Origin of the sequence: Burkholderia sp. BCC0419 (assembly GCF_902830285.1) — a bacterium.
Taxonomy (GTDB): Bacteria; Pseudomonadota; Gammaproteobacteria; order Burkholderiales; family Burkholderiaceae; genus Burkholderia.
In genome coordinates, this window is the sequence record NZ_CADESR010000001.1 from 2,448,862 (window position 1) to 2,905,087 (window position 456,226).

422 protein-coding genes, 10 tRNA genes, 2 other RNA genes, 3 pseudogenes and 2 riboswitches (1 of these 439 cut by a window edge) are annotated in these 456,226 nt (G+C 66.9%); of the genes and pseudogenes, 215 read left to right on the top strand and 222 right to left on the bottom strand.

Annotated elements, in window-relative coordinates:
- Positions 1-63 precede the first annotated feature (63 nt).
- From HWW87_RS10915 to HWW87_RS10945, 7 genes are all read left to right on the top strand, one after another.
- Positions 64-139 (top strand) — tRNA-Asn (locus tag HWW87_RS10915).
- Between the two features lie 72 nt (positions 140-211).
- Positions 212-287 (top strand) — tRNA-Asn (locus HWW87_RS10920).
- 127 nt (positions 288-414) lie between these two features.
- Positions 415-900 (top strand): CreA family protein, encoded by a 486-nt coding sequence (locus HWW87_RS10925; RefSeq protein ID WP_175820273.1) that lies wholly within the window; start codon positions 415-417, stop codon positions 898-900.
- A gap of 61 nt (positions 901-961) precedes the next feature.
- Positions 962-1,867, top strand: coding sequence for an AraC family transcriptional regulator (locus HWW87_RS10930; protein WP_175820274.1), 906 nt, complete (start codon positions 962-964; stop codon positions 1,865-1,867).
- A 126-nt stretch (positions 1,868-1,993) separates the two neighbouring features.
- Positions 1,994-2,761 (top strand): AzlC family ABC transporter permease, encoded by a 768-nt coding sequence (locus HWW87_RS10935; protein WP_175820275.1) that lies wholly within the window; start codon positions 1,994-1,996, stop codon positions 2,759-2,761.
- On the top strand, positions 2,758-3,096 hold the full coding sequence (locus HWW87_RS10940) for an AzlD domain-containing protein (RefSeq protein WP_174432361.1): 339 nt from the start codon (positions 2,758-2,760) through the stop codon (positions 3,094-3,096). The genes HWW87_RS10935 and HWW87_RS10940 overlap by 4 nt, the downstream gene beginning before the upstream one ends.
- 160 nt (positions 3,097-3,256) lie before the next feature.
- Entirely contained in the window at positions 3,257-4,033 is a 777-nt protein-coding gene (locus HWW87_RS10945; RefSeq protein WP_175820276.1) for a DUF4088 family protein, read from the top strand.
- Positions 4,034-4,165: 132 nt separating this feature from the next.
- On the opposite strand, the gene HWW87_RS10950 is transcribed toward HWW87_RS10945, so the two are convergent.
- On the bottom strand, positions 4,166-4,567 hold the full coding sequence (locus HWW87_RS10950; RefSeq protein ID WP_175820277.1) for a hypothetical protein: 402 nt from the start codon (positions 4,565-4,567) through the stop codon (positions 4,166-4,168).
- A gap of 267 nt (positions 4,568-4,834) precedes the next feature.
- Between HWW87_RS10950 and HWW87_RS10955 the strand changes: the two genes are divergently transcribed.
- From HWW87_RS10955 to fumC, 3 genes are all read left to right on the top strand, one after another.
- Positions 4,835-5,053: an RNA-binding S4 domain-containing protein gene (locus HWW87_RS10955; RefSeq protein ID WP_175820278.1), complete on the top strand. Its 219-nt coding sequence runs from the start codon at positions 4,835-4,837 to the stop codon at positions 5,051-5,053.
- Positions 5,054-5,190: 137 nt separating this feature from the next.
- Positions 5,191-6,579 (top strand): multidrug efflux MATE transporter NorM, encoded by a 1,389-nt coding sequence (norM, locus tag HWW87_RS10960; RefSeq protein WP_174432359.1) that lies wholly within the window; start codon positions 5,191-5,193, stop codon positions 6,577-6,579.
- Positions 6,580-6,774: 195 nt separating this feature from the next.
- Positions 6,775-8,169: a class II fumarate hydratase gene (fumC, locus tag HWW87_RS10965; RefSeq protein ID WP_174388282.1), complete on the top strand. Its 1,395-nt coding sequence runs from the start codon at positions 6,775-6,777 to the stop codon at positions 8,167-8,169.
- A gap of 46 nt (positions 8,170-8,215) precedes the next feature.
- Here fumC and HWW87_RS10970 read toward each other — a convergent pair whose 3' ends face one another.
- Together HWW87_RS10970 and HWW87_RS10975 are read right to left on the bottom strand one after the other, a co-directional pair.
- Complete coding sequence (locus tag HWW87_RS10970) at positions 8,216-8,728, bottom strand: acyl-CoA thioesterase (RefSeq protein ID WP_023475851.1); 513 nt, start codon at positions 8,726-8,728, stop codon at positions 8,216-8,218.
- Between the two features lie 128 nt (positions 8,729-8,856).
- Entirely contained in the window at positions 8,857-8,997 is a 141-nt protein-coding gene (locus HWW87_RS10975; RefSeq protein WP_174432358.1) for a hypothetical protein, read from the bottom strand.
- A gap of 188 nt (positions 8,998-9,185) precedes the next feature.
- On the opposite strand from HWW87_RS10975, the gene HWW87_RS10980 reads away from it, so the two are divergent.
- Positions 9,186-9,893 (top strand): helix-turn-helix transcriptional regulator, encoded by a 708-nt coding sequence (locus tag HWW87_RS10980; protein WP_175820279.1) that lies wholly within the window; start codon positions 9,186-9,188, stop codon positions 9,891-9,893.
- 150 nt (positions 9,894-10,043) lie between these two features.
- Positions 10,044-12,617 (top strand): DUF6600 domain-containing protein, encoded by a 2,574-nt coding sequence (locus HWW87_RS10985; protein ID WP_244107179.1) that lies wholly within the window; start codon positions 10,044-10,046, stop codon positions 12,615-12,617.
- Positions 12,618-12,716: 99 nt separating this feature from the next.
- Here the strand turns inward: HWW87_RS10985 and HWW87_RS10990 are convergent, their stop codons facing one another.
- Both HWW87_RS10990 and HWW87_RS10995 read right to left on the bottom strand, forming a co-directional pair.
- Complete coding sequence (locus tag HWW87_RS10990) at positions 12,717-13,688, bottom strand: thymidylate synthase (RefSeq protein ID WP_059501636.1); 972 nt, start codon at positions 13,686-13,688, stop codon at positions 12,717-12,719.
- 42 nt (positions 13,689-13,730) lie between these two features.
- Entirely contained in the window at positions 13,731-15,128 is a 1,398-nt protein-coding gene (locus tag HWW87_RS10995) for a sigma-54 dependent transcriptional regulator (RefSeq protein ID WP_175820280.1), read from the bottom strand.
- Positions 15,129-15,629: 501 nt separating this feature from the next.
- Between HWW87_RS10995 and HWW87_RS11000 the strand changes: the two genes are divergently transcribed.
- Positions 15,630-15,962 carry a hypothetical protein gene (locus tag HWW87_RS11000; protein ID WP_175820281.1) on the top strand — a complete coding sequence of 111 codons (333 nt, stop codon included), beginning with the start codon at positions 15,630-15,632 and terminating at the stop codon, positions 15,960-15,962.
- A 21-nt stretch (positions 15,963-15,983) separates the two neighbouring features.
- Here HWW87_RS11000 and HWW87_RS11005 read toward each other — a convergent pair whose 3' ends face one another.
- The gene (locus HWW87_RS11005) at positions 15,984-16,253 is read right to left on the bottom strand and encodes a hypothetical protein (RefSeq protein WP_175820282.1); all 270 of its coding nucleotides are present in this window, start codon (positions 16,251-16,253) and stop codon (positions 15,984-15,986) included.
- Between HWW87_RS11005 and HWW87_RS11010 the strand changes: the two genes are divergently transcribed.
- Positions 16,252-16,752: a dihydrofolate reductase gene (locus tag HWW87_RS11010; RefSeq protein ID WP_175820283.1), complete on the top strand. Its 501-nt coding sequence runs from the start codon at positions 16,252-16,254 to the stop codon at positions 16,750-16,752. The genes HWW87_RS11005 and HWW87_RS11010 overlap by 2 nt on opposite strands.
- An 85-nt stretch (positions 16,753-16,837) precedes the next feature.
- Here the strand turns inward: HWW87_RS11010 and pmbA are convergent, their stop codons facing one another.
- On the bottom strand, positions 16,838-18,208 hold the full coding sequence (pmbA, locus tag HWW87_RS11015) for a metalloprotease PmbA (protein WP_175820284.1): 1,371 nt from the start codon (positions 18,206-18,208) through the stop codon (positions 16,838-16,840).
- A 127-nt stretch (positions 18,209-18,335) separates the two neighbouring features.
- Here pmbA and yjgA point away from each other — a divergent pair, with 127 nt between their 5' ends.
- Both yjgA and mog read left to right on the top strand, forming a co-directional pair.
- Positions 18,336-18,938 (top strand): ribosome biogenesis factor YjgA, encoded by a 603-nt coding sequence (yjgA, locus tag HWW87_RS11020; protein ID WP_279608011.1) that lies wholly within the window; start codon positions 18,336-18,338, stop codon positions 18,936-18,938.
- Positions 18,922-19,530 (top strand): molybdopterin adenylyltransferase, encoded by a 609-nt coding sequence (gene mog, locus HWW87_RS11025; protein ID WP_175820286.1) that lies wholly within the window; start codon positions 18,922-18,924, stop codon positions 19,528-19,530. The genes yjgA and mog overlap by 17 nt, the downstream gene beginning before the upstream one ends.
- Positions 19,531-19,564: 34 nt before the next feature.
- Here the strand turns inward: mog and orn are convergent, their stop codons facing one another.
- Positions 19,565-20,185 carry an oligoribonuclease gene (gene orn / locus HWW87_RS11030; RefSeq protein WP_050011510.1) on the bottom strand — a complete coding sequence of 207 codons (621 nt, stop codon included), beginning with the start codon at positions 20,183-20,185 and terminating at the stop codon, positions 19,565-19,567.
- A gap of 126 nt (positions 20,186-20,311) precedes the next feature.
- Here orn and HWW87_RS11035 point away from each other — a divergent pair, with 126 nt between their 5' ends.
- The 3 genes from HWW87_RS11035 (at position 20,312) to HWW87_RS11045 (ending at position 22,891) form a co-directional block, all read left to right on the top strand.
- Entirely contained in the window at positions 20,312-21,571 is a 1,260-nt protein-coding gene (locus tag HWW87_RS11035) for a M48 family metallopeptidase (RefSeq protein WP_175820287.1), read from the top strand.
- Positions 21,568-22,509: a ribosome small subunit-dependent GTPase A gene (rsgA, locus tag HWW87_RS11040; protein ID WP_175820288.1), complete on the top strand. Its 942-nt coding sequence runs from the start codon at positions 21,568-21,570 to the stop codon at positions 22,507-22,509. Before HWW87_RS11035 ends, rsgA begins: the two co-directional genes overlap by 4 nt.
- A gap of 64 nt (positions 22,510-22,573) precedes the next feature.
- Entirely contained in the window at positions 22,574-22,891 is a 318-nt protein-coding gene (locus HWW87_RS11045; RefSeq protein WP_011351362.1) for a hypothetical protein, read from the top strand.
- 77 nt (positions 22,892-22,968) lie between these two features.
- Here the strand turns inward: HWW87_RS11045 and HWW87_RS11050 are convergent, their stop codons facing one another.
- From HWW87_RS11050 to rpsP, 6 genes are all read right to left on the bottom strand, one after another.
- Entirely contained in the window at positions 22,969-23,907 is a 939-nt protein-coding gene (locus HWW87_RS11050; protein WP_174388293.1) for a CobD/CbiB family protein, read from the bottom strand.
- Positions 23,908-24,027: 120 nt separating this feature from the next.
- On the bottom strand, positions 24,028-24,714 hold the full coding sequence (locus HWW87_RS11055) for a CoA pyrophosphatase (protein WP_175820289.1): 687 nt from the start codon (positions 24,712-24,714) through the stop codon (positions 24,028-24,030).
- A gap of 87 nt (positions 24,715-24,801) precedes the next feature.
- Complete coding sequence (gene rplS, locus HWW87_RS11060) at positions 24,802-25,194, bottom strand: 50S ribosomal protein L19 (RefSeq protein ID WP_085039768.1); 393 nt, start codon at positions 25,192-25,194, stop codon at positions 24,802-24,804.
- 133 nt (positions 25,195-25,327) lie between these two features.
- On the bottom strand, positions 25,328-26,122 hold the full coding sequence (gene trmD / locus HWW87_RS11065; protein WP_175820290.1) for a tRNA (guanosine(37)-N1)-methyltransferase TrmD: 795 nt from the start codon (positions 26,120-26,122) through the stop codon (positions 25,328-25,330).
- 1 nt (position 26,123) lies between these two features.
- The gene (gene rimM, locus HWW87_RS11070) at positions 26,124-26,801 is read right to left on the bottom strand and encodes a ribosome maturation factor RimM (RefSeq protein ID WP_174388296.1); all 678 of its coding nucleotides are present in this window, start codon (positions 26,799-26,801) and stop codon (positions 26,124-26,126) included.
- Positions 26,802-26,843: 42 nt separating this feature from the next.
- The gene (gene rpsP, locus HWW87_RS11075) at positions 26,844-27,098 is read right to left on the bottom strand and encodes a 30S ribosomal protein S16 (RefSeq protein ID WP_006476550.1); all 255 of its coding nucleotides are present in this window, start codon (positions 27,096-27,098) and stop codon (positions 26,844-26,846) included.
- Between the two features lie 151 nt (positions 27,099-27,249).
- Here rpsP and HWW87_RS11080 point away from each other — a divergent pair, with 151 nt between their 5' ends.
- Together HWW87_RS11080 and HWW87_RS11085 are read left to right on the top strand one after the other, a co-directional pair.
- A complete protein-coding gene (locus HWW87_RS11080; RefSeq protein WP_175820291.1) occupies positions 27,250-28,392 on the top strand; it encodes a PQQ-dependent sugar dehydrogenase in 1,143 nt (380 codons plus the stop codon).
- Between the two features lie 109 nt (positions 28,393-28,501).
- Entirely contained in the window at positions 28,502-28,969 is a 468-nt protein-coding gene (locus tag HWW87_RS11085; RefSeq protein ID WP_034206731.1) for a TM2 domain-containing protein, read from the top strand.
- A gap of 35 nt (positions 28,970-29,004) precedes the next feature.
- On the opposite strand, the gene HWW87_RS11090 is transcribed toward HWW87_RS11085, so the two are convergent.
- On the bottom strand, positions 29,005-30,183 hold the full coding sequence (locus tag HWW87_RS11090; protein WP_175820292.1) for a PA0069 family radical SAM protein: 1,179 nt from the start codon (positions 30,181-30,183) through the stop codon (positions 29,005-29,007).
- A 90-nt stretch (positions 30,184-30,273) separates the two neighbouring features.
- Entirely contained in the window at positions 30,274-30,762 is a 489-nt protein-coding gene (locus HWW87_RS11095) for an Lrp/AsnC ligand binding domain-containing protein (protein ID WP_174432343.1), read from the bottom strand.
- Positions 30,763-30,907: 145 nt separating this feature from the next.
- Here HWW87_RS11095 and HWW87_RS11100 point away from each other — a divergent pair, with 145 nt between their 5' ends.
- On the top strand, positions 30,908-32,194 hold the full coding sequence (locus HWW87_RS11100) for a D-amino acid dehydrogenase (RefSeq protein ID WP_174432342.1): 1,287 nt from the start codon (positions 30,908-30,910) through the stop codon (positions 32,192-32,194).
- Positions 32,195-32,509: 315 nt separating this feature from the next.
- Here the strand turns inward: HWW87_RS11100 and HWW87_RS11105 are convergent, their stop codons facing one another.
- The 5 genes from HWW87_RS11105 to HWW87_RS11125 form a co-directional block, all read right to left on the bottom strand.
- The gene (locus HWW87_RS11105; RefSeq protein WP_175820293.1) at positions 32,510-33,445 is read right to left on the bottom strand and encodes an electron transfer flavoprotein subunit alpha/FixB family protein; all 936 of its coding nucleotides are present in this window, start codon (positions 33,443-33,445) and stop codon (positions 32,510-32,512) included.
- Positions 33,446-33,461: 16 nt separating this feature from the next.
- Positions 33,462-34,211 carry an electron transfer flavoprotein subunit beta/FixA family protein gene (locus HWW87_RS11110; RefSeq protein WP_006496532.1) on the bottom strand — a complete coding sequence of 250 codons (750 nt, stop codon included), beginning with the start codon at positions 34,209-34,211 and terminating at the stop codon, positions 33,462-33,464.
- A 227-nt stretch (positions 34,212-34,438) separates the two neighbouring features.
- Complete coding sequence (locus HWW87_RS11115) at positions 34,439-35,233, bottom strand: MetQ/NlpA family ABC transporter substrate-binding protein (protein ID WP_034206726.1); 795 nt, start codon at positions 35,231-35,233, stop codon at positions 34,439-34,441.
- Between the two features lie 29 nt (positions 35,234-35,262).
- Entirely contained in the window at positions 35,263-35,916 is a 654-nt protein-coding gene (locus HWW87_RS11120) for a methionine ABC transporter permease (RefSeq protein ID WP_175820294.1), read from the bottom strand.
- Complete coding sequence (locus HWW87_RS11125; RefSeq protein ID WP_174388303.1) at positions 35,906-36,940, bottom strand: methionine ABC transporter ATP-binding protein; 1,035 nt, start codon at positions 36,938-36,940, stop codon at positions 35,906-35,908. The genes HWW87_RS11120 and HWW87_RS11125 overlap by 11 nt, the downstream gene beginning before the upstream one ends.
- A 217-nt stretch (positions 36,941-37,157) precedes the next feature.
- Here HWW87_RS11125 and HWW87_RS11130 point away from each other — a divergent pair, with 217 nt between their 5' ends.
- Positions 37,158-38,069: an alpha/beta hydrolase gene (locus HWW87_RS11130; protein ID WP_175820295.1), complete on the top strand. Its 912-nt coding sequence runs from the start codon at positions 37,158-37,160 to the stop codon at positions 38,067-38,069.
- Between the two features lie 29 nt (positions 38,070-38,098).
- On the opposite strand, the gene HWW87_RS11135 is transcribed toward HWW87_RS11130, so the two are convergent.
- On the bottom strand, positions 38,099-39,022 hold the full coding sequence (locus HWW87_RS11135) for a histone deacetylase family protein (RefSeq protein WP_175820296.1): 924 nt from the start codon (positions 39,020-39,022) through the stop codon (positions 38,099-38,101).
- A 43-nt stretch (positions 39,023-39,065) separates the two neighbouring features.
- On the opposite strand from HWW87_RS11135, the gene mltB reads away from it, so the two are divergent.
- A complete protein-coding gene (gene mltB / locus HWW87_RS11140; protein WP_175820297.1) occupies positions 39,066-40,409 on the top strand; it encodes a lytic murein transglycosylase B in 1,344 nt (447 codons plus the stop codon).
- 85 nt (positions 40,410-40,494) lie between these two features.
- On the opposite strand, the gene cysM is transcribed toward mltB, so the two are convergent.
- From cysM to gyrA, 16 genes are all read right to left on the bottom strand, one after another.
- On the bottom strand, positions 40,495-41,397 hold the full coding sequence (gene cysM, locus HWW87_RS11145; RefSeq protein ID WP_175820298.1) for a cysteine synthase CysM: 903 nt from the start codon (positions 41,395-41,397) through the stop codon (positions 40,495-40,497).
- Positions 41,398-41,611: 214 nt separating this feature from the next.
- Positions 41,612-41,959: a helix-hairpin-helix domain-containing protein gene (locus HWW87_RS11150; RefSeq protein ID WP_175820299.1), complete on the bottom strand. Its 348-nt coding sequence runs from the start codon at positions 41,957-41,959 to the stop codon at positions 41,612-41,614.
- A gap of 74 nt (positions 41,960-42,033) precedes the next feature.
- Positions 42,034-43,026: an ADP-glyceromanno-heptose 6-epimerase gene (rfaD, locus tag HWW87_RS11155; protein WP_175820300.1), complete on the bottom strand. Its 993-nt coding sequence runs from the start codon at positions 43,024-43,026 to the stop codon at positions 42,034-42,036.
- A gap of 63 nt (positions 43,027-43,089) precedes the next feature.
- Positions 43,090-44,040, bottom strand: coding sequence for a D-glycero-beta-D-manno-heptose-7-phosphate kinase (rfaE1, locus tag HWW87_RS11160; RefSeq protein ID WP_089499800.1), 951 nt, complete (start codon positions 44,038-44,040; stop codon positions 43,090-43,092).
- Positions 44,041-44,047: 7 nt separating this feature from the next.
- A complete protein-coding gene (locus HWW87_RS11165) occupies positions 44,048-45,448 on the bottom strand; it encodes a UDP-glucose/GDP-mannose dehydrogenase family protein (RefSeq protein WP_174433090.1) in 1,401 nt (466 codons plus the stop codon).
- Positions 45,449-45,538: 90 nt separating this feature from the next.
- Positions 45,539-46,711: a lipopolysaccharide assembly protein LapB gene (gene lapB / locus HWW87_RS11170; RefSeq protein WP_174388310.1), complete on the bottom strand. Its 1,173-nt coding sequence runs from the start codon at positions 46,709-46,711 to the stop codon at positions 45,539-45,541.
- A 53-nt stretch (positions 46,712-46,764) separates the two neighbouring features.
- Positions 46,765-47,058: a LapA family protein gene (locus tag HWW87_RS11175; RefSeq protein WP_012328123.1), complete on the bottom strand. Its 294-nt coding sequence runs from the start codon at positions 47,056-47,058 to the stop codon at positions 46,765-46,767.
- A 208-nt stretch (positions 47,059-47,266) separates the two neighbouring features.
- Positions 47,267-47,590, bottom strand: a complete 324-nt coding sequence (locus HWW87_RS11180; RefSeq protein WP_006486894.1) for an integration host factor subunit beta — start codon at positions 47,588-47,590, stop codon at positions 47,267-47,269.
- Positions 47,591-47,612: 22 nt separating this feature from the next.
- The gene (gene rpsA, locus HWW87_RS11185) at positions 47,613-49,343 is read right to left on the bottom strand and encodes a 30S ribosomal protein S1 (protein WP_347879285.1); all 1,731 of its coding nucleotides are present in this window, start codon (positions 49,341-49,343) and stop codon (positions 47,613-47,615) included.
- Between the two features lie 124 nt (positions 49,344-49,467).
- The gene (gene cmk, locus HWW87_RS11190; protein ID WP_174388313.1) at positions 49,468-50,154 is read right to left on the bottom strand and encodes a (d)CMP kinase; all 687 of its coding nucleotides are present in this window, start codon (positions 50,152-50,154) and stop codon (positions 49,468-49,470) included.
- Between the two features lie 13 nt (positions 50,155-50,167).
- Positions 50,168-51,472, bottom strand: a complete 1,305-nt coding sequence (gene aroA / locus HWW87_RS11195; protein WP_175820301.1) for a 3-phosphoshikimate 1-carboxyvinyltransferase — start codon at positions 51,470-51,472, stop codon at positions 50,168-50,170.
- A 13-nt stretch (positions 51,473-51,485) separates the two neighbouring features.
- The gene (locus tag HWW87_RS11200; RefSeq protein WP_175820302.1) at positions 51,486-52,412 is read right to left on the bottom strand and encodes a prephenate dehydrogenase/arogenate dehydrogenase family protein; all 927 of its coding nucleotides are present in this window, start codon (positions 52,410-52,412) and stop codon (positions 51,486-51,488) included.
- Positions 52,413-52,598: 186 nt separating this feature from the next.
- Positions 52,599-53,681, bottom strand: a complete 1,083-nt coding sequence (gene pheA / locus HWW87_RS11205) for a prephenate dehydratase (RefSeq protein ID WP_175820303.1) — start codon at positions 53,679-53,681, stop codon at positions 52,599-52,601.
- A 33-nt stretch (positions 53,682-53,714) separates the two neighbouring features.
- Positions 53,715-54,797, bottom strand: a complete 1,083-nt coding sequence (gene serC, locus HWW87_RS11210) for a 3-phosphoserine/phosphohydroxythreonine transaminase (RefSeq protein WP_175820304.1) — start codon at positions 54,795-54,797, stop codon at positions 53,715-53,717.
- A gap of 160 nt (positions 54,798-54,957) precedes the next feature.
- Positions 54,958-55,557: a DUF2059 domain-containing protein gene (locus tag HWW87_RS11215; RefSeq protein WP_006486966.1), complete on the bottom strand. Its 600-nt coding sequence runs from the start codon at positions 55,555-55,557 to the stop codon at positions 54,958-54,960.
- 83 nt (positions 55,558-55,640) lie between these two features.
- On the bottom strand, positions 55,641-58,244 hold the full coding sequence (gene gyrA / locus HWW87_RS11220; protein ID WP_175820305.1) for a DNA gyrase subunit A: 2,604 nt from the start codon (positions 58,242-58,244) through the stop codon (positions 55,641-55,643).
- Between the two features lie 527 nt (positions 58,245-58,771).
- Here gyrA and ompA point away from each other — a divergent pair.
- The 4 genes from ompA to ssrA all read left to right on the top strand — a co-directional run bounded on the left by ompA (position 58,772) and on the right by ssrA (position 61,405).
- On the top strand, positions 58,772-59,440 hold the full coding sequence (ompA, locus tag HWW87_RS11225; RefSeq protein WP_006476579.1) for an outer membrane protein OmpA: 669 nt from the start codon (positions 58,772-58,774) through the stop codon (positions 59,438-59,440).
- Between the two features lie 152 nt (positions 59,441-59,592).
- The gene (gene ubiG / locus HWW87_RS11230) at positions 59,593-60,291 is read left to right on the top strand and encodes a bifunctional 2-polyprenyl-6-hydroxyphenol methylase/3-demethylubiquinol 3-O-methyltransferase UbiG (RefSeq protein ID WP_175820306.1); all 699 of its coding nucleotides are present in this window, start codon (positions 59,593-59,595) and stop codon (positions 60,289-60,291) included.
- Between the two features lie 13 nt (positions 60,292-60,304).
- Positions 60,305-61,018: a phosphoglycolate phosphatase gene (gph, locus tag HWW87_RS11235; protein ID WP_175820307.1), complete on the top strand. Its 714-nt coding sequence runs from the start codon at positions 60,305-60,307 to the stop codon at positions 61,016-61,018.
- Positions 61,019-61,035: 17 nt separating this feature from the next.
- Positions 61,036-61,405, top strand: a transfer-messenger RNA (tmRNA) gene (gene ssrA / locus HWW87_RS11240).
- A gap of 268 nt (positions 61,406-61,673) precedes the next feature.
- On the opposite strand, the gene HWW87_RS11245 is transcribed toward ssrA, so the two are convergent.
- From HWW87_RS11245 to HWW87_RS11255, 3 genes are all read right to left on the bottom strand, one after another.
- On the bottom strand, positions 61,674-62,027 hold the full coding sequence (locus HWW87_RS11245) for a DUF4148 domain-containing protein (protein WP_175820308.1): 354 nt from the start codon (positions 62,025-62,027) through the stop codon (positions 61,674-61,676).
- 355 nt (positions 62,028-62,382) lie between these two features.
- Positions 62,383-62,652 (bottom strand): hypothetical protein, encoded by a 270-nt coding sequence (locus tag HWW87_RS11250; protein WP_174387653.1) that lies wholly within the window; start codon positions 62,650-62,652, stop codon positions 62,383-62,385.
- Positions 62,653-62,753: 101 nt separating this feature from the next.
- Positions 62,754-63,860, bottom strand: coding sequence for a substrate-binding domain-containing protein (locus tag HWW87_RS11255; protein ID WP_175820309.1), 1,107 nt, complete (start codon positions 63,858-63,860; stop codon positions 62,754-62,756).
- Between the two features lie 131 nt (positions 63,861-63,991).
- Between HWW87_RS11255 and HWW87_RS11260 the strand changes: the two genes are divergently transcribed.
- Genes HWW87_RS11260 through HWW87_RS11275 form a run of 4 tightly spaced genes read left to right on the top strand, consistent with a single transcriptional unit; the run spans position 63,992 to position 69,297 of the window.
- On the top strand, positions 63,992-64,495 hold the full coding sequence (locus HWW87_RS11260) for an NAD(P)H-dependent oxidoreductase subunit E (protein WP_175820310.1): 504 nt from the start codon (positions 63,992-63,994) through the stop codon (positions 64,493-64,495).
- Positions 64,492-66,069 carry a formate dehydrogenase beta subunit gene (locus HWW87_RS11265; protein ID WP_175820311.1) on the top strand — a complete coding sequence of 526 codons (1,578 nt, stop codon included), beginning with the start codon at positions 64,492-64,494 and terminating at the stop codon, positions 66,067-66,069. The genes HWW87_RS11260 and HWW87_RS11265 overlap by 4 nt, the downstream gene beginning before the upstream one ends.
- Before the next feature lie 17 nt (positions 66,070-66,086).
- Entirely contained in the window at positions 66,087-69,038 is a 2,952-nt protein-coding gene (gene fdhF, locus HWW87_RS11270; RefSeq protein ID WP_175820312.1) for a formate dehydrogenase subunit alpha, read from the top strand.
- A gap of 7 nt (positions 69,039-69,045) precedes the next feature.
- Complete coding sequence (locus HWW87_RS11275) at positions 69,046-69,297, top strand: formate dehydrogenase subunit delta (protein ID WP_175820313.1); 252 nt, start codon at positions 69,046-69,048, stop codon at positions 69,295-69,297.
- A gap of 8 nt (positions 69,298-69,305) precedes the next feature.
- Here HWW87_RS11275 and HWW87_RS11280 read toward each other — a convergent pair whose 3' ends face one another.
- Entirely contained in the window at positions 69,306-70,922 is a 1,617-nt protein-coding gene (locus tag HWW87_RS11280; protein ID WP_175820314.1) for an FAD-dependent monooxygenase, read from the bottom strand.
- A 58-nt stretch (positions 70,923-70,980) separates the two neighbouring features.
- Here HWW87_RS11280 and HWW87_RS11285 point away from each other — a divergent pair, with 58 nt between their 5' ends.
- The gene (locus tag HWW87_RS11285) at positions 70,981-72,888 is read left to right on the top strand and encodes a tetratricopeptide repeat protein (RefSeq protein WP_175820315.1); all 1,908 of its coding nucleotides are present in this window, start codon (positions 70,981-70,983) and stop codon (positions 72,886-72,888) included.
- An 81-nt stretch (positions 72,889-72,969) separates the two neighbouring features.
- Here the strand turns inward: HWW87_RS11285 and HWW87_RS11290 are convergent, their stop codons facing one another.
- Positions 72,970-74,265, bottom strand: a complete 1,296-nt coding sequence (locus tag HWW87_RS11290; RefSeq protein WP_175820316.1) for an MFS transporter — start codon at positions 74,263-74,265, stop codon at positions 72,970-72,972.
- 351 nt (positions 74,266-74,616) lie between these two features.
- Here HWW87_RS11290 and HWW87_RS11295 point away from each other — a divergent pair, with 351 nt between their 5' ends.
- On the top strand, positions 74,617-75,573 hold the full coding sequence (locus tag HWW87_RS11295; RefSeq protein WP_175820317.1) for a hypothetical protein: 957 nt from the start codon (positions 74,617-74,619) through the stop codon (positions 75,571-75,573).
- Between the two features lie 78 nt (positions 75,574-75,651).
- Here HWW87_RS11295 and HWW87_RS11300 read toward each other — a convergent pair whose 3' ends face one another.
- Both HWW87_RS11300 and HWW87_RS11305 read right to left on the bottom strand, forming a co-directional pair.
- Entirely contained in the window at positions 75,652-76,344 is a 693-nt protein-coding gene (locus HWW87_RS11300) for a DUF2968 domain-containing protein (RefSeq protein ID WP_174387663.1), read from the bottom strand.
- A 115-nt stretch (positions 76,345-76,459) separates the two neighbouring features.
- On the bottom strand, positions 76,460-77,650 hold the full coding sequence (locus tag HWW87_RS11305; RefSeq protein ID WP_175820318.1) for a type 1 glutamine amidotransferase: 1,191 nt from the start codon (positions 77,648-77,650) through the stop codon (positions 76,460-76,462).
- Between the two features lie 278 nt (positions 77,651-77,928).
- On the opposite strand from HWW87_RS11305, the gene HWW87_RS11310 reads away from it, so the two are divergent.
- The 7 genes from HWW87_RS11310 to HWW87_RS11340 all read left to right on the top strand — a co-directional run bounded on the left by HWW87_RS11310 (position 77,929) and on the right by HWW87_RS11340 (position 85,976).
- Positions 77,929-78,609 carry a GntR family transcriptional regulator gene (locus HWW87_RS11310; RefSeq protein WP_175820319.1) on the top strand — a complete coding sequence of 227 codons (681 nt, stop codon included), beginning with the start codon at positions 77,929-77,931 and terminating at the stop codon, positions 78,607-78,609.
- 6 nt (positions 78,610-78,615) lie between these two features.
- A complete protein-coding gene (locus HWW87_RS11315) occupies positions 78,616-79,992 on the top strand; it encodes an amidase (protein WP_175820320.1) in 1,377 nt (458 codons plus the stop codon).
- Between the two features lie 148 nt (positions 79,993-80,140).
- Complete coding sequence (locus HWW87_RS11320; protein ID WP_174433069.1) at positions 80,141-80,653, top strand: disulfide bond formation protein B; 513 nt, start codon at positions 80,141-80,143, stop codon at positions 80,651-80,653.
- 622 nt (positions 80,654-81,275) lie between these two features.
- Positions 81,276-82,280, top strand: a complete 1,005-nt coding sequence (xdhC, locus tag HWW87_RS11325) for a xanthine dehydrogenase accessory protein XdhC (RefSeq protein WP_175820321.1) — start codon at positions 81,276-81,278, stop codon at positions 82,278-82,280.
- Between the two features lie 18 nt (positions 82,281-82,298).
- The gene (locus HWW87_RS11330; RefSeq protein ID WP_175820322.1) at positions 82,299-83,324 is read left to right on the top strand and encodes an adenosine deaminase; all 1,026 of its coding nucleotides are present in this window, start codon (positions 82,299-82,301) and stop codon (positions 83,322-83,324) included.
- A 416-nt stretch (positions 83,325-83,740) separates the two neighbouring features.
- Positions 83,741-85,060 (top strand): guanine deaminase, encoded by a 1,320-nt coding sequence (gene guaD, locus HWW87_RS11335; RefSeq protein ID WP_175820323.1) that lies wholly within the window; start codon positions 83,741-83,743, stop codon positions 85,058-85,060.
- Positions 85,061-85,187: 127 nt separating this feature from the next.
- Positions 85,188-85,362, top strand: a riboswitch (yybP-ykoY riboswitch).
- 41 nt (positions 85,363-85,403) lie between these two features.
- Positions 85,404-85,976, top strand: a complete 573-nt coding sequence (locus HWW87_RS11340; RefSeq protein ID WP_011544859.1) for a TMEM165/GDT1 family protein — start codon at positions 85,404-85,406, stop codon at positions 85,974-85,976.
- 54 nt (positions 85,977-86,030) lie between these two features.
- Here the strand turns inward: HWW87_RS11340 and HWW87_RS11345 are convergent, their stop codons facing one another.
- Positions 86,031-86,732 carry a DUF4136 domain-containing protein gene (locus HWW87_RS11345; RefSeq protein ID WP_175820324.1) on the bottom strand — a complete coding sequence of 234 codons (702 nt, stop codon included), beginning with the start codon at positions 86,730-86,732 and terminating at the stop codon, positions 86,031-86,033.
- A 187-nt stretch (positions 86,733-86,919) separates the two neighbouring features.
- Between HWW87_RS11345 and pepN the strand changes: the two genes are divergently transcribed.
- From pepN to HWW87_RS11365, 5 genes and pseudogenes are all read left to right on the top strand, one after another.
- On the top strand, positions 86,920-89,613 hold the full coding sequence (pepN, locus tag HWW87_RS11350; protein ID WP_175820325.1) for an aminopeptidase N: 2,694 nt from the start codon (positions 86,920-86,922) through the stop codon (positions 89,611-89,613).
- Positions 89,614-89,896: 283 nt separating this feature from the next.
- Positions 89,897-90,910: a class 1 fructose-bisphosphatase gene (locus HWW87_RS11355; RefSeq protein ID WP_175820326.1), complete on the top strand. Its 1,014-nt coding sequence runs from the start codon at positions 89,897-89,899 to the stop codon at positions 90,908-90,910.
- Positions 90,911-91,118: 208 nt separating this feature from the next.
- Positions 91,119-91,194 (top strand) — tRNA-Thr (locus HWW87_RS11360).
- Positions 91,195-91,642: 448 nt separating this feature from the next.
- Positions 91,643-91,859, top strand: a pseudogene (locus HWW87_RS37105) (hypothetical protein).
- Positions 91,860-92,121: 262 nt separating this feature from the next.
- On the top strand, positions 92,122-92,376 hold the full coding sequence (locus HWW87_RS11365; RefSeq protein WP_006476609.1) for a GlsB/YeaQ/YmgE family stress response membrane protein: 255 nt from the start codon (positions 92,122-92,124) through the stop codon (positions 92,374-92,376).
- A 79-nt stretch (positions 92,377-92,455) separates the two neighbouring features.
- Here the strand turns inward: HWW87_RS11365 and HWW87_RS11370 are convergent.
- The 3 genes and pseudogenes from HWW87_RS11370 to HWW87_RS11380 form a co-directional block, all read right to left on the bottom strand.
- Positions 92,456-92,593, bottom strand: a pseudogene (locus HWW87_RS11370) (TlpA family protein disulfide reductase); the annotation flags it as partial.
- A gap of 11 nt (positions 92,594-92,604) precedes the next feature.
- Positions 92,605-94,984: pseudogene (locus tag HWW87_RS11375) on the bottom strand (TonB-dependent receptor).
- A 128-nt stretch (positions 94,985-95,112) separates the two neighbouring features.
- Complete coding sequence (locus HWW87_RS11380; protein ID WP_175820327.1) at positions 95,113-95,502, bottom strand: DUF2946 domain-containing protein; 390 nt, start codon at positions 95,500-95,502, stop codon at positions 95,113-95,115.
- Positions 95,503-95,741: 239 nt separating this feature from the next.
- Here HWW87_RS11380 and HWW87_RS11385 point away from each other — a divergent pair, with 239 nt between their 5' ends.
- Together HWW87_RS11385 and HWW87_RS11390 are read left to right on the top strand one after the other, a co-directional pair.
- Complete coding sequence (locus HWW87_RS11385; protein WP_162499609.1) at positions 95,742-95,846, top strand: chorismate mutase; 105 nt, start codon at positions 95,742-95,744, stop codon at positions 95,844-95,846.
- 223 nt (positions 95,847-96,069) lie between these two features.
- Positions 96,070-96,663: a chorismate mutase gene (locus HWW87_RS11390; RefSeq protein ID WP_175820328.1), complete on the top strand. Its 594-nt coding sequence runs from the start codon at positions 96,070-96,072 to the stop codon at positions 96,661-96,663.
- Positions 96,664-96,692: 29 nt separating this feature from the next.
- Here HWW87_RS11390 and HWW87_RS11395 read toward each other — a convergent pair whose 3' ends face one another.
- Positions 96,693-97,820, bottom strand: a complete 1,128-nt coding sequence (locus HWW87_RS11395; RefSeq protein ID WP_175820329.1) for an exonuclease domain-containing protein — start codon at positions 97,818-97,820, stop codon at positions 96,693-96,695.
- Positions 97,821-97,960: 140 nt separating this feature from the next.
- On the bottom strand, positions 97,961-98,164 hold the full coding sequence (locus HWW87_RS11400) for a cold-shock protein (RefSeq protein WP_027783827.1): 204 nt from the start codon (positions 98,162-98,164) through the stop codon (positions 97,961-97,963).
- Between the two features lie 393 nt (positions 98,165-98,557).
- Between HWW87_RS11400 and HWW87_RS11405 the strand changes: the two genes are divergently transcribed.
- Both HWW87_RS11405 and HWW87_RS11410 read left to right on the top strand, forming a co-directional pair.
- Positions 98,558-98,824 carry a hypothetical protein gene (locus HWW87_RS11405; RefSeq protein ID WP_175820330.1) on the top strand — a complete coding sequence of 89 codons (267 nt, stop codon included), beginning with the start codon at positions 98,558-98,560 and terminating at the stop codon, positions 98,822-98,824.
- A 501-nt stretch (positions 98,825-99,325) separates the two neighbouring features.
- The gene (locus tag HWW87_RS11410; RefSeq protein WP_175820331.1) at positions 99,326-100,477 is read left to right on the top strand and encodes a porin; all 1,152 of its coding nucleotides are present in this window, start codon (positions 99,326-99,328) and stop codon (positions 100,475-100,477) included.
- A gap of 98 nt (positions 100,478-100,575) precedes the next feature.
- Here the strand turns inward: HWW87_RS11410 and greB are convergent, their stop codons facing one another.
- A complete protein-coding gene (gene greB, locus HWW87_RS11415) occupies positions 100,576-101,142 on the bottom strand; it encodes a transcription elongation factor GreB (protein WP_175820332.1) in 567 nt (188 codons plus the stop codon).
- 129 nt (positions 101,143-101,271) lie between these two features.
- On the opposite strand from greB, the gene HWW87_RS11420 reads away from it, so the two are divergent.
- The 3 genes from HWW87_RS11420 (at position 101,272) to HWW87_RS11430 (ending at position 101,629) form a co-directional block, all read left to right on the top strand.
- Positions 101,272-101,348 (top strand) — tRNA-Arg (locus HWW87_RS11420).
- A gap of 66 nt (positions 101,349-101,414) precedes the next feature.
- Positions 101,415-101,491 (top strand) — tRNA-Arg (locus HWW87_RS11425).
- A 61-nt stretch (positions 101,492-101,552) separates the two neighbouring features.
- Positions 101,553-101,629, top strand: a tRNA-Arg gene (locus tag HWW87_RS11430).
- A gap of 191 nt (positions 101,630-101,820) precedes the next feature.
- On the opposite strand, the gene HWW87_RS11435 is transcribed toward HWW87_RS11430, so the two are convergent.
- The 4 genes from HWW87_RS11435 to HWW87_RS11450 all read right to left on the bottom strand — a co-directional run bounded on the left by HWW87_RS11435 (position 101,821) and on the right by HWW87_RS11450 (position 106,229).
- On the bottom strand, positions 101,821-104,187 hold the full coding sequence (locus HWW87_RS11435) for a bifunctional (p)ppGpp synthetase/guanosine-3',5'-bis(diphosphate) 3'-pyrophosphohydrolase (RefSeq protein WP_174387680.1): 2,367 nt from the start codon (positions 104,185-104,187) through the stop codon (positions 101,821-101,823).
- A gap of 63 nt (positions 104,188-104,250) precedes the next feature.
- Positions 104,251-104,454, bottom strand: a complete 204-nt coding sequence (gene rpoZ / locus HWW87_RS11440; protein ID WP_006025620.1) for a DNA-directed RNA polymerase subunit omega — start codon at positions 104,452-104,454, stop codon at positions 104,251-104,253.
- Positions 104,455-104,512: 58 nt separating this feature from the next.
- The gene (gene gmk, locus HWW87_RS11445) at positions 104,513-105,196 is read right to left on the bottom strand and encodes a guanylate kinase (RefSeq protein ID WP_174387681.1); all 684 of its coding nucleotides are present in this window, start codon (positions 105,194-105,196) and stop codon (positions 104,513-104,515) included.
- Between the two features lie 109 nt (positions 105,197-105,305).
- Entirely contained in the window at positions 105,306-106,229 is a 924-nt protein-coding gene (locus tag HWW87_RS11450) for a YicC/YloC family endoribonuclease (protein WP_175820333.1), read from the bottom strand.
- Between the two features lie 174 nt (positions 106,230-106,403).
- Here HWW87_RS11450 and rph point away from each other — a divergent pair, with 174 nt between their 5' ends.
- From rph to HWW87_RS11495, 9 genes are all read left to right on the top strand, one after another.
- Entirely contained in the window at positions 106,404-107,144 is a 741-nt protein-coding gene (gene rph, locus HWW87_RS11455; protein WP_175820334.1) for a ribonuclease PH, read from the top strand.
- Positions 107,137-107,763 carry an RdgB/HAM1 family non-canonical purine NTP pyrophosphatase gene (gene rdgB, locus HWW87_RS11460; protein ID WP_175820335.1) on the top strand — a complete coding sequence of 209 codons (627 nt, stop codon included), beginning with the start codon at positions 107,137-107,139 and terminating at the stop codon, positions 107,761-107,763. The genes rph and rdgB overlap by 8 nt, the downstream gene beginning before the upstream one ends.
- 34 nt (positions 107,764-107,797) lie before the next feature.
- Positions 107,798-109,012: a radical SAM family heme chaperone HemW gene (hemW, locus tag HWW87_RS11465; RefSeq protein WP_174387685.1), complete on the top strand. Its 1,215-nt coding sequence runs from the start codon at positions 107,798-107,800 to the stop codon at positions 109,010-109,012.
- A 44-nt stretch (positions 109,013-109,056) separates the two neighbouring features.
- A tRNA-Ser gene (locus HWW87_RS11470) sits at positions 109,057-109,144 on the top strand.
- 141 nt (positions 109,145-109,285) lie between these two features.
- Positions 109,286-109,678: a hypothetical protein gene (locus tag HWW87_RS11475; protein WP_175820336.1), complete on the top strand. Its 393-nt coding sequence runs from the start codon at positions 109,286-109,288 to the stop codon at positions 109,676-109,678.
- A 363-nt stretch (positions 109,679-110,041) separates the two neighbouring features.
- The gene (locus HWW87_RS11480) at positions 110,042-110,335 is read left to right on the top strand and encodes a hypothetical protein (RefSeq protein ID WP_174387687.1); all 294 of its coding nucleotides are present in this window, start codon (positions 110,042-110,044) and stop codon (positions 110,333-110,335) included.
- Positions 110,336-110,650: 315 nt separating this feature from the next.
- On the top strand, positions 110,651-111,142 hold the full coding sequence (locus HWW87_RS11485) for an energy transducer TonB (protein WP_126364091.1): 492 nt from the start codon (positions 110,651-110,653) through the stop codon (positions 111,140-111,142).
- A 305-nt stretch (positions 111,143-111,447) separates the two neighbouring features.
- Positions 111,448-112,758 carry an MFS transporter gene (locus HWW87_RS11490; RefSeq protein ID WP_175820337.1) on the top strand — a complete coding sequence of 437 codons (1,311 nt, stop codon included), beginning with the start codon at positions 111,448-111,450 and terminating at the stop codon, positions 112,756-112,758.
- A gap of 104 nt (positions 112,759-112,862) precedes the next feature.
- Complete coding sequence (locus HWW87_RS11495; RefSeq protein ID WP_175820338.1) at positions 112,863-113,042, top strand: hypothetical protein; 180 nt, start codon at positions 112,863-112,865, stop codon at positions 113,040-113,042.
- Positions 113,043-113,057: 15 nt separating this feature from the next.
- Here HWW87_RS11495 and waaC (HWW87_RS11500) read toward each other — a convergent pair whose 3' ends face one another.
- A complete protein-coding gene (waaC, locus tag HWW87_RS11500; RefSeq protein ID WP_175820339.1) occupies positions 113,058-114,053 on the bottom strand; it encodes a lipopolysaccharide heptosyltransferase I in 996 nt (331 codons plus the stop codon).
- A gap of 192 nt (positions 114,054-114,245) precedes the next feature.
- Between waaC (HWW87_RS11500) and HWW87_RS11505 the strand changes: the two genes are divergently transcribed.
- Positions 114,246-115,799, top strand: coding sequence for a chloride channel protein (locus tag HWW87_RS11505; protein WP_175820340.1), 1,554 nt, complete (start codon positions 114,246-114,248; stop codon positions 115,797-115,799).
- 116 nt (positions 115,800-115,915) lie between these two features.
- Here the strand turns inward: HWW87_RS11505 and HWW87_RS11510 are convergent, their stop codons facing one another.
- The 5 genes from HWW87_RS11510 to HWW87_RS11530 form a co-directional block, all read right to left on the bottom strand.
- On the bottom strand, positions 115,916-116,317 hold the full coding sequence (locus HWW87_RS11510) for a YXWGXW repeat-containing protein (RefSeq protein WP_175820341.1): 402 nt from the start codon (positions 116,315-116,317) through the stop codon (positions 115,916-115,918).
- Between the two features lie 160 nt (positions 116,318-116,477).
- Positions 116,478-116,732 (bottom strand): cell division topological specificity factor MinE, encoded by a 255-nt coding sequence (minE, locus tag HWW87_RS11515; protein WP_006476634.1) that lies wholly within the window; start codon positions 116,730-116,732, stop codon positions 116,478-116,480.
- A 12-nt stretch (positions 116,733-116,744) separates the two neighbouring features.
- A complete protein-coding gene (minD, locus tag HWW87_RS11520) occupies positions 116,745-117,560 on the bottom strand; it encodes a septum site-determining protein MinD (RefSeq protein ID WP_174387694.1) in 816 nt (271 codons plus the stop codon).
- Positions 117,561-117,619: 59 nt separating this feature from the next.
- A complete protein-coding gene (minC, locus tag HWW87_RS11525; RefSeq protein WP_175820342.1) occupies positions 117,620-118,405 on the bottom strand; it encodes a septum site-determining protein MinC in 786 nt (261 codons plus the stop codon).
- A gap of 170 nt (positions 118,406-118,575) precedes the next feature.
- Positions 118,576-119,199: a GNAT family N-acetyltransferase gene (locus HWW87_RS11530; RefSeq protein ID WP_244107200.1), complete on the bottom strand. Its 624-nt coding sequence runs from the start codon at positions 119,197-119,199 to the stop codon at positions 118,576-118,578.
- Between the two features lie 545 nt (positions 119,200-119,744).
- Between HWW87_RS11530 and HWW87_RS11535 the strand changes: the two genes are divergently transcribed.
- The gene (locus tag HWW87_RS11535) at positions 119,745-120,905 is read left to right on the top strand and encodes an alkane 1-monooxygenase (protein ID WP_175820343.1); all 1,161 of its coding nucleotides are present in this window, start codon (positions 119,745-119,747) and stop codon (positions 120,903-120,905) included.
- Positions 120,906-120,971: 66 nt separating this feature from the next.
- On the opposite strand, the gene HWW87_RS11540 is transcribed toward HWW87_RS11535, so the two are convergent.
- From HWW87_RS11540 to serS, 3 genes are all read right to left on the bottom strand, one after another.
- Complete coding sequence (locus HWW87_RS11540; RefSeq protein WP_175820344.1) at positions 120,972-122,507, bottom strand: methyl-accepting chemotaxis protein; 1,536 nt, start codon at positions 122,505-122,507, stop codon at positions 120,972-120,974.
- Between the two features lie 293 nt (positions 122,508-122,800).
- Positions 122,801-122,891: transfer RNA gene (locus tag HWW87_RS11545), tRNA-Ser, on the bottom strand.
- Positions 122,892-123,008: 117 nt separating this feature from the next.
- Positions 123,009-124,310, bottom strand: coding sequence for a serine--tRNA ligase (serS, locus tag HWW87_RS11550; RefSeq protein WP_175820345.1), 1,302 nt, complete (start codon positions 124,308-124,310; stop codon positions 123,009-123,011).
- A 247-nt stretch (positions 124,311-124,557) separates the two neighbouring features.
- Here serS and HWW87_RS11555 point away from each other — a divergent pair, with 247 nt between their 5' ends.
- A complete protein-coding gene (locus HWW87_RS11555) occupies positions 124,558-124,827 on the top strand; it encodes a DUF2164 domain-containing protein (protein ID WP_175820714.1) in 270 nt (89 codons plus the stop codon).
- Positions 124,828-124,870: 43 nt separating this feature from the next.
- On the opposite strand, the gene HWW87_RS11560 is transcribed toward HWW87_RS11555, so the two are convergent.
- The 3 genes from HWW87_RS11560 to HWW87_RS11570 all read right to left on the bottom strand — a co-directional run bounded on the left by HWW87_RS11560 (position 124,871) and on the right by HWW87_RS11570 (position 129,486).
- Positions 124,871-126,181: a replication-associated recombination protein A gene (locus HWW87_RS11560; RefSeq protein ID WP_175820346.1), complete on the bottom strand. Its 1,311-nt coding sequence runs from the start codon at positions 126,179-126,181 to the stop codon at positions 124,871-124,873.
- A 259-nt stretch (positions 126,182-126,440) separates the two neighbouring features.
- Positions 126,441-127,130, bottom strand: coding sequence for an outer membrane lipoprotein chaperone LolA (lolA, locus tag HWW87_RS11565; protein WP_174433189.1), 690 nt, complete (start codon positions 127,128-127,130; stop codon positions 126,441-126,443).
- Between the two features lie 46 nt (positions 127,131-127,176).
- Entirely contained in the window at positions 127,177-129,486 is a 2,310-nt protein-coding gene (locus HWW87_RS11570) for a DNA translocase FtsK (RefSeq protein WP_175820347.1), read from the bottom strand.
- 386 nt (positions 129,487-129,872) lie between these two features.
- Between HWW87_RS11570 and trxB the strand changes: the two genes are divergently transcribed.
- The 3 genes from trxB (at position 129,873) to HWW87_RS11585 (ending at position 132,360) form a co-directional block, all read left to right on the top strand.
- Entirely contained in the window at positions 129,873-130,835 is a 963-nt protein-coding gene (trxB, locus tag HWW87_RS11575; protein ID WP_175820348.1) for a thioredoxin-disulfide reductase, read from the top strand.
- Positions 130,836-130,970: 135 nt separating this feature from the next.
- Positions 130,971-131,750: a Smr/MutS family protein gene (locus HWW87_RS11580; RefSeq protein ID WP_175820349.1), complete on the top strand. Its 780-nt coding sequence runs from the start codon at positions 130,971-130,973 to the stop codon at positions 131,748-131,750.
- Complete coding sequence (locus HWW87_RS11585; protein ID WP_069621128.1) at positions 131,737-132,360, top strand: trimeric intracellular cation channel family protein; 624 nt, start codon at positions 131,737-131,739, stop codon at positions 132,358-132,360. Before HWW87_RS11580 ends, HWW87_RS11585 begins: the two co-directional genes overlap by 14 nt.
- A gap of 93 nt (positions 132,361-132,453) precedes the next feature.
- Here the strand turns inward: HWW87_RS11585 and ugpC are convergent, their stop codons facing one another.
- From ugpC to HWW87_RS11605, 4 genes are all read right to left on the bottom strand, one after another.
- Entirely contained in the window at positions 132,454-133,572 is a 1,119-nt protein-coding gene (ugpC, locus tag HWW87_RS11590; protein ID WP_174387705.1) for a sn-glycerol-3-phosphate ABC transporter ATP-binding protein UgpC, read from the bottom strand.
- A gap of 112 nt (positions 133,573-133,684) precedes the next feature.
- Positions 133,685-134,542, bottom strand: a complete 858-nt coding sequence (locus HWW87_RS11595) for a carbohydrate ABC transporter permease (RefSeq protein WP_174433186.1) — start codon at positions 134,540-134,542, stop codon at positions 133,685-133,687.
- Positions 134,532-135,470, bottom strand: coding sequence for a sugar ABC transporter permease (locus HWW87_RS11600; protein WP_011544827.1), 939 nt, complete (start codon positions 135,468-135,470; stop codon positions 134,532-134,534). The genes HWW87_RS11595 and HWW87_RS11600 overlap by 11 nt, the downstream gene beginning before the upstream one ends.
- Before the next feature lie 138 nt (positions 135,471-135,608).
- On the bottom strand, positions 135,609-136,856 hold the full coding sequence (locus HWW87_RS11605) for an ABC transporter substrate-binding protein (protein WP_175820350.1): 1,248 nt from the start codon (positions 136,854-136,856) through the stop codon (positions 135,609-135,611).
- A 430-nt stretch (positions 136,857-137,286) separates the two neighbouring features.
- Between HWW87_RS11605 and zwf the strand changes: the two genes are divergently transcribed.
- The 6 genes from zwf (at position 137,287) to HWW87_RS11635 (ending at position 142,985) form a co-directional block, all read left to right on the top strand.
- On the top strand, positions 137,287-138,756 hold the full coding sequence (gene zwf / locus HWW87_RS11610) for a glucose-6-phosphate dehydrogenase (RefSeq protein WP_174387709.1): 1,470 nt from the start codon (positions 137,287-137,289) through the stop codon (positions 138,754-138,756).
- An 88-nt stretch (positions 138,757-138,844) separates the two neighbouring features.
- Positions 138,845-139,525: a 6-phosphogluconolactonase gene (gene pgl / locus HWW87_RS11615; RefSeq protein WP_175820351.1), complete on the top strand. Its 681-nt coding sequence runs from the start codon at positions 138,845-138,847 to the stop codon at positions 139,523-139,525.
- The gene (locus HWW87_RS11620; RefSeq protein ID WP_175820352.1) at positions 139,503-141,431 is read left to right on the top strand and encodes a bifunctional transcriptional regulator/glucokinase; all 1,929 of its coding nucleotides are present in this window, start codon (positions 139,503-139,505) and stop codon (positions 141,429-141,431) included. The genes pgl and HWW87_RS11620 overlap by 23 nt, the downstream gene beginning before the upstream one ends.
- A 228-nt stretch (positions 141,432-141,659) precedes the next feature.
- Positions 141,660-142,094 carry an STM2901 family protein gene (locus tag HWW87_RS11625; protein ID WP_347879290.1) on the top strand — a complete coding sequence of 145 codons (435 nt, stop codon included), beginning with the start codon at positions 141,660-141,662 and terminating at the stop codon, positions 142,092-142,094.
- Positions 142,094-142,450: a DUF1493 family protein gene (locus tag HWW87_RS11630; RefSeq protein WP_175820354.1), complete on the top strand. Its 357-nt coding sequence runs from the start codon at positions 142,094-142,096 to the stop codon at positions 142,448-142,450. Before HWW87_RS11625 ends, HWW87_RS11630 begins: the two co-directional genes overlap by 1 nt.
- Positions 142,451-142,523: 73 nt before the next feature.
- Positions 142,524-142,985, top strand: coding sequence for a type VI secretion system amidase immunity protein Tai4 (locus HWW87_RS11635; protein WP_175820355.1), 462 nt, complete (start codon positions 142,524-142,526; stop codon positions 142,983-142,985).
- Between the two features lie 137 nt (positions 142,986-143,122).
- Here the strand turns inward: HWW87_RS11635 and HWW87_RS11640 are convergent, their stop codons facing one another.
- Positions 143,123-144,340 carry a Bcr/CflA family multidrug efflux MFS transporter gene (locus HWW87_RS11640; RefSeq protein ID WP_174387714.1) on the bottom strand — a complete coding sequence of 406 codons (1,218 nt, stop codon included), beginning with the start codon at positions 144,338-144,340 and terminating at the stop codon, positions 143,123-143,125.
- Between the two features lie 248 nt (positions 144,341-144,588).
- Here HWW87_RS11640 and HWW87_RS11645 point away from each other — a divergent pair, with 248 nt between their 5' ends.
- The 13 genes from HWW87_RS11645 (at position 144,589) to HWW87_RS11705 (ending at position 157,646) form a co-directional block, all read left to right on the top strand.
- On the top strand, positions 144,589-145,041 hold the full coding sequence (locus tag HWW87_RS11645; protein ID WP_175820356.1) for a hypothetical protein: 453 nt from the start codon (positions 144,589-144,591) through the stop codon (positions 145,039-145,041).
- Between the two features lie 181 nt (positions 145,042-145,222).
- Positions 145,223-146,506, top strand: coding sequence for a glutamate-1-semialdehyde 2,1-aminomutase (hemL, locus tag HWW87_RS11650; RefSeq protein ID WP_174387716.1), 1,284 nt, complete (start codon positions 145,223-145,225; stop codon positions 146,504-146,506).
- A gap of 15 nt (positions 146,507-146,521) precedes the next feature.
- Complete coding sequence (gene ribD / locus HWW87_RS11655; RefSeq protein WP_175820357.1) at positions 146,522-147,643, top strand: bifunctional diaminohydroxyphosphoribosylaminopyrimidine deaminase/5-amino-6-(5-phosphoribosylamino)uracil reductase RibD; 1,122 nt, start codon at positions 146,522-146,524, stop codon at positions 147,641-147,643.
- Positions 147,644-147,657: 14 nt separating this feature from the next.
- A complete protein-coding gene (locus HWW87_RS11660; protein ID WP_175820358.1) occupies positions 147,658-148,287 on the top strand; it encodes a riboflavin synthase in 630 nt (209 codons plus the stop codon).
- 98 nt (positions 148,288-148,385) lie between these two features.
- Positions 148,386-149,081, top strand: a complete 696-nt coding sequence (locus HWW87_RS11665) for a TetR/AcrR family transcriptional regulator (RefSeq protein WP_175820359.1) — start codon at positions 148,386-148,388, stop codon at positions 149,079-149,081.
- Between the two features lie 297 nt (positions 149,082-149,378).
- Positions 149,379-150,440 carry a porin gene (locus HWW87_RS11670; RefSeq protein WP_244107180.1) on the top strand — a complete coding sequence of 354 codons (1,062 nt, stop codon included), beginning with the start codon at positions 149,379-149,381 and terminating at the stop codon, positions 150,438-150,440.
- A gap of 82 nt (positions 150,441-150,522) precedes the next feature.
- The gene (locus HWW87_RS11675) at positions 150,523-150,915 is read left to right on the top strand and encodes a BON domain-containing protein (RefSeq protein ID WP_244107181.1); all 393 of its coding nucleotides are present in this window, start codon (positions 150,523-150,525) and stop codon (positions 150,913-150,915) included.
- Positions 150,845-153,214: a family 20 glycosylhydrolase gene (locus HWW87_RS11680; protein WP_175820361.1), complete on the top strand. Its 2,370-nt coding sequence runs from the start codon at positions 150,845-150,847 to the stop codon at positions 153,212-153,214. The genes HWW87_RS11675 and HWW87_RS11680 overlap by 71 nt, the downstream gene beginning before the upstream one ends.
- A 343-nt stretch (positions 153,215-153,557) precedes the next feature.
- Positions 153,558-154,076, top strand: a complete 519-nt coding sequence (locus HWW87_RS11685) for a DUF1993 domain-containing protein (RefSeq protein WP_174433179.1) — start codon at positions 153,558-153,560, stop codon at positions 154,074-154,076.
- 157 nt (positions 154,077-154,233) lie between these two features.
- Complete coding sequence (ribBA, locus tag HWW87_RS11690; RefSeq protein ID WP_174433178.1) at positions 154,234-155,376, top strand: bifunctional 3,4-dihydroxy-2-butanone-4-phosphate synthase/GTP cyclohydrolase II; 1,143 nt, start codon at positions 154,234-154,236, stop codon at positions 155,374-155,376.
- A 53-nt stretch (positions 155,377-155,429) separates the two neighbouring features.
- Positions 155,430-155,945: a 6,7-dimethyl-8-ribityllumazine synthase gene (gene ribH, locus HWW87_RS11695; protein ID WP_006476661.1), complete on the top strand. Its 516-nt coding sequence runs from the start codon at positions 155,430-155,432 to the stop codon at positions 155,943-155,945.
- Positions 155,942-156,379, top strand: coding sequence for a transcription antitermination factor NusB (gene nusB / locus HWW87_RS11700; RefSeq protein WP_175820362.1), 438 nt, complete (start codon positions 155,942-155,944; stop codon positions 156,377-156,379). Before ribH ends, nusB begins: the two co-directional genes overlap by 4 nt.
- A 70-nt stretch (positions 156,380-156,449) precedes the next feature.
- Positions 156,450-157,646: a pyridoxal phosphate-dependent aminotransferase gene (locus HWW87_RS11705; protein ID WP_175820363.1), complete on the top strand. Its 1,197-nt coding sequence runs from the start codon at positions 156,450-156,452 to the stop codon at positions 157,644-157,646.
- A 107-nt stretch (positions 157,647-157,753) separates the two neighbouring features.
- Here HWW87_RS11705 and HWW87_RS11710 read toward each other — a convergent pair whose 3' ends face one another.
- Positions 157,754-158,881: a lytic transglycosylase domain-containing protein gene (locus HWW87_RS11710; RefSeq protein ID WP_175820364.1), complete on the bottom strand. Its 1,128-nt coding sequence runs from the start codon at positions 158,879-158,881 to the stop codon at positions 157,754-157,756.
- Between the two features lie 598 nt (positions 158,882-159,479).
- Here HWW87_RS11710 and HWW87_RS11715 point away from each other — a divergent pair.
- Positions 159,480-161,036: a UbiD family decarboxylase gene (locus HWW87_RS11715; protein ID WP_175820365.1), complete on the top strand. Its 1,557-nt coding sequence runs from the start codon at positions 159,480-159,482 to the stop codon at positions 161,034-161,036.
- A gap of 58 nt (positions 161,037-161,094) precedes the next feature.
- Positions 161,095-161,763, top strand: coding sequence for a LysE family transporter (locus HWW87_RS11720; protein ID WP_175820366.1), 669 nt, complete (start codon positions 161,095-161,097; stop codon positions 161,761-161,763).
- Between the two features lie 116 nt (positions 161,764-161,879).
- Here HWW87_RS11720 and HWW87_RS11725 read toward each other — a convergent pair whose 3' ends face one another.
- On the bottom strand, positions 161,880-162,182 hold the full coding sequence (locus HWW87_RS11725; RefSeq protein ID WP_175820367.1) for a hypothetical protein: 303 nt from the start codon (positions 162,180-162,182) through the stop codon (positions 161,880-161,882).
- A gap of 503 nt (positions 162,183-162,685) precedes the next feature.
- Here HWW87_RS11725 and HWW87_RS11730 point away from each other — a divergent pair.
- Positions 162,686-163,615, top strand: coding sequence for a DUF2520 domain-containing protein (locus HWW87_RS11730; RefSeq protein ID WP_175820368.1), 930 nt, complete (start codon positions 162,686-162,688; stop codon positions 163,613-163,615).
- A gap of 75 nt (positions 163,616-163,690) precedes the next feature.
- On the top strand, positions 163,691-164,254 hold the full coding sequence (locus HWW87_RS11735; protein ID WP_175820369.1) for a YggT family protein: 564 nt from the start codon (positions 163,691-163,693) through the stop codon (positions 164,252-164,254).
- 12 nt (positions 164,255-164,266) lie between these two features.
- Here HWW87_RS11735 and HWW87_RS11740 read toward each other — a convergent pair whose 3' ends face one another.
- From HWW87_RS11740 to HWW87_RS11760, 5 genes are all read right to left on the bottom strand, one after another.
- Entirely contained in the window at positions 164,267-164,617 is a 351-nt protein-coding gene (locus HWW87_RS11740) for a DUF190 domain-containing protein (RefSeq protein ID WP_175820370.1), read from the bottom strand.
- 23 nt (positions 164,618-164,640) lie between these two features.
- On the bottom strand, positions 164,641-165,027 hold the full coding sequence (gene crcB, locus HWW87_RS11745; RefSeq protein WP_174386987.1) for a fluoride efflux transporter CrcB: 387 nt from the start codon (positions 165,025-165,027) through the stop codon (positions 164,641-164,643).
- 320 nt (positions 165,028-165,347) lie between these two features.
- On the bottom strand, positions 165,348-166,217 hold the full coding sequence (locus HWW87_RS11750) for a Sir2 family NAD-dependent protein deacetylase (RefSeq protein WP_175820371.1): 870 nt from the start codon (positions 166,215-166,217) through the stop codon (positions 165,348-165,350).
- A gap of 183 nt (positions 166,218-166,400) precedes the next feature.
- Complete coding sequence (locus HWW87_RS11755; RefSeq protein WP_175820372.1) at positions 166,401-166,781, bottom strand: DUF4406 domain-containing protein; 381 nt, start codon at positions 166,779-166,781, stop codon at positions 166,401-166,403.
- On the bottom strand, positions 166,778-167,377 hold the full coding sequence (locus HWW87_RS11760) for an NUDIX domain-containing protein (RefSeq protein WP_175820373.1): 600 nt from the start codon (positions 167,375-167,377) through the stop codon (positions 166,778-166,780). Before HWW87_RS11760 ends, HWW87_RS11755 begins: the two co-directional genes overlap by 4 nt.
- Positions 167,378-167,458: 81 nt before the next feature.
- Here HWW87_RS11760 and HWW87_RS11765 point away from each other — a divergent pair, with 81 nt between their 5' ends.
- The 3 genes from HWW87_RS11765 (at position 167,459) to HWW87_RS11775 (ending at position 169,494) form a co-directional block, all read left to right on the top strand.
- Positions 167,459-168,214 (top strand): DeoR/GlpR family DNA-binding transcription regulator, encoded by a 756-nt coding sequence (locus HWW87_RS11765; protein WP_175820374.1) that lies wholly within the window; start codon positions 167,459-167,461, stop codon positions 168,212-168,214.
- A gap of 129 nt (positions 168,215-168,343) precedes the next feature.
- The gene (locus HWW87_RS11770; protein WP_175820375.1) at positions 168,344-168,955 is read left to right on the top strand and encodes a chromate transporter; all 612 of its coding nucleotides are present in this window, start codon (positions 168,344-168,346) and stop codon (positions 168,953-168,955) included.
- A complete protein-coding gene (locus HWW87_RS11775) occupies positions 168,952-169,494 on the top strand; it encodes a chromate transporter (protein ID WP_175820376.1) in 543 nt (180 codons plus the stop codon). The genes HWW87_RS11770 and HWW87_RS11775 overlap by 4 nt, the downstream gene beginning before the upstream one ends.
- Positions 169,495-169,535: 41 nt before the next feature.
- Here the strand turns inward: HWW87_RS11775 and scpB are convergent, their stop codons facing one another.
- The 3 genes from scpB to HWW87_RS11790 all read right to left on the bottom strand — a co-directional run bounded on the left by scpB (position 169,536) and on the right by HWW87_RS11790 (position 172,949).
- Positions 169,536-170,345, bottom strand: coding sequence for a methylmalonyl-CoA decarboxylase (scpB, locus tag HWW87_RS11780; protein ID WP_175820377.1), 810 nt, complete (start codon positions 170,343-170,345; stop codon positions 169,536-169,538).
- On the bottom strand, positions 170,342-171,565 hold the full coding sequence (locus HWW87_RS11785) for a CoA transferase (RefSeq protein ID WP_175820378.1): 1,224 nt from the start codon (positions 171,563-171,565) through the stop codon (positions 170,342-170,344). The genes scpB and HWW87_RS11785 overlap by 4 nt, the downstream gene beginning before the upstream one ends.
- 61 nt (positions 171,566-171,626) lie before the next feature.
- Entirely contained in the window at positions 171,627-172,949 is a 1,323-nt protein-coding gene (locus HWW87_RS11790; protein WP_175820379.1) for an MFS transporter, read from the bottom strand.
- Positions 172,950-173,130: 181 nt separating this feature from the next.
- Here HWW87_RS11790 and HWW87_RS11795 point away from each other — a divergent pair, with 181 nt between their 5' ends.
- Positions 173,131-174,060 carry a LysR substrate-binding domain-containing protein gene (locus HWW87_RS11795; RefSeq protein WP_175820380.1) on the top strand — a complete coding sequence of 310 codons (930 nt, stop codon included), beginning with the start codon at positions 173,131-173,133 and terminating at the stop codon, positions 174,058-174,060.
- 99 nt (positions 174,061-174,159) lie between these two features.
- Here HWW87_RS11795 and HWW87_RS11800 read toward each other — a convergent pair whose 3' ends face one another.
- Positions 174,160-175,326: an enolase C-terminal domain-like protein gene (locus HWW87_RS11800; RefSeq protein WP_175820381.1), complete on the bottom strand. Its 1,167-nt coding sequence runs from the start codon at positions 175,324-175,326 to the stop codon at positions 174,160-174,162.
- A 342-nt stretch (positions 175,327-175,668) separates the two neighbouring features.
- Entirely contained in the window at positions 175,669-176,013 is a 345-nt protein-coding gene (locus HWW87_RS11805) for a cupin domain-containing protein (protein ID WP_027783759.1), read from the bottom strand.
- Positions 176,014-176,302: 289 nt separating this feature from the next.
- Between HWW87_RS11805 and HWW87_RS11810 the strand changes: the two genes are divergently transcribed.
- Positions 176,303-176,377 (top strand) — tRNA-Gly (locus HWW87_RS11810).
- Positions 176,378-176,542: 165 nt separating this feature from the next.
- On the opposite strand, the gene HWW87_RS11815 is transcribed toward HWW87_RS11810, so the two are convergent.
- Complete coding sequence (locus HWW87_RS11815; protein WP_244107182.1) at positions 176,543-176,917, bottom strand: hypothetical protein; 375 nt, start codon at positions 176,915-176,917, stop codon at positions 176,543-176,545.
- A 691-nt stretch (positions 176,918-177,608) separates the two neighbouring features.
- Between HWW87_RS11815 and trmB the strand changes: the two genes are divergently transcribed.
- Positions 177,609-178,385, top strand: coding sequence for a tRNA (guanosine(46)-N7)-methyltransferase TrmB (gene trmB / locus HWW87_RS11820; protein WP_175820382.1), 777 nt, complete (start codon positions 177,609-177,611; stop codon positions 178,383-178,385).
- A 129-nt stretch (positions 178,386-178,514) separates the two neighbouring features.
- On the opposite strand, the gene HWW87_RS11825 is transcribed toward trmB, so the two are convergent.
- From HWW87_RS11825 to HWW87_RS11835, 3 genes are all read right to left on the bottom strand, one after another.
- Positions 178,515-179,345, bottom strand: a complete 831-nt coding sequence (locus tag HWW87_RS11825; RefSeq protein ID WP_175820383.1) for an undecaprenyl-diphosphate phosphatase — start codon at positions 179,343-179,345, stop codon at positions 178,515-178,517.
- A gap of 79 nt (positions 179,346-179,424) precedes the next feature.
- A complete protein-coding gene (locus HWW87_RS11830; protein WP_174429887.1) occupies positions 179,425-180,006 on the bottom strand; it encodes a DUF1439 domain-containing protein in 582 nt (193 codons plus the stop codon).
- Positions 180,003-180,320, bottom strand: coding sequence for a YkgJ family cysteine cluster protein (locus tag HWW87_RS11835; protein WP_027783753.1), 318 nt, complete (start codon positions 180,318-180,320; stop codon positions 180,003-180,005). The genes HWW87_RS11830 and HWW87_RS11835 overlap by 4 nt, the downstream gene beginning before the upstream one ends.
- A gap of 181 nt (positions 180,321-180,501) precedes the next feature.
- Here HWW87_RS11835 and hemN point away from each other — a divergent pair, with 181 nt between their 5' ends.
- The 16 genes from hemN to ureG all read left to right on the top strand — a co-directional run bounded on the left by hemN (position 180,502) and on the right by ureG (position 195,110).
- Complete coding sequence (gene hemN, locus HWW87_RS11840; RefSeq protein WP_175820384.1) at positions 180,502-181,893, top strand: oxygen-independent coproporphyrinogen III oxidase; 1,392 nt, start codon at positions 180,502-180,504, stop codon at positions 181,891-181,893.
- Between the two features lie 97 nt (positions 181,894-181,990).
- Positions 181,991-182,248, top strand: coding sequence for a hypothetical protein (locus HWW87_RS11845; protein ID WP_175820385.1), 258 nt, complete (start codon positions 181,991-181,993; stop codon positions 182,246-182,248).
- 104 nt (positions 182,249-182,352) lie between these two features.
- Positions 182,353-183,009, top strand: coding sequence for a protein-L-isoaspartate O-methyltransferase (locus tag HWW87_RS11850; RefSeq protein ID WP_174386965.1), 657 nt, complete (start codon positions 182,353-182,355; stop codon positions 183,007-183,009).
- Between the two features lie 14 nt (positions 183,010-183,023).
- Complete coding sequence (locus HWW87_RS11855; protein WP_006476692.1) at positions 183,024-183,347, top strand: rhodanese-like domain-containing protein; 324 nt, start codon at positions 183,024-183,026, stop codon at positions 183,345-183,347.
- Positions 183,348-183,705: 358 nt separating this feature from the next.
- Complete coding sequence (gene urtA, locus HWW87_RS11860) at positions 183,706-185,013, top strand: urea ABC transporter substrate-binding protein (protein WP_175820386.1); 1,308 nt, start codon at positions 183,706-183,708, stop codon at positions 185,011-185,013.
- A gap of 143 nt (positions 185,014-185,156) precedes the next feature.
- Positions 185,157-186,776, top strand: coding sequence for an urea ABC transporter permease subunit UrtB (gene urtB, locus HWW87_RS11865; RefSeq protein WP_175820387.1), 1,620 nt, complete (start codon positions 185,157-185,159; stop codon positions 186,774-186,776).
- Between the two features lies 1 nt (position 186,777).
- Complete coding sequence (gene urtC / locus HWW87_RS11870) at positions 186,778-187,965, top strand: urea ABC transporter permease subunit UrtC (protein WP_175820388.1); 1,188 nt, start codon at positions 186,778-186,780, stop codon at positions 187,963-187,965.
- Positions 187,962-188,822, top strand: a complete 861-nt coding sequence (gene urtD, locus HWW87_RS11875; RefSeq protein ID WP_175820389.1) for an urea ABC transporter ATP-binding protein UrtD — start codon at positions 187,962-187,964, stop codon at positions 188,820-188,822. Before urtC ends, urtD begins: the two co-directional genes overlap by 4 nt.
- Before the next feature lie 4 nt (positions 188,823-188,826).
- Positions 188,827-189,519, top strand: a complete 693-nt coding sequence (gene urtE, locus HWW87_RS11880; protein WP_175820390.1) for an urea ABC transporter ATP-binding subunit UrtE — start codon at positions 188,827-188,829, stop codon at positions 189,517-189,519.
- Positions 189,520-189,697: 178 nt separating this feature from the next.
- Positions 189,698-190,573, top strand: a complete 876-nt coding sequence (locus tag HWW87_RS11885) for an urease accessory protein UreD (RefSeq protein ID WP_175820391.1) — start codon at positions 189,698-189,700, stop codon at positions 190,571-190,573.
- Positions 190,574-190,808: 235 nt separating this feature from the next.
- Entirely contained in the window at positions 190,809-191,111 is a 303-nt protein-coding gene (gene ureA / locus HWW87_RS11890) for an urease subunit gamma (RefSeq protein WP_006406310.1), read from the top strand.
- 8 nt (positions 191,112-191,119) lie between these two features.
- The gene (locus HWW87_RS11895) at positions 191,120-191,425 is read left to right on the top strand and encodes an urease subunit beta (protein ID WP_043181642.1); all 306 of its coding nucleotides are present in this window, start codon (positions 191,120-191,122) and stop codon (positions 191,423-191,425) included.
- A 28-nt stretch (positions 191,426-191,453) separates the two neighbouring features.
- The gene (ureC, locus tag HWW87_RS11900) at positions 191,454-193,160 is read left to right on the top strand and encodes an urease subunit alpha (RefSeq protein WP_175820392.1); all 1,707 of its coding nucleotides are present in this window, start codon (positions 191,454-191,456) and stop codon (positions 193,158-193,160) included.
- Between the two features lie 18 nt (positions 193,161-193,178).
- Positions 193,179-193,781, top strand: coding sequence for an urease accessory protein UreE (gene ureE / locus HWW87_RS11905; protein ID WP_175820393.1), 603 nt, complete (start codon positions 193,179-193,181; stop codon positions 193,779-193,781).
- Positions 193,768-194,448 (top strand): urease accessory UreF family protein, encoded by a 681-nt coding sequence (locus HWW87_RS11910; protein WP_175820394.1) that lies wholly within the window; start codon positions 193,768-193,770, stop codon positions 194,446-194,448. Before ureE ends, HWW87_RS11910 begins: the two co-directional genes overlap by 14 nt.
- Before the next feature lie 14 nt (positions 194,449-194,462).
- Positions 194,463-195,110: an urease accessory protein UreG gene (ureG, locus tag HWW87_RS11915; RefSeq protein ID WP_089499740.1), complete on the top strand. Its 648-nt coding sequence runs from the start codon at positions 194,463-194,465 to the stop codon at positions 195,108-195,110.
- A gap of 63 nt (positions 195,111-195,173) precedes the next feature.
- Here ureG and waaA read toward each other — a convergent pair whose 3' ends face one another.
- The 4 genes from waaA to HWW87_RS11935 all read right to left on the bottom strand — a co-directional run bounded on the left by waaA (position 195,174) and on the right by HWW87_RS11935 (position 200,043).
- Complete coding sequence (gene waaA, locus HWW87_RS11920) at positions 195,174-196,535, bottom strand: lipid IV(A) 3-deoxy-D-manno-octulosonic acid transferase (RefSeq protein WP_175820395.1); 1,362 nt, start codon at positions 196,533-196,535, stop codon at positions 195,174-195,176.
- A gap of 37 nt (positions 196,536-196,572) precedes the next feature.
- Positions 196,573-197,457, bottom strand: coding sequence for a Kdo hydroxylase family protein (locus tag HWW87_RS11925; RefSeq protein WP_059499857.1), 885 nt, complete (start codon positions 197,455-197,457; stop codon positions 196,573-196,575).
- A 23-nt stretch (positions 197,458-197,480) separates the two neighbouring features.
- On the bottom strand, positions 197,481-198,476 hold the full coding sequence (gene waaC, locus HWW87_RS11930; RefSeq protein WP_175820396.1) for a lipopolysaccharide heptosyltransferase I: 996 nt from the start codon (positions 198,474-198,476) through the stop codon (positions 197,481-197,483).
- A 172-nt stretch (positions 198,477-198,648) separates the two neighbouring features.
- The gene (locus tag HWW87_RS11935; protein ID WP_175820397.1) at positions 198,649-200,043 is read right to left on the bottom strand and encodes a phosphomannomutase/phosphoglucomutase; all 1,395 of its coding nucleotides are present in this window, start codon (positions 200,041-200,043) and stop codon (positions 198,649-198,651) included.
- A gap of 246 nt (positions 200,044-200,289) precedes the next feature.
- Between HWW87_RS11935 and HWW87_RS11940 the strand changes: the two genes are divergently transcribed.
- The 5 genes from HWW87_RS11940 to HWW87_RS11960 are packed head-to-tail and all read left to right on the top strand — an operon-like array spanning position 200,290 to position 205,730.
- Positions 200,290-201,546 (top strand): oligosaccharide flippase family protein, encoded by a 1,257-nt coding sequence (locus HWW87_RS11940; RefSeq protein WP_175820398.1) that lies wholly within the window; start codon positions 200,290-200,292, stop codon positions 201,544-201,546.
- On the top strand, positions 201,543-202,370 hold the full coding sequence (locus HWW87_RS11945) for a glycosyltransferase (protein WP_175820399.1): 828 nt from the start codon (positions 201,543-201,545) through the stop codon (positions 202,368-202,370). The genes HWW87_RS11940 and HWW87_RS11945 overlap by 4 nt, the downstream gene beginning before the upstream one ends.
- A 51-nt stretch (positions 202,371-202,421) precedes the next feature.
- Positions 202,422-203,558, top strand: coding sequence for a glycosyltransferase family 4 protein (locus HWW87_RS11950; RefSeq protein WP_175820400.1), 1,137 nt, complete (start codon positions 202,422-202,424; stop codon positions 203,556-203,558).
- A gap of 15 nt (positions 203,559-203,573) precedes the next feature.
- Entirely contained in the window at positions 203,574-204,596 is a 1,023-nt protein-coding gene (galE, locus tag HWW87_RS11955) for a UDP-glucose 4-epimerase GalE (protein ID WP_027783730.1), read from the top strand.
- A 27-nt stretch (positions 204,597-204,623) separates the two neighbouring features.
- Positions 204,624-205,730 (top strand): glycosyltransferase, encoded by a 1,107-nt coding sequence (locus tag HWW87_RS11960; protein WP_175820401.1) that lies wholly within the window; start codon positions 204,624-204,626, stop codon positions 205,728-205,730.
- A gap of 91 nt (positions 205,731-205,821) precedes the next feature.
- On the opposite strand, the gene HWW87_RS11965 is transcribed toward HWW87_RS11960, so the two are convergent.
- The 15 genes from HWW87_RS11965 to rfbB all read right to left on the bottom strand — a co-directional run bounded on the left by HWW87_RS11965 (position 205,822) and on the right by rfbB (position 223,143).
- Positions 205,822-207,705 (bottom strand): nucleoside-diphosphate sugar epimerase/dehydratase, encoded by a 1,884-nt coding sequence (locus tag HWW87_RS11965; RefSeq protein ID WP_175820402.1) that lies wholly within the window; start codon positions 207,703-207,705, stop codon positions 205,822-205,824.
- Between the two features lie 12 nt (positions 207,706-207,717).
- Positions 207,718-208,734 (bottom strand): glycosyltransferase family 4 protein, encoded by a 1,017-nt coding sequence (locus tag HWW87_RS11970; RefSeq protein WP_175820403.1) that lies wholly within the window; start codon positions 208,732-208,734, stop codon positions 207,718-207,720.
- A gap of 7 nt (positions 208,735-208,741) precedes the next feature.
- Entirely contained in the window at positions 208,742-209,704 is a 963-nt protein-coding gene (locus HWW87_RS11975) for an SDR family oxidoreductase (RefSeq protein ID WP_175820404.1), read from the bottom strand.
- Positions 209,701-210,531, bottom strand: a complete 831-nt coding sequence (locus tag HWW87_RS11980; RefSeq protein WP_244107183.1) for a glycosyltransferase family 2 protein — start codon at positions 210,529-210,531, stop codon at positions 209,701-209,703. Before HWW87_RS11980 ends, HWW87_RS11975 begins: the two co-directional genes overlap by 4 nt.
- Positions 210,532-210,593: 62 nt before the next feature.
- Positions 210,594-212,438: a glycosyltransferase gene (locus HWW87_RS11985; RefSeq protein WP_175820405.1), complete on the bottom strand. Its 1,845-nt coding sequence runs from the start codon at positions 212,436-212,438 to the stop codon at positions 210,594-210,596.
- A gap of 50 nt (positions 212,439-212,488) precedes the next feature.
- A complete protein-coding gene (locus tag HWW87_RS11990) occupies positions 212,489-214,213 on the bottom strand; it encodes a glycosyltransferase (RefSeq protein ID WP_175820406.1) in 1,725 nt (574 codons plus the stop codon).
- Between the two features lie 3 nt (positions 214,214-214,216).
- Positions 214,217-215,140, bottom strand: coding sequence for a glycosyltransferase family 2 protein (locus HWW87_RS11995; protein ID WP_244107184.1), 924 nt, complete (start codon positions 215,138-215,140; stop codon positions 214,217-214,219).
- 20 nt (positions 215,141-215,160) lie between these two features.
- Entirely contained in the window at positions 215,161-216,252 is a 1,092-nt protein-coding gene (gene wbiB / locus HWW87_RS12000) for a dTDP-L-rhamnose 4-epimerase (protein ID WP_175820407.1), read from the bottom strand.
- On the bottom strand, positions 216,252-217,487 hold the full coding sequence (locus HWW87_RS12005) for an acyltransferase (RefSeq protein WP_175820408.1): 1,236 nt from the start codon (positions 217,485-217,487) through the stop codon (positions 216,252-216,254). Before HWW87_RS12005 ends, wbiB begins: the two co-directional genes overlap by 1 nt.
- Positions 217,484-218,893, bottom strand: coding sequence for an ABC transporter ATP-binding protein (locus HWW87_RS12010; protein WP_175820409.1), 1,410 nt, complete (start codon positions 218,891-218,893; stop codon positions 217,484-217,486). Before HWW87_RS12010 ends, HWW87_RS12005 begins: the two co-directional genes overlap by 4 nt.
- Positions 218,883-219,719 carry an ABC transporter permease gene (locus tag HWW87_RS12015; RefSeq protein ID WP_175820410.1) on the bottom strand — a complete coding sequence of 279 codons (837 nt, stop codon included), beginning with the start codon at positions 219,717-219,719 and terminating at the stop codon, positions 218,883-218,885. The genes HWW87_RS12010 and HWW87_RS12015 overlap by 11 nt, the downstream gene beginning before the upstream one ends.
- Positions 219,720-219,747: 28 nt before the next feature.
- Positions 219,748-220,644, bottom strand: a complete 897-nt coding sequence (gene rfbD / locus HWW87_RS12020) for a dTDP-4-dehydrorhamnose reductase (protein WP_175820411.1) — start codon at positions 220,642-220,644, stop codon at positions 219,748-219,750.
- Positions 220,641-221,192 carry a dTDP-4-dehydrorhamnose 3,5-epimerase gene (rfbC, locus tag HWW87_RS12025; RefSeq protein ID WP_175820412.1) on the bottom strand — a complete coding sequence of 184 codons (552 nt, stop codon included), beginning with the start codon at positions 221,190-221,192 and terminating at the stop codon, positions 220,641-220,643. The genes rfbD and rfbC overlap by 4 nt, the downstream gene beginning before the upstream one ends.
- Positions 221,177-222,070, bottom strand: coding sequence for a glucose-1-phosphate thymidylyltransferase RfbA (gene rfbA, locus HWW87_RS12030; RefSeq protein ID WP_175820413.1), 894 nt, complete (start codon positions 222,068-222,070; stop codon positions 221,177-221,179). The genes rfbC and rfbA overlap by 16 nt, the downstream gene beginning before the upstream one ends.
- 11 nt (positions 222,071-222,081) lie before the next feature.
- Positions 222,082-223,143 (bottom strand): dTDP-glucose 4,6-dehydratase, encoded by a 1,062-nt coding sequence (rfbB, locus tag HWW87_RS12035; RefSeq protein ID WP_175820414.1) that lies wholly within the window; start codon positions 223,141-223,143, stop codon positions 222,082-222,084.
- Between the two features lie 343 nt (positions 223,144-223,486).
- Here rfbB and HWW87_RS12040 point away from each other — a divergent pair, with 343 nt between their 5' ends.
- Positions 223,487-224,326: a symmetrical bis(5'-nucleosyl)-tetraphosphatase gene (locus HWW87_RS12040; RefSeq protein ID WP_175820415.1), complete on the top strand. Its 840-nt coding sequence runs from the start codon at positions 223,487-223,489 to the stop codon at positions 224,324-224,326.
- Positions 224,327-224,358: 32 nt separating this feature from the next.
- Here HWW87_RS12040 and HWW87_RS12045 read toward each other — a convergent pair whose 3' ends face one another.
- From HWW87_RS12045 to HWW87_RS12080, 8 genes are all read right to left on the bottom strand, one after another.
- Positions 224,359-225,216 carry a lysophospholipid acyltransferase family protein gene (locus HWW87_RS12045; protein WP_175820416.1) on the bottom strand — a complete coding sequence of 286 codons (858 nt, stop codon included), beginning with the start codon at positions 225,214-225,216 and terminating at the stop codon, positions 224,359-224,361.
- 19 nt (positions 225,217-225,235) lie between these two features.
- Entirely contained in the window at positions 225,236-226,522 is a 1,287-nt protein-coding gene (locus HWW87_RS12050) for a dihydroorotase (RefSeq protein WP_175820417.1), read from the bottom strand.
- Positions 226,523-226,583: 61 nt separating this feature from the next.
- Positions 226,584-227,615, bottom strand: a complete 1,032-nt coding sequence (locus tag HWW87_RS12055) for an aspartate carbamoyltransferase catalytic subunit (protein ID WP_027783704.1) — start codon at positions 227,613-227,615, stop codon at positions 226,584-226,586.
- A gap of 73 nt (positions 227,616-227,688) precedes the next feature.
- On the bottom strand, positions 227,689-228,216 hold the full coding sequence (gene pyrR / locus HWW87_RS12060) for a bifunctional pyr operon transcriptional regulator/uracil phosphoribosyltransferase PyrR (RefSeq protein ID WP_175820418.1): 528 nt from the start codon (positions 228,214-228,216) through the stop codon (positions 227,689-227,691).
- Positions 228,203-228,652, bottom strand: a complete 450-nt coding sequence (gene ruvX / locus HWW87_RS12065) for a Holliday junction resolvase RuvX (RefSeq protein ID WP_006476737.1) — start codon at positions 228,650-228,652, stop codon at positions 228,203-228,205. Before ruvX ends, pyrR begins: the two co-directional genes overlap by 14 nt.
- The gene (locus tag HWW87_RS12070) at positions 228,649-229,227 is read right to left on the bottom strand and encodes a YqgE/AlgH family protein (protein ID WP_006491354.1); all 579 of its coding nucleotides are present in this window, start codon (positions 229,225-229,227) and stop codon (positions 228,649-228,651) included. The genes ruvX and HWW87_RS12070 overlap by 4 nt, the downstream gene beginning before the upstream one ends.
- A gap of 182 nt (positions 229,228-229,409) precedes the next feature.
- Positions 229,410-230,711, bottom strand: a complete 1,302-nt coding sequence (locus HWW87_RS12075; RefSeq protein ID WP_175820419.1) for a hypothetical protein — start codon at positions 230,709-230,711, stop codon at positions 229,410-229,412.
- 104 nt (positions 230,712-230,815) lie between these two features.
- Positions 230,816-230,986: a rubredoxin gene (locus HWW87_RS12080; RefSeq protein ID WP_004186709.1), complete on the bottom strand. Its 171-nt coding sequence runs from the start codon at positions 230,984-230,986 to the stop codon at positions 230,816-230,818.
- A 255-nt stretch (positions 230,987-231,241) separates the two neighbouring features.
- On the opposite strand from HWW87_RS12080, the gene HWW87_RS12085 reads away from it, so the two are divergent.
- Positions 231,242-232,108: a hydroxymethylpyrimidine/phosphomethylpyrimidine kinase gene (locus tag HWW87_RS12085; RefSeq protein ID WP_027783700.1), complete on the top strand. Its 867-nt coding sequence runs from the start codon at positions 231,242-231,244 to the stop codon at positions 232,106-232,108.
- A 156-nt stretch (positions 232,109-232,264) separates the two neighbouring features.
- Here the strand turns inward: HWW87_RS12085 and groL are convergent, their stop codons facing one another.
- The 11 genes from groL to HWW87_RS12140 all read right to left on the bottom strand — a co-directional run bounded on the left by groL (position 232,265) and on the right by HWW87_RS12140 (position 243,343).
- Complete coding sequence (gene groL, locus HWW87_RS12090) at positions 232,265-233,905, bottom strand: chaperonin GroEL (RefSeq protein ID WP_175820420.1); 1,641 nt, start codon at positions 233,903-233,905, stop codon at positions 232,265-232,267.
- A 45-nt stretch (positions 233,906-233,950) separates the two neighbouring features.
- The gene (gene groES / locus HWW87_RS12095; protein WP_069746035.1) at positions 233,951-234,244 is read right to left on the bottom strand and encodes a co-chaperone GroES; all 294 of its coding nucleotides are present in this window, start codon (positions 234,242-234,244) and stop codon (positions 233,951-233,953) included.
- Positions 234,245-234,648: 404 nt separating this feature from the next.
- The gene (locus HWW87_RS12100; protein WP_175820421.1) at positions 234,649-235,161 is read right to left on the bottom strand and encodes an SRPBCC family protein; all 513 of its coding nucleotides are present in this window, start codon (positions 235,159-235,161) and stop codon (positions 234,649-234,651) included.
- 44 nt (positions 235,162-235,205) lie between these two features.
- Positions 235,206-235,838 (bottom strand): DUF1571 domain-containing protein, encoded by a 633-nt coding sequence (locus HWW87_RS12105; protein ID WP_175820422.1) that lies wholly within the window; start codon positions 235,836-235,838, stop codon positions 235,206-235,208.
- Entirely contained in the window at positions 235,835-236,254 is a 420-nt protein-coding gene (locus HWW87_RS12110; protein WP_175820423.1) for a quinol oxidase, read from the bottom strand. Before HWW87_RS12110 ends, HWW87_RS12105 begins: the two co-directional genes overlap by 4 nt.
- A gap of 26 nt (positions 236,255-236,280) precedes the next feature.
- Positions 236,281-237,063, bottom strand: a complete 783-nt coding sequence (locus HWW87_RS12115) for an anti-sigma factor (protein WP_175820424.1) — start codon at positions 237,061-237,063, stop codon at positions 236,281-236,283.
- Complete coding sequence (locus HWW87_RS12120; RefSeq protein ID WP_175820425.1) at positions 237,060-237,575, bottom strand: sigma-70 family RNA polymerase sigma factor; 516 nt, start codon at positions 237,573-237,575, stop codon at positions 237,060-237,062. The genes HWW87_RS12115 and HWW87_RS12120 overlap by 4 nt, the downstream gene beginning before the upstream one ends.
- Positions 237,576-237,602: 27 nt before the next feature.
- The gene (locus HWW87_RS12125) at positions 237,603-237,962 is read right to left on the bottom strand and encodes a hypothetical protein (protein ID WP_175820426.1); all 360 of its coding nucleotides are present in this window, start codon (positions 237,960-237,962) and stop codon (positions 237,603-237,605) included.
- Between the two features lie 318 nt (positions 237,963-238,280).
- Positions 238,281-240,740, bottom strand: a complete 2,460-nt coding sequence (locus HWW87_RS12130) for a hypothetical protein (protein ID WP_175820427.1) — start codon at positions 240,738-240,740, stop codon at positions 238,281-238,283.
- 511 nt (positions 240,741-241,251) lie between these two features.
- The gene (locus HWW87_RS12135) at positions 241,252-242,496 is read right to left on the bottom strand and encodes an FAD-dependent oxidoreductase (RefSeq protein WP_175820428.1); all 1,245 of its coding nucleotides are present in this window, start codon (positions 242,494-242,496) and stop codon (positions 241,252-241,254) included.
- A gap of 67 nt (positions 242,497-242,563) precedes the next feature.
- Positions 242,564-243,343 (bottom strand): ABC transporter substrate-binding protein, encoded by a 780-nt coding sequence (locus HWW87_RS12140; protein WP_175820429.1) that lies wholly within the window; start codon positions 243,341-243,343, stop codon positions 242,564-242,566.
- 379 nt (positions 243,344-243,722) lie between these two features.
- On the opposite strand from HWW87_RS12140, the gene HWW87_RS12145 reads away from it, so the two are divergent.
- The 5 genes from HWW87_RS12145 (at position 243,723) to HWW87_RS12165 (ending at position 249,047) form a co-directional block, all read left to right on the top strand.
- Positions 243,723-244,685, top strand: coding sequence for an ornithine cyclodeaminase family protein (locus HWW87_RS12145; RefSeq protein ID WP_175820430.1), 963 nt, complete (start codon positions 243,723-243,725; stop codon positions 244,683-244,685).
- Positions 244,682-245,476: a PAS domain-containing protein gene (locus tag HWW87_RS12150; RefSeq protein WP_175820431.1), complete on the top strand. Its 795-nt coding sequence runs from the start codon at positions 244,682-244,684 to the stop codon at positions 245,474-245,476. The genes HWW87_RS12145 and HWW87_RS12150 overlap by 4 nt, the downstream gene beginning before the upstream one ends.
- A gap of 172 nt (positions 245,477-245,648) precedes the next feature.
- Positions 245,649-246,380 carry a DsbA family oxidoreductase gene (locus HWW87_RS12155; protein ID WP_175820432.1) on the top strand — a complete coding sequence of 244 codons (732 nt, stop codon included), beginning with the start codon at positions 245,649-245,651 and terminating at the stop codon, positions 246,378-246,380.
- A gap of 131 nt (positions 246,381-246,511) precedes the next feature.
- Positions 246,512-247,951, top strand: a complete 1,440-nt coding sequence (locus tag HWW87_RS12160) for a DHA2 family efflux MFS transporter permease subunit (protein WP_175820433.1) — start codon at positions 246,512-246,514, stop codon at positions 247,949-247,951.
- Between the two features lie 307 nt (positions 247,952-248,258).
- The gene (locus tag HWW87_RS12165) at positions 248,259-249,047 is read left to right on the top strand and encodes a sulfite exporter TauE/SafE family protein (RefSeq protein ID WP_175820434.1); all 789 of its coding nucleotides are present in this window, start codon (positions 248,259-248,261) and stop codon (positions 249,045-249,047) included.
- 289 nt (positions 249,048-249,336) lie between these two features.
- On the opposite strand, the gene HWW87_RS12170 is transcribed toward HWW87_RS12165, so the two are convergent.
- The 3 genes from HWW87_RS12170 to HWW87_RS12180 form a co-directional block, all read right to left on the bottom strand.
- On the bottom strand, positions 249,337-251,172 hold the full coding sequence (locus HWW87_RS12170; protein WP_175820435.1) for a peptidase S1: 1,836 nt from the start codon (positions 251,170-251,172) through the stop codon (positions 249,337-249,339).
- Positions 251,173-251,784: 612 nt separating this feature from the next.
- Positions 251,785-253,875: a D-(-)-3-hydroxybutyrate oligomer hydrolase gene (locus HWW87_RS12175; RefSeq protein WP_175820436.1), complete on the bottom strand. Its 2,091-nt coding sequence runs from the start codon at positions 253,873-253,875 to the stop codon at positions 251,785-251,787.
- Between the two features lie 138 nt (positions 253,876-254,013).
- Positions 254,014-254,379 (bottom strand): BON domain-containing protein, encoded by a 366-nt coding sequence (locus HWW87_RS12180; protein WP_175820437.1) that lies wholly within the window; start codon positions 254,377-254,379, stop codon positions 254,014-254,016.
- Positions 254,380-254,811: 432 nt separating this feature from the next.
- On the opposite strand from HWW87_RS12180, the gene HWW87_RS12185 reads away from it, so the two are divergent.
- The 3 genes from HWW87_RS12185 (at position 254,812) to HWW87_RS12195 (ending at position 258,328) form a co-directional block, all read left to right on the top strand.
- Complete coding sequence (locus HWW87_RS12185; RefSeq protein ID WP_175820438.1) at positions 254,812-256,254, top strand: TAXI family TRAP transporter solute-binding subunit; 1,443 nt, start codon at positions 254,812-254,814, stop codon at positions 256,252-256,254.
- Between the two features lie 94 nt (positions 256,255-256,348).
- Entirely contained in the window at positions 256,349-256,987 is a 639-nt protein-coding gene (locus HWW87_RS12190) for a 2-hydroxychromene-2-carboxylate isomerase (protein WP_175820439.1), read from the top strand.
- A 393-nt stretch (positions 256,988-257,380) separates the two neighbouring features.
- The gene (locus HWW87_RS12195; RefSeq protein ID WP_175820440.1) at positions 257,381-258,328 is read left to right on the top strand and encodes a LysR family transcriptional regulator; all 948 of its coding nucleotides are present in this window, start codon (positions 257,381-257,383) and stop codon (positions 258,326-258,328) included.
- Positions 258,329-258,372: 44 nt separating this feature from the next.
- Here HWW87_RS12195 and HWW87_RS12200 read toward each other — a convergent pair whose 3' ends face one another.
- From HWW87_RS12200 to xdhA, 4 genes are all read right to left on the bottom strand, one after another.
- A complete protein-coding gene (locus tag HWW87_RS12200; RefSeq protein WP_175820441.1) occupies positions 258,373-258,774 on the bottom strand; it encodes a polyketide cyclase in 402 nt (133 codons plus the stop codon).
- 102 nt (positions 258,775-258,876) lie between these two features.
- Entirely contained in the window at positions 258,877-259,545 is a 669-nt protein-coding gene (xdhC, locus tag HWW87_RS12205; RefSeq protein ID WP_175820442.1) for a xanthine dehydrogenase accessory protein XdhC, read from the bottom strand.
- 69 nt (positions 259,546-259,614) lie between these two features.
- The gene (xdhB, locus tag HWW87_RS12210) at positions 259,615-261,978 is read right to left on the bottom strand and encodes a xanthine dehydrogenase molybdopterin binding subunit (RefSeq protein WP_175820443.1); all 2,364 of its coding nucleotides are present in this window, start codon (positions 261,976-261,978) and stop codon (positions 259,615-259,617) included.
- An 18-nt stretch (positions 261,979-261,996) separates the two neighbouring features.
- Positions 261,997-263,583 carry a xanthine dehydrogenase small subunit gene (gene xdhA / locus HWW87_RS12215; protein ID WP_175820444.1) on the bottom strand — a complete coding sequence of 529 codons (1,587 nt, stop codon included), beginning with the start codon at positions 263,581-263,583 and terminating at the stop codon, positions 261,997-261,999.
- A gap of 335 nt (positions 263,584-263,918) precedes the next feature.
- On the opposite strand from xdhA, the gene HWW87_RS12220 reads away from it, so the two are divergent.
- The gene (locus HWW87_RS12220; protein WP_175820445.1) at positions 263,919-265,133 is read left to right on the top strand and encodes an MFS transporter; all 1,215 of its coding nucleotides are present in this window, start codon (positions 263,919-263,921) and stop codon (positions 265,131-265,133) included.
- 38 nt (positions 265,134-265,171) lie between these two features.
- Here HWW87_RS12220 and HWW87_RS12225 read toward each other — a convergent pair whose 3' ends face one another.
- From HWW87_RS12225 to HWW87_RS12235, 3 genes are all read right to left on the bottom strand, one after another.
- Complete coding sequence (locus HWW87_RS12225; RefSeq protein ID WP_244107185.1) at positions 265,172-265,693, bottom strand: RES family NAD+ phosphorylase; 522 nt, start codon at positions 265,691-265,693, stop codon at positions 265,172-265,174.
- 81 nt (positions 265,694-265,774) lie between these two features.
- The gene (locus HWW87_RS12230) at positions 265,775-266,440 is read right to left on the bottom strand and encodes a hypothetical protein (protein WP_175820446.1); all 666 of its coding nucleotides are present in this window, start codon (positions 266,438-266,440) and stop codon (positions 265,775-265,777) included.
- Between the two features lie 115 nt (positions 266,441-266,555).
- The gene (locus tag HWW87_RS12235; protein ID WP_175820447.1) at positions 266,556-267,446 is read right to left on the bottom strand and encodes an EamA family transporter; all 891 of its coding nucleotides are present in this window, start codon (positions 267,444-267,446) and stop codon (positions 266,556-266,558) included.
- Positions 267,447-267,580: 134 nt separating this feature from the next.
- Between HWW87_RS12235 and HWW87_RS12240 the strand changes: the two genes are divergently transcribed.
- Positions 267,581-268,516, top strand: a complete 936-nt coding sequence (locus tag HWW87_RS12240; RefSeq protein WP_175820448.1) for an AraC family transcriptional regulator — start codon at positions 267,581-267,583, stop codon at positions 268,514-268,516.
- A gap of 28 nt (positions 268,517-268,544) precedes the next feature.
- Here the strand turns inward: HWW87_RS12240 and HWW87_RS12245 are convergent, their stop codons facing one another.
- Entirely contained in the window at positions 268,545-269,756 is a 1,212-nt protein-coding gene (locus HWW87_RS12245) for an alanine--glyoxylate aminotransferase family protein (RefSeq protein WP_175820449.1), read from the bottom strand.
- Positions 269,757-270,517: 761 nt separating this feature from the next.
- Between HWW87_RS12245 and HWW87_RS12250 the strand changes: the two genes are divergently transcribed.
- The 5 genes from HWW87_RS12250 to HWW87_RS12270 all read left to right on the top strand — a co-directional run bounded on the left by HWW87_RS12250 (position 270,518) and on the right by HWW87_RS12270 (position 276,154).
- On the top strand, positions 270,518-271,501 hold the full coding sequence (locus HWW87_RS12250; RefSeq protein ID WP_174389445.1) for a LysR family transcriptional regulator: 984 nt from the start codon (positions 270,518-270,520) through the stop codon (positions 271,499-271,501).
- Between the two features lie 30 nt (positions 271,502-271,531).
- Positions 271,532-272,530 (top strand): 2-hydroxyacid dehydrogenase, encoded by a 999-nt coding sequence (locus tag HWW87_RS12255; RefSeq protein ID WP_175820450.1) that lies wholly within the window; start codon positions 271,532-271,534, stop codon positions 272,528-272,530.
- A 173-nt stretch (positions 272,531-272,703) separates the two neighbouring features.
- A complete protein-coding gene (bluB, locus tag HWW87_RS12260) occupies positions 272,704-273,489 on the top strand; it encodes a 5,6-dimethylbenzimidazole synthase (RefSeq protein WP_175820451.1) in 786 nt (261 codons plus the stop codon).
- 241 nt (positions 273,490-273,730) lie between these two features.
- A complete protein-coding gene (locus HWW87_RS12265; RefSeq protein ID WP_174431844.1) occupies positions 273,731-274,900 on the top strand; it encodes an MFS transporter in 1,170 nt (389 codons plus the stop codon).
- A gap of 93 nt (positions 274,901-274,993) precedes the next feature.
- The gene (locus HWW87_RS12270) at positions 274,994-276,154 is read left to right on the top strand and encodes an MFS transporter (protein ID WP_175820452.1); all 1,161 of its coding nucleotides are present in this window, start codon (positions 274,994-274,996) and stop codon (positions 276,152-276,154) included.
- 230 nt (positions 276,155-276,384) lie between these two features.
- On the opposite strand, the gene fahA is transcribed toward HWW87_RS12270, so the two are convergent.
- The 5 genes from fahA to HWW87_RS12295 are packed head-to-tail and all read right to left on the bottom strand — an operon-like array spanning position 276,385 to position 282,314.
- A complete protein-coding gene (gene fahA / locus HWW87_RS12275; protein WP_175820453.1) occupies positions 276,385-277,689 on the bottom strand; it encodes a fumarylacetoacetase in 1,305 nt (434 codons plus the stop codon).
- Positions 277,686-279,020: a homogentisate 1,2-dioxygenase gene (gene hmgA / locus HWW87_RS12280; RefSeq protein WP_175820454.1), complete on the bottom strand. Its 1,335-nt coding sequence runs from the start codon at positions 279,018-279,020 to the stop codon at positions 277,686-277,688. The genes fahA and hmgA overlap by 4 nt, the downstream gene beginning before the upstream one ends.
- A gap of 15 nt (positions 279,021-279,035) precedes the next feature.
- Positions 279,036-280,397: an MFS transporter gene (locus HWW87_RS12285; RefSeq protein ID WP_175820455.1), complete on the bottom strand. Its 1,362-nt coding sequence runs from the start codon at positions 280,395-280,397 to the stop codon at positions 279,036-279,038.
- Positions 280,394-280,624, bottom strand: coding sequence for a DUF2783 domain-containing protein (locus HWW87_RS12290; protein WP_175820456.1), 231 nt, complete (start codon positions 280,622-280,624; stop codon positions 280,394-280,396). Before HWW87_RS12290 ends, HWW87_RS12285 begins: the two co-directional genes overlap by 4 nt.
- A gap of 28 nt (positions 280,625-280,652) precedes the next feature.
- A complete protein-coding gene (locus HWW87_RS12295) occupies positions 280,653-282,314 on the bottom strand; it encodes an FAD-dependent oxidoreductase (protein ID WP_175820457.1) in 1,662 nt (553 codons plus the stop codon).
- A gap of 354 nt (positions 282,315-282,668) precedes the next feature.
- Here HWW87_RS12295 and HWW87_RS12300 point away from each other — a divergent pair, with 354 nt between their 5' ends.
- Complete coding sequence (locus HWW87_RS12300; RefSeq protein ID WP_175820458.1) at positions 282,669-283,472, top strand: EAL domain-containing protein; 804 nt, start codon at positions 282,669-282,671, stop codon at positions 283,470-283,472.
- A 188-nt stretch (positions 283,473-283,660) separates the two neighbouring features.
- Here HWW87_RS12300 and HWW87_RS12305 read toward each other — a convergent pair whose 3' ends face one another.
- Positions 283,661-284,071, bottom strand: a complete 411-nt coding sequence (locus HWW87_RS12305) for a GFA family protein (RefSeq protein ID WP_175820459.1) — start codon at positions 284,069-284,071, stop codon at positions 283,661-283,663.
- 149 nt (positions 284,072-284,220) lie between these two features.
- Positions 284,221-285,012, bottom strand: a complete 792-nt coding sequence (locus HWW87_RS12310; RefSeq protein WP_175820460.1) for an IclR family transcriptional regulator — start codon at positions 285,010-285,012, stop codon at positions 284,221-284,223.
- A 265-nt stretch (positions 285,013-285,277) separates the two neighbouring features.
- Between HWW87_RS12310 and HWW87_RS12315 the strand changes: the two genes are divergently transcribed.
- Complete coding sequence (locus HWW87_RS12315) at positions 285,278-286,465, top strand: acyl-CoA dehydrogenase (protein WP_059779344.1); 1,188 nt, start codon at positions 285,278-285,280, stop codon at positions 286,463-286,465.
- A 127-nt stretch (positions 286,466-286,592) separates the two neighbouring features.
- Here HWW87_RS12315 and HWW87_RS12320 read toward each other — a convergent pair whose 3' ends face one another.
- Positions 286,593-287,231, bottom strand: coding sequence for a peroxiredoxin (locus HWW87_RS12320; protein WP_175820461.1), 639 nt, complete (start codon positions 287,229-287,231; stop codon positions 286,593-286,595).
- A 317-nt stretch (positions 287,232-287,548) separates the two neighbouring features.
- Between HWW87_RS12320 and HWW87_RS12325 the strand changes: the two genes are divergently transcribed.
- From HWW87_RS12325 to HWW87_RS12335, 3 genes are all read left to right on the top strand, one after another.
- The gene (locus HWW87_RS12325) at positions 287,549-287,851 is read left to right on the top strand and encodes a YqjD family protein (RefSeq protein ID WP_006494044.1); all 303 of its coding nucleotides are present in this window, start codon (positions 287,549-287,551) and stop codon (positions 287,849-287,851) included.
- Between the two features lie 120 nt (positions 287,852-287,971).
- Complete coding sequence (locus HWW87_RS12330; RefSeq protein WP_077219325.1) at positions 287,972-288,361, top strand: phage holin family protein; 390 nt, start codon at positions 287,972-287,974, stop codon at positions 288,359-288,361.
- 43 nt (positions 288,362-288,404) lie between these two features.
- Positions 288,405-288,848: a DUF3318 domain-containing protein gene (locus HWW87_RS12335; RefSeq protein WP_175820462.1), complete on the top strand. Its 444-nt coding sequence runs from the start codon at positions 288,405-288,407 to the stop codon at positions 288,846-288,848.
- Between the two features lie 59 nt (positions 288,849-288,907).
- On the opposite strand, the gene HWW87_RS12340 is transcribed toward HWW87_RS12335, so the two are convergent.
- The 7 genes from HWW87_RS12340 to glyA form a co-directional block, all read right to left on the bottom strand.
- Complete coding sequence (locus tag HWW87_RS12340; RefSeq protein ID WP_175820463.1) at positions 288,908-289,354, bottom strand: type IV pilin protein; 447 nt, start codon at positions 289,352-289,354, stop codon at positions 288,908-288,910.
- A complete protein-coding gene (locus HWW87_RS12345; RefSeq protein ID WP_175820464.1) occupies positions 289,351-289,878 on the bottom strand; it encodes a hypothetical protein in 528 nt (175 codons plus the stop codon). Before HWW87_RS12345 ends, HWW87_RS12340 begins: the two co-directional genes overlap by 4 nt.
- A gap of 143 nt (positions 289,879-290,021) precedes the next feature.
- Positions 290,022-290,855 carry a PilW family protein gene (locus HWW87_RS12350; protein ID WP_175820465.1) on the bottom strand — a complete coding sequence of 278 codons (834 nt, stop codon included), beginning with the start codon at positions 290,853-290,855 and terminating at the stop codon, positions 290,022-290,024.
- Positions 290,845-291,249: a hypothetical protein gene (locus HWW87_RS12355; RefSeq protein ID WP_175820720.1), complete on the bottom strand. Its 405-nt coding sequence runs from the start codon at positions 291,247-291,249 to the stop codon at positions 290,845-290,847. The genes HWW87_RS12350 and HWW87_RS12355 overlap by 11 nt, the downstream gene beginning before the upstream one ends.
- A 5-nt stretch (positions 291,250-291,254) precedes the next feature.
- Positions 291,255-291,818 (bottom strand): GspH/FimT family pseudopilin, encoded by a 564-nt coding sequence (locus tag HWW87_RS12360; protein ID WP_175820466.1) that lies wholly within the window; start codon positions 291,816-291,818, stop codon positions 291,255-291,257.
- A 153-nt stretch (positions 291,819-291,971) separates the two neighbouring features.
- Complete coding sequence (nrdR, locus tag HWW87_RS12365; RefSeq protein ID WP_050011738.1) at positions 291,972-292,451, bottom strand: transcriptional regulator NrdR; 480 nt, start codon at positions 292,449-292,451, stop codon at positions 291,972-291,974.
- A gap of 6 nt (positions 292,452-292,457) precedes the next feature.
- Entirely contained in the window at positions 292,458-293,705 is a 1,248-nt protein-coding gene (glyA, locus tag HWW87_RS12370; RefSeq protein WP_174431851.1) for a serine hydroxymethyltransferase, read from the bottom strand.
- A 137-nt stretch (positions 293,706-293,842) separates the two neighbouring features.
- A riboswitch (ZMP/ZTP riboswitch) is annotated at positions 293,843-293,943 on the bottom strand.
- A gap of 180 nt (positions 293,944-294,123) precedes the next feature.
- Between glyA and HWW87_RS12375 the strand changes: the two genes are divergently transcribed.
- The 9 genes from HWW87_RS12375 to HWW87_RS12415 all read left to right on the top strand — a co-directional run bounded on the left by HWW87_RS12375 (position 294,124) and on the right by HWW87_RS12415 (position 300,678).
- The gene (locus tag HWW87_RS12375) at positions 294,124-294,870 is read left to right on the top strand and encodes an SDR family NAD(P)-dependent oxidoreductase (RefSeq protein ID WP_175820467.1); all 747 of its coding nucleotides are present in this window, start codon (positions 294,124-294,126) and stop codon (positions 294,868-294,870) included.
- Between the two features lie 99 nt (positions 294,871-294,969).
- On the top strand, positions 294,970-295,455 hold the full coding sequence (gene ybgC / locus HWW87_RS12380; RefSeq protein ID WP_174431853.1) for a tol-pal system-associated acyl-CoA thioesterase: 486 nt from the start codon (positions 294,970-294,972) through the stop codon (positions 295,453-295,455).
- Between the two features lie 144 nt (positions 295,456-295,599).
- Positions 295,600-296,277, top strand: a complete 678-nt coding sequence (tolQ, locus tag HWW87_RS12385; RefSeq protein WP_027783647.1) for a protein TolQ — start codon at positions 295,600-295,602, stop codon at positions 296,275-296,277.
- A 10-nt stretch (positions 296,278-296,287) separates the two neighbouring features.
- Positions 296,288-296,737 (top strand): protein TolR, encoded by a 450-nt coding sequence (tolR, locus tag HWW87_RS12390; protein WP_006484943.1) that lies wholly within the window; start codon positions 296,288-296,290, stop codon positions 296,735-296,737.
- Positions 296,734-297,789 carry a cell envelope integrity protein TolA gene (gene tolA / locus HWW87_RS12395; protein ID WP_175820468.1) on the top strand — a complete coding sequence of 352 codons (1,056 nt, stop codon included), beginning with the start codon at positions 296,734-296,736 and terminating at the stop codon, positions 297,787-297,789. The genes tolR and tolA overlap by 4 nt, the downstream gene beginning before the upstream one ends.
- Before the next feature lie 109 nt (positions 297,790-297,898).
- On the top strand, positions 297,899-299,194 hold the full coding sequence (gene tolB / locus HWW87_RS12400; protein ID WP_174389423.1) for a Tol-Pal system beta propeller repeat protein TolB: 1,296 nt from the start codon (positions 297,899-297,901) through the stop codon (positions 299,192-299,194).
- A 17-nt stretch (positions 299,195-299,211) separates the two neighbouring features.
- Positions 299,212-299,724 carry a peptidoglycan-associated lipoprotein Pal gene (pal, locus tag HWW87_RS12405; protein WP_174389422.1) on the top strand — a complete coding sequence of 171 codons (513 nt, stop codon included), beginning with the start codon at positions 299,212-299,214 and terminating at the stop codon, positions 299,722-299,724.
- Positions 299,725-299,743: 19 nt separating this feature from the next.
- Entirely contained in the window at positions 299,744-300,493 is a 750-nt protein-coding gene (ybgF, locus tag HWW87_RS12410) for a tol-pal system protein YbgF (protein ID WP_085041826.1), read from the top strand.
- A gap of 108 nt (positions 300,494-300,601) precedes the next feature.
- Positions 300,602-300,678 (top strand) — tRNA-Lys (locus HWW87_RS12415).
- A gap of 129 nt (positions 300,679-300,807) precedes the next feature.
- Here the strand turns inward: HWW87_RS12415 and HWW87_RS12420 are convergent.
- The 6 genes from HWW87_RS12420 to HWW87_RS12445 all read right to left on the bottom strand — a co-directional run bounded on the left by HWW87_RS12420 (position 300,808) and on the right by HWW87_RS12445 (position 306,422).
- On the bottom strand, positions 300,808-301,755 hold the full coding sequence (locus HWW87_RS12420) for a fatty acid desaturase family protein (protein ID WP_175820469.1): 948 nt from the start codon (positions 301,753-301,755) through the stop codon (positions 300,808-300,810).
- Entirely contained in the window at positions 301,752-302,357 is a 606-nt protein-coding gene (locus HWW87_RS12425) for a phosphatase PAP2 family protein (RefSeq protein WP_244107187.1), read from the bottom strand. Before HWW87_RS12425 ends, HWW87_RS12420 begins: the two co-directional genes overlap by 4 nt.
- A gap of 8 nt (positions 302,358-302,365) precedes the next feature.
- Positions 302,366-303,529: a hypothetical protein gene (locus HWW87_RS12430; protein ID WP_175820471.1), complete on the bottom strand. Its 1,164-nt coding sequence runs from the start codon at positions 303,527-303,529 to the stop codon at positions 302,366-302,368.
- On the bottom strand, positions 303,526-304,275 hold the full coding sequence (locus HWW87_RS12435; protein ID WP_175820472.1) for a hypothetical protein: 750 nt from the start codon (positions 304,273-304,275) through the stop codon (positions 303,526-303,528). The genes HWW87_RS12430 and HWW87_RS12435 overlap by 4 nt, the downstream gene beginning before the upstream one ends.
- Positions 304,272-305,288, bottom strand: a complete 1,017-nt coding sequence (locus HWW87_RS12440; protein WP_175820473.1) for a hypothetical protein — start codon at positions 305,286-305,288, stop codon at positions 304,272-304,274. Before HWW87_RS12440 ends, HWW87_RS12435 begins: the two co-directional genes overlap by 4 nt.
- Before the next feature lie 69 nt (positions 305,289-305,357).
- Positions 305,358-306,422, bottom strand: coding sequence for a glycosyltransferase family 2 protein (locus HWW87_RS12445; RefSeq protein ID WP_175820474.1), 1,065 nt, complete (start codon positions 306,420-306,422; stop codon positions 305,358-305,360).
- Between HWW87_RS12445 and HWW87_RS12450 the strand changes: the two genes are divergently transcribed.
- The gene (locus HWW87_RS12450) at positions 306,409-306,600 is read left to right on the top strand and encodes a hypothetical protein (protein ID WP_175820475.1); all 192 of its coding nucleotides are present in this window, start codon (positions 306,409-306,411) and stop codon (positions 306,598-306,600) included. The genes HWW87_RS12445 and HWW87_RS12450 overlap by 14 nt on opposite strands.
- Here the strand turns inward: HWW87_RS12450 and yiaA are convergent.
- Both yiaA and HWW87_RS12460 read right to left on the bottom strand, forming a co-directional pair.
- Entirely contained in the window at positions 306,561-307,004 is a 444-nt protein-coding gene (gene yiaA / locus HWW87_RS12455; protein WP_175820476.1) for an inner membrane protein YiaA, read from the bottom strand. The genes HWW87_RS12450 and yiaA overlap by 40 nt on opposite strands.
- A gap of 103 nt (positions 307,005-307,107) precedes the next feature.
- Entirely contained in the window at positions 307,108-308,055 is a 948-nt protein-coding gene (locus HWW87_RS12460; RefSeq protein ID WP_175820477.1) for an AraC family transcriptional regulator, read from the bottom strand.
- Between the two features lie 128 nt (positions 308,056-308,183).
- On the opposite strand from HWW87_RS12460, the gene HWW87_RS12465 reads away from it, so the two are divergent.
- The 3 genes from HWW87_RS12465 (at position 308,184) to cysC (ending at position 310,845) form a co-directional block, all read left to right on the top strand.
- Positions 308,184-308,513 carry a carboxymuconolactone decarboxylase family protein gene (locus tag HWW87_RS12465; protein ID WP_114176220.1) on the top strand — a complete coding sequence of 110 codons (330 nt, stop codon included), beginning with the start codon at positions 308,184-308,186 and terminating at the stop codon, positions 308,511-308,513.
- A 198-nt stretch (positions 308,514-308,711) separates the two neighbouring features.
- Positions 308,712-309,545 (top strand): class II glutamine amidotransferase, encoded by an 834-nt coding sequence (locus HWW87_RS12470; RefSeq protein WP_175820721.1) that lies wholly within the window; start codon positions 308,712-308,714, stop codon positions 309,543-309,545.
- A 736-nt stretch (positions 309,546-310,281) separates the two neighbouring features.
- Positions 310,282-310,845, top strand: a complete 564-nt coding sequence (gene cysC / locus HWW87_RS12475; RefSeq protein ID WP_175820722.1) for an adenylyl-sulfate kinase — start codon at positions 310,282-310,284, stop codon at positions 310,843-310,845.
- 107 nt (positions 310,846-310,952) lie between these two features.
- Here cysC and HWW87_RS12480 read toward each other — a convergent pair whose 3' ends face one another.
- From HWW87_RS12480 to HWW87_RS12510, 7 genes are all read right to left on the bottom strand, one after another.
- Entirely contained in the window at positions 310,953-311,633 is a 681-nt protein-coding gene (locus HWW87_RS12480) for a GNAT family N-acetyltransferase (protein ID WP_175820478.1), read from the bottom strand.
- Positions 311,630-312,958: an aminotransferase class I/II-fold pyridoxal phosphate-dependent enzyme gene (locus HWW87_RS12485; protein ID WP_175820479.1), complete on the bottom strand. Its 1,329-nt coding sequence runs from the start codon at positions 312,956-312,958 to the stop codon at positions 311,630-311,632. The genes HWW87_RS12480 and HWW87_RS12485 overlap by 4 nt, the downstream gene beginning before the upstream one ends.
- A 64-nt stretch (positions 312,959-313,022) precedes the next feature.
- On the bottom strand, positions 313,023-313,940 hold the full coding sequence (locus HWW87_RS12490) for a UDP-3-O-acyl N-acetylglycosamine deacetylase (protein ID WP_175820480.1): 918 nt from the start codon (positions 313,938-313,940) through the stop codon (positions 313,023-313,025).
- The gene (locus tag HWW87_RS12495; RefSeq protein WP_175820481.1) at positions 313,937-321,574 is read right to left on the bottom strand and encodes a type I polyketide synthase; all 7,638 of its coding nucleotides are present in this window, start codon (positions 321,572-321,574) and stop codon (positions 313,937-313,939) included. Before HWW87_RS12495 ends, HWW87_RS12490 begins: the two co-directional genes overlap by 4 nt.
- Before the next feature lie 3 nt (positions 321,575-321,577).
- Positions 321,578-323,110 (bottom strand): LTA synthase family protein, encoded by a 1,533-nt coding sequence (locus HWW87_RS12500; RefSeq protein WP_175820482.1) that lies wholly within the window; start codon positions 323,108-323,110, stop codon positions 321,578-321,580.
- On the bottom strand, positions 323,107-323,898 hold the full coding sequence (locus HWW87_RS12505) for an SDR family NAD(P)-dependent oxidoreductase (protein ID WP_175820483.1): 792 nt from the start codon (positions 323,896-323,898) through the stop codon (positions 323,107-323,109). The genes HWW87_RS12500 and HWW87_RS12505 overlap by 4 nt, the downstream gene beginning before the upstream one ends.
- On the bottom strand, positions 323,891-325,096 hold the full coding sequence (locus HWW87_RS12510; RefSeq protein ID WP_175820484.1) for a capsular biosynthesis protein: 1,206 nt from the start codon (positions 325,094-325,096) through the stop codon (positions 323,891-323,893). Before HWW87_RS12510 ends, HWW87_RS12505 begins: the two co-directional genes overlap by 8 nt.
- A 56-nt stretch (positions 325,097-325,152) precedes the next feature.
- Here HWW87_RS12510 and HWW87_RS12515 point away from each other — a divergent pair, with 56 nt between their 5' ends.
- Together HWW87_RS12515 and HWW87_RS12520 are read left to right on the top strand one after the other, a co-directional pair.
- Complete coding sequence (locus HWW87_RS12515; RefSeq protein WP_175820485.1) at positions 325,153-325,473, top strand: hypothetical protein; 321 nt, start codon at positions 325,153-325,155, stop codon at positions 325,471-325,473.
- 238 nt (positions 325,474-325,711) lie between these two features.
- On the top strand, positions 325,712-327,352 hold the full coding sequence (locus HWW87_RS12520; RefSeq protein WP_175820486.1) for a glycosyl hydrolase family 28-related protein: 1,641 nt from the start codon (positions 325,712-325,714) through the stop codon (positions 327,350-327,352).
- 99 nt (positions 327,353-327,451) lie between these two features.
- Here the strand turns inward: HWW87_RS12520 and HWW87_RS12525 are convergent, their stop codons facing one another.
- The 10 genes from HWW87_RS12525 to HWW87_RS12570 all read right to left on the bottom strand — a co-directional run bounded on the left by HWW87_RS12525 (position 327,452) and on the right by HWW87_RS12570 (position 341,268).
- Positions 327,452-328,510: a hypothetical protein gene (locus tag HWW87_RS12525; protein ID WP_175820487.1), complete on the bottom strand. Its 1,059-nt coding sequence runs from the start codon at positions 328,508-328,510 to the stop codon at positions 327,452-327,454.
- Between the two features lie 158 nt (positions 328,511-328,668).
- The gene (locus tag HWW87_RS12530; RefSeq protein WP_175820488.1) at positions 328,669-329,316 is read right to left on the bottom strand and encodes an ATP-binding cassette domain-containing protein; all 648 of its coding nucleotides are present in this window, start codon (positions 329,314-329,316) and stop codon (positions 328,669-328,671) included.
- Entirely contained in the window at positions 329,313-330,110 is a 798-nt protein-coding gene (locus tag HWW87_RS12535; RefSeq protein WP_244107188.1) for an ABC transporter permease, read from the bottom strand. Before HWW87_RS12535 ends, HWW87_RS12530 begins: the two co-directional genes overlap by 4 nt.
- Before the next feature lie 11 nt (positions 330,111-330,121).
- On the bottom strand, positions 330,122-332,227 hold the full coding sequence (locus HWW87_RS12540; RefSeq protein WP_175820489.1) for a hypothetical protein: 2,106 nt from the start codon (positions 332,225-332,227) through the stop codon (positions 330,122-330,124).
- 41 nt (positions 332,228-332,268) lie between these two features.
- Positions 332,269-334,215 carry a glycosyltransferase family 61 protein gene (locus HWW87_RS12545; RefSeq protein WP_175820490.1) on the bottom strand — a complete coding sequence of 649 codons (1,947 nt, stop codon included), beginning with the start codon at positions 334,213-334,215 and terminating at the stop codon, positions 332,269-332,271.
- A 112-nt stretch (positions 334,216-334,327) separates the two neighbouring features.
- Positions 334,328-335,662 carry a glycosyltransferase family 1 protein gene (locus tag HWW87_RS12550; RefSeq protein WP_244107189.1) on the bottom strand — a complete coding sequence of 445 codons (1,335 nt, stop codon included), beginning with the start codon at positions 335,660-335,662 and terminating at the stop codon, positions 334,328-334,330.
- 123 nt (positions 335,663-335,785) lie between these two features.
- Positions 335,786-336,712 (bottom strand): NAD-dependent epimerase/dehydratase family protein, encoded by a 927-nt coding sequence (locus HWW87_RS12555; RefSeq protein ID WP_175820491.1) that lies wholly within the window; start codon positions 336,710-336,712, stop codon positions 335,786-335,788.
- 8 nt (positions 336,713-336,720) lie between these two features.
- Positions 336,721-338,661, bottom strand: a complete 1,941-nt coding sequence (locus HWW87_RS12560; RefSeq protein WP_175820492.1) for a glycosyltransferase — start codon at positions 338,659-338,661, stop codon at positions 336,721-336,723.
- A 215-nt stretch (positions 338,662-338,876) separates the two neighbouring features.
- A complete protein-coding gene (gmd, locus tag HWW87_RS12565; RefSeq protein WP_175820493.1) occupies positions 338,877-339,911 on the bottom strand; it encodes a GDP-mannose 4,6-dehydratase in 1,035 nt (344 codons plus the stop codon).
- A 184-nt stretch (positions 339,912-340,095) separates the two neighbouring features.
- Positions 340,096-341,268 (bottom strand): polysaccharide biosynthesis/export family protein, encoded by a 1,173-nt coding sequence (locus HWW87_RS12570; protein ID WP_175820494.1) that lies wholly within the window; start codon positions 341,266-341,268, stop codon positions 340,096-340,098.
- Between the two features lie 226 nt (positions 341,269-341,494).
- Here HWW87_RS12570 and HWW87_RS12575 point away from each other — a divergent pair, with 226 nt between their 5' ends.
- The 4 genes from HWW87_RS12575 (at position 341,495) to HWW87_RS12590 (ending at position 347,308) form a co-directional block, all read left to right on the top strand.
- Positions 341,495-342,646: a glycosyltransferase family 1 protein gene (locus HWW87_RS12575; protein ID WP_175820495.1), complete on the top strand. Its 1,152-nt coding sequence runs from the start codon at positions 341,495-341,497 to the stop codon at positions 342,644-342,646.
- An 8-nt stretch (positions 342,647-342,654) separates the two neighbouring features.
- Positions 342,655-344,655 (top strand): capsular biosynthesis protein, encoded by a 2,001-nt coding sequence (locus tag HWW87_RS12580; protein ID WP_175820496.1) that lies wholly within the window; start codon positions 342,655-342,657, stop codon positions 344,653-344,655.
- Between the two features lie 117 nt (positions 344,656-344,772).
- Complete coding sequence (locus tag HWW87_RS12585; protein WP_175820497.1) at positions 344,773-346,197, top strand: mannose-1-phosphate guanylyltransferase/mannose-6-phosphate isomerase; 1,425 nt, start codon at positions 344,773-344,775, stop codon at positions 346,195-346,197.
- 298 nt (positions 346,198-346,495) lie between these two features.
- Entirely contained in the window at positions 346,496-347,308 is an 813-nt protein-coding gene (locus tag HWW87_RS12590; RefSeq protein WP_175820498.1) for a mechanosensitive ion channel family protein, read from the top strand.
- 81 nt (positions 347,309-347,389) lie between these two features.
- On the opposite strand, the gene HWW87_RS12595 is transcribed toward HWW87_RS12590, so the two are convergent.
- On the bottom strand, positions 347,390-348,073 hold the full coding sequence (locus tag HWW87_RS12595; protein ID WP_175820499.1) for a DedA family protein: 684 nt from the start codon (positions 348,071-348,073) through the stop codon (positions 347,390-347,392).
- 183 nt (positions 348,074-348,256) lie between these two features.
- On the opposite strand from HWW87_RS12595, the gene mutL reads away from it, so the two are divergent.
- The gene (gene mutL / locus HWW87_RS12600) at positions 348,257-350,251 is read left to right on the top strand and encodes a DNA mismatch repair endonuclease MutL (protein ID WP_175820500.1); all 1,995 of its coding nucleotides are present in this window, start codon (positions 348,257-348,259) and stop codon (positions 350,249-350,251) included.
- A complete protein-coding gene (gene miaA, locus HWW87_RS12605) occupies positions 350,248-351,222 on the top strand; it encodes a tRNA (adenosine(37)-N6)-dimethylallyltransferase MiaA (protein ID WP_175820501.1) in 975 nt (324 codons plus the stop codon). The genes mutL and miaA overlap by 4 nt, the downstream gene beginning before the upstream one ends.
- 4 nt (positions 351,223-351,226) lie before the next feature.
- On the opposite strand, the gene tetR is transcribed toward miaA, so the two are convergent.
- Entirely contained in the window at positions 351,227-351,859 is a 633-nt protein-coding gene (tetR, locus tag HWW87_RS12610; RefSeq protein ID WP_175820502.1) for a tetracycline resistance transcriptional repressor TetR, read from the bottom strand.
- A gap of 56 nt (positions 351,860-351,915) precedes the next feature.
- Between tetR and tet the strand changes: the two genes are divergently transcribed.
- Complete coding sequence (gene tet / locus HWW87_RS12615; protein WP_175820503.1) at positions 351,916-353,115, top strand: Tet(A)/Tet(B)/Tet(C) family tetracycline efflux MFS transporter; 1,200 nt, start codon at positions 351,916-351,918, stop codon at positions 353,113-353,115.
- A gap of 22 nt (positions 353,116-353,137) precedes the next feature.
- Here the strand turns inward: tet and HWW87_RS12620 are convergent, their stop codons facing one another.
- A complete protein-coding gene (locus HWW87_RS12620; protein ID WP_175820504.1) occupies positions 353,138-353,533 on the bottom strand; it encodes an SgcJ/EcaC family oxidoreductase in 396 nt (131 codons plus the stop codon).
- A gap of 111 nt (positions 353,534-353,644) precedes the next feature.
- Complete coding sequence (gene purM / locus HWW87_RS12625) at positions 353,645-354,700, bottom strand: phosphoribosylformylglycinamidine cyclo-ligase (protein WP_069255850.1); 1,056 nt, start codon at positions 354,698-354,700, stop codon at positions 353,645-353,647.
- A gap of 250 nt (positions 354,701-354,950) precedes the next feature.
- On the opposite strand from purM, the gene hda reads away from it, so the two are divergent.
- The 6 genes from hda to panB are packed head-to-tail and all read left to right on the top strand — an operon-like array spanning position 354,951 to position 360,056.
- A complete protein-coding gene (gene hda, locus HWW87_RS12630) occupies positions 354,951-355,685 on the top strand; it encodes a DnaA regulatory inactivator Hda (RefSeq protein WP_012327945.1) in 735 nt (244 codons plus the stop codon).
- Positions 355,686-355,696: 11 nt separating this feature from the next.
- Positions 355,697-356,374, top strand: coding sequence for an HAD family hydrolase (locus HWW87_RS12635; RefSeq protein ID WP_175820505.1), 678 nt, complete (start codon positions 355,697-355,699; stop codon positions 356,372-356,374).
- 5 nt (positions 356,375-356,379) lie between these two features.
- A complete protein-coding gene (gene pcnB / locus HWW87_RS12640; RefSeq protein ID WP_175820506.1) occupies positions 356,380-357,936 on the top strand; it encodes a polynucleotide adenylyltransferase PcnB in 1,557 nt (518 codons plus the stop codon).
- 35 nt (positions 357,937-357,971) lie between these two features.
- Positions 357,972-358,514, top strand: a complete 543-nt coding sequence (gene folK / locus HWW87_RS12645) for a 2-amino-4-hydroxy-6-hydroxymethyldihydropteridine diphosphokinase (RefSeq protein ID WP_175820507.1) — start codon at positions 357,972-357,974, stop codon at positions 358,512-358,514.
- On the top strand, positions 358,511-359,197 hold the full coding sequence (locus HWW87_RS12650) for a deoxynucleoside kinase (RefSeq protein ID WP_175820508.1): 687 nt from the start codon (positions 358,511-358,513) through the stop codon (positions 359,195-359,197). The genes folK and HWW87_RS12650 overlap by 4 nt, the downstream gene beginning before the upstream one ends.
- Positions 359,198-359,240: 43 nt before the next feature.
- A complete protein-coding gene (gene panB / locus HWW87_RS12655; RefSeq protein ID WP_175820509.1) occupies positions 359,241-360,056 on the top strand; it encodes a 3-methyl-2-oxobutanoate hydroxymethyltransferase in 816 nt (271 codons plus the stop codon).
- 126 nt (positions 360,057-360,182) lie between these two features.
- Here panB and HWW87_RS12660 read toward each other — a convergent pair whose 3' ends face one another.
- The 5 genes from HWW87_RS12660 to grpE all read right to left on the bottom strand — a co-directional run bounded on the left by HWW87_RS12660 (position 360,183) and on the right by grpE (position 366,613).
- Positions 360,183-362,105, bottom strand: coding sequence for a bifunctional anthranilate synthase component I family protein/class IV aminotransferase (locus HWW87_RS12660; protein WP_175820510.1), 1,923 nt, complete (start codon positions 362,103-362,105; stop codon positions 360,183-360,185).
- Between the two features lie 4 nt (positions 362,106-362,109).
- Entirely contained in the window at positions 362,110-363,246 is a 1,137-nt protein-coding gene (gene dnaJ / locus HWW87_RS12665; protein ID WP_053524347.1) for a molecular chaperone DnaJ, read from the bottom strand.
- A gap of 266 nt (positions 363,247-363,512) precedes the next feature.
- Positions 363,513-365,465: a molecular chaperone DnaK gene (dnaK, locus tag HWW87_RS12670; RefSeq protein WP_175820511.1), complete on the bottom strand. Its 1,953-nt coding sequence runs from the start codon at positions 365,463-365,465 to the stop codon at positions 363,513-363,515.
- A 148-nt stretch (positions 365,466-365,613) separates the two neighbouring features.
- Complete coding sequence (locus HWW87_RS12675) at positions 365,614-366,057, bottom strand: thioredoxin family protein (RefSeq protein ID WP_175820512.1); 444 nt, start codon at positions 366,055-366,057, stop codon at positions 365,614-365,616.
- Between the two features lie 10 nt (positions 366,058-366,067).
- On the bottom strand, positions 366,068-366,613 hold the full coding sequence (grpE, locus tag HWW87_RS12680) for a nucleotide exchange factor GrpE (protein WP_174388791.1): 546 nt from the start codon (positions 366,611-366,613) through the stop codon (positions 366,068-366,070).
- A gap of 356 nt (positions 366,614-366,969) precedes the next feature.
- Between grpE and HWW87_RS12685 the strand changes: the two genes are divergently transcribed.
- Positions 366,970-367,131 (top strand): hypothetical protein, encoded by a 162-nt coding sequence (locus HWW87_RS12685; RefSeq protein WP_006476841.1) that lies wholly within the window; start codon positions 366,970-366,972, stop codon positions 367,129-367,131.
- Here the strand turns inward: HWW87_RS12685 and HWW87_RS12690 are convergent.
- The 3 genes from HWW87_RS12690 to hrcA form a co-directional block, all read right to left on the bottom strand.
- Positions 367,103-367,510, bottom strand: a complete 408-nt coding sequence (locus tag HWW87_RS12690) for an RNA-binding S4 domain-containing protein (protein WP_175820513.1) — start codon at positions 367,508-367,510, stop codon at positions 367,103-367,105. The two genes, HWW87_RS12685 and HWW87_RS12690, sit on opposite strands and share 29 nt — an antisense overlap.
- A 186-nt stretch (positions 367,511-367,696) precedes the next feature.
- A complete protein-coding gene (gene hemH, locus HWW87_RS12695; protein WP_174433007.1) occupies positions 367,697-368,761 on the bottom strand; it encodes a ferrochelatase in 1,065 nt (354 codons plus the stop codon).
- Between the two features lie 145 nt (positions 368,762-368,906).
- Complete coding sequence (hrcA, locus tag HWW87_RS12700; RefSeq protein WP_011544637.1) at positions 368,907-369,929, bottom strand: heat-inducible transcriptional repressor HrcA; 1,023 nt, start codon at positions 369,927-369,929, stop codon at positions 368,907-368,909.
- A gap of 131 nt (positions 369,930-370,060) precedes the next feature.
- Between hrcA and HWW87_RS12705 the strand changes: the two genes are divergently transcribed.
- Both HWW87_RS12705 and recN read left to right on the top strand, forming a co-directional pair.
- Positions 370,061-370,963 carry an NAD kinase gene (locus HWW87_RS12705; RefSeq protein WP_175820514.1) on the top strand — a complete coding sequence of 301 codons (903 nt, stop codon included), beginning with the start codon at positions 370,061-370,063 and terminating at the stop codon, positions 370,961-370,963.
- A gap of 20 nt (positions 370,964-370,983) precedes the next feature.
- Positions 370,984-372,633: a DNA repair protein RecN gene (gene recN, locus HWW87_RS12710; RefSeq protein WP_175820515.1), complete on the top strand. Its 1,650-nt coding sequence runs from the start codon at positions 370,984-370,986 to the stop codon at positions 372,631-372,633.
- A gap of 152 nt (positions 372,634-372,785) precedes the next feature.
- Here the strand turns inward: recN and HWW87_RS12715 are convergent, their stop codons facing one another.
- Both HWW87_RS12715 and glnE read right to left on the bottom strand, forming a co-directional pair.
- Positions 372,786-375,029 (bottom strand): carbohydrate-binding protein, encoded by a 2,244-nt coding sequence (locus HWW87_RS12715; RefSeq protein WP_244107190.1) that lies wholly within the window; start codon positions 375,027-375,029, stop codon positions 372,786-372,788.
- Positions 375,030-375,184: 155 nt separating this feature from the next.
- Positions 375,185-377,974 carry a bifunctional [glutamate--ammonia ligase]-adenylyl-L-tyrosine phosphorylase/[glutamate--ammonia-ligase] adenylyltransferase gene (gene glnE, locus HWW87_RS12720; protein ID WP_175820517.1) on the bottom strand — a complete coding sequence of 930 codons (2,790 nt, stop codon included), beginning with the start codon at positions 377,972-377,974 and terminating at the stop codon, positions 375,185-375,187.
- 231 nt (positions 377,975-378,205) lie between these two features.
- Between glnE and HWW87_RS12725 the strand changes: the two genes are divergently transcribed.
- From HWW87_RS12725 to tldD, 3 genes are all read left to right on the top strand, one after another.
- Positions 378,206-382,405 carry an AsmA-like C-terminal region-containing protein gene (locus HWW87_RS12725; protein WP_175820518.1) on the top strand — a complete coding sequence of 1,400 codons (4,200 nt, stop codon included), beginning with the start codon at positions 378,206-378,208 and terminating at the stop codon, positions 382,403-382,405.
- 62 nt (positions 382,406-382,467) lie between these two features.
- On the top strand, positions 382,468-383,295 hold the full coding sequence (locus tag HWW87_RS12730; protein ID WP_175820519.1) for a carbon-nitrogen hydrolase family protein: 828 nt from the start codon (positions 382,468-382,470) through the stop codon (positions 383,293-383,295).
- A gap of 85 nt (positions 383,296-383,380) precedes the next feature.
- Complete coding sequence (gene tldD, locus HWW87_RS12735) at positions 383,381-384,847, top strand: metalloprotease TldD (protein ID WP_175820520.1); 1,467 nt, start codon at positions 383,381-383,383, stop codon at positions 384,845-384,847.
- A 110-nt stretch (positions 384,848-384,957) separates the two neighbouring features.
- Here tldD and HWW87_RS12740 read toward each other — a convergent pair whose 3' ends face one another.
- Complete coding sequence (locus HWW87_RS12740; RefSeq protein WP_175820521.1) at positions 384,958-385,248, bottom strand: hypothetical protein; 291 nt, start codon at positions 385,246-385,248, stop codon at positions 384,958-384,960.
- On the opposite strand from HWW87_RS12740, the gene aroG reads away from it, so the two are divergent.
- The 3 genes from aroG to HWW87_RS12755 all read left to right on the top strand — a co-directional run bounded on the left by aroG (position 385,247) and on the right by HWW87_RS12755 (position 387,099).
- Positions 385,247-386,320: a 3-deoxy-7-phosphoheptulonate synthase AroG gene (aroG, locus tag HWW87_RS12745; RefSeq protein ID WP_006476851.1), complete on the top strand. Its 1,074-nt coding sequence runs from the start codon at positions 385,247-385,249 to the stop codon at positions 386,318-386,320. The genes HWW87_RS12740 and aroG overlap by 2 nt on opposite strands.
- Before the next feature lie 123 nt (positions 386,321-386,443).
- Entirely contained in the window at positions 386,444-386,713 is a 270-nt protein-coding gene (locus HWW87_RS12750) for a type II toxin-antitoxin system Phd/YefM family antitoxin (RefSeq protein ID WP_175820522.1), read from the top strand.
- Complete coding sequence (locus tag HWW87_RS12755) at positions 386,710-387,099, top strand: type II toxin-antitoxin system VapC family toxin (protein WP_175820523.1); 390 nt, start codon at positions 386,710-386,712, stop codon at positions 387,097-387,099. Before HWW87_RS12750 ends, HWW87_RS12755 begins: the two co-directional genes overlap by 4 nt.
- Before the next feature lie 92 nt (positions 387,100-387,191).
- On the opposite strand, the gene hmpA is transcribed toward HWW87_RS12755, so the two are convergent.
- Entirely contained in the window at positions 387,192-388,400 is a 1,209-nt protein-coding gene (gene hmpA / locus HWW87_RS12760; RefSeq protein ID WP_175820524.1) for an NO-inducible flavohemoprotein, read from the bottom strand.
- 94 nt (positions 388,401-388,494) lie between these two features.
- The gene (locus HWW87_RS12765; RefSeq protein WP_175820525.1) at positions 388,495-389,046 is read right to left on the bottom strand and encodes a cob(I)yrinic acid a,c-diamide adenosyltransferase; all 552 of its coding nucleotides are present in this window, start codon (positions 389,044-389,046) and stop codon (positions 388,495-388,497) included.
- Between the two features lie 136 nt (positions 389,047-389,182).
- On the opposite strand from HWW87_RS12765, the gene HWW87_RS12770 reads away from it, so the two are divergent.
- From HWW87_RS12770 to proC, 6 genes are all read left to right on the top strand, one after another.
- Positions 389,183-390,592 (top strand): FAD-linked oxidase C-terminal domain-containing protein, encoded by a 1,410-nt coding sequence (locus tag HWW87_RS12770; RefSeq protein ID WP_175820526.1) that lies wholly within the window; start codon positions 389,183-389,185, stop codon positions 390,590-390,592.
- 38 nt (positions 390,593-390,630) lie between these two features.
- The gene (locus tag HWW87_RS12775; RefSeq protein ID WP_174388777.1) at positions 390,631-392,124 is read left to right on the top strand and encodes an FAD-linked oxidase C-terminal domain-containing protein; all 1,494 of its coding nucleotides are present in this window, start codon (positions 390,631-390,633) and stop codon (positions 392,122-392,124) included.
- A 185-nt stretch (positions 392,125-392,309) separates the two neighbouring features.
- On the top strand, positions 392,310-393,398 hold the full coding sequence (glcE, locus tag HWW87_RS12780; protein WP_175820527.1) for a glycolate oxidase subunit GlcE: 1,089 nt from the start codon (positions 392,310-392,312) through the stop codon (positions 393,396-393,398).
- Positions 393,399-393,405: 7 nt separating this feature from the next.
- Entirely contained in the window at positions 393,406-394,632 is a 1,227-nt protein-coding gene (gene glcF, locus HWW87_RS12785) for a glycolate oxidase subunit GlcF (protein WP_174388775.1), read from the top strand.
- 246 nt (positions 394,633-394,878) lie between these two features.
- The gene (locus HWW87_RS12790) at positions 394,879-395,577 is read left to right on the top strand and encodes a YggS family pyridoxal phosphate-dependent enzyme (protein WP_175820725.1); all 699 of its coding nucleotides are present in this window, start codon (positions 394,879-394,881) and stop codon (positions 395,575-395,577) included.
- Between the two features lie 52 nt (positions 395,578-395,629).
- Positions 395,630-396,442, top strand: coding sequence for a pyrroline-5-carboxylate reductase (proC, locus tag HWW87_RS12795; RefSeq protein WP_175820528.1), 813 nt, complete (start codon positions 395,630-395,632; stop codon positions 396,440-396,442).
- A 109-nt stretch (positions 396,443-396,551) separates the two neighbouring features.
- Here proC and ubiA read toward each other — a convergent pair whose 3' ends face one another.
- From ubiA to recG, 7 genes are all read right to left on the bottom strand, one after another.
- Entirely contained in the window at positions 396,552-397,415 is an 864-nt protein-coding gene (ubiA, locus tag HWW87_RS12800) for a 4-hydroxybenzoate octaprenyltransferase (protein WP_175820529.1), read from the bottom strand.
- Between the two features lie 207 nt (positions 397,416-397,622).
- On the bottom strand, positions 397,623-398,111 hold the full coding sequence (gene dpsA / locus HWW87_RS12805) for a non-specific DNA-binding protein DpsA (RefSeq protein WP_174388771.1): 489 nt from the start codon (positions 398,109-398,111) through the stop codon (positions 397,623-397,625).
- 131 nt (positions 398,112-398,242) lie between these two features.
- Complete coding sequence (locus tag HWW87_RS12810; RefSeq protein WP_175820530.1) at positions 398,243-398,413, bottom strand: hypothetical protein; 171 nt, start codon at positions 398,411-398,413, stop codon at positions 398,243-398,245.
- 110 nt (positions 398,414-398,523) lie between these two features.
- Positions 398,524-400,710 carry a catalase/peroxidase HPI gene (katG, locus tag HWW87_RS12815; protein WP_175820531.1) on the bottom strand — a complete coding sequence of 729 codons (2,187 nt, stop codon included), beginning with the start codon at positions 400,708-400,710 and terminating at the stop codon, positions 398,524-398,526.
- A gap of 100 nt (positions 400,711-400,810) precedes the next feature.
- Entirely contained in the window at positions 400,811-400,939 is a 129-nt protein-coding gene (locus tag HWW87_RS37415; RefSeq protein ID WP_279608012.1) for a hypothetical protein, read from the bottom strand.
- A 393-nt stretch (positions 400,940-401,332) separates the two neighbouring features.
- The gene (locus tag HWW87_RS12820; RefSeq protein WP_175820532.1) at positions 401,333-402,292 is read right to left on the bottom strand and encodes a LysR substrate-binding domain-containing protein; all 960 of its coding nucleotides are present in this window, start codon (positions 402,290-402,292) and stop codon (positions 401,333-401,335) included.
- A 126-nt stretch (positions 402,293-402,418) separates the two neighbouring features.
- Positions 402,419-404,740, bottom strand: a complete 2,322-nt coding sequence (gene recG / locus HWW87_RS12825; RefSeq protein ID WP_175820533.1) for an ATP-dependent DNA helicase RecG — start codon at positions 404,738-404,740, stop codon at positions 402,419-402,421.
- Between the two features lie 167 nt (positions 404,741-404,907).
- Between recG and queA the strand changes: the two genes are divergently transcribed.
- The 6 genes from queA (at position 404,908) to HWW87_RS12855 (ending at position 412,779) form a co-directional block, all read left to right on the top strand.
- The gene (gene queA, locus HWW87_RS12830; protein WP_175820534.1) at positions 404,908-405,975 is read left to right on the top strand and encodes a tRNA preQ1(34) S-adenosylmethionine ribosyltransferase-isomerase QueA; all 1,068 of its coding nucleotides are present in this window, start codon (positions 404,908-404,910) and stop codon (positions 405,973-405,975) included.
- A 177-nt stretch (positions 405,976-406,152) separates the two neighbouring features.
- Positions 406,153-407,340, top strand: a complete 1,188-nt coding sequence (gene tgt / locus HWW87_RS12835) for a tRNA guanosine(34) transglycosylase Tgt (protein WP_175820535.1) — start codon at positions 406,153-406,155, stop codon at positions 407,338-407,340.
- Between the two features lie 257 nt (positions 407,341-407,597).
- Positions 407,598-407,921, top strand: a complete 324-nt coding sequence (gene yajC / locus HWW87_RS12840; protein WP_006476868.1) for a preprotein translocase subunit YajC — start codon at positions 407,598-407,600, stop codon at positions 407,919-407,921.
- A 106-nt stretch (positions 407,922-408,027) separates the two neighbouring features.
- The gene (secD, locus tag HWW87_RS12845; RefSeq protein ID WP_175820536.1) at positions 408,028-410,049 is read left to right on the top strand and encodes a protein translocase subunit SecD; all 2,022 of its coding nucleotides are present in this window, start codon (positions 408,028-408,030) and stop codon (positions 410,047-410,049) included.
- Between the two features lie 18 nt (positions 410,050-410,067).
- Positions 410,068-411,018, top strand: coding sequence for a protein translocase subunit SecF (gene secF, locus HWW87_RS12850; RefSeq protein WP_175820537.1), 951 nt, complete (start codon positions 410,068-410,070; stop codon positions 411,016-411,018).
- A gap of 216 nt (positions 411,019-411,234) precedes the next feature.
- A complete protein-coding gene (locus tag HWW87_RS12855) occupies positions 411,235-412,779 on the top strand; it encodes a S41 family peptidase (RefSeq protein ID WP_175820538.1) in 1,545 nt (514 codons plus the stop codon).
- 18 nt (positions 412,780-412,797) lie between these two features.
- Here the strand turns inward: HWW87_RS12855 and HWW87_RS12860 are convergent, their stop codons facing one another.
- The 4 genes from HWW87_RS12860 to HWW87_RS12875 all read right to left on the bottom strand — a co-directional run bounded on the left by HWW87_RS12860 (position 412,798) and on the right by HWW87_RS12875 (position 416,044).
- Entirely contained in the window at positions 412,798-414,075 is a 1,278-nt protein-coding gene (locus HWW87_RS12860; protein WP_175820539.1) for an MFS transporter, read from the bottom strand.
- A 192-nt stretch (positions 414,076-414,267) separates the two neighbouring features.
- On the bottom strand, positions 414,268-414,849 hold the full coding sequence (locus HWW87_RS12865) for a YceI family protein (RefSeq protein ID WP_006476873.1): 582 nt from the start codon (positions 414,847-414,849) through the stop codon (positions 414,268-414,270).
- Between the two features lie 65 nt (positions 414,850-414,914).
- Positions 414,915-415,475, bottom strand: coding sequence for a YceI family protein (locus tag HWW87_RS12870; protein ID WP_069616721.1), 561 nt, complete (start codon positions 415,473-415,475; stop codon positions 414,915-414,917).
- A gap of 8 nt (positions 415,476-415,483) precedes the next feature.
- Entirely contained in the window at positions 415,484-416,044 is a 561-nt protein-coding gene (locus tag HWW87_RS12875; protein WP_175820540.1) for a cytochrome b, read from the bottom strand.
- Between the two features lie 258 nt (positions 416,045-416,302).
- Here HWW87_RS12875 and HWW87_RS12880 point away from each other — a divergent pair, with 258 nt between their 5' ends.
- The 6 genes from HWW87_RS12880 to HWW87_RS12905 all read left to right on the top strand — a co-directional run bounded on the left by HWW87_RS12880 (position 416,303) and on the right by HWW87_RS12905 (position 423,973).
- The gene (locus tag HWW87_RS12880) at positions 416,303-416,968 is read left to right on the top strand and encodes a paraquat-inducible protein A (RefSeq protein WP_175820541.1); all 666 of its coding nucleotides are present in this window, start codon (positions 416,303-416,305) and stop codon (positions 416,966-416,968) included.
- Positions 416,965-417,600, top strand: a complete 636-nt coding sequence (locus tag HWW87_RS12885; protein ID WP_175820542.1) for a paraquat-inducible protein A — start codon at positions 416,965-416,967, stop codon at positions 417,598-417,600. The genes HWW87_RS12880 and HWW87_RS12885 overlap by 4 nt, the downstream gene beginning before the upstream one ends.
- Positions 417,593-419,212 (top strand): MlaD family protein, encoded by a 1,620-nt coding sequence (locus HWW87_RS12890; RefSeq protein ID WP_175820543.1) that lies wholly within the window; start codon positions 417,593-417,595, stop codon positions 419,210-419,212. Before HWW87_RS12885 ends, HWW87_RS12890 begins: the two co-directional genes overlap by 8 nt.
- Positions 419,209-419,928 carry a PqiC family protein gene (locus HWW87_RS12895; protein WP_175820544.1) on the top strand — a complete coding sequence of 240 codons (720 nt, stop codon included), beginning with the start codon at positions 419,209-419,211 and terminating at the stop codon, positions 419,926-419,928. Before HWW87_RS12890 ends, HWW87_RS12895 begins: the two co-directional genes overlap by 4 nt.
- Positions 419,929-420,403: 475 nt before the next feature.
- The gene (locus HWW87_RS12900) at positions 420,404-422,518 is read left to right on the top strand and encodes a site-specific recombinase (protein WP_175820545.1); all 2,115 of its coding nucleotides are present in this window, start codon (positions 420,404-420,406) and stop codon (positions 422,516-422,518) included.
- A 153-nt stretch (positions 422,519-422,671) separates the two neighbouring features.
- On the top strand, positions 422,672-423,973 hold the full coding sequence (locus HWW87_RS12905; protein WP_175820546.1) for a class I SAM-dependent RNA methyltransferase: 1,302 nt from the start codon (positions 422,672-422,674) through the stop codon (positions 423,971-423,973).
- A gap of 74 nt (positions 423,974-424,047) precedes the next feature.
- On the opposite strand, the gene HWW87_RS12910 is transcribed toward HWW87_RS12905, so the two are convergent.
- Together HWW87_RS12910 and HWW87_RS12915 are read right to left on the bottom strand one after the other, a co-directional pair.
- On the bottom strand, positions 424,048-424,512 hold the full coding sequence (locus HWW87_RS12910) for an SRPBCC family protein (protein ID WP_175820547.1): 465 nt from the start codon (positions 424,510-424,512) through the stop codon (positions 424,048-424,050).
- Positions 424,505-424,837, bottom strand: a complete 333-nt coding sequence (locus HWW87_RS12915) for a metalloregulator ArsR/SmtB family transcription factor (RefSeq protein WP_175820548.1) — start codon at positions 424,835-424,837, stop codon at positions 424,505-424,507. The genes HWW87_RS12910 and HWW87_RS12915 overlap by 8 nt, the downstream gene beginning before the upstream one ends.
- Before the next feature lie 170 nt (positions 424,838-425,007).
- Here HWW87_RS12915 and HWW87_RS12920 point away from each other — a divergent pair, with 170 nt between their 5' ends.
- Complete coding sequence (locus HWW87_RS12920) at positions 425,008-425,418, top strand: VOC family protein (protein ID WP_175820549.1); 411 nt, start codon at positions 425,008-425,010, stop codon at positions 425,416-425,418.
- A 73-nt stretch (positions 425,419-425,491) separates the two neighbouring features.
- Entirely contained in the window at positions 425,492-426,178 is a 687-nt protein-coding gene (locus HWW87_RS12925; RefSeq protein ID WP_175820550.1) for a YafY family protein, read from the top strand.
- 66 nt (positions 426,179-426,244) lie between these two features.
- Here HWW87_RS12925 and HWW87_RS12930 read toward each other — a convergent pair whose 3' ends face one another.
- Positions 426,245-427,168 carry a carbon-nitrogen hydrolase family protein gene (locus tag HWW87_RS12930; RefSeq protein ID WP_175820551.1) on the bottom strand — a complete coding sequence of 308 codons (924 nt, stop codon included), beginning with the start codon at positions 427,166-427,168 and terminating at the stop codon, positions 426,245-426,247.
- Between the two features lie 80 nt (positions 427,169-427,248).
- Here HWW87_RS12930 and HWW87_RS12935 point away from each other — a divergent pair, with 80 nt between their 5' ends.
- Positions 427,249-428,169, top strand: coding sequence for a LysR family transcriptional regulator (locus HWW87_RS12935; protein ID WP_175820552.1), 921 nt, complete (start codon positions 427,249-427,251; stop codon positions 428,167-428,169).
- Between the two features lie 86 nt (positions 428,170-428,255).
- Here the strand turns inward: HWW87_RS12935 and HWW87_RS12940 are convergent, their stop codons facing one another.
- Genes HWW87_RS12940 through HWW87_RS12950 form a run of 3 tightly spaced genes read right to left on the bottom strand, consistent with a single transcriptional unit; the run spans position 428,256 to position 431,184 of the window.
- A complete protein-coding gene (locus HWW87_RS12940) occupies positions 428,256-429,710 on the bottom strand; it encodes an NAD(P)(+) transhydrogenase (Re/Si-specific) subunit beta (protein ID WP_174386048.1) in 1,455 nt (484 codons plus the stop codon).
- A complete protein-coding gene (locus HWW87_RS12945) occupies positions 429,707-430,033 on the bottom strand; it encodes an NAD(P) transhydrogenase subunit alpha (protein ID WP_006476884.1) in 327 nt (108 codons plus the stop codon). Before HWW87_RS12945 ends, HWW87_RS12940 begins: the two co-directional genes overlap by 4 nt.
- Before the next feature lie 11 nt (positions 430,034-430,044).
- Positions 430,045-431,184: a Re/Si-specific NAD(P)(+) transhydrogenase subunit alpha gene (locus HWW87_RS12950; protein ID WP_175820553.1), complete on the bottom strand. Its 1,140-nt coding sequence runs from the start codon at positions 431,182-431,184 to the stop codon at positions 430,045-430,047.
- Between the two features lie 305 nt (positions 431,185-431,489).
- Between HWW87_RS12950 and HWW87_RS12955 the strand changes: the two genes are divergently transcribed.
- From HWW87_RS12955 to HWW87_RS12965, 3 genes are all read left to right on the top strand, one after another.
- Positions 431,490-431,999, top strand: coding sequence for an NUDIX hydrolase (locus HWW87_RS12955; RefSeq protein WP_059501004.1), 510 nt, complete (start codon positions 431,490-431,492; stop codon positions 431,997-431,999).
- Positions 431,996-433,156, top strand: coding sequence for a tRNA 2-thiouridine(34) synthase MnmA (gene mnmA, locus HWW87_RS12960; protein WP_175820554.1), 1,161 nt, complete (start codon positions 431,996-431,998; stop codon positions 433,154-433,156). Before HWW87_RS12955 ends, mnmA begins: the two co-directional genes overlap by 4 nt.
- Positions 433,157-433,274: 118 nt before the next feature.
- Positions 433,275-434,894 carry an FMN-binding glutamate synthase family protein gene (locus tag HWW87_RS12965; protein WP_175820555.1) on the top strand — a complete coding sequence of 540 codons (1,620 nt, stop codon included), beginning with the start codon at positions 433,275-433,277 and terminating at the stop codon, positions 434,892-434,894.
- Between the two features lie 106 nt (positions 434,895-435,000).
- Here HWW87_RS12965 and HWW87_RS12970 read toward each other — a convergent pair whose 3' ends face one another.
- Entirely contained in the window at positions 435,001-435,615 is a 615-nt protein-coding gene (locus HWW87_RS12970; protein WP_174429898.1) for a glutathione S-transferase C-terminal domain-containing protein, read from the bottom strand.
- A gap of 186 nt (positions 435,616-435,801) precedes the next feature.
- On the opposite strand from HWW87_RS12970, the gene HWW87_RS12975 reads away from it, so the two are divergent.
- From HWW87_RS12975 to HWW87_RS13020, 10 genes are all read left to right on the top strand, one after another.
- The gene (locus HWW87_RS12975) at positions 435,802-437,187 is read left to right on the top strand and encodes an aminopeptidase P N-terminal domain-containing protein (RefSeq protein ID WP_175820556.1); all 1,386 of its coding nucleotides are present in this window, start codon (positions 435,802-435,804) and stop codon (positions 437,185-437,187) included.
- Positions 437,188-437,224: 37 nt separating this feature from the next.
- Positions 437,225-438,412, top strand: a complete 1,188-nt coding sequence (locus HWW87_RS12980) for a UbiH/UbiF/VisC/COQ6 family ubiquinone biosynthesis hydroxylase (RefSeq protein ID WP_175820557.1) — start codon at positions 437,225-437,227, stop codon at positions 438,410-438,412.
- A 138-nt stretch (positions 438,413-438,550) separates the two neighbouring features.
- The gene (gene dusB / locus HWW87_RS12985) at positions 438,551-439,618 is read left to right on the top strand and encodes a tRNA dihydrouridine synthase DusB (protein WP_174386055.1); all 1,068 of its coding nucleotides are present in this window, start codon (positions 438,551-438,553) and stop codon (positions 439,616-439,618) included.
- The gene (locus tag HWW87_RS12990; RefSeq protein ID WP_006476892.1) at positions 439,615-439,848 is read left to right on the top strand and encodes a Fis family transcriptional regulator; all 234 of its coding nucleotides are present in this window, start codon (positions 439,615-439,617) and stop codon (positions 439,846-439,848) included. Before dusB ends, HWW87_RS12990 begins: the two co-directional genes overlap by 4 nt.
- A 44-nt stretch (positions 439,849-439,892) precedes the next feature.
- Positions 439,893-441,458, top strand: coding sequence for a bifunctional phosphoribosylaminoimidazolecarboxamide formyltransferase/IMP cyclohydrolase (gene purH, locus HWW87_RS12995; RefSeq protein ID WP_175820558.1), 1,566 nt, complete (start codon positions 439,893-439,895; stop codon positions 441,456-441,458).
- 154 nt (positions 441,459-441,612) lie between these two features.
- Positions 441,613-442,155: a crossover junction endodeoxyribonuclease RuvC gene (gene ruvC, locus HWW87_RS13000; RefSeq protein WP_027813218.1), complete on the top strand. Its 543-nt coding sequence runs from the start codon at positions 441,613-441,615 to the stop codon at positions 442,153-442,155.
- Between the two features lie 191 nt (positions 442,156-442,346).
- Positions 442,347-442,928 carry a Holliday junction branch migration protein RuvA gene (gene ruvA, locus HWW87_RS13005; protein ID WP_174386058.1) on the top strand — a complete coding sequence of 194 codons (582 nt, stop codon included), beginning with the start codon at positions 442,347-442,349 and terminating at the stop codon, positions 442,926-442,928.
- Positions 442,929-443,036: 108 nt separating this feature from the next.
- Positions 443,037-444,110, top strand: a complete 1,074-nt coding sequence (gene ruvB, locus HWW87_RS13010; RefSeq protein ID WP_174429902.1) for a Holliday junction branch migration DNA helicase RuvB — start codon at positions 443,037-443,039, stop codon at positions 444,108-444,110.
- 23 nt (positions 444,111-444,133) lie between these two features.
- Positions 444,134-445,087: an oxygenase MpaB family protein gene (locus tag HWW87_RS13015; RefSeq protein WP_174429903.1), complete on the top strand. Its 954-nt coding sequence runs from the start codon at positions 444,134-444,136 to the stop codon at positions 445,085-445,087.
- A 152-nt stretch (positions 445,088-445,239) separates the two neighbouring features.
- Positions 445,240-446,367, top strand: a complete 1,128-nt coding sequence (locus HWW87_RS13020; RefSeq protein ID WP_174429904.1) for a ParB/Srx family N-terminal domain-containing protein — start codon at positions 445,240-445,242, stop codon at positions 446,365-446,367.
- A 59-nt stretch (positions 446,368-446,426) separates the two neighbouring features.
- Here HWW87_RS13020 and HWW87_RS13025 read toward each other — a convergent pair whose 3' ends face one another.
- Genes HWW87_RS13025 through tyrS form a run of 3 tightly spaced genes read right to left on the bottom strand, consistent with a single transcriptional unit; the run spans position 446,427 to position 448,812 of the window.
- Positions 446,427-447,092 carry a histidine phosphatase family protein gene (locus HWW87_RS13025; protein ID WP_174429905.1) on the bottom strand — a complete coding sequence of 222 codons (666 nt, stop codon included), beginning with the start codon at positions 447,090-447,092 and terminating at the stop codon, positions 446,427-446,429.
- Positions 447,093-447,115: 23 nt separating this feature from the next.
- Positions 447,116-447,574, bottom strand: a complete 459-nt coding sequence (gene dtd / locus HWW87_RS13030; RefSeq protein WP_011544595.1) for a D-aminoacyl-tRNA deacylase — start codon at positions 447,572-447,574, stop codon at positions 447,116-447,118.
- Positions 447,571-448,812: a tyrosine--tRNA ligase gene (gene tyrS, locus HWW87_RS13035; protein ID WP_006483424.1), complete on the bottom strand. Its 1,242-nt coding sequence runs from the start codon at positions 448,810-448,812 to the stop codon at positions 447,571-447,573. The genes dtd and tyrS overlap by 4 nt, the downstream gene beginning before the upstream one ends.
- Positions 448,813-448,954: 142 nt before the next feature.
- Between tyrS and HWW87_RS13040 the strand changes: the two genes are divergently transcribed.
- On the top strand, positions 448,955-450,103 hold the full coding sequence (locus HWW87_RS13040) for an anhydro-N-acetylmuramic acid kinase (RefSeq protein WP_174429906.1): 1,149 nt from the start codon (positions 448,955-448,957) through the stop codon (positions 450,101-450,103).
- 106 nt (positions 450,104-450,209) lie between these two features.
- On the opposite strand, the gene erpA is transcribed toward HWW87_RS13040, so the two are convergent.
- The 3 genes from erpA to rplM form a co-directional block, all read right to left on the bottom strand.
- Positions 450,210-450,581 (bottom strand): iron-sulfur cluster insertion protein ErpA, encoded by a 372-nt coding sequence (gene erpA / locus HWW87_RS13045; protein ID WP_006759918.1) that lies wholly within the window; start codon positions 450,579-450,581, stop codon positions 450,210-450,212.
- Positions 450,582-450,798: 217 nt separating this feature from the next.
- The gene (rpsI, locus tag HWW87_RS13050) at positions 450,799-451,191 is read right to left on the bottom strand and encodes a 30S ribosomal protein S9 (protein ID WP_174386066.1); all 393 of its coding nucleotides are present in this window, start codon (positions 451,189-451,191) and stop codon (positions 450,799-450,801) included.
- Positions 451,192-451,201: 10 nt separating this feature from the next.
- Complete coding sequence (gene rplM / locus HWW87_RS13055) at positions 451,202-451,630, bottom strand: 50S ribosomal protein L13 (protein WP_041490553.1); 429 nt, start codon at positions 451,628-451,630, stop codon at positions 451,202-451,204.
- A gap of 310 nt (positions 451,631-451,940) precedes the next feature.
- Between rplM and HWW87_RS13060 the strand changes: the two genes are divergently transcribed.
- Together HWW87_RS13060 and HWW87_RS13065 are read left to right on the top strand one after the other, a co-directional pair.
- Complete coding sequence (locus HWW87_RS13060) at positions 451,941-452,246, top strand: DUF1090 family protein (protein WP_174429907.1); 306 nt, start codon at positions 451,941-451,943, stop codon at positions 452,244-452,246.
- Positions 452,247-452,654: 408 nt separating this feature from the next.
- A complete protein-coding gene (locus tag HWW87_RS13065; protein WP_074801272.1) occupies positions 452,655-453,119 on the top strand; it encodes an OsmC family protein in 465 nt (154 codons plus the stop codon).
- A 69-nt stretch (positions 453,120-453,188) separates the two neighbouring features.
- Here the strand turns inward: HWW87_RS13065 and rnpB are convergent.
- The 3 genes from rnpB to pyrC form a co-directional block, all read right to left on the bottom strand.
- Positions 453,189-453,600: RNase P RNA component class A (rnpB, locus tag HWW87_RS13070), an RNA gene on the bottom strand.
- A gap of 12 nt (positions 453,601-453,612) precedes the next feature.
- Positions 453,613-454,341 (bottom strand): DUF3025 domain-containing protein, encoded by a 729-nt coding sequence (locus tag HWW87_RS13075; RefSeq protein ID WP_244107202.1) that lies wholly within the window; start codon positions 454,339-454,341, stop codon positions 453,613-453,615.
- A gap of 146 nt (positions 454,342-454,487) precedes the next feature.
- Entirely contained in the window at positions 454,488-455,552 is a 1,065-nt protein-coding gene (gene pyrC, locus HWW87_RS13080; RefSeq protein ID WP_011350953.1) for a dihydroorotase, read from the bottom strand.
- A gap of 205 nt (positions 455,553-455,757) precedes the next feature.
- Here pyrC and HWW87_RS13085 point away from each other — a divergent pair, with 205 nt between their 5' ends.
- Positions 455,758-456,226: the 5' portion of a class II glutamine amidotransferase gene (locus HWW87_RS13085; RefSeq protein WP_175820559.1), read on the top strand. 446 nt of this gene lie beyond the right edge of the window; 469 of the gene's 915 nt are visible here — the first part of the coding sequence; it begins with the start codon at positions 455,758-455,760; its stop codon lies beyond the right edge, outside the window.

Sequence of the window (456,226 nt, forward strand, 5' to 3'; positions counted from 1 at the left end):
CCAAGGTATTGACAGGTTAGCGAACGCTCCATACAATCTCGTTTCTCTGCTGTTGTTGTTTGTTCCCCGATAGCTCAGTCGGTAGAGCGCCGGACTGTTAATCCGTAGGTCCCTGGTTCGAGCCCAGGTCGGGGAGCCAAAAACGCAAAGGCCCGTTGAAAGTGGACGGGTTTTTTGTTGGACAACACGACACGCAGATGTACCGATTTATTCCCCGATAGCTCAGTCGGTAGAGCGCCGGACTGTTAATCCGTAGGTCCCTGGTTCGAGCCCAGGTCGGGGAGCCAAATAGCAAAAGGCCCGTCATTCGACGGGCCTTTTGTTTTTCCGGCCGCCTCTCCACCGTTCCGCTTTTCGTGGCCCGGTCATGCGCATGCTAGAGTCTCTGTCCCGCATTCGCATCCGGTTCCGTCGATGAAGCATCACCTCCTCCGTTTCGCCCCCGTCGCCCTCCTGCTCTCCGCATTCGCCGCCGCACCGTTCGCGCACGCGGAGGAAGTCGGCAGCGTCAATACCCATTTCCGCGTCACGGGCTCCGATCGCGTGGTCGTCGAGGCCTATGACGATCCGGTCGTGAACGGCGTGACCTGCTACGTGTCGCGCGCCCGCACCGGCGGGATCAAGGGCACGCTCGGCGTCGCCGAGGATCCGAGCGAAGCGTCGATCGCGTGCCGGCAGGTCGGCCCGATCAGCTTCAAGGAGCCGCTCAAGCAGCAGACCGACGTGTTCAGCGAACGCATGTCGTTCATCTTCAAGACGCTGCACGTCGTGCGCGTGGTCGACAAGAAACGCAACACGATCGTCTACCTGACCTACAGCGACCGCATCGTCAGCGGCAGCCCGAAGAACGCCGTCACCGCGGTGCCGATGCCGGCCGGCACGACGATTCCGGTCAAGTAAGCCCGCACCCGCCGGGCGCGCGAGCGATACACTGTCGGTTCGACCGCTGCCGCGCCCGATCATGTCCGCCACCCGCCTTCCCGATTCCGCACGCTACTGGCGCACGCCGCTCGTGCCGGACGCGGATCTCCTCACGGCCACCTATCGCGATCACGCGTTCGCGCCCCACTGGCACGACGCGTACACGATCCCCGTGATCCTCGAAGGCGCGGAACGCTTCACCTATCGCGGCACCGGCCATGTCGCCGAAACGGGCACCGTGCCCGTGATCAATCCCGGCGAAGTGCATACGGGGTCGCGTGCCGCCGACGAGGGCTGGTGCTATCGCGTCAGCTACATGCCGGTCGAATTCATCCGCGAACTCGCCAGTTCAATCGCGGGCCGCCCGCAGGATGCGCCGTGGTTCGCCCCCGACGTGATCCGCGACGCCGATCTCGCGGCCCGGCTCACGCTCGCACACCGGATGCTGGAAGCCGGCAGCGAGCGCGCGCTATCGTCGCATGCGCATGCGTCCGGGCAACCGGCCGACGCTCCGGCGGCCGGCACGCCGCACATCTACGATCCGCTCGCCGCCGAAACCGCGATGCTCGACGCGCTGTCGACGCTGATCGCGCGCCACGCCGACGTGCGGCCGCAACCAGCGCCGCTCGCGGCCGACGAACCGCGCGTCAACGCGATGCGCGAGCGGCTCGCCGCCGATCTGATGTCCGCGGTAACGCTCGACGATGTCGCGCAGGCGGCCGGCCTGTCGCCGTTTCATGCGGCGCGCCTGTTCACGCGTACGGCCGGTATGCCGCCGCATGCGTGGCGCAACCAGCTGCGGCTACAGCGTGCGCTGGCGCCGCTGCGCGCGGGCGTGCCCGTCGCCGATGTCGCGGCGGCGAGCGGCTTCGTCGACCAGAGCCACTTCACGCGGCATTTCAAACGGATGTTCGGCGTGCCCCCCGGGCGCTGGCAGGCAAGCTGACGCGGCTTCCCGCAGCCGTCAGCCGCGCTGCCACCCGCGCCGGCCGGCACTCCGGCACCCCGCTCCTATCGGGCGAGCGCAAGAACATACAAGCCGGCTCGCCACCGGCCCGCTATCCTCCAGCACATGGAGGAGCGCTTCTTGAACAAGACACCCGCATCGCCCCCGCGCCGCCCGCTCAACGAATGGCTCGACGGCGCGCGCGACACGATTCCGATGATGATCGGCGCCGCACCGTTCGGCGTGATTTTCGGCACGCTCGTCGGCGGCGGCCCGCTCGCCGCATGGCACGGCGCACTGATGTCGCTCGCCGTGTTCGCGGGCTCCGCGCAGTTCATCGCGCTCGGGCTGATCGCCGGCAGCGCAGGCTTCGCCGTCGTGCTCGCCACGACACTGATCGTGAACCTGCGCCACCTGCTGTACAGCGCGACGCTCGCGCCCTATGTCGCACACCTGCCGCTGCGCTGGCGCGCGACGCTCGGCGCGTTGATGACCGACGAGGTGTTCGCGGTCGCCTACGGGCACTACCGGCACTACCCGCCCGGCACGATCGGCCCCCACTACTTTTTCGGCTCCGGGCTCGCGATGTACCTGAACTGGCAGGTCTGGACGCTCGCGGGCATCGGCTTCGGCACCGCGTTCCCGGGCCTGCAGTCGCTCGGCCTCGATTTCGCGATGGCGGCGACCTTCATCGCGATCGTCGTCCCGCAGCTCGGCACGCTGCGCTACTTCGCGGCGGCCGCCACGGCCGGCACGCTCGCGTACTTCTGGCAGGGCTGGCCTTACAAGCTCGGGCTGCTCGGTGCAGTCGCCGCCGGCGTCGCGATCGGCGTCGCGCTCACGCTGCTGCACGATCGCACGCGCGCCGGCTCCCGTCCGGAGGCTGCATCGTGAGCTACGCGCTGTTGATCCTCGGCATGGCCGCCATCACGTACGCGATCCGCTCGACGCTGTTCCTGTTCGGCGAGCGGCTGACGTTCCCGCCGCTCGTGCGGACCGCGCTCGGCTTCGTGCCGGTCACCGTGCTGACCGCGATCATCGTACCGATGACCGTCTCGCCGCACGGCGGCACGGCCGAGCTGACCTGGCGGAATCCGCAGCTCGTCGGCGCGCTCGCGGCCGTGCTCGTGTCGGCCGCGACCCGCCGCCCGCTCGTGACGATCGCGGCCGGGCTCGTGGTGTTCTTCCTGTGGCAAGGAGTCGTGCTGCCGCACTGGCAGCCCGCCTGAGCGCGCGCTCCATCGCGCGCGCTCAAGTTTCCGCCCGGTGCGCCGATATAGGAGAGATAGACCCGCCACCGGCCTCGGCGCGCACCGGTCAGTCGACGCGGCGCCCGTCCCGGTGCACCGCGCCGGCGCCGGCTTGCGCGGGCCGCCATCGAGACGATTCATGGGCCAGATCACCCTTTCCCTCAAGGACGACACGCTCGAGTCCCTGCGCAAGGACTACGACGCGTTCGTCCGCGTGTCGCTGAAACTCGACCCGCAATTCGCGACGCCGTCGTTCGAGGATTTCCTGCGCGCGAAGTTGCTCGACAACATGGTGCCGCTGACCGAGCACGCCGTGCAGCGGATGCTGCAGGGCGGCCAGTACGCGTGGGCCAAGCGCACGCTCGACAAGGAATTTCCGGATGTCGTCGCGATCCTGATGCGGCAGGCCGGCGAATTCGGCTTCGGCTTCGCGTCGCGCTCCGAATGGACTCCCGACGAACTCGCGAAGGCATGCCGCGACTGGGCGAAGGCGATCGTCGCCGAAGCGCAGGGCGACGCGTCGCTGATCGACCCGCTCGCGTCGCAGATCAAGAGCGCGGCGCAGGACATCCAGGCGCTCGAGGAACTGATGCAGACGCCTGCGTGGCGGCTCGCGGAATCGCTGCGGCAGCGCATCTACGAAGCCAAGCTCGCGTGCGAGATGAGCGTCGGCAGCACCGCGCGCGACAAGCTCGGCGAACTGCGCGGGCTGCTGCGGCTCGGGCTCGCACACGGCTCGTTCCAGAAGCAGGAAGCGCAGCAGATCATGGAATACCTGCGGCTGCTGAAGCCGGAGATCTTCGTCGAGGAACCGTACGACGTCTTCGCGCGCCTCGCCGCGTGGCTGCGCAGCGTATTCACACCGGCCGCCGTACGGCCGGCCCAGGGACAGGGGCAAGGCCAGCGCCGGCCCTGACCGCGCGCTCGTCCCGCGCAACGTAACACCCCACGAAAACGGCCCGGTTCGCGCGAAGCGAACCGGGCCGCCTGACGATTGCCGTCGCGACGCGCCGTTCGAGGCGAGCGTCGCGACGGCGTCGGGCACCGCTTACTGCGTGGCGCCTTGCGCCGATGCACCGCCCTGCACGCCGACCGATGCGCCGCCTTCGGTCGCCTCGTCGGCCTTCGCCTTGGCCGAACCGGCATGGCCCTTGGCCGACTTCGCCGCATGCTTCGTGTGCTTCTTGGCCGAATGGACGGCCGACGACGTCGTATCCTTCGCGCCGTCGGCTGCCGCGCCGACCGCATCGGTCGCAGCGCCCGCCGCACCGCCCGACGCGTTCGCGCCGGCACCGCCCTGCACGCCAGCGCCGACACCTGCCGCCGGCGTCTGCGCCTGCACGCCGGCACCGGCTGCGCCTTGCGCCGTCGTGCCCGTCTGGGCGAATGCGGCCGAAGTGGCGAACGCCGTCAGCGCGGCACCGATCAGCATCGTACGAATCTTGGACATGACAATTCTCCTCAAGAAGTTGTGCGCCCGGACCTCAGCGATGCGGTCCGTCGCGTCCCCCGCCGCAACACGCAGCAGGTACGACAGAAGACCCGCGGCCCGCGCGGCCGGTTCGCGAATCTCTCAGACTGTTACCCACCGTTTCATTTGCTGACGAATCGCTCACAGTCCTTTACATCCGCCGGCGGCCGCCCGCGCTCGCGTGCGGGCCCGCGGTGCCGTATGATGCGGAGCGTTTCCTCCCGCGCGTTGCGCACCTTCCTCGTCATGCCCAATCTGGATTTCACGCTGACCGGCGAATACGTCGAGCTGCACAACCTTCTCAAGATCACCGGCCTCGCGGACAGCGGCGGCACCGCGAAGCTGATCGTCGCGTCCGGCGCCGTGAAAGTCGACGGCGCGATCGAGCTGCGCAAGACCTGCAAGATCCGCGCGGGCCAGGTCGTGCTGTTCGGCGACACGCGCATCGCGGTACGCGAGGCATAGGGCCCGCGGGGTTCCCCCTGCCCGCGACATGGCCATCGGCGCACGCGTTCGACACGGTACGAATAAAGCCGTAAGCTAGCCGTCTCTCAAAATAAATACATATAGCGCGGGCCCGCACCCGCGCGAGCGCCCATTCCATGTCGCATTCCGGTCTCACTCGGACGGCCGCCGCGCCGCCGTCCCTGTCCAGTCATGCCGCCGATACCGCGCGCCTCGCCGCGCCGCTCGCGATCGCGCAACTTTCCCAGATGGCGATGAGCGTCACCGACACGGTGCTGCTCGGTTCGCTCGGCCCCGATTCGCTCGCGGCGGGCGGGCTCGGCGCGAACTTCTTCTTCGTCATCGTGACGATCCTGCAAGGCGTGCTGTCGTCGGTCAGCGTGAGCGTCGCGCATGCGCGCGGCGCGCAGGCCGAGGATCGCGTGCCGCACATCTACTGGACGGGCTTCGCGCTGTCCGTGCTGCTCGCGATTCCGGCAATCGTCGCGCTGTCGCTCGCCGAACCGATCCTGCTGATGTTCCACGAGCCGCCGCTGCTCGCGCATCACGTCGGCGAATACACGGGCATCCTGCGCTTCGCGGCGCTCGGCAGCCTGATCGGTGTCGGGCTGATGCGCGCGTTCCTGCCGGCGATCGGCGCCGCGCGGCGGCTCTTGTGGGTGTCGATCGGCGGCGTCGGCGTCAACGGCGTGCTGAACTACGGGCTGATCCACGGCGCATTCGGGCTGCCGCGCCTCGGCTTTCTCGGTTCGGCCGTCGCGACGACGATCACGATCTGGCTCACCGCGCTCGCGCTGATCTGGCTGCTGCACGGCCGGCAGCGCTTCCGCCATTTCGTGACCGCCGCGCGCCCGAAGCTGCCCGTGATGGGCGAGCTGATCGGCATCGGCTGGCCGGTCGCGATCACGTACGGGGTCGAATCGACGCTGTTTCTCGCCACCGGCCTCACGGTCGGCGTGCTGGGCGCGACGTCGCTCGCCGCGCACCAGATCGCGCTGAACGTCGCGTCGGTGTCGTTCATGGTGCCGCTCGCGATCGGCCAGGCGGCCAACGTGCGCGTCGGCTACTGGATCGGCGCGGGCTCGCCCGTCGCCGCGCGGCACGCGGGCTTCGTCGCGCTCGCGCTCGGCGTCGGCTTCATGTCGCTGTCGGGCCTCGTGATGATCGTCGCGCCGCATACGATCGTCGGCCTGTACCTGCATCTCGACGACCCGGCCAACGCGGCCACGGTGTCGCTCGCCGCGTCGCTGCTCGGCATCGCCGCGGTGTTCCAGATCGTCGACGGCATGCAGACCGTCGCGTCGGGTGCGCTGCGCGGCCTGAAGGACACGCGCATCCCGATGCTCGCCGCGACCTTCGGCTACTGGGGCATCGGCTTCCCGACCGGCTACTGGTTCGCGTTCCACGCGGGCCTGGGTGCGCGCGGCCTGTGGTGGGGGCTCGCGGCCGGGCTCGCGAGCGTCGCCGCGCTGATGGCATGGCGCTTTCACCGCAAGACCACCTCGCTCATCGCGGTGGCGCGCTAGAGCCTGTTCACGCTGATAACGGGCTTGGGCTGGCCCCAGGCGCGACACGACGCAAAATCGCGGCCGGCGCTATGCTTGTCGGCTGAACCCCTCGAGACGCCGCGCAAGCGGCGCGACTGGCCTCACGATACGCCTGATTACGTCTGATGCCGCGCGACGACGCGCGGCCTTTCCCCTTTCCAGGAGGAGTGCATCATGAATGAAGCAGTTCGGATGGAACGCGACACGTTCGGCGAAATCGCCGTGCCGGCCGACCGGCTCTGGGGCGCGCAGACCGAGCGCTCGCTGCAGAATTTCCGGATCTCGACGGAGAAGCAGTCGCCCGAGCTGATCCACGCGCTCGCGATCGTCAAGCGCGCCGCGGCGGCCGTCAACCAGTCGCTCGGCGTGCTCGCCGACGACAAGGCGCACGCGATCATCGAAGCCGCCGACGAGATCATCGCCGGCAAGCATCCGCGCGAATTCCCGCTCGCGGTGTGGCAGACGGGCTCCGGCACGCAGACCAACATGAACCTCAACGAGGTGATCGCGAACCGCGCGAGCGAGCTGATGGGCGGCGAGCGCGGCGAAGCGCGCAAGGTTCATCCGAACGACGACGTGAACCGCGGCCAGTCGTCGAACGACGTGTTCCCGACCGCGATGCACGTCGCGGCCGCGTATGCGATCGTCAATCACCTGCTGCCGGCGCTGCGCACGCTGCGCGCGACGCTCGACGCGAAGTCGAAGGCGTTCGCCGACATCGTGAAGATCGGCCGCACGCACCTGCAGGACGCCACGCCACTCACGCTCGGCCAGGAATTCTCCGGCTATGTCGCGCAGCTCGACCAGGGCATCCGTCACGTCGAATCGACGCTGCCCCACCTGTACGAACTCGCGCTTGGCGGTACCGCGGTCGGCACGGGGCTGAATGCGCATCCGGAGTTCGCGGTGCGCGTGGCCGACGAGATCGGCCGGCTCGCGAAGCTGCCGTTCGTGACGGCGCCGAGCAAGTTCGAGGTGATGGCGGCCGCCGACGCGCTGGTCTTTGCGCACGGCGCGCTGAAGACGGTCGCGGCCAGCCTGATGAAGATCGCGAACGACGTGCGCTGGCTCGCGAGCGGGCCGCGCTGCGGGCTCGGCGAGCTGTCGATTCCGGAAAACGAGCCGGGCAGCTCGATCATGCCGGGCAAGGTGAACCCGACGCAGTCGGAAGCCGTGACGATGCTGTGCTGCCAGGTGTTCGGCAACGACGTCGCGGTCAACGTCGGCGGCGCGAGCGGCAATTTCGAGCTGAACGTGTTCCGGCCGATGATCGCGCACAACGTGCTGCAGTCGGTGCGGCTGCTGGCCGACGGCGCGCAGAGCTTCAATGATCACTGCGCGGTGGGCATCGAGCCGAACCGCTCGCGGATCGACCTGTTGCTGAACGAATCGCTGATGCTCGTGACGGCGCTCAATCCGCACATCGGCTACGACAAGTCCGCGCAGATCGCGAAGAAGGCGCACAAGGAAGGCACGACGCTGAAGGCGGCCGCGCTCGCGCTCGGCTACCTGACCGAGGCGGAATTCGATGCATGGGTTCGCCCCGAGCAGATGATCGGGACGCGGTAACGGCAGGACGACGGGCGCGGCGCAATGAGCGCGGCGCCCGCGGCACTCAGACGGTGCCCTTCGCGACTTCTTCCGGCTTCATCTCGACGATCTTGTCGAGCGCGGCCCGCACGTCGGCCGCGTATTTCGCCAGCACCCGCTGCTCGTCGGTTTCGGGCACGAACGGCGGCACCGGCACCGGGTTGCCGTTCTCGTCGACCGCGACGAACACGACGAGGCAATCGGTCGTCTGGCGCAGCACGCCGCCCTTCGGATCGCCGGCATGCACCGACACGTGGATGTGCATGCTGGTACGGCCCGTCGCGACGACGCGCGCCTTCAGCTCGACCAGATTGCCGACCAGGATCGGACGCTGGAAACGGATGTTGCCGACGCTGACCGTCACGCAATAGCGGCTCGACCAGACGGCCGCGCACGCATACGCGACCTCGTCGATCCACTTCATCAGCGCGCCGCCATGCACCTTGCCGCCGAAGTTCACGGACGAAGGCTCGGCAAGGAAGCGGAATACGGTTTCGGTGCGGTCGAGGGCGGCAGGCACGGGGGACGGTTGGGGCATTGTTCTGGCTCCAGGCGGCAGGGGCGCTGTAATGGGCCATTATACGTTGCACTGCGGCAACGCGTCGCTGCAAGCCCCGCGTGGCGGGGCTGCGGCGGCCATGCCGGCTCGCGCCGGATCGGCGCCGGTCAGCGGCGCACCGTGATGCCCTGGTCGATCGTCCCGTACATCTCGATACTGCCGCCGCGCTCGCCGGTCGCGCCCGCGCCACCCTGCGCACAGGCCGCGCAAACCAACGCGGCCGCCAACACACAGAAAATCGTCTTCATCGTTGCATCGCGTCCCATGCGGCGGCCCGCTGCCGCCGCGTCCGGCCATTCTACGCGTGCGCTGCAACGGGCCGCAGTCCGGTCCGCGCAGGGGCGCCGCCGCTGCATCCGACATTTCATCCGGAAGCGAAACATCGAATGCGCGCACCGACTACACTGCCCCTCATCCCGCTCGACGAGACACGACGATGACCGATCAAGACGACCACCATTTTCCGGGCCTGAGCCGCATCGGCGCACTGATCGCCGATCCCGGCCGCGCCGCGATGCTGTGGGTGCTGATGGACGGCAGCGCGCGACCGGCCGGCGAACTGACGATGATCGCGGGGCTGTCGCCGTCCGCGGCCAGCGCGCACCTCGCGCGCCTGACCGAGGGCGGCCTGCTGGCCCTCGACGTGCGCGGCCGGCATCGCTACTACCGCATCGCGTCGGCCGACATCGCGGCCTCGCTCGAAGCGCTCGCGAACGTCGCCCGCGCGGCCGCGCCGCATCGCCCGGTTCCGCCGCCGTCGCGCGCAGTCCCGGCCGAACTGCGCTATGCACGCACCTGCTACGACCACATGGCCGGCGAGCTCGCGGTACGTATCTTCGACGGCCTCACCGCACGCGGCTGGCTGCTTGCAGACGGCGACGCGATCGAGACGACCGAACTCGGCACGCAAGCGCTCGCGCAATGGGGCATCGACGTCGCGCAGCAGCGCACGCGCCGGCGCCGCTTCGCGTGCGGCTGTCTCGACTGGAGCGAGCGGCGCTCGCATCTCGGCGGCGCACTCGGCGCGGCGCTACTCGAAAGCTTCTGCGCGCACGGCTGGATCGAGCGCGCTGCCCGACCGCGCGTGCTGCGCGTCACGGTGCCCGGGCAGCAGGTTTTCGACGCGTGGCTTACGTCCGCTTGACGCCGGCATTGCAGCTGCACGACAACGGCGCGCGATGGACAGGTTTTGTTACATCGCGTGCCCTTCGACTTACAAAACACCGTGCCTTGAAACAGGCCAAGCGGATATTGTGAACTGGACGGCACGAATCGACGCGCCGCGATCACAACGATGACGCTCACCATGGCCACCCTGTTCACGCTCAAGCGCACCGCCCGCTACACGCTGCTCGCGTTCGTCGCGCTGGCGGCGCTGCCGCCCGCCTTCGCGCAATCGGCCGATGCGCCGCCGAATATGGCCGCGGCACGGCAACCGGGCGGCGATCCGCCCGGCCGCGTCGCGCGGCTCAATTACCTGTCGGGCGCCGTGACGACCGAACCGGCCGGCACCGACACATGGTCGTATGCGGCGGTGAACCGGCCGCTGACGACCGGCGATCAGCTCTGGAACGATGCCGGCGCGCGCTCGGAACTGCACATCGGCTCGACCGCGGTGCGGCTCGGCGAATCGACGAGCCTGTCGGTGCTGAACCTCGACGACACGACGACGCAATTGAAGGTGGGGCTCGGCACCGTGTCGACGCACGTGCGCGATCTGCCGGCCGGCGGATCGTACGAAATCGACACGCCGAACCTCGCGCTCGGCATCGTGGGCCCCGGCGACTATCGCGTCGATGTCGCGCCGAACGGCGCGAGCACGACGGTGACGGTGCGCAGCGGCAGCGCGACCGTCTACGGCAGCAACGGCCAGTATCCGCTGTCGCCGGGGCAGCAGGTCGTGTTCACCGGCACCGACCTGCAGGTCGCGCAGCAATCGGCCGCACCGGGCCCCGACGCGCTCGACCAGTGGGCCAGCAGCCGCGACGCGGCCGAAGCGCGCTCGGTGTCGGCCCGTTATGTGTCCCGCGACGTTCCCGGCTACCAGGATCTCGACGCGAACGGCACGTGGCGCGACACCCCGAATTACGGCGCGGTATGGGTGCCGAACGACAGGCCGGCCGACTGGGCGCCGTATCACGACGGCCACTGGATCTGGCAGGCGCCATGGGGCTGGACCTGGGTCGACGACGCGCCGTGGGGCTTCGCGCCGTATCACTACGGCCGCTGGGCGTACGTGGACGACAGCTGGGCATGGGTGCCCGGCCCGATGGTCGTCAGCCAGCCGCCCGTCTATGCGCCGGCGCTCGTCGCGTTCGTGGGCGGCGGGGGCGGGGGTGGTTCCGACTGGAGCGTCGCGCTCACGGTCGGCGGCGTCGCCGCGGCCGGCTGCGCATGGTTCGCGCTCGGTCCGGGCGAGCCGTGGCATCCGGGCTGGGGCGGCTGGAGCCCGCACTACTACGACCGCGTCAACCGCAACATCGTGGTGAACAACGTCAACGTGAACAAGACCGTGAACGTGACGAACATCACCAATATCACCAACATCAACAAGACGTACGTGAACTTCCGTGCGCCGCACGCGATCACGGCCGTGCCGGCCTCCGCGTTCGTGCACGGCCAGCCGGTCGCGCACTTCTCGCAGCACGTCGATCCGCAGCACTGGCGCAACGCGCACGTCACGCCGGGCACGCCCGGCATCGCGCCGGTACGCCAGAGCTTCACCGGCGGGCTGCGCAATGCCGGCTACCGGCCGCCGGCGGCGATCGCGCAGCACCCGTACGTCGCGACGCGCAATCCGGCCGTGCCGGCCGCGTATCGCGACCAGGCCGCCGCCCACCTCGCGCAGCAAGGCGGGCGCGTGCCGGGTGCCGGCGCGCCCGTCGTGAAGACGAACGTGCCGGCCGACTATACGGCTCGTCCGGTCCGCGTGCCGGGCAAGCCGGGCGGCGGCGCATGGGCGATGCACAACGTGCAGCTCGTGAATCCGCACGGCCCCGTCGTGCAGCCGGCCCGCGCGCCGCGCGAAGGCCAGCCGGCCGGCGAGCAGGCCGGGCGGGCGGGCACGCCGACGCCGGGCATGCCGAATGTCGCGCGGCCCGTGAACGGCGAAACGCCCAATGCACCGCGTTTCGCCAACGGCGGCACGCCGCCGGCGCCCGGCAACCCGATGCCGCATCAGGCGTTCGCGCCCGGTAATGGCGTCCCGCATCCGCCGGGCGCGGGCAACGTTCCGGCAGGGACCGGCAATGTGCACGCAGCCAACGCGCCGTCGCCCGCGTGGATGCAGCCGCACACGCCGATGGAGCGTCAGCGCCCTGCTCCGCCCACCGCGCTGCACGCGGCAGGACAGAATGCGCTGCCGCCCGTGCGCAGTGCCGCGGTGCCGCATCCGGACCGCGTGCCGGCTCCGCAGGGTGTGCCACCCGGCGGCCGCAACGAGGCGCCGCGCGCGCTGCCGCAACCGCAACCGCAGTCCGACCATACCGCGCAGATTCCGCAACCGCGTCCGCGCCCCGATTTCCCGACGCCGGAACGGCATGCACAGCCGCAACCGGAACGGGCCGCCCCCGCGCCGCAACCGCGCCCGGACTTCGCTCAACCGGCGCCGCATCGCGAGGTCGCGCCGCCGCGCGTGAACGAGTACCGTCCGCCGGCGCCCGCGGTGCACGACGTGCCGCGTCCGCAGCCGCAGGCGCCGCGTATGGAGCCGCGTCCGCAACCGCAGCCGGCGCCCCGCATGGAACCGCGCCCGTCGATGCCCGCCCCCCGGACAGAACCACGGCCGCAGCCGGCGCCGCACGTCGAGGCGCCGCGTCCGAGCAACCCGCCGCCGCAGGGCGGCCACGAGGAGCGGCATCACCAGTAAGTGCAGCAAAGATGAAACAAAAAGGCTCGACCGGCGAATACCGGTCGAGCCTTTTTGCGGGGTGCGGATCGATGCAACCGCGCGGCCCCGGCCGCGCGATCAGACCGCCATCGGTGCGGTCAGCGGCTCATGGTGGCGGTAGCCGACGAGCGAGAAATCGGACGGCTCGACCTGCTCCAGCCATTCGGGCGCATAGACGCCCGTCTTCGCGTACTCGGGCACGCGCTCGGCAATCTCGAGGCGCGGGCTTTCGTACGGCTCGCGCGTGAGCTGCTGCTGCAGCATGTCGAGCTGGTTCTCGTAGATGTGCGCGTCGCCGATGAAATACGTGAACCAGCGCGGCGTGTAGCCCGTCAGCCGGCCGACGAGCGACAGCAGCGCGGCCCCTTCCGTCAGATTGAACGGCGTGCCGAGGCCGACGTCGTTGCTGCGGATGTACAGGCACAGCGAAATCTCGCGCTTCGTCGCGTTCGGCAGGAACTGGTACAGCAGATGGCATGCGGGCAGCGCGATCTGGTCGAGCACGGCCGGATTCCACGCGTGAAACAGGATGCGGCGATCGGACGGGTTCTCCATGATCGTGTCCAGGCACTGGCGCAACTGGTCGATCGCCTTGTACAGCAGCACCTTCGGCGCGCCGTCTTCGTCGAAACGCGTGACGATCCGGAAGCCGCGGCGCGTCGCATCGGCGATCTGCGCGTCGGCGCTCGCATCGAGCACCTTGTAGCCCGGCCACTGGCGCCATTGCACGCCGTATACGTCGCCCAGATCGTCGACGCCCTGGCGATACGGATTCGCGAGCCACTGCGCGTTCTCGTTCGCGTTCGCATCCCACACCTTGCAGCCGAGCGCGCGGAAATCGGCCGCGCTGCGCGACGCGCGCAGGAAGCCGACCAGTTCGCCGATCGCGGACTTGAACGCGAGCTTCTTGGTCGTCACGGCCGGGAAGCCTTGCTGCAGGTCGAAGCGCAGCATCGCGCCCGGCATGCTGATGGTACGGATTCCCGTGCGGTTCTCCTGCCAGGCGCCGGTGTCGAGAATGGTACGAACGAGATCGAGATACTGTTTCATGCGGGTTCCTTCGGCCGCGAGGGGCGACCGTACCCGCCGATTTTAGCAAGCGTGGCGCGGAAGCTCCGGCAACGGCACCGAAAACCCTGCCAGCGTGTCGCCGCGATCGCGCATGCCGTGCGCGCACATCAGCCGGTAGAGCGTGACGCGCGACACGCCGAGCTCCCTCGCGGCATCGGCAAAACGCCCGCGATGGCGCAGCAGCGCCTGCTCGATCGCCTGCCGTTCGGCCGCCTCGCGCGCCTCCAGCAGCGACACCGGCGCGAGCGTCGCATAGGCGTTCAGCTCGAGATCGGCCGCGGTGATCATCCGGCCTTCGGACATCACGATCGCGCGGCGCACACGGTTGATCAGCTCGCGCACGTTGCCCGGCCACGAATAGCCGTACAGCGACGCGACCGCATCCGGGGAAAAGCCGCGCAGGCGGCGATGCGCATCGCCCTTGAAGCGCTCGAGCATGTGGCGCGCGAGCACCTCGATGTCCTTGCCGCGCGCACGCAGCGGCGGCTCCTCGATCTTCAGCACGCACAGCCGGTGAAACAGGTCCTCGCGGAACCGCCCTTCGCGCAGCGCCGCCTCCATGTCCACATGCGTCGCGCAGATCACGCGTACATCGACCGGTATCGACACATGCGCGCCGAGCCGCTCGATCTTGCCTTCCTGCAGGAAGCGCAGCAGGCTCGCCTGGCTTTCGAGCGGCAGATCGCCGATCTCGTCGAGAAACAGCGTGCCACTGTTGGCGGCCTCGACACGGCCGATCTTGCGCTGGTTCGCGCCGGTGAACGCGCCGCGTTCATAGCCGAACAGTTCGGCCTGCAGCAGCGTCGACGGAATCGCCCCGCAATTGATCGCGATGAACGGCGCCTGCGCGCGCGACGAACGCTCGTGAATCGCGATCGCCGTCAGCTCCTTGCCCGTGCCCGACTCGCCGGAAATGAACACCGGTGCGTCGGTCGCCGCGACACGGCGGATCGTCCTGAAGAGCCCGAGCATCGCATCGCAGGTGCCGACCATCTCGCCTTCGCTGCGCCCGGCGCCGACGGGCGACGAAACGGGATCGGTCAGTGCGACCATGCCGTGCGCATGACCGACGGTCTCGACGATCCGCGCCGTTTCGTACGGCATCGTCACGTAGTCGAAGCAATAGTCGCGAATGAGATGGCGCAGCGTCGCGTCCTGCAACTGGCCGCGCCGCGTCGCCGCGATCCAGCCGATGTGCTGGATGCTCAGGCAGGATTCGAGTTCGCGCAGGTCCGACGGCTTGAAGCCCGGCGAGAAATCGAGCAGGCCGGCGGTTGCCACGCCGTGCTGCACGACGCGCCGCACATCGCGCACGGTCTCGGCCAGATCGACGCGCCAGCCGCATTCGTCGAAATGGCTGCGCAACGCGTCGTTCGGTTCGCGCGAATAGTAGATCACGTGCCGCTGATCGGCTCCCATAGCTCACCCCGTTCATCAACCGTCTGACGATTGCCGCACACGTCCGAGCGCGTGCAAAAGGATCGAATCGGGTCAGCCAGAGGTGGCTCGATTCGCCATGCCGATGCGCGGCAACGACGCAGCCTCGCATGATGGCGCTTATCTCGCGTCCAGTAATTTTTGATCAAGACAGCTTGGTCATAGGCACCGAATACGACAAACCCGTTTCAGCGCCGAGGGCGATACGGCCGAATCGCTCAGGAGGTCGATGCAGATCAATCATCTGCACATAGCACATGCGCAGGAAGGGTTTCGTCATCAACACATGCGCCGATTTTCATCCTTGAAGCATATTGATTGAATCAGCAGTATTCCCGAGCCCCATCGTTTCAGGCCTGAAACATTTTTCAGGCGTTTTCGGCCACCATTCGCAACGCTCGAGCGCGAATCGCAATGGCGGCAATGGTCCCGGTACGGTGGCATGTATTTCGCTGAATACGTACACGATCGGAGACAGTCGCCATGCGAAAACCTCTTTTACTTCCTTTCGTGCCGATGACGCTTCTGCTCTCGGCCGCCGGCCCGCCTGCTCCGGCATGCGCGGACGAAGGCATGCAGCCGGATCGCACCATACTGCTTGCCGACAACACGCCGAGCAGGCAGCACGGCAATCGGTTCGGTATCGTGACCGTGTCGGCGCCGCAACCGCTGCCGGCCGCCAAAGCCTCCGTGACGCTGTGGGACGAGATCCCGCCGCCGCCCCAGTTGCCAATGCCGCTGCCGGCGCCGGTGCCGCAACCGGGTGACATCCGGCATGCGATGGAAGGCAACGCGCGAGGCAATATGCACCCCTGAGCATTCGCCGCTTCAATGCAATCAGGATTGCATATTGAACTGATGATCCGGTCGAACGGGATGCCATCGAGCAGAACCGGCATCGCCGATCTCGCGACATAAACCGATTTTGTGCTCCGTCCCCCGGCGGGCACGCTTTTTATTCGGACGGTCGTCGCGACGCGGGGGATCACGCGTCGCGGCGCACGACGCCAGAAACGCCGATGCCCGCGCCAGCGTGCGGAATCCGGCGCGCGCCGCCGTTCCGGTAAAATCGGCCCCATTCCGTTTTCCCTCTTCCCCGACCTTCATGACGACGTTGACCCTGATCGTCGCGCGTGCCCGCAACGGCATCATCGGCCGCGACAACCAGTTGCCCTGGAAACTTCCCGAGGATCTCGCGTTCTTCAAGCGCACGACGATGGGCGCGCCGATCGTGATGGGCCGCAAGACCCATGAATCGATCGGCCGGCCGCTGCCCGGCCGCCGCAATATCGTCGTCACGCGCGACGCCACGCGCCGTTTCGAAGGCTGCGACACGGTCACGTCGCTCGCCGATGCACTGGCGCTCGCCGCGCGCGACGGCGTGCCCGAGGCATTCCTGATCGGCGGTGCGCAACTCTACGCGGAAGGTCTCACGCTCGCCGACAAGCTGGTCGTCACCGAGATCGACGCCGACTTCGACGGCGACGCGTCGTTCCCGGCGCCCGACGCCGCGCACTGGCAGGAAATCTCGCGCGACACGCATCAGGCTGCTGCGCCGAACACGTTCGGCTATGCGTTCGTCGTCTACACCCGCAAGCGCGACTGACGTCTTCTTCCGCACGATGAAAAAAGCCCGACCGGCTCGCGCCGGTCGGGCTTTTTGTTTCCTGGCGGCCTGCGCCGCGCGCGGCTTACTGCCCTGCGATCGTCATCTGCTCGATCAGCACCGAGCCGGTTTCCTTCGTCCCGCGCACGATCGAATCCGCGCCGATCGCGACGATATGGCGGAACATCTCCTGCAGCGTGCTGGCAACGGTGATTTCCTCGACCGGATACTGGATCACGCCGTTCTCCACCCAGAAACCCGCCGCGCCGCGCGAATAGTCGCCCGTCACGTAGTTCACGCCCTGCCCCATCAGCTCGGTCAGCAGCAGGCCCGTGCCGAGCTTCTTCAGCATCGCGTCGAAGTCGTCGCCCGCCTGCGTGCTCGAGCTGCGCAGCGCGAGGTTGTGCGAGCCGCCTGCGTTACCGGTGGTTTGCGTGCCGAGCTTGCGTGCCGAATAGGTCGACAGGAAATAGCCTTCGACGACGCCGTCCTTCACGACGCTGCGCGCACGCGTGCGCACGCCTTCCTCGTCGAACGGCGCGCTGCCCATCGCGCGCGGTACGTGCGGATCCTCGACGACCTGGACGTGCGGCGCGAACACCGGCTTGCCGAGGCTGTCGACGAGAAACGACGTCTTGCGATACAGCGCGCCGCCGCTCACCGCCTGCACGAATGCGCCGAGCAGGCCGGCCGCGAGCGGCGCCTCGAACAGCACGGGCACCTTGCGGGTGTCGAGACGGCGCGCGCCCATCCGCGCGAGCGCGCGTTCGGCCGCGTAACGGCCCACCGCTTCGGGCGCGGCGAGATCGATCGCGCTGCGCTTCGACGAATACCAGTCGTCGCGCTGCATGTGACGGCCGCTGCCCGCGATCGGCGCGCATGCGATGTAGTGGCGCGAGTACGGATAGCCGGCGAGGAAGCCGCGCGACGTCGCGAGCACGAACTGCGAGTGCTGCGCCGACACGCTCGCGCCTTCCGAATTGCGGATCTGCGGGCTGACCGCGAACGCGGCGTCTTCCGCGCGGCGGGCGAGCTCGACGGCCTCGTCGGCCGACAGCGCCCACGGGTGGTACAGGTCGAGGTCGCGCGGGTCGGTTTCGAGCAGCCCGGCTTCGGCGAGGCCGGCCGCTTCGTCCTCGGCCGTGAAGCGCGCGATGTTGTAGGCGGCGGCGACGGTATCCTTGATCGCGGCCGGCGAGAAGTCCGACGTGCTCGCGTTGCCGCGCTTCTTGCCGATGAACACGGTGACGCCGACCATCTTGTCGCGGTTGTGCTCGATCGTTTCGACTTCGCCGCGGCGCACCGACACCGACAGGCCGTCGCCCTCGGAGATTTCGGTCGCGGCGTCCGTCGCGCCGAGCGCCTTCGCATGGCGAAGGATGTCCGATGCGATTTCTTTGAGCTGGTCCTGCGTGTGCGGGAAATAGCGCGCTTGTACGTCGAGATTGGCTGCCATCGTCTTGGTATCCGGTGGCGGGCGGGCGCCCGCATGGTCAAAATGTTGCGTATTCCGCGATCATAGCAAGGTCCGGGGCCGGACACAGACAAGCTTGGGGTATCCGCGCCGCGATACAATGCGGCCCATGACACGCAAAACCCGAATCCAGCCGATCGAGCCTGCCGCCGAAGCCGACGACAATGGCTACGATCGCCCCAGCAAATCCCAGTTGAAGCGCGAGATGCACGAGTTGCAGGTGCTCGGCCAGGCGCTCGTCGACCTGCCGAAAGACGCACTGAAGCGCATGCCGATGCCCGAAAGTCTCTCGGACGCCGTGCGCGAGGCGCGCCGGATCACCGATCACGAAGGCAAGCGCCGCCAGCTCCAGTACGTCGGCCGCGTGATGCGCTCGCTGACCGACGACGAAACGGCCGCGCTGCGCACCGCGCTCGACGCGCAACGCGGCGTGAACAAGGCCGCGACGGCCCGCCTGCACTGGATCGAGCGCACGCGCGACCAGTTGCTCGCCAACGACGACGCGCTGACCGAATTCCTGCGCCAGCACCCGGACGCCGACATCCAGGAAGGCCGCACGCTGATCCGCAACGCGCGCAAGGAAGCACAGCAAGGCAAGCCGCCGCGCTATTTCCGCGAGCTGTTCCAGTGGATCAAGACCACGAGCGGCACGCTCGGCGGCGATGACGAAGCGGCCGACGACGCCGGAGACGACCATGACGACGAAGCGTAATCGTCCGGACGAGCTCGTGGTCGGCCTCGTGTCGATCAGCGACCGCGCGAGTACGGGCGTCTACGAGGACAAGGGCATTCCGGCGCTGCAGGAATGGCTCGCCGGCACGCTGGTTTCGCCGTGGCGCGCCGAAACGCGCCTGATCCAGGACGACGCGCCGACGATCTCGGCCACGCTTGCCGAGCTCGTCGACGTCGCCGGCTGCGACCTCGTGCTGACGACGGGCGGCACGGGCCCCGCGCGCCGCGACGTGACGCCGGAAGCCACGCTGGCCGTGGCGACGAAGGAAATGCCGGGATTCGGCGAACAGATGCGGCAGATCAGCCTGAATTTCGTGCCGACCGCGATCCTGTCGCGGCAGGTCGCGGTGATCCGCGAAACGGCCGACCATGCGGCGCTGATCATCAACCTGCCCGGCCAGCCGAAGTCGATTCGGGAAACGCTGGAAGGGCTGCGCGACGCCGACGGCAAGTCGACCGTGCCCGGCATCTTCGCCGCGGTGCCCTACTGCATCGACCTGATCGGCGGCCCGTATATCGAGACCGACGCCGCGGTGGTCGCGGCGTTCCGGCCGAAAAGCGCGCGGCGCTGAGCGTTTGCCGGGCGTGGCGCGCGTGCCGGCCCGCTCAGGCGGCCGGCACGGAATCGCCTGCCGGCGCCGATGCGGCCGGAATCAGGAAATGCTCGCGGTAGTACTTCAGTTCGTCGATCGACTCGTGGATGTCGGCGAGCGCCGTGTGCATCGCCCGCTTCTGGAAACCCTTGTAGATCGCGGGCTGCCAGCGGCGGCACAGCTCCTTGAGCGTGCTGACGTCGAGGTTGCGGTAGTGGAAGAACCGCTCGAATTCCGGCATCCAGCGCGCCATGAAGCGGCGGTCCTGGCAAATCGAGTTGCCGCACATCGGCGACTTGCCCGGCGACACGTACTGCGCGAGGAACGCCTGCAGTTGCGCGGCGGCTTCCGCCTCGGTCACGGTCGATGCGCGCACGCGGTCGATCAGCCCCGAGCGGCCGTGCGTCGACTTGTTCCAGTCGTCCATCTTCGCGAGCGTCTCGTCGCTCTGGTGAATCGCGAACACCGGGCCCTCGACGGCGACGTCGAGCGTGGAATTGGTCACGACGACCGCGATCTCGATGATGCGGTCGTTATCCGGGTCGAGGCCCGTCATCTCCATGTCGAGCCAGACGAGGTTCAACTCGTTGCGCACGAGCGCGGGCTGGCTGGCGGAAGCGGCGGTATCGGTCATGATTCATCCTGGAAAATGGCGGACCGGGCGCGCCGATGCGGCGGCGCCCGGAGCGGCCGGCATCGCGTCAGCGGGGCCGGTCCGCAAGAACATATAATTCTCGCATAGAACCCTTTGGCGCCTTCGATGTCACCCTTTTCGTTCACCCTGCTGTTCGCGATCGCCGTACTCGCGATGGTCGTCACCAAGCTGTGGCTCGCGTCGCGGCAGATCCGCTTCGTCGCCGCGCACCGCAACGGCGTGCCCGCGCAGTTCAGCGCCACCATCCCGCTGACCGCCCACCAGCGCGCGGCCGATTACACGGTCGAGCGCACCCGGCTGACGATGCTCGAGATCGTCGTCAGCGCGGCCGTGCTGGTCGGCCTCACGCTGCTCGGCGGCGTCGGCGCGTTCGACACGCTGCTGACCGGCTGGCTCGGCCGCGGCTACGGGCAGCAGGTCGCGCTGGTCGCCGCGGTGCTCGTGATCACGAGCGTGATCGACGTCCCGTTCGAGTATTACCGCCAGTTCGGGATCGAGCAGCGTTTCGGCTTCAACCGGATGACCAAGCGGCTGTTCTTCACCGACATGCTGAAGAATGCGCTGCTCGGCGCCGCGCTCGGCCTGCCGCTGCTGTTCGTCGTGCTGTGGCTGATGAACCAGGCCGGCAGCCTGTGGTGGCTGTGGACCTGGATCGTGTGGGTCGCGTTCCAGCTGCTCGTGCTGCTGATCTACCCGACCTTCATCGCGCCGCTCTTCAACAAGTTCGAGCCGCTGAAGGACGACGCGCTGCGCGCGCGCATCGAGTCGCTGATGAAGCGCTGCGGCTTCGCGGCGAAGGGGCTGTTCGTGATGGACGGCAGCCGCCGCTCCGCGCACGGCAACGCGTACTTCACGGGCTTCGGCGCATCGAAGCGGATCGTGTTCTTCGACACGCTGCTCGCGCGCCTGTCCGGCCAGGAGATCGAAGCCGTGCTCGCGCACGAGCTCGGCCACTTCAAGCGCCGCCACGTGATGAAGCGGATGCTCGTGTCGTTCGTGCTGAGCCTCGTGCTGCTCGCGCTGCTCGGCTGGCTCGCGCAGCGCACGTGGTTCTATACGGGGCTCGGCGTCACGCCGTCGCTCGACACCAGCAACGCGGGCGCCGCGCTCATCCTGTTCTTCCTCGCGATTCCGGTGTTCCTGTTCTTCGCGACGCCGTTCAGCAGCCTCACGTCGCGCAAGCACGAATTCGAGGCCGATGCGTTCGCGGCCAGCCAGACCGACGCGCAGGATCTCGTCAGCGCGCTCGTGAAACTCTATGAGGACAACGCGTCGACGCTGACGCCCGACCCCGTCTACACGGCCTTCTACTACTCGCATCCGCCTGCGTCGCAGCGGATCGACCGCCTGCTGCAGCACGCATGAGCCAGCCGACCTCCCGCAAGCCGGCCCCGCGCGCATCGGGCGCGCAACGGGCCGAAGGCCGCGTGATCGCGGCGCACGGCCGCCACTACATCGTCGCCCCCGACGACGGCGGCCCGATGCTGCAATGCTTCCCGCGCGGCAAGAAGAGCGACATCGCGGTCGGCGACCGCGTCGCGTACGAACTCGCGTCGGCCGACCAGGGCGTGATCGTGGAGATCGGCGAACGGCGCAACCTGCTGTACCGCTCCGACCAGTTCAAGTCGAAGCTGTTCGCGGCGAACCTCGACCAGTTGCTGATCGTGCTCGCGACCGAGCCCTATTTCAGCGAGGATCTGCTCGGCCGTGCGCTGATCGCGGCCGAAGCGAACGAGCTGAAGCCGCTCGTGGTGCTCAACAAGATTGACGTCGAGGCCGCGCTGCCGGTTGCGCGCGAGCGCCTCGCGCCGTACCGCGCGCTCGGCTACGACGTGCTCGAGCTGTCGGTGAAAGGCGCGCCGGACGACGCGCGCGCGCAGTTGATGCCGCACCTCGCCGGACATTCGACGATCCTGCTCGGCCAGTCCGGGATGGGCAAGTCGACGCTCGTGAACCTGCTCGTGCCCGACGCCGAAGCCGCGACCCGCGAGATTTCGGCCGCGCTGAACAGCGGCCGTCACACGACGACGTTCACGCGCCTGTATCCGCTGGAAGGCGGCGGTGCGCTGATCGATTCGCCGGGCTTCCAGGAATTCGGCCTCTACCACCTGACCGAAGGCCGCCTCGAGCGCGCGTTTCCGGAATTCCGGCCGCTGCTCGCGGACTGCCGTTTCTATAATTGTCATCATCTGCACGAGCCCGGCTGCGCGATCCTCGAAGCCGTCGCCGACGGCCGCATCGCGCCGTCCCGGCACGCGCTGTACGCGCAGCTCGTGCACGAGGCGAGCCAGATCGTCCGCTGATCGCGCGACGTGTGCGACGGCCAGCCGGCGCCAGGCGGGCCGGCCTTCATCGACAGGAGCGGCGATGCGTTTCAAGGCACCCGATCTTGCAACCGCGCAGCATTGGGCCAACGTGCTCCAGGTGGCCGGCATCGGTTGCGAGTTGCACAACTGCTACGCGACCGGCGCGCTCGGCGGCCTGCCCGCCGATGCGTGCACGCCCGAACTGTGGCTCGACGACGAACGCGACGACGCGCTCGCCCGCCGGCTCCTCGATGCCGCGTCGCACGGCCCGTCGGCCGGCGCAGCACCCTGGCGCTGCCGGCAGTGCGGCGAAGCGCTCGAAGCACAATTCACCGCGTGCTGGCAATGCGGCGCCGTGCGCGACCCGCTCGATGACTGAACGCACTGCGCTGACGCACAGCGAAAAGGCCGGCATCAAGCCGGCCTTTTCATTTCATCGGGCGCCGGGTTAGCGCGTCACGATACCCAGACGGCCAGCGTCAGCATCAGCAGCAGGATCATCCACAGGATCACCGCGCGCCACACAAGGCCCACCGCCGACTGCAGCGTGCGCGGCGTGCAATCGTCACCAACCGTCAACGGACCGCTGTCACCGACCGCCAGCGCATCGAGGCTCGACGGTTCCGCGAGCGGCCCCGCGAGACGCGCGCCGAGCGCCCCGCTGCCGGCCGCCAGCAGTACGCCGTCGTTCGGGTCGGGCCACTGGCGTGTATGGTTGCGCCACGCGTAGATCGCATCCTCGAAATTGCCGACGATCGCGAAGCCGAGCGCCGTCAGCCGGGACGGAATCCAGTCGATCACGAAGAACGCGCGCTGCGCGAACGTCGAGAAGGCAGCCGTGCGGTCGTCGCCCGGCGTCGACCAGCTGCGCGCGAGGTATTCGGAAATCCGGTACAGCACGGCGCCGGCCGGGCCGATCGGCAGCACGTACCAGAAGAACACGCCGAACACATGGCGATGCGACGCAACGACCGCATGGATCAACGTATGGCGGACGATTTCGCCAACCGGCATGTCGACCGTGTCGATGCCCGTCCACTCATGCAGGATTTCGCGCGCGCGCGGCACGTCGTCGTTGTTGAGCGCGAGATGGATATCGGTGAAGTAGTGGCTGAACTGACGGAAGCCGAGCGTGAAATACACGACGACGACGTTCCACAGGAACGCGAGCACGAAGCTCACCTTGTACAGCAGGAAATAGATCAGCGCGACGATCAGCACCCACGGCAGCACGACCGCGAGCCATGCGAGGAGCCCGTGCTTCTGCTTGCCGGCGTCGAGGCCATGCGCGACGGTTTCCGCATGAAACTGGAACAGCGCGAACACCGGATTGCTCGGCGACAACGCGCGGACCTGTTCGATGATAAGAGCGAGGAGAACCGAAAAGAAAGTCATGCGTGGCGCCGTCTTCGGAGTTATGTCATTTTTCGCATAACGATAGCACAGCGTCAGCCGCGCATGGCTGCCGGCGCGGTCGCCCGGCAGCCGGTCGCACGCGCCGGCCGGCGCGCCCGCCTAGCCGGCGGCCAAGAAGCGATACAGATTGCGAAACATGGCGGCAGTTGCGCCCCAGATGAAGTAATGCCCGCCCGGTTCGCCGTTCGGATAGGGCATGGCAAAAAAACGACGCTCGCCGCCTTCCCACCGGAACACGCGGATCTGATGGTTCGCGGGATTCATCACGAACGCGAGCGGCACTTCGAAAATTTCGGCAACTTCGAACGTGTCGGCCTGCACGGTGAATGGCGGGTGCACGAGTCCAACGACCGGCGTCACGCAGAAACCCGTACCGGTCAGGTAGTCGGGCAGCACACCGAGAATCTCGACGCGTTCGGCGGCCAGCCCGATCTCCTCCTTCGCCTCGCGCAACGCGGTGGCGGTCGCGTCGCGGTCGAACGGCTCGCGACGGCCGCCGGGAAAGCTGATCTGTCCGGCGTGGTCGTTCAGGTGATCGGCGCGCTGCGTCAGCAGCACGGTGAGGCCCGACTCGCGGACGACCAGCGGCATGAGGACGGCCGCGCTACGTGGATCGACGCCTTCCTGCAGCCTCGCTTCGCCGGGCTCGACGCTCCATTCGAGCGTGCGCGCGAACCGTTCGCGCAGGCCGGACGGCGTCATCAGCCGGGAATCGATGACAGGCAGGCCGGCACCGGTGCCTTCGACCGGCAATACTTCGGGATCGATGATGGGGCGGCGATTCAATGGAGCTCTCGGGTTCGTGTCGTATCGAGCATATTGTCGCGCCAGAATGAAAAAAGCACCCGGTTGGGTGCTTTTTCCTTACAGCTCTTACTCTTGGGAAGCTGCTGCGGCGCGATCCTTCGACACCAGCTTTTCCTTGATACGAGCCGACTTGCCCGAACGCTCGCGCAGGTAGTACAGCTTCGCACGACGCACATCACCGCGACGCTTCACGACGATGCTCGCCAGCAGCGGCGAGTACGTCTGGAACGTACGCTCGACGCCTTCGCCCGACGAGATCTTGCGGACGATGAAGTTCGAGTTCAGACCACGATTGCGAATCGCGATCACGACGCCTTCGTAAGCCTGAACGCGCTTGCGGGTACCTTCAACCACGTTCACGTTCACGATCACCGTGTCGCCCGGGGCGAATTCGGGGATCGTCTTGCCGGCGAGCGCGCGCTCGATCTCTTCCTGCTCAAGTTTTGCGATCAGATTCATTACTGACTCCTTATGCCATCGTGTCGGCGTTCACACCCGCCTGCTTCCAGGCCTGGCCCCGATAGAGGATGGATTCACATCAGGCGCCGCACACGCATGTACGGCACCGCCAATTCCCGCTCGCGCAGCCGCCTCAGGAGGCGTCCTTCGCTTCGCGTGCGAGGTTCGCGAGCCACGCTTCGTCGGCGCGGCTCAACAACTTCTCGCGGCGCGCCCGGACGATCAGGTCCGGCCGCTTCCGCAACGTATTCCTCAATGCTTCCTGGCGCCGCCACCGCTCGATCTCGGCATGATGCCCGCCGAGCAGCACGTCCGGCACGCGCACGCCGTCGTATTCCTCCGGGCGCGTGTAGTGCGGACAATCGAGCAGGCCGTCGGCGAAGCTGTCCTGCACGGCCGACAGCGAATCGTTCAGCACGCCGGGCAGCAACCGCACGACCGCATCCATCAGCGCCATCGCCGGCAGTTCGCCGCCCGACAGCACGAAATCGCCGAGGCTGATTTCCTCGTCGACGCAACGGTCGAGCAGGCGCTGGTCGATCGCTTCGTAGCGACCGCACAGCACGACGACGCCGGGTTCCTGCGCCATCCGCACCGCACGATCATGCGTGAGCGGCGCGCCTTGCGGCGACATCATCACGACGCGCGTGCTCGCGATGCCCTGCTCCGCCTGCGCCGCTTTCGCGGCGTCGATCGCGGCTTCGAGCGGCCTGGCCAGCATCACCATGCCCGGACCGCCGCCGTATGGACGATCGTCGACCGTGCGGTAGTTGTCCGTCGTGAAATCACGCGGGTTCCAGGTGCGCAGCCCGAAGCGCCCCTGCTTGACGGCCCGGCTGGTGATTCCCCAGTCGGTCAGTGCGCGGAACATCTCGGGAAAGAGCGTGACGACGTCGAACTGCACCGCGCTCTCGGTAACCTGGTTCATTTCAGTAATCGGCTTCCCAGTCGACGACGATGCGACGCGCCGCCTGATCCACCGTTTTGACGTAGACGCCGACGAACGGAATCAACCGCTCGTCGGTGGTCGGCTGACCGTCTTTGCCGGTTGCCGGATACTCGACACGCATGATCGAATGCACGCCGTTGTCGATCATCCCGCTCACCTTCCCGAGCGCCACCGATTGCTCGTTGACCACCTCGAGACCGATCAGGTCGACCCAATAGAATTCGTCCGCGGCCAGTGCCGGGAAATCTTCCCGGCGCACGAACACGCGAAAGCCGCGCATGGACAGCGCGGCATCGCGGTCGCTGACGCCCGCGGGTTGCGCAACGACAGTGTCGCTGTGCGTCTTCGACTGCATGATGCGGACGGAAAGCCGCTCCGCACCGCGTTCCAGCCACCAGCGACGCGCGTTGAGCAGCGCGTCGCCACCGCGACCGGCATCGGCATGCGTCGCCACCTTGACCCAGCCCTTCAGGCCGTAGGCGTCGACCACCGCCCCGACCTCGACGGCATCGTCGGGCCAGGCTTGCGTCGCTTCGGGACTGCCTTGTTCGGCAGCCTGACCGGCGTTCGCGACCGTGTCGCGCTCGACCGGCTTGCGGACGAATGCGCCGAATGACGCACGCCCGCGCCCTGCATTACCGGAATCGTGACCCGCCATCAATGCACCTCACAGCCGGTACGACCGGCACACCGTGCCATGTTAGGCAGCCGGTTGCGCCTTTTGCGCTTCCTTCACGAGACGCTGGACGGTCGGCGACAGTTGCGCGCCAACGCCTTGCCAGTACGTCAGGCGATCCTGAGCGATACGCAGCGATTCGCCCTTCGTGGCGACCGGGTTGTAGAAGCCGACGCGCTCGATGAAGCGGCCGTCACGACGGTTACGCGAATCGGTAGCAACGATGTTGTAGAACGGGCGCTTCTTCGAGCCGCCACGAGCCAGACGGATGATAACCATATGATGTCCTTCGGAAAACCGGGTTCGAAACTACTGAAACACGCGATTATAGCCGGAAACCAGAGGTACAACAAACACTTACGCGTAAAAATCCGCGGACGGCCCGTCCGCCGGGCCTACAATCGTCGTGTCCAGGATGCTCTCGACCATCATGCCGCCCCTTCGCGCCACCCCGATGCGCCACGTGCAGCGCCCACCATTCGCGGCGCTGCTTGCCAGCCTTGCCTGCCTCGCATCCGCATCGGCGTTTGCCGCGCCGCTGCCGGTGAACGAACTCGTCGTGCCGCCCGGCTTCCATGTGGACGTGCTGACCGACGCCGTACCGGCCGCACGCGAAATGGCGTGGTCGCCGCGCGGCATCCTGTATGTCGGCACGCGGGACGGCCGCGTCCATGCGTTCGTGATGCACGAGGGCCGGATCAGCGCACGCTACGTAGTCGCGTCCGGGCTCGACATGCCCGTCGGCGTCGCCTATCGCGACGGTGCCCTCTATATATCCGCCGTCTCGCGCATCCTGCGCCTCGACCATATCGACGACCGGCTCGCCGGACCGCCCGCTCCTGCCGTCGTGACCGACGCGCTGCCGACCGACCACCATCACGGCTGGAAATTCATCGCGTTCGGCCCCGACGGCAAGTTGTACGTGCCGGTCGGCGCGCCATGCAACGCCTGCCTCGCCGATCGCGGCCGCTACGCGATCATCGCGCGGATGAACGCCGACGGCAGCGGGCGTGAAGTGGTCGCTCGCGGCATACGCAATACGGTCGGCTTTGCATGGCACCCTGATTCGGGCGAGCTGTGGTTCGCCGACAACGGGCGCGACATGATGGGCGACGACGTACCCGACGACAAGCTGAACCGCGCGCCGCGCACCGGCCTCGACTTCGGTTTTCCATACTGCCACGGCGGCGATACGCCCGACCCCGAATTCGGCAGCGCCGACGTCTGCCGCCGTTATGTGCCGCCCGTCCTGAAACTCGGCGCGCATGTCGCGGCGCTCGGGATGCGCTTCTATACCGGGACGATGTTTCCGGCGTCGTATCGCAACAATGTCTTCATTGCCGAACACGGCTCGTGGAACCGCAGCACGAAGGTCGGCTACCGCGTGATGCGCGTGGTCGCATCGGCGGACGGCAGCCACGCACGCCAGACACCGTTCATCACGGGCTGGCTGCGGCCCGACGGCACGGTATGGGGACGCCCGGCCGATGTATTGCCGCTGCCGGACGGCTCGCTGCTCGTCAGCGACGATTACGCGGGCGCGATCTACCGCGTGACGTATGCGGCACCTTGACGCAGGCGAGGGGTGACCGGGCCCGACCGGGCATCGTAGAATGCGGGCCGGGCCGCGCGCCCGCGCCGGCCTGCCGGCCGCCCATGCCAACGACAATACGCCGCCATCCATGTCCAGCAGCACCGCATCGCCCCGCCGCTTCCGCTCCAAGACGCTCACCGCCGCCCTCGCGTTCCTGCTCGGATCGCTCGGCGCGCACCGCTTCTATCTGTACGGCTTTCGCGACGTGTACGGCTGGGCCCATTTGCTCGCGACGATCGTCGGCGTCCCCGGCTTCCTCCTGCTCGCCGCCACCCAGCGCAGCGCCGGCCTCGGCTGGTGGCTCGCGGTACCCGGCGCAATCTCGCTGCTGGCGGCGTTCCTCGCCGCGCTCGTCTACGGGCTGCGCCCCGACGAAAAATGGGATGCGCAATTCAACGCGGACACCGGCAAGCACAGCCGGTCGGGCTGGACCGTGATCTTCGTCGTGATCTTCTCGCTGCTGATCGGCGCGTTCCTGTTGATGACCGCACTCGCGCTGTCGTTCCAGACGTACTTCGAATCGCAGGTCGAAGCGGCCAAGCAGATTTCGCAGTAAGCAGGACCAATACGGGCAACTGCGTTGCTCGCCGGTCAGAACAGGTTCAACTGCATGTCGTCGCGCGACTTCGCGCCGGCTGTTCGAACCGCGACACGCGGCGCCGGCACCCCAGCGGCCGGCGCACCGCTGAACCGCGACAGATCGAGAATGCCGTTCGTGCGTTCGTTCAACCCGAGCCGCTTGACGGCCTGACGGAAGCGCTGCCGCAACAGGTCGGCCCAGATCCCCTCGCCCTTCATCCGTTTCGAGAAATCCGAGTCGTAATCCTTGCCGCCACGCATGTCGCGCACGCGGTTCATCACGCGCTCCGCGCGATCGGGAAAATGCGCGGAGAGCCAGTTCTTGAACAGCGGCGCGACCTCCCACGGCAGTCGCAGGATGATGTAGCTCGCGTGCGTGGCGCCGGCTTCCGCACAGGCTTCCAGCACGCGCTCCAGGTCGGGCTCGGTGACGAACGGGATCAGTGGCGCAATGCTTACGCCCACCGGCACGCCCGCATCGCGCAGCGCGCGGATCGTGCGCAACCGCCGCGCCGGCGTGGCCGCGCGCGGCTCGAGCGTGCGCGCGAGCTCGGCATCGAGCGTCGTGATCGTGACCGCCGCCATCACCTGCCCGCGTTCGGCCATCGGCGCGAGCAGGTCGAGATCGCGCTCGATCAGCGACGATTTCGTGATCGCCGCGAACGGCAGCCCGCGATCGTGCATCACCTGGATCACGCTGCGCGTGATGCGCAGGTCGCGCTCGACCGGCTGGTACGCGTCGGTGTTGACGCCGAGCGCGATCGGCTCCGGCACGTAGCGCTTGCGCGAAATCTCGCGCTCGAGCAGTTCGGCCGCATTCACCTTCGCGTAGATGCGGCTTTCGAAATCGAGCCCCGGCGACAGCCCGAGGTAGCTGTGCGTCGGCCGCGCGAAGCAGTAGATACAACCGTGCTCGCAGCCGCGATACGGATTGAGCGACACGCTGAACGGAATATCGGGCGACTGGTTGTGCGTCAGGATGCTCTTCGCCCGCTCCTCGAATACCTGCGTGCGCAGCGGCGCGGGGAAATCGGCATCGTCGGACTCGTGCGTCCAGCCGTCGTCCACCGCTTCGCGCTGCGCGATTTCATATCGCCCCTGCAGGTTGTCGACCGCACCGCGCCCCTTCCGGGGCACCGGCGGCGCTATCGGAAATTCGTTGTCGGACCGATCGTCCATATGCCCACCCATTCGCCTGCGCCCAATACTGTACATTTATACAGTATTGGGCGCAGCATGCCAAGGGCGGGATAAAGGGCTCGACAACACGCCGCCGGCGCGTCACTCGCCGACGGCGATCGTCAGCGTTTCCTTGATTTCTTCCATCACGACATAGCTCTTCGACTGCACGGCGCCGGGCAACTGCAGCAGGATGTCGCCGAGCAGCTTCCGGTAGTCGGCCATCTCGCCGATCCGCGCCTTGATCAGGTAGTCGAAATCGCCGGAGACGAGATGGCATTCGAGCACCTCGTCGATCTTCATCACTTCCCGGCGGAATTGCTCGAACATGTTGCCGCCCTTGTGGCCGAGCGTGATCTCGACGAACACCAGCAGCGCGGCCCCCAATTGACCCGGGTCGACCCGCGCGTGATAGCCGGTGATCACACCGTCGCGCTCCATGCGCCGCACGCGCTCGATGCACGGCGTGACGGTCAGTCCGACCTGTTCCGCGAGGTCCTTCATCGCCATCCGGCCGTCGTTCTGGAGCAGTTTCAGGATGCGCCGGTCGAGCTTGTCGAGCGAGCGTACGGGCTGACGTTGCGTTCTCATTTGTTTATGCTGAAAACCAGAAAAATACAATAACAAAAACTGCACATTCGACAATACCATAGCGCAAAAAACTAGATCAGCTAGAGGTTACACGGAGCCGCAGGTGCGCCCGGCCTCGATCTGATTCCTTCCATCTGGAGCAGCTATGCGAGTCGTCATTCTGGGCAGCGGTGTAGTGGGCGTGGCAAGCGCGTATTACCTTGCGCGCGCCGGCCATGAAGTCACTGTGATCGACCGGGAAGCCGGCCCGGCGCTGGAGACGAGCTTCGCGAACGCAGGCCAGATCTCGCCCGGCTATGCGGCGCCGTGGGCCGCGCCCGGCGTGCCGCTGAAGGCCGTCAAGTGGATGTTCGAAAAGCACGCGCCGCTCGCGATCCGCCTCGACGGCACGCGCTTCCAGCTCCAGTGGATGGTCCAGATGCTGCGCAACTGCACGGCCGAGCGCTATGCAGTCAACAAGGGCCGGATGGTCCGTCTCGCCGAATACAGCCGCGACTGCCTGCAGGCGCTGCGCGCCGATACCGGCATCCAGTACGAAGGCCGCACGGGCGGCACGCTGCAACTGTTCCGCACGCAGCAGCAGCTCGACGGCGCGGCGAAGGACATCGCCGTGCTGCAGGAAGCGAACGTGCCGTTCGAACTGCTGTCGCCGGCCGAACTGAAAAATGCCGAACCGGCGCTCGCCGCCGTCTCGCACAAGCTGACGGGCGGCCTGCGCCTGCCGGGCGACGAAACGGGCGATTGCCAGCTGTTCACGACGCGCCTCGCCGCGCTCGCCGAATCGCTCGGCGTCAAGTTCCGCTACAACACGCCGATCGATGCGCTCGCAATCGCGGGCGGCAAGATCGCCGGCGTGCAGTGCGGCAGCGAGACGGTGCGTGCCGACGCGTACGTCGTCGCGCTCGGCTCGTACTCGACCCGCTTCATCTCGAACCTGATGAAGATTCCCGTCTATCCGCTCAAGGGCTATTCGATCACCGCGCCGATCGTCAACGAAGCCGCCGCGCCCGTGTCGACCGTGCTCGACGAGACCTACAAGATCGCGATCACGCGCTTCGACCAGCGCATCCGCGTCGGCGGCATGGCAGAAATCGTCGGCTTCGACAAGACGCTGCGCGCGGCGCGCCGCGAAACGCTCGAGATGTGCGTAAACGACCTGTTCCCGGGCGGCGGCGACACGTCGAAGGCCACGTTCTGGACGGGCCTGCGCCCGATGACGCCGGACGGCACGCCGATCGTCGGCCGTACGCCGGTGTCGAACCTGTTCCTGAACACCGGCCACGGCACGCTCGGCTGGACGATGTCGTGCGGCTCGGGCCAACTGCTCGCGGACCTGATCTCGGGCAAGATGCCCGCGATCCAGGCCGACGACCTGTCGGTGCATCGTTACCTGAAGGACGTGCCCGGCCAGACGCGCCCGGCATACGCGTAAATCGGAACGGCCCGCGGCGATGCGGGCTCGTTGCATCAGCAAGAAAGGCGCCCGAGGGCGCCTTTCTCGTTTCGGCGAATGCGCGTGCCGACTCGGCACGAGGCTTCAGTCAACGTGCGCATGCGCTCGTCGCCCGGCGAGCGAATCGACGCTACCGGTCGTGCGTGCGCGACGATATGTTCCGTACGGCACGGTGCGATCCGGAATCGTCCAGACGAACGACGATCGCTCCTCTTCGGCGACGACACAACAAAAAAGGGGCGCTCGTCGCGCCCCTCGTGCTGCATGCTTACCGCCGAAGCGTCACGCCGTATATCAGCCGAGCTCGTTCACGAGTTCCGGCACGAGCGCGAACAAATCGCCGACGAGGCCATAGTCGGCCACGCTGAAGATCGGTGCTTCGGGATCCTTGTTGATCGCGACGATCACCTTCGAATCCTTCATGCCGGCCAAATGCTGGATCGCACCCGAGATGCCGACCGCGATGTACAGCTGCGGCGCGACGATCTTGCCGGTCTGGCCGACCTGGTAGTCGTTCGGCACGTAGCCGGCGTCGACTGCCGCGCGCGATGCGCCGAGCGCGGCCGACAGCTTGTCGGCCAGCGGCTCGAGCACCTTCGTGTAGTTCTCGCCGCTGCCCAGACCGCGGCCGCCCGACACGATGATGCTCGCCGACGTCAGTTCCGGACGGTCCAGCTTCGTCACTTCACGGCTCACGAACTGCGACTTGCCGGCGTCTGCCGCTGCTTCGATCTTGTCGACCGATGCGCTGCCGCCTTCCGCTGCCACCGGATCGAAACCCGTCGCACGCACCGTGATCACCTTGATCGGGTCGCTCGACTGCACGGTTGCGATCGCGTTGCCCGCGTAGATCGGGCGCTCGAACGTGTCGGCCGAGTCGACCGCCGTGATGTCCGAGATCTGCGCGACGTCCAGCTTCGCGGCGATACGCGGTGCGATGTTCTTGCCGTAGGCGGTGGCCGGCGCGAGGATGTGCGAGTAGTCCTTCGCGATGTTCAGCGTGGTCGCTTCGACGTTTTCCGCCAGGCCTTCGGCCAGTTGCGGCGCGTCGGCCAGCAGCACCTTCGACACACCTGCGATTTTTGCTGCCGCGTCGGCAGCCGCTTGCGCGTTGTGGCCCGCGACCAGCACGTGGATGTCGCCGCCAATCTTCGCGGCCGCCGCCACCGTATTCAGCGTCGCGGCCTTGATCGACGCGTTGTCGTGTTCTGCAATCACCAGAATCGTCATTTCTTTCCGCTCCCTCTTACAGCACCTTGGCTTCGGTCTTCAGCTTCTCGACCAGCGTCTTCACGTCCGGCACCTTCACGCCGGCTGCGCGCTTCGGCGGCTCGACCACCTTCAGCGTCTTCAGACGCGGCGCGACATCCACGCCCAGGTCTTCCGGCTTCACGGTTTCCAGCGGCTTCTTCTTCGCCTTCATGATGTTCGGCAGCGTCACGTAGCGCGGCTCGTTCAGGCGCAGGTCGGTCGTCACGACCGCCGGCAGCGTCAGCGACAGCGTTTCCGCGCCGCCGTCGACTTCGCGTGCAACCGTTGCCTTGCCGTCGGCCACCGTCACCTTCGACGCGAACGTCGCTTGCGGCAGGCCGGCCAGCGCGGCCAGCATCTGGCCCGTCTGGTTCGAATCGTCGTCGATCGCCTGCTTGCCGAGGATCACCAGCTGCGGCTGTTCCTTGTCGACCAGCGCCTTCAGGATCTTCGCGACGGCCAGCGGCTCGACGCTGTCGTTCGACTCGACGAGGATCGCGCGATCCGCGCCGATCGCCAGCGCCGTGCGCAGCGTTTCCTGCGCTTGCGTGACGCCCACCGACACCGCGATCACTTCGGTCGCGACGCCCGCTTCCTTCAGGCGCACGGCTTCTTCAACGGCGATTTCGTCGAACGGGTTCATCGACATCTTCACGTTCGCGATGTCGACGCCCGTGTTGTCCGACTTCACGCGGACCTTCACGTTGTAATCGACCACTCTTTTCACTGGCACCAGGATTTTCATGCACACGCTCCAAAGTTACGAATACGACCAGAGGCCATTCTATAGCGAGGCCTCATGACTGCGCGGCCAGGCGGACCCAACCATCATGGTTGTCGAGGATACCGCTTCTTGGCGACGCGCCAATGATAGCGAACGGTCGTTCTATTTTAAAAGAGAAAAAACCCGGACGCAAAGCCCGGGTTTTCGATCATCGACTCTAATCCCGCCGGGCGTCCGTGCTCCGCCCGTTACCAGGCAGCAACGACCGCGCCGCCGAACTTGCCTTCGATGAACTGCTTCACGTCAGCCGAGTGATACGCCGCAATCAGTTTGGCGACCCACGGCTTGTTCCGGTCCGCCTCGCGGATCGCGAGGATGTTCGCGTACGGGCCGTTCGGGCCCTCGATCGCGATCGCGTCCTGCTTCGGTTTCAACCCCGCTTCCATCGCGTAGTTGGTATTGATCGCGGCCGCGTCGACGTCGCCGAGCGAGCGCGGGATCTGCGCCGCGTCGAGCTCGACGATCTTCAGCTTGCGCGGATTGTCGACGATATCGAGCGGCGTCGCCTTCAGTCCCGCATCCGCACGCAGCTTCAGCAGCCCCTGCTTCTGCAGCAACAGCAGCGCGCGGCCGCCGTTGGTCGGATCGTTCGGCACCGCGACGCGCGCGCCCGGCTTCAGTTCGGCCAGCGACTTCACGCGCTTCGAATAGATGCCCATCGGGAACGTGACGGTGTCCGCGACCTTGAGCAGCTTGTAGCCGCGATCCTTCACCTGCGCCTGCAGATACGGATCGTGCTGGTAGCTGTTCGCGTCGAGGTCGCCCGACGCGAGCGCGGCGTTCGGCTGCACGTAATCGGAGAATTCGACGATGCGAATCTCCAGGCCGTCCTTCGCCGCGACCTTCTTCACCACTTCCATGATCTGCGCGTGCGGGCCGCCCGTCACGCCTACCTTGATGGTTTCGGCCTGGGCATGTGCGCCCGCGAACAGCGCGGCCGCGCCCAGCGCCGCCGCGAACTTCAGCATGAAGCGTCGTTGCATCGTGTTTCCCCTATCGGATCGGTTTGGTCTTATTTGTGGCTCAGCCGGCGCACCAGCCAGTCGCCGAACGATTGCACGATCTGCACGAACACGATCAGGATCGCGACGACCGTCCACATCACTTCCGGCAGATAGCGCTGGTAACCGTAGCGGATGCCGAGATCGCCGAGCCCGCCGCCGCCGATCGCGCCCGCCATCGCCGAATAGCCGACCAGCGACACGAACGTGATCGTCAGGCCCGCGACGACGCCCGGCAGCGATTCGGGCAACAGCACCTTGAATACGATCTGCGACGTGGTCGCGCCCATCGATTGCGCGGCCTCGATCAGCCCGCGGTCGACCTCGCGCAGCGCCGTTTCGACGAGACGAGCGATGAACGGCGCGGCCGCGAGCGTCAGCGGCACGACCGCCGCGGCCGTGCCGATCGACGAACCGGTGACGAGCCGCGTGAACGGAATCACCGCGACCAGCAGGATGATGAACGGTGTCGAGCGAACAGCGTTCACGATGCCGCCGAGCGCGCGATTCACCGCGAGGTTCTGCAGCACCCCCTGGCGGTCGGTCAGGTAGAGCAGCACGCCGAGCGGCAGGCCGACGAGCGCGCCGACCGCCCCGGAGATGCCGACCATGATCAGCGTCTCCCAGAACGACTGCACGAACATATCGAACATCTCACTCAACATACGAAAGCTCCTCTACCACCACACCTTGCTCGCGCAGGAACGCGAGCGCCTGCCCGACCTTGCCCGGCTCGCCGCCCGCGAGCACCGCGAGCGAACCGAATGCCTGCCCCTGGATCTCGTCGATCTGGCCATGCAGGATGTTGAAATCGAGTTCGTACCGGCGGATCGTTTCCGACAGGATCGGCTGGTCGACACCCGAGCCGGTGAACGCGAGCCGCAGCAGATGCCCGCTGCCCGTCTTCAGCCGCTCGGCCACGCGCGCCTTCAGTGCGGGCGGCAGTTCCTGCGCGATCACGTCGCCGATCAGCGCGCGCGTCACTTCGTGATGCGGCTGCAGGAACACGTCGATCACGCGGCCTTCCTCGACCACGCGCCCCGCGTCGAGCACCGCGACGCGGTCGCAGACCTGCTTGATCACTTCCATCTGGTGCGTGATCAGCACGATCGTCAGGCCGAGCTCGCGGTTGATGCGCTTCAGCAGGTCGAGGATCGAACGCGTGGTTTCGGGATCGAGCGCGGACGTCGCTTCGTCCGACAGCAGCACCTTCGGCTGGCTCGCCAGCGCGCGGGCGATGCCGACGCGCTGCTTCTGCCCGCCGCTGATCTGCGCCGGATAGCGATCCTTCTGCGCGGACAGCCCGACCAGGTCGAGCAACGGCAGCACGGCGGCCTCGATGTCGGCACGGCTCGCGCCGGCCAGCTCGAGCGGCAGCGCGACGTTGTCGAACACCGTGCGCGACGACAGCAGGTTGAAGTGCTGGAAGATCATGCCGATCTCGCGGCGCGCCTCGCGCAGCGCACCGGCCGGCAGCAGCGTGAGATCGCGCCCGCCGACGACGACATTGCCTTCGGTCGGCCGCGTGAGCAGGTTGATGGTGCGCACGAGCGTGCTCTTGCCGGCGCCGCTTCGGCCGATGATGCCGAACACCTCGCCTTGCGGGATCGTCAGGTTGACGTTGTGCAGCGCTTCGACCCAGCCGCCCGGGCCGGGGAAACGCTGCGAAAGATTGCGTAATTCGATCATGTAAACAAAACGGCGGCCGGCCGGCGAGTTGGCCCGCCAGTCGGCCGCCGATGCATCTGGAATAGCCGGCGATTTTACCGCAAACCCCTCATTCCCCTTAATAATCGATTTCGATCTTTTCATAACCAGACGAAATTAGAGGAGCGCCGCCTGGCCCGCGCGGAAAGGCCGCGACTATGATCCGAACACACATGCCAACGAACCGGAGACACGCCAGATGAGCGCCACCACCACGCCGGCCGCCGCACCCGCCACCCCCGCCGGATCGGCGCCCGCGCCGCACATGGGCCGGCTGCGTACCGCGGACGGGCTCGAACTGGCGTCGTACCGCTGGCCGGCCGCCGATGGCACCGCGCCGCCGCGCGCGACGATCGCGCTGGTGCACGGCCTCGCCGAACACGCGGGCCGCTATGCCGCGCTCGCCGGCCGGCTGAACGCAGCCGGCATCGACGTGCTTGCGATCGATCTGCGCGGGCATGGCCAGTCGCCCGGCAAACGCGTGTGGGTCGAGCGTTTCGACGGCTACCTGAACGATGCGGATGCGCTGGTCGCCGAAGCCGCGCGCGGCGATGCGCCGCTGTTCCTGATGGGGCACAGCATGGGCGGCGCGGTCGCGGCGCTCTACGCGATCGAACGTGCACCGGCTCGCGGCCACGCGTTGACGGGCCTCGTGCTGTCGAGCCCGGCGCTTGCGCCCGGACGCGACGTGCCGCGCTGGATGCTCGCGGTCAGCCGCGTCATCAGCCGTGTGTGGCCCACTTTCCCCGCGATCAGGATCGATGCGGCGCTGCTGTCGCGCGATCCGGCCATCGTCGCGGCCAATCGCGCCGACCCGCTCGTGCATCACGACGCCGTGCCCGCACGCACCGGCGCGGAGATTCTCGACGCGATGGCGCGCATCGAGAACGGCCGCGGCGCGCTGCGCGTGCCGGTGCTCGTCTATCACGGCACCGAGGACAAGCTCACCGAACCCGACGGCAGCCGCGCGTTCGGCGCGCGCGTCGGCTCGCCCGATCGTACGCTGACGCTGTACGAAGGCGGCTTCCACGAAACGATGAACGATCTTGAACGCGACCGCGTGATCGACGCGCTGATCGCCTGGATTCACGCGCGCGTGCCCGCGCGCTGAGCGTGCCGGCCCGGCCGGTCAAGCGAGGATCAGATCCCGGCCAGCACGCGCAGGTGCGCGACGACGCTGCGCCCGAGCGCGGACAGGTTGTAGCCGCCCTCGAGGCAGCTGACGATACGGCCCTGCGCATGCCGGCGCGCCACGTCGACGATCTGCGCGGTCAGCCATTCGAAGTCGGCCTCGACGAGGCCGAGATTGCCGATGTCGTCCTCGCGATGCGCATCGAAGCCGGCCGACACGAACAGCATCTGCGGCTTGAACGCGTCGAGGCGCGGCAGCCAGAACATGTCGACGGCTTCGCGGATCGCCATCCCGTTGCTGCGTGCCGGCATCGGCAGGTTGACCATGTTCGGCGCCTGATGATCGGCACCCGAGAACGGGTACAGCGGATGCTGGAAGAAGCTGCACATCAGCACGCGCTCGTCGTTCGCGAACGCCGCCTCGGTGCCATTGCCGTGGTGCACGTCGAAATCGATGATCGCGACACGCTCGATGCCGTGTACGTCGAGTGCGTGCCGCGCGGCGATCGCGACGTTGTTGAAGAAGCAGAAGCCCATCGCGCGCGCGGGCTCCGCATGGTGGCCGGGCGGACGGACGCCGCAGAACGCATTCGCATAGCGGCCTTCGATCACCGCATCGGTCGCCGCGATCGCGGCGCCGGCCGCGCGCAGTGCCGCGCGCCACGTATCGCGGTTCATCAACGTATCGGGATCGATCTCGACGTAACCGTCGACCGGCGTCATGCTCCGGATGTAGTCGATGTGCGCCTGCGTATGCACGCGGCCCAGCGCGACCTCGCTCGCAAACGGCGCGGTTTCGTGCACGATCAGGTCGTCGATGCGGCTCGCAATCAGTTGATCCTGGATCGCCGACAGGCGGGCCGGACATTCCGGATGCCATTCCCCCATCTCGTGCAGCATGCAGTCGGGGTGCGTATAGAAAGCGGTTGCCATAAGCTGTCATCCGCGGCGCACGGTGCGTCGCAGGTCTCCCTCAATGATGTCCATCGTCTGCCGCGAATTCGCCGCTAACTTACCACAACGGGGGCCGACATCGGCCCGGCGCGCCGGATGCGTCGGGTATACTGCGCCGAACACAATCGCCCTGTCCGCCCGCTTCGACATGAATTCCAGCAAGCCTGCCGCCCTTCTCTCCGCGCTGTGCCGTGTTCGCGCTCCGCTCGTCGTCGCTGCCATCGCCGCGGCCCTCGGCACCGCGCCTGCCGTCGCGCAGACGCAGCCGGCGAAGCCCGCCGGCACGCTCGTCGCCCAGGCCCAGCCGCAGCAGCCGACATCGCAAGGCCAGACCTTCGAAGAGGAAATCGTTCCACAGCGTTACGCGAACAATGCGAAGGTCGACGCGTTCATCGACGAGATGGTGAGCCGCAACGGCTTCGATTCGGCGAGCCTGCATGCGCTGTTCTCGCGCATCAGCTACTCGGCGACGGCCGTCAAGCTCGTGAAGCCCGCACCGACGCCTTCGGTGAAGAACTGGCGCGTCTATCGCTCGCGCTTCATCGAGCCGATCCGCATCAACGCAGGCGTGAAGTTCTGGAAGGCGAACCAGGCAACGCTGCAGCGCGCATCCGAGCAGTTCGGCGTGCCGCCCGAGGTGATCGTCGGCATCATCGGCGTCGAAACCATCTATGGCCGCTACATGGGCAATTTTCGGGTGCTCGACGCGCTGACGACGCTCACGTTCGACTATCCGGACACGCCGAATCGCGACAGCCGCCAGGCCACGTTCCGCAAGAACCTCGAAGACTTCCTGGTCTGGACCCGCGACAACCAGCTCGACCCGACCACCGTGCTCGGTTCGTACACCGGCGCGATCGGGATTCCGCAGTTCCTGCCGAGCAGCATCCGCGAATATGCGGTCGACTTCGACGGCACGGGCCACGTCGATCTGCGCAGCAGTCCTGTCGATGCGATCGGCAGCGTCGCGAACTACCTGAAGCAGCACGGCTGGGAAACCGACCGCCCGGTGGTCTGGCAGATCACGCCCGACACGGGCAGCCTGGGCATCGCACAGGCCGCCGCCGACGGCCAGCCCGAACCGCACTGGGCGCTGTCGCAACTGCTGCGCGCGGGCATGACGCTGAACGAGCCGACGGTCAACATCACGACCGAAGCGGGCACGCCGGTGACGGTGGTCGACCTGCCGACGCCGGGGCGTGCGACCGAATACATGCTCGGCCTGAAGAACTTCTATGTGCTGACGCGCTACAACCGTAGTTTCTTCTACGCACTCACCGTGTACCAGCTCGGCGAGGCCGTGAAAGCGCAGATGGAGGCCACTGGCGCGCTGCAGCCCGCCGCCGACGACGCGCAGCCGCAGTAAGCACTGGCCACCCAAAGAAAAAGCGCCGCAGTTCACAGAACGCGGCGCTTTTTTTATCGATGCGCGAATCGCGCACCCCGCTCGCTCAGGCGGGAAACACGCCCGTGGACAGGTAGCGGTCGCCACGATCGCAGATGATGAACACGATCGTCGCGTTCTCGACCTGGCGCGCGATGCGCATCGCGACTTCGCATGCGCCGCCCGACGAAATGCCCGCGAAGATGCCTTCGACCGCCGCGAGCCGGCGCGTCATCGTTTCCGACGCAGCCTGGCTCACGCTCTCGACGCGGTCGACGCGGCTGCGATCGAAGATGGTCGGCATGTACGCTTCCGGCCACTTGCGGATGCCCGGAATACGCGAGCCGTCTTCCGGCTGCGCGCCGACGATCTCGATCGCCGGATTCTGTTCCTTCAGGTAGCGCGACGTGCCCATGATCGTGCCCGTCGTGCCCATGGCGGACACGAAGTGCGTGATGCGCCCGTCGGTGTCGCGCCAGATCTCCGGCCCCGTTCCTTCGTAGTGCGCGACGGGATTGTCGGGGTTGCCGAACTGGTCGAGGATCACGCCCTTGCCTTCGCGCTGCATCTGCTCCGCGAGGTCGCGCGCCAGTTCCATCCCGCCCTTCACCGGCGTCAGGATGATTTCGGCGCCGTAGGCCGCCATGCTCTGGCGGCGCTCGACCGACAGATCCTCCGGCATGATCAGCACCATCTTGTAGCCGCGGATCGCCGCGGCCATCGCGAGCGCGATGCCCGTGTTGCCGCTCGTCGCCTCGATCAGCGTATCGCCCGGCTTGATGCGACCGCGCGCCTCGGCCTTGCTGATCATCGACAGCGCCGGGCGATCCTTCACGGAACCGGCCGGATTGTTGCCCTCGAGCTTCGCGAGCACCACGTTGTTGCGGGCGCGAATCTCGTCGTCCGGCAGGCGGACCAGTTGCACGAGCGGCGTATTGCCGATCGTGTCTTCGATAGTTTTGTAAGCCATGGATATACCGTGAGTACGAGGCCGATCAATCGATCGATTGTAAACCAGCACCGGCACGCGCGCCGGCAACCCCATTGCGACGAAGGAATACGCGTGCCGCGCGGTTCGCGTTTCGCCGCGCACGCGGCCCCACGCAAAAAACCCGCGGCATGCCGCGGGAAGCCGTCGCAACGACGGCGGCTGAAGGAGCCCTTTGCCGGGTACGCGCGGCCCGTTATTTCTGCGCGGTGCGGGCCGGTGCGGCGGCCGGCTTCGCCGCCGCCGGCTTGCCTGCGGCCGGCGGCGTCGTGCCCGCGCCCGCCGCGGCACCGATCGTCAACCCTTCCTGCTGAAGCCGCTCGACGGTGTGCCCGCCCATGCCCTTCACGCGCGTGGCGAGATCGTCCGCATTCCTGAACGGACCGCGTGCGCCGCGCTCGTCGAGAATCGCCTTCGCCCGCGCCGGGCCGATGCCCTTGATGCCGACGAGCGCATCCTCGTTCGCGGTGTTGACGTCGACGGCCGCCCAGGCCGACGCCACTGCGCCGAGCATGACCGCTGCGGCAAACCATTTCCTGATCATGTGCTGGATCTCCGAAGAAAAACGGCCGGCGGCTGCCGACCGTGAGACCCAGTCTATCGATGCAACGCGCCGGTTTAAACCTGGCCGGATAGCCAACGAACGTAGCGGTCGACGCCTTCCTGCACGGTCAGGAACGCTGCGTCGTAGCCGGCCGCGCGCAGTTTCGTCTGGTCGGCCTGCGTGAAGCACTGGTACTTGCCGCGCAGCGCATCGGGGAACGGCACATATTCGATCAACCCCTGCTCGACCTGCTGCGCGAGCGTCAGCGGCAGCTGGTTGTCGAGCGCGCGCAGCGTGTTCACGACCGTCGATGCGATATCGTTGAACGGTTGCGCGCGGCCCGTGCCGAGATTGAAGATGCCCGACTTCTCCGGATGATCGAAGAAGAACAGGTTCACCTTGGTCACGTCCTCGACCGATACGAAATCGCGCGTCTGCTCGCCCGGCGCATAACCGTTGTACTCGCCGAACAGCTTCACCTTGCCTTCCGCGCGGAACTGGTTGAAGTTGTGGAACGCGACCGACGCCATGCGGCCCTTGTGCGTCTCGCGCGGGCCGTACACGTTGAAATACCGGAAGCCCGCGATCTGGCTCTTCGCGCTCGGCAGCACGCGACGGATCACCTGGTCGAACAGGAACTTCGAATAGCCGTACACGTTCAGCGGCGCCTCGACGTCGCGCTCCTCGACGAAACGCGTCGAGCCGCCGTAGATCGCGGCCGACGATGCATACAGGAACTGCGTGCCCTGCGCGAGGCAGGTATCGAGCACCGCGCGGCTGTAGCGGAAATTGTTGTCCATCATGTAGCGGCCGTCGGTTTCCATCGTGTCCGAACAGGCGCCTTCATGAAATACCGCGCGTACCTTGCCGAAATCGCCGCGCGCGAAGCGTTCGACGAATTCGGTCTTGTCGAGATAGTCGTCGATCTCGCAGTCGACGAGATTGCGGAACTTGTCCGCGCGCGTCAGGTTGTCGACAGCGATGATGCGCGTCTCGCCGCGCTCGTTGAGCGCCTTGACGATGTTCGCGCCGATAAAACCGGCTGCGCCGGTGACGATGAGGGTCATGATCGTCCTGCCTGAAAAGTGCGAGCCACCCGTGCGGCGCGCTCGTCGCGCCGCCGAATGCGCTCAGTGAAACAGTTCGTCGTAGTCCACCGTGGCCGTGCCGAGTTTGCCGACCACGATGCCTGCCGCGCGATTCGCGAGCACCACGGCGTCGACGAGCGGCACACCGGCGCCGAGCATCGTCGCGACCGTCGCGATCACGGTGTCGCCCGCGCCCGACACGTCGAACACTTCGCGCGCGAGCGCCGGCGCATGCAGTTCGCCGCCCGCGGAAAAGAGCGTCATGCCCTCTTCCGAACGCGTGAGCAGCAACGCGTCGATGCCGAGCTCCGCACGCAGATTCGCGACGCGCGCGCGCAGGTCGTCTTCCGATTTCCACTGCCCGACCACCTCGCGCAGTTCCGCGCGATTCGGCGTGATCAGCGATGCGCCGCGATAGCGGGCCCAGTCGTCGCCCTTCGGGTCGACCAGCACCGCCTTGCCGGCCGCACGCGCCTTCTCGATCATCGTCGTGACGTGCGTGAGGCCGCCTTTTGCATAATCCGACATCAGCACGACATCGTGCTGCGGCAGCAGCGCATCGAAACGCGCGAGCCCCGCGAGCAGCACCTCGTGCGTCGGCATCGCCTCGAAGTCGACGCGCAGCAGTTGCTGCTGGCGCGCGAGCACGCGCAGCTTGATCGTGGTCGGCAAGGCCGGATCGCGCTCGAGATGCGGCGTCACGCCGCTGCTGCCGAGCAGCTCGACGATCCGCTCGCCGGGCTCGTCGCAACCGACGACGCACAGCAGCCCGGCCTGGCCGCCGAGCGTCACGGCATTGCGCGCGACGTTGGCCGCACCGCCGAGCCGCTCCTCCTGACGCTGCACGTGCACGACCGGCACCGGCGCTTCAGGCGAAATGCGATCGACGTTGCCGAACCAGTAGCGGTCGAGCATCACGTCGCCGACGACGAGCACACGCGAGCGCGCGAGTTGCTCGCGCGGCACCGGAACGATTTCGCGAAGAGTATTCATCGTACGTTCAGCCACGGGAGAACGACTGGGGATCGACGTACGGCCGGCCGATCGCGTAGTAGTCGATGCCCAGTTCGGCCATCGCATCCGGCTCGTACAGGTTGCGCCCGTCGAAGATCACCGGCGCCTTCAGTTCGGCCTTCAGGCGCGTGAAATCGGGGCTGCGGAATTCCTTCCACTCGGTGACGATCACGAGTGCGTCCGCGCCCGTGACCGCGACGTCCTGCGTGTCGACGAGATGCAGTCGCGCCAGCGCGTCCGCATCGTCGCCGAAATCCAGCGCGAACACGCGCCGCGCTTCGTCGACGGCGACCGGATCGTACGCGCGCACGGTCGCACCGCGTTCGAGCAGCGCGGCGATCAGACGGCGGCTCGGTGCCTCGCGCATGTCGTCGGTGTTCGGCTTGAACGCGAGGCCCCACACCGCGAATTCGCGGCCCGTCAGGTCGGCGCCGAAGCGCTGCTCGATCTTGCCGATCAGCACGTCCTTCTGCGCATGGTTGGCGGCCTCGACGGCCTCCAGGATGCGCAGCGGCTGGCCGTTCTCGCCCGCGGTGCGGATCAGCGCCTGCACGTCCTTCGGGAAGCACGAGCCGCCGTAGCCGACGCCGGCATACAGGAAGTGATAGCCGATGCGCGGATCGGAGCCGATCCCGCGGCGCACGGCCTCGATGTCGGCGCCGACCTTGTCGGCGAGGTTCGACATCTCGTTCATGAACGAGATGCGCGTCGCGAGCATCGCGTTCGCCGCGTACTTTGCGAACTCGGCCGAACGCACGTCCATGTAGATCGTGCGCTCGTGGTTGCGGTTGAACGGCGCGTAGAGCTTCTTCATCTTCTCGCGCGCGATCGTGCCGGTTTCGTCGTCGTCGACGCCGATGATGATCCGGTCCGGGCGCATGAAGTCCTCGACCGCGGCGCCTTCCTTCAGGAATTCCGGGTTCGACACGACCGAGAAGCGATGCGCGACGCTGCCCGCGAGCCCGCGTGCGGCGAGCGCCTCGTCGACCACGCCGCACACGCGGCGCGCGGTGCCGACCGGCACCGTCGACTTGTCGACGATCACCTTGAAGCCCGTCATGTGGCGGCCGATGTTGCGCGCGGCCTCGAGCACGTATTGCAGGTCGGCCGAGCCGTCCTCGTCGGGCGGCGTGCCGACCGCGATGAACTGGATCTCGCCATGCGCGACGCTCGCCTCGATGTCGGTCGAGAAGCGCAGGCGCCCCGCCGTGCGGTTGCGCGCGATGATGTCCAGCAGCCCCGGTTCGTGAATCGGCATCCCGCCGTTGTTCAGGATATCGATCTTGCGCGGATCGACGTCGAGACAGAAGACGTCGTGACCGATCTCCGCGAGGCAGGCGCCCGTGACGAGGCCCACATAGCCGGTGCCGATGATGGTGATTTTCATAGATGTTCCGGTACTTCCCGGTAATTGACTAACTTGGCCGCCGGGACGAGCCCGGCGGCAGCCGCAGCGCGTTGGCTCCGCGTGCCGGGATCAGCCCGGCATCGCAGGTTCGACGCGGCGCGGCGCATAGGTTTCCCAGCCGCTGCATCCGGGGCACTGCCAGTAGAAGAGCCGCGCCCGGAAACCGCAATTCTGGCACGTATACCGTGGCAGATTTTTCGTGCGCTGCTTGATCAGCGCACGCATCATTTCAAGTTCCTTACGACGCGGTTCCTCGGCCGCCGCGATCTGCGCATCGAGCAGGTGCAGCATCCCCGACAGGTTCGGCGACTTTTCCATCTGCGTCCGCGCGAGCGTGTGCGCCGAATCCTGGCCGCGCAACCCGGCGATATGCTGATAGGCGATGTCGAGCAGGTCGTTCGACGGATAACGATCGACGTAGCCCATCAGCAACTCGGCGCCTTCGACGTTCTTGCCGAGCGCGACGTACGCCTTCATCAGCTTGTCGGCGACGAGCGGCAGATATGCCGGGTTCTGCGCTTCGACGCGCTTCCAGTGCTCGATCGCGGCCGCGTGGTCGCCCGCCGCTTCCGCCGCGTCGCCGGACAGGATCGTCGCACGGACGTTCTGCGGATTCACGGTCAGCGCAAGGCGCAACTGTTCGGCCGCTGCGTCGGCATGCTTGCGCTGCAGCGCGTCCTGCGCGAGTTCACAGTGAAACTGCGCAATTTCGGTGCCGAGCGGCTTGTCGCTCATCGATTCGATGCGTTTCGCGGTATCGATCGACTTGTTCCAGTCCTTCTCGATCTCGTAGATCGTCAGCAGCGCCCGCTGTGCGCCGAGCGCGTAATCGCCGTCCGCAAGCTTGTGGAACGCCTCTTCCGCGCGATCCAGCAAGCCGGCTTTCAGGAAATCCTGGCCCAGTTCGTACAGCGCGTGGTCGCGCTCGTTGACCGGCAGGTCGGTGCGGCTCAACAGGTTCTGGTGCACGCGGATCGCGCGGTCGGTCTCGCCGCGGCGGCGAAACAGGTTGCCGAGCGCGAAGTGCAGCTCGACCGTTTCGGGATCGAGCTTGGCCACCTCGATGAACGCATCGATCGCCTTGTCGGGCTGTTCGTTCAACAGAAAATTCAGGCCGCGAAAATACGAGCGCGGCAGGTTGGCACTCTCCGACAGGAGATTCTTCAGGTCATAGCGTGACGCCGCCCAACCGAGCGCGAACGCGACCGGAATCGCGAGCAACCACCAGAAATCCAGATCCATGCGAAATATCGAAGCAGAGACGAAAACCGCGCGATGATCGCGCGGCGTCCGGGTTAAATGACGGGCGGCATCGGCGGCTGGTCGATGACGGCAGGCGTTTCGCGCGCCGCACGCAGATCGCGCTTCAAACGCCCGTTCTCGAGACGCAGGCGGAAGATCGAAGGCAGCGCGGACAGCAGGCCGGCCAGCAGCCCCACGGCGAAGAATGCCAGGCCGATCAGGATCAGCGGCGCTTGCCATGCGTAGCCGGCAACGAAATTCAGCGTCGCGGTTTGTGTATTGGCCAGCGCAAGCACCAGCAGCAGGACGAACACCAATACCCGGATCAGCCAGACGATAAACTTCATGAAGCCCTCTCTTTGTTGAGGTTTGCCGCGGCGCGCGACTCCCCTGCGTCGCACCGAATCGACCCGTATTGTAAAGGAAGCGTTTCCGCGGCTGCGCACATCCTGTGCGCGGCGTCGCGCGTCGACTGCCGGAAATGAAAAAAGCGCCCGCAAGGGGCGCTTTTCTTTTCAGCCTTCGCCGGACAGGTTCCGGGCCACCGAACGACGCTCAACGCTCGTCGTCCGGATCGTCAGCCTTCAGCGGTTCACCGGCGCGGCCGTCGACGCGTTCACGCAATTCCTTGCCGGGTTTGAAGTGCGGCACGAACTTCTCGGGCACCTGCACTTTCTCCCCCGACTTCGGGTTGCGTCCGACGCGCGCCGGGCGACGATTGAGGCCAAAGCTGCCGAAACCCCGAATTTCAATGCGGTGCCCTTTCGCCAGGGCGTCGGACATCGCATCGAGCATCGTTTTCACCGCGAAATCCGCATCCTTGAGGACAAGTTGCGGAAATCGCGATGCCAGCTGCGCGACCAACTCGGATTTGGTCATACTTCAGCAGACCTCGTAAGGCTTACTGGTTCTGGCCGTCGAGCTTCGCCTTCAGCAGCGCGCCGAGGTTGGTCGTACCGGTCGCAGCAGCGCTGGAGTCCGACTGCAGGCCGCGGATCGCTTCCTGTTGTTCGGCCGAATCCTTCGCCTTGATCGACAGGTTGATGCCGCGCGACTTGCGATCGATGTTGATCACCATCGCGTTGACCTTGTCGCCTTCCTTCAGCACGTTGCGTGCGTCTTCGACGCGATCCTGTGCGATTTCCGATGCACGCAGGTAGCCTTCGATGTCGCCCGTCAGCGTGACGACCGCACCCTTCGCATCGACCGACTTCACGACGCCGTCGACGATCGAGCCCTTGTCGTTCATTGCAACGTAGTTGCTGAACGGGTCGCCTTCGAGTTGCTTGATGCCGAGCGAAATACGCTCCTTCTCGACGTCGATACCGAGCACGATTGCTTCGACTTCGTCGCCCTTCTTGTACTTGCGAACGGCTTCCTCGCCGGTTTCGCTCCACGACAGGTCCGACAGGTGGACCAGGCCGTCGATGCCGCCCGGCAGACCGATGAACACGCCGAAGTCGGTGATCGACTTGATTGCGCCCGTGATCTTGTCGCCCTTCTTGAAGTTGCGGCTGAAGTCATCCCACGGATTCGGCTTGCACTGCTTCATGCCGAGGCTGATACGACGACGGTCTTCGTCGATCTCGAGGACCATGACTTCGACTTCGTCGCCCAGCTGGACAACCTTCGACGGCGCAACGTTCTTGTTGGTCCAGTCCATTTCCGACACGTGGACGAGGCCTTCGATGCCCGATTCCACTTCGACGAATGCGCCGTAGTCGGTGATGTTCGTGACCTTGCCGAACAGGCGCGTGCCCGACGGGTAACGGCGCGAGATGCCTTCCCACGGATCGTCGCCCAGTTGCTTGATGCCCAGCGAGACGCGGTTCTTCTCTTGGTCGAACTTGAGGATCTTCGCGGTGACTTCCTGGCCAACCGACAGGACTTCGCTCGGGTGACGCACACGACGCCATGCGATGTCGGTGATGTGCAGCAGGCCGTCGATGCCGCCGAGGTCGACGAACGCGCCGTAATCGGTGATGTTCTTGACCACGCCGTTGACGATCGCGCCTTCCTTCAGCGTCTCGAGCAGCTTCGCGCGCTCTTCGCCTTGGGTTGCTTCGATCACTGCGCGACGCGACAGCACGACGTTGTTACGCTTGCGATCGAGCTTGATCACGCGGAACTCGAGCGTCTTGCCTTCGTACGGGGTCGTGTCCTTGACCGGACGCGTGTCGACCAGCGAACCCGGCAGGAACGCGCGGATGCCGTTGACCATCACGGTCATGCCGCCCTTCACCTTGCCGGTGATCGTGCCGGTGACGAGCTCGTTGTTGTCGAGCGCCTTTTCCAGCGACAGCCACGATGCAAGGCGCTTCGCCTTGTCGCGCGACAGGATCGTGTCGCCGTAGCCGTTTTCGAGTGCGTCGATCGCGACGGACACGAAATCGCCCGACTGCACCTCAACCTCGCCCTGATCGTTCAGGAATTCCTCGATCGGAATGTAAGCCTCGGACTTCAGGCCTGCATTGACGACCACGAAGTTGTGGTCGACGCGCACGACTTCGGCGGAAATCACTTCGCCGGCGCGCATGTCTTGGCGGGTCAGCGACTCTTCGAACAGAGCCGCAAAGGATTCGGTATTCGGGGTAGAGGTTTGCAGGTCGGACATAAAAATCTGATTGTGCATGGCTCGCTGTGCCACGCCGGCCGGAATGGCAGGCTGAAAGGGCCAGATCGAGGACCACACGGGGTTAAGGGTTCGAAACACGCTCCGCGCTTGCGACGCGGAGCACCTACCGCTGCCCGCCTTCTCAGGCGGGCTGGCCGAGCGCCCGGTACCACTGCAGCACCTGATCGACAGCTTCATCGACCGAAAGTGCCGACGTATCGAGCAACTCGGCATCTGCCGCAGGCTTCAGCGGCGCGGCTGCGCGATTGCTGTCGCGCGCATCACGTTCACGAAGATCCCGGAGCAAGTCATCTATATTAGCAGAAAAACCTTTTTGCATCAATTGCTTATGCCGTCTGGTCGCGCGTGCCTCGGCGCTGGCCGTCAGGAACACCTTCAGCACGGCGTCCGGGAAGATCACGGTGCCCATGTCGCGCCCGTCGGCGACGAGGCCCGGCGTCTTGCGGAACGCGCGCTGGCGCGCGACGAGCGCGGTGCGCACGGGGCCATGCACGGCAATGGCGGACGCGCGGTTGCCGACCGCTTCGGCACGAATGTCGTTCGACACGTCGACGCCGTCGAGCTGCGCGCAACCTTCACGGAACGTGATGTGCAGATCGTCGATCAGCTTCACCAGCGCGTCGATGTCTTCCGCGGCGACGCCGTAGCGTACGCTCGCGAGCGCGGCGAGCCGGTACAGCGCGCCGCTGTCGAGCAGGTGGAAGCCAAGGTGCGCGGCGACGAGCGCCGCGACGGTGCCCTTGCCGGAAGCGGTCGGGCCGTCGATCGTGATGACGGGAGTCGGGTGAAAGGGTCGGGTCGATTTCATCGGAACAGTCGGGTCAGGCTTTGGCGAGCGCGGCGAAGCGGTCGAAATAGTCGGGGAACGTCTTGCCGACGCACTTCGGATCGTTGATCCGCACGGGCACGCCGCCCAGGCTGACGAGCGAGAAGCACATCGCCATCCGATGATCGTCGTACGTATCGATCGCCGCGTTCGGCGTGAGCTTTTCCGGCGGCGTGACGACGAGATAGTCGGGGCCTTCCTCGACGATCGCGCCGACCTTGCGCAGCTCGGTCGCCATCGCGGCGATGCGGTCCGTCTCCTTCACGCGCCAGCTCGCGATGTTGCGCAGCGTGCTCGTGCCGTTCGCGAACAGCGCCGCGACCGCGATGGTCATCGCCGCATCGGGAATCAGGTTGAAATCCATGTCGATCGGCTCGAGCTTGCCGTGATCGTGGCCGATGCCGCGCACGTCGATCCAGTCGTCGCCCATCGTCACGTTCGCGCCCATCTGCATCAGCGCATTCGCGAAGCCGACGTCGCCCTGGATGCTCGCCCGCCCCACGCCCTCGACCCGCAGCGGGCCGCCGCCGAGCGCGCCGGCCGCGAGGAAGTACGACGCGGACGACGCGTCGCCCTCGACCATGATCCGCCCCGGCGACTTGTAGCGGACGCCGGCCGGCACGACGAAGCGCTGCCAGCCGTCGCGCTCGACGGTCACGCCGAAGCGCGCCATCAACCGGATCGTGATGTCGATGTACGGCTTCGAGATCAGCTCGCCGTCGACTTCGACGACGGTCCTGCCGTCCTTCGCCTTCACGAGCGGCAGCGTCATCAGGAGCGCGGTGAGGAACTGGCTCGACACGTCGCCGCGCACGCGGATCGGCGCATCGACCGAAATCGTCGCCGGTTTGATCCGCAGCGGCGGGTAGCCTTCGTTCAGCTCGTAGTCGATCTCCGCGCCGATCTGGCGCAAGCCGTCGACGAGATCGCCGATCGGCCGCTCGTGCATGCGCGGCACGCCGTGCACGCGATAGTCGCCGCCGTTCACCGCGAGCGCCGCGGTCAGCGGCCGAACGGCCGTGCCCGCGTTGCCGAGGAACAAGTCGGCCGTCTTCGCGGTGAACGCGCCGCGCGTGCCGGTGACGACACAGGTGTCGCCGTCGCGCGCGAGCTTCACGCCGAGCTTGCCGAGTGCGTCGAGCATCACGCGCGTGTCGTCGGAGTCGAGCAGGTTGGTGATCGTCGTTTCGCCTTCGGCGAGCGCCGCGAGCAGCAGCACGCGGTTCGAAATGCTCTTCGAGCCGGGCAGGCGCACGGTGCCCGATGCGCTGGAGTATGGGCCGAGATCGAGGTAGTCCATAGGAATCGTCCTGTTATTTCTTGACCAGTTCGGCAGCGGGCGTGCCGCCGCGTTCCTGCCATGCGTTGCGCGCGGCGCGCGAGCGCGTGAAGACGGCTTCGAGCGCCGCGCCGTCGCCGGCGTCGATCGCCGCGCGCAACCGCGTGAGCACGCGCGTGTAGCCGTCGAGTTCGTCGAGCAGCGCCGCGCGATTCGCGACGCACACGTCGCGCCACATTTCCGGGTTCGACGCGGCGATGCGCGTGAAATCGCGAAAACCGCCGGCCGCGTACGAGAATTTCAGTTCCGCGTCGGCCTCGCCGAGAATCTGCTCGACGAGCGCGAACGACAGCACGTGCGGCAGATGGCTGATCGACGCAAAGACGCGATCGTGCTGTTCGGTGCTCATCGTGCGCACGTCGGCGCCGGTCGCGCGCCACATCGCGTCGATCCGGGCCACCGCTTCGGGCGCGTTCTCCGGCAGCGGGCACAGCACGACGTTGCGGCCGACGTAGAGATCCGGCAACGCAGCCTCGACGCCGCTCGACTCGCGCCCGGCGATCGGATGACCCGGCACGAACTGCGCGATCCGCGCGCCGAGCGCGTCGCGCGCAGCCGCGACGACATCGGACTTGGTGCTGCCCGCATCGGTGACGATCGTCGCGCCGTCGAGCCATGGCGCAATGCGCGCGAGCAACGGGCCCGTCTGCGCGACGGGCGCGGCGAGCAAGACGAGATCGGCGCCGGCAAGGGCGTCGCGCAACTGCGCGTCGTCGTCGAGCGCCGCCGCGCGGTCGATCACGCCGAGCGACAGCGCGCGCTCGACCGACGCGCGCGAACGGCCCACGCCGACGATCTCGCCCGCGCCGCCCGTCGCGCGCTCGCGCAGCGCGCGGGCCAGCGATCCGCCGATCAGGCCGACGCCGAAGATGACCAGTTTGTTGAATGCAAAGCCTGACACGACAAGAGCCAAGTTACGCGCGCGAAACGACGCCCCGCACGCGGAATTCCAGATTCCGGGCAACGGGCCCGCACCCGGCGCAACCTGCGCCGGATACTGCCCGAACCCGCCTTCGGCAGCGCCGACCGGCCTGCCCTGCCCGCCCGGTCGCCACGCCTGCGCAAGCAGGCGCTGGACCGCCGCGCGTCAGCGTGCGCGCGGATACGAACCGAGTATCTTCAGGAACGCGGCCTTCTGGCCGAGTTCCGCCAGCGCGGCCGCCACCGCCGCATCGTCGCGGTGCCCTTCGATGTCGATGTAGAAGTAGTACTCCCACGTGCCGACGCGCGCCGGACGCGACTCGAAGCGCGTCATCGACACGCCGTGCCGCGCGAGCGGCTCGAGCAGCTTGAACACGGCGCCCGGCTCGTTCTTCACCGACACGATCAGCGACGTCTGGTCGTGACCGCTCTGGCCGGCCAGCTGCTTGCCGACGATCACGAAGCGCGTGCGGTTGTGCGGATCGTCCTGGATCAGCGAAAACGCGATCTGCAATCCATAGTGTGCGGCCGCGCGGTCGCCCGCGATCGCAGCGACGGTCGGATCGGCCGCCGCGAGGCGCGCGGCCTCCGCGTTGCTCGCCACGGCTTGCCGCTCGAGCTGCGGCGCATTCGCCGCGAGCCACTGCTGGCATTGCGCGAGCGCTTGCGCATGCGCGCAGACACGCTTCACGCCGTCGAGCGTGCCGCCCTGCGTGAGCAGGTTGTGATGGATGGGCAGCGCAAGCTCGCCGCTGATCACCAGCTGGGTCTGCAGCAGCAGGTCGAGCGTGCGCGATACGGCGCCTTCGGTCGAATTCTCGACCGGCGCGATGCCGAACGCGGACGCACCGGCCTCGACCGAGCGGAACACCTCGTCGATCGACGGGCACGGCAGCCCTTCGATCGACTGGCCGAAATACTCGAGCATCGCCTGTTCGCTATACGTGCCGACCGGCCCGAGGAACGCGACGTGGATCGTCTGCTCGAGCGCGCGGCTCGCCGCCATGATCTCGCGCCAGATGGCGCTGATGTGCTCGCTCGCGAGCGGCCCGGCGCTCATGTCCTGCAGCCGCGCGATCACCTGCAGCTCGCGCTCCGGCCGGAACACCGGCGCGTTGAAATGCTTCTTGACCTCGCCCACCTCCAGCGCCACCGCGGCGCGCTGGTTCAGGAGCGTGATCAGCTGCGCGTCGATCGCGTCGATGCGGTCGCGCAGCGGTTTCAGGCGGGAATTCAGTTCGTCGTCCATGCGTTTTGCCGTGCTGTTTGAACAACGCCGCCGTCAGGCGCCGCGCTGCTCGAAGTCCTTCATGTACTCGACGAGCGCCTTCACGCCCTCGAGCGGCACCGCGTTGTAGATCGACGCCCGCATGCCGCCGACGGACTTGTGGCCCTTCAGCTGCAGCAGCCCGCGCGCCTTTGCGCCGGCAAGGAAGTCTTCGTTGCGCGTTTCGTCGGCCAGGAAAAACGGCACGTTCATCCGCGAACGTGCTGCCGGCTCGACCTTGTTCAGATAGAAACTGCTCGCGTCGATCGTGTCGTAGAGCAGCTTCGATTTTTCGATATTGCGGGCCTCGATCGCTTCGAGGCCGCCCTGCCGCTTCAGCCACTGGAACACGAGGCCCGCGACGTAGATCGCGTAGGTGGGCGGCGTGTTGTACAGCGAGTTGTTCTCGGCAATGGTTTTCCATTCGAACGCGGACGGGCAGATCGACAGCGCGCGATCGAGCAGATCCTCGCGCACGATCACGACCGTCACGCCGGCCATCCCGATGTTCTTCTGCGCGCCGCCGAACAGCACGCCGTACTTCGCGACGTCCATCGGGCGCGACAGGATGTGCGACGAGACATCGGCGACGAGCGGCACGTCGCCGAGATCGGGGATCTCGAACGTCTCGACGCCGTCGATCGTCTCGTTGGTGCACAGATGCACGTAGGCTGGATCGTCCGACAACTGCCACTCGGCACGCGTGGGCGCACGCGTGAAGCCGTCCTCCGTCTTGCCGCTCGCGGCCAGATGCGGCGTGCCGTATTTCTTCGCCTCATTGAACGACTTCTGCGACCACGAACCCGTCACGACGAAGTCGGCCGTCTTGCGCGAGCCGAGCAGGTTCATCGGCACGATCGCGTTCTCGGCAATGCCGCCGCCCTGCAGGAACAGGATCCGGTGGCTCGCCGGCACGCCGAGCAGGTCGCGCAGGTCGGTGAGCGCCGCCTCGTGGATCGACATGAACTCCTTGCCGCGATGGCTCATCTCCATCACGCTCATGCCGCTGCCGTGCCAGTCGAGCATTTCGTCGGCGGCCTGCCGCAACACTTCCTCGGGCATCGCCGCGGGGCCGGCGGAGAAATTAAAGACGCGCATCGTGAAAACCTCAGGAGGGACGCGACCGGCTTGCCGCCGGCAGAAAGAACCGCGCCAGAAAAGAAATGGCCGCTTGCGCTCGCGCGCAAACGGCCATTATCGCACTGTCGTCAGGCTCCCGCCAAACCCGGCCGAACGGCCGGGGGCGCGCCCGGACAGCTTACTTGCCCGGCTTGACTGCTGCGACTTCCTTGTCAGCCTGCGTACGCGTTGCCTGGATCGCTTGCGGCATGTACTTCTGCATCAGGCCGTTGACCACGTCGCGACCGACCTGATCCTGAACCTGGATGAACTTGCGGCCCGTCGGGCTCTTGTAGAACGTCGTCAGATCCTTGATCTCCGACGTGCTGTAGTACTTCGCGTAGGCGTCGTACTGAGCCGACATCGCGTCGCTCTGGAACTGTTGCGTGCCGAACACCTTGCCTGCGCCGTCGACCAGCTTCGGCACCGCGTTCTTCTGCAGCGTCGGAACGGCAGCCTGCTTCTGCTTGTCGTTCAGCGTCTTGTTTTCCGACAGCGCGTCCGACAGGATGGCCGGCACGAGCTGTTTGGCCTGCATTTCGGCGCTGTTGCCGATTGCCGACACGAGCTTCGGCGCGTCGATCGCGTCGAGCAGATCCTTGATCGCTGCCTTCTTGTCGGCGTCGATCGGCGCAGCTGCCGCCGGAGCAGCCGGTGCGGAATTCGACAGCGCCTGCGCCATCGCGAACGTCGGCACCAGTGCAGCCAGCAGAACCAGTTGCTTGAATTGCTTTTGCATCATCACTCCCTTTTGGAAATATGAATGGTTGCTCGCCGGCCGCGGCGCTTTTCGCCCGCGGCGGCCAGAGTCTCATCCGTTCTTCAGGCTTCGCCGTCCGACGCCTCGTCGGCCTCGCCCTCTCCCTCTTCGGCCTCCGCAATCTGCTGCAGGCCAGAGAGCTTGGTACCCTCATCGAGACTGATGAGTGTAACACCTTGCGTGGCGCGCCCCATCTCGCGTATCTCGGAAACACGGGTGCGAATCAACACGCCGGCCGTCGTGATCAGCATGATCTGATCCTCGGGGTCGACGAGCGTGGCGGCTACGACCTTGCCGTTGCGCTCGGACGTCTGAATCGCGATCATGCCCTTCGTGCCGCGGCCATGGCGCGTGTACTCGGTGATCGGCGTGCGCTTGCCGTAGCCGTTTTCGGTGGCGGTGAGCACGGTCTGCTCCTCGCTGCCCGCGACCAGCAGCGCGATGACCTGCTGCCCGTCCTCGAGCTGCATGCCGCGCACGCCGCGCGCCTCGCGCCCCATCGGGCGCACGTCGTTCTCGTCGAAACGCACGGCCTTGCCGGAGTCCGAGAACAGCATCACGTCGTGCGCGCCGTCGGTGATCGACGCGCCGATCAGGTAGTCGCCGTCGTCGAGACCGACCGCGATGATGCCCTTCTTCATCGGGCGGCTGAATGCTTCGAGCGGCGTCTTTTTCACGGTACCGAGCGACGTCGCCATGAAGATGAACTTGTCGGCCGAGAATTCCTTGACCGGCAGCACGACGTTGATCTTCTCGCCTTCCTGCAGCGGGAACATGTTGACGATCGGGCGGCCGCGCGAGTTGCGCGAACCCTGCGGCACTTCATAGACCTTGACCCAGTACACGCGGCCGCGGTTCGAGAAGCACAGGATGTAGTCGTGCGTGTTCGCGATGAAGAGCGTCTCGATCCAGTCGTCTTCCTTCATCTGCGTCGCCTGCTTGCCACGGCCGCCGCGCTTCTGCGCGCGGTACTCGGACAACGGCTGCGACTTCACGTAGCCCGCGTGCGACATCGTGACGACCATGTCCTGCGGCGTGATCAGATCCTCGGTGTTCAGCTCGGTCGCGTTCAGCTCGATCTTCGAGCGGCGCGCGTCGCCGAATTCGGCCTTCACCGACGTCAGCTCCTCGCCGATCATCGTCGTGATCCGCTCGGGGCGGGCAAGGATGTCCAGCAGGTCGGCGATCTGCGCCATCACTTCGCGGTACTCGCCGATGATCTTGTCCTGCTCGAGACCGGTCAGGCGCTGCAGACGCATCTGCAGGATTTCCTGCGCCTGGGTGTCGGACAGGCGATACAGCCCGTCGGTCTGCATCCCGAATGCCGGGTTCAGGCCTTCCGGACGGTACGCGGAGCGGCCGCCGGCCGCCGCGTTCTCGCTCTCGGCGCGCGTCAGCATGTCGCGCACGAGCGACGAATCCCACGGCTTCGCCATCAGTTCCTGCTTCGCGATCGGCGGCGTCGGCGCGGCCTTGATGATCGCGATGAACTCGTCGATGTTCGCGAGCGCGACCGCGAGACCTTCGAGCACGTGGCCGCGTTCGCGGGCCTTGCGCAGTTCGTAGATCGTGCGGCGCGTCAGCACTTCGCGTCGATGCGACAGGAAGCACTGCAGGATTTCCTTCAGGTTCAGCAGCTTCGGCTGGCCGTCGACCAGCGCGACCATGTTCATGCCGAACGTGTCCTGAAGCTGCGTCGCCTTGTACAGGTTGTTGAGCACCACTTCCGGCACTTCGCCGCGCTTGAGCTCGATCACGACGCGCATGCCGCTCTTGTCGGACTCGTCGCGAATGTCGGAGATGCCTTCGAGCTTCTTCTCGTTGACGAGCTCGGCGATGCGCTCGAGCAGCGAGCGCTTGTTCACCTGGTACGGCAGCTCGTCGACGATGATCGCCATCCGCTGGCCGCGGTCGATCTCCTCGAAGTGCGTGGCCGCGCGCATCACGACGCGGCCGCGCCCGGTGCGGTAGCCGTCGCGCACGCCGGCGACGCCGTAGATGATGCCGGCCGTCGGGAAGTCCGGCGCCGGGATGATCTCGATCAGCTCGTCGATCGTCGCTTCCGGGTTGCCCAGCAGATGCTGGCACGCGTCGACGACTTCGTTCAGGTTGTGCGGCGGGATGTTGGTCGCCATGCCGACCGCGATGCCCGACGAGCCATTGATCAGCAGGTTCGGAATGCGCGACGGCAGGACCGACGGCTGCGTTTCGTTGCCGTCGTAGTTCGGCTCGAAATCGACCGTTTCCTTGTCGATGTCGGCGAGCAGCTCGTGACCGATCTTCGCCATGCGAATTTCGGTGTAACGCATCGCCGCGGCATTGTCGCCGTCGATCGAGCCGAAGTTGCCCTGCCCGTCGATCAGCATGTAGCGCAGCGAGAAGTCCTGCGCCATCCGCACGATCGTGTCGTAGACCGCAGTATCGCCGTGAGGGTGATATTTACCGATCACGTCACCGACGATACGCGCCGATTTCTTGTACGCGCGGTTCCAGTCGTTGTTCAGTTCGTGCATCGCGAACAATACGCGCCGGTGCACGGGCTTCAGGCCATCGCGGACATCCGGAAGGGCACGTCCGACGATCACGCTCATCGCGTAATCGAGATACGAACGGCGCATTTCCTCCTCTAGGGAGGTGGGCAGGGTCTCTTTGGCGAATTGATCCATGTATCCGTATCGTTTCGGAGCGAAGACGGCGAACGCCTTTCGCGTGGGCGCTGCATGCGCAACGCAACGCGAGATTCTAACATGCGCCCATCAGCCGCCAATCCGCCTCCCCCACTATATGTAAACAGCAAAAATCGCGGCAGCAGCGAATCGGCCGAAATCGCGCGCGACTCGACGTCGCACGCGATCGCCTTCGCCGTGTTTCATGCGCGCGAGGAACCAACGGCATGCAATCGCGCAATTTCCCGGCCACGCCCTTGACAATCTCTAAAAGTTACGGCAGGCCGGTGTTGCGCATGCACCACAAAGTTGAAGCGATCTTGGGGTGGGGAGGATTTTTTTTCGTAGGAAGGGAACGATATGGCAAAATGCCAACGCACTGGAAGTTAGACGCTGCTCGAAGTCTACACAGAGCGGTGCCGCGTTTTTTGTGCCGCACCAATGTTATACTTCGAGCAATGTATGACTTGTCACTGTCAACAGGCTCGCAGTAAACCTGCGGTAATCTCAATTTCGAGAGGAGAAATATGAATAAACTTTCAAAGCTCGCGTTCATTGCAGCTACCGCAGTTATGGCTGCATCCGCTTCGGCACAGTCGGTGCCGGCGTCGCGTCAAGCCGTCAATGACAACTGGGTGAACGGCACGGGCGAATGGGTGTGGATGAACGGCACGAACGAGCTCTGCTGGCGCGATGCGTTCTGGACGCCGGCCACCGCCAACGCGAAGTGCGATGGCGCACTGGTCGCCCAGGCACCGCAGCCGCCGGTCGCTCCGGTCGCTCCGGCCATCACGAGCCAGAAGATCACGTATCAAGCTGACGCACTGTTCGACTTCGACAAGGCAACGCTCAAGCCGCTGGGCAAGCAAAAGCTGGACGAACTGGCTTCGAAGATCGAAGGCATGAACACGGAAGTGGTCGTCGCAACGGGCTACACGGACCGCATCGGTTCGGACAAGTACAACGACCGTCTGTCGCTGCGCCGTGCGCAAGCCGTGAAGTCGTACCTGGTCAGCAAGGGTGTGCCGGCCAACAAGATCTACACGGAAGGCAAGGGCAAGCGCAACCCGGTTACGACTGGCTGCAACCAGAAGAACCGCAAGCAACTCATCGCCTGCCTCGCACCGGATCGCCGCGTGGAAGTCGAAGTGGTTGGTACGCAGCAAGTGCAGAAGACGACCGTTCCGGCAAACTAAGCCGCGGTTTTCGACTGCTTCAAAGCCCCGCTCCGGCGGGGCTTTTTCATTGACGCCCGTCCAGGCGCTCGCTGGCCTCGTCGTCCGCCCGCTTATATACTCGGGGCTGACGCACCGACGCACAGCCCTCCTCTCGTAGCCCGTTTGCCGACATGACCAACGCCGATCCGCACGAACTCCAGAAATTCAGCGACCTCGCCCACCGGTGGTGGGATCCGAATGCCGAATTCAAACCGCTGCACGACCTGAACCCGGTCCGGCTCGGCTGGATCGACGCGCATGCGCACCTGGCCGGCAAGCGTGTGCTCGACATCGGCTGCGGCGGCGGCATCCTGTCCGAATCGATGGCCGGGCTCGGCGCGCAGGTGAAAGGCATCGACCTGTCGACCGAAGCGCTCGGCGTTGCCGATCTGCACAGCCTCGAAAGCGGCATTTCGGTCGAATACGAGGCGATCGCCGCCGAAGCGATCGCCGCACGCGAACCGGGCACCTACGACGTCGTCACGTGCATGGAGATGCTTGAGCACGTGCCGTCACCCGGCGATATCGTGGCCGCGTGCGCGACGCTCGTGAAGCCGGGCGGCTGGGTGTTCTTCTCGACGCTGAACCGCAACCTGAAGTCCTACCTGTTCGCGGTGATCGGCGCGGAATACATCGCACAAATGCTGCCGAAGGGCACGCACGATTACGCGCGCTTCATCCGCCCGTCGGAACTGGCCGGCTTCGTGCGGGCAACGGATCTGCACATCGCCGAGATCAAGGGCATCACGTATCACCCGATCGGCAAGCGCTTCGCGCTGTCGAACGACACCGACATCAACTATCTCGTCGCGTGCCGCCGCGGCGCGTGACCTTCCAACCGGCATGACGACTCCCCTTTCGACCGCGCGGATCGCAGACGAACCGCGCCTGCTGCACTGCGATGCGGTCCTGTTCGATCTGGACGGCACGCTCGCCGACACGGCGCCCGATCTCGCGGCAGCCGTCAACAAGATGCAGCGCGGACGCGGCCTGCCCGAAACGTCGCTCGACGTGTTGCGGCCGCTGGCCTCGGCCGGCGCGCGCGGCCTGCTCGGCGGCGCGTTCGGCATCGATCCGCACACGCCTGGCTACGAAGCGATGCGCGACGAGTTCCTGGCCAACTACGCGGCCGACCTCTGCGTGCATACGACGCTGTTCCCCGGCATCGGCGACGTGCTCGACGAACTCGATGCGCGCGGCGTGCGCTGGGGCATCGTCACGAACAAGGCGATGCGGCTCACGGCACCGCTCGTCGAGCTGCTCGGTCTCGCGCCGCGCGCCGCCTGCATCGTCGGGGGCGACACAACGCCGCACCCGAAGCCGCATCCGGCCCCGCTGCTGCATGCGGCCGACCAGTTGACGCTCGCGCCCGCGCGCATCGTCTACGTCGGCGACGACCTGCGCGACATTCAGGCCGGCAGCGCCGCCGGCATGGCCACCGTGGCAGCCGCGTACGGCTATTGCGGCGATGGCGTTGCGCCGGCCGACTGGCAGGCCCAGCACCTCGTCGACACGACGCAGGAACTGCGGGACCTGCTGCGCGATGTTGGGCTATAATGTTTAATCTTATCCGCGGGGGCGACCTGGTTTCGACAGGGGTTGTGAAGCGGCTAGGGCATGTCGAGGACCCGTCACCTCGTTAATCAATGGGAAAATCGTAACTGCAAACGACGATACGTTCGCACTGGCAGCCTAACGGCCGCCGTCCTCTGCCTAGTTCACTGACGGGCTAGTGTCGCAAGACCGGTAGCAATACCGCCAGAGGTCATTTACGTCAGTTAAGCCCTGTCGGCGTCGCGACGCCAGGGTCGAAAATTTAGCGAATCGCCGTAGTGCAGCGTGTTCGTCCGCGTCGCTGCGGTTAAATCAAAAGACTGGACTAAACATGTAGAACTAGTCGTGGAGCGCTTCTGGACGCGGGTTCGATTCCCGCCGCCTCCACCAAATTCCGCGCTCGTCGCACGAACCCCGCATGACGCAAGTCTGCGGGGTTTTTTGTTGCCGGCGAAACGCACACCCGACGCCTTCCGAAAAAGCGCCCAGCCCGGATGGGCCGGGCGGAATGCCGCCGATGTTCGGCGGCAGGAGGTGACGGATGTTCTGCCGCGCCCGCGCCATCATCGGCTGCGCCGGGCAGTGACCGGCCCGCTGGTCAGGCGTCGGGCGCGACGCAGCGCAGCACCCGTGCCGCCCATACCGGGCAATGTGCGGCTTAGCTACCGCGATACAGCGACTTCATCTCTTCCGCGCTGGCCGGGCGCACGCCCATTGCACGCGAACCCGACGCCGATGCGCCCTGTGCCTGCGCACCGAAGCCGCTGGCGTCGGCACCTTGAGCTTGCGCCAGCCCACTGCGCTGCTGCTCCGCGATACGCGCCGTTGCGGCCTGGATCGCTTCCGGATAATGCGGATCTTCGCCGCGGGCGGAGTTGTAACCGGCCTGCTGGAGTTGAACCAGTTCGGCGCGGACCTGCGCACGGGTGATCGTCGAACCCGACTGCGCGAACGACACGACCGGAGCAACGAGAGCAGCAGCAACGACAACGGCTTGAACGAGCGACTTCATGATGACCTACCTCCAGATTTGTCTGATTCGGCGGTGAACACCTTGATCAGCGCCGACAAACCGAAGTTTATGTAGGTGGATGCTTAAGAATAAGGCAGGTTTCAGGAAGTCACCCTTCCTGATTTACGGGTTAACCCTAGATCCCGTTGGAGCGGCAATGCGGGCGAATGGCCGCTTCGTCCGTCCCCGCATTGCGCGAAGAGCGGCCGAAAAGCACGAGCCCCGCGAAGCGGCTGGCTTCGCGGGGCTCGAATAGAGCGGGATCGGGCGGAACGTCTGCAGCCGTCTGTCAGTCGATCAAACCGCTGCGCAGAAAACAGGCGCCTCGCTCGGGCGCAGACACGCCGCCTGCGCGTTACCGCGTATCCAGCGGGCACTTCAGGTTGCAGCCGTTCGGGTCGCCCAGGTCACCCTTGCGGCGCAATGCCGACTTCTTGCCGCTCTGGTATTTCTCCGACGGCGTCGACGCCGCGAACGGCATCTGCGGATGTTCGTTCAGGCGGAACTGTTCGCTCAGGATGCCGCCGGGCACACCCGGGGAATTCTGCGCGAGCGCAAACGGCGAAGCGACGACCAGCAGCCCCGCGGTCAACGCTGCCGCGGCAAGGGGAACGGAAAATTTCATGGCGGGATGACGCCTGAACGGCGTGCTTGTTGGAACGTTGATCAAGCGGCAAGCGTAGCGCAAATCCCCTACTGCTGCAGCGCGGTTCGATCGCGTCTTCGTTACCGGGAATTGCCGTCTGGGCCGCTCGCATCGTCGCTGCCGGCCAGCCCGGTCGCGATGCGCTCCAGCGCGCCGCACGCGGCCGGATCGTAGCCGTCGAGATGCGCGACGCGCTCGACGAAGCGCGCGTCGCGCAGCAGCGCCAGCACATCGGCGAGCGGCCGCACATCGAGCCGCGCGCGTTCGCATGCGAAGTAATAGTCCTCGTCGACGACCGGGATGAAGTCGAGCCCGAAATGACGGGCGGCCGGCTCGACGCCGAAACCGAGATCGGCCATGCCGCTCGCGACGAACGCCGCGATCGCCGAATGCGTGAGTTCGGCCGACGCATAGCCGTCGATGCGCTCCGGATCGATGCCGATCGCGCGCAGCGCGAGATCCAGCAGCATGCGCGTGCCCGACCCCGGCTGGCGGTTGACGAAGCGGATGTCGTTGCGTGCCAGATCCGCCAGCCCGCGCACCTGCTTCGGGTTGCCGCGCGGGACGAACAATCCCTGCTGGCGGCGCGTCAGGTGGATCAGCACGTAGCGCGTGTCGTCGAGCCAGGGCCGGTAGATTTGCGCGCACTGCGCGCGAAACGCGCCGCGCGGCAAATGGAAGCCGGCGAGGTCGCATTCGCCGCGCGCGAGCGCCTGCACGGCCTCGACGCTCTCGCGATACTTGATGTCGACGGCCGCCTGCGCATCGACGAGCGCGGAAACGAGCGTCGCGACCGCATAGCCGTGCGACGCATGAATGCGCACGGCGCCGTCGCGCTGCGCGAGCCGCCGGTTCAGTTCGCTGGCCACCTCGGCCGCCAGCGTGCGCAGGTTCCCATCGAGGCGGCTGCGCGCCAGACGCTGCGCATCGACGACCGCCTGCCCGAGCGCCGACAGCGTCGAACCCTTGCCGCGCGCGGTTTCGATCAATTCCCCGCCGATGCACGACTCCAGCGCGCGGAGCATGCCCCACGCGTGCCGGTACGACAGCCCCTTGGCTTGCGCGGCCTGCGCGATGCTGCCCGTATCGGCCACGAGTTCCAGCAGCGGCGCGACGTCGGACAGACTGGCCGACCGGCCTTCGGTGTCGCGTACGGTCAGATACGCGTCGCATTCGATTCGAATCAATTATGCACTCCGATTTCCTATTGCGACCGCGAAATCTTCCGCTTATCGTTGGTCAAAATCAATCAGAACGAAGTCGCGATGCGCACTATATGAATAGCGAGCGCATATGAGACTTTGGAGGAGCATAACCGATGTCCCCGAATTCCCCTGCGCCCGACGCGCTCGTCGAGCGCCATGCGCGCGCCGGCCGGTCGCTCGTCGCGATCCTGCACGCGATCCAGGACGACGCGGGCTACGTGCCGCCGGGCTGCGTCGCGCCGCTCGCCAAAGCGCTGAACCTGTCGCGCGCGGAAGTACACGGCGTCCTGACCTACTACCATCATTTCCGCACCGCGCCGCCCGCCCGCGTGACGATCCAGATGTGCCGCGCCGAAGCGTGCCGCAGCATGGGCTGCGAAACGCTCGCCGCCCACGCGGAAGCCCGCACGGGCTGCCGGTTCGACGCCGCGCACGGCGATGCCGGCGCGGTGGTCCACACACCGGACGACGTCGCGCTCGAATCGGTCTACTGCCTCGGGCTGTGCGCGCAATCGCCGTCGATGACGGTCAACGGGGTGCTCCACGCAAAGGTCACGCCGGAAAAGTTCGACGCGCTGCTGGCCGACGCGGTCGCCCACACGCCGGAGGCCGCATGACCATCCGCATCTACGTTCCGCGCGATTCGTCCGCGCTGGCGCTCGGCGCCGACGCGCTCACCGCCGCGATCGCGGCCGAAGCCGAACGGCGCGGCGTCGCGATCGAACTGGTCCGCACCGGCTCGCGCGGACTGCTGTGGCTCGAGCCGCTCGTCGAGGTCGGGACGGCCGCAGGCCGCGTCGGCTACGCCAACCTGTCGGCCGCCGACGTGCCGGCCCTGTTCGACGCCGACTGGCTCGAAGGCGGCGCGCATCCGAGCGGCGTCGGCCTCGTCGACGCGCTGCCCTATCTCGCCCGCCAGCAGCGGCTCACGTTCGCGCGGATCGGCCTGACCGATCCGCTGTCGATCGACGACTACCTGCAACACGACGGCCTCGCCGGCCTGAAGAACGCACTGGCGCTCGACGGCGATGCCGCATGCGAGACGCTGATCGAGTCGGGGCTGCGCGGCCGCGGCGGCGCGGCGTTCCCCGCCGGCATCAAGTGGCGTACCGTGCGGCAAGCCCGCGCCGCGCAGAAATACATCGTCTGCAACGCGGACGAAGGCGATTCGGGCACGTTCTCCGACCGCCTGCTGATGGAATGCGATCCGTACTGCCTGATCGAAGGGATGATCATCGCGGGCGTCGCCACCGGCGCGACGGTCGGCTACATCTACGTGCGCAGCGAATACCCGCACGCGATCGCCACGCTCGAAGCCGCGATCGTCCGCGCGCGCGAAGCCGGCTGGCTCGGCGAGCACGTGCTCGGCTCCGCGCACGCGTTCGAGCTGCACGTCGCGAAAGGCGCGGGCTCGTACGTATGCGGCGAGGAAACGGCGCTGCTCGAATCGCTCGAGGGCAAGCGCGGCGTGGTGCGCGCGAAACCGCCGCTGCCTGCGCTCGCCGGCCTGTTCGGCCAGCCGACCGTGATCAACAACGTGATCACGCTCGCGACGGCGCCGGTGATCTTCGCGCGCGGCGCCGCGTTCTATCGCGACTACGGGATGGGCCGCTCGCGCGGCACGCTGCCGTTCCAGCTTGCAGGCAACATCCGTTACGGCGGCCTCGTCGAGCTCGCGTTCGGCGTCACGCTGCGCGAGCTGCTGTTCGATTTCGGCGGAGGCACGGCCAGCGGCCGGCCGGCACGCGCCGCGCAGGTCGGCGGCCCGCTCGGCACCTACCTGCCCGACCACCAGTGGGACGTGCCGCTCGACTACGAGGCGTACACGGCGATCGGCGCGGTCGTCGGCCACGGCGGCATCGTGCTGCACGACGACACGTCGAATCTCGCCGAGCTGGCCGAATACGCGATGAAGTTCTGCGCGATCGAATCGTGCGGCAAGTGCACGCCGTGCCGGATCGGTTCGACGCGCGGCGTCGAGACGATCGCGCGGATTCGCGACGGCGATACGTCGGAGCGGCAGGTCACGCTGTTGCGCGACCTGTGCGACACGATGCTCGCCGGTTCGCTGTGCGCGATGGGCGGGATGACGCCGTACCCGGTGCTGTCCGCGCTCGACCATTTCCCCGAAGATTTCGGGCTCGCCGCCGGCAAGCAAGCCGCGGCGGGTCCGGTCAAGGCTGCGGCCTGACCCAGAAGGAGCCCTGCATGTCCCTCGACACGAACAACGTCCGCCAAGGCGGCTGCGGCTCGGGCCAATGCGCGTGCAAGAGCGCCGCCCAGGCGCGCGCACGCGATCCGCACGACGATACCGACTACGGCACGCCGCAACGGTATGCCGACACCGACGTCACGCTCGAAATCGACGGCCAGCCGGTGACGGTGCCGGCCGGCACGTCGGTGATGCGCGCGGCGATCGAGGCCGGCGTCAACGTACCCAAGCTCTGCGCGACCGATTCGCTCGAACCGTTCGGCTCGTGCCGGCTGTGCCTCGTCGAGATCGAAGGCCGGCGCGGCTACCCGGCGTCGTGCACGACGCCCGCCGAAGCCGGCATGAAGGTGCGCACGCAGTCGGACCGACTGCAGTCGCTGCGCCGCAACGTGATGGAGCTGTACATCTCCGATCATCCGCTCGACTGCCTCACCTGCCCGGCCAACGGCGACTGCGAGCTGCAGGACATGGCGGGCGTGGTCGGCCTGCGCGAAGTGCGCTACGGCTTCGACGGCGCAAATCACCTGAAGGACACGAAGGACGAATCGAATCCGTACTTCACGTACGATCCGTCGAAGTGCATCGTCTGCAACCGCTGCGTGCGCGCGTGCGAGGAAACGCAGGGCACGTTCGCGCTGACGATCGCCGCGCGCGGCTTCGAATCGCGCGTCGCCGCCGGCGAAAGCGAATCGTTCATGGCGTCGGAATGCGTGTCGTGCGGCGCGTGCGTCGCCGCATGCCCGACGGCCACCCTCCAGGAAAAATCCGTCGTGCAGCTCGGGCAGGCCGAGCACTCGGTCGTCACGACCTGCGCGTACTGCGGCGTCGGCTGCTCGTTCAAGGCCGAGATGAAGGGCACGCAGGTCGTGCGCATGACGCCGCACAAGAACGGTCTCGCGAACGAAGGCCACGCGTGCGTGAAGGGACGCTTCGCGTGGGGTTACGCGACGCACAAGGACCGCATCACGAAGCCGATGATCCGCGAGAAGATCACCGACCCGTGGCGCGAAGTGAGCTGGGACGAAGCCCTCACCTACGCGGCCACGCAGTTCCGCAAGCTGCAGCAGAAGTACGGCCGCGATTCGATCGGCGGCATCACGTCGTCGCGCTGCACGAACGAGGAAACCTATCTCGTGCAGAAGCTCGTGCGCGCCGCGTTCGGCAACAACAACGTCGATACCTGCGCACGCGTGTGCCACTCGCCGACCGGCTATGGCCTGAAGACGACGCTCGGCGAATCGGCCGGCACGCAGACGTTCGCATCGGTCGGCCAGGCCGACGTGATCGTCGTGATGGGCGCGAACCCGACCGACGGCCATCCGGTGTTCGGCTCGCGGCTGAAGCGGCGCGTGCGCGAAGGCGCGAAGCTGATCGTGATCGACCCGCGCCGCATCGACGTCGTCGATGGCCCGCACGTGAAGGCCACGCACCACCTGCAGTTGCGCCCCGGCACCAACGTCGCGATCGTCAATGCACTGGCGCACGTGATCGTCACCGAAGGGCTGGTGGCCGACACGTTCGTCGCCGAGCGCTGCGAGACGCGCGCGTTCGAGCAATGGCGCGACTTCGTCGCGCAGGCCGACAATTCGCCCGAGGCGACCGCGGACGTGACGGGCGTGCCGGCCGGGCTGGTCCGCGAGGCCGCGCGCCTCTATGCGACGGGCGGCAACGCCGCGATCTATTACGGCCTGGGCGTCACCGAACACGCGCAGGGCTCGACGACGGTGATGGGCATCGCGAACCTCGCGATGGCGACCGGCAACGTCGGCCGCGAAGGCGTCGGCGTCAATCCGCTGCGCGGCCAGAATAACGTGCAGGGTTCGTGCGACATGGGTTCGTTCCCGCATGAACTGCCCGGCTACCGGCACATCAGCGACGCGGTCGTGCGCACGCAGTTCGAACAAGCGTGGTCGGCCACGCTGCAACCGGAGCCCGGGCTGCGCATCCCGAACATGTTCGACGCGGCGCTCGACGGCAGCTTCAAGGGGCTTTATTGCCAGGGCGAGGACATCGTCCAGTCGGACCCGAACACGCAGCATGTCGCGGCCGCGCTGTCGGCGATGGAATGCATCGTCGTGCAGGACATCTTCCTGAACGAAACCGCGAAATACGCGCACGTGCTGCTGCCGGGCTCGACGTTCCTCGAGAAGGACGGCACGTTCACGAACGCAGAGCGCCGGATTTCGCGCGTGCGCAAGGTGATGCCGCCGCTCGCGGGCTACGCGGACTGGGAAGTCACGCTGCAGCTGTCGCAGGCGCTCGGCTACGACATGCATTACACGCATCCGTCGGAGATCATGGACGAGATCGCACGGCTCACGCCGACATTCTCGGGCGTGTCGTACGAGAAGCTCGACGCCCTCGGCAGCATCCAGTGGCCGTGCAACGAACACGCGCCGGAAGGCACGCCGACCATGCACATCGACACGTTCGTGCGCGGCAAGGGCCGGTTCGTGATCACCAAGTTCATTCCGACGCCGGAGAAGGTCACGCAGCGCTATCCGCTGATCCTGACGACGGGTCGCATCCTGTCGCAATACAACGTCGGCGCGCAGACGCGCCGGACCGAAAACGTCCGGTGGCACGAAGAGGATCGCCTCGAGATCCATCCGCACGACGCGGAGGATCGCGGGATCCGCACCGACGACTGGGTCGGCATCGAATCGCGCGCGGGGCAGACGGTGCTGCGCGCACTCGTGACGGAGCGCATGCAGCCGGGCGTCGTGTACACCACGTTCCACTTCCCCGAATCGGGCGCGAACGTGATCACGACGGACAGCTCCGACTGGGCGACCAACTGCCCCGAATACAAGGTGACGGCCGTGCAGGTGCTGCCGGTTGCGCAGCCGTCCGACTGGCAGCGCGCGTATGCGCGCTTCAACTCGGAGCAGCTCGACCTGCTCGAGCGCCGCGCCGCCGCGCCGGCCGCCGTGACGACAGGCAAGTGAGGCAGCAATGGACAACGACCACCTGATCGACATGGCCAACCAGATCGGCGCATTCTTCGAATCGATGCCCGATCGCGACGAAGCGCTGACCGGGATCGCCGAGCATATCCGGCGCTTCTGGGAGCCGCGGATGCGTCGTGCGTTGCTCGCCGCGCTCGACGATCCGTCGAGCGAAGCCGGGCAACGCGCGATGCCGATCGTGCGCGAGGCGATCGCCGCGCATCGCGCGTCGCTCGTCCCTGCCGCGGCGCCCGCCTGACCGCCCGGCTACGCGGACACCGACATGCCCGCGAACCAGCTTTCGCAGTGGCGCAGCAGCGCGTTGGCGTCGGTCGCCGTGCGCCCGCGCGCGGCGACATAGCCGTCGGGCCGCAGCAGATAGAACGACGGCCGCGAGCGGCCGTATTCCTGCGCGAGCCCCGCCGTACCGTCGCCTTCGGCATCGGCGACGCGCCACACGCGCACCGCTTCCGGCATGATCCGTTCAAGCCCCTGCACGAGCCCCTGCGCATCGGCCGGGAGCGGCGGCACCTCGCCGGCGTCGGTATTCACCGGCTCTTCCAGCAGCAACAGCGTGAAACTCGCCGGATCGTGAAGATCGTATAGCCGCGCCGTGCCGGGCGCCCGACCGAGCGGCCCGTCGAGCACGTGCACGAGCGCATCGGGCGCGCGCTCGCCCGCGCGCGGGCCGCCGTCGAGCACGCGCTCGAGCGTGAGCGGACTCTTCCGGTACTGCACGCCGAGCTCGCTCACCGTGCGCGTGAGCGCGTCGCGCATCGGCCCGAACGACGCCAGCAGCGGCACGACATGATCGCGCAGCAGCTTCATTGCGCCGCGCTCGGCTTCGACGACCTGCGTGACGAAACCGGTCTGCCGCAACACGTCGCGCTCGATCGGATGGCGCTCCGCGTGATACGTGTCGAGCAACCGCTCGGGCGCGCCTGCGCCGAGGACGCGCGCGAGCTTCCAGCCGAGGTTGAACGCCTCCTGGATGCCGGTGTTCATGCCCTGCGCGCCGGCCGGGCTGTGGACGTGCGCGGCGTCGCCCGCGAAGAACACGCGGCCATGACGCAGCCGGCCAACCATCCGGCTGTGCAGGTGGAAATAGGACGACCACGCGAGATCGCTGGGCGAGATCGATGCGCCGACGCGTGCACGAATGATCGCGTCGCATTCCGCGAGCGACGGTGCCGGCGCATCGGGCGACGCGTCGCTGCCGGGCGGCCGGTCCGCGACGAGCCGGTAACGGCCGCCTCCCATCGGAAACAGGCCCGCGATACCCACGGGCGTCGTGAACAGGTGGATCTCCTCGTCCGGCCAGTCGGGTATCGCCGCGAAATCGGCAAGCAGGAAAGTCTGTTCGAACGCATGCCCGGCAAAGCCCAGGCCGAGCAGATGCCTGACCGTGCTGTGCGCGCCGTCGGCGGCGATCAGGTACGACGGGCTGAACGACTCGTCGCGGCCGTCGGCGCCGCGCAGCGTCACGTCGAGCGACGTGCCGCGTTCGACGGTCACGCCCATCCCGGCCAGGTGCTCGGCGAGCAGCCGCTCGGTGATGCTCTGGTCGAGAAACAGCAGATACGGATAGCGCGTTTGCAGCGGATCGAAATCGAGCCGTGCGATCACGCGGCCGTCGGCATGCAGCTCGGCCGCATGCGCGCGATGGCCGAGCGCGAGAAACGGTTCGACCGCACGATGCTGCTCCAGCAGTTCGAGCGTGCGCGCCTGGATGCCGATCGCACGCGAAAACGGCGCGGGCGCGACGAGACGATCGATGATGCGCACCGGCACGCGGGCCCGCGCGAGGCTCATCGCCGCGGCAAGGCCGGTCGGCCCCGCGCCGACGATCAGCACGGGTGGGATATCAGGCAGTGTGTCAGCCATGAGAACCTCGATGACACGCGACCCTGCAAGTCTACGCCGCTCCGCGTCACGGGGCCATATGCCAACCGGCCGATACGCGGCCCCGCCGCGCGGTGTGGGAAAATACGCGCTTTCCGCCAGTTTTCGCGTCATGGATTCCGCATTCGACCAGGCGTACGCCGCACACCGCGCGGGCCGCCTCGCCGAGGCCGAGCACGGTTATCGCAACGCGCTCGCCTCCAACCCCGCCGACGCCGACGCGCTGCACCTGTTCGGCGTGCTGCGGCACCAGCAGGGCCAGCACGCCGAAGCAGCCGACCTCGTCGGCCGCGCCGTCGCGCTGCGTCCGGGCGATGCCGCGCTGCAGCTCAATCTCGGCAACGCGCTGAAAGCGCTCGGCCGGCTCGACGAAGCGATCGACCGCTTTCGCAACGCGCTGACGCTCGCGCCCGAATTTCCGCTCGCGCACTACAACCTCGGCAACGCGTATGCAGCGCTGCAGCGTCACGACGATGCGATCGACGCCTTCGGCCGCGCGCTGCGGCTCACGCCCGACGACGCATCGATCCACAACAATCTCGGCAACGCGCTGAACGCGCTCGGCCGCCACGACGACGCGCTCGCCGCGTTCGGTCGCGCGCTCGAGCTCCGGCCCGGGCATGCGGGCGCGCACAACAACCTCGCGATGGCGCTGAGCGCGATGGGTCGCGCAGACGATGCGATCGCGCATTTCCAGGCCGCGATCGCCGCACAGCCGCGGTTCGTCGCCGCGCATTTCAATCTCGGCAACACGTTCGATGCGGTCGGCCGGCATGCCGAGGCGGCCGCGGCATTCGAAGCCGCGCTCGCGCTGCATCCGCCGTTTCCGCTCGCGCTGTTCGGGCTCGCGAATGCCCTCTGTGCGCAGGCGCGCCACCGCGATGCACTGCCCTACTATGAGCGCGCCGTCGGGCTCGATCCGTCGTTCGGGCTCGCATGGCTGAATCTCGGCAACGCGCATCACGCGCTCGGCGCGCACGAGATGGCGCTGCGCGCATTCGACCAGGCGCTGCGCGTCGCGCCCGATCTCACGCTCGCGCGGCTGCATCGCGCGGTCACGCTGCTGACGCTGCGCGACTTCACGCGCGGCCTGCCCGCCTACGAAGCGCGCCACGAGACGCCCGGCGCGACGCCGCTCGGCGCGCTGCCGCGCTGGCAGGGCGAGCCGATTGCATCGCGCACGCTGCTGATCCGCGCGGAACAGGGGTTCGGCGACACGCTGCAGTTCGTCCGCTTCGTGCCGCTGGCGCGCGCACGCTGCGCGCGCGTCGTGCTCGAAGTCCAGCCGGAACTCGTCGCGCTGCTGGCGCCGGCCGCGTCGCGCTGGCGCGTGACGCTCGTCGCACAGGGCACCGCGAAGCCGCCTGCCGCGGACGTCGCCTGCACGCTGATGAGCCTGCCGTTCCTGCTCGGGCTTCAGCCGGAGGACATCGTCGGCTCGCGCTACCTCGATGCGCCCGACGGCGCCCGGCGGCGCTTTCGCGGCTCGCTCGGCGGGCAGTCGAAGCGCAAGTTCGGTTTGGCGTGGTCGGGGCGCCGGCAGGCGCAGGAAAACCGCTCGATGCCGTTCGATGCGCTCGCGCCGCTGCTCGCGCTGCCGGACATCGACTGGATCGTGCTGCAGCCTGCGCTCGACGACGCCGAACGGGCACGCGTCGACGCGCATCCGCGCGTGCATCGTCTCGACGGCCGGCTCAACGACTTTGCCGACACGGCCGCGCTGATCGAGCGGCTCGACGGCGTCGTCACGATCGACACGGCCGTCGCGCACCTCGCGGGCGCGCTCGGCAAGCCGCTGTGGGTCATGCTGCCGTTCGCACCCGACTGGCGCTGGTTCACCGGCGACGACTGCCCGTGGTATGCGCAGGCCGGGATTGCCCGCCAGCCTGCGCCGGGCGCGTGGCCCGACGTGGCGGCCGCGGTGGCCGACATGCTGCGCGGGGCATGACCGCAAACGACAAAGGGAGCGCATTGCGCTCCCTTTGTCGATGCGATGTGCGGCCGACGCCGCGCGATATGCCGGCCGCCGTCAGGCCGACTTGTACTGGTTGCGCGCGTCGGGCGTGCGGTACAGCACGAGCGTCGCGATCAAGCCGCAGATCGCGGCCACACTCAGCCACAGCCCCGGCGCCGCCTTGTTGCCCGTCTGGTGAATCAGCAGCGTCGAGATCGCCGGCGTGAAGCCGCCGATCGTCGTTGCCAGGCTGTACGCGAGCGAGAAGCCGGCCGTACGCACGTCGGCCGGCATCACTTCGGTCAGCGCGACGACCATCGCCCCGTTGTACGACGCGTACAGGAACGACAGCCACAGCTCGACCGCGAGCAGCCGCAGGAACGACGGATCGCCGACGAGCCACAGCACGGCCGGGTAAGCCGACAGCAGCGTCAGCACGGTGAATGCGATCAGCACCGGGCGGCGGCCGATGCGATCGGACAGCGCACCCGACAGCGGCAGCCATACGAGATTCGAGATCCCGACGCAGACGGTCACGACGAGCGCGTCGAGCGACGACAGGTGCAGCACTTCCTTGCCGAAGGTCGGCGTGTAGGCGGTAATCATGTAGAACGACACCGTCGTCATGATCACCATCCCCATGCCGGCCACCACAACACCCCAGTTGTCGAGCATCGAGCGCATGATCTCGCCCATCGTCGGGCGGTGACGCTTCGCAAGAAATTCGTCGGTTTCCTTCAGCGAACGGCGGATCAGGAACAGGAACGGCACGATCAGGCAGCCGATCAGGAACGGAATGCGCCAGCCCCACGCGGTCATCTCCTCGACCGGCAGCGCGCGGTTCAGCACGACGCCGACGAACGCGGCGAACACGACGGCCACCTGCTGGCTGCCCGACTGCCACGACGTATAGAACCCCTTGTGGCCCTTCGTCGCGATCTCCGACAGGTAGACCGACACGCCGCCGAGTTCGACGCCCGCCGAGAAACCCTGCAACAACCGGCCGAGCAGCACGAGCACCGGCGCGAGCACGCCGATCGTCGCATAGCCCGGTATCGAGGCCACCGTGAGCGTGCCGATCGCCATCAGCCCGAGCGTCAGGATCAGCCCCTTGCGGCGGCCGTGATGGTCGATATATGCACCGAGCACGATCGCACCGACCGGCCGCATCAGGAAGCCCGCGCCGAACACCGACAGCGACAGCATCAGCGACGCGAAAGCGTTGCCGCTCGGAAAGTACGTTTTCGCGATGGCCGACGCGTAATACCCGTAGACCATGAAGTCGTACATTTCCAGGAAGTTGCCGCTGACGACCCGGAAGACGGTGCGGACTTTCGATTCCTGCGCGATGGCAGGGGACGCTATGGACATGTTTTCTCGCTCAGCTCGGATGGCGCGCATACCGCGCCGCATGAATCCGGCAATGCGCGACGCGCCGGGCTGGCCGGCGCGCACGGGCATCGCTGCCCGCCGGCGGCACGGCGCGTAACGGCGCGCCGCCGGCATGACTCGCGAATCATGCCACGCCAGGCCGACATTTGCCTTGTGGCGCCCCTGTCACGGGCGTCGCGGTATCCGCCTCGTACAAGTCGCCCTGATACGAGCACAAGAATCAGATTGATCTGATCGACCTGCGTTCGCCGGCTGACCACAATGTCACGATTTGCGACGACATTTCCGCGCCGCGCCGGCACGGTTGCCCGTGTCGCACGGCCCCCCTTCATGATCCCATCGCCCCTCGTCCCGGTCGAAGGCGCGCTCGCCCGCCCTCGCGCCACCCCGCTCGATCACGTCCCGCCGTTCGGCCGCGAATGGCGATTTCGCGGCGCGCCCGGCGCAGGGCCCGGCAGAAACTGCCTCGCGACGCTGACGACGTCCTGCATCGATGTCGACCGGCCGCACCGCGCGTGCCGATGGCAGCCGCTGCCCGTGGCGGCGTCGCTGCCGGCTTCGTCCGGGTTGCCTGTCGCGCCGGCAGCTGCCGCCGGCCGGCGCTTGCGCCATCCCGCCCGCCCCGCTCGCGACCGGCGCGCGACGTACGCCGTCTGCTGGAGCATCGGCGCACTCGGCATCATCGGCTGGCTGATCGGCGCGTACGAGCCGCCTGCGGGTTTCGGTCCCGCGTATACGATTCAAGCGGCCGACGGTGCGCCCGCTCACATCACGACATCGACCGGCACCGTATATGTCGCCGCGGCTCAACCCGCCATGTCGACGAACGCCATGCCGCAGCGCCACGTGGCGACGCCTGTCGCGAACCCGACGGAATCGCCGCCAGCCACGCACCGCGCCCCGCTTCGTCCCGCGCCGCTTCACCCGCAAGCGACGTCCGACGTGCGGCACGCCGCCCCTGCCTCGCCACGTCGGGCAGCCGGCCAGCGCACGATGGAGGCACCGCCCCGCACACCGGTCGTGCCACGGCTCGCTGCACATCCGCCGCTCCAGCGCGCCGCGACCCACACCGGCACACGCGATCGGCTCGCCCATCTGCCGCGCACGGCAGACACACGCGATACGCGCAACTCGCTCGACGATCCGGCCACGTTGATTGCGATGGCGAACGCGCTGCGCGCCACGCAGCCGGCCCGCCCGGCGCACGCGAGCACGGTCGGTTTCGACTGGACGTCGCACCTGTCGCACCGCCGCGTGACCGACGTGCCGGACGCATTCGCGCACTGACGCCCGCGCAATAAAAAACCCGGCGAAGATCGCTTCGCCGGGTTTTTGCTCGTCTCGCGCCGTCCGTTCGACGAATCGTTACTTGTGCGCGGGCAGCCCCGTCTCGGTCTGCTTCTCGAGTTGCCGCACCTGCTCCTGCAGATCGCGCAACTGCAACTGCGCAGCCCGCTTCTCGACCTGCAGCGCCTGTGCCTGCTCCTGCGCCGACTTCTGCCGCTGCGCCACTTCGACCTGCTGGCTGCGCGCGACGCTCAAGTCGGCCTGCAACTGCTGCGCACGATTCGCCTGCAGCGCGATCACGCGTTCGAGAAATGCCTTCTGCGCCTGCAGCTCGGTCCGGCGAATCTCGACATCGGCGAGCTGCGCGGTCTGCTGGACGAAGTTCGCGTACACCATCTCCGCGCGATTCTTTTCCTGCGAACGGATCACGCGCCACAGATTCTTGTCCTGGAACAGCGCGACGTAGTACGTCATCTCGCGCGGATCGAACATCAGGCTCGCGCCGTAGCTGCCGTTGTACGTTGTGCGCATCTCGACGATCCGGCCGTCGTGCAGCATCTGCGTCAGCTCGGCGACGTTGCCTTGCGCAACGGCGTCCGTCGCGGCCGATGCCGCCGGCGACGCGCCGCCGCTCAGGCTCGTGACCGCCGGACGCGTACCGGCGGCGGGTGCGGTCGCATCGGCGGACCAGGCCGTGCCCGCTTGCGCGCAGGCAACCAGTGCAACGATCCACGTTGCGCATCGTGCAGGGGAAAAGTTTCGGAAAGCCAACGTCAGACTCCGGCGAACGAATCGGAACTCGCGATTATCGTTCAAAACGAAACGGCCGCATCTCGAATTTATCGGGATGCGGCCGGCCTTCGTGCGACGCGAAAAATACGGTGTGCTACAGACGCGTTTCGCGCGCCGCGCGCAGGAACGCATCGAGCAGCGGCGTGCAGTCGAGCAGTTCCGAGCCGCCCGCGCGATGGAACTCCGGATGCCATTGCACGCCGACGACGAACGGCGAACGCCGATGGCGAATGCCTTCGATGATCCCGTCGCCGGCCGACACGGCCTCGATGTTCAGATCGCGGCCGAGATCGCGGATCGCCTGGTGGTGTATCGAGTTGACGATCGCCTCGCTGCGCCCCGGGAACATGCTCGCGAGCGTCGACGAGTCGGGGAAGCGGATCGCGTGACGATGCTGGTCGTAATGCTCGCTCACGTGCGCATTCGCGGTCGGCACGTCGGTGGCGATGTCCTGGTACAGCGAGCCGCCGAACGCGACGTTGATCAGCTGGCAGCCGCGACACACGCCGAGCACGGGTTTGCCGGACTCGACGAATTCGTGCAGCAGTTCGAGCTCGTACATGTCGCGCACGCGATCGCCCGGCCATTCGGGACGCGCATCCGACGCCGCGTAGGTCTGCGGCGACACGTCGGCGCCGCCTTGCAGCAGCAGGCCGTCGAGATGCTTCGCGTAATCGCGCAGGCGGATGTTGCTCGGATGGATCATGCCTTGATGGCCGACGGTCGGAATCATGAACACGAGCACGTCGCGCGACATCACCCAGTGGGCGATCGATTCCTCGAGATACTGCAGCGTCTTGCCGCGCAGCCCCTTCGCGCCCGGCTCCGGATGGAAGATCCGCGCCGACACGCCGATGCGCAGCGTGCGCTGGGTGATGCGCTGGCCGGCGCGGTCGAACAGCCGTCGCGCGCGGGCCGCGACGATCCGGCCGAACACCGACCACGGCGTGTCGCTCTGCTTCAGGTAGGCCGGCGGCGCATTCTGCGCGTTCGCGGGCGGCGGCCGAGGCGTGTCGAAATCGGGCGGCGCGCCGAATCCGGGCGGCGGCGCGCCTGGCTTCGGCGGCGCGGCCGAGGCGGCACCATTACCGACGGCGGCCGCCGCGCCGGGCGCACCCGGCTCGGATGCAGCCGTGACGGGCGACGCGCCGTCATCGGCGACATTCTCCGCGACGGCCTGCGTGGCCGGCGCATCGGGCGTTTTCGCCGAATTGGGACGGTGAGAATCGGAAGAAGCGGAAGAGGTGCCGGGCAGACCGGCCGGGGAAGGCGTGTTTTCGCTCATGACGATGGTCTGATGCGTCGCTCGCGCGTAGGGATAGACGAGGATTCATTATGCTTCAGTGCACGATCGCGCGGCAAACCTGCAACATCCTGTCGATATTGTTGCAAGTCGGTGGCAAGTCGCGCCGAGGAGCGCTTCCGCTCGCGCACGGGACCGCCGCCTCGCATTGCCCGTGCTGGACAGCAGTGATATATCACAATAATATCCAGAGATCGCCCACGCCTCCCAAACATCCGCGCCATGATCGCGCCCCTTCCGGCCCCGGTGCCGCGACCCGCATGAGTACCCTGACCGACGTCACCCGCGACCGCCCGGGCGCTTCAGCGGCCAGCCTCGCCGACCGCGCGTACGCGCTGATCCAGCGCGACATCATCACGATGCGCCTGAAGCCGGGCGCCGCGCTCAACGAAGCCGACCTCGTCGCACGCACGGGGATCGGCCGCACGCCGGTGCACCAGGCCGTGCATCGGCTCGTGCTCGAAGGGTTGCTGTCCGTGATGCCGCGCAAGGGCTTGATGGTGCAGCCGCTGTCGCTCGACGACATCGTCGCGGTGATCGACGTGCGGCGCATCAACGAAGCGCACTGCGCCGAGCTCGCCGCGCGCCATGCGACGCCGGACGATCTCGCGCACCTCGCCGCGCTGCTCGACGACGGGCAGGCCTGCGTCGATACGCACGACGTCGAGGGCATGATGGAGCTCGACCGCGCGTTTCACCAGGCGATCGCCGCGGCCGCGCGCAATGCGGTGCTCGCCGACATCCTGCGCGCGCTGCACGAGCGCTCGCTGCGCTTCTGGTTCGTCACGCTGTCCGAACCGCACCATCTCGCCGACGTCCAGCACGAGCATCGCGCGCTGTTCGACCGGCTGTCCGCACGCGACGCCGCCGGCGCGCGCGCAGCCGTCGAAAGCCATATCGATTCGTTCCGCTCCACGCTTCTTCAACATCTTCGCCCCTGAGCCGCCATGACCACTTTCACGCCCTTCCCCCCGCTCGCCCAGCTCGCCGCCGACCTCGCCGCCGGCCGGACCACGAGCCGCGCGCTCGTCGACACCGCGCTCGACCGGATCGCCGATCCGTCGGGCCAGGGCGCCGTCGTCTTCACCGAAGTCGATGCCGATAACGCACGCGCGGCCGCCGACGCACACGACCGGCTGCGCGCCGCGGGCACCGTGCTGTCGCCGCTCGCGGGCATTCCCGTGTCGGTCAAGGACCTGTTCGACGTCGCGGGCCAGGTCACGCGCGCGGGTTCGCGGGTACTCGACGGCGCGCCGGTCGCGCGCACCGATGCGGTCGCGGTCGCGCGGCTCAAGCGCGCGGGCGCGGTGCTGGTCGGCCGCACCAACATGAGCGAGTTCGCGTTCTCGGGGCTCGGGCTGAATCCGCACTTCGGCAACCCGCGCTCGCCGTACCACCGCGACGTGCCGGGCGATGCGCGGATTTCGGGCGGCTCGTCGTCGGGTGCGGCCGCATCGGTCGCCGACGGGATGGCTGCCGTCGCGCTCGGCACCGACACCGGCGGCTCGATCCGGATTCCGGCCGCGCTGTGCGGGCTGACGGGCTTCAAGCCGACCGCGAGCCGGATCCCGACGCAAGGCGGCGTGCCGCTGTCGACGACGCTCGACTCGTTCGGCCCGATCGGCCTGACGGTCGCGTGCTGCGCGCTCGTCGACCGGATGCTCGCGGGGCTCGAGCCGCACGTGCCGGCCGCCCGGCCGCTCGAAGGCGTGCGGCTCGGCGTGCTGACGAACTACGTGATGGACGGCGTCGATGCCGACGTCGCGGCCGCGCTCGACACCGCGCTCAAGCATCTCGAAGCCGCCGGCGCGATCGTCACCGAAGTGCGCTTCCCCGCGCTCGACCGGCTGCCGGAGATCAACCGTTTCGGCTTCTCGCCGATCGAGGCGTATGCATGGCATCGCCCGCTGCTCGCCACGCATCGCGACCAGTACGACCCGCGCGTGCTGACGCGGATCCTGAAGGGCGAACCCGCAAGCGCAGCGGACTATCTCGACCTGCTCGCCGCGCGCGCCGCGATGCTCGACGAAGCCGCGCACACGGTCTGGTCGCGTTTCGATGCGCTCGTCGCGCCGACGGTGCCGATCGTGCCGCCGCGCATCGCCGAACTCGAAACGGACGACGACGCGTTCACGCGCACCAACGCGCTGATCCTGCGCAACCCGAGCGCGTTCAACTTCCTCGATGCGTGCGGGCTGTCGCTGCCGTGCCATCCGCGCGACGCGGCGCCGGTCGGCCTGATGCTCGCAGCGGCGCCGCATCGCGACGACGCGCTGCTGGCGATCGGCCAGTCGGTCGAGGCCGTGCTGAACACGATCCGCTGACCGCGCCAGCCGAGGGCATGCCGATCGTCGGCGGCCCCGCGCGCGGTGCGGCAGGCTGCCGCAAGCGCGCCGTCAGTTTCGTGCCAGATCATTCGCGCTAAAATCGCGCGATTGTTTTCCGGACCGACCGACGAGGAACCCCGCCGACATGAACGACTACACGCTTGCACTACGCCGCGAACGCCGCCTGCTGATGCTGCTCGGATGGGTGTGCATCGCCCTGCTGGCCGGCGCGCTGTACCTGCAGTACGTGAAGAACGAAGACCCGTGCCCGCTGTGCATCATCCAGCGCTACTTCTTCTGCGCGATCGGGATCTTCGCGTTCCTGGCCGCCGGGATCCGCAACTGGCGCGGCGTCTGGGTGCTGGAACTGCTGATCGCGATCGCCGCGGCCGGCGGCGTCGGCACGGCCGCGCGGCACCTGTCGATCCAGATGAATCCGGGCTTCAGCTGTGGCTTCGACACGCTGCAGCCGATCGTCGACAGCCTGCCGCCCGCGCAATGGTTCCCCGGCATGTTCAAGGTCGCCGGGCTGTGCGAGACCGTCTACCCGCCGATCTTCGGCATCCTGCTGCCCGGCTGGGCGCTGATCGGCTTCGCCGCGATCCTGATCGCGGTCGTCGCGAGCCTCTGGCGCCATCGCCGCAAGCTCGCAGGCTGACCGGCCGGCCGCGTTGCCGGCCCATGGCCTGCGCGGCCCGACCGAATGGGCCGCGCGCCGCGGGTCGTCACCCAGCTGCAGCCGACGCCTGCGCCGGCCCTGCCCGGCCGCCGCGCGTAAACACCTACCCCGCCGCCGCCCGGATTGCCGGGCCCGCGCGCGTCGCGCGATCGCCGCGCCCCCGCCCCGTCACGCGTGCGTTTCGGCCCGATGCGCATGCATCGGCGCCCCGATCCCACGCGGCGGGCCTATGATCGACATGATCGCCGCCTGATAGCCCGGATCACCGCCCGGCCATGTTCCCGCCGCGTGGCGGTGCTATCTTCGGGACTGGATGGCGATCTACGTGCGCGAGGCCAGGCGGTCTCACCGCTCCCTGCGTAACGCGCGCCCGATCCGCAATGTCGACTGGATTCATCATGACAACGCAAACCATCCGCATCCGTCACCCTCATAGCGTCCGCGCGTCCGGCGGCGCCGTTCGCGCACGCCGTCAGTTCGCGGCCGCCGCACGGCATCAGCCGTGCAGCCGGCCTGCCCCGCTCCCGTCCGTCCTCGTTGCCGCCGCGCCCGCCAGCCCGCGCCGCGTGTCGTGCCGCGTCGTCCCGAACGGAGCGTGCTGATGGAAGCCTGGCTCGGCGATCTGCAGCAACTGCTCGCGCACGGCGAAGCGGCCGTGCTCGTGACGGTCGCGCACACCGACGGCTCCGCGCCGCGCGAAGCCGGCACCAAGATGCTCGTCACGCGCGACACGGCCCGCCATACGATCGGCGGCGGTCATCTGGAATGGAAGGCGATCGAGATCGCGCGGCACCTGCTGAAGGACGGCGCGCACGTGCCGCACGCACGCCGGCTCGAGCGGCTCGCGCTCGGCCCGAGCCTCGGCCAGTGCTGCGGCGGCGCCGTGGTGCTCGCGTTCGAGCGGCTCGACGTCGGCGATCTCGGCTGGATCATGTCGCTCGCGAAGCGCGTGGCGGCCGGCGCCGCGACCGTGCGTAGCGTATCATTCGGCCCCGCGCCGGGCGCGCCGCTGTTGAGCGAGCCCGAATCGGAAGCCGCGCGCGCCGACTGCCTGCTGTGGGAAACCGGCGGCGTATCGCTGATGACCGAAACGATCGCGCCGTATGCGTTCCCCGTCATGCTGTTCGGCGCCGGGCACATCGGCACCGCGCTCGTGAAGGTGCTGGCGACGCTGCCGTGCCGCGTGCGCTGGATCGACGGGCCCGATGCGGTGTTCCCGCCGGCCGACGCGCTCGCCGGCATCGGCAACCTCGCGATCGACGCGGCCGCTGCCCCGGCGGACGCGGTCGACGCGGCGCCGCCGCAGTCCTACTTCGTCGTGATGACGCACGACCACGCACTCGATTTCATGCTGGCCGAGCGCATCCTGCGACGCGGCGACTATGCGTACTTCGGGATGACCGGCTCGCACACGAAACGCGTGCAGTTCGATCACCGGCTCGCCGCGATCGGCATCGACCCGGCCCAGGTCGCGCGGATGCGCTGCCCGATCGGCGTCGAAGGCATCATCGACAAGGCGCCCGAAGTGATCGCGATCTCGGTGGCCGCGCAATTGCTGCAGGCCGTCGAGGCGAATACGTCCGCGCAGGCTTCCCCTACTTACTGACCGACCAAGAACGACGCTATGACCCCGACATTCAAGGACAAGATTGCCCGCGCGCCGAAAGCGGAGCTGCACATCCATATCGAGGGCTCGCTCGAGCCCGAACTGATTTTCGCGCTCGCGCAGCGCAACGGCGTGAAGCTCTCCTACGATTCGATCGATGCGCTGCGCGCCGCGTACGCGTTCACCGACCTGCAATCGTTCCTCGACATCTACTACGCCGGCGCGAGCGTGCTGCTCACCGAGCAGGATTTCTACGACATGACGGCCGCGTACTGCGAACGCGCGCTCGCCGACAACGTCGTCCACACCGAACTGTTCTTCGACCCGCAGACGCACACCGAGCGCGGCGTGCCGATCGACACGGTCGTCGCGGGCATCGAGCGCGCACTCGCCGATGCCGAGCAGCGCGGGCTGTCGAGCAAGCTGATCCTGTGCTTCCTGCGCCACCTGTCCGAAGAGGACGCGCTCGCGACGTTCGAATCCGCGTTGCCGCTGTTCGAACGCTATCGTCATCGCCTGATCGGCGTCGGCCTCGATTCGTCCGAGCTCGGCCATCCGCCGACGAAGTTTGCACGCGTGTTCGAGAAGGCGCGCGCGCTTGGGCTGAAGCTCGTCGCGCACGCGGGCGAGGAAGGCCCGCCCGCCTATATCTACGAAGCGCTCGACGTGCTGAAGGTCGACCGGATCGACCACGGCGTGCGCAGCATCGAGGATGCGGCGCTCGTCGAACGCCTCGCGAAAACGCGCACGGCGCTCACCGTCTGCCCGCTGTCGAACCTGAAGCTGTGCGTGTTCGACGACATGGCGAAGCACACGCTGAAGGCGCTGCTCGACCGCGGCGTGGCGGTAACGATCAACTCCGATGATCCGGCCTATTTCGGCGGCTACGTCAATGAAAACTACTTCGCGACGGCCGAAGGGCTGCAACTCACGGATGCCGAAGTCCATGCGGTGATCCGCAACGGCTTCGAGGCGTCGTTCATCGAACCGGCACAGCGCGACGCACTGTACGCGCGCCTCGACGCGTACTGGCAGGCCGCGTGACGGCCCGCATCGAGGCACGCTAGACAGATGAGACACGGCAACGGCATCCGCTTCGCGATCACCGGTTCGGCCTGGCGCCGAGCCGGCCGCCTGCGTGCATGCGGAGCGACGGCGCAGCTCGTCGTCGCTCGCACGCGCGGGCCGTCGCGGCTTGCCGTGCCGTTCGGCGTCGTACCGGTTGCGGGCGTACCGGCTGCGGGCGCACCGGTTGCAGGCGTACCGGCTGCGGGCGCAACGGCCGCGAGGTGCGCGGGCAACCACGCGCGGGCGGCTTCGGCCGCCACGCTCGCCCGCGCCGTCGCCCCTGGCCGTGCCGCACGCCGCGTGCCGCCGCCGCTCGCGACGCACCGTCCCGCCGCCGTGCGGCGTCGCTCGCTTTCTTCTGTTCGCCTTACCTTGATGCAGGACCCTTCGTCATGACGCAAACCGCTTTCCGTTCCCAACTGCTGACCTTCAACGGCGACCCGGCGCAATCGAGCCAGGCCGCGAACTACGAGACCGACGGGCTCCTGATCGTCGACGACGGCAAGGTCGTCGCGGCCGGCCCGTATGCGCCGCTCGCCGCGACGCTCGCGCGCGATGCGGTGGTCCACGACCTGCGCGACAAGCTGATCGTGCCCGGCTTCATCGACACGCACATCCACTATCCGCAGACGGACATGATCGCGTCGCCGGCGCCGGGCCTGCTGCCGTGGCTCGACAAGTACACGTTCCCGACCGAGCGCCAGTTCGGCGACCCCGAGCATGCGCGCGAAGTCGCCGACTTCTTCGTCGACGAACTGCTCGCGTGCGGCACGACGAGCGCGCTCGTCTACTGCACGGTGCACAAGCAGTCGGCCGATGCGCTGTTCGCGGCGAGCGACGCACGCGACCTGCGAATGATCGCGGGCAAGGTGCTGATGGACCGCAATTGCCCCGACTTCCTGCGCGACACCGCGCAGTCGGGCTATGACGACAGCGCCGAGCTGATCGACCGCTGGCACGGCAAGGGCCGCCAGATGTACGCGCTCACGCCGCGCTTCGCGCCGACGTCGACCGAGGCGCAGCTCGAGGCATGCGGCGAACTCGCGCGCCGCCATCCGGACGTGTTCGTGCAAAGCCACGTCGCGGAAAACGTCGACGAGGTGAAATGGGTGGCCGAGCTGTTCCCCGGCCACCGCAGCTATCTCGACATCTACGACCGTTACGGGCTGCTGCGTCCGCGCGCGGTGTACGGCCACTGCATCCACCTCGACGACGAGGATCGCCGCCGGATGGCCGAGACGCGCACCGTCGTCGCGCACTGCCCGACGTCGAACTTCTTCCTCGGCAGCGGGCTGTTCGATTTCGACAAGGCCGGCGAATACGACGTGCCCGTCACGCTCGCGACCGACGTCGGCGGCGGCACGTCGTTCTCGATGCTGCAGACGATGAACGAGGCGCACAAGGTTGCGCGGCTGTCGGGCCACCACCTGACCGCCACGCGGATGTTCTGGCTCGCGACGGCCGGCGCCGCGCAGGCGCTCGACCTCGCGGACACGATCGGCACGCTCGCGCCGCGCACCGAAGCCGACTTCGTCGTGCTCGATCCGCAGGCGACGCCGCTGCTCGCGCGCCGCACGAAGCGCGCGGATTCGCTCGAGGAACTGCTGTTCGCGTTCGCGCTGCTCGGCGACGATCGCGCGGTGTACCGCACCTATGCGGCCGGCGAACTCGTGCACGAGCGCGGCGCCGCGCGCCGCCCCGCGGCCGCGTAACGTCCGCAGGTGCCCCGTTCCGGCAGCGCGGCAGCTTCGCCGCCGTGCATGCCGGCAATCGAAGCCGCTCCGGCGCGCCGCACGGCGGCCCGGCCGCTTTCCGGCGTGCAACCCGCCGTGCTAGAATTCGCCGCTCATTGGGGAGTAGCCGCTCCGCTCGATGTCCCGCGCCACCGGCGCGCATCGTGACGGAGGCGTCCGTCAACAGACTTGGCCGTTCGGCCATGGCGGACGCAGCCACGTTGGCCTGGCGAGACCGATGGTTCACAGTGCGCCGCATCAGGGCCCGGCGCGCCGTGGATCGTCGCTCGCACGCACAACAACGGCCTGTGGAACCCCATCCGTGTCTCAAGCCTTCCTGATCTCCACCGGCGCCGTCGCTCTCGCTGAAATCGGCGACAAGACCCAACTGCTTTCCCTCGTTCTGGCCGCGCGCTATCGCAAGCCGGTGCCGATCATTCTCGGCGTGCTCGTCGCGACGCTCGTCAATCACGGATTCGCCGGCGCGCTCGGCGAATGGCTAGGCGTGCTCGTCACGCCGTCGATCATGCGCTGGGCACTCGCGTTCTCGTTCATCGCGATGGGGCTGTGGATCCTGGTGCCGGACAAGCTCGACGAGGACGAAGCCAATGCGACCCGCTCGCGGCTCGGCGTGTTCGGCGCGACGCTCGTCGCGTTCTTCCTCGCGGAAATGGGCGACAAGACGCAGATCGCGACCGTCGCGCTGGCCGCGCGCTTCCAGGATTACATCGGCGTCGTGGCCGGCACGACCTTCGGAATGATGCTCGCGAACGTGCCGGCGATCCTGCTCGGCGACCGCTTCGCGCACCGTCTGCCGACGAAGCTCGTGCACGGAATCGCGGCCGTGCTGTTCGTCGTGCTCGGCGCGCTGGCGCTGCTGGGTATCGGGGTCTGACGAAAAGGCAGGTGGCCGGCGCGGCCGGGCGGCCGCGCCAGGATGGATGCAGCGTTACTTCGCGACGGCCGCGCCCGAGGCGGGCGCCGGCGGCACCGCGCGCTCGTTGGCGGCCGGCGCCGCCGGCCCGCCGCGCTTGTCGACCGGCAGCCGGACCGAGCGGACTGCCCCGTTCGACAACGGGAAATCGGCGAGCGCGCTACGCGCGAGGAACGGCATCGCATACAACAGCGTGCCGTTGTCGCCGGTCGTACGCGCGGACACGTTGTAGACCTCCTTGCCCGTCGCGCGCTCGGTGATGCGGATGCCGAGCACGTAGTCGAACACCTGGTACGTCTGCGCGACATAGCCGGCCGGCATCGGCCCCCAGGGACCCCACGGGCCCCACGGCCCGCGCCGCCAGTATGGCCCCGGCCCGACGAACCAGGGATCGTAGTAGACGGGCTGCGGCACCGTCACGAGATCGCTGCCCACTGAATAGGTCAGCCCGACGAGATAGCGTGCCTGCGACGGCGGCACCTGCCGGAACGCATACGCGGACAGCTCGTTCGCGACGATCGGCTCGTAGGTCGACTGCTCGATGCTGTTCTTCTGCGCATCCGTGCGCGTGAACGCATAGGTGCGTGTCGCGTCGCTGCCGCTCCAGTCGGAGAAGGCCGTGACCTGGGTGGTCACGTAGCTGGTGCAGCCGGTCAGCAACGCGACGCACAGCGCCGCCGCCCAGCCCGCACCGCGAAAAATCCATTCGCGTTTCATGTTGATCCTCGTCGATCCGTCACCCGTTCGTCGCCCCGCGCGAACCACAACGGGATGCCGATAATACGCGGACTCCCGAAAGCGGTAAAAAGTTCGCCCGACACGCAGCCGCCAGCCTTTGTACAATGGCCCGGTTCGCCTGGCCCGCGCGACGGGCCCGTCCCCCACTCCACCGATCTCGACGACCATGTCCGACAACGCTTCCTCCACCGTGATCCGCCGCGCCGACTACACGCCGCCGGCCTTCCTCATCGATTCCGTCGCACTCGAATTCGATCTCGCGCCGGCCCGCACGATCGTCAGGAACACGATGCGCGTGCGCCGCAATCCGGATGCCGCGCCCGCGCCGCACCTGGAGCTGATGGGCGAAGCGCTCGAATTCGTCGGCGCGCAGCTCGACGGCGCATCGTACGGCGCGGTGCGCGCGCACGAGCACGGGTTGACCGTCGAAAACGTGCCCGATGCGTTCGAGCTTACGCTCGACAGCGCCTGCGCGCCGGACCAGAACACGACGCTGTCGGGCCTGTACGTATCGAGCGGCAACTTCTTCACGCAGTGCGAAGCCGAAGGCTTTCGCCGCATCACCTACTTCCTCGACCGCCCCGACGTGATGGCGTCGTACACCGTCACGCTGCGTGCCGACAAGGCCGCGTATCCGGTGCTGCTGTCGAACGGCAACCTCGTCGATTCGGGCGACCTGCCCGACGGCCGCCACTTCGCGAAGTGGGAAGACCCGTTCCGCAAGCCGAGCTACCTGTTCGCGCTGGTCGCGGGCACCCTCGTCGCGATCGAGGAAACGATCACGACCGGCTCCGGCAAGGAAAAGCTGCTGCAGGTGTGGGTCGAACCGGCCGACCTCGACAAGACGCGTCACGCGATGGATTCGCTGATCCACTCGATCCGCTGGGACGAAAAGCGCTTCGGCCTCGAGCTCGATCTCGACCGCTTCATGATCGTCGCGGTCGGCGACTTCAACATGGGCGCGATGGAAAACAAGGGGCTCAACATCTTCAACACGAAGTACGTGCTGGCGAACCCCGAGACCGCGACCGACACCGATTTCGCGAACATCGAGTCGGTGGTCGGCCACGAGTACTTCCACAACTGGACCGGCAACCGCGTGACCTGCCGCGACTGGTTCCAGTTGAGCCTGAAGGAAGGTCTGACCGTGTTCCGCGACCAGGAATTCTCGGCCGACATGGCCGCAGGCGACGACGTAGAATCGGCGGCCCGCGCGGTGAAGCGCATCGAGGACGTGCGCGTGCTGCGCCAGCTGCAGTTCGCCGAGGACGCCGGCCCGATGGCGCACCCGGTGCGCCCGGAGAGCTACGTCGAGATCAACAACTTCTACACGATGACGGTCTACGAGAAAGGCTCGGAAGTCGTGCGGATGTACCAGACGCTGTTCGGCCGCGACGGCTTCCGCAAGGGGATGGACCTCTACTTCAAGCGCCACGACGGCCACGCGGTGACCTGCGACGACTTCCGCCACGCGATGGCCGACGCGAACGGGCGCGACCTCGCGCAGTTCGAGCGCTGGTACAGCCAGGCCGGCACGCCGCGCGTGTCGGTGCGCACCGCGTACGACGCGGCCGCCCGCCGCTATACGGTCACCCTCGCGCAAGGCTACGGCGACGCGTCGCCGGCCGCGCGCGAAACGCAGCAGGGGCCGCTCCTGATCCCGTTCGCGATCGGCCTGATCGGCCGCGACGGCCGCGACCTGCCGCTGCGTCTCGACGGCGAAGCCGCCGCATCGGGCACGACGCGCGTGCTCGATTTCACCGACACCGAGCAGACCTTCACGTTCGTCGACGTGCCGGAAGCGCCGCTGCCGTCGCTGCTGCGCAACTTCTCGTCGCCGGTGATCGTCGAGTACGACTACAGCGACGACGATCTCGCGTTCCTGCTCGCGCACGACAGCGATCCGTTCAACCGCTGGGAAGCCGGCCAGCGCCTCGCAACGCGTGCGCTGCTGACGCTCGCCGCGCGTGCCGCCGCCAACGCGCCGCTCGCGCTCGGCGAGAACTTCGTCGCCGCGTTCCGCCGCGTGCTGACCGATGAAAGCCTGTCGCCGGCATTCCGCGAACTCGCGCTGACGCTGCCGTCGGAAACCTACCTCGCCGACCAGATGGCCGAGGCCGATCCGGCCGCCGTGCATCGCGCCCGCCAGTTCGTGCGCCGCCAGCTCGCGACCGCGCTGCGCGCCGACTGGCTCGCCGCGTACGAGCAGCACCAGACGCCCGGCGCCTACGAGCCGACGCCGGAAGCCTCGGGCCGCCGCGCGCTGAAGAACCTCGCGCTCGCGTATCTTGCCGAACTCGAGGATCCGGCCGATGCCGTGCGCCTCGCCACTGCCCAGTACGACGCGGCGAACAACATGACCGATCGCGCGGCTGCGCTCGGCGCGCTGCTGTCCGCGGCCGCCGCAGGCGCGAGCGGGCCGGCCGAGCATGCGCTCGACGATTTCTACCGTCACTTCGAGAAGGAAGCGCTCGTGATCGACAAGTGGTTCGCGATGCAGGCGGCGCAACGCGGTACGCCCGCGCAGCCGACGCTCGCCAAGGTGCGCAAGCTGCTCGCGCACCCCGCGTTCAACCTGAAGAACCCGAACCGTGCGCGCTCGCTGATCTTCAGCTTCTGCGCGGCCAACCCCGCGCAATTCCACGCGGCGGACGGTTCCGGCTACGCGTTCTGGGCCGAACAGGTGCTCGCGCTCGACGCGATCAACCCGCAGGTCGCGGCACGCCTCGCGCGCTCGCTCGAACTGTGGCGCCGCTTCACGCCGGCGCTGCGCGACCGGATGCGCGAAGCGCTCGAACAGGTCGCCGCCGGCGCGAAATCGCGTGACGTGCGCGAGATCGTCGAGAAGGCGCTCGCGTAAGTCACGCGAGCGGCCCTGCCGCGTCCGCGCGATCGAGCCGGCGCCGCTTCACGCGGCGCCGGCTTTTTTATTGCACGAGCGCGGCTGAAACCACGCGCAATCGCGGGGTCGGACCGCGCAGCCTGCCTGCGCCGCGATGCGCGCCCCGCCCGTCGTCGCCGACCAATACCGGCCCGATTCGGCGGCCCGGCCATGTAACCGGACGAAAAAAGCCGGCGGCACCAGAGGCGCGACGGGTAAAATTGCGGCCATTCAAGGATTCTTTGGCCTTTCGGAGTCTGTCATGTCCATTGCCCGCCGCACCACGCTGTCGAAGTTCCTGATCGAACAGCAACGTGAGACCAACAACCTCCCCGCCGACCTGCGCCTGCTGATCGAAGTCGTCGCCCGCGCGTGCAAGGCGATCAGCTACAACGTGTCGAAGGGCGCGCTCGGCGAGGCGCTCGGCACTGCCGGCAGCGAGAACGTCCAGGGCGAAGTGCAGAAGAAGCTCGACATCCTGTCGAACGAAATCCTGCTCGACGCGAACGAATGGGGCGGCAACCTCGCCGCGATGGCGTCGGAAGAAATGGAAACGTTCTTCCCGATTCCGGCGAACTACCCGCGCGGCGAATACCTGCTCGTGTTCGATCCGCTCGACGGCTCGTCGAACATCGACGTGAACGTGTCGATCGGCACGATCTTCTCGGTGCTGCGCTGCCCGGACGGCAAGCAGGCGACCGAGGAATCGTTCCTGCAGCCCGGCACCGAGCAGGTCGCGGCCGGCTACGCCGTCTACGGCCCGCAGACGGTGTTCGTGCTGACGACCGGCAACGGCGTGAACTGCTTCACGCTCGACCGCGAAGTCGGCTCGTGGGTGCTCACGCAGAGCAACATGCAGATCCCGGCCGACACGCGCGAATACGCGATCAACGCATCGAACGCACGCCACTGGTACGACCCGGTCAAGCGCTACGTCGACGAGCTGAACGCCGGCGAGGACGGCCCGCGCGGCGACAACTTCAACATGCGCTGGATCGCGTCGATGGTGGCCGACGTGCACCGGATCCTGAATCGCGGCGGCATCTTCATGTACCCGGCCGACAAGCGCACGCCCGATCGTCCGGGCAAGCTGCGCCTGATGTACGAGGCGAACCCGATGTCGTTCATCGTCGAACAGGCGGGCGGCGCCGCGACGACCGGCACGCAGCGCATCATGGAAGTGCAGCCGACCGGCCTGCACCAGCGCGTGCCCGTGTTCCTCGGCTCGAAGAACGAAGTCGAGCGCGTGACCGGCTATCACGACGAAGCAAAATAATTGCACTGCAGCACTGGACGGAGGGGCGAGACGCAAGTAAAATCGCGCCTCGCGATGTGGCCCTGACCGGCTGCATCGCAGTGAAGTGAAAGCGGGAAGTCCGCCGGATCGATGGTTTCGCGAAGCAGCAACGGTAGCAAGCTGAAAAAATTTCGCAAAACCTATTGCCAAGATCGCGGATTTCACCATATAATTTCATTTCTCTGCTGCCGGTGTAGCTCAGTTGGTAGAGCAGCGCATTCGTAATGCGAAGGTCGTAGGTTCGACTCCTATCTCCGGCACCAAGACATAAAGGTCTGACAAGCATCGCTTGTCAGACCTTTTCTCTTTTCCGGCGCCGAAATCCTGAAGTCGTTCGACGACGCACTGCCCGATCACGCCATGCACGATCTTCGCGTACGCGTTCGGCAACCGCACGTTGTCCGTTGCCGATCATCGCGGCCCCCGTTATCTGCGCAACCTCGCCGCCCCATCCGCTCGACATTTCCACGCACTCGACGGCCACCTGTCGATCGTATCGACCGCGCATCGCGGTGCTCGGCGGCCATGACGATGATGGTCGGCTGCTCGACCTAGAGACCTAGATGGCGCACGCAACGCCGCCGTCTGTCTCGTGCGTCCCGACCCCGACAGGCACGTGTTCGGCGCTGGCACGCCGACGACATGGCCGCCACGCTCAATCCCCTGCTCCATCCACACAGGTCGATCGAATCCAATCCATCAGGATACCGAATGATGACGGACATCGGATGCGACACGCTCTACATCGGTCTGCGCCACACGATGGATGCCCCGGATCGGCGAGGCGATGCATCGCGCTTCCTCACCCGTTTCGCACTGCTTGACAATCGAAGCAATCGGCGACGCCACGACCGTCGCGCGACTGATCGCCGACGCAGCCGACGGATTGCCCGAGGCTACCCTGCCCGCAACGACGCACGAGCGATGACGTGCCGACCGACGGACTACAGCGGCAGCCAATTCTTACAGATTCATTTCGCCATGCGTCGGGCGCGCACGCATCATGCCGTACGCAGACAAATCCCCTGGAAAATCTGCTTAAGGGTGCATAACATTACTTAACGATCCTGACCCGTCTATCGCGTTACATTGCGTGGGCGGCGCGGTGGCCGCATTCCGCTTTCAACCCGCTAGCGGCGTGCGACAGCCGACGTCCGGTCATTTCGACTCAACCCAAGGAGAGGACCACCATGACTCATGGCTTGATTATGTGGCTCATCATCGGCGCAATCGCCGGCTGGCTTGCCGGCTTGCTCGTGAAGGGCGGCGGCTTCGGGCTGATCGTCGACATCATCGTCGGGATCGTCGGCGCGGTGATCGGCGGCTGGCTTGCCGGGCTGCTCGGCATCAGCATCGGCAGCGGCTTCATCGGCTCGGTGATCGTCGCGGTCATCGGCGCGGTGATCCTGCTGTTCGTGATCCGGCTATTCAGGCGAGCGGCCTGACGTTTCTCTCCACGCGCCTTCGGGCGCGTTTTCGCATCGGGCCGGCGCGCGGCCGGTTCGCCGCGCGCCGCCGGCTCCGTCAGCGCTCCGCGTGCCGCAACCAGCCGTCGAGTACGTCGGCCGTCAGCAATCCGCTGCGCACTTCATGCACACCATCGCGCCCGATCCACGCGGTGCGCGACATCTCCCCTCGCCATCCCGCATCGAGCGCCGCCCGCGGCCACGATTTCAGAGTGCCCATTTCAGTTCTCCATAGAAAGTGCGGCCCGGATACGGGTGGAACACGTAGTAGCGGCGGTCCGTCAGGTTGTCGATGCCGGCCGACGCGGTCCAGTGACGGTCGAAGCGGTAGCGCGCCTTCAGATCGACGACCGTGAACGAGCTCGTGCCGCCGTAGACGTCCGGATTCACGTCGCTGTTGTCGAGCGTGTTGAACTGGCGCCCCGAGTAGCGCACGCCGACGCTCGCGAGCCAGTGCTCGTCGAAACGATACGACGCGAGCAGGTTCGCGCGCATGCGCGGAATGCGCGGGAAACGCGAACCGACGTAGGCCGGGTTCGCGGCATCGGCGAGGATCTGCGCGTTGCTCGCCGATACGTTCGCATCGACGTCGAGCCCGCGCAGCCCGACGTTCTCGCCGCTGAACGCGAGCTCGACGCCGCGTACGCGTACTCGGTCGACGTTCGAGATGTTCGTGACGGTGGTCGCGCCCGACACCGTCGTCTGGCTGTAGATCGAATCGCGCAGGTCGCTCTGGAACACGCTGGCGCGCACGACGCCGACGCCCACGTCGCGCTCGGCCGTGAAATCCCAGTCGATCGCCTTCTCAGGTCGCAGGTTCGGGTTGTTGTTGACGATCGCGTTGTTCGAAATCGTGCCCTGGAACAGCTCGCCAACCGTCGGAAAGCGCATGCCGGTCGCGAACGACAGCCGGAAACGCCAGACCTCCGTCGCGTCCCACTGCAGCGCGACTTTCGGCGACAGCGCATTCGCGCTGCGGTCCGCATAGCCGAGCGTGCCGTTCGCATTGCCGAGCGCGCCGCCGTACGCATCCCAGCGCTCGTAGCGCAGCCCGAGCGTCGCGAGCCAGCCCGGCGCGAAGCGCCACGCGTCCTGCCCGAACAGCGCCTGCGTGCGCGTGTCGCCGCGATAGACGCTCGCGAGCGACGTAGTCGGCCCGGCCAGCCAGTCGGCCGTGTTGTACGTGACGTTGCGCAGGAAGTAATTGTCGTAGTGATAGCCGAACGTGAACGTATGGCCTTTCGCTTCCGGCGCCTCGGCCTTCAGGTCGAGCGTGCGCCAGCCGGTGCCGTCGCCCTGGAACAGCGTGCCCGCCCCGCCCTGCACGGTCGAGGCCGCGCGCAGCACGTCGCGCGACACGTCGTACGCGGACACGACGCCCGACAGCCGCCAGCCGGAATCGAGCCGGCCGTTCAGCCCGAGCGCGTACAGCCAGTTCTCCTGGTCGCCGCGCTGCGGCGCGAACGCGTTCGGCGCGACCGTCATGTTCCGACCGCCGATCGACACGTTGCCGCCGTAGACAGGATTGCCGGCCGCCGGATTGCCCGTCGCATCGCGCAGGAAGGTTTCGCCGTGCTGCCGGTAATGGTTCTCCCAATGCCCGAGCGTCAGCGTCGCATCGACATGATCGGTGAACGCATAGCCCATCCGGACCGTCTCGTTGAGCTGCTCGGTCCGCTCGATCGTCTGCGCGCCGACGATCGTCCGCGGCTTGCCGTTGGGTCCGATGTCGGTCGCGGCACCGGTCACGGGCACGGCCGCGCCCAGTTTCGGGTTGTAGGCCGAATTGGGGCTCGCGTACTGCATTGGCTGGCCGTTGTTCTCCAGCCGGTCGAGCGACAGCGCGAACCAGAACCGGCCGACGCGATTCGCGATCCGCGCGGTCTGGTGATTGCCGCCGAAGCTGTCCGCGAACCCGTAGCCGTCGTGGTAGCGCTGCGTAAAGAACTGCGTCGACAACGACGCCTCGAGTTGTTCCGGGCGGCGCGTGGTGAGCAGCACGGTCGAGCCGATCGCGTTGCCCGGATACAGCGCGGAAAAAGGGGCCATAGAGCACGTCGACGCGCGCGATGTCGTCGGGCGGAATCAGCGACCAGCGCGGCGGGTACGCATAGCTCGACCCGAGCAGGTTCGACAGCAGCACGCCATCCGCGTAGACGAGCCCGCGCGCGCTCTGCAGTTCGTTGAAGTCGCGGCCCGCGAATACGCTGTTGCGGTCGCCGATGTAGCGCTTGCGGACCATCAGGTTCGGCGCGTACTTCAGTGCGTCCTCGGTGGTGACGTTGGTGTGTGCATCGATCTGCTCGCGCGTGATCGACGTGACGACGGCCGGCGTATCCGGGTCGACCGGTTGCCGCTGCGCGGTCACGCTGACGGCGGTCAGCGTATCGCCGGCCGGTGCGGCCGATGCATCGACACCAGCGGCAGTCGGCGCGGCGGTGACGGGACGATCGCCGCCGCTGCTGCGGGTGGCCTCGGCGTGTACATCGTCCGTCGAAGCCGCGTGAGCGGCCGGCCATGCGAAAGCGGCCGCGCAGGCGAGCGCGAGCCGGCCGCGCGACGGCCGCGCGGCAAAGGTAGACGACATGAGTGAGTTCCTGAAAACGTGATCGGACGCCGCCGGCCACGGGTGCGCGAGCCGCGCACGAACGGCGCGACGCGCGGACCGGGGCCGCGGGCGGCTCGCGCGCCACCGGTGCGCGCGGACGACATCAATCAGACCGGAACGTTTTCAGGCGGGGCGCGCGGCTGCGCGAGACGGATGCCCTTGCGGGGCACATCGGGAACGATCGGCGCGGCCACCCGATACGCGAACGTGCGCACGAAACCCGGCATCGCGGGCAGGCTCGTGCCCAGCGCGACGTTCGCCGCGAAGCCGGGGCAGTACACGCAATGCGGGACGCCGGCATGGTCGAACGACGACGTGTCGTGGTCGTCGCCCGCTTGCGCAAGCACGATCTGACGGGCGCCCGCTGCACTGCACAACTCGAGCGTGAGCGTGCCGGAGCCGCTCGACGCGAGACGCGCGTAGCCGACGACGGGCGACAGTACGTTCAGTACCAGCGCCAGCCATACGAGGCCGATCCATCGCGTCGTTCGTCTCATCGCGGTCCAGGAAAAAGTGCGCGCAAGTATAACAAGCGGCCGATTGTTGCCGATTGCGCAGCGTGCAATACCGGGCATCGCACCGCGCGTCCGAGCGCATGTGCCGTTAATACAACAGAGACAAAATCTAACGATTCGCCGCTGGCATAAATCCGAGCGCGAGGTTGATAATCATTGAACCTGCTGGAGAAACGATCATGGACGAAAGACCAACTCGCATGCCACCGCCGGAGCAAGTAATGAGCCCGGATCCGGAACCCGTCGGCGTGGAATTCCTCGCCGAATTGCCCGAGCACGTTCGGGCATTCTTCGACGAGCAGCACAAGCTGTACGCGCCGAAGTGAACGTCAGTTCGGTTCTGTAACCGCCACGTGTCGATCATCGCTATCGTGCGGTTCATTCGTGCGCTTCGCGCGCAATTCGCCTCGCACCCGGGCCGCAACAGCCTGACGGTGCCGGATCAGCTCGCCTGCTGATTCTCCTGTCGCGACGCTACGCCGCGCGACTGTCTTCGTCTATCCTTCTGGTTTTCCACGTCCGGCCCGCCCGGCTCTCCCGATCGTTCCGATGAAGCAAGCCATTCGTGCCAGCCTCGCTGTCGCCGCGCTCGGCGTCGCCCTCCTTTCGTCTCCGCATACCGCCCGTGCAGACGGCGACGACACCGCCCTCACCAATGTCGTCGCACTCGCGTCGCAGCGCCTCGCGCTCGCCGAACCGGTCGCGCGCTGGAAATGGGCGAATCACAAAGCCATCGAGGACCGGCCGCGCGAAGCGGCACTGCTCACCGCAGTCGAAAAACGCGCGGTCCAGGCCGGCATCGATCCTGCATTCGCCCGAACGTTCTTCGAGGACCAGATCACGGCAAGCAAGGACGTGCAGAACGCACTGTTCGCGACCTGGCGCACGACGCGGCCACCGGAAGGCTCGCCGCCCGATCTCGCGACCAGCACGCGCCCGGCACTCGATCGGCTGACGCAGAAAATGCTCGCCGGTCTCGCGCAGGTCGCCCCGCTTCGCGATGCGCCCGATTGCCAGGCGCGGCTCGCGCGCAGCATCGCGAACTGGAAGGCGCTCACGCGCTACGATTCCACGCAGACGCAGGCACTCGATACCGCGCTGTCGCATGTCTGCGCCGCCGGCGGGGCCAGCGCGATCGGCTAACGCGGCGGGCGCGGGTCGCGCCGTGGCGCTCAGTCCGCCGGTGTCAGCGCCATCAGCGGAATCACTTGCAGGCCGCGCGCGAGATGCGTCTGCAGCAGGCGATGGGTGAAGGGTTCGAACGCGCCACCCGCCGCGTCGGCCACGAGCCGCGCGGCCGCATCGAGCGATTCCGCCGAACCGAGATAGCACCAGCCGTCGACCACATGAAACAGGCGGCGCTCGCCGCTCGCCTCGAACGCGACAGCGCCTTCGAACGGCCAGGGCGCACCGCCCGCGCGAGCGGCGTCGGCCGTGGGGCGCCGGTTGTACGACGGGCGCAACCGGGCGATCCATTGCGCTTCGGCGAGCATCGCCCCCAGCTCGTTGCCGGTTTCGCGCCATTCGACGCGGCGCACCTGCTGCGCCAGCCGCATTTCCTTCGACGAACGGCGCTCGCCGGTCAACAGCGCGCGCAGCCGCTGCCGCACGCGCACGCTGCGGCCGACATACAGCGCTTCGTCACGCTCCCCGAAGAGCGCATACGCGCCGCACCCTGCCGGCGCGGTATCCAGCCAGGCCTCGGTCAGATCGCCGCCCAGACGGAAGTGGCGTGTCGTCCGCGCGATCTGGTCGCGCAGCCGCTCGAGCGGCACGATGTCGTGCAGTTGGCGCCAGAACTGCCAGAGCAGGTCGGCATCGGCCAGCGCCCGGTGGCGCGCGGCCGGAACGAGCCCATGCCGTTCGATCAACGCATCGAGCCCGTGCCGCGATTCGCGCGGAAACAGCGCGCGCGACAGCCGCACCGTACAGAGCACATCGGGATTGAACGCCAGGCCGGCGCGCTCGAATTCGGCGCGCAGGAAGCCGCGGTCGAAGCTCGCGTTGTGCGCGACGAACAGCTTGCCGTCGAGCCGCTCGAACAGCGCCGGCGCGAGCGACGCGAACGTCGGCGCATCGCGCACCATCGCGTCCGAGATGCCCGTCAGTTGCTGGATGAACGGCGGAATCGCCTGCCCCGGATTGACGAGGCTCGTCCACGTCGACACGCCGAGCGGTCCGATTTCGACCACGCCGATTTCGGTGATCCGGTGGTCGGCGGACGAGCCGCCGGTGGTTTCAAGGTCGACGAAGACGAGCGGCTGCTCGCTGGCGGAATCGGACGGACGGAAATCGGACATGAAAAGACAAGGAAACGATGCTTCCGTGAGTATGCACCGGCATGCGTACTCGCGGCCAGCCCGGACCGGCTTGTTCCGTCCCCGGAAAACAAAAGCCCCCGCGATGCGGGGGCCGGACGTGATCGGCAATGCGTGGGGCGTCAGACCGCCTGGATATTCGCTGCCTGCTTGCCTTTCGGCCCGACTTTGACCTCGAACGAAACACGCTGGTTTTCTTTCAACGTCTTGAAGCCGTCCATCCGGATTTCGGAAAAGTGCGCAAACAAATCTTCACCGCCATTGTCCGACGTAATAAAGCCAAAACCTTTAGCATCGTTAAACCATTTCACGATACCGGTATCCATGTCTTCGTTCCCCACTCGATAAGATCAAAAAAGCTATTTTTATAGCCGTTTCCCGAAATCCCGAAACATTGCGCTAGCACCCGCACCAGCACGCCGCCCGAGGACGGAGTGCTGACTTTATAAATTGGACAATCCGGGTGCGTCAAGGAAATTTTTAGCGACTGCTTTCTCGAAAAGACGCTAATACCACTGGAATCGGTACACCATCACCTTTTATTAATTGATTCGCATCAAAAACCTGTCAATATTACCGGGACCGGATCACCAATAATCCGAGGCGTGAAATTCCTACCGGGGACAAATCGACTCGGTAAAATCCTCGGGTTTTTTCCGGGTTGCGGAAATACCGGGACATTGCGATCCTGAATCAACGCCGAAAGGAAGGAGAGGGTCATGTGGTTGGACGAAATCAAGCGCTTCGCGAGCCGGCTCGGCCGCGTACGCCGCAAGTCCCGCGCCCTGGCCGAGTCCGCGCGCGAAGCGCCGTGCGATACCCAATTCGATATGACGTGGCACGGCGATCACTGGCAGAACCTGCTCGCATCGCCGCTGGATGCCCGTCACTACGTGATGGAAGACTGGACCTACACGCCGCCGCCGACCGAAACGGAAGATGTCGTGCCTGCGGGCAAGCGCAAGCGCCGCTCGTACACGCCGTAGCGCAGCGGGCAGCGGGCAAAAAAAAAGCGCGACTGGGAAGTCGCGCCGACAAAGGTTTGGAGATCTTTTCCGTCAACGAAAAAGTCTGCTTCGGAAAGCAGAGATCGCAGTATAGCGAGAGAACCACCTTTCATTATCCATGCTCCACACAAACCTCTATTGCCGATGTGTCAATAATCGCGCTATAGCCGCCCTCGCCCGCCGCTGACCGTCTGTCGCAATCACGCAACTCCCGCTCCGTAGTCCTGATCGTTATTTCCATTCGCTGCACCGCCGCAAATCCTTACGGGGCAACCGTTTACACGGCTCTTCCAATTTTTGCGGATTCCAAAATACACTATTTCTTAAAGTGTGGGACACCTCCGCTCCGCCCGCTCCGTACACTTAAGATGGCTTTCTGATAAGCGCACCGCCGTTCTGCCGGACCGGCTACAGCGTCAAGCAAAACACGGCCAGTCCGCCGCAGGTTCGATCGACATCATCGTGTTTGGAGACAGATCCATGAAAAAAACCCTGGTCGTCACCGCGTTGTCGGGTGTATTCGTTACCGCAGCCCACGCTCAAAGCAGCGTTACGCTGTACGGCCTGATCGACGCAGGCATCACCTATACGAACAATCAGGGTGGCCACAGCTCATGGTCGGAACGCAGCGGCCAGATCAACGGCAGCCGCTGGGGCCTGCGCGGCACGGAAGATCTCGGCGGCGGCCTGAAAGCGATCTTCGTGTTGGAAAACGGCTTCAACATCGCCAACGGCACGCTCGGCCAGAATGGCCGCGAATTCGGCCGCCAGGCGTTCGTCGGCCTGTCGCAAGACCAGTTCGGCGCCGTCACCCTCGGTCGCCAATACGATAGCGTCGTCGACTACATCGGGCCGCTGTCGCTGACCGGTACGCAATTCGGCGGCACCCAGTTCGCCCACCCGTTCGATAACGACAACCTGAACAATTCGTTCCGGATCAATAACTCAGTGAAGTATACGAGCGTCAACTTCGGCGGCCTGAAGTTCGGCGCGTTGTACGGCTTCTCGAACAGCACCCAGTTCTCGAACAATCGCGCCTACAGCGCGGGCGTGTCCTACACCTACGCCGGCTTCAATATCGGCGCCGGCTACCTGCAGTTGAACAATGACATCACGGGGCTCACGTCAGCTTCGGTCACCAACAGCGGCGGCGCGGTGGCAGGCGACAACACGTTCGTCGGCAAGCGTCAGCGCGTGTTCGGCGGCGGCCTGAACTACACATTCGGCCCGGCAACGGCCGGCTTCGTATTCACGCAATCGCGCGTAGACCGGGCACTCGGCATCTCTGCGGGTGCCTCGGGCGTGTCGAACGGTCTGGGTCTCGACGGCACGTTTGCCCGCTTCAACAACTACGAAGTAAATGCGCGCTACGCGCTCACGCCGGCCTTGTCGCTGGCCGGGTCGTACACGTACACCGCCGGCTTCCTGGACGGCCGTCATCCGGGCTGGAATCAGTTCAACCTGCAGACCGACTATGCGCTGTCCAAGCGGACCGACGTGTATGTGCAAGGCGTGTATCAGCGAGTCAGCACGGACGGCCTGGGCCTCGGCGCCTATGTCAATGGCCTCGGCGGCGCTTCGTCGACCAACAAGCAGATCGCGGTGACCGCCGGCCTGCGTCACCGTTTCTGAGCGGCGTTGCTTCGGCGCAAAAAAGCGCCTCGCGAGGCGCTTTTTTCGGGAAGCAGGTCTCGCGGACGGCCGGCCCGGCGGAGGGCCAACCATGCGGTTCACATCCGGCTGTCCGAGGCCGGATAACGAACATCGAGGACATCGATCGGCTGCGGGCCGGCCGGCGTCATCAGCGTGACGGTATCGCCGATCTTCGCCTTGATCAGCGCGCGCGCGACCGGCGAAATCCAGCTGACGCAGCCGCGGTCGAGATCGACCTCGTCGATGCCGACGATCGTCACCGTGTGATCCTCGCCGTCCGGCGTCTCGTAATCGACCGTCGCGCCGAAGAACACCTGGTCGACATTCTCCTGCCGGCTCGCATCGACGACTTCGGCAAGGTCGAGCCGCTTCGTCAGGAAGCGGATGCGGCGATCGATCTCACGAAGCCGCCGCTTGCCGTAGATGTAGTCGCCGTTTTCCGACCGGTCGCCGTTCGACGCAGCCCACGATACGAGCCGCACGACCTCGGGACGCTCGACGTCGATCAGGTTCAGCAACTCGTCCCTCAGCCGCTTGTGGCCGGCCGGCGTGATGTAGTTCTTCGCGCCCGCCGGAATCGCGGGTTGAGCCTGGTCGAGATCGTCGTCGTCACCGTCCGACTCTTTGACAAACGCCTTGTTCATGATACAGATTCAACGTGGATGACTGATCCTCCAAGGGTACACGAAGGGCGGCCGGCCCAGGCCATGGCACCAAATTCGCGAATAAGGCTTCCCTTTTTATACGACTCTGCTATACTTCCGCTTCTGCGTGCGGCTGTAGCTCAGTTGGATAGAGTACTTGGCTACGAACCAAGGGGTCGTGGGTTCGAATCCTGCCAGCCGCGCCACTTTTTCGAGGGCCTTCCCAACCGAAGGCCCTTTCAGTTCGAAGTAGTAGAAGTTTGTTTTTGCGTGCGGCTGTAGCTCAGTTGGATAGAGTACTTGGCTACGAACCAAGGGGTCGTGGGTTCGAATCCTGCCAGCCGCGCCACTTTTTTGGGGGCCTTCCCATCGCAGAAGGTTCCGACAGTTGAAGCAGTACCGTTTTGCGTGCGGCTGTAGCTCAGTTGGATAGAGTACTTGGCTACGAACCAAGGGGTCGTGGGTTCGAATCCTGCCAGCCGCGCCACCTTAAAAGGGCTTTCCTCCGGGAAAGCCCTTTTTCTTTTTGTCCCCTCGCTCGCACCATCGCCCGGACGCCCTCGGCAAAGCGCGGGCAACATCGGGCGCACCTTCGGCAGCCCCAATGAAAACGGCGGCCATTGGCCGCCGTCCGTCGATCACCGAATTCGCCCGCCACGGCGCGCGTCAGCGTCAGCGTCAGTAATCCTGCCGCTCGCGCTCGATACGCATGCCGCCGTCATGGCGCGCGTGCGCACCGTCGTCGGTCGAGCGCTCGCGCATGATCCGCATCACGTCCGGATTGGTTCTCACGCGCCGCATCACGTTCGCGAGATGCACGCGGTCGCTGACCTGGATCACGAAGCGCAGCACCGTCGACTCGTGCGTCAGATCCTCGTCCATCGCGATATGGACGATGTTCGCGTCGGCCGACGTGATGTCCGCCGCGACGCGCGCGAAGATGCCCTTCGTGTTCTTCACGAGCGCCTTCACCGCGACATCGAACAGGCGGCCCGGCTGCGGCGCCCATTCGACGTCGATCCAGCGGCCCGGATCGCGGCGATGGATGCGCTGCGCGACACGGCAATCCGTCGTATGAATCGCCATGCCCAGACCGATGCCGATGTAACCCATGATCGCGTCGCCCGGGATCGGCCGGCAGCATGCGGACAACTGCACGGACATCCCTTCGGTGCCGGTGATCACGACCGGCGGCGCGTGATGCGCGGGATGCCGCTCGGACTTCGGCAGATCGTCGTCCGCGTCGCGGCCGCTCATCAGCACCTCGATGCGCTTGGCCATCACCGCGGCGACGCGACGGCCGAGGCCGATGTCCGCGAAGATTTCCTGGCGACTCTTGTTGCCCGTCCACTGCACGAGCTTCTCCCACACTTCCGGCTCGACATCGGCCAGCGCGAGACCATAGCCCTTCAGGCTCTGGTCGACGAGCCGCTCGCCCAGCTGCACGGACTCGTTCAGGCGCATCGTCTTCAGGTAGTGGCGGATCGCCGAGCGCGCCTTGCCGGTACGCACGAAGCCGAGCCACGCAGGGTTCGGCTTCGAATACGGCGCGGTGATCACCTCGACGATGTCGCCGCTCTTCAGCTCGGTGCGCAGCGGCAGCAGCTCGTTGTTGATCTTCACGGCCACGCACTGGTTGCCGAGATCGCTGTGGATCGAATACGCGAAATCGAGCGCCGTCGCGCCGCGCGGCAGCGCCATGATCTTCGACTTCGGCGTGAACACGTAGACCGCGTCGGGGAACAGGTCGATCTTCACGTGCTCGAGGAATTCGCTCGAATCGCCGGCTTCGCTCTGGATGTCGAGCAGCGACTTCAGCCACTGGTGCGCGCGCTTCTGCACGTCGCTGAGATCGGCGCTGCCGTTCTTGTACAGCCAGTGCGCGGCGACCCCCGCCTCGGCGATCTCGTGCATCTTGCGCGTGCGCACCTGGAACTCGATCGGCGCGCCGAACGGGCCGACGAGCGTCGTGTGCAGCGACTGATAGCCGTTGATCTTCGGGATCGCGATGTAATCCTTGAACTTGCCGGGCACGGGTTTGTACAGCGCGTGCAGCGCACCGATGCACGTGTAGCAGTCGAGCGCGCTGTCGACGACGACCCGGAAGCCGTACACGTCGAGCACCTGCGAGAACGACAACTGCTTGTCGCGCATCTTGCGGTAGACGCTGTAGATGGTCTTCTCGCGGCCGGTGATCTCGGCGTCGATCTTCGCGTCGGCCATCGCGCGCTGCGCGGCCTCGAGGATCTTGCTGATCACTTCGCGGCGGTTGCCGCGCGCGGCCTTCACGGCCTTCTCGAGCGTCGCGTAGCGATGCGGGTTGAAGTTCGCGAAGCTCATGTCCTGCAGCTCGCGATACGTGTTGTTCAACCCGAGCCGGTGCGCGATCGGCGCGTAGATGTCGAGCGTTTCGCGCGCGACGCGACGGCGCTTTTCCATCGGCACCGCGCCGAGCGTGCGCATGTTGTGCAGGCGATCGGCGAGCTTGACGAGAATGACGCGCACGTCGCGCGCCATCGCGAGCAGCATCTTGCGGAAGTTTTCCGCCTGCGCTTCCTCGCGGCTGCGGAATTCCATCTTGTCGAGCTTCGACAGGCCGTCGACCAATTCGGCGACCTTCGGGCCGAACCGCTCGGCCAGCTCGTTCTTGGTCACGCCCTGGTCTTCCATCACGTCGTGCAGCAACGCGGCCATCACGGCCTGCGCGTCGAGCTTCCAGCCGGCGCAGATTTCCGCGACGGCGACGGGATGGGTGATGTAGGGTTCGCCGCTCTGGCGATATTGACCGAGGTGGGCTTCGTCGCTGAAGTGGAACGCCGCCTTGACCTCTTTGATTTCGTCCGGCGGGAGATACTCGGCAAGCACGGCCGTCAGTTTCGCGATCGAAACGACGCCGTGCTTGCGCGGCTGCTCCGGCGTGGCGGTCGGCCCGAACAGATGCCGGAAGGACTGTTCGAGGACCGCGTCGATGTACTGGCGCGCAGGCGACTGGGCCGTGGCTTCGGTGGTCGGATCCGCGGAGGCGGACGATGGGGTGGTGCTCATATTCGCCTCCAGGTCGAGTCGTTGCGCGCGTGGACTACATGGCTGGAACGGGCCGGATGCGCGTTACACCGGCACCTTCTTCAGCATCTCGACGCCGACCTGGCCGGCGGCGATTTCGCGCAGCGCGACGACGGTCGGCTTGTCGCGGCTTTCGATTTTCGGCGTATGGCCTTGCGCGAGCTGCCGCGCGCGATAGGTGGCGGCGAGCGCCAGTTCGAAGCGATTCGGGATTTGCTTCAGGCAGTCTTCGACGGTAATGCGAGCCATGTTGGTAATTCCTTCTGAATATAGTCCTTATTCTACCTTATGTCCCTCGTGCCCCGCGTCATTCCGCGTGGGGCAGATGGATGCCGAGCTCGATGAACAGCTCCGTGTGTCGCGCGTACTGCGAAGCAAAACGCAGGCGCGTCGCCGCGACGATGCATTCGAGTTCCGCGAGCGCACGCTCGAAATTCTCGTTGATCACCACGTATTCCGCTTCCGACGCGTGCGCGATCTCGCTGCCGGCGGCCAGCAGGCGTCGCGTGATCACGTTCGGTTCGTCCTGGCCGCGCTTCTTCAGGCGCTCCTCGAGGGCATCGAGCGACGGCGGCAGGATGAAGATGCCGACCGCGTTGCGGAACTGCTTCTTCACCTGCAACGCGCCCTGCCAGTCGATTTCGAGCAGCACGTCGTGGCCGTTCTTCATCTGCTCTTCGATCCACACGCGCGACGTGCCGTAGTAGTTGCCGTGCACTTCCGCGCTCTCGAGGAATTCGTGCGCCGCGTGACGCGCGCGGAAATCCTCGACGGTCGTGAAGTGGTAGTGCTGGCCGTCCTGCTCGCCCGGGCGCGGCTTGCGCGTCGTGTACGAGATCGACAGGCAGATGTCGCTGTCCTTCGACAGCAGCGCATTCACGAGCGTCGACTTGCCGGCGCCCGACGGCGCGACGACCATGAACAGGTTACCGGGATAGACGCCGCCGTGCAGCGAATGCGACGCGTGGCCGTCGCGATGGGAATCGGTCATGACAGCCTCCGCCGGGCCTGGCCACATCCGCATGAATCACCTTTCGAAGGATGGGGGGGCTGCGCCCCCCCAAGCGAACGTAGTGAGCGTGGGGGTCGTTTCATCTCTTTTACTCCAGGTTTTGCACTTGCTCGCGCATCTGCTCGATCAGCAGCTTCAGCGCCATCGACGCGTCGGCGAGTTCCTTCGCCGCCGCCTTCGAGCCGAGCGTGTTCGCTTCGCGATTCAGTTCCTGCATCATGAAGTCGAGACGCTTGCCGACGCGGCCGCCCTTCTCGATCACGTGACGCGTTTCGTTCAGGTGCGCGGTGAGCCGCGACAGCTCTTCCGCGATGTCGATCCGGATCCCGTACATCGTCACTTCCTGACGGATGCGCTCCGCGGCTTCCTCGCGCGTGACGACCGTCGAGCCGCCTTCGGGCGCCGCGAGGCCGAGCGCTTCCTGCAGCCGCTCGACGATCTTCTGCTGGTGCTTCGCGATCAGCTCCGGCACGAGCGGCGTGATGCGCGCGACGATCGCCTCCATCTCGGTGACGTTCGACAGCAGCATCGTCGCCAGTTGCGCGCCTTCGCGCGAACGCACGACGACGAGCTCGCCGATCGCTTCCTTGCCGCAGGCGAGCACCGCGTCGCGGATCGCTTCGGCCGACACGCCGCTCTCGGCGAGCACGCCGGGCCAGCGCAGGATTTCACCCACGCGCAGGCGGCCGACGCCCGGGAACGAATCGAGCACCGCGCGTTCGAGATCGGCAAGCTGGCCGAGCGCCGACTGGTTCAGCGCGCCCGCGCCGATGCTCTGCTCGCCGCGCTGCAGATTGATGCGCACGTCGACCTTGCCGCGCGACAGCTTGTTCATCAGCATTTCGCGCAGCGCGGGTTCGCACGCGCGCACGTCGTCCGGCATCCGGAAATTGAGATCGAGGAAGCGCGAGTTCACGGTGCGCAGTTCGACCGACACGCTGGTGCCGCCGTTGCCGGTGGCCGTCGCGAGTTCGCGCGTCGCGCTCGCGTAGCCCGTCATGCTGTAGATCATGGTTCGTCTCGCCGTCTGGTGCCCTCGCGGGCGGGGGGATACATCGAGGCGCCCGGCGCATCGGAAGGCGCGGGGCGGGAAGCGCGCATTATCCCATTTTTGCGGACCATTCCGCCGGGCACGCCCGCCGTTCGGCGCTAAAATCGGGGTTTCCTCTCCTTCCGCGATTTCCCCATGACGTCTTCCGTTTCCCGCCCGAGCGGCCGCCGCGCCGACGCACTGCGCAAGGTCGCCCTCACGCGCCACTACACGAAACACGCCGAAGGCTCCGTGCTGGTCGAATTCGGCGACACCAAGGTGCTCTGCACCGCAAGCGTCGCCGAGCGCGTGCCCGAGTTCCTGCGCGAGCGCGGGCAAGGCTGGCTGACCGCCGAATACGGGATGCTGCCGCGCGCGACCCACACGCGCAGCGACCGTGAAGCCGCGCGCGGCAAGCAGACGGGCCGCACGCAGGAAATTCAGCGCCTGATCGGCCGCGCGCTGCGCGCGGTGTTCGATCTCGAGGCGCTCGGCCCGCGCACGATCCATATCGACTGCGACGTGATCCAGGCCGACGGCGGCACGCGCACGGCCAGCATCACCGGCGCGTTCGTCGCCGCGCACGACGCCGTGTCGAAGCTGATCGCGGCCGGCAAGCTCGTGCGCTCGCCGATCACCGACCATGTCGCCGCGATCTCGGTCGGCGTGTACGAAGGCGCGCCCGTGCTCGACCTCGACTATGCGGAAGATTCGCGCTGCGACACCGACATGAACGTCGTGATGACGGGCGCGGGCGGCTTCGTCGAAGTGCAGGGCACGGCCGAAGGCGTGCCGTTCTCGCGCGCCGAGATGAACGCGCTGCTCGACCTCGCGCAGGGCGGGATCGCCGAGCTGGTGCAGTTGCAGAAAGATGTCCTGGGCGCGGGCCATGCCTGACGACCTCACCCTCGCGCCGCTGTCGCGCATCGTGCTCGCATCGAACAACCCGGGCAAGCTGCGCGAATTCACCGCGCTGTTCTCGACGGTCGGCATCGAGATCGTCCCGCAGGGCGACCTCGCGGTGCCCGAGGCGGAAGAGCCGTTCGGCACGTTCATCGAGAACGCGCTGACCAAGGCGCGCCACGCATCGCGGCTCACCGGGCTGCCGGCGATCGCCGACGATTCAGGGCTGTGCGTGCGCGTGCTGCGCGGCGCGCCGGGCGTCTATTCGGCGCGCTACGCGCAGCGCGCGGGCCGCGACAAGGGCGACGCGGCGAACAACGCGTATCTCGTCGAGCAACTGCGCGGCGTCGACGACCGGCGCGCCTACTACTGCTGCGTGCTCGCGCTCGTCCGCCATGAGGACGATCCGGAACCGCTGTTCGCCGAAGGGCGCTGGGCCGGCGAGATCGTCGACACGCCGCGCGGCGAACACGGATTCGGCTACGACCCGTATTTCTACCTGCCGTCGCTCGGCGCAACGGCCGCCGAACTCGAGCCGGCCGTGAAGAACACGCACAGCCATCGCGCACTGGCGCTGAAGGCGTTGCTCGCGCGGCTCGCGGAGGAAACATGACCGTACTCGATACCCGTTCGCTGCGGGAGGTCGCATGAGCCAGGCTGCGGAAACCGGCGCGCGCGTCGTCGCGACCTTCACGTCGCCCGGCCAGGTGCGCCTCACGTCGCTGCCGCCGCTCGCGCTGTACGTGCATTTCCCGTGGTGCGTGCGCAAGTGCCCGTACTGCGATTTCAACTCGCACGAATGGAAAGGCGAGCGGTTTCCGGAAGCCGACTATCTCGACGCGCTGCGTGCCGACCTCGAGCAGGCGCTGCCGCTCGTGTGGGGTCGGCAGGTGCATACCGTGTTCATCGGCGGCGGCACGCCGAGCCTGCTGTCGGCGGCCGGCCTCGACCGGATGCTGTCCGACGTGCGCGCGCTGCTGCCGCTCGACGCCGATGCCGAGATCACACTGGAAGCGAATCCGGGCACGTTCGAAGCCGCGAAGTTCGCGCAGTTCCGCGCAAGCGGCGTGAACCGCCTGTCGGTCGGCATCCAGAGCTTCAACGAAGCGCACCTGAAGGCGCTCGGCCGGATTCACGACACCGCGCAGGCACGCGCGGCCGTCGAGATCGCCGCGAAGAATTTCGACAATTTCAACCTCGACCTGATGTTCGCGCTGCCGAACCAGACGCTCGACGAATGCCGCACCGACATCGAGACCGCGCTGTCGTTCGCGCCGCCGCACCTGTCGCTGTATCACCTGACGCTCGAGCCGAATACGCTGTTCGCGAAGTTCCCGCCCGTCGTCCCCGACGACGACGCGTCGGCCGACATGCAGGAATGGATCCATGCGCGCACGGCCGAAGCCGGTTACGGGCGCTACGAAGTATCCGCGTACGCAAAGCCGAATCATCAGTGCAAGCACAACCTGAACTACTGGCGCTTCGGCGACTATCTCGGGATCGGGGCGGGCGCCCATACGAAGCTGTCGTTCCCGAACCGGATCCTGCGGCAGGCACGCTACAAGCATCCGGCGACCTTCATCGAGCAGGCGAAGGCCGGCACGGCCGTGCAGGAAGAGCGTGAAGTCGGCGCGCGCGACCTGCCGTTCGAATTCATGCTGAACACGCTGCGGCTCGTCGAGGGCTTCCCCGTGCACAGCTTCGCGGAACGCACGGGCCTGCCGATGAGCACGATCGAGCCCGCGTTGAAGGAAGCGGAACGGCGCGGGCTGATCACGCGCGATTTCACGCAAATCGCGCCGACGCCGCTCGGCCAGCGTTTCCTCAACGACCTGCAGGAATTGTTCCTGCGCGACGACTGAACGAATGAACGGGGCGGCATTTCGGTTACAATGCCGCCTCGTGTGGAAGCGTGGCCGAGCGGTTTAAGGCACTGGTCTTGAAAACCAGCGACGGGAAACTGTCCGTGAGTTCGAATCTCACCGCTTCCGCCAGGAAGTTCGCCGAACCCCGTCCATTCGCAGAATGACGGGGTTTTTGTTTGTCCGCACGCGTGCGCCCCGTACGTTCCGACGCATCGCGCCGGATGCCGTTACAATCCCGCGCTCCGATTCGCGAAACGGGAAATCCACGTCATGAAGCCCTTCCTCGTCTCGTCGCTCGTCACCGTGCTGGCCGCCGTCAGCACGCATGCAGCGGCCGACACCGCCTCCGGCAGCGACGCGCAGGCGTCGTGCGCGATCGCGTACGTGACCGGCGTCGGCGGTTCGCCGCGCGGCCTCAGTGAATATCTCGCGAGCCCGTCGCCGTACAACTACCTGAAGGACAACGAGCTTCAGTGCAAGGTGGCCGACGACGGACGCACGTCGAACTGCACCGGCGTGACCTACCTGCGCAACGAACAGGTCAGCGTGTACGACGATTCCGATCCGGCGACGCTGACCGTCGTCGCGCGCGTGGAACTCGACCATGGCCAGAAGTATCCGGTGATCGTCGTCGTGCAACGCAAGGACGCGCGCTGCAAGTAACGAAGTCGCGGTGCGACACGCCCGTCGGTCGAGACGGAACGTGCGTTCACGCCGCGCCTTGCGCGGCACCTGGCCGGCAGGCACGGGCGGCGGCGCGGCGGCGCCGTACACGAACGCGCCGAACGCGAAAAATACGATGATCTCCATTTCCGTCGCTCGCTAATGGAATCGGCGCCCGATCGTCGGCGCTGAATGCGCATGGTGCGCGCGCCCGGACACATGTCGCCGCACACTGCCGGATGCCTCCCGGCCCGCCCCGCCATCGCCTAGAATTCGTTCAACACGGCGACACGAACGCCGCCGCGTGTTCGATGTATTCGATGCCGCACGCGCCATCCCTGCGCGCGGCACACGGAGATCGCCATGACCGACCTGTCGACCGCGACGAACCACGTCGATTACGAAGGCTTCGAGATCCATGTCGTGCCGGCCGCGATGCCCGGCAGCGACACGCGCTATACCTACACCGGCTACGTGTGCCATCCGGGCGTGAATCCCGCGCTGCCCGGCCATGCGGTACCGTTCCACGCGGACGGCGAGGAAAGCTTCGCGAGCATCGACGAGGCCGCCCACGAAGCCGTGCACATCGGCAAGAGCATCATCGACGGCACGCACCCCGACCTGTCGGTACTGTCGCTCGTGACGCACGGCTTCTGACGCGGCCGGCCCGCATCGCTTGGGATCGCGCGGACGGCTAGCCGAAGTGCCGCATCGGCTGACCGCGCCGCCCCGCCGGACGATCGCCGAGTGTCGTGGCGTTCAACCTTTGCAACACGCGCGTGCCCCGTGGGCGCTGTCACATGTCGCGTCACATCGCGACGCACCACGCACGACGCACGTTGCTCGACGCGGCGCCCGGCCGTCATCATCAGCGATCGCTGCGACCGATCCGGCGCGCTATGCGTTTCCCCCCATATCGTCTCGTGTCGGTGCGCCTATCATTTTTTTATCGTCCCTCCTGACCATCACCTCATGCGCCCCCTTCTCCGTCCGCGCGTCGCCCGGCTGCGTGTTGCTGCGCTGGCCGTCGTCGCCCTGCTCGCCGCGTGCACGATCACGCCGCCTCCGTCGCTACGCTCGGTCCTGACGATTCCGTCGGTCATACGCAGCGGCAATCTCGACCAGTATCGCGTCGAGGTCGCGCATCGTGTCGCCGAGCGCAATCCGTCCGGCATGCTGCACGGCACACCGCAGGCCATGCTGCGTTCGCTCGTCGTCGTGGCCTTCACCGTCGATGGCAGCGGCCGCGTGATCAACGCATCCGTCTATCGCAGCAACGGCGACAGCGAGGCGGAAGCGCTCGCGCTCGCGTCGCTGCGCCGCTCGGCGCCGCTGCCGGCGCCGCCGTCACGGCTGCTCGACGGCAACGGCCGGCTCGAACTGATGGAAGGCTGGCTCTTCAACGACGACGGCCACTTCCAGCTGCAAAGCACCGCGTCCGCGCAGGCGCAATCGATCGACTGACGCACCGCCGCGGCCCGATTGCCGGTGGGCGGCGCGGCTGGCTATAATTTTCCGCACTCGCGCGGCCATCACGCCGCGCGTGCGTTCGCGCGCCCCACCCGGCAAGCGAGCCGACCACGCCGGCACCGGGCGGCGGCGACGTACCCGTCTCCATCGTCGACCGGCGGGTGACGTCCGCGCCACGGCGCGCGTCCACGCCGCCACCGCGTCATCCGCATCAATCATTTGCCCGGCTGCTCCCGGCAGGCAGACGCCTGCCCGAGCGCACGCCCAGCCGCTGCCCCAACGACAAAACGGAGACATCCATGTCCGCATCCTCCCCGACCGTTGCACACGCAACCGGTTCGGCCGGCGCCGTCAGCCACCGGCGCATCGTGTTCGCGAGCTTCATCGGCACCGCGATCGAGTTCTACGATTTCTACGTGTACGCGACGGCCGCCGCGCTCGTCATCGGCCCCGTGTTCTTCCCGCACGGCTCCGCGACGGCACAGGCGCTGTCCGCGTTCGTCACGTTCGGCATCGCGTTCATCGCGCGCCCGATCGGCTCGTTCCTGTTCGGGCACTTCGGCGACCGTATCGGCCGCAAGTCGACGCTCGTCGCATCGCTGCTCGTGATGGGCGTGTCCACCACCGCGATCGGCTTCGTGCCCGGCTATGACACGATCGGCGCGCTCGCGCCGGTGCTGCTGTGCGTGCTGCGCTTCGGCCAGGGGATCGGCCTCGGCGGCGAATGGGGCGGCGCGGCGCTGCTCGCGACCGAGCACGCGCCGCAGGGCAAGCGCGGCTGGTTCGGGATGTTCCCGCAACTGGGGCCTTCGGTCGGCTTCCTGATGTCGAACGGCCTGTTCTTCGCGCTCGCGCTGTCGTTGTCCGACGAGCAGTTCCGCAGCTGGGGCTGGCGCATTCCGTTCCTCGTCAGCGCGGTGCTCGTCGCGCTCGGCCTGTACGTGCGGCTCAAGATCACCGAAACGCCCGCGTTCCAGGCCGCACTCGACCGCAACGAGCGCGTGCGCGTGCCGGTCGCGACGCTCGTCACGCAACACTGGCAGCCGACGCTGCTCGGCGCGCTCGCGATGGTCGTCTGCTACACGCTGTTCTACATCTCGACGGTGTTCTCGCTGTCGTACGGCGTGTCGGCATTGCATATTCCGCGCCAGAGCTTCCTCGGCCTGCTGTGTTTCGCGGTCGTCTTCATGGGCCTCGCGACGCCGCTGTCCGCATGGGCGTCGGACCGCTTCGGGCGCAGGCCGGTGCTGATCGTCGGCGCGATCGCGGCGCTGCTGTCGGGGTTCGCGATGGAGCCGCTGCTCGGCAGCGGCTCGATGCCGCTCGTCGCGCTGTTCCTGACGATCGAGCTGTTCCTGATGGGCGTGACGTTCGCCCCGATGGGCGCGCTGCTGCCGGAATTGTTCCCGACCAACGTCCGCTATACGGGTGCGGGCGTCGCGTACAACCTCGGCGGGATTCTCGGCGCGTCGATCGCCCCGTATATCGCGCAACTGCTGGCTGCGCGCGGCGGGCTGTCGTGGGTCGGCGGCTATGTGTCGGTGGCGGCGGCGATCAGCCTGATCGGCGTCCTGCTGATGCGCGAAACGCGCGACGCGTCGCTCGTCTGACCCTCCGGGGCGACCCGGGTTGTACGGCGGTGAGCGCTCTCTATACTCGATCCTGGGCGCGTCGTTGCGCGCCCGGGGATCCCGCCCCGACAGGAGCCGCCGCCATGAATATCCGCCTCGCCAATGCCGATCTCGTCATGATCCTTGCGCTCGCGCTGGGTGGCGCGCTGCTGCTCGCGCTGCGGTTCCGGCCGAAGACCTGGCGCGGCCTCGTGTTCGAGGCGCTGCTGGCGAATCTGGCGGCCATCGCCGCCGTCGTCACGGTCGAGGTGTTGCTGGCGTAAGTCCGCCCCTAACCGTCAGGCTACTGCCTGCACCGGCAACACGTCGTAGAGCGGTCCCACGGTATCGATTGCTTCCATCGCGTCGTCAACGCTCGGCGCAGCGCCGGCCTCACCGATCGACAGTGCGTGCGGTGCGCCGCCAATGCCGAAGTGGGCACGCGACGTGGCCACGAAAATCATCACGGTCGGGCGCCGCAACGCGTGCGCCAGATGCACCAAGCCCGTATCAACACCGACGACCAGCGCAGCCCGGCCGATCGTAGCGGCGAGTTCACCCAACGACATGGCCGGCAGTACAACCGCTCCGGGCGCCCGCATCGCAATGTCCTGCGCATCGCCATGCTCGGACGACGAGCCCCATGGCAGCAGCACGCGCAAGCCGCGCGCCATCATCCGGGTGGCCAGTTCAGCCCAATGATCGGCCGGCCATTTCTTGTCGGAATTCGACGTTGCGTGGAACAGCAGCATGAACGGCGCACCCTCGATAACGACAGGCGGCAACGTTGCATCAGGCGGTTCGATCCCGTACGAGGCGATACCCTCGGGCGCATAGCCGAGCGCCTCGCCCGCGCTAATGCGCATGCCGTGCCATGCATCGCATTCAGGCTTCGGGCCAAAGCGATGCGAATACGCAAAACGCGCCCCTGCCTCGCCGAGATCCTGCGTCTGGTAACCGACGCGGCGCCCGGCGCGCGCCAGCGCCGCAATGATGGCGCTCTTGTAAACACCGTGCAGATCGATGACCGCGTCGTAGCGGTGCGCACGCAACGCACCGATCGATGACGAGATCGCCTTCAGGTCGCCGGCATTGCGCAATTTCTTGAAGCGGCGCAGCGGCGCGCACAGGACAGCGCTCACGCCCGGATGCCAGCGCACGATCTCCGCGCACGATTCGTCCACAGCCCAGTCGACCGACACGCCGGGGAAGGCGCGATGCAGGTCTGCGACGACGGGCAGTGTTTCGACGACGTCGCCGAGCGACGTCACTTTCACGATAAGGATGCGTTTCACGATTTGCGGGAATTCTCGACTGGCCATCCTGGCATGCTAACGACGGTTGCTATGTACAGACATTACGCGAATATTACATTTGCAACAAATTGCATCCTTTTGTGGATTTTTGTCATTCCCCCCGGGCTTTTGTCGTCCCCGCTGGCATCCGGTTCTTTTTATAATCCATTCTTTGCCCTCCGGCCCGCCCCAATGCCGCGCCCCGCCCTTCCGTCGCTGTTTCCCGCCCTCACCCGCCGTTCGCTGCGAATCTGGCGCCAATATGGTGTTTTCTGGCTCGGCGCGATCGTCGTCGGCCTCGCCGCCGTACTGTACGCCCGGTTGATCGACTGGGGTTACGAGACCTTCCGCGCGATGCGCGATCACGCCGTCTGGCTGCCGCTGCTGCTGACGCCGGCGATTGCAGCCATGTCCGTCTGGATCACGCGCCGGTTCTTCCGCGGCGCCGAGGGCAGCGGCATCCCGCAGGTGATCGCGACGCTGCATGCGCGCCCGAGCGCATTCGGCGCCCGGCTGCTGACGCTGCGCATCCTGTTCGGCAAGGTGCTGATCTCGTTCCTCGGCATCCTGGGCGGCTTCACGATCGGCCGCGAGGGGCCGACCGTGCAGGTCGGCGCGGCGCTGATGTTCAACCTGCGGCGCTTCTACCCGCGCTCGAACGCGCAGATCGAACGCCAGCTGGTGCTGGCCGGCGCGGCGGCCGGGCTGTCGGCCGCGTTCAATACGCCGCTCGCCGGGATCGTGTTCGCGATCGAGGAACTGACCCGCAGCTTCTCCGCGCGCGCCAGCGGCGTATTGATCACCGCGATCATCCTCGCCGGCGTGGTCGCGCTCGGTCTGAACGGCAACTACACGTATTTCGGCACGATCAATACCGGCCTCCATTTCCCGAAACTGCTGGCGGTCGCGGTGCTGGTCACCGCGATCGTGACGGGCATCGCGGGCGGCCTGTTCTGCTGGCTGCTGCTCAACACGGGGCGCTGGCTGCCCGCGCAACTGCTGGGCCTGTACCGCGAGCGGCCGGTCGCGTTCGCCGCGCTGTGCGGCTTCACGATCGCCGTCGTCGGGCTCGTGTCCGGCGGCACGACGTTCGGCAGCGGCTATGCCGAGGCGCGCGGCCTGCTCGACGGCAGCCAGCAGTTGTCGGTGTTCTACCCGTTCCTGAAGATGATCTCGATGGTCGCATCGTACCTGCCGAGCATCCCGGGCGGGATCTTCGCGCCGTCGCTGTCGATCGGCGCCGGCTTCGGCAACCTGCTGCATACCGTGTTCAGCAACATGAGCCTGCCGATGCTGATCGCGCTCGCGATGGTCGGCTATCTTGCCGCCGTCACGCAGTCGCCGATCACGTCGTTCGTGATCGTGATGGAAATGATCAACGGTCATGCGCTGGTGATTTCGCTGATGGCGACCGCACTGGTATCGAGCCGGGTATCGCGCTTTTTCGCGCCGCCGCTCTACGAAACGCTCGCGCAGCGCTATCTCGCGCCGCCCGTCGCGGCCGCCGCGCCGGCCGCGGCCACCGCAGCGGCCGCTGCGGGCAACGTGACCGACGTAACCGAACCCCAGGATGCAAACGCGGCCCCCGCCGATCCGCTCGACACGCTGCGCGATGAAGGCGACGACGAGCCGGCCGCCGCGGCGGCCGACAGCGCCGCGCATGCGCCGGCGCCGCACGACGCCGGGCCGGCTGCGACCGACGCAAACGGTCCGGCGCAACCGCACGGCCCGCGCGACGCTCAGTAGATCACGACGGGCGCCGGCCGGTAGTAGACCGGCCGCGCCGGCACGACGATGCACCCGGCCAGCGTGATCGCGACGAGCGCGATGGCGATTGCGGTTCTTTTCATCGCGCGCCTCCATCAAGCCCAGTGGCCACGCGTCCAGAACCAGTTCGGACCGCGCTGGTCCCAATGCCCCGGCACCCATTGCATGCCGACGCGCTCGGTTTCCCAGTGGCCGCCGATCCACACGTAGCGGCCATGATCCCAGTGCCAGTGCCCGCGCTCCCACACGTAGCCCACGCGCGTGGCCGGTACGACCTCGTAGCGCACGGGCGGCGGCGCATTCGGCGCGACGACGACGATTTCCCCGGTGCGCACGGCGACCGGCTCCGCGATGACCATGCGCCCCTGCGGCGCGATCACGGGCGTGCCGACGAGAATCTCGTCCGCATGCGCGGCAAACGGGGCGACGACGGCTGACAGGCCCGCGGCGAACAGCGCGAGCGAAACGATACGACGTGAAACGGTGGAAACGGCCATCACAACCTCCTGGTTGAACAAGTCACGCGAGCGTATTCGTTCAATGCGGGAGGGTCGATTACGGCCGACAGGCGCCGTGTTACGGCGTGCCCGAAAGTGCAACAGGGCGTAAGACGCGCACGGCGGCGGGCGCCGCCGTGCGGAGGGACACGCGCAAGCGTCAGGCTTGCGGGATCTCGATCTTCACTTCGAGGACTTCGAGATCGTCTTGGCGCTCGAGGCTCACGCGGATGTCATCGTCCGAAATATGGACGTACTTCGAGATGACCGCGACGAGCTCTTTCTGCAGCGCCGGCAGGTAATCGGCCGGCGGCCGGCCGCCGACCCGCTCGTGCGCGATGATGAGCTGCAGGCGCTCCTTCGCGACCGATGCGGACTTCTTCTTCTCGCCGAGGAGAAACGAAAGGATGGACATGGGCGGCCTCCGTTACTTGCTGCCGAAGAGGCGCTGCAGCAGGCCCGGCTTCTGGTAATCGGTGAAGCGCAGCGGCTTGTCCTCGCCGAGAAAGCGCGAGACGACGTCCTTGTACGCTTCCGCGACGTCGGTGCCGTCGATATGCACGGCCGGCAGACCCTGGTTCGATGCGTGCAGCACGGCTTCCGACTCGGGCACCACGCCGATCAGCTTGATGCGCAGGATCTCGCTGATGTCCTCGAGCGACAGCATCTCGCCTTCGCTCACGCGCTTCGGGCTGTAACGCGTGATCAGCAGGTGTTCCTTGATCGGCTCCTTGCCTTCGGTCCCGCGCTTCGTCTTCGACGACAGGATGCCGAGAATGCGGTCCGAGTCGCGCACCGACGACACTTCCGGGTTCGTCACGATCAGCGCTTCATCCGCGAAGTACATCGCGTGCAGCGCGCCGGCTTCGATACCGGCCGGCGAATCGCAGACGATGAAGTCGAAGTCCATCGCGACGAGGTCGTTCAGCACCTTCTCGACGCCGTCGCGCGTCAGCGCATCCTTGTCGCGCGTCTGCGACGCCGGCAGGATGAACAGGTTCTCGCACTTCTTGTCCTTGATCAGCGCCTGGTTCAGGTTCGCTTCGCCCTGGATCACGTTCACGAGGTCATACACGACGCGACGCTCGCAGCCCATGATGAGATCGAGGTTGCGCAGGCCGACGTCGAAGTCGATCACGGCCGTCTTGTGGCCGCGCAGCGCGAGGCCCGACGCGAAGCTCGCGCTCGTCGTCGTCTTGCCCACGCCGCCCTTGCCCGAGGTCACCACGATGATTTTTGCCATTTACCCAATACCCTGTGTTCGTCAATGAGAGCCGATCGATCCGGAGCGCACCGCGTGAATCACGTCAGGCGCAGCGGTTCGATCATCAGTTTTTCCTCTTCGAGCCGGATCTGCACCGATTTGCCCAGTACGTCGGCGGGCAGCGGGTTCTCGGTGGTTCGATAGATACCCGCGATCGAAATCAGTTCCGGTTCGAGACACGTGCAGAAAATGCGCGCGTCGTGATTGCCGTGCACGCCCGCGAGTGCGCGGCCGCGCAACGGCGCGTAGATGTGGATATTGCCTTCCGCGATGATTTCCGCGCCGTGACTGACCGGCGCGAGCACCACGAGGTCTCCTTTCGCGTAAATCTGCTGCCCCGAACGCAACGGCCGGTCGATCACCAGCGTCTGGCCGCCGGCCTGCAAGAGCGTCGGCGCGGGCTCCGACGACTGTTCGGGCACCGCTGCGGCTGCCGCAGCGGCGGCGGTCTCGACGGCTGGCACGGCCGCCGGTTCCGCTTCGTCGGCAGGTTTCGCGGCCGGCGCGCGGCGATCGCGCGCCTCCAGCAACGGCAGGCCGGCTTCCCCCGCCCAGCCCTGCGTTGCCAGTGCGACGACGCCCACCGGACGCATCCGCACGTCGTTCAGCATCTGCCGGATATCCGCGAGCGCGACGCGTTCGCCGTCAGCCAGGCGGCGGACGTCGATCGCGACGACATCGTCGGCGAAAAATTCGGGGGTCGCTTCGAAGCGCTTGACCAGTTCGGTACGCAACGCGTCGAGATCGGTCGTCTTCACGGTGAACAGCAACGTATCGACCGATCCGCTGCGCAGCTCGAAGAATGGCGATTTTTTAAGCGACATGGACACTCTGCAAAAATTTTTTGCGTATTTTACAGGCGTCCACGCGTGCGGCCATTATTTTTGGGACGCGGGGTCGCGGCGGCCCAGGCGGACGCGCAACCGGCAGGCGGGCAGGCCAGCGGGCGATCGGGCTTTCATTGCGCCGCGCGGCTGGCTGTTTTGTGGTCGGGTCAGTGCTTCACCTGCGACACGAACAGCGATTTCATCGCGCCGGGCATCCGTGCGATCGGCGCATGTTCGCCGGTGTTGCCGAAACCGGCACGCTCGTAGAAGCGGATCGCGTTGCGGTTCGCATCGGCGATCCACGCGTAGACGTCGGTGGCGCCGCGCTCGGCGAGCCATGCGGTGGCCGTCTCCAGCAGCAGCACGCCGCCGCGCAGGTGACGCACCGCATGCGCGACCCACAGTTCGCTGACGAACGCGCGCCGGTCGGGCGTGTTGTCGAAATACGCGCCGATCATGCCGGCCGGGTGGCCTTCGGTGTACAGCAGGAAAGTCGTCGACTCGTCGGACACGGCGCGCTGCGCGGCAATTGCCGACGCCGCGTCCGTATCGACGGTCAGCAATTCGGCCTCCGGCGCCTCGCCGGGTGCGTAGGGCTCACGCAGCGATGCGGCGCGGAGTTCGCGATACACGCCGCCCTGATCGGCAGCGATACGACGAACGGTCAAGGTCGAACTCATGCAGGCACAGCCCCCTTCGGACAGCAAGCTAGTAGCTTCAACCGAAAGCGGGGCATGAGTCAAATCGTAATTTTCAAATGGCAGCGCGAATCGAAAGGCGGCAGATGTCATCAGCGGCGACACGCGCCGCCCGGTGTGCAGGTGCAGCATCGGCGCATCGACGCAGGCTGCCGGACGGTAAGCGCGATCTCGTGATCCGGTGCTTCGCGTCGTTCTCCTTGCGATGCGCGGCCGTCCGGTTTTAAGTGCGTCGTTGTGGCCGTAATGCTATGTAATATTAGCAAACGAAAAGCGCGCGGCGGCCATCCTTCCCCGGCCTCTTTATTGCGACGCAACATTTGTTGTCGCCCTGTCATACCGGCCCTGTGCCCGCCGCACACCGAGCCATTCATCTGACAAACGCGTCGCCGCGCGGGCCGATCCGCCCTCGTCGGCATGTTTCAATCAGCGCGTGTCGGCCCCTCCCCGACGCACATTGCGCGCACCCCGTCGTTTGGAGCGTCGCGCCTAGCGCCGGAGTTTGGCAAGCGCGCGCACCGGTCGTATAACAGGCAGAACCGGGCAACGAACCGGCGCCGCCGCGCGCGTCGCGGACCACGAGGATTCCAATAATCTTGCATGCGGCCGCCCGCGGGCCGGCCGACTGGAGGGAGACAATGGCAATGACCGACGGATCGGCTTCGGGCTGGTCGGATGGCAAGCGTTACCTGTGGCTGCTCGGCGCGCTGACGATCACGCTGCCGATCCTCGCCGCGCAACTCGCGCTGTCGACGGGCCTTCACGTGTTCTGGTGGTTCGGCCCGCTGTTCGCGTTCGGCGTGATCCCGATCCTCGACACGCTGATCGGCGACGATCGCGACAATCCGCCCGAAGCCGTCGTGCCGCACCTCGAACGCGAGCGCTATTACCGGTACATCGTCTATCTCGCGACTTTCATCGAATACGTCGCGTTCTTCATGTGCGTGTGGATCGTCGGCGCGCATGCGCTCGCGTGGTACGACTACGTCGGCTTCGCGCTGTCGCTCGGCGCCGCGACGGGCATCTCGATCAATACCGCGCACGAACTGGGGCACAAGACCGACCGCTTCGAACGCTGGCTCGCGAAGATCACGCTCGCGCCGGTCGCGTACGGCCACTTCTACGTCGAGCACAATCGCGGCCATCACGTGCGCGTCGCGACGGCCGAGGATCCGGCGAGCGCGCGCTACGGCGAGTCGTTCTGGGCGTTCCTGCCGCGCACGGTGACCGGCGGCATCCGCTCGGCGTGGCGGCTCGAAAAGGCTCGCCTCGAGCGGCTCGGGCATTCGCCGTGGACCTGGCGCAACGAAGTGCTGCACGCATGGGCGATGACCGCCGTCGTGTGGGCCATCGCGATCGCGATGGCCGGCAAGGTCGTGATCCCGTTCCTCGTGATCCAGGCCGTCTACGGCGCGTCGCTGCTCGAAGTCGTGAACTACGTCGAGCACTACGGGCTCGGCCGTCGCAAGCTGCCGAGCGGCCGCTACGAACGCTGCACGCCGCAACATTCGTGGAACAGCAATCACGTCGTCACGAACCTGTTCCTGTACCAGTTGCAGCGACACGCCGACCATCACGCGAATCCGACGCGCTCGTATCAGGCGCTGCGCCACTTCGACGATGCGCCGCAATTGCCGGCCGGCTATGCGACGATGATCCTGTTCGCATACGTCCCGCCGCTCTGGTATCGCGTGATGAACCCGCGTGTCGTCGCGCACTATCACGGCGACATGGCGCAATCGAACATCAAGCCGTCGATTCGCGACAGGGTGCTGGCGCAGTATCCGGCTGCGGCGTGATGCTCGATGAGGGCCGGCGAAAGCCGGCGCGCATCGCTCGCCGCGGCCGGCGCAACAGCCCTGCCGTCACGCCATTTCAGGCAGCCTGAACACGGCCACCGCATGCCGCAGTGCGCTCGCCTGCTCGGCCAGTGCGTGGGTCGCGGCCGCGGCCTGCTCGACGAGCGCCGCGTTGCGCTGGGTCGCCTCGTCCATCTGCGTCACCGCGACGTTCACCTGATCGATGCCGCCGCTCTGCTCCTGCGAGGCGGACGAGATTTCCCCGACGATCGTCGTGACGCGCTGCACCGCGTCCACGATCTCGTGAATCGATTCTCCCGCACGGCCGATCAGCACGGCGCCCTCGTCGACCCGCTGGGTCGATTGTTCGATGAGCCCCTTGATCTCCTTCGCGGCCGACGCGCTACGCTGCGCGAGCGTGCGCACCTCCGCCGCGACGACAGCGAAGCCGCGCCCCTGCTCCCCTGCGCGCGCGGCTTCGACCGCCGCGTTCAGTGCAAGGATGTTGGTCTGGAATGCGATACCGTCGATCACCGCGATGATTTCGCCGACTTTCGTCGCGCTATCGGCAATGCCGTTCATCGTGTGGACGGCGTCCGTCATCACGCCGCCGCCGGACGACGCGATGTTCGATGCATCGCGCGCCAGTTGCGCCGCATGTTGCGCGTGCTCGGCCGACTGGCGCACGATGCCGGTCAACTGCGCCATGCTGGCGGCTGTCTCCTCGAGCGACGCGGCCTGCGATTCGGTACGCGACGACAGATCGTGATTGCCGGAGGCGATCTGCGCGCTCGCGGTTGCGACGGCCTCGGCATGCGTACGCACCTCGAGCACGACGCGAGACAGACTCGTCTGCATCGTCTGCAATGCCCGCAGCAGATGGGCGATCTCGTCTCGGCCGCTTGCGTCGACGTCGCGTGTCAGGTCGCCGCCGGCGACGGCCTGTGCACACGCCACTGCGCGATCGAGCGGACGCAAGATCGCGCGACTGAACAGGAACGCGCCGACCATCGCGACGCCGAGCACAACCAGCATCAGGGCGAGGCTCACGGTGGTCGCCCGCTGTGCGTCGCAGCTAGCCTTCGCCGACACGGCGGCACTCTCGGCGGCGATCGTCTGGGCCGCCCGCTCCAGCAGCGCAGCAGGCTCACGGTCGACGCCCGCGACGGCGGCGTCGCCGGCCGACGGCTCGAAACCGGCGGCCTTGAACGCGTCGAGGCCACGCCGGTAGCCGTCGCCCATCATCGCGTGCGCGCGCATGAACTGCTCGACGAGCGAGCGGCTCTCGCCGGCCGGCAGCCGATGGACGAGCTGCGCGGCGAGCGAATCGACCGTGCGCTCGCGCGTCTGGAATGCCTGCCAGTATCGATCGAGCTTCTCGGGCTGTTTGCCGCGCAACAGCGTGTCCTTCCATTCCTGCACCTGCAGCTTGAACTGCACGAGCGAGGCCGACACGAGCCGTTCGTTGCCGACGTTCGTCTGCACGTCTTCGGCAAACGTATCGATCGACCGGTTGAGGATGTGGATGCCGTATAGCGCGCCGCAGAACATCAGTGATAACGCGACGGCAAATGCGAGAGGAATCTTGTAGCTCAGCTTCATGGAACCTTGAATCGACGTGGAACGATGGCGTGTGGCATGAGTGCCGGCCGCCGCACCGTGTTAACGGCGCGGACATCGAAGGCTTAAAGCTGAGGAAAGCGGTGAAGCTCGTGTACCGTGCGGTCAGGTCAGGTCAGGTCAGGTCGAATGCAGCGCGTGTGGTGCGTGTGGCGCGATTGTTCCGCAGTATGCAGGGCCGCCATCCAGCAGCGCACGACGACGACCGACACATTGCACCGGCGACCCAAAACGAAAAACCCCTTGATCCTTCCGGATCAAGGGGCTTCGTATTTTGGCGGAGAGGGTGGGATTCGAACCCACGGTACGGGGAAACCGTACGCCTGATTTCGAGTCAGGTACATTCGACCACTCTGCCACCTCTCCTTCCTTACTGCATTTCGCGGTGGTCGTTTCCGCGAAAGAAAAGATTATAAGACGATCTTTTCCTGACTGACAAGCCCCTTCGGCAAATTTTTTTGCGAGGGCTTCGGAAGGCCCGCGTTACGATGCCTGTGCCGGCGCGTCGATGCGCTCCATGCCGCCCATGTACGGACGCAGCACTTCCGGCACCGTGACCGAGCCGTCCGCGTTCTGGTAGTTTTCCAGCACCGCGACGAGCGTGCGGCCGACCGCCAGGCCCGAACCGTTCAGCGTATGCACGAGCTCCGGCTTGCCCTGCGCGTTGCGGAACCGCGCCTGCATCCGGCGCGCCTGGAACGCCTCGGTGTTCGAGCAGCTCGAAATCTCGCGATAGGTGTTCTGCGCGGGCAGCCACACCTCGAGGTCGAACGTCTTCGCGGCCGAGAAGCCCATGTCGCCCGTGCACAGCGTGATCACGCGGTACGGCAGGCCGAGCTTCTGCAGGATCGCTTCCGCGTGGCCGACCATCTCGTCGAGCGCCGCGTACGACGTTTCCGGCGCGACGACCTGCACCATCTCGACCTTGTCGAACTGGTGCTGACGGATCATCCCGCGCGTGTCGCGGCCGTACGAACCGGCTTCCGAGCGGAAGCACGGGGAATGCGCGGTGAGCTTGATCGGCAGCGCGGATGCGTCGACGATCGACTCGCGCACGGTGTTCGTCAGCGAAATCTCGGACGTGGAGATCAGGTATTGCGTGACCGTGTTTTCCGCGCCGCCCTTCTCGACGCGGAACATGTCGTCCGCGAACTTCGGCAGCTGGCCCGTACCGTACAGTATCTCGGGATTCACGATGTACGGCGTGTACGTTTCGGTATAGCCGTGCTGCTGCGTATGCGTGTCGATCATGAACTGCGCGAGCGCGCGGTGCAGGCGCGCGATCGGGCCGCGCAGCATCGTGAAGCGCGCACCCGCGAGCTTCGCGCCCGTCTCGAAATCGAGGCCGAGCGGCGTGCCGACGTCGACGTGATCCTTCACCTCGAAGTCGAACTGGCGCGGCGTGCCCCAGCGGCGCGCCTCGACGTTGTCGGCTTCGTCCTTGCCGACCGGCACGCTTTCGTGCGCGACGTTCGGCATGCCCAGCATCAGATCCGACAGGCGCGCCTGAATGTCGGCGAGCTTCGCTTCTCCCGCCTTCATCTCGTCGCCGATCCCGCCGACCTCGGCCATCACGGCCGACGTGTCCTCGCCCTTCCCCTTCATCGCGCCGATCTGCTTCGACAGGCTGTTGCGGCGCGCCTGGAGCTCTTCGGTGTGGGTCTGGATCGCGCGGCGTTCCGCTTCGAGTGCGGAGAACGCGGCGACGTCGAGGGTGTAGCCGCGATCGGCGAGGCGCTTGGCGACGCCGTCGAGGTCTTTGCGCAGCAACTGGATGTCGAGCATGGGAGGACTTGGAAAAATCGTTGTGTAAGACGGGAATTCTAACGCACCCCGCGGCCGCCACGGCACCGGCCGGATGGACAATGCCGCAAATGGGCGGTCATGGCAGTATCGCATTGGCGGTCCGCCGCATCGGCGGCCGGCGAATGGCCGCGCGCGTCGCCATGACGGATCGCACAACGCCCGCGCCGGCTGGCGGCCACCGAATCAGGCGGAGCGCCGCTCCGCGTCACTGCCCCCAAGGAATCAGATGACCATCGAACTCGACAAGGATCTACGCGACCGCGCGATCGCGTCGCTGCAACGTTATTTCACAGAAAACATGGACGAGCCGATCGGCAACATCCAAGCCGGCGCGCTGCTGCATTTCTTCGTCCAGGAAATCGCGCCGGCGATCTACAACCTCGCGATCGCCGACGCGCAGGAACGCCTGCATGCGCGGGTCGCCGAACTCGACATCGAATGCCACGAAGAGCCGTTCGATTACTGGAAGAAACAGCAGCCGGGCCGCAAGCGCTGACGCGTCCGCGGCGGCGCGGGCCGGACCGGCCCGCGCGGCACCGTCAGTCCTTCTTGCCGGCCTCGCGATCGAGCTCGCGCAGCCATGCGAGCTTGTCGGCGATCTTCGATTCGAGCCCGCGCGGCACCGGCTGATACCAGCGCGGCTCGCGCATCCCGTCCGGCAGGTACGTCTCGCCGGCCGCGTATGCGTTCGGCTCGTCGTGCGCGTAACGATAAGCGTGGCCGTAGCCGAGCTCCTTCATCAGCTTGGTCGGCGCGTTGCGCAGATGCACGGGCACCTCGCGCGACTTGTCCTGCTTCACGAACGCCATCGCCTGGTTGAACGCGTTGTAGCCGGCGTTGCTCTTCGCCGCGCACGCGAGATAGATCACGGCCTGCCCGAGCGCGAGTTCGCCTTCCGGCGAGCCGAGCCGTTCGTAGGTTTCGGCCGCGTCGTTCGCCACCTGCAACGCGCGCGGATCGGCCAGGCCGATGTCTTCCCACGCCATCCGCACGATGCGCCGCGCGAGATACTTCGGATCCGCGCCGCCGTCGATCATCCGGCAGAACCAGTACAGCGCGCCGTCCGGGCTCGAGCCGCGCACCGACTTGTGCAGCGCCGAAATCTGGTCGTAGAAGTTGTCGCCGCCCTTGTCGAAGCGCCGCGCGTTCAGCGTCATCGCGTTGCTGACGAAGTCGGCATCGATCGTCGTGACCCCGGCCGACGTCGCCGCCGTCTGCGCCTGTTCGAGCAGGTTCAGGAAGCGGCGCGCGTCGCCGTCCGCGTAGCCGACCAGCGTATCGATCGCCTTGTCGTCGAACGCGAGGCCGTCGAGCGCGATTTCCTGCGCACGCTTGAGCAGCTGGCGCATCTCGTCGTCGCTCAGCGACTTCAGCACGTACACCTGCGCACGCGACAGCAGCGCCGAATTGACCTCGAAACTCGGGTTTTCGGTCGTCGCGCCGATGAAGGTCACGAGGCCCGACTCGACGAACGGCAGCAGTGCGTCCTGCTGTCCCTTGTTGAAGCGGTGGATCTCGTCGACGAACAGGATCGTGTGGCGACCGGTGCGATTCAGCGTGTCCTTCGCCTGCTCCATCGACTCGCGGATGTCCTTCACGCCGCCGAGCACCGCGGACAGCGCGATGAACTCGCAGTCGAACGCGAGCGCGGTGAGCCGGGCAAGCGTCGTCTTCCCGACGCCGGGCGGCCCCCACAGGATCATCGAATGCGGCTTGCCCGATTCGAACGCGAGCCGCAGCGGCTTGCCTTCGCCCAGCAAATGCGTCTGGCCGATCACCTCGGCGAGCGTTTTCGGCCGCAGCGCCTCGGCGAGCGGGCGGCGCGGCTCGACTTGAAACAGGTCGGACATGAACCCTCGCTCCACATCAAACGGTCGCGGCCGAACCGGCCGCCGGACCCGACATTATGACAGCCGCGCGACGGCGCCGCCGGGCACGGTGTGCAGTGCCGGCGCCCGGTGCCCGCGCCTGTTGCACGCGCCTGTTGCACGCGTCCGGTGCCCGTGCCTGTTACACGCGTCCGGTGCCCGCGCCTGTTGCACGCGCCCCCAAACAACACGGGCCTGCCGTCGCCGGCAGGCCCGTGTCGGGAAAACGGCGCAACGAAGGTCAGCCGGTGATCACGTCCGCGCCCTTCGGCACGACGAACTTGAACGTATCGCCCTTCAGCGACGGGTTCGTCTGGATGTTCGTGAAGGTCAGCAGCGTCACGTTGCCGAACACGTCGTGCAGCTCCATCGCGGCGAGCGTGCCGTTCCGGAAGCCGATGCCGATCCGCTGGAACTGCGTGTCCTGCGCCTTCGGCAGCATCTCGAGCCATTCGATGCCGCCCTTCTCGCCGGCATCGCGCAGCGTGTAGTTCTTGTCGAGGTCGTTGCTGCCGAACAGGATCGCCGCGGGGCTCGCGCCCAGCGCGCCGTTCAGCTTGCGCTCGGTGACCTGGTTCAGGTCGCGGTCGTACACGTAGAGCTTGTCGCCGTCGGCCTGCAGCACCTGCTGGTACGGCTTCTGGTACGTCCAGATGAACTTGCCCGGCCGCGCGAACACGAACGTGCCGCTCGAATTGTCGGTGGGCTTCGGCGCGGCCTGCGCGGCGCTCGCGCCCTTGGCCGGCGCCTTGACGATCTGCTGCGTGAAATCGCCCTTCGCCGAACGCACCTGCGACACGAAGGCCTTCAGTTGCTCGGTGCCGCCCGCGAACGCATGCGTCGCCGCGAGCATCAGCGATGCGCCGGCGAGCGCCGCGCCGAGCCAGCGCCGCGTCGAACGAAGGGAAGGGACGAACGAAAGTTGCTGCATGATGCGGTTTTCTCCCTGGGTGGCCGGCGCTGCGGGCGCCGCGGACTCATTCCGCGTCGCGCGCCGGCACAAGAATTTCGCGGTTGCCGCTCGACGACATCGCCGACACGAGCCCCGACTGCTCCATCTGCTCGAGCAGCCGCGCCGCGCGGTTGTAGCCGATCCGCAGGTGGCGCTGCACGAGCGAGATCGACGCGCGGCGGTTCTTGACGACGATCTCGACCGCCTGGTCGTACAGCGGATCAGACTCGCCGCCGCCTTCGCCGGTTCCCGCGCCGGCCGAGCCCTCGTCGCCGTCGGCGGTGCCGCCTTCGAGCAGCCCTTCGACATAGTTCGGCTCGCCGTGCTCCTTGAGCTTCTCGACGACGCGATGCACTTCGTCGTCGGCGACGAACGCGCCGTGCACGCGCACGGGCAGCCCCGAGCCGGGCGGCAGGTACAGCATGTCGCCCATCCCGAGCAGCGATTCGGCGCCCATCTGGTCGAGAATCGTGCGCGAGTCGATCTTCGACGACACCTGGAACGCGATCCGCGTCGGCACGTTCGCCTTGATCAGGCCGGTGATCACGTCGACCGACGGACGCTGCGTCGCGAGAATCAGGTGGATGCCGGCCGCACGCGCCTTCTGCGCGATCCGCGCGATCAGCTCCTCGACCTTCTTGCCGACGACCATCATCAGGTCGGCCAGCTCGTCGATCACGACGACGATGTTCGGCAGGCGGCCGAGCGGTTCGGGATCTTCCGGCGTCAGGCTGAACGGGTTCGGGATCTTCTCCTCGCGCTTCGCCGCATCGTCGATCTTGTTGTTGTAGCCCGCGAGGTTGCGCACGCCGAGCTTGCTCATCAGCTTGTAGCGGCGCTCCATCTCCGCGACCGTCCAGTTCAGCGCATGCCCAGCCTGGCGCATGTCGGTGACGACCGGGCACAGCAGGTGCGGAATGCCTTCGTAGACGCTCATTTCGAGCATCTTCGGATCGATCAGGATCAGGCGCACCTGCTCGGCGGTGGCCTTGTACAGCAGCGACAGGATCATCGCGTTGATCCCGACCGACTTGCCCGAACCGGTCGTGCCGGCGACCAGCAGGTGCGGCATCTTCGCGAGATCCGCGCACACCGGCTTGCCGCCGATGTCCTTGCCGAGACTCAGCGTCAGCGCCGACGACGCGGCCGCATAGACTTCCGAGCCGATGATCTCGGACAGATGCACCGTCTGGCGGCGCTGGTTCGGCAGTTCGAGCGCCATGTAGTTCTTGCCGGGAATCGTCTCGACCACGCGGATCGACACGAGTGACAGCGAACGCGCGAGATCCTTCGCGAGGTTGACGATCTGGCTGCCCTTCACGCCGGTGGCCGGCTCGATCTCGTAGCGCGTGACGACCGGCCCCGGATACGCGGCGACGACGCTCGCCTCGACGCCGAAGTCCTTCAGCTTCTTCTCGATCAGGCGCGACGTGAATTCGAGCGTATCGGCGGAAATCGCTTCCTGCGTCTTCGGCGCCGGGTCGAGCAGCGACACCGGCGGCAGCGTCGAATCGCCCGGCAGGTCGGTGAACAGCGGCACCTGGCGCTCGCGCTCGACGCGCTCGGACTTCGCGGGCGTGACGACCGGCGGCACGATCGTCACCGGCTCGTGATCCTCGATGCGCACGCGCTCCTCTTCGACCTTGCCTTCGCGGCGCACCGCCGCGGCCTCGCCGAGCTTGCGGTCGCGCTCGGCCTCGCGGCGCAGCTTCGCGACGTTGACGGCGGACAGGATCGCGCCACCGACGCGCTCGGCAACCGACAGCCACGAGAAGCGGAAATACAGCGACAGGCCGATCGCGAGCGCGATCAGCAGCAGCAGCGTGCCGCCCGTGAAGCCGAACGCATGCGACATCGCGCCCGCGACGGCCTCGCCGACGACGCCGCCCGGCGCGCGTGGCAACTGCACCTTCAGCGACCACATGCGCAGCGCCTCGATGCCGTCGCACGCGAGCACGACCAGCACGAACGCGAAGATCTCGGTGAGCCAGCCGATCGGCCGCTCCGGTTCGTCGGGAATCGCGTCGTGGCGCGTGATGCGGCGGTAGTTGACGGCGATGCGCCGCCCGAGCGGCACGATCAGCCAGTAGGCCGACAGGCCGAACAGCAGCAGGATGATGTCGGCCGTCCACGCGCCGACGCGGCCGGCCCAGTTCGAGATGTGATCGACCTGGGCGGCGTGCGTCCAGCTCGGATCGCGCCGGCTGTAGCTCAGCAGGGCCATCACCAGAAAGGCGCAGAGCGCGACCTGGAGAATCCAGCGGATCTCCGTGAGGAGCTTCGACATCCGGTGCGGCAACGCCTGTGCCTGGGCGGAATAAGGAGCTTTTGCCATGAATCCGTATAAAGAGGACGGGCCATGCGCCCGCCTGTCGTTCGATCGCGCTTATTGTAAACGCTGCACCGGGCCGCCAAGTGTAAATGACGGTTACATAACGGGGACGGGCTGCCGAACCGGTGCCGCCGGCGGTCGCAAGCCGGCCGGCGGTCCGCGCCTGCGGCGATGCGTCGCCGCCTGGCGCGTGGCCGCCCGGACCGCTGCGCCGTACGGACCGCGCGCCGCGAAACGCTATCGTCGCGATTGAAACTCTCGTTCGGCAGCGCAGCAACGGGGCCTTTATAATGCGCGTCTGATACCCATCTATGACGGCATCCCGGTCGACCCGGACCGTCCGGCGAGCCTTACCCCGCCCGCCGCAGCCGCCTTTTACGGATTCGCACATGTCCACGCCCAAACACGCCAAAGTCCTGATTCTCGGTTCCGGCCCCGCCGGCTACACGGCCGCCGTCTACGCGGCACGCGCCAACCTGTCCCCGGTGCTGATCACCGGCATCGCGCAGGGCGGGCAGCTGATGACCACGACCGACGTCGAAAACTGGCCGGCTGACGCGAAAGGCGTGCAGGGTCCGGAACTGATGGCGCGCTTCCTCGAGCATGCCGAGCGCTTCAACACCGAAATCGTCTTCGACCACATCCACACCGCGAAGCTGCACGAGCAACCGATCCGGCTGATCGGCGACTCGGGCGAATACACGTGCGACTCGCTGATCATCGCGACCGGCGCGTCCGCGCAGTATCTCGGCCTGGCTTCCGAGGAAGCGTTCATGGGCAAGGGCGTGTCGGCCTGCGCGACCTGCGACGGCTTCTTCTATCGCAACCAGGAAGTCGCGGTGATCGGTGGCGGCAACACGGCCGTCGAGGAAGCGCTCTACCTGACCGGCATCGCGAAGAAGGTCACGGTGATCCATCGCCGCGACAAGTTCCGCGCGGAGCCGATCCTGATCGACCGCCTGCTGGAGAAGCAGAAGGAAGGCGTCGTCGACATCAAGTGGGATCACGTGCTCGACGAAGTGACGGGCGAGGATTCGGGCGTCACGGGCCTGCGCATCAAGAACGTGAAGACCGGCTCGACGGAAGACCTGCACGTGCAGGGCGTGTTCGTCGCGATCGGCCACAAGCCGAACACCGACCTGTTCCAGGGCCAGCTGGAAATGAAGGACGGCTACATCCTGACGAAGAGCGGCCTGCACGGCAACGCGACGTCGACGAGCGTGCCGGGCGTGTTCGCCGCGGGCGACGTGCAGGACAACGTGTACCGCCAGGCGATCACCAGCGCGGGCACGGGCTGCATGGCCGCGCTCGACGCGCAGCGCTACCTCGAAACCCTGCACGACAAGAAGTAAGCCGGGAGCCTTGCCGCGGCGGGCGCTACAATGGCGTCCGCTGCCGCGAAGCGGGCTCGACCGGAAAGCCGCTGCCCCGCGCAGCGGCTTTTTTTGTGCCCGCGCGCCCGGACGCGCCTGCCCTGTTACCGAATCATGGCGAAGAACCAGCCCCATCCGAGCGATCCCGCGAAGCGGAAGATCGCTGCCCGTCCCGTGACCCCGGCGCCCGATGCGCCGCCGCCCGCGCCCGATGCGGCCGCGTTGCGCGGCCAGGGCCTCGCGGGCCTCGGCGCATTGCGCAAGTCGCTGCAAGGCGAAGCCGATCGTCGCGAACGCGCGCGCATCGAAACCGCGCAGGCCGAGCGCAAGGCGGAAGCCGACGCAAACCTGTTCCGCAACGAAATCGGCTCGATCCGGCCGCTGAACGCGCCGCCGCGCGCATCGTCGGGCCGCATGCCGCCCGACCCGGTGCCGAAACAGACGCAGCGCGACGAGGAAGCCGTGCTGAACGCGACGCTGTCCGACGAATTCGATCCGGAGACGCTGCTCGACAGCGACGACTCGCTCTATTACCACCGCCCCGGCATCAGCCGCGACGTCGTGCGCAAGCTGAGGAGCGGCGCGTGGATCGTGCAGGCGCAGATCGATCTGCATGGGATGCGGCGCGACGAAGCGCGCGATGCGCTCGCCGAATTCATCCGCGAAGCCGGCAAGAAAGGGCTGCGCTGCCTGCGCGTGATCCACGGCAAGGGGCTCGGCTCGATCGGCAAGGAACCCGTGCTGAAGGGCAAGGTGCGCGCGTGGCTCGTGCAGAAGGAAGAAGTGATCGCATTCTGCGAGGCGCGCGGCCACGACGGCGGCGCGGGCGCGGTGCTGGTGCTGCTGCAGCCGCACCCGGCGCCGGCCGACCGGGGGCCGCGTGCCGCATCCTAGGCTGACGCTCGCGATCGCGGTACTGGAGGCGATCGCCACGCTGGCTTTCGCGATTTCGGGGTTCATCGAGGCGCGCAAGAACCGCCTCGACTCGGTCGGCACGTTCGTCGTCGCGCTCGCGACCGCATTCGGCGGCGGCACGCTGCGCGACATCCTGCTCGAGCGCCGGCCGTTCTACTGGGTCGTGCACGACGACTACGTGATCGCGATCTTCGTGCTCGCGCTGTTCGCGCCGTTCGTGCTGCGGATGCTGTCGCGGCTGTCGGCCGAACGGCTGCTGCTGATCGCCGACGCGATCGGGCTCGGCATCTTCAGCATCTCGGGCACGTCGATCGCGCTCGACGCCGAGATGCCGCGCTTCATCGCGGTGATGATGGGCGTGATTACCGGCGTGGTCGGCGGGATCGTGCGCGACGTGCTGTGCAACGACATCCCGCTGATCCTGCGCGATTCGCGGCCGTACGCGACCTGCGCGTTCGTCGGCTGCTGGTTCTACCTGCTGCTCGTGTGGCTGCAGTTCGACTCGGTGTACAGCGTGCTGCTCGCGACCGGCTTCATCCTCGTCGCACGGCTCGCGACGTTCAAGTTCGACGTGCGGTTGCCGCATTGACTGCCGCCGCAGCCCCGACTTTCAGCGCCAAAAACAAAAGGGGCCGTTCATCGAAACGGCCCCTTCTCCTTCATTCAGCGCGCAAGCGCCGCGTCACGCGATCCGCTCTTCCGACGCCGGATCGAACAGCACGGCCTTCGACACGTCGAACAGCAGCGACTGCGTCTGCCCGGGCTGCGGGTTCGCGGCCGGATGCACGCGGCTCACGATCCGCTTGCCGTTCACCTGCGCGAACACGTGCGTGTCCGGCCCGGTGGGCTCGGTCACGTCGACCCGCACGTCGATCGGCTGCAGGTTCGACGCCTCGCCGTTGTGCGCGTTGCGCGCATCGGTGATGCGCTCCGGACGCAGGCCGAGGATCACCTCGCGGCCGACGTGCGACTTCAGCTTCGCCGCGTCGAACGGCAGGATCAACGCGCTGCGCGCGAGGCCCGTGTCGATCTCGAGCGCGATCCCGCTGCCCTGCTCGACCAGCTTGCCGTTGATGAAGTTCATCGGCGGCGCGCCGATGAAGCCCGCGACGAACAGGTTCGACGGCGAATCGTAGATCTCCTGCGGCGCGCCGAACTGCTGGACCACGCCGTCCTTCATCACCGCGATCCGGTCGCCGAGCGTCATCGCCTCGATCTGGTCGTGCGTCACGTAGACGATCGTCGTGCCGAGACGCTGGTGCAGCAGCTTGATTTCCGCGCGCATCTCGATGCGCAGCTTCGCGTCGAGGTTCGACAGCGGTTCGTCGAACAGGAACAGCGACGGATCGCGTGCAAGCGCACGGCCCATCGCGACGCGCTGGCGCTGGCCGCCCGACAGCTGGCCCGGCTTGCGGTCGAGCAGGTGCTGGATCTGCAGCATCGACGACACACGGTCGACGATCTGCTGCTGCTCGTTCTTCGGCACCTTGCGGATGTTCAGCCCGAACGAGATGTTCTCGCGCACCGTCATCGACGGATACAGCGCGTACGACTGGAACACCATCGCGATGTCGCGATCCTTCGGCGACAGGTCGTTGACGACCTTGCCGTCGATGCAGATCTCGCCGCTCGTCACCGTCTCGAGGCCGGCGATCATGTTGAGCAGCGTCGACTTCCCGCAGCCCGAGCCGCCGACCAGGATCAGGAACTGTCCGTCCTCGATCTCGATGTCGACACCCTTCAGGACCGGCACCCCGTTCGGGTAGGTCTTGTACACGTCACGGATGGAAAGGCTTGCCATGCTGTGAATCCTCTGTCTCGTCTCGCGCGGCGCACTGCGGCGCCGCGTCGGGTTCGTTTCGATGCGCCGCGCGTCGTGCGCGGCCGGTTCGTCGTATCGGATAAAGCCGCGCTTACCCCTTCACCGCGCCTGCCGTCAGCCCGCGCACGAAGTAGCGGCCGGCGACGACGTAGACGAGCAGCGTCGGCAGCGCGGCGATGATCGCACCGGCCATGTCGACGTTGTATTCCTTCACGCCCGTCGACGTGTTGACGAGGTTGTTCAGCGCCACCGTGATCGGCATCGAATCGACGCCGGAGAACACGATCCCGAACAGGAAGTCGTTCCAGATCTGCGTGAATTGCCAGATCAGGCACACCATGAAGATCGGCAGCGACACCGGCAGCAGGATCTTCGTGAAGATCGTGAAGAAACCGGCACCGTCGATGCGCGCGGCCTTCACGAGTTCGGCCGGCACGCTCACGTAGAAGTTGCGGAAGAACATCGTCGTGAACGCGATCCCGTACACGACGTGCACGAACACGAGGCCCGGAATCGTGTTGGCAAGGCCGAGCATCCCCTGCAGGCGCGCCATCGGCAGCAGGATCACCTGGAACGGAATGAAGCAGCCGACCAGCATCATCGTGAACAGCGCGTCCGCGCCGCGAAAACGCCAGTGCGTGAGCACGTAGCCGTTGAACGCACCGATCAGCGACGAGATCAGCACGGCCGGGATCACCATCTGCAGCGAGTTCAGGAAGAACGGCTTCATCCCGTCGCAGCGCACGCCGGTACAGGCGCCGCTCCACGCCTTCACCCACGGGTCGACGGTCCACGTGGTGGGCGGCGTCAGCAGGTTGCCGGTGCGCAACTGGTCGAGATCCTTGAACGACGTCGACAGCATCACGTAGATCGGGAACAGGAAATACAGCGCGAACAGGATCAGTGCCGCATAGATCACCGCCCGGCTGATCGTCATCTTAGGCTGCATTGCGGGTGCTCCTCGATTCCATATACATCAGCGGCACCAGCACCGCGACCACGGTCGCGAGCATCATCACCGAGGACGCCGCGCCGAGCCCGAGCTGGCCGCGGTTGAACGAAAACGTGTACATGAACATCGCCGGCAACGACGACGACGTGCCCGGGCCGCCGGCCGTCAGCGCGACGACGAGGTCGAAGGTCTTGATCGTGATGTGGCAGAGGATCAGCAGCACCGAGAAGAACACCGGGCGCATGCTCGGGATCACGATCTTGCGGTAGATGGTCGGCAGCGTCGCGCCGTCGACCTGCGCGGCCTTGAAGATCTCGCCGTCGACGCCGCGCAGCCCCGCGAGGAACAGCGCCATCACGAAGCCGGTCGACTGCCACACGGCCGCGATCACCACGCAGAAGATCGCCTTGTCCGGATCGTCGAGCCAGCCGAACGAGAAGCTCGTCCAGCCCCAGTCGTGCATCACCTTCTCGAGGCCGAGGCCCGGGTTCAGGATCCACTGCCACGCGGTGCCGGTCACGATGAACGACAGCGCCATCGGGTACAGGAAGATCGCGCGCAACGCGCCTTCGTTGCGGATTCGCTGGTCGAGCAGGATCGCGAGGAACAGGCCGAGCCCGACGCAGATCGCGATGAACGGAATCCCGAACCAGCCGAGGTTCGCGGCGGAGGTCCACCACACGTCGTTCTGGAACAGGTCCGTGTAACGGCCGAAGCCGTCGAATTCGTAGTTGGGCAACAGCCGCGAGCGGGTCAGCGACAGATAGCCGGTAATCAGGATGAAGCCGTAGATGAACACCACGGCGATCGCGACGCTCGGCGCGAGCACGAGCTTCGGGATCCAGCGATCGGCGAAGGCCGACATCGGCGACGTACGCCGTGCGGCGGCAGCGCCGGATCCGTTTCCGCTAAGAGGGGCAGCCACTTGATTCGACTCCTGGAACGAGGGTGACGCAGGCCGGGCCGGCGCCGGGTACGGCACGGGCCCGCGGGCGAGCCCGTTTGCTGCACATGCAAAAACGCCCGGCCGATGAAGCGTTTCCGGCCGGGCGCCTGGCGCGCGTTACTTGACCTTCGCGGCCTTCGCGAGCGCGGCGACCGCGCTCTTCGAATCCTGCTGCGAGTTCATGAACTTCGTCACGACGTCCGTGATCGCGCCGGCGGTCGCGTCGCTTTGCGCCATGCCGTGTGCGAGCGACGGCACGAAGCCGCCCGACTTGATCGCGGTCTGCTCGTCGGCATACGACTTCTTCGCGCAGTCGTCGAACTTGTCCATCTTCACGCCGAGACGCACCGGCACCGAGCCCTTCAGCAGGCTGAACTGCTCCTGGAACTCCGGCGTCATGATCGTCTTCGCCAGCGCGAGCTGGCCCGGCGTCGCGTTCTTCTCGCCCTTCTGCTGGAAGAACACGAACGAGTCGACGTTGAACGTGTACGAATTCGCGGTGCCCGGCACCGGCGCGCAGACGTAGTCCTTGCCCGCCTTCTTGCCGGCGTTCTCGAACTCGCCCTTCGCCCAGTCGCCCATGAACTGCATGCCGGCCTTGCCGTTGATGACCATCGCGGTCGCGAGGTTCCAGTCGCGGCCGTTACGGCCGGTGTCGAAGTAGCCCTGGATCTTGCGCACCGTGTCGAACACCGACAGCATCTGCGGCGACGTCAGCGTCGCCTGGTCGAGGTCGACCAGCGCCTTCTTGTAGAACGCGGGGCCCTGCGACAGCACGACGTCTTCCCACAGCGTCAGGTCCTGCCACGGCTGGCCGCCCATCGCGACCGGCTGGATGCCCGCCGCCTTCAGCTTGTCGGCCACCGCGAAGAATTCGGGCCAGGTGGTCGGCACCTTCGCGCCGACCTTGTCGAGCGCGGCCTTGTTGATGTACAGCCAGTTGACGCGGTGCACCGAGAACGGCGCGGCGACGGTATGGCCCTTGTACTTGATGATCTTGTCGATTTCAGGCGGCAGGTTCTGCTTCCAGTCTCCGGCGGCCGAATCGATGTTGACGAGCACGCCCTGGTCGGCCCAGTCCTGGATCAGCGGGCCCTTGATCTGCGCGGCCGACGGAGAATCGCCGCTGATCACCTTGGTCTTCAGCGCGGTCATCGCCGCGGCGCCGGCGCCGCCCGCGACCGCGAAGTCCTTCCACACGTAGCCCTGCTTCTGCACGTCGTCCTTCAGCACGCCGACGGCCTTCGACTCGCCGCCCGAGGTCCACCAGTGCAGCACGGTTACGTTCTCGGCTGCCTGCGCCGCCACGGCGCCAGCCATCAGGCCTGCGGCGCAGAGCGCGCCCATGATCGAGCGAACTTTCATTACTTATCTCCTCCAGACTGAATCAACTCGTGAGGTTCCCTGACCGGGAACCGGCTTCTTGATAACGACGGGGAAATCGAGCCGCGGGACGCATGCAGCGTACGGGGCCGATGACCGGCCGGGCTCTTACAGAAAGCGTGAATCGAGATTCAACGGCGTGTCTCCTCTTTGTGTTTCTGGCCCGCCGCGATGATGCGACGCGAGCCCGGGGCCGGCGGCGCGCTGACGATGCACGCCGCCAATGTCCGATAACATTCGGCACAAGGCGTTCCCGAAGGCGAAGCTCGCGCAGTTCATCGACCGCACTTCTTTTTTTCTTCACCCAGGTGCTACCCCTTGCGGCGGATTGTAGTTAAACTACAATTCAGTGTCAAAAATATTTTTATCGCACTACGGATCGCTTCCCAGCCCCCCAACACGGCGGAGACACATGCATACCGATTCCAGCTTTACCTTCGTACTTTTCGGCGGCACCGGCGATTTGTCGATGCGCAAGATCCTGCCCGCGCTGTTCGAAGCGCACCGCGCGAACATGCTGGCGGACGGCGGCCGGATCGTGGCTGTCGCACGGCACGAATCGGATCGGGCAGGCTATCTCGAATGGGTCGACACGCACGTGAAGCCGCATGCGGCGAAAGCGGCCGGCAACGCGCTCGACGAAGCGGCGTGGAAGTCGTTTCTCGACCGCATCGAGTACGTGAAGCTCGATCTCGGCCGCGCGGAGGACTACGTCGTGCTGCGCGACGCGATCGCATCGCTGCCCGGCATCCGCGTGTTCTACCTCGCGACGGGCCCGTCGCTGTTCGTGCCGATCTGCAAGGCGCTCGCGTCGGTCGGCCTGAACGAAGGCTCGCGCATCGTGCTCGAGAAGCCGCTCGGCTATGACCTGAAGTCGTCGAACGCGATCAACGACGCGGTCGGCGAGATCTTCGCGGAAGGCCAGATCTACCGGATCGACCACTACCTCGGCAAGGAGCCGGTACAGAACCTGCTCGCGCTGCGCTTCGGCAACGCGCTGTTCGAGCCGCTGTGGCGCCGCGAATGGGTCGAGAGCATCCAGATCACGATCGCCGAGGAGCTCGGCGTCGAGGCGCGCGGCGATTTCTACGACAATACGGGCGCGCTGCGCGACATGGTGCAGAACCACCTGCTGCAGCTGCTGTCGATCGTCGCGATGGAGCCGCCGCACTCGATGGATTCCGACTCGGTGCGCGACGAGAAGCTGCGCGTGCTGCGCGCGCTCAAGCCGATCGATCCGCGCGACATCGGCAAGGTCGCGGTGCGCGGCCAGTATCATGCGGGCGTGATCAAGGGCGCGCAGGTGCCGGCCTATGCGACCGAGCCGGGCGTGAAGCCCGACAGCCAGACCGAAACCTTCGTCGCGCTGAAGGTTGAGATCGAGAACTGGCGCTGGGCCGGCGTGCCGTTCTTCCTGCGCACCGGCAAGCGTCTGGCCGACCGCGTCGCGGAGATCGTCGTCAACTTCCGCCCGGTGCCGCATTCGGCGCTCGGACCGACCGCGCTGCGCCCCGGTGCGAACCGTCTCGTGATCCGGCTGCAGCCGAACGAGACGATCCGCCTCTACTGCCTCGCGAAGCAGCCGGGCGAAGGGATGAACCTCGCGAGCGTGCACCTCGACCTCGCGTTCGACCAGTTCTTCAAGGAAGGGCAGATGGAGGCGTACCAGCGCCTGCTGCTCGACGTGATCAACGGCCGGCTCGCCCTCTTCGTGCGTCGCGACGAACAGGAGGCCGCATGGCAGTGGGTCGAGCCGATCCTGAACGAATGGGCGCGCACGCTGAAGCCGCCGAAGCCGTACGCGGCGGGCACGTGGGGGCCGGCCGCGTCGAGCGCGATGCTCGCGCAGCACGACACCTGCTGGCTCGAAGAAGAAAACTGATGCAAACCGTTACCGCGTACGCCACCGTACGCGGTAACGCGCCTCACGATTCGTACGATTTGAACAGACAAAGCAGTCCGGAGGAGATGTGATCGAGATCCACGCTTTCGACACCCAGGAAGCGCAAAGCGAAGCGCTCGCGCGCGCCGTCGGCGACGCGCTGCGCGCGGCGCTCGCCGGCCCCGTGCGCCCGACGCTCGCGGTGTCCGGCGGCACCAGCCCGCGCCCGTTCCTGCACACGCTGTCGCATGCGGCGCTCGACTGGGCCGGCGTCGACGTCACGCCGGTCGACGACCGCTGGGTGCCGGACGACGACGCAGCGAGCAACGCGCAACTCGTGCGCGACACGCTGCTGCAGCACGCGGCGGCCCCTGCCCGCTTCCTGCCGCTCGTCGACACGCGCACCACGCTCGACGCGCACATCGCCGCGCTGAACGCGAACGCCGACTACCGCGTGCCGAGCGTCGCGGTGCTCGGCATGGGCGAGGACGGCCACACCGCGTCGATCTTCGCCGACGCGCCCGAATGGGACCACGCGATCACGACGTCCGAGCGTTTCGTCGCCGTGCATCCGGGCGCGGCGCCCCATGCACGCGTGAGCTATTCGCTCGATGCGCTGAAGCGCGTCGACCGGCTGTTCCTGCTGATCGCGGGCGCCCGCAAACGCGACGTGCTCGATGCCGCGGCCGCGTCGCTGCAGAAGAACGCGATTTCCCAACTAGCCAACGACAAGGGGACCCAGCTCGATGTCTACTGGTGCGCAAAGTAAGGCGGTCGTCGCGGGTCAGCATGCCGACGGCCCGCGCCTGCTCGCGGACGTCGGCGGCACCAACGCGCGCTTCGCGCTGGAAACCGGCCCGGGCGAGATCACGCAGATCCGCGTGTATCCCGGCGCCGACTATCCGACGATCACCGACGCGATCCGCAAGTATCTGAAGGATGTGAAGATCAGCCGCGTGAACCACGCGGCGATCGCGATCGCGAACCCGGTCGACGGCGACCAGGTCACGATGACCAATCACGACTGGCGCTTCTCGATCGAGGCGACGCGCCGCGCGCTCGGCTTCGACACGCTGCTGGTCGTCAACGACTTCACCGCGCTCGCGATGGCGCTGCCGGGCCTGACCGATGCGCAGCGCGTGCAGATCGGCGGCGGCACGCGTCGCCAGAACAGCGTGATCGGCCTGCTCGGGCCCGGCACCGGGCTCGGCGTGTCGGGCCTGATTCCGGCGGACGACCGCTGGATCGCGCTCGGCAGCGAAGGCGGTCACGCATCGTTCGCGCCGCAGGACGAGCGCGAGGATCTGGTGCTGCAATACGCGCGCAAGAAGTTTCCGCACGTGTCGTTCGAGCGCGTATGCGCAGGCCCCGGCATGGAGATCATCTATCGTGCGCTCGCCGCGCGCGACAAGAAGCGGGTGGCCGCGTCCGTCGACACGGTCGAGATCGTCGAGCGCGCGCATGCGGGCGACGCGCTCGCGCTCGAAGCGGTTGAATGCTTCTGCGGGATTCTCGGCGCGTTCGCAGGCAGCGTCGCGCTCACGCTTGGCGCGCTCGGCGGCGTGTACATCGGCGGCGGCGTCGCGCTGAAGCTGGGCGAGCTGTTCACGCGCTCGTCGTTCCGCGCGCGCTTCGAGGCGAAGGGCCGCTTCACGCACTATCTCGAGAACATCCCGACCTACCTGATCACCGCCGAATACCCGGCGTTCCTCGGCGTGTCGGCGATCCTAGCGGAGCAGTTGTCGAACCGTTCGGGCGGTGCGTCGTCGGCCGTGTTCGAGCGGATCCGCCAGATGCGCGACGCGCTGACGCCGGCCGAGCGCCGCGTCGCCGATCTCGCGCTGAACCATCCGCGCTCGATCATCAACGATCCGATCATCGACATCGCGCGCAAGGCCGACGTGAGCCAGCCGACCGTGATCCGCTTCTGCCGCTCGCTCGGCTGCCAGGGGCTGTCGGATTTCAAGCTGAAGCTCGCCACCGGCCTCACCGGCACGATCCCGATGAGCCACAGCCAGGTGCATCTCGGCGATACGGCCACCGACTTCGGCGCGAAGGTGCTCGACAACACGGTGTCGGCGATCCTGCAACTGCGCGAACACCTGAATTTCGAGCACGTCGAGAACGCGATCGAGATCCTGAACGGCGCGCGGCGCATCGAGTTCTACGGGCTCGGCAACTCGAACATCGTCGCGCAGGACGCGCACTACAAGTTCTTCCGCTTCGGGATTCCGACGATCGCGTACGGCGACCTGTACATGCAGGCCGCGTCGGCCGCGCTGCTCGGCAAGGGCGACGTGATCGTCGCGGTGTCGAAGTCGGGACGCGCGCCGGAGCTGCTGCGCGTGCTCGACGTCGCGATGCAGGCCGGCGCGAAGGTGATCGCGATCACGTCGAGCAACACGCCGCTCGCAAAGCGCGCGACCGTCGCGCTCGAGACCGACCACATCGAGATGCGCGAATCGCAGTTGTCGATGATCTCGCGGATCCTGCACCTGGTGATGATCGACATTCTCGCGGTCGGCGTCGCGATCCGTCGCGCGTCGACCAGCGGCGAGCTGCCCGAGGCCGTTGCGCAGGCGAAGGCGCGCGCCAGCGACGACGAAACGGCCGACGTGCTCGACTGGCTGAGCCACGGGGCATCGCCGGCGGCGAAGGACGTCGCGCGGGACTGACGCTTCGGCGAAACACCGTCGATCCACGACACCCCGAACGCTGGACTCAGGCCCGGCGTTCGGGGTGTTTTGCATGAGCGCCCCCGAACCACAGCGACTCGGCATGCATCAACGATGCCTTCTGCCGATGGCTGCGTGTGGCGTCATACGTTCGTACACGCTCCCATTTTCGAACAAGTCCAATTGTCAGCAGTTGCCCAGGCTCGGTAACTTCTTTCACTCCGAGTGATACCGCCATCCCGGCCCGACGCGAGTACACATCGAGATCTCACGCCGATGGAGCTGTTTTTCCTTGTCTTTATCGATGAGACATGCAAGGAGCTTGGTGTTGACGATGTAGCAGCAGTGGTTGCCATTGTGGCCGGTCAAAATTGGATGCCAACACGAGCGAAGCCCTTTGGTACCACGCCGGGTACTTCTGTTGCGTCGATATTGAGTCGCAAGTATCTGGACTACGATTTGAAGAAGAAGATCCTCCCAACGCTGACCAACGCCAGCGTTAAGCGCTTGAGGTTCATTCTGGTAAGAAACATTGGGGTTTTCGTTGGGCGCGCGGTTCCTGTCGTTGGCTGGGTCATTGCTGCCAACGATGTCACGATGATCAGCATTCGTTCCGTGTCGCGCTATAACGCGCTTGTTAAGCCTGAGGACAAGGTGTTCTGATGAGCCAGTTTACATGGAACGAGTTTGAGGATTTTGTGAGAAGGGAGGCCGGTGTTAGTCCCAAAAAAATTCTCACAAAAGGTCATGCCGTCGAGGGTGATTTGGATATCACTGGCGACGATGCGGTCGAGTTTATGGAGAGCTTCTTCGATAAATTTCCGGTGCAAGTTGGAGATTTTGACTTCAATCGCTACTTCTCAGGAGAGGGCTTTAGCTTGATTGAAGTGGCGCGAATGGCTTTCTCCCGAAAACGCCGAGAAAAATATGACAAAGTGCCACTGACTCTAGGCATGCTCTATCAAGCTATTTTGGATGGAGAGTGGAACAAGCAGCGCTTGGAAAGTCTGCCGCGCTGATTGCACCTCGCCAAATAGACCGGTTTATTTTTTAGGCGATGTGCTGGATCTGTGCACACCTCTGGAGTCTGCCATGAGACAAAATCCGCTGCTCCGGTGTGTGATGTTCTGGGCACTGATGTTCGCGGCACAATCGTGCCATGCAACGGATACAACGTCGTCGCCGCAAGCCGGCGCTCGAACCTACGCGCAGAACTACAAGGACATGGTGCTCGCCGAATGCGTCGCGACCGCTTATCGGAATGAACCGTCCGCTGCGATGGACGCGGGAAGCAGCGCCAGCGCACTGATGGATTGGACCGACTTCGATCTGGAACGGAATCCCGACGCGAGCAAATCGCTGGTCAATCGCTTTCTTGCACGCGACTATCGCAATCCGGTCGTCGAGTCCGAAATCAAGGGCGTGAGATTTGATTTTTTAAAATGCCTGGATCTGTATCACAGCCAGGAACTCGAGGCCGAAGTCAGGCGATTCGTGATCAACCCGAAGCGCAGCTATCGACTCGACAATCGCTCGTCAGACCGTTCAAAGTGATGCGGACGCGGAAATAACCCAATGCATGACTCGCATCGCCGGCTGCCCGGGTTACATCGGCACGGTGTTCGCTCGGGTTATCGCTTGGGCGAATATCGTCGACATACTCGCGCCCTCCGTCAGTTCCGCCGCGCCGCTCAGGCGCCCGCTTTCACCGGCCAACCATGCCAGCGCAGCACGAGAAAACGCCCGACGAAAACCAGCACGCCACAGACACCGATCGTCACGCCCATCGCGAACGGCGTGCCGTCCGCGAGTGCGCCGATCGCGACGCTCGCCAGCGCGCCGAGCGCGAGCTGCATCGCGCCGAACACGGCCGCCGACGCGCCCGCGTTGTGCGGATAGCGGTGCATCAGGTCGGTCGTGCAGTTCGCGGACAAAATCCCGACCACGCCGACGACGAAGAACAGGCACACGACGATCGACCACAACCCGCCCCACCCCGTCAGCGCGACGAGCGCGACCGCGAGCGACGCGATGCAGCTCACGAGCGACGCAGCCGCGATGATGCGCAGCGAACCGAGGCGGCCGACGAGCCGCGTGTTCGCGAAGTTGCCGATCATGATCCCGACGACGTTCAGGCCGAACAACAGCCCGTAGTGCTGCGGCGACACGTGGAAATACTCGATGTACACGAACGGCGTCGCGGTGATGTACGAGAACATCGACGCGAACGCCATCCCGCCGCACAGCATGTGCCCCCATGCGACGGGATCGGACAGGATGCGCCCGTACGATGCGAACGACGCGAGCACGGCCGCGCTCTTGCGCCGCTCCTTCGGCCAGGTTTCGGGCACCCGCAGATACGCGGTCGTCGCGCATATCGCGCCGAACACGGCCAGCACGACGAACACGCCGCGCCAGCCGGAGAAACGCAGGATCTGGCCGCCGATCAGCGGCGCGAGCAGCGGCCCGACCGCGGTGACGATGGCGACCATCGACAACACCTTCGCCGCGTCGCTCGGCTCGTGCGCGTCGCGCGCGATCGCACGCGCGAGCACCGACGCGGCGCCGGCGCCGAGCGCCTGCAAAAAGCGCACGACGATCAGCATGTCGATCGAGCCCGCCACGAAGCAGCCGATGCTCGCGAGCGTGAACAGCGCGATCCCGCCGAGCAGCACGGGGCGGCGGCCCCACGTGTCGGACAGCGGGCCGTACAGCAGCATGCCGATCGAGAAGCCGGCCATGAAGCTCGTCAGCGTGCGCTGCGCGGCGCCGGGGCTGACGGAGAAGCCGGCGGCGATCGACGGCAGGCTCGGCAGGTACATGTCGGTGGCGATCGGCCCGCAGGCCGCGAGCGCGCCGAGCAACAGGATCAGCCGGGCATCGGGCCGGCGCCGGACGACGTGAGACATGGGTATCCGGAATGGGAGCCCGCGCGCATCGGGGCGCGCGTGGCGGTGAAGACGGGAAGCCGCGCTGCAAGCGGCGCGTTCAGGCCCATGATTGTACGCGCAACTTTTTTGCGTGCCTCGGACCGCGTGCGGCGGCGGGCGGGGAAACGCCCATGCTCGTCGCGCACCAACAATCGCGCGGGCGGATTCGATTAAGCTTGCTGCCGCCCGCCTCTTTTGTCTGACCCATTCGACGTACGACCGAACCGATGACCGCTTTCCTGCTGATCTGGAGCCCCAAGAAATGGCCATGGCCCGAGTTGCCCGACGTCGCCGCGCGCGTGAAGGCCGGCGAGGCCGTGCATGACGTGTGGGGCTGCGGCTTCGCGCGCGGCATCCTGCCGGGCGACCGCGTGTTCCTGCACCGCGTCGCGAAGGAGCCCAAGGGCGTGTTCGGCTCCGGTTACGTGACGCGCGCGCCGTACGAGGTGTCCGATCCGTCGACCAAGCGCGGCTACCGGCTGTGCATCGACTTCGTGTACGACTGGCTGGTCGACGCGCACCAGGACGTCGTGATCGCGCGCGACGCGCTGCGCGTCCATCCGTATTCGGTGCAGACCTGGGATGCGCAGAGCTCCGGCACGTCGATCAAGCCGATGGTCGAAGGCCCGCTCGAAAAGCGCTGGGCCGAGCTGACCGGCAAGCGCAAGCCGCCGCGATAACCGGAAACAGGGTCGAATCAGGTGCGCCTTTTCCGCCCGGCCGATTCCCCCGCGCGCCGAAAGGCCGCGGACCGGTCGGCCGGCCTGCCGCGCGTGTCTCCGGTACAATCAGACGATCGTTCCGCCCAGGCGCCGCGGCCCGTGCACAGGCCCCCGCGCCGTTCTCTCGCAGGTTTCGCTCATGTCCAACAATCAGATCCTCTTCGAACGCGCCCAGAAGACCATTCCCGGCGGTGTCAACTCGCCGGTGCGCGCGTTCCGTTCGGTCGGCGGCACGCCGCGCTTCGTCGCGCGCGCGCAAGGCCCGTATTTCTGGGATGCCGACGGCAAGCAATACATCGACTACATCGGCTCGTGGGGCCCGATGATCGTCGGCCACGTCCATCCGGAAGTGCTGTCGGCCGTGCAGAACGTGCTCGCCGACGGCTTCTCGTTCGGCGCGCCGACCGAGGCGGAGATCGAGATCGCCGAGGAAATCTGCAAGCTCGTGCCGTCGATCGAGCAGGTGCGGATGGTGTCGAGCGGCACCGAGGCCACGATGAGCGCGCTGCGCCTCGCGCGCGGCTTCACGGGCCGCAGCCGCATCGTCAAGTTCGAAGGCTGCTACCACGGCCACGCGGATAGTCTTTTGGTCAAGGCCGGCTCGGGCCTGCTGACGTTCGGCAACCCGACCTCGGCCGGCGTGCCCGCCGACATCGCGAAGCACACGACCGTCCTCGAATACAACAACGTCGCCGCGCTCGAGGAAGCCTTCGGCGCGTTCGGCGACGAGATCGCCGCGGTGATCGTCGAGCCGGTCGCCGGCAACATGAACCTCGTGCGCGGCACGCCCGAATTCCTGAACGCGCTGCGCGCGCTGTGCACGAAGCACGGCGCCGTACTGATCTTCGACGAAGTGATGTGCGGGTTCCGCGTCGCGCTCGGCGGCGCGCAGGCGTACTACGGCATCGCGGCCGACCTCACCTGCCTCGGCAAGGTGATCGGCGGCGGGATGCCGGCCGCCGCGTTCGGCGGCCGCCGCGACATCATGGCCCACCTCGCGCCGCTCGGCGGCGTCTACCAGGCCGGCACGCTGTCAGGCAACCCGATCGCGGTCGCCGCGGGCCTGAAGACGCTGCAACTGATCCAGGCGCCGGGCTTCTACGATGCGCTCACCGCGCAGACCAAGCGGCTCGCCGACGGCCTCGCGGCCGAAGCGCGCGCGGCCGGCGTGCCGTTCGCGGCCGACTCGATCGGCGCGATGTTCGGCCTGTACTTCGCCGAGCGCGTGCCGGGCAGCTTCGCGGAAGTCACGAAGAGCGACACCGAGCGCTTCAACCGCTTCTTCCACCTGATGCTCGACGAAGGCGTGTACTTCGCGCCGTCGGCGTACGAGGCAGGTTTCGTGTCGAGCACGCACGACGACGCGGTGATTGACGCGACGCTCGCGGCCGCGCGCCGCGCGTTCGCGGCACTCGCCGCCTGACCCGGGGCCGCGCGCATGTTCTCGGATACCGATTTCGCCCACATGCAGCGCGCGCTCGCGCTCGCCGCGCGCGGGATGTACACGACCGCGCCGAATCCGCGCGTCGGCTGCGTGATCGTCAAGAACGGCGACGTGATCGGCGAAGGCTTCACGCAGCCGGCCGGCCAGGATCACGCGGAAGTGCAGGCGCTGAAGGACGCGCGTTCGCGCGGCCACGACGTCGCGGGTTCGACCGTGTACGTGACGCTCGAACCGTGCAGCCATTTCGGCCGCACGCCGCCGTGCGCGAACGCGCTGATCGACGCACGCGTCGCGAAGGTGGTCGCGGCGATGGAAGACCCGAATCCGCAGGTGTCGGGGCGCGGCCTCGGGATGCTGCGCGATGCGGGCATCGACGTGCGCTGCGGGCTGCTCGCGAACGAAGCCGGCGAGCTGAACATCGGCTTCGTGTCGCGGATGACGCGCGGCCGCCCGTGGGTGCGGATGAAGACCGCCGCGTCGCTCGACGGCCGCACCGCGCTGCCGTCCGGCGAAAGCCAGTGGATCACCGGCGAGGCCGCGCGCCTCGACGGGCACGCGTGGCGCGCACGCGCGTGCGCGATCCTCACCGGCATCGGCACCGTGCGCGAGGACAATCCGCTGCTGACCGTGCGCGGCATCGACACGCCGCGTCAGCCGCAGCGCATCCTGGTGGACAGCCGCCTCGACCTGCCGCTCGATGCGCGGCTGCTCGAAGGCGCGCCGCTGCTGATCTTCTGCGGCCGGCTCGACGCCGGCGGCGAAGTCCGCGCGAACGTGCTGAAGTCGCGCGGCGCGGAAATCGTGCCGCTCGCGAATGCGCACGGCAAGGTCGACCTGCCTGCGATGCTGGCGGCGCTCGGCGCACGCGGCGTCAACGAACTGCACGTCGAGGCCGGCCACAAGCTGAACGGCTCGCTGCTGCGCGAGCAGTGCGTGGACGAATTGCTGGTGTATCTGGCGCCGAGCCTGCTCGGCGCCGACGCGGCCGGCATGTTCGACCTCGCCGCGCCGGCGAGCCTCGATGTGCGCACCCGACTGTCGTTCCACGGTATCGAGCGAATCGGCGACGACCTGCGGATCCTCGCGCGGTTCGCGCCGCCCGACGCCTCACACTGAACGGAATCGTCACGATGTTTACCGGAATTGTCGCGGCCGTCGGCCGCATCGAATCGATCGCCCCGCTCGGCGCGTCGCCCGACGCGGGTGTGCGGCTGACCGTGCACGCCGGCGGCCTCGACCTCGCCGATGTCGCGCTCGGCGACAGCATCGCGATCCAGGGCGCGTGCATGACGGTGATCGAAAAAACCGATACCGCGTTCGACGTCGACGTGTCGCGCGAAAGCCTGAACCGCACGGTCGGCCTCGCACAGCCCGGCGACGTGAACCTCGAGAAGGCGCTGCGCGCGCACGACCGCCTCGGCGGGCATATCGTGTCGGGCCATGTGGACGGGCTCGGCACCGTGTCGCGCTTCGCACCGGTCGGCGAGTCGCACGAACTGCGGATCGTCGCGCCGCGCGAACTCGGCCGCTATCTCGCGTACAAGGGCTCGATCACGGTGAACGGCGTGAGCCTGACCGTCAATACGGTCGACGATCGCGCGGACGGCTGCGAATTCTCGATCAACCTGATTCCGCACACGGTCGAAGTCACGACGCTGCGTCACGTGAAGGCCGGCGACAAGGTCAATCTCGAAATCGACATGATCGCGCGGTACGTGGAGCGGATGCTGTCGGCCTCGCAGGGCGTGCATCAGGACTGATCGTCCGCCTCGTCGCGAACGTAACGACGAGCGATATACCCATACCAACACGCTGCGCCAGCGTCGCGGACGCAGCAATCATCGAGACGAGACGGACGATGGCAAGCAGTCGATCCAGCGGCGACGCGGAAATCACGAGCCGGCGCTCGCAGGCCGAGCGCAGCCACGCGACGCGCGAACGCGTGATCGCCGCAACAATCGGGCTATTGCACACGGAGGGTTACGCCGGAACAACCACGCGCGCCGTCCAGAAGGCGGCCGCGGTCAGCATCGGCGCGTTGCAGCATCAATTCCCGACCAAGGCGATGCTGATGGCGGCCGTGCAGGAGCGCCTGATCCAGGAGCGCCTGAAGCACGTCAAGGAAGCCGCGCAGGATGCCGCGAACCCGCTGGCCCTCGTCGGGCGGTTGCTCGATATCGCCGGTTCGCTGATCGGAACACCATTGTTTGCGGCCAGCATTGAAATCGATCTGGCAAGACGCAGCGACAAGGAACTGGATCAGGCCATCGCCGAAGTCCGCGATCGATCCAGCGACGAATTCATCAAGGTGACCAACACCGTCAGCGAAAGCGCCGGCGACGACGCACGCGAGCGGGTCAGGGAACTCGATCTGCTAACGGGCGCCCTCATTCGCGGGCTGACGGTCGAGGCCGTGACCGAAGGCGACCTCACCGAAGTTGCAGCGGCCTTCGGCACCTGGCGATCGATCGTCCTGCAACTGCTCGGTAACGCCATGGCCTCGCCGACGCACGCCGCCCCCGGAAACGCCGCCCCGCGCCGCTGCGCCGACTGATCGCCGCCCCGGTCCAGACCGGACCGCATTGACCGGCCCTGCCAGCCGACATGGGAGCGCGCGCCCGTCAATCGGGGCGCCCCCTCGTTCGAGCCTATTCCGTCCCGTCCCGCCACGAACCTTTCCTCTATTTACAAGCCATATGTATTGCTTATAGCATCGTCCGTACGGTCGAATTGCCGTGCGACACACGAGCGTAGCCGGTAAAGCCATTCGATCGGCTCGCCCGTCGACGCAGCGGGTCGTGCCGAACGACAAATAAAAATCAGGATGCCGAATAAAATCAGGAGACAACACGTGAAGAAACGGTTATTGGCGATATGGCTGGCGGGGCTGCCATGTCTGGTCCATGCGCAATCCAGCGTAACGCTGTTCGGCACCACCGGCGGCGGCATACGGTGGGAAAACGGCGTCAAGGGCGGAAGCCGCGTGATGTTCGACAACAACATCGTGTCCGGCAGCAACTTCGGCCTGAAAGGCAGGGAGGATCTGGGCGGCGGCGTCAATGCGATCTTCGCGATGGCCGGCGCCTTCACGCAGGGAACGGGCGCGCTGGCCTCGTCGGGCACGCTGTTCTCCCAGACGGCCTACGTGGGATTGTCGAGCCGCTTCGGACGGCTCACGCTCGGCCGGCAGTTCAATGCCAGCGAGGATCTCGCCATTCTGCTCGATCCGGCGGGCGGTCTCGGCAGCTTGACGACCGAGCCGCCGGTGCTGTTCCTCGGCAACTACTTCACGCTCGACTCGCGCTTCGACAACACGATCAAGTATCTCGGCGAGGCCGGCGGCTTCCGGTTCGCCGCCAGCTACTCCCCGGGCGGCGTGGCCGGCAGCGTGCGCGCCGGAACCAACTTCTCGATCGCCGGGATGTACCAGTATCGAGGCGCGTCGATCGGCGCCACCTACGAGAAAACCTACAGCCCGGACGGCACCGCGAACGCGCAGACGTTCCTGGCCGGCGGCTCGGCGCAACTCGGCCCGGTACGCATGTACCTGTCGAACCTGCTGTTCAGGGCGACCGCCACCGCCCGCCAGCCCGGCGGCGCGACGCGGCGCGACAACGTTCAACTGGTCGGCTTCGCATGGCAGGCGGCGCCGGCAATCCAGGTATCCGGCGCGTTCTACTACGACGCCGGCCGCAATCTCGGCAACGTAGCGGGCGCGAACGGCCGCAAGCTGACGTCGTGGCTGGTGGCCGAATACTTCCTGTCGAAGCGCACCGAACTCTACGCGGAAGTGGACCGCAACGGCTTTACCGGCGCCTACAAGAGCGACCCGGCGAACATCGGCGCACTCGGGCTGCGTCCCGGTGGCAGCGGCGTCACCGGTGCATCGATCGGCATGATCACCCGGTTCTGAACCGGCTTCATGCAACCGTGCTTCGCCGCCGGACACGTTGCCGGCGGGCGTTGCGGGATTTCAAACACGTGGAGAAAAACCGATGAAAAAACTCGCTGGAACGCTGTTGCATCTGGCACTGGCTGCAACGTGCATGACGAGCGCCGGTCTGGCCGGCGCACAGGGCGTCGCCGAGCGCCCCGACCTCGCATCGGGCGCGGCCTCGCGCACGGCAATCGAGCCGGCGTCCGGAATCGATTCGACGAAGGCACGCAAGACAACGGATCGCGTTCTGCGCAAGCGCACCCAGGCGGCGCTCGCGCGGGCAAAAGGATTGAACGCGTCGCGCATCATCGTCCGCGTGCACAACGGCGAGGTGACGCTGCAAGGCTCCGTCAGCGATTCGCAGCAGGCGGACCTGGCGGTTGACGCGGCACGTCGGGCCAGCGGCGGCGCGGTGCGCAACCAGCTCCGCCTCAACGGCCAGCTGCTGTGAGCGCGCGACGGACAACGACCGCCCCTCCTCTCGAATCAAGGATGACGTATCAATGATGAAAGCACCCGCATCCGGAGCAACGCGTGCCCGACACGCGCCGTCCTCGTCCCGCTTCATTCTCGGTCTTCTCTGCACTCTTTCCTGCTGCGTGCCCACGCTCGCGCAGGCTTCGCTGCCGCTGATGCCCGTCCCGAAATCGCTGGAAACGGCGGACGGATCATTGGCCGTGCGAGGCGCGTTCGGCCTGAACTGGCATGGCTGCAACAGCACGCTGCTCGATCGGGCCGGTCGACGCTTTCAGCGCGACGTCGATCGCCTCGCCGGCGTCGATCCCGACGACACGGTGGGGCCGAGCCTCGACATCGATTGCCGGAGCGGCGATCCGGCCTCCAAGGCCGACGCCGGGAAGGAAGCCTACCGGCTCGCCATCGGCACGAACGGCGTTCAATTGCGCGCCGACGGCCCCACGGGCGTGCTGCGCGGCCTGGCGACGCTGCGCCAGCTGATTCGGCATGCCGGCCGGGAGGTCTCGCTCCCGCTGCTGACCGTGGACGATGCGCCGCGCTTCGCGTGGCGCGGCATCATGATCGACGTCGCACGTCACTTCATGACGGTGTCGACGCTGAAACGCCAGATCGACGCGATGGAGCTCGTCAAGCTCAACGTCCTGCATTTGCACCTGAGCGACAACGAAGCCTTCAGGGTGGAAAGCCTGCGCTATCCGGCGTTGCAGAAATCGGCCGCGGACGGGCGGTACTACACGCAGGCGGAGATGCGCGATCTGGTCGCGTATGCCGCCGATCGCGGCGTGAGAATCGTGCCGGAATTCGACCTGCCGGGCCACACGGGCGCGATCGTCACCGCCTATCCGGAACTCGGCGCCGGCCGCTTCGACCGGCACGATCCGCAATCGGTGATGAACGTCGCGCTCGATCCGGCGAACGAGCGCACCTATCGATTCGTGGACCGGTTGCTCGGCGAGATGGCGACTCTGTTTCCCGACCGTTACCTGCACGTCGGCGGCGACGAGCTGGGGCCGAAAGCCTGGTCGGACAACCCGGCCATCGTGGCGTTTGCGCGCGAGAAACAGCTTGCGTCGCCGAGGGCGCTCGAAGCGTATTTTCAGGCCCGGATCCGCGCAATCGCCGCCAAATACGGCAAGAAGACGATCGGCTGGGACGAAGTGGCCGATCTGCCGGACTACGGCGACACCGTCATCCAGACATGGCGCACGTCGAACGGCATTTCAAAGGTGGCGGAGGCCGGCGGCAAGGTGATCGTGTCGTCGGGCTACTACCTCGATCATCAGTTGCCCGCCAGCGCCTACTACGGCGTGGATCCGACCGATCCCGGAGCATTCGGCATCACGGCGCAGGAAGCCGACGCGGCCCGGAAGATCAGTCCGCGCGTGCGTCACGTGGTGGACGGTTTCGTGGTCGCGCCACGGCCCCCGCTGACGCCCGCGCAACAGCGTCTCGTACTCGGCGGCGAGGCCGCGCTATGGAGCGAGCAGGTCACCGACGAAATGCTCGATGCGAAACTCTGGCCCGTTTCCGCCGCGATCGCCGAACGCTTCTGGTCGCCGGCCGACGTGCGCGACCTCGACGATATGTACGCACGCCTGTTCACCACGCAGAACGCGCTGCGATTGCTGGGGCTTCAGGATCGCGGCAACCGCGAGCGCATGGTCGCGAGGCTGGCGCCCGATCGGGCCGGCGCCGTGGAGACGTTGCTCGACACGGTTCGTCCGGTGCAATTCATCGGCCATGATCGCACCAAGCGGGCGGCGCTCGCCGGCAAGCCGGCCGGCGACAGGCAGACGTCGACGGGGCTTGCCGACGCGGCAGCGATCGACACCCCGCTCGCGCACCGCTTTCTCGGGGACGTGCAACGCCTGGTGAACGGCGACCGTTCGCGCGCGGCGCCGCTCGAGGCGCAACTGCGGATATGGCGGGATAACCCGACGCTGTACCGGGATGCCGCCGCCGGGCGACCGGAACTGGAAGCGGCGCTGCCGGTATCAGACGACCTCGCGGAAATGGCGCGCGGCGGGCTGGCCGCGATCGAGGCGTTGCGCAACGGACAAACACTGCCCGCGGACGCCGCGGCGCGCGTGGCCGCGGTACTCGACCGGGCAGCGGCTGCGGAGCAGGCTTCGTCGACCTACCTGCGCTCGGCGATGATGGCACAACCGCCGGCCGACCTGATCGTCACGATTACGCCCGGCATCCGGGCGCTCGTCAAGGCCGCTGCCCCGGCGAGCGGAACCGGCGGTTCAAACCCGGCCCGTCAGGACTGACCGGCATTCGCCTGCGGCCGGCCGCAGGCGACCTGGCCCGTTCGGCAGCCGGATGCGCATCGCAATCCGGCTGCCGTACCCCGCTTGCGACACGCACAGCCGTCCCTCCTTCCGCGTCGCCCCGGGCACTCGACCGCTCCCGGTCCCCGCGTCGTGTCTGCCCTGCCCCCGCGCATCCGACGGCCGGGCAGCGTGCCGAAGGTCGAATGCGCCACCCTGGCCAGACGGCCAACGACACGCACGAGCCATCCCGTCGCGCTAAGATGCAACGGCAGCGGTTTCGGCGCCGCGACGCACGAAGCGCCGCGTGTCGGCTGCCCCTCTTCCTCAAGGAGTCGTCCCCATGTCCATCTCGATGTACCAGGCTTCGCTGCCCGTCCTGATCCGCGGCCTCACCAACCTGCAGCACATCCTCGGCAAGGCGCAGGCCCATGCGGCGGAAAAGCAGATCGATCCGTCGGTACTCGTCGGCGCACGCCTCTATCCGGACATGCTGCCGCTCGTCCGCCAGGTCTACATCGCGACCGACACGGCCAAGGGCTGCGCCGCGCGGCTCGCCGGCGCCGAGATCCCGAGCTACCCGGATGTCGAGCAGACCTTCGACGAACTGCATGCACGCATCCAGAAGACGATCGACTACCTCAAAAGCTTCGACGCCGCGCAGATCGACGGCAGCGAGGCGCGCCAGATCGTGCTGAAAATGCGCGTCGGCCCGATCGAGTTCACCGGCCAGTCGTACCTGCTGAATTTCGTGCTGCCCAACTTCTTCTTCCACGTGACGACCGCGTACGACATCCTGCGCCACAGCGGCGTCGAACTCGGCAAGCTGGACTACCTCGGCGGGCGCGACGAGCACGCGTGACGCGCGGCCGGGCAACGCCCGGCCCGCAACCGTCCGCACCCGCGCGGAGGCCGGCCGCAGCGCTTTCCGGAGCACTCGCCGGCGCCGCGCGATCCACGCCAGCCGAAACGCCGCCCGGCTGGCGTAAAATACGCACTTTCCTCTTTCTCGCCCCTTTATGACGCTCGCCTCCACGCTCGACATCATCGCCGAGCTGAAAGCCGGCCGGATGGTGATCCTGGTCGACGAAGAAGACCGCGAAAACGAGGGCGACCTCGTGATCGCCGCCGAATTCGTCACGCCGGAAGCGATCAACTTCATGGCCAGGTACGGCCGCGGCCTGATTTGTCTGACGTTGACGCAGGAACGCTGCAAGCAGCTGCACCTGCCGCTGATGACCTACCGCAACGGCACGCAGTACGGCACGGCGTTCACGGTCAGCATCGAAGCGGCCGAAGGCGTGACGACCGGCATCTCGGCCGCCGACCGTGCGCACACGATCGCCACGGCGGTCGCGCACGACGTCCGCCCCGAGCACATCGTGCAGCCGGGCCACGTGTTCCCGATCATGGCGCAACCGGGCGGCGTGCTCGTGCGCGCCGGCCATACCGAAGCCGGCTGCGACTTCACCGCGCTCGCGGGGCTGACGCCCGCCGCGGTGATCTGCGAGGTGATCAAGGACGACGGCACGATGGCGCGCCTGCCGGACCTGCTCGAGTTCGCGAAGGAACACAACCTGAAGATCGGCACGATCGCCGACCTGATCCAGTACCGCAGCCGCACCGAATCGATCATCGAACGGATCGCCGAGCGCACGATGCAGACCGCGCACGGCACGTTCCGCGCGGTGCTGTACCGCGACCAGCCGAGCGGCTCGCCGCATATCGCACTGGTGCGCGGCACGCCGTCGCCCGACGTCGATACGCCGGTGCGCGTGCACGAGCCGCTGTCGGTGCTCGACCTGCTCGAGACGGGCATCTCGACGCACTCGTGGACGCTCGACGCCGCGATGCGCGACATCGCGGAACGCGACCTCGGCGTGATCGTGCTGCTCAACTGCGGCGATACGAAGGAACACCTGATCGACGTCTTCAAGGCGTTCGACGAGGAAGAAAAGGCCGCTGCGCTCAAGCGCCGGCCGGTCGATTTCAAGACGTTCGGCATCGGCGCGCAGATCCTGCGCGATGTCGGCGTCGGCAAGATGCAGGTGCTGTCGAATCCGCGCAAGCTGGGCAGCATGTCCGGCTACGGCCTCGAAGTCACGGGCTTCATTCCGATGCCCGGCGGCGAAGCCAAGTCCTGCCCGGCGTCCCACGCGTAACCCGCCACGGCGCTTTCGCCCTATAACCGTTCATCCACACCACGGACCAGATCATGGAAATCGGACAATACCAACCGAATCTCGAAGGCGACGGCCTGCGTATCGGCATCGTGCAATCGCGCTTCAACGAACCCGTGTGCAACGGCCTCGCCGACGCATGCGTCGAAGAACTGGAACGCCTCGGCGTCACCGGTGAAGACGTGCTGCTCGTGTCGGTGCCCGGCGCGCTGGAAATCCCGCTCGCGCTGCAGAAGCTCGCCGAAAGCGGCCAGTTCGACGCGCTGATCGCGCTCGGCGCGGTAATCCGCGGCGAGACCTACCATTTCGAACTCGTGTCGAACGAGAGCGGCGCGGGCATCACCCGCATCGGCCTCGACTTCAACCTGCCGATCGCGAACGCGGTCCTGACGACCGAAAACGACGAGCAGGCCGTCGCGCGCATGACCGAAAAGGGTCGTGACGCCGCACGCGTCGCGGTCGAGATGGCCAACCTGACGATGGCCCTCGACCAGCTCGGCGACGACGAGGACGAAGAAGAAGACGAAGACGACGAAGAGGAGCGCGCATGAAGAAGAGCGCCCGCCGACAATCGCGCGAGCTGGCGACGCAGGGCCTGTACCAGTGGCTGCTGTCGAACGCGCCCTCCGGCGAGATCGACGCGCAACTGCGCGGCGCGCTCGGTTACGACAAGGCTGACAAGGAACTGCTCGAAGCGATCCTGCACGGCGTGATCCGCGAGCATGCGACGCTCGTCGAAGCGCTGGCGCCGTCGCTGGACCGTCCGATCGAGCAGCTGTCGCCGGTCGAACGCGCAGTGCTGCTGATCGCGACGTTCGAGCTCACCCACCACGTCGAAACGCCGTACCGCGTGATCATCAACGAAGCCGTCGAACTCGCGAAGACGTTCGGCGGCTCCGACGGCTACAAGTACGTGAACGGCGTGCTCGACAAGCTGGCCGCGAAGCTGCGCCCCGCCGAAACGCAGGCGCGTCGCAACGGCTGATACCGTTGGTTTGTCCACGGGCGCGCAAGCGCCCGTTTTTCATTCTTTTCCCCCTCCGCCCTGCCCGCCGATGAATACCACCGCCGATTCGCTCGTCACGCTCGCCGCACGCGTCGACGCGATCCAGCCCTTCCATGTGATGGAACTGATGAAGGAGGCACAGCGGCTCGAGTCCTTGGGGCGCGATGTTATCCACATGGGCATCGGCGAGCCGGATTTCACCGCGCCGGAGCCGGTCGTCGAGGCCGCCGCGGCCGCGCTGCGCCGCGGCGTCACGCAGTACACGAGCGCACTCGGCATCGCGCCGCTGCGCGAGGCGATCGCCGCGCACTATGCGCGCGCGTACGGCCTCACGATCGCCCCCGAGCGGATCGTCGTGACGGCCGGCGCATCGGCCGCGCTGCTGCTCGCGTGCCTCGCGCTGGTCGGCCGCGACGACGAAGTGCTGATGCCCGACCCGTCGTATCCGTGCAACCGGCACTTCGTCGCGGCGGCCGAAGGTCGCCCGGTGCTCGTGCCGAGCGGCCCGGACGCGCGCTTCCAGCTCACCGAGAACGACGTCCGCACGCACTGGAACGCGCGCACGCGCGGCGTGCTGCTCGCGTCGCCGTCGAACCCGACCGGCACGTCGCTCGAACCGGACGAACTGAAGCGGATCGTCGAAGCGGTGCGCGCACGCGGCGGCTTCACGATCGTCGACGAGATCTACCAGGGGCTCAGCTACGACGCCTCGCCCGTATCGGCGCTGTCGTTCGGCGACGACGTCATCACCGTGAACAGCTTCTCGAAGTATTTCAGCATGACGGGCTGGCGGCTCGGCTGGCTCGTCGTGCCGCCCGCGCTCGTCGGCACGTTCGAGAAGCTCTCGCAGAACCTGTTCATCTGCCCGTCCGCGCTCGCGCAGCATGCGGCGCTCGCCTGCTTCGAACCCGCGACGCTCGACATCTACGAAACACGCCGGCTCGAATTCAAGCGCCGCCGCGATTTCATCGCACCGGCGCTCGAACGGCTCGGCTTCACGGTGCCGGTGATGCCGGACGGCGCGTTCTACGTGTATGCGCATTGCGGCGGCGTGGCCCACCCGGCGGCCGGCGACAGCGCCGCGCTCACGCAGGCGATGCTGCACGACGCAGGCGTGGTGCTGGTGCCCGGCATGGACTTCGGTGTCCATGCGCCGCACGACTATATCCGCCTGTCCTATGCGACGGCCTACTCGCGGCTCGAAGAGGCCGTCGACCGGCTCGCGGCGCTGTTCGGCCAACGCTGACGCCGCGGCCGGCGCACCGGCCGCTTCACGTACCGCAAAAGGAAAAGGCACCCGAATGGGTGCCTTTTGCATGTCGTGCCGGCCGGCGCCGCGCGGCGCCTGTGACGTTACGCGCCGAGCTCCGAATGATCGCCGTGCGACTGCTTCGCGGTATCGACGCTCGCATCGTCCTGCGAGGCGGCTTCCTTCGGCGCCGCCTTGACCGACGTCGTGCCGTCGAGCGTCGCATGCACGCGCTTCGCGCCGCCTGCCGCGGCCGTCACGGCAGCGGCGGTGACGATCGGCTTCGCGGGTTGCGCGGGCGCCTGCGGCGCGTTGAGCGGCACGCTGCGGCCACGCGCGACGTCGCGCAGGCGGCCGCGTTCGGCCATCACCTTCGAGCCGTAGCCGTTGTCGTCGGGGTTCGTCGAGCCGTTGTACAGGCGCAGGCCGGTCGCGAGCGAACCGCCGCGCGCGATGCAGTCCTTCAGCACCAGTGCGCCGACCTGCAGGTTCGCGAGCGGCTGCAGCGCGGTGTCGGTGCCGCCGAAATACTCGAACTTGTCGGAATGGACCTTCGACATGACCTGCATCAGCCCCTTCGCGCCGACGCCGCTTTCGGCGTACGGGTTGAAGCCCGACTCGATCGCCATTACGGACAGCAGCAGCAGCGGATCGAGGCCGACGTCACGACCGGTCTGGAACGCCGCCTTGACGAGCTGCCCGAGCGGCTCCTGGGCGACGCGGTAACGGCGCGACAGATAGGTGGCGACGAGCGCCTGTTCGCGGTTCGACGCGAGCGCGCGATCGTCGCGGGCATCGGCGGCCACACGCTGAATCGGAATCAGTTTCGCAAGCGCGACGGGCGACGGGCCGTTACGGGCCGGATCGGACGCATCGCCCTGGGCGCCCTGAGCGGCGGTTTCCGGTGCGACATCGAGGCCGACCGCAAGCGCATCCGTTTCGGGACTCTCTTCCTGCTGCGGCTGCGCGCCGGCAGGCGCGAAGTTCGGCAGCGGATGGCCGGACAGCAGACGGGCCGGACCGGCCTGCACGGCCGCGGACACGACCGGCATCAGCTTCGCGGCGAGCGTGCCGCGGACGGTTGGCAGCAGCCACAGTGCAAGCGCAACCGCGACAGCAAAACAGCCGACAACGCTGAATAGATGGTGACTGACACGCGTCCCGCGACGCAGCATGTTGCGCACGATTTGCGCATGCTGCTCAGTGGGACGCCACGATAACCAAGCGTTCATTCAGATCATCTCCCATGAACATGACTCGTGCGGCTCGCTCAGCTCGATGGCGAGACAGAAAACGCGCCGCGGAATCACGACGCCGCACGCCTTGGTTGGGACGCGCAAGCATCGGGGGAAACGGTATAAGTACCGTTCGAGGCCACGGTGTAAGAGGGCCGGCGCCTTCGCACAGTGGGCGAGGCGGGCATACGCGGTGGCACCCACGCAAAAAACCAGCGTCTGGTAGCGCTGGCTGGGACTACGACAAAAGCCGTCGAAGACGCCGTGCAGGATTCGGCGGACGGTGACGCGCTGCGTCAAAGATCGGTGATTGGCGGCTCGAAGCCTTTTACCCTGCAGCCAATGTGAGCGGATTCTAGCAGGGTTTTATAGATCGTCAACACTATAAAACTTCGAAATCATAACAAAAAGTAATTTTGAATCGCTCTTCAGAACGCAATCCCCGTGCCGTAGGGGGTTTGCGCGCGGTCGACTTTTTTCTGCGCCGGGCGGCCGGGCGGCTGCCCGGGTAAAATCGGCGGTCGATTCGGGGTCGCAGCCGGCCGTTGCACCCGCCCACCGCTGCCCGTCCCTGCGGGTGGCCCGGACCTTCTTCATGAAATACAAAGACTTACGCGATTTCATTCAGCGCCTCGAGGCGCTCGGCGAACTGCGGCGCGTCACGCAGCCGGTGTCGCCCGTGCTCGAAATGACCGAGCTGTGCGACCGCGTGCTGCGCGCCGGCGGCCCCGCGCTGCTGTTCAATGCGCCGCCCGGCCATGCGTTCCCGGTGCTCGGCAACCTGTTCGGCACGCCGCGCCGCGTCGCGCTCGGGATGGGCGTCGATGCGGGCGACGATGCCGCGCTCGGTTCGCTGCGCGATCTCGGGCGCCTGCTGTCCGCACTGAAGGAACCCGATCCGCCGAAGAGCCTGAAGGACGCCGGCAAGCTGCTGTCGCTCGCGAAGGCGGTGTGGGACATGGCGCCGAAGTCGGTGTCGTCGCCGCCGTGCCAGGAGATCGTCTGGGAAGGCGCCGACGTCGACCTGCACAAGCTGCCGATCCAGACCTGCTGGCCCGGCGATGCGGGGCCGCTCGTCACGTGGGGCCTGACGGTCACGCGCGGGCCGAACAAGTCGCGCCAGAACCTCGGCATCTACCGTCAGCAGTTGATCGGCCGCAACAAGCTGATCATGCGCTGGCTCGCGCATCGCGGCGGCGCGCTCGACTTCCGCGAGTTCGCGCTGCAGAACCCGGGCAAGCCGTATCCGGTCGCGGTCGTGCTCGGCGCCGATCCGGCCACGACGCTCGGCGCGGTGACGCCCGTGCCCGATTCGCTGTCCGAGTATCAGTTCGCCGGCCTGCTGCGCGGCAGCCGCACGGAACTCGCGAAGTGCCTGACGCCCGGCGTCGACACGCTGCAGGTGCCCGCGCGCGCGGAGATCGTGCTCGAAGGCTTCATTCATCCGCAGGAAGGCGCCCCTGCCCCCGCGCCGGCCGGCGCACCGCCACGGCCGGCCGGCAATGCGGCGGCCGCGTACGAACACGCGCTCGAAGGGCCGTACGGCGACCACACCGGCTATTACAACGAGCAGGAGTGGTTTCCGGTGTTCACCGTCGAGCGCATCACGATGCGCCGCGACGCGATCTACCACTCGACCTACACGGGCAAGCCGCCCGACGAGCCCGCGGTGCTCGGCGTCGCGCTGAACGAGGTGTTCGTGCCGCTGCTGCAGAAGCAGTTCACGGAAATCACCGACTTCTACCTGCCGCCCGAAGGCTGCAGCTACCGGATGGCTATCGTCCAGATGAAGAAGAGCTACGCGGGCCACGCGAAGCGCGTGATGTTCGGCGTGTGGAGCTTTCTGCGGCAGTTCATGTATACGAAGTTCATCGTGGTCGTCGACGAGGACGTGAACATCCGCGACTGGAAGGAAGTGATCTGGGCGATCACGACACGCGTCGACCCGGTGCGAGACACGGTGATGGTCGACAGCACGCCGATCGACTATCTCGACTTCGCGTCGCCGGTGGCCGGACTCGGCTCGAAGATGGGGCTCGACGCGACCAACAAGTGGCCGGGCGAAACCAGCCGCGAATGGGGCCGCCCGATCGAGATGGATGCGGCCGTGAAGGCGCGCGTCGACCGGCTGTGGCAGGAGATCGGCCTCTGACGCCCTGCGGCCGGCGCCCGCCGGCCTGCGCATCGCAATCGCCGCACGCACCCAGAAGATGAGCTTTCCGCCCGCCTCCATGCTGTCCGACGGATTCTTTCTGTCGCTATCGTTGTGTCTCGACATCGGCCTCGTGAACGTCGCGATGCTGTCGCTGACGCTGTCGCACGGCTTCCGGCCGGGCTTCTGGCTCGGCGTCGGGTCGTGCGTCGGCGATCTCGTCTACGCGGCGCTCGCGCTCGCGGGGATGGCCGTGCTGCTGCAGTTCGAACCCGTGCGCTGGATCGTGTGGATCGGCGGCGGCGCGGTGCTGCTGTTCCTCACGTGGAAGATGGCGCGCGAAGCGCTGGCGCCCGTCAAGGCAGCCCACGGCGACGCAGACGACGCACCGCCGCCGCGGGCGAGCGCGCGACGCAGTTTCGTGCGCGGGATGCTGCTCGCGATGTCGTCGCCGAGCGCGATCCTGTGGTTCGCGGCAGTCGGCGGCGCGCTGATCGCGAAAGCCGGTGCGACCACCCCGGCGACCGCGTCGGTGTTCCTGTCGGGCTTTTTCCTCGGCGGCCTCGCGTGGACGCTCTTCATGTGCACGCTCGCGAGCCAGGGCCGCAAGCGCGCGGGCGCCGGCCTGATGCGTGCGTGCCATGTCGCGTCGGCGCTGCTGTTCGCATATTTCTCGTACAGCGTGATCGTCGGCGGCTACCGCGACCTGATCGTGCACGCGGTGTAATCGCGGCCGCCCTGCCGGGCCGCGCACGGAATGGCAGCCCCAATGAAAAACGGCGCAGCGCCCCTCGCGGAACGCTGCGCCGTTTTGCCGCGCGCGGTCAGGCCGCGCGAGACGAATCAGCGACGCCAGCCGTGATGGCCCCAGCCGCCGTAACCATGGCGCCAGTACGGGCGACCGTAGTAGCCACCACCGTAGCCGCCGACGACCACGGCGGGCGGCGGTGCATAGTAGGCCGGCGCCGGCGCGTAATACACGGGCGGCGGCGGCGCGTAGTACACGGGCGGCGGCGGTGCATAGACGGGATACGCGGGTGCGACCGGGATACCGATGCCGACCCCGATCGACACGTGAGCCTGCGCGGCGCTTGCGGCAACCAGGCCCAGCGCGGCGGCGGCGATGAACGGAATGAGCTTTTTCACTTCGATTCTCCTGCTGGAGCGGTATTTTTGGCGCTCCTGTCGGCAACGGCGGGCATGCACGTCGCATGGAAGCAATGTAGCGAAAACCCGGCCCGCGCGTATCGTGCATTTGTTGCAAATTGCAATTGCACGCAGTCGAAGCCGCCGTCCGGCGCGGGACCCGGCGTGGGCGGCAAGCCTTGCGGGTCGCGCGATTCCGTCCGAGGAGTCGGGTCGCTGCACGACGACCGGTCAGTCTTACCGGATCCGGCGCGCGCAGCACGCGCGCGTGCGTAATGAACGATTACAAATTCGAGACAACACGCCGACATTTCAAGCGGGATGCGGCGCCCAGTGTTTCGGGGTCGGATTCGGCAATCCTGATTCGACCGCGATGCCGGACTCCAGCCCGCACCTCGATTGCACCGCGTACCGGTAATTCATACGTGCAGCCGGCCTTCCGCGACACCGCCGTCATTCCTGCGATACTGGCGGCTGCTTCGTTTTCGCTTACATCCGCTGCCATGCCGCTTCCCGACACACCCCGCCTCGGCTTCATCGGCGCCGGTCGCCTCGCGCGCTGTATCGCGCAGCGTTTCGCGCAGGCCGGCTTCCCCGTCGTCGCGATCGCGAGCCGCACGCCCGCATCGGCCGCCGGCCTCGCCGCGCGCATCGACGGCTGCCGCGCGGTCGATACCCCGCAGCAGGTGGTCGACGCCGCCGACCTGATCTTCGTGACGACGCCCGACGATCATCTCGCGTCGAGCGCCGCGGCGCTGCGCTTCGACGCATCGCGCGCCGCCGGCCAGGCGGTCGTCCATTGCAGCGGCGCGTCGGCGGTCGCGCTGCTCGATCCGGCGAAGCGGCAAGGCGCGGCCACCGGCGGCTTCCATCCTCTTTATCTGTTCGGCGGCACCGATGCCGACCTCGCGCGCATCGACGGCTGCTCGGTCACGATCGAAGCGGACGGTGCGCTGCACGCGACGCTGCTGCGACTTGCCGCCGCACTCGGCTGCCATCCGCTGTCGATTCCGGCCGGCGGCCGGATGCTGTATCACGCGGCCGCCCACTACGCGGCGAGCTTCGCGCTGTGCGGGCTGTCGGAAGCGGTCGAGCTGTGGCGCGGCCTCGGCTTCGACGAGGAAGCCGCGCTGCGCGCGCTGTTGCCGATGCTCGCCGGCACGATCGAGACCGCCCGCGACAAGGGGCTCGCGAATGCGCTGTCCGGGCCGGTGTCGCGCGGCGACACGGGCATCGTCGAGCGCCAGCTCGCGCTGCTCGAGGCGCGCGGCGGCGATCACGCGGCGCTGTACGCGCTGCTGACGCGCCGCGCGGTCGCGCTCGCGGCGAAGCGCGCGACGCCGCCGGCATCGCTGCCGGCGCTGGCCGAAGCCGTCGAAACGTCGCTCGCGCGCGTGGCCGCGCACCCCTCCCCGTCGCGAGACGAGGCGTGATAATGTGTCGGCCGATGCGCCGCCAACCGGCGTTGGCGGCCGCACGCTACTGACTGTATAAAAAGGATGCCAACGATGTTCGGCGAGATCGCCCGTTTTCTGCTCAATACCGTCTTCACGCTATTCGGCGCCGCGCTGATTCTGCGCGTCTGGATGCAGGCCGTCCGCGTGCCGCCCTACAACCCCGTCACGCAAGCCGTGCTGCAGGCGACCAACTGGCTCGTGCTGCCGCTGCGCCGCGTGATCGCGGGCGTACGCGGCATCGACTGGGCCAGCGTCGTCGCCGCGCTGCTCACCGCGCTCGTCTACGTGGTGCTGATGGTCGTGATGGCCGGCTTCGATCCGGCCGCCGTGATCGCGACGCTCGTCGTGGTCGCGCTGCTCACCGTCGTGAAGTGGGCGCTCAACCTCATGATCTGGATGACGATCCTGATGGCGCTGCTGTCGTGGCTCAACCCGCGCTCGCCGGCGATGCCGATCCTCTACCAGCTCACCGCGCCGTTCCTGAACCCGCTGCGCCGCGTGATCCCGAACCTCGGCGGCATCGACCTGTCGCCGATCCTGCTGTTCGTGATCGTGCAGGTGCTGCTGATGATCGTCACGCGCGCCGCCGTGTCGCTGACGATGTTCGGCATCTGATTCGACGCCACCCTACGCCGCCGGCCCCTGCGCCGGCGGTGCGCCGAGCGTGTCGATCACGCCGAACTGCGCCGGCATCATCGCGTAGCACACCCGCACTTTCTCGTGCGACAGCCGCTCGAGCAGCCGCTGCGCCTCGTTCTCGGTGACGATGAATTCGACCTCGATCGCGAGCGAGCCCTGCAGTTCGAAAAAGCGATCCTCATGCAGCACGCGATGCTGGCCGAAACCGGCCATCGCGCGAAACGCGGACCCGCCCGCGACGCCCATCCGGTTCGCCTCTTCCAGCAGCCACTCCCACAGCGGCTTCCAGTGCAGCCGGTGCTGCTCGTGCACGTAGAAGCGCAAAAAGACCCTGTCCATCGCTCCCTCCGATGGCGGCCCGCTCAGGCCGCCGCGAGCCACGCGCGCGCGGTCCACATGCCGAGCGCCGTCAACGCGAACGATCCAGTCAAGTGTAGGGCAGCCACCGCCAACGCCCATCCGAATTCGCCCTCGAGCGCGTGCGTCATCACTTCGACCGAATAGGTCGAGAACGTCGTGAGGCCGCCGAGAAACCCGGTGATCACGAACAGCCGCCACTCGGGCGGCAACCCGACGCGGGCCGTGAATAAGACGGCAGCCACGCCGATCACGTAGCCGCCGAGCAGGTTCGACGCGAGCGTGCCGAGCGGCACCGCGGGAAAGAACGCGTTGAGCGCGAGGCTCAGGAACCAGCGCAGCAACGCGCCGAGCCCGGCGCCGACGAAGATCGCGACGATCGAATAGAACAAGGGCACTCCTCACGGACGGCGCCGCGCGGCGCACGCGGCCTACGCTGAACTGTATGCGGAATCGCGCCGCGCCGGCAATGCCGACGGGCCGGGCCACATGCGCATTCCGTGGCCGGCAGGCGCGGGGGCTCGACGCCAGCTACGACGCGAATCCGTCCGGCGGTTTCGCGGCGTGCGACTCGATCATATGTCTGGGGCAACCGGCTGGTTCCAGGTCGACGGCGCAAGCGCGAGCGTGCCGCAATGGCCGGCGCTCGTGCAGGCGCTCGCCGCACGGCCGTCATCGCGCGGCTTCGGCGGGTCGACGCGAGGCGCGGGGCTCAGCCGCCGCGCCACGCGCGCTCAAGCGCGTTCAGCGTCGCCAGCGCGCCGCCCTTCAGCCCGATCACGTCCGCCCGGCGCGCATGCGCTTCGCGCGCGTTGATGCGGATCACGTCGGCACCGAGCCGTTCGCTCAACTGGCGCACGGTCGAAATCGCGGTGCCCGCGCCGATCTCGACCACGGCGACGCGCCCGGCCCGCGCGATCCAGTCTTCCAGTGCGCGCTCCTGTGCGTCGTAGCGCGCACCGAGCCAGCCGGTATCGCCGAACATCAGGATGTTCGGCCGCGCGAGCCCGCCGCAGTGCGGGCAACGCGGCATGTCGCCCACCAGGCGGCACGTCGCTTCGTCGACCTCCGGCACGAACGGCGCCGCGTCCCACGTGTCGTCCGTGCACGGGCGCAGGCACTGCATCGCATGAATCGAGCCGTGGATCTCGACGATGCGCGCCGGATCGAAGCCGGCTTTCTGGAACTGGCCGTCGACGTTGCTGGTCAGCGCGAAGCCGCCGTTCGGCATCGCGTCGATCCAGCGGCGCAGGATCGCGAAGCCCGCGTGCGGCACCGTCGCGCGGTAGAGCGCGAGACGGTGCCCGTAGAACCCCCATGCGAGCGGCGCACGCGCACGAAACGCGTGCGGCGACGCGATCTCGTGGAATTCGAAACGCTCGTGGCGCAGCGCCGGATACGCACGCCAGAAGCCGTCCGTGCCGCGAAAATCGGGCAGCCCGGAATCGACGCCGATGCCCGCGCCGGCCGTGACGAGCAATGCGTCGGCGCGCGCGAGTGCGTCGACGGCGGACGCGACGAGATCGGCGGGAAGCGACGCGGCGGCGGAGTCGGCGGAGTCGGCGGGATCGGAAAACGGCATGATGGAGAAGCGGTGGCGTCGAACATTGCGCGAGTGGCGTCGCGATCATACGCCGGTTCGGGCGCCGCGCTGCATCGGCAACGCCACTGCGTGGCGCTGCGCGCGTGCGGCAGCCGGCGATGCGAGTACCGGCTGTCCGCAAGCGTCGCACCGGCGGCACCGCAACCCGGCGCCCACGCTTGCTCAGTCAGCCGAATCGCCCTGCGCAACCGGAATCTCATCGACCGAGAAATAGACCGGCTTGCCGATTTGCCGCGCAAGCGCCACGTCCGCATCCGCCCCGCGCGATGCGCCGTCGATGCGCAGCACCGCATCGCAGCGTCGCAGCAGCCGGTGCGCGGCCGGATACAGGAACGTTTCGCCGATCGCGTCGCCGACCTGCGTCGACCCGGCCGCGGCCGCGAGCGGCAGCGACACCCATTCGCCGATCATCGGCACGTGCCCGCGGCGATACACGGCGAGCGCCGCGGCTTCCAGCCGGTGCAGGTTCGCGGCGATGCGCGCGGGGTCGCCGTCCGTGCCGCTGCGATAGGGGCCAGCGACCAGCACGAGCCGCGGCGTCATGCGGCGCACGCGCCCGCGGTTTCCCGCAGCGCGACGTACTGGAGCAGCATGATCGTCTTCGCATCGACGATCTCGCCGCGCTCGACCGCGTCCAGCGCCGCCTGCAGCGGCATCTCGACGACCTCGAGATCCTCGCCCTCCTCCGCGACGCCGCCGCCGGCGCCGGTGCGCAGCGACGCATCGTATTCGCCGACGAAGAAATGCAGCTTCTCCGTCACGGAACCCGGGCTCATGAACGCCTCGAACACCTTGCGCACGCCACGCACGCGATAGCCGGTCTCCTCCTCGGCCTCCGCGCAGATGCGCGCTTCCGGCGTTTCGTCGTCGAGCAGCCCGGCGGCCGCTTCGAGCAGCATGCCGTCGTGCCCGCTCACGAACGCCGGCATCCGGAACTGCCGCGTCAGCAGCACGTCGCCCGTCTCGGCATGACGCAGCAGGATCGTCGCGCCGTTGCCGCGATCGTAGGTCTCGCGGCTCAGGCGCTGCCACGTTCCGTCGCGGCGCATGAAATCGAACGTCACCTTCCGCAGCACATACCAGTCATCGGACAGCACCGTCGTATCGACGATGCGGACCCGTTCCCGCGTTGCAGCCATTGCAGCCTCCGGTTCGACAAAGGACGGCGCCCATGGTAACGTGCAGATTCGTGCAATTTCAAGAATTTTCGTGCAACCACGATGCTGACGACGCAACGCAAGAAGGCGATCCTCGATGCGCTCGCACGCGATGGCCAGGTGCTGGCCGCCGAGCTGAGCGTGCAATTCGGCGTGTCCGAAGACACGGTGCGCCGCGACCTGCGCGAACTCGCGGCCGAAGGGCTGCTGCAGCGCGTGCATGGCGGCGCGCTGCCGGCGTCGCCGGCCGTCGCGCCGTTCGCGCAGCGCGAGGCGCTCGAAACCACGGAAAAGCGGCGCATCGCGCGGCGGGCTGCACAGATGATCGCGCCCGGGCAGGTAGCGATCGTCGACGGCGGCACGACCTCCGCGCTGCTCGTCGGCCAGTTGCCGGCCGACCTGCATGCGACGATCGTCACGCACAGTCCGAGCGTCGCGGTTGCGCTGGCCGCGCATCCGTCGATCGACGTGATCCTGATCGGCGGGCGGCTCTACAAGCACTCGATCGTCGCGGTCGGCGCGGCAGCGATGGAAGGCATCGCGCGCATTCACGCAGACCTTTACTTCATGGGCGTCACGGGCGTGCATCCGGTAGCTGGCCTGAGCACCGGCGATTTCGAGGAAGCGGCGATCAAGCGCGCGCTGGCGGAACGCGCGGCCGAGACGGTCGTGCTCGCGTCGCAGTCGAAGCTGCGCGCGGCGTCGTCGTTCGTGATCGGCGACATCACGCTGGCGCAGACGATCGTCGTCGAAAAGGAAACCGACGCCGCGCTGACGAAGCCGATCGAGGCCGCGGGTGTGACGGTGGTGCACGCGTAGCGCGCGGCGCGCTCGTACGGGCCGAATCGGTTGCGGGCCGCATCGCGCTCGTGCCGAACCCATGTCAGCGTGCCGACAGGCAGCGCTTGCTAACATGGGCGATCCCCGATCGCCACGTGCCTGAGCCCGATGCATCCGACCTCCACTACGCCGCCATCTGCACCGCCCGCAGGCGACGCACCACTGCCGGGCGTCCTCGCGCTGTTCGTCGCGTTCGCGCAGATCGGCCTGACCAGCTTCGGCGGCGGGCTCAGCGCGCGGATGATGCGCGACTTCGTGCACGAGCGGCGCTGGCTCGACGAAGAGGCGTTCCTCAATGGCCTCGCGCTATCGCAAGCGTTGCCGGGCGTCAACGTGAAGAATCTCGCGATCTGGATCGGCTACCGGCTCGCCGGATGGCGCGGCGCGGTGGCCGGCTTCACCGGCATCATCGCGCCGCCGGCCGTGCTGATCGTGCTGTTCGGCATCGCGTTCTCGACCCTCACGCGCTTCCCGCTCACGCATGTCGCGCTCGCCGGCGCGGCGGCCGCGGCGATCGGGCTGTCGATCTCGATGGCGATCACCGCGGTGCGCCGGTTACCGCGCCGCGTGCTGCCGTTCGCGGTGATGACGCTCACCTTCGTGTCGGTTGCGGTCCTGCACTGGCCGCTTGTATGGACCGTGCTGATCGGCGGCACGCTGAGCGTCGCGCTCGAATACCGCCGCGCGGCCGCCACACCGACCGGAAGCGGCGCACGATGAACGCATCGGCGCGCTACGCAGCACTGTTCGGCGTGTTCGCACCGCTATCGATCGCGACGATCGGCGGCGGGCAGGCGGTCATCGCGGACATCCAGCGGCAAGTCGTCGATGTCCATCACTGGATGAGCGCCACGCAATTCGTGAACGACTTCGCGATCGCACGGATGGCGCCGGGCCCCGGCTCGCTGCTGGCGACGCTGATCGGCTGGCAGGTGGCCGGCTTCTGGGGCGCGGTGATCGCGACGCTCGCGCTGTTCGGCCCGACCGCGTTCCTGATCTACGGCGTCGCGCATCTCTGGCGGCGACACCGGGGCGCGCGATGGCAGGTCGCGCTCGAAGCCGGCCTGCGCCCGGTCGCGGCCGGCATGATCCTCGCGTCGGTGTGGGTGTTGTTGCAGGCGCTCGACGGCGGCTGGGCCGCCCGCGCGATCGCGGTTGCATCGACGCTGTGCGTGATCTACACGCGCGTTCACGCGCTGTTGCTGATCGCAATCGGCGCACTGCTGTTCGTCGGCGTGCACACGCTCGGCGGCGTGTAACACACCGCCGCCGTGGTCGTACCGGGCCGTCGTGTGATCGCCTAAATCCCGCGAAACTGCGGCGCGCGCCGTTCCGCGAACGCGCGCAGCCCTTCGTCGAAATCCGCGCCTTCGCACGCCTGCCGGCGCAATTCCGCAATCCGTTCGAACGCGTCGGCCGGCAACGGCCGCGCATCCTGCAGCACGCGCAACTGCTCCTTCACCGCGTGCACCGCGAGCGGCGCCTTCGCGGCGATCGTGCGCGCGACGTCGAGCGCCGCGTCGTCGACCCCGCCCGCGTCAGCGAGCCGGTTCACGAGCCCGTGATGCGCGGCGCGCTCCGCATCGAGCGGCTGCGCGCAGAAGAACATCTCCTTCAGCACGTGGATCGGCAGGTTGTCGCAGAAGCGCAGCAGGCCGCTCGTCGAATACGGCAGGCCGATGTTCGCCGGCGTCATCGCGAAACGTGCGTCGCGCGCCGCCACGACGAGATCGCAGCTCATCACGAGATCGACCGCCCCGCCCCACGCCGATCCGGCCACCGCCGCGATCACCGCGCCCGGATAGCTCCGCACGCGCCGCAGCGCGCGTTCGAGCGGCTTGCCGTACGCGAGCGGATCGCGATCGTCGGCCAGTTCGCGCAGGTTGTGCCCCGCGCTCCACACGTCGCCGCTGCCGTCGTTCGACAGGATCACGACGGGAGGCGGACGAAGCACGGCAAGTTCATCAAGGCGCGCGACGAGCGCATCGAGCAACGGCGCGTCGAGTGCATGCCGTCGCGCCGGATTCGCGAAGCGCACGCGCGCGATCCGCTCGCCGATCAGGTCGACCGTCACGGTCGACGCCCCGTCGTGTTTCGTCACGTCGGTCATTGCACGGCCTCCGCCACCGCATCCGCCTGGAAGATCGCGCGGCCGGCCAGCAGTGCGTCGATCGCATCGTCGCCGTAGCCGGCTTCGCGCAGCACGTCGACCGTATGCTCGCCGAGCAGCGGCGGCGCATGGCGCGTGCGCGGCGCCGGCACGTCGTCGCCCATCCCGCCGAGCGGCGTGACGACCTGGCGCAGCGTGCCGAGCGTCGGATGCGCGACCGGCTCGACCAGCCCGCAATGCGCGAGCTGCGGATCGTCGAATACTTCATCGAGCGTATGGATCGGCCCGGCCGGCAGCCCGGCCTCGACGAACCGTTGCGTCCATTCGCGCTTGCCGCGTGTGCGCAGCTGGCTTTCGAGCAGCGCCTTCAATTCGTCGCGATGCGCGACGCGCGCATCGTTGGTCGCAAAGCGCGGATCGTCCGGCAGTTCGGGCAGATCCAGCAACCGGCACAGCCGCAGCCACATGTCGGTCGTGATCGGCGCGAGGTTGAGCGGGCCGTCGGCCGTCTCGAACACGCCGTACGGCGCGATCACCGCATGCGCATTGCCGGTGCGGCGCGGCACGTCGCCGAGGCTCAGGTAGCGTTGCCCGTGCACGCTCAACAGCGCAACCAGGCTTTCGAGCAGCGACGTGCCGACATGCTGGCCGCGCCCGGTGCGCTCGCGCTCGAACAGCGCGGCCATCACGCCGGTCGCGACCCACATCCCCGAGCTGAGATCGCCGATCGCGGTACCCGTGCGGGTCGGCTCGCCGTCGGGGAAACCGGTGAGGCTCATCAGCCCCGCATAGCCCTGCGCGATCTGATCGAAGCCCGGCCAGTCGCGCAGCGGACCGCGCGGGCCGAACGCGGTGACGCTGCCCATCACGAGCCGCGGGTCGCGCGCGCTCAGCGCGGCATAGCCGAGCCCCATCGCGTCCATCGTGCCGGCCTTGAAATTCTCGATCACGACGTCGGCCTGCGCGATCAGGCGCCGCACGACGTCGAGGCCGGCCGGCTGCCGGAAGTCCACGCAGATGCCGCGCTTGTTGCGGTTGCAGGACAGGTAGTACGTGCTCACGCCGCGATCGAACGGCCCCCAAGCGCGGCTCATGTCGCCGTGCGGCCCCGACTCGACCTTGATCACGTCGGCGCCGAGATCGGCGAGCACCATCGAGCAGAACGGCCCCGACAGCGCGCGACTCAGATCGACGACCCTGATTCCTGTTAATGCCTGCATTCCGGACTCCTGATATTGATGACGGGGTGTGTCTCGTTTCCGAGCGACTGCGGTGCGCCGCTCACTCGGGCAGCGTCTGATGCCGCGTTTCGACCGCGAACGGCAGGATCAGGATGCCGAGCCCGAACACGGCCGCGGTCCATGCGACCGGCACGCCGAGCGATCCGTAACCGTGAATCGCGGCGCCGAGCACAAAGTTCACGCCCGCGCCGATGAAGCGGCCGACCGACGCGTTGAACGCGAACGCGGTGGCCCGCACACGTGTCGGATATTGCTCGGGCAACCACAGCGAGAAGATTGCGAAGTTGCCGCCGAAGAAACCGAGGAATGCCAGCGACACCATGAACGCGGCGAGCCCGTTCGGCTGGTAGAACGCCCAGCCGAACGCGAACACGATCGAGCCGGCCATCCCCGCGAAATACACGCCGAGCGCGGTACGCCGGCCGAGCCGTTCCGACAGCCACGGCGCCACCAGGCAGCCGGCAATCGTCGCGCACGACAGGATCGCCGCGCCGATCGACGCGAGCCGCAACGCCCCGACGTGATCGATGCCCGCGCGTGTCGCCAGCGAGGTGACCGCGCTCGCCTCGTAGACTGAGCCGGCCCACAGCCCGACGATCGCGACGCCGACGAGGCTCGCGCTCGTCAGCGTGCGACGCAGGAACGCCGGCGCAAAGATCTCGCGCAGCGGATGCGCGCGCCGCGCGTCGGCCACGTCGCCGTCGCGCGCGTCGTGCCGGCGCCACTGCCCCGGCTCCTTCACGCGCATCACCGTGAACACCGCGAGCAGCGCGGGCGCCAGCCCGCACAGGAACATCGCGCGCCAGCCGTAGGTCGCACCGATCGTGTAGTTCAGGCAGGCCGCGATGAAGAAGCCGAAGTAGTAGCCCGTCTGCAGGTAGCCGGCGCCCATCTTGCGGCGGTCCTCCGGCCAGCTCTCGGCGACGTAGGTGCCCGCGAGCGCCCATTCGCCGCCGACGCCGATCCCGGCAATCAGCCGGCACGCGGCCAGCGCCCACACGTCGTGTACGAACGCGGCCGCGCCGGTGAACACCGAATAGATCAGGATGCTCGCCGCGAGCGTGCGCACGCGGCCGAAGCGGTCGGCGAGCGGCCCCCAGATGAACGACAGCCCCCAGCCGATCAGGAACAGCGCGAACAGGATCGAGCCGTACATCCCCAGATTCGCGGGCGTCGCCGCGATGCCGGACGCCGGCAGCAGTTCGGTCAGTGCGGGAATCAGCACGAGCGCGTAGATCACCGAATCCACGCCGTCGAGCACCCAGCCCGCGTACACGGCCCAGAAACCCTTCACCTGCTCGCGCGTGAGCGGCGTGCGCCGCGGCTTCGCGCCGGCCGCCGGCGCGTCGATCGCCTTGAACATCTTCGTCTCCTTGCCGGCTGAGCCGGCTCTTGCGCCGCGTCCGGTCCGGGATGGCCGGCAGTCGGGCTCTTTTGTGAGACGAGTATAGAAACGTCAGCGATCGCCGAAAAATATGATATTCATCTTGCTCGATCGGATTGGCTTATGGCTTGAATCGGGCTTGAATCGGGAGACGGCGGCGATGGACTTGAGACAGTTGCGCTATTTCGTGAAGGTCGTCGAATGCGGCAACGTCACGCACGCGAGCGAGGCGCTGCACGTCGCGCAGCCGGCGGTGAGCCAGCAGATGCGCAATCTCGAGCAGGATCTCGGGATGCAGTTGCTCGAACGAAGCGTGCGCGGCGTCGCGCCGACCGCCGCCGGCCGCACGCTGTACCGGCACGCGCTCGAACTGCTGCGCCAGGCCGACGGCACGCGCGAGCTGCTGCGCCGAGACGCCGAGACGCCGCAGGGCCGCGTGACGGTCGGGATGCCGTCCAGCACCGCGCGCGTGCTGGCGATCCCGCTCGCGCAGGTGGTACGCGAACGTTATCCGGGCATCATGCTGGAGCTGATCGAAGCGCCGAGCGCCGATCTCGACACGCTGCTCGAACGCGCGAGGCTCGATCTCGCGATCGTCGTCGACGCGGTCGATACGCGCGGCATCGCGATTCGCCGGCTGCTGACGGAGACGCTGTACCTGATCACGTGGCCCGGCTTTCCGGTGCCGGATGCGCCCGTCCCGCTCGACGCGATCGCGCGGATGCCGCTCGTGTTGCCGAGCGCGCCGAACACGATCCGCAACCGCGTCGACTGGGCGATGCGCGAGGCCGGGCTGTCGTACGAGATCGGTTTCGAGGCGAGCTCGACCGGGCTGCTGTTCGCGGCCGTGATGGCGCAGCTAGGCGTGACGATCCTGCCGTGGACGGCCGCGCACGTCGAGATCGCGGAGCGCAAGCTCAAGCTGTCGACGGTCGCGCATCGGCTGTTCGCGCGCGACCTGTCGCTGTGCTGGCACGACACGGCGCTCGTCAGCAACGCGGTGCAGAAGGTGAAGGCCGAAATCGTCCGGCTGTTCGACACGCTCGGGCAGCGGCCGGAATGGGCAGCCGGGAATGTCGAGGGCGCGTGAACTGCGCGGTGTGGCGTACCTTGTGCCGCCCCGTCGCGCGTACCGGGCTCGTTCATCCTGGGTGCTGCTGATTCCGCCGCACCTGTTCCACTTTAGACGTCAGCCGCCCGATTCCGATACCGCGTGAAATGCGTCGCGCGCGTGGGCATGCAGTTCGAAACCGATGCCCGGCGCCTGCGGCACGCGTGCGTATCCCGCGTCGACGATTTCGCCATCGGCCAGTCCGCTGAACGGATGGAATGCGAACGGGCTGACTTCCGCGCCGCCGAGCCCGAGCGCCGCGACGACGTGCAGCGAGAACAGATGGCCGCCGTGCGGCCAGAACGAATCGCGCCGCCAGCCGCGCGACACGAAGTGATCGACGATCTGCAGATAGCCCGGTAGCCCGTAGCTATGCACGGGATCGAACACCAGCACGTCGCGGTCGGCGCGCAGGCCGCCGTAACGGTCGAGCAGCTTCGCTTCCGCGAGCGAGAACAGCGCTTCGCCCGCCGCGATCGGCGGTGCGTACCGTGTAGCGACGTCTGCCTGGAGCGGCAGATCGAGCGGGTCGCAGATGTCCTCGAACCACCAGAGGTCGAACGGCGCGAGCATGTCGACGGCCCGGTAGGCGGTCGTCGCGTCGTACGTGTTCATCGCGTCGACTGCGAGATGCGAAGGGCCGACAAGGTACGCGGCCGCGGCGTCGATGCGGCGCCGGTCCTGCTCGAGATCCGCGCCGCCGATCTTGATCTTCGCGTGCGTGTAGCCGAGATCGACGATCCGACGCATCTCGTCGGACAGGTGTGCGAGATCGTCATGTGGATAGCGGTAGCCGCCGCCCGCGTACACGCGCACGCGCGGCGCCGCCGTACGTCCGAGGCGACCGGCGAGAAAGCGATGCAGCGGCAGGTCGGCGATCTTCGCGGCGGCGTCCCAGATCGCCATGTCGAGCATGCCGACCGCGACGCAGCGTTCGCCGTGCCCGCCCGGCTTCTCGCCGGCCATCATCGCGCGCCAGGCGCGAAACGGGTCGAGGTTCGTGCCGGCTTCGTCGGCGAGCGTGTCGGCAGCGGCCAGCAGACGCGGCGCGAACCGTTCGCGGATCAGGCCGCCCTGCGCGAAGCGGCCGATCGACGCGTAGCCGTAGCCCGTCACCGGGCGGCCGTCGCGCACGACGTCGGTGACGACCGCGACGACGCTCGTCGTCAGGCCACCGGACGGAATCGCCGGATCGGCATAGCGGGACACGGGAATCGCGCGTTCGTGGATCGCGGTGATGCGCATGGCCGGGGCTCCGGAGGGGCGTCCGGCACAGGCGGAAGGTTCATGCGCTGCAGCGGAAGCGGTGGGCGGTTCACTGCATCTTAGGGGTTTGCGTGACGGTGTGCAGGATCGGTGGCGAGAATCGTCATCGTGTCGTTGCCGGACAATCGCGCGTCGAATTCATCATGGGTTGGAGTCGGATAGCGGGAGCGCGCCGAGCCTGTGACCACGCTCGGCGCACTATTTCCGAACCGAATCGAGTTTGACCGAGCCGGAATCCTCGGTCGCCGTCCCGGCTCCATGAGCCGGGAGGATGTGAGGCGATGACGGTACGCCTGGATTGGATCGAATCTACAGCCCCGCTCAGGCGAAGACGAAGTACTTGCGCACCGTCTCGACCACTTCCCACGTCCCCTTCATGCCGGGCTCGATCACGAACACGTCGCCGGCTTTCAGGTGCACCGGCTCCTCGCCTTCCGGCGTGATGATGCAGTAGCCGTCGAGGAAGTGGCAGTACTCCCATTTCTCGTAGTTCACCTCGAACTTGCCCGGCGTGCAGATCCAGGTGCCCATGATCTTGCTGCCGTCCTTCGAGACGTACGCGTTGAGGTTCACGGTGTGCGGATCGCCGCCAATGCGCTTCCACTTGGTCGCATCAAGGACAGGCGTCGGGCAGGTTTTGCGCAAAACGGTGATGAAATCGGACATGTCGGCTCCAGACTAACGATCGGATGAGAGGCCTGTCACGTTAGTTCGAAAGCGTTGTCGCGACTTGTATGCTTCCGACACCGAGTCGTCAATTTTCGACACCGGGTTGCGTGCAAGCGTGCCGCCGGCGTATTTCGTTCGAGCCTTGGCGCCCCGATGTCACGGCCGGCCTGCTCGCGTAGCCGGAGCATCGGGATGGGTCACCATTGGAGAACGCAAAGCCATTTGCCGGCGTTCCAGATGCCTCACTTGCAACATCGCTGCCAAACCCTGTAGAATTACGCGTTCTGCGGGCGTCGTATAATGGCCATTACCTCAGCTTCCCAAGCTGATGACGTGGGTTCGATTCCCATCGCCCGCTCCAGTCTTTCTCCAACCCTTGCCGCGCAAAGCTTGCAGGGGTTTCCGGCGGCAGCCGCACCTCCCCTCCCAGCGATATCCGATCCCGAATGTGTGCGGCGAATCACTTCCGTCACGCGCCCATCGCAAGGTCTTCCCGATCGCTAGTTCGTGACGAAAAGCCCGGCGCCTACCTCATGCCGCCCGCAAAAATCACGATGAGGAAGGGTAAGCACAGCAAACCATGAAGAACGATCGCGCAATACGCCGGCACGGCATCCGCTCCGGCATCTTCGTTCGCGTGGAGCAACGCGCTGATCGCCCAAACGAGACCACCCAGCGAAACGACGCCGCACAGGACCGCGACGACCAGTGCCGCGCCGATCGCACCGAATCCTGACGCGCCGGCAACGCTGCCCGGATCGCTCACGATTGAAATGCCGGCGATACCGGCGATCACGCACTCGGCAAGCGCGAGCATCGCCGGGCCGCTGCCGACTTTGCGACGTACAAAAGTTGTTTCACTCATGGCTTTTCTCCCCAAAGGCCATTGGTCGTGGATCATTCCGACGCGTCCTTTCTCACGACCGTTGCGAAAACAACCATCGATCGACCATGAAGCATCAGGCGGCCGTTACCCCTTCTTGTCGTTCTGGCCGCGAGCATTCGGAACGAAACGCGCACTATTCATTTTTCATCAGGCTACGCGCGTCTGACACATCCGGTCACGCCGGCTGCGTCAGCGATTCTACTCAATCGCCCGGCAGCAAGACATAGTGCGAACACACGAAGGCCGGCATCTTCTTCGAACTGGAAAGCCGCGGAGCGTACGACACCGTATTCGAACTCGACCACGCGCTGAACCAGATCAAGGCGATCACGCGCCGCCGGCTCGATCAACGCATCGCGTGACACGCGCCACGCCCGGTCGCCGAAACGGGCGCCGAAGCGGCACACACTTCGGCCTTCGCGAGATATGGCCCCGGACCGGAGCACGTTCGCGCCGGCCCCAGCGGAACCCGGCGGCGACCCGCGCTACCTTGCCAGCCCGATCAAACCAGTCCATAATCCGGCTCTTTCCGGTTGGCTGAACGGGAAATCCTTAAGGATCAACGGCTTGACGGCGTATCGCCGCTCCCGTCGCCACGTTCCGCAACCGCGCGCCAGCCGCCTCGTCGAAGGCGGCTTTTTTGTACCGCGCCGGCGCGTCCCGCGCGCCCGATGCCCTCGCCCGAACCGAGCCTTTCTCTGTACCGATGATGCACGACGATCCGAACGAAGCCGGCCTGCCGCCGCACGACGACGCCATTCCCGACGAAGCCGACCAAGCCACCGAAGGCGCCGACGAAGTCAACCCGCTGCACCACCGCCGCATCCGCAGCTTCGTGACGCGCGCCGGCCGCGTGTCGACCGGCCAGCGCCGTGCGCTCGACGAATTCGGCCCGCGCTTCGTCGTCCCGTATGCGCCGGAACTGCCCGACTGGGACGCGATCTTCGGCCGCAGCGCGCCGCGCATCCTCGAGATCGGTTTCGGGATGGGCGCGTCGACCGCGGAAATCGCCGCGCATCGCCCGGGCGACGACTTCCTCGGCGTCGAGGTGCACGAGCCGGGCGTCGGCGCGCTGCTGAAGCTGATCGGCGAGCAGGATCTGCCGAACATCCGCATCATCCAGCACGACGCGGTCGAGGTGATCGAGCACATGATCGCGCCGGAAAGCCTCGACGGCGTGCACATCTTCTTCCCCGATCCGTGGCACAAGGCGCGTCACCACAAGCGCCGGCTGATCCAGCCGCCGCTCGTCGCGCATCTCGCGTCGCGCCTGAAGCCCGGCGCGTACCTGCACTGCGCGACCGACTGGCAGAACTACGCGGAGCAGATGCTGGAAGTGCTCGGCGCGGAACCGACGCTCGAGAACACGGCCGCCGACTACGCGCCGCGCCCCGACTACCGTCCGGTGACGAAGTTCGAACGGCGCGGGCTGCGGCTCGGCCACGGCGTGTGGGATCTGGTGTTCCGCAAGCGCGCAGGCTAAACGCCCGGGGCCAGCGCACGACTCGGCGGGCCCCGCCAAATAAAACGGCCTGATCGGCAAATGCCGATCAGGCCGTTTTTCATGATGCCTGCGATGCGCGCCGGACCCGCCCGGCGTGTCTGCCTGGCCTCACGCCCAGTTCAACCACCCGCTGTAACCCACCAGCAGCACGAACAGCCCGAACGCGATCCGGTACCACGCGAACACCGTGAAGTCATGCGTCGCGACGTAGCGCAGCAGCCAGCGCACGCACACGAACGCGCTGACGAACGCCGCGACGAGCCCGAGCGCGAACAGGCCGAGCGAATCGACGGTAAACGCCTGCCAGTCCTTGACGGTTTCGTAGAGCGTCGCGCCGAAGATGATCGGAATCGCGAGGAAGAACGAGAATTCGGTGGCCACGCGTCGGTCGAGACCGAACAGCATCCCGCCGATGATCGTCGAGCCCGAGCGCGACATGCCGGGCACCAGCGCGAAGCACTGCGCGATACCGACCTTGAGCGCGTCGAGCGGCGTCAGCGCATCGACCGACATCACGCGCGGCGGCTCGCTGCGTTCGCGCTGCCGCGCCTCGGCCCACAGGATGATCGCGCCGCCGACGACGAGCGCGAACGCGACGGGCACCGGCGAGAACAGCACGGCCTTGATCTTCTTCTCGAACAGGAGGCCGAGCGCGATCGCGGGAATCGTCGCGATCACGACGTTCAGCGTGAAGCGCCGCGCATCGGGCCGGCTCGGCAGCCCGGACACGATGGACACGATCCGTTGCCGGTATTCCCAGCAGACCGCGAGGATCGCGCCGAACTGGATCACGACGTCGAACGTCTTCGCGTGCGAATCGTTGAAATTCAGGAAGCTGCCCGCGACGATCAGGTGACCGGTGCTCGACACCGGCAGGAATTCCGTCAGCCCCTCGACGACGCCGAGGATCAATGCCTTGCAGATCAGGATCCAGTCCATCCGTGGCCCAACTCCGAAATGGTCGAAAGAAAAGGCCACTCTTGCGCGTGCGGCCCACCCGGCCGTGCGCGCCCCGTCGTCACTTTTCGACGATCGCCACGCGTATGCCGTTTGTAAGGATCGTAATTGTACCGGGTTCGTAGTTCACCCCGGCAAATTGCAGTTGTTCCGGCTTGAACGTGTAGATCGGATAGTTGGTCAGCAACTGCGTCGCGAGCAGGCCGGCGGCCGCGCCGACCTGCTGCGCGTACATCTGCGCGTCGCCGTCGAGCACGAGGCTGTCGACGGCCGGCGCCCGCAGCACGACCGAGCGGCTCGGCGCGTCGTACGCGAGCTGGCCCGACACGGTGAACTTGCCGCTGACGGGCCCGCGCAGGAACGGGCTCGCGAAATTCGCGTCGAGCTGCACGGCGACGCGGTTCTGGTCGGGCAGCAGGTTGACGGCCGGGTTCGCGAGCGACACGTCGACGACCTGCGCGACCGTCTTCTGGTAAGGAAACTTGCGCGCGACGGCCTTCTGCACGTCGCCGCGCGAGAACGTGTAGTGATCGGGGATGAACGGGAACGTCGACGCGCACGCGGCAAGCGATACGCACACGCCGACGGCGCCGATAGCGGCAGCGAGAAAACGGCGCCGGCCGGGCGCGCGAGGAACGGTCATGCTGAACTCTCTCCTGGATGCGCCGGCCGCGTCGCGGCCTCGAGGCGCGTGAGCCACGCGAGCGCGTCGTCGCGCGACGCGCCGCACATGTCGGCGGACGGCTGCAGCCCGGAGCAGCACGCGGGGCGCTCGGGCCGGCCGAAGATCATGCAGCGCAGGTCGTCGCCGAGCTGCACGCAGCGCACGCCGGCCGGCTTGCCGTCGGGCATGCCCGGAATCGGGCTGGAAATCGACGGCGCGATGCAGCACGCGCCGCAGCCCTCGCGGCACGCATGCGGCGGCGGGACTTCGGCGGGCGCCGGGCGAACAGGTATTTCGACGGACACTCGGCTCTCTCGACGAACAACGAACAACAAAAAACGGTGCGGCAACCGGACGCGGCGTCCGGCAGCCCCACCCCGCATTGTGCCATCGCCGGCTGCGACGTTATTACACAATGCAGCCCGATCGCGCGTTCATATACTCGAAAGCATCTAAAAAAAGCGCGAGACCGTCATGCATTCTGGTTCTGCCGACACGATGTTCCGTCCCGATTTGCTCGCGAAATACGGCGCGAACGGGCCGCGCTATACGTCGTATCCCACCGCGCTGCAATTCCGCGACGATTTCGATCCGGCCGACTACATCCGCGCGGCCGGCGACCCCGGCGCCTCGTCGAGCGACCTGTCGCTGTACTTCCACATCCCGTTCTGCAACACCGCGTGCTTCTACTGCGGCTGCAACAAGATCGCGACCAACAACCGCCGCCGCGCGCGCCCGTATCTCGACCAGCTCAAGCGCGACATGGCGCTGCAGGCCGCGCTGTTCGATCCGTCCCGCCCCGTCACGCAACTGCACTGGGGCGGCGGCACGCCGACCTTCCTGTCCGACGACGAAACGACCGAGCTGATGGCGGCCACGCGCGAGCATTTCGCGCTCGCGCCGGACGCCAGCGCCGAGTTCTCGATCGAGATCGATCCGCGCACGGTCACGCCGGCGACGCTCGTCCACCTGCGCACGATCGGCTTCAACCGGCTGAGCCTCGGCGTGCAGGATTTCGACCCGGCCGTGCAGCAGGCGATCAACCGCATCCAGCCGCGCGCGATGACGGCCGACCTGCTCGCCGCCGCACGAGCGACGGGCTTCCATTCGGTGAGCGTCGACCTGATCTACGGGCTGCCGCACCAGACGGTCGCGGTGTTCGCGCGCACGCTCGAAACGATGATCGAGCTCGCGCCCGATCGCCTGTCGGTGTTCGGCTACGCGCACATGCCGCACCTGTTCAAGATGCAGCGGCAGATCGACGATGCGACGCTGCCGCCGCCGGAAACGCGCATCGCGCTGCTCGGCCTCGCGATCGACATGCTGACGTCGGCCGGCTACGTTTACATCGGAATGGACCACTTCGCGCGGCCGTCCGACGAACTCGTGCGCGCGCAGCGCAACGGCACGCTGCAGCGTAATTTCCAGGGCTACAGCACGCGCGCGGATACCGACCTGATCGGCTTCGGCGTGTCGTCGATCGGCAAGGTCGGCGACGTCTACGCGCAGAACGCAAAGGACCTGCCCGCGTACGGCGCCGCACTCGACGCGGGCCGGCTGCCGATCGCGCGCGGCGTACGGCTCACGCCGGACGACCGGCTGCGCCGCGACGTGATCACGCAACTGATGTGCAACTTCGAACTGCCGTTCTCGCATGTCGAGGCCGCGCACGGCATCCGCTTCGCCGATCATTTCGCGCGCGAACTCGACGCGCTGCGCCCATTCGAGCGCGACGGGCTGCTGACGATCGCGCGCGACCGACTGACGATCCATCCGGCCGGCCGGATGGTCGTGCGCAACATCGCGATGGCGTTCGATGCGTACCTCGGCCAGACGCCGCGGCAGCGCTACTCGCGCACGGTCTAGGGCGCGGCTCGCGCCGGCGCCGGACGGGCGCTGCCCGCACGCGGGCGGCCGGTTTGATAGAGTGTGAGGCTTACATCCGCTTCGCCAGCCCCCCAAGATGCGCACCACCAAAGCGACCTACGCGGTCGAACGCCTGAAGACCCGCTCCGGCAACCCGCAATTCGCGGCCGTCGCGATGACGGGCGGCCTGTTCTATCTCGTCGACCGCTCGGGCGGCACCGCCGAGAAGCGCTGCGAGCCGCTGCCGCTCGACGAATTCGTCAAGTTCGTCGACGGATTCGGCCCCCAAAAGCCGCGCAAGGCGAGCAAGCTCGACCTCGCATTCGAGGCGCAGATCAAGAAGAGCAAGGGGTAAAGGTCTGTTGCAGGCCGCCTGAAGGCTTCGCGGCCGTGCCGTTTGGTACAATCACGAAGTTTCTCTATCCCCGCTGATGGCCGACCAGGCTGCGTGACCACACCATGAATATCGAAAACGCGCGTTTCAACATGATCGAACAGCAGATCCGTCCGTGGGACGTGCTGGATCTGGATGTCCTGGGCCTGCTGTCGATCGTCAAGCGTGAAAACTACGTGCCGGCCGAATACCGCGATCTCGCGTTCGCCGATCTCGAACTGCCGCTGCCCGGCGGCACCAGCAAGATGCTGTTCCCGCGCGTCGAAGCACGCGTGCTGCAGGAACTGACGGTCAAGAAGCACGAGAACGTGCTCCTGATCGGCGCGGGCTCGGGCTACCTGGCCGCGCTGTTCGCGCATCGTGCGCAGCACGTGACGGCAGTCGAGATCGATCCGACGATCGCGAAGTTCGCGGAAGACAACCTGCGCAACGACGGCGTGACCAACGCCGAAGTCGTGCTCGGCGACGGTTCGCGCGGCTGGGCCGCGAAGGCGCCGTACGACGTGATCTGCGTCGCGGGCGGCCTGCCGGTCGTGCCGCAGGAAATGCTCGAACAGCTCAAGATCGGCGGCCGCCTGTCGGCGTTCGTCGGCGGCCGTCCGGTGATGAAGGCGCAGATCATCACGCGCATCGACGACAAGCAGTACCGCGTCGCCGACGTGTTCGAAACCTACATCAACCACCTCGTTAACGCGATCGAGCCGTCGCGCTTCAAATTCTGAGCGGCGGAGCCTCCATGCAGATCCTGACGCCCGCGATGCTCGCGGAATGGCTCGGCGACACGGCGCGCCCCGCGCCGGTCGTGCTCGACGTGCGTGAGCCGTGGGAAATCGCGACCGCGCAGATCGCCGGCAGCGTGGCGATTCCGATGCAGCAGATTCCCGCGCGCAGCGAAGAGCTCGACGACGAAGCGGAAATCGTCTGCGTGTGCCATCACGGGATGCGCAGCGCGCAGGTCGCGATGTTCCTCGAATCGCGCGGCTTCACGAAGCTGTACAACCTGCAAGGCGGCATCGACGCGTGGTCGCGCGACGTCGATCCGTCCGTGCCGCGCTACTGATCGATCCTCCCGGCGGCGCATCACGCGCCGCTGCGCCGCCCGGCACCCTGCCGCCGGCCGCACCGATCCGCCGAACGGGCGCGCACTGCGCGCCCGTTGCGCTTTTCCTCCCCCGCTTTCCTTTGCGTTTCGACGCCGCCGCACCACCGTGCACCATTTGCGCCCGCGCGTCTGCACCGCAACGGACCGCACATGCTGCACGGCGCGTCATCCGCACCACCCCGATGCCCGCTGGTGCCCGCCGATGCGCTGCGCTGGCACGCCGGGCGTGCATCCGCGCGACTGGCACATGCCTTGCGTTACACGATGGCCGGCGCCGCCACGGCGCACGCGCATCCAACACGACAAGGGGATCCCAATGAGACGTCGCAGTCTGTTGAAGTTCGGTTCGATGGCCGGCGCGCTGGCGCTGGCGGGCAAGAGCCCGTTCGCGCACGCGGCCGATGCGGGCACCGGCCCGATCAAGGTCGGCATCCTGCATTCGCTGTCGGGCACGATGGCGATTTCGGAGACGTCGCTGAAGGACACCGCGCTGATGACGATCGCCGACATCAACAAGAGCTGCGGCGTGCTGGGTCGCAAGCTCGAACCGGTGGTGGTCGATCCTGCATCGAACTGGCCGCTGTTCGCCGAGAAGGCGCGTCAGTTGCTCACGCAGGACAAGGTCGCGTGCGTGTTCGGCTGCTGGACGTCGGTGTCGCGCAAGTCCGTGCTGCCGGTGTTCGAGGAACTGAACGGGCTGCTCTACTACCCGGTGCAGTATGAAGGCGAGGAAATGTCGCGCAACGTGTTCTACACGGGCGCCGCGCCGAACCAGCAGGCCATTCCGGCCGTCGAGTACCTGATGAGCGCGGAAGGCGGCGGCGCGAAGCGCTTCTTCCTGCTCGGCACCGACTACGTGTATCCGCGCACGACCAACAAGATCCTGCGCGCGTTCCTGAAATCGAAGGGCGTGAAGGACGCCGACATTCAGGAGGTCTACACGCCGTTCGGCCACAGCGATTACCAGACCATCGTCGCGAACATCAAGACCTTCTCGCAGGGCGGCAAGACGACCGTGATCTCGACGATCAACGGCGACTCGAACGTGCCGTTCTACAAGGAGCTGGGCAACCAGGGGATCAAGGCGACCGACGTGCCGGTCGTCGCGTTCTCGGTCGGCGAGGAAGAGCTGCGCGGGATCGATACGAAGCCGCTCGTCGGCCACCTCGCCGCGTGGAACTACTTCATGTCGGTGAAGAACCCGACCAACACGAAGTTCAAGGACCAGTTCGCCGCGTGGGTGAAGGCGAACAACCTGCCGGGCGGTGCGAAGCGCGTGACCAACGATCCGATGGAAGCGACCTACGTCGGCATCCATATGTGGAAGCAGGCCGTCGAGAAAGCGAAGAGCACCGACGTCGACAAGGTGCGCGTCGCGATGATCGGCCAGACGGTGGCCGCGCCGTCGGGCTTCACGCTCGCGATGGACGGCAACCATCACCTGCACAAGCCGGTGATGATCGGCGAGATCCGCGGCGACGGGCAGTTCAACGTCGTGTGGAAGACGAAGACGGCCGTGCGCGCGCAGCCGTGGAGCCCGTTCATCGCGGGCAACCAGAGCAAGCCGGACGTCGTCAGCTCGATTCCGGCGTTCCTGCGCCGGCAGCGCGCGGCGCTGGCCTGACGCCGTGCGGCGCGTCGCGCTTCGTGCGTGACGTGCCGCACGCGCGCCAATGCCGATACGTCGGCTGCGCTTGCCGTGACGAGCCGCCCGCGCCGGCGCAGCACCGCATCACTCCGCTTCCCCTCGCCCGACAGGACTTCCCGATGCCTACACGCTTTCGCCGAGCCGCCCGCGCGATCGCGGCATGCGCCGCCCTCGCGGGCCTGCTGCCGCACGCCGCGTTCGCGCTGACGGCGGCCGATACCGCCGCGCTCGCCGGCGACGACTTCGACGCGAAGACGGCCGCGATCGAACGGCTCGCCGCCGACACCGATCCGCGCGCCGTTGCGGTGCTCAACGCGCTGTCGAGCGGCGATGCGCTCGCGACCGGCGACGGCCGCCTGCTGATCCAGGCCGGCGACACCGCGCACGACGCGCTCACGCAGGCCGCGACGCCGGCCGGCGACGCGCAGCCGGTGATGCTGAACAACCTGCTGCGCTCGAAGATCGCCGGCGCGCTGTCGGGCCTCGCGCTCGCGTCGCCCGACGTGGCCGCGCGACGCGACGCGATCGACGCGCTGCTGAAGTCGCCCGACCCGGCGCTCAAGCCGATGATCGACCGCGCCCGTGCAAAGGAAACCGATCCGGCATTGAAACGTCGTCTCGACGCGCTGTGGGCGATCGCCGCGCTGCACGATGCCGATCCGGCGAAGCGCCTCGAAGCCGCGCAGGTGGTGGCCGCGCGCAGCGATCTCGACATGATCGAACAACTGCGCCCGCTCGTCGCGAAGAACGCCGACGGCAGCTTCGCCGAACCCGACGCGCGCGTCCGCGCCGCCGCGCAACAGGGGCTGGATGCATTGCACACGCTGCAGCGCCGCGGCGAAATCGTCGGCACCCTGTTCGCCGGCCTATCGCTCGGCAGCGTGCTGCTGCTCGCCGCGCTCGGCCTCGCGATCACGTACGGGCTGATCGGCGTGATCAACATGGCGCACGGCGAATTCCTGATGATCGGTGCGTACGCAACCTATGTCGTGCAGACGCTGATCCAGCGCTACGCGCCCGGCGCATTCGACTGGTATCCGCTCGTCGCCGTGCCCGTGTCGTTCGCGGTGGCCGCGCTCGTCGGCATCGTGCTCGAACGGCTCGTGCTGCGGCACCTGTACGGCCGCCCGCTCGAAACGCTGCTCGCGACCTTCGGCGTGAGCCTGATCCTGATCCAGGCGACCCGCATGCTGTTCGGCGCGCAGAACGTGCAGGTCGTGAACCCGTCGTGGATGAGCGGCGGCGTGACGGTGATGCAGAACCTGATCCTGCCGTACAACCGGCTCGCGATCCTCGCGTTCGCGCTCGCGGTGGTGTTCGTGGCGTGGGCCGTGCTGACGAAGATGCGGCTCGGCCTGTTCGTGCGCGCGGTCACGCAGAACCGCCGGATGGCCGCCTGCGTCGGCGTGAAGACCGCACGCGTCGACGCGTATGCGTTCGCATTCGGCGCGGGCATCGCGGGCCTCGGCGGCTGCGCGCTGTCGCAGATCGGCAACGTGGGCCCCGATCTCGGGCAGAACTACATCATCGATTCGTTCATGGCCGTCGTGCTCGGCGGCGTCGGGCAGATCGCCGGCACCGTGCTCGGCGGCTTCGGGCTCGGCCTCGCGAGCAAGGCGATCGAGCCGTTCTGGGGCGCCGTGCTCGCGAAGATCGCGGTGCTCGTGATGATCGTGCTGTTCATCCAGAAACGCCCGCAGGGCATGTTCGCCCCGAAGGGCCGCAGCGCGGAGGCTTGACGTGACTTCATTCACCGATTCGATGCCGAACCCGGTCGCCGACACGTCGAAGGCCGCTGCCGCTGCGCGCGCGGCGGACGGCTTCGCGCTCGGCCTGCCGCCCCGCCCTGCGCTGCTGTCGCGCCGCGCGTGGCTCGCGCTCGTCGCGCTGTGCGTGGCGATCGGCATCGGCGTGCCGCTCGCCGCGCTCGTCGCGCCGGAAGCCAGCGCGTTCCATCTGTCCGCGTACACGATGACGCTCGCCGGCAAGCTGATGTGCTACGCGATCGCCGCGCTCGCGCTCGATCTCGTGTGGGGCTACTGCGGCATCCTGAGCCTCGGCCACGGATTGTTCTTCGCGCTCGGCGGCTATGCGATCGGCATGTACCTGATGCGCGAGATCGGCCGCGACGGCAAGTACGGCAGCGACCTGCCCGACTTCATGGTGTTTCTCGACTGGCACCAGTTGCCGTGGTACTGGAGCGGCACACAGCATCTCGCGTGGGCGCTCGCGCTGGTCGTGCTCGTGCCGGCCGTGCTCGCGTGGGTGTTCGGCTTCTTCACGTTCCGCTCGCGCGTGAAAGGCGTGTACCTGTCGATCATCACGCAGGCCATGACGTTCGCCGCGATGCTGCTGTTCTATCGCAACGAGACGGGCTTCGGCGGCAACAACGGCTTCACCGATTTCAAGCGCATCGCCGGCTTCGCGATCACGTCGCCGGGCACGCGCACGGTGCTGTTGCTGCTGACGTTCGCGACGCTCGTGCTCGCATTCATCGCCGCGCGCGCGATCGTCACGAGCAAGCTCGGGCGCGTGGTGACCGCGGTGCGCGACGGCGAGACGCGGCTGATGTTCCTCGGCTACAGCCCGCTCGCGTACAAGCTGTTCGTGTGGACCGTGTCGGCCGTGCTGTGCGGCATCGCCGGCGCGCTGTACGTGCCGCAGGTCGGCATCATCAATCCCGGCGAGATGTCGCCCGGCAACTCGATCGAAATGGCGATCTGGGTCGCGGTGGGCGGGCGCGGCACGCTGATCGGGCCGATCGTCGGCGCGTTCGCGGTGAACGGCGCGAAGAGTTTCTTCACCGCGTACTTCGCCGAATACTGGCTGTTCTTCCTCGGCCTGATCTTCGTGCTCGTGCCGCTGCTGCTGCCGCGCGGGATCATGGGCCTCGTCGAAACCGTGCTCGCGAAGGGGAAACGCGCATGAACGGAACGGCTCTCTATCAGTTCACGCCGCCGCCGCCCGAAGACGAGCTGCTGGCCGTCAGCGGCAGCGCGTCGATGGGTCGCGTCGTGCCGCCCGGCATCGACACGTCGCACGGCACGATCCTCTATCTCGAGGATATCGAGGTGAGCTTCGACGGCTTTCGCGCGCTGAAGAAACTGTCGCTCGCGATCGACGCGGGCGAGCTCCGCTGCGTGATCGGCCCGAACGGCGCGGGCAAGACGACGATGATGGACGTCATCACCGGCAAGACGCGGCCCGATGCGGGCAAGGTGTTTCTCGGCCAGACGATCGACCTCGCGCGGATGAACGAGCCCGAGATCGCGCGTGCGGGCATCGGCCGCAAGTTCCAGAAGCCGACCGTGTTCGAACAGCATCCGGTGTGGGAAAACCTCGAACTCGCGATGCAGACCGACAAGGGCTGGCTCGCGTCGCTGCGCGCGCGGCTCGACCGCACCGCGCAGGCGAAGATCGAGGAGACGCTCGCGCTGATCGGCCTCGAAAGCCACGCGTATCGCGCGGCCGGCGAACTGTCGCACGGACAGAAGCAGCGGCTCGAGATCGGCATGCTGCTGATGCAGCGCCCCGCGCTACTGCTGCTCGACGAGCCGGCGGCCGGGATGACCGACCACGAGACGATTGAACTCGCCGAGCTGCTGAACACGCTGCGCGGCACCTGCTCGATGATGGTCGTCGAGCACGACATGGAATTCGTCGCGGCGCTCGCGGGCGACACGGGGCGCGTGACGGTGATGGCCGAAGGCGCGGTGCTCGCGCACGGCACGCTCGACCAGGTCAAGCGCGACGACGCGGTGATCGAGTCTTACCTCGGACGATGATGCGATGCTGAAAATCGAAGCGCTGAACCAGTACTACGGCGGCAGCCATATCCTGCGCAACGTGAACCTCGCCGCCGACGACGGCAAGCTCACCGTGCTGCTCGGCCGCAACGGCGTCGGCAAGAGCACGCTGCTGCGCTGCCTGATGGGCGTCGTCGCCGCGAAGAGCGGCAGCGTGTCGTGGCGCGGCACCGCGCTCGGCGCACTGCCGCCGTATGCGCGCGTCGCGGCCGGGCTCGCGTACGTGCCGCAGGGCCGCGACATCTTTCCGCGGCTCACCGTCGAGGAGAACCTGCTCGTCGGCGCGGCGAGCCGCAAGGCGCCATCGAAGGTGCCCGATCGCATCTACGACCTGTTCCCGGTGCTGAAGGACATGCGCGCGCGGCGCGGCGGCGACCTGTCGGGCGGCCAGCAGCAACAGCTCGCGATCGGCCGCGCGCTGATGAGCGAGCCGCAGTTGCTGATCCTCGACGAGCCGACCGAAGGCATCCAGCCGTCGATCATCCAGGACATCGGCCGCACGCTGCGCCAGCTCGTCGACGAATCGAAGATGACCGTGCTGCTCGTCGAACAGTATTACGATTTCGCGCAATCGATCGCCGATCGCTACTGGGTGATGAGCCGCGGCGAGATCGTCGCGGGGGGCGATGCGCGCGACATGGGGACGAACGGCGTGCGCGAGCTGATTGCGGTGTGACGCGCGGCACGGCGGTAGGCACGGCGGCAGGCATGGCGGGTGACACGGGAGGTGACACGGGCGGCCGGCTCGCGAAACGCCCACACGCGGCGCTTCCAACGCACGCGGCATCTGCATTATTGTTCCGGTAGCATCCACGTTCTTCACGCCCGTTTCTTTTGTTTCCCGTTCGCCGCCGATGTCCGCCCCCGATTCGCACGCCTCGCTGTCCCGCCCCGCCGTCGCCAAGTCGTGGCGCGGCCGCCTCGAACTCGGCTTCGAGCGGCACGGTGCGCGCACGACGCTCGCGCACCGGCTGCACGACGGCCCGCTGCGCGTGCAGCGGCCGCTGTACCCGGAAGGCGATGCGATCTGCCACGCAGTGATCGTTCACCCGCCGGGCGGCGTCGCGGGCGGCGACCGGCTCGACATCGACATCGCGCTCGGCGACGGCACGCACGCGGTGCTGACGACACCCGGCGCGACCAAGTGGTACAAGTCGAACGGCCTCGATGCGACGCAGCGCATCGGCATCGCGGTCGGCGCGCACGCGAAGCTCGACTGGCTGCCGCAGAACAACCTGTTCTTCGACGCGGCGCACGCGTCGCTCGACTTCACGGTGACGCTCGGCGCCGGCGCGAGCGCGATCGGCTGGGACGCGACGCAACTCGGCCGGCAGGCGGCGGGCGAAACCTGGTCGAAGGGACGCATCGCGTCGACGTCGGCGCTCGTCGATGCCGACGGCCGGCCGCTGTGGACCGAGCGCGCGCTGCTCGACGCGCGCGACCCACTGCGCGGCGCGCTGCAGGGCCTCGCCGGCTTTCCCGCCTACGGCACGCTGTGGGCGGCCGGCGCCGCGTGCGACGCCGCGCTCGCCGAATCGCTTGCCGCGCGCATGCCGTTCGACGACACGCTGCGCGCGGGCGCCACCTGCGTGACGCCCGGCGTCGTGCTGGTGCGCGCGCTCGCGACGTCGATGGAAGCGCTGCAGCGCCACTTCACTGAATGCTGGCTGCACCTGCGGCCGATCGTGCACGGCGTCGACGCGCGACCGCTGCGCCTCTGGCAAACCTGAACGCGCAGGCATCACGCACCGTTTCGGCGCAGCATCGCGACACACAGTGCACGCCCTGCATGCATCACGCACCACGAACGCGCATCGCACCACCGCGATGCACATGGCACGCACCTTGCTCCTTACATAGTCGATACACGACGCACGCAAAGTAGCGCGGTGCTACGATGGTCCGCGCGCCTGCCCAGTCGCGTGCGCACCGATAAAAATTACGTTTTCCTGAACGTCTGCCTTCATGAAACTGACTCCCCGCGAAAAGGACAAGCTGCTGATCTTCACGGCGGCGCTGCTCGCCGAACGCCGCCGCGCGCGCGGCCTGAAGCTCAACTATCCGGAGGCGGTCGCCTTCATCACCGCGGCGCTGATGGAAGCCGCGCGCGACGGCAAGACGGTGGCCGAGGTGATGCACTACGGCACGACGCTGCTCACGCGCGACGACGTGATGGACGGCGTGCCGGAAATGATTCCCGACATCCAGGTCGAAGCGACCTTCCCCGACGGCACGAAGCTCGTGACCGTCCACCACCCGATTCCGTGAGGCCCCGCATGATCCCCGGCGAAATCCTCACCGACGACGGCGAACACGAACTGAACGCGGGCCGCGCGACGCTGACGCTCGTCGTCGCGAACACCGGCGATCGCCCGGTGCAGGTCGGCTCGCACTACCACTTCTTCGAAGTCAACGACGCGCTGTCGTTCGACCGCGCGGCCGCGCGCGGCTTCCGGCTCAACATCGCGGCCGGCACGGCCGTGCGCTTCGAGCCGGGCCAGACGCGCACCGTCGAGCTCGTCGCGCTCGCGGGCGAGCGCGCCGTCTACGGTTTTCAGGGCAAGGTGATGGGGCCGCTGTAAGCCGCGCCCCGCTCTTCAGGAACAGCACATGACACTACGCTTGAGCCGCCGCGCGTACGCGGAAATGTTCGGGCCGACGACGGGCGACCGCGTCCGGCTCGCCGATACCGAACTGCTGATCGAGATCGAACGCGACTTCACCACTTACGGCGAGGAAGTGAAATTCGGCGGCGGGAAAGTGATCCGCGACGGGATGGGCCAGTCGCAGCGCGTGGCCGCCGACGTGCCCGATACCGTCATCACGAATGCGGTGATCCTCGATCACTGGGGCATCGTGAAGGCCGATATCGCGATCAAGCACGGCCGCATCGCGGCGATCGGCAAGGCCGGCAACCCCGACATTCAACCGGGCGTGACGATCGCGATCGGCGCCGCCACCGAAGTGATCGCCGGCGAAGGGCTGATCGTGACGGCGGGCGGCATCGACACGCACATCCACTTCATCAGCCCGCAGCAGATCGACGAAGCGCTCGCGTCGGGCGTCACGACGATGCTCGGCGGCGGCACGGGGCCGGCCACCGGCACCAACGCGACGACCTGCACGCCGGGTCCGTGGCACATGGAGCGGATGCTGCAGGCGGCCGACGGCTGGCCGATCAATCTCGGATTCCTCGGCAAGGGCAATGCAAGCCTGCCGCAGCCGCTCGTCGAGCAGATCGCGGCCGGCGCAATCGGCCTGAAGCTGCACGAGGACTGGGGCACGACGCCCGCCGCGATCGACAACTGCCTGTCGGTCGCCGACGACACCGACACGCAGGTCGCGATCCACACCGACACGCTGAACGAAGCCGGCTTCGTCGAATCGACGGTCGCCGCGTTCAAGGGCCGCACGATCCACACGTACCACACCGAAGGCGCGGGCGGCGGCCATGCGCCCGACATCCTGAAGGTGTGCGGCGAGGCGAACGTGCTGCCGTCGTCGACCAATCCGACGCGCCCGTACACGATCAACACGCTCGACGAGCATCTCGACATGCTGATGGTGTGCCATCACCTCGATCCATCGATCGCCGAGGATCTCGCGTTCGCCGAATCGCGCATTCGCCGCGAGACGATCGCGGCCGAGGACATCCTGCACGATCTCGGCGCGCTGTCGATGCTGTCGTCCGATTCGCAGGCGATGGGCCGCGTCGGCGAAGTGATCATCCGCACGTGGCAGACCGCGCACAAGATGAAGGTGCAACGCGGCGCGCTGCCGGAAGACGGCGCGCGCAACGACAACTTCCGCGCGAAGCGCTACGTCGCGAAGTACACGATCAACCCGGCGCTCACGCACGGCATCGCGCACGAAGTCGGCTCGATCGAGCCGGGCAAGTGGGCCGACCTCGTGCTGTGGGAACCCGCGTTCTTCGGGATCAAGCCGTCGATGATCCTGAAGGGCGGGATGATCGCGGTCGCGCAGATGGGCGACCCGAACGCGTCGATCCCGACGCCGCAGCCGGTTCACTATCGCGAGATGTTCGCGACGCGCGGCGGGGCGCTCGCGCGCACGTCGCTGACCTTCGTGTCGCAGATGGCGGCCGATGCGGGCATCGCGGAGCGCTACGGCCTCGCGAAGCGGATCGTGCCGGTGCGCAACTGCCGCAACGTGACGAAGGCCGACATGATCCACAACGCATGGCGCCCGTCGATCAGCGTCGATCCGGAAACCTACGACGTGATCGCCGACGGCCAGTTGCTCACCTGCGAACCGGCGACGGTGCTGCCGATGGCGCAGCGCTATTTCCTGTTCTGATTCGGGATCCTTTGTTTCATGCGTACCCTCGACAAACGCATTGCCCCGAACGTGAAGCTCGCCGCGTCGCTCGTCGCGCGCGCGCCAACGCTCACGCTCGCCTATGACGCCCGCTGCAAGAGCCGCCTCGCGGCGACGCTCGACACCGGCGAGGACGTCGCGGTCCTGCTGCCGCGCGGCACCGTGCTGCGCGACGGCGACGTGCTCGTCGCCGACGACGGCGCGCTCGTGCGCATCGCAGCTGCCCCCGAAACCGTGCTGCTCGTGCGCGCGGCCGACCCGCTCACGCTGATGCGCGCCGCGTACCATCTCGGCAACCGCCACACGCCGGTCGAGATCGGCGACGGCTACCTGAAGCTCGAAGCCGATCCGGTGCTCGCGGACATGCTGCGCCGGCTCGACACGCAGGTCGACGAAGCACGCGCGCCGTTCCAGCCGGAAGCCGGCGCGTACGGCGGCGGCCACAAGCACGGGCACGACGCGACGTTCGCCGAAGACTACGCGCTCGCGCAGCAGGTGTTCGGCGAACACCACGGCCACTCGCATTCGCACGATCACGATCACGATCATCAGCATGGTCCCGGCTGCACGCACGGCCACCACGGTCATGACCACCACTGAACTCGTCGCGCTGCTGCACCTCGCGTCGCCCGCTTTGCCGATCGGCGCATACAGCTATTCGCAGGGCCTCGAAGCCGCGCTCGACGCGAACCTGATCCGCGACGCCGATTCCGCGCGCGACTGGATCGCCAGCGGCCTGACCGACGTGCTCGCGCACGGCGAGTTGCCGTTCCTCGCGCATCAGCTTGCCCGCTGGCAGACGCACGACACGCACGCGCTCGTCGCCGAAAACGCCTGGTTCGTCGCAAGCCGCGAATCGGCCGAACTGCGCCGCGAAACCGAACAGATGGGCTGGTCGCTCGCGCAGTTGTGCGCATCGCTCGAATGGGGCGACGCCGCACGCCGCGCGACGCTCGCGTCGCTGTCGCCGGTCGCGCTGCCGACCGCGTTCGCGTACGCGGCCGCCGCTCACGACGCCGGCGCCGACGCGACGCTCGCCGCGTACGCGTTCGGCTGGGTCGAGAACCAGACGTCCGCCGCGCTGAAGGCCGTGCCGCTCGGCCAGCTCGCCGGGCAACGCATCCTCGTCGCGCTGCGCGGCGCGATCGACGCCGCCGTGCGCCGCGCGCTCGCGACGCCGCCCGACGCCGTCAACACGTTCGCGCCGCAGCTCGGCATCCTGTCCGCGCGGCACGAAACCCAGTATTCGCGGTTGTTCCGCTCCTGAACTTGATCCACGCCATGAACGCACCTGCCCCCTCCTCCGCCCGCCGCACGAAGAAACTGCCGCCGCTGCGCGTCGGCATCGGCGGCCCCGTCGGCTCCGGCAAGACCACGCTGCTCGAAATGCTGTGCAAGGCGATGCGCGACCGGTACGACCTCGTCGCGATCACGAACGACATCTATACGAAGGAAGACCAGCGGCTGCTGACGGTCGCGGGCGCGCTGCCCGAGGAACGCATCATGGGCGTCGAGACGGGCGGCTGCCCGCACACGGCGATCCGGGAAGATGCGTCGATCAACCTCGAAGCCGTCGACCGGATGCTCGCGCGCTTTCCCGATGCCGACATCGTGTTCATCGAGTCGGGCGGCGACAATCTCGCGGCGACCTTCAGCCCCGAGCTGTCGGACCTGACGATCTACGTGATCGACGTCGCCGGCGGCGAGAAGATTCCGCGCAAGGGCGGCCCCGGCATCACGAAGTCCGACCTGCTCGTGATCAACAAGACCGACCTCGCGCCGCTGGTCGGCGCGAACCTCGACGTGATGGCGTCCGACACGAAGAAGATGCGCGGCGAGCGGCCTTACGTGATGACGAACCTGAAGGCGCTCGACGGCGTCGCGGACGTGATCGCGTTCATCGAGAAGAAGGGCTTGCTGACGGTGTGAGCGGCGTGGCGGCGGCTCACGTCGCCGCCACGTGTGCTCGGGCGGCCTTGCGCCGCCCTTCGTCTATTCGTCTTCGGAAGCAGCGCCCTGCCCGCCCGGTAACGCACGCGCGCCGGCTTCGCCGGGCGGCAGCAGCGCGGCGAGCACGTCGACCGTGCGCGCGGTCGCGCCGCGGTGACGCGACGCGAAAGCCGCGCCGGCCGCGCCCATCGCGATGCGCCGCGCCTTGTCGGCGAACAGCGCGTCGAGCACGTGCGCGAGATCGAGCGGATCCTCGACCTGCATCGCAGCACCTGCCGCGACCGCGTCCGCAGTCGCCTGCGTGAAGTTGAACACGTGCGGCCCGATCAGCACCGGCACGCCGACCGCGCATGCTTCGATCAGGTTCTGTCCGCCGAGCGGCAGCAGGCTGCCGCCGATGAACGCGATGTCGGCCGCCGCGTAGTACGCGCCGAGCTCGCCCATCGAATCGCCGAGCAGCACCGTCACGTCGTCCGGCAGCGGTTCGGCGGCCGGACGGCCCGCCGCGAGCGCGGCCGCATCGGCGGCCCAGACGGAGCGCCGCACGCACTTGAGCCCGCTGCGCGCGACGAGCGCCTCGACTTCGGCGAAGCGCTGCGGATGACGCGGCACGAGCACCAGCAGCGCGCCGGGCGTGCGCATTTCCGCGAACGCCTGCAGCACCAGCGCTTCTTCGTTCTCGCGCGTGCTGGCGGCCACCCACACCGGCCGCGCGCCGATCGCATCGCGCCACGCATGGCCGCGCGCCGCGAGTTCCGGCGGCGTCGTCATGTCGAACTTCAGGTTGCCGAGCACGGTCACGTTGCGTGCGCCGAGCGACGTCAGCCGCTCCGCATCGGCCGGGCTCTGCGCGAGCACGCGCGAGAAGCCGCCGAACACGTCGCGCGTCGCCGCGCCGAACTTCGCCGCGCGCCGGAACGAACGCGCGGACATCCGCGCATTGGTCAGCACGAGCGGCACGTCCGCGCGGCGGCACTCGTCGATCAGAGTCGGCCACACCTCGGTTTCCATCACGAGGCCGAGCGTCGGCCGCCATGCGCGCAGGAAGCGCCGCACCGCGCCCGGCATGTCGTACGGCAGGTAGCAGCGCAGCACGCGATCGCCGAAGATCTGTTCGCCCGTCGCGCGGCCGCTCGGCGTCATGTGGGTAAGCAGGATGCGCGCATCGGGGCGCGCGTGCATCAGCGCATCGATCAACGGCTGCGCGGCGCGCGTCTCGCCGACCGACACCGCATGCACCCAGATCAGCGGCGCACGGTCGTCGCGCGAGCGTCCCGCGACGTGGCCGAAGCGCTCGCCGATATGCTCGCGATAGCCGCGCTCCTTGCGCGAACGCACGTAGAGCCGGATGACCGCGGCCGGCGCGACGAGCCACCACAGCGCGCGATAGATCGCCCTCAGCATGCGGCCGCCTGCGGGTTGCGTCGAAGCAGGGGCGCGCTCAAACCAGCGCCCTGCCCGTCAGGCGTTCGAGAATGCCGAGCGGCGCGCACTCGCGGCGCACCATCGCGTCGACCGGCAGGAAGAAGGTCTGCTCGAGCATGAACTGGCCGGACATCACAGCGTGCGAAGTCTGATCGGAGAAACATATCCACACGCTGCCCGGCGGAAACGGCATCGTTTGCTGTGGACACGTCTTCTGGTAGTCGAGATCGGCCTTCATCCCGTCGTGCAGGTTCAGCATCAGGTGGTCGTACGCGCTGCGCGGCGATTTCGTCACGTGCAGCAGGTTCAGCAGCCACGCCGAGCCCGGAAACTGCGGCCGGATCTTCGGCAGGAAGCGCTTCGCGACGTCCTCGAACGGCTCGCCGACACGCCACACGCGCGGCACGCCGGCCGGGTTCACGTTCGTGAACACGCGCAGGATGCGCTCGCCGTAGTTCGGCCGCGACGGGAACGCGTCGACGTGCAGCCGGCTGTCGTCCTTGCGCCACGACGTCTGGCGCGTCTCGACCTGCATCAGCCGCAGGCTCGTCGGCGCGACGCGCAGCTTGCCGCGATATTCGGGAAAGAGGCCGTCGACGAGCGTGCCGGCCTGCTGCTGGAAGCGCGCGACGAGCGCGCGCACGGCCGACTGCGTGACGCTGTCGCCGAGCACGCCGGCGAGCGCGCCGCCGTTCGGCGCGAGGCTGATGTTCTTGCGTTTCGGATCGGCGAGCGCCGGATCGAGCAGCGCTTCCTCGCCGCCTTCGATCGCGAAGCGCAGGTGCGGGAAATACAGCACCTTGCCTTCCTCGACCGCGGCCAGCAACTGCTCGCGCGGCGCCGACAGGTTGTGTCCGCTCCAGTCGGCGGACGAGACTTCGATGATCTGGGATTCGCTCATGATCGGTTCGCGTGTGGACAGCATTACAGGAGACCGAAGCCCGCGAGCGCCGACTTCACCTGCGCGATCGACGGGGGCTGCCCCGCCGTGCCGAGATTGACGACGTTCGGCGACCAGTAGCCGCCGGTCCGCCAGGCCGTCGAGAAATTGTACAGTTCGACCGTCGGACGCTTCAGCGCGGCCGCGATGTGAACCAGACCTGTATCAACCCCGACCGTCGCGGCCGCGCCGTCGATCAGCCCGACCACGGCCGGCAGCGACAGCTTCGGCGGCACGATCGCCGCCGCGCCGAATTCCTTCGCGAGCCGCTCGCTGGTCGCGCGTTCCGCATCGTTGCCCCACGGCAGCACGAGCGACGCGCCGCGCCGTACGAGCGCCTGGCCGAGCTCGATCCATGCGGCGTCCGGCCACTGCTTGTCGGCGCGCGACGTCGCGTGGACGAACACGACGTACGGCACCGGCAGGTTCAGGCCGAGCGCGGCCACCGCGAGCGCCGCCGCACGCGTGTCGAGGCCGAACTCGACTGGATCGGCCGGGGTCGGCGCCGGGTCGTCCAGCGCGGCCGCGACGAGCTGCCGCGAGCGCTCGACGACGTGTGTGCGCGGCGCGATCGGCACGCGCTTGCGATAGAAGAAGCGCACCGGCCATTCATAGCCGGCGCCGTCGGTACGGTTGCCGAGCCCGACGAGCGGGCCGCGCGCCCAGCTCGCGACCCACGCCGTCTTGATGAGGCCCTGGCAGTCGATCACGAGGTCGTACTGCTCGGCCGCGAGGCGCCGGCGGAACGCACGGATCTCGCGCCACGTCGCGCCCGAGAACGGCTTCTTGCGCCAGCGGCGCAGCGAGAACGGCAGCACGTTGCGCACGCCGTCGACGAGCCGCACGAGGTCGACGAAGCTTTCCTCGACGAGCCAGTCGATCTGCGCATCGGTGTGGCGGCGCCGGATATCGGCGATCACCGGCATGTTGTGCACGACGTCGCCCAGCGACGACACGCGCACGATCAGGATCTTTTGCACGCTGAAAAAACGCCGGCTGGCAGCCGGCGACAGACATAAAGGGGGGATTTTATCCCGGCCGGCGGGCCGGACAGACAAAAAGCGGCCGCGCGCCTGGGGCGCGCGCCGCTTTTCGGGAGAAGCACGGCCGAGAAACGAGCCGTCGTACGGGCGGCCCACCGGCCGCCGGCGCTCAGAACGGCAGCTTGACGTCCGGCTTCGCGGCCGTCAGCACGCGGCGGAAGTCTTCCTGGATGCGCTCGAGCCCTTCCTGCGTCTCGGCTTCGAAGCGCATCACGACGACCGGCGTCGTGTTCGACGAACGCGCGAGGCCGAAGCCGTCCGGGTATTCGACACGCAGGCCGTCGATCGTCACGACTTCGTCGGCGCCGTCGAACTTCGCCTCTTTCTGCAGCTTGTCGATCAGGCGGAAATTCTCGCCTTCGTCGAGCCAGAGCTGCAGTTCCGGGGTGCTCATCGCGTCCGGCAGGCTGTTGAGCAGCGCGCTCGGATCGGCCGTCTTCGCGAGGATCTCGAGCAGCCGTGCGCCGGTGTACAGGCCGTCGTCGAAGCCGTACCAGCGATCCTTGAAGAACACGTGGCCGCTCATTTCCCCGGCGAGCGGCGCACCCGTCTCCCGCAGCTTCGCCTTCACGAGCGAGTGGCCCGTCTTCCACATCAGCGGCTCGCCGCCCTTCGACTTCACCCACTGCGCGAGGTGGCGCGTGCACTTCACGTCGTAGATGATCTGGGCGCCCGGGTTGCGCGACAGCACTTCTTCCGCGAACAGCATCAGCTGGCGGTCCGGATAGATGATCTGGCCGTCCTTCGTGACGACGCCCAGGCGGTCGCCGTCGCCGTCGAACGCGAAGCCGAGCTCCGCATCGGTGTCCTTCAGCGCCTGGATCACGTCCTGCAGGTTTTCCGGGTGCGCGGGATCGGGGTGGTGGTTCGGGAACGTGCCGTCGATGTCGGTGAAGCGCTCGACGAGTTCGCAGCCGAGCGCCTTGAACAGGCGCGTCGCGAGCGGGCCCGCGACGCCGTTGCCGGCGTCGACCACGAGCTTCAGCGGCCGCGCGAGCTTCACGTCGCCGACGATGCGCGCGATGTACTGGTCGGCGACGTCGATTTCCTCATACGTGCCGCTGCCCGTCTCGAACCGCTCGTCGACGATGCGGCGGTACAGCGCCTGGATCTGCTCGCCGTAGATCGCGGCGCCGCGCAGCACCATCTTGAAGCCGTTGTAGTCGGGCGGGTTGTGGCTGCCCGTGACGACGATGCACGAATCGACGCGGCGCTCGCCGCCCTTCAGCGCCAGCGGCACGTTCGCAGCGAAATAACCGACCGGCGTCGGCACCATGCCGACATCGACGACGTCGACACCGGCCGCACGCAGGCCGTCGGCCAGCGCGCCGACCAGCTCCGGCCCGGACAGGCGGCCGTCGCGCGCGACGACGACCGCATCGCCGCCCTGCGCACGCACTTCGCTGCCGAATGCCCGGCCGATTCCGCGCGCGGTGTCGACGTCGAGGGTCTTGCCGACCACGCCACGAATGTCATATGCCTTGAAGATGGATTGGGAGATCATCGATTCTCTTCTCTCTCAGTTGCGTGCATGGAAAATTGTCTGGCTTGCGCGGGTGCCGCTTGCGGGTGCCGCGCATGATACAGGCCTGCCGGCGGAACACGGTGCGCAACGGCTGGCGCGGCCGCGATCCCACTTATAATCGCGGGTTTTGATGACGCGCATATCGCCCATTTTAATGCCTAGCCGTCCCGCCGCCGCCCACCCGCCGCTTCCGGCCGCCCTCTGCGCGCGCCGCCGCTGCCGCGCATGCTGAAGCGCTTCGGCAACCCGGACGTCGCGAAGGCCGTCGCGAACCTCGTCTGGCTGGGGCTCGAACGGCTCACGCAGATCGGCGTCGCGATCGCGATCAGCGGCCTGCTGGCCCGTTATTTCGGGCCAGATGTGTTCGGCAAATGGCAGTATGCGAATACGCTTCTCCTGGTACTGGCGCCGCTCACCTGGGTGTGCGGCGCGGAAATTCTGGTTCCGACCATCGTCCAGCGCCCGCCCGCCCAGCTCGGCGCGGTGCTCGGCAGCGCGTTCGTGCTGCGCATCGCCGTGTCGGTCGCCGCGCTCGTCGCGACCTGGATCGCGATCGCCGCAGGCGCCTTCGACCCGCTGGTCGGCGCGATGCTCGCGGGCCTGGCGGTCACGATGGTGTTTCGCGAGCCGTTCGTCGGCGTGATCAACGCGTGGCTGCAGAGCATGACCTACAGCAAGCCGCAGCTCGTCACCAGCATGGTCACCGCGCTCGCCAAGGCGCTGCTCGTCTGGCTGCTGGTCCGCGCGGCCGCCGGCCCTGCCCGCTTCGCGTGGCTGTGGGCGCTGGAAGCCGCCGCGATCGGCTTCGCGCTGCTGCTGTACTACCGCCATCGTAACGGCGGTGCGCTCGGCTGGACGTTCGACACGCCGCTGTTCCGGCACTTTGCGACGGCCGGCACCGTGTTCTGGCTCGGCCTCATCTGCATGTACCTGTTCCTGAAGCTCGATCGCCTGATGCTCGAGCGTCACGTGTCGTTCGCCGATCTCGGCCGCTATTCGGCCGCGCAGCAGCTCAACGAGAACTGGATCACGCTCGCGCTGATGCTCGCGCAGACGATCGCGCCCGCCTTCGTCTACCGCGTGCAGGACGTCGCACGGCTGCGCCGCAACATCGTCCGGCTGATCGCGATGACGGCCTGCCTCATGACGGCCGGCGCGCTCGTGCTCGACGCCGCCGCCCCGCTGATCGTCGGCAAGGTGTTCGGCCGCGGCTACGAGGCGTCGGTCGACATCTTCCGCTGGGCCGTCTGGCTGTCCGTGCCGGCCGGCATCGAGGCGATAGGCAATCTTATCGTTCTCAAATATCAAGCAAAATTCGTGTTGCTGACGAAATGGCTGCTCGCGCTGGCGATCGCCGCGCTCGTCAACCTGTTCGCGATCCCGCGGCTCGGCCTGTACGGCGCGCTCGTCGGGCTGGCGGCCGGCTACCTGGCTGCTGCCGCCGTCAACTTTTATTACATCCGTTTCAAGCTGCAAACATGACGTCCCCTGATTGCCCGCCCCCGCTCGACGACGTGGCCGTGCTGATGCCGGCCTACAACGGGCACGACGACGTCGTCCGGACTCTCGCGTCGTTTCGCGAGGATGCGCCCGCCGTGCACGTGCTGATCGTCGACGACGGCAGCACGCCGCCGATCGTCGCGCCCGACCTGCCGGGCCTGTCGATCGACGTGCTGCGCATGCCGCAGAACGGCGGCATCGAACGCGCGCTGGCGGCCGGCATCGACGCGCTCGCGGCGCGCGGGTTCCGCTACGCAGCCCGCATCGACGCGGGCGATCTCGCCGCGCCGCAGCGCCTCGCGAAGCAGCGCGCCTATCTCGGCGCCCACCCGCGCGTGGCCTGCGTCGGCATGTGGACGCAGGTCGTGTCGCGCGCCGGCGAGCCGCGCTTCATGCTGACGCCGCCCGCCGATCCGCGCACGCTGCGCCGCACCCGCTTCCTGCGCTCGCCGCTCGTGCATCCGTCGGTCATGTTGCGCATCGACGCCGTGCGCGAAGTGGGCAACTATCGTGCGAAGTACCGCGCGGCCGAGGATCTCGATCTTTTTTTACGGTTAATGCAACGCTACGATTGCGCGAACCTGCCGGAACTCGGCCTGTATTACGAGCTTAACGAGGGCGGGATCAGTGCGACCAAACGCCGGCGCCAGCTGGTATCGACGCTCACGCTGCTGCTGCGCCACTTCAACGTGCTGAACCCGTACGACTGGGCCGGCCTCGCCAAGAACCTGCTGCATTTCGTGACGCCGTACCGTACGCTGCAGCGCATCAAGCAGACGCTGTTCGCCGCGCGGCCGTCCGCCTGACGCGCATCCGGCCCGTTCGGCAATTTCGACGCTTTATTTTTTCTTTTTTTCATGTCCGCCACCTCCCCGCTGCGCATCGCGCTCGTCTGCAACACGGCCTGGGCGATCCATACGTATCGCCACGGGCTGATCCGTGCGCTCGTCGCGCGCGGCGCCGAGGTCATCGTGATCGCGCCGCATGACCGCACGGTGCCGTTGCTCGAGCAGATGGGCTGCCGCTACGTGGCGCTCGCGGTCGCGTCGAAAGGCACGAGCCCGCGCGAGGATCTCGGCACGCTCGCCGCGCTGGTGCGCCACTACCGCGCGCTGCGGCCCGATCTCGTGTTCCATTACACGATCAAGCCGAACATCTACGGCTCGGTGGCCGCGTGGCTCGCGCGCGTGCCGTCGATCGCGGTGACGACGGGCCTCGGCTACGTGTTCATCCAGAAGAGCCGCGCGGCAAGCGTCGCGAAGCGCCTGTACCGGTTCGCGTTCCGCTTCCCGCGGGAAGTGTGGTTCCTGAACCGCGACGACCTCGCGACCTTCACCGACGAGCGGTTGCTCGCGCATCCCGACCGCGCGCGGCTGCTGCACGGCGAAGGCGTCGATCTCGAACAGTTCTCGCCCGTGCCGCTGCCGGCCGGCGCAGCGCCCGTCTTCATCCTGATCGGCCGGCTGCTGTGGGACAAGGGCGTGCGCGAATACGTGGAGGCCGCGCGTCGCGTGCGCGAGCGCTTCCCGAACGCGCGCTTCCAGCTGCTCGGGCCGCTCGGCGTCGACAATCCGAGCGCGATCGGTCGCGCGGATGTCGACGCGTGGGTCGACGAAGGCATCGTCGAGTATCTCGGCGAAGCGCACGACGTGCGCCCGCACATCGCGGCGGCCGATTGCGTCGTGCTGCCGTCGTACCGCGAAGGCGTGCCGCGCACGCTGATGGAAGCATCGGCGATGGGCCGCCCGATCGTCGCGACCGACGTGCCGGGCTGCCGCGACGTCGTCGCCGACGGCGAAACGGGCTTCCTGTGCCGCGTACGGGACAGCGCGAGCCTCGCGGAGCAATTGCTCCGCATGATCGAACTCGGGACGGGCGGACGTGAAACGATGGGCACACGCGGCCGACAGAAAGTCGCGGCGGAATTCGACGAGCAGCAGGTCGTCGAACGTTACCGACAGACCATTCATTCGTTGACGGGCATCACACTTTGAAGGAGCGCACCAGCAATGACCGCTAAAGGCACCATCCTCGTCACCGGCGGGGCCGGCTATATCGGCTCGCATACGGCCGTCGAACTGCTCGACAACGGCTACGACGTCGTGATCGTCGACAACCTCGTCAACAGCAAGGCCGAGTCCGTGCGCCGCATCGAGCGGATCACGGGCAAGACGCCCGCGTTCCACCAGGTCGACGTGTGTGACGAAGCCGCGCTCGCGAAGGTGTTCGACGCGCACCCGATCACCGGCACGATTCACTTCGCGGCGCTCAAGGCCGTCGGCGAATCGGTCGCGAAGCCGCTCGAGTACTACCAGAACAACATCGGCGGCCTGCTCGCCGTGCTCAAGGTCATGCGCGAGCGCAACGTCAGGCAGTTCGTGTTCAGTTCGTCCGCGACCGTGTACGGCGTGCCCGAGCGCTCGCCGATCGACGAATCGTTCCCGCTGTCCGCGACGAACCCGTACGGTCAGTCGAAGCTGATCGCCGAACAGATCCTGCGCGATCTCGAGGTGTCCGACCCGTCGTGGCGGATCGCAACGCTGCGCTACTTCAACCCGGTCGGCGCGCACGCGAGCGGGCTGATCGGCGAGGATCCGGCCGGCATTCCGAACAACCTGATGCCGTACGTCGCGCAGGTCGCGGTCGGCAAGCTGGAAAAGCTGCGTGTGTTCGGCTCCGACTACCCGACGCCGGACGGCACCGGCGTGCGCGACTACATCCACGTCGTCGATCTCGCGAAGGGGCACATCGCCGCGCTCGACGCGCTCGCGAAGCGCGACGCGAGCTTCGTCGTGAACCTCGGCACCGGGCAAGGCTACAGCGTGCTGGAAGTCGTGCGCGCGTTCGAGAAGGCGTCGGGTCGCCCGGTGCCGTACGAACTCGTCGCGCGCCGCCCGGGCGACATCGCCGAGTGCTATGCGAACCCGCAGGCCGCGGCCGACATCATCGGCTGGCGTGCAACGCTCGGCATCGAAGAAATGTGTGCCGACCACTGGCGATGGCAGGAGGGGAACCCACGCGGTTTTGTATAATCCGCTGTCCATTTTCCGAGCGATCCCATGCTCAGCTTCGCGTCCGGCTTCATCGTCTCCTTGCTCGTCACGCTGTTCATCGTGCGCTACGCGCACCTTCACGAGAAATTCTCGATCGACAGCGACCTGGCCGGCGTGCAGAAATTCCACGTGCGGCCCGTGCCGCGCGTCGGGGGCATCGGGATCCTCGCCGGGGTCGTGGTTGCCGCGCTGGTGCTGTCCCGGCGCTATCCGACGATCTCCGGCAGCATTCTCGGCATCGTCGCCTGCGGGTTGCCGGCATTCCTGTCCGGCCTCGTCGAAGACCTGACCAAACGCGTGTCGCCGCGCGCGCGGCTGCTCTGCACGATGGGCGCGGCCGCGCTGGCATTCTGGCTGATGGGCATCGCGGTCAAGCGCATCAGCGTGCCGCCGCTCGATTTCCTGCTCGGCTACGTGGCCATCTCGGCGTTCATCACGGTGCTCGCGGTTGCGGCGCTGGCGAACGCGATCAACATCATCGACGGCTTCAACGGGCTCGCATCGATGGTCAGCTTCATGATGTTCGCGTCGCTCGCGTATGTCGCGTTCCACGTCAACGACCCGGTCGTGATGTCCGCGTCGATCATCATGATGGGCGCCGTGCTCGGCTTCTTCCTGTGGAATTTCCCGGCCGGGCTGATCTTCCTCGGCGACGGCGGCGCGTATTTCATCGGCTTCATGCTCGCGGAGCTCGCGATCCTGCTCGTGATGCGCAACCGCGAGGTGTCCGCGTGGTACCCCGTGCTGCTGTTCATGTATCCGATCTTCGAGACCTGCTTCTCGATTTATCGGAAGAAATTCATCCGCGGGATGTCGCCGGGGATTCCGGACGGCGTGCATCTGCATATGCTCGTGTACAAGCGGTTGATGAGATGGGCCGTCGGCACGAAACACGCGCACGATCTGACGCGGCGCAATTCGCTGACGTCGCCGTATCTGTGGCTGCTGTGCCTCGTCGCAGTGATACCGGCGACGCTGTTCTGGCGGCATACCGTGCATCTGTTCGTTTTTGTCGTGCTGTTCGCGCTGACGTATGTCTGGCTTTATCTCAGCATCGTGCGGTTCAAGGCGCCGCGGTGGATGGTGGTGCGCAAGCATCGGCGCAGCCACTGAGCGATACGCCGGCTTCCGGATAAAGAAATAGCGCCCCGCGGGGCGCTATTTTCATATGTCGTCGAGCCGTTCGGGTCTCGACCGGGCCGCGTCACCCGTTCGACGCAACGCGCACCGGCGGTACGCTCTGCAAGGTCGGGGCAACGGCCGTCTGGTATTCCGGCACCCAGCGCCGCAGGTCGCGCCGCACTTCGTCGTCGGACAGCACACGATGCTGCATCAGCCACGGCAACAGTTCGTCAAGCAAATTGTCCGGCACTTCGCGCGCCCGTGCGATCCGCAATTTCGGGTGCGGCGTGCGCGTCGTCGCCTCGTCGTCCGCGAGCAGTTCCTCGTAGAGCTTCTCGCCCGGCCGCAGCCCGGTGAACTCGATGCGGATCTGTTCTTCCGAGAAACCGTACAGACGGATCAGGTCGCACGCGAGATCGACGATCTTCACCGGCTCGCCCATGTCGAGAATGAAGATCTCGCCGCCCTGCCCCATGCTCGACGCCTGCAGCACGAGCTGCGACGCCTCCGGAATCGTCATGAAGAAACGCGTGATTTCCGGGTGCGTGACCGTCACCGGGCCGCCCTTCGCGATCTGCTGCTGGAACTTCGGAATCACGCTGCCCGCACTGCCGAGCACGTTGCCGAAGCGCACCGTCTCGAACTGCGTGCGCCCGCTCGTCTGCTGCAACGCCTGGCACGCCATTTCGGCGAGGCGCTTGCTCGCGCCCATCACGTTGGTCGGATTGACGGCCTTGTCGGTCGAGATCAGCACGAAGTGACGCACGTCGTGGCGAATCGCCGCGCGGGCCACGCGATAAGTGCCGAGCACGTTGTTGCGCAGCGCCTGCCACGCGTTGTGCTCCTCCATCAGCGGCACGTGCTTGTAGGCGGCCGCATGGAACACGATGTGCGGCGCATGACGCGACATCACCTGGTCGAGCAGCAGCGAATCCTTCGCATCGCCGATGATCGGCACCACGGGCAGATCGGGGAAGCGCTCGCGCAGTTCCTCGGTCAGCCGGTACATCGCGTATTCGGACAGGTCGAACGCGACCAGTTGCGCCGGTGCGAAGCGCAGGATCTGCCGGCACAGCTCGGAGCCGATCGAGCCGCCCGCGCCGGTCACCATCACGACGCGGCCGCGCAGCAGCGCCTCGACGTGCGGCGTGTCGATCGTCACGGCATCGCGGCCAAGCAGATCCTCGAGATCGATGCTCCGTACCTGCGACAGGAAGCCCTGCCCCGGCATCAGCGCGGTCAGCGAAGGCAGCACCATCGCCTTGACACCGGCCCGCACGCACAGCGTCGCGACGCGACGCTGCACCTCGACCGACGCCGACGGAATCGCGATGATCGCGTATTCGACCTTCATCGCATCGGTCCAGTGCTTCAGGTCGTTGAACGAGCCGAGCACCTTGTAGCCGTAGATTTCGCGGCCCTGCTTCGTGACGTCGTCGTCGAGCAGGCCGACGAGGCGCCATTCGCCGGAACGCGACAGTTCGCGCGCGAGGCTCGCGCCGGCCGTGCCGGCGCCGAGCACCAGCACCGGCTTGCCTTTGCCGACGAGCCCGCCGTACAGGTAGTACTCCTTCGTCGCGCGGTACAGCGCACGCGCGCCGCCCATCGCCAGGAACAGCATCAACGGCGACACGAGCAGCACCGAGCGCGGAATGATCGGCTGCGGCTGGAACATCACGGCGCCGATCATCACGATCACGCCGCCGCCGACCACCGCCTTCGCGATGCGCATCAGATCGGGCAGGCTCGCGAACACCCACAGCCCGCGATACAGGCCGAACCCGCGGAACATCAGTGCGTAGACGGGCAGCACCCACGTCAACGCCGTCAGCGCGCCGCTCAGGAAATCATGCGGAACGCTGCCGTTGAATCGGACGAGATAAGCGAACAACCATGCGGCGGTAACCGCCGTCAGGTCGAACAGGAAAGCACTCAGGGACAGCCAAGATGCTCTGGATCGCAACATCGGCGGGAAACCTCAAGAATTGTTTTTGGCGGCCGCTTGAAACCGGTGCCAGCGCATGTCGATCAACCATCCGAACCACGCCAGGACGCCGTACCACGCGAGGAACGACAGCCATTGCTGCAGTTCGGGGCGGCGCTTTGCCCACACGGCCAGAATTATGCCTGCGAGCATGATGAGGTACCAATAAAGGGCTGTTCGGCCGTGACTGACGCCCGACCGGACCATTCTTTGATAATAATGCTCGCGGTGCGCCTGCCAGAACTTTTCTCCACGTAACAGACGTCTCAAAAGTGTTACAGATGCATCGGCAATAAAGGGCGCGAACACCATCGCGGGAAACCAGATCGGCCAGACATCGGTACGCCAGCCCCAGTAGCCCAGCGCACCGGCCAGGAAGCCCAGCGGAATCGAGCCGGCGTCGCCGAGGAACAGTCTCGCCGGATGGAAATTGAGCAGAAGAAAGCCGAGCGCCGCGCCGGCAACCGCAGCGCCTGCCACGACGAGATCAGCGGAAGCATGCATACCACCAAGCGCCGCGAGCGCGTACCCGCCGAAGCCGAACAGCGCCATGCCACCCGCAAGACCGTCGGCGCCGTCCATGAAGTTGTACAGGTTCGTCAGCCAGACCATTGCGAAGCCGACGCCCGCGAGCAGCCACCAGGGCGCATCGGCCGGGAACACGACGATCAGCGCGACGACTGCCGCGAGGTGTGCCGAGAACCGCACACGGGCCGGCAGCCCGCGCCGGTCGTCGATCTGCGACATCGCAGCCAGCCCCGCAGCAGCGATCGCGATCAGCCACAGTCGCGGCGCCAGCGTGAGCAGTGCAACGACACAGACCGGCACGATGCCCCATCCGCCGACGCGCGGAGTCGGCAGCGTATGGAGCGAACGATCGTTCGGAACGTCGGTGGCAAGACGCCAGGCCAACCCCGTGGCGAGCAGTACGCGGAGAATCGTCGTCGAGGCGAATGCGGCGGCCAGAGCCACCGCGGCCGTGGTGAGCCAGGTGGGATTCGCGAGAAGCATGTGGCTTTTATTTTCGTGTATCGCGCGAACGATACCATGCGGCGGTCGCTTCGAGGCCCTGGCGGATCGTATAGGGCGGATGCCAGTCGAGCACGCGCCTGATCCGACCGGTATCGAGTTGCAGGCTGCCCGTCAGGCGGTCGATAGCCGCACTGCGACCGGTCAGCTTTCCGAGCACACGCAACAGCGCCGGCGGCACCGCGATCAGCCGCGCTGGCCTGCCGAGCGCGTCGCCGACGAGGCGCAGCAGGCCTGCGACCGTCGGCGCGTCGTCGGCGACATGAAAGCATTCGCCGGCGGCGCGCGGGTCGATTGCGCAACGCAGCAGCGCATCGGCGAGATTGTCGACGTAGACGATGCTGCGGCGCGCTGAAACTGCGCCGAGCGGCAACGGCATCCCGCGCGCGACCGCGTCCATCATCCGCAGGAAGTTCGCGCGGACGGCGGGACCGTAGACGAGCGGCGGACGAACGACGACGACGTCGAGCCCGGCCGACGCGCCGAATTGCGCGAGTTGCCGTTCCGCACGCAGCTTCGAACGGCCGTATGCGTCCTGCGGATCGGGTTCGAACGCTTCCGACAGCGGCATCCCGCCGTCGCCCTCCCCGACCGCCTTGATGCTGCTCGCGAACACGATGCGGCGCACGCCGTGATGGCGCGCGGCCTCGGCGAGACGCAGCGTGCCGGCTACGTTGGTGGCATCGAACGCGGCATCGGGATCGGGCGACTCGTCCCGCATCACGTGCACGCGCGCGGCGAGATGGATCACGCAATCGGCGGCCACATCGGTTGGCCACGCTTCATCCAGGGCATTGAAATCGGCGGTGTCGTGTACCCATTCGCGCACGCCGTCAATGCAGCCGCCCGGACGCCGCACCAGGGCGGTAACCGTGTGCCCGGCCTCGAGCGCGCAGCGGCAGACTACCCGACCGACGAAGCCGTTCGCGCCGGTGACGACGAGGTGACTCACCAGAGCCTCCAGCCGAAGCGGTTGTAGAACTTGAAGGCCGATGCCGCGAACATGCGGATGTGCGCGAAGCCCTTGCGGGACGCCCCACCACCGTGATGGACCACGCGCACCGAGGGGACATACGCGACACGGGCGACCTCGTGCGTGCGCAGGCTCAGGTCGTAGTCCTCGAAGTAGAGGAAATAGCGCGGATCGAAGCCACCGAGTTTCTTCAGGACTTCGGTGCGGAACAGCATGAAGCAGCCGCTGACGATGGGGGGATCCCAGGCGACGTCGCGGTCGTTGATGACGTCGCGCATTTCGTAGCGGGCGAGGCGGCGTTCGAATGGCCCTCGGAAAGATATGGGCAGGAATCCCCGAACAAACAGGTCGAGCAGTGTCGGGGAGCGTCTACAGAGGTACTGCATATGCCCACGTTCATCCGCAATTCGTGGCGTGACAAGGCCGACGTCGGCATGAGCATCGAAGAAATCGAGTGTCGCCGCGAGTGAATCCGAGTCGAGGTCGATATCCGGATTCAAGACCAGATGATAGCAACTCGCCACCTGCTCAATAGCGAGGTTATGGCCGCGGCCATATCCTACGTTGCCATGCCCCTCGATGACGGCACAGCTGATATTGCGCGAACGCATTGTATCGAGCACTGGCGACGACGTCGGCGCATCGCCGTTGTCGACGAGATACAGTGCCGTCTGCAAGCCCGGACGGGCAGCTCCGAGCCGCTCGAATGCGTTGAGCAAACTCAGGAGCGTCTTCGTCAATTGCCCCACATCCGGCCTGTAGACAACGATCGACACCGTCAGAGAGTTCGGTTTGGATTGAAGCACCGGGATAAGCCTGCAAACGAAAATTTTTTGATGTGACGAGCCAGCCTGTGCCCCGCTACGCGTCAGGATCGCGACGACAATCGACGATACAGCGCTTTCATGTTACGCCTCCATCCCGCTTGCCCCGACAATAACGATCGCATGAACGGGATCCGGACAAGCAACTTTCGCGCGGTCTGCCGCGAAATATGAATGACGGCCTGCTGCCGCGCCTGCTCCTCGCCCATTGCCACGACTTCGAACGGGCTAAGCGTCACGCGCATCGTACGTTGCCGCTCCAGCGCATCGTTATAAGCTTCATGCAATTTCGCCTGCCTGGCGAGCGCGACCTTGCTCGACATCGGCACCCTATAACGTGACGTGACCCGCAGAACCGACGTGAAATCCGTTGCACAGGAATAACGGACCCAAAGCACCCAGTCCTCGAGTTGATCGAGATCCTCGTCGAATCCGCCGAATTCGTCGTACAGGCTACGATGAAATAAAACCGCCTGAATAGGGACGAGATTTTCCTGCCAAAGCGCTAGGCGCGAATATTCGCGATACTTCAACGAAATCGGCCCCTCTCGATACGTCACTGACTCCGCAGTCAACGTCACGAATTCTGTCGGCACTTCATGCGATGCACCGTAGACGGCCCGACTCGTACCGTCTCTGGCAACCTGCATCAGTGTTTCGACATGATCTGCATAGAACTGATCGTCGTCATCGAGGAATCCGACCCATTCTCCACGCGCGATCGACAACCCGAGGTTTCCGGCCGAACTCCTGCCCACAGGCACGCCGGTCGCGTGGTAACGAACATCGAGACGATTGGCAAACTCGTTGTCGATCATGTCGCGACTGTCTGCCGGCCCGTCCTCGATGACGACGACCTCAATGCGCGGATAGGTCTGATGCGACAGCGATATCAGCGCTTCGCGCAGAAGCGCCGGGCGGCGATGCGTTCGCACGATAATTGAAACAAGTGGCACGGCATCTGCACTGAGCTCATCGGTGGCAAACGCGAAGAATGCACCTTCGCGCCGATCACCGTAACCCCAGAAACGAAACACCGGGCAAAAATCCCGCTCTCGATAGCTTGACCCCGTGCGCCTGAAATAGGCCGCCGTTTTCAAGTATCGAACGAGCGCCGACAGATGACGGCGCCTTGCAAAAGGGAACCGTCGCGGACGCGCAAATTCCGCGAACCAACACCCGAACCCTCGCATCACATCGCTCCAAGACCCGAAGCGGGTACGAAGCTGCAGCGACGCCACGCTCCCCCCAACGATCTGGAGCGGCTTGACTTCCCCCGGTTTCGAATACGTATGGTGCACGACGATTGCACGCGGCACATAGCACAACGTCCATCCCTCGGCCCGCAGTCGCCATGACAGATCGACGTCTTCACCGTACATGAAAATTCGAGGCTCGAATCCTGCAACCTGAGCAAATGCCGCTCGCCTGAATACGACTGCTGCTCCCGTCACCCAGTCCGTCCGGAGCGTGACGGGATCGTAGAGCTTGGGATGCTCGTACGGAATCTGCCTCAATTCCCACGCACCGACATTGTCAGGAGAATCGGCGATCGCAGCCTGCAACTGCGCGATCGCGTTCGAATGTAAGCGCGCGTCCGGATTCAAGACGAAGAAAAATGGCGAATCCGCCAATTCGAACGTCGCATTGTGCGCGGCACCAAAACCCACGTTCTTCGACGAATGCGACATCGATATTTCGAACGGGTACCGAGCGCGGCAGTCGCGCGCAAACCGGTCCCACCGGTCGGTGTCGGCCGAGTCATTGTTGCGAAGCCACAGGCGGACTTCGGCATCGACGCGCGACGTCTGAGCGGCGAGACTATCCAGCAAGTCAGTTATGGTTGCGTCCGCCTCGCGATACACCACGACAGATATGTCAAACCGCATTTCTCATCCTGCCTTCGCGACCAATGACGTGCCTCGTCAACATTGCGACATCAACCTAATCGTCGAACGATTCTTCGAGCGACAATCTTCGAATTGTCATATATCTTCCGCGCAATCCGGTACAGGCGCGGGTGTCTAATGAAAAATCGACGTACCCCATCCAGCTTAGCCCCACCCTGCAGCACTGCTATATCGTGCTCGAGCTTCCGAATCCAGTTGCGCTGATCGACGATGAGCTTGACAGTGCCCGGCGGGAAGACGTGATGCTGATCGTTGAGTTTCGCAACGATTTTTTCGTAATCGCGCTGCCACTCTTCTTGCGAATGAATCGAGAATGATGACTCGCCAGAACGCCACTTCCGGTAAACGCCCGTAATTTCGGGACTACTCTCGACTCCGCAGACAAATACCGTGCGCATTTCGAAATCCCAGTCCTCTGCCGTATCAAGCGACTCATCGAATCGAATACCAAGCTCCTGAAACGCAGCTCTCGGAAATGCAAGGGAAAGAGGCGGAGAATAGTTTTGCGATAGATGCTCGAAAAAGTCGAAGTCTGACGGATACGGGGTTGCGATCGCGGAAACGGTTCGATAGCCGAGCGCTCCATCCGGCCTGACACCGGTCGACACAATGTCCTGCTCCGCGGCTGTCGCACGCAACACGCATCCAGGGGCCCTCTCGCTCAGCGTCTTGAACGTTTCGACCCAATGCGCGAACACCAATTCATCATCGTCAAGGATTGCGACGTAGTGCCCTTTAGCCGCAGCAAAACCATCGTTCAGCGGGGCAGTGCGCCCTCCCCGATCGCATCGAATCACACGGACACGATTCCGGATGTACTCAGGCAGATCCTCCACGACGCGCTTCACTGCGTAATACGGCTTCTCTTCCGTTTTATGCGCGACGACAAGCACTTCGAAATCCTGACAGGTCTGTGCAGTCAGACAGAGCAAGACATCGCGGAGATTCCCCAAGCGTTTACCCTGCGTCCGCGTAACAATGGACAGGAAAGGACAACTCTCCTTGGTAGCAGCAACCAGAGGTACATCTTGACGCGCTCCCGGCAAATAGGCGCGCACCAGTTCGTTGACTACCCCGAATGCATCCGCCGCGTCGCGGATCTTCCGCAGATAGCGCGACGCGAATGTCCTACCGGTCAATAACGGATGAGCATGCGGGAATGCTTGGTCGCTCGACTCGAGATCATAGTCACGCGCGCCAACCTGGTGCCATCCCGCACGCTTCGTCATCGCAGCAAGCAAGCTATCGGTGTGATGGATGACATGCGTGTGGTCAAGCAGACCAACTTCGGTGTAGTCCCAGTGACCAGTCAGCAGTTTGACGCCCAGATCGCGATGCCCGGCGTTCGGCACACTGATCACGAGCAGAATTGAACGCTGCGCGGCAAACTCGCGCAAGCGCTCCAGCAACGCCGGACCGTTGGTAATATGCTCCAGCGTATCGATTACCGATATCGATACCACTTCGCGTCCGTCGAGCGCAACGTCGATTTCCGCAAATACATCATCGAGGCGATGAAGATCAATCCGCCTCGCCTCGAAGCCCCGAGACCGCAAGTTCAGGAGCGAATCTTCGTCTGCATCGAGGCCGATGTAAGTGAGTCCAAGGTCGCGAGTTGGTTCGGCTATCGCGCCATATCCGCAGCCGATATCGAGATGCACGCCGCTGCGTCCACCGAATTCCTGGATCAGTGCGACGACGTTGCTATACACCGAATACTCGTGATAGTGAAACTGATAAGTTGCTGAGTTCATAGTTTAGAAGCGGTGTTTCGCGTAGAAGCCGTCGATGAATTGAGCGACGCGGTGCTCTCGATCGATCTGAGCCGGCAATTTGCCGGCGTCCTTGAGTTCGCGATATTTTCTTGCCGCCTTTTTCTCGACTTCGCTGCCATTTGCAAGCAACTGGCGCTCGATACGATCCGCCAACCCAGTATTCGAGAACTTGTGGGCGAGTATCATCGCGGCTTCAGCGGAATAGTATTCCTCAGCCCCTCCCACAATCCACCTGCCTGCTGTCGACAGACGCTTGTCGTGAAACAGCGTCGCCGATGGCTGGAACACCACTTTGTAACCGGCAAGACGAACTCGCCACGAAAAATCGACGTCATCGCAATACAAGAAAAACGAATCCGAGTCGAAACCATTCACTTCCTTGGCGACGGCGGCTGAAACAAGCGCGCAAGCGGTTGTCGCCCAGCTCGTCTCGCCGGTGACCTGATCGTAGTCCTTGGGATGCTCGATCGGCACCTGCCTCGCTTCGACGATACCGACATCACGCTTGCCCATCGGCCGGACCAGCTCAACGAAAATATTCGGCGCCACCACGGTGTCAGGATTCAAGATCAGCACAAGATCCGTATGTAAATCGCCAAGCAGCCGATTCTGCCCGGCTGCCGATCCGAGATTCGCATTGAAGAATGTGTACTGGATCCGCGCGATGCCTTGCAGGCGAAGCCTGGTGGCACGCTCTTCAATCTCGTCGAGCGTGAAGACGGGCTCCGGAGAACAATCACCGAGCGCAACCTCCACCGATGACAATGCACCGGATGCAATCGCCAGGTCGGCGGCGCGCGCAATGCTGTCGAGCGCAGTATCAATGTGCTCTTGACTGTTGTTGTATAGAACCGACTGAATCCGCAATGACGCGGGACCGGTGATTGTCGTGTCGTGCAGTGGCACTCTTAACCTCTGTTGTATGGCTAGTTCTTCCGATTGAGTTCTTGCGCGATCCAGGTCTGTAGTTCGCCGATCCCGCGCTCCAGTGACCACTGAGGCATCCATGCAAGATTCGCCAACGATTCGCTCAGATCACATGCCGCGTGCCTCACGTCACCATCGCGAAATGCACCGTTCACCTGCGGCTCTGGCGCACCGTAGTGGGCAGCAATGATGCGAGCCATCTCCAGGATGCTCGTCGCCTGCCCCGATCCGATATCAAAGACGGACAATGGCGTCGGTTCGCGCGTCAGCGTTGCAACGATAGCGTCTGCGACATCGTCGATGCTCACGAAGTCGCGCGTCACATTGCCATCTTCATACAATGGAATGACCTTCTTTTCACGCGCCAGTCGCGAAAAAAACGCGACAATTCCAGTATAGGAATTCGTCAATGACTGCCCGGGGCCATAGACGTTTTGCAAACGCAGAATCGACAGCGGCGTCTTCGTCGCAAGTGCCCAAGCGCTCAGGACATGTTCTTGCGCCAGCTTCGTTCCACCGTAGACACTCGTCGGCCGCGGTTCGGTCCAGTCCGCACGGGAAGGCAACGTCGTCATCCCCGGGAAATCCCATTGCGCCGCCTCGAGCTGAACGCGGCCACGCTGCCCCGGATAGACGACGGTTCCGTCCGCCTTCTGCCACGCCCCCTCGCCATAGATCGCGCGACTACTCGTCAGCAAAATATGCTCGACGGCGATGCCGTGCCTGACGAGTGCATCCGTCAAACGTGTCGTGCCGACGACGTTGACGAGCGAATGTCGGCTTGCTTCCGTCAATGATTGTCCCGTGCCGGTTTCAGCCGCGAGATGAACGACGATGTCTGGTTGAAAATCGGCCAGCAACGCATCCCACGCTTCGGCATCGGTAACGTCAGCAACGACAAGTTCTGCATTTTCATCAAGTGCGGCCGGACGTACCGCGCGCTCGTGAATCTGCGGGTGCAGATTGTCCATCACGACGTAGCGTGCCGCACGTGGTGCAAGGCGTTTCGATATCGAACAGCCGATAAAGCCCGCCCCTCCCGTTACGAGAATCTTCTTCCCGTCAACCAAGCTTGCGTTCACGTCGCTCATCACACTCCCTCTTTCTTCAAAATCAATCTAGTCCAACAGTAATTCCAGCCTCGGCCGGGCCCCCAATCCTTCAGTTCGAGGGCACGTTTCTCGATCAGATGCCAACTTAACCATGCGCAAATGCATGTAAAAAAAACTGAAGCAGCGAGATAGAAAACAAATCCGTACTTGTAAGCGCCCGCATAGGCCAGCAACTGCTGCACCAGGAAACCGAACACGTAGATGCCGTACGAATAGTCGTTTTTAGAACCAATTCGGCGCGCCCACTTCGGCAAACGGCACGCAAGCCAGAGGATCGCGTACACCATTGCCGGATAGCCAAGGAGCAGGTACCCTCCCTTGAACAAGGAAACCAGATAGACGGCAATAGAAAATGCACCAAGCTTGTCGGAGATTGGCAAGGATTTCGAATACGCGGCGGCACTCGATCCAATCAGAAAAATAGTTCCATACTGAACAAGATGACGATCGCCAGCCCACGGAACAAGCTGCACGGAGAATGCCGGATTCACGGTCTGAACGGCAAGCATGAGCCACGCAACGACCGTCGCGACAAGTAGAACCCGCCGATGCTCAGTCAACAAACCGAACAGCGCGAAAATGCCAACCATTACGTAGCATTTCGCCTCATAGATCAGTGTCCAGATTGATCCGTTGAACACGCTTTCGGAAATCGAGTGGCCGTAAGGTGTGGTATCCCGCAATAGATTGTTTATCCCGTACTGGCCGATCGTGAGGCGCCAGTTGTTTACGAGATATCCGAATGGCCCGCCAACACCCCAATTCCAGTATCCATGCAGCGTTCCTGCCTGAAGATAATGGAGAACCGGACCGATGCCGAGCGCAGTAACCGTCAGCACCGCCCAGTAAGCAGGAAAAATCCGCACGCATCTGCGCCACGCGAACTGCAGTAGGTCTGCCCTCATGCCGCTCTTTGCGATAAGAAAGCCGCTGATCGCAAAAAAGCCGGACACGCAAATCCCTCCCATCGAATCTTGACCGAGCGTCAGACGCCACATCGGGTCCGCACCGAAACCACCGAGCGGAAACGCATGATCCCAAAGAACCATCGTCGCGAACACAAGACGAAGCAGCCCGAACCCGTTGTCGTGGCTCGACAGTCGTTCCGAGGATGTCGATACCGGCGATATCGCAATGCGAGCCGACTTCGCTGCACGCTGCACCTCGGCGTCTTCAAACTGCTCCGGCGCTGTTACAGGTAATTCAGACTTCATTGCATCGCCTCTATCTTGTTTGATTCGTTCCGCTCGAGCGTGATCTCATGCATTGGAATACCGATCAATCCCGTGCTCACGCTCGTTGAGTGCGACTTGAGCAGTACGGCATCATGCAGCCATTGATGAATCACATGATCCGTCTGGGACCCGTCGGCAACGGCAACAGTCACCGAATAATCCCCGACAGGCAATACCGGCATCCGGAAAACGAACTTGACGGTAAAGCTTTCACCGGCAGCCACGGAAAACGGTTCCTGCTGCGTCGTGAGATACGTGTTGTCGCCGAACAAATTCTGTCCAAGCCTGTCGCGAACGATAAACCCAACAATCGCTCGCTCTAACTCTTGCAGAGCCCTGACGCTGATGTACACGCAGACAACTTCGCCGCCCACGATCCAATTCAACGGAGCGCCCGCGCCATCTTCGATACGCACAAGCTCGATTGACGCACCGCCGAGGCCGAAATTTTTCGCGTCGTGCCTGAACTGGAACAACTCAACGTCGTTTCGTAACTTCGACGCATTGACGAGTTGAGCACGCTGGTCGCGGACATCGCCTTCGGTTATCGTGCGAACAACCGTGCTGCGTTCGACAGAACGCCCCTGTCGCCCTGATACCCGATGCTGTTCTTCGTAGAAGGCCTCGAGATACGAATCGCATACATCCTTCGCAGGACCGATTTCCCGCACCTTCCCTTTGTCGAGCCAAACGACGCGTGTGCAGAGGTTGACCACTGCGTTCGTATCATGACTGACAAACAGAATTGTTCCTCGCTCCATGAACGCGCGAAGAAAACGCATACACTTCTGCGTAAAGAACGCGTCGCCGACTGCCAACGCCTCATCGATCACCAACACGTCGGCGTCGACGTGCGCGATAACCGCAAATGCGAGCCGCACGTACATGCCGCTCGAATAAGTTTTGACCGGTTGGTCTACGAAATCGCCGATGTCCGCGAACGCCAGAATGTCGTCGAGTCGCTGCTCGATCTGGGTCTTCGACAGCCCAAGCAAGGCCGCATTCATAAAGACGTTTTCGCGCCCGGTGAACTCGGGATTGAATCCCGCACCTAGTTCGAGCAGCGCGGCAACCCGGCCATTGATCGCGACGCGTCCGTCGGACGGCGTCAACGTTCCGCAAATGATTTGCAGCAACGTCGATTTTCCGGAACCGTTGCGACCGATGATGCCGATGGTCTCGCCCTTTCGTACCTGAAACGAAACATGTTGCAATGCACGAAATTCTGTCGGACCTTCAGTACCGAGGACCCGTGCCGGCACCAGCTTCGCGAGACCACCGATGCGATGACGCAGCGCCGTCTTAAGACGGTCGGCCGGTTTCGCGAAAACGCGAAAATGCTTGCTGACGCGCTCGACGCTGATTACGGGAGTATCACAGGACATCAGCAAACCCCTTGCGCATCAGCTGAAAATACTTGAATCCAGCACATGCCATCACCGCACCACCCAGCAACGCGAGACCGAGCGAGTAGAAGTCCGGTGTCTGACCGTCGATAAGGATCCCGCGTGACTGCTCGATAAACAACGTCAACGGGTTGAGCTCCAGCCAGAAGCGATATTTCTCCGGCAACGCCGAGGCGGGGTAGAAAACTGGCGACAGAAACATCAACACCATGGTGAATAGGCCGGTAACTTGTCCGACGTCCCTGACAAACACGCCGGTTGCCGCCAGAAACCAGGCAAAGCCAAGCGCCATAAGCATCAACGGCAACAAAACGATTGGCAGGTACAACGCTGTCGCAAAAATGAAGTGCTTGAATAATGCGAAGCCCAGGAGCAAGACGACAAGGCTGATGAGCGTGTGAAAGAATGCAGACAGCAACGCGACAATAGGCAGTATTTCGAGCGGAAATACGATCTTCTTCACGTAGCTGGGATTATTCAGGATCAAGGTCGGCGCCCGGTTCACACATTCGGCGAACAATCCGTGAATCGTCATACCGACGAACAGCATCATCGCGAACTGCGCACGCCCCTGATCCCCCCCCGCGCCCGCTCCCCAGCGTGACTTGAATACGAAGGAGAAGACGAATGAGTACACAGCAAGCATCAGCAGCGGATTGAAGAAGGACCACGCCAATCCGAGTACAGACCCCCGATAGCGCCCGACGACTTCCCGCTTCGTCATCTGCCAGATGAGCGATGCGTTGCGCGCGATCGAGCCTACGAGGCTCCGCGGCGTAGTAAAAAAAACGCTGATTATTGACATCGCATGAAGCAGCTTTGCTTCTCTTGTTTCATTGGGAAAGCAGATCTCTGATGCACAACTCGGTCGCGTATCGCCAGTCGGGCAATTCGATTCCAAAGCGGGCTCTCAGCGCATTGTTTGAAAGCACCGAATTGACAGGACGCTCCGCGGCCACCGGGTAGGCGCTCGACGGGATCGGCGTGATCTTTTCGACTGCGAGCGGCGCAGCGCCCGGCACCGCTCGCCACGACGCGATGATCGCTTCGGCAAAACCATGCCATGACGTCCGACCCGCAGACGTCATGTGATAGAGACCCGATTCGAACGAGCCGGCCGTACGTTCACGAATGGCAGCCGCCAGTGCATGCGCCGTTCCATCGGCGATCGAGCGCGCCCAAGTCGGCGCACCGAACTGATCAGCTACCACGCTTAATTCCCCCCGGTCCTTCGCGAGACGAAGCATCGTACGCAGGAAATTCTTGCCACGCGATGCAAACACCCAAGTGGTACGGAAAGTAAGCCAGTCGCCCCCCACTTGCTCGACTGCGAGTTCCCCGCCGAGCTTGCTTGCGCCGTAGACGTTAACCGGACAAGTCGGATCCGATTCCACATATGGTGATGCTTGCGTTCCATCGAACACATAATCAGTGGAATAGTGCACAAACAGGCCGCCAATGCGCTTCGTTGCGTCGGCCAATTCACCGACTGCCTCCGCATTGACCGTATTCGCGGCCTCGGCATCGGTTTCCGCCGCATCGACTGCGGTATAGGCCGCAGCGTTGACGACCACGTCCGGCTGCAACTCGTCGATGATGCGAGAGAGCGTATCCGGACGGGTGAGGTCCGCACCTTCACGCGTCAGCGGGACAACTTGCCCCATGACCGACAAACTCCGGGACAACTCCCAGCCAACCTGCCCGTTAGCACCGGTTACGACTATCTTCATGCGTATACCTCGGCTTCGCTCAGCCGCACACCTGCTGCATCCTTGGCAGCCAATTGTGGCTCGAAATCAACCGGCCATTCGATACCGATTTCGGGGTCGTTCCAAACGATGCTGCGTTCGAACTCAGGGAACCAGTAGTCGGTCGTTTTGTACAGAAACTGTGCGGCATCCGACAGCACGACGAACCCATGGGCGAAGCCAGGCGGAACCCACAATTGCCGGTGATTCTCATCTGACAGGACAACGCCCACCCACTTGCCGAAGTTCGGCGAATCCTTGCGAATGTCGACGGCCACGTCGAACACTTCGCCTTCGACCACGCGAACGAGCTTGCCCTGCGCGTGCTGGATCTGATAGTGCAGGCCGCGCAGCACGCCCTTCGACGAGCGCGAATGGTTGTCCTGCACGAATTCGACGCCGGGTGCGACCTGCTCGGCGAATTCCTTCCCGTTGAAGCTTTCGTAGAAGAACCCGCGCGCGTCGCCGAACACCTTCGGCTCGATGATCTTGACTTCGGGCAGCGCCGTTGCCGTTACTTGGATGGCCATGCGACTTGATCCGTAAGAATGTTCTTCAGGTACTGACCGTATGCGTTCTTCGCGAGCGGCTGCGCCAGCTTCAGCACTTGCTCCGCGTCGATCCAGTTGCGGCGATAGGCGATTTCTTCCGGACATGCGACCACGAGACCCTGCCGCTTCTGCAGCGTCGCGATGAAACTGGCCGCCTCGATCAGCGAATCGTGCGTGCCGGTATCGAGCCACGCATAGCCGCGCCCCATGATCTCGACGTTCAGCGCACCGCTATCGAGATAGCGCGAGTTGACGTCGGTGATTTCCAGTTCGCCGCGCGGCGACGGCTTGATGTCGGCCGCGATGTCGCATACGCGGTTGTCGTAGAAGTACAGGCCCGTCACCGCGTAGTTCGAACGCGGCTTCGCGGGCTTCTCCTCGATCGACAGCGCACGGAACGACTGGTCGAATTCGACGACGCCGTAACGTTCCGGATCGTGCACGTGATACGCGAACACGGTCGCGCCCGTTTCCTGCCCATGCGCACGCTCGAGTTGCTTCGCGAGATCGTGCCCGTAGAAAATGTTGTCGCCGAGAATCAGCGCCGACGGATCGTTGCCGACGAATTCCTTGCCGATGATGAACGCCTGCGCGAGCCCGTCGGGCGACGGCTGCACCGCGTACTGGATGTTCATCCCCCACTGGCTGCCGTCGCCGAGCATCGACTCGAAGCGCGGCGTGTCCTGCGGTGTCGAGATGATCAACACGTCGCGAATGCCCGCGACCATCAGCGTCGACAGCGGGTAGTAGATCATCGGCTTGTCGTACACCGGCAGGAGCTGCTTCGATACGACGTGCGTGATCGGATACAGCCGGGTGCCGGAACCGCCGGCGAGAATGATGCCTTTACGTGCCATCGCTTCTCTCCTCAAGTGCGTTTCGCGTAATTCGTTTCGACCCACTTGCGATACTCGCCCGATGCAACTTCATCGGCCCAGACCTGGTTGTCGAGATACCAGTCGACCGTCTTTGCCAGACCGGTCTCGAACGTTTCCGCAGGCTTCCAGCCGAGTTCGCGTTCGAGCTTGCGTGCATCGATCGCGTAGCGGCGATCGTGGCCGGGCCGGTCGGTCACATAGGTGATCTGGTCACGGTACGAACCTGCTGCCTTCGGGCGCGCCTTGTCGAGCAGATCGCACAGCGTGTGCACGACCTCGAGGTTCTTCTTCTCGTTCCAGCCGCCGACGTTGTACGTCTCGCCGGGCACGCCGCGCGCGAGCACTTCACGAATCGCGCTGCAGTGGTCGCCGACATACAGCCAGTCGCGCACGTTCTGGCCGTCGCCGTACACCGGCAGCGGCTTGCCCGCGAGCGCGTTCGCGATCATCAGCGGGATCAGCTTTTCCGGGAACTGGTACGGGCCGTAGTTGTTCGAACAGTTCGTCGTCAGTACCGGCAGGCCGTACGTGTGGTGGTACGCGCGCACCAGGTGGTCGGAGCCCGCCTTCGTCGCGGAATACGGGCTGTTCGGCGCGTACGGCGTCGTCTCGGAGAATTGCGGGTCAGTGGCCGACAGCGAACCGAACACCTCGTCGGTCGACACGTGCAGGAAGCGGAACGCAGCCTTGTCGGCATCGTTCAGGCCGTTCCAGTACTGGCGGGTAACCTCGAGCAGCGTGAACGTGCCGACGACGTTGGTCTGCACGAAGTCCGCCGGACCGTGGATCGAGCGATCGACGTGGCTTTCCGCGGCGAAGTGCAGCACCGCGCGGGGCTTGTGCTCGGCCAGGAGTGCGTCGAGTGCGTCACGATCGCAAATGTCGACGCGCGCAAACACGTGCTTCGGGTTGCCGTCCAGCGACTGCAGCGTGCGCAGGTTCCCTGCGTACGTCAGCTTGTCGACGTTGAGCACGGCTTCGTCGGATGCGCGCAGCCAGTCGAGTACAAAATTGGCGCCGATAAAACCCGCGCCGCCCGTAACCAGGATCATGAGGCTCCCTCAAATAATGCGCGGCAGACGCCATCAGGCGCCGGCCACATCAGATTCGCAAATGCTAGTAGCTTGTGATCGCCACGTCAGACCGGGAATTTTAACCGGTCGACATGGCCTCCAAAGTCATGAAATGCTAATTTTGTTGGGGAAAGCGACAATTATAGGGAGCCGCCCCCTGCAAAAGCCATGCCGCTAACAACTTGATACAGCGCTTCGAACCCTTTCCGGGCATGAAATTTCTTGCCAAATCAACCCGCTGTCGCGGAACATAAATTGCAGAACGCCGCATTGACTGGATAATTTTTCCCACCTTATCGATACTCGCAAAATCCGCCTCCCCATGACCCTCCCCCCCATCGCCATCGGTGACATCCAGGGCTGCTATTCCGCTTTCCAGTCGCTGCTCGACAAGCTTTCAGCCCCCGCCGACACGCCCCTCTGGATCGCCGGCGATGTCGTCAACCGCGGCCCCGGCTCGCTCGCCGCGCTGCGCGCGGTCGTCGGTCTCGGCCCGCGCGCGACCGTCGTGCTCGGCAATCACGACCTTCACCTGCTCGCGGTCTTCGCCGGGCTGCGCACCGAGCGCCCGGGCGACACCATCGGCGAGATCCTCGACGCGCCCGACGCCGACGCGCTGCTCGACTGGGTCCGCCACCGCCCGTTCGTGCACGTCGAAGACGGAAAGCTGCTCGTGCACGCCGGCGTGTTGCCGCAATGGGACGCCACGCTCGCGCTCGAACTCGCGGACGAACTGCAGCGCGCGCTGCGTGCCCCCGACTGGCGCGACACGCTGCAAGGCCTGTACGGCAACGAGCCGAATCAATGGAGTCCGAACCTGAAAAAACGCGACCGGATGCGCGTCGCATTCAATGCGTTCACGCGCCTGCGCTTCTGCACGCCCGACGGCGCGATGGAGTTCAAGACGAACGGCGGCCCCGACAGCGCACCGTCCGGCTACCTACCGTGGTTCGACGTGCCAGGACGTCGCACCGAGGCCGTGACGGTCGTGTTCGGGCACTGGGCCGCGCTCGGCCTGATGCTGCGCGACAACATCGTCGCGCTCGATTCGGGATGCGTCTGGGGGAATCAGTTGTCGGCCGTGCGGCTGACGGCCGATCCGGCGCAGCGCACGGTCACGCAGGTGCAGTGCGAAGCGTGCCGCTCGCCGGGCGGCGAGTGACTGCGCGCTGATTCGCCCGGCCGGGCGGCGCGTCAGCCCTCGCGCCCCGGCACGGGCGCGTCGGCCGTCGCGTCGCCGGCCGCGTCGGCGCCGAGTTCGGTCGCCGGAAACGCATGCTTCTGCAGCTCCGCGAGCGACTCGGCCGTCGGCTTTCCGACCTTCTCCTGCAGCGTCGCCAGTGCGGCGGCGATCGCATCGCGCGCCGCCGCGGACGTCGCGCGCCGGTCGCCACCCGGCGCGATCGGTTCGCACACGTACAGATGCGCAACGAGCGGGCCGCCGCTCAGCACCATGTCGAGCGACTTGCCGAGCGACAGGTCGCCCGTGTAGGCCGGCGCGACCGACTGCCGCCCGTGCGCGTCCTCGTACATCAGGCAGATCGGCTGCACCGCGCAGCCGGCCGATACCGCGGCCTGGAACAGGTTCGCATGGAACGGCAGCAGCTCCTGGCCGTCGGACGTCGTCCCTTCCGGGAACACGCACATCAGCCCGCCGGTGCGCAGGCGCTCGGCCATCTCGTGCATGATCCGCATCGCCTCGGTACGCTTCTCGCGCTGCAGGAACACGGTGTCGAGCTTCTCGGCAAGCCAGCCGACGACCGGCCACTGCCGCACCTCGGCCTTCGACACGAACGGCGTCGGCCGCCACGCGTTGACCGCATAGATGTCGAGCCACGACACGTGGTTGCCCACGACGAGCGCGCTCGCGTCGAGCCGCGCGCCGTCGTTGTGGACGACGAGGCGCATCCCGCAGATTCGCAGCATCTTGAGCGACCAGCGGCGTATCAGCTTGGCGCGGCGCGCGGGCGTGACATGCGAAAAGCACAGCGCGACGATCACCATGCCGCGCAGCAGGTGAAAGACGAGACGCAGCTTGCGAAGAGCGGTCATGAAAAAGATCCGGCGTGGTTCAGTGGCGCTCGAACGCGACCTGCCCGGCCACGAGCGTCGCGCGCACGGTGGCCGGCAGTTCGTAGCCGAGGAACGGCGAGTTGTGGCCCTGGCTCTTCAGCGCACGCGGCTCGACGCGCCAGTGCGCGCGCGGATCGAACACGCACAGGTCGGCCGCGCCGCCTTCGGCGAGGCGGCCCGCCGGCAGTTGCAGCACGTCGGCCGGCGCGGACGTGATGCGGCGCAGCGCCTGCGCGAGCGGCGTGCGTGTCTCGTCCGCCCACTTCAGCGTCAGCGACAGCAGCAGCTCGAGCCCCGTCGCGCCCGGCGTCGCTTCACCGAACGGCAGCAGCTTCTCGTCATCGTCGACCGGCGTGTGATCCGAGCAGATCGCGTCGATCGTGCCGTCGGCGAGCGCCACGCGGATCGCTTCGCGGTCGCGCTCGCTGCGCAGCGGCGGGTCGAGCCGCAACTGCGAATCGAAGTAGCCGATGTCGACGTCGATCAGGTGGACGTGATTCACGCCGACGTCGCAGGTCACGGGCAGCCCCTCGGCCTTCGCTTCACGCACGAGCGCGAGGCCGGCCGCCGACGACAGCCGCGCGAGGTGCACGCGCGCGCCCGTCACGCGCATCAGTTCGAAAATGGTGTGCAGTGCGATCGTCTCGGCCGCGACCGGCACGCCGGACAGCCCGAGCCGCGACGCGAGCGGGCCGCTCGCGGCCACGCCGCCGCGGCCGATGAACGCGTCGAGCGGACGCAGCCACGTGGTGTAGCCGTAGGTGCTCGCGTACTGCAGCGCGCGCAGCAGCACCTGCGTGTCGCGCACCGGCACGTTGGCATGCGTGAAGCCGACGCAGCCGGATTCGGTCAGCGCGACCATCTCGGTGATCACCTCGCCCTTGAGGCCGACCGTCAGCGCGCCGAGCGGATGCACGTTCGCCTGCCGCAGGTTGCGCGCGCGGAACTTGAGCATTTCGACGAGGCCGGGCTCGTCAAGCACGGGGTCGGTGTCCGGCGGGCACACGAGGGTCGTGACGCCGCCCGCGACGGCCGCGGCCATCTCGGACGCAAGCGTCGCCTTGTGTTCGTAGCCGGGCTCGCGCAGCCGCGCGCACAGGTCGACGAGGCCGGGCGCCACGATCAGGCCCGATGCGTCGATCGTCTTGTCCGCGTTGAAACCGGCCGGCGCTGAACCGGCCGCCGCGAGCGCGGCGATCTTGCCGTCCGCGACGAATACGTCGGCCTGCCGTTCGGTGCCGGCGACCGGGTCGATCAGCGTGCCGCCTTGGATATGAATCTTCATGCGCTGTCTGTGAATGCGTTGATTGCGTTGAATGCCTGAACGAGGATGCGCGATAGCGGGCTCAGTCGCTGTTGCCGGCGACGATGCCCATCACCGCCATCCGCACGGCGATGCCGAACGTGACCTGGTTGAGGATCACCGACTGCGGACCGTCGGCGACCTGCGAATCGATCTCGACGCCGCGGTTCATCGGCCCCGGGTGCATCACGATCGCGTCGGGCGCGGCGAGCGCGAGGCGCTCGGGCGTCAGGCCCCACGTCTTGAAATACTCCTGCGCGGACGGCAGCAGTGCGCCGCTCATCCGTTCGTTCTGCAGGCGCAGCATGATGATCACGTCGACGCCCTTCAGCCCCTCGTCGAGGTTGTTGAACACCTTCACGCCCATCTGCTCGAGCCCGCCCGGCAGCAGCGTGCGCGGGCCGATCGCGCGCACTTCGGGCACGCCGAGCGTGGTGAGCGCGTGGATGTCGGAGCGCGCGACGCGCGAATGCAGGATGTCGCCGACGATCGCCACGCGCAGCTTCGTGAAGTCGCGCTTGTAGTGACGGATCGTGTACATGTCGAGCAAGCCCTGCGTCGGGTGCGCGTGGCGGCCGTCACCGGCGTTGATCACGTGCACGTGCGGCGCGCAGTGCTCGGCGATCAGGTACGGCGCGCCGCTCGACGCGTGGCGCACGACGAACAGGTCGGCATGCATCGCCGACAGGTTGTTGATCGTGTCGAGCAGCGATTCGCCCTTGCTGGTCGACGATGCATTGATGTTCAGGTTCAGCACGTCGGCCGACAGGCGCGTCGCGGCGATCTCGAAGGTCGTGCGCGTGCGCGTCGAGTTCTCGAAGAACAGGTTGAAGACGGACTTGCCGCGCAGCAGCGGCACCTTCTTCACTTCACGGTCCGTCACGCTGACGAACTGCTCGGCCGTATCGAGGATGTGATTGACGATCGAGCGCGGCAGGCCCTCGATCGACAGCAGATGCTTCAGCTCGCCGTTTTTCGTGAGCTGCGGGTTGCCCTTCAGGAAACCGTAGCGAAACCGGTCGGGGCTCGCGGCCGCCGCGGGATTGCCGGTGCGGCCAGTGGTGTCGGTGGTCATGGTGTGCGTGATTCCAACTATGCAAACGGGCCGCGGTGCAAACCAGCGGCCCGGGATACGGTTCGCGTGTCGTTCAGGCGCCGTGCGACTCGCTGTGCGCCTCGATACGCAGCGTGAACTGCGCGGCATCGTCGCGCGCGAGCACGAGCGTCGCGTCGGCCGGCACGTCGAGCGTGCCGCCCGCGAAGCGTGCGGCGACCGGCAGCTCGCGGCCGCCGCGATCGGCCAGCACGGCGAGCTCGACCGCGGCCGGACGGCCGTAGTCGAACAGCTCGTTGAGCGCCGCGCGCACGGTGCGCCCGGTGTACAGCACGTCGTCGACGAGCACGATGCGCGCGCCGTCGACGTCGAACGGCAGCGACGTCGGGCTGGCCTGGCTGTGCAGCCCCTTCTTCGCGTAATCGTCGCGGTGCAGCGCGACGTTGACGACGCCGAACGCCGGTGCACCGAGATCCCGCGCGAGGCGCTCGGCGAGCCACGCGCCGCCGCTGTAAATGCCGGCGAGCCGCGGGCCGCCCGGTTCGGCGAACGCCGTGCCGTACGCGGCGCGGATCTGGTCGAGCAGGACGCGGTAAAGCGCCTCGGCGTCAATGGTGCTCATGGTCGGACAATTGATCGAGATACTGTTGAAGGATGACGCGCGCGGCTTCGGCATCGAGCATGTCGGTGCGTGCGCGGCCACGCACGTTGCGCTCGCGCAGCCCGGCTTCCGCCTCGACCGACGAATAGCGCTCGTCGACCCATGTGACGGGCAGCCCGAAGCGGCCGTTCAGCTGGTTGCCGAAGCGCTTCGCCTGCTGCGTCATGTCGTGCGGCGTGCCGTCCGGATGCATCGGCAGGCCCACGACGAGCGCGTCCGGCCGCCATTCGGCCAGCAGGTCGCCGACCGCCTTGAAGCGGTGTTCGCGGTTCAGGTTCTGGATCACGACGAGCGCACGCGCCGAGCGCGTCAGCGCGTTGCCGATCGCGACGCCGATCCGTTTTTCGCCGTAGTCGAACGCCAGGAGCGTTGCATCGCGCGCGCTCGCGCCACTCATGCGTGCCCTGCTTCGCCGGACAGCATCGACGAACTGACGCCGAGCAGGCCGAGCGCGGCTTCGAAGCGCTCTTCGGCCGGCGTGTCGAACACGATGCGCGGATCGGCGGCGACCGTCAGCCAGCCGTTGCGGGAAATTTCTTCCTCGAGCTGCCCGGCGCCCCAGCCCGCATGGCCGAGCGTCAGCAGGAAGCGTTTCGGGCCGGTGCCCGTCGCGACCGCCTCGAGCACGTCCTTCGACGTCGTCATCTCGAGCCCGCCGTCGACGGACATCGACGAGTTGTAGCTCGCGCCCTCGACCGGCTCGTGCAGCACGAAGCCGCGCTCGGTCTGGACCGGGCCGCCGAAGTACACGGGAATGTGCAGCAGCGGCTCGATGTCGAGCTTCAGGTCGATGCGGTTGAACAGCGATTCGAGGTCGATGTCGGTAGGACGATTGATGACGAGGCCGAGCGCACCGCGCTCGCTGTGATCGCAAAGATAGACCACCGTTCCCGAGAACGTCGGATCGGCCATGTTGGGCATGGCGATCAGGAACTGGTTGGTGAGATTGATGCGATCGGAAGGCTTTGACATGGTTTGAATTTTAGCAAAGACGCCGCGACCTGACCGGGCCGCGATCAACAAGCAACGCCGCGCCGCGCTGGCAACGGCGCGCGCGGATCACACGGCACTCTAACACGCGCGCGGGCGCTGTCGGCAGCGTGTTGCAGGCCCGCGCGACAAGGGCCGCCGCCGAGTGTCCGTCCCCTTGTTCGTCAGGTCCGGCCAAGCGCCGTGCCAAGCGCTTCGGACGCCGCCGTGAGATCCGGCGGCGCGACGCCGGCCGCGATCTTCAGGAGCGCCGCGCGCAGCATGTCGGACGCGTGGCGGTGCGCATCGAGCCCGCCGTCGGCGAGCGGCACGCCGTGCGCCGCACGGCGCCACGCCAGGCCGAGCGTGTCGGCCAGCAGCGCCGCGTGGCCGAGCCCGAGCGCGCAGGCGGCCGTGCCGACCCGATAGGCCGCGCCGGACGCGTGCCACGCGGCGCCGGCGTCGGCCGCGGCCGGATTGGCCGCAAGGTCGGCCATCGACGCATCGGCGGTCTGCAGGAAATCCTCATAGGCATGCGCGTTGACGGTCACGACGCCGAGCGCGCGGGTCGGCGCGGCGGTGACCGCATCATGCTCGGCCCGCGCGGCATCGGCCTCCCACAGCGCTTCGGACGCGGGCGTGCCGGCGACGTGCCAGTCGACCGTCAGCCCGTAGTCGTGCAGCACGTCGACGAGGGCGACATCCTCGGCCGCGGCACCGAACAGCGCGAAATCGCGCCATAGCAGCGCCACCGTCTCGCGCACCAGCTCGGGCGGCGCGACCGGCCGGCCCTGCGCGTGCTCACCGAGCAGCAGGTTGGTTCGCGCGAGAAAGCGCTTCAGCTCGGGCGCGCCGCTTGCGCGCAGCGCACGCACGCACGCGGCCGCGAGCCGCCAGAAATCGTACGGTCCGTCGTCGGTGAGCGCGGCCAGCATCGCGTCGAGTTCGTCGAGCGCCGCGCCCGGCGCGCCGTGTTCGGCACGCAGCACGCCCAGCAGCGCCTGCTCGTAGCGGGCGCGAATCCGGGTCGCGAATGCATCGGGCAGCGCGCGCAGCGTGGCAGGCGGCACCGCGCGGCCGACCAGCGCGAGCGCATCGAGCGGCGTGCTCGCGCGCAGGTCGGCGGCGCTTTGCGCGCGCAACGCACGGAAATGCTCGAAGAGAACGGGCGAGCACGCGAGCTCGCGCAGGTTGTGGCGCCCGACGGCCGCACGAAAATCGTGCAGCGCGGCCCGCCAGCCGGCCGAAGTCGGCTCGGTGGCGACGAGCGGCACGGCGGCCGACAGTTGCCCGGCGAAACGCGCGGCCGGCAGCCAGCCGGCTTCCGCGAGCACGGCCGCCGCCGCGGCAAGCGGCGCCGCGGCGTCGTCGCGCCGCCCGAATGCGTCGGCAGCCGCCGCCAGCCACGCGTCGGCGGCGCGTACGGCGCCGCCACGCGGGTTGGGCAATGCGTCAGGGAGGGGAACGTTCGCCGGATCGGACGTCATGGACACGCGCGCCTGTCATCGTCGAGTCGCTCGCGCGAACCGCGGCGCGCGAGCGCCGGGCCGGTGCGAGGCCTGAGCGGAGTGTCCGTGGGCCAGCGGTCCGATCAGATCTGGACCATCTCGAAGTCTTCCTTGCGGGCGCCGCATTCGGGACACGTCCAGTTGATCGGGACGTCTTCCCAGCGCGTGCCCGGGGCAATGCCCTCTTCCGGCAGCCCGGCTTCTTCGTCGTAAATCCAGCCACAAATCAAGCACATCCAGCTCTTGTATTCCATCTTAAGCCGCGTCGGGGAAAAGTCGGTAAATTCGGGAGCCATGATGGTACCGTGTCGGGGCCGGACTGCCTAGCAATCGCGCTGGAGGACGGCAACTACGTTGCGCTGCGCTAAAAAATCCGTCGTACCGGCCGGATTCCACCGCATAATGGTTGAAAAGTGCGGCCTGCCGGGCAACACAGGGCCGAACCAGCCCATTCGCCTCGCCGTCCGCATCTCCGTCGCTTGTCCGTTTTTCTCTTGCCCCATTTTTACATGTCCAGCAACGCCCCTCCGATCGTCCTCACCTTCGGCCTGTCCGATCCCACCGGCGGCTCCGGCCTCCAAGCCGATCTGATGACCCTGGCGAGCATGGGCTGTCACGGCGTGTCCGTCCTGACCGGCTATACCGTGCGCGACTCGGCCGCCTGCGAAGAAGTGACCGGCCTCGACCCCGACGTCGTCGCCGCTCAGGCGCGCATGCTGCTCGAGGACATGCCGGTCGCCGCGTTCAAGATCGGCGCGGCAACGCGCGCGGAAGTCGTGAGCGCGATCGCCGAAGTGGTCGCCGACTACGACGGCGTGCCGCTCGTGCTCGCACCGGACTTCACGCTCGACGACGAGCACGTGCTCGCCGCCGACGACCTGCGCGAATCGATCGCCGACCTGCTGGCGCCGCAAACCACGTTGCTGGTCGCCGACCACGCCACGTTGATCGCCCTCGCCCAGCCGGACGGCGATGCCGAGGCGCCGAATCTCGACGCGGCCGTGTCGCACCTGCTGTCGCAGGGCTGCGAATACATCCTGTCGTCAGAAACGGGGTCGCACCGGCTCGTCAATACGCTGTACGGCGAAGAAGGTCAGCTGCGCGAAGACATGTGGGATCGCTCGCCGCACCGGCTGATGGGCATCACCGATACGCTCGGCGCGGCCATCGCGGCGCTGCTCGCGAATGGCCAGGAGCCGCCGGAGGCCGTGCGCGAGGCGCAGGAATACCTGTACCAGGCCGTGCGCGACGCGTTCCGGCCCGGCATGGGCGCATACCTGCCCGACCGGTTCTTCTGGGCGCGCAGCAACGACGATTCGGACACGCCGCCGGCCGTGAAGGCCGACCCGGTGCCAAGGACGTCGCACCGGCATTGAATCGCGACGCGGCGGGCCCGCCCGCCGCCGCCCGCCGCGAAGCCCGAGCGCATCGCATTCCACGCGCCCATAAAAAAAGACCCGCATCGCTACGGGTCTTTTCTTTGGCTGGAACGCGCATCGCTGCGCGCTCCGGACACCATCGACCGAAGTCGATTACATGTCCATGCCCATGCCGCCCATGCCACCCGGCATGCCGCCCGGCATCGGTGCATCTTCCTTCGGCAGTTCTGCGACAGCTGCGTCCGTCGTCAGCAGCAGGCCTGCAACCGAAGCTGCGTTCTGCAGTGCGGTGCGCGTGACCTTGGTCGGGTCGACGACGCCGGCTTCAACCATGTCGACGTACTCGCCCGTTGCTGCGTTGTAGCCGTAGTTGCCCTTGCCTGCAGCAACCGCCGCCACCACGACGCTGGCTTCTTCGCCGCCGTTCGTGACGATCTGGCGCAGCGGCTCTTCCATTGCGCGCAGCACGATCTTGATGCCGGCGTTCTGGTCGGCGTTGATGCCGGTCAGGCCTGCGATCGCGGTGCGAGCGCGGATCAGCGCAACGCCGCCGCCTGCCACGATGCCTTCTTCCACAGCTGCGCGCGTGGCGTGCAGTGCGTCTTCGACACGTGCCTTCTTTTCCTTCATTTCGACTTCGGTCGCAGCACCGACCTTGATCACTGCCACGCCGCCGGCCAGCTTGGCCACGCGCTCTTGCAGCTTTTCACGGTCGTAGTCCGACGTCGCTTCTTCGATTTGCGCGCGCACTTGCTTCACGCGTGCTTCGATGTTCACGGCTTCGCCAGCGCCGTCGATGATCGTCGTGTTTTCCTTGCCCACTTCGATGCGCTTCGCCTGGCCCAGTTCTGCCAGCGTTGCCTTCTCGAGCGTCAGGCCGGTTTCTTCCGCGACGACTTGACCGCCGGTCAGGATCGCGATGTCTTCCAGCATCGCCTTGCGGCGATCGCCGAAGCCCGGTGCCTTGACCGCAACGGTCTTCAGGATGCCGCGGATGTTGTTGACGACCAGCGTCGCGAGCGCTTCGCCTTCGACGTCTTCAGCGATGATCAGCAGCGGACGGCCAGCCTTCGCGACTTGCTCGAGCACCGGCAGCAGATCACGGATGTTCGACACCTTCTTGTCGTGCAGCAGCACGAACGGGTTGTCGAGGACGGCGACTTGCTTGTCCGGGTTGTTGATGAAGTACGGCGACAGGTAGCCGCGGTCGAACTGCATGCCTTCGACGACGTCGAGTTCGTCGGCCAGCGACTTGCCGTCTTCGACGGTGATCACGCCTTCCTTGCCGACCTTGTCCATCGCTTCAGCGATGCGATCGCCGATCGACGAATCGCTGTTCGCCGAGATCGAGCCGACCTGTGCGATTTCCTTGTTGGTCGTGCACGGCTTGCTGATCTTCTTCAGCTCTTCGACAGCCGCTGCGACTGCCTTGTCGATGCCGCGCTTCAGGTCCATCGGGTTCATGCCCGATGCGACGTACTTCATGCCTTCGCGAACGATCGATTGCGCGAGGACGGTTGCCGTCGTCGTGCCGTCGCCTGCGTTGTCGCTGGTCTTGGAAGCGACTTCCTTGACCATTTGCGCGCCCATGTTCTGGAGCTTGTCCTTCAGCTCGATTTCCTTCGCGACCGACACACCGTCCTTGGTGACCGTCGGGCCGCCGAAGCTGCGCTCGAGCACGACGTTGCGGCCCTTCGGACCCAGCGTGACCTTGACTGCGTTGGCGAGAATGTTCACGCCTTCGACCATCTTCGAACGGGCGGAATCGCCGAATACGACGTCTTTAGCTGCCATCTTTAACTCCTTGAATTCTTGGGAATATGTACCGTCGGAGGACGCTTACTTGGCGTTGACCACGGCCATGATGTCTTCTTCGCGCATGACCAGCAGTTCCTGGCCGTCGACCTTCACGGTCTGGCCTGCGTACTTGCCGAACAGGACGCGATCGCCGACCTTCACGTCGAGTGCGATCAGTGCGCCCTTGTCGTCGCGCTTGCCCGGGCCGACCGCGAGGATCTCGCCTTGATCCGGCTTTTCAGCAGCAGCTTCGGGGATCACGATGCCCGAGGCGGTCTTGGTTTCCTGATCCAGGCGCTTGACGATCACGCGATCGTGCAAAGGACGAAGGTTCATATTCACTCCTCTCTTGACTGAGATTGAAGAACGCTTAGGGAATCTGCCCGGCGGATCGCCCGGCAGAGAATTGTTAGCACTCTCGTGCAGCGAGTGCTAATTATATGGACGGGTTTTGACAAATTCAAGAAGGGAAAGCGGAGGAATTTTCGGGGCGGCAATGCGGCGGGAAAAACACATGAAAACAACAAAAAACCCTTTGAAAACAATACACTGAAGCCAAAAACCGTCCCGACGGGCGGCCCTGTGCGGCCCGCCAATCCTATCCAGCCCCGTTTGGACACCGGGTAAGCCCGGAGTTCCTGAGACCGGCGACATCACATCGAAAAAACCGCGCGGGCGCCGATTTCATCCGCCGCGACGCGTTCGTTCGCCGGCGTTGCCGGGCCCGATCCGCACGCTCCTCACGCATCGGCGCAGTCCGCGCCCGACAACGGCCGGAAGGTCCGGCCGTCCGTCTCGACGGCCGCGCCCAGCCGCCGCGCGAGTCCCTTCGCACCTTCGCGCATCACGACGTCGTGATTCCATCGGAACAGCGGCCGCGCGAGCGGCTCCAGCCAGTTCATCCAGCCGCGCGTGCGGATGTGCCAGTCGTAGCGCACGACGGTGCGCGCGCCGTCGGCGGCGAACGACCAGCACCCGTCACCTTCGATCGCGCCGCTCGCCCGGCCTTCGAGCGCATGCGGCCGCTCGACGCGCCGCACGCGCATGTCGAAGGTCAGCCGGTACGGCAGCGCGCCCTTCCAGGTATATCGGTGCAGCGCGCCGACGCCGCGCGCGTCGCCATGCTCGAGCTCGACGGTGCGCACGGCGCCCTTCCACCAGTCGGGCCAGCGGTCGACCTGGTAGATCGCATCCCACACCGCCGCGAGCGGCGCATCCACCTGCCAGGTCGTCGAAAACCGGTACTCCGCCATGCAGCCTCCGGCATGCGCGTTCAGGAACGCGGGTCGGCGCGCCGTCAGGGCGCGAAGAAGCGCTCGGGAAACGCGACGTCGATCTCCACGTCGTCGAGCGTCACGGTTTCGAGCGGCACGTCGTCGTCGCCGGCGTAGCTGACGACCTTCAGCGGAAAACCGTCCGCGGCGTCGAGCCACAGCCGGTAGCGATGCACGCCGTCGACCGCGTGCGCGGGCGCGCCCGTGACCAGCACGCGCAGCGTGGTCCGGCCGCCGACGGCCTCCTCGCCTTCGGTCACCGTCGCGCCGCCCTGCTGCAGCGCATGAACGTTGCGCAGCAGTTCGCCGACGTCCGAGCGGTCGACCCGGTGGCCGGCGCGGTCGCGCACGAGCGGATTGGACGGCGACAGCGTCAGCGCGGGCGGCGCATGCGTGCCGAACGGGCGCAGCCGCACCTTGCCGTCGCCGGGATCGTACGCGAGCACCGCGCCGCGATGCGGCGACACGAAATCCATCCGGACGAAGCCGGGTTTCAGGTATGCGTAGCGGATTTCGGTGTGCTCGCCGTCGCGCGCCGACGACCGGATCGTCGCGCGGTACGAGCGGACGTGGTCGAAATGCGCCTGCGCGACGGTCACGGGATCGGCTGTCATGCTCGCTCCTATCAGGCTCGCGGCCAGCAACGCGGCGATCACGGCGCCGCCTCGACATCGAGCACGCCTTCCATCCCGCGCTCGCGATGGCTCCTGAAAAACAGCAGCCGGTGCGTGCAATAGTAGGCGAATCGCCCCGGCTGCATCGGCGTGAAACGAAACGTCCTCGGCGTCGTGGCGAGCTCGGTGCGTACCGTGATGCCGGCCTGCGGCGCGTCGATTTCGAAACTGTGCGGCACCACGCCGGCCTCGGCCGACACGGTCAGCTCGACCGGCGCGTGCGCGCGGACGATCACGTGGTTCGGCCGGAAGAAATAGCTGCCGCCGACGATCGCCACGCGCTGCACACCGTCCGCGTCGACCGGCACGCGCACGGGCGGGTCGCCGTCCGCTCGCGCAAGCATCGTGCCCGTGAGGAACGCCGCCAGTACGAGCCCCTTCATCATCGCCGTCTTCATCGCCTGCTCCTTGCGAGCGCCGCGCGTCATCCCTTCCACGCGTCGGTCGGGCCGCCCAGCGCACCGCATGCATCGATCGCGAGCTCGCGCAGACGCCCTTCGTCGCCACGGCCGGACAACGCATAACCCATGCCGCGATCCGACCAGAAATACGTGTAGCGGCCATCGGCCGACATCGCCTGCGGCGCGAGGCGCCGCGTATCGTATGCGGTCATGTAAAGCGTCACGCGCGCGCCGTCCGCGCGCTGGTACATGAGCTGCGCGGCCGGCCCCGCGTCGCCGGGCAGCAACCGGCCGCCCAGCAGCGCGTAACCGTATTCGTCGAGCGACGGTGCGCGCACCGGCCGGCCGACGCGCGCCGACAGCCACGCGGCGAGATGCTCGGGATCGTTCGCACCGACTTCCACCGGATGCTCGCGGTCGGCGGCGTACACCGCGTATGCGACATCGGCGCGCGCGGCGAACGCCGGTTCGCGGCCGAACGCCGCCCAGCCCGCATGCAGCGCGACACCGATCAGCAGCCCGGCCGCGAGCCCCGCGAACGCATGCGCGACGGCCCGCCAGCGCGGCGCGCGGCGCTGCACGAACAACGCGGGCGCGGCCCCCGGCAACGGAAACAGCGCCTTCAGCGCATCGCGCTGCGCGCGGTAATGCGCGAATCGTTCGGCTTCCTGCGGATCGGACTGCAGGCGCTCGAGCATCTCGCGGCGCTCGCGCCCGGACAGTTCGCCATCCAGCAACGCGGACAGCAGCTGCGCCGACGCATCGTCGTCTTGCTGGTTCGAAGGCTTGCGCGGATCGTCCATCATGGCTTCCCGATCACCCGTAACGTGGCCGTGCCGTGCGCCGACGGCGCGTCCGACAGCAAGGCACGCATCTGCGCGCGCGCCCGCGCGAGTCGCGACATCACCGTGCCCACCGGCACGCCGAGCACCTGCGCGGCATCGCGATAGCTCAACTCCTCGAGCGCGACCAGCAGCAGCACCTCGCGCTGCTCGACCGGCAGCCGGTACAGCGCGCGCTGCACGTCCCGCAACTCCAGCCCACCGACCTCGCCGGCCGGCGCGGCCATCGTCTGCCACGGCGCCGTCGCGTCGTCGACCGCGATCTCGTGCCGCGCGCGCAACTGGTCGATGAAGCGGTGCCGCAACAGCGTCAGCAGCCACGCGCGCAGGTTGCCGCCGTCGCGCGGCGGCCGGTTCAGCGCACGCTCGAGCGTGTCCTGCACGAGATCGTCGGCCCACGCGCGCTCGCCCGTCAGCGCACGCGCATAGCGCGTGAGATGCGGAAGCCACACCAGCAGGTCCGATTCATAGCTCATCGGGGTGCCTCGCGCGTCGCCGCGCGATCACGGCCGCGCGACGTGCCACATGCCGCCGATGCCGTCGCCGCCCGCGTCGCCGGCCTTGTGGTCCATCTTCCAGCGATACAGCGGGCGGCCGCGGTACGCCCATTGCTTTTTGCCGTCGTCGCGGGCGACGAGGCTCAGCGCACCCGACGCCTTGTCGTACGCGTCGGCGAGCGCGGGCGACCAGTTGGCTGCGCACGCGCTGTCGCACATGCTCTTGCCCGGCGCATCGCGATCGAATACGTACAGCGTCATGTGCGCTTCGTCGACCAGTTTTCCGTCGCCGACCTGCGGCGGTTCCGCGGCCGCCGGCCGCACGAGCGCCGCCGTCAGCGCGGCGGCGAACAGCATCCGTTTCATTCCCGTTCTCCTTGGCGTCGTGTCGCGACACGGTGCCGCCGCACGGGACGATCGGCTGCGTCGCGATCATTATCCCGCCGGCCGGCTGTGCCGGAACTCGGTATGTAAACGGACGGCGACGGCCGGTTATTCCATGCAATGCCACGCCGCGCCGAGCGGCGGCGATCATTCCTGCGACGAAGGAAAGCGGGGAGCCCGCAATGACAACGCGGCATGACATCGCTGTCATGCCGCGTTGCGCGACCCGGGTTGCACGACCCGTATTGCGCGACCGTCCGCACGACGGCCGATGCGGCGCCGTCGTGCGGTTTCGGCCGGTTACCTCGGCAGTGCGCCGGTCAGCGACTGGAGCAGCGTCGTCACCGGTGCGAGCGGGTTGTTCGGCGAACTGTTGCCTGAATGGGGCGTCACCGACAGGCTCGGCGCGGAGCCGAGCGTCGTGCCCACCGACGTGCCGACCGCATTGACGACCGTCGCCGTCGAGTTGGCACCCGTCGTCAGCAGCGAACCGACCGCGCCGGCCGCGTTCGCGCCCGAGCCGAGCAGGCTGCCGCCTGCCGCTGCCGTCGAACCGGCCGCACCCGACAGCGCGCCGGCCGCCTGGCCGAGCGCCGCCGGACCGGACGCGAGGGCGCCTGTCACCGAACCGAGCGCACCGGTCAGTGCGCCGGCCGGGTTGCCGCCACCCGTCAGGCCGTTCACGAGGTTCGTGATCGGCGCGATCGGGCTGTTGCCGGCGGCGCCGGACAGCGTGCCGATCACCTGGCTCACGACGCCTTGCACCGGCGCCAGCGGGTTGGCGCCGCCAAGGTTGCCGAGCGCACCCGTCACCGAGTTCAGCGCGCCCGTCAGTGCCCCGGCCGGATTGCCGCTGCCGAGCGTACCGACGACCTGGTTCACGACGCCCTGCACCGGCGCCAACGGATTCGTGCCGCCCAGTGCGCCGAGCGCGCCCGCCACCGAGCCGACCGCGTTGCCGAGGGCGCCCGTGGCCGTCCCGACCGCGTTGCTCAGCGTGCCGGCCGGGTTGCTGCCGCCGAGCGTGCCGACGACCTGGTTCACGACGCCTTGCACCGGCCCCAGCGGGTTCGTCCCGCCGAGGTTGCCGAGCGCGCCCGTCACCGAGCCGAGGGCGCCGGTCAGCGCGCCGGCCGGATTGCCGCCCGGCAGCGCGTTCTGCAGACCGTTGACGAGGTTCGTGATCGGCGTGATCGGGCTGCCGCCGCCTGCACCCGACAGCGTGCCGACGACCTGGTTCACGACGCCCTGCACCGGCGCCAGCGGGTTCGCGCCGCTGAGCGCGCCCGTCACCGAGTTCAGCGCGTTCGTCAGCGCACCGGCGGGATCGCCGTTGCCGAGCGTGCCGGCGAGCTGCGTGACGGCGCCTTGCACCGGCGCGAGCGGGCTCCCTGCACCGCCGACGTTGCCGAGCGTGCCGGTGATCGTGTTGACCGCGTTGCTCAGTGCGCCGGCCGGGTTGCCGCTGCCGAGCGTGCCCGTGACCTGGTTCACGACGTTCTGGATCGGAGTGATCGGGTTCGCGCCGCCGCCGAGGTTGCCCAGGGCGCCGGTTACCGTGCCGAGCGCGCCGGTCAGTGCGCCTGCGGGGTTGCCGCCGCCAACGCCGCCCAAGGCGCCCGTCACCGTGCCGAGTGCGCCGGTCAATGCGCCTGCCGGATTGCCGCCGCCAACGCCGCCCAAGGCGCCCGTCACCGTGCCGAGTGCGCCGGTTAATGCGCCTGCCGGGTTACCGCCACCAATGCCGCCCAGGGCGCCCGTCACCGTGCCGAGCGCGCCGGTCAATGCGCCTGCCGAATTGCCGCCACCAAGCGCACCAGTAACACCGTTCACCACGCCCTGCACCGGCGCGAGCGGGTTCGAGCCGCTGCCAAGGTTGCCCAGTGCGCCCGTGACCGTGCCAACGACACCGGTCAATGCACCGGCCGGATCGCCGCCGCCGATCGTGCCCGTGAGCCCATTCACGACACCCTGAACCGGTGCGAGCGGATTCGAACCACCGCCGAGATTGCCCAGTGCGCCGGTGACCGTGCCCATTGCGCCAGTCAGCGCACCCGCCGGGTTACCGCCACCGAGCGCACCCGTTACCTGATTAACCACACCTTGCACCGGCGTCAGCGGGTTCGAACCACCACCGATACCGCCCAGTGCGCCCGTTGCCGTGCCGAGCGCGCTGCTCAGCGTGCCGGTTGCCGTGTTCAATGCCCCCGTCAGTGCACCAGCCGGATTGCCGCCGCTCAAGGCGCCCGTTACCTGGTTCACCACACCCTGCACCGGCGCCAGCGGATTCGCGCCGCCGCCGATACCGCCCAGTGCCCTCGTTGCCGTGCCAACCGCATGACTCAGCGTCCCCGTCGCCGTATTCAACGCACCGGTCAGCGCGCCTGCGGGGTTGCCGCCACCGAGCGCCCCCGTCACCTGATTCACCACGCCCTGCAACGGCGCGAGCGGCTGCACCGTGCCGCCGCCACCGCCGAGTGCGCCCGTCACCGCCCCCACGGCGCCCGACAGCACTTGCCCCGGCTCGCCGAGCGACGTCTGGATCGACCCCGCCCCGCCCGCCGTCACGGTGATCGAGCCCAGCGGCGACGTGCCCGTCGCGACCAGCCCCACCGACACGCTGTTCGTCGGCGGATTGACGATCACTTGCGGGATCGGCAGCGAATCGAGGGCCGCCGCCATCGCGGAACCCGAAGCCAGCACCCCGAACACCGTCGCGACCGACAGCGCCACACCCGTCAATTTAAAATTCTGTCCCATCGTTATTTTCCCCATCTCGGTTGGCACTACGTTGACAAAGCATGGGGACGGATTGCACGAAGCGTGCCAATTCCAAAAGCCGGATTGATTCGTCCGCCTATTGACGGGCAATAACGCTTTTTTAATCGATTTCAGGCGAAATTCGCGGATTAGGGAGCCCGAATCGTCTGACGAAAAGGGTGATCGGAACGCGGGTGTAACGTAACGTTTGCGAGCCCCGCGGTAACGTGTTCCGGTACATTCCGCGTAACGCCGGAACGCATGGCCGGCGATAAGGCCTATGCCGTCAAAACCGCTGCCCATTACGCATTTCAGCAATATGAAAATGCATTGATAAATCGCGACTTTTCTGATTTTCTTTTATCGCGCGATTTTCTTTCTTATCGATTACGCAGATCATTTCCGATTGCGTGGATTTCGATAACCCGGACAGCGGAATGAAAAACTGTGAAAAACACGCATGGCCACCGGCGCGTGCCGGCGGCCGAAACCGCATCTGTGCGCCGCAGGTTCAACCGAAGCGTGCGGGCCGGTACGGACGGGGATCGATATAGGTCGGCGCGCCCGTCATCATTTCGGCGAGCAGGCGGCCGGTCGCGGGCCCAAGCGTGAGCCCGTGATGGCAGTGGCCGAACGCGAACCACAAATGGCGATGGCGCGGCGCGGGCCCGATCACCGGACGCATGTCGGGCGTGCATGGCCGCATCCCGAGCCAGGGTTGCGGATCGAGCCGCTCGCCGAGGCCGAACGCGTCGCGCGCCAGCGGTTCGGCGCGCTCGAGTTGCACGCCGGTCGGCGGCGCGTCGCGCGGCGCGATCTCGACACCGGTCGTGAGCCGCAGGCGCCCGCCCTCCATCGGCGCGACGACGAAGCCTGCCTCGGTATCGCACACGGGCAGGTTCAGCGGCGTGCGCGTCGGCCGGTAATGCATGTGATAGCCGCGCTTTGCGCGCAGCGGAATCCGGTAGCCGAGCGGTGCGAACACATGATCGGACCACGGCCCGAGCGCGACCACGGCCGAGCGTGCCGAGATCGGCCCGTGCTCGGACCCGACCTGCCAGCCGTCATCCACCTGCACGAGCGTCGTCGCGTCGCCGCGCACGAACGTGCCGCCGTCGCGCTCGAACAGCCGCGCATAGGCCTTGGTCAGCCCGCCCGGGCTCGACACGGTCTTCGGGTCCTGCCAGTGGAAGGCGCCGCAGAATGCGTCGCCGATACCGGGCTCTCGCGCGCGTAGCGCAGGCGCGTCGAGCACGGTCATCCGCAGCCCGTGCGCGTCGGCCACGCACTGCTGCGCGCGCGCTTCCGCGTCGAACAGCGCAGGCGAACGAAACGCCTCGATCCATCCGCCGTCGTGCACGAGCGGCTGCGCGTCGGTGCGCGCGAGCAGCGCATCGTGCTCGACGACGCTCGCCGCGACGAGCGGCAGCAGGTCGCGCGCGGCGGCCGCGAGCCGCTGCGGCGACGATTCGCGCCAGAAGCGCGCGAGCCAGCCCGCATACTCGGGCAGCGCCTTGTAGTCCCAATAGAGATCGACCGAACGATTGCGCGCGTAGCGTAGCAGCGTGCCGAGCCGGCGCGGAAACGCATACGGCACGACCGACGAGCGCTCGATCAGCCCCGCATTGCCGTGGCTGGTTTCCTCGCCCGGCGCGCGCCGGTCGACGAGCGCGACGCGCAACCCGCGATCCTGTAGATGCAGCGCCGACGACACGCCGACGATGCCGGCCCCCAGAACGATGACGTCGAAATCCATGGCTCCCCGCACTGTGTCGAGATGGGATACGCCGTGCGCCAGCCCCGCGGCCGGCACGCGGCGGCGCTTACTTCGCGATGATGTCGCGCTTGAAGTACTTCCGCGACAGCGCGCTCAGCGTGCCGTCCTGCTTCAGCGCGTCGAGCGCGCCGACGATCTTCGCCTGCAGCGCCTTGTCGTTCTTGCGCGTCCCGAAGCCGGTGCCTTCGCCGAGCGTCGCCGGATCCTTCAGCGGCTCGCCGACGATCCGGTAGTCGCGGCCGGCCGGCTTGTCGAGGAACCCGTCCTGCGCGGTCTGCGCTTCCTGCACGGCCGCGTCGAGACGCCCCGCGACGAGATCGGCGTAGATCTGGTCCTGATCCGGGTACGACACGACGGCCACGCCCGCACTGGCCCAGTGCGCCTTCAGGAAATCCTCCTGCGACGAGCCCTGCAGCACGCCGACGTGCTTGCCGCGCAGGCTCGCGACGTCGGGCTTCAGCGGCGAGCCGTGCTTCGCGACCATCACGATCGGCACCACGTAGATCGCCGGCGTGAAGTCGATGGTCTGCTTGCGCTTAGCGGTGATGTTCATCGCCGAGTTGATCGCGTCGAACTTGCGCGCCTGCAGCGCCGGGATCAGCCCGTCGAACGCATTCTCGACCCACACGCACTTCATGTTCAGCTTCGCGCACACCGCGTTGCCGATGTCGACGTCGAAACCCTGCAACTGACCGGCCGGCGTCTTGCTCTCGAACGGCGGATAGGCGGCTTCGATCCCGAAGCGCAACGTGGTCTGTTCCGCATGGGCCGTGACGGCCGCGCACGCGAGCGCCGCGGCGGCGCAGAGGGAAAGTTTCCAGTTCATGACGGTCCTTCTGTTCTGGATTGAGGCGATGAAGATCGGTCGCACGACGCCCTCGACCGGGCGCCGGGTCGGCATTCGATGCAGGCGGCCGCCGCATGGCGGCGTGGCGGGTCCTGCATGCGAAATATAGACTTAAAGTCCACTATAGACTATAGGGGTTACGAGGAGATCGCTTCGTTGCTCGACGTCGAAATTTCGTCACCCGCTCAAAAACACCGTTGATTCCAAGGCATTTTTTATGAATCCACCAACGACACGACGTCTCGAAAAGAAAAATTCTCCCGATTCCGTTTGTCTATATTAGACTTTTAGTCCATAACCAACCCGCCGGACACCGTCTTTCGAGACTTTCTGTCCAGCCCGCACCGGAGATGTCCCGATGACGCAAACCGTCCCCGCCCTGCCGCTGACCGTCGACGAAGCCGCGGTGCGCGCGGCGCTGCCGTCGCTCGACGTGCTCGGCACGCTGCGCCGCATGTTCGCGTCGCTCGCCGCGGCGCGCGCGGTGCAGCCGCCGCAGACGCTCACGCTGTTTCCCGACCAGGCCGGCGACTTCATCACGTATCTCGGCGCGCTCGCCGACGAGCAGGTGTTCGGCGCGAAGCTGTCGCCGTATGTCGTGACAGGCGGCAAACCCGTCGTCACCGCGTGGACCGCATTGATGTCGATGCAAACCGGCCAGCCGCTGATGTGGTGCGACGCGGGGCTGCTGACCATCGAACGCACGGCCGGCACGATGGCGCTCGCGGTCGACTGCCTCGCGCCGCGCGACGCGCGCCATCTGGCGATCGTCGGCGCGGGCGCGGTCGGCCTCGCGCACCTGCGGCACACGGCGGCGCTGCGCGACTGGGACACGATCCGCGTGTATTCGCCCACGCTGGCCGGCGACGCAACGCAGCAGGCGGCCCTCGCCGGGCTCGACCCACGCGCACGCGCGGCGGCGAGCGTCGAAGCCTGCGTGCGCGACGCGGACGTGGTGATGCTGTGCACGTCGTCGGGCACGCCCGTGCTCGGCGACGGGATGCTCACGCGCCCCGCGCTCGTCACGTCGATCAGCACGAACGTCGCGCGCGCACACGAAATCCCGCCCGCGTGGCTGCCGGACATGGACGTCTACTGCGACTACCGGCACACGACGCCCGCGAGCGCCGGCGAGATGCAGATCGCGACGGCCGAGCACGGCTGGGATGCCGGCCGGATCGTCGGCGACCTGCCCGCGCTCGTCGCCGGCACCTGCGCGGCGCCGTCGCGCACGCGTCACGCGTTGTTCCGCTCGATCGGCCTCGGGCTCGAGGACATCGCGATAGCGCACGCGCTGTACACGCATCTGACGCGCGCATGAGCGGCACGCGCACGCGGGGCCGATACAATGGCGCAACCGCCGCGGCGGCCGCGCGCGGGCGCACGGGCATGCCGGCCCACGGTGCGCCGGCTCGCCGGCCCGACACGCTGCCCGGCTCCCGCCCACCCGAGATCGCGACTCCGATGCGCAAGAAGAAATCTCCCGTCAAAGACCTGCTGCTCACCCGCTATGCGCCGATCGCCGACGGTATCGCCGCGCTGTTCTTCCCGTACGCGGAAGTCGTGATCCACGACCTGCACGACCAGACCGTGCTGTATCTCGCGAACAACCTGTCGAAGCGCGAGGTCGGCGACGATTCCGCGCTCGAGGAAATCGATCATTCCGCGCGCGAACGCGTGATCGGCCCGTACGAGAAGCTGAACTGGGACGGCCGGCGGATGCGCTGCGTCAGCAACGTGTTGTTCGACGACGAAGGCCGGCCGGCCGGGATGATGTGCATCAACTTCAACATCGCGGTGTTCGACGAGGTGCGCGCGACGCTCGACCTGTTCATCAAGGGCGCGGGCATCGTCGCGCAGCCCGACGAGCTGTTCCGCGACGACTGGCAGGAGCGCATCAACACGTTCCTGCACGGCTGGCTGCGCGAGCGGCAGGTCGGGCTGAACGGGCTCACGCGCGAGCACCGGCGCGAGCTCGTCGAGGCGCTGTACGCGGAAGGCGCGTTCCGCGGCAAGAGCGCGGCGAACTACGTCGCGAACGTGCTCGGGATGGGACGCGCGACGGTCTACAAGCACCTCAAGCACCTGAAGGAAACGCAGGGCGACGCGTGAGCGCGGCGCGGCGGGCGCAATCACGGTAGCCCGGTCATCGGTACCGGGCCGCCGGTTCCGCGCCCATGCTTCGCGACACGCGGCCCCTTCCGCACGGTTCCGCGGACGACGAAGCGTCGAAACATAAAGTGATATAGTCTCGGTTACACTTTTTTTGCCGCCCGGACCGCCCATGACGACCGCTCCCGCCCCGACTGCCCGCCCGACCCTGACCGTCGAAATCTGGTCCGACCTGATCTGCCCGTGGTGCTGGATCGGCAAGCGCCGCTTCGACGAGGCGCTGGCCGCGTTCGCGCACGCCGACCGCGTCGACGTCGCGCTGCGCGCGTACCGGCTGATGCCCGGCCAGCCCGTCGAGCCGGTCGAGGCGATGCTGGCTGGCAAATACCGGATGGCGCCCGCGCAGGTCGACCAGATGCTGCGCCAGGTGACCGATGCGGCCGCGAGCGTCGGGCTGCGCTACGACCTGCCGGGCACGCTCGTCGGCGACACGCTCGACGGCCACCGGCTCGTGAAGCTCGCGCAGGCGTCGGGCCTCGCGCACGCGCTGACCGAGCGGCTTTATCGCGCCTATTTCTGCGAGCACGGCTCGCTGTTCGATCATGCCGAACTGACCGAATTCGCGGTCGAAGCCGGGCTCGAGCGCTCGGCCGTCGAAGCGGTGCTGCGCAGCGACGCGTATCGCGACGAAGTCGAGGCCGACATCGCGCGCGCCGCGCAGATCGGCGGGCGCGGCGTGCCGCTGTTCGTGTTCGGCGGCCGCTACGCGGTGTCGGGCGCGCAGCCGGCCGACGCGTTCGCGCAGGCGCTCGACCAGGCGTGGCGCGACGGCATCGTCGAACTCGGCGGCAGCGACGCGGCCGCCTGCGGTCCCGACGGCTGCGAACTGCCGGCACGCTCGTAGCTCATCCGCTGCACGCGCGCCGGGGCCGCGCGCGCCACTACGCGACGCTCCTGCCACAAACCGGCAGGAAGCCCGCGCTGCTGACGTCTACAATGCATCCTTTCAAATAACTATCAGAAGGCTGCAGGCCCATGACCCACGGGATTCACGGCGAGAAGCGCTGGTACGCGCTGATCGTGCTCTGCCTCGGCGTGCTGATGATCGTGCTCGACAGCACGATCGTGAACGTTGCGCTGCCGTCGATCAGCACCGACCTCCACTTCACCGAAACGGCCCTCGTGTGGGTCGTCAACGCGTACCTGCTGACGTTCGGCGGCTGCCTGCTGCTCGGCGGCCGACTCGGCGACCTGTACGGCCAGCGGCGCATGTTCCTCGCGGGCCTCGTCGTGTTCACCGTCGCGTCGCTCGCCTGCGGCCTCGCGCAATCGCAGGCGATGCTGATCGCCGCGCGCGCGGTGCAGGGGCTCGGCGGCGCGGTCGTGTCGGCCGTCTCGCTGTCGCTGATCATGAATCTCTTCACCGAGCCCGGCGAACGCGCACGCGCGATGGGCGTCTACGGCTTCGTGTGCGCGGGCGGCGGCAGCATCGGCGTGCTGCTCGGCGGGCTGCTGACGAGCTCGCTGTCGTGGCACTGGATCTTCCTCGTCAACCTGCCGATCGGCGTCGCGGTCTACGCGATGTGCGTCGCGCTGCTGCCGCGCATGCGTGCGCCGGCCGGCACGGCCCGGCTCGACGTCGCCGGCGCGATCACGGTGACGGCATCGCTGATGCTGGCCGTCTACGGGATCGTCGGCGGCAACGAGGCCGGCTGGCTGTCGATGCAGACCGTCGCGCTGATCGGCGCGGCCGCCGTGCTGCTCGCGCTGTTCATCGCGATCGAATCGCGCGCCGCGCATCCGCTGATGCCGCTCACGCTGTTCGCCGCGCGCAACGTTGCGCTCGCGAACGCGATCGCCGTGCTGTGGGCGGCCGCGATGTTCGCGTGGTTCTTCCTGTCCGCGCTGTACATGCAGCGCGTGCTCGGCTACGGGCCGCTGCAGGTCGGCCTCGCGTTCCTGCCGGCGAACCTGATCATGGCCGCGTTCTCGCTCGGGCTGTCGGCGCGGATCGTGATGCGCTTCGGGATTCGCGGCCCGATCACAGCCGGCCTGCTGATCGCGGCGTGCGGCCTCGCGCTGTTCTCGCGCGCGCCGGTCGACGGCGGTTTCGTGTGGCACGTGCTGCCCGGCATGACGCTGCTCGGCATCGGCGCGGGCGTCGCGTTCAATCCGGTGCTGCTCGCCGCGATGAGCGACGTCGACCCGGCCGATTCCGGGCTCGCGTCGGGCATCGTCAACACGGCGTTCATGATGGGGGGCGCGCTCGGGCTCGCGGTCCTCGCGAGTCTCGCGGGCGCCCGCACCGACGCGCTCGCGGCGGCGCAGGCCGCACCGCTCGACGCGCTGAACGGCGGCTACCACGCGGCATTCGCGTTCGGCGCGGTGTTTGCCGCCGTGGCCGCGCTGATCGGTTTCGCGCTGCGCATCCGGCCGCCACGCGCGGTCGAAGGCGCCGGGCCCGCGATGCACTGACCGGCGACCAGCGAGCCTGGAACCGGCATCGGATCGGGGCGCGCATTGTCGCGCCCCTTTTTTATGTGCGCCGGCCGCGCGGCGTACGCGCCCGATTCGTCGTCGCTTTCAGGCCGATCACCATTGTCGGCCGCGCCCCTGCTCGAACGTCCGTTTCACGTCCCGCCGACCGTCGCCGTGCGCCCCTTCCCGGCCGATTTTTAACGCAGTCGTACATTGACGCGTCACTTTTGCGACAATGGCGGACTTTGATGCGCGCGCCCCGGCCGCGCGCCGCCGCCGACCGCCGCATAACCGCCTGCTTCCGATGTCGCTTCCCCATATCGATCTGCTGTACTCCCTGTCCGGCCTGTTCGTCGGCATTCTCGTCGGCCTGACGGGCGTCGGCGGCGGTTCGTTGATGACGCCGATTCTCGTGCTGCTGTTCGGCGTCCACCCCGCGACGGCGGTCGGCACCGACCTGCTGTACGCGGCCGCGACCAAGGCCACCGGCACGCTCGTCCACGGCCTGAAAGGCTCGATCGACTGGCGTATCACGCTCCGGCTCGCGGCGGGCAGCGTGCCGGCCGCGGCGCTCACGCTGTGGTGGCTGCACACGCACGGGATGAACACGCCCGGCACCGCGCGGATGATCCAGCTCGTGCTCGGCATTGCGCTGCTGCTCACGTCGCTCGCGCTGATCTTCCGCCCTCAATTGACCGCATTCGCCGCGCGCAACCCGCTCGCGCCGAGCCCCGCGCGCACGCTGTGGTCGACCGTGCTGACGGGCGCCGTGCTCGGTGTGCTCGTGTCGATGACGTCGGTCGGCGCCGGCGCGATCGGCGTGACCGTGCTCCTGCTGCTGTATCCGCTGCTCGCGACGGCCCGCATCGTCGGTTCCGACATCGCGCATGCGGTGCCGCTCACGCTGGTCGCCGGCATGGGCCACTGGCTGCTGGGCTCCGTCGACTGGTCGATGCTGCTGTCGCTGCTGCTCGGTTCGCTGCCCGGCATCGTGATCGGCAGCCTGCTGTCGGCGCGCGCGCCCGAGCGGCTGCTGCGCAACCTGCTCGCGTCGACCCTGGTCGCGGTCGGCGTGCGGCTCGTGCTGGCGTAAGCGGCGCCTCGCTTCCAGCGACAAACGCCGCCGTCGGCGCACGCATCCGCTCATCCTCAATAGAGGGCCTTTCATCCCCCTTTTAGGGATTAAGGGTGCCGTCGCCCGTGACTTCCGGGGCGACGCCCCTCGAACACAAAAACCGATGCCCCGGGAGTCCATGACTCACGGGGCATCTTGACGAACGACAGCGACGCCATCGGCGCACACGACCCAAAGCACCGGCCCGCATCGCGCGAGTGCACTTTTTCGTCGCGTCGCGTCGGGCGGCGCCCGCCGCCCGCAATGCCTACTGCCCCTGCTGCTGCAGTTTCTGCTGCTTCATCTGCTGCGTGCGCGCCTGCAGCTTCAGCACGCGCTGCAACGCGGTGCGGTTCGCGAGGATGCCGTCGTAGAAGTTGGCGAGATCGCCCTTCAGCGCGGTCCGCGACGCGTCGTTCAGGTAGATCATGTGGCCCGACGGGTAGTTCTTGATCGTCAGGTTCTGCGCCTTGAGCGTCGGATCGAGCGGCATCTGCGCGAGCGTCAGCTCCGTCTGGTGGAACGGCGTGACGGCGTCGAAATAGCCGTTCGCCGACAGCACCTTCAGGTCCGGGTTCACGCTCATCGTCGACGCCAGGTCGCCGGCCGTGTACAGCGTATTGCCACCGCCCTTGTTCGCGCCGGTCGGGTCCGTGTGGCTGAAGTCCCAGTTGTTGAAGACCTGGTCGTTCAGGTCCACGAACGACGACGTCGACGTGTACTTGAGGTCGGTGTTGATGTAGCTGTTCCACAGCACCGTGTACGCGCCGCCGACGTTCGTGATCGACGGATCGTTGCTGCCCGAGTTCGGCAGGATGTACGGCGCGATGCCCTTGCCCGTGAAGTTCGCGCGACCGTCGTACTGGCCGATCTGCGTGCCCGGCACGAGCGTCAGGAAGAACGTGTACGGCGGGTTGTCGTTCGACGACGGCACGTTGCCGAGCGCGGCCGGGTTGCCGAACGTCTGGATCAGCGACGTCGGATCCGTGCCGATGTACGCACCCATCTGCTGCGCGGTCTGCAGCTTCAGGTTCAGCCGTACGTTCACGAAGCCGCCGTCCTGCGGGTTCGGCTTCTGCGCGAGCGGCGCGAGCGTGTTGTCCGCGTAGTTGCGAGCCTGGACCATGTACGCGTCGAGATCGGTCGGCGTCGGGTTGAGCGTCGTCTTCTTCCAGTAGAACGCGTCGGCCGCGAGCGTCGGGAACGTGCCCGGCGCGGACAGCGCGTTCGCGTAGTCGAGGATCGACGACTGCAGCGTGATCCCGTTCAGGTCGATGCCGTCCTCGTGCAGCACCCACGACACGACCGCGCTGCGCGCGGTGCCGTACGACTCGCCGTACAGGAACTTCGGCGAATTCCAGCGCGAGTACTTGGTCAGGTAGCGCTGGATGAAGCGGTCGATCGAGCGCGCATCCTGGTCGGTGCCCCAGAAGTCCTTGTTCTTCGCCGGCGCGATCGCCGTCGAATAACCGGTGCCGACCGGGTTGATGAATACGAGATCGGTGCGGTCGAGCAGGCTGTCCGGGTTGTCGAGCAGCTTGTACGGCGCGGGCGGCGTGAAGTTCGGGAACGACGACTGCAGGCGCTTCGGCCCGTACGAGCCGAGCAGCAGGTAGACCGACGACGAGCCGGGGCCGCCGTTGTAGAAGAACGTGACCGGGCGCGGCTTCGACGGATCCGGATTGTCCTGCGTGTACGCGACGTAGAACATCTTCGCGTTCGGCGCCGACGTGACCGGGTCGATCGTCGTCAGGTGGCCCGTGGTGGCCGTGTACTTGATCGTCTTGCCGCCGATCGTGACCTGGCGGTGCACGACCGCGGCGCCTTCCGTCGAATCCGTGACCGCGTCGTTCGGCCCGGTGCCGTACACGTCGGTGTCGACGTACGGCTGGTCGGCCGCGGCGGCGGCCGTTGTGTCGGTGGCGGCCGACGTGCTGCCGCTGGACGTCGCGGCCGCGGTGGCGGCCGACGCGCTCGGGCTCGGCCCATCGTCGCCGCCGCACCCCGTGACGAGCAGCGCCGCGGCCGCTGCGGCGGCGAGCGGTACGCTCAAGGTCGTTCCGAATAGCGCGAAACCGTCTTTCAAGGACTTCCGTGTCGTCATTATTGCCTCTCGAACAGAACGATAAATACCGCCGGCGCAAAGGATCATTTGCGCCGGCGCTCCGCACCGGGAATGCATTCGTTATGCGATGCACTCCGAGTTTTTTACCGGATCGGCGAATACCGATCGGCACGATTTACCCCACCCATGTTTTTTGCAACCGCACAATGGAATCAATTCCATTGCCAACGACAACTCAATGATTCGCCGCAATACGGATTCATTCCGCGAATTCGCATACGCACAAAATCGACGACAAAAAGCCCCCCGCGAAGCCCGCCCGGCAACGCGCCTTCACTTCGAACAGACGAACGATCCCCGTCGGCGAGATACCGACTAATCGCGAAACGGCGATCAATCGCGACTCGAGCCGATTGAATAAAATCGAAAGGATCGATTAACTAAAAGGAAAGGAATATTCTCGTATCTGGAATTTATTAAATTAAGTTAAAATACCGGCGCATAATAGGTTCCGGATTTATCGCCGTAAAGTAAGAATTTGTTACAGCGCTCGCCATTCGGATAAAAGGCCGTGCGGGACCGATTCCAGGCGACGCAAAGAAAAAAGCCGGACGGGCGTCCGGCTTGTCGGAGGCGGCGTGGCGGCCGTCGTCAGAGCGGCACGTCGATCGTACCGGCGCCGACGGCAATCGCGTTCGCGCCCGGCGCGGCCGAGATCGGCGGCAAGTTCGCGCTCGTCAGCGCGGGCGCAGCGCCCGGCGTGCCGCCGCGCGGCACCGTGCGGACCACCTGCGACGGCGGCAGCGGCGCGCCGTTCTTCAGGCGCTTCCACATCAGGTTCAGCGCCTGCACGTTGTAGTAGTGAACCGGCACGAAGCGCGTGTCGAAGCCCGGAACCGACAGGAATGCGTCGAAGTGCTGGCCGTTCGTCACTTCGTAGAACACCAGCTGGCTGCGCCCCGCTTCGCTGATGCCGTTCTGCGCGACGTACGCGCGCGACGCGTGGTTCACGGGCACGAGCGCGTCGCTGCGCCCCTGCACGATGATCGCCGGCTTGCCGTGCAGGTTCGCGTTCACGCGCACCGCGTCGACGTTCGCGGGCATCCCGAGCATCCCGTTCGTCCACAGCTGGCGCAGGCACAGCGCGCCCGCGAAGCTTGCATCGGGCGTCGCGAGCCGGTGGTCGACGCCCGCGCCGTTGTTGAACACGAGATTGATGCCGGCCGTCGGCGGCACGCCGTTGCCGGTACCGAACACGGCCGGCATCGGCGACGCGGCGGGCGCCGCGACCGCGCCCGTCGCCGGGTTCGTCGTCGCGAAGCTGAAGTTGCACAGGTTGTCGGTGACGCGCGAACGGGTGTACGCGTTCGCATAGGTGACCGCGATCGCGGGAATCGCCTGCGAATCCCACATCGACGCCTGCAGCAGGTCGGAATCGGCCAGATAGCCGGCCGCATGGAGCTGCGCGAGCGCGTCGGCCGCCTGGCTCTGCGTGTCGGCGCCCGACACCAGCCCGGCCGCGGCGAGCGTCGCGCAGCGCTGCGTGCGGATCGACTGCGTGGTCGCGGCCGGCAGCGCGCTCAGGTACGGCGCGCCGGCGAGCGACGCCGACGCGGCCGCGCACGGTTCCAGCAGGTTCGCGAGCGTCGCGTAGTCGGCCAGCGGCCGGCCGAACGACGGCACCGGCTGGCCGCCCGTGCGGACCACCGCATTCGGCGCCATCCGCACGTTGATCTGCGGCTCGCCGACCACGACCGCGGTAATCCAGCCCCGGTTGTCCTGCTCGGCGGCCGCGAGCGACGCGCCGCCGCCGTTGCTGACCGACGCGGCGATCGTCGTGACGTCGCCCGCGCGATAGCGCACGCCGTGACGCGCGCCGTCGATCAGCGGTCCGAACTGCTCGTTGAGCGCCCAGTACGCGAATTCGACCGACTGCAGCGTCACGCGCCCCCAGTCCTGCTCGGGATTCTGCTGCGAATGCGCGTGCTTGAACGCATAGCGGTTCGGGAAGCGGCTGTTGAACGCGGCGAGATCGCCGCTCGTCACGTTCGCGGTGAACAGGCTGGCGGTGCCGGCCAGCACTGCGTCGGCGAGCGTGCCGTCGATCAGCGTGACCGTATCGGAGCCGAGCTCGTGCGCGCCGTTGCCGCCGCCCTTGTCGTTGTAGGCCACCGCGCAGCCGCGCTTGAGCGCCCACTCGCCGGCCGCGGAAATCGCGCCGTACACGCCGCGCGAGCCGGACGACGTCGCGGTGACGATGCAGGGCTGCGCGGGATCGAAGCGGGCGGGTACCTGCACGAGCAGCGTCACGTTCTTGGCGCCGCTGCCGTCGTCGGCATACGCGAGGTATTCGGTGCCGGGGATCTTGCCTTCGCCGAGCGTGTCGTTGCCGTCGAGGTCGACGTTCGGCCCCCAGAAGCGGCCGTAGCCGCCGTTCGTGCTCATGTCGACGAGCGCGCGGTAATTCGACCAGATCGCGAGGCGGCGCAATTCGGCGCTCGTCGGCCGCGACGGGTTCGCGAAGCCGGGCGCACTCGCCGCGGCGAGCCCCGTCTTGCCGAGGCCGGCCGTCAGCAGGTCGTCGCTCGCGCCGTCGTAGGCCGTCGTGCGCACGCTGCCGGACACGAAGCCGGGCAACCGGTTGCGCTCGGCCGACTCGTCGCCGTTGCAGGCGCCGAGCATCGCGACCGCGGCCAGCGCCGCCCCCCCCACACACCGCCTGCCCCACCCGAGCTTCGTCATCGCCGTCTCCTCGATATCGTTGTCGGTCCGCCGCCGCGCCGCGCGCGGCTTTCGGCCTCTGAAGCGCAAACGGGCCCCGGTATGCCGGGGCCCGCCTGGAAACGGGCGCGCGCGACGCTCGCGCGACGCCGCCCGGCGTTACTGCTGCTGAACCGTCAGCTTGTTCGAGACCGACGTCACGCCGTTCACGCCCTTCGCCGCCTCTTCCGCCTTGTCGATCTGAGCCTGGTCGGGCACCGTGCCCTCCAGCGTGATCGCGCCGCCCTTCGAACGCACGACGATGTTCGCCACGTCGATGCCGCCTGCCTTCGTAATGGCCTTGCGCACCGCGTAGCCGAGCTTGCGGTTCGCCTTCTTCGCGGTTTTCGCGGCGGCCTTCGGCGCGCTCGTCGCGGCCGCCGGCGCTTCCGTTGCCGCTGCGTCGCTCGACTGCGCATACACGCTGCCCGACAGACAGGCCGCCACGGCGGCGACACCCAACGCTCTCAACACGATCGACTTCATGCTATCTCCTTATCACTCCGGAACGGCCGTGCACAGTACGGCCGGATACCCCCAAAAACAGCCGGCCCGCGCGCGAACGGGCGGGACAGCCGGTGTTTTCCACGGCGATACGAGAGAGGCGGCACGGGCCGGCGGCCGGCGCCCGCGACAAGCGGGCCGGCCCTACCGGGCAGCCGCCGGCCGGACGCGCCCGGTCTCATGACGTGCCGGGTCGCGCGCGATTCGGGCGCGGCTGCGTCGCACAATGTAATCCAGCGCCCGCGGAAGCGCAAAGCTTTTGACGCGACGCCCGCCCCTGCTGTCGCCGGGCAGCCGCGCGACGCCGCCCGACTCGCGCATGCGCGGCGAAACCGGGTACCATCGCCGCGAGCATCCGTGTCGTCCGGTGACGACCGTCACCGATGCGTCACGCCAGCGTCATCCGCCGATCCCATGAAGCCTGCCCGTCCTCGCCCGCCGCGCCGCATCCTCGCCCGCTTCGTCGCCGTCTCGTGGCGCGACCTCGCGCTGTCGATCGGCCCGACCGTGCTGCTCGCCGGCGCGGCCGTCTGGCTCGCGGTCAAGCTGATCCAGCCGGCGCCGCCGTCCACGCTCGTGATCTCGTCCGGGCCGCCAGGCAGCACGTACTGGAACGCCGCGCAGAAATACAAGACGATCCTCGCGAAAAACGGCGTCACGCTCGACGTCCAATCGTCCGAAGGTTCCGCGCAGAACCTTGCACGGCTGTCCAACCCGAACGCGCCGGTCGACGTCGGCTTCGTGCAGAGCGGCATCGGCCCGAAGGAGCGCGACGAGCATCTCGTGTCGCTCGGCAGCATCGGCTACGTGCCGCTCGCGATCATGTACCGCGGCCCGGTCGTCGCGCGCCTGTCCGACTTCAAGGGCAAGCGGCTCGCGCTCGGCGCGGAAGGCAGCGGCGCGCGCGAACTGAGCCTCGCGCTGCTGAAGATGAACGGCATCGTGCCCGGCGGCCCGACCGAGCTCCTGCCGACCGCCGGCGAGGACGCCGCGACCGCGCTGCTCGACGGCAAGATCGACGCCGCCTTCCTGTCCGGCGACTCGACGCAGATCCCGGTGATGGCGAAGCTGTTCCGCGCGCCGGGCGTGCACGTGTATTCGTTCACGCAGGCCGAGGCGTATGCGCGGCGCTTTCCGTACCTGACCGCGATCACGCTGCCGATGGGCGTCTACGATCTCGGCCGCAACCTGCCGCCCGCCGACATCCACACGGTTGCGCCGACGATCGAACTCGTCGCGCGCGACGCGCTGCACCCCGCGCTGTCCGACCTGCTGATCGAGGCCGCGCGCGAAGTGCACGGCCACGCGACGATCCTGCAGCACGCAGGCGAATTCCCGTCGTCCGTCACGCGCGGCTTCCCGCTGTCCGACGACGCCACGCGCTACTACAAGTCGGGCAAGACCTTCCTGTACCGGCGGCTGCCGTTCTGGGTCGCGAGCCTCGTCGACCGGCTGCTGGTCGTGGTCGTGCCGCTGATCGTCGTGCTGATCCCCGGGCTGCGGCTCGTGCCGTCGCTGTACGGCTGGCGCGTGCGCTCGCGCATCTACCGCTGGTACGGCGCGCTGATCGCGCTCGAGCGCAGCGCGCTCGGCGAGCATACGGCCGAGGAGCGCGTACAGCTGCTCGACCAGCTCGACGACATCGAGGAAGCCGTGAACCGGATGAAGATGCCGCTCGCGTACGCCGGGCAGTTCTACGTGCTGCGCGAGCACATCGGCTTCGTGCGCGAACGGCTCACCGCGCACGACCAGGATGCGCCGGCGGGCCCGCCCGGCGCCGGCAGCCCGCCGGCACGTGCGGAAACCGGCCCGCCGCCGGCCGGCGATGGCCCCCGGGCGACTCCCGGTTCCGCGTGAGCGAACGATCCGCGATCATTGCTGCATGCGCGCGCCGCCGCGTAACATGGAGGCCGCCGCCAGGCGCCGCACGCCCCACCTTCTGGAGAACGACATGACAACCGGCCTCGATACCGCCCAACCCGCCTGGTTCTTCGACTTCGTGTCGCCGTTCTCGTATCTGCTGCTCGAACAGCACGACAAATGGCCGGACGTGCCGTTCAACCCCGTCGCCGTCTCGCTGCCCGACCTGCAGCGCCACTGGGGGCAACGCCCGAGCGCCGACGTGCCGGCCAAGCGCGTGTTCACCTACCGTCACGCGCTGTTTCGCGCCGAACAGCTCGGCATCCGCTTCAAGATGCCGCCCGCGCATCCGTTCGATTCCGACAAGGTGCTGCGCCTCGCGATCGCGCTGCGCGCCGATATCGTGACGGTGCTGGAAATGTTCCGGTTCATCTGGCGCGAAGGCAACGATCCGTCGACGCCGGAAGGCTTCGCGGCGCTGTGCGAACGCGTCGGCGTCGGGCACGGCGACGAGCTGATCGAATTCGAGGAAACGAGTGCGCAGTTGCGCCGCAACACCGACGACGCGATCGCGCTCGGCGTGTTCGGCGTGCCCACCTTCTGGATGAACAAGCAGCTGTTCTGGGGCGAGGACGCGCTGCCGATGGTGCTGTACTGCGCGCGCACGCCGAACTGGCTCGAATCGCGCGAGGTCAAGCGGATCAGCACGCTGCCGAAGGGCCGCGCGTGATGGCGTGCGTGATGGCCGGTATCACGCACGGCAACGCGCGGCTGCGGTAAGGTTACGCGTCACTAGGGTCTGTTTACATATGGAACGCGCATGCGAATGCCCGAAATCGCTCGTCCCCCAAGGGGACTTCCTTCGGGGCGTATGGCAAGGAGTGAGGAGCGCCGTTTGGCCGAGCCAAACAAGCGACGAGCGACGCCGCCATACGGGCGATTTCGGGCATTCCCGTGACATGATTTTTTTATTTTGGGGTTGCCACGAGAACGGCCGCCCGCCGCGTTGTGCTCCTTGCGAATACGTCAGTATTCGCGGCGTCGCACGCCTCGCGAGCGGCCGTTCTCGTGGCAACGCATGCGCGTTCCATATGTAAACAGACCCTAGAATCACCCCCCATCGATGGAAGACGACGACCGTACCGCCTCGCTCGACATCTGGCTCGTGCGCGTGTTGCGCACGCTGCTGCTCGAGCGCAGCGTCACGCAGGCCGCGCTGCGGCTGAACCAGACCCAGCCCGCGATCAGCACCGCGCTGCGCAAGCTGCGCGAGACGCTGAACGACCCGATCCTCGTGCGCGGCAAATCCGGCATGGTGCCGACCGAATACGGCGCGTCGCTGCTCGAAGCCGCGTCGCGCGCGCTGCGCGAGGTCGATTTCATCGCAACGCCGCACGGCGACTTCGATCCGTCGTCCGCGCGGCGCACGTTCCGCGTCGCCGCACCCGACTACCTGAACGATTTCTTCATGCCGACGCTGATCGAGCGCTTTCGCGACGCGGCACCGCATGCGCATCTGGAAATCGATTCGCTGAATCCCGCGCTCGACCACGCGGGCGCGCTCGAATCCGGCGCGCTCGATCTCGTGATCGGCAACTGGCCGAAGCCCGACCCGCAGTTCGCGCGCCAGGACCTGTTCTCCGACACGATCGTGTGCCTGATGCGCGACGCGCATCCGCTCGCCCACGAGCCGCTCACGCGCGACGCATATGCATCGGCCGCGCACGTCGCGCCGACGCCGTACACTGGCGACAAGCGCAACGCGATCGAGATCGGCCTGGCACGCGCGCGCCTCATGCGGCGCATCGTGACGACGCTGCCGTACTTCGGGATCGTGCCGCAGGTGCTGCTGCAATCGGACCTGATCTTCACGACGACGCGCCGCTTCGCGACGCACTATGCGCAACTGCTGCCGCTCGTCGTCGTCATGCCGCCCGTGCCGTTCCCGCGCATCAAGAGCTACCTGCTCACGCACCCGCAACCCGACCGGCCGACCGACATCGCGTGGCTGTGCGCGCTGATGCAGAGCGTGTCCGACGAGCTGACGGTCGCCCGCACGCGCAAGCGCTGACGCTCGGCCGGAGCGCAGCGCGACTGCTCAGGCAACGCGGCCGCTCAGGCCGTGCAGAAGGTTTCCTGCAGATGGGTCCAGCGCACGACGCCCGCCGCGTCGCGCGCGAACACGGCAGTCCCGCGGCGCGCGGGCAGTTCGCCCGCTGCCGCGTGCTGCGCTTCGAGATAGGTGAGCACCGCATGCGCCGCGTCGGCCGCGAGCACGCGGATCTCCGACAGCGTGATGCGCAGCCCCGGCTTCGCGCCGGCCAGCTTCGCGAACAGCGCGCGCGTGCCGTCATGGTCGACCACGCGGCCGTCGGTCAGGATCATCGTGAAGTCGGCGGAAAACGCCGCGAGCAGCGCATCGAGCGCCGCCGGCGCGGTATCAACGCCGGACAGCCAGTGCTCGATGGCGACGAGGCTCGCATCGAGCGCGTCGAGATAGACGGAGTGATCGGACATGGGCGCGTGCACGGTGAGGTGAAGCGCGGCCCGCTGCCGCGCGTTGTCGTGCAGTGTAGGCAAAAACGCGCGGCCGTGCGCCGGCCGCGCGGCATCGGCGTTTTACCGCGCGCAGGACACGTCGTCGCGTGCGCGCCCGGCCGCGACCGCCTTCGCATCGGCCACCCGCATGCCCGAGCGCGCCTGCAGCAATTCCGCGCAGACGGCCACCGCAATCGCGCCCGGCGCCTTGTCGACGATACCGGCGACGCCGATCGGACACACCATCTCGACGAGCCGCGCCGGATCGACGCCGCGCGCGGCGAGCCGGCGCTCGAACTTCACACGCTTGGTGCGCGAGCCGATCATCCCGAAGTACGCGTAGTCGCGCCGCCGCATGATCTGCGCGGCGAGCGAGAAGTCGAGCGCGTGGTTGTGCGTCATCACGAGGAAGTACGCGCCGGGCGGCGCCGCGTCGACGACGGCCTCCGGCGTGTCGGTCGGCTCCGGCTGCACGTTCGGCGGACATTCGTCCGGGAACAGCTCGTCGCGCGTGTCGACCCACTGCACGACGCACGGCAGCGCGCCGAGCAGCGTGACGAGCGCGTGGCCGACGTGCCCGGCGCCGAACAGCACGATGTGCATCGGCGCCGGCGCACCGGTCGCGCGGTTGCGCTGGCCGGTGCCTTGCGCGAACGCCGGCAGCTGCGACGGCGAACTGCCGCACGCGCCGTCGCATCCGGCGGCGGGCGCCTGCGACGCGGCACGCGGCGAACGAGCGGGGCCGTTCATGCCGGCCTCCGCCGGGCCGTGCCGCCGTGAGCGGGCAACGAACGAAGCAAGCGCGAAGAGCGTTTCATCTCAGCCTGCCTGGCCCGCGCGGGCCGCACGCACCGCGCCGATCGCGCGCAGGATCGACTCGCCGGTGGCCGGCGCGTCGAGCGGCGGATTCACCTGGTAGTCGCCGACCGCCGCAATCGCGTCGCGCACCGCGAAGAACACCGAGAACGGCAGCAGCAGCGGCGGCTCGCCGACGGCCTTCGAGCGGTGGATGCTGTCCTCGACGTTGCGGTTCTGGAACAGCCGCACGTTGAACTCGGGCGGCGTGTCGTTCACCGTCGGGATCTTGTACGTGGACGGCGCATGCGTCATCAGCTTGCCGCCCGGGTTCCACCACAGCTCCTCGGTCGTCAGCCAGCCCATCCCCTGGATGAACGCGCCTTCGACCTGGCCGATGTCGATCGCCGGGTTCAGCGATGCGCCGACGTCGTGCAGTGCATCGACGCGCAGCGTGCGCATCTCGCCCGTCAGCGTGTCGATCACGACTTCCGACACGGCCGCGCCATACGAGTAGTAGTAGAACGGCCGGCCCTGCAGCTTCGATTGATCCCAGTGCAACTTCGGCGTCGCGTAGAAACCATCCGACCACAGCTGCACGCGCGCGAGGTACGCCTTCGCGATCACTTCGCCGAACGGCACGCTCGCGCCGCCGATCCACACGAAGTCGTTGCCGAACTTCACGTCGGCCGCCTCGACCTTGCCGTCGCCGAACTGCTTCGCCGCGAACACCGCGAGCCGCTCGCGCAACTGGCGCGCCGCATCCTGCGCGGCCTTGCCGTTCAGGTCCGAGCCCGTCGACGCGGCCGTCGCGGACGTGTTCGCGACCTTGCTCGTATCGGTCGCGGTCACGCGGATCCGGCCGAAACGGATGCCGAGCTCGTGCGCGACCACCTGCGCGACCTTCGTGTTGAGCCCCTGCCCCATCTCCGTGCCGCCGTGGTTCACGAGCACCGAGCCGTCCGTGTAGATGTGCACCAGCGCGCCGGCCTGGTTGAAGTGCGTGACGTTGAACGCGATGCCGAACTTCACCGGCGTGAGCGCGATGCCCTTCTTCAGCACCGGGTTGCGTGCGTTGAATGCGCGCACGCCCGCGCGCCGCGCGCGGTAGTCGCTCGTCGTCTCGAGTTCGCCGAGCAGCTCCTCAAGCACGTTGTCCTCGACCGTCTGCCCGTACGGCGTCACGTTGCGTTCGGTCTTGCCGTACAGGTTCGCGTAGCGCACGTCGAGCGGATCGCGGTCGAGCACGCGCGCGATGTCGTCGAGGATGTATTCGATCGCGAACGCGCCCTGCGGGCCGCCGAAGCCGCGGAACGCGGTGTTCGACTGCGTGTTGGTCTTGCCGCAGTAGCCGGCGATGTCGACGTCGCCGAGCCAGTATGCGTTGTCGAAGTGGCACACCGCGCGCGTCATCACCGGGCCCGACAGGTCGGCCGAGAAGCCGCAGCGCGACGTCATCTCGAGCGCGACGCCGTCGATGCGGCCGTCGTCGTCGTAGCCGGCGTCGAAGCGGTAATGGAAGTCGTGCCGCTTGCCGGTGATCATCATGTCGTCGTCGCGGTCCGGACGCAGCTTCACCGGACACAGCAGCTTCCATGCGGCGAGCGCCGCGCAGCACGCGAACAGGCCCGACTGCGATTCCTTGCCGCCGAACCCGCCACCCATCCGGCGGCATTCGACCAGCACGTTGTGCGACGCGACGCCGAGCACGTGCGCGACGAGGTGCTGCATCTCGCTCGGGTGCTGCGTCGAGCAGTACACGTGCATTCCGTCGTCGTCCTTCGGCACCGCGTACGCGATCTGCCCTTCCAGGTAGAACTGCTCCTGCCCGCCGAGCAGCATCTCGCCCGACTCGCGGTGCGGCGCGACGGCGAGCCGCGCGGCCGCGTCGCCGCGCGCGAGCTTCAGCGGCGGGATCACGTAGGTTTCGGCCTTGCGCGCTTCCTGCGCGGTCAGGATCGCGGGCAGCTCCTCGTAGTCGACCTGCGCGCGGCGCGCGGCGAGCCGCGCGGTTTCATGCGAGGTCGCGACGACGATGAACATCGGCTGGCCGACGAACTGCACGACGCCTTTCGCGAGCACCGGATCGTCGTGGATGATCGGGCCGCAATCGTTGACGCCCGGGATGTCGTCGGCCGTGAACACGGCGACCACGCCCGGCGTCGCGCGCACCGCGTCGAAGTTCATCGACACGATCTTCGCGTGCGGCTTCGCCGACAACCCGAGCGCCGCGTGCAACGTGCCGGCGACGATCGGAATGTCGTCGGTGTAGGTGGCGCGCCCGCTCACGTGCAGATGGGCGGATTCGTGCGCGCGCGACACGTGCACCTGCGCGGCGTCGGCCTGCGGGTCGAGGGTGCTGAGGAACGGTTCTGCTTGCTGGTTCATGTTCGGGGTTCTCCGTCTTCAGACGCGCGCCGAGACATCGGCAACTTCGGCGCCGGCTTCGGCGGCCACTTCACGCACGTTCAGGGCTTGCGGCGGCAGCGGGTCGTGCGGGCGCGTCTCCAGCCAGAATCGATACATCAGGTTCTTCGCGGTATCGAGGCGATACGTGCTCGTCGCGCGCATGTCGGACAGCGGCTGGTAGTCGCGCTCGAGCGCCTGCATCGCAGCCTGCGCGGTGGCTTCGTGCCACTGCGCGCCATCGAGCACGGCTTCCGTATTCGCGGCGCGCTTCGGCGTCGCGGCCATCCCGCCGAACGCGATGCGCGGCTCGCGGATCGTGTCGCCGTCCGCGATGAACGCGAACGCCGCGCACACGGCCGAGATGTCCGAATCGAACCGCTTCGACAGCTTGTACGTGCGGAACCGCAGCTTTTCGCGTGCGCCGGTGCGGGTCGGCACCTTCAGGCCGACGACGAATTCGTGCGGCGCCATGTCCTTCTGCTGGTAGCCGGTGTAGAGCGCCTCGAGCGGCAGCTCGCGCACCGTGTCGCCGCCGCGCAGCACGACGCGCGCGCCGAGCGCGATCAGGCCCGGCATCGAATCGCCGATCGGCGAGCCGTTCGCGACGTTGCCGCCCATCGTCCCCGCGTTGCGGATCGGCACCGACGCGAAGCGCTTCCACATCTCGGTCAGCTCCGGATACGTGCCGGCCAGCGCCGCATAGGCCTTCTCGACCGTCACGCCCGCGCCGATCTCGATCCAGTCGTCGCCGTGCACGACCTGCTGCAGTTCGGCGATCTGGCCGACGTAGATCAGGTCGTCGAGCCGGCGCATCTGCTTGGTGACCCACAGGCCGATGTCGGTACTGCCCGCGAGAATGCGCGCGTCGGGACGCTCGACCTTCAGCGCGGCCAGCGCGTCGAGCGTGCGCGGCGCCGCGAAGCGCGCGCCGTCGGCCGTCGTGTAGTCGAACGTGTCGTCGCGCTTCAGCGACGCGAGCGTGCGGGCGAGCGCGGCCGTGTCGACCGGCGCGGCCGGCTGCGGCGCACCTTCGCCGGTCGCACCTTCGCCGGCCCCATCGAACATCCGCACCGCCGCATCGACGATCGGGCGATAGCCGGTGCAGCGGCACAGGTTGCCCGTCAGCGCATCGGCGATCTCGGTGCGCGTCGGCACGTCCTTCGCCTTCGCGCACGCACTGCCGCAGCCTTCGTGGCCGTGCTTCTCGTACAGCGCCCACATCGACATCACGAAGCCGGGCGTGCAGAACCCGCATTGCGAACCGTGGCAATCGACCATCGCCTGCTGCACCGGATGCAGCGCGCCGTCCGGCTGGCGCAGGTCTTCGACCGTCAGGAGCGCCTTGCCGTCGAGCGTCGGCAGGAACTGGATGCATGCGTTGACGGCCTTGAACTCGACCGCGCCGGCGTCGGTCAGCTCGCCGACGACGACCGTGCACGCGCCGCAGTCGCCTTCCGCGCAGCCTTCCTTGGTGCCGGTGCAATGCGCGTCCTCGCGCAGGTATTGCAGCACGGTGCGGGTGACGTCCGCGCCGCTGACTTCGCGGATCGCGTGACGATGGTAGAAGCGGATCGGCTCACTCATGTCTCGGTGTTTCTTCAAATTGGGGGCAAGGCGGCCTGCGCGGAGCGCTCGACCGACGTTTTTCCGACAGTTTGCACGCTATCACTGTCAAATTCCGCAACCCATAGCCCATCACGCATGCGGCTCATATAACTGCCGCGATATGCGCGCCCGGCCGGCCGACACCCTTGTCGCACGGTGCGCGCCGTCCGTTCCCGGCGCCGCAACCAGCGGTGATCTTCACGAACGGGGCTCGGTTAACTAAACGGTACCTGCGTGAAAACCGGTTCCATGGGAAAATCCCGATTCCCTTTTCCGCCGTTTTTCCGTCCGTTCCGCTCTTTCGTTCCGACCCCATGTCAACCGATTCCGCCACACCGCCGCGCAGCGGGTTCGCGGTCACGCTGCAAATCGTGTCCGTCGTCTGCTTCACGTTCATCTGCTACCTGACCATCGGCCTGCCGCTCGCGGTGCTGCCGGGCTTCGTCCATGACGACCTCGGCTTTTCCGCGATCGTCGCGGGCGGCGCGATCAGCGTCCAGTACTTCGCGACGCTCGCGTCGCGGCCGCTCGCCGGGCGCCTCGCCGACACGCTCGGGCCGAAGCAGACGGTGCTGCGCGGGCTGGTCGGCTGCGGCGTGTCGGGCGTGCTGCTGCTCGTCGCGCTACTGCTCGCGCACTGGCCGGTCGCGAGCCTCGTGCTGCTGATCGCGAGCCGGCTCGTGCTCGGCGTCGGCGAAAGCCTGTGCGGCACCGGCGCGATCCTGTGGGGCATCGGCCGGGTCGGCGTCGCACACAACGCGAAGGTGATCTCGTGGAACGGCATCGCGACCTACGGCGCGCTCGCGCTCGGCGCACCGGTCGGCGTCGCGATCGCGCATACGCTGAATCCGGCGCTGATCGGCGTGATCGTGATCGCGCTGGCCGCGCTCGGCTTCTACCTCGCCCGCCTGATCGCTTCGGTGCCGCTCGTGCACGGCGAGCGGATGTCGTATGCGAGCGTGTTCACGCGCGTGCTGCCGCACGGCCTCGGTCTCGCGCTCGGTTCGGCCGGCTTCGGCTCGATCGCGACCTTCGTCACGCTGTACTACGCGGCGCGCCACTGGCCGAACGCCGCGCTGTCGCTGACCGTGTTCGGCACGCTGTTCATCGGCGCGCGCCTGCTGTTCGCGAACACGATCAAGACTCACGGCGGCTTCCGCGTCGCGATCGTGTCGTTCGCGTTCGAATGCGCGGGCCTCGTGCTGCTGTGGCTCGCGCCGGTGCCGCACGTCGCGCTCGTCGGCGCGGCGCTCACGGGCTTCGGCTTCGCGCTGATCTTCCCGGCGCTCGGCGTCGAGGCCGTCGCGCTCGTGCCGCCCGCGAGCCGCGGCGCGGCGCTGTCCGCGTATTCGGTATTCCTCGACCTGTCGCTCGGCATCACCGGCCCGCTCGCCGGCTATGTCGCGGGCGCGTTCGGCTATCCGCAGGTGTTCCTGTTCGCGGCGGTGGCGGCGGCGGCGGGCGTCGCGCTGTCGATGGTGCTGTACCAGCGGCAGGCGCGCGTGGCAGGGAGCGGCGCGGCGGCGTGAGGGGCGGAAGAGGCGCGTTGGCGCACGCGCAACGCGCGTCAACGCAGCAGCACGTTGAAGTCCCGCAATACGCGGGCCGCATCGGGGTGACGCCTGAACGGAACGGCGTTCCCGAGCGAGAGCTTGGGCTCGGCACGATCGAAGAGCACGAGCGCTTCCGATGTGTTGAGATGGCGCGACATGTACAAGAATCCGTCGACGCGACGGGGATGCCGGTGGACGGCAAGCGACCACTGTTGCGGCACGTCGTACGGCACGATGGTCGACAACGCACCGTCGCCACCGAGGTTTTTCAGCGGCAAGCCGTGCAGGACGGCCACGGTCAGCGGCGCGCCGTCAAATGAAAGTACGTGGCGATCGAGTTCGGTCGTCACGAGCGGAAAACCGCCCAGCACCAGATCGGCGACTTCGTCATGCAGCACCGTCTCGGCGAATGCGCAATGCAGATCAAAGCCGAAATAACGGGTGCCGTACCGCCGCCGCTTGCGCGGATCGTCGAAGCGATTGCCGCCCGACTTCCCGAAGTAAGGCTCGCCGGTCGCATATCGCGAGAGGCGCACCAGCGTTGCTGGCGCGACCTCGCGGACGACGAGCGTCGCGCTCGCGAAATGTTCGCCCGGTGCCGTCAGAAAGCGCGACTCCTAGCGTTCGCGGAACGCCGCGGCGGCACGTTCGACATCGTCGAGCTTGCCACGCGACAGCGCGACGAGCGGGGTGACGTTGCCCAGCGACGCCTTCGGCGTCGTGAAGAACTGCCATTTGCTCCAGCCGGGCAAGTCGCCAAGACACTGCGTGACCCGCCCCAACGTCTTGCGGTCGACGTCTCCCGCCAGATAGAAAGCCGGATAGTACTGTGCGGCGCCGACCTCGACCGCGAAAATGCGCCCCGACGCGACCGCCTTGCTCAGCGCCTGCCGCGTCATGCCGAGCCCCGTCCACGTCTGCGCGGCGGACAGCAACCGGCCATCGGCAACCAGCACGCGCCGTTCGGCCTGCACCTGCCGCTCGAGATCGGCGACGCCGGCATCCGGGTGTGCAGCCGTCCCCCGCTTCTGCCGGCCGGACGGCTGCCTGTCGCGTGTCGCGGCAGCGGCGATGCCGAAGGTGATCGTGCCGGCCAGATCGATGACCTGCGCGATGCCCACCTTGAACAGGTGCCCCAGTTGCTCGTCCGACAGCGCGAGCAGCGCGCGGGCGCGATCGGGACCGAGCATGGTCGCGGCGCCGACCGCGCTGCGCAGCGCCTCCTCCGTCTCGACATCGAGAACCGCAGCCGCGCTTTCGAGCCCATGAGCTTGCGTGACCATCCTGACCTCCTGATCCAACCGGAAAATCAAGCGTAGCCCTGAATCGAAACCAAGTCAACCATGTCAACCACTTCGATCGACTTTCCGAGCGTCCCGTATCGCCGTCGGTATTGCGTCACGCCGTCCGCAAAAACAACCGCCGCGTGAGATCGAACGCGACGAGATTGCCGGCCACCACGAGCAGCAGCCCGATCACCGCGAGCGGCGACCACTGATAGCCCTCGAACACCGTCGACACGGCCAGCGCGACGATCGGGAACAGCACCGTGCAATACGCGGCGCGCTCCGGTCCGATCCGGCCGACGAGCATCAGGTACGCGGTGAAGCCGATCACCGAGCCCGGCACGGCCAGGTACACGAGCGCGCCGAGATAGCGCGGGCTCATGTCGAGCGTGAACGGCATCCCGGCCACCGCGCTGCCGACGGTCAGGATCGCCGCGCCGATCAGCATCGCCCAGCCGTTGGTCGCGAGCGGGTGCAGCCCCATCGACTGCATCCGGCTCGACAGCAGGTTGCCCGCCGAGAAGCACATCGTGCCGGCGAACGCGATCGCGAGCCCAATCCACGTCGCGTGGTCGTCGAGATGGCCGGCCATCTGCTGCCAGAACAGGCATGCGATGCCGGCCAGGCCGAGCAGCGCGCCGGCGATCGCCGACGGCCGCAGCGGGCGGCCCATGAACAGCCGGCCGTTGATCGAGTTCAGCAGCGGCGCGGTCGAGAAGATCACCGCGACGAGCCCGCTCGGCACGACCAGTTCCGCATAGTAGAAACACAGGAAATTCAGGCAGAACAGCGCGAAGCCCTGCGCGACGAGAAAGCGCCACGCTTCGCGCGGCGGGCGCACCGGCCGGCGCATCACACGCAGCAGCGCGAACAGCACGGCGGCCGCGAGCCAGAAGCGCCACGCGATCGACACGGGCGGCGGCACCGAGCCGAGCTGCCACTTGATCGCGATCCAGGTGGTGCCCCAGATCAGCACGGTGACGAAATAAAGCGACAGGTTCATGGCGGCCATCCGGACAATCGGGTGAATCGGGATCCCGACTATGCCGCCGCACCGCGCGTGCCGATTGTCCGGAATTGCGGTCTTTTTCGGGACGCCGCACGCGGCGCCGCGCGCCCGCTTATACTCGGCGCACCATGAGTCTCTCCCTCTCCGCTCCGCCCGTCGACCGCGCCGCCGCCCTGGCCGGCGGCGATCTGCCGTTCGGCCTGCAGTCGGTCTGCCGCACGCTCGCCGACGCGAACGCGACGCTCGAGCGCTTCGCGTGGCTCGGCGACCATCTCGCGATCGCCGAATGGACGCGGATCACCGACGAAAGCGAGACGGTCTACGAGCAGCCCGGCCACCACACGCTGTCGTGCTACCTCGACGGCGGCTACCGGACCGAGCGCCAGCGCGTGCCGCGCTACGGCGCGCCGAGCCTGCTGTGCGCATTGCCGGGCGACCATGAATCGCGCTGGTGGGTGCGCGGCGAAATGCATTTCATCCACCTGTATTTCCTGCCCGAACACTTCACGCAGCGTGCGATCCGCGAGCTCGATCGCGAGCCGCGCGAACTGAAGCTCGCCGACCGCACCTATTTCGAGGATGCGCGCGTCGCCGCGCTGCTGCGCTCGCTCGCGCTCGACGGCTGGGACGATGCCGACGACCGGCTGCGCGTGAACGAAACCGCGCATGAAGTGCTGAGCCTGCTGCTGCGCGGCCAGAGCACGACGCGCACCGACACGTCGTTCCGCGGCGGGCTCGCGCCGGCCGTGCGCCGCCGCGTGCGCGACTACATCGACACCTACCTGACGCAACCGCTGACGCTCGGCGAACTCGCCGAGGTTGCCGCGCTGTCCGAATACCACTTCTCGCGGATGTTCCGGCTGTCGTTCGGCCGCGCGCCGCACGCATGGGTGGCCGAGCAACGGCTCGCCCGGGCCCGCGAACTGCTGCGTACGACGGCGCTGCCGCTCGCGCAAATCGCGGCCGACTGCGGCTACGCGAACGCCGGCCACTTCAGCCATCGCTTTCGCGACGCGCACGGCACGACGCCGAATACGTACCGGCGCGCGATGCAGGGCCGCTGAGCGCGGTCCTTTTCCTCGCTGCTTCCGCTTACGCGCCGCGCCGCGACAGTTCCTGTTCGAGCGCCGCGACGCCGGCCGGCAGGTCGACCGGCACCTTCAGGTCGACCATCGTGCGGCCGAACGCATGCAGCGTGCGGAACAGGTTGTGTTCGCGGCACTGCTCGCCCATCTGCCCGATCCGCACGATCGGCAAGCCGAACGAACCCGAGATCTCGACCTGGTACTGCTTCGAGATATGGCCGCAGACCATCCCCGGCGTGAGCCCCTCCGGCGTCTCGATCCCGACCACCGAATTGAGCCGGCAGTCCTTCGGCGCATACAGCTTGAGCCCCATCGCTTCGACGCCCGCCTGCAGCGCCAGCGAGCAGCGCAGGTGGCGCGCGAAGCGGCTTTCGAGCGTCTCCGCGCAGACGAGCCGCAGCGCCTCGTGCAGCGCGAGCACGCCCGACACGGGCGCCGTGTAGTGATAGCCGGCGTTGTGCCAGAAGTTCTCCGCGAGCGCCATGTCGAGGCACCAGTGCGCATTCGGCTCGGGGCGATTCTTCATGCGCTCCCACGCGGCATCGGAGAACGCGATCAGCGACACGCCCGGGATCGACGACAGCCCCTTCTGGCCGCCGGTGATCACCGCGTCGATGCCCCACGCATCCATCTCGAGCGGCATCGTCGACAGCGTGCACACCGCGTCGACGACCACCAGCGCGCCGGCCGCCTTCGCGAGCGCGGCGATGTCGCGCAGGTCGCGGTTCCATACGGTGTTCGACGTCTCGCCCTGCACGATCGTGACGATCTCGGGCCGCTCGCGCGCGATCGCGTCGGCGATCTCGTCGAGGCTCGCGACCGCGCGGTCGGCCACTTCGAGCGTCGCGACGTCGGCGCCGACGCGCGTGGCCATCTCGGCCATCCGCGCGCTGAAGAAGCCGTTGCGGATCGACAGCACGCGCGTGCCGCGCCATGCGAGGTTCGAGATCGCCATTTCCATCGCGGCCGAGCCGGGGCCCGCGACGCCGAGCACCCACTTCGTGCGGGTCTGGAACACGTAGCGCGCCATCTCCTTCACCTGCTCGATGATCTTCGCCATCGTCGCGCCGAGGTGGTTGATCACGATCGTGTTCGCCTTGGCCACGGCGGCCGGGATCGGAACCGGGCCGGCCCCCATCATCAGCAGTGGTTCTTCGGGCAGGATCGCGTCGAGCGGCACGACGACGGGACAGGGAATCGGCGAATAATCGATGGACATGGCTGGAAAAAGATGAGGAAAGGAAGTACTCGGGCGCCCGTGGCACGGCGCCCGTGGCACGCGCGGCGAACTGATCGATCATTCCGTGTTCCGCCGCCTCGCGCAAGAGGCACGCACGTCCGGACAGCGCGAAGCTGGCCCGGTCGCCGGACCGGGCCAGCCGGCCGCGCACCGCTCGCGCCATGACCTGCCGGATTGAAAAGGGATTGCCGGCCGGTTCCGAAACGGCGCCATTCGGGTTCCCGCCCGCACGATTTTCTCCACCAATATCAGCGGCGATTCGCGGAAACCGGCGGTTCAGCCCGATTCTCGGATCGAACGAAATGGACCGGCCACCTGATACAAATCACGGCGCGAATTCGATACACAAAATCCGAACGTGGAAAAAACATCCACTATTGCGGCGCGTATTGGGGAGCGACTCCGAAATTGCCGCGTCACGGCTAGCACGAATTTCTCCCAACCAATTGATTTAAATAAGCAAACTTCGCCGCATCGGCGCATATTCCAATACCGCGTCGGTTTTGCCCGGCAGATCCTTGCTGCACTGCAGCGTTAAACTGGTACTCGCGATTTCGATTTTATGCAAGCCGCCCATTTTCTCAGGTTGACGGATATCGGTTCTGTATTTAACAATTGTCTACGGAATCGAAATTCGATTTTCGATACGAGGGAGAGCTGGGGCCGCGCAATGCGCTTTCGACGTGGCGCGGCGATAAATCACAACCAAAATCAATCAACCGGGCCAGAATACGCAAGCTATGAACCAGATTCAGACCATGCGTGTATTCGTCTGCGTCGCCGAACAGCAAAGCTTTCGGCGCGCGGCGCACCATCTCGGCGTGTCCAATGCGCTCGTCACGCGTTCGATCGCGATGCTCGAGGGCCACCTGAACACACGGCTGATCCATCGCACCACGCGCAACCTGTCGCTCACCGAGGCCGGCGTGCGCTACCTCGATGGTTGCCGTGCGCTGCTCGAGGAATTCGACCACCTCGAATCGTCCGTCGCGCATGCGGTGCGCGAACCGGCCGGCACGCTGCGCGTCGTCGCGTCGGGGCTGCTGTCGCCGCTCGCGCTGACGCCGCTCGTCAGCAGCTTCCGGCAACGCTACCCGGAGCTGCGCGTGCAGCTGACCGTCGCCGAAGGGCCGCTCGACGTGCTCGATTCAGGCTACGACGTCGGCATCGTCACCGGCACCCGGCTCGACGGCAACCCGTCGCTGATCGGCCATGCCCTCGCGCCGAACCCGTTCGTCGCGTGCGCGGCGCCCGCCTATCTCGACCGCCGCGGCGAGCCGCGCGTGCCCGACGACCTGCCGGGCCACGACTGGGTCACGCTCGCGCCGCACCAGCACGCGCCGACGTGGCAACTGGTCGGCCACGACGGCGTCGCCCATTCGGTCACGGTGCGCCCGGCCTGCACGGTCAACCAGCTCGCGCTCGTGCAGGCGGCGGCCGTGGCCGGCGCCGGCATCGCGGTGCTGCCCGAGCCGTGCGTGGCCGACGCGCTCAACCACGGCACGCTCGTGCGGCTGATGGCCGGCTACCGGATCGACGATCCCGACGCGCAGTTGTCGCTCGTCTACCCGAACCGCCAGTACGTGCCGGCCCGTACGCGCAGCTTCGTCGAGCACGCGCTCGAGCACTTCAGCGCGCCGGCCGGCCGCGAGCGGGCGGACTACGGCTTCCTGCGGCCGGTGCGCGGGCCCGACCACTCCGACATCGTCACGGGCCTGCAGTAAACTGCGCGCGTCAGCCATCGGAGGTGCAGCGTGCGCGTGATCCTGTTCAGCAGCCGGCAGTACGACGACGATTCATTCACCGCCGCCAACCGGCAGTTCGGCTATCGGCTGCACTTCCAGCCGTCGCACCTCGACGCGGAAACCGCGATCCTCGCGCACGGCTATGACGTCGTCTGCCCGTTCGTCAACGACACCGTCGACGCGGCCGTGCTCGAACGGCTCGCCGACGGCGGCACACGGCTGATCGCGCTGCGCTCGGCGGGCTTCAACCATGTCGACCTCGGCGCCGCCGAGCGGCTCGGCATCACGGTCGTACGCGTGCCCGCGTATTCGCCGCACGCGGTCGCCGAGCACGCGGTCGCGCTGATCCTCGCGCTCAACCGCCGCCTGCCGCGCGCGGTCGCCCGCACGCGCGAAGGCGACTTCTCGCTGAACGGCCTGCTCGGCTTCGACCTGCACGGCAAGACCGTCGGCGTGATCGGCACCGGCATCATCGGCAGCGTGTTCGCGAAGATCATGATGGGCTTCGGGATGCACGTGCTCGCGCACTCGGTGCCGCCGTATGACGACGAGCTGATCGCGTTCGGCGCGCGCTACGTCGAGCTCGACGAACTGCTGCATCACGCCGACATCGTCAGCCTGCATTGCCCGCTGCTGCCGTCGACGCACCACCTGATCAACGAACGGACGCTCGCGCGGATGAAGCACGGCGCGATGCTGATCAACACCGGGCGCGGCGGCCTCGTCGATGCGCAGGCGCTGGTCGACGCGCTCAAGAGCGGCCAGCTGGGCCATCTCGGGCTCGACGTGTACGAGGAGGAAAGCGGGCTGTTCTTCGAGGATCACTCCGACCTGCCGCTGCAGGACGACGTGCTCGCGCGCCTGCTGACGTTCCCGAACGTGATCGTCACGTCGCACCAGGCATTCTTCACGCGCGAGGCGCTGGCCGAGATCGCGCACACGACGCTGCTGAACATCGAGGCATGGCATGCGGGCGCGCCGCAGAACGTCGTGACGGCAAACCGCTGAAAAACAGCACATTTGACGGCTGGCAGCGCATCCGCAATCGTTTGCTTGTGTCTGTTGCTGCGCACCGCACCTGTCTTCATCAACAATTCAGTGCATTGTTTCGAATGAAGTAACGTTTCGTGCGCGCCGTCTGTTATCGTTGCGCCGACGTCCTTCCCCTGCCTTTGCCGCTCATGCGTTTCGACGATTCCGACATCGCCGCCGTCTACCGCGCCATCTTCGAACGGCGTGACATGCGCCACTTCACGCCGGCGCCCGTCGATCCCGCCGTGCTCGCGCGGCTGCTGCGCGCGGCGCACCACGCGCCGAGCGTCGGCTTCATGCAGCCGTGGCGCTTCATCCGCATCACCGATCCCGCGCTGCGCACCTCCATTCACGCGCTGGTCGAGGCCGAGCGCCGCGCGACCGCCGACGCGCTCGGCGAGCGCCAGGACGCATTCATGCGGCTGAAGGTCGAAGGCGTGCGCGAATGCGGCGAGCTACTGGTCGTCGCGCTCGCCGACGGCCGCGAACGCCATGTGTTCGGCCGCCGCACGCTGCCGGAGATGGATCTGGCCTCCGCCGCGTGCGCGATCCAGAACATGTGGCTCGCGGCGCGCGCGGAAGGGCTCGGGATGGGCTGGGTGTCGTTGTTCGACGTCGATGCGCTGCGCACGCTGCTGCGGATGCCCGACGGCGCGAAGCCGATCGCCGTGCTGTGCGTCGGGCACGTCGAGGCGTTCTATGCGAAACCGATGCTCGAAGAGGAACGCTGGGCCGCGCGGATGCCGATCGAGGCCTGCCTGTTCGAGAACGGCTGGGACGATCCGGCCGTGATCGACGCCGCCGCCGGATCGCCTTCGTCGTCTGCGGACACGGGCGCGGAACCGGACGCAAACGCGCCACGCACATCGAACGCCAGCGCCGACCCGGCACGATCCGCCGCGCTCCCCGACGGCTCGCCCGAACGCATCGTCTGAAGCCGCGGCCCGGCAGCCGCCATCGCGCCGCCCCGACGAATTCGCGTCCGCAGACCACCGCCGAATCCCACCATGTGAGCTTCCCGCCCGCCCCCCGTCGCACGCCGGCAACAATCGTTTTGGCCCCAAGCATAGGGGTTTTCACTGAAGTAGAATCGCGGCTGACGTTCGCCTCACCGACCGCCCGTCCCGCGCATCCTGCGCCTGGCTCGCGCGGCATCTTTTCCCCGAGCCTACCGCGATGCCCTTGCCTCTTTTCGCCCTTGCCGTCGCCGCATTTGGAATCGGTACCACCGAATTCGTGATCATGGGCCTGCTGCCGAACGTCGCGCGCGACCTCGGCGTGTCGATCCCGGCCGCCGGGATGCTCGTGTCGGGCTATGCGCTCGGCGTGACGATCGGCGCGCCGATCCTCGCGATCGTCACCGCGAAGATGCCGCGCAAGCGTGCGCTGATGGGCCTGATCGGGCTGTTCATCGCCGGCAACCTGTTCTGCGCGATCGCGCCCGGCTACACGGTGCTGATGGCCGCGCGCGTCGTCACCGCGTTCTGCCACGGTGCGTTCTTCGGCATCGGCTCGGTGGTCGCGAGCAACCTCGTCGCGCCGAACCGCCGCGCGCAGGCGATCGCGCTGATGTTCACCGGCCTCACGCTCGCGAACGTGCTCGGCGTGCCACTCGGCACCGCGCTCGGCCAGGCGTTCGGCTGGCGCGCGACGTTCTGGGCCGTCACCGGCATCGGCCTCGCCGCGGCCGCCGCGCTCGCGGTCTGCCTGCCGAAAAACCTCGCGATGCCCGACACCAGCATCACGCGCGAATTCAGCGTGCTGAAGCACCCGCAGGTGCTGATGGTGCTCGGCATCAGCGTGCTCGCGTCCGCGAGCCTGTTCAGCGTGTTCACGTACATCACGCCAATCCTCGAGGACGTGACGGGCTTCTCGCCGCGCCAGGTCACCTACGTGCTGCTGCTGTTCGGCCTCGGCCTGACGGTCGGCGGCACGCTCGGCGGCAAGCTCGCCGACTGGCGCCGGATGCCGTCGCTGATCGCGACGCTCGCGCTGATCGGCATCGTCCTCGCGCTGTTCGCGGGCACGATGCATCTGCCGTTCGCCGCGCTCGCGACGATTTTCGTGTGGGGCATCCTCGCGTTCGCGATCGTGCCGCCGCTGCAGATCATGATCGTCGATCGCGCGAGCGACGCGCCGAACCTCGCGTCGACGCTGAACCAGGGCGCGTTCAATCTCGGCAACGCGACCGGCGCGTGGCTCGGCGGGATGGCGATCGGCTCCGGCGTGTCGCTCGTGAGCCTGCCGTGGGTCGGCGTCGCGATGGCCGTCGCGGCGCTCGCGCTCACGCTGTGGTCGGCGTCGCTCGAACGCCGCCCGGTGGCCGTGCCGACCGAGTACGTGTAACGCGACCTTGCCGCGATCGTTGCGTACACAACTCCATCCGAACCTGATGGCCTTCATGGACCTTTCTACGGTCGCGGTGTAGCATCGCGGCCGATGAAAGCCATTCTCAATCGCGATTTCCTCGCGCTGATCCTGAGCGTCGCGGTCGTCGGCCTCGGCACCGGCGCCACGCTGCCGCTTACCGCACTCGCGCTGACCGAAGCCGGACACGGCACCAACGTCGTCGGCATGCTGACCGCCGCGCAAGCCCTCGGCGGTCTCGCGATCGTCCCGTTCGTCACCGCGCTCGCGCGGCACATCGGTGCGCGCCGCGCGATCGTCGTGTCGGTCGTGCTGCTCGCGGCGGCCACCGCGCTGATGCAGTTCACGTCGAACCTGATCCTGTGGGGCGTGCTGCGGGTGCTGTGCGGCGCCGCGCTGATGCTGCTGTTCACGATCGGCGAAGCATGGGTCAACCAGCTCGCCGACGATTCGACGCGCGGCCGCGTCGTCGCGATCTACGCGACCAATTTCACGCTGTTCCAGATGGCCGGCCCGGTGCTCGTCAGCCAGATCGCCGGCGCGACGAGCATCCGCTTCGCGCTGTGCGGCGCACTGTTCCTGCTCGCGCTGCCGACGCTCGCGACGATCCGCCGTGCGCCGCTCGCCGGCGACGACGCGCATCACGAAGCGCACGGCAGCTGGCTCGACGTGCTGCCGCGCATGCCCGCGCTGATCATCGGCACCGGCTTCTTCGCGCTGTTCGACACGCTTGCGCTGTCGCTGCTGCCGCTCTACGCGATGGATCACGGCGTCGCGAGCGCGACCGCCGTGCTGCTCGCGTCGATCATGCTGTTCGGCGATACCGCGATGCAGTTCCCGATCGGCTGGCTCGCGGACAAGCTCGGCCGTGAACGCGTGCACCTCGGCGCCGGCTGGATCGTGCTCGCGGGCCTGCCGCTGCTGCCGTTCGTCATCGCGAACCCGTGGCTGTGCTGGCCGCTGCTGTTCGTGCTCGGCGCGGCGGCCGGCAGCATCTATACGCTGTCGCTCGTCGCGTGCGGCGAGCGTTTCCGCGGTGCGGCGCTCGTCACCGCGAGCTCGCTCGTGTCGGCGTCGTGGAGCGCCGCGAGCTTCGGCGGCCCGCTGGTTGCGGGCGCGTTGATGGAGCAACTGGGCAGCAACGCGCTGGTCGGCGTGCTGGTCGCCTGCGTCGCCGCGTTCGTCGCGGCCGCGTTGTGGGAACGACGCGCCGCGGTGCAACGCGCGGTCTGATGCAGATTGGCGTTGGCGTTGGCGTTGGCGTTGGCGTTGGCGTTGGCGTTGGCGTTGGCGTTGGCGTTGGCGCGCAGCATCATGCACCGATACGTATCGGCCCGCTCGTGCCCATCTTCCGGGAAGCGAAAACGGCCCGCGCAATGCGGGCCGCCCTGTCCTTCCGGACTACGCGTGATCTACGCGTGATCTACGCGTGACCTGCGCGTTACTTTTCGCGCTGCAATCCGTCACGCACTCCGCGCCGGCAAAATCTTGCCCGCACACGTGCCGAAGCCGACGCGATAGCCGTCGCCCTGGCACCAGCCGGCGAGCGTCAGCTCATCGCCGTCCTCGATGAACGTGCGGCTGCCGCCGCCGTTCAGCGCGACCGGTTCCTTGCCGTTCCACGTCAGCTCGAGCAGGCTGCCGAACGAATCCTTCGTCGGCCCGCTGATCGTGCCCGAGCCCATCAGGTCGCCCACGCGCGTGTTGCAGCCGGCGACCGTGTGATGCGCCAACTGCTGCGCCATCGTCCAGTACATGTGCTTGAAGTTGGTCCGGCAAATCGACGTCGTCTCGGCGGCACCCTCCGCGCGCAGCGTCACTTCCAGCGCGATGTCGAACGCATGCTTGCCCGCATGCTGCAGATACGCGAGCGGCTGCGGCGACTGTTCCGGCTGCGCGACGCGGAACGGTTCGAGCGCGTCGAGCGTGACGATCCACGGCGAGATCGTCGTCGCGAAGCCCTTCGAGTTGAACGGCCCGAGCGGCACGTATTCCCACTGCTGGATGTCGCGCGCGCTCCAGTCGTTCAGCAGCACCATCCCGAAGATATGCGCTTCCGCGTCCTCGCACGCGATCGGTTCGCCGAGCGCGTTGCCCTTGCCGACGATGAAGCCCGTTTCCAGTTCGATGTCGAGCTTGCGGCACGCGCCGAACACCGGGCGCTCCTGGTCGGGCAGCTTCAGTTGCCCGTTCGGGCGTCGCACCGGCGTGCCGCTCACGACCACCGACGACGCACGGCCGTTGTAGCCGATCGGCATCTCCGACCAGTTCGGCAGCAGCGCATTCTTCGGATCCCGGAACATCGAGCCGACGTTGGTCGCGTGCTCCTTCGACGAATAGAAATCGGTGTAGCCGGGAATGTCGACCGGCAAATGCAGCGTCGCGTCGCGCTGCGCGACGAGCACTAGCGCGCGTAGCGCCGCATCGTCACGCAGCCGCGCGTTGTCGTGCGAAAACAGCGCCGACAGTTGCACGCGCACGCTGCGCCACGCGTCGCGACCGAGCGCGATGAACGCGTTGAGCGTCAGCGCGGCGAACGCATCGGCGCTGCCGGGCAGCGTCACGAGGCCCGCACGCGCGAGCGCGGCGAGGTCGACGATCTGGTCGCCGAGCGCGACGCCCGCACGGCGCGCCGCCTGCTTCGCATCGCTGAAGATCCCGAACGGCAGGTTCTGGATCGGGAAATCGCAGGCGGGGTCGTTCGCCGTGTCGAGCCAGCTCTTGCGAGCGGGGTCGAGCGTCGCGCGCCAGTCTTGGGTGTCGCTCATCGTTGCTCCGGATTGAAGTGTTTCTTGATGCCTTGCCAGCATTCGAAGTAATCGGCCTGCAGCTGCGCGGTGTCGAGCGCGTAGCGCGTCGGCCGGATCAGCGTGCGGGTCTCGAACATGAACGCCATCGTCGCGTCGACCTTGTGCGGCTTCGTCGTGTCGCTCGCGGACGCCTTCTCGAACGTATCCGCATCGGGCCCGTGGCCCGACATGCAGTTGTGCAGGCTCGCGCCGCCCGGCACGAAGCCCTCGGCCTTCGCGTCGTACGCGCCGTGCACGAGCCCCATGAATTCGCTCGCGACGTTGCGGTGGAACCACGGCGGGCGGAACGTATCCTCGGCCGCGAGCCAGCGCGGCGGGAAGATCACGAAGTCGATTGTGTCGACGCCCGGCGTGTCGCTCTGCGCCTGCAGCACGAGGAAGATCGACGGATCGGGATGGTCGAAGCTGATCGAGCCGATCGTGTTGAACAGACGCAGGTCGTATTTGACCGGTGCGTAGTTGCCGTGCCACGCGACGACGTCGAGCGGCGAATGGCCGATGTCCGCGCGCCACAGGCGGCCGTTCAGCTTCGCGATCAACTCGAACGCGCCTTCGCGGTCTTCGTAGGCGGCCTGCGGCGTCAGGAAGTCGCGCGGGTTCGCGAGCCCGTTCGAGCCGATCGGGCCGAGATCCGGCAGGCGCAGCAGCGCGCCGAAGTTTTCGCAGATATAGCCGCGCGCGTCGCCGTCCGGCAGCGCGACGGCAAACCGCACGCCGCGCGGGATCACCGCGATCTCGAACGGCTCGACGTCGAGCCGGCCGAATTCGGTCGCGATGAACAGGCGCCCCTGCTGCGGCACGATCAGCAGCTCGCCGTCCGCGCTGTAGAAGAAGCGGTCCTGCATCGACCGGTTCGCCGCGTACAGGTGGATCGCGCAGCCGTTCATCGCGGCGGCCGAACCGTTGCCGGCCATCGTCACGAGGCCGTCGACGAAATCGGTCGGCTCGACCGGCATCGGCAGCGGATCCCAGCGCAGCTGGTTCGGCGGCGTCGGCGGCACATCGGCCGAATCGCCGAATTCCGACACGAGCCGCTGCGGGCCCGCATACGGCTCGAACGGCCGGTGCACGGCGGCCGGGCGAATCCGGTACAGCCACGAGCGGCGGTTGTGGCCGCGCGGCGCGGTAAACGCGGTGCCCGACAGCTGCTCCGCGTACAGCCCGTACGGCGCACGCTGCGGCGAGTTGCGGCCGTGCGGCAGCGCGCCGGGCAGCGCCTCGGTCGCGAATTCGTTCGCGAAACCGCTCAGGTAGCCGGCGGTCGCCGGTTTCGACAGGTCAAGCGTCATCGTTTCCTTTCTCCATCAATTCAGGGCGGCGTTCGGCGCCTGCGCGCCGCTGCGCCGCGTCACACCGGCCAGGCCGAGGACGAACAGCGCCGAGCACAGCACGGGCACCGCGGCCGCGTGGAACAGCGCGCCGTTGGTCCAGTTGAGCGCAATCAGTTGCCCGCCGACGAGCGGCCCGAGCACCGAGCCGATCCGGCCGATGCCGAGGCTCCAGCCGATGCCCGTCGAGCGCAGCGACGTCGGGTAATACTGGCCCGCGAGCGCGTTCACGGCCGGCTGCCCGCCGACCACGCAGAACCCGCCCGCGAACACGACGAGCAGCAGCCACGGCAGCGCATGCGCGACCGAGCCGATCAGCCCCACCGACACGGCGGCACAGGCGAAGCACGCGAACAGCACGCGCACGAAGCCGTAACGTTCGATGAACCAGCCGAGCGACAGCGTGCCGATCACGCCGCCCGTCTGCAGCACCGTGCCGACGATCACCGCCGTGCCCGGCGAATAACCCGCGTCGCGCATCACGGTCGGCAGCCAGTTCGACAGGAAGTACAAGTCGATCAGGTTCATGAAGCTGATCGCCCACAGCAGCAGCGTGACCGGCAGGCGGCCATGGCGGAACAGCTCGGCGACCGGCGCGCCGCTCGCGGCACGCTCGCGCACGACGATGCGCGTGTTCGCATCGATGCCGGCTTCCGGCGCGAACCGCGCGAGCCAGTCGCGCGCCTGCACGACGCGCCCTTTCAGCACCAGGAACTGCAGCGACTCGGGCAGCCGCGCGAGCATCGCGATCGTCAGCACGAGCGGCACCGCGCCGCCGACGAAGAACACCGAGCGCCAGCCGAGCGCCGGAATCAGCGCCGCGCTGATGAAGCCGCCGAGCGCAGCGCCGAGCGTGAACCCGCACGACACGATCATCATCCGCTTCACGCGATGCGCGGCCGGGCTGAACTCGCCGACCAGCGCCATCGCGTTCGGCATGATGCAGCCGAGGCCGAGGCCCGTGACGAAGCGCAGCGCCATCAGCGCGGGAATCGAGCCCGCGAACGGCGTCGCGAGCATCGTCACCGCGAAGAACAGCGTCGAGCCGATCAGCACCGGGCGCCGGCCGATCCGGTCGGCCAGCACCGACAGCCCGAGTGCACCGAGCAGCATCCCGAACAGGCTCGCGCTGAACACGGGCCCCAGCGCCTGCTTCGGCACGCCCCATTCGGCAATCACGCTCGGTGCGACGTAGCCCATCGCCTGCGCATCGAAACCGTCGATCACGAGGCACAGCCCGCACAGCATCAGCAGCATCCAGTGAAAACCCGGGCGATGGGTCTCGTCGATCACGCGCTCGACTTCGAGCACGCGCGCGTCGGCCGGCGCCGCGCTCATTGCGCGACCTCGGCGGCCGGATGTACGTGCGGCGTCACGCCCTGGCGCGCGAGCGCCATCGCTTCGCGCAGCACGTCGGCGTCGCCGACCTGGTTCGCAAGCAACAGGATCAGCTTCGCGTTGACGAGCTGGCTGTCGGCGTCCGACAGGTCACGATGCATGTCGATCAGCGCTTCGTAGAACGCGTCGGGGTCGGCCAGGCGCGGGCGGGTATCGAGTGGGGGCATGACGGTGTCTCCGGTGTCTTTATCGTATTCAGCGTGCGCAGGTCGCGCGCGCCAGTGCGTCGGCGATCGCCTGACGGTCGAGCGTGCGCGTGCGTGCGCAGACGTGCTGGTCGGGACGCAGCAGGTAGAACGTGCCAGGCTGCGCGTCGTAGCGCTGCGCGGCGAGCCCGTCGACGTCCTCCACGACGTCGACGCCGGCCACCGGCTGCGCGTGCCCGGCCGGCACGACGAGCACGGGACGCACCGGCAGCGCGAGACCGTCGACGGCCTGCGCCAGCGCGGCCGCGTCGCCCGGCAAGCCGAACAGCACGCCGGTGAAGCCGCCGCGCAGATGCTGCAGCAGCCAGCCCGACGAGCCCCGCACGCGCACCGGCGCATCGGCCGCCGCCGCGCCCGGCCGCATCGCGCACGCGAAGGCGTCGCCGCCGCGGTCCGGCGTATTGAGCGGCGAATCGGCCAGCACGGCCGGCACCGACAGGCGCCCGCTGTTCACCAGCTTGCGTGCGAACGCGCAGTCGCGCGCGAGCTTCAGCGTCGCGTCGCGGAACACGCGCGACACCGCGCTCTTCGGCGTGATGAAGTCGGTCGAACGCGTCGAGTTGCGGATGTTCTCGTCGGCCGCGAACTCGCGCTCGCTCGCATACGTATCGAGCAGGCTATCGGCGGAACGGCCATCGAGCACCAGCTTCAGCTTCCACGCGAGGTTGTCCGCGTCCTGCACGCCGCTGTTCGCGCCGCGCGCGCCGAACGGCGACACGCCGTGCGCGGAATCGCCCGCGAACAGCACGCGGCCGTGACGGAACGTCTCCATCCGCTGGCAGCGGAACGTATAGACGCTCACCCACTCGAGCTCGAACTCGACGTCCGGCCCGAGCAGCGCGCGCACGCGCGGGATCACGCGCTCCGGCTGCTTCTCGGCGACGGGGTCGGCATCCCAGCCGAGCTGGAAGTCGATGCGCCACACGTTGTCCGGCTGGCGGTGCAGCAGCACCGACTGGTTGCGGTGAAACGGCGGATCGAACCAGAACCAGCGCTCGGTCGGAAACTCCGCCTTCATCTTCACGTCGGCGATCAGGAAGCGGTCCTTGAACGTGCGGCCGCGGCTCTCGAGGCCCATCGCCGCGCGCATCGGGCTGCGCGAGCCGTCGGCCGCGATCACGTATTGCGCGCGCAGCGTCGCGATGCCGTCCGGCGTCTCGATCGTCAGCACCGCGTGTTCGGCCGACTGTTCGACGCCCGTCACCTTGTGCTTCCAGCGGATGTCGAGGTTCGGCAGCTCGAACGCGCGATCGGCCAGATAGCCTTCGACGTAGTACTGCTGCAGGTTGATGAACGCCGGGCGCGCATGCCCTTCCTCGGGCAGCAGGTCGAACGCGTAAAGCTGCTCGTCCTGCAGGAACACCTTGCCGACGTGCCAGCTCACGCCCTTGTCGACGAAGCGCTCGCCGCAGCCGAGCCGGTCGAAGATCTCGAGCGTGCGCTTCGCGAAGCAGATCGCGCGCGAGCCGGTCGACAGCGTGTCGTCGTCGTCGAGCAGCACGACCGGCACGCCCTGCTGCGCGAGGTCGATCGCGGCCGCGAGGCCCACCGGGCCCGCGCCGACGACGATCACCGGGTGGACGGCCGCATCGTGCGCGCGGGCGCGGTACTCGAACTTCAGCGTCTGGTAATCGATGCTCATGGTCGCCATCCGCTCCTCAACCCCGCCGTGCGCACACCGCCACGCCCGTCGTCCCGTCCGTCTCCTGCCGGCACGCCTGCCCGCCTGTCCTGTCAACCGCCACGTCTCGCTCCTTGCTTCCTGTTGATTCGTGAACGGCGCCGTTTCGCGGCGCCCGCCTGCCGCGTTTCTTGATCGGCAACAAATCCTTGGATTTACGAATAGTAAAACCAATTACGAATAGTGAAATCAACGTAAACCCTAGGTGTTCGCTCGGGGACGGGATAACCATATGAGTGAAACGCCGAGCCGAGCGCGGCGCGCGCTGCTAATATCAAGTCAACGAGGCGGCCCTTTCGGCCGCCATTTTTCCTTCTCACGCCGATGATTCCGCCTACCATCCCCGAGCTGGTCACCCGTGCCGGGCAGCTGCCGTATCTGCGGGAGCACCTCACGCTTGCCGAAGGCGGCACCGCGTGCGCGAATCTGCCCGAGCGCACGCTCGCCAGCGCGTACGAGCCGATCTACGACGTGACGATGCCCGGCGCACCGCAATCGACGTCGTTCGCCGACGCGATCGAGCGCTACGGCGACGAGCTCGGCTTCCAGGCCGTCACGCTCGTCACGGGCACACAGCACGATCCGGTCGACGCGACCGTCGACGATCAGACGCTGGTCGCGATCGACCGCCTGTCGCGCGCGCTGCACGCGATCAATTTCTTCGGGGCGCAGCGCCACGGGCTGCTGTTCCTGCGCGTGCACGAGCGGCTGCTCAAGAGCGTGAAGTACGACCACGGCAAGCATTTCTCGTCGGTGCTGCAGCGCTTCGGGCTGCCGCCCGAGCGGATCGTGATCGAGCTGCCGGCGGTCGCGGTCGCCCACAAGACGTTCCTCGGCTACCTGACGCGCAGCTACCAGCATCACGGCTTCAAGGTCGCGGACAAGCTGCCGGACCCGGGCCGCATCCTCGCGGTCGAATCGGAGATGGCGCGCCCCGACTACATCAAGATGGATGCGGGCATCGCGTTGCGCGACGGGATGGTCAAGGCGCTCGTCGCCTATGCGCAGCGCGTGCGGATTCCGCTGATCTTCGACGGCGTCGTCGACGAGACGCAGTGCGAGCTGCTGCGCCAGCACGACGTGCGATTCATGCAGGGGCCGGTGTTTGCGAAGGTCGTGACGGCCTGAGCGGAGGGGGCAGCCGCGCGCGGGGCGTGGCGCGCCGGATGGCGGATTACGGTGTCGTGTTGCTTCGGGAATCGGGTTTCAGCACGCAGCATCGCTCGCCGCCGGCCGGTTCCTTGTTCGTTCACGCAGAAAGGTCGAACGCGCTTGTGCGCGAGCCCGACACCGGCGCATCGACGCCGATGTTCCGCCTATTCTCTTCCACCGTCGTCGTACTTCGGTAGATCGTCGTCGATCTCGATGCCCGGGAAACGATCACCGTACCAGACATGCCACGCCGGACGCAGCCGCGACGGCTCGTCGAGCGTGGCATAGTTGATTTCCACGGTCGTCGGCGCATCGGCCAGCCGGTACTCGAGCTGCGCGCCGCAGCGACTGCAGAAGCGTCGCTCGCCCCACGCGCTCGATGCATAGACCGTCGGCTCGCCCTGCAGGTATTCGAATGCGTCGATCGGCACCGAGGCCGACGCAACGACCGCCGCGCCGGTCGTGCGCTGGCAGAGCCGGCAATGGCAGAAGCCGGCATCGGTGGGAACGTCGGCGATACGGTAGCGGATCGCGCCGCACGCGCATCCGCCTTCCATCGGTTCGGGGTGCGCCATGGCAAACCTCGTCGTCGGGAAGCAGGCGAACGATGATGAGCGCGGTTCGCCCGTCGCGCAATACGCAACGGGGCCGCGCCGCCTCCGCTTCCACACCCGGCGCGAACGAACCGGTTGCCGCGCGACGACAACATCCGCGCGCCTGTTGCTCAGACCGTCTGCCCGAGCCGCTGCGCGAGCGCCTTCAGTTGCGGCCCGACCTGCGTGCGAAACACGCCCTCGTCCATCGACGACGCGGGGCCGCTGCAGCTCAGGATCAGCCAGCGCCCCTCGCGCGGCTCGCGAAACGGCACGGCCGCCGCGTTCACGTCCATGTGCCACGCGCGGAACGAATAGCAGCAACCGCCCGTCGAGAACTCGGCCACCGCGTGCTGCGCGGCCTCGACGAGCGCATCGGCGTCGGCCGCGCCGCCGGCCGCGCGGTGCAGCTCGGCATAGAGCGCGCGGCCCACGTCCTCCGGCTGCACGGCCAGGTACGCGCGCCCCATCGAGCTCGTCAGCATCGACAGCCGCGAACCGGGCGCGAGCCCGAGCGTCAACGCGGTCTCGCTGCGGATCGTCTCCAGGTAGATCATGTCGAGCCCGTCGCGGCAGCCGAGCGACACGGCCGCGCCGATCTCGCGCGCAAGCGCCTGCATGTGCGGCCGCGCGAGATCGATCGTCCCCGAGCCCGACAGCAGCGCGTAGCCGAGCGACAGCACGCCGGCGTCCAGCGCATACTTTCCGAGCGTCTCGTCGTAGCGCAGATAGCCGAGCACCGTCAGCGTATAGGCGAGCCGGTTCACCGTCGCCTTCGGCAGGCCCGTGCGTTCCGCGAAATCGCGATTGCCCAGCATCGTCTCGCCGGGCCGGAAGGCGCGCAGCAGGTCGAGCCCGCGCGCGAGCGCGACGACGAACTTGCGCTCGTCGATCGTGGTGTCGTCGATGGTTGAAAGTGTCATCCGGTGCTACACTGGGTTCGATTTGCAAAACATTGTTCCGCACAGCGGAACGCAAGTCAAGCGAACTTCAGGCATCAGCCCGGAGCAAGCGCTGAAGCGCGGCCTCTGCCCGACCGAAAAGCACGGGTGTGGGGTCAGCGCCGAGGCGCGCACTCCGACCGACCGTAAAGCATGGGGCCCAGCAAGCGCTAACTCGGGCCGACCGCGAAGCATGGGACCAGAGTAAGCGCTGAAGCGCCAACTCTGACCGACAGGAGATGAGACGATGAGTGCTGCAACTTTTCATTGGGACGATCCGCTGCTGCTCGACCAGCAACTAACCGAAGAAGAGCGAATGGTCCGCGATGCCGCGCAGGCGTACGCACAGGACAAGCTCGCGCCGCGCGTCACCGAAGCGTTCCGCCACGAACGCACCGACGCGGCCATCTTTCGCGAGATGGGCGAGGTCGGCCTGCTCGGCCCGACGATTCCCGAGGAATACGGCGGCCCCGGCCTCAACTACGTGAGCTACGGGCTGATCGCGCGCGAAGTCGAACGCGTCGATTCGGGCTACCGGTCGATGATGTCCGTGCAGTCGTCGCTCGTGATGGTGCCGATCCACGAATTCGGCTCCGACGCGCAGAAGCAGAAATACCTGCCGAAGCTCGCGACCGGCGAATGGATCGGCTGCTTCGGCCTGACCGAGCCGAATCACGGCTCCGATCCGGGCAGCATGGTCACGCGCGCGAAGAAGGTGCCGGGCGGCTACTCGCTGTCCGGTGCGAAGATGTGGATCACCAACTCGCCGATCGCCGACGTGTTCGTCGTGTGGGCGAAGCTGGAAGAGAACGGCAAGGACGCGATCCGCGGCTTCATCCTCGAAAAGGGCTGGAAGGGCCTGTCGGCGCCGGCGATCCACGGCAAGGTCGGGCTGCGCGCATCGATCACCGGCGAGATCGTCCTCGACGAGGTGTTCGTGCCGGAAGAGAACCTGATGCCGAACGTGAGCGGCCTGCGCGGCCCGTTCACCTGCCTGAACTCGGCGCGCTACGGGATCGCGTGGGGCGCGCTCGGCGCCGCCGAGTCCTGCTGGCACACCGCGCGCCAGTACGTGCTCGACCGCCAGCAGTTCGGCCGGCCGCTCGCCGCGAACCAGTTGATCCAGAAGAAGCTCGCCGACATGCAGACCGAAATCACGCTCGGCCTGCAGGGCGTGCTGCGCCTCGGCCGGATGAAGGACGAAGGCACGGCCGCCGTCGAGATCACGTCGATCATGAAGCGCAATTCGTGCGGCAAGGCGCTCGACATCGCCCGCCTCGCGCGCGACATGCTCGGCGGCAACGGCATCTCCGACGAATTCGGCGTCGCGCGCCACCTCGTGAACCTCGAAGTGGTCAACACGTACGAAGGCACGCACGACATCCACGCGCTGATCCTCGGCCGCGCGCAGACGGGCATCCAGGCATTCTTCTGATGATCCGGCCATGACGCACGCGGCGGCGATGCCGCGCACGCGCACGCCGCCAAACGAAAGGCCCGCCCGGCATCGCTGCCGGACGGGCCTTTTTTTCACCGGAGCCGCGGCTCCGCGCCGCTGATGCTTACTTGTTCGGCTGCGGCGTCAGGCGCAGATACGGACGCACCGCGTTGAAACCCTTCGGGAAGCGCTTCTTCAGCTCTTCCGGATCCTGCAGCGACGGCACGATCACGACGTCGTCGCCGTCCTTCCAGTTGCCGGGCGTCGCGACCTTGTAATTGTCGGTCAGTTGCAGCGAATCGATCACGCGCAGCACTTCATCGAAGTTGCGCCCCGTGCTGGCCGGATAGGTGATCGTGAGCCGCACCTTCTTGTTCGGGTCGATCACGAACAGCGAACGCACCGTCAGCGTTTCGTTCGCGTTCGGGTGAATCATGTCGTACAGCTGCGACACCTTGCGGTCCGCATCGGCGATGATCGGGAAGCCCACGACCGTCGACTGCGTTTCGTTGATGTCGTTGATCCAGCCCTTGTGCGATTCGACGCCGTCGACCGACAGCGCGATCACCTTCACGTTGCGTTTCTCGAATTCGCCCTTCAGCTTCGAGGTCAGCCCGAGTTCGGTCGTGCACACCGGCGTGTAGTCGGCCGGATGGGAGAACAGCACGCCCCAGCTGCTGCCGAGCCACTCGTGAAACTTGATGGTGCCCAGGCTCGATTCCTGCTCGAAATCCGGTGCGATGTCACCAAGACGCAGACTCATGATGTTCCCTCCTCGAACGATGCTGGTTGAAACCGCGCGCCGGACAGCGCGGGGCAGTCCATCAGCTTACGGGAAGCAATGGGCCGTGCGAACGATTATTCCGTTTGATATTCATACTTTTTTGTCATTTTTACCCGGCATCGTGGCAGGACGGAGGGCTGCAGGGGAAACTTTTCAATTCTTTGCCGCTCTGTTCATGATTACAAGTCGTTTACCATGCAACCTTGCACTGCCGCCGTGTTTCTTCCCGGCTCGCCAGCAGGCAGGGGTTTCGCTACGATGTGAACCTGCAGCATGACAGCACGAAGGGAGTTGCAATGTCGGAAATCAACAAGGAGAAACTGATGTCGGATATCAAAACCGTTCTCTCGGACGCCGAAGACCTGCTCAAGCAAGCAGCGAGCAGCACGGGCGACCGTGCGGCCGAACTGCGCGAGAAGGCCATGTCTCGCCTGAAGCAGGCCAAGGAAAAGGCGGCCGACGTCCAGGTCGTCGTGGTCGAGAAAGGCAAGAAGGCCGCGCGCGCGACCGACGACTACGTGCACGAGCATCCGTGGACGTCGATCGGCGTGGCCGCCGGCGTAGGCGTGCTGATCGGCCTGCTGATCAACCGCAAGTAACGCGCTTGGCGCCGTTTCGTCCCGCAGGCCGCGTCGCGCGGCCTGCGGGCGTCGAAGCCAGCCGGCCTGCGCCGGCCGGCTTTGTCCTAGCTGCTTACTGCACGCGCAAGCATCTCATCCATGACGACAGACACCCCCTCGCAGCCGTCCGGTCAAGGACCGCTGCGCCGCCTCGTCGGCTCCGCCATCGGCCTTCTGCAGACGCGCCTCGAACTGGTGGGCATCGAGCTTGCCGAGGAGAAGGAGCGCCTGATGGGCGTGCTGTTCCTCGGACTCGCCGCGATGATGCTCGCGACGATGGCACTCATCAGCCTGACCGTGCTGATCGCGATCGCGTTCTGGGATACCTATCGCTGGCAGGCGCTCGCCGCGATCACCGCGCTGTATGCCGTTGGCGGCATCGTATGCGCGCTGAAGGCGCGCTCGGGCCTGCGCGACGCGCCGACCGTGTTCGAGGCGACGCTCGCCGAACTCGAGAAAGACCGCGACCTGTTCCGCGGCAAGCCGTGAACGCCCTCGCGCTCATCCCTCCCACCTACTTCGCCGACGCGCCATGAGCCAGAACATCACGGGCAATCCATCCCGCTCCCATTCGTCGCGATCGAACTGGAGCGCGTCGCAGCACCGCGCGCTCCGCAAGGAATTGCTGATCCTGCGATCCGAAGTCGAGCGGCTCGAACTCGCGGAAGCCGCCGCCGAAATGCGCCATGCCGTCACGCGCTTCAGTTGGCTCAAGGTGTTCATCCCCGGCCTGTCCTCCCACAGGTTCGGCCAGTCGGCCAAGAACCTGAACGCAAGCCTCGGCCAGCTCGTCAACCAGTATCCGATGCTGAGCTCGCTCGCGTCGCTCGTGCTGGCGAAACCCATTCGCTCGCTGCTGCGCGCGAGTGCGGGCCCCGCGTTGAAGTGGGGCACGCTCGGCTTCGCCGCATGGGAGGTCTACCGGATCTGGAAGCAGTCCCGCGACGAGCGCGGGCTCGACGCACACGACGACTGACCGTCGGCATCCTGCGCGCACGGCCATGGGTCGCTGCGCGCCTTCCTTGCGTTGCGAGCTCAGCGCACGCCCCAGCAGACAGCGCCCGGCTCGTCGGCGCCATCGCTTCCTGCATTGCCTTTCGTCCCGTCCGAGCGCAGCGTGAACGTGCCGCATGCATCGTCGCGCATCGGACCGGTGTCGAGCGGCGTCGCCGCCAGCTCATAGCTCACCGGTGAATCGTCACCGTCCGGCCGCACGAGCGTCAACCGATACACGGCATGCCCGCCCGGCGGCGCGTGCGCGAGCGCGTCCGGCAATGCCGCAGGCGGCGTACCGTCCAGCGTTTCAAGATATTGGGCCGCACGGTACAGCGCGGACACCGCCGACGCGCGGTGAACACGCACGACATGTTCGCGATACGACGGGATACCCCACCCGGCCAGCACCGCGACGATCGCGAGCACGATCATCAGCTCGATCAGCGTAAATCCGGCCGCTCGGCACATGGGCACGCGGCCGTTCATCGAAGCACCGCCGCGACACGACGCCAGCGCAGCACGACGATGTGGCCGTCGCGTATCGCGACCTGGTGTTGCAGCCACACGGCGCTCGACGCATGCGCACCGACGCCACGCGCGGTGACCAGGTAAGCGCGGTCGCCGGGCTGCCCTGCCGGACGCCGCCACGCCTCGATCAGGCATCGCGGCGGTTGCGCGGCCGTCGGCCAACCGGCGAATGGCGCGAACGCTTCGGTGGTCGCCAGCGGCGGCATGCGCCGCCATGCGTCAGGCTCCGCGTGCGATTCGCTTTCGTTCACATACGGCGCCGAACCGCGCAGCAATCGCTGGGTGCACGCGGCAAGCGCGGCATCGGCCGCGTGGAATGCGATCAGCCGATCCGACAATGCGCGGGTGCGGCGCGACTCCGTCAATGCGGCGTCGAACCATATGCCGGTCAGTGCCGCGACTGCTGCGCCGACCGCAATCACCGCGGGCAACGCAAGGCCCGCATCGCGACGCCAGGCGCGGCGGGTTGAGCGCAAACGCATAGGCGGCTCGCGCGCGCTCGCCGCCGAAACGCCGGCGCATGCTCTCAGCTGCCGGTCGCCGCCGCTCGCGACGGTGCGCTCATGCGCGCGGCCTGCGTCAACGCATCGCGAGATGTCATCCCGCGCGTACGGCGCTGCTCCGCTCATCTCACCACCTCGCTTGCCCGAGTTGCATCCTGCAACGCAGCGTCGGATGCGAGCGCGACGTTCCGCAACGCGACGATGCGATCGAGCGTCAAACGTGCGCGGCCGTCCGGTGCAACGGCGACGCGCCCGTCGCAGTCGACATGCCGTGTCGGCTCGCGCATCGGCTCGCCGCGCGCCCGCACGCAGACATGCACGGCCACGACCGCGCGCCAGTCGTCGGCACGCATCGCATCGGCGTCGACGAACTGCGTGGCGCCGCGACGCAAATAACGCATGCGCAACTGATCGATTCCCGCCACGACGGGCTGCGGCGTGCCCGGCCGGCCGCTTCCCTCGCAATACAGTTCGGGCTCGCCCGTCGACGGGCTGACATGCGCATCGAAGCGATTCTCCACCGGCGCAGGTTCGCCCGGCTCGCCGACACCCTGCCCGAGGCAATCCGATGCCTGGCCGCTCACCGTCGTCCACGTCGATACGGCATCGCCGACATATCGGACCAGCAACGCGTCGGACGACGAACGCGCAGGCTCGCAGCGCACCTGTGCGCCGCTACCGCGTACGCGCGCCGTCGAACACCCGAACACCGGCGGCAACGACGATGCCGCTTCGGCATCAAGCGGCCGGAATCCTGCCATCTGGATCTGCTGACCGATCAGCATCAGCGCGGTAGCGGCCGCGTCGCGCATCCTGAATCCGTCTTCCGCGCGACGCTGTGCAATGCGCTGCGCGTGGTACAGCGCACCGGCCGCCGCGAGCACGAGGAACCCGACGGTCATCGCAATCAGCACTTCGAGCAGCGTATGCCCACGCGTACGGCGATCAGCGTTCATCGCCTGCCCTCTCCCGAAACGGCATCCGGACACACGATGGCGGCTGCGTCGACGTCCGCGCCGCATCACAGCGCGGCGGCGCGCCCCCATTGCCGCCACGCCAGCGGACAACCGCGTAGCGGACGCCGCCCGGCCCGCCGCCATCGAGCGTCATCGCGCCACCCGGCAACGATGCTGCCGCCAGCGCCGCGAGGCCGTCATCGGCCGCCGCGGCGGCATGCAGACGCTCGATACGCGCGTCGGCCAGCCACAGCGCGCGTTCGCGCCAGATCGTCGCGCGCTGCGCACGTGCCATCGCGAGCTGGCTGCCGGCTACTGCCAGCATCACGGTGGCGAGCAGCGCGATGGCCAGCGTCGCCTCGATCAACGACGTACCGCGCATGGCATGGCGCATGGCGATCACGCCGCGTCGCAGCGGCCGGCGACTATCCGCGCACGGCCGCCTGCCGCAATCCGCACGCAACGCGATGTGCGCGCGTCGTCGGCGCCGGACACGCTGCGCCGCGGACGCACCTCGAAACGCCGGATTCCGCCGATCGACTGACCGACCGGCGGCGCAAACGCGAGCTCATGCGCTGCACCCGCGACGGCCACTTCGGCATCGCGCGGGTAGCGTCGCAGCACACGCGACTGCCCGTCGACCTGCCCGCTGACGATCCAGTCGCACGACCATTCGGCCGGATCGCAGCGCTCACCGGCACGCAGACAGGCGCCGTCGCGTCCGGCGCGGCACAGCGTGACGCGCGCGCCGAGACGCGTTGCCTCGGCACGCGCAAACGACAGCGCACCGAGCAGCGCGCGCGAGCGGGCATCCACGCGTTCGCGCATGCGCCACTGGTCGAACGTGGGCACCGCATAGAGCGCAAGCCCCGCCGCCAGCGACATGGCGACCATCAGCTCGACGAGCGTGAATCCGCCCGGTCGTTGCACCACATTCTTCAAGGATTGAGCGCCCCGTTCCATCGCAATCGTCCTCCGTCACGGTGATGCGACGACTGTAGTGACGTGTGCGGACACGCGCCATTTGCCGAACGGCCGACTGGCGACATGCGATCGCAACCGACACAATCGGCGCGAATCGAACCAACGGAGCAGACGATGAACGAACGCAGCGCGTCAGCGCTTACGTGGGGTCTTGGCGGGAGAGGCGCGACGGAACTCTTCGATCACGTCGGCAAATTCGGAAACGTCCTCGAACTGGCGATACACCGATGCGAAGCGGACATAGGCGATCGTATCGAGGCCGCGCAACTCGTTCATCACGAGTTCGCCCAGCTTCTCGCTACGCACTTCACGCTCGCCAGTCGCGAGCAGCTGATACTCGATGCGGGCGACCGCCGCGTCGATCGCGTCGGCGGCAACCGGCCGCTTGCGCAGCGCGAGTTGCATGCTGGCGACGATCTTGCGACGGTCGAACTCCGTGCGGCTGCCGTCCTTCTTCACGACGAACGGCAGGGACAACTCGACCCGCTCGTACGTCGTGAAACGCTTGTCGCAAGCCGAGCAGCGACGGCGCCGCCGAATCGCGGCGCCATCTTCGGACACGCGCGAGTCGACGACCTGCGTGTCGTCATGCCGGCAGAACGGGCAGCGCATCGGCGATCAGCGGTAGACCGGGAAACGCTTGGTCAGCTCGGCGACCTGCACGCGCACGCGCTCGATCGTCGCTGCGTCTTCCGGGTTCTCCAGCACGTCGGCAATCAGGTTGCCCACCTGCTCGGCTTCCGCCGGCCCGAAACCGCGCGTCGTCATCGCCGGCGAACCCAGACGCACGCCGCTCGTCACGAACGGCTTTTCCGGGTCGTTCGGGATCGCGTTCTTGTTCACCGTGATGTGCGCCGCGCCGAGCGCCGCTTCCGCTGCCTTGCCCGTGATGTTCTTCGCGCGCAGATCAACCAGCATCACGTGGCTTTCCGTGCGGCCCGACACGATCCGCAGCCCGCGCTTGACCAGCGTTTCGGCCAGCACGCGTGCGTTCTCGACGACCTTCTGCTGATATTCCTTGAACTCCGGCGACAGCGCTTCCTTGAACGCCACTGCCTTCGCCGCGATCACGTGCATCAGCGGGCCGCCCTGGATCCCCGGGAAGATCGCCGAGTTGATCGGCTTCTCGTACTCGGCCTTCATCAGGATCACGCCGCCGCGCGGGCCGCGCAGGCTCTTGTGCGTCGTCGTCGTCACGAAATCCGCGTGCGGCACCGGGTTCGGGTACACGCCCGCCGCGATCAGGCCCGCGTAGTGCGCCATGTCGACCATCAGGTACGCGCCCACCGACTTCGCGATCTTCGCCAGACGCTCGAAATCGATCTTCAGCGCGAACGCCGACGCGCCCGCGACGATCAGCTTCGGCTTGTGTTCCTGCGCGAGCTGCTCGGCCGCGTCGTAGTCGATGTCTTCGTTTTCGTTCAGGCCGTAGCTCACCACGTTGAACCACTTGCCCGACATGTTCACCGGCGAGCCGTGCGTCAGATGGCCGCCGTGCGCGAGGCTCATGCCCATGATCGTGTCGCCCGGCTTGAGCATCGCGAAGAACACGCCCTGGTTCGCCTGCGAACCCGAGTTCGGCTGCACGTTCGCGGCTTCCGCGCCGAACAGCTGCTTCACACGGTCGATCGCCAGTTGCTCGACCACGTCGACGTACTCGCAGCCGCCGTAGTAGCGCTTGCCCGGATACCCTTCCGCGTACTTGTTCGTAAGCTGCGAGCCCTGCGCGGCCATCACGGCCGGGCTCGTGTAGTTTTCCGACGCGATCAGCTCGATGTGATCTTCCTGACGGCGGTTTTCCTGCTCGATCGCGGCAAAGATTTCGGGATCGACGTTCGCGATGGTGCTTTGGGCTCTGTCAAACATACGGTTTCCGTTAAGTGTGTACAGGTTGACCGGAGTGGCCAAGTACGGTGCGCTGCTGGCGAGACCAGCTCGACGTGGCGGAAGAATCCGTATGACGCGAGGCAGGACAGCCACCAGCGATGCACGCGACGGCGCACAACGGCTGCCCAGGCGAACGGCAAAAACGGCGCCCCGCGCTTCACGGTGGGATGCTCCACCTTGAACCCGAAGGGTTCTATCGCCAGTCACGCAGGGGTGATGAGCGCATTAGTGTATTGGATGCGTCATGAATAGGCAACCGCACGGCAGTGCGCCCGAATCAATGGGGGCCAGATTCTACGCGCCCGTGCCGAAACGCTTTGCCGCCTTGCCGCGGTGCGGCATTCTCAGTAGGCTTGCGGGATTCCACCCGCTATTACGTTACCGACCAGGAGCAGCAATGATCGTGTTCGTCACAGGCGCGTCCGCCGGCTTCGGCGCCGCCATCTCCCGTGCCTTCGTCAAGGGCGGCCATCGCGTCGTCGCCACCGCACGCCGCAAGGATCGTCTCGATGCGCTCGCGGCCGAACTCGGCGACGCGCTGCTGCCGCTCGAGCTCGACGTGCGCGACCGCGCGGCCGTCGAGGCCGTGCCGGCCGCCCTTCCCGCCGAATTCGCGGCGCTCGACGTGCTCGTCAACAACGCCGGCCTCGCGCTCGGCGTCGAGCCGGCCCACAAGGCGAGCCTCGACGAATGGCGGACGATGATCGACACGAACTGCGCGGGCCTCGTCACCGTCACGCACGCGCTGCTGCCCGGCATGGTCGAGCGCGGTCGCGGCCATATCTTCAATATCGGTTCGGTTGCGGGTTCGTACCCTTATGCGGGCGGGAACGTCTACGGCGCGACCAAGGCTTTCGTCAGGCAATTCAGCCTGAACCTGCGCGCCGACCTGCTCGGTACGCCGTTGCGCGTCACCGACATCGAGCCGGGCCTGTGCGGCGGCACCGAGTTCTCGAACGTCCGCTATCGCGGCGACGACGCGAAGGCGGCGAACGTCTACAACAATGTGCAGCCGCTGATGCCCGAGGACATCGCCGATACGATCTACTGGATCGCGACGCGCCCGGCGTACGTCAACGTCAACACGATCGAGCTGATGCCGGTCGCGCAGGCGCCCGGCGGCCCGACCGTCCACCGCGGCTGAAGCCTCGCGGGCCCGGCCCCCGGCCGGCCCGCGGTGTGCTACGGCGCACTACATTCCGTTACGAATCGGTTACGAATCCGGTCTTTGCCTTCCGGTAGAATGCGCGCCATGACTCAGCCTACCCGCTCCCCGGAAGCGCCGTCCGGCTTTACCTGGCCGGTGCGCGTGTACTACGAGGATACCGATGCAGGCGGCATCGTCTTCTATGCCAACTACCTGAAGTTCTTCGAGCGCGCCCGCACCGAGTGGCTTCGCGCATGCGGCGTCGACCAGCGTCGGCTCGCCGACGATACCGGTGCGATCTTCATCGTGCGCAGCACGTCGCTCGACTACCGCGCGCCGGCGCGACTCGACGACACGCTGACGATCACGAACCGGCCCGGACGCATCGGCCGCGCGTCGGTGGAATTCACGCAGGAAGCCTGGTGTGGCGACACGCTGCTCGTGGCCGGGCACATCCGCCTCGGCTGCGTCGACCGTCACGGCATCCGGCCCGCGGCCATCCCGCCGGCCGTGCTCGACGCGCTGCACCGCGGGCCCGTCATCGACGCCGGGCAACCTGATTTGTCAACGAAGCTCGCATGAGCACCGTTTAGACAAAGCCTATGAACTTGCCGTTCTGATTCGATACTAAGCAAGGTTCGGCGTCAGGCATGGCCGGCGCGCCGCGCCGCACGCACACCGGACGCCCTTGCCGGGCACCCGCGAAGGCACGTTACTCAAACCTCTATGAATACTGCTCAAGACCTGTCGATCATTTCCCTCGTGCTCAACGCGAGCGTGCTGGCCCAGGCCGTGATGGGACTGCTGCTGCTGCTGTCGCTGATGTCGTGGACCTTCATCTTCCGCAAGTGGTTCGCGATCCGCCGCGCGCGCGCGCAGACCGAACGCTTCGAGAAGGATTTCTGGTCGGGCGGCGACCTGCAGGCGCTGTACCAGAGCGCAGCCAACAACCGCCATACGATCGGCGCCCTCGAGCGGATCTTCGAATCGGGGATGCGCGAATTCCTGAAGGCGAAGGAAAAGCGCCTCAGCGATCCGGGCCTCGTGCTCGACGGTGCCCGCCGCGCGATGCGCGCGTCGTTCCAGCGTGAAATGGACGTACTCGAAGCCAACCTCGCGTTCCTCGCGTCGGTCGGCTCGGTCAGCCCGTACATCGGTCTGTTCGGCACGGTCTGGGGGATCATGAACTCGTTCCGCGGCCTCGCGAACGTGCAGCAGGCCACGCTCGCGAACGTCGCGCCGGGCATCGCCGAGGCGCTGGTCGCCACCGCGATCGGCCTGTTCGCCGCGATTCCGGCGGTGGTCGCGTACAACCGCTACGCGCACGACATCGACCGCCTCGCGATCCGCTTCGAGACCTTCATCGAAGAGTTCTCGAACATCCTGCAGCGTCAGGCCCAGTAAGGAGCGCGCCATGGCAGGAAGCCCCATCCGATCCAGCATGCGCGGCGGCCGCTCGCGCCGCGCAATGGCCGACATCAACGTCGTGCCGTACATCGACGTGATGCTGGTGCTGCTCGTGATCTTCATGGTCACCGCACCGCTCGTCGCCCCGTCGATCATCAACCTGCCGACCGTCGGCAATGCCGCACCGCAGGAGCAGACGCCGCCCGTCGTCGTCAACATCAAGGCCGACCGCACGATGAGCGTCAAGTACAAGGGCGACTCGGGCGCGACCCAGGAAGACACGATGACGAAGGCCGAGCTCGACAGCTTCATCTCGGCCCGGCAGGCCGATCACCCTGACCAGCCGGTCGTGATCGCAGCCGACAAGACCGTGCAGTACGATGCCGTCATGACCGTGATGTCCGATCTGAAGGCGCGCGGCGTCAAGCGCGTCGGCCTCCTCGTCAAATCGCAATGAACCGGCAGCAATCCACGCGCAGATCCGCGTACCCGCTCCAGCCTCCTCGCGAGCGCGGGACGTGGCGCGCGTTCGCGCTCGCCGCGCTGATGCACGTGCTGCTCGCGCTGTTCCTCTATCACGGCGTGCAGTGGCAGAACAGCACGCCGGCCGGCGCCGAAGCCGAGCTGTGGACCGAAGTGCCCGACGTCCCCGCGCCGCGGCCCGTCGTCACGCCCACGCCGCCCGCGAAGGTCGCGCCGCCCCCTCCCCCGGTGCGCGACGAACAGGCCGATATCGCGCTGCAGCAGAAGAAGCGTCAGCAGGAAGCGGCCGCGCGCGAAGCACAGCTCGAGCAGCAGCGCCGCGCGCAGCAACTGAAGGCCCAGCAGGAAGAGGAAGCCCGGCGCGCACAGCTCGCCGCGCAACAGGCCGCCGCGCTCGCCGCACAGAAGGCCGCGGAACGCGACAAGCAGAAGCAGGCCGACAAGCTCAAGCAACAGCAGCTCGCCGAGCAGCAGAAGCTCGAACAGCAGAAACTCCAGCAGCAAAAGCAGGCGCAGCTCGAAGCGCAGCAAGCGGCGAAGGCGAAGGCCGACGCGGCCGCGAAGGCAAAGGCGGAAGCGCAGGCCAAGGCGAAGGCCGAAGCCGCGGCGCGCGCGAAGGCCAATGCGGCGGCGAACGCGAAGCTCGACCGCGAGCGCAACGCGCGCCTCGCACAGATGCAGGGGCTGTCCGGCGCCGGTGAAGGCGGCGGCGAAGGCCTCGCGAAAAGTGGCACCGGCACGGGCTCCGGCGGCAATGCCGCCACGCCCGGCTATGCCGACAAGGTGCGCCGCCGCGTCAAGCCGAACATCGTTTGGGGCGGCGAGCGGGCAGGCCTGACCACCGTCGTCAAGATTCGGTGCACGCCGTCCGGTGACGTATTGAGCGCATCGGTCTCCCGCTCGAGCGGGAATTCGGGGTGGGATCAAGCCGTGGTCAGTGCGATCCACGCATCGGTCCCGTTGCCGCCCGATTCTAACGGTCGTACCCCGTCTGACATTACGATTACCTTCAAGGCGGCGGAGTGAAACGAAATGCGCTTACACTCCGGGCGTCGCTGTCAGATGGGAACGAATCGGGTATTTTTACTGTCTCTGCCGTTGCGCAGCGATCCAAGCCATACGGGAAGCAAGAAGCATGAGTTTGATGACAAAGCTAGGTTTCAGGGCACTCGTGGCCTCGTGTCTGATCACGGCGGGCAGCGCCGCTAACGCCCAGGTCAACGTGCTGATCACCGGCGTCGGGTCGACCCAGTTCCCCATTGCCACCGCGAACTTCACGAACGAGGCGAACCTGCCGCAGCAGGTCACGTCGATCGTCCGTGCCGACCTCGCCCGCAGCGGCAAATTCACCAACATCGACGCCGGCAGCACGCCCGTGCCCGAGACCGCATCGGTCGATCTCGGCGCATGGAAGGCCAAGGGCGCGAACGCGTTCGTCGCCGGCAGCGTGAACCGCGACGCGAACGGCCAGTACAAGGTCAACTTCATCCTGTACGACACCGTGAAGCAGCAAAGCCTCGGCGGCCTGTCGCTGACGGCCACCGACACCACGCTGCGCACGGCCGGCCACAAGATCGCCGACTACATCTACCAGAAGCTGCTCGGCGTGCGCGGCGTGTTCGCCACGCGCTTGTCGTACGTGATCAAGACCGGCAACCGCTACCAGTTGCAGATTTCCGATTCGGACGGCCAGAACGCGCGCATCGCGCTGTCGAGCACCGAACCGATCATCTCGCCGGCCTGGTCGCCGAGCGGCACGAAGGTCGCATACGTGTCGTTCGAGCGCAAGAAGCCGATCGTCTACATCCACGACCTGCCGACCGGCCGCCGCTACATGGTCTCCGACCAGAAGGGCAACAACAGCGCACCGGCGTGGTCGCCGGACAGCAACACGCTTGCCGTCGCGCTGTCGCTGACGGGCAATACGCAAATCTATACGGTCAACGCGAACGGCGGCGGCCTGCGCCGTCTCACGCAGAGCAGCTCGATCGACACCGAACCGTTCTACTCGCCGGACGGCCGCTGGATCTACTTCACGAGCGATCGCGGCGGTGCGCCGCAGATCTACCGGATGCCCGCGCAGGGTGAAAGCGCCGGCTCGGCACAACGCGTGACCTTCACCGGCAGCTACAACACGAGCCCGCGTATCAGCCCGGACGGCAAGCTGCTCGCCTACATCTCCCGCACGGGTGGGGGCTTCAAGCTGTACGTTCAGGATCTGCAATCTGGCGCGGCGAACGCCATCACGAATACCAATCGCGACGAATCGCCGAGCTTCGCGGCAAACGGCCAGTATCTTCTGTACGCTACCCAGTCGGGTGGTCGCAATGTTCTGGCTGCAGTGCCCTCCGACGGCAGCGCGCCGCCGCAGATCCTGTCCGTCCAGGGCGGCTCCGTTCGCGAGCCGTCGTGGGGGCCCTTCATGCAATGACCACAAGGAGAGTAACCATGATGTCGAATAAAGCTCGTCTGGCCCTGGCCGTGATGATGATCAGTGCGCTCGCAGCGTGCAAGTCGGGCGTGAAGCTCGACGACAAGGCGAACAACGCGGGTGCGATGAGCACGCAGCCGAGCGCCGACAACGTCGCGCAAGTGAACGTCGATCCGCTGAACGACCCGAACAGCCCGCTCGCGAAGCGCAGCATCTACTTCGACTTCGACAGCTATTCGGTCAAGGACGAGTACCAGCCGCTGATGCAGCAACACGCTCAGTACCTGAAGAGCCATCCGCAGCGCCACGTGCTGATCCAGGGCAACACCGACGAACGCGGCACGAGCGAGTACAACCTCGCGCTGGGCCAGAAGCGTGCGGAAGCCGTCCGTCGCGCAATGGCCCTGCTCGGCGTGAACGATTCGCAGATGGAAGCCGTGAGCCTCGGCAAGGAAAAGCCGCAGGCAACGGGTCACGACGAAGCATCGTGGGCGCAGAACCGTCGCGCCGACCTCGTCTACCAACAGTAAGTAACGGAAGAATCGCCGTATGACGCACCGTGTAACCTGGCTGCGCGCAGCCGCAACCTTCTGCGTCGTCGGCGCGGCGTGGTCGGCCGCGCCGGCGCACGCCGGCGTGTTCGACGACAACGAGGCGCGCCGCGCCGTGCTCGACCTGCGCAGCAAGACCGACAACCTGGCGAGCCAGTTGTCCGCCGCCCAGCGTACGATCCTCGATCAATCCGGCCGTCTCGACCAGCTTAACCAGCAGGTCGCGACGCTGCGCGGCGAGAACGAGGATCTGACGAACCGGCTGACGACGCTCGAGCGGCAGCAGAAGGAGTACTACCAGGATCTCGACACGCGGCTCAAGAAGTTCGAGCCGCAGCAGGCGACGATCGACGGTGTCGAAGGCACCGTGCAGCCGGGTGAAACGGATGCGCTCAGCGCGGCGCAGCAGCAGTTCCGCAACGGCAACTTCAAGGCGGCGGCGGCTTCGTTCCGCGCGTTCATCGCGAAGTATCCGCAGAGCCCCTATCAGCCGACCGCGCAGTACTGGTACGGCAATGCGCAATACGCGCTGCGCGACTACCGCGGTTCGACCGCGACGTGGCAAGGGATCGTCAGCAAGTTCCCGCAGCACCCGCGCGCGGCCGACGCCCTCGTGGCGATCGGCACGAACCAGCTCGAGCAAGGCCAGAAGGCGGCCGCGAAGAAGACGTTCGAGCAGGTCGTGTCGCAGTACGCCGGGTCGAACGCGGCGCAGACGGCGCAGGGCAAGCTCGAAACCATCAAATAATTATCGTGACGGGTTATTGACAGCCCTGCAACCCGTCGCTATAATCTTTTGCTCTTTAGGTCGTTGCCCAAGTTGTTGAAGCAACGAACCGACCGGTTTCAAGAACGTGGGGTGGTAACTCAGTTGGTTAGAGTATCTGACTTTTAATCAGAGAGTCGAGGGTTCGAGTCCCTCCCACCCTACCAACTATCTTCGATAGTGCAAAAAAGCCTCCCTCGCGGAGGCTTTTTTGCGTCTGTCGCTTGGCCGGTCGAGCTTGAATGCTTGACGATGCTCGCGACACACTCGGTCGCGCGCGACTTGATCCCAGCCGATCATCGCACACTCACATCCCGCAGCACCGCACCATATCCCGAATACAAATTGCCGTCAGGCAACAGCTTCCGCCGTGCGAGTTGCCGGTGCACGACCGGCAGGTTATGGAACGGCATCCGCGTGAACAGATGATGTTCGATATGAAAATGAATCGCGTGCGGGCCGAACAGGAACGTCTGCCACGAACGCCGGACGATCGTGCGTGCGTTGCGGCTCTGGTCCGCGCCAGCCGGCAGCCCCGCGTGCTCGAAGATCGCGCGCACCTGCCCGGCGAGCGGCAACAATGTGACGGACGGCACGATCCACAACGCGACGTACAGCAGCGGATGTCCGGCCAGCGCGAGCGCGCCGAACAGCGCACCGTTGCCGGCCAGCATCGACGCGATCTCCCACGCCACATACGCACGCGATTTTTCGACCTTCGGCAACGCATGCGCGAACGCGCCGCGCGCGAGCTTCACGACGCTCGTCACGTAGCCGATCCCGCATGCGTACGCGAGCAGGCGGATGATCAACCGCCCGCGCGTCACCGGATAGTCGTGCACGCCGAACAGCAGCGCGACGGGGTCGTCCGACTGCATCGGCGCGCGATGGTGCTTCAGATGGCCGGCCCGATACGTGCGCAGCGACAGCCACAGCGGCCCGGCCGCGAGCAGTTGCCCCAGCGCGTCGTTGACGCGCCGGTTCCGCGCGAGCAACCCGTGCGCCCCTTCGTGCATCATGACCGCGAGCGCGAGCTGGCTGCGCGCGATCACGATCGCCGCGCATGCGTAGGCAAGCGGATGCGCAAACGCGATCGCAGCGGCAAACGCGGCGGCAATCATCAGCCAGTCACCCGCCAGCGCCACGCCGACACGCGCCGCACTCACGCGAAACAGCACGGGATCGGGCACGAACCGCGCGAGCCCGACGTTCGATCCGGCGCGGTGAACCTGCGTCTCCGTCAAGCGAGCCTCCTGCGCAGCGAACGCCGCTCGACCCACAGCGCACTGACCGTCGCGAGCGCGACCCCACCCAGCACGTCGGCGACCGTATGCTGCTTGAGCGTCAGCGTCGACGCGCAGATCAGCAGCCCGATCGCCGCCGCGACGATCCGGCGCCGGTCCACCAGCATCCGGCACGCCAGACACGTGACCGCGACATGCAGGCTCGGGAAGCCGTTGGCCGCAAGATCGAGCTGCCACATGCGCGCAAGACGCCGGCGCACGAATGCATTGCCTATCTCCGCGATGTCGGGCCGCGGCACGGCTTCCGGAAACAGCAGGAAGCAGGCCACGCCGAGCACGAACGCGATCAGCACGGCCTCCCTGAACGCGGCGAACGCGGACGGCCGCGCGTACGCGGCGAGCGCAATCACGAACGGAAAGAACGCGACATAGACGAACCACGACCACGCAATGAACGGAATCCGCGCATCGATCGCCGTCGCCAGCACGTAGCGAGGCGTGACGCCGCGCTCCAGCAAAAAGAAGATCGCGAGGCCCGCGACCAAGCCGAATGTCGCGGCCAGCATCTGCCGGACATCGGGCCGGCGATCGTCATGCAACATTCGCGTATTCATCGCGGCACCGATGCCTCGCATCGGGTTTCCGCCTCGGCCGCCCGCGCATGCGGACACAGCGCGAGGAGGTGCGATGTCCACGCGTCGACACGCGCACGCGCATGCTCGCGGCCCGCGAGCGTTCCCGCCGGCGTACCAGGATCGCGCATCAGCTCGATCGACGCCTGCCCTATCTCGCGCCGGAATGCCGACGCGTCACCGCGCCATGTGACGACACGGTGCACGAGTTGCAGCCGTGCCGCGCGCGCGGCGTTGCTTGCCTGTTCGGGCTGATCGGTCTGCACGAGCAGGATCGGGCGGCGATACACGCGCGCGATCGACAGCGCGGCCATGCCGGGCGCCGACACGATCAGCGGCGCATGCGCGGCGCGCGTCGGCCAGTCGGCGTCGACGCCGGTCCAGCCGTCGTGTCCGGCGTATCCCTCGCCTACGCAGTGTGCGGCGAGCCCCGCGTCGCGCATGCCGGCCGACAGTGCATCGGCGAGCGCGACGTCGCGAAAGTGCGGATTCAGGTAAACGGCCGCGGCAGCGGGTTCCGGCGCCGACAGCTCGGCGACGATCGGCACCGGCACCGGCGTCGGCAGCCGGCGATGCCGGTGCGAGCACGGCGCATCGTCGGCGAAGTCGTACGCGAAATCGTGCTCGATACAGCCCAGCGCCGAATCGATCTGCCAGTCGACGATCCGCGCGAAAGCGCGCGCCAGCACACGCGGCAGCCGTGCATCGAAATTCGCGGTCAGCGCGCGGCGCAGGCTGCCGCCATACACGTGAACGACGCGACGCCGCCATCCCGGCACCGCGCCCATGCACAGCAGCGCCGGATGAAACGAGTCGTTGATCACGAGATCCGCGTCGCGAACGATCGCACGCAGCCGCGCGATGTCGCGCAGCATGCGGGTCGGCCTGAACACGTAGTGCGCGACATTGCGATCGGTCGCGTCGCGCAGCATGTTCTGCCGCTCGTCGAACTGCACCGCGTAGTGCCGCGACAGCACGGCCGCGTCGACGCCGAACGCGGCGAGGAACGCATGCCCGGCATCGGACGTCGTCAGCACGTCGACCTGCGCGCCGGCCACGCGCAACGCATGCACGAGCAGTTGCGCGCGCATCAGATGGCCGCGCGCGTCGGCCGTCGCGAGATAGACGATGCGCGGCATCATGCGCGCGGACGAAGCGACTGGATCCAGCCGGCTGCGTACATCGCCAGCGCGCCCGTCACGCCGAAACCGGCTTCGATCGCGCGGATCTCGTCCAGCAACGCGGCGAGCGACGCGGCCTCGGACGGCTCGACGAGGCGACGCAGCGTATCGGCGCAAAGCCGGACGTGTCGCGTCTCGTCGGCGAGCACGCGCGACAGCAACGGATACAGCGGATGCGCGTCGCCGATCGTCGCGCAGTGGCGTGCGAGCACGCGCATCGCCATCTGTTCCGCGCACAGGCCGGTCGAATACGCGGGCACGAGTACGCCTTGCGCGAAATGCGGTGCGTAGCGCTGCGCGAGCCGGCGCCATCGCATGATCTTGCGCCGGCTCAGCCAGTCGGGTGTGTGCGGCCCGGTCGACGCGTCGATGCCGCGCCGGCGCAGCGCATCGGCAAACGCGGCCGCATGGCGACGCTCGTCCGCGAGATGCTGCTCGATGCGCGGTGCAAGCCAGTCCGGCGACTGTCCGGTCCAGTCCTCGTGCAGCGCGCACTCGGTCGCTTCTTCACCGATCAGGTACATGCGCAGCATCCAGCGCTCGCCATGCATGCTGCGATGCAATTGCCGGATCGCCGCCCGCTTGATGCGATCGACGAGATACGCGCGCATCCGTGCCGGGCCGCGCGGCACGGGCGCATCGAGACAGTCGAAGCGCGCGCCGTGTGCGGCCTGCGACGACGCGGGCAACTCGCCTGTCGCGGTCATGCCGGCTCGCCCCGTGTCGATGAAGATTGCGTCGCAGCGGCGGCTGAAGCAGCCGGGTCGCGACGCCAGCCGAGAATCAGGCCGACGAAGCTCTCCTGCATGAACGCATGTGCGGAGGCGGCCGCGCCCGCAAAAGCTTCCTCGCGGCCGTTCACGCGCAGATAGCCGTTGCCGTCGCGCGCGCCGAACTCGATCCGGTCGCTCTTCCGAAAGCCGCGTTCGCGCACGTCTTTCACGAGTGCGCTGCCGTCGAGGCCGAACAGGAACAGCTCGCGACGTGCGACCCACACCGGGATGTGATTGCTCAGTGCATCGAAGCGGATCGACCACGTACCGGACGCGAGCGCACGATCGACATCGGCATCGCGCGGCGCATTCGACGTGAAGCTCGCGCGCGCGACCGCCTTCGTCAGGCCGCCGACACCGAGCGCGATCGTGATGTCATCCGCGGACGGCTGCTTCGGATCGGTCGCACTCACTTTCACGAGATGGCGCGCCAGCCGCGATGCGAGCGACGGATGCGCAAACAGCGCGAGCGTTTCGTCCGGCGTGAGCACGTCGCGCTCGCGATCGCCCTCCTTCACGCGCACGCGATATGGATCGATCCGCACATCGGTGAACTTGCCGCGCACGGGCGCGTGGACGTACACATCACGATCCCATTTCGTGCCGTCGCGACGCAGCAGAATGTGCACGCTCAACGGCACGCGCCGCCCGTCTGCATCGACGCCCGTGCCTTGCAGCAGCACGTCGCCGAGCACGTCCTTCGTGCGACGGTTCGCATCGCCCGAAAAGACGATTGCGTGCGCATCGGTATCGATGCTCGCATGGACGTCGGGCGCATCGAGCGCGACACGATTGCAGTCCGACGCGGCCGTATTCGCGAACGGGCAGCCGCTTTGCGACGTGAAGTGATAAATCCCGCGCCCCGCATGATCGACCGGTGCGGCATCGGCACCAACGCTGGCGGCAAACAGGGCGAGACAGGCAACGCGGGTGGCGAGTGAGGGCATGGTCGTCGTCGGAATGGAATCAGGATGTCGAAGTGTCGTGGCCGCGCCGCCGCGATGCACGGCGCCGTTTCAATGACGGTGATAGGACAGCGCGTCGAGATCGCGCCGGGCCGACGCGCGTCCCGTGAGCCCGAAACCGCGCGAGAGCGCACCGAGCGTATCGACGCCAGACGCGGTGATCGTGACGCCGACCGCCGCGAGATAGCGAACGGCGCCCAGTTGCGGCAACTGCTGGCGATTCAGTGCGCGCAGGCTGTAGCCGAGCCGCATCGCCATCACGCAGAACGGGCCGAGCGGGCCGCTGCGACCGAGCCACTGCCATTGACGCGGCAGGTACGCGTTCACGAGATACGGCGTCAGCCCGATGCTGTCCTCGCCGCGCATCCAGCGCAGCTTCAGCGATTCGCGATGCGTGTCCGGCAGCCGATGCTCGGTGTGCGCGGCCGGCACGAATTCGACGGCCACGCCGGCCGCCTGCATCCGCAGCCCCATCACCTGGCAATGCGCGCGATAGACGCCGTCGAGCGGCTCATAGCGGAATTGCGCGAACACGTCGCGCCGGAACGCGACGTTGTTCGCGTAGAAATTGCGCGTCGCGCCGTCGCGCAGCGGGCTCGGGAAGTACATGAAATCGATCGACGTCAGCGCGATGCCGAGCACGTTGGGCGCGTAGCTGGTCCGCCCCGCCACCGCGACGGGCGCATCGCCCGCGTCGCGTGCGAACGGTGCGAGCAGGTGCTCGAGCCAGTCGTCGGCCGGCCGGCAATCGGCGTCGCCGAATACGACGATGTCGCAGCGATCGGCATCGACACGATCGAAGCCGTCGTTCTTTGCATCGTAGTAGCCGGTGCTCGCACCGATCTCGACGAAGTCGATCGGGCGGCCGGCCAGCGCGGCGATTTCCGCGCACGCGTCGGCGGGCAGGCCGTCGTGCGTGATGATCCATTGCGCCAGTGCGGCCGGCGGCACGGTCTGTCTCGACAGCGCCGTCACGAGGCGTTTCAGGCTGTCGACGGCCTGCACGAGGCCCGCGCCGCCGCGCAGGTTGTTGGTCTCCAGCACGAGCGCGGCACGCGCGGCCACGGAACGGGCGGCCGTGCGCGTCCGCGCTGCGGTTTCAGTGAAGTTCGGCATCCGGAATATCTCCATCGTCATGCGCGACGGCATGGACGAAACGAAAGGACGGCTGGCCCGCGACGCGCCGGCGAATGCGGCCACCGCGGACATCGTCGCGCAACTGGCGGCCTCGGCGGGCGCCCGCTGCACGTGCCGTCACTCCTGGATCGACGGCGCGGAATCGGCGTCGGTGTAGCGCGGCTTCGCATTCTGCAAGTCGCGCGTGTTCTTCTGCACGGCCACCGAGCCGAACAGCGCGAGCACGAACGACATCGCGTAAAAGCCCTTCTCGCTCAACTGCAGCGTCGCGTTGAAGAGGCCGACGATCAGCAGCGCGATCGACAGCAGCAGCGCGATCCAGCTGAGGCCGTAGTAGATGCCGGTGACGGGAATGCATTCCGCGCGGTCGCGCACGCTCTTCTGCAGCGAGATCGCCGCATAGAGGCCGAACACCAGCACGGTGAAGTAGTAGCCCTTCTCGTTGAGCTGCATGCCGGCGTTCCAGAGCCCGATCAGGAAGGCCGCGAAACCGGCGAGCAGCGCGGCCCACGACGCGGCCACGAACGCGAACGACGGTTGCTGGATGGTGGTCTGGTTCATTGCTTTGCCCTCTCTTTCTTGTTGTTCGAAATCGTTTTGGTAGAACTGCGTTTTGCGCATGGTAGCAGCTTTGGCGCGCGTCACGACGGGCGTGCTTGCATGCTCACGTTTCGCGCCGCGCGCGCCGCCAGCGCCCCGGCGTCGTGCCGAGCACCGCGCGAAACGCCTTGCCGAACGCGGCCTCGGACTGGTAGCCGACCGCCTGCCCGATTTCCGCCTGCCCGCGCTGCGTGTCCTGCAGCAACGCGCACGCATGCATCATCCGGATCTGCGCGACGAACACGCCGACGCTCATCCCGGCCTTCTCGCGGAAATGCCGCGCGTAGGTCGCGCGCGACATCGCCGCCGCGGCGCCGAGCGATTCGACCGTCCACGGTTGGGCCGGCGCCTGCAGCACGGCCTGGACAGACGGGCCGAGGCGCGCATCGGCCGCGAGCGCGAGCCAGCCGGACGGCACGCGCGCACCGCGGCCGTATGCGCGCAGTGCATACGCGAGCAGCGCCTGCCCGAGCGCGTTCACGATCGCGCCGGCGCCCGGCTGCACGTTCGACGCCTCGGTACGCAGCACGCTCGTCAGCAGTTGCAGCGGCGCGGCCCCCGATGCGTCGCGCAACCCGACGTGCAGCACCTGCGGCAGCGTGCGCATCAGCAGTTCGCCCGCGCCGCGCGCATAGACGAACCGTCCGCAGAGCAGATCCACGCTCGCGCTGCCCGGTTCGGCCGGATCGAGATTCGACTTGACCGGCAGCACCGCGCCGTCGCCGGCACTCGAATCGCGCAGCGGCACGCGCGGCTTCGACCGGCTGCCCGCTGCGTCGAGCAGGTCGTGCGCGCCGCCAGCGGGCAGCAGCACGAAATCGCCATCGGCGAGTTGCAGCGTGCGCCCGTCGGCGGCACGCAGTCGACAGGTTCCGGCCAGCACCAGATGGAACGCCGCCTCGCCGGGCGGCAGCGGGTCGTGCGGCATCGCGAACGGGCCGTCGAGCAGGCAGCGCACGTCGAGCTCGACATGGCTGCGACCCAGCGACAGCAGTTGACTCAACGCATCCATGAGACGATTGCGCTAAAAATTGACACTCTAGCGTATCGAAACCCTCAGCGCGAGCGATCAGAATAGCCTTGCATCGCCCGAGTCGCGGCGCCCGCCGCCCTCCTCACTCTTCTCGACAAGGACGCATCATGCTGAACTGGAACGAATACCGGAAGGAACTCTCGACGCGTATCGGCGACATCGCCAAGCTGTCGCCCGATACGCTGGCCGGCTACAAGGCGCTGTCCGGCGCGGGCGCCAAGACCGGCCATCTCGACGCGAAGACGCGCGAACTGATCGCGCTCGCAGTGGCCGTCACGACGCGCTGCGACGGCTGTATCGCCGTGCATACGGCCGAAGCGGCCAAGCATGGCGCGACCAGGGAGGAAGTGGCGGAAGCACTCGGCGTCGCGATTGCGCTGAATGCGGGCGCGGCGCTCGTCTATTCGGCGCGTGTGATGGACGCGCTCGGCGACTGAACCGGCGCGGTGCGGCACCGCTCTCGTGCCGCACCGCGCCGAACTGCCGTGTTGCATGACGCCCGGCCGCGTGGCCGGGCGGTTGCGCTTCGCGCGTACGGCCTGCGATGTATGAAGATTGCGGGTGATTCGCTTGGACGCGGCAACGTCGCAGAGTCGGCTACCATGCGCGAACGATACATCGTGAAGGAGCGCTCCATGTGCCGCTGGCTCGCCTATACGGGTAATCCGATCCATCTGGAAACGGTGCTGTTCCGCGCGAAGCATTCGCTGATCGACCAGAGCCTGCATTCGGAGCTGGGCGCCACGACCACCAACGGCGACGGCTTCGGCATCGGCTGGTACGGGCATCCCGACGAACTCCCGTTCCGCTATCGCTCCGTGCATCCCGCATGGAACGACCGCAACCTGCGCGAAGCCGCGCGTGCGATCCGCTCGCGGATGTTCATCGCACACATTCGCGCGGCGACCGACACGCCCGTGCAGGAAACCAACTGCCATCCGTTCCGCCACGGCCGCTGGCTGTTCGCGCACAACGGGCTGATCCGCGACTTCCACAAGCTGCGCCGCGACCTGACGATGAAGGTCGATCCCGCGCTGTTCCCGACGCTCGAAGGCTCGACCGACTCCGAGCTGATGTTCCGCCTCGCGCTGACGTACGGTCTCGAGCAGGCGCCGCTGCCGGCGCTCGAACGGATGGTCGGCGTGGTGGAGGAAACCGCCGCGCGGCATCGCGTCGCCGATCCGATCAACATGACGATCTGCGCAACCGATGGCGAACGGATCGTCGCGGTGCGCTACTCGAGCGAACGGCAATCGCGCTCGCTGTTCCACAGCACGTCGTTCAAGCACCTGCACGCGCTGTATCCGCATAACCCGCGTATCGCCGAAGCCGGCGATGATGCGTTCATGGTCGTGTCGGAGCCGCTCGTCGACCTGCGCGGTGCGTGGGAGGAAGTGCCGGAGGGGATGGCGATCGTCGCGCAGGGCGCCGATGTGCAGCAGCGGCCGTTCGGGCCGCGGCACAAGTGACATGCCGCAGTCCTGACGAAATCGAGCGCATTCTGGTGTCGAATACTTCGGCGCGATACGGCAATCGCGGCGATCCGGTTTTGAGGGACCAGCGCTCGGTACTGCTGAATCAATCGAAAGCGATACGACTCATCGCCCGACAAATACGATCGGGCAACACGCCTCGGATAACTCCCCAATTCGATAATGAGTGCCGGAATCGCACGACGAAAGCAGACTCCGCGCACTGCGATTTTCGCTGAATAGAAAGTTAATACTCTTGCGATTTCATTCCGACCGGGAGCCAGGACGATAATCGAACACGGTCCAGAACATATGTACGAGGAATGCTGCGACGCATCGACGGACAACCGTCACCATCCTTCCAACGATTCCGACGCAAATCGTTCGCACCCATTGCCCTCATGGCACAGAGCCTGATCGGGACGTACCGCAAATTCAGCGCGGCGATGAAACGGGGCCGACATTTTACGCACCTTGCACTCCGTCGGCGACGCGCGCTCATTTCGAATTATTACGACGAATCGGCAATCATTACCGAGCAGATAGTGTTCGCACACCGTCGCGCCGCATGACGGTGAAGGCCTTATTCCTGATTAAAATATTCAAGTTACAAATTTTGAAAAGGAACGTTACAATCCGCCGACGGATGAATCCGCATCACAATAAAGTACGACGCAGTTACTGGCACAGCGACTCCGAGATGACTCAAGATCTCCAAAATTCTCTCCCTGTCATGCTGACGGGCAATCAATCCGTGCTTTCCAGCATGAAGCAGGACCATGCCTTCGTGGTATGGCTCACCGGTGTCTCCGGTGCCGGCAAATCGACGCTCTCGAACCTGCTGAAGGAACAACTCGATGCGCGCGGCCTGCGGACCTTTCTGCTGGACGGCGACCAGCTTCGCGAAGGATTGAATCAGGACCTGGGATTCAGCGACACGGATCGCCACGAGAACATTCGTCGGACGGCCGAGGTCGCGCGCCTGATGGTGGATGCCGGGCTCGTCGTCATCGTTGCGCTGATCTCGCCGTTCCGGGAGGCACGCGCCAAAGCGCGCGCGCGTTTTCCGCAGGGCATGTTTTTCGAAGTCTTTGTCGACGTTGCGCTGGATGTGGCCGAAGCGCGCGACCCCAAGGGGCTGTATGCGCTGGCAAGGCAAGGAACCATTCGGCAGTTCACCGGCATCGAATCGACCTATGAAAAGCCGGCATTGCCCGACGTACATGTGCGCACGGGCGAAGCAAGTCCGCTGGAATGCGTGCATGCGATCATGCAGAAATTGCCGTTGAACGGCTGATACTGGCGCGACGGCCCGTCTGCGCCTCTACTACCCTCATCTGTTTCGGCGCGCTATTGTGGCGAGCGACGGCTGAACTGTCCGCTTTACGCCACACCGGCCCACTGTCATGGTTGGCCGCGACGACCCAACCCCATCCGGATCGAATCAAGCTCACCCGGCAACCTGTTCGAACGCGCGCGCCGCCGCGGCAGCGCGATGAACCCGAGGCGTTCGTACAGCGCGCGGGCGCGCACGTTGCGCGTCAGCACGTCGAGCACGACGTCACGGCTGCCATCGGCCGGCAACACGCCGGTATCCAGCGCATCGCGAAACAGCGCGCTGAAAATGCCCGTCCCGCGCCGGCGTTCATCCGTCGCGCAATGCGCGACGAGGATCTGCGAACGCTTCGGCGCCGGGAGTTCCGTTTCGAGGATCAGCCCGCGCAGCAACTGGCCGATCGTGCGGCGCACGCCGAAGAAGCGTGCGAGCGCCCACACGATGTGCACGTCGTCGAACGTCGTCCGCTGCCCGTCGTGAATCGCCATCACCGCGAGCACCGTGCCATCGTCGGCGACTGCGACGCGATGCCGGCGCCACGAGAAGCGTCCGTGGCGCGACCGGAACGCCTGCTGCAGGAAAGCGATGCAGCGCGCGTCGCTTTCGCCGAGAAAGAAGCCGAATTCGGCCACGCCGGACGCAAACATGAGCGGCGCGCACGCGGCCGCGTCATCCGCCTCGGCCGCGCGAAACCGCGCCGGTTCGCCGGCGCGCGGAACCGCTTGCGCGACCGCGACAGCCTGCGTCACGCGCCGCGCCCCGCGAAGCGCGACAACACGCCAACCGCCCGGCTGATCTGCTCCGGCTCGTGTGTCGAACAGATGAAAAAGCGCAGGCGCGCCGCCTTTTCCTCGACGGCCGGATAGAAGATCGGCTGCACGTTGATCCCTTCGTCGAACATCGCATTCGCCCACTGCGCGGCCTTCAGCGAGCTGCCCGTGATCACCGGCACGACCGCATACCCGGCGCTCGTGCCCGTATTCAGCCCGGCGGCACGCGCCTCGGTCAGGAACTGCCGCCCGCGCGCCTGCAGTTGCGCGACGCGCTCCGGCTCGGCCTGCAGGCGTTCGAGCGCGGCCAGCGACGCTGCGGCGAGCGTCGGCGCGAGGCCGACGCTGTACAGGAAACCCGGCGCCAGATGGCGCAACATGTCGACGAGCGGCTGACAGCCGGCGATGAAACCGCCGCAGCCGGCCAGCGTCTTGCTCATCGTGCCCATCCACATGTCGACCTGATCGGGCGCGACGCCGCCATGCTCGCGGATGCCCTTGCCGGTCGCGCCGAGCACGCCGAGCGAATGCGCCTCGTCGACCAGCAGGAACGCCCCGTGGCGCGTCTTCACGTCGACGAAGCGCTGCAGATCGGGGAAATCGCCGTCCATGCTGTACAGCCCTTCGATCGCGATCAGCACATGCCGGTATTCGCGGCGCACGCGCGACAGCAGCTCGTCGAGCGCCTGCCAGTCGTTGTGTGCGAAGCTTAGCCGCTTCGCGCCGCTCAACTGCGCGCCCTGCACGATGCTGTTGTGCGCGAGCGCATCGTGGACGATCAAGTCGCCCGGGCCGAACAGCGCGCCGATCACGGTCACGTTGGTCGCGTGACCGCTCACGAACGCGACGCAATCGTCGGTCTCGTAGAACGCGGCCAGCGCACGCTCGAGCTCGCGCTGCACCGGGCGCTCGCCCGCGACCATCCGGCTGGCCGAAGCCGACGTCCCGTAGCGGTCGATCGCGGCTTTCGCGCGCGCGGACACCGCCGGATCGCCTGCCAGGCCCAGATAGTTGTAGTTCGCGAAGTTCAGGTATTCGCGGCCGCCGATCTGCGTGGTCGCCCCGGCGACGCCGTCGTGCACGCGGAAAAACGGCGAGTCGACCCGCAGTTTCTCGCCCATCTCGCGCATGATCCGGACCTGCTGATACTGCGGCATCGATTCGAAGCGGCTGCGCGCCGACGCGGTCTGCGTAGCGGGCGTGCCGGGCACGCCGGGCGCCGCCGCGGCGTCGGTCGCGCGCTCCAGTTGCCGTTTCAGCGCTTTCGCCGCCAGTTGCTGGCGAAGATGCTCTCCCAGTGCCATTGCTTCCTTCGCTGTATCTCGAAAAGGCGCTATGTTACGCCGCGTATTTTTAAAAAGCGTGGTTTCAGCGCTCGGAAAACTCGGCCCACTGCCACGCATCGGGCGCAGCCAGCAACGCATCGACCAGCCGGAAATTCATCTCGTGGCTCGGCCGCAGCGCGCTCACGCGTGCAAGCAGCGGCGCGCCGGCCAGCGCGAGATCGCCGACCAGGTCGAGCACGCGATGCCGGACGAATTCCTCCGGCAGCCGCATCCCGCCCAGCACGCGATTGCCGACGATCGACGCGGTGCATGACGGCCGCGCGCCGCGCAGGATCGGCACGCCGCGCAGATAGCCGGCGACGATCGCCGGCACGGCCCACTTCACGCGCCCGTACGAGCGCGACGGCGCGATGTCGGTCGCGAATGCGGCCGGCGTCAGCGCGCCGTCCCAGTGCATGTCGCCGAAGCCGCGCAGGTCGTTGCGCACGCTCAGTTCGTAACGCGGCGCCGGCTCGATCCGCATCTCGCGCCGCTGGTCGCCGTCGCCGTCCGTGACGACGACCGGCCGCAGCACGCGGATGAAGCGTTTCGGCGCATCGAGCGCGACGCGACCGCACGCGCGGATCGCGTCGACCCACGGCGTGGCGCTGCCGTCGAGAATCGGTACCTCTTCCGCATCGAGCTCGACGATCGCGTGATCGATCTCGCACGCGAGCAGCGACGCGAGAAGATGCTCGACCGTGCGCACGCCGACGCCGTCGGCATTGCGCAGCATCGTGCAGAGCGGCTGCGCGCGGCGCAGCGCGGGATCGACCGGCAGCGTCGCGAGCGTACGCCCCTGCTCGACCCGACGGAACACGATGCCCGTCACGCCGTCTTCCGGACGCGCGGGCAGAATCCGCACGCCGACCCGGCGCCCCGTGTGCAAGCCGTGTCCGTCGATCGTCAGCGGGCGCGCCAGCGTGCCCTGATGCGTCGCCCAGCCGGTCGGCGCGCTCACCGCGCCACCTCCAGCGACGGCGACGCCTGGCCGGCGACCGGCGCCGGCCGCGTATCGAGCATCGCGCGCGCTTCGCCGTCGATCGCATGCTTCGCGGCGAGCGCCGCGACGGCCTCGTGCGCAGCATCGGTCGCCGACGCGGCATCGGAGCCGGCATCGGCCGACGCGCCGATCGAATCGACGATGCGCGCGGCCAGCGTCGTCACCGACGCCCCTTCGGCGATCGCCATCACCGACAGCTTGACCTCGAACGCCTCCTCGACCGCGAGGCCGAGCTCCATCCCCATCAGCGAATCCATGCCCATGTCGAGCACCGACTTGTCGAGCGCGATGCGATCGGGCGTCATGTGCAGAATCCGCGCGATCTGCGCCTGCAGCGTCCGCGCCACCAGCGCGATGGCTTCGTCGCGCGGCAGCGCGAGCACCTCTTCGCGCAGCTGCGTGCCGCCGTCGCGCGCATCGCCGCCCTTCGCCTGCGATTGCAGCAGCGCATACCGACGCGCCTTCGCGGCCGGCATCCCGCGCGCCACCGCGTGCCAGTCGAGCCGCACCACCGCTTCGCCGGCCGCGCCCGCGACCAGCACACGCTCGAGCGCGGCCATCGCCTCGTCGGACGTGATCGACGCCCCGCCGATCCGCGACTGCAACGCTTCGCGCGTATCGGCGTGGCGTGCGAGGAAACCGACGTCCTCGAGCGGCCCCCAGGCCATGAACGTGCCGGGCAAGCCTGCCGCACGGCGATATTCGACCAGCGCCTCGAGGAAAGTGTTGGCCGCGACGTAGTTCGATTGCCCCGGATTGCCGAGATAGGTCGTCGCCGACGAATACACGACGAACAGGTCGAGCGGCAGCCCGCGCGTCGCGCGATGCAGGTTCCATGCGCCGGCCACCTTCGGCGCGAGCACCGCGGCCATCCGCGCATCGTCGAGATTGCGCACGAGGCCGTCGTCGATCGACATCGCGGAATGCAGCACGCCCTTCAGCGGATGGGCTCGCCGGACGATCGCGGCGATCATCGCGTCGACTGCCGCGGCATCGGTCACATCGCACGACACGACATCGACGATGACGCCGAGCGTGTCGCGCCAGCGTGCAACCTCCTCGCGCGCCGCGGCGGCGAGTTCACCGGAGCGGCTCGCCAGCGTCAGCCGGCGTGCGCCGTGCTCGACCATCCAGCGCGCGCTCGCGAAGCCCAGGCCGCCCGTGCCGCCGACCACCAGGTATGCGCCATGCGGATCGAGCGCGAGCGCTTCTGCCCACGCGACGCCACGCGTCGGCGCGGGCGTGCCGGACGGATAGGTCACGAGCACCTTGCCGATCTGGCGCGCCTGCTGCATGTAGCGGAACGCGTCCTCGGCCCGCTCGGCGGGAAACGCGCGATACGGCAGCGGATGCAGCACGCCTGCCGCGAACAGCGCCATCACTTCGCCGAACAGGCGCGCAGTCAGCTCCGGCAACGCGCCCATCAGCTGATCGGCATCGATACCGAAATAGCTGATGTTGTTGCGGAACGGCCGCAGCCCGATATGGCTGTTTTCGTAGAAATCGCGCTTGCCGAGTTCGAGGAAACGGCCGAACGGACGCAGCGTATCGATGCTGCGCACCATCGCCTCGCCGGCGAGCGAATTCAGCACGATGTCGATGCCCTCGCCGCCCGTCATCGCGCGAATCTCGTCCGCGAACGCCAGGCTGCGCGAATCGAGCACGTGATCGGCGCCGAGCAGGCGCACGAACTCGCGCTTCTCGTCGCTGCCGGCCGTCGCGAACACTTCCGCGCCGAAGTGGCGCGCGAGCTGGATCGCGGCGATCCCGACGCCGCCCGCGCCGCCATGCACGAGCACGCGCTCGCCGCGGCGCAGCCGCGCGAGTTCGACGAGCGCGTAGTACGCGGTGAAGAACGTGGTCGGCACGGTCGCCGCTTCCTCGAACGACAGACGCTCGGGTTTCAGTGCGATGGCCTGCGCGCGCGTCCTGACGCGCGTCGCGAACGACGCCGGCGCGAAGCCGAGCACCGCATCGCCCGGTGCGAATTGCGTCACCGCGCAGCCCACCCGGACGACGCGGCCGGACAGTTCCATGCCGATCGTCGCGCCCGCGAAGCCGGTCTCGACCGCTTCATCGGACAGCAGCCCCATCGCATACATCACGTCGCGGAAATTCAGGCCGGTGGCAACCGGCTCGATTTCCACCTCGTCGTCGCCCAGCGCGCTTTCCGGCAACGCGAACCATTCGAGATTACGCAACGAGCCCGGTGCGTCGAACGCGAGCACCGACGCGCGTGCCATCGCGCCGTCGCTGCGCGCCGCGGCCTGCGCGGCCGTCAGCATGCGTGGCACCAGGCGTCCGTGTGCGCTCAGCACGACTTCTTCCTCGACCGCCGCGCCGGTCAGCTCGCGAATCAGCGCATCGGGAATCCCGTCCGCCGCGCGATCGACGTCGATCAGGCGGCACGCGAATTCGGGATGCTCGTTCGCCAGCACGCGACCGAGGCCCCACAGCGTCGCCTGTTCCGGGTGCGCATGCGCGGCCCCGGCGAACGGCGCGCCGCCGCGCGTGACGACGGTCAGCCGCGTGGCCGCATTCGGCTGCGCGCCGAGCGCGCGCACGAGCGCCGCCAGCGCGATCACGCCGTGACGCAGCGCGGCCATCAGGCCGTCTCCCGTCGTCGTATCGGCGAGCGGCGTCTCCGGCGCGCAGAACACGACATGCGCCGGTTGCCCGGCCGGCAACGACGCGATCGCGTCGGCCGCATGCGTGACGTCGACGATATCGGCCGGATAGCCCGCGTGCGCGAGCGCATCGGCCAGCCGCCCGCCGAAACCGCCGGCCGCATCCGGTGCATGCATCACGAGCCATTGTTCGCTGCGGGCGAGCGTGTCGAGATCGCTCGCGTCGCTGCCGCGGTGCGCGGCCGCGGTGCTCGCCGGGTTGCGCGCGATGACGAACGTCGGCGTGCCGTCCAGATCGAGCGACTGCTCGACATGCCGCACGACGTCGACGTAGCCCGCGCGTGCGAGCGCCGCCTCGAGATCCGCCGGTGCCAGCGGCGCAGGCAGATCGACGCCCGTCGACGCAGGTTGCGCGCCGAACACGATGTCGGAGAAGCGGCCGCGACGCGGCTCCGCCAGCAGCAGCAAGCCGCCCGGCGCCAGCCACGATCGCATCGCGTTCAGCGCATCGGCCGCGTCGTGACGGCCGCTCAACGCGCGGTTCGCGACGATCAGGTCGTACGGCCCGGCTTCGTCGGCGGACAGCGACAGCCGTTCGCCCGGCTGCAGCGCAACCGTACGCACCGTGGCTTGCGCATCCGTATCGAACCCGGCCAGCTGGCCGGCCGTCGCGGCGATGGTGTGATCGCAGCGCGCGGCGGCGAGATGCATACCGAGCGTCTGCAGCACGTCGCCGTCCGTCGCGCCCAGTTCGAGCACGCGCAGCCGGCGCGCCGGCTGCCACGCGTCGACCGCCTGCTCGACGCCGGCCGCGAGCAGCGCATGCACGTGCTGCCAGGTCGGCGACGCGGCAAGCAGCTGCTCGACCAGGCTGTGCCCGGTCGGCGACAGCCAGCGAGCGTCGTCCTTCGCGCCGCTCAGCACGTCGGGCAGCGCCGCGCCGCAATGAGCAAGCAGCGTCAGCTCGGCCACGTGCCCCGGCGATTCGGCCAGCAGCCCGCGCCACAGATCGTCGAGCGGCGGCAGCGCCGCGCACGCCGCGTCGTCGCGGACCAGACGCGCGCCGTCACGAGCGGCAAGCCCGTCCTCGACGAGCATGTCGGCCAGACGCGCGGCCAGCGCCGCCTGCTCCGGTGCAGGCTGCCACGTGCCGGCGAATACGCCGAGTGCATCGAACGCGCGGAGCACGTACAGGCTTGCCAGCACGTCGAGCAGCGGCAGGATTTCGGTCAAATGCTGCGTGCGGCGACCGTCGAGCCCCGCGGCATCGACGCGCGCGACGGCTTGCGCAAGCAGCGCATCGGGCGTGGGCAACGCGGCCGCGTCGACGTCGTTCGGCAACGGCATCTCTTCGAGGCGGTAGACGAAACGCGAAGGCAGATTCTGGCGGCGGCCGACGAGGTCCACGCGCCGAAACCGGCAGCCGCCGAGCCGCGCGACGATCGCGCCTTGCGCGTCGAGGAATTCGAAATGCGCGACGATCGAATGCGGGCTGCGCCGGTCGACCCGCGCGAGCACGCGGACGACCGTGTCGCCGCGCAGGTAGTCGACCCGGCCGATCTGCACCGGCACGTAAGCCGGATGCTCGCCATCGCGCGCATGCTCGGCAAGCAACGCGAACAGCGGATGAAACCCGCTGTCCATCAGCGCCGGATGCAACAGATAAGCGGACAGCGCCCGTGCGTCCCCGCACGCGGCCGGCGCGGCGACGTCGGCGAGCGCGGCGTCCTCGGCCACGGCTACTCGCACGGTACGCACCCAGCGGAACGCCGGCCCGTAGCCGAGGCCGATCGCCGCGGTATTCGCATACAGCGTATCGCCGTCGGCGGCCGGCAGCGCGAGCAGGTGCTCGAGCGCAGCGGCCGGCACGATGCTCGCGGCGCCGAGCGCGTTGCCGCTTTCGAGCATCCGCCCCGTCACGTTCAGCGTCCATGCGCCGTTGGACATCCGATCGCGCGTCTCGATCGTGAACGTCGCGGTGCGCGGCTCGATCACGAGCCGGAACAGCTTCGCCTGCTGCGGCTGGAACACGACCGGCGTGCGGATCTCGACGTTTTCGAGCGCCGCATCCGGCGTATCGAAGAAGGCCCGCGCCGCGGCGAGCGCCATTTCCACGTAGCCGGCCCCCGGGAACGCCACGCCGCCGTCGACGACGTGATCGGCCAGCATCGGCAGCTTCGCCGGATCGAGCTGGTTTTCCCAGCCGAATGCGTGTTCGTGCAGCCGATAGCCGAGCAGCGGATGCTCGCGGCGGCGATTGACGAGACCGTAGCCTTCGACGGTCGGCGTCAGCCAGAAGCGGTCGCGCTGCCACGGATAGGACGGCAATGCCGCCCGCGATGCGCCGGGCGCGAAGCGGTCGGGATCGACGCTCGCGCCATGCGCGATCGCTGCGAGAATCGCTTGCCGCAGCGTCGCCGCGCTGCCGTGATCGCGCTTGAGCGTCGGCAGCACCGCGCCGGTCACGCCGGCGGCCGCGAACGCCTGCTTCACGTACGTGCGCAGGATCGAATGCGGCGAGACTTCGATGAACAGGCGGACGCCCTGCTCGATCAGGTGCGCGATGCCGTCGCCGAAGCGCACCGGCTCGCGGATATTGCGCCACCAGTAGCGCGCGTCGAGTTCGTTGCCGGCCAGCGGGCCGCCGGTCACCGTCGACACGAACGTGCCGTTGCCCGGTTGCGGCCGCAGGCTGGCCAGTTCGGCCAGCACCACCGGCTCGATGCGGTCCATGTGGCTGCTGTGGAACGCATAGTCGAGATCGAGCATCTGGAAGAACTTGCCGCTGCCGCGCAGCGCCGCCTCCAGCGCCTGCAAGCCCTGCAGCTCGCCCGCGAGCGTCACGGCATCGGGGCTGTTGATGCCGGCCACCTCGACCCGGCGCGCCAGCCCGTGGCGCGCGATCAGTTCGCGCGCCGCCGCCTCGCCGATGCCGACGGCCGCCATCCGGCCGCTGCCGCGCGTCATCGCCTGCGCGCGGCTGCGGATCTTGATCACGCGAACCGCGTCGGCGAGCGACAGCGCGCCCGTCACCCACGCCGCGGCAATTTCGCCGACGCTGTGGCCGATCGCCGCGTCGTAACGCATCCCGCGCGCGTCGATCACGCGGATCATGCCGACCTGGATCGCGAACAGCAGCGGCTGCGCGTTCTCCGTCGCGGCGAGCCATTCGGCGCCCGCGCCGGCCAGCCATTCCGCGCTCGGGCCGCCGCGCATCACGTCGACGAGCGACGGGCTGCCATCCGCGCACCACAGCGCGTCGACTTCGTCGAGCGCCGCACGGAAAACCGCGTTCTCCGCATAGAGTTCGTTGCCCATCCCGACCCACTGGCAACCGTTGCCCGAGAACACGAGCGCGGTGCGCAGTGCGTCGGCAGGCGCCTGGCCGGTTGCGACGCAGGCCGGCAGGCCTTCCTGCGCCGGCTGGGACAGTGCTGCAAGCGCCGCACGGCCTTCGGTCACGTCGGCCGGCGCGACGATCGCGCGATGTTCGAGCCACTGGCGACGACGTGCGGCCGCGGCGGCAAGCGCCTGCCAGTCGCCGCCGTTGTCGAGCATGATCAGATAGCGGCCTGCGAGCGCCGCGAGCGCATTCGCGCTGCGCGCGGTCAGGACGAGCGGGGACAGTTGCGCTTGAGTCGGCTCGGGCGCTCCCGTCGACGCGTCGTTTGCGACCGGTGCCTCGGTCAGCACGACGTGTGCGTTCGTTCCGCCGAAGCCGAACGAATTGACGCCGACCGTCAGCGGCGCGTCGCCCGCATCGAGCGGCATGTAACGATCGACGACGCGCAGACGCCCGCCGTCGAAATCGATCCCGAGATTGGGCGTGACGAAGTGCAGCGAGCGCGGCACCGCGCGATGCTTCAGGCACAGCACGGCCTTGAGCAGGCCAGCCATGCCGGATGCCGTTTCGAGGTGGCCGATGTTGGTCTTCACCGAACCGATCAGCAGCGGACGATCGGCCGGGCGCTCGCCCGACACGACGTCGATCAGTGCGCGCGCCTCGATCGGATCGCCGACCGCGGTGCCGGTGCCGTGCGCCTCGAGGTACGCAAGCGACTGCGGATCGATGCCGGCGCGCGCATACACGCTGCGCAGCAGCGACGCCTGCGCGGCCGCGCCGGGCACGCTGATCCCGCCCGGCGAGTGGCCGACCGAGTTCACGCCGGAGCCGGCGATCACTGCGTGGATCGTGTCGCCGTCGGCCAGCGCGCGATCGAGCGGCTTGAGCAGCACGAACGCGCCGCCTTCCGAGCGCACGTAGCCGTCGCCGGTCGCGTCGAATGCGCGGCAACGGCCGCGCGGCGACAGCATCGACGCCTTGGAGAAACTGACGAAGCCGAACGGGTGCAGCAGCAGGTTGACGCCGCCGGCAAGCGCCACGTCGGCTTCGCCGGACTGCAGTGCCTTGACGGCTTGATGGAGTGCGACGAGCGACGACGAGCAGGCCGTGTCGACCGACATGCTCGGGCCGCGCAGGTCGAACAGGTAGGACACGCGGTTCGACGCGATGCTGAGCGTATTGCCGGTCGCCGAATACGGATCGATCACGTTCAGATCGTCCATGTTGCGGTTGCCGTAATCCATGCTGGCCGCGCCGACGAAGACGCCGCAGTTGCTGCCGCGCATGTCGGCCGGGCGCACGCCCGCGTCCTCGAACGCCTCCCATGCGAGTTCGAGCAGCAGGCGCTGCTGCGGATCCATCTGAGCCGCTTCGCGCGGGGAAATGCCGAAGAACGCGGCGTCGAAGCCGGCGACGTTGTCGAGCACGCCGGCCGCGAACGTATAGCTCTTGCCCGGTTCGCGCTTGGACGGGTGCTGGTAGAAATCGGTACCGAAGCGGTCGGAGGGGATTTCAGTCACTGCGTCGCGTTCGTCGCGCAGCAGTTGCCAGAAGTCGCCAAGATTGTTTGCGCTCCCGGGAAACCGACAAGCCACCCCAATTATTGCAATCTTACTGTTCATCTTTTATGTCGCTTTCTCGGATGCGTGCGGTTCTTCCGCGCGATTTCCGTCATCTTGTACCACATGCAGCAGCGCCGCCCCAAGCTCTTCGGCTGCCAAATTCCGGTATTCCGGTGTGTCTGTGCCGTAATTTCGCCAAATGAAGTAGTCGCTGGTTTGCGGAGAAACGCCCAGCTTATCGAATACGTGAGGTAACGCGGGAACGTGATCGCCGTAAAAGCAAACGACTGTTTCACGATCGCTGGCGCGTAAATGATCGAGCAAGCGCCCGATCATTGCGTCCGCGTTTTCAATGTGCCGCAAGTAGGCTGTCAGGTCGCGCCACGATGGGTCTTCGCCGAGAGTATGCCTTGAACACGATTCTCCCGGTAATACCTGCTCGAGGTGCAGTGGGCCGTGGTTTTCCATCGTCATCGCGAAGATGAAGCGCGGGCGGGCATCGTCTGCCGCTTCGAGTTCCGCGATGATCGACTCGGACACGGCGGCATCCGCCACGTACGGGCCGGCACGGGACGCCGACGCAAAATGGTGGATATCGAGAAAGCGCGTAAAGCCGAGCAACGGGAATACTCGGCTCCGCCCGAAGAAATCGGCGTAATAGGGATGAATCGCGACTGTGTCGTAACCGCAACGGTCGAACCAGGACGCGAGCGAGGCGATTTTATTTCTTACAAAGGCATACGGATAAAAGCGCGCATACCCGAGCGAAAAGGATTCCACGCCAGTCAGCACCGCGAATTCCGTTCGCATGGTGTTCGCCCCCCACGCAGGCACCGTCATCTCGCCATGCCACGCGGCCTCGCGATGCGCTTCGTCGAAGCGGCTGAAGAGGGTCGGCTCGATCGCGTCGCCGAGCCGGCGCACATCGAAGAACGATTCGCTCTGGATCACGATCACGTCCGGGCGTCGCGTCGGCGTGCCGGTTGCGAACGGCCCCGTCGCCACGACTTCACGGAACCGCCGAAACGTCGCAGGCCGCAAGCCGTTGAGCAGATAGGCAACGAACACGGCAAAAAAGCCATGTTTGCGTTGATCGACATCGGGATCGAGTGTCAGCGGCACCCGGGCAGCCACGAGAACGGCAAGCATGAACGGCAGCACCGCCGCAAGCCAGAGCAGCCTGCGGGGGCCTGAAAACGCGGGGCGCTCGATGACGAAGCCGGCGATCACAAGCACGATACCCGCACCGATCGCGACGACCTTGCCGACGCTCAGGAAAGGCAAGTAAAGACGGGGATGCGAAAACAACTGGCTGAACAGGCTCAGATCGGTAAATACGAACGGCTCGCGCAACGACTCGTACTTCGCATTGCTGACTGCGGCGACGAGACCCACGAGCGCGAGCGACGCGCAGGCCGAAAACAGCGGCCGGGAGGTGACGGCGAACGCCAAGTCGAATACGAAGAGTACGGCAACAATATGAAGCAGTGACGACAGCAGCGGACGCCGCAGTGGCGCGCGCGGGACCGCGATCGCGTCGACCGCAAACGACAGCGCAATGGTGGCCGTCACCGTCACGGCAAGACGCGCGCTCAATTGGCCCGGTCCTTCGACGGAAGATACGATAGGCGGTCAAGAATCGCGTCGGCCAGCGCCGCGGGCAAGAGCGGCAGGAGGCGCATGCCGAACGCGAGCAACCCGGGAAATGCGATCTCGCTTCGGCCTGCATCGAGCCGCCTGCGGATGTATGCGGCCGAACGCTCGGCGCTCCAGAGGAACGGTTTGTCGCCGGGGAACACGTCGCTCATCGCCGTCTTCACAAAGCCGGGCAGGATGATCGTGACGCGGACGCCGTCACGCGCCAGCAGCGGGCGCACGGAATCGCCATAGGCCTTGATCGCAGCCTTGCTCGCGCAATAGGCCGGCGAGATAGCCATGCCGCGCAGCGCGGCGATCGAACTGACCATCGCGATACGGCCGCGCCTGCGCTCGCGCATCCGGTCGATGACCGGCAGGACCGTATGCAGTGCGCCGTAGAGATTCGTATCGATGACGCGAGCCGTGCGTTCCAGGTCTTCCCAGTCACTCGCATCGGCGATCGTGCTGGCCACGCCGGCGTTCGCGATCAGCAGGTCGATCGGGTGGCGGGTGTCGAAATCGGTCAACCAGGCAGCCACAGCCGCAGCCTCGCGCACGTCTATGACGCCCGCTTCAACCGTTGCGCCATGCGTTCGGCAGGCAGCGGCCGTTTTCTCGATCTCGGCGAGATTGCGGCCAATAATGCCGAGCGTCGTGCCGGGCTGCGCATAGGCAAGCGCAAGCGCGCGGCCGAGACCGGCACTCGCGCCGGTGATAACGACGTTTCGCGGCAGTTGATCAGGCATCCGCGCGATCCAGGCGCTCGACCGCCCCCGCGACCGCCATCTCGATGCCGGTTCGGGTGTAGAAATCGCCGTTGATTTGCGTGTGATGCATCACGTAGTCCAGGAAGGCGTGATAGAGATGCATGTCCGGCAGCTCGCCGCCATGCCAGAAATCGTCGAGTTTTCCCTGCCAGGTCAAGCCGGGCATATTATAAATGGCGGTCCCGAGCGCCACTAGCGGGCGCTCGTGGTGCAAAGCCGACAGCCCGACCGTGCTGTTCACAACGACCACGCCGCGCGCGTGCTCGAGCAGTGTCGGCAAGTGGCCCGAGTTGATGAAACGGACCCGATCTCCGATACCGGCCTCGCGCGCAATCGACATCGCGAAGCGGTCGTATTCGATCATGCCGGTGTCGAGCGGGTGGTTCTTGATCAGCAGGGTCGCGTCGTGCGGCGCGTGCCGGGCGAATGAGCGCAGGACGTAGTCAATCGCGTCGCGTATCCCTTCGAATGGCGAATGCACGGCGATCTGCGCATCGGAGTTGAGCTGAAGCGGGAACAGGTAATAGGGCCGGCCGGAGTCGAGCAATTCGCGCGCGACTGCGTCGGCCTGGCGGCGATGTCGCCCCTGCAAAAGCGCGCGAAACGCAAGTCCAGCGTATTCGACGATCCCATTGCGCGGGCGGTGACTGCGATAGCGGGGAAAGCGCCAGGCGAACAGCGCGTTGGCGAGCCGATACGTGATGTCGTGAAAGACGCGTTCGTAAAGATTGTATCCGGTCGGCTGACCGGGTTGAGCGGGCGGAACGAGATCCCGCTGACGCAGATATTCAGCCGGATCCGTCGGCATCAGCGACCGACCATTGACACCGTAGCGTTCCAGCGTGATCCAGTGCGGGCGAACATAACCTTCCTCGAACACATACACTCGCAGACCCCGCGACTCCGATATCGGATGTATGTGCCGGTGAATCTCTCTGCAATCACCAAACATGATGACGTCCGTAATGTGCTCGCGACACACGAGATCGGCGTACCAGCCAGGCAAATCCGAGGGTTTGCCGCTGTAGTTCACGCTGGCGCCGTGCCAATCGTAGAACCAGTCCCCTCCGCAGAAATTGATTCGGCGAACGACATGACCACGCGCGCGAAGCGCGTCGGAAAGCCGGGCAAAAAAGGACGACGCCGTGCCTTGCAGCACAAGAAATGAGCGAGGCATGGTATGGGTAATACGGACTTATTCGAAAAATTGGCCTGCTCTGGTGGATCCGGGCCGTGCGCATGCTACGGTGCCAGACCACGCTGCCGTCTCCCGACGACGACCGCCAATATATCACTCCGACTGTGACAAACCTAACGGCGCTCGCGGAAATTGCTCCCGCGGATGCGCAAGGCAATACCCTGCAAATCGCTTTCGCGCCCGTGTCCGACAGAACGCCGATGGGCAAGCTGCGGTCATATGCATCATTGCAATGGCCAACGGTCGCCGTAACGGCGGCCGGCAGCCGAAATTCCACCGCGACTGCGCAGGAATTGAAAGGGCGACATGAAAACAGGGAACAAACGATATCGATGTACGGCTATCGCGTCAAGTAAAAACTTAATGGGCTTCACACTACCGACGCCGATTATTATGGGAACGATACTTGGTCGGGTGTTTCGGCTTCATTGGGTAGCACGTATTTTTCGGAGAGGAGAAAGGAAGCACGAATTCGATACCCAAAAATATCACCAAGCTATCGTAATCGCATGGCTTCTGGGATTCGTTCTTACCGGCGACAGTTGCCTGGTACCGGCATACGCGGACGATCTCTCCTCTCACGCTGAAAATGGCGTGAATACCGCCCGTTTCGATTCGGCCGGGCTATTTCAGTTGCCGGCCTCTGGCAGTGTCCCTCGCACGATCGCAGATAAGCTGTCGGACTACGACAGCGTGTTCGATTTTATGTCGCCAGCGCAGATCGCCGACGTCAAAGCCGGTACCGCCAGCGTCGACGTGTCGAAAGCCATCCAGGGCTGCATCGACTATCAGGCGAGCAAGCAACGCGGAGGCACCTGCGATCTGCCATCCGGCGTGTACCTGATCAAGTCGACCCTGCGCGAAACACGCTCCCACATCCGGTTACGCGGAGCGGGCAAATCCGCGACCGTCATCGCCACGAGTTCGGACATCGTCGACATACTTGTCGGTACGAACCCGGTCACCGCCCTTGTTGGCAACGACATCACCGACATCGGTTTTTTCCACACCAACGCCGCGGTCAAAACGAAGCCTCACATCATCCTGCTGTCCCCTATCCAGTCCACCATTCGCGCGTCGTTTACAAACGGCGCGTACGGCATGTTTCTGTACGGTGGACAGGGAGTAAAGCTGGATCAGATTGTTGCTCCCGGGAATTACGACCCCGAAGCAGGTCCGACGCACAATTCGCACACGGCCATTTCATTGCTACCCCTGAGTGCCGCGTCGGGGTACAAGACATCGACCGGCTCCGTCGAATTGCCAACCGAAGTTGAAATATCGAGCCCCTACATCAACGGGCCGCTATTGAAAGGCTGGCAGTATGGCATTTCCATTTTTGCGGGAGAACACGTCACACTCGACGGCACCTACTATATCGGGCAATCGACGGTCGACAATGTGCACATCGAACAGCGTGCCGACAACAAGCTGATACTGGAGCCTACTCTGGCCCCGGGCGGGTACATCGACGGAGCCGGTCGCGCCGGGGTATGGGTCGGCGGGCCCTTGGGTAACGGCTCCCAGTATATCGGCCAGCTCTCGATCTATTCGACAATCAAGGGCCAGTCGGGCTCCGGCCTTGACGGCATGGTGATCGACGGCACCAACCGAGGAGGCGCATATTCTCAGGCCGTGATCAATGCGACCTTGTCCCCGGCACAAGTGAGCGGATGGCGTCGACACGGAATCAATCTGGCCGGCGGGCAGAACATCAACATCCCGTCGCCCAACATATTCGGAAACAGCTTCCTGAAGCCCGGCGAAGGCAACGGTATCGACATCGGCCCGCATGCCGCCGGCGTTCGCATATCTGGCGGACGCGTCGGCGGCGACGCGTATGGCAGGGGCACTGGAAACCAGGCTCAAGGGATCGCGATCTCTCCGTCGTCGAGAAACGTGACGGTCGCCGCTGTGGACCTCAACGGCAACCAGTCTCCCACCAACGGCATCGCGAACGCAGGGGCGAGCAGCAACCAGATCACCGACAGTCCGGGCTTCAGTGGAAGCCGGGCCGCTGTTTCGCCGCCATTTCCGGCGTCCGGCAAGGAATTCAAGAACCCGTTGGGATCACGTGCACTCGTGTCGATCCGTGGCGGGAAGATCTCGTCGATCGACCTGAACGGCCATTCACTGTTCAATTCGGCGCCCGACGCGCCCTTTACGATCGCGCCGGGCGATACCTTGCGCATCATCTATTCTTCGCGCCCTGACTGGACGTGGTGGCTGCAGTGAGCCGCCGATCTGAAACGGCAGGCCGCCGGCTGACCGATGCCGTTTCGCGCATCGGCCGGGAACCGACACCCGATCGGCAACGCATCCAGCACAAGACAATCAGACCGCCCTGAAATCGACGTAGCCGGATTTTCTCCACGTCGAAAAACTATCCAGCAACGCGTAGAACTCCACGTTGGTGGGCATAAGTCGACGCAGATGAAGAAGGATGTCGAAGCTTAGCGTATCGCGTGTAACCACCGCATCGGATTTGTTCTTTTCAAGTTTTTCGCCGCCAGCGGAATCGGAAACGAAATCATTCACCCGATCCGATCTGACCGCAAACACACCAAATCTAAGCATGTTATCCACGATCGCCCTCGCATCGTCCGGCGATTTACCCGGATCACCAAGATAATCAAAATATATATTTGAAACATTGCGACGGAAAAATTCCGATCCGCAGTAATTCACGAACCAGTCGCTGGGACCCGCACCTGAACTCTGCCACTCTTCGACAAAAGGTCGCCATTGCGCGCCCCATGCCTCGTCGTTGCTGCGCACCATCGTAAAGGCGAAGTTGAAATACGATATCGCGATGTCGATCGGATCTCGAATGGACGTGAAAATTACTCCGATATCGCTCAGATTGATGGATCGATCGTAGAACTCCAGCGTCCGGTGACCCGAGAAAATGATCCGGCGCGCCTGCTGCTCCTCCCGATACATGGCCACAAGCGTCGAGATGTCGAAGCAGGCATTACGCAGCAGACTCGCATTGGTCTCGAGAAGATTGTTGACCGTCGTCCCCGCGGTCTTCGGGATGTGGATGAAAATATCCATCCCCCGGCTCTCGATTGTTTTCGCATAAACAATTTCGCCCATGACCTTGTTTTCCTCCGAGAAAACGAGATCATAAAACAGCCCCAGGTCAGCCGTTCGATTCAGCTCGCTCGCCGAGCCGATCCCCCACACGCTCTCGGGCGGGCGATCAAAAATGATGCGGTAGAGATTCCTGCGATCCAATCCCTCAAGAAACCTGCAGAGCTCGACATTATTCCGTGTGTGCGCGACCCACGCTTCCTTCCCCACGGCTTCACTAACGAAGGAATCCGAAAGCAGTCGATATAACGTGAGACGATCCGCTCGATTACTGGATTCACGCCTATTGATCTTCATATTTTCCTTGTATTGGCCTTCATCACCCCGGAAGACTCAGGCATCAAGTCTGTCGCGCACATGTCTTACCCCCAACTGCATCTCCACCACATCCCCGTTCGTCACGAACGCCCCCCCGAACGATACTCGATCAAAAACGAGAGGCAATCAGGATACCGTCAGATATGATTGTAAAAATCATATGCGTCTTCAACGTCATCAAAATGATGCAACCTGCCTCCTTCGAGCACGCAGGCGCGGTCGCAATACTCCTTGACCGTAATCGCATCGTGCGAAACCAGGATCATCGCTCGATCCTTGCGCTTCTCGAACAATTCATACTTGCACTTCTCATGAAATCTTCGATCGCCGACGGCGATCACTTCATCGATGAGAAAGCAGTCAAATTCGACCGCCATCGAAATGGCGAATGCAAGACGTGCGCGCATGCCGCTCGAATACTTTTTTACCGGCTCCCGCAGATACTCCCCGAGTTCGGAGAACTCCTCGACAAACGGCAACGCATTTTCGAAGGATGCCTGATATATCCGGCATACGAATCGCAGGTTATCGAGTCCGGTCAGACTACCTTGAAATCCGCCGGAAAATGCCAGTGGCCAGGAAACGGCCATGCTCCGGGAAATCCGGCCGGACGACGGCAACTCAGAGCCACTGATTAGGCGAATGATGGTCGACTTACCCGCGCCGTTCCTGCCCAATATGCCGATTCGCTCACCGGGATTGATGGTCAGATTTACGCCATCGAGAACCAGCCGCTGCCCGTTGCGGGTCGAATAGTATTTCCTGACGTCATCGAGCTCTATCATTCGGGCTCCACTCGGCGAGAAGCCGCAGAAACAACAAACAAACCAAGGCAAGTCAATACCAGGTTGCACAGAACGACATACGAGACGTCGTAATAGGTCCGGACTTCGTTCCCGTAGTATCCGTAACGAAACAGCTCAACACAGTTGGCAACCGGAAATTTCAGCACGATGTTTCTGGCCGACACGGGCAACCACGCAGCCATCACGAGCGCACCAGAAACCGGCAGCTGAAAATAGGCAATCGGATGCCACAGTCGCTCGACAACCTCGCTGAACTCCACCAGCGCACCGACCAGCAGGCCCATCGCGCCCGCATACCAGCACAGCAATGCCCATCCGATGATCATGCTCATCACGTCGTACGGAAACGGGATGATTCCGATTGCCATGAAAAAGACGAACAGGATCAACATCGACAACGTCGTACCCAGGAGTTCGAGAAGAATGCGCGCCAGAAAGAAGTCGATGACCCGTACATTGCGGTGATACAAAAGCGCCGCGTTCGGCTCGACCGCCATCACGCATCGGCCGATCGTGTTTCTCCATACCAGGATGGTCGAGTACCCGGTCAATGAATAGGCGATCGCACTGATGTGATGACTGGTTCCCTCGTTATGAGCGACATTCCAGAGGATCACCACACCGATCGAGAACAGCATCGGTTCGGCGAACAGCCACGCAAAACCGATGTTGTGCCGTCCGTAGCGGGTAATGATTTCCCGCATCAAGAGCGCATACAGGACGCGCCCCTGAATTTTCAATGAGTCGGTCAGCTCTCGCAAATGGATGTTCAATTTAAGCCACCTCAGTCGCGATGCTCTTTGATGCTGGCAATGAGTAGCTTCAGCGTGCACCAGACGATGAATCCGATCGCGAGAATCGCTAGCACAGTCCGGATACGACGCGGCAACAGCGGTTTATCCGGCTCATTCGGTTGCGAAATGCGTTCGAGATACAGGTGCTGACGCTGCGCGTCGCTGCGGGCCGTCTCGAGCGACATCACCGCCGCGGCCAATTGCTTGTCGGCAAACTGCTTGTCGAGTTCCAGCCGCTCATAGGCCGGGCTCTTGAACGCCAACGACGACTGTCCGTTAGTCACGTTCTTTGATGCAGCGTCCACTTGGTCCTGCAGCGACTTGATCTTCACCTCGAGCGCACCGATTTGCGGATTGCTCGGCGACACCGCTTTCAACTGCGCCAGTTGAATCTTGCTCGCCACCAGTTCGCTTTGAAGTTTGGTTACGCTCTGCAGGATCAACGAAGACTGGAGATTCGGATCGAAAACAGCCTGCTTTTCACGATACTGGGAGAGCGCGGTCGCCGCCTGCTTGAGGTTCGCTTCCGCCAGTACCACCTCGCGTTGGGCATATGTGACGAGATCCTGCTGCGCCCGCTCGTTCATCTGATTGATGCGCTTCTCGCCGAGCTCAAGCAGACGCTCGTTCAGATCCCTAGCCTCGGGCGCCGAGAACGCATGGACCTCCAGCGTGGAAATCCCGGTATCGGTATCGAACTGGACGTTCGCGTGATCCTGGAAATACTTGTACAGGTCTTCGAACGTCCGTCGCTGCGGCAGCAGGCCGAACCGGCTGAAGAGGTCGGCCCTCCCGCCACTGTAGGCAGTTTCGTAGCGCGCCCCGGCGTTCAGCGAAGCCAGCGCATCGCGTGACGTCAGATAGTTGTTAACGGCATAGGTATCGTCAGACGCGCGGGAAATGCCGGTGTTCTGCAGCAATTGACCGACGAAGCCGCCAGACTGGTTGCTTTTGCTCGGCGTGCGAATGATGAAGGATGACTGCGATACGTAGATGTCCGATGCCATCAAGCCAAAGTACAGGGCCGACACGACAAACGGCACGATCACGCACAGCACGAAAAGTCTGTCCATTCTCCCGAACAGCGTGCTCGCGGAGCCGTGATCCGGATTCGACGTGCCCTGGCCAACGGAAGCTCTCGCCACCACATGCCGCGCGCCACCGTCGCCCGTCGTTTTCGCCGGACCATGCGACCGCTCGGTGAATCGGCTGCGAGGAAACTCCAGCATCGGTGCGTAGAATTTCGCGTATTCCGTGACCCAGCGCTGATAATCAATCTTGCGTCCGTGGATATCGAACTTCTTGCCGTCCGGGAGCCATGCGAGATTCAGGACCTTGCCGATTCTCGGATGAATCGGCGTGTCCGGTTGCAGGATCTCGGCAAGCGACATCAACCGTTGCGATTCCGCGCGCTCGGCGGCATTCAACTCGAGGAAGCCCTCGATCTTTTGAATCAGCAAGCCCAGCGACGCATTCGATGGAAGCGTATGCGAACTGAACAATTTCTTGTCGGAGAAGCTACTTACCAAGTAATCACGGAAATTCCACCCGCATTCACTCTGCAGTACGCCCCATTGTTCTTTGTCCGCTTCAAATGCCGCCTCCACCTCGGACTCGTTCAACCCTTCACCGCCGATGTATTCAAAGACTTCATCCTCCGAAACATCGTCGGATTGCACCAGGGCTTTGAGCTTCGAGTCGCCACGCGTACCGGCGATCGAAGAGCCGGATTGCTGCAGTGCGCTGTCGAAGCAGTCATAGGGCCACAGGCTGGAACACAGGAGCATCGGCACTTTGACGACCGAGGTGCCGGCCTGCCGTTCGAGGAAATTCGCGATATCGGCGCAGATGCCTCGACGATTCGGGTTGATTTGCAGCACGACGCGGGCGCCGGCGCCGACCAGCGCCTTCACCGAATCAAGGCAGCCGTCGTCGTTCGTATCGACGAAATGGATATCCGGTGTTTCTGTCCTGCTCTTCTCGAAAACCTGCTGAAAATGGCGATACATGCCAAGTGCCTGCACCTCTCCGACGAAGAGGACACGATCCTGTCGTGAAAGAGCATCAGCGCGTTTTTCAGAATTACTAATATTCACGGTATTTACCTGGCAGTTATCCCAAACAATTCACTGCAAATTTATATCAACTGTTCCACCAACCCCGCAACATCGAGCGGGTTGACTGCAAAATCACAATGACCATATGGCAGACGTCGATTCACATCACGTGCGGATCGGAAGCTTTCGCCGAAGACGTGATACAGATTGAACCCGCGCAGGCGTCCGATGGTGCCGAGAATCGGCATCATGTAGTCTTCGTCACAGATGCTGACGACGTGCGAGTTTTCCTGGGAGAAGCAGGACGCGTACATTCCTGCCCCTTCCGCACCGATAAGCACTTTCGACTGATTGAACAGATCGATTTCTTCTTCAATCGTCAGCTTTTCCGGCTTGACCTCTTCGAAACGATACCGGTCCACCAGAATTTTCCGGACGGAGTCGTAATTGACCATGTTCCGCCAGGTCCGACGGCTTTCACGGCTGATCAGGAGGTTCTTAATCGGGCGACGCTTCGTCTTCACGACACGCCCCAGCAACTCTTCGTATATACGGATCGTGAACGACGACATCGCCAATGGCCACGCACGCGGTACGATCAGTTCGTCGGCCTTGACGATCACCCCCGGCGGCATTTTCACGATCTGGTCGTCGACAATCCCGGCGAGCCGCAACATCGCGAGTTGCTTCGCACGCAGGTTGTGCGGAACGATGATCTTTGCGTGCGGAATGCCTAGTTCCCTCAGAATCAGGATCCGGGGAAAGCACTGGAGGATAAAATGGGAGAAGAACGTATGCACGTCGGGCGTAAAAGCCAGCGGCATGGCCGGTCCCGTGACATTCAGGATTCGCGCTTGCCGCAGTTTCGCGGTGACGATGCCGTCCACGTTGACGCCACTTCTGTAAAGCTCGGTCATCTCCGTGCGGGCAATTTCGTTGCCGGCGTCCATTGCAATTTCGCCGCTTTCGGCAAAATGCAGGTAGGTTGAATCGACGGTGCCGCGCTGCGCCGCAATCGAGCCGTTCTTGATCGTCACGACATCGTTGAAGAACTGGATCTCCGATGTCATCTTCAACGTGTTTTCCGTCGAGATCGGCGAAAAGCTGATCACCTTCTTGGGCTCGACAGGCTTGAAGAATTCGGTTTCCGCGAAGCTGAGATTGCGGAAATCGGTGTTGCTGCTGGCAGCCGCCGTCGTGAAGCTGCAGTCGAGAGTATCGAAGCAGTCGATCTCGATGTCGGGGAGGCCGCTCAAGCCATCCACCAGGACGATAGCCTTCTCCTCACGCGCTGCCGAAGAATTGAGCGTGTATTCGCGGCTCTGCACGACGGCGTCCGGATACTTCTCTTCCAGTTTCCGCCTGACGTTCTGCAGAACGGATTTTTTACCGCAGAACACGTAGGTCGTGTTTTCATCGACCCAGCCGGCCATCGCCGCATACCGCTCGGGAATCTTCAGGTGATCGACGTCGGCCGGCAACGACAGCGCCACCGCTCCGACCTTTCGACGAATGGATTCGACGAACTGGCCCAGATCGGGGAAATTACGGCAATGAACATTATGGAAGTTGTACTCGACGTGCGGGAGATTGCTGGCCCACTCCGGAAGTACTTGCTGAGCCGGATCGCCGAACAGCAGCCCGGCCGTCGTGCTTGCATTGGCGACCGCAACGCGAAAGTGACTCTTGGGTGCGTCGCAGATGAACAGTTCAGGACCATAGCCGGACGTGAAGTGTCGGGTCTGGAATTCGAGTTGCAGCACGATCTTGTTGAGTACGGCCGCAAAAAACGCATCGAGATCGGTTTCATGCTGCTCGAACGTCGCCAGCATCGACGTGAAGTAATAGTCGTCAGCCTCGCCGCCGAACACATAATTCTTGACGAACTCGGAATTCTTGCTAAGAAACTGGTCGAACGTGCAATTCAGCCCACTCACTTGGTAAGCATATTCCAGCGCAGATTTTTTTCGTGACTCGTCATCCTTGTCGGCTGCACGGAAATTACTTACCAGATAAGAACTATCCATTCGATCACTCCCCAATTTCCATTAGACAGGCCATCCTTGTTTCCCCGCCCCTAACATTCCTGTTCGTGCCCGCGATACCGCCGGCCCGATCCGATTCCTGTGCGCCAGGGAACTACACGAGCGTCTCAACCAGTTCGCCCAGGCGACGCGCGCTCTGCTCCCATGTCAGCGTCACCATGTTTCCGCTTCTGACGGCACGATCGCGCTCGAGATCCCGTAGCCATTGCTCGAGGCTCAACGCAACCTCAACCGGAGCATGCCCGCTGAAGTAAGTTGCGTGCTCATGCGCGACCTCCCTAAACACGGGTAAATCTCGTAAAAACAACGGAATATCGCGCAATGCGGCCTCGATGATCGGCAAACCGAATCCCTCAGCCTCCGACGCCATGATCAATCCGTCCGCGCGCTCATACAGCGCCATCAGGTCGCTGTCGCTCGCATCCTCGAGCCAGACCAGATTATCGGTGGCGCCCTGCAGATACTTGAGCCGTTCAACTAGCCCATCGACTCGCCACCCGGCCTTCCCGACGATCACCAGCGTGACGTTTATACCATTGCGCCACGCGGACTCGAACGCGGTCAGCATCTCGGCGTGCCCCTTGCGTGGCTCGACCGTGCCGACCATCAGCACGAGCCGGGACGCGCGCGCCGCGACCACTGCACCGGCGGATGTCGGCGCGCTGATCGCCGCCGGTTCGCTCGCGTTGAAATCCGCGCCGAGATGAAACCAATCGACATGAATTTCGTTGTGCTCGAGACCAAATTTGTCCTGCAGCCAAGTATCGATCTCTCCGGCAACCGACTTCGAAATGCAGAACAGTGCGTCGGCGTGCATCACGAGGAGTTCCAGCCATCGACGGTAGGATTTCGCCGCGACCGATGTAAACCATTCGGGATGCGCGGCTGGCAGCAGATCGTACACAACGAAAGCACAACTTGCCCCAAGTTCGCGCCAGCGACGCAACTCCTTTTGTCTCATGACCAGGGGCCGGCTCGCGAGGTCGAGCCCCAGAAACACGTCGCCGCGCCGCACTTCGAGCGGGCGCTCTTCACCCAGCCCGCTCTGCCCTGTGAGGTGCGCCTGGTATTGCGTGGCATATCGATAGGGTTTCTTGCGTGTGGCCCGTACAAGATGGACCGTCATGCCTGCCGGCGGATCGGCCAGCAGGTGCTGCGCGATGGACCGGACGACGCGCTGAATACCGGTGCCGGCATCGTTGAGCGCGATGATGGAGACGTCGATGAAAAGATTGCGTTGCGCAGGCTGCTGCACCTTGGCTTGAGGATGCGCGTTCGATCTGGCGATGGCGCGACGCATTGTCGCGGCGCCGCCAGGAACCCACCAGAGATCCAGCAATCGCAGAAGAGACAAGTGCACCGACTCATACACGCAAAGACGTACTTGCCGCAATGCGCCCGCCAGCCTCTCGTTGCCCAATACGTCCATGTTCCGTCAATCAAACAAGCATTCAATGGAGCAGCCGGATAAGATGAACGCGCGCCCCGGGGCGCGCGTATCTGGCAATGGACCTGAAATCGCCCACTGCGGCCTCATCCGACCCAAGTGCGTTTATGTCAATCGCGCCGATGCGAGATTTTCCGTGAACCAGCTATAAGTCTTGCCGACACCGTCCTTCAAGCTCGTGTTCGCGGCAAAGCCCGTATCCGCAAGCCGCGTGACGTCGACCGACCGACGTGGAATTCCCACCGGCTTGTCCGACAGCCATTTGATCGGCGCCGAGATGCCGGCAGCCGTACAGACCGCATCGGCAAGATCGCCCATCGAGCTTTCGATCCCCGATGCAATATTGACCACACCGGAGGCACGATCGAGCAGGTGAATCGCAGCACGTGCGGCATCGTCGACGTACATGAAATCGCGCGTCGTATCCGGTCGCCCCCAGACTTCAAGCTGCGTGCCGTTCGCCACCGCTAGTTCGGCCTTGCGAATCAACGACGGCACGACGTGACCGGTCTCCACGTCGAACCGGTCGTTCGGTCCGTACATGTTCGTGAAGACACCGTAGACGTAGTCGATGTCGTTGTACTTCTTCAGCAATTCCAGATAATGGAACGCGTGGATTTTCGAGTTTGCATAGCCGTATTCGCCGAAATGCGGCAGCCCCTTGAACATGTCCTCTTCACGCAGCGGAAGACTGATGTAGGGAAACGGGTACGAGGCCACCGTACCGGCAAAGAACACCTTCTTGACGGAGCTGCCCGCGAGGCCCGCCAGCAGATTTTCGTTGATCCGCGTATTCAGCGACAGCGACGAAAGCTGATTGCGCAGATTACCTTGCAATCCGAAAACCTGCGAAGCCAGGTGAATCAAATGAGTCGGTCGTTCATCCGCGATAAAACCCTCGACCGCGCCGCGATCGAGCAAATTCAGCTCTGCGCGGCGCGGCGCGACATACGACGCACCTGCCACCTCGAGTTGCCGGCAAATCGCCGAGCCAACGAGCCCATATCCACCTGTTACGAAATACTTGTTCATGGATGCTCCTAAATAGCCTTTTTCTTCCACAACCACTGAATGGGAGCAGAAATAAATTTAGGTATCTTCACCGAATCGTACAGCTTGACCAGCAACGCGCGCGCAGCGGCCGAATCGACCTGCCTCACGAACGCCATGGGTTCGACGATCTGGCTCTGCAAGACTGCGGCGGCACGAAGATGCTTGTCCACGTAATCGAAACCCAGAACGTCCCGCAGGATCTCGGATTCGCGCATCAGTTGATCATGATTGGAAATACGATGGTGGACCACGTAGTACTCGTGGTCTTCCACCGCCGCCACGCGCACATCGTCAAATCCATCGCCGAACCGCTGATAGGCAATCGACATCAAGCGCTGCCAGAAATACGGAGCATAGGCGAACGTCTCGAAAACTTCACTCATCGAATCCATACGGCGATAGAGCGTCGACGAGCACGAGAACGGCGCGTTCGCGTCCATCATCGATGTCAGCAGGGTCTGCCTCGTGAATGTCGCGCGTCCCTCATGCGGCTTGCCGGTGTTCTCGAGCACGGTGAAACCGCCGGCGACGTAGCTCATTTCGGGCTGCACATCGAGTTTTTCCCACATCGATTCGATCGTCGGCCAGACCGGACGCTCCCACGCAGGAATGACCTGGAAGATATCGCCCTCGGGCAAAGCCTGCAGGACCGCGACGATCTTCTGGACGACTTCCCCGGCCGTACGGATGTAGTCCTTCGTATCCCGCTTGAACCGGATGATTTCCACGCCGGTGCAAGCTTTTCGGATATCTTCCTCGCGCGCGGCGGAGCTCGCCTCGGGAATCAATGCGTAGCATTTGGCGTTCCGCTTGCCGGCCATGTGCATCGCATAAGAGCGGATTTTCGACGTGAAAGCCGGGTTGCACTCGTCCGCGATGAAGATAGTCGACAGCCCGCGACCGAGCTCGTTGGTCTTCACGACATCGAGGTGAGGCCCCGTCGCGAAGATGCGTTTGAAGTTCTCGACTAGACTAAAGCGCTGCTTGTAGATCTCCTGCGCGCGGGTCGCCCTTTCAATCGCGAGTTCCGGATTGTCGCGGATCCACTCGACATGCTCCTCGACCTTGCGCGCCACGGTCGTGGCTGGCTCCGTCGTGTCGATATAGAACAGCAGATCGCCGAAATTGTCGCGCGCGAACCGATTCTGATCGCAGATGATCGGTACGCCGGCCGACAAGCACTCGAACAGCCTGCTCGACATCAGCCCGGATTTGATGTGTGCATCCGAGGACAGGACAAGACCGATACCCGATTGCGCGACGCGCTTGATTAGCGTCTTACCGTCGAACGGTATTGATCCCTGGTACGACGCATAGCCATCCCAGACACGCACATCCTGGAAGACCTCCGGACCATAGATATCGAGCATGCCGCGCTGATCCAGCAGTTTCATCAACTCGTGGTGACGACCACCGCGGCCGCTCAGCGCCTCCCAATTGATGCCGCAATAGAACAGCTTGCCGTGTCCAAGCGCGGGAGGAATCACCGGCTCGTGTACGGCGTGGAACAACGTCAGGAACGGCTCGGTCGCCGCGCGGCCCGAGCCCTTCAGTAGTCGCCGGGCATGATCGTCGGCCACCCGCGAACCGCACGACAGGAATGCGTCGTTGGACAACGCGTTTTCCGACTTTTCCCGGTAGCTCCACTGGAAATAGAAGTCGAGCGGATTCCACAGCGCATAATAGGTAAAGGCGCTCCACGCCTTTGCCGAATCGAAATGCAATGCGAGCACAAATTCGATCTTGAGCTCATCGACATGCGTCAATGCATCGTCAACCAGAAAACCGTGACGATTGATCGATACGGTTTCGTAACCCAATTCCTGCAGCGCCGACTTGATCCGCAAAATGCATTCTGTTTCAGCATTTTCGATGGCGGGCCAATAATCTACAACAGCAACGGTCTTCTTAATTTCCGTAAGAGACATATCTATAATATCCACAATAGCCGCACCAGCCGAATTCTGAAAACCATCATCGGAAAGCCGTCGCAACCGTCCGCGCGCCCCCGCGCGCAAACCGACTCTGCTCCCTTAATGCCAACCTCGCAAAGCGGCGAGCCACAACCGGAATACAGCACGTTCCGGATCCGCCCGACGCCGAACCAACAGCGACTGGCGGATCAGCAAGCGAGTTCGTCTTCTCAGAACGAGAAACCGATCTTGTTGCGGCGCAGGTCAGCCTCGACCATCATCTGGCAAAGCTCTTCCAGCGTCGTTTTCGGTTGCCAGTCCAGATCCTGCTTGGCCTTGGCGGGGTCGCCGATCAGCAGGTCGACTTCTGCCGCGCGGTAGAACTTAGGATTCACGCGAACGATGGTCTTGCCGGTCTTGCGATCGACCGCTACTTCGTTCTCGTCCTTGCCCTGCCACTCGAGCTCGAAACCGCATGCCCGGGCCGCAAGCGAGACGAAATCGCGTACCGCCGTCGTACGATTCGTGGCCAGCACGTAGGTGTCGGGCCGGTCGGCCTGCAGCATGCGCCACATGCCGTCGACATACTCCTTGGCATAACCCCAGTCGCGCAGCGCGTTCATATTGCCGAGCTCGAGGATGCTCGCCTTGCCGAGTCGGACTTTCGCCAGCGTATCGGTAATCTTACGCGTCACGAATTCCTGTCCGCGAAGCGGCGACTCGTGATTGAACAGAATACCGCTCGACGCGAAAATATCGTAGCTTTCGCGATAGTTGATCGTCATCCAGTGCGCATACAGCTTGGCGACGCCATATGGACTACGCGGATAGAACGGCGTGGCTTCGGTTTGCGGAATCGACTGCACCTTGCCGAACATTTCCGACGTGCTGGCCTGATAGAAACGAATCTTCGGATTGACGATCCTGATTGCCTCGAGCAGGTTCACCGCGCCCAATCCGGTGATATTGGCGGTGGTCACGGGTTGATCGAACGAAACACCCACGAAGCTCAGCGCCGCGAGATTATAAACCTCGGTCGCCTCGGTGTTCTGCAGTAACCGGATGCTCGAACCCAGATCGGTCAGATCGTATTCGACCAGGCTCAAATTCGGGTGATTGAGAATCCCCAGCTCTTCGATACGCCAGAAGTTAACCGAACTGTTCCGACGATATGAACCGTAGACACGATAGCCCTTTTCTAGCAGAAATTCCGCGAGATATGCGCCATCCTGTCCAGTGATACCGGTAATAAGAGCCGTCTTCATATTCTTTCCTAATTCAACGTAAATAATTCGCCAATTACAAGCATACGCAGCCCGGACAAACGGTGGCGCCACGTGTTTTCGCCGAGAATCACCAGGAACATCGAGTCGGACAAATCCGGGAGTATCTCAAAAAGCGCCCCTCGGATCCAACCGATTTATATCTTGGCCCACACCCCACACTTCTTTACTTGAACGACTGGACCCCTGTCACCACGGGGTAGACGACCGTGAAGACCAGATTCAGGACCTTTTGGATTTCCGTGATCGGCGCATTCGAGACGTACAGCACGTCCTTGTTGTCCATCATGAAACTCTGGACCGCAAAAAAAGAGTTCGGATCACGCAAGTCGATCCGATAAACGACCGGCACCTTGCCGTCGGCGGTCGTCCTGACCGGCTGGTCCGGCCAATTCAGCGCTTTGGGATCCTCGAGGCGGAAGATGAATACGCCCTGCGCATCCGAACGCGAGTCCTGCAGGCCGCCGGATCGAGCGATTGCCTGAGCAAGCGTGATGCCCTGCGCCTCGAAGTTGACCTCTTCGTTCTTCCCCGTCGCCCCCAGCGCAAGAAAGCTGTAAGGCTGATACAGCGCCGTGACGACATCACCCGCCCGCAACGGAACGTTCTGGCGCGGATCGCGAATGATGGACTGCAGCGGCAAGGAGGCAACGTCATTGCCTCGCGTAATCTGGATCGTTATCTTGTCGACCGACTGGCGCACGCCGCCGGCCGAAGCCAGCGCATCGAGCAGACGCTCGCCGCGCGCGCTCAACTCCATCCGCTTGCTGCTCCCCACATCGCCGACCACAGTGATGTAGGACGTCTCGTTGCGTGCCAGACGCACCAGCACCTGTGGATCATGCGCGATATTCTTCAGTCGCCCAGCGATGTAGCGCTGCAGTTGCGTCGGCGTCTGCCCCGAGGCCTTCACGGCTCCAACGAAAGGAACGTTGATGTTTCCGTCACCGTCGATCACCTGAAGGGGCAGCGTCGTGACCCGCGAGCCGCTCGGCGCGCTGCTTGCACTGCTATCAGATATGCCACCACCGAACAGGGTGGCAGGCGGCGCCTCCCAGATCGAGACTTCGACGGAATCCCCTACGCCAAGTTGCTGGCGAAACGATCGATCGTCGCCAAGCAAGGTTGCGAAGTCCGCATGGGCTCGCTTGGCATACAACTGACGCGCAACCGTATCGGTTACGTCGATGATTTGAATACCTTGCGGATTGCCTTTCGTTGCCGCCGCATCAACCTGGGAGCGGCTCGGCCCAGATGTCGGTATGACCGAACAAGCCCCCAACCCGATCAAGCCCACGACCACAATTGCCAACTGCACTCCGCGTTTCACACTTGCCATTTATACAATCCGGTCATCCAAGGATAGAGGCGGCGACAATTGTCGCACGATGCAGAATAAATTTGCGTATACTTGCGATTTATACAATCCGGTCACCGCAAGGGTAGAGGCGGCGGCAATTGTCTCACGATGCAGAATAAATTTGCGTATAGTTAGCGCAATTTCCTACACTCTCGGCATTTCCGCACGGCACGCGTGCACTACATGCCACACGAACATTGCATCCGTGTTAAATATTTGCCTGGATATTACGCGTCTGCTTACTCGCCGCTCGGCGGGCTTGCTGCCCACCGGGGTCGACCGGGTCGGCCTCGCGTACCTCGAACACTATCGTTCCCGCGCCCACGCGGTCATCAGCCGGGCCGGATTCCCCCGAATACTGAATGAAAGCGCATCGTCCCGTGCTTTTAAGCTACTAACCGAGCCGAATCAACACCGATTCTGCATTCGTAGTGCGATTGTCAGAGCCTACCTCGATCCACGACGAGTCCGCCCGGGTCGGGCCGTGCTGCTTCATACGAGTCACAACGGCATGGAGCATGTTCGGTATTACCGGGCAATGCACCAACGCGATGTCCGTGCGGTATTCATGATTCACGACCTTATTCCGCTCACGCACGCCGAGTATTGCCGCCCGGGCGTCGAAGCCGGTCATCGCCAACGTATTCATACTGCGTTGCGCCACGCGGATGGCCTGATTGCGAACTCGGAAGACACCCACACTGCGATCAAGGAAGAAGCACGCCGCGCCAACCTCACCATGCCTCCATGCGTCGTCGCACCGCTTGCGGCCGGATATCGTTCGGTGGAACCCACGCAAGCACCGCTTCAGGCACCGTATTTCGTCATGCTCGGCACCATCGAGCCACGCAAGAACCACTGGTTCATGCTTCACATCTGGCGACGCCTCGTCGAACAATTGGGCAACGCGGCCCCCAAGCTGGTGATCATCGGCCGACGCGGCTGGGAATGCGAGAACGTCGTCGACATGCTCGAGCGCTGCACCCCATTGAAGGACGCGGTGATCGAGCTTGCGGACTGCACCGACGCGCAGTTGCACGCGTGGCTTCAGCATGCCCGGGCGCTGTTGTTTCCGTCGTTCGTCGAAGGCTACGGCATGCCGCTCGTGGAGGCACTGAGTCTCAAAGTGCCCGTTCTCGCCAGCAATCTATCCGTTTTTCACGAGATCGCGGCGGACATCCCCGATTATCTGGATCCGCTGGACGGCCCTGCGTGGATGGCACTCATCCTCGCCTACACGCGCGCCGACGGCGTGGAGAGGAGCGAACAGCTTGCCCGGATTGCCGGTTTCCACGAACCCACCTGGGCAAGCCACTTCGAGCGCGTGGATCGGTTCATCGATTCGCTGGCCCAATGACATTCCTCATGCGCCATCGAACCACTCCGGCCGAGAGCGCCGCGTCGCATATCGCGTCCGGTGGCAGGTTCCATGAGCGCCGCCCGGCGGCAACGTACGCATTTCGGCGACGTTGCGCGAAATACCGCGCGGCGCTCACGGATGCCGGGGTCGCGATTGGTCCTGGCCTGCACTCCATTTGCGCGGGCCCCGTGCTGTCCGGGAGCGATCGCCATGTGCCGCCCCTGTCCTGGTTTTCCGTCGAATCCTCCATACCCGGTGAGCCGGGCCTCGTCGCGATGCTCGAATCGCTGTTGTACGCCGAAGCCGGTTCCACGGCCCAGCCTCCAACGCGGGCACTGATGCGGCGCGTGGTTGAATCCGATGCGCTGCATGTCAGGTCTCGCATTCAGCCACTTCCCGATGCGTGGCATATCGCAACCGGCCGGCCGCGTATCGTGCTGATCGACGAACGGTCGGTATCGCATACGGATTCGCGTTCGAGCCGGCGACAACGGCACCTTGGCTTTGATTCGATGGTCCGGGCAGCACAGGCGGCTCACCCCGACGCGGATTTCTGGCTGCTCCCGTCGGCCGACGGCGGCCGCGGACGCTGGATGTCGAGCCTAACGAGACTGCCGCCCGGAACAAAGCGGCTCGAAGTCGAACACTCACTGCGCGAAGTCCTGGCAACGTCGGATACAGCTTACGCCGTCACGGCCTCCGAAGGCCTGGGTGCCCTGCTTGCTGGCGTGCCGCTGCATGTCTTCGGCTCTCCCTACTATGCCGGTTGGGGGTTGACCCACGACCACGCGGAATTGCCCGCGCGACGGCAATGCGATTCGGTCGACAGACTATTCGAGACCATCTTCCTGAAAGCCGCCAGCTACCTCGATCCCGTTACGTACGGTCGCGGCACACTGGACACAGTTCTGAGCTTCGTCGAACTTCAGCATTCGATCGCTACGCGCTTTTCTGATCTGAACGCAATTGCGGGCGTTGCCTTCCAGTGGTGGAAGCGCCCGTTCACCACGCCGTACTTGACCGCGGGCGGCGGCCGCCTCCGCTGGGTAAAACGAGCGTCCGACGTCGAAGCCGGGGAAATCGCCGCGATCTGGGGTGGTCGATCATCTGCGGGCCTGCGCGACGGTACCCGACACGTCAGAATCGAAGATGGCTTCCTGCATTCGACAGGGCTGGGTTCCGACATGGTTGCGCCGTACAGCCAGGTCATCGATCGCCTCGGCATGTATTTCGATTCCAGCCGGCCCAACGAACTAACCGCAATCCTGAATACCGCCGAATTCACCGAAGCCGAACTGCGACGCGCAGCCGTGTTGCGCGAAGCAATCACAACACATGGACTGACCAAATACAATCTCGGGCGACGCAGGCCGGATTGGGCCGCCCCCGCCGGCGCGCGGGTCATACTCGTTTCCGGCCAAGTGGCGGACGATGCGTCGATTCGGCTCGGCACCCGGGGCATCACGACCACCGAAGCCCTGCTCGAAGAGGTCCGTGCGCGCCGCCCCGACGCCTTCATCGTCTACAAGCCCCATCCGGACGTGCTGTCGGGCAACCGCATCGGCCACCTCGGTACGACCGCGGTGGCCAACGTTGTGGATGCCTCGTCGGACTTGATCTCGTTGATCGAAGCCGCCGACGAGGTGCATACGCTCTCGTCATTGTCTGGTTTCGAAGCCCTGTTGCGTGGCAAGGAAGTACACACGTACGGATTGCCGTTTTATGCCGGCTGGGGATTGACGACGGATGCCGTTCCTCAGCGCTGGCGTGAACGGACGCTGACGATAGACATGCTGGTCGCTGCTGTATTGCTGCGCTATCCGATTTACTGGGACTGGCGGCTCAAACGCTTCACATCGCCTGAAGCGGTGATAAACCAGCTTGCCGCTACCGCGAACCGCCCGCTCGCTGGAGTCCGCTCTCGGTATATTCGATTTCTCGTCAAGGTTGTCCGCTGGATGCGCAATGCTCTCGATCATCTCGCCTGGAGACTGCGCATGGCTTGAGGCATAGATACGAGAATCTATTCTGAATAATCGTTACAGCTGCATCCGAATCATTAGAACTGCCGATTCGCCTGCATGCAACGAACGGTGTCGATGTTTATATCCTGGAGCAACGCAATGATTTATCCGGTAATTCTGTGCGGTGGAAGTGGCACGCGTCTTTGGCCGATGTCTCGCGGCGGTTATCCCAAGCAATATCTGAAGCTCGCGGGTGAAGATACGCTGGTCCAGCAAACAGCGCTGCGCGCCAGCCATATTCCGAACGTCGCCAACCCGATCGTCGTCACCAACAACGACCAACGCTTCCTCGTCGCCGAACAACTTCGGCAGGTCGGCATTACGCCGTCATCCGTCGTACTTGAGCCCGTCGGGCGCAACACTGCCCCCGCTATCGCAATTGCAGCCCTGCTGGCGCTGCGCGAATCCCCGGACGCCGTGCTGCTCGTACTGCCGTCCGATCATGTCGTCCAGAACGAAAAAGCCTTTGTCGATGCCGTGCTCGAAGCGGCACCGATCGCGGCAGATCGCCATCTTGTTACGTTCGGTATTACGCCAACCGAAGCTCATACGGGCTACGGCTATATCCGTCGCGGCCATGCGGCGGCAGACGGCAAATCTGTCTATCGTGTCGACGCGTTCGTCGAAAAGCCGGATGCGCAAGCCGCCGAGCGCTTCCTCGATGACGGCAACTACTACTGGAACAGCGGCATGTTCATGCTGAAGGCGTCAAGCTATCTCGACGAGCTCAAGCGCCATGCACCGGAAGTCGCCCGTCACGCGGAACTCGCCGCCGATACATCACATCGGGATGCCGATTTCGTCCGCCTCGATCCCGACGTGTTTGGCGCCTGTCCGAACATTTCGATCGACTATGCGGTGATGGAAAAAACCGAGCTTGCGGCAGTTGTCGAAGCCGCAAATCTGGGCTGGAACGATATCGGTTCCTGGACCGCCCTCGCTGACATCGCCGAGCGCGACATCGACCTCAATGCCAAGATCGGCGACGTGTTCTCCCACGAGACCACCAACTCCTATATCCGGGCCGATCACCGTATGGTCGCCACCATCGGCGTCGACAATATGGTGATCGTCGAGACCGCCGACGCCGTTCTCGTCGCACACCGCGACAAGACCCAGGATGTCAAGAAAATCGTCGAATGGCTCAATGCATCGGGCCGCCACGAATCGATCACGCATCGCCGCGTCGTACGTCCATGGGGCGATTACGAAGGTCTCGACCAAGGCGACCGCTTCCAGGTCAAACGTATCGTCGTCAAACCAGGCGCACAGCTCAGCCTCCAGATGCATCACCACCGCGCCGAACACTGGATCGTCGTGAAGGGCACGGCGCTCGTCACGAATGGCGACAAGGAAATCATGCTGACGGAAAACCAATCTACCTACATTCCACTGGGTGCGACACACCGCCTGAGCAACCCCGGCAAGATCCCTCTCGAACTGATCGAAGTGCAGTCGGGTTCGTATTTGGGCGAGGACGACATCGTCCGCTTCGAAGACACGTACGGCCGCGCGCCGAAGTAACTCGGGCCGTCGAGCCCGCATGACCGTGCCGCCCCGCCGGCACGGTTTCCTCTCCCTTGGGCATGCGCCCGTATTTCCCGACGCCCTCCCACTGACGTTCCCGCAAGCGTCGTTGCACAAGCGCCATCTTTTCCGCGCCAACAGACACCGCACACGAATTAAGACCGCCCGCGTCGCCAATGTCTTTGACACTTCTTGAGCATCTCGTCGCCCCCGCCCGATTGCCGTGCCGCCACCGCACAGGTATAACTGCGCAGCCAGGCGCACTTCGCGCCCCGATTATCTACTTGGAGAACGCATGATCGATCTCGCCACCGCCCAGCAATTCCTGATGACCCGCGGCCTCGACTTCGGCCTCAACCTCCTCGCCGCGATCGTCTTATGGTTCATCGGCCGCTGGGCGATTCGCCTCGGTACCCGCCTGCTCGGCAAGGTCGTTCGCCGCAGCGGCAAGGTCGACCCGACGCTCACCGACTACCTGACCTCCGTCGTCGGCGTGCTGCTGACGATCCTGCTGATCCTCGCGATCCTGCAGATCTTCGGCGTACAGACCACCTCGTTCGCCGCGTTGCTCGCCGGCCTCGGCCTCGCAATCGGCACGGCCTGGGGCGGCCTGCTCGCGCATTTCGCCGCCGGCGTATTCATGCAGGTGCTGCGCCCGTTCAAGATCGGCGACGTGATCAGCGCGGGCGGCGTCACGGGCACCGTGAAGGAGCTCGGCCTGTTCGGCACGACGATCATCACCGCCGACAACATCGTGACGATCGTCGGCAACAACAAGATCTTCTCGGACAACATCGCGAACTACAGCGCAACGTCGCATCGCCGCGTCGACCTGACCGCGAAAATCGCGAACAGCGTCGATGCCGTCGACGCGATCAACCGTCTGAAGGCGTCGATCCAGCAGATCCCGAACGTGCTGACCAACCCGGCACCGGACGTCGGCGTGCTGCAGTTCACGCCGGAAGGCCCGCTGCTGTTCGTGCGCCCGTCCACGCAGCCCGAAAACTACTGGCAGGTGTACTGCGACACCAACCGCGTAATCCTCGAAACGTTCCGCGACGCGCAGTACCCGACGCCCGAAACGCCGGTCGCGCATCGCAGCGCGTAACGCGCAACAGCCGCAACGGACGAAAAAAAGCGTGGCACTCGCCACGCTTTTTTACTGCGCAGAACAGGAAGAAGCCCCCGCTCAGCGCCCGCCCGCCTTCGGCGTCCCATCCGACCGCCGCCCGCGCACGAGCTTCCACACCGCACCCAGCGCGACCGGCACGATCGCCGCGCCGATCCCGACCAGCACGATCACGTTCAGGTACTGGCGGATGAACGGGATATTGCCGAAGAAATAGCCGAGCAGCACGAGCAGCAGCACCCAGAGCAGCGCGCCGAGCACGTTGAACAGCTGGAAGCGCGCGACGCTCATCGACGACGCACCCGCGACGAACGGTGCAAACGTGCGCACGACCGGGATGAAGCGCGCGAGCACGATCGTCTTGCCGCCGTGCTTGTCGTAGAACGAGTGGGTCTTCTGCAGCGCGGCGCGATCGAGGAACCGCTCGAGCACCGGGATATGCGTATTGAACACCTTCGGGCCGACCCAGCGGCCGATCAGGTAGTTCACGGTGTTGCCGGCAATCGCCGCGACGAGCAGCAGCGCGATCAGCGCGCCGACGTTCATTTCTCCCGTCGCCGCGAACGCGCCGCCGATGAACAGCAGCGAATCGCCGGGCAGGAACGGGAACACGACGAGCCCCGTCTCGCAGAACACGATCAGGAACAGGACGAGATAGACCCATGCGCCGTACTGCCGGATGAAATCGCCGAGGAAAGCGTCGATATGCAGGACAAGGTTGACGAAATGAAGCAGCGTATCCAAATGCAATTCCTCGAAGGCGATGGGGCCGGAACGGCCGGAACAGGCCAGAGATGGCCGAGGCGCCCGCCAGCCAAGGCGGCGCGTGCAACGGGGTGATGATACCGAAACTACCTTAAGGCTCCGTGAAAAAACGTAACGGCCGCTCGCCCCGGCACGCGTTCGCCGCCTCGCTATAATTCGGCCATGTCCGATATCACCGAAACGGCCGCGGGCGCCGCGCCCGCCCCCGCCGCGCGCCCGCTGCGCGCGATCCAGCCCCTGCCCGACCAGCTGATCAGCCAGATCGCCGCCGGCGAGGTCGTCGAACGCCCGGCGTCGGTCGTCAAGGAGCTGCTCGAGAACGCGATGGACGCCGGCGCGACGACGCTGCGCATCGTGCTGGAAGAAGGCGGCGTCAAGCGCATCTCGATCACCGATGACGGCTGCGGAATTCCGCCCGACGAACTGGCGCTCGCGCTGATGCGCCATGCGACCAGCAAGATCCGCTCGCTCGAGGAGCTCGAGGCGGTCGCGACGCTCGGGTTCCGCGGCGAAGCACTCGCGTCGATCGCGTCGGTCGCCGAGATGTCGATCACGAGCCGGACGGCCGATGCCGCGCACGCGATGAAGATCGATGCGCACACTGGCGTGCTGTCGCCCGCCGCCGGCTCGATCGGCACGACGATCGAGGTACGCGAGCTGTACTTCAACACGCCCGCGCGGCGCAAGTTCCTGAAGAGCGAGCAGACGGAATTCGGCCACTGCCTGGAAATGATCCGCCGCGCGGCGCTCGCGCGGCCGGACGTCGCGATCTCGGTGCTGCACAACGGCAAGGCCGTCGAGCACTGGAATGCGACCGAGCCCGCGCAGCGCGTCGCGAAGATCCTCGGCGACAGCTTCGCGACCGCGCACCTGCCGCTCGACGAGCAGGCCGGCCCGCTCGCCGTGTACGGCTGCGCCGGCCTGCCGACCGCGAGCCGCGGGCGCGCCGATCAGCAATACTTCTTCGTGAATGGCCGCTTCGTGCGCGACAAGCTGCTGACGCACGCGGTGCGCGCGGCCTACGAGGACGTGCTGCACGGCGACCGCTACCCGTCGTACGTGCTGTTCCTCGACCTGCCGCCCGAGGCCGTCGACGTCAACGTGCATCCGTCGAAGATCGAAGTACGGTTCCGCGATTCGCGCTCGATCCACCAGTACGTGTTCCATGCGGTCCAGCGGGCGCTCGCGCGCCATGCGGGTGCGTCGCCGGAAACCACCGCGGGCGGCCATGCCGCGCATCTCGAACCCGCGCCACGCGGGCCGGCGTCATTCCTCGACACACCGCTCGGCCAGAGCCCGAGCGCCGCGACCGGCGGCAGCGGCGGCAGCGGCTTCTCGTCACCGTCGTCATCCTCGTCGTCGGGCAACACCTGGATGCGCCAGGCGCGGATGACGCAGGGCACGCTGCCCGTCGCGCAGCCGCTCGCGCTCTACGACGCGCTGTTCGGCCGCAAGGACAGCGGCGCGGGCACGCCGGACGGCACGACGCTCATCGCCCGCGATACGGCCGACGCGCCGGTCGCGCCGCTGCCGGGCTTCGCCGCGTCGCCGCTCGCCGCCGGCGCGCACGACGAGCAACCGCTCGGCTTCGCGCTCGGCCAGATCCACGGCATCTACGTGCTTGCGCAGAATGCGTACGGCCTCGTGATCGTCGACATGCACGCGGCGCACGAGCGGATCCTGTACGAACAGTTCAAGAACGCGCTCGCCGATCGCACGGTCGCCGTGCAGTCGCTGCTGCTGCCGATCTCGATGACGGCCACGCCGGTCGAGATCGGCACGGTCGAGGAGGAACGCGCCACGCTCGAATCGCTCGGCTTCGACCTCGCGGTGCTGTCGCCGACGACGCTCGCGATCCGCGCGGTGCCGGCGCTGCTGAAGGATGCGGACCTGCAGTCGCTCGCGCGCGCGGTGCTGGCCGACCTGCACGCGTTCGGCGGCTCGCGCGTGCTCACCGAGCGCCAGCACGAGCTGCTCGGCACGCTCGCGTGCCATCACGCGGTGCGCGCAAACCGGCGCCTGACGCTCGACGAGATGAACGCGCTGCTGCGCCAGATGGAGGCGACCGAGCGCGCGGACCAGTGCAATCATGGCCGGCCGACCTGGTATCAGCTCACGCTGAACGATCTCGACCGTCTCTTCATGCGCGGGCAATGAGCGCTTCTTCGCAGTCCAGCCCGACGACGATCGCCTGCCTGCTCGGCCCCACCGCTTCCGGCAAGACGGCCGCGGCGCTGGCGCTCGCCGCGCGCCACCCGATCGAGATCGTCAGCGTCGATTCGGCGCTCGTCTACCGCGACATGGATATCGGCACCGCGAAACCGTCGCGCGACGAGCGCGCTAGCGTGCCGCATCACCTGATCGACATCATCGACCCGGCCGACGCGTATTCGGCCGCGGAATTCCGCGCGGACACGCTGCGCCTGATCGGCGAGATCGTCGCGCGCGGCCGCACGCCGTTGCTGGCGGGCGGCACGATGCTGTACTACAAGGCGCTGACGCAAGGGCTCAACGACCTGCCGGGCGCCGACCCGGAGGTTCGCGCGGCACTCGACGCCGACGCCGCGCGCGACGGCTGGCCCGCGCTGCACGCGCGGCTCGCGCAAGTCGATCCCGACACGGCCGCGCGGCTTGCGCCGAACGATTCGCAGCGGATCCAGCGCGCACTGGAAATCTTCATGCTGAGCGGGCAGCCGATGTCGGCGCTGCTCGCCGCGCCGCGCCGCACGGACGATGCCGCCGCCGCGTACCTTTTCGTGCCGGTCGCGCTCGAGCCGTCGGATCGCTCGGTGCTGCACGCACGGATCGCGCAGCGCTTCGACGCGATGCTCGACGCGGGCTTCATCGACGAAGTCGAACGGCTGCGGCGCCGCGACGATCTCCATCCCGACCTGCCGTCGATGCGTTGCGTCGGCTACCGGCAGGCGTGGGAATTCCTCGACGGCGATACCGACTACCGGACGATGCGCGACAAGGGCATCTTCGCGACACGCCAGCTGTGCAAGCGCCAGATCACGTGGCTGCGCGCGATGCCGGAGCGGATCGTGGTCGACTGCATCGCGCCGGATGCGACGGCCCGCGCGCTCGATGCGCTCGAACGGGTCCTCGACGGCCGCACGCCAGGCTGACGCGTCAGCCCGCCCGACGCGCCGCGAGGCGCGCGCGGGCGCCGTCGACGATCCATGCGATGCCGCGCTCGAACGCCTCGTCGCCGCTGCGCTCGCGCAGCGCGGTCCAGCCTTTCGCGAACCGCGGATACTCGGCCGCGTCCGGCAGCAGCGCATCGGCGTCGCCGTCCGGCGCCGCCTGCTCTTCCAGCACCCATCCGACCACGAAGCGGCCGATCGCGACCATCACGTCGACCGCTTCGTCCGGCGTGAACCCCGCGTCGCCGAGCAGCGTGACCTTGCGTTCGATCGAGCTGAAATGCAGCGCGCGCGGCCGCGTGCCGGCATGCAGGCGCGCGCCGTCGCGATAGGCGAGCAGCGCGCGGCGAAAACTGCGCGCATTCTCCGCGAGCCATGCATCCCACGCGTCGCCCGGCTGCGGCAGCGACGCGCCGTGACGCTCGAGCATGATCGCCTCGGCCATCGCGTCGAGCAGCTCGGCCTTGTTCCTGAAATGCCAGTACAGCGTCGGCGACTGCACGCCGAGCCGCTCGGCAAGCCGCCGCGTCGACAGCCCGTCGATCCCCACCTCATCCAGCAATTCGAGCGCCGCGCGCAATACCGTGTCGCGCGTCAGCCGCGCGCCTGTGTCCTTCATCTCTATCACCGATAGGGAAACTGTGGAATACTTCGCACTCTATCATCGATAGAGTGATGCTCTTGAATCCGTCCCTGATTGCCATCCTGGCCACGGTCCTGCTCGACGCGATCGGCGTCGGGATCGTGATGCCGATCCTGCCCGGGCTGCTGCGCTCGCTGGCCGCTGCGGGCAGCACCGACACCCACTACGGAATCCTGCTCGCGCTGTACGCGTTCGCGCAGTTCCTGTGTGCGCCGCTGCTCGGCGCGCTGAGCGACCGTTTCGGCCGCCGCCCGGTGCTGCTCGCATCGCTCGCGGGCGCCGCGCTCGACTATCTGCTGATGGCGCTCGCGCCGACACTCGCGTGGCTTTACGTCGGGCGGCTGATCGCGGGTATCACCGGCGCGAACGTCGCGGTCGCGACCGCGTACGTGACCGACGTGACGGCCGAGCCCGATCGCGCACGGCGCTTCGGCCAGCTCGGCGCGATGATGGGCATCGGCTTCATCGCCGGCCCGCTGATCGGCGGCCTGCTCGGCGCGCTGCACCTGCGCGCGCCGTTCGTCGCGGCCGCGTTGCTCAACGCGCTGAACCTCGTGCTCGTGTGGCGCGTGCTGCCGGAATCGCGGCCGCGTTCGGCCCGGGAAGGCCGCACGGTCGGCGCGCTCAACCCGTTCGCAAGCCTGCGCCGGCTGAGCGGCGCGCCCGCGCTCGCGCCGCTGGTCGGCATCTACGTGATCGTGGCACTCGTGTCGCAGGCGCCCGCGACGCTGTGGATCCTGTACGGCCAGGAACATTTCGGCTGGTCGACGCCGGTCGCCGGGCTCTCCCTCGCCGGTTACGGCGCGTGCCACGCGCTTGCGCAGGCGTTCGCGATCGGGCCACTGATCGCGCGGCTCGGCGAGCGCCGCGCGCTCGCGCTGGGTCTTGCAGGCGATGCGCTCGGGCTGGCGGTCATCGCGTTCGCGACCGCCGCATGGGTGCCGTTCGCGCTGCTGCCGCTGTTCGCGGCCGGCGGCATGACGCTGCCGGCGTTGCAGGCGATGCTCGCGCGGCAGGTCGACGATGCGCGCCAGGGCGAACTGCAAGGCACGCTGGCGAGCGTGGCGAGCCTGATCGGCGTCGCGGGGCCGCTGGTCGTCACCGCGACTTACGCGGCGACGCGCGCGACCTGGCCGGGGCTCGTGTGGGCCGCGGCCGCGCTGCTGTACCTGCTCGTGCCGCCGCTGTTGGCCGGCGCGCGCCCGGCGAGCGCGCCGCGAGCATCCGCGTAAGCGTCGGCATGCGCCGTCGCGCTCAGCCCGCGAGCGTGACGAGATTCGCGTCGCGCACGAGCTGCCAGCGGCCGTCGGCCTTGCGGAAGATCGTCAGCGTGTGGCCCGACCGGCGGATCGTGTCGCCGCCCGGCGGCGTCGCGTCGATCTCGATGAAATTGCGCATGTATGCCCAGTCGCCGATCACGCGCAGCTCGTCGATCCGGTAGCGGCCGTCGATCTTCGGCGCGTGTTCCGCGCCGGCGTTCGCGTCGCGCGACGCGGCCGCGAACGCCGCCTTGTCGAACGGCGGCTTGCCGGCCACCATGAAGATCGCGTCGTCGGCGATCAGGTCGAGCACGGTCGCCAGATCGCCGCGCCGGCTCGACACGAACCAGTTGTCCACGAGTTCGCGGATTGCACGTTCGTCTTCGGTCATCGTCGCCCCTCCTTCATCGGCGCGCGTCCGACCGCACGCGGCGCCCGAAAAAAAAGCCGCCCGGATCGATTCCGGGCGGCTTTCCGTGCTGCATTCTGCTGCTGCCGAGCGTCAGACCACGACCGTCTGCGCCTCGCCTTCGCGGGTCGCACGCACGGTGCCGATCTTCCACACCTGTTCGCCGGCGGCGGTCAGGTCGGCGATCGCTGCGTCGGCATCGGCCGCCGAGACGATCACGGCCATGCCGATCCCGCAGTTGAACACGCGGTGCATTTCCGCGTCGGCGACGCCGCCGTGCTCCTGCAGCCACTTGAACAGCGGCGGCAGCGGCCATGCTTTCTGGTCGAGCTCGGCGGTGAGGCCTTCGCGCAGCACGCGCGGGATGTTCTCGACGAGACCGCCGCCCGTGATGTGCGCCATGCCCTTCACCGACAGCTTCTGCATCAGCGCGAGCAGCGGCTTCACGTAGATGCGCGTGGGCGCCATCAGCGCGTCGGCCAGCGAGCGGCCGTGGAAATCGGCCGACAGATCGGGATTCGCGCGCTCGATGATCTTGCGCACGAGCGAGAAGCCGTTCGAGTGGATGCCGCTCGATGCGAGGCCCAGCACCACGTCGCCTTCGGCGATCGTGCTGCCGTCGATGATCTTGCTCTTCTCGACCGCGCCGACCGCGAAGCCGGCCAGGTCGTATTCGCCGTCCGGGTACATGCCCGGCATTTCGGCCGTTTCGCCGCCGATCAGCGCGCAGCCCGACAGTTCGCAGCCCTGCGCGATGCCCTTGACGACCGTGGCGGCGGTGTCGACGTCGAGCTTGCCGCACGCGAAGTAGTCGAGGAAGAACAGCGGCTCGGCGCCCTGCACGAGGATGTCGTTCACGCTCATCGCGACGAGATCCTGGCCGACCGTATCGTGTTTGTTCAGATGAAACGCGAGCTTGAGCTTGGTGCCCACGCCGTCGGTGCCCGACACGAGCACGGGCTCCTTGTACTTCTTCGGCACTTCGAACAGCGCGCCGAACCCGCCGATGCCGCCGAGCACGCCGTCGCGCAGGGTTTTCTTCGCAAAAGGCTTGATCTTGTCGATGAGCGCGTCGCCTGCGTCGATGTCGACACCTGCGTCGCGATAGGACAGACCCTGAGCGTCGGGAGCGGATTTCGGAGGATTCATGGGGGAATGCGAGAAGGTCGGTAAAATGCGATTTTACCCGAAGCCGGCCCGTTGGCCGGAATTCCCAGCACCGAATCGTCAGGGATTGCATCTTGGTCAACACGTCCCCGTTTTCATCGCCGGGCGAAGCGCGCCGAAACCCGCGCCGCGCCGAGCGTACGGTCGCGCGTGAAGCCAGCCGAGGCGCCTTCCCCCGCGCGTGCCCGGCGTACGGCACGCGTTTTTTCAACCGACCCGCATTGTGACTGCTGTGTCCCGTCAACTGACGCTCGATCTCGGCACGCCGCCGCCCGCCACGTTCGACAACTTCATCATGAGCGACGAGAACGACGAGCTCGTCACGCGCCTGCAGAAGCTCGATCTCGCGCTCGCGGCCGGCCCCGTGCCGGACCGGTCGTTCTATATCTGGGGCGAGCCCGGCAGCGGCCGCACCCACCTGCTGCAGGCGCTCGTGAGCGACGCGTCGTACGGCTATGCGCGCTACCTGACGCCGCAGAGCCCGCTCGGCGCGTTCACGTTCGACCCGCGCATCGGCATCTATGCGATCGACGACTGCGACCGGATGAGCGACACGCAGCAGGTCGCGCTGTTCAACCTGTTCAACGAAGTGCGCGCGCACCCGTCGAGCGCGTTCGTCGCGGCGGGCCCGGCGGCGCCGCTCGCGCTCGACGTGCGCGAGGATCTGCGCACGCGCCTCGGCTGGGGGCTCGTGTTCCACCTGTCGCCGCCGTCCGATGCCGGCAAGATCGCAGTGCTCAAGCTCGCGGCGAAGGAGCGCGGGATCGCGCTCACCGACGACATCGCCGCGTACCTGCTGACCCATTTCCGCCGCGACATGCCGAGCCTGATGGCCTTGCTCGACGCGCTCGACCGCTTCTCGCTCGAGCAGAAACGCGCGGTCACGCTGCCGCTGCTGCGCCGGATGCTCGCGCGTCCCGGCGACGACATCACACCACCGGGCACCGGCCCGAACCGCTTCGAGTAAAATGCGCTTCCATGACTAATCTGGCACTCTTTGACCTCGATCACACGCTGATCCCGACCGATAGCGACCACGAATGGGGTCGCTTCATGGTGAAGCTCGGTATCGTCGACGCGGAAAGCTTCTCGCGTCAGAACGACCAGTTCTTCGCCGACTACAAGGCCGGCCAGCTCGACATCCACGCGTACCTCACGGCGATGCTCACGCCGCTCGCGAAGTATTCGCGTGCGCAGCTCGCCGAGTGGCACGCGCAGTACATGCACGAGGTGATCCGGCCCGCGATGACGCCCGCCGCGCTCGAACTCGTGCGCCAGCACCTCGATGCGGGCGACCTGTGCTGCGTCGTGACGGCGACCAACGAATTCATCACGCGCCCGATCGCCACCGCGTTCGGCGTCGACACGCTGATCGCGTGCGAGGTCGAAACGACCGACGGGCATCCCGATTCGCCGTATACGGGCCGCCCGACCGGCACGCCGAGCTATCGCGAAGGCAAGATCGTGCGCACCGAAGCGTGGCTCGCGTCGCTCGGCAAGCACTGGGACGACTTCGAACACAGTTATTTCTACAGCGACTCGCACAACGACATCCCGTTGCTCGAGAAAGTCACCGACCCGATCGCGACCAACCCCGACGACACGCTGCGTGCGCACGCAAGCAACCGCGGCTGGCGCATCCTGGATCTCTTCTGAACGTCGTGATCAAAAAATTCATTCGCAAGCTTCTCGGGCAGGACGAAACCGAGCAAACGTCTCCCGCCGCGGCCCAGGCCGACGAAGCGGCCCCTGCTACCCCGCGCGCCCCGAAGGGCGCCCGCGGCGGCGGCACGAAAAAACCGCGCAGCAACCATGAGCCGACCGTCGTGCCGGCCAGCGTGCACGGCATCAACCCGGCGCTGATCTCGAAGAACGCGGTGCGCGTGACCGATACGCTGCAGCAGGCGGGTTTTCGCGCGTTCATCGTCGGCGGCGCCGTGCGCGACCTGCTGCTCGGCATCGCGCCGAAGGACTTCGACGTCGCGACCGACGCGACGCCGACCGAGGTACAGCGCCTGTTCCGCCGCGCGCGCCTGATCGGCCGCCGCTTCCAGATCGTCCACGTGCAGTTCGGCCAGGAACTGATCGAGGTATCGACGTTCCGCGCGCTAGTCGACGCGCCGCCCGAGGCGGCCGCGGCCGCCGCCGAGCCGCCGAGGCGCCTGAAGCGCGACGAACTCGATCGCCGCACGCACGCGGTCGATGCGAGCGGCCGCGTGCTGCGCGACAACGTGTGGGGCGAGCAGCACGAGGACGCCGCGCGCCGCGACTTCACGATCAACGCGATGTACTACGACCCGTCGACGCAGACGGTGCTCGACTATCACGACGGGATGGCCGACGTCCGTGCCCGCCTGTTGCGGATGATCGGCGATCCGGCCACCCGCTTCCGCGAGGATCCGGTGCGGATGCTGCGCGTCGTGCGCTTCGCGGCGAAGCTCGATTTCGAGATCGAGCCGCATACGCGCGAGCCGATCAACGCGCTCGCCGACCTGATCAATAACGTGCCGGCCGCGCGCCTGTTCGACGAAATGCTGAAGCTGCTGCTGTCGGGCCACGCGCTCGCGTGCCTGCAGCGGCTGCGCAAGGAAGGCCTGCATCACGGGCTGCTGCCGCTGCTCGACGTCGTGCTCGAACAGCCGCAGGGCGAGAAGTTCATCACGCTCGCGCTGAACAACACCGACGCGCGCGTGCGCGCCGGCAAGCCGGTGTCGCCGGGCTTCCTGTTCGCGACGCTGCTGTGGCACGACATGCGCCAGCGCTTCGAGCAATACACGGCCGCGGGCGAAATCCCGGTGCCGGCGCTCCATCGCGCGATGGACGACGTGCTCGACATGCAGACCGAGAAACTCGCGATCCACAAGCGTTATTCGGCCGACATGCGCGAGATCTGGGGCCTGCAGCTGCGCCTCGAGAAACGCTCGGGCCGCAGCGCGATGCGGCTGCTGGAACACCAAAGGTTTAGAGCGGGGTATGATTTCCTCCTGTTACGCTGCGAATCCGGCGAGCTCGATACGGAAGTCGGACAGTGGTGGACGGATTTCATCGAAGGCGACGCGGCCGCTCGCGAGGCATTGCTCACGCAGGGCGGCTCGAAGGAAAAATCGCCCCGCAAGCGGCGCCGCCGCGGCGGTGCGCGAAACCGCAATCCGGGTGAAGGTGCCGCCGAGCAGGCGCCGGATACCGCGGGCGGTACCGCGAGCGGTTCCGACGACTGACGCGTGCGCCGGCGAACGACGTAGGAAGTGATGCCATGACGGTTGCATATATCGGATTGGGGGCGAATCTCGGCGATGCGCGCCAGACCCTGAAGGACGCGGTGGTGTGCCTCGCGCAGCAGCGCACCATCTCGATCCTCGGCAAGTCGAGCCTGTATCGCACGGCGCCGTTCGAAGCGGGCGGCGACGACTACTACAACTGCGTCGTCAAGCTCGACACGACGCTGTCGGCCCGCGAGCTGCTCGCGCTCTGCCAGAAGATCGAACATCACTTCGGCCGCGAACGCCCGTATCGCAACGCGCCGCGCACGCTCGACCTCGACATCCTGCTGTTCGGCGCCGATTCGATCGACGAACCCGACCTGATCGTCCCGCATCCACGCCTCACCGACCGTGCGTTCGCGCTCGTGCCGCTCGTCGAAATCGAGCCGGCGCTCGACATCCCCGCGCGCGGCCGTGCCGACGCCTTTCTCGCCGCCGTCGCGGATCAGCGCGTCGAAAAGGTGCAGACCTGCCAGTGCCTGATGCAGAAGGCGCTCGCTGCCGGCGACGACGCCGACAAGACCCGCTGCCGATGAACTCCACTCCCCTGACCGTCACTGCGCCCGACCTGCGCGCCCCGCACCGCTATCTCGTGATCGAAGGCCCGATCGGCGTCGGCAAGACGACGCTCGCGCGCCTGCTCGGCGAGCGCTGGTCGATGCAGACGCTGCTCGAGCGCCCGCAGGACAATCCGTTCCTCGAACGCTTCTATCGCGACACCGCGCGCTACGCGCTGCCCGTGCAGCTGTCGTTCGCGCTGCAGCGCGCGCAGCAGGCGCGCGAGCTGATCGGCGCGCTCGACACGGGCCGCCCCGTGATCGCCGATTTCATGCCGCAGAAGAACGACATCTTCGCGCGGCTGAACCTGCCGGAAGACGAATGGCAGCTGTATCGCTCGGTCGCCACCCACGTCGACGTGCCGCAGGCGCCGTCGCCCGATCTCGTCGTCTATCTGCAGGCCAGCCCCGAAGTGCTGTTCTCGCGCATCCAGAAGCGCGGGATGCCGATGGAACTGCAGATCAGCGACGCGTACCTGCGCTCGCTCGTCGACGCATACAACGAATTCTTCTACCACTACGACCGCACGCCGGTGCTGACGGTCGCCGCCGAACACCTGAACCCGCTGGATTCCCCCGAAGATCTCGCCCTGCTGATCGAGCGCATCGAGACGATGCGCGGCCGCAAGGAATTCTTCGTCAAGGGCGAGACGACGCGCTGACGCGTCCCGCCTGTCGTTCCTCACCCATCGACCCGGATTTCCCATGACCTATCTCCAGGAATCGAGCCGGCCTGCCGTGACGGTCCCCAAGCTGCAGGCAATGCGCGACGCCGGCGAGAAGATCGCGATGCTCACGTGCTATGACGCGAGCTTTTCCGCGCTGCTCGATCGTGCGGGCACCGACGTGCTGCTGATCGGCGATTCGCTCGGCAACGTGCTGCAGGGCCACACGACCACGCTGCCCGTGTCGCTCGACGACATCGCGTACCACACCGCCTGTGTCGCACGGGCCCAGCCGCGCGCGCTCGTCGTCGCCGATCTGCCGTTCGGCACGTACGGGACGCCGGCCGACGCGTTCGCGAATTCGGTCAAGCTGATGCGCGCGGGCGCGCAGATGGTCAAGCTCGAAGGCGGCGAATGGCTCGCCGATACGATCCGCTTCCTCGTCGAACGCTCGGTGCCCGTCTGCGCGCACCTCGGCCTCACGCCGCAGTCGGTGCATGCGTTCGGCGGCTTCAAGGTCCAGGGCAAGACCGAAGCCGGCGCCGCTCAACTGCTGCGCGACGCGCGTGCGATCGAGGATGCCGGTGCGCAACTCGTCGTGCTCGAAGCCGTGCCGACGCTCGTCGCGTCCGAAGTCACGCACATGCTGAAGATTCCGACGATCGGCATCGGCGCGGGCGTCGACTGCTCGGGGCAGGTGCTCGTGCTGCACGACATGCTCGGCGTGTTCCCCGGCAAGCGGCCGCGTTTCGTGAAGGATTTCATGCAGGGGCAGCCGAACATTCAGGCGGCCGTCGAAGCCTATGTGAGCGCGGTGAAGGACCGGTCGTTCCCGGGTCCGGAACACTCGTTCTGACGTAACAGGCTGGATGTAAAAAAGCGCGGCGCCCTTTGCGGGGCGCCGCGCTTTTCGTTGGGATGCCACGTTGCCGAAGGCCAGTGGCAGCGAGTGTTCGGACACACGGCCCGAATCGTCATCGCATCACTTCAATACCGCGTCGAGTGCGCCGCGCAATGCATTGGTCAGCAGCAGCGCTTGCGCCCGCGCCAGATCGTCGAGCGTGACGATGCGCTCCACCGCGCCGAATGCGGGATCATCGAGCAGCACGCCGCGCATCACGCCCGGCAGCACGCCGGACGCCAGCGGCGGCGTCACCCACTGGCCGTCGAGCTTCACGAACAGGTTCGAGCGCCCGCCTTCCGTCACCTCGCCGCGCTCGTTGACGAACAGCATGTCGAAACCGCCGAGCGCCTCCGCCGCCTGCCACGCACGGTCGTATTCGGCCCGGCGCGTGGTCTTGTGCAGCAGCAGCGCGTCGCTCGCGCGGGTCGGCGCGAAGCCGTGCGCAGAGGCCAGCAGCACGCCGACCGGCCCCGCCGGCAGCGGCTTGAGCGGCGCCGCGACGATCTCGACCGTGCCGTCCTTCGCGAGTGAGAGCTTCATCCGGTACGGGCCATCGCCGTCGAGCGCAGCGCAACGCGCGTCGATCTCGCGACGCAACGCATCGGCGTCGAAGCGAAAGCCGAACGCATCGGCGCTGCGTTGCAGCCGCGCGAGATGGCGATCGAGATGGCGAATGCCGTCCGCCCGCGTGGCGGCCGTCGTTTCGAACAGCTGGAAGCCAGGGTCGGCGTCCGTCAGGAATCGCGCTTTCAATTCGCACTCCGCATATTCGTCGGCCGCGACGCTGTCGAGCACGATGCCCGCGCCGACGCCCATCGTGCCGCGCCGCCGGCCGGCAGCAGCCATTGCCGCGTCGCGCGGGACGATCGTCGCGGCAGCATCGGCTGCGACCGCATCGAGCGTCAGCGTCCGGATCGCGACCGACAGGCAGAAATCGCCGCAACCGGCCGCGCCGGCGGGCGCCGCAGCGCCTGCCGACGCGGCCTCGTCCTTCGGCGCGTCGAGCCAGCCGATCGCTCCGGTATACAGCCCGCGCGGCGTCGACTCGATCGCGTCGATCAATTCCATCGTCTTGTACTTCGGCGCGCCCGTGATCGACCCGCACGGAAACAACGCGCGCAGCATCTGTGCGAACGTCGTGCCGTCGCGCCAGCCGGCTTCGACCGTCGACGTCATCTGCCACACCGACGCATACGGCTCGACGGAGAACAGCGCCGGCACCTTGACGCTGCCCGTGCGCGCGATCCGCGACACGTCGTTGCGCAGCAGGTCGACGATCATCACGTTTTCCGCGCGGTTCTTCGGGTCACTCGCGAGGAATGCAGCGGCCGCCGCGTCTTCACGCGGGTCGGCCGAGCGCGGTGCGGTGCCCTTCATCGGCCGCGCGCGCAGCACGTCGCCATGCTTCTCGACGAACAGCTCCGGCGAGCACGACACGATCCATGCGCCGTCGGGCAGCGCGATCAGCGCGCCGTACCGCACCGGCTGGCGCGCGCGCAGCCGCCGGTACAGCGCGAGCGGCGCGCCGAACACGTCGAAATTCAGCCGGTACGTGTAGTTGACCTGATACGAATCGCCTGCGCGCAGCGCGTCGTGCACCGCGGCGATCGCCGCGTCGAACGCGTCGCGCGACACGCTCTTCGCGACGTGCGCGACGCCCGCGATCGACGGCGTGCCGCCGCCGTCCTGCTGCGCGAGCCATGCGTCGACGTCGTCGCGCGACAGCCGCTCGCAGCGCGCATACAGCAAAAAGCGCAGCGGGGCATCGCCCGGCTGCGCCCGTTGCAGGTTGCGTCCGAATTCGTAATCGCCGACGACGACCGCATGCAGCCCGTCGCGCAGATCCTGCGCGAGCGCCGCGTCGATGGCGTCGAGCTGCGCCGGGTCCGTGCACACGCGTTCGCGCACGAAACCCGAATACAAACGACTCGACCGCGCGGACGCGGTCGAGTCGCAATCGTCCAAGAGCGCGAACGACGCGCTCTCGTTGCCTTCAGTCATGCCGTTACTCGAAGAAGCTCTTCACCCGATCGAACCAGCTCTTGCTCTGCGGGCTGTGACGCGCACCGCCCTCGGCCAGCGACTTCTCGAACTGCTTGAGCAGGTCGCGCTGCTGGTCAGTCAGCTTCACGGGCGTCTCGACCTGCACGTGTACGTACAGATCGCCCGCGATGCTCGAACGCAGACCCTTGATCCCCTTGCCGCGCAGGCGGAACGTCTTGCCCGACTGCGTGCCTTCCGGCACCGGGAACGACGCACGGCCGGCCAGCGTCGGCACCTCGATCTCGCCGCCGAGCGCGGCGGTCGTGAACGGGATCGGCATCTGGCAGTGGAGATCGTCGCCGTCGCGCTCGAACACCGAGTGCGGCTTGATGTGGATCTCGACGTACAGGTCGCCCGGCGGCCCGCCGTTGATGCCCGGCTCGCCGTTGCCGGCCGAGCGGATCCGCATCCCGTCGTCGATCCCGGCCGGGATCTTCACTTCGAGCGTCTTGGTTTCCTTCACCTTGCCCGACCCGTGGCAATGCGCGCACGGCTCGGGGATGTAGGTGCCCGTGCCATGGCACTTCGGGCAGGTCTGCTGGATGCTGAAGAAGCCCTGCGACATGCGCACCGTGCCCTGGCCGTGACAGGTCGGGCAGGTTTCCGGCTTCGTGCCGGGCTTCGCGCCCGACCCGTGGCAGACTTCGCACGACACCCAGCTCGGCACGCGGATCTGCGTGTCGTAGCCGTGCGCGGCCTGCTCGAGCGTGATTTCCATGCTGTAGCGCAGGTCGGCGCCGCGGTACACCTGCGGGCCGCCGCGGCCGCCGCGCGCGGCGCCGCCCGCGGCCTGGCCGAAGATGTCGCCGAAGATGTCGCCGAATGCATCCGCGAAGCCGCCGAAGCCCTGCGCGCCCGCACCGCCCATGTTCGGATCGACGCCCGCGTGGCCGTACTGGTCGTACGCGGCCCGCTTCTGGCCATCCGACAGCATTTCATAGGCTTCCTTCACCTCCTTGAAATGCTCTTCCGCATCCTTGCTGTCCGGATTGCGGTCAGGGTGATACTTCATCGCAAGCTTGCGATATGCCTTCTTGATTTCGTCGTCGCTCGCATTCTTCGCGACGCCCAGAACCTCGTAGTAATCCCGTTTCGCCATATCGATTCACTGTGCCGCCACGCATCGCGCACGCGGCGGCTCCTTTCGCCCGCAGTAAAGTCTCTCGACTCGTCTGGCGCTGCACCGTCCGCGGACGGCTCGCGCAGCACCCGCCAAAAAACAAATGTGCCCGGAGGGCCGCAAGGCCCGCCAGGCGTGGAGTCGATCCGGCCATCCGGAAGGAAAGACAGACCGCTTTTCAGTCGCTTGTCAGCCGCGCCGCGCGCGTTTTGCGCGCGCGGCGTACGCTGCCATGGCAACCCGGCTTAGTCCTTCTTCACTTCCTTGAACTCGGCGTCGACGACGTCGTCGGCAGCCTGTTGCGCACCACCCGCGTGAGCCGCGCCTTCCGCCGCACCGGCCGCGCCGGCGGCACCCGCCTGCTGGGCCTGCATGTCGGCGTACATCTTCTCGCCGAGCTTCTGCGACACCTTGCCGAGCTCCTCGACCTTCGCGTCGATCGCAGCCTTGTCGGCCGACGAGTCCTTCAGCACTTCTTCGAGCGACTTCAGCGACGCTTCGATCGCTTCCTTCTCGCCCGCGTCCAGCTTGTCGCCGTACTCGGTCAGCGCCTTCTTCGTGCTGTGGACCAGCGCGTCGCCCTGGTTACGCGAATCGGCCAGCTCGCGCAGCTTGTGATCTTCCGCTGCGTTCGCTTCCGCATCCTTGATCATCTGGTCGATTTCAGCCTCGGACAGGCCCGAGTTCGCCTTGATCGTGATCTTGTTTTCCTTGCCGGTCGCCTTGTCCTTCGCGCCGACGTGCAGGATGCCGTTCGCGTCGATGTCGAAGGTCACTTCGATCTGCGGCACGCCGCGCGGTGCGGGCGGGATGCCTTCGAGGTTGAACTCGCCGAGCAGCTTGTTGCCCGCCGCCATTTCGCGCTCGCCCTGGAACACCTTGATCGTCACGGCGCCCTGGTTGTCGTCGGCCGTCGAGTACACCTGGGCGTGCTTCGTCGGGATCGTCGTGTTCTTGTTGATCATCTTCGTCATCACGCCGCCGAGCGTCTCGATACCGAGCGACAGCGGGGTCACGTCGAGCAGCAGCACGTCCTTGCGGTCGCCCGACAGCACCTGGCCCTGGATCGCCGCGCCGACCGCGACGGCTTCGTCCGGGTTCACGTCACGGCGCGGATCCTTGCCGAAGAACTCCTTCACCTTCTCCATGACCTTCGGCATGCGCGTCTGGCCGCCGACCAGGATCACGTCGTCGATGTCCGACACCTTGACGCCTGCGTCCTTGATCGCGATGCGGCACGGCTCGATCGTGCGCTCGACGAGGTCTTCCACCAGCGCTTCCAGCTTCGCGCGGGTGATCTTCAGGTTCAAGTGCTTCGGGCCCGACGCGTCCGCCGTGATGTACGGCAGGTTGATTTCGGTCTGCTGGCCCGACGACAGCTCGATCTTCGCCTTTTCGGCAGCTTCCTTCAGGCGCTGCAGCGCGAGCACGTCCTTCGACAGGTCGACGCCCTGCTCCTTCTTGAACTCGCCGATGATGTAATCGATGATGCGCTGGTCGAAGTCTTCGCCGCCGAGGAACGTGTCGCCGTTGGTCGACAGCACTTCGAACTGCATTTCGCCGTCGACGTCCGCGATCTCGATGATCGACACGTCGAACGTGCCGCCGCCGAGGTCATACACGGCGATCTTGCGGTCGCCCTTCTCGACCTTGTCGAGACCGAACGCGAGCGCGGCTGCCGTCGGCTCGTTGATGATCCGCTTGACTTCGAGGCCCGCGATGCGGCCGGCGTCCTTGGTCGCCTGGCGCTGGCTGTCGTTGAAGTACGCCGGCACCGTGATCACGGCTTCCGTGACCGGCTCGCCGAGGTAGTCTTCGGCCGTCTTCTTCATCTTGCGCAGCACTTCGGCCGACACCTGCGGCGGCGCGAGCTTTTCGCCGTGCGCTTCGACCCATGCATCGCCGTTGTCGGCCTTGATGATCGAGTACGGCATCAGGCCGATGTCCTTCTGGACTTCCTTCTCTTCGAAGCGGCGGCCGATCAGGCGCTTCACGGCGAACAGCGTGTTCTTCGGGTTGGTCACCGACTGGCGCTTGGCCGGCGCGCCGACGAGCACTTCGTTGTCGTCCATGTACGCGATGATCGACGGCGTGGTGCGCGTGCCTTCCGAGTTCTCGATGACCTTGACCTGGTTGCCTTCCATGATGGCGACGCACGAGTTCGTGGTGCCGAGGTCAATACCGATGATCTTTCCCATTTTTTCCTAATCTCCAGAAATGCTTGTTTGCTGCACGAAACGCCGCGTTTTTGGGCCGTTTCGCACGCCAGAATTCAACTCTGTTCCCGAAATGCGTCCGTCCGATCCGTTTTCAAGACCCGACGAGCGATGCGGATATTAAATTTTTTCAATCGCCGCCGGCTAGCGGATCGTGCGGGCCGCCGGTGCCCTCGCCGGACGGCGCACCGGCCGCCGCGGCAATCTTCGCGCGTGCCGCCGCGACGGCTGCCTGGAACTGCGCGAGGCCATGCCAGCCGGTCGCGCGGCCCAGCCGCTTGCCGCGGTGGAAGAAGAACCACGTCGGCACGCCGTGCAGCCCGAAGCGGCGCCCCAGCTGATGGTGTTCGTACACGTTGCAATGGAACCACTTCAGGTCCAGCGCACGGATCGCGTCGGACTGGGCGAGCATCGCCTTCTTCGCGATCTCGCAGTTGAAGCAGTCGACGCCCCAGAAGAACACCACGGCCAGCGCATCGCCCGCGCCGCCGACGGCCGCGTCGAACGTGCCGGCGTCGAGCGCCTGCATGTCGAACGCGTCGAACGCGGCCGGATCGACGCCGGCGGGCACCATGCCGGCCGCCTTACTTCGGCTGCGCGACGGTGACGAGCGCCGGGCGCAGCACGCGGTCGGCGATCATGTAGCCCTTTTGCAGCACCGTGACGACGGTGTTCGGCTCCTGCTCGGCCGGCACCATCGAAATGGCCTGGTGCTGGTGCGGATCGAACTTCTCGCCGACCGGGTTGATCGCGACGACGCGGCCCTTCTCGAGCGCGCTCGTCAGCTGGCGCAGCGTCAGCTCGACGCCCTCGCGCACCTTCGCGATGTCGCCGGAGGTATCACCGACGGCCGCTTCCAGGCTGTCCAGCACCGGCAGCAGGTGTTCCGCGAAGCTCTCGATTGCGAACTTGTGCGCCTTCGACACGTCGTCCTGCGCGCGGCGGCGCACGTTCTCGGTCTCGGCCTTCGCCCGCAGGAAGCTTTCCTGGAGCTCGGCGACCTTGGCTTGAGCCTCCGCGAGCGCCGCGTCGGCGGCTTCGGCGGCGGGTGCGGCGCCTTGCGCCGTCTGCTTCTCGCTGCCGATGTCTTCGGCCGATTGGGTAGCCGGATTCTCTTGCGTGTTTTCCATGTCGCTGAAAGTCGATTAGAGGTTGAAGCCAAATCGGCGACCGCCGGACGTATACCCGGCCGGCGGCACCGCACATTACTGGTGCAAATAAGGGCGAAAACTGCGGTTTCAAGTCGGTCATTCGCCGACATTCGCCAATGCCGCGAAACAACCGCGCGTTTTCCGGTGCAGGCGTCGCATAGTCCGCCGGATCGGGCGAAACGGCCTGTAACAACGCTTACCCGGCAAGTACTAGCTCCGCACAGGCCGGCTGAACTACACTCCACTCAAGCGTCGGAAAAGCGTGTTTACCCTAGCTGACCGTCGCCTGACATCCACCTGGCGCCGTTTTCACCCTTGTTCTCGAGGGGAGTACCGTGAAACTGACCTTTGCGATATCGGTGGTCGCGCTGGTACTCATTGCCGGCACCACCACCATCTGCCTGTCGGGAGCCGTCACCGACCGCACGACCGAATACGGAAGCGCGCGGGCGACGTTCGACCAGATGTTCAGCTCCCACCAGAAAATCTGTCGATGATGCGCCGGTCGCGCTTCGTCGGCCGGCCGTGCAGTTCGGCCGCCGGCTCGCGATACGTGCGGCGCCGCTCCAGTTCGGCGAGCCGCGCGACCCGCCCCGCTTCCGTTTCCGCGTAGAGCGTCTGCGCGACGCTCGCGGGCCCGCGCACGTCGCACACGCCCAGCACGGCAATGTGCCAGACGATGCCGTCGATCGCAATCTCGACCTCGTCGCCCACCCGTACATCCTTCGCCGGCTTGACCGACGCGCCGCCGATCTTCACGTGTCCCTTGTCGACCGCATCGGTCGCGAGCGAGCGCGTCTTGAAGAACCGCGCCGCCCACAGCCATTTGTCGATGCGCAGCTTCGCACCCGGGTCCGTGGAAATCTTGTAGTTCATGTCAGCCTCCGCCGGGCCGCCGTGCACACACAGGGGTCGGCGTTCGACAGATGGGGGGACTTCGTCCCCCCAAGCGAACATAGTGAGCGTGGGGGTCCTTTCATCTCAGCCTCCGCCGGGCCGCCCTGTGAAGGCTGACCGCTCCCTCGGAAAATGACGAACAAAGCGCGTGGAAATCGTTTCATCTCAACCCACCGTTTCGGGCTGCGCGGCCTTGACGGGCCAGCCCTGCAGATTCTCCGCGACGATCTCGCCGAGCGCGCCGATCCATGCGGACGCGCCGTTCAGGCACGGAATGCGGTGGAAGGTCTTGCCGCCGCCGGCGAGGAACTCGTCGCGCACTTCCATGCCGATTTCCTCGATCGTCTCCAGGCAATCGGCCGTGAAGCCGGGACAGAACACGTCGGCCCGCCGCACGCCGGCCTCGCCGAATTCGCGCAGCGTCGGCGCGGTGTACGGCTGCAGCCATTCGGCCTTGCCGAAGCGCGACTGGAACGTGATGCGGCATTCGGTGCCCGACAGCCCGAGCGCGGCCATCAGCAAGGCGCCCGTCTGCTGGCACTGGTCGTGATACGGGTCGCCGAGGTCGAGCGTGCGCTTCGGCACGCCGTGGAAACTCAGCACCAGCTTGTCGCCGGCCGCGAAATCGGGCCGGCCGTGCTGCGCCCAGTACTGGCGCACCTGCTCGGCCAGCGCGTGGATATAGGCCGGATGGTCGGCGTAGTGCCGCACGGTGCGCACTTCCGGCTGATTGCGCATGCGCGCGAGCGCGTCGAATGCGGCATCGAACGCGGTGGCCGTGGTCGACGCCGAGTATTGCGGATACATCGGCATCAACAGCACGCGCTCGACGCCCGCGCGCTTGAACTGCGCGAGCGCGTGCGAAATGTTCGGGCTGCCGTAGCGCATCGCGTAGTCGACCGTCACGTGATAGCCGTTCGACACGAGCAGGTGCCGCACGCTGTCGGTCTGACGCTCGGTGTACACGCGCAGCGGCGAGCCCTCGGGCATCCAGACGGCCGCGTATTTCTTCGCGGACGCACGGCCGCGCAGCGGCAGGATCAGCGTGCGCAGCAGCACCTGCCAGACGGCCTGCGGGATTTCGACCACCCGCGGATCCGACAGGAATTCGGCCAGGTAGCGCCGCACCGCGCGCGGCGTGGGCGCGTCGGGCGTGCCGAGATTGATCAGCAGCACACCGATACGATGGGCGGCCGCGATACTCGAAGGCGGCTCAAGATCGAAACGCATGGGCAAGAACGTGCTCGGGGCACGGGACCGGACGGCTCTCAATTATAGCGGGCCGCCCCGTGCCGTTCGGCCGACTGTCGCCGCAAGCGGCGCCGCGGCACGATAGCGGGGCGGGATCGGGCTGGCGATCGCCGGCCATCGCCGGTCATTGCTGGCTCAGCGTGAGCGACAGCAGGCGCGCGGTGATGTCGACGATCGGGATCACGCGGTTGTACGCCATGCGGGTCGGCCCGATCACGCCGAGCGTGCCGACGATCTGCCCGTTCACCTCGTACGGCGCGGTGACGACGCTCATTTCCTCGATCGGCACGAGCGTCGATTCGCCGCCGATGAAGATCTGCACGCCCTGGGCGTGGCTCGATACATCGAGCAATTGCAGGAGGCCCGTCTTTTGGTCGAATACGTCGAACAGCTTGCGCAGCCGCGCCATGTCGGACGACAGGTCCGCCACTTCGAGCAGGTTGCGCTCGCCGGAAATCAGCACGGTGTCCTCGGTGTCGGGCACCTCGGTGCTGGCCGTCACGGCCGCGTGCATCAGCGTCGTCATGTCGCCGCGCAGCTGGTCGATCTCGTCGCGCAGGCGGCGGCGCACCTCGTCGAACGACAAGCCGGCGAAATGCGCATTGATGTAGTTGGACGCCTCGGTCAGCTGCGACGGCGAATAGTCGCGCGGCGTCGCGAGCATGCGGTTCTGCACGTCGCCCTCGGGCGTGACGATGATCAGCAGGATGCGCTTGTCGGACAGGCGCATGAACTCGATCTGCTTGAACACGTGGCTGCGGCGCGGCGTCAGCACGACGCCCGCGAACTGCGACAGGTTCGACAGCACGCTCGCGGCGGCCGCGACCACCCGCTGCTGCGGCTCGCCGGCCTGCAGCGTGTTCTGCACCTGGCGCGCGACGGCCTCGGCGTCGATCGGCGCCTCGACCGTCAGCATCGTATCGACGAACAACCGGTAGCCGCGCGGCGTCGGCACGCGGCCGGCCGACGTGTGCGGGCTCGACACGAGGCCGAGCTCCTCCAGGTCGGACATCACGTTGCGGATCGTCGCCGGGCTCAGCTCGAGCCCGGAGTAACGGGACAACGTGCGCGATCCGACTGGCTGACCGTCGGCGATATACCGTTCGATCAGGGTTTTCAGGAGGGTTCGTGCGCGAGGATCTAGCATGGTGGAAAATTTTAGCGCAACGGCGCGACCGCGGCGAGTGGCGTCGGCCACCGTTGCGCGGGCCGGGCCGATCCGGCCCCGTCGGGGCACTGCCGGTTCTTTTCGTCAACGAGCTATGGTGTAATGCCGGCATGAAAACCGGTAATCAGTTCAAGACTGTCGCGCTCGTCGGCCGGAGCAACACGCCCGGCATCGCCGAGCCGCTCGCCACGCTGGCGGACAGCATCGCCACGCTCGGCTTCGAGGTCGTCTTCGAAGGCGAGACCGCGCGGGAAATCGGCATCGCCGGCTACCCGGCGCTCACCCCGGCCGAAATCGGGGCGCGAGCAGACGTGGCGATCGTGCTCGGCGGCGACGGCACGATGCTCGGCATCGGCCGCCAGCTTGCGCCATACCGGACACCGCTGATCGGGATCAACCACGGGCGGCTCGGCTTCATCACCGACATCGCGGCATCGGACATGCACGCGCTCGTGCCCGTGCTGCTGGCCGGCAAGTTCGAGCGCGAGGAGCGCTCGCTGCTCGAGGCGCGGATCATGCGCGACGGCGAACCGATCTACCACGCGCTCGCGTTCAACGACGTCGTCGTGAACCGCAGCGGCTTCTCCGGAATGGTCGAGCTGCGCGCGTCGGTCGACGGCCGCTACATGTACAACCAGCGCTCGGACGGCCTGATCGTCGCGACGCCCACCGGCTCGACCGCCTATGCGCTGTCGTCGGCCGGCCCGATCCTCCATCCGCAGCTGGCGGGCATCGTGCTCGTGCCGATCGCACCGCACGCGCTGTCGAACCGGCCGATCGTGCTGCCCGACGATTCGAAGATCGCGATCCAGATCGTCGGCGGCCGCGACGTCAACGTGAACTTCGACATGCAGTCGTTCACGTCGCTCGAACTGAACGATACGATCGAGGTGCGCCGCTCGAAGCACACGGTGCCGTTCCTGCACCCGATCGGCTATAGCTACTACACGACGCTGCGCAAGAAGCTGCACTGGAACGAACACGCATCGAACGAAGACGACAAGGCGTCCTGACGCACCACCGCCCCGACACCATGCTCCGCCACCTCTCGATCCGCGACTTCGTCATCGTCGCCGCGCTCGATCTCGAATTCGACAGCGGCTTTTCCGTCTTTTCCGGCGAAACCGGCGCCGGCAAATCGATCCTGATCGACGCCCTCGCCCTCGCGCTCGGCGAACGCGCCGACGCGAGCGTCGTGCGCACCGGCTGCGGCCGCGCCGACATCACGGCCGAATTCACGCCGCACGACCGCGTCGCGCGCTGGCTCGACGAACACGCGTTCGACGCCGAGGACACCGTGATGCTGCGCCGCGTGATCGACGTGAACGGCCGCTCGCGCGCGTTCATCAACGGCACCAGCGCGACGCTCGCGCAGCTGCGCGAGCTCGGCGAGATGCTCGTCGACATCCACGGCCAGCACGCGCACCAGTTGCTGATGCGGCCCGACGCGCAGCGCGAGCTGTTCGACACGCACGCGGGGCTCGTCGCCGATGCCGCGAACGTCGCGCGCGCGTGGCGCGTGTGGCGCGACGCGACGCAGGCGATCGACGCCGCGAAGGCGCACGAGCGCGAGTTGCAGCTCGAACGCGAAAAGCTCGCGTGGCAGCTCGCCGAACTCGACAAGCTCGCGCCGCAAGCCGGCGAATGGGACGAAGTCAGCAACGAACACAAGCGCCTGTCGCATTCGGCGAACCTGATCGAAGGCGTGCGCGGCGCGCTCAACGCGCTGTCCGAGTCCGACGACGCGATGCTCGCGCAGCTCGGCGCGATCGTGTCGAAGCTACGCAGCCTGGCCGACTACGACACCGCGCTCGGCGATGCGCTCGCGTCGCTGGAGCCGGCCGAGATCCAGTTGCAGGAAGCCGTCTATTCGCTGTCGCACTACGCACAGCGCGTCGATCTCGACCCGGAGCGGCTCGCGCAGGTCGAAACGCGTCTCGACGCGCTGCACTCGACCGCCCGCAAGTTCCGGCTGCCGCCCGACACGCTGCACGAAGAGCATGCGGCGCGCCGCGCGCAACTCGCCGCGCTCGATGCGGCCGCCGATCTGGGCACGCTCGAGGCGGCGCAGGCCAAGGCGCGGGAAGCCTATCTCGCCGACGCCAAACGCCTGTCGAAGGCGCGCGCTCAGGCCGCCAAGGCGCTCGGCACGGCCGTCACGGCCGGCATGCAGGAATTGTCGATGGCGGGCGGAAGCTTCGAAGTCGCGCTCGTGCCGCTCGCCGACGGCGGCCCGCACGGGCTCGAGCAGGTCGAATTCCGCGTGGCCGGGCACCCGGGCGTGCCGCTGCGGCCGCTCGCGAAAGTCGCGTCGGGCGGCGAACTCGCGCGGATCAGCCTCGCGCTCGCGGTCATCGCCAGCGCGGCGAGCCCGACGCCGACGCTGATCTTCGACGAAGTCGATACGGGGATCGGCGGCGGCGTCGCCGAAGTGGTCGGCCGCCTGCTGCACCAGCTCGGGCGCGACCGCCAGGTGTTGTGCGTGACGCACCTGCCGCAGGTCGCCGCGCGCGGCGACCATCATTTCCAGGTGGCGAAGGGCGCCGACGAGCGCGGCGGCACGGTATCGTCGGTCGTCCCGCTCGACAAGGCGAGCCGGGTCGAGGAAGTCGCGCGGATGCTCGGCGGGCTCGAGATCACCGCGACGACGCGCAAGCACGCAAAGGAAATGCTGGCGGCCTGACCGGCTCGCAAGCGGGCCGCCCGTCGAAGCGGCGCGCGGCGTCCGCGCGACGGAAGCGCCGCTGTCCGTTGCCGCGGCAGGCGGCGCGGCGCGTGACGGCCACCCGCGGCTTCCGCCGTCACGGCAAGCCCGCACCGCGGCCGCGGCCGCGCTTACTTGCTCTTGCACATCGCATGCATGTTCGCGACACCCTTCTCGCGCCATGCCGCCCACTCGCCGCCCGTCCCAGGCACGTCGCCGAGCACCCACCAGCCGTTGAGCCAGGTCTTGCCCGCATGGCTGACCTCGTGGCACGGCGTCGCGTAAGTCTTCTTCGGATCCCATGCGGCCGCGCCCTCGCCCGCCGACGCACGCACGGTCACGTCGTGAGCCGCGTTCGCGGTGCGGCCCTGTGCATCGGTCACCACCAGCCTGAACGCATAACGACGCTCGTCGACCGCCTTCGGCGCGGTGAGCGTCGCGGTCGCGCCGTTCTGGGCGATCGACACCCCGGCCGGCCCCGTCCACGCATACGTCAGCCCCTTGCCCGTCGACGACGCGCCGGACAGCGTAACCGTCGCGCCGCCGTCGACCGACGCCGGCCCGCTGATCGCCGCGCGCGGCGGCGCGATGATCTCCTGCGCCTTCACCTTGACGACGTGGGTGGCCCGCGCCGTATAGCCGTTTTTATTGCTCACGGTCAGCTCGAACGCGAATTCGCGGTCCTGTTCGAGCGTCGGCGCGACAAAGCGCAGCTCCGCGCCGGCCGGCCGTGCGTCGATGCCGGCCGGCACCGTCCACGCGTGGCGCAGCGACTCGCCGGCCGACGCGGCGCCCGACAGCACGACCGCCGCGCCCGCGGCTGCGTGCTGCGGGCCGGTCACCACCGCCCGCGGCAGCAGCAGGCCGTCGTTCGTCACGTCGACCACGGCGCCGTCGGGCCCGACCGACTGGACGGTGATGATCTTGCCCGACAGCGTGTCATGCAACGCGTGGCCCGGCATCAGCGGCGCGTCCTTCATCCCTGCCGGGCTGCCGGGCATCGCATCGACCAGCGTATTCGTCACGACGTTGCCGCCATGCGCGACGGTCCGCACGATCACGCCGTTGACGAACGGATCGTCCGACTTCCAGTCGTCGAAGCCGCGCTGCGGCTGACGAAACTCGAGCCACAGCGTCGAACCGTCGGCGCGCGCGATGCGGTACGCCTTCGCACCCGGCGCATCGCCCCACAGCGGAGCGAGCCGGTAGGTGCCGTCCGCGTTGATCTCCGGCACGTCGGCCGCGCCGAGCCAGCCGGCGAACAACTGATAGCTCGCCGGATACAGGCGCCGGCCGCCGCCGCCCATCGTGTCGGCGGGGTCGTCGATCTTGCCGGCGCGGCATGCGCCGCCAACCTCGACCGTGCCGCCCGGCGTCGGGCAATCGACCAGCGAGCCCGGATGCTTCGCGCCGAGGTTATGCCCGAATTCGTGCGACCACATCCAGTAGCCGTGGCCGCTCGCGTTCGACAGGATCCAGTTGCCCGGCGTCGCCGCCAGCGCGCCCCAGCCGCAATGGCTCATTTTCGGCAGGTCGACGAACAGATAGTTGAACTTGTCGGGGTTCACGCCGCGCGCGAGCGCCGCGTTGCGTGCAGCCGTGCGGATCGCGCCGGCGTCGCAGGTCGCCGGCCGCTCGCCGAGATTGACGCTGTCGAGCGTCTGCCCGTGCAGCGTCAGCTTGCCGCGCGACGCAACCTCGAGATAGCGCCGCAGCGACGCATAGTCGTCGCCGTCGCCGAACACCGCCTTGCGCACGACCTCGCCGTCGGCCGGCTTCGAATCGTTGAAGTGGGCCACCATCAGCAGCACGGACTTGTCGCCGAGCAGCGGACGCTGCGACGGCGCGATCGACACGGCCGACTTCCAGATCGACGACGGCTGGCCGCGCAGGTTCTGCGTCGCGACGCCGGCGCCGCCGTCGCGCGGGGCCAGCACCTCGGCAGTCCGGCCGGTATTGGCCCGGTACCGGTTGCCGAACACCATCTGGCCGTCCAGGCCGCGGTCCGGCCGCCAGTCGCGCATCGTCTGGTCGCCCTCGCTGCAGACGCCGACCGCCACGCGCCCCATGCCGGTATCGCCGGCGGCCGAGTGCAGGCACATCTTCGTGCCGCGCGCGGCGCTCGCGCCGGTGCTGACGATGCGCTGGAAACCGTCGCGCGGCTCGAAGGTCCAGTCCTGGGCGGCGCCGCCGTCGCATGCGGCGAACACCGCCGCGTTGTCGGCCGGCCGCCATGCGAGGCACTGGCCGTCGCCGCGCGACAGGTTCGTGAGGGTCGTGGAAGCCGGCTCGGCGGCACCGGCGGAAGCGGAAAACAGTCCGGCGGCAGCCGCGGACAGCGCCGTCGTGGCGAAGGCAAGGCGAAACGGTTTCAAGATGGTACGGGCTCGTTGAGGGCGCGCGGCGCCGGTTGAACGGAAAGCCCGCATTCTTTCGATCCAGGCGCTGCCGCTCAAACAATCTCAAACGATTCTCAACACGGCCGGACCGGCCGCCCCGCACGACAAGCCGACGCCGTGCCCGCCGCCCGTCACGCGCCGCCGAACACGCGTTCCCACAGCGCCGTCACGGCTGCCCGCTCGTCGGCCACCAGGGCCGGATCGACCCGCGCCTTCTCCATCCCGTCGAGCCGCAGCTTGTGCTGCAGCTTGCGGTACTTGCGATACGCCGCGCCGACGCGCTCGGCTTCGTCCTCGCCCATCAGCCCGAAGCGCGCGACCTCGCGCAGCAGCGCGATGTTGCCGGTATTGCGGATCAGCTCGGCGTCGCTCGACGCATGCAGCAGCACCCAGTACTGGACGATGAACTCGATGTCGACCATCCCGCCGCGATCGTGCTTCAGGTCGAACAGCTCGGTGTGGTTCGGATGGCCGGCGAACACCTTGCCGCGCATGTCGACGATCTCCTTCGCGAGCACGCCGCCGTCGCGCGGCGTCGTCAGCACCTGCTGGCGGATCGCCTCGAAGTCCGCGCCGATCTGCGCATCGCCCGCGCTGTAGCGGGCGCGCGTCAGCGCCTGGTGCTCCCACACCCACGCGGTGTTCGCGGCGTCGCCCTCGCGCAGCTGATAGCGGCGAAACGCGTCGAGATCGGTGACGAGCAGCCCGGCCTCGCCGTTCGGCCGCAGCCGCAGGTCGATGTCGAACAACGCGCCCGCGCCGGTCGCGGTCGTGAGCCACGTGATCAAGCGCCGCGTGAAGGTCGTGTAGACGTCCGCCGAGCGCTCGTCCGGGTCGTCGTACAGGAAGATCAGGTCGAGATCCGACGCGTAGCCGAGCTCCTTGCCGCCGAGCTTGCCGTACGCGATCACCGCGAACTTCGGCACGTCGCGATGGCGCTTCGCAAGCTGCGACCAGACGACTTCGATCGTCACGTCGAGCACCGCGTCGGCCAGCTCGGACAACCGGTCGCTCACGTGCTCGACCGACAGTTGCCCGGCCAGATCGATCAGCAGGATCCGGAACACCTCCGCGTGCTGCGCGTGGCGCAGCAGGTCCATCTGCTGCTCGGGGCCGTCGGCCGCCGCGAGCCGCGCGCGCAGCGCGGCCTTGAACGCGGGCCAGTCGAACGGGCTCGCGATCGCCTCGTCGTCGAGCAGCTCGTCGAGCAGCTGCGGATGGCGGATCAGGTAGCCGCCGCCCCAGCGCGTCGCGCCGAGCACCGACAGCACGCGGTCGAGCGCGGCCGGATATTCGGTCAGCAGCGCGAGATAGACGCCGCGCCGGCTGACCGTCTCCAGCAGGTCGAACAGGCGCACGATCGTGTCGTCGCGACGCGCGGCGTCGATCTTCGGCGCGGCGTCGAGCGCGCGCTGCGCGACGCTGTCGAAGCGCTGCCGGCTCTTTTCCGGCAGCCCGGTGTAGCGCGACGATTGCCAGATCGCGCGCAGCCGCGCGAGCACGGCGGCCGGATCGGCGAAGCCCAGGCCATCGAGGCGGGCGACCAGCGCGTCGTCCTCGCCGTCGTCGGCCAGCGCGCCGCTCCAGATCCACGCGGCCGCCGTGTCGTCGCCGGCCGCGCACGGCGCGCCGCTCACCTTGTCGGCGAAAATCTGGTCGAACTGCGCTTCGACGAACGTGCGGTGGCCGTCCAGCACCGTCATCAGCGCCGCGTAATCGGCAAACCCGAGCGACGCGGCCAGCGCCGCACGCTCGTCGGGCTCGACCGGCATCGCGTGCGTCTGCGCATCGTTGCGGTACTGCAGCCGGTGCTCGAGCGTGCGCAGGAAGTTGTACGCGTCGGTCAGGCGCTCGCGCACGTCCTCGCCGATCAGCCCGCGCGCCTGCGCATGGCGCAGCACCGCGAGCGTCGGCCGCACGCGGAATTCCGCATCCTGGCCGCCGCGGATCAACTGGAACACCTGCGCGCTGAACTCGATCTCGCGAATCCCGCCGCGCCCGAGCTTGATGTCGTCGGCCTTGTCGGGCCGCATCGACGCGCGCCGCGCGGCTTCGTGCCGGATCTGCTGGTGCAGCGAACGGATCGCGCCGATCACGCCGAAATCGAGATAGCGGCGGTATACGAACGGCTTGACGATCGATTCCAGCTGCGCCGCCAGCCGCTGCGCCGCGTCGCTGTCGCCTTCCGACACGAGCCGCCCCTTGATCCATGCATAGCGCTCCCACTCGCGCCCCTGCACGTAGAAATATTCCTCGAGCATGCCGATGCTGCAGACGAGCGGCCCCGAATCGCCGTTCGGGCGCAGCCGCATGTCGACGCGAAACACGTAGCCGTCGGCCGTGACCTCGGACAGCACGCCGATCAGGCGACGGCCGAGCCGCGTGAAGTATTCCTGCGTGGACAGCGGCGAACGCGTGCCGCCGGTGGTCTCGCCGTCGTCCTCGTAGACGAAGATCAGGTCGATGTCCGACGACACGTTCAGTTCGCGGCCGCCGAGCTTGCCCATCCCGACCACGCCGAGCGCGACGCGCTGGCCGTCGGCGCCGCGCGGCTCGCCGTACAGCGCCTCGAGTTCGGCCGACAGCAGCGCGAGCGAGCGCTGCACGGCCACTTCGGCGAGATCGGTCATCGCGCCCGTGACCTCGGCGACGTCCGCCAGCCCGCGCAGGTCGCGCTCCGCGACCGCGCCGAACGCCTCGGCGCGCAACTGCCGCAGCGCGCGCTTCAGTTGTTCGTCGCCCGGCGCGGCCGTGCCGGCGGGCGTCGCGAGCAGCTCGGTCAAGCGCGCGTCGAGCTGCGCGCGGCCGAGCGGCGCGGCCGCCCACGCGGCGACCTGCTCGGCCAGCGCGGGCCGCGCGGCAGCCGCGCGGGCAAGGTATCGGGAATAGGACGTGCTGATCAGGGCGGAAGCGTCGGTCATCGAGAAGCGGGCCTGGCGGAAAGGCCGGCGGGCAGCGGGCCGGCGCGTGCGCGCCCCGCTGCCCGCCGGCCCCATGGACTCGGCGCGGCCTCGCCGGACGCGCGTGCGCCCGTCGCGACACCGCGCGCCGGAAAGCCCGTGCCGTGCTGCCCCAACGGCCGCCGGCACGAACCCGTGTGATACATTTCAACGTCAGTCTGCAAAACTACCATATCGCCGCCCGTCCGCCGCATGTCCGACCGTCAGGAATCCGCCGTAGCTGCGCCCGAAGCGGGACCTCCGAAGCACGATCATCCGGTCCTGCGTCGCGTGTTCAGGGTGACGCTGGCAGTCGGGATCGGCACCTACTTCGTCGCGGCCGGCGCCTTCCTCGGGCTGCGCTACGTGCTGCTGCCCCGCATCGACGAATTCCGCCCGCGCATCGAGCGCGCCGTGTCCGACAAGCTCCACGCGCAGCTTTCGATCGGCAAGCTTTCCCCGAACTGGTCCGGCATGCAGCCGGGCGTCGAACTCACGAACCTGACGATCCGCGGCCGTGACGGCCAGGTCGCGCTGTCGGTGCCGCACGCGACGGCCGCGCTGTCGTGGATGTCGCTGCTGCGGCTGTCGCCCGCGCTGTCGAGCCTGATCGTCGACCAGCCCGACCTCGTCGTCGCGCGTGCGGCCGACGGCTCGCTGAGCGTCGCGGGCGTCGGCGTCGCGACCACCCACGGCGGCAACGACACGTTCGGCACCTGGCTGCTGAAGCAGGAGGCGATCGTGCTGCGCGGCGGCACGCTGCGCTGGCGCGACGCGCAGCACGACGCACCGGAGCTGGTGCTGTCGGGCATCCGGATCGCGGTGCTCAACGACGGCCGCGTGCACAAGGTCGCGCTGCAGGCGCCCGCGAACGGCACGCTGCTGCTCGGCCCGCTCGATTTCCGCGCGCGCTTCAAGCACAAGCCGCTCGCGCCGATCGGCAAACCGGCGAACTGGACCGGCGACGCGTACCTGTCGACCGGCCCCGTCGACCTGCAGACGCTGACGCGCTATCTCGACGTGCCGCTCACGATCCACGCGGGCCGGATCGACAACGCGATCTGGGCGACCTTCGGCGACGGCCACCTGCACTCGGCGGGCGGCGACCTGCAAGGCGCCGATGTCGCGCTGCGCGTGCGCCCGACGCAACCGCGGCTCGACGTGCCGACGGTCGGCTTCGGCTGGGACATGGTGCTCGATGCGGGCCACGACTACACGCTGCACCTGACGCGCTTCAATGCGGAGCTCGGCCAGCCGCCGCTGCCGGACGGCACGCCGCTCGCCCGCTCGCTCGCGCTGTCGACGCTGACGGCGCGCTACCGCGTGCCGACCGCGAACCAGGGGCAACTGCTCAGCGTGGTCGGCGACCGCGTCGATCTCGGCATCCTCAGCGAATTCATCCGCGGGCTGCCGCTGCCGGCGCGCCTGCGCAACGAGCTGATCAAGATCGACCCGCGCGGGATGGTGTCGAACTATCACATCGAGGTCGAGCGCGCGAAACCCGCGCACGCCGATCTCGTCGACGAGGAGCGGCGCATGGGCGCCGCGCCGATCGTCCGCTACCGCTTCCTCGGCGATCTGCAAGGCATCAGCTTCGCTGCGCAGGAGCCGCCGCCCGGGCTCTCGCCGCGCGGCCACCCGCGCGCCGGCTGGCCGGGCGTCGAGAACCTGTGGGGCCGCGTCGATGCGAACGAGACGGGCGGCGCCGCGCATATCGACACGGTCAACGCGGCCGTCACCGTGCCCGGCGAATTCGACGAGCCGCGCCTGACGTTCGACCGGCTGCGCGGCAACGCCAAATGGACGATCACGCCCGCGCCCGGCGACAAGCACGCGCGCGTCGACGTGTCGCTGCCCGACTTCCTCGTGTCGAACCCCGATGCCGAAATCGCGGTGTCGGGCTCGTACACGAACCCCGGCCACGGCCGCGGCTCGCTCGACCTGCGCGCCGATTTCGCGCGCGCGTCGGTCGCGCGCATTCCGCGCTACCTGCCGACCGGGATGTCCGAGCACCTGCGCGACTATCTCGGCCACGCGCTGCAGGACGGCAAGGTGACCAAGGGCGCGTCGATCGTCGCGCGCGGCCCGCTCGAAAAATTCCCGTTCGAACACGAGCCGGACGCCGGCGTGTTCCACATCGTCGCGCCGTTCACCGGCGGCCGCTTCGAGCCGACGCCGTACCCGCCGCGCAAGCTCGCGAACGGCACGCCGAGCGTCTGGCCCGCGCTCGACGGGATCGACGGCGTGTTCGAGCTCGCGCAGAACAAGCTGCGCTTCGACATCGCGCGCGCGCACTACAAGCACGTCGCGCTGACGAAGGTCACCGGCCGCATCGACGATCTCGGCAATCCGTCGCACTCGCCGCTGATCATCGACGGCCATGCGCAGGGCCCGCTCGCCGACCTGATCGACTACGCGGACAACAGCTCGCTCGGCACGATGAGCGGCCACATCGGCCAGCGCATCGATGCGCAGGGCCCCGCGTCGCTCGCGCTCAAGATCACGATTCCGCAGCACGTCCCCCATCCGCACACGCACGTCGAAGGCGCGCTCGCGTTCGGCGGCAACACGCTGTCGACCAGCGGCGTACCACCGTTGTCGGCGCTGCGCGGCAGCGTCCGCTTCACCGAGGCCGGCGCGTCGCTGCACGCGCTGTCGGGGCGCTTCCTCGGCGGCCCGGTGCGCGCGAACGGCACCTTCCAGTCGCACGGCCCGTACGCGGTGGACGTCGACGGCCGGCTCGCGCTCGACGCCGCGCGCGGCCTGAACCTGCACGGCGCGGCCGCCGCGCTGCTCGAGCACGTGGTCGGCGACGCGCCGTACAAGGTCGCGGTGCGCGGCGCGCCGGGCCGCCTGCCCGACGTCAGCGCGCAATCCGACCTGACGGGCGTGGCGCTGAACTTCCCGGCGCCGTTCGCGAAACCGGCCGGCACGCCGATGCCGTTCCGCTTCACGCTGCAGCCGGCGCCGCAGGCGGACGGCAAACGCCTCGAACACGCCGACCTGACGCTCGGCCCGGTGACCGCGACCTACCTGCTCGACGCGACGCGCGGCCAGCCGCTGCGCGCGGTACGCGGTGCGATGGGCATCCACCGGATGCCCGACATGCCGCAGGACGGCGTGAGCGCGGCCGTCGACGTCAACGAGCTCGACGCCGACGCGTGGCTCGCACTGGCCCGCACGCTGCAGCCCGACACGCCGCGCGCACCGGAGCCGCCGGCCGCCCCGCGCATCGACGTCGCGAGCTTCACGCCGAAGCGCTTCGCGCTCCACTTCGGCACGCTGAAGCTGCTCAAGCGCAACTGGGAGAACGTGATCATCGGCGCGTCGCACGTCGACGACCTCTGGCAGGCGAACATCGCGTCGAACCAGGTGTCGGGCTACCTGTCGTGGGCGCCGGGCGGCGGTCACAACGGCGCGGGCGTGCTGAACGCGCGGCTCGCGAAGCTCGTCGTGCCGCAGAGTGCGCAGCACGACCTCGTCGGCCGCGCGATGAACCTGCCGACGCCGACCGACCGCCCGATGCCGTCGATCGACCTGATCGTCGACCAGGTCGTCGCACGCGATCACGACATCGGCCGGCTCGTCGTCAACGCGCGCAACCTCGACGAGGACGGCACGCCCGTGTGGCAGCTCGACAAGCTGGAACTGTCGAACCCGGCCGCGAAGCTCACGGCGACCGGCAACTGGCGCACGTCGCGCCGCGCGCTCGCCCGCGGCGCCGGCGAAAACGACGCGCCGCGCCGCACCGTGTTCGACTTCAAGCTCGACATCGACAACGCGGGCGCGCTGCTCGACCGCGTCGGCCTGCCGCGCACGCTCGCGGGCGGTCACGGCTCGGTCACGGGCAAGGTCGGCTGGCACGGCGGCCCGACCGCGCTCGACTTCCCGTCGCTCGGCGGCCAGGTCGCGGTCGACCTCGAACACGGGCAGATCCTGAAGGTCGATCCGGGCGCGGCGAAACTGCTCGGCGTGCTGAGCCTGCAGAGCCTCGCGCGCTTCCTGACGCTGAACTTCCGCGACGTGGTCGGCAAGGGGCTGCCGTTCGACAAGATCACCGGTACCGGCCGGATTTCGAACGGGATCGCGCGCACCGACGACTTCTCGATGATGACGGGCCCCGCGAACGTCACCGTGCGCGGCGCGGTCGATCTCGGCGCCGAGACGCAGGATCTGCATGCGCATGTCGCGCCGAAGATCAGCGCGGGCGCGGCCGCGATCGGGGCGGCCATCATCAACCCGCTGCTCGGCGTCGGCGTGCTGGCCGCGAACTACGCGCTGTCGGAGACGCTGTCGCACGCGTTCGCGCTCGACTACGCGATCACCGGCTCGTGGGCGCACCCGCACATCGAGCGGGTGCGCGGCGATCAGGGTAAGATGAATCACGGTCCGGCCGATGCATCGAGCCATTGAGCGCGCATCGAACCGCGCAAGGCGCCGGGCCGCACCCCATTTATGACGCAACCGATTCCGCGATGACCGACCACGCCCGTTCCGCCACGCCCTTCCGGGTCGCCGCGCTGCAGATGGTGAGCACGCCGGACGTCACACGCAATCTCGCCGAAGCGCGCCGCCTGATCGCGGAAGCCGCCGGCGAAGGCGCGCAGCTCGTGCTGCTGCCCGAGTATTTCTGCTTCATGGGCCACCGCGACACCGACAAGCTCGCGCTTGCCGAACCGTACCGGGACGGCCCGATCCAGCAGTTCCTCGCCGACGCCGCGCGCCGCCACGGCATCTGGGTGATCGGCGGCACGCTGCCGCTGAAGGCGCCGGAACCCGATCGCGTGCTGAACACGACGCTGGTGTTCGATCCGTCCGGCAACGAGGTCGCCCGCTACGACAAGATCCACCTGTTCAACTTCGAGAAAGGCGACGAATCGTTCGACGAGGCGCGCACGATCCGTGCGGGCGACACGGTCGTCACGTTCGACGCGCCGTTCGGGCAGGTCGGCCTGTCGGTCTGTTACGATCTCCGCTTTCCGGAGCTGTATCGCCGCATGGGCGACTGCGCGCTGATGGTCGTGCCGTCGGCGTTTACGTATACGACGGGCCGCGCGCACTGGGAAACGCTGCTGCGCGCGCGGGCCGTCGAGAACCAGTGCTACGTGCTCGCGGCCGCGCAGGGCGGCAAGCACGAGAACGGCCGGCGCACGTGGGGCCACAGCATGCTGATCGACCCGTGGGGCGAGCTCGTCGCGGTGCGCGACGAGGGCGCGAGCGTCGTGCTCGGCACGCTCGATCCGCAGCGCATCGCCGACGTACGCCAGAGCCTGCCCGCGTGGCGGCACCGCGTGCTGACCTGAATCCGCCGCACCGCTTGAAACGCCGCGCGGCCCACCCATCTGCCCGGCAGCACCCGACAACTTTTTGAGAACTCCCGATATCCGCATGAACATCATCGAACCCGGCATCCGCAACCTCGCGCTGGCGAAGGACATCCTGCTCACGCCGTACGGCCTCGACGAAAGCCTGCTCACGCGCACGATCGCCGACATCTTCACGCATCGCGTCGACTACGCGGACCTGTACTTCCAGGCGACCCGCAGCGAAGCGTGGAGCCTCGAGGAAGGCATCGTCAAATCGGGCAGCTTCAGCATCGACCAGGGCGTCGGCGTGCGCGCGGTCGCGGGCGACCGCACCGCGTTCGCGTACTCGGACGACCTGTCGCCCGAAGCGATCGCGCAAGCCGCCGCCGCGACCAAGGCGATCGCGGCGGCCGGCGGCGGCCGCCAGAAGATCAAGGCGGCCACGTCGCTGACAGGCATCTCGGGCCGCGACCTGTACCTGCCGTCCGACCCGCTCGCGTCGCTCGACGCGACGGCCAAGGTCAAGCTGCTCGAACGCATCGAGCAGATGGCACGCGGGCGCGACCCGCGCGTCACGCAGGTGATGGCCGGCCTCGCCGGCGAATACGACGTCGTGCTGGTCGCGCGCAGCGACGGCGCGCTCGCGGCCGACATCCGGCCGCTCGTGCGCGTGTCGGTCACGGTGATCGCCGAACAGAACGGCCGCCGCGAGATCGGCTCGGGCGGCGGCGGCGGCCGCTTCGACTACGGCTACTTCACCGATGAAATCCTGTCGCGCTATGTCGACGACGCCGTGCACGCGGCGCTCGTCAACCTCGACGCGCGCCCCGCGCCGGCCGGTGCGATGACGGTCGTGCTCGGACCGGGCTGGCCGGGCGTGCTGCTGCACGAGGCGATCGGCCACGGCCTCGAGGGCGACTTCAACCGCAAGGGCTCGTCCGCGTTCGCGGGCCGGATCGGCGAGCAGGTCGCCGCGAAGGGCGTGACCGTCGTTGACGACGGCACGCTGCCGAACCGCCGCGGCTCGCTGAACATCGACGACGAAGGCAACCCGACGCAGTGCACGACGCTGATCGAGGACGGCATCCTGAAGGGCTACATCCAGGACACGCTGAACGCGCGCCTGATGAAGATGCCGGTCACGGGCAACGCGCGGCGCGAGTCGTACGCGGCGCTGCCGATGCCGCGCATGACCAACACCTACATGCTGAACGGCGACAAGGATCCGCAGGAAATCCTCGCGTCGGTGAAGAACGGCCTGTACGCGGTGAACTTCGGCGGCGGCCAGGTCGACATCACGAACGGCAAGTTCGTGTTCTCGGCGTCCGAGGCGTACATGATCGAGAACGGCAAGATCACCTACCCGGTCAAGGGCGCGACGCTGATCGGCAGCGGCCCGGAATCGCTGAAGTACGTGAGCATGATCGGCAACGACATGTCGCTCGACACGGGCGTCGGCGTGTGCGGCAAGGAAGGCCAGAGCGTGCCGGTCGGCGTCGGCCAGCCGACCCTGCGGATCGACAAGATGACGGTCGGCGGTACGGCATAACCGCATCGCAGCGCAGACAATCCGCGCATTTTGAAGAAAACGCGCGGATTATCCGCATTTTCGACGCCTCCTGGTTGCCAGCCGCCCGGGGACGGGGTATAAATTCCGAATCAACTTTTTTGACGAGCCGAATTTCCGTCATGTCCGCCAAGTTTTACTTTTACTTTTTTTGGTATCTCAGACCGCTGGCGGATCGAGAGGGTTGATGGCGCGTAACGCGCAACCGAAATTCCCGAAAAAACCGCCGGCGAACCCGGCGGTTTTTTTTCGCCCTTCGCCAGCCGGTCGCCGCCGCAAGCCGCCCCGCAGCCGCGACCAGCGCCACTGAATTGCCCGAATTGATGAATCTGCCGCACGCGCATTGACCGAACGGCGCCCCGGAAAATTAGGAGAAACAGCATGCCCCCGCACAACACCGACGACGTCCGCATCCGCGAACTCAAGGAACTGACGCCGCCCGCCCACCTGATCCGCGAATTCGCGTGCTCCGAAGCCGCGTCCGAGCTGATCTACCACTCGCGCCAGTCGATGCACCGCATCCTGCACGGGATGGACGACCGGCTGATCGTCGTGATCGGGCCGTGCTCGATCCATGACACGAAGGCGGCGATCGAATACGCGGGCCGGCTCGTGAAGGAACGCGAGCGCTTCAAGGGCGAACTGGAAATCGTGATGCGCGTGTACTTCGAGAAGCCGCGCACGACGGTCGGCTGGAAGGGGCTCATCAACGATCCGCACCTCGACAACAGCTTCAAGATCAACGAAGGGCTGCGCACCGCGCGCGAGCTGCTGCTGCAGATCAACGAAATGGGGCTGCCGGCCGCGACCGAATACCTGGACATGATCAGCCCGCAGTACATCGCCGACCTGATCTCGTGGGGCGCGATCGGCGCGCGCACGACCGAGTCGCAGGTGCACCGCGAGCTCGCGTCGGGGCTGTCGTGCCCGGTCGGCTTCAAGAACGGCACCGACGGCAACGTGAAGATCGCGGTCGACGCGATCAAGGCGGCGTCGCAACCGCACCATTTCCTGTCGGTGACGAAGGGCGGCCATTCGGCGATCGTGTCGACGGCCGGCAACGAGGACTGCCACGTGATCCTGCGCGGCGGCAAGGCGCCGAACTACGACGCGGACAGCGTGAACGCCGCCTGCGCGGACATCGGCAAGGCCGGCCTCGCCGCGCGCCTGATGATCGACGCGAGCCACGCGAACAGCTCGAAGAAGCACGAGAACCAGATCCCCGTGTGTGCCGACATCGGCCGCCAGATCGCAGCCGGCGACGAGCGCATCGTCGGCGTGATGATCGAGTCGCACCTCGTCGAGGGCCGCCAGGACCTGAAGGAAGGCTGCGCGCTGACCTACGGCCAGAGCATCACCGACGCATGCATCGCGTGGGACGACAGCGTGAAGGTGCTCGAAGGCCTCGCGGAATCGGTGAAGGCACGCCGCGTCGCGCGCGGCAGCGGCAACTGAAGCACGCCGACAGGCTGACCGTGTGGCCCCGCCTGGCGGCGGATTGGCCATGCGGCCAGGCTGCGGTCGGCGTGTCGCTCTGCTAGACTAGCTAACATCATCTAGCTAACCACAGGATCGACCATGCCGATCGTCAACATGCACGATGCCAAGTCGCGGCTTTCAAGCCTCGTTGAAGCGCTGGAATTGGGGCGGGAATCCGAAGTCGTGATCGCCCGCAATGGTCATCCGGTCGCCCGGATCGTTCCTTACGCCGCGCCGAAGCGGATCGGCGCAGCCCGTCAGTTGCTTGCCGGACTGAACATCCCGACCACCGTCGAAGCATTCAATGCCGGCGATGAATCGATCGCCGCCGACTTCGATGCCAGCTCCGACCAAGGGCTCGCACCGTGAAGCTGCTGCTCGATACGCACATCGCGCTCTGGGCGGCTGAAGGCGCGCCGCAACTTTCGGCAACCGCGGCCGCGTTGATCGAGGATCCCCAGAACACGCTGTACGTCAGTGCCGCATCGATCTGGGAAATTGCAATCAAGTATCGCAAGGGCAACCTCCCCGTTCATCCGCGGGATGCCCGTTCAGCGTTCCGGCTCGCCGGTTTTACGGAGCTGCCGATCAGCAGCGATCACGCGGAGGCGGTCGCCGCGTTGCCGGATTTCCCGGACCATGCCGATCCGTTCGACCGCGTGATGGTCGCGCAGGCGCTACACGAAGGCATGCCGCTCGTCAGTGCCGATCCGAAGGTGTGGCGCTACCACGCCACGCTGATGCTGCGCGCCTGAAGTCGCCCGTACAGTGTTGCAAGTAAAAAGCCCGGCTCGCGCCGGGCTTCGTCATTGCGTCGTTGCGCCGGCTGAAAACGGCCGTCAGCACCTCACTCGAGCGCGCCCGAACCGAAGATCTCGGTGTTCACGCGTTCCGGCGCGACGCCGAGGGAGACGAGCGCATCGCGCTGCGCCTTCATGAACGCGACCGGGCCGCAGATGTAGTAATCGGCGTCCGGCACCAGCGCGTATTGCTTCACGCGCTCCGGCGTGAGGCGCCCTTCGAGGTCGTGATCGACGCCGGCACGATCGTTCGGGCCGACCAGTTCGTACAGCACCGTGCGCTTCACGTTCGCGTGCTCGCGCGCCGCGTCGTTCAGCCAGTCGCGGAACGCATGCACCGCGCCCGAACGACACGCATGAATGAACCGTACTTCGCGCTGGCTGCCTTCGGCGATCAGCGTCGACGCCATCGACATCATCGGCGTGATGCCGACCCCGCCCGAGATCAGCACGACCGGCGTATCCACGTCGCGCTTCAGCGAGAAGTCGCCCATCGGCGCGGTCGCTTCGACGATCGCACCCTCTTCGACGCCGTCGTGCATCAGCGTCGACACCTTGCCGGCCGGAATCACTTCCGGCCTGCCGGCTTCGCGCTTCACCGAGATGCGCAGCCACTGGCCGTGCGGCGCATCGGACAGGCTGTACTGGCGCGGCTGGTCGACGCCCAGATCGCCGACGAAGCGCTTCACCGTGATGTACTGGCCCGGCTCGAATGTCGGCGCGTCGCCGCCGTCGGCGGGCGTCAGGTAGAACGACGTGATCTCGTCGCTTTCACGCACCTTGCGCGCGACCTTGAACGGGCGGAAGCCGCTCCACGCGGCGTTCGCGTACAGGTCGGCCTCGGCGCCGATCATGATCTGCGCGAGCTGGCCGTACGCGACGCGCCACGCTTCGAGCGTGTCGGCATCGACCGCGTCGCCGAGCACTTCGACGATCGACGCGAGCAGGTTCTCGCCGACGATCGGGTAATGCTCGGGGCGGATGTTCAGGCTCGCGTGCTTGTGCGAGATGCGCGACACCGCGCCGCCCAGCGCGCCGAGGTTGTCGATGTTGGCCGCATACGCATAGACGGCCTTCGCGAGCGTCTCGGGCTGGCTGCCGGTCTTCTGGTGCGTCTGGTTGAACAGGTTCTTCAGTTCCGGATGACGCGCGAACATGCGCTGATAGAAATGCTTCGTGATCGTCGCGCCGTGCTCGGCGAGGACGGGGGCGGTGGCCTTCACACGGGCCATCTGGTCAGCGGTGATGTGGGTCATGTTCGTTCTCCTTTAAACATGCACACACAATACATGTTTAAAAGCAAGCGTCCGCCGGGCAAATTGTCGCAGTGCGCAAAAGCGTGACGGAGCGCTAGCGGACGCGCCCGCGCTCCCACAGCACGTCGGCGCCGCCGCCGGCGCGGTTCAGCACGCGCGCTAGCACGAACAGCAGGTCGGACAGCCGGTTCACGTACCGCCTCGGTGCATCATTGAGCGTGTCGCCGCGCCCAAGCGCGACGATCGAGCGCTCCGCGCGGCGGCACACGGTTCGGCAGACGTGCGCGAGCGACGCCGCGCGCGAGCCGGCCGGCAGGATGAATTCCTTCAGCGGCGACAGCGTCGCGTTGTAGTCGGCGAGCCACTGGTCGAGGCGCGCGAGATGCGTGTCGTCGAGCACCGTGTGGCCGGGAATGCACAGCTCGCCGCCGAGATCGAACAGATCGTGCTGGATCGTGACGAGCGCCGTGCGCACGTCGTCCGGCAGCGTCTCGGCCAGCAGCACGCCGAGATTCGAGTTCAGTTCGTCGACGTCGCCGATCGCGGCGATCCGCGCGTCGTCCTTGCCGATGCGCCGCCCGTCGCCGAGCCCGGTGGTGCCGTCGTCGCCCGTGCGCGTCGCGATCTTGCTCAAGCGGTTGCCCATGCGAATGTCCTCTCGTGCGCGGCCGCCACGCGGCCCGGTTGGCTGGAACGCAATTATCGCAGCCCGCGGCGGGAGGCGCAGCGGACGTTACAGCGTAGAATGGGCCGAAAGTTCGACAAGCAGTCAGGAGACATTCGTGAATCACCCTGCCCCGCCGGTCGCCACGCGCCGCCCGCTGCCCCCCGCCATGCTCGATGCGCTGCGCGCCGCTTTCGGCGAGCGCGTGTCGACCGCCGACGCGGTTCGCGCCCATCACGGCCGCGACGAATCCCCGTTCGATCCGCAACTGCCCGACGCCGTCGTGTTCGCGCGCAGCACCGACGACGTGCGCGAAGTCGTGTCGCTGTGCTCGCTCTACAGCGTGCCGCTGATCCCGTACGGCGCCGGCTCGTCGCTCGAAGGCCACCTGCTCGCGGTGCGCGGCGGCGTGTCGCTCGACCTGTCGGAAATGAACCGCGTGCTGTCGATCAACGCCGAAGACCTGACCGTGACGGTCGAGCCGGGCATCACGCGCAAGGCGCTCAACGAAGCGCTGCGCGACACCGGCCTGTTCTTCCCGATCGATCCGGGCGCCGACGCCAGCATCGGCGGCATGACCGCGACCCGCGCATCGGGCACCAATGCCGTGCGCTACGGCACGATGCGCGAGAACGTGCTCGGCCTGACCGCGGTGCTCGCGGACGGCCGCGTAGTCAAAACCGGCTCGCGCGCGCGCAAGTCGTCGGCCGGCTACGACCTCACGCGGCTGTTCGTCGGGTCCGAAGGCACGCTCGGCGTGATCACCGAGATCACGCTGCGCCTGCACCCGCTGCCCGAGGCCGTGTCGGCCGCGATCTGCACGTTCCCGACGATGGGCGACGCGGTCCGCACCGTGATCGAGACGATCCAGATCGGCGTGCCGATCGCGCGCGTCGAATTCGTCGATGCGCTCGCGGTGCGCTCGATCAACCGTCACTCGAACCTGACGCTGACCGAAGCGCCGACGCTGTTCTTCGAATTCCACGGCACCGACGCCGGCGTGAAGGAACAGGCCGAACTCGTGCAGGCGCTCGCCGGCCAGAACGCCGGCCAGGGCTTCGAATGGGCGACGCGCCCCGAGGATCGCACGCGGCTCTGGTCCGCGCGCCACAACGCGTACTTCGCGATGCTGCAGCTGAAACCGGGCTGCCGCGCGGTGACGACCGACGTGTGCGTGCCGATCTCGCAGCTCGCCGCATGCGTCGAGGAAACCGAGGTCGACCTGCGCGCGTCGTCGCTGCCCTGCCCGATCGTCGGCCACGTCGGCGACGGCAATTTCCACGTCGCGATCCTGATCGATCCCGACAAGCCCGAGGAGCTCGCCGAAGCCGAGCACATCAACGACCGGATCGTCGAGCGCGCGCTGCGGCTGGGCGGCACCTGCACGGGCGAGCACGGCGTCGGGCTGCACAAGATGCGCTTCCTGCCGAAGGAGCACGGCGACAACGCGATCGACACGATGCGCGCGATCAAGCTCGCGCTCGATCCGCGCAACCTGATGAATCCGGGCAAGATCTTCACGTGCTGACCCGGCGGCGCGAGCTCGCGCCCCACGCAGGAGACCCTATGAACGCTCCCGTCGAACTGTCGAGCGCCGCACGCGCGCAGCGCCAGCGCGAAGTCGTGCAGGCGCTGATGGCCGTGCTGCCGACGCACTGCCTGCTGTACCGCGACGAGGACACGGCACCGTACGAATGCGACGGCCTGTCCGCGTACCGCCGGCTGCCGCTCGCGGTCGCGTTGCCGGAAACCGAATCGCAGGTGCAGCGGATCGTGCAGATCTGCCGCCGCATGGAAGTGCCGATCGTGCCGCGCGGCGCCGGCACGAGCCTGTCGGGCGGCGCGCTGCCGATCGCGCTCGGCGTCGTGCTGTCGCTCGCGCGCTTCACGCGCATCGTCGAAGTCGACCCGTACGCGCGCACGGCGATCGTGCAGCCCGGCGTGCGCAACCTCGCGATCTCGGAAGCGGCCGCGCCGTACGGCCTGTATTACGCGCCCGATCCGTCGTCGCAGATCGCCTGCACGATCGGCGGCAACGTCGCGGAAAATTCCGGCGGCGTCCACTGCCTGAAATACGGGCTGACCGTGCACAACGTGATGCGCGTGCGCGCGGTGACGATCGACGGCGAGGTCGTCGAATTCGGCTCGCTCGCGCTCGACATGCCCGGTCTCGACCTGCTCGCCGTGATGATCGGCAGCGAAGGGATGTTCGCGATCGTCACCGAAGTCACGGTGAAGCTGATCCCGAAACCGCAGACCGCGCAGCTCGTGATGGCGAGCTTCGACGACGTCATCAAGGGCGGCGAGGCGGTGGCGGCGATCATCGCGTCGGGCATCATCCCGGCCGGGCTCGAAATGATGGACAAGCCGGCCACGCAGGCCGTCGAGGCGTTCACGCACGCGGGCTACGACCTCGACGCGAAGGCGATCCTGCTGTGCGAATCGGACGGCACGCCGGAAGAAGTCGCCGAGGAAATCGTGCGGATGACGGCCGTGCTGCGCGAACACGGCGCGACGCGCATCCAGGTGTCGCGCAATGAAAGCGAGCGGCTGCGCTTCTGGTCCGGCCGCAAGAACGCGTTCCCGGCCGCCGGCCGCATTTCCGCCGATTATTACTGCATGGACGGCACCGTGCCGCGCCGCGCGATCGGCCCGCTGCTCGCGCGCATCGAGCAGCTCGAAACGCGCTACGGGCTGCGCTGCATCAACGTGTTCCATGCGGGCGACGGCAACATGCATCCGCTGATCCTGTACAACGCGAACGATCCGGACGAGCTGCACCGCGCCGAGCAGTTCGGCGCGGAAATCCTCGAATGCTGCGTGGAATTCGGCGGCAGCGTGACGGGCGAGCACGGCGTCGGCATCGAAAAACTCAATTCGATGTGCGTGCAGTTCTCGCCGCAGGAGCGCGATGCGTTCTTCGCGGTCAAGCGCGCGTTCGATCCGGCCGGGCTGCTGAACCCGGACAAGGGCATCCCGACCCGCGCGCGCTGCGCCGAATACGGGCGCCAGCACGTGCGCGGCGGGCTGCTGCCGCACCCTGACCTGCCGCGCTTCTGAGCGGCGCGCGCGGGTCGCGGCCCGCACCGGTGGCCGCGCCGCGGCGGTCTGCCGTGCCCGCGCGGCGCGTTCGCGCGCCGGTGCGAGCATGCCGCATGCGAGACGGGGCTTAGGGATAGTCACGATGTGGAATCGCGCCACCCCGGTACAATCGACCGGACAACGAGACGAGAAAGCAACGGAACATGGAAGAGGACGACATCGTCGCCGGATGGGCCGAGCGTGTGCGCGCCGCCAGCGCCGACGGCCGGCCGCTGCGGATTCGCGGCGGCGGCACCAAGGACTGGTACGGCCAGGCGCTCGAGGGCGAAATACTCGACACGCGCGCGTTTCAGGGCATCGTGTCGTACGACCCGGCCGAACTCGTCGTCACGGTCCGCGCGGGCACGCCGCTCGCGCAGCTTGAAACCGTCCTCGCCGAGTGCGGCCAGATGCTGCCGTTCGAGCCGCCGCACTTCGGCCGTTCGGCCACTATCGGCGGCTGCGTCGCGGCCGGCCTCGCGGGCCCGCGCCGCGCCACCTGCGGCGCACCGCGCGATTTCGTGCTCGGCACCACGCTGATGAACGGCCGCGGCGAAAGGCTGCGCTTCGGCGGGCAAGTCGTGAAGAACGTCGCCGGCTACGACGTGTCGCGGCTGATGGCCGGCGCGCTCGGCACGCTCGGGCTGATGCTCGACCTGTCGATCAAGGTGCTGCCGATGCCCGTCGCCGAAGTCACGCTGAAGTTCGAGATGACCGCGACCGACGCGGTGCGCAAGCTCAACGAATGGGGCGGCCATCCGCTGCCGGTCAGTGCGAGCGCGTGGCGCAACGGCACGCTCGTGCTGCGCCTGTCGGGCGCGGAAGCCGCCGTGAAATCCGCGAAAACGCTGCTCGGCGGCGAAGTCGTCGACGCGGTCGAGGCCGAGCGCTTCTGGTCCGGCCTGCGCGAGCATACCGATCCGTTCTTCAACGGCATCCCGCCCGGCTATGCGCTGTGGCGCCTGTCGCTGCCGTCGATCACCGAACCGATGCACCTGCCCGGCACCCAGTTGATGGAATGGGGCGGCGCGCAGCGCTGGTGGATCACCGACGCCGACGCGCAAACCGTGCGCATGAGCGCGAAGCAGGCCGGCGGCCATGCGACGCTGTTCCGCGCGGGCGACACCTACGACCGCAGCGCGGGCGTGTTCACGCCGCTGCCCGCGCCGATGATGAAGATCCACCGCGGGCTGAAGAGCGCGTTCGATCCCGCGCGCATCTTCAATCGCGGCCGGCTTTACCCCGACCTCTGAGGGATCGATGCAAACGAACCTCGCCGATTTCATTCGCAACACGCCCGACGGCGACGAGGCCGACGCGATCCTGCGCAAGTGCGTGCACTGCGGGTTCTGCACCGCGACCTGCCCGACCTATCAACTGCTCGGCGACGAACTCGACGGCCCGCGCGGACGCATCTACCTGATCAAGCAGATGGTCGAAGGCGCGCCCGTCACGCGCAGCACGCAACAGCATCTCGACCGCTGCCTCACGTGCCGCAGCTGCGAGACGACCTGCCCGTCCGGCGTCCAGTACGGCCGGCTCGTCGAGATCGGCCGCAAGCACGTGGAGGCGCAGGTGGAGCGCCCCGTCCAGCAGCGGCTCATGCGCCGCGTGCTCGCGAGCGTCGTGCCGAACGCCGCGCTGTTCTCGCCGGTGATGCGGCTCGGCCAGCACGTGCGGCCGCTGCTGCCGAAGCGGCTGCGCGACAAGGTGCCGCCGCGCACGCGGCTGCTCGAATGGCCGCACCGCACGCATACGCGCAAGATGCTGATGCTCGGCGGCTGCGTGCAGCCGTCGATGCTGCCGAACATCAACATCGCGACCGCGCGCGTGCTCGACGCACTCGGCATCGAGACGGTCGTCTCGCCCGACGCGGGCTGCTGCGGCGCGATCCGCCTGCACCTGAACTATCACGACGAAGCGCTCGACGACGCGCGCCGCAACATCGACGCGTGGTGGCCCCACGTCGAACAGGGTGCCGAAGCGATCGTGATGAACGCGTCGGGCTGCGGCGTGACGGTGCTCGAATACGCGCACCTGCTGCGCGACGATCCGGCCTACGCGGAGAAGGCGCAGCGCATCGTGTCGCTGACCCGCGACATCTCCGACGTGCTGCTCGCGTTCGAGGCCGAACTCGCGACGATCGCGCGGCGCCGCGCGATCCATACGGTCGCGTACCACCCGCCGTGCACGCTGCAGCACGGCCAGCAGTCGCGCGGCAAGGTCGAGCGCCTGCTCGAAACGCTCGGCATCGACGTGCGGCTGCCGGCCGACAGCCACCTGTGCTGCGGCTCGGCCGGCACCTACTCGCTGACGCAGCCGTCGCTGTCGTACCGGTTGCGCAAGCAGAAGCTGCTGAAGCTGCAGGCGCTCGAACCGCAGATGATCGTGTCCGGCAACATCGGCTGCATCGCGCACCTGCAAAGCGGCACGCAGATTCCGGTCACCCACTGGATCCAGCTCGTCGAGCATTTGCTGTACGGTTAGGGCCTGTTCACGCTAATAGCGGGCTTGCACCGGCCCCCAGAAGGGCCGAGCGCAAGGATTGCGACGAAGCGAATACTCGACGTATTCGCGAGGCGCATGGCGCGGTAAGGCCTCTTCACACGTAACGGGCCGGCGCACGGCGTCCGTATAATGAGCGGATCGATGCGCCTCGTATCGCGGCGCATCGGCTTCATGCCCGTTTCTGCCCGTTTCCGTGCTGCCTCCGTGCCTGCTTCCATGCCCGTCATGTCCGATCTCGCCGCCCGTCTCGACTCCGTTCACCGCCGCATCGCCGACGCCGCCCGCGCGGCCGGCCGCGATCCCGCCACCGTATCGCTGCTCGCCGTGTCGAAGACGTTTCCGGCCGACGACGTGCGCGCCGCGCATGCGGCCGGGCAGCGCGCCTTCGGCGAGAACTACGTGCAGGAGTCGATCGACAAGATCGACGCGCTCGCCGACCTGCGCGCGCGCCTCGAATGGCATTTCATCGGGCCGCTGCAATCGAACAAGACGCGCCCCGTCGCCGAGCGCTTCGACTGGGTCCATTCGGTCGACCGGCTGAAGATCGCGCAGCGCCTGTCGGAACAGCGACCCGCGCACCTGCCGCCGCTCAACGTGTGCGTGCAGGTGAACATCAGCGGCGAGGCATCGAAGAGCGGCGTCGCGCCGGCCGACGTGGCCGAGGTCGCGCGTGCGGTCGCCGCGCTGCCGTCGCTGCGGCTGCGCGGCCTGATGGCGATTCCCGAACCGGCCGGCGACACCGACGCGCAACGCGCGCCGCATCGCGCGCTGCGCGCGTTGTTCGACACGTTGCGCGCCGACGGTCTGCCGCTCGACACGCTGTCGATGGGCATGTCCGCCGATCTCGACGCGGCCGTGCTCGAAGGCGCGACGATCGTGCGCGTCGGCACCGCGATCTTCGGCGCGCGCGATTACGCGCGTTGAACGCCGCGCCCTTTCCGCCTTTCCGTTCACTCACTCGCTCATTCCCGACATCATGAAAATCGCATTCATCGGCGGCGGCAACATGGCCGCGGCCCTGATCGGCGGCCTGATCAAGCGCGGCGTCGCCGCGGACGGCCTGTATGCCATCGACATCAACGAAGACGTCCGCGCGCGCGCCGCGCAGCAATTCGGCGTGCGCACCGGCGCAGCCGTCGACGCCACGCTCGCCGACTACGACGCGATCGTGCTCGCGGTGAAGCCGCAGGTGCTGAACGACGTCGCGCAGGCGCTCGCGCCGCACCTGAAGTCGCAGCTCGTGATCAGCATCGCGGCCGGCATCCGCGGCACCGACCTCGCCCGCTGGCTCGGCGGCTATGCGCGCGTCGTGCGCACGATGCCGAACACGCCCGCGCTGGTCGGCATGGGCGTGACCGGCCTGGCCGCACTGCCGGGCGTCGACGCGGCAGGCCGCGAACTCGCGTCGAGCGTGCTCGGCGCGGTCGGCGAGATCGTGTGGTTCGACGACGAAGCGCAGCTCGACGCGGTCACCGCGATTTCGGGCAGCGGCCCCGCGTACGTGTTCTATTTCATCGAAGCGCTGCAGGAAGCCGCGCGCCGTCTCGGCATGAACGACGAGCAGGGCCGCGCGCTCGCGGTCGCGACGTTCACGGGCGCCGCGCAACTCGCCGCGCAATCGGGCGAACCGGCAAGCGTGCTGCGCGAACGCGTGACGTCGAAGGGCGGCACGACGGCCGCCGCGCTCGCGGCGTTCGACGCGCAGGGCGTGAAGGAAGCGATCGTGCGCGGCGCGCTCGCGGCCGAAGCGCGCGCGAAGGAAATGGGCGACGAGCTCGGCCGCGCGTAAGCGCGACGGCGGCGCCGGCTTGGCCGGCGCCGGATGTAAAAAAAGCGACCGTCAGATCGCTTTTTCGTTGGCGCCGCGCGCACGAACGCGCGGTATGCCGGTGTGTCGTTCAACTGCCGGCCAGCAGGTAATGCGCGGCGATGCCCGCGAACAGCACGCCGCCGAGCCAGTTGTTGTGGCGGAACGCCGCGAAGCACGGCATTCGTTCGCGATCCTTGATCAGCGTGTAGTGATACAGCGCGCAGCCGACCGCCGCCGCCCAGCCGGCCCAGTACGCGAGGCCGAAGCCGAGCGTCACGCCGATCCACACGTAGATGCCGAGCGTCACCGCGTAGCACGCCATCACGGCCGCGACGTCGAAACGGCCGAACGTCAGCGCGGACGTGCGAATGCCGATCTTGATGTCGTCGTCGCGATCGACCATCGCATATTCGGTGTCGTACGCGACCGACCAGAAGATGTTCGCGATCAGCATCACCCACGCCAGCACCGGCACCGTGTCCTGCACGGCCGCGAACGCCATCGGGATGCCGAAGCCGAACGCGATGCCGAGATACGCCTGCGGAATCGCGAAGAAACGCTTCATGAACGGGTAGGAGCCGGCGACGAACAGCGCGACGACCGACAGCTCTTTCGTCAGCGTATTGAGCGGCTGGATCAGCAGGAACGCGATGAACGACAGCCCGACCGCGATCGCGACGGCTTCCCACGCCCGGATCTTGCCCGACGTCAGCGGCCGGTCGGCCGTGCGCTTCACGTGGCGGTCGAAATCGCGGTCGGCGTAATCGTTCATCGCGCAGCCGGCCGAGCGCATCAGCAGCGTGCCGAGCGTGAAGATCACGAGCAGCGGCCAGCGCGGATGGCCGTCCGACGCGATCCACAGCGCGTTGAGCGTCGGCCACAGCAGCAGCAGGCTGCCGATCGGCTTGTCCATCCGGACGAGCCGCAGATACAGGGGAAAGCGGGCAAGCATGGCGAAGCACCGGGAAGAGAATCCCGGCATTTTAGAGCCGAGCGGTGCTTCGCGTCATGTCGGCGCGACCCGCGGCCGACGGTCGCGGCGGGCCGGCTGACTGCCGCGGCCCGCTGCGTGCGGCCGCGCCGCGGCGCCCATCAATCAGGGGACAGACTCAGAGCCGCCGCAGTTCGGGCCGGCCTGCCGTCCCCGGCCGCGCCGGCCTTACGCGAGCAGCGACCGCAGCATCCATGCGGTCTTTTCATGCGTCTGCAGGCGCTGTGTGAGCAGGTCGGCGGTCGGCTCGTCGCTCGCCGCGTCGGCGATCGGGAAGATGTCGCGCGCGGTGCGCACGACCGTCTCGTGCCCTTCGACGAGCTGGCGGATCATCTCCTCGGCGGCCGGCACGCCCTTCGCTTCCGGCACCGACGACAGTTTCGCGAATTCGCCGAACGTGCCGGGCGCGACGACGCCCAGCGTGCGAATCCGCTCGGCGACGGAATCGACCGCGAGCCACAGCTCGTTGTACTGCTCCTCGAACATCAGGTGCAGCGTGTTGAACATCGGCCCGGTCACGTTCCAGTGGAAATTGTGGGTCTTCAGGTACAGCGAAAACGTATCGGCAAGCAGGCGCGACAGGCCGTCCGCGATGTTCTTGCGGTCCTTGTCGCTGATACCGATATTGATCTGCGTGGCGTTGCCTTTCTTGGCCATCTTCGGGACTCCTCATTCGAAAAAATGTTGAACCGGCGAAAATGCGTCGAGCAATCCGCATGCCGCGTCGCGGCATCCGTTCGCGACTCGCCAGTCTAGCGTCGCGAATTCATCGTCGCCCTCGACCGCCCTCAACCGCCGGCGATCGACACGACCGGCGCGAGCGCGTGCAGCGCCTGCGAGACCAGCTCCGCCGCCCCGCCGACGACGATCGCGAAGCCGACGACGTAGCGCGCCAGCTCGACCGGCGATCGCAGAATGGGCGATGCGACGGCACGCATGTTGAGCATCATTTGCGTCATGGTCGTCACTCCTTTGACAAGACATCGTTCAGAGAAGAAACGGCCGGTCGTTGGACCGGCCGCTTCACGTTACTGCGTGACTGCATCACCGCGTCAGGATGCGGCCGGGTTCATGCGAGGTCGAAGCGGTCGAGGTTCATCACCTTGTTCCAGGCCGCGACGAAATCGCGCGCGAACTTCTCCTTCGCATCCGCGCTGCCGTACACCTCGGCCAGCGCACGCAGTTGCGCATGCGAGCCGAAGATCAGGTCGACGCGCGTGCCCGTCCACTTGACTGCGCCCGTCGCGCGATCGCGCCCTTCGAACACGTCGTTCGCGGCCGACACCGGCTTCCATTCCGTGCCCATGTCGAGCAGGTTCACGAAGAAGTCGTTCGTCAGCGTTTCCGGACGATCGGTGAACACGCCATGCTTCGCATCGCCGGCATTCGCACCGAGCACGCGCAGGCCGCCGACGAGCACCGTCATTTCCGGTGCGCTCAGCGTCAGCAGCTGGGCCTTGTCGACCAGCAGCGCCTCGGCCGGCGTCTTGTACGCGCTCTTCAGGTAGTTGCGGAAACCGTCGGCGAGCGGCTCGAGCACGGCCATTGCTTCGACGTCGGTTTCTTCCTGCGACGCATCCATCCGGCCCGGTGCGAACGGCACCGTGATCGCCACGCCCGCGTTCTTCGCCGCCTGCTCGACGCCGGCCGCACCGGCCAGCACGATCAGGTCGGCCAGCGACACCTTCTTGCCGCCCGTCTGCGCGTCGTTGAACGCCTTCTGCACGCCTTCGAGCGTTTCGAGCACCGTCGCGAGTTCGGCCGGGCGGTTCACTTCCCAGTCCTTCTGCGGCGCGAGGCGGATGCGCGCACCGTTCGCGCCGCCGCGCTTGTCCGAGCCGCGGAACGTCGCCGCCGACGCCCAGGCGGTCGACACGAGTTGCGACACCGACAGGCCCGTCGCCAGCACCTTCGCCTTCAGCGCGGCGACGTCGGCGTCGTCGATCAGCGGGTGATCGACGGCCGGGATCGGGTCCTGCCACAGCAGGTGTTCCGCCGGCACGTCCGGGCCGAGATAGCGGGCACGCGGACCCATGTCGCGGTGCGTGAGCTTGAACCAGGCGCGTGCGAACGCGTCGGCGAATTCGGCCGGGTTCTCGTAGAAGCGGCGCGAGATCTTTTCGTAGGCCGGGTCGAAACGCAGCGACAGGTCGGTCGTCAGCATCGTCGGACGATGCTTCTTCGACGCGTCGTACGCATCGGGAATCACCTCGCCGGCATCCTTCGCGACCCACTGGTGCGCGCCGGCCGGGCTCTTCGTGAGCTCCCATTCGTAGCTGAACAGGTGCTTGAAGAAGTCGTTGCTCCACTTCGTCGGCGTCGACGTCCACGTGACTTCGAGGCCGCTCGTGATCGTGTCCTTGCCCTTGCCCGTGCCGAACGTGCTCTTCCAGCCGAGGCCCTGCTGCTCGAGGCCCGCGGCTTCCGGCTCGGGACCGACGTTCGAGGCCGGGCCGGCGCCGTGCGTCTTGCCGAACGTGTGGCCGCCCGCGATCAGCGCAACCGTTTCCTCGTCGTTCATCGCCATCCGCGCGAACGTCTCGCGGATGTCGTGCGCGGCGGCGACCGGGTCGGGGTTGCCGTCCGGGCCTTCCGGGTTCACGTAGATCAGGCCCATCTGCACCGCGGCGAGCGGGCTTTCGAGCTCGCGCTTGCCCGTGTAGCGGCTGTTCGGGCCGCCGCTCAGTTCCAGCCAGATCTTTTCCGAGCCCCAGTAGACGTCGTCCGGTTCCCACGTGTCGACGCGGCCGCCGGCATAGCCGAAGGTCTTGAAGCCCATCGATTCGAGCGCGACGTTGCCGGTCAGGATCAGCAGGTCGGCCCACGAGATGTTGCGGCCGTATTTCTGCTTGATCGGCCACAGCAGGCGGCGCGCCTTGTCGAGGCTCACGTTGTCCGGCCAGCTGTTGAGCGGCGCGAAGCGCTGCTGCCCGCCGCCCGCGCCGCCGCGGCCGTCGGCCGTTCGGTACGTGCCGGCGCTATGCCATGCCATGCGGATGAACAGGCCGCCGTAGTGGCCGAAGTCGGCCGGCCACCAGTCCTGCGACGTCGTCATCAGCGCGTGCAGGTCCTGCTTCACCGCGTCGAGATCCAGCTGCTTGAACGCGTCGGCGTAGTCGAAATCCTTGTCCATCGGATCGGACAGCGCCGAATGCCGATGCAGGACGTTGAGGTTCAGCTGATTCGGCCACCAGTCCTTGTTCGTCGTGCCGCTGCCTGCGGTGTGGTTGAACGGACACTTCGTTTCGTTCGACATGCTTTTCTCCTTGACTTGCTCGTAGGCCCCCACGTGCCGGGCGCGGTTCGTGGAGCATTGCGGGGGGTAAGAAACGGAACAGGCGGGTCCTCCTGTCGTACTACGGGACGTCGTGCGCGGCCCTCGGCACGCGTTCCCGTTGCCACGCGCCGCAGGCGGCGCGCTCGGGGAAGCGGCTGCCGGCAGTCGTCGTGCCGGCGAGGCGGGCGGTTTTTCGGGTATCGGACATGCAATGCTCCCTCATGGCTCGACGGCGGGTGAATCGGGGGAACACAGGACCGGCGTGCGGCGGCACTCATCCGCCATACACACGGTCCGCCAGGTACGCGAACGCAATCGGACGCAGGCCGCGAACCGCCGCCCTGGCGCGATGTACGACCGTGTCGCGCGACGGGATGTTCCGCTGCGCGTGCTGCAATACCGATCGCATCATGACATCCTCCCTTGACGCTTGCATTCAATGTGCATCCCGCACACCGGCTCGACGCCGATCCATGTAGAGGATTCTATCTACATCTATCAATTATTTGAATTTGATAAATTTCATCTATGCGATAGGGAAAAATAAACGGGGTCGCACGACCCCGTTCATCACGCTGCCACACCCGCATGCGCGGGCGCGTCAGTTCATCGTGGCCGGCATGTCGAGCTTCGCGACGCCCGGCAGCGCGCACGCGGCAATCGCGTCGCTGATTGCGTCGATCGCGGGCATCCGCGTGAAGCTCTTGCGCCACACGAGCACCACGCGGCGGTCGGGCACCGGTTCGTTGAACGGCACGTACGACAACAGCTCGGCATCGGGGCCGTTCGCGCGCGGGCCGACCTCGGCGACCGACATCCGCGGCAGCACGGTGATGCCGACGCCGCTCGCGACCATGTGGCGAATCGTCTCGAGCGACGAGCCCTCGAAGGTCTTCTGGATGCCGTCGGCCGTCTGCGAGAAGCGCATCAGTTCCGGACACACGCCGAGCACGTGATCGCGGAAGCAGTGCCCGTTGCCGAGCAGCAGCATGGTTTCCTGCTTCAGGTCCTCGGCGTCGATTTCGTCGCGCTTCTCCCACGGATGGCCGGCCGGCAGCGCGACGACGAACGGCTCGTCGTACAGCGGCCGCACCATCAGGCCGGTTTCGGGGAACGGCAGCGCCATGATCGCGGCGTCGATCTCGCCCTGCTTCAGCAGTTCGAGCAGCTTCAGCGTGTAGTTCTCCTGCAGCATCAGCGGCATCTGCGGGACACGCTGGATCATCTGCTTGACGAGCGTCGGCAGCAGGTACGGCCCGATCGTGTAGATCACGCCGAGGCGGAACGGGCCGACGAGCGGGTCCTTGCCCTGCTTCGCGATCTCCTTGATCGCGAAGGTCTGCTCCAGCACGCGCTGCGCCTGGGTGACGATCTGGTCGCCGATCGGCGTCACGCTCACTTCGCTCGCGCCGCGCTCGAAAATCTGCACGTTGAGCTCGTCTTCGAGCTTCTTGATCGCCACCGACAGCGTCGGCTGGCTCACGAAGCACGCTTCGGCCGCGCGGCCGAAATGCCGCTCGCGCGCGACCGCGACGATGTACTTCAATTCAGTCAGGGTCATTGTGGGTCAATCAGAGATATACAGGCGATAGGTTTAATTTATACACCCTCTGGCACCGGTTCGCCAAGTTTCTCTGCATCGCGATGCGTCGATTAGCGGCTTTCGATCCGGCCCCAAGCCGGTCGATCAGGCCTTCAGGTACTGCTCGCGCGCGCCGAGCCAGCGCGCGAGGTGCTGCGTGACGACCTCGGGATACGCGGCAATCAGCCGCGCCGCGGCCTCGCGGGCCGGATCGATCAGCCAGCCGTCGGTTTCGAGGTTCGCAAAGCGCAGCATCGCCGCGCCCGACTGGCGCGCGCCGAGGAATTCGCCGGGGCCGCGGATTTCGAGGTCGCGCCGCGCGATCTCGAAACCGTCGGTCGTCTCGCGCATCGTCTTCAGCCGCTCGCGGCCGGTGATCGACAGCGGCCCGGTGTACAGCAGCACGCACACCGACGCCGCGGTGCCGCGCCCGACCCGGCCGCGCAACTGGTGCAGCTGCGCCAGGCCGAAACGTTCCGCGTGCTCGATCACCATCAGCGATGCGTTCGGCACGTCGACGCCGACCTCGATCACCGTCGTCGCGACCAGCAGCTGCACTTCGTTGCGCGTGAACGCTTCCATCACGGCCGCCTTGTCGGCCGGCGACAGCCGGCCGTGCACGAGGCCGACCTTCAGTTCGGGCAGCGCCGCGGCCAGCGTCTCGTAGGTTTCGACGGCCGTCTGCAGCTGCAGCGTCTCGCTCTCCTCGATCAGCGGGCACACCCAGTACACCTGGCGCCCGGTCAGCGCGGCCTCGCGCACGCGGGCGATCACCTCCTCGCGCCGCGCGTCGCCGACGAGGCGCGTCAGCACGGGCGTGCGGCCGGGCGGCAGCTCGTCGATCGTCGACACCTCGAGATCCGCGTAGTACGTCATCGCGAGCGTGCGCGGGATCGGCGTGGCCGACATCATCAGCTGGTGCGGCTGAAAGTCGCGCGCGCCGTTGGCGGCATTCGCGGCCTTCGCGCGCAGCGCGAGACGCTGCTCGACGCCGAAGCGGTGCTGCTCGTCGACGATCACGAGGCCGAGCCGCGCGAATTCGACCGTGTCCTGGATGATCGCGTGCGTGCCGATCACGAGCTGCGCGGTGCCGAGCGCGGCCGCCTCGATCGCCGCGCGTTTCTCCTTCGCCTTCAGGCTGCCCGCGAGCCACGCGACCGTGACGCCGAGCGGCTCGAGCCATGCGCGCAGCTTGCGCGCGTGCTGTTCCGCGAGGATTTCGGTCGGGGCCATCAGCGCGGCCTGGTAGCCGGCGTCGATCGCCTGCGTGGCGGCCAGCGCCGCAACGACCGTCTTGCCGCTGCCGACGTCGCCCTGCAGCAGCCGCTGCATCGGGTGCGCGAGCGTGAGGTCGTGCGCGATCTCGTCGACGACGCGCGCCTGCGCGCCGGTCAACGCGAACGGCAGCGCCGCATAGAAACGCGTCGTCAGCGCATCGGTGTCGCTCGCGGTGCGGCGCGGCATCGCGGGCGCGGCGCGCGTGCGGCGCTCCTCGTGCGCACGCTTGAGCGACAGCTGCTGCGCGAGCAGCTCCTCGAACTTGATGCGCGTCCACGCCGGGTGCGAGCCGTCCATCAGCGCGGCTTCGTCGGAATCGACGCGCGGGTGGTGCAGGATGCGCACCGCCTGCTCGAGCGTCGGCACGTCGAGCGGCTTCAGGTAATCGCGCTGGATCTCGGGCGGCAGCAGTTCGGGCAGCGGCGTGCGCTCGACCGCATTCTCGATCGCCTTGCGCAGATACGCCTGCGACACGCCGGCCGTGCTCGGATAGACGGGCGTGAGCACCTGCGGCAGCGGCGCATCCGCTTCGACGACGCGCACGGCCGGATGCACCATCTCCATCCCGAAGAAGCCGCCGCGCACGTCGCCGCGCACGCGCAGCCGCTGGCCGACGGCCATCTGCTTGACCTGCGAGCCGTAGAAATTCAGGAAGCGCAGCACGAGCTGCTCGCCGTCGTCGTCCTGGATCTTCACGACGAGCTGGCGGCGCGGCCGGTACGCGACCTCGTTGTCGAACACGACGCCTTCGGTCTGCGCGATGCCGCCGGGCAGCAACTCGCCGATCGGCGTGAGCGTGGTTTCGTCCTCATAGCGCATCGGCAGATGCAGCACGAGATCGATCGAGCGCGTGAGGCCGAGCTTCGCGAGCTTGTCGGCGGTTTTCACCGGCTTGTCGGCGGCCGGCTTCTTCTTGCGTTTCGCGCCGGATGCGCCGGGCGCGTCCGCTTCGTCGCCGCCCGCGCCCGGTTCGACGTTGGGCGCGGCGGCCGCGGGCTGCGCGAGCCGCCCGTCGGCGCCGCGCTTCGGGCCGGCGCGGCGCGCGCCGGAGCCCGATGCGGACGGCGCGGACGAGGCGGCATCGTCCGCGTCGAACGGATCGGCGGAATCGGCAACGGCAGCGGGGGAACGGCGTGGTGACACAGGCATCGGATCGTCTGGGTGCTTCGCAAGGCAAGTACAATAGCGGCTTTCACGTCGTCCGAACGAACGACGCCGGCCAGGCCGCGCATCCCGTCATCATAGCGGCTCGCGCGCCCCGATTACGCGTTTCCGCCCTGCCGGCGACGCCCGCCGGCCGCTTCGAACCAGCCCGCATGTTCACGCTTTCCGATTTCGATTTCAATCTGCCGCCCGAGCTGATTGCACAAACCGCGCTGCCCGATCGCACCGCGAGCCGCCTGCTCGAGGTCGACGGCAGCGTCGCGCCCGCGCGCCTCGTCGACCGCCGTTTCGCCGAGCTGCCGTCGTGCATCGCGCCCGGCGACCTGCTCGTGTTCAACGATACCAAGGTGCTGAAGGCGCGTTTCTTCGGCCAGAAGGCCAGCGGCGGCAAGATCGAGGTGCTGATCGAGCGCGTGACGGGCACGCACACGGCGCTCGCGCAGATCCGCGCGAGCAAGTCGCCGGGCGCCGGCACGACGCTGCGCCTGGCCGACGCGTTCGACGTGACGGTCGGCGAACGCGTCGAGCCGTTCTTCACGCTGCACTTTCCCGCGCCGTGCCTCGACCTGATCGAGCAGTACGGCCGCCTGCCGCTGCCGCCGTATATCGAGCACGATCCCGATTCGACCGACGAAACGCGCTACCAGACCGTCTACGCGAGCAATCCGGGCGCGGTCGCGGCGCCGACGGCCGGGCTGCACTTCGACCAGCCGCTGCTCGACAGGCTCGATGCGATGGGCGTCGAGCGCGCGACGCTGACGCTGCACGTCGGCGCCGGCACGTTCCAGCCGGTGCGCGTCGACAACATCGCCGAGCACAAGATGCACAGCGAGTGGTACGACCTGCCGCAGTCGCTCGTCGACAAGATCGCCGCGACCCGCGCGCGCGGCGGCAACGTGATCGCGGTCGGCACGACGTCGATGCGCGCGCTCGAAGCCGCGGCGCGCGCCGCCGATGAAGCGGGCCGCCCGCTCGCGGCGGCGCAGGCCGAGACCGACATCTTCATCACGCCCGGCTACCGTTTCCGCGTGGTCGACCGGCTCGTCACGAACTTCCACCTGCCGAAATCGACGCTGCTGATGCTCGTGTCCGCGTTCGCGGGCGTCGAGACGATTCGCGCCGCTTACCGGCACGCGATCGACGAACGCTACCGCTTCTTCAGCTACGGCGACGCGATGCTGCTCACGCGGCGCGACACGCCGGAGGCGCCGCGCGCGTAAGCGCGGCAGGTGCGACGGCCCGCGCGCCAGCACCGCGCGGCCGCCGTTGCACCGAAGCGCCCCGTTTTTCCGTGTGCGCGCTACGCTCGTGCGCACCCGCTTTTCCCCGCCGCCGGGCTTCCGGCGGCGTTTCCAACATGCGCCGGACTGTTTTCCGGTAGCGAGGAGAACAACACGATGACCGAAGGTTCATCCCACGATACGCACGCTCCCGTGCAGGACCGCCCCGCCAACGGGCTCGAATTCGAACTGCTGACGACCGACGGCCATGCACGCCGCGGCCGCGTGAAGCTCAACCACGGTGTGGTCGAAACGCCGATCTTCATGCCGGTCGGCACGTACGGCACCGTGAAGGCGATCCAGCCGCGCGAGCTGCACGAGATCAAGGCCCAGATCATCCTCGGCAACACGTTCCACCTGTGGCTGCGCCCGGGCCTCGACACGATCGACGCGCACGGCGGCCTGCACGGCTTCATGGGCTGGAACAAGCCGATCCTGACCGACTCGGGCGGCTTCCAGGTGTTCTCGCTCGGCGACCTGCGCAAGATCACCGAGGACGGCGTCACGTTCGCGTCGCCGATCAACGGCGACAAGCTGTTCCTGTCGCCGGAAGTGTCGATGCAGATCCAGAAGGTGCTGAACTCCGACGTCGTGATGCAGTTCGACGAGTGCACGCCGTACGCGACCAACGGCGTGCCGACGACGCACCAGGAAGCGGCCGACTCGATGCGCATGTCGCTGCGCTGGGCGAAGCGCTCGCTCGACGAATTCGACCGGCTCGGCAACCCGAACGCGCTGTTCGGGATCGTCCAGGGCGGGATGTTCGAGGACCTGCGCGACGAATCGCTCGCGGGCCTCGCGGAACTCGGTTTCCACGGCCTCGCGATCGGCGGGCTGTCGGTGGGCGAGCCGAAGGAAGACATGATGCGCGTGCTGCGGCACGTGGGCCCGAAGCTGCCGGCCGACAAGCCGCACTACCTGATGGGCGTCGGCACGCCGGAGGACCTGGTCGAGGGCGTCGCGAACGGCATCGACATGTTCGACTGCGTGATGCCGACCCGCAACGCGCGCAACGGCTGGCTGTTCACGCGCTTCGGCGACGTGAAGATCCGCAACGCGACGCACAAGAATTCGCTGAAGCCGCTCGATGCGACCTGCACCTGCTACACGTGCCAGAACTTCTCGCGCGGCTACCTGCATCACCTGCACCGGGTCGGCGAAATCCTCGGCGCACAGCTCAACACGATCCACAACCTGCACTACTACCTGCAGCTGATGAGCGAGATCCGCGACGCGATCGAAACGCATACGTTCGACGCGTTCCGGCAGCGCTTCGCGGAGGATCGCGCCAGAGGGGTCGACTGACGGGCCGGCGGGCGGCCCGCCCCATAGGACACGACCTAAAAGAAATCGATATCCGATGGGACACGCACCAAAAAAACCGATCCAACCGCCGGATCGGGCCATCAAACATTACAATTGCCTTTCCAAACAAGCCGCAACGGTATCGGTTCGCGCTTTAACAGCTTGATCCGAAAGCGCATTTGCCGCGCCGTTTGCGCATGGGGCCGGTGGTAGAATAACCGGCTTATTTTTCGATCTTCCCCTACGGAGAGACCAACGTGCCGTTCATTTCCAATGCCTTCGCGCAAGGTGCCGGTGGCGCCGAATCGAGCCTGATGAGCTTCCTGCCGCTCATCCTGATGTTCGCGGTGCTGTACTTCATCATGATCCGTCCGCAGATGAAGCGCCAGAAGGAACACCGCAACATGCTCGCGGCCATGGCGAAGGGCGACGAAGTCGTCACGAGCGGCGGCCTCGTCGGCAAGGTGACGAAGGTCACCGAAGGCTACATCGGCGTCGAAATCGCCGAAGGCACCGAAATCACCGTGCAGAAGGCTGCCGTCACGACCATTCTGCCGAAGGGCACGATCAAGTCGCTGTAAGGCTTATACCGAGCGTCCGGCTCCCCGCGCCGTGCCCGCCTGAGAGAGCGGGCCGCCGCGGCGCCGGACGCGACGCTTTCACGCCAACCACCCGTTCGGCCCCCTCATGAATCGTTATCCACTCTGGAAATATGTCGTGATGGTCGTGGCGCTCGCCATCGGCCTTCTGTACACATTGCCCAACTTCTTCGGCGAAGCGCCGGCGGTGCAGGTGTCGAGCGGCAAGGCCACGGTCAAGCTCGACTCGACCACGCTGACCCAGGTCGAATCCGCGCTCGCGTCCGCGCAGATCACGCCGGACGACGTCACCTTCGAGAACACGGCGACCAGCGCGAACATCCGCGTGCGCCTGAAGGACACCGATACGCAGTTGCGCGTCAAGGACCTGCTGCAGAAGTCGCTGAACACCGATCCGAACGATCCGCAGTACGTCGTCGCACTGAACCTGCAAAGCGCGTCGCCGCGCTGGCTGACCGCGCTGCACGCGCTGCCGATGTATCTCGGCCTCGACCTGCGCGGCGGTGTGCACTTCCTGCTCCAGGTCGACATGACGGGCGCGCTCACGAAGAAGCTCGACTCCGACGCGTCCGACGCGCGCACGCTGCTGCGCGACAAGAACATCCGCGACGGCGGCGTGAGCCGCGTCGACCAGTCCGTGGTCGTCAACTTCAGCGATGCGCAGACGGCGGAAGACGCCCGCAAGGTGCTCGCCGCGTCGGTCACCGAATTGCAATGGGCGACCCAGCCCGGCGGCGGCGGCACGCAAGTCGTCGGCACCTTCACGCCGGCCGTGCAGAAGTCCGTCGAGGACGCCGCGCTCAAGCAGAACCTGACGACGCTCCACAACCGCGTGAACGAACTCGGCGTGTCCGAGCCGATCCTGCAGCAGCAAGGCAGCGACCGCATCGTCGTCGAACTGCCGGGCGTGCAGGACACCGCGAAGGCGAAGGACATCATCGGCCGCACCGCGACGCTCGAGGCGCGCCTCGCCGACCCGATCAACACGCACCCGAACCCGAACGACCCGGTGCCGCCGGGCGAGGAGCTGTTCACGCAGGGCAACCAGGCGCCCGTGCTGCTGAAGAAGGACGTGATCTTCACCGGCGACCGCATCATCGATGCGTCGGCCGGCTTCGACGAACACCAGCGTCCGTCGGTCAACATCCGCCTCGACTCGGCGGGCGGCCGCTCGGTGCGCACGGTGTCGCGCGAGAACATCGGCAAGCCGATGGCGATGGTGCTGTTCGAGAAGGGCAAGGGCGAAGTGCTGACGGTCGCGACGATCCAGTCCGAGCTCGGCGACCGCTTCCAGATCACGGGCCAGCCGACGCCGCAGGCCGCGGCCGACCTCGCGCTGCTGCTGCGCGCCGGTTCGCTCGCCGCTCCGATGGACATCATCGAGGAACGCACGATCGGCCCGAGCCTCGGCGCGGACAACATCAAGATGGGCGTCCACTCGGTGATCTGGGGTTTCTGCGCGATCGCCGTGTTCATGATCGCGTACTACATGCTGTTCGGCGTGATCTCGGTGATCGGCCTGTCGGTGAACCTGCTGCTGCTCGTCGCCGTGCTGTCGCTGATGCAGGCGACGCTGACGCTGCCGGGTATCGCGGCAATCGCGCTCGCGCTCGGCATGGCGATCGACTCGAACGTGCTGATCAACGAGCGCGTGCGTGAAGAACTGCGCGCCGGCCAGCCGCCGCAGCTCGCGATCCAGGCCGGCTACGCGCATGCGTGGGCGACGATTCTCGACTCGAACGTCACGACGCTGATCGCCGGCCTCGCGCTGCTTGCGTTCGGCTCGGGCCCGGTTCGCGCGTTCGCGATCGTGCACTGCCTCGGCATCCTGACGTCGATGTTCTCCGCGGTGTTCTTCTCGCGCGGGATCGTCAACCTCTGGTACGGCGGCCGCAAGAAGCTGAAATCGCTCGCGATCGGCCAGGTGTGGAAGCCGGAAGGCGCCGCTGCCGCCGCATCGTTCACCGACGCGGACGAATCGACCGACACCGCGCGCGCCGCGAAGCTCGCCGCCCCGGCGAAGGGCAACGCGCCGCGCGCCGGCAAGCCGCAGCTGCGCAACCGCGCGCAGCAAGGCGTGTCGCCGAAGAAACCGGGCTCGACCCAATAAGGCCCCGGAGACGAAGCCATGGAATTTTTCCGCATCCGTAAAGACATTCCGTTCATGCGGCACGCGCTGGTGTTCAACGTGATCTCGCTGGTCACGTTCCTCGCCGCCGTGTTCTTCCTGCTCCACCGCGGGCTGCACCTGTCCGTCGAATTCACCGGCGGTACGGTGATCGAGGTGCAGTACCAGCAGGCCGCGCAGCTCGAGCCCGTGCGCGCGACGCTCGGCAAGCTCGGCTACGCCGACGCGCAGGTGCAGAATTTCGGCACGTCGCGCAACGTGCTGATCCGCCTGCAGCTGAAGGAAGGCCTCACGTCCGCGCAGCAGAGCGACCAGGTGATGGGCGCGCTGAAGGCGCAAAGCCCGGACGTCACGCTGCAGCGCGTCGAGTTCGTCGGCCCGCAGGTGGGCCGCGAGCTCGCGACCGACGGCCTGCTCGCGCTTGCGTGCGTCGTGATCGGCATCGTGATCTACCTGTCGATCCGCTTCGAATGGAAGTACGCGGTCGCCGGCATCTTCGCGAACCTGCACGACGTCGTGATCATTCTCGGCTTCTTCGCGTTCTTCCAGTGGGAGTTCTCGCTGGCGGTGCTCGCGGCGATCCTCGCGGTGCTCGGCTACTCGGTCAACGAGTCGGTCGTCATCTTCGACCGGATCCGCGAGACGTTCCGCCGCGAACGCAAGATGAGCGTGCAGGAAGTGATCAACCACGCGATCACGACCACGATGTCGCGCACGATCATCACGCACACGTCGACGGAAATGATGGTGCTGTCGATGTTCTTCTTCGGCGGCCCGACGCTGCACTACTTCGCGCTCGCGCTGACGGTCGGCATCATGTTCGGCATCTACTCGTCGGTGTTCGTCGCGGGCTCGCTCGCGATGTGGCTCGGCATCAAGCGCGAAGACCTGATCAAGGACAAGAAGACCGCGCACGATCCGGACGATCCGAACGCCGGCGCGCAGGTTTAAGCGCCACGCCGTTTCGGCGTCGAAGCAAAGCCGGCCCGTTTGGGCCGGTTTTTTTATGCGCGGGCCGCCGTCGTGCGGCACGCAAACGGCTCGACCGGCGCCGTCGCGGGGGTCGGCTACAATCGTCACCGCCCTGCTCCGTCGCATGCCGGCCGCGCGCCGGCCGGGCAAGCCCCTCGCCACCCGTCCGAACGTGCGGTCCCGATGATGCCTCCCATGCGTGTCGTTCGTCGCCTCGCCGTCTGCGCAGCCGCCGCGGCCGCGTTCCCGTATGCGCCGCTCGTCGGTGCGCAACCGGCATCCGCGCCACTCGCCGCTTCGCTGCCAGCCGCTTCACCCGCCGTCGCTTCGCCTGCCGCCGCCCAACCGCCGTCGCCCTGCCCGCCCGACTGGGAGCCGCAGCTCTGCGAACTGAAAGCGGCCGTCGAAGTGCTGAAGAAACAGCACCTGACCGACGTCGACATCGGCGCGCTGCTCGACGCCGCGACCCACGACGGAATCAAGACGCTGCCGTACGCGCGCTTCTTCAACGCGAAGGAAGAGCAGGAACGGCGTAACGACGAGCAGCGCGCGCGTGACGGCACGCCGGGCATCGGGATCGTGTTCGAGACGCGGCCCGACGGGCTGCACATCATCGACGTGATTCCCGACGCGCCGGCCGAAAAGGCCGGCGTGCGGCCCGACGATCTCGTCGTCGCGATGAACGACAGGAGCGTCGTCGGCATCGACGGCGGCGAGCTGATGAAACTCGCGAAGGGCGACGCGGGCGTGCCGCTGAAGCTCACGGTACAGCGCGGCCCGAAGCATGCGGTGCTGAGCTTCGCGCCCGTGCGCGCGATCGTCAAACCGCATCCGGCGACCGCGAAGCGGCTCGACGGCGACATCCTGTACACGCGGCTGTCGAGCTTTCCGGAGCCGGCGGTCGGCGACTATATCGACGCGGTGCAGGCCGCGCGTCGTGCGGGCCCGCCGGTGAAACAGATGATCCTCGACCTGCGCATCAACGGCGGCGGCGCGCTCAATGCGGCGATCGGCATCACCGCGCTGTTCGCGGGACGCGACCGCACCGCGATGGTGACGGTCGATCGCGGCGACACGCACCGCCGCCGCTACACGACCAACTGGCCCGACTACGAACTGCCCGTCATGCACGGGCAGGATCCGCTCGCGCCGCTGCAGGCCGACGACTGGTGGCGCACCGTGCCGCTCGTCGTGCTCGTCGACGGACAAAGCGCGTCGGCCGCCGAAGCGACCGCGGCGGCGCTGAAGGATCTCGGCCGCGCGACACTGCTCGGCATGCCGACCTACGGGAAAGGGCTCGCGCAGACGGGCGTCGACCTGATCGACGGCACACGCCTGAATTTCACGTTCGCGCGCAACCTGCGGCCGAACGGCTGCCCGATGGACGGCTACGGCGTCGTGCCGGACTGGCTCGTGCCGCCGCGCCGCGATTCGGACGTCGACGGCGTGCTGCTGTGGTACCGGGAAGTCGATCTCGCCCGCGCGCCGTATGCGGACCGGCAGGCGCCCGACCCGTTCGCGCAGGTGCGCAAGGCGCGGCAGAAGCTGCGCGAGCAGCGCGTGCGCGCGAAGATCGATACGGCGAGGAGCGCGGCGCTGCCGCAGCGCGCATTCGGCACGGCCGCCGACTGGCAGCTTCGGCAGGCGCTCGCCGCGCTCGCGGGGCGCCCGGTCCGGACCGTCGCCGCGCCGCCGCAACTGATGCCGGCGCAGCCGGTGTGCAAGCGCGGCGGCGACTGACGCGCCGCCCGCCCCTTTTCAGCGAAACCCGAACCGCCGCCGCAGCACGACCAGCGCCGCGAGGCTCAGCACGGCCGCGAACATCAGGTAGAAGCTCGGCGCGGTCTTCATCCCGGTCGCGCGGATCAGCCACGCGATGATGAACGGCCCGAAGCCGCCGAAGATCGTCACCGCGACGTTATACGCGAGCGACATCCCGGTCGTGCGCGTCTGCACCGGGAACACCTCGGACAACAGCCCCGGCAGCGCCGCGAAGTAGCCGGTCATCAGGAACGCGAGCAGCACCTGCAGCGCGATCAGCGTGCCGAAGCCCGGATGCGCGACGAGATACGCGAACGCCGGATAGATCAGCACGAGGATGCCGACGGCCGGCGCGATCATCACGCGCACGCGGCCGTAACGATCCGACCAGTGGCCGACGAGCGGCGCGAACGCCATCTGGATCACGCCGACCACGAGAATCGCCGCAAATGCGGCGGACGGCGCGAGACCGAGCTGCTTCACGCCGTAGGTCGGCATGAACAGCACGAGATAGGTGGCGACGGTGCCGAGCACGACCACGCCCATGGCCGCGACGAGGCGCGCCTTGTGCGACGCGAACGTATCGCGCAGCGGGTTCGCGGTGCCTTCGGCCGCGAGGAATTCGGGCGTCTCGTCGACCTTGGTGCGGATATAGTACGCGACCGGCCCGATCAGCAGCCCGAAGAAGAACGGCACGCGCCAGCCCCACGACGCCATCTGCGCGGCCGACAGCTGCGCGTTCAGCACGGTGCCGAAGCCCGCGGCGAGCAGCGTCGTGAGCCCCTGGCTCGCGACCTGCCAGCTCGCGAAGAAACCGCGCCGGCCCGGCACGTGCTCGGCGAGGAACGCGGTCGCGCTGCCGAACTCGCCGCCGGCCGAGAAGCCCTGCATCAGCCGCGCGGCGACGAGGATCACCGGCGCGGCGACGCCGATCGTCTGGTACGTCGGCAGCACCGCGATGATCAGCGTGCCGGCCATCATCAGCAGGATCGACAGCGTGAGCGCGGCCTTGCGGCCCGCGCGGTCGGCATACGCGCCGAGCACGATCGCGCCGAGCGGCCGCATGAAGAACGACACGCCGAACGTGCCGAGCGTGAGCAGCAGCGACACGGTGTCGTTGCCGGCCGGGAAGAACAGCTTCGAGATCGTCACCGCGAAAAAGCCGTAGACGACGAGATCGAACCACTCGAGCGCGTTGCCGATCGACGCGGCGACCACCGCGCGCCACACGCGCGGCGACGAGGCAATGGAGCTGGACTGCGTGACGGCATGCATCGGCGATCTCCTTGTCGTTGTACGTTCTGTTCGAGGCGGCCGCCGTCGCGCGGTCGGCCTGCCCGGCGCCGCATGGCCGCATGCCGCGCTCGGGCGATTATAGGCGCGCAAAAAAAACCGCCGCGCCCCGGTAACGGGAGCGCGGCGGTTTGCTCGCGGGGGCCGGCGCGATGCCGGCCGCGCGGGGGAGTCTTACTGCTGCTTGACCGCTTCGGCCGTGATCAGCAGCTTCGTCTTCATCTTGAAGCCGTACTGCTTGCCGTAGTCGAGGCCGAAATCGTCGCGGCTGAATTCGCCGACCGCGTCGACGCCGCACACTTCACGCTTGAGCATCGGGTGCGGCATGCACTTGAACGAATCGATCTTCAGCGTGAGCGGCTTCGTGACGCCATGCAGCGTCAGGTTGCCGACCACCGACACCGGCTTGTCGCCGTCGAACTTGATCGTGCCCTTGTAGTTCGCCTGCGGGAACTTCGCCGCATCGAAGAACTCGGCCGTCTGCAGGTGCTCGTCGAGCTTCGCGCTGCCCGTGTGGATCGACGCGATGTCGGTCGTCACGTCGACCGTGCCGGTCTTCGCCGCACGATCGAGCGTCACGGTGCCGCTCGACTTGTCGAACTTGCCGCGCCAGACCGACAGGCCGCCGAAGTGGTCGGCCTCGAAGCTCGGGTACGTGTGGCTCGGGTCGAACTGGTAGGTCGCGCTTTCGGCGAAGGCCGAGAACGACAGCGACGCGGCCAGCGCGCCGGCGGCGATGATCAGATGCTTTTTCAAACTCTTTCTCCTTGGAACAGCGCCGCGCCCTCGCGCGGCAATCGGGTGAAGCGACAACCCGCCGCTTACTTCGTGGCGACGAGATGGAACTTGATCTGCACTTCGTCCGCGACGATCGACGTGTCCTTCCACTCGCCGGTGCCGACGTTGAAGGCCGAACGCTTGATCGGCAGCACGCCGTCGAACGTCTGCGTCGCGCCGTTTTGCGCGACCGTGACGGGCACCGTGACGGTCTCGGCCTTGCCCTTGATCGTCAGCTTGCCGGTCACGTTGTACTTGTTGCCGCCGGCCGGCGCGATCGCCGACGACACGAAGGTCGCCTGCGGATAGGTCTTCGCGTCGAACCAGTCCTTGCCGGCGACCTGGTCGTTGTACATCTTGTCGCCGAGGTCGAAGCTCGCGACGTCGATCGTCATTTGCGCGCTGCCCTGCGCGGCTTTCGCCGGGTCGAACTTCACCTGCGCGGAAAACTTCTTGAACGCGCCTTCGGTCGGCACGTTCATCTGCTTCGACACGGCGGACACCTTGCTCTTCGCGAGATCGACGTCGGCATGCGCCGCGCCCGACGCGACAAGCGCCGCCGCGGCGAGCGCGGTCAGCATGGAGCGGGAGAAAGACACTTTCATGGGATCCTTCATTTGGCAAAGGGAAGCATGCGCGACAGGAGGCCATCGCGGTCCAACAACTGGTGCTTGAGCGCCGCGAGCACGTGCATCGCGACGAGCGCAAGCAGAATGTAATTCAAAGACACGTGCAGCGTCTTGAAGGTTTCCTTGAGCGCCGGATCGGGGTCGATCAGGCGCGGCAGCGGCACGATGCCGAGATAGACGACCGGGATGTTCGACGCCGAGCTGTACAGGTAGCCCGTCACCGGGATCACGATCATCAGAACGTACAGCAGCATGTGCACACCGTGCGACGCCGCGCGCTGCCACGCCGGCGTGCCGCCCGGCAGCGGCGGCGGCACGTGGGTCGCACGCCACAGCACGCGCACGACGGCCAGCGCGAACACCGTCACGCCGATCCACTTGTGCCACGAGAAGTACTTCAGCTTGGTCGGCGTGAAGCCGGGGATGTCGGTCATCACCCAGCCGAGCGCGAAGCCACAGACGATCAGCAGCGCGATCAGCCAGTGCAGTGCGATCGCGGTGTGCGCGTAGCGTGCCGGCGCGGCCGGCGGCGATTTCGATGCCATCTTGGGTTCCTCAGTTCAGCGAACGGCTGCGCCGGTAAATTCGTCCGACGCATGTCAAGGGCGCCATGCTACCGCAACCTTTTGACGCGCGCGGACTCTGAGGACAGGCGCGCCAGCCGGCTGACGGCGTCCCGTCATGTTACCGATCGGTCACGCAACTCACGATCCTTGACGCATCGAAAAAGCCCTTTTGGTAAGATTGGCGCGGGTTCCGGCCCCGTCGACGCGTTCCCCGGCCGTCGCAACACCGCCTTTTCCATGCAACGATACGACCTGATTGCCTGCCACGAGTGCGACGCACTGTTGCATAAACCGCGCCTGAGCGGCCGCCAGATCGCGCGCTGTCCGCGCTGCGACGCGCTGCTCTATCGCAACAGCACCACGCAGATCGAGCGCATCACCGCGCTCGCGGTCGCGGCGCTCGTCACGTTCATCATCGCGCAGACGTTCCCGATCCTCGAAATGGACCTGAACGGCACGCGCGTGCAGACGACGCTGATCGGCGCGATCGACGCGCTGTGGCATCAGGACATGGCGGTCGTCGGCGTGATGGTGTTCTGCTCGACCGTGCTGTTCCCGCTCGTCGAGATGGCCGCGCTGCTTTACGTCCTGCTGCCGATCCGGCGCGGCATCGTGCCGCCCGGCCTCAACCTCGTGCTGCGCACGATCCAGCTCGTGCGGCCGTGGGGGATGATCGAGGTGTTCATGCTCGGCATCGTGGTCACGATCGTGAAGATGGTGAGCCTCGCGCGCGTCGTGCCCGACGCGGCGCTGTTCGCGTTCGGCGCGCTCACGCTGATGACCGCCGTCGTGCTGATGTTCGACCCGCGCACGGTGTGGGACATCGCCGACGACCTGCGCGCCGGCCGCGCGCCGGCGCAGCCCGACCCTGCCGCGCCGCTGCCGGACGCGCCCCGCCGATGACGAGGCCCGCGCCGACCGCCGCCCGCGAGGGCTACGCCAGCTGCCACGCGTGCGGGCTCGTGCAGACGATCGACCAGCCGCACGCGCATTGCGCGCGCTGCGGCAGCGCGCTTCACGTGCGCACGCCGAACAGCATCATGCGCACGTGGGCGCTGCTGCTCGCGGCCGCGATCCTCTACATTCCGGCGAACCTGCTGCCGATCATGCGCACGTCGTCGATCGTCGGGTCGCAGCAAGACACGATCATGAGCGGCGTCATCTATTTCTGGACGTCCGGCGACTGGCCACTCGCCGTCGTCGTGTTCGTCGCCAGTATCCTCGTGCCGATGCTCAAGCTCGGCGTGCTGACGATCCTCGTCACCAGCGCGCAGCGCCGCGCCGCCTGGCGGCCGCTGCAGCGCACGCGCCTCTATCGGATCGTCGAGCGCATCGGCCGCTGGTCGATGCTCGACATCTTCGTCGTGACGCTGACCGTCGCGCTCGTCCATTTCCGTTCGCTCGCCGTCATCACGGCCGGCCCCGGCGCACTTGCGTTCGGCTCGGTCGTGGTCCTGACGATGCTCGCGTCGATGCAGTTCGATCCCCGCCTGATCTGGGATCCAGTCGAAACCTCAGGGAATCACCATGAATAGTCCACAAGGCCCGCAGCACGACGCGCCCCGGCCGCCCGATCCGACGATCTCGACGAAAAGCGGCTGGCTGCCGTCGCTCGTCTGGCTCGTGCCGCTGATCGCCGCGCTGATCGGCATCGGCCTCGTGATCAAGTCCGTGCGCGAGCGCGGCCCGGAAATCACGCTCAGCTTCCACAGCGCCGAAGGGCTCGAGCCGGGCAAGACCCAGGTCAAGTACAAGGACGTCGAGATCGGCATGGTCAAGACGATCAAGCTGTCGAAGGACCTGTCGCGCGTGCTGGTCCAGGTGCAGCTCAAGAAGGAAGCCGAAGACTTCGCGGTCCAGGGCTCGCGCTTCTGGATCGTGCGGCCGCGCGTCGGCGCGACCGGCGTGTCGGGGCTCGGCACGCTGCTGTCCGGCGCGTACATCGGCGTCGACGCCGGTCACGGGCAGGACACGCTGACCGACTTCACCGGCCTCGAGACGCCGCCCGCCGTCACGGGCGACCAGAAAGGCACGCAATACGTGCTGCGCGGCGATTCGCTCGGCTCGGTCGACATCGGCTCGCCGGTCTACTACCGCCGTGTCCAGGTCGGCCAGGTGGTCGGCTTCTCGCTCGACAAGGACGGCACGGGCGTCACGTTCAACGTGTTCGTCAATGCGCCGTACGACCAGTACGTCGGGCTGAACACGCGCTGGTGGCAGGCGAGCGGCGTCGATCTGCGGCTCGATTCGAGCGGCCTGAAGCTGAACACGCAGTCGCTCGCGACGGTGATCCTCGGCGGCATCGCATTCCAGACGCCGCCGAACCAGGGCAGCGGCACGACCGCGCCGAACAACACGACGTTCCGTCTCGGCTCCGACGAGGGCGACGCGATGCGCGACCCGGACGGCCAGCCGCTGCAGGTCGTGATGAACTTCAACCAGTCGCTGCGCGGGCTCGCCGTCGGCGCGCCGGTCGACTTCCGCGGCATCGTGCTCGGCGAAGTGACGAACATCGGCATCGACTTCGATCCGAAGACGAAGAACTTCCTGATGCCGGTGACGATGAACGTGTATCCGGAACGCCTCGGCCGCCGCTTCCGCGAGACGATCGAGAGCAAGGGCGAACCGGCGCGCCGCGAGATCGTCGAGCGGCTCGTCCAGCACGGGCTGCGCGGCCAGCTGCGCACCGGCAACCTGCTGACGAGCCAGCTGTACGTCGCGCTCGACTTCTTCCCGAAGGCGCCGGCCGTGAAGATCGACACGGCTCGCCAGCCGCTCGAACTGCCGACCGTGCCGAATACGCTCGACGAGCTGCAATTGCAGGTCGCCGACATCGCGAAGAAGCTCGACAAGGTGCCGTTCGACCAGATCGGCGCGAACCTGAACAGCGCGCTGTCGAATGCCGACAAGCTGTTCAAGCAGCTCGACACGCAGGTCGCGCCGGAAGCGCGCGACACGCTGTCGGCCGCAAAGCAGACCTTCTCGACCGCCGAGGCGACGCTGCAGCAGGATGCGCCGCTGCAGTCCGACGTGCGCGGCGCGCTGAAGGAACTCACGCGCACGCTGCAATCGCTGAACGCGCTCGCCGACTATCTGGAGCGCCACCCCGAATCGCTGCTCAAGGGCAAGCCAGGAGATAAACAATGACGACACGCGTGAACGGTTTCGCGAGCGGCGCGGCGGCAGTCTTCGCCGCACTCGCGCTCGCCGCGTGCAGCTCGCCGCCCGCGCGGTTCTACACGCTCAGCCCGGCCGACGCCGCAGCTCCGCTGCGCACCGCGCCGGCCAACCCGGCGTTCCTGATCGAGGTGCCGTCGGTCGGCGTACCCGAGCAGGTCGCGAAGAACCAGCTGGTCGTGCAGAAGAACGCCGCGCAGGTCGACGTGCTCGAGCAGGAACGCTGGGCGTCGCCGCCCGCCGACGAGATCCGCCGCGCGCTGTCGGACGATCTCGCCGCGCAGCTCGGCACGATCGACGTCGCGAATTCCGCCTATCCGGCCGGCGTGCCCGTGTACCGCATCAGCGTGAACGTGCAGCGCTTCGAGTCGTGGCTCGGCAAGCGAGCCGCGGTCGACGCCGTGTGGAGCGTACGCTCGCTCGGCACGCAGGCCGTGATGACCTGCCGCACGAGCGTCGCTGAACCGGTCGCCGACGGCTACGACGCGCTCGTCGCCGGCCACCGGCGCGCGCTCGACGTGATTGCCACGCAGGCCGCGGCCGGCGTGCGCGCGTTGGCCGAACACCGCGGCGCAGCGGCCACGGCCGCTGCCGGCAGCAAGACGGCGGCCGCGCCGGTCGTGCCGTGCCCGGCCAACCCGACGGCCGGCGGCGATGCCGGCGCGACGGGCAAGTCCGGCGCATAAGCGAACCGGACGGCGCGCGGGCGAACGTTCGACACGGCGTTCGCCCGCGCGGTGTCGAATGGCGCGGCGCGTCCCGCAGCGCGCGCCGCCCGTCGCCGGCTGAACGCCGCCACAGCCGCCTCGCGCGCCGCCCTCATCGGCCGAACGGCCGTTGACATTCTTTGTCAAAGCCGCCGGAACCCGCGCCACCTAACGCGGTCGGCTTGCGTTTTCCGGCCCGATTGACGATCCTACGCACTTTCAGGCTCGCGCCGTTCGTCGTGCGCACAGCCAGCGGCGCCGGGCCGCGTTCGGCCCGACCGCCGTGCCTCCCGGCGCCCGCACGCGAACCGCGTGCACCGCAGCGGGGCAGCCGCATCGCGGGTCGCCGCGCCTCGTTCGGCACCGGCCCCGTCTCACCCGTTCTCCCGGCGCCGCGCCGTTTCCCTGGCCGGCATCCCGAACCCGCCCGTCCCGGGCTTTCGCTATTCCGTTTATGTTTCGTTCCCTGACGACCCTGATCAAGAAGTGGCGCGCGTCGCGCAATGCCGGTCACCAGCTCGACGCGCTGCTCGCGCAAGCCGACGCCGATGCGTCGTACGCCGAGCGCAGCGAATGGCTGATCGAGCTCGCGCACTGGCTGCGCCGCAACGGCACGGTGCAGGACGCGCCGGCCGAGCGCGACGCCGACACGCGCACGTATCCGGCCCATGCGCGGCTGCGCTACCTGTTCCACGTGCTCGATCGCAACCCCGCGTGGAAAGCGCATGCCGCGCGCATCCTGCGCGGCATCCTGCGCGAGTGCGACGGCATCTCGCTGCTGTGCGACGCCGGCATGCCCGTGCATTCGGGTTTCTTCGGCGCGCTGTTCGAGCGGATCGATTCGTCGCTGATCCCGCCCGCGCCGAACCGCCGCGAGCTGTCGGCGCTGTTCACGCTGATGTTCCCGACGCCCGAGGACGCGAAATGGATCGACGCGCTGCCCGACGACCTGCTCGCGCGCCTCGCCGGCCTGATCTCGTTCGACGTCACCGACGAAGAGCGCCACGAGCCCGGCTCGTTCTCGCGCGACCTGCTGGCCGCGCTGCACAACCTGACCTGCCAGATCAGCTCGACCGGCCTGTCGCAGACGGTGCGCAGCCGGCTGTCCGACGACGATGCGCGCAAGCCGCTCGAATCGCAGCCGTTCTACCGCCTCACGCGCGCGATGCTCGCGGTCGAGACCGCGCACGCGGCCGTCGACGACGGCGGCGATCCGAGCAAGCTGCTGCACGAGGTGAACTACCTGCGCGTGCTGCTCGACGAATGCCGGATCGCCGTCGACAACGTGTTCGCGCACCTGTACCGCAACGGCGTGTCGGTCGACATCGTGTTCCAGGTCGAGCGGATGCGCATGCGCATCCTGCGCGCGGAAATGCTGCTGAACGCGTGGATGGCGCGCGACGACCTGCGCGGCATGGCGCACCTGACCGCCGAGCTCGTCGATGCGAACCAGAGCAGCCAGAGCGTCGCGCACCTCGTGCGCAGCAACTTCTCGCTGTTCGCGCGCAAGCTCGTCGAGACCAACGCGGACACCGGCGAGCACTACATCTCGCGCGGCCGCGCCGAGTACCTGAAGATGCTGCGGATGGCCGCGGGCGGCGGCCTCGTCACCGTCGTGACCGTGTGCGTGAAGTTCGCGATCACGGGCGCACACCTGCAGTCGATGCTCGAAGGGCTGCTGGCGGGCATCAACTACGCGGCCAGCTTCATGCTGATGCACTTCCTGCACTTCACGCTCGCGACCAAGCAGCCCGCGATGACCGCGCCGACGCTCGCGCGCGAGCTCGACGACACCGGCCACGAGGAAGGCGTGAAGGCGTTCGTCGCGTCGGTGATCGCGCTGATCCGCACGCAGGCGGCCGCGATTTCCGGCAACGTGCTCGTCGTGCTGCCCGTGTGCCTGCTCGTGCAGCTGTTCGCGAGCAACGTGCTGCACGCGAACCTGATCTCGCCGGAGAAGGCGCACGCGACGCTGCATTCGTTCTCGCTGCTCGGCCCGACGCCGTTCTACGCGGCGCTCACCGGCGTACTGCTGTGGGCGTCGAGCCTGCTCGCGGGCTGGGCCGACAACTGGTTCGTGCTGCACCGGGTCGGCGACGCGCTCACGTACAACCGTCGGCTGCGCCTGACGCTCGGCGCGGCCGGCGCCGCGAAGCTCGCGCACTTCTGCCGGTCGAACGTCGCCGGCGTGGTCGCGAACGTCGGTCTCGGCCTGATGCTCGGCCTCGTCCCGGCGATCGTCACCGTGTTCATGTTCCCGTTCGAAGTGCGGCACGTGACGCTGTCGGCCGGCTCGATCGGGATCGCGCTCGGCGTGCTGGGCAAGGGTGCGCTCGGCACGCCCGAGCTGTGGTGGGCCGGCGCCGGCGTGCTCAGCATGGCGATCCTCAACGTGCTCGTGAGCTTCGCGCTCGCGTTCACGATGGCCGTGCGCTCGCGCAGCCTGCGCCCGACCAAGGTGCGCACGCTCGTCGCGGCAATCGTCCGCACGGCGCTGTCGAATCCGCTCGCGCTGTTCTGGCCGGCGGCCAACCCCGCCGCGCGCGCCGGCCAGCCGGGCACGCACTGACCGGTGGCGGGGCGGCGGCGCCCGGCCGGGCGCCCCTCCGCGCCTCCCGGCACGCGCGAGCGGCCGTCGCCCCGACGACGCCGCGCCGAAACGCCGGCCCCGGTCGCCCGCGCCGCGTACAATAGTGGACTTTTGCACGTCCTCACCCGCCTTATGTCCTCGCCCACCCTGTTCGAATTCTTCGCCCCCTGCCCGCGCGGCCTCGAAGCGGCGCTTGCCGCCGAGCTGGCCGAAATCGCCGGCCGCCACCTGAACGGCGCGCCGTTCACCGCGGGCGCGCAGGTGCCGGGCGGCGTCCACTTCAGCGGCGGCTGGGCCGCCGGCATGGCCGCGAACCTCCATTCGCGGATCGCGAGCCGGATCCTGCTGAAGATCGCGCACGGCCCGTACCGCAACGAGCAGGACGTCTACGCGCTCGCGCTCGAGCAGCCGTGGGAACGCTGGTTCGCGGCCACGCAGACGCTGCGCATCGACATCACCGCGATCAAGTCGCCGCTGAAGAGCCTCGAATTCACGACGCTGCGCGTGAAGGATGCGATCTGCGACCGGATGCGCGACAAGACAGGCTCGCGCCCGAGCATCGACACCGGTGCGCCGGACGTGCGCGTGTTCGCGTTCCTGACGGTCAACGAATGCACGCTGTACCTCGACACGTCGGGCGAGCCGCTGTTCAAGCGCGGCTGGCGTCTCGACAAGGGCGCGGCGCCGCTGCGCGAAAACCTCGCGGCCGGCATCCTGCGCCTGACGGGCTGGACGCCCGGCACCGCGCTGTACGACCCGATGTGCGGCAGCGGCACGTTCCTCGCGGAAGCCGCGCAGATCGCGCTCGGCGTGGCGCCCGGCGTCGAACGCCGGTTCGGCTTCGAAAAGCTCAAGCAGTACGACATCACCGCGTGGCAGGGGCTGAAGGTCCCGGCGCTCGACGCGAAGCGCGCCGCGCGCGGCAAGCGCGGCGACGCGCTCGGCGTGTACGGCAGCGACATCTCCGGCGACATGCTCGAGAAGGCGCGCGCGAACCTCGAACGCGCAGGCGTGCCGTCGGTGTGGCTCAAGCAGGTCGACGCGCGCGGGATGACGCCGCCGTGCGACGGGCCGGGCATCCTCCTCGCGAACCCGCCGTACGGCGAGCGGATCGAAGTGCGCGGCCGCAGCGCACGCGGCGAGGTGCGCGAAACCGGCCGCAACCGCGGCAACGACGACGCGTTCCGCCGCACGCACACCGACGCGCCGGACAGCGAGTTCTTCAACGCGCTCGGCGATGCGCTGAAGCAGCGCTTCACGGGCTGGCAGGCGTTCCTGCTGACGTCCGACCGTTCGCTGCCCGGCCAGTTGCGGCTGCGCGAATCGGCCAAGACGCCGCTGTTCAACGGCGCGCTCGAATGCCGGCTGTTCCGCTTCGACCTGATCGCCGGCAGCGTGAAGGCACGCCCGGCCGCGCCGGAAGGCGACGCGTAAGCCATCCGTCCGCTTCCACGAGCAGTTACGTCGCAGGGGCCGCCATCGCGGCCCCTGTGCTTTTCCGCAGCCGGTCAGTGCTTCGACTGCGACCAGCGCCCCATCGTGAACGGCAGCGCATGCCCCGTCTCGAGCAGCGTCTTCAGGCTCGACAGCACGACCGGCCAGCCGCCGCGAATCCCGCGATCCATCTCCGAACCGGGCACCAGCCCGTCGTGCGTGACGGTCAGCTTCACGACGCCCTCGTGCGGCTCGACCAGGTAGGTCACGCGCGATTCCTCGCCCTCCCCCGATGGCGCGCGCCACGTGACGACCAGCCGGCGCGGCGGATCGTTGTCGACCACTTCGCCGACGATGTCGACCCGCGACGGATCGTCGTAGTCCTGATGTTCCCAGCGCGAGCCCGGCCGCCAGTCGGGCGACGCGTTGCGATGCCGCACCCAGTAGTCCTTCGTCAGCTCGGCGTTGGTCAGCGCGTCGAACACGCGCTCGGGCGTCGCTGCGATGAAGGTCACGTACACGAAGGCGGGATTACCCATCGTCATCTCCTGTGTCGCGGGGCGCTTCCAGCCCGCGCTTGAGATCCGCCAGCGCCTGCAGGCGCTGCCGCTCGAACTTGCCGATCCAGCGTTCCGCGATGTCGTGGATCGGCACCGGATTCAGGTAATGCAGCTTCTCCCGGCCGCGCCACGTCGTCGCGACGAGATTCGCGGCCTCGAGCAGCGCGAGATGCTTGCTCACGGCCTGCCGGCTCATCGCGAGCCCGTCGCACAGCTCGGACACGGTCTGGCCGTTTTTTGCGTGCAGCAGATCGAGCAACTGACGGCGCGTGGCGTCGGCCAGCGCCCTGAAAACGAGATCCATGCCGCTCCCGGGTCAATGGCCTCATTATGCAACCCGATGGTTGCATGTCAAGGGTGACAACTCTACTGACAATACGGTGTCAGCAGCCCGCGATCACACTGCAATCCCGGCGCAATGCAGGCTGGTTTCCACACCGAATCCGAATAACAACGCAACACAAGGAGCGCGTCATGACGTCCGCAACTACCACTGCCCCCGCAACCCTCGAGCGCGCGATCGCGTGGTTCGACATTCCGTCCCTCGATTTCGACCGCGCGATCCGCTTCTACGAAACCGTGCTGCAAACCACGTTGCAGCGCGAAGTCATCGGCGGCGTGCCGATGGCGACGTTCGATCGCGACGCGTCGAGCACGGGCGGCAGCATCGTGTTCGATCCGCAGCAGATCAAGCCGAGCGCGAACGGCGTGCTCGTCTACCTGAACGCCGGCGAATCGGTCGTCGCGGCGCTCGAACGCGCGAAGCGCGCGGGCGGCGTCGTGCAGGGTTCGGTCGTCGAGCTGCCGAACAACTACGGCTACGTCGGCTACCTGATCGACACGGAAGGCAACCGCGTCGGCCTGCACGCGCCGAAATGCCACTGAGCGCAGCGGTCGGCGGGCCGGCGCGGCGCTATCATCGCGAAGTCCCCGTAGCCAGAGGAATCGAGGTGCTGTCATGACCCGCCGTGCCGACCGCCTGTTCCAGATCGCCGAGCTGTTGCGCGGGCGTCGTCTCACGACCGCGCAGCAACTGGCCGACTGGCTGTCGGTGTCGCCGCGCACGGTCTATCGCGACGTGCGCGACCTGCAACTGTCAGGGGTGCCGATCGAAGGCGAAGCCGGCATCGGCTACCGGCTGAACCGCAACGCGAGCCTGCCGCCGCTCACGTTCACGGCCGAGGAGCTGGCGGCGCTCGCCACCGGCGCGCGCATGCTCGAGACCTGGGGCGGTGCGCGCTTCGCGAGCGGCGCGCGCTCGGCGCTCGCGAAGATCGCGTCGGCGATGCCGGCCGACAAGCGCACGGCGCTCGACCGCCTGCCCGTGTTCGCGCCGTCGTTCCACATCGACGAGACGTTTTGCGCGAAGGTCGACGCGATCCACCAGGCGATCGACACGCGCCACATCGTCAGCTTCGACTATCGCGACCGGCTCGGCGCGCATTCGCAGCGCCGCGTGTGGCCGCTCGGGCTCGTCTACTGGGGCGGGCGCTGGACGATCGGCGCGTGGTGCGAGCTGCGCGGCGATTTCCGCACCTTCGACATCGCGCGGATGGGCGACATCAGCGTGCACGAGCAGTTTCCGGACATGGAAGGCCGGCGGATCGCCGACTACATGCGGATCGCGGAAGCGCCGATGCGCTGACGCGGCGGCGGGCGCGCGCCCGCCCTTCATTTTCCGGGCGCCGTATGGCGCCCGGCCCCGCTTGCGTTACCCGCCGAACACCACCGGCCGCTTCGGCCGCTCGTCGACGTGCAGCGAAAACACGTCCGCACGTGCGTAGTGGCCGACGACGTCGAAGTCGTAGCGCGCCTTCACGAGCTCGTCGGTGTCGATACGCGCGGTCACGAGCCCGGCCTCGCCGATCAGCGGCTCCGTCAGCAGGTCGCCGAGCGGCCCGACGATCACGCTGCCGCCGCGGATCAGCGGCCGCTCCGGGTCCCAGCCCGGCACGTCGACGCCGAGCGCACGCGGCGACGGCTGCACCTGGCACGCGCTCACGACGAAGCAGCGCCCTTCGTGCGCGATGTGCCGCATCGAGCTCTGCCACAGGTCGCGCTCGTCGACGGTCGGCGCACACCAGATCTGCACGCCTTTCGCATACATCGCGCAGCGCAGCAGCGGCATGTGGTTCTCCCAGCAGATCGCGGCGCCCGCGCGGCCCGCGGCCGTCTCGACGACGGGCAGCGTCGAGCCGTCGCCCTGCCCCCAGATCAGCCGCTCGGTGCCGGTCGGCATCAGCTTGCGGTGCTTCGCGACGAGCCCGTTGCGCGGATCGAAGAACAGCGCCGTGCAGTACAGCGTGCTGCCGCCGCGCTCGATCACGCCGACCACGAGGCTCGCGCCGGTGCGCTGCGACAGCGCGGCCAGCTCGTCGGTTTCCGGCCCCGGCACGTCGATCGCCTGCGCGGCATAGCGCGCATACGCGTCGCGCCCTTCAGGCAGCCGGTAGCCGAGCCGCGTACCGAAGATTTCGCCTTTCGGATAGCCGCCGAGCACGGCCTCGGGCAGCACGACCAGCGACGCGCCGCTGTCGCGGATCGCGGTTTCGTAGCCGAGGATGGTGTCGAGCGTGGCGCGCGTGCCGGCGGGCGATGCGCCGATCTGCAGCGCGGCGATGACTGACGTGGACATGAAGGCGTCTCCGGTGAATGGGATGTCGCCATCTTTATCGATAAGATGTCATCGATCAAATCGATAGAACGATATGTGTCATGAATACGGATGATATCGCCGGCCTCGACCTGAACCTGCTGAAGGTATTCGAGGCGCTGTACGAGGAAGGCGGCGCGAGCCGCGCGGCGCTGCGGCTCGACCTCACGCAGTCGGCGGTCAGCGCGGCGCTCGGGCGGTTGCGCGTGATCTATGCCGATCCGCTGTTCGTCCGCACCGGCCGCGGGCTCGCGCCGACGCCGCGCGCGGACGAACTGAAGCCGATCCTGTCCGATGCGCTCGACCGCTGCCGCGAAAGCCTCGCAATCGCGGCCGACGGCGGCGACCGCGTCGGCCGCACGATCTCGATCGGCCTGTCCGACGATTTCGAGATCGCGCTCGGCCGCGCGCTGATCGATGCGGTCGCGCGCGAAGCCGCCGGCATCCGGCTGATCTTCCGGCAGACGCACAGCGGCATCGCCGGTGACGCGCTGCTGCGGCACGGCGTCGACCTCGCGATCGCGTCGGGCGGGTTCTCCGCGAACGGGCTCAGCCGGCGCGCGGTCGCGACGGGCGGCTACGCGTGCCTGATCGATCCGGCCGGCAGCGCACGGGCGCCGCGCACGCTGACGCTCGCCGATTTTCTGCGGCGCAACCACCTGCTCGTGTCGTCGGGCGGCGTGATCGGGATCGTCGACGAGGCGCTGGCCACGCTCGGCCACAAGCGGCGCGTCGCGGCGTCGACCACGCATTTTGCCGCGCTGCCGTACCTGCTCGCCGGCTCCGACGCGATCGCGACGATTCCCGCGCATGCGGCGCGCGCGATCGCGCAATCCAGCTCGCTGCGCGCGCTCGCGTGCCCGGTCGACCTGCCGCGCTATCCGGTCGAAATCGGCTGGCGCACGAGCACGCAGCGCGACCCGGCGATCGTGCGCGTCCGCGACACGATCGCCGCCTGCGTCGCGCAGCTCGTCGCTCCATGAAAAAAGCCCGGCCGGCTTGCGCCGGTCGGGCCTGTCCGTGGCGCGGCGCCCGCATCGAAGCGGACGCCGCGTAGCCGGGTCGTGCGTTAGTCGACGGCCTTCACCATGTCCTCGATGACCTTCTTCGCATCGCCGAACACCATCATCGTCTTGTCCATGTAGAACAGGTCGTTGTCGAGGCCCGCGTAGCCGGCCGCCATTGAACGCTTGTTGACGATCACCGTGCGCGCCTTGTACGCCTCGATGATCGGCATCCCCGCGATCGGCGATTTCGGATCGGTCTTCGCGGCCGGGTTCACGACGTCGTTCGCGCCGAGCACGAGCACCACGTCCACCTGGCCGAATTCGCCGTTGATGTCCTCCATCTCGTGCACGATCTCGTACGGCACTTCCGCTTCCGCGAGCAGCACGTTCATGTGGCCCGGCATCCGCCCGGCGACCGGGTGGATCGCGTACTTCACGTCGATGCCCTTCTCGACCAGCTTGTCGGTCAGCTCCTTCAGCGCGTGCTGCGCGCGGGCGACGGCGAGCCCGTAGCCCGGCACGATCACGACCGTTTCCGCGTTGCCGAGCATGAACGACGCGTCGTCGGCCGAACCCGACTTCACCGGCCGCTGCTCCTGCGCGCCCGCCGCACCGCCGGCCGCCGCGTCGCCGCCGAACCCGCCGAGGATCACGTTGAAGAACGAGCGGTTCATCGCGTGGCACATGATGTACGACAGGATCGCGCCCGACGAGCCGACCAGCGAACCCGCGATAATCAGCATCGCGTTGTTCAGCGAGAAGCCGATGCCGGCCGCCGCCCAGCCCGAGTACGAGTTCAGCATCGACACGACCACCGGCATGTCCGCGCCGCCGATCGGGATGATGATCAGCACGCCGAGCACGAACGCGATCGCCGTCATGATGATGAACGGCAGCCACGCCTGCGTGATGACGAACAGGACGCCGAAGCCGAGCATCGCGATCGCGAGCATCAGGTTGATCAGGTGCTGGCCCGCGTACACGACCGGCGCGCCCTGGAACAGCCGGAACTTGTACTTGCCCGACAGCTTGCCGAACGCGATCACCGAGCCGGAGAACGTGATCGCGCCGACGAACGTGCCGATGAACAGCTCGACGCGGTTGCCGTACGGGATGAAGCTCGACGACACCGCGTCCTGCGGCACGAGCCCGAACGCTTCCGGCTCCGACACCACCGCATACGCGATGCACACGGCCGCGAGACCGATCAGCGAGTGCATCGCCGCGACGAGTTCCGGCATCTTCGTCATCTCGACGCGCGCGGCGACGAAGGCCCCGACGCCCCCGCCGACGATCAGCGCGCCGAGCACGAGCGCGAGGCCGAGCGGCAGGTTCGCGCCGAGCCACGCGGCCTGCTTGACGATCAGCGCGATCGTCGTGAGGATCGCGATGGCCATCCCGACCATCCCGAACAGGTTGCCGCGCCGCGCGCTCTTCGGGTTCGACAGCCCCTTCAGCGCCTGGATGAAGCACACCGACGCGACGAGGTACAGCAGCGTAACGACGTTCATGCTCATCGCGCGCCCTCCTTGCCGCCCTCGACACGCTTGGGCTCCTTCTTGCGGAACATCTCGAGCATTCGCCTCGTCACGAGAAAGCCGCCGAACACGTTGACGGCCGCGAGCGCGACCGCGAGCGTGCCGAAAAACTTGCCGGTCGCGCCGACGGTGAGCGCCGCCGCGAGCATCGCGCCGACGATCACGATCGCCGAGATTGCGTTGGTCACGGCCATCAGCGGCGTATGCAGCGCCGGCGTGACGTTCCAGACGACGTGGTAGCCGACGTACACCGCCAGCACGAAGATGATCACGTTGATCACCGTGTGATTGATGACTTCCATGGTCTCCTCCGTTATTTGCGCGTGACTTCGCCGTCGCGGCACAGCAGCGTCGCGGCGACGATGTCGTCGGTCAGGTCGATGTTCAGCGCGCCTTCCTTCGTGACGATCAGCTTCATGAAGTCGAGCAGGTTGCGCGCGTACAGCGCCGACGCGTCCGACGCGACCATCGACGCGAGGTTCGTGTAGCCGGCGATCGTCACGCCGTTGTGCACGATCACCTGGTCGGCGACGGTCAGCGGGCAGTTGCCGCTCTTCCTGCCGTCGAATTCCGGGCCGCGGCCGGCCGCGAGGTCGACGAGCACCGAGCCGGGCTTCATCGACTGCGCGGTTTCGACCGAGATCAGCGTCGGCGCCGGGCGCCCCGGAATCAGCGCGGTGGTGATCACGATGTCGGCCTGCTTCGCACGCTCGTGCACGAGCGCGGCCTGGCGGCCGAGCCACGACGGCGGCATCGGGCGCGCATAGCCGCCGACACCCTGCGCGGCGTCGCGCTCTTCGTCGGTTTCGAACGGGACGTCGAGGAATTTCGCGCCGAGCGACTCGATCTGCTCCTTCACGGCCGGCCGCACGTCGGACGCCTCGATCACGGCGCCCAGCCGCTTCGCGGTCGCGATCGCCTGCAGGCCCGCGACGCCCGCGCCGAGAATCAGCACGCGCGCCGCCTTCACGGTGCCCGCGGCCGTCATCAGCATCGGCATGAAGCGCGGATACAGCGCCGCGGCCACCAGCACGGCCTTGTAGCCGGCGATGTTCGCCTGCGACGACAGCACGTCGAGACTCTGCGCACGCGTCGTGCGCGGCGCGGCCTCGAGCGCGAAACCGGTCACGCCGGCCGCGGCGAGTTTCGCCGCCTGCTCGCCGTTGAACGGATCGAGCATGCCGACCAGCACGGTGCCGCGCTTGAGCAACGGCAGCTCGGTGTCGGTGGGCGCCTGGACCTTCAGTACGAGGTCGGCGTCAAAAGCAGCCGACTGGTCGGTCAATTCGGCGCCGGCGGCCGCATAGGCTTCGTCGGGATAGCTGGCTGCGCTGCCGGCCCCTTTCGCGATACTGACCCGATGGCCGGCCGCCGCGTATTTCTTCACGGTTTCCGGCGTCGCAGCCACACGCGCCTCGTTGGCCCGCGTTTCAGCAGGCACTCCAATATGCATCGTCAGTTCCTCCAGTCATTGTCAGTATTTCTTTTCTTGCAATCTTTACTGCACAACGAGCCGGACAGGCTGACTTACCGGCTCACGAGCAACGGCTTTCACGCTGCACTTTAACCGAAAGCGATGGCCCCGCCAGCACTTTCCGCACGATCGTGCTCGAATGCGACATGAGCTTGGCCCGTGCCGTCTCGCATCCCCGGGACGGACGATCTGCGAGGGTCGGATCGTCTAACGAACGGCCGGCGGCGGGCGGCCGGCGGCGAACGACCGGCAGCGTTCGGGCGCAACCGGTAAAATGCCGAACCATGAAACCCGAAATCTGGACCCCGCATGTGACGGTCGCCGCGCTCGTCGAGCGCGCCGGCCGCTTTCTCGTGATCGAGGAAGAAACCTCGACGGGCCTGCGCATCAACCAGCCGGCCGGTCATCTCGAAGCCGGCGAGACGCTGGCCGACGCCGTGATCCGCGAAACGCTCGAGGAAACCGCGCACCCGTTCACGCCCGACGCGCTCGTCGGCGTCTATCTCGCGCACTACGACCGCCCCGGCAGCGCCGGCGCGACCTACCTGCGCTTCACGTTCTGCGGCACCGCCGGCGAGCCGGTCGCGGGCCATGTGCTCGACGACGGCATCGTCCGCACGCTGTGGATGACGGCAGACGAACTGCGCGCCTGCAGCGAGCGCCATCGTTCGCCCGCGGTGATGCGCTGCGTCGACGACTATCTCGCCGGGCGGCGCATTCCGCTCGATTTCGTGCACACGCACTCGGTCGCCCCGCGCCCCGAGGCATTCGAACGTCAGGCGGTCGGCAAATGAGCAAGCGCCGTGTAGTGGTGGGCATGTCGGGCGGCGTCGATTCGTCGGTGACCGCGTGGCTGCTGAAGGAACAGGGCTACGACGTGGTCGGCCTGTTCATGAAGAACTGGGAAGACGACGACGCCGGCGAGTACTGCTCGACGCGCCAGGACTGGATCGACGTCGTGTCGGTGGCCGACCTGATCGGCATCGACGTGGAAGCCGTCAACTTCGCCGCGGAATACAAGGACCGCGTGTTCGCCGAGTTCCTGCGCGAATACTCGGCCGGCCGCACGCCGAACCCCGACGTGCTGTGCAACGCCGAGATCAAGTTCAAGGCGTTCCTCGACCACGCGATGTCGCTCGACGCGGAAATGATCGCGACCGGCCACTATGCGCGCGTGCGCGAGCGCGACGGGCGTTTCGAACTGCTGAAGGCCTTCGACCATACGAAAGACCAGTCGTACTTCCTGCACCGGCTGAACCAGGCCCAACTGTCGAAGACGATGTTCCCGCTCGGCGAGATCCCGAAGACGAAGGTGCGCGAGATCGCCGCGCAGATCGGGCTGCCGAATGCGAAGAAGAAGGATTCGACCGGCATCTGCTTCATCGGCGAACGGCCGTTCCGCGATTTCCTGAACCGCTATCTTCCGACGAAACCCGGCCCGATGAAGACGCCCGACGGCAAGGTGGTCGGCGAGCACATCGGCCTCGCGTTCTACACGTTCGGCCAGCGCAAGGGCATCGGCCTCGGCGGCAGCAAGGATGGCAACGGCGACCCGTGGTTCGTCGCCGCGAAGGACATCGCGTCGAACACGCTGTACGTCGTGCAGGGCCACGATCATCCGTGGCTGCTGTCGCGCGAGCTCGTCGCCGGCAACGTGAGCTGGGTCGCCGGCGAGCCGCCGGCGGACGGCTTCGCGTGCGGTGCGAAAACGCGCTACCGGCAGGCCGATGCGGCGTGCGCATTCGGTGCCGCGGCAGCCGGCCCGGCAGGCGAAGCGCGCTTCTCGCTCGCGTTCGACGATGCGCAGTGGGCCGTCACGCCCGGCCAGTCGGCCGTGCTGTACGACGGCGAGATCTGCCTCGGCGGCGGCATCATCGAGTTCGCGGCCACCGGCCAACCCGGTCAGGTTGCACCGGCGGGCCACGCGCCGGCGCTCGCCGACGCACGCTGACATCCATTCGGTTTAGACTTGCGGCACGCCGCGCCGGCGGAACACGATTCCGCCGCGGCCGGCGCGCCGCCTTCGCAGCGTACGCATGGCGGCATTTCAGAATTCTTACGGAGTCCCCATGCTTTCAAGACGCTACCTCGCGATGTGGTGCGCCGTGCTGCTGCTCGTCGCAGCGGCCGCGCTCGCGTCGGTCCACATTCTTTCCTGGCTGTGGATCGCCATCCCCATCGCCCTCGTCGCGCTCGGCCTGTACGACCTGAACCAGGACCGCCACGCGATCCTGCGGAACTACCCGCTCTGGGGCCACTTCCGCTTCCTGTTCGAATTCATCCGACCTGAAATCCGCCAGTACTTCGTCGAGGACGACACCGACGAAAAACCGTTCTCGCGCGCGCAGCGCAGCCTCGTCTACCAGCGCGCGAAGAACGTCGCCGACAATCGTCCGTACGGCACCGAACTGAACGTGAAGGCCGTCGCGCACGAATGGATCAGCCATTCGCTCGCGCCGACGAAGCTGCCGAACCACGATTTCCGCATCCGCGTCGGCGCGAATCGCGCGCAACCGTACGACATCTCGATCTTCAACATCTCGGCGATGAGCTTCGGCTCGCTGTCCGCGAACGCGATCCGCTCGCTGAACCTCGGCGCGAAGAAAGGCGGCTTCGCGCACGACACCGGCGAAGGCTCGCTGTCGAAGTACCACCGCGAGAACGGCGGCGACATCATCTGGGAAATCGCGTCCGGCTACTTCGGCTGCCGCAACGACGACGGCACGTTCAACCCCGACAAGTTCGCGAAGCAGGCCGCCGATCCGCAGGTCAAGATGATCGAGGTGAAGCTGTCGCAGGGCGCGAAGCCCGGCCACGGCGGCGTGCTGCCGGCCGCGAAGATCACGCCGGAAATCGCCGAGACGCGCGGCGTGCCGATGGGCAAGGACTGCATCTCGCCCGCGACGCACTCGGAATTCTCGACGCCGCGCGGGCTGCTCGAATTCGTCGAGCGGCTGCGCACGCTGTCCGGCGGCAAGCCGACCGGCTTCAAGCTGTGCATCGGCCATCCGTGGGAATTCTTCGGGATTGCGAAAGCGATGGTCGAGACGGGCATCGTGCCCGACTTCATCGTCGTCGACGGCGCGGAAGGCGGCACGGGCGCGGCGCCGCTCGAATTCACCGACCACGTCGGCGTGCCGCTGCAGGAAGGGCTGCTGCTCGTGCACAACACGCTCGTCGGGATCGGCGTGCGCGATCGCGTGAAGCTCGGCGCGAGCGGCAAGATCATCACCGCGTTCGACATCGCACGCACGCTCGCGATCGGCGCGGACTGGGTGAACTCGGCGCGCGGCTTCATGTTCGCGGTCGGCTGCATCCAGGCGCAGCACTGCCACACCGACCGCTGCCCGACCGGCGTCGCGACGCAGGACCCGGTGCGCCAGCGCGCACTCGTCGTGCCCGACAAGGCCGAGCGCGTATACAACTTCCACCGCAATACGCTGCATGCGCTGCAGGAACTCGTGCAGGCGGCCGGCCTCGCGCATCCGTCCGAGCTGCGCGCGCATCACATCGTGCAACGGGTCGCGCCGCACGAGGTGCGGCTGATGTCGCAACTGCTGAAGTACCTGAAACCCGGTGCGCTGCTCGACGGCCAGACCTGCGGCTTCTCGCTGTACGACAAGTGGTGGCCGATCGCGCGCAGCGATTCGTTCACGCTCGGCGAAGCCGTGTACGCGTCGATCGAGTAATTCGTACGGCCACGCCGCTGCTGCTGCGGCCGGCGCGGCAAAAAGAAAAGCGCCCCACGGGGCGCTTTTCTTTCATCTGCCGAATGCGTGAAGGCCGGCTCGCGGCTCAGTTCTGCGGCAGCGTATCGGCGAACGACTGTCGCTGCAGCAGCTTCACGAAGTACTTGTCGAGGTTCGGGTGGCGATCGCGCCAGTCGAGCTCGGGCATCCGGAAATCGAGGTAGCCGAGCGCGCAGCCGAGTGCGATGTCGGCGAGCGTGTAATGATTGCCGACGCACCACGTCTTGCCGCCGAGACCCTGCGACATCGCGACGAGCGCGTCGTCGATCTTGCGCTGCTGGCGTGCAATCCAGCTCGCGCTGCGCTGCGCTTCTTCCCGCATCGTGTGTTCGAGACGGATCGCGACGGCCGCGTCGAGCACGCCGTCGCCCAGTGCTTCCCAGCAGCGCACTTCGACGCGCTCGCGGCCCGACGGCGGAATCAGCTTGCCGACCGGCGACAGCGTATCGACGTATTCGCAGATCACGCGGGAATCGAACACCGCGGCACCATCCTCCATCACGAGGCACGGGACCTTGCCGAGCGGATTCGATGCATGAATATCCGTCTCCGGCGCCCACACGTTCTCGAGCTCCAGCTTGTAGTCGATCTTCTTTTCAGCAAGCACGATCCGCGCCTTTCGGACGTACGGGCTGCTGAGCGAACCGATTAATTTCATCATCTGCCTTTTTTAAGGGAACCGCCGAGAGTATACGTTGTCGCCGATCATAACCGGCCCGCGCGGCCGGGCAGAAAATCGCCCGTCCGGCCTGTGGATGGTTTGCAACAGCCGCCGCGCGGGCCTTGGCCGGTGCGGCTTCCGGCCCCACTCTCACGCGCGGCGTCACGCGGCGCTACAATCGCACGAATGAACGCGCCCCTCGATACCGCCATCGCCGTCGACGTCTACCGCCAGCGCCGTGAACGCGTGCTTGCCGCACTGCGTGCCGCGGGCGGCGGCGTCGCCATCGTCCCCACCGCACCGGAACTGCTGCGCAACCGCGATACGGCCTACCCGTACCGGTTCGACAGCTACTTCCATTACCTGACGGGCTTCACCGAGCCGGATGCCGTGCTCGTGCTGAACGCGGCCGCGCCGCACGGCGCGCCGGAATCGATCCTGTTCTGCCGCGGCAAGAACGTCGACCGCGAGATCTGGGAAGGCTTTCACTACGGGCCGGACGCCGCGCGCGACGCGTTCGGCTTCGACGCGGCATTCGCGGTCGACGTGATCGACACCGAAATGCCGCGCCTGCTCGCCGATGCGGGCACCGTGCACTACCGGTTCGGCGCATCGGCCGACTTCGAGCGCCAGCTCGCCGGCTGGCTCGACACGGTGCGCGCGCAGGCCCGCACCGGCGTCGCCGCGCCGGATGCCATGCTCGACCTCACGCCGCTGCTCGACGACATGCGGCTCGTGAAGGACGAACACGAACTCGCGATCATGATGCGCGCCGCGCACATCTCCGCGCTCGCACACCGCCGCGCGATGCAGGTGTGCCGCCCCGGCATCCGCGAATACGAGCTCGAGGCCGAGTTGCTGTACCTGTTCCGCAAGCACGGCGCGCAGGCGCCCGCGTACGGTTCGATCGTCGCGGCCGGCGCGAATGCGTGCGTGCTGCACTACCCGGCCGGCAACGCGGCCGCGCGGGACGGCGACCTGATCCTGATCGACGCCGCCTGCGAACTCGACGGCTACGCATCGGACATCACGCGCACGTTCCCGGCCAACGGCCGCTTCTCGCCTGCGCAGCGCACGCTGTACGACATCGTGCTCGCCGCGCAGCAGGCCGCGATCGACGCGACGCGCGCGGGCGTGCCGTTCGAGGCGCCGCACGACGCGGCCGTCCGCGTGCTCGCACAGGGGCTGCTCGACACCGGCATCATCCCGAAAACGCGCTTCTCGAACGTCGACGACGTGATCGCCGAGCGCGCGTACACGCGCTTCTACATGCACCGCACGGGCCACTGGCTCGGGATGGACGTGCACGACTGCGGCGACTACCGCGAGCGGCTCGCCGAGCGCGACGCCAACGGCGCGCTGCCGTGGCGCACGCTGAAGCCCGGCATGACGCTCACCGTCGAGCCCGGCCTGTATGTACGCGCGGCCGACGACGTGCCGCCCGAGTACTGGAACATCGGCATCCGCATCGAGGACGACGCGATCGTGCGCGAGCACGGCTGCGAGCTGATCACGCGCGGCGTGCCGGTCGCGGCCGATGAGATCGAGGCGCTGATGCGCGCGGACGCATGAGCGGCCGCCGACCGTTACCCCCGTTTCACGAATCAAGATGACGACCGCTTCCTCCCCGGCCACGCCGGATTACGACCTCGCCATCGTCGGCGCGGGCCCCGTCGGGCTCGCGCTCGCCGGCTGGCTCGCGCGCCGCAGCGCAACGCAGCACGCGTCGATCGCGCTGATCGACGCACGCGAACCGGCCGCGAGCGCGAACGACCCGCGCGCGATCGCCGTGTCGCACGGCAGCCGCGTGCTGCTCGACACGCTCGCGTGGCCCGCCGACGCCACGCCGATCGAACATATCCACGTGTCGCAGCGCGGCCATTTCGGCCGCACGCTGATCGACCGCGACGAGCACGCTCTCGCCGCGCTCGGCTACGTGGTGCGCTACGGCTCGATCGTGCAGGCGCTCGCGAATGCGGTGCGCGGCACGCGCGTCGACTGGCTCACGTCGACCACCGCACGCGCGCCGCAGCAGGACGCCGACGGCGTCACGCTGACGCTCGACGGCCCGCAAGGCGAGCGCACGCTGCGTGCGCGCATCGTCATCAATGCCGAAGGCGGCCTGTTCCACGAACAGCAGGCCGATACGGCCAAGCATCGCCGCGACTACGGACAGACCGCGCTCGTCGGCACGGTCACGGTATCGGCGCCGCGCCCGAACGTCGCGTGGGAACGCTTCACGCACGAAGGCCCGCTCGCGCTGCTGCCGCTCGGCGGCCCGCGCCAGGCCGACTACTCGCTCGTCTGGTGCTGTACGCCCGACGCAGCGGCGCGACGTGCCGCGCTGCCCGACGATACGTTCCTGCGCGAGCTCGGCGGCGTGTTCGGCGAACGCATGGGCGAATTCGTCGCGATCGCCGGACGCGCGTCGTTCCCGCTCGGCCTGAACGCCGCGCCGACGCTCGTCAGCGGCCGCGTCGCGATCGTCGGCAATGCCGCGCAAACGCTGCACCCGGTTGCGGGCCAGGGGCTCAACCTCGGGCTGCGCGATGCGCACACGCTCGTCGACACGCTGTCCGCACAAGGCTTCGAAGCGACCGCACTCGCGACCTTCAACGCGCGCCGCGCGCTCGACCGGCGCTTCACGATCGGCGCGACCGACACGCTGGCGCGCCTGTTTACGATCGACTCGGGCCCGCTTCCGCTGCTGCGCGGCGCCGCGCTCACCGCGCTCGAGTTCGTGCCGCCGCTCAAGAAGGCGATCGCGCGCCAGATGATGTTCGGCCAGCGCAACTGACGCGCGGCGCACCATACGGCGCCTCCGGGCAAACCCAGGCAAACCGGGTCAAATCGGCGGGGCATGGGAATACGGTAAAATGCCCGTTTTCCGTCTTCCCTTCCCCTGCCCGCGCCTGTCGCGGGCGGCGCCATTGCGATGCCCGTTATCGGCCCTCACGTATTGCGTAACAACCTGTTCGTCGCCCCGATGGCCGGGGTGACGGATCGTCCGTTCCGCCAGCTGTGCAAGCGGCTGGGGGCCGGTTACGCCGTGTCCGAGATGGTCGCGTCCAACGCGCAGCTGTGGAAGAGCGCGAAGACGATGCGGCGCGCGAACCACGAAGGCGAAGTCGAGCCGATCGCGGTGCAGATCGCCGGCGCCGATCCGGCGATGATGGCCGAAGCGGCCCGCTACAACGTCGACAACGGCGCGCAGATCATCGACATCAACATGGGCTGCCCGGCGAAGAAGGTCTGCAACGTCGCGGCCGGCTCCGCGCTGCTGCAGAACGAGCCGCTCGTGCAGCGGATCGTCGAGGCCGTCGTCGCGGCGGTCGGCACGGGGCCCGATGCGGTGCCCGTCACGCTGAAGATCCGCACCGGCTGGGACCGCGAGCACAAGAACGCGATCACGGTCGCGCGCCTGGCCGAAGCGGCCGGCATCTCGATGCTGACCGTGCACGGCCGCACGCGCGCCGACCTGTACCGCGGCGACGCCGAGTACGACACCATCGCGGCCGTGAAGGCGGCCGTGCGCATTCCGGTGGTGGCGAACGGCGACATCACGTCGCCGGCGAAAGCGAAGGCCGTGCTCGACGCAACCGGCGCCGACGCACTGATGATCGGTCGTGCCGCGCAAGGTCGGCCGTGGTTGTTCCGTGAAATCGATCATTTCCTGCAAACCGGCGAACTGCTGCCCCCGCCGCGGATCGACGAGATCCAGCACGTGATGAACGAACACCTGGAAGACCACTACGCGTTCTACGGTGAATTCACGGGCGTGCGTACTGCGCGCAAGCACATCGGCTGGTACACTCGCGGCCTTTCCGGTGCCAACGGGTTCCGGCACAGGATGAACACGCTCGATTCCTCCCGCGAGCAACTCGCTGCCGTCAATGCATTCTTCGAGGCGCAAAAGGCGCTGTCGGACCACCTCGTCTACGTCGATGACGAAGAGGAAAACGGCCAGGGCGAGTCGGACGACCATAACCAGTTAGCAGCATGAGCAAGCACAACATCGAACAATGTGTCCGCGAGAGCCTGGACGTGTATTTCCGGGATCTAGACGGCTCCAATCCGCACGACGTCTATGAAATGGTGATGTCCTGCGTCGAAAAGCCGATGCTCGAGGTCGTGCTCGTACAGGCCGGCGGCAACCAGTCGCTCGCCGCGGAGTACCTCGGCATCAATCGCAATACGCTGCGCAAGAAGCTGCAGCAGCACGGCCTGCTGTAGGCAGCCGTCCCGTCCCCGTTTCCCTGGCTATTGGTGGTTCCATCATGATCAAGCAAGCGCTCATTTCCGTTTCCGACAAGACCGGCATCGTCGACTTCGCGAAGTCGCTGTCCGACCTCGGCGTCAAGCTGCTGTCGACGGGCGGCACCGCGAAACTCCTCGCCGACGCCGGCCTGCCCGTGACCGAAGTGGCCGATTACACGGGCTTCCCGGAAATGCTCGATGGGCGCGTGAAGACGCTCCACCCGAAGGTGCACGGCGGCATCCTCGCCCGCCGCGACCTGCCCGAGCACATGCAGGCGCTGGAGCAGCACGACATCCCGACGATCGACCTGCTGGTCGTGAACCTGTATCCGTTCGTCGCGACGATCGCGAAGGACGACTGCACGCTCGCCGACGCGATCGAGAACATCGACATCGGCGGCCCGACGATGCTGCGCTCGGCCGCGAAGAACCACCGCGACGTGACGGTCGTCGTCGATCCGGCCGACTACGCGGTCGTGCTCGACGAAATGAAGGCGAACGGCAACACGATCGGCTACCCGACCAACTTCCGCCTCGCGACGAAGGTGTTCGCGCACACCGCGCAATACGACGGCGCGATCACGAACTACCTGACGAGCCTGACCGACGAGCTGCAGCACGCGTCGCGCAGCGCGTACCCGGCCACGCTGAACCTGGCGTTCGACAAGGTGCAGGACCTGCGCTACGGCGAGAACCCGCACCAGAGCGCGGCGTTCTACCGCGACCTCGCGACGCCGGCCGGCGCGCTGGCGAACTACCGCCAGCTGCAAGGCAAGGAACTGTCGTACAACAACATCGCGGATTCGGACGCGGCGTGGGAATGCGTGAAGACGTTCGACGCGCCGGCCTGCGTGATCATCAAGCATGCGAACCCGTGCGGCGTCGCGGTCGGCAACGACTCGGCCGACGCGTACGCGAAGGCGTTCCAGACCGATCCGACCTCCGCATTCGGCGGCATCATCGCGTTCAACCGCGAAGTCGACGAAGCGGCCGCGCAAGCCGTGGCGAAGCAGTTCGTCGAAGTGCTGATCGCCCCGTCGTTCTCCGACGCCGCGAAGCAGGTGTTCGCCGCGAAGCAGAACGTGCGTCTGCTGGAGATCGCGCTCGGCGACGGCCATAACGCATTCGATCTCAAGCGCGTGGGCGGCGGCCTGCTCGTGCAGTCGCTCGACTCGAAGAACGTGCAGCCGAGCGAGCTGCGCGTCGTCACGAAGCGCCAGCCGACCGCGAAGGAAATGGACGACCTGCTGTTCGCATGGCGCGTCGCGAAGTACGTGAAGTCGAACGCGATCGTGTTCTGCGGCAACGGCATGACGCTCGGCGTCGGCGCCGGCCAGATGAGCCGCGTCGACTCCGCGCGCATCGCCAGCATCAAGGCGCAGAACGCGGGCCTGACGCTGGCCGGCTCGGCCGTCGCGTCGGATGCGTTCTTCCCGTTCCGCGACGGCCTCGACGTCGTCGTGGCGGCCGGCGCGACCTGCGTGATCCAGCCGGGCGGCTCGATGCGCGACGACGAAGTGATCGCGGCAGCCGACGAGCACGGCATCGCGATGATCCTGACGGGCGTGCGCCACTTCCGTCACTGATCGCCGCATGCGGCCCGCGCGGCCGCTGCACGAGAACCCGGCGGCATCACCCCCGCCGGGTTTTTTATTGCGCGGCGCCTTCGCGCACGACCGGGCGACCGGCTTGCCGCACCATTCGTTGTAGTATCGCTGCATCACGCCATTCTCCTCACTCATGCGAATTCTCGGCATCGACCCCGGCCTGCGCGTCACCGGCTTCGGCGTCATCGACGTCAGCGGCCACCGGCTCGCCTATGTCACGAGCGGCGTGATCCGCACGCCGACGGCCGACCTGGCCACCCGGCTCGGCACGATCTTCCAGGGCGTCTCGACGATCGTGCGCGAACACGCGCCCGACCAGGCCGCGATCGAAAAGGTGTTCGTCAACGTGAACCCGCAGTCGACGCTGCTGCTCGGCCAGGCGCGCGGCGCCGCGATCTGCGGGCTCGTCGCGGGCGGGCTGCCGGTCGCCGAATACACGGCGCTGCAGCTCAAGCAGGCCGTGGTCGGCTACGGCCGCGCGACCAAGACGCAGATGCAGGACATGGTCACGCGGCTGCTCAACCTGTCCGGCCAGCCGGGCTCCGACGCAGCCGACGCGCTCGGCATGGCGATCTGCCACGCGCACGGCGGCAACACGCTCAGCACGCTGGGCGGCCTCGCGCCGGCGCTCGCGCAGAAAGGGCTGCGCGTGCGGCGCGGCCGGCTGGTCGGCTGACGCCGCCGCGCACCGCGGCCCGGCGCATCGGCTCGACTGCGTTGGCGCCTTGGCTGGCGTTGGCCACCTTGATCGTTTTACCCGCGCCGACACGCCGGCGACACGCGCTGCTTCGGCCTGACGGACGCACCCATCGGCATTGCGCCGCGCGTGCGCTACACTCGCGCTTTCTTCCTCGCATCCCGTCCTCCATGATCGGTCGCATCGCCGGCATCCTGCTCGAAAAGAACCCGCCTCATCTGCTCGTCGACTGCAACGGCGTCGGCTACGAAATCGACGTGCCGATGAGCACCTTCTACAACCTGCCGCAAACGGGCGAACGCATCGTGCTGCTCACGCAGCAGATCGTCCGCGAGGACGCGCACCTGCTGTACGGCTTCCTGACGCCGCAGGAACGCACGACCTTCCGCGAGCTGCTGAAGATCACCGGCGTCGGCGCGCGCATGGCGCTCGCCGTGCTGTCCGGCATGAGCGTGCAGGAGCTCGCGCAAGCCGTGACGATGCAGGACGCCGCCCGCCTCACGCGCCTGCCCGGCATCGGCAAGAAGACGGCCGAGCGCCTGTTGCTCGAACTGAAGGGCAAGCTCGGCGCCGACCTCGGTGCGCTCGCCGGGGCCGCGTCGGCGTCCGACCACGCGACCGACATCCTCAACGCGCTGCTAGCGCTCGGCTACTCCGAGAAGGAAGGCCTTGCCGCGATCAAGAACGTGCCGGCCGGTACCGGCGTGTCCGAAGGCATCAAGCTCGCGCTGAAGGCGCTGTCGAAGGCGTAACGCGCGGTCGATCCAGCCGTCGAAGCCAGTGTCGCGCCGCCGCGCGGCACGCGCCAGTCGGCCGTTCGGCCAGGTGGTCCGCGCTTCGTCGCGCGGTACAATGGCCGCATGATTGAAACCGACAAACTCGCCACCGAGCAGCGGATCATCGCCGCCACGCCCACCTCGTCGCACGAGGAGGTGTTCGAACGTGCGTTGCGGCCGCGTCAGCTCGACGATTACGTCGGCCAGGAAAAGGTGCGCGGCCAGCTCGAGATCTTCATCGAAGCCGCGAAGCGCCGCGCCGAGCCGCTCGACCACGTGCTGCTGTTCGGGCCGCCGGGCCTCGGCAAGACGACGCTCGCACACATCATCGCGCGCGAAATGGGCGTGAACCTGCGCCAGACGTCGGGCCCCGTGCTCGAGCGCGCGGGCGATCTCGCCGCGCTGCTGACGAACCTCGAAGCAAACGACGTGCTGTTCATCGACGAGATTCACCGGCTGTCGCCGGTCGTCGAGGAAATCCTGTATCCGGCGCTCGAGGATTACCAGATCGACATCATGATCGGCGAAGGCCCGGCCGCGCGCAGCGTGAAGCTCGACCTGCAGCCGTTCACGCTGGTCGGCGCGACCACTCGCGCGGGGATGCTGACCAACCCGTTGCGCGATCGTTTCGGGATCGTCGCGCGCCTCGAGTTCTACGACGCCGATCAACTGTCGCGCATCGTGCGTCGCTCGGCGTCGCTGCTGAACGCGCAGATCGATCCGAACGGCGCGCTGGAAATCGCGAAGCGCGCGCGCGGCACGCCGCGAATCGCGAACCGGCTGCTGCGCCGCGTGCGCGACTTCGCGGAAGTGAAGGCCGACGGCCAGATCACCGCGGCCGTCGCCGATGCCGCGCTCGCGATGCTCGACGTCGATCCGGTCGGCTTCGACCTGATGGACCGCAAGCTGCTCGAAGCGATCCTGTACAAGTTCGACGGCGGCCCGGTCGGCATCGACAACCTCGCGGCGGCGATCGGCGAGGAGCGCGACACGATCGAGGACGTGCTCGAACCGTACCTGATCCAGCAGGGCTTCCTGCAGCGCACGCCGCGCGGCCGCGTCGCGACGCTGCTCACGTATCGCCACTTCGGGCTGTCGGTGCCCGATGCGCGCCGCACCCCCGAGCGCGACGAGTGGGATACCCCCGACGGGAAGTAATCCGTCGCCGAGCCGCAACCGCCATGACGACGCCGCCCAGCCGCCACCCCACCGCACCCGTGCCGAGCCCGCGCTGGGCCGAGCCGATCCGCAAGCGGCTCGTGGCCGGCATCACGCACCTGACGGCCGGCGGCGGCGGCCCGTCGATCGATCTCTCGTCACCGCCTGGAGACCCGGGGCTGTTCGGCCCCGACGCCGTCTGCTGGCGCGTGCATGCGGATTTCACGTCGATGATGACGGGCGGCATCGCCGCGCTGCTGCTGCAGGCGCTCCACCCGCTCGCGCTCGCGGGCGTCTGGGATCATTCGTCGTTCCGCACCGACATCTTCGGCCGCTTGCGGCGCACCGCCACGTTCATCACGGGTACGACGTTCGGCAGCCGCGCGGATGCGCTCGCGCTGATCGAGCGCGTGAAAACGATCCACGCGCGCATCTCGGGCAGTGCGCCGGACGGCCGGCCGTACCGCGCCGACGATCCCGCGTTGCTGACCTGGGTGCATGTCGCGGAAGTGTCGAGCTTCCTCGCCGCGCATATGCGTTATGTGAATCCGGCGCTGTCGGGCGAACTGCAGGACCGCTATTACGCGGAGACGGCGCTGATCGCCGAGCTGCTCGGCGCCCGCGAGGTTCCGCGTTCGCGCGCCGAGGTGGCGGCCTATCTCGCGCGCATGCTGCCCGAACTCGAAGCCGGGCCGCGAACGTTCGACGTGATGTCCATCCTGCTGAACGTGCCGGTCGCGAAGCCCGCGCTGCGGCCTGCCGCGTCGCTGGTGATGCATGCCGGGATCGACCTGCTGCCGCCGTGGGCGCAGCGCATGCTCGGCGTGTCGACGTTCGCGCCGTTACGGCGCGCGCTGGTCCGGCCCGGCATACGCGCCATCGCGCCCGTGCTGCGCTGGGCGCTCGTGAACGGCGCGTCGAAGCGTGCGCGCCGCCGCGCGACGGCCCCCCCGTCCGACGGCACCCCGCCTGCCTGACGATCCGTTTCTTCGGATCATTTCAATTTGCTGTCAAATACCTGTGACAAGCTGACGGGCTTGCACCCGCGCACGGTCGCACGTCCTGCTCGTCACGCATGCCCGTGACCCGCGCGGTGTCCCGCCCACCCGACCGACACCCGATGCCCGCGATGCCACGCCTGCCGATTCGTTTCGCCCTTGCCGCCAGCCTGTCCACCGTCTTCGCTCTCGCCGCGTGCGGAGGCGACGAGGTCGCCGCCGTCGCGCGCACGGACGCGCAACCGCCGTCCGGCGGCACGACGACGACGCCGGCTCCCACACCGCCCGCCACCACCACGCCGCAACCGGGCAAGTGGAAGGCTGCCCGCGCCGGCGACCTGATCGACGTGACGCTAGGCGATCTCCATCCGACGCAGGGTGCGATCGGCTACGACCAGATCTACTACAAGCTCGGCCGCTACGAACTGCAGCCCGACAAGAAGTTCGACGACTTCTGCGCGGACGAAGGCCTCGGCGGCGTCGCATCGAGCGGCTACACGGCCCAATCGTCGCTGCGCGAGCCGGCGAGCTACACGTGCGCGACGGCCGACACGAACGCCCGCGACCGCTCGGTGCTGAACCCCGTCGTGATCGGCCCGAACGGCGATGCGCTGTACCTGACCGACGGCCACCACGGGCTGTCGACCTATTACGAGACGCCCGACGGCGGCCCGGCGCTGCACGTGCACGTCGTCGTCAAGGACAACCTCAGCGGCTACTCGGGCGACGCGTTCTGGCAGCAGATGCAAAGCCGCGGCTATCTGCGCCTGAAGAACGGCGAAGGCAAGCCGATCACGACCGCGCAACTGCCGAGCGGCCTCGGCTTGACGCTCGGGATGACGAACGACCGCTACCGCTCGCTCGTCTATTTCACGCGCGACATCGGCTACAGCAAACCCGCACAAGCGACCGACTACCTCGAGTTCTACTGGGCCGACTGGCTGCGCGCGCAGCCGGGCACGTTCGCGCTGGCCGGCTATGACCTGACGCGGCCCGGCACGACCGATCCCGATCCGGCGAAGGCCGACACGGGCTACCTGAATGCGGTCTGGAATGCGTCGACGCGGATGGTCGCGGCCACGGACCCCGTGATCGACGGCAAGACGGGCGCCGATCTCGGGCGCGCCGATGCGATCAACGGCGGGAAGAAATACAGCAAGGGGGAATTCGACAAGCTGCGCCAGCCGATCACGGCCGACAAGCCCGGCAAGATCGCGTACGCGCTCGACTACAAGACGCGTCACGGGCTGCCGCAGTAAGCGTCACACGAGAAGAAAGCGAACCCCGGGCCGGCCGTGCCGGACGGGGGTTGGCGTGCTCAGAGCACCTTGCGGTACCCATCGTCATCATCGCTCGCGGCTTCGAGATGCGACACGTCGGCCCACTGCACGACCCGCGCGCGGCCATCCACGTAATCGACGACGTTGATGCTGGTGTTGAGCAGCTGATAGTTACGCGGCGCCGACAGCTCGATCCCGTTCGCGAAGCGATACACGCAATCGAGCACGCCGCCGTGCGCGACGCACGCGATCCGGCCGCCCGGATGCGCGGCGACGATCGGTTCGAGCGCATGCAGCACGCGGTGATAAAACTCTCGCTGCGACTCGCCGCCCTCCGGCGCGAAGCCCGGATCGCGCGTCTGCCACGCCGCATACGCGTCCGGAAACAGCGCCTCGATCTCGGTGCTGTCGTGCCCCTGGAACGCGCCGTACGAACGTTCGCGCAACCCTTCGCGCAGCAGCAGCGGCAGCCCGAGCGCATCGGCAAAGGGTTGTGCGGTCTGTTGCGCGCGCATCAGGTCGCTCGAATACACCGCGTCGAGCCGCGCGCCGTCGCGCGCCTCGCGCCCGAGCCGCACAGCCAGCCGCTGCGCCTGCGCGAGCCCCGTATCGGCCAGCGGGATGTCGATATGCCCCTGGATGCGCTTGATGCGGTTCCAGGCCGTCTCGCCGTGGCGGATGAAAAGAATCTGCGTGGTGGCCATCGCGGCGCGTCTCCGGGGAAGAATCAGGGCCGCACTTGCAGCCAGAACGTCACGGGGCCGTCGTTGACGAGCGACACCTGCATGTCGGCGCCGAACTCGCCCGTCTCGACGATCGGGTGCCGCGCCCGCGCGGCCGCGACGAAATAGTCGAACAGCCGCGCGCCTTCGTCGGGCGGCGCGGCCGGCGTGAAGCTCGGACGCAGCCCGCTGTTGGTATCGGCCGCGAGCGTGAACTGCGACACGAGCAACAGGCCGCCTGCACGGCCTTCGCCGTCGATGTTCGACACCGGCAGGTTCATCTTGCCGGCTGCATCGCTGAACACGCGGTAGCCGAGCAGCTTCGCGAGCAGCTTGTCGGCCGCGGCCTCGGTATCGCCGCGCTCCGCGCAGACCAGCGCGAGCAGGCCCGCGCCGATCTCGCCCGTCGTCCGGCCGCCGACGCGCACGTCGGCGCGCGTCACGCGCTGGATCAGCGCGATCATGCAGTCAGCGTGACGCGTGCGAAGCGGCGCTTGCCGACCTGCACGACGAACTCGCCGGCCTCGACCTTCAGGCCCTTGTCCGACACGGTCGCGCCGTCGATCTTCACGCCGCCCTGCTCGATGTTGCGCAGCGCTTCGCTCGTCGACGGCACGAGGCCGGCCTGCTTCAGCAACTGACCGATCGCCAGCGGCGCGCCGGCCAGCGTGACCGACGGAATGTCGTCCGGCACGCCGCCCTTCGCGCGGTGGTTGAAGTCCTCGAGCGCACGCTCGGCGTCGGGCTGCGAGTGGAACCGCGCGACGATTTCCTGCGCGAGCAGCACCTTGAAGTCGCGCGGATTGCGGCCGCCTTCGGCCTCGCGCTTGAAGCCGGCGATCTCGTCGAGGCTGCGGAACGACAGCAGCTCGAAGTAACGCCACATCAGCGTGTCCGAGATGCTCATCAGCTTGCCGAACATGTCGGTCGGCTTCTCGCTGATGCCGACGTAATTGCCCTTCGACTTCGACATCTTCTCGACGCCGTCGAGGCCTTCGAGCAGCGGCATCGTCAGGATGCACTGCTGTTCCTGGCCGTACTGCTTCTGCAGTTCGCGGCCGACCAGCAGGTTGAACTTCTGGTCGGTGCCGCCGAGTTCGAGATCGGCGTTCAGCGCGACCGAATCGTAGCCCTGCATCAGCGGGTACAGGAATTCGTGGATCGAGATCGGCACGCCGCCCTGGAAGCGCTTCGTGAAATCCTCGCGCTCGAGGATCCGCGCGACCGTGTAGCGCGACGCGAGCTTGATCATCCCGTCCGCGCCGAGCGGCATCGACCATTCGCTGTTGTAGCGGATTTCGGTCTTGTCGCGATCGAGCACGAGTGCGGCCTGCTCGAAGTAGGTCTTCGCGTTCGATTCGATCTGCTCGCGCGTGAGCGGCGGACGCGTCGCGTTGCGGCCCGACGGGTCGCCGATCAGCGACGTGAAATCGCCGATCAGGAAGATCACCGTGTGGCCGAGGTCCTGCAGCTGGCGCATCTTGTTCAGCACGACCGTATGGCCGATGTGGATGTCCGGTGCGGTCGGATCGAGGCCGAGCTTGATGCGCAGCGGCGTGCCCGTGGCTGCGCTGCGCGCGAGCTTCTGCGCGAACTCTTCCTCGATCAGCAGCTCGTCGACGCCGCGCTTCGTGACGGCGAGCGCATGCCGGACTTCGTCGGTGATCGGGAAAACGGGCTTGGAACTGGGTTCGGTGCTCATCGGTGCCAGGAAGAATGTCGCAAAAACAGGGATTTTCCCATAACTTGCGCGCGCATCGCTTAACGACGCGTCACGTTGCGCGGATAATCGGGCGCAAGGCGCGCGGCACCGGCCCGCGCCGCACGATCCAGGAGAACCCAACGTGCCGCAACGACAGCCGCAGCATGCCCATCCGGCAGACGGCATCTACTTCGGGCTGATGTCGGGAACCAGCATGGACGGCGTCGACGGCGTCGCCGTGCGTTTCGAGGCCGGCCGCGCGCCGGCCGTGCTCGCGGAAGCGTTCGTCGGCTTCGCGCAATCGCTGCGCGACGCGCTGTTCGCGCTGCAGCAGCCCGGCGACAACGAGATCGACCGCGAATCGCTCGCGGCGAATGCGCTCGTCACGCGCTATGCGGTGTGCTGCCATGAATTGCAGCGCACGGCCGGGCTGTCGCGCGACGAGATCCGCGCGATCGGTGTGCACGGCCAGACGGTGCGCCACCGGCCCGAGCGCGGCTATACGCGCCAGCTCAACAATCCGGCGCTGCTCGCCGAGCTGACCCAGGTCGACGTGATCGCCGATTTCCGCAGCCGCGATGTGGCCGCCGGCGGCCACGGCGCGCCGCTCGCGCCGGCCTTCCATGCGACGGTGTTCGGCGCGCCGGGAGAAACGCGCGTCGTCTGCAATCTCGGCGGGATCAGCAACATCACGATCCTGCCCGACGCGGGCGGCGACGTGCGCGGCTTCGACTGCGGCCCCGCGAATGCACTGATCGATGCGTGGGCGACCCGCCATCTGGGCAAGCCGTACGACGACGGCGGCAAGTTCGCCGCACGCGGCAGCGTCCACGCGCCGCTGCTCGACGCGTTGCTCGACGAACCGTATTTCACCGCGCCGCCGCCGAAAAGCACCGGACGCGACCTGTTCAATCCCGCATGGCTCGATGCGAAGCTCGCCGCGTTCCCGCAGGTTGCGCCGGAGGACGTGCAGGCGACGCTCACCGCGCTCACCGCCGTGTCGGTGGCGCGCGAAATCGCGCAGCACGCACCCGGCTGCCAGGCCGTCTTCGTATGCGGCGGCGGCGCACGCAATCCGGTGCTGCTCGACGCGCTCCGGCACGCGCTGCGCGAGGCCGGCGTGCCGGCCACCGTCGATACGACGGCCGCGCTCGGCGTGCCGCCGCAGCAGGTCGAAGCGCTCGCGTTCGCGTGGCTCGCGTACCGCTTCACTGCGCGCCAGCCCGGCAATCTCGCGAGCGTGACGGGTGCCGCCGGCGAGCGCGTGCTCGGCGCACTCTATCCGCGCTGACGCGATACCCGCCGCGCGGCGGGCGCTGCAAGGCGAGCGCGCATGAAAAACGGGGCATGAAGCCCCGTTTTTTATTCCGGCGAGCCGGCGCGGATCTGGCGTGCGCTCAGACCGAGAACGACGAACCGCACCCGCAGGTGGTGGTCGCGTTCGGGTTCTTGATCACGAACTGGGCGCCGTTGAGGTCGTCCTTGTAGTCGATCTCGGCGCCGACCAGGTACTGGTAGCTCATCGAGTCGATCAGGAGCTGGACGCCGTTCTTGTTCATCACGGTGTCGTCCTCGTTGACTTCCTCGTCGAACGTGAAGCCATACTGGAAGCCGGAGCAGCCGCCACCCTGCACGAACACGCGCAGCTTCAGGTCGGGATTGCCCTCTTCGTCGATCAATTGCTTGACCTTGTCGGCCGCGGCGTCGGTGAAGACGAACGGCAGCGGCATATCGGTCGTCGTTGCTGCGGATTCGGTAACAGCGTTCATTCGAACTCTCCAAAAAGCTTTAGCCGCTATTGTAGGGCCGATCAGAAGATCGTGCTGATGTCCATGAAATCAATAGGTTCTTGTCGATTTCATCAAGGGCGCCCGCGCGGGCGGGCGCCGCAGCGGCCCGGAAGCGGCCATAAAAAAACCGCCAGCATGAAAGCTGGCGGTTTTTTCGGCGGACGCCGCCCGAAAGCGGCGAGGCCATGAAGCGAAATTAACGCTTCGAGAACTGCTTTGCGCGGCGTGCCTTGCGCAGACCGACCTTCTTACGCTCGACTTCACGCGCATCACGCGTAACGAAGCCTGCGGTCGACAGCGACGGCTTCAGCGTCGCATCGTAGTCGATCAGTGCACGGGTGATGCCGTGGCGCACTGCGCCTGCCTGACCCGTTTCGCCGCCGCCGTTGACGTTCACCTTGATGTCGAACGTCTGGCCGTGGTTCGTGAGTTCCAGCGGTTGACGCACGATCATCAGCGACGTTTCGCGCGAGAAGTAGTCAGCGATGGGCTTGCCGTTGACGATGATGTCGCCCTTGCCAGCCTTGATGAAGACACGTGCGACTGCGCTCTTGCGGCGGCCCGTACCGTAGTTCCAGTTACCGATCATGTGGGTCCCCTTAGATCTCGAGCGCCTTCGGCTGTTGAGCCGAATGCGGATGCGTCGCTTCTGCGTAGACCTTCAGCTTCTTGATCATCGCGTAGCCGAGCGGGCCCTTCGGCAGCATGCCCTTGACCGCCTTCTCGAGCGCGCGGCCCGGGAAGCGTTCCTGCATCTTGCCGAACGTCGTTTCATAGATACCGCCCGGGTAGCCCGAGTGACGGTAGTACTTCTTGTCCAGCGTCTTGTTGCCCGTGACCTTCAACTTGCTCGCGTTGACGATGATGATGAAATCACCGGTGTCGACGTGCGGGGTGAACTCAGGCTTGTGCTTGCCGCGCAGACGGCGTGCCACTTCGCTGGCAACACGGCCGAGAACCTTATCCGTCGCGTCAATCACGTACCATTCGCGCGTCACCTCATGGGCTTTTGCGGAAAACGTCTTCATGATCGATCCAAAAAAAATGCTTTGCCCGATGTGTTCGTCCTGCTTGTCTGTGTGCGCTTCGAGGCGCGGTGCAGGCTCTCCCTGTTCTTTTTCCGTGGGCATGAATGCGGAAAAGCCCTGAATTATAAAGGAAATACGGTTGCGTGGTCAAAGAGAATCCACGCCCCGTGTTCGCGGCGGCCGAAATGGGCCAAAATCCGGTCGTGCCCCACCAGCCAGGCGAACCGAGCGCCTGGGGAGGCACCCATCGACGCGCGGCACATGACCTTGCCGCGCCCGACCGGCCAAACCCGAAAAACAACAAACCAGCATGATGAAACAACGACTTACGCCCTTCCTCGCGGCCGCGCTGCTGGCCGCCGCGGCGCCCGCCGTCGCCGCCCGCTCCGGCTGCGAAGCCAAGCTCGACGCACTCGACGCGCGCATCGCCGAAGCCCGGACCGCCCGTGCCGAAGACCGCATCGCGCGCCTGCGCGCGGTGCGCGAACGTGTCCGCCACTTCTGCGCGCGCGGCCACGGCCACGCGTCGGCCGCCTACGCGCCGACGCCTGAGGCCGGCTCGCGCGGCACGCCGCCCGACGCGACCTCGCAGCCGGCGGCGCGACAGCCCGCATGACTGCCGGCGCGCGCAAGCCGCGCGCCGATGTTTGCATGGGACGAAAAAAAGCCCGAACGGCTGGTTCGGGCTTAATCCACCTTAGGAGGAGGGTGGAGGAGACATTCGGAGGTTGCCGCAGCGCGACAACCAATGAGGCTCATTATACGAATGCCCTGCGGACTTCACAAGAAAATTTGCATTGCGAAATCAAATACCACGATATGAGATCGTGGCCGGCAAACTTCCGAGAATCACTTTCCGTTTAAAATCAATTACATAATCGTATCGGACACGACTTAAAACCGCCCTCGCCTAGAGCAAAACCCCTAAATTCAACCGGGAAATCGCCGCTCGCCGCCCTGCTCGCGCGGCACCGGCGTTGCCCGTCGTGCAGCGCATCAGCCGACCGTTGCGCTGCGGGCTACAATGCCGGATCGAATCCGAATCAGGCAACGCTGGAGTGCAAGCATGGAATGCAAAGTAAGCTGGATGGGCCAGGACGGCATGGCGTTTTCCGCCGAGACCGGCAGCGGGCATCTCGTCACGATGGACGGCGCGCCCGAAGGCGGCGGCCACAATCTCGCGCCGCGTCCGATGGAAATGGTGCTGCTCGGCACCGGCGGCTGCACGGCCTATGACGTCGTGCTGATCCTGAAGAAGAGCCGCCAGGAAGTGAGCGGCTGCTCGGTCACGCTGAAGGCCGAGCGTGCGAGCGAAGATCCGAAGGTGTTCACGAAGGTGCACTTCCACTTCACGGTCACCGGCCGCAACCTGAACCCGGCCACGGTCGAGCGCGCGATCAACCTGTCGCACGACAAGTATTGCTCCGCGTCGATCATGATCGCGAAGACGGCCGAACTCACGCATTCGTTCGACATCGTCGCCGCCTGAGCGCGCGACGCACGCATGAAAAAAAGGGCCGGCGCTCCGCAGGGAGACGCCGGCCCTTTCGCATTCGAACGGCAAAGCAGGCCGATAAGCCGGATTCTGTGCACGCTGCGCGCCGAAGCACGCAACGCGTGGCAGCCATTCCTCTAGGCGCGCCATTGCTGACGCGCTCAAGCTTCCTACCCGCAGACGAGACGGGGGCCCCGTCCTGCATCCGAAAATGCGCGCCTGCCTACTTGGAATTGCTCCGGGTGGAGGTTACCGTGCCGGCGAACGTCGCCGTCGCCGCGGTGCGCTCTTACCGCACCGTTTCACCCTTACCTGATCCCGGCTTGCGCCGGGCCATCGGCGGTTTGCTTTCTGTTGCCCTGTTCCGCGTGTCGCCACGGATGGCCGTTAGCCATCACCCTGCCCTGTGGAGTCCGGACTTTCCTCGCCCCCGCGCGCCCGAAGGCGGCGAGGCCGCGACTGCCTGGCCTGCTTTGCGACGCGCATTCTAGCACTGCGCGCCGCCGTCGGCAGCGCGCGAGCGGCGGCCGCTGCGAAACACGGCCGGATCGTCGTAGAACGCGGCGTCGGCGTTCGCCGCGCACCAGCCCGGCACGCCGAGCACCGGCAGCGGCGCGAAATCGCGGCTCGTCAGCGCGCGCGTCGCGAGTTCGGCGGCGATTCGCGCGTCGACATGCGCGCGCCGTTGCGCGTCGGGCCATGAAAAATAGTCGGCGCTCACGTCGACGATCCACGCGTGCGCGGTGCAGGACTTGTAGGGTGCGACGAGCTGTTCGAGCAGCGCATGGCCGACGAGCCGCGCTTCGCAGCGCGTGCCCCACGCCTCGCGCGCGGCCACCAGCAGCCCCGGCCAGTCGAAGCCGCGCAGCGCGTCGGCGAGCGCGCGGTCGGCGGTGACGAACAGCGCGGCGTTCTCGTCGAACAGCGTCAGCGCATCGCGCAACGTGCCGCGTACGGGGCCGACGCCGCCCGCCGCGTCGATCGCGGCGGCCTGGCGCGCGTTCAGCGCGGCCTTGGTGCGCGGGTACGCGAACCAGACGAGCACATTGAAGAAGTCGTGAAGCGTGTGGCGGGTCGGCACGCGGCCGGTGTCCGCAATATGGGTCTCGTACGCGACGCCGGGCGGCAGCTCGGCCTGCGGCACGAAGCGCAGCGGCCTGCCGCGACCGGTGACGCGATCGCCGCCGCGCAACGCACCGTTCAATGCATCGAGCAGCGCAGCCTCGCCCGCACGGGCGGCCGCCTGCCACGCGCGGCCCGGCTCCGCATGATGCGCGAGTCACGGCGCGGACCAGTCGATCCGCGCGAACTCCGCCGCCGCGCGACCGGCCGCAGGGCCGGGTTCGCGCGGCGGCGCGCCGGTCACGCGAGTTTCCAGCCGATCGTCTCGCCGCCGCGCAGCGGCACGACCGGCGTATCGCCCGCGAAGATCTCGCGCGGCAGCTCCCACGCCTCGCGGCGCAGCGTGACCGTCTCGGCGCTGCGCGGCAGCCCGTAGAAATCCGCGCCGAAGAAGCTCGCGAACCCCTCCAGCTTGTCGAGCGCGCCGGCCGTGTCGAACGCTTCCGCGTACAGTTCGAGCGCGTGCAGCGCCGTGTAGCAGCCCGCGCAGCCGCACGCGGTTTCCTTCGCGTCACGCGCATGCGGCGCGCTGTCGGTGCCGAGGAAGAAGCGCGGGTTGCCCGACGTCGCGGCCTCGACCAGCGCCACGCGATGCGTCTCGCGCTTCAGCACCGGCAGGCAGTAGTAATGCGGGCGAATCCCGCCGACGAACAGCGCGTTGCGGTTGTACAGCAGGTGATGCGCGGTGATCGTCGCGCCGAGCAGGCCAGGCGCCGCGTCGGCATCGCGCACGTAGTCGGCCGCGTCCTTCGTCGTGATGTGCTCGAACACGACCTTCAGGCCCGGGAAGTCGCGGCGCAGCGGCGTCATCACGCGGTCGATGAACACCTTCTCGCGGTCGAACAGGTCGATCGACGCGTCGGTCACCTCGCCGTGCACGAGCAGCGGCATGCCGGTTTCCTGCATCGCCTCGAGCGTCTTCGCGCATTTCGCGAGATCGGTGACGCCATGGTCGGAATTCGTCGTCGCGCCGGCCGGGTACAGCTTCACGCCGTGCACGAAGCCGCTTTCGCGCGCGCGGCGGATTTCGTCGGGCGGCGTGTTGTCGGTCAGGTACAGCGTCATCAGCGGTTCGAACGTCATCCCGGCCGGCAGCGCGGCGAGGATGCGCTCGCGATAGGCCTGCGCCTGCGCGGTGGTCGTGACCGGCGGCTTCAGGTTCGGCATGACGATGGCGCGGCCGAACTGGCGGGCGGTGTGCGGCAGCACGGCGGCGAGCATGTCGCCGTCGCGCAGGTGCAGGTGCCAGTCGTCGGGACGGGCGAGCGAAAGCGTCGCCGGGGAAGAAGCGTTCGAGGCAGTCATAGGAGGCATCGTGAGGAACGGGCTTGCCATCGGCGGGGCCGGAACGCGCGTGCGCGGGCCGACTGACGGCAAACCGCAACACGGGGCCTTTGGCCAGCGGAATCCGCTTTTTACCGCTCAGGGCTCGGTGATATGCTAGAAGCCGCATTGTACCGGGGTTCGCCCGGTTCGTTACCCCCTGCTTCGGCCTGCCGCCCCACGTAAAATGTGCCAACTCCTTGGAATGAACTGCGCCGCGCCGACGGACGTCACATTCTCCTTCACAGGTTTCGCGGCCCGGGGCGGGCTCACCGATCACCATGCCGACGGCTGGGGCATCGCGTTCTTCGAAGACAAGGCCTGTCGCCTCTTCATCGATCACCAGGCATCGGCCACGTCGCCGATCGCCGAAATGGTGAAGCGCTACCCGATCAAGTCCAAGAACACGATCGCGCACATCCGCAAGGCGACGCAAGGGCACATCCTGCTCGAGAACAGCCATCCGTTCATGCGCGAGCTGTGGGGCCGGCACTGGATCTTCGCGCATAACGGCGACCTGCAGGACTACGCGCCGGACATGGACGGCAGCGTCTACCATCCGGTCGGCACGACCGACAGCGAACAGGCGTTCTGCGTGCTGATGCAGGGGCTGCGCGAGGCCTTTCCCGGCGCGCAGCCGCCGCTGCCCGAGCTGT

Excerpts from the sequence above, each read along its gene's own strand:
- HWW87_RS10925 (WP_175820273.1), top strand. The coding sequence starts at position 415 with ATGAAGCATCACCTCCTCCGTTTCGCCCCCGTCGCCCTCCTGCTCTCC.
- HWW87_RS10930 (WP_175820274.1), top strand. The coding sequence starts at position 962 with ATGTCCGCCACCCGCCTTCCCGATTCCGCACGCTACTGGCGCACGCCG.
- HWW87_RS10935 (WP_175820275.1), top strand. The coding sequence starts at position 1,994 with ATGGAGGAGCGCTTCTTGAACAAGACACCCGCATCGCCCCCGCGCCGC.
- HWW87_RS10945 (WP_175820276.1), top strand. The coding sequence starts at position 3,257 with ATGGGCCAGATCACCCTTTCCCTCAAGGACGACACGCTCGAGTCCCTG.
- HWW87_RS10950 (WP_175820277.1), bottom strand. The coding sequence starts at position 4,567 with ATGTCCAAGATTCGTACGATGCTGATCGGTGCCGCGCTGACGGCGTTC.
- HWW87_RS10955 (WP_175820278.1), top strand. The coding sequence starts at position 4,835 with ATGCCCAATCTGGATTTCACGCTGACCGGCGAATACGTCGAGCTGCAC.
- norM (WP_174432359.1), top strand. The coding sequence starts at position 5,191 with ATGTCGCATTCCGGTCTCACTCGGACGGCCGCCGCGCCGCCGTCCCTG.
- fumC (WP_174388282.1), top strand. The coding sequence starts at position 6,775 with ATGAATGAAGCAGTTCGGATGGAACGCGACACGTTCGGCGAAATCGCC.
- HWW87_RS10970 (WP_023475851.1), bottom strand. The coding sequence starts at position 8,728 with ATGCCCCAACCGTCCCCCGTGCCTGCCGCCCTCGACCGCACCGAAACC.
- HWW87_RS10975 (WP_174432358.1), bottom strand. The coding sequence starts at position 8,997 with ATGAAGACGATTTTCTGTGTGTTGGCGGCCGCGTTGGTTTGCGCGGCC.
- HWW87_RS10980 (WP_175820279.1), top strand. The coding sequence starts at position 9,186 with ATGACCGATCAAGACGACCACCATTTTCCGGGCCTGAGCCGCATCGGC.
- HWW87_RS10985 (WP_244107179.1), top strand. The coding sequence starts at position 10,044 with ATGACGCTCACCATGGCCACCCTGTTCACGCTCAAGCGCACCGCCCGC.
- HWW87_RS10990 (WP_059501636.1), bottom strand. The coding sequence starts at position 13,688 with ATGAAACAGTATCTCGATCTCGTTCGTACCATTCTCGACACCGGCGCC.
- HWW87_RS10995 (WP_175820280.1), bottom strand. The coding sequence starts at position 15,128 with ATGGGAGCCGATCAGCGGCACGTGATCTACTATTCGCGCGAACCGAAC.
- HWW87_RS11000 (WP_175820281.1), top strand. The coding sequence starts at position 15,630 with ATGCGAAAACCTCTTTTACTTCCTTTCGTGCCGATGACGCTTCTGCTC.
- HWW87_RS11010 (WP_175820283.1), top strand. The coding sequence starts at position 16,252 with ATGACGACGTTGACCCTGATCGTCGCGCGTGCCCGCAACGGCATCATC.
- HWW87_RS11005 (WP_175820282.1), bottom strand. The coding sequence starts at position 16,253 with ATGAAGGTCGGGGAAGAGGGAAAACGGAATGGGGCCGATTTTACCGGA.
- pmbA (WP_175820284.1), bottom strand. The coding sequence starts at position 18,208 with ATGGCAGCCAATCTCGACGTACAAGCGCGCTATTTCCCGCACACGCAG.
- yjgA (WP_279608011.1), top strand. The coding sequence starts at position 18,336 with ATGACACGCAAAACCCGAATCCAGCCGATCGAGCCTGCCGCCGAAGCC.
- mog (WP_175820286.1), top strand. The coding sequence starts at position 18,922 with ATGACGACGAAGCGTAATCGTCCGGACGAGCTCGTGGTCGGCCTCGTG.
- orn (WP_050011510.1), bottom strand. The coding sequence starts at position 20,185 with ATGACCGATACCGCCGCTTCCGCCAGCCAGCCCGCGCTCGTGCGCAAC.
- HWW87_RS11035 (WP_175820287.1), top strand. The coding sequence starts at position 20,312 with ATGTCACCCTTTTCGTTCACCCTGCTGTTCGCGATCGCCGTACTCGCG.
- rsgA (WP_175820288.1), top strand. The coding sequence starts at position 21,568 with ATGAGCCAGCCGACCTCCCGCAAGCCGGCCCCGCGCGCATCGGGCGCG.
- HWW87_RS11045 (WP_011351362.1), top strand. The coding sequence starts at position 22,574 with ATGCGTTTCAAGGCACCCGATCTTGCAACCGCGCAGCATTGGGCCAAC.
- HWW87_RS11050 (WP_174388293.1), bottom strand. The coding sequence starts at position 23,907 with ATGACTTTCTTTTCGGTTCTCCTCGCTCTTATCATCGAACAGGTCCGC.
- rplS (WP_085039768.1), bottom strand. The coding sequence starts at position 25,194 with ATGAATCTGATCGCAAAACTTGAGCAGGAAGAGATCGAGCGCGCGCTC.
- trmD (WP_175820290.1), bottom strand. The coding sequence starts at position 26,122 with ATGAACCAGGTTACCGAGAGCGCGGTGCAGTTCGACGTCGTCACGCTC.
- rimM (WP_174388296.1), bottom strand. The coding sequence starts at position 26,801 with ATGGCGGGTCACGATTCCGGTAATGCAGGGCGCGGGCGTGCGTCATTC.
- rpsP (WP_006476550.1), bottom strand. The coding sequence starts at position 27,098 with ATGGTTATCATCCGTCTGGCTCGTGGCGGCTCGAAGAAGCGCCCGTTC.
- HWW87_RS11080 (WP_175820291.1), top strand. The coding sequence starts at position 27,250 with ATGCCGCCCCTTCGCGCCACCCCGATGCGCCACGTGCAGCGCCCACCA.
- HWW87_RS11085 (WP_034206731.1), top strand. The coding sequence starts at position 28,502 with ATGTCCAGCAGCACCGCATCGCCCCGCCGCTTCCGCTCCAAGACGCTC.
- HWW87_RS11090 (WP_175820292.1), bottom strand. The coding sequence starts at position 30,183 with ATGGGTGGGCATATGGACGATCGGTCCGACAACGAATTTCCGATAGCG.
- HWW87_RS11095 (WP_174432343.1), bottom strand. The coding sequence starts at position 30,762 with ATGAGAACGCAACGTCAGCCCGTACGCTCGCTCGACAAGCTCGACCGG.
- HWW87_RS11100 (WP_174432342.1), top strand. The coding sequence starts at position 30,908 with ATGCGAGTCGTCATTCTGGGCAGCGGTGTAGTGGGCGTGGCAAGCGCG.
- HWW87_RS11105 (WP_175820293.1), bottom strand. The coding sequence starts at position 33,445 with ATGACGATTCTGGTGATTGCAGAACACGACAACGCGTCGATCAAGGCC.
- HWW87_RS11110 (WP_006496532.1), bottom strand. The coding sequence starts at position 34,211 with ATGAAAATCCTGGTGCCAGTGAAAAGAGTGGTCGATTACAACGTGAAG.
- HWW87_RS11115 (WP_034206726.1), bottom strand. The coding sequence starts at position 35,233 with ATGCAACGACGCTTCATGCTGAAGTTCGCGGCGGCGCTGGGCGCGGCC.
- HWW87_RS11120 (WP_175820294.1), bottom strand. The coding sequence starts at position 35,916 with ATGTTGAGTGAGATGTTCGATATGTTCGTGCAGTCGTTCTGGGAGACG.
- HWW87_RS11125 (WP_174388303.1), bottom strand. The coding sequence starts at position 36,940 with ATGATCGAATTACGCAATCTTTCGCAGCGTTTCCCCGGCCCGGGCGGC.
- HWW87_RS11130 (WP_175820295.1), top strand. The coding sequence starts at position 37,158 with ATGAGCGCCACCACCACGCCGGCCGCCGCACCCGCCACCCCCGCCGGA.
- HWW87_RS11135 (WP_175820296.1), bottom strand. The coding sequence starts at position 39,022 with ATGGCAACCGCTTTCTATACGCACCCCGACTGCATGCTGCACGAGATG.
- mltB (WP_175820297.1), top strand. The coding sequence starts at position 39,066 with ATGATGTCCATCGTCTGCCGCGAATTCGCCGCTAACTTACCACAACGG.
- cysM (WP_175820298.1), bottom strand. The coding sequence starts at position 41,397 with ATGGCTTACAAAACTATCGAAGACACGATCGGCAATACGCCGCTCGTG.
- HWW87_RS11150 (WP_175820299.1), bottom strand. The coding sequence starts at position 41,959 with ATGATCAGGAAATGGTTTGCCGCAGCGGTCATGCTCGGCGCAGTGGCG.
- rfaD (WP_175820300.1), bottom strand. The coding sequence starts at position 43,026 with ATGACCCTCATCGTCACCGGCGCAGCCGGTTTTATCGGCGCGAACATC.
- rfaE1 (WP_089499800.1), bottom strand. The coding sequence starts at position 44,040 with ATGAATACTCTTCGCGAAATCGTTCCGGTGCCGCGCGAGCAACTCGCG.
- HWW87_RS11165 (WP_174433090.1), bottom strand. The coding sequence starts at position 45,448 with ATGAAAATCACCATCATCGGCACCGGCTATGTGGGCCTCGTCACGGGC.
- lapB (WP_174388310.1), bottom strand. The coding sequence starts at position 46,711 with ATGGATCTGGATTTCTGGTGGTTGCTCGCGATTCCGGTCGCGTTCGCG.
- HWW87_RS11175 (WP_012328123.1), bottom strand. The coding sequence starts at position 47,058 with ATGAAGTTTATCGTCTGGCTGATCCGGGTATTGGTGTTCGTCCTGCTG.
- HWW87_RS11180 (WP_006486894.1), bottom strand. The coding sequence starts at position 47,590 with ATGACCAAATCCGAGTTGGTCGCGCAGCTGGCATCGCGATTTCCGCAA.
- rpsA (WP_347879285.1), bottom strand. The coding sequence starts at position 49,343 with ATGCACAATCAGATTTTTATGTCCGACCTGCAAACCTCTACCCCGAAT.
- cmk (WP_174388313.1), bottom strand. The coding sequence starts at position 50,154 with ATGAAATCGACCCGACCCTTTCACCCGACTCCCGTCATCACGATCGAC.
- aroA (WP_175820301.1), bottom strand. The coding sequence starts at position 51,472 with ATGGACTACCTCGATCTCGGCCCATACTCCAGCGCATCGGGCACCGTG.
- pheA (WP_175820303.1), bottom strand. The coding sequence starts at position 53,681 with ATGGACGACGAACTGAATTCCCGCCTGAAACCGCTGCGCGACCGCATC.
- serC (WP_175820304.1), bottom strand. The coding sequence starts at position 54,797 with ATGCGCGTCTTTAATTTCTCCGCCGGCCCCGCGGCGATGCCCGAGGAA.
- HWW87_RS11215 (WP_006486966.1), bottom strand. The coding sequence starts at position 55,557 with ATGCAAAAGCAATTCAAGCAACTGGTTCTGCTGGCTGCACTGGTGCCG.
- gyrA (WP_175820305.1), bottom strand. The coding sequence starts at position 58,244 with ATGGATCAATTCGCCAAAGAGACCCTGCCCACCTCCCTAGAGGAGGAA.
- ompA (WP_006476579.1), top strand. The coding sequence starts at position 58,772 with ATGAATAAACTTTCAAAGCTCGCGTTCATTGCAGCTACCGCAGTTATG.
- ubiG (WP_175820306.1), top strand. The coding sequence starts at position 59,593 with ATGACCAACGCCGATCCGCACGAACTCCAGAAATTCAGCGACCTCGCC.
- gph (WP_175820307.1), top strand. The coding sequence starts at position 60,305 with ATGACGACTCCCCTTTCGACCGCGCGGATCGCAGACGAACCGCGCCTG.
- HWW87_RS11245 (WP_175820308.1), bottom strand. The coding sequence starts at position 62,027 with ATGAAGTCGCTCGTTCAAGCCGTTGTCGTTGCTGCTGCTCTCGTTGCT.
- HWW87_RS11250 (WP_174387653.1), bottom strand. The coding sequence starts at position 62,652 with ATGAAATTTTCCGTTCCCCTTGCCGCGGCAGCGTTGACCGCGGGGCTG.
- HWW87_RS11260 (WP_175820310.1), top strand. The coding sequence starts at position 63,992 with ATGTCCCCGAATTCCCCTGCGCCCGACGCGCTCGTCGAGCGCCATGCG.
- HWW87_RS11265 (WP_175820311.1), top strand. The coding sequence starts at position 64,492 with ATGACCATCCGCATCTACGTTCCGCGCGATTCGTCCGCGCTGGCGCTC.
- fdhF (WP_175820312.1), top strand. The coding sequence starts at position 66,087 with ATGTCCCTCGACACGAACAACGTCCGCCAAGGCGGCTGCGGCTCGGGC.
- HWW87_RS11275 (WP_175820313.1), top strand. The coding sequence starts at position 69,046 with ATGGACAACGACCACCTGATCGACATGGCCAACCAGATCGGCGCATTC.
- HWW87_RS11280 (WP_175820314.1), bottom strand. The coding sequence starts at position 70,922 with ATGGCTGACACACTGCCTGATATCCCACCCGTGCTGATCGTCGGCGCG.
- HWW87_RS11285 (WP_175820315.1), top strand. The coding sequence starts at position 70,981 with ATGCCAACCGGCCGATACGCGGCCCCGCCGCGCGGTGTGGGAAAATAC.
- HWW87_RS11290 (WP_175820316.1), bottom strand. The coding sequence starts at position 74,265 with ATGTCCATAGCGTCCCCTGCCATCGCGCAGGAATCGAAAGTCCGCACC.
- HWW87_RS11295 (WP_175820317.1), top strand. The coding sequence starts at position 74,617 with ATGATCCCATCGCCCCTCGTCCCGGTCGAAGGCGCGCTCGCCCGCCCT.
- HWW87_RS11305 (WP_175820318.1), bottom strand. The coding sequence starts at position 77,650 with ATGAGCGAAAACACGCCTTCCCCGGCCGGTCTGCCCGGCACCTCTTCC.
- HWW87_RS11310 (WP_175820319.1), top strand. The coding sequence starts at position 77,929 with ATGAGTACCCTGACCGACGTCACCCGCGACCGCCCGGGCGCTTCAGCG.
- HWW87_RS11315 (WP_175820320.1), top strand. The coding sequence starts at position 78,616 with ATGACCACTTTCACGCCCTTCCCCCCGCTCGCCCAGCTCGCCGCCGAC.
- HWW87_RS11320 (WP_174433069.1), top strand. The coding sequence starts at position 80,141 with ATGAACGACTACACGCTTGCACTACGCCGCGAACGCCGCCTGCTGATG.
- xdhC (WP_175820321.1), top strand. The coding sequence starts at position 81,276 with ATGGAAGCCTGGCTCGGCGATCTGCAGCAACTGCTCGCGCACGGCGAA.
- HWW87_RS11330 (WP_175820322.1), top strand. The coding sequence starts at position 82,299 with ATGACCCCGACATTCAAGGACAAGATTGCCCGCGCGCCGAAAGCGGAG.
- guaD (WP_175820323.1), top strand. The coding sequence starts at position 83,741 with ATGACGCAAACCGCTTTCCGTTCCCAACTGCTGACCTTCAACGGCGAC.
- HWW87_RS11345 (WP_175820324.1), bottom strand. The coding sequence starts at position 86,732 with ATGAAACGCGAATGGATTTTTCGCGGTGCGGGCTGGGCGGCGGCGCTG.
- pepN (WP_175820325.1), top strand. The coding sequence starts at position 86,920 with ATGTCCGACAACGCTTCCTCCACCGTGATCCGCCGCGCCGACTACACG.
- HWW87_RS11355 (WP_175820326.1), top strand. The coding sequence starts at position 89,897 with ATGTCCATTGCCCGCCGCACCACGCTGTCGAAGTTCCTGATCGAACAG.
- HWW87_RS11365 (WP_006476609.1), top strand. The coding sequence starts at position 92,122 with ATGACTCATGGCTTGATTATGTGGCTCATCATCGGCGCAATCGCCGGC.
- HWW87_RS11380 (WP_175820327.1), bottom strand. The coding sequence starts at position 95,502 with ATGAGACGAACGACGCGATGGATCGGCCTCGTATGGCTGGCGCTGGTA.
- HWW87_RS11385 (WP_162499609.1), top strand. The coding sequence starts at position 95,742 with ATGAGCCCGGATCCGGAACCCGTCGGCGTGGAATTCCTCGCCGAATTG.
- HWW87_RS11390 (WP_175820328.1), top strand. The coding sequence starts at position 96,070 with ATGAAGCAAGCCATTCGTGCCAGCCTCGCTGTCGCCGCGCTCGGCGTC.
- HWW87_RS11395 (WP_175820329.1), bottom strand. The coding sequence starts at position 97,820 with ATGTCCGATTTCCGTCCGTCCGATTCCGCCAGCGAGCAGCCGCTCGTC.
- HWW87_RS11400 (WP_027783827.1), bottom strand. The coding sequence starts at position 98,164 with ATGGATACCGGTATCGTGAAATGGTTTAACGATGCTAAAGGTTTTGGC.
- HWW87_RS11405 (WP_175820330.1), top strand. The coding sequence starts at position 98,558 with ATGTGGTTGGACGAAATCAAGCGCTTCGCGAGCCGGCTCGGCCGCGTA.
- HWW87_RS11410 (WP_175820331.1), top strand. The coding sequence starts at position 99,326 with ATGAAAAAAACCCTGGTCGTCACCGCGTTGTCGGGTGTATTCGTTACC.
- greB (WP_175820332.1), bottom strand. The coding sequence starts at position 101,142 with ATGAACAAGGCGTTTGTCAAAGAGTCGGACGGTGACGACGACGATCTC.
- HWW87_RS11435 (WP_174387680.1), bottom strand. The coding sequence starts at position 104,187 with ATGAGCACCACCCCATCGTCCGCCTCCGCGGATCCGACCACCGAAGCC.
- rpoZ (WP_006025620.1), bottom strand. The coding sequence starts at position 104,454 with ATGGCTCGCATTACCGTCGAAGACTGCCTGAAGCAAATCCCGAATCGC.
- gmk (WP_174387681.1), bottom strand. The coding sequence starts at position 105,196 with ATGACCGATTCCCATCGCGACGGCCACGCGTCGCATTCGCTGCACGGC.
- HWW87_RS11450 (WP_175820333.1), bottom strand. The coding sequence starts at position 106,229 with ATGATCTACAGCATGACGGGCTACGCGAGCGCGACGCGCGAACTCGCG.
- rph (WP_175820334.1), top strand. The coding sequence starts at position 106,404 with ATGACGTCTTCCGTTTCCCGCCCGAGCGGCCGCCGCGCCGACGCACTG.
- rdgB (WP_175820335.1), top strand. The coding sequence starts at position 107,137 with ATGCCTGACGACCTCACCCTCGCGCCGCTGTCGCGCATCGTGCTCGCA.
- hemW (WP_174387685.1), top strand. The coding sequence starts at position 107,798 with ATGAGCCAGGCTGCGGAAACCGGCGCGCGCGTCGTCGCGACCTTCACG.
- HWW87_RS11475 (WP_175820336.1), top strand. The coding sequence starts at position 109,286 with ATGAAGCCCTTCCTCGTCTCGTCGCTCGTCACCGTGCTGGCCGCCGTC.
- HWW87_RS11480 (WP_174387687.1), top strand. The coding sequence starts at position 110,042 with ATGACCGACCTGTCGACCGCGACGAACCACGTCGATTACGAAGGCTTC.
- HWW87_RS11485 (WP_126364091.1), top strand. The coding sequence starts at position 110,651 with ATGCGCCCCCTTCTCCGTCCGCGCGTCGCCCGGCTGCGTGTTGCTGCG.
- HWW87_RS11490 (WP_175820337.1), top strand. The coding sequence starts at position 111,448 with ATGTCCGCATCCTCCCCGACCGTTGCACACGCAACCGGTTCGGCCGGC.
- HWW87_RS11495 (WP_175820338.1), top strand. The coding sequence starts at position 112,863 with ATGAATATCCGCCTCGCCAATGCCGATCTCGTCATGATCCTTGCGCTC.
- HWW87_RS11505 (WP_175820340.1), top strand. The coding sequence starts at position 114,246 with ATGCCGCGCCCCGCCCTTCCGTCGCTGTTTCCCGCCCTCACCCGCCGT.
- HWW87_RS11510 (WP_175820341.1), bottom strand. The coding sequence starts at position 116,317 with ATGGCCGTTTCCACCGTTTCACGTCGTATCGTTTCGCTCGCGCTGTTC.
- minE (WP_006476634.1), bottom strand. The coding sequence starts at position 116,732 with ATGTCCATCCTTTCGTTTCTCCTCGGCGAGAAGAAGAAGTCCGCATCG.
- minD (WP_174387694.1), bottom strand. The coding sequence starts at position 117,560 with ATGGCAAAAATCATCGTGGTGACCTCGGGCAAGGGCGGCGTGGGCAAG.
- minC (WP_175820342.1), bottom strand. The coding sequence starts at position 118,405 with ATGTCGCTTAAAAAATCGCCATTCTTCGAGCTGCGCAGCGGATCGGTC.
- HWW87_RS11530 (WP_244107200.1), bottom strand. The coding sequence starts at position 119,199 with ATGACATCTGCCGCCTTTCGATTCGCGCTGCCATTTGAAAATTACGAT.
- HWW87_RS11535 (WP_175820343.1), top strand. The coding sequence starts at position 119,745 with ATGGCAATGACCGACGGATCGGCTTCGGGCTGGTCGGATGGCAAGCGT.
- HWW87_RS11540 (WP_175820344.1), bottom strand. The coding sequence starts at position 122,507 with ATGAAGCTGAGCTACAAGATTCCTCTCGCATTTGCCGTCGCGTTATCA.
- serS (WP_175820345.1), bottom strand. The coding sequence starts at position 124,310 with ATGCTCGACATCCAGTTGCTGCGCAAAGACCTCGACGGCGTCGCCAAG.
- HWW87_RS11555 (WP_175820714.1), top strand. The coding sequence starts at position 124,558 with ATGACCATCGAACTCGACAAGGATCTACGCGACCGCGCGATCGCGTCG.
- HWW87_RS11560 (WP_175820346.1), bottom strand. The coding sequence starts at position 126,181 with ATGTCCGACCTGTTTCAAGTCGAGCCGCGCCGCCCGCTCGCCGAGGCG.
- lolA (WP_174433189.1), bottom strand. The coding sequence starts at position 127,130 with ATGCAGCAACTTTCGTTCGTCCCTTCCCTTCGTTCGACGCGGCGCTGG.
- HWW87_RS11570 (WP_175820347.1), bottom strand. The coding sequence starts at position 129,486 with ATGGCAAAAGCTCCTTATTCCGCCCAGGCACAGGCGTTGCCGCACCGG.
- trxB (WP_175820348.1), top strand. The coding sequence starts at position 129,873 with ATGTCCACGCCCAAACACGCCAAAGTCCTGATTCTCGGTTCCGGCCCC.
- HWW87_RS11580 (WP_175820349.1), top strand. The coding sequence starts at position 130,971 with ATGGCGAAGAACCAGCCCCATCCGAGCGATCCCGCGAAGCGGAAGATC.
- ugpC (WP_174387705.1), bottom strand. The coding sequence starts at position 133,572 with ATGGCAAGCCTTTCCATCCGTGACGTGTACAAGACCTACCCGAACGGG.
- HWW87_RS11595 (WP_174433186.1), bottom strand. The coding sequence starts at position 134,542 with ATGCAGCCTAAGATGACGATCAGCCGGGCGGTGATCTATGCGGCACTG.
- HWW87_RS11605 (WP_175820350.1), bottom strand. The coding sequence starts at position 136,856 with ATGAAAGTTCGCTCGATCATGGGCGCGCTCTGCGCCGCAGGCCTGATG.
- zwf (WP_174387709.1), top strand. The coding sequence starts at position 137,287 with ATGCATACCGATTCCAGCTTTACCTTCGTACTTTTCGGCGGCACCGGC.
- HWW87_RS11620 (WP_175820352.1), top strand. The coding sequence starts at position 139,503 with ATGTCTACTGGTGCGCAAAGTAAGGCGGTCGTCGCGGGTCAGCATGCC.
- HWW87_RS11630 (WP_175820354.1), top strand. The coding sequence starts at position 142,094 with ATGAGCCAGTTTACATGGAACGAGTTTGAGGATTTTGTGAGAAGGGAG.
- HWW87_RS11635 (WP_175820355.1), top strand. The coding sequence starts at position 142,524 with ATGAGACAAAATCCGCTGCTCCGGTGTGTGATGTTCTGGGCACTGATG.
- HWW87_RS11640 (WP_174387714.1), bottom strand. The coding sequence starts at position 144,340 with ATGTCTCACGTCGTCCGGCGCCGGCCCGATGCCCGGCTGATCCTGTTG.
- HWW87_RS11645 (WP_175820356.1), top strand. The coding sequence starts at position 144,589 with ATGACCGCTTTCCTGCTGATCTGGAGCCCCAAGAAATGGCCATGGCCC.
- hemL (WP_174387716.1), top strand. The coding sequence starts at position 145,223 with ATGTCCAACAATCAGATCCTCTTCGAACGCGCCCAGAAGACCATTCCC.
- ribD (WP_175820357.1), top strand. The coding sequence starts at position 146,522 with ATGTTCTCGGATACCGATTTCGCCCACATGCAGCGCGCGCTCGCGCTC.
- HWW87_RS11660 (WP_175820358.1), top strand. The coding sequence starts at position 147,658 with ATGTTTACCGGAATTGTCGCGGCCGTCGGCCGCATCGAATCGATCGCC.
- HWW87_RS11665 (WP_175820359.1), top strand. The coding sequence starts at position 148,386 with ATGGCAAGCAGTCGATCCAGCGGCGACGCGGAAATCACGAGCCGGCGC.
- HWW87_RS11675 (WP_244107181.1), top strand. The coding sequence starts at position 150,523 with ATGAAAAAACTCGCTGGAACGCTGTTGCATCTGGCACTGGCTGCAACG.
- HWW87_RS11685 (WP_174433179.1), top strand. The coding sequence starts at position 153,558 with ATGTCCATCTCGATGTACCAGGCTTCGCTGCCCGTCCTGATCCGCGGC.
- ribBA (WP_174433178.1), top strand. The coding sequence starts at position 154,234 with ATGACGCTCGCCTCCACGCTCGACATCATCGCCGAGCTGAAAGCCGGC.
- ribH (WP_006476661.1), top strand. The coding sequence starts at position 155,430 with ATGGAAATCGGACAATACCAACCGAATCTCGAAGGCGACGGCCTGCGT.
- nusB (WP_175820362.1), top strand. The coding sequence starts at position 155,942 with ATGAAGAAGAGCGCCCGCCGACAATCGCGCGAGCTGGCGACGCAGGGC.
- HWW87_RS11705 (WP_175820363.1), top strand. The coding sequence starts at position 156,450 with ATGAATACCACCGCCGATTCGCTCGTCACGCTCGCCGCACGCGTCGAC.
- HWW87_RS11710 (WP_175820364.1), bottom strand. The coding sequence starts at position 158,881 with ATGAACGCTTGGTTATCGTGGCGTCCCACTGAGCAGCATGCGCAAATC.
- HWW87_RS11715 (WP_175820365.1), top strand. The coding sequence starts at position 159,480 with ATGAAATACAAAGACTTACGCGATTTCATTCAGCGCCTCGAGGCGCTC.
- HWW87_RS11720 (WP_175820366.1), top strand. The coding sequence starts at position 161,095 with ATGAGCTTTCCGCCCGCCTCCATGCTGTCCGACGGATTCTTTCTGTCG.
- HWW87_RS11730 (WP_175820368.1), top strand. The coding sequence starts at position 162,686 with ATGCCGCTTCCCGACACACCCCGCCTCGGCTTCATCGGCGCCGGTCGC.
- HWW87_RS11735 (WP_175820369.1), top strand. The coding sequence starts at position 163,691 with ATGTTCGGCGAGATCGCCCGTTTTCTGCTCAATACCGTCTTCACGCTA.
- HWW87_RS11740 (WP_175820370.1), bottom strand. The coding sequence starts at position 164,617 with ATGGACAGGGTCTTTTTGCGCTTCTACGTGCACGAGCAGCACCGGCTG.
- HWW87_RS11750 (WP_175820371.1), bottom strand. The coding sequence starts at position 166,217 with ATGCCGTTTTCCGATCCCGCCGACTCCGCCGACTCCGCCGCCGCGTCG.
- HWW87_RS11755 (WP_175820372.1), bottom strand. The coding sequence starts at position 166,781 with ATGACGCCGCGGCTCGTGCTGGTCGCTGGCCCCTATCGCAGCGGCACG.
- HWW87_RS11760 (WP_175820373.1), bottom strand. The coding sequence starts at position 167,377 with ATGGCTGCAACGCGGGAACGGGTCCGCATCGTCGATACGACGGTGCTG.
- HWW87_RS11765 (WP_175820374.1), top strand. The coding sequence starts at position 167,459 with ATGCTGACGACGCAACGCAAGAAGGCGATCCTCGATGCGCTCGCACGC.
- HWW87_RS11770 (WP_175820375.1), top strand. The coding sequence starts at position 168,344 with ATGCATCCGACCTCCACTACGCCGCCATCTGCACCGCCCGCAGGCGAC.
- HWW87_RS11775 (WP_175820376.1), top strand. The coding sequence starts at position 168,952 with ATGAACGCATCGGCGCGCTACGCAGCACTGTTCGGCGTGTTCGCACCG.
- scpB (WP_175820377.1), bottom strand. The coding sequence starts at position 170,345 with ATGACCGACGTGACGAAACACGACGGGGCGTCGACCGTGACGGTCGAC.
- HWW87_RS11785 (WP_175820378.1), bottom strand. The coding sequence starts at position 171,565 with ATGCAGGCATTAACAGGAATCAGGGTCGTCGATCTGAGTCGCGCGCTG.
- HWW87_RS11790 (WP_175820379.1), bottom strand. The coding sequence starts at position 172,949 with ATGTTCAAGGCGATCGACGCGCCGGCGGCCGGCGCGAAGCCGCGGCGC.
- HWW87_RS11795 (WP_175820380.1), top strand. The coding sequence starts at position 173,131 with ATGGACTTGAGACAGTTGCGCTATTTCGTGAAGGTCGTCGAATGCGGC.
- HWW87_RS11800 (WP_175820381.1), bottom strand. The coding sequence starts at position 175,326 with ATGCGCATCACCGCGATCCACGAACGCGCGATTCCCGTGTCCCGCTAT.
- HWW87_RS11805 (WP_027783759.1), bottom strand. The coding sequence starts at position 176,013 with ATGTCCGATTTCATCACCGTTTTGCGCAAAACCTGCCCGACGCCTGTC.
- HWW87_RS11815 (WP_244107182.1), bottom strand. The coding sequence starts at position 176,917 with ATGATCCACGACCAATGGCCTTTGGGGAGAAAAGCCATGAGTGAAACA.
- trmB (WP_175820382.1), top strand. The coding sequence starts at position 177,609 with ATGATGCACGACGATCCGAACGAAGCCGGCCTGCCGCCGCACGACGAC.
- HWW87_RS11825 (WP_175820383.1), bottom strand. The coding sequence starts at position 179,345 with ATGGACTGGATCCTGATCTGCAAGGCATTGATCCTCGGCGTCGTCGAG.
- HWW87_RS11830 (WP_174429887.1), bottom strand. The coding sequence starts at position 180,006 with ATGACCGTTCCTCGCGCGCCCGGCCGGCGCCGTTTTCTCGCTGCCGCT.
- hemN (WP_175820384.1), top strand. The coding sequence starts at position 180,502 with ATGCATTCTGGTTCTGCCGACACGATGTTCCGTCCCGATTTGCTCGCG.
- HWW87_RS11845 (WP_175820385.1), top strand. The coding sequence starts at position 181,991 with ATGCGCACCACCAAAGCGACCTACGCGGTCGAACGCCTGAAGACCCGC.
- HWW87_RS11850 (WP_174386965.1), top strand. The coding sequence starts at position 182,353 with ATGAATATCGAAAACGCGCGTTTCAACATGATCGAACAGCAGATCCGT.
- HWW87_RS11855 (WP_006476692.1), top strand. The coding sequence starts at position 183,024 with ATGCAGATCCTGACGCCCGCGATGCTCGCGGAATGGCTCGGCGACACG.
- urtA (WP_175820386.1), top strand. The coding sequence starts at position 183,706 with ATGAGACGTCGCAGTCTGTTGAAGTTCGGTTCGATGGCCGGCGCGCTG.
- urtB (WP_175820387.1), top strand. The coding sequence starts at position 185,157 with ATGCCTACACGCTTTCGCCGAGCCGCCCGCGCGATCGCGGCATGCGCC.
- urtD (WP_175820389.1), top strand. The coding sequence starts at position 187,962 with ATGAACGGAACGGCTCTCTATCAGTTCACGCCGCCGCCGCCCGAAGAC.
- urtE (WP_175820390.1), top strand. The coding sequence starts at position 188,827 with ATGCTGAAAATCGAAGCGCTGAACCAGTACTACGGCGGCAGCCATATC.
- HWW87_RS11885 (WP_175820391.1), top strand. The coding sequence starts at position 189,698 with ATGTCCGCCCCCGATTCGCACGCCTCGCTGTCCCGCCCCGCCGTCGCC.
- ureA (WP_006406310.1), top strand. The coding sequence starts at position 190,809 with ATGAAACTGACTCCCCGCGAAAAGGACAAGCTGCTGATCTTCACGGCG.
- HWW87_RS11895 (WP_043181642.1), top strand. The coding sequence starts at position 191,120 with ATGATCCCCGGCGAAATCCTCACCGACGACGGCGAACACGAACTGAAC.
- ureC (WP_175820392.1), top strand. The coding sequence starts at position 191,454 with ATGACACTACGCTTGAGCCGCCGCGCGTACGCGGAAATGTTCGGGCCG.
- ureE (WP_175820393.1), top strand. The coding sequence starts at position 193,179 with ATGCGTACCCTCGACAAACGCATTGCCCCGAACGTGAAGCTCGCCGCG.
- HWW87_RS11910 (WP_175820394.1), top strand. The coding sequence starts at position 193,768 with ATGACCACCACTGAACTCGTCGCGCTGCTGCACCTCGCGTCGCCCGCT.
- ureG (WP_089499740.1), top strand. The coding sequence starts at position 194,463 with ATGAACGCACCTGCCCCCTCCTCCGCCCGCCGCACGAAGAAACTGCCG.
- waaA (WP_175820395.1), bottom strand. The coding sequence starts at position 196,535 with ATGCTGAGGGCGATCTATCGCGCGCTGTGGTGGCTCGTCGCGCCGGCC.
- HWW87_RS11925 (WP_059499857.1), bottom strand. The coding sequence starts at position 197,457 with ATGAGCGAATCCCAGATCATCGAAGTCTCGTCCGCCGACTGGAGCGGA.
- HWW87_RS11935 (WP_175820397.1), bottom strand. The coding sequence starts at position 200,043 with ATGATCTCCCAATCCATCTTCAAGGCATATGACATTCGTGGCGTGGTC.
- HWW87_RS11940 (WP_175820398.1), top strand. The coding sequence starts at position 200,290 with ATGCTGAAGCGCTTCGGCAACCCGGACGTCGCGAAGGCCGTCGCGAAC.
- HWW87_RS11945 (WP_175820399.1), top strand. The coding sequence starts at position 201,543 with ATGACGTCCCCTGATTGCCCGCCCCCGCTCGACGACGTGGCCGTGCTG.
- HWW87_RS11950 (WP_175820400.1), top strand. The coding sequence starts at position 202,422 with ATGTCCGCCACCTCCCCGCTGCGCATCGCGCTCGTCTGCAACACGGCC.
- galE (WP_027783730.1), top strand. The coding sequence starts at position 203,574 with ATGACCGCTAAAGGCACCATCCTCGTCACCGGCGGGGCCGGCTATATC.
- HWW87_RS11960 (WP_175820401.1), top strand. The coding sequence starts at position 204,624 with ATGCTCAGCTTCGCGTCCGGCTTCATCGTCTCCTTGCTCGTCACGCTG.
- HWW87_RS11965 (WP_175820402.1), bottom strand. The coding sequence starts at position 207,705 with ATGTTGCGATCCAGAGCATCTTGGCTGTCCCTGAGTGCTTTCCTGTTC.
- HWW87_RS11970 (WP_175820403.1), bottom strand. The coding sequence starts at position 208,734 with ATGCTTCTCGCGAATCCCACCTGGCTCACCACGGCCGCGGTGGCTCTG.
- HWW87_RS11985 (WP_175820405.1), bottom strand. The coding sequence starts at position 212,438 with ATGCGGTTTGACATATCTGTCGTGGTGTATCGCGAGGCGGACGCAACC.
- HWW87_RS11990 (WP_175820406.1), bottom strand. The coding sequence starts at position 214,213 with ATGAACTCAGCAACTTATCAGTTTCACTATCACGAGTATTCGGTGTAT.
- wbiB (WP_175820407.1), bottom strand. The coding sequence starts at position 216,252 with ATGAGCGACGTGAACGCAAGCTTGGTTGACGGGAAGAAGATTCTCGTA.
- HWW87_RS12005 (WP_175820408.1), bottom strand. The coding sequence starts at position 217,487 with ATGAAGTCTGAATTACCTGTAACAGCGCCGGAGCAGTTTGAAGACGCC.
- HWW87_RS12010 (WP_175820409.1), bottom strand. The coding sequence starts at position 218,893 with ATGTCCTGTGATACTCCCGTAATCAGCGTCGAGCGCGTCAGCAAGCAT.
- HWW87_RS12015 (WP_175820410.1), bottom strand. The coding sequence starts at position 219,719 with ATGTCAATAATCAGCGTTTTTTTTACTACGCCGCGGAGCCTCGTAGGC.
- rfbD (WP_175820411.1), bottom strand. The coding sequence starts at position 220,644 with ATGAAGATAGTCGTAACCGGTGCTAACGGGCAGGTTGGCTGGGAGTTG.
- rfbC (WP_175820412.1), bottom strand. The coding sequence starts at position 221,192 with ATGGCCATCCAAGTAACGGCAACGGCGCTGCCCGAAGTCAAGATCATC.
- rfbA (WP_175820413.1), bottom strand. The coding sequence starts at position 222,070 with ATGGCACGTAAAGGCATCATTCTCGCCGGCGGTTCCGGCACCCGGCTG.
- rfbB (WP_175820414.1), bottom strand. The coding sequence starts at position 223,143 with ATGATCCTGGTTACGGGCGGCGCGGGTTTTATCGGCGCCAATTTTGTA.
- HWW87_RS12040 (WP_175820415.1), top strand. The coding sequence starts at position 223,487 with ATGACCCTCCCCCCCATCGCCATCGGTGACATCCAGGGCTGCTATTCC.
- HWW87_RS12045 (WP_175820416.1), bottom strand. The coding sequence starts at position 225,216 with ATGACCGCTCTTCGCAAGCTGCGTCTCGTCTTTCACCTGCTGCGCGGC.
- HWW87_RS12050 (WP_175820417.1), bottom strand. The coding sequence starts at position 226,522 with ATGAAGATTCATATCCAAGGCGGCACGCTGATCGACCCGGTCGCCGGC.
- HWW87_RS12055 (WP_027783704.1), bottom strand. The coding sequence starts at position 227,615 with ATGACCACCGACACCACTGGCCGCACCGGCAATCCCGCGGCGGCCGCG.
- pyrR (WP_175820418.1), bottom strand. The coding sequence starts at position 228,216 with ATGAGCACCATTGACGCCGAGGCGCTTTACCGCGTCCTGCTCGACCAG.
- ruvX (WP_006476737.1), bottom strand. The coding sequence starts at position 228,652 with ATGAGTGGCGCGAGCGCGCGCGATGCAACGCTCCTGGCGTTCGACTAC.
- HWW87_RS12070 (WP_006491354.1), bottom strand. The coding sequence starts at position 229,227 with ATGTCAAAGCCTTCCGATCGCATCAATCTCACCAACCAGTTCCTGATC.
- HWW87_RS12075 (WP_175820419.1), bottom strand. The coding sequence starts at position 230,711 with ATGACGTCCGATCCGGCGAACGTTCCCCTCCCTGACGCATTGCCCAAC.
- HWW87_RS12080 (WP_004186709.1), bottom strand. The coding sequence starts at position 230,986 with ATGGAATACAAGAGCTGGATGTGCTTGATTTGTGGCTGGATTTACGAC.
- HWW87_RS12085 (WP_027783700.1), top strand. The coding sequence starts at position 231,242 with ATGTCCAGCAACGCCCCTCCGATCGTCCTCACCTTCGGCCTGTCCGAT.
- groL (WP_175820420.1), bottom strand. The coding sequence starts at position 233,905 with ATGGCAGCTAAAGACGTCGTATTCGGCGATTCCGCCCGTTCGAAGATG.
- groES (WP_069746035.1), bottom strand. The coding sequence starts at position 234,244 with ATGAACCTTCGTCCTTTGCACGATCGCGTGATCGTCAAGCGCCTGGAT.
- HWW87_RS12100 (WP_175820421.1), bottom strand. The coding sequence starts at position 235,161 with ATGGCGGAGTACCGGTTTTCGACGACCTGGCAGGTGGATGCGCCGCTC.
- HWW87_RS12110 (WP_175820423.1), bottom strand. The coding sequence starts at position 236,254 with ATGAAGACGGCGATGATGAAGGGGCTCGTACTGGCGGCGTTCCTCACG.
- HWW87_RS12115 (WP_175820424.1), bottom strand. The coding sequence starts at position 237,063 with ATGATGGACGATCCGCGCAAGCCTTCGAACCAGCAAGACGACGATGCG.
- HWW87_RS12120 (WP_175820425.1), bottom strand. The coding sequence starts at position 237,575 with ATGAGCTATGAATCGGACCTGCTGGTGTGGCTTCCGCATCTCACGCGC.
- HWW87_RS12125 (WP_175820426.1), bottom strand. The coding sequence starts at position 237,962 with ATGAAACGGATGCTGTTCGCCGCCGCGCTGACGGCGGCGCTCGTGCGG.
- HWW87_RS12130 (WP_175820427.1), bottom strand. The coding sequence starts at position 240,740 with ATGGGACAGAATTTTAAATTGACGGGTGTGGCGCTGTCGGTCGCGACG.
- HWW87_RS12135 (WP_175820428.1), bottom strand. The coding sequence starts at position 242,496 with ATGGATTTCGACGTCATCGTTCTGGGGGCCGGCATCGTCGGCGTGTCG.
- HWW87_RS12140 (WP_175820429.1), bottom strand. The coding sequence starts at position 243,343 with ATGAACTGGAAACTTTCCCTCTGCGCCGCCGCGGCGCTCGCGTGCGCG.
- HWW87_RS12145 (WP_175820430.1), top strand. The coding sequence starts at position 243,723 with ATGACGCAAACCGTCCCCGCCCTGCCGCTGACCGTCGACGAAGCCGCG.
- HWW87_RS12150 (WP_175820431.1), top strand. The coding sequence starts at position 244,682 with ATGAGCGGCACGCGCACGCGGGGCCGATACAATGGCGCAACCGCCGCG.
- HWW87_RS12155 (WP_175820432.1), top strand. The coding sequence starts at position 245,649 with ATGACGACCGCTCCCGCCCCGACTGCCCGCCCGACCCTGACCGTCGAA.
- HWW87_RS12160 (WP_175820433.1), top strand. The coding sequence starts at position 246,512 with ATGACCCACGGGATTCACGGCGAGAAGCGCTGGTACGCGCTGATCGTG.
- HWW87_RS12165 (WP_175820434.1), top strand. The coding sequence starts at position 248,259 with ATGTCGCTTCCCCATATCGATCTGCTGTACTCCCTGTCCGGCCTGTTC.
- HWW87_RS12170 (WP_175820435.1), bottom strand. The coding sequence starts at position 251,172 with ATGACGACACGGAAGTCCTTGAAAGACGGTTTCGCGCTATTCGGAACG.
- HWW87_RS12175 (WP_175820436.1), bottom strand. The coding sequence starts at position 253,875 with ATGACGAAGCTCGGGTGGGGCAGGCGGTGTGTGGGGGGGGCGGCGCTG.
- HWW87_RS12180 (WP_175820437.1), bottom strand. The coding sequence starts at position 254,379 with ATGAAGTCGATCGTGTTGAGAGCGTTGGGTGTCGCCGCCGTGGCGGCC.
- HWW87_RS12185 (WP_175820438.1), top strand. The coding sequence starts at position 254,812 with ATGAAGCCTGCCCGTCCTCGCCCGCCGCGCCGCATCCTCGCCCGCTTC.
- HWW87_RS12190 (WP_175820439.1), top strand. The coding sequence starts at position 256,349 with ATGACAACCGGCCTCGATACCGCCCAACCCGCCTGGTTCTTCGACTTC.
- HWW87_RS12195 (WP_175820440.1), top strand. The coding sequence starts at position 257,381 with ATGGAAGACGACGACCGTACCGCCTCGCTCGACATCTGGCTCGTGCGC.
- HWW87_RS12200 (WP_175820441.1), bottom strand. The coding sequence starts at position 258,774 with ATGTCCGATCACTCCGTCTATCTCGACGCGCTCGATGCGAGCCTCGTC.
- xdhC (WP_175820442.1), bottom strand. The coding sequence starts at position 259,545 with ATGAACGGCCCCGCTCGTTCGCCGCGTGCCGCGTCGCAGGCGCCCGCC.
- xdhB (WP_175820443.1), bottom strand. The coding sequence starts at position 261,978 with ATGAACCAGCAAGCAGAACCGTTCCTCAGCACCCTCGACCCGCAGGCC.
- xdhA (WP_175820444.1), bottom strand. The coding sequence starts at position 263,583 with ATGAGTGAGCCGATCCGCTTCTACCATCGTCACGCGATCCGCGAAGTC.
- HWW87_RS12220 (WP_175820445.1), top strand. The coding sequence starts at position 263,919 with ATGTCAACCGATTCCGCCACACCGCCGCGCAGCGGGTTCGCGGTCACG.
- HWW87_RS12230 (WP_175820446.1), bottom strand. The coding sequence starts at position 266,440 with ATGGTCACGCAAGCTCATGGGCTCGAAAGCGCGGCTGCGGTTCTCGAT.
- HWW87_RS12235 (WP_175820447.1), bottom strand. The coding sequence starts at position 267,446 with ATGAACCTGTCGCTTTATTTCGTCACCGTGCTGATCTGGGGCACCACC.
- HWW87_RS12240 (WP_175820448.1), top strand. The coding sequence starts at position 267,581 with ATGAGTCTCTCCCTCTCCGCTCCGCCCGTCGACCGCGCCGCCGCCCTG.
- HWW87_RS12245 (WP_175820449.1), bottom strand. The coding sequence starts at position 269,756 with ATGTCCATCGATTATTCGCCGATTCCCTGTCCCGTCGTCGTGCCGCTC.
- HWW87_RS12250 (WP_174389445.1), top strand. The coding sequence starts at position 270,518 with ATGAACCAGATTCAGACCATGCGTGTATTCGTCTGCGTCGCCGAACAG.
- bluB (WP_175820451.1), top strand. The coding sequence starts at position 272,704 with ATGCGTTTCGACGATTCCGACATCGCCGCCGTCTACCGCGCCATCTTC.
- HWW87_RS12265 (WP_174431844.1), top strand. The coding sequence starts at position 273,731 with ATGCCCTTGCCTCTTTTCGCCCTTGCCGTCGCCGCATTTGGAATCGGT.
- HWW87_RS12270 (WP_175820452.1), top strand. The coding sequence starts at position 274,994 with ATGAAAGCCATTCTCAATCGCGATTTCCTCGCGCTGATCCTGAGCGTC.
- fahA (WP_175820453.1), bottom strand. The coding sequence starts at position 277,689 with ATGAGCGACACCCAAGACTGGCGCGCGACGCTCGACCCCGCTCGCAAG.
- hmgA (WP_175820454.1), bottom strand. The coding sequence starts at position 279,020 with ATGACGCTTGACCTGTCGAAACCGGCGACCGCCGGCTACCTGAGCGGT.
- HWW87_RS12285 (WP_175820455.1), bottom strand. The coding sequence starts at position 280,397 with ATGAGCGCGGCGCCGGCCGACGCGCGCGTGCTCGAAGTCGAGCGCGTG.
- HWW87_RS12290 (WP_175820456.1), bottom strand. The coding sequence starts at position 280,624 with ATGCCCCCACTCGATACCCGCCCGCGCCTGGCCGACCCCGACGCGTTC.
- HWW87_RS12295 (WP_175820457.1), bottom strand. The coding sequence starts at position 282,314 with ATGGCGACCATGAGCATCGATTACCAGACGCTGAAGTTCGAGTACCGC.
- HWW87_RS12300 (WP_175820458.1), top strand. The coding sequence starts at position 282,669 with ATGATTCCGCCTACCATCCCCGAGCTGGTCACCCGTGCCGGGCAGCTG.
- HWW87_RS12305 (WP_175820459.1), bottom strand. The coding sequence starts at position 284,071 with ATGGCGCACCCCGAACCGATGGAAGGCGGATGCGCGTGCGGCGCGATC.
- HWW87_RS12310 (WP_175820460.1), bottom strand. The coding sequence starts at position 285,012 with ATGACACTTTCAACCATCGACGACACCACGATCGACGAGCGCAAGTTC.
- HWW87_RS12315 (WP_059779344.1), top strand. The coding sequence starts at position 285,278 with ATGAGTGCTGCAACTTTTCATTGGGACGATCCGCTGCTGCTCGACCAG.
- HWW87_RS12320 (WP_175820461.1), bottom strand. The coding sequence starts at position 287,231 with ATGAGTCTGCGTCTTGGTGACATCGCACCGGATTTCGAGCAGGAATCG.
- HWW87_RS12325 (WP_006494044.1), top strand. The coding sequence starts at position 287,549 with ATGTCGGAAATCAACAAGGAGAAACTGATGTCGGATATCAAAACCGTT.
- HWW87_RS12330 (WP_077219325.1), top strand. The coding sequence starts at position 287,972 with ATGACGACAGACACCCCCTCGCAGCCGTCCGGTCAAGGACCGCTGCGC.
- HWW87_RS12335 (WP_175820462.1), top strand. The coding sequence starts at position 288,405 with ATGAGCCAGAACATCACGGGCAATCCATCCCGCTCCCATTCGTCGCGA.
- HWW87_RS12340 (WP_175820463.1), bottom strand. The coding sequence starts at position 289,354 with ATGAACGGCCGCGTGCCCATGTGCCGAGCGGCCGGATTTACGCTGATC.
- HWW87_RS12345 (WP_175820464.1), bottom strand. The coding sequence starts at position 289,878 with ATGCGTTTGCGCTCAACCCGCCGCGCCTGGCGTCGCGATGCGGGCCTT.
- HWW87_RS12350 (WP_175820465.1), bottom strand. The coding sequence starts at position 290,855 with ATGAACGCTGATCGCCGTACGCGTGGGCATACGCTGCTCGAAGTGCTG.
- HWW87_RS12355 (WP_175820720.1), bottom strand. The coding sequence starts at position 291,249 with ATGCGCCATGCCATGCGCGGTACGTCGTTGATCGAGGCGACGCTGGCC.
- HWW87_RS12360 (WP_175820466.1), bottom strand. The coding sequence starts at position 291,818 with ATGGAACGGGGCGCTCAATCCTTGAAGAATGTGGTGCAACGACCGGGC.
- nrdR (WP_050011738.1), bottom strand. The coding sequence starts at position 292,451 with ATGCGCTGCCCGTTCTGCCGGCATGACGACACGCAGGTCGTCGACTCG.
- glyA (WP_174431851.1), bottom strand. The coding sequence starts at position 293,705 with ATGTTTGACAGAGCCCAAAGCACCATCGCGAACGTCGATCCCGAAATC.
- HWW87_RS12375 (WP_175820467.1), top strand. The coding sequence starts at position 294,124 with ATGATCGTGTTCGTCACAGGCGCGTCCGCCGGCTTCGGCGCCGCCATC.
- ybgC (WP_174431853.1), top strand. The coding sequence starts at position 294,970 with ATGCGCGCCATGACTCAGCCTACCCGCTCCCCGGAAGCGCCGTCCGGC.
- tolQ (WP_027783647.1), top strand. The coding sequence starts at position 295,600 with ATGAATACTGCTCAAGACCTGTCGATCATTTCCCTCGTGCTCAACGCG.
- tolR (WP_006484943.1), top strand. The coding sequence starts at position 296,288 with ATGGCAGGAAGCCCCATCCGATCCAGCATGCGCGGCGGCCGCTCGCGC.
- tolA (WP_175820468.1), top strand. The coding sequence starts at position 296,734 with ATGAACCGGCAGCAATCCACGCGCAGATCCGCGTACCCGCTCCAGCCT.
- tolB (WP_174389423.1), top strand. The coding sequence starts at position 297,899 with ATGAGTTTGATGACAAAGCTAGGTTTCAGGGCACTCGTGGCCTCGTGT.
- pal (WP_174389422.1), top strand. The coding sequence starts at position 299,212 with ATGATGTCGAATAAAGCTCGTCTGGCCCTGGCCGTGATGATGATCAGT.
- ybgF (WP_085041826.1), top strand. The coding sequence starts at position 299,744 with ATGACGCACCGTGTAACCTGGCTGCGCGCAGCCGCAACCTTCTGCGTC.
- HWW87_RS12425 (WP_244107187.1), bottom strand. The coding sequence starts at position 302,357 with ATGTTGCATGACGATCGCCGGCCCGATGTCCGGCAGATGCTGGCCGCG.
- HWW87_RS12430 (WP_175820471.1), bottom strand. The coding sequence starts at position 303,529 with ATGATGCCGCGCATCGTCTATCTCGCGACGGCCGACGCGCGCGGCCAT.
- HWW87_RS12435 (WP_175820472.1), bottom strand. The coding sequence starts at position 304,275 with ATGACCGCGACAGGCGAGTTGCCCGCGTCGTCGCAGGCCGCACACGGC.
- HWW87_RS12440 (WP_175820473.1), bottom strand. The coding sequence starts at position 305,288 with ATGCCCTCACTCGCCACCCGCGTTGCCTGTCTCGCCCTGTTTGCCGCC.
- HWW87_RS12445 (WP_175820474.1), bottom strand. The coding sequence starts at position 306,422 with ATGCCGAACTTCACTGAAACCGCAGCGCGGACGCGCACGGCCGCCCGT.
- yiaA (WP_175820476.1), bottom strand. The coding sequence starts at position 307,004 with ATGAACCAGACCACCATCCAGCAACCGTCGTTCGCGTTCGTGGCCGCG.
- HWW87_RS12460 (WP_175820477.1), bottom strand. The coding sequence starts at position 308,055 with ATGGATGCGTTGAGTCAACTGCTGTCGCTGGGTCGCAGCCATGTCGAG.
- HWW87_RS12465 (WP_114176220.1), top strand. The coding sequence starts at position 308,184 with ATGCTGAACTGGAACGAATACCGGAAGGAACTCTCGACGCGTATCGGC.
- HWW87_RS12470 (WP_175820721.1), top strand. The coding sequence starts at position 308,712 with ATGTGCCGCTGGCTCGCCTATACGGGTAATCCGATCCATCTGGAAACG.
- cysC (WP_175820722.1), top strand. The coding sequence starts at position 310,282 with ATGCTGACGGGCAATCAATCCGTGCTTTCCAGCATGAAGCAGGACCAT.
- HWW87_RS12485 (WP_175820479.1), bottom strand. The coding sequence starts at position 312,958 with ATGGCACTGGGAGAGCATCTTCGCCAGCAACTGGCGGCGAAAGCGCTG.
- HWW87_RS12495 (WP_175820481.1), bottom strand. The coding sequence starts at position 321,574 with ATGAACAGTAAGATTGCAATAATTGGGGTGGCTTGTCGGTTTCCCGGG.
- HWW87_RS12505 (WP_175820483.1), bottom strand. The coding sequence starts at position 323,898 with ATGCCTGATCAACTGCCGCGAAACGTCGTTATCACCGGCGCGAGTGCC.
- HWW87_RS12510 (WP_175820484.1), bottom strand. The coding sequence starts at position 325,096 with ATGCCTCGCTCATTTCTTGTGCTGCAAGGCACGGCGTCGTCCTTTTTT.
- HWW87_RS12525 (WP_175820487.1), bottom strand. The coding sequence starts at position 328,510 with ATGAAGATCAATAGGCGTGAATCCAGTAATCGAGCGGATCGTCTCACG.
- HWW87_RS12530 (WP_175820488.1), bottom strand. The coding sequence starts at position 329,316 with ATGATAGAGCTCGATGACGTCAGGAAATACTATTCGACCCGCAACGGG.
- HWW87_RS12545 (WP_175820490.1), bottom strand. The coding sequence starts at position 334,215 with ATGGATAGTTCTTATCTGGTAAGTAATTTCCGTGCAGCCGACAAGGAT.
- HWW87_RS12550 (WP_244107189.1), bottom strand. The coding sequence starts at position 335,662 with ATGGACGTATTGGGCAACGAGAGGCTGGCGGGCGCATTGCGGCAAGTA.
- HWW87_RS12555 (WP_175820491.1), bottom strand. The coding sequence starts at position 336,712 with ATGAACAAGTATTTCGTAACAGGTGGATATGGGCTCGTTGGCTCGGCG.
- HWW87_RS12560 (WP_175820492.1), bottom strand. The coding sequence starts at position 338,661 with ATGTCTCTTACGGAAATTAAGAAGACCGTTGCTGTTGTAGATTATTGG.
- gmd (WP_175820493.1), bottom strand. The coding sequence starts at position 339,911 with ATGAAGACGGCTCTTATTACCGGTATCACTGGACAGGATGGCGCATAT.
- HWW87_RS12570 (WP_175820494.1), bottom strand. The coding sequence starts at position 341,268 with ATGGCAAGTGTGAAACGCGGAGTGCAGTTGGCAATTGTGGTCGTGGGC.
- HWW87_RS12580 (WP_175820496.1), top strand. The coding sequence starts at position 342,655 with ATGCGCCATCGAACCACTCCGGCCGAGAGCGCCGCGTCGCATATCGCG.
- HWW87_RS12585 (WP_175820497.1), top strand. The coding sequence starts at position 344,773 with ATGATTTATCCGGTAATTCTGTGCGGTGGAAGTGGCACGCGTCTTTGG.
- HWW87_RS12590 (WP_175820498.1), top strand. The coding sequence starts at position 346,496 with ATGATCGATCTCGCCACCGCCCAGCAATTCCTGATGACCCGCGGCCTC.
- mutL (WP_175820500.1), top strand. The coding sequence starts at position 348,257 with ATGTCCGATATCACCGAAACGGCCGCGGGCGCCGCGCCCGCCCCCGCC.
- miaA (WP_175820501.1), top strand. The coding sequence starts at position 350,248 with ATGAGCGCTTCTTCGCAGTCCAGCCCGACGACGATCGCCTGCCTGCTC.
- tetR (WP_175820502.1), bottom strand. The coding sequence starts at position 351,859 with ATGAAGGACACAGGCGCGCGGCTGACGCGCGACACGGTATTGCGCGCG.
- tet (WP_175820503.1), top strand. The coding sequence starts at position 351,916 with ATGCTCTTGAATCCGTCCCTGATTGCCATCCTGGCCACGGTCCTGCTC.
- HWW87_RS12620 (WP_175820504.1), bottom strand. The coding sequence starts at position 353,533 with ATGACCGAAGACGAACGTGCAATCCGCGAACTCGTGGACAACTGGTTC.
- purM (WP_069255850.1), bottom strand. The coding sequence starts at position 354,700 with ATGAATCCTCCGAAATCCGCTCCCGACGCTCAGGGTCTGTCCTATCGC.
- HWW87_RS12635 (WP_175820505.1), top strand. The coding sequence starts at position 355,697 with ATGACTAATCTGGCACTCTTTGACCTCGATCACACGCTGATCCCGACC.
- folK (WP_175820507.1), top strand. The coding sequence starts at position 357,972 with ATGACGGTTGCATATATCGGATTGGGGGCGAATCTCGGCGATGCGCGC.
- HWW87_RS12650 (WP_175820508.1), top strand. The coding sequence starts at position 358,511 with ATGAACTCCACTCCCCTGACCGTCACTGCGCCCGACCTGCGCGCCCCG.
- panB (WP_175820509.1), top strand. The coding sequence starts at position 359,241 with ATGACCTATCTCCAGGAATCGAGCCGGCCTGCCGTGACGGTCCCCAAG.
- HWW87_RS12660 (WP_175820510.1), bottom strand. The coding sequence starts at position 362,105 with ATGACTGAAGGCAACGAGAGCGCGTCGTTCGCGCTCTTGGACGATTGC.
- dnaJ (WP_053524347.1), bottom strand. The coding sequence starts at position 363,246 with ATGGCGAAACGGGATTACTACGAGGTTCTGGGCGTCGCGAAGAATGCG.
- dnaK (WP_175820511.1), bottom strand. The coding sequence starts at position 365,465 with ATGGGAAAGATCATCGGTATTGACCTCGGCACCACGAACTCGTGCGTC.
- HWW87_RS12675 (WP_175820512.1), bottom strand. The coding sequence starts at position 366,057 with ATGGTGCCCGCCGGCGTCGATCCGGCCGCGTTCGACGCGTTCGACATG.
- grpE (WP_174388791.1), bottom strand. The coding sequence starts at position 366,613 with ATGGAAAACACGCAAGAGAATCCGGCTACCCAATCGGCCGAAGACATC.
- HWW87_RS12690 (WP_175820513.1), bottom strand. The coding sequence starts at position 367,510 with ATGAACTACAAGATTTCCACGGACCCGGGTGCGAAGCTGCGCATCGAC.
- hemH (WP_174433007.1), bottom strand. The coding sequence starts at position 368,761 with ATGCGTTTCGATCTTGAGCCGCCTTCGAGTATCGCGGCCGCCCATCGT.
- hrcA (WP_011544637.1), bottom strand. The coding sequence starts at position 369,929 with ATGCTAGATCCTCGCGCACGAACCCTCCTGAAAACCCTGATCGAACGG.
- HWW87_RS12705 (WP_175820514.1), top strand. The coding sequence starts at position 370,061 with ATGAAAACCGGTAATCAGTTCAAGACTGTCGCGCTCGTCGGCCGGAGC.
- recN (WP_175820515.1), top strand. The coding sequence starts at position 370,984 with ATGCTCCGCCACCTCTCGATCCGCGACTTCGTCATCGTCGCCGCGCTC.
- glnE (WP_175820517.1), bottom strand. The coding sequence starts at position 377,974 with ATGACCGACGCTTCCGCCCTGATCAGCACGTCCTATTCCCGATACCTT.
- HWW87_RS12725 (WP_175820518.1), top strand. The coding sequence starts at position 378,206 with ATGTCCGACCGTCAGGAATCCGCCGTAGCTGCGCCCGAAGCGGGACCT.
- HWW87_RS12730 (WP_175820519.1), top strand. The coding sequence starts at position 382,468 with ATGACCGACCACGCCCGTTCCGCCACGCCCTTCCGGGTCGCCGCGCTG.
- tldD (WP_175820520.1), top strand. The coding sequence starts at position 383,381 with ATGAACATCATCGAACCCGGCATCCGCAACCTCGCGCTGGCGAAGGAC.
- aroG (WP_006476851.1), top strand. The coding sequence starts at position 385,247 with ATGCCCCCGCACAACACCGACGACGTCCGCATCCGCGAACTCAAGGAA.
- HWW87_RS12740 (WP_175820521.1), bottom strand. The coding sequence starts at position 385,248 with ATGCTGTTTCTCCTAATTTTCCGGGGCGCCGTTCGGTCAATGCGCGTG.
- HWW87_RS12750 (WP_175820522.1), top strand. The coding sequence starts at position 386,444 with ATGCCGATCGTCAACATGCACGATGCCAAGTCGCGGCTTTCAAGCCTC.
- hmpA (WP_175820524.1), bottom strand. The coding sequence starts at position 388,400 with ATGACCCACATCACCGCTGACCAGATGGCCCGTGTGAAGGCCACCGCC.
- HWW87_RS12765 (WP_175820525.1), bottom strand. The coding sequence starts at position 389,046 with ATGGGCAACCGCTTGAGCAAGATCGCGACGCGCACGGGCGACGACGGC.
- HWW87_RS12775 (WP_174388777.1), top strand. The coding sequence starts at position 390,631 with ATGAACGCTCCCGTCGAACTGTCGAGCGCCGCACGCGCGCAGCGCCAG.
- glcE (WP_175820527.1), top strand. The coding sequence starts at position 392,310 with ATGGAAGAGGACGACATCGTCGCCGGATGGGCCGAGCGTGTGCGCGCC.
- glcF (WP_174388775.1), top strand. The coding sequence starts at position 393,406 with ATGCAAACGAACCTCGCCGATTTCATTCGCAACACGCCCGACGGCGAC.
- HWW87_RS12790 (WP_175820725.1), top strand. The coding sequence starts at position 394,879 with ATGTCCGATCTCGCCGCCCGTCTCGACTCCGTTCACCGCCGCATCGCC.
- proC (WP_175820528.1), top strand. The coding sequence starts at position 395,630 with ATGAAAATCGCATTCATCGGCGGCGGCAACATGGCCGCGGCCCTGATC.
- ubiA (WP_175820529.1), bottom strand. The coding sequence starts at position 397,415 with ATGCTTGCCCGCTTTCCCCTGTATCTGCGGCTCGTCCGGATGGACAAG.
- dpsA (WP_174388771.1), bottom strand. The coding sequence starts at position 398,111 with ATGGCCAAGAAAGGCAACGCCACGCAGATCAATATCGGTATCAGCGAC.
- HWW87_RS12810 (WP_175820530.1), bottom strand. The coding sequence starts at position 398,413 with ATGACGCAAATGATGCTCAACATGCGTGCCGTCGCATCGCCCATTCTG.
- katG (WP_175820531.1), bottom strand. The coding sequence starts at position 400,710 with ATGTCGAACGAAACGAAGTGTCCGTTCAACCACACCGCAGGCAGCGGC.
- HWW87_RS37415 (WP_279608012.1), bottom strand. The coding sequence starts at position 400,939 with ATGTCCGATACCCGAAAAACCGCCCGCCTCGCCGGCACGACGACTGCC.
- HWW87_RS12820 (WP_175820532.1), bottom strand. The coding sequence starts at position 402,292 with ATGACCCTGACTGAATTGAAGTACATCGTCGCGGTCGCGCGCGAGCGG.
- recG (WP_175820533.1), bottom strand. The coding sequence starts at position 404,740 with ATGCCTGTGTCACCACGCCGTTCCCCCGCTGCCGTTGCCGATTCCGCC.
- queA (WP_175820534.1), top strand. The coding sequence starts at position 404,908 with ATGTTCACGCTTTCCGATTTCGATTTCAATCTGCCGCCCGAGCTGATT.
- tgt (WP_175820535.1), top strand. The coding sequence starts at position 406,153 with ATGACCGAAGGTTCATCCCACGATACGCACGCTCCCGTGCAGGACCGC.
- secD (WP_175820536.1), top strand. The coding sequence starts at position 408,028 with ATGAATCGTTATCCACTCTGGAAATATGTCGTGATGGTCGTGGCGCTC.
- secF (WP_175820537.1), top strand. The coding sequence starts at position 410,068 with ATGGAATTTTTCCGCATCCGTAAAGACATTCCGTTCATGCGGCACGCG.
- HWW87_RS12855 (WP_175820538.1), top strand. The coding sequence starts at position 411,235 with ATGCGTGTCGTTCGTCGCCTCGCCGTCTGCGCAGCCGCCGCGGCCGCG.
- HWW87_RS12860 (WP_175820539.1), bottom strand. The coding sequence starts at position 414,075 with ATGCATGCCGTCACGCAGTCCAGCTCCATTGCCTCGTCGCCGCGCGTG.
- HWW87_RS12870 (WP_069616721.1), bottom strand. The coding sequence starts at position 415,475 with ATGAAAGTGTCTTTCTCCCGCTCCATGCTGACCGCGCTCGCCGCGGCG.
- HWW87_RS12875 (WP_175820540.1), bottom strand. The coding sequence starts at position 416,044 with ATGGCATCGAAATCGCCGCCGGCCGCGCCGGCACGCTACGCGCACACC.
- HWW87_RS12880 (WP_175820541.1), top strand. The coding sequence starts at position 416,303 with ATGCAACGATACGACCTGATTGCCTGCCACGAGTGCGACGCACTGTTG.
- HWW87_RS12885 (WP_175820542.1), top strand. The coding sequence starts at position 416,965 with ATGACGAGGCCCGCGCCGACCGCCGCCCGCGAGGGCTACGCCAGCTGC.
- HWW87_RS12890 (WP_175820543.1), top strand. The coding sequence starts at position 417,593 with ATGAATAGTCCACAAGGCCCGCAGCACGACGCGCCCCGGCCGCCCGAT.
- HWW87_RS12895 (WP_175820544.1), top strand. The coding sequence starts at position 419,209 with ATGACGACACGCGTGAACGGTTTCGCGAGCGGCGCGGCGGCAGTCTTC.
- HWW87_RS12900 (WP_175820545.1), top strand. The coding sequence starts at position 420,404 with ATGTTTCGTTCCCTGACGACCCTGATCAAGAAGTGGCGCGCGTCGCGC.
- HWW87_RS12905 (WP_175820546.1), top strand. The coding sequence starts at position 422,672 with ATGTCCTCGCCCACCCTGTTCGAATTCTTCGCCCCCTGCCCGCGCGGC.
- HWW87_RS12910 (WP_175820547.1), bottom strand. The coding sequence starts at position 424,512 with ATGGGTAATCCCGCCTTCGTGTACGTGACCTTCATCGCAGCGACGCCC.
- HWW87_RS12915 (WP_175820548.1), bottom strand. The coding sequence starts at position 424,837 with ATGGATCTCGTTTTCAGGGCGCTGGCCGACGCCACGCGCCGTCAGTTG.
- HWW87_RS12920 (WP_175820549.1), top strand. The coding sequence starts at position 425,008 with ATGACGTCCGCAACTACCACTGCCCCCGCAACCCTCGAGCGCGCGATC.
- HWW87_RS12925 (WP_175820550.1), top strand. The coding sequence starts at position 425,492 with ATGACCCGCCGTGCCGACCGCCTGTTCCAGATCGCCGAGCTGTTGCGC.
- HWW87_RS12930 (WP_175820551.1), bottom strand. The coding sequence starts at position 427,168 with ATGTCCACGTCAGTCATCGCCGCGCTGCAGATCGGCGCATCGCCCGCC.
- HWW87_RS12935 (WP_175820552.1), top strand. The coding sequence starts at position 427,249 with ATGAATACGGATGATATCGCCGGCCTCGACCTGAACCTGCTGAAGGTA.
- HWW87_RS12940 (WP_174386048.1), bottom strand. The coding sequence starts at position 429,710 with ATGAGCATGAACGTCGTTACGCTGCTGTACCTCGTCGCGTCGGTGTGC.
- HWW87_RS12945 (WP_006476884.1), bottom strand. The coding sequence starts at position 430,033 with ATGGAAGTCATCAATCACACGGTGATCAACGTGATCATCTTCGTGCTG.
- HWW87_RS12950 (WP_175820553.1), bottom strand. The coding sequence starts at position 431,184 with ATGCATATTGGAGTGCCTGCTGAAACGCGGGCCAACGAGGCGCGTGTG.
- HWW87_RS12955 (WP_059501004.1), top strand. The coding sequence starts at position 431,490 with ATGAAACCCGAAATCTGGACCCCGCATGTGACGGTCGCCGCGCTCGTC.
- mnmA (WP_175820554.1), top strand. The coding sequence starts at position 431,996 with ATGAGCAAGCGCCGTGTAGTGGTGGGCATGTCGGGCGGCGTCGATTCG.
- HWW87_RS12965 (WP_175820555.1), top strand. The coding sequence starts at position 433,275 with ATGCTTTCAAGACGCTACCTCGCGATGTGGTGCGCCGTGCTGCTGCTC.
- HWW87_RS12970 (WP_174429898.1), bottom strand. The coding sequence starts at position 435,615 with ATGATGAAATTAATCGGTTCGCTCAGCAGCCCGTACGTCCGAAAGGCG.
- HWW87_RS12975 (WP_175820556.1), top strand. The coding sequence starts at position 435,802 with ATGAACGCGCCCCTCGATACCGCCATCGCCGTCGACGTCTACCGCCAG.
- HWW87_RS12980 (WP_175820557.1), top strand. The coding sequence starts at position 437,225 with ATGACGACCGCTTCCTCCCCGGCCACGCCGGATTACGACCTCGCCATC.
- dusB (WP_174386055.1), top strand. The coding sequence starts at position 438,551 with ATGCCCGTTATCGGCCCTCACGTATTGCGTAACAACCTGTTCGTCGCC.
- HWW87_RS12990 (WP_006476892.1), top strand. The coding sequence starts at position 439,615 with ATGAGCAAGCACAACATCGAACAATGTGTCCGCGAGAGCCTGGACGTG.
- purH (WP_175820558.1), top strand. The coding sequence starts at position 439,893 with ATGATCAAGCAAGCGCTCATTTCCGTTTCCGACAAGACCGGCATCGTC.
- ruvC (WP_027813218.1), top strand. The coding sequence starts at position 441,613 with ATGCGAATTCTCGGCATCGACCCCGGCCTGCGCGTCACCGGCTTCGGC.
- ruvA (WP_174386058.1), top strand. The coding sequence starts at position 442,347 with ATGATCGGTCGCATCGCCGGCATCCTGCTCGAAAAGAACCCGCCTCAT.
- ruvB (WP_174429902.1), top strand. The coding sequence starts at position 443,037 with ATGATTGAAACCGACAAACTCGCCACCGAGCAGCGGATCATCGCCGCC.
- HWW87_RS13015 (WP_174429903.1), top strand. The coding sequence starts at position 444,134 with ATGACGACGCCGCCCAGCCGCCACCCCACCGCACCCGTGCCGAGCCCG.
- HWW87_RS13020 (WP_174429904.1), top strand. The coding sequence starts at position 445,240 with ATGCCACGCCTGCCGATTCGTTTCGCCCTTGCCGCCAGCCTGTCCACC.
- HWW87_RS13025 (WP_174429905.1), bottom strand. The coding sequence starts at position 447,092 with ATGGCCACCACGCAGATTCTTTTCATCCGCCACGGCGAGACGGCCTGG.
- dtd (WP_011544595.1), bottom strand. The coding sequence starts at position 447,574 with ATGATCGCGCTGATCCAGCGCGTGACGCGCGCCGACGTGCGCGTCGGC.
- tyrS (WP_006483424.1), bottom strand. The coding sequence starts at position 448,812 with ATGAGCACCGAACCCAGTTCCAAGCCCGTTTTCCCGATCACCGACGAA.
- erpA (WP_006759918.1), bottom strand. The coding sequence starts at position 450,581 with ATGAACGCTGTTACCGAATCCGCAGCAACGACGACCGATATGCCGCTG.
- rpsI (WP_174386066.1), bottom strand. The coding sequence starts at position 451,191 with ATGATCGGTAACTGGAACTACGGTACGGGCCGCCGCAAGAGCGCAGTC.
- rplM (WP_041490553.1), bottom strand. The coding sequence starts at position 451,630 with ATGAAGACGTTTTCCGCAAAAGCCCATGAGGTGACGCGCGAATGGTAC.
- HWW87_RS13060 (WP_174429907.1), top strand. The coding sequence starts at position 451,941 with ATGATGAAACAACGACTTACGCCCTTCCTCGCGGCCGCGCTGCTGGCC.
- HWW87_RS13065 (WP_074801272.1), top strand. The coding sequence starts at position 452,655 with ATGCCGGATCGAATCCGAATCAGGCAACGCTGGAGTGCAAGCATGGAA.
- pyrC (WP_011350953.1), bottom strand. The coding sequence starts at position 455,552 with ATGACTGCCTCGAACGCTTCTTCCCCGGCGACGCTTTCGCTCGCCCGT.